Source organism: Shimia ponticola (assembly GCF_007995215.1).
Lineage (GTDB): Bacteria > Pseudomonadota > Alphaproteobacteria > Rhodobacterales > Rhodobacteraceae > Shimia_B > Shimia_B ponticola.
Genome location: NZ_VCDK01000005.1, coordinates 1 through 456,598, shown reverse-complemented (window position 1 = coordinate 456,598; position 456,598 = coordinate 1). Strand labels below are relative to the sequence as shown.

General features: G+C 58.7%; 440 protein-coding genes, 2 tRNA genes, 1 pseudogene and 1 riboswitch (1 of these 444 cut by a window edge). Of the genes and pseudogenes, 218 read left to right on the top strand and 225 right to left on the bottom strand.

Going from position 1 to position 456,598, the window contains the following annotated elements; all coding sequences use genetic code 11:
- The 3 genes from galU to cysQ form a co-directional block, all read right to left on the bottom strand.
- A protein-coding gene (galU, locus tag FE702_RS12390; protein WP_147126619.1) for a UTP--glucose-1-phosphate uridylyltransferase GalU crosses the window boundary here: on the bottom strand, positions 1-790 show its 5' portion. 104 nt of this gene lie to the left of the window's left edge; the window shows 790 of its 894 coding nt (coding positions 1-790); the start codon lies at positions 788-790; its stop codon lies off the left edge, out of view.
- A 225-nt stretch (positions 791-1,015) separates the two neighbouring features.
- Positions 1,016-1,816: a 3-deoxy-manno-octulosonate cytidylyltransferase gene (locus FE702_RS12385; protein WP_147126618.1), complete on the bottom strand. Its 801-nt coding sequence runs from the start codon at positions 1,814-1,816 to the stop codon at positions 1,016-1,018.
- Positions 1,816-2,613 carry a 3'(2'),5'-bisphosphate nucleotidase CysQ gene (cysQ, locus tag FE702_RS12380; RefSeq protein ID WP_147126617.1) on the bottom strand — a complete coding sequence of 266 codons (798 nt, stop codon included), beginning with the start codon at positions 2,611-2,613 and terminating at the stop codon, positions 1,816-1,818. The genes FE702_RS12385 and cysQ overlap by 1 nt, the downstream gene beginning before the upstream one ends.
- A gap of 112 nt (positions 2,614-2,725) precedes the next feature.
- On the opposite strand from cysQ, the gene FE702_RS12375 reads away from it, so the two are divergent.
- Positions 2,726-3,547, top strand: a complete 822-nt coding sequence (locus FE702_RS12375; RefSeq protein ID WP_147126616.1) for an ABC transporter permease — start codon at positions 2,726-2,728, stop codon at positions 3,545-3,547.
- Positions 3,534-4,142 (top strand): COG3650 family protein, encoded by a 609-nt coding sequence (locus tag FE702_RS12370; RefSeq protein WP_147126615.1) that lies wholly within the window; start codon positions 3,534-3,536, stop codon positions 4,140-4,142. Before FE702_RS12375 ends, FE702_RS12370 begins: the two co-directional genes overlap by 14 nt.
- Here the strand turns inward: FE702_RS12370 and FE702_RS12365 are convergent.
- Entirely contained in the window at positions 4,135-4,743 is a 609-nt protein-coding gene (locus FE702_RS12365; protein ID WP_147126614.1) for an alpha-ketoglutarate-dependent dioxygenase AlkB family protein, read from the bottom strand. The two genes, FE702_RS12370 and FE702_RS12365, sit on opposite strands and share 8 nt — an antisense overlap.
- A 198-nt stretch (positions 4,744-4,941) precedes the next feature.
- On the opposite strand from FE702_RS12365, the gene dnaK reads away from it, so the two are divergent.
- The 3 genes from dnaK to radC all read left to right on the top strand — a co-directional run bounded on the left by dnaK (position 4,942) and on the right by radC (position 9,069).
- Complete coding sequence (gene dnaK, locus FE702_RS12360) at positions 4,942-6,858, top strand: molecular chaperone DnaK (protein WP_147126613.1); 1,917 nt, start codon at positions 4,942-4,944, stop codon at positions 6,856-6,858.
- Positions 6,859-6,933: 75 nt separating this feature from the next.
- Positions 6,934-8,082 (top strand): molecular chaperone DnaJ, encoded by a 1,149-nt coding sequence (gene dnaJ, locus FE702_RS12355; RefSeq protein WP_147126612.1) that lies wholly within the window; start codon positions 6,934-6,936, stop codon positions 8,080-8,082.
- 237 nt (positions 8,083-8,319) lie between these two features.
- Positions 8,320-9,069, top strand: coding sequence for a RadC family protein (radC, locus tag FE702_RS12350; protein ID WP_147126611.1), 750 nt, complete (start codon positions 8,320-8,322; stop codon positions 9,067-9,069).
- Positions 9,070-9,076: 7 nt separating this feature from the next.
- On the opposite strand, the gene FE702_RS12345 is transcribed toward radC, so the two are convergent.
- The 3 genes from FE702_RS12345 to secA form a co-directional block, all read right to left on the bottom strand.
- Positions 9,077-10,660: a phosphate ABC transporter substrate-binding/OmpA family protein gene (locus FE702_RS12345; protein WP_147126610.1), complete on the bottom strand. Its 1,584-nt coding sequence runs from the start codon at positions 10,658-10,660 to the stop codon at positions 9,077-9,079.
- Between the two features lie 22 nt (positions 10,661-10,682).
- Positions 10,683-11,711, bottom strand: coding sequence for a hypothetical protein (locus FE702_RS12340; protein ID WP_147126609.1), 1,029 nt, complete (start codon positions 11,709-11,711; stop codon positions 10,683-10,685).
- A gap of 218 nt (positions 11,712-11,929) precedes the next feature.
- Entirely contained in the window at positions 11,930-14,641 is a 2,712-nt protein-coding gene (gene secA / locus FE702_RS12335) for a preprotein translocase subunit SecA (RefSeq protein WP_147126608.1), read from the bottom strand.
- A 271-nt stretch (positions 14,642-14,912) separates the two neighbouring features.
- Between secA and FE702_RS12330 the strand changes: the two genes are divergently transcribed.
- From FE702_RS12330 to FE702_RS12320, 3 genes are read left to right on the top strand one after another with little or no spacing between them, the layout of a single operon-like run.
- Positions 14,913-15,755, top strand: coding sequence for a peptidylprolyl isomerase (locus tag FE702_RS12330; RefSeq protein WP_147126607.1), 843 nt, complete (start codon positions 14,913-14,915; stop codon positions 15,753-15,755).
- Between the two features lie 2 nt (positions 15,756-15,757).
- A complete protein-coding gene (argJ, locus tag FE702_RS12325; protein ID WP_147126606.1) occupies positions 15,758-16,981 on the top strand; it encodes a bifunctional glutamate N-acetyltransferase/amino-acid acetyltransferase ArgJ in 1,224 nt (407 codons plus the stop codon).
- The gene (locus FE702_RS12320; protein ID WP_147126605.1) at positions 16,978-17,376 is read left to right on the top strand and encodes a (deoxy)nucleoside triphosphate pyrophosphohydrolase; all 399 of its coding nucleotides are present in this window, start codon (positions 16,978-16,980) and stop codon (positions 17,374-17,376) included. Before argJ ends, FE702_RS12320 begins: the two co-directional genes overlap by 4 nt.
- 335 nt (positions 17,377-17,711) lie before the next feature.
- Here the strand turns inward: FE702_RS12320 and infB are convergent, their stop codons facing one another.
- From infB to FE702_RS12280, 8 genes are all read right to left on the bottom strand, one after another.
- Entirely contained in the window at positions 17,712-20,189 is a 2,478-nt protein-coding gene (infB, locus tag FE702_RS12315; protein WP_147126604.1) for a translation initiation factor IF-2, read from the bottom strand.
- A gap of 4 nt (positions 20,190-20,193) precedes the next feature.
- Positions 20,194-20,823, bottom strand: a complete 630-nt coding sequence (locus tag FE702_RS12310) for an RNA-binding protein (protein ID WP_147126603.1) — start codon at positions 20,821-20,823, stop codon at positions 20,194-20,196.
- Positions 20,820-22,439: a transcription termination factor NusA gene (nusA, locus tag FE702_RS12305; protein WP_147126602.1), complete on the bottom strand. Its 1,620-nt coding sequence runs from the start codon at positions 22,437-22,439 to the stop codon at positions 20,820-20,822. Before nusA ends, FE702_RS12310 begins: the two co-directional genes overlap by 4 nt.
- Positions 22,439-23,029: a ribosome maturation factor RimP gene (gene rimP, locus FE702_RS12300; protein WP_147126601.1), complete on the bottom strand. Its 591-nt coding sequence runs from the start codon at positions 23,027-23,029 to the stop codon at positions 22,439-22,441. The genes nusA and rimP overlap by 1 nt, the downstream gene beginning before the upstream one ends.
- A gap of 194 nt (positions 23,030-23,223) precedes the next feature.
- On the bottom strand, positions 23,224-23,574 hold the full coding sequence (locus FE702_RS12295) for a hypothetical protein (RefSeq protein WP_147126600.1): 351 nt from the start codon (positions 23,572-23,574) through the stop codon (positions 23,224-23,226).
- Positions 23,571-24,179, bottom strand: a complete 609-nt coding sequence (locus FE702_RS12290; RefSeq protein WP_147126599.1) for a hypothetical protein — start codon at positions 24,177-24,179, stop codon at positions 23,571-23,573. The genes FE702_RS12295 and FE702_RS12290 overlap by 4 nt, the downstream gene beginning before the upstream one ends.
- Before the next feature lie 9 nt (positions 24,180-24,188).
- Entirely contained in the window at positions 24,189-26,426 is a 2,238-nt protein-coding gene (locus tag FE702_RS12285; protein ID WP_147126598.1) for a xanthine dehydrogenase family protein molybdopterin-binding subunit, read from the bottom strand.
- Positions 26,427-26,428: 2 nt separating this feature from the next.
- Positions 26,429-26,890 (bottom strand): (2Fe-2S)-binding protein, encoded by a 462-nt coding sequence (locus tag FE702_RS12280; protein ID WP_147126597.1) that lies wholly within the window; start codon positions 26,888-26,890, stop codon positions 26,429-26,431.
- A 151-nt stretch (positions 26,891-27,041) separates the two neighbouring features.
- Between FE702_RS12280 and FE702_RS12275 the strand changes: the two genes are divergently transcribed.
- The 3 genes from FE702_RS12275 (at position 27,042) to FE702_RS12265 (ending at position 29,118) form a co-directional block, all read left to right on the top strand.
- The gene (locus FE702_RS12275) at positions 27,042-28,040 is read left to right on the top strand and encodes a helix-turn-helix domain-containing protein (RefSeq protein WP_147126596.1); all 999 of its coding nucleotides are present in this window, start codon (positions 27,042-27,044) and stop codon (positions 28,038-28,040) included.
- A 216-nt stretch (positions 28,041-28,256) separates the two neighbouring features.
- Positions 28,257-28,814 (top strand): redoxin domain-containing protein, encoded by a 558-nt coding sequence (locus FE702_RS12270; RefSeq protein ID WP_147126595.1) that lies wholly within the window; start codon positions 28,257-28,259, stop codon positions 28,812-28,814.
- Between the two features lie 67 nt (positions 28,815-28,881).
- The gene (locus FE702_RS12265) at positions 28,882-29,118 is read left to right on the top strand and encodes a hypothetical protein (protein WP_147126594.1); all 237 of its coding nucleotides are present in this window, start codon (positions 28,882-28,884) and stop codon (positions 29,116-29,118) included.
- A 161-nt stretch (positions 29,119-29,279) separates the two neighbouring features.
- Here the strand turns inward: FE702_RS12265 and FE702_RS12260 are convergent, their stop codons facing one another.
- From FE702_RS12260 to pip, 5 genes are all read right to left on the bottom strand, one after another.
- Positions 29,280-30,827: an ABC transporter substrate-binding protein gene (locus FE702_RS12260; protein WP_147126593.1), complete on the bottom strand. Its 1,548-nt coding sequence runs from the start codon at positions 30,825-30,827 to the stop codon at positions 29,280-29,282.
- 93 nt (positions 30,828-30,920) lie between these two features.
- Positions 30,921-32,573 carry an ABC transporter ATP-binding protein gene (locus FE702_RS12255; RefSeq protein ID WP_147126592.1) on the bottom strand — a complete coding sequence of 551 codons (1,653 nt, stop codon included), beginning with the start codon at positions 32,571-32,573 and terminating at the stop codon, positions 30,921-30,923.
- A gap of 181 nt (positions 32,574-32,754) precedes the next feature.
- Positions 32,755-33,954 (bottom strand): ABC transporter permease, encoded by a 1,200-nt coding sequence (locus FE702_RS12250; RefSeq protein ID WP_147126591.1) that lies wholly within the window; start codon positions 33,952-33,954, stop codon positions 32,755-32,757.
- Positions 33,951-34,949, bottom strand: coding sequence for an ABC transporter permease (locus tag FE702_RS12245; protein ID WP_147126590.1), 999 nt, complete (start codon positions 34,947-34,949; stop codon positions 33,951-33,953). The genes FE702_RS12250 and FE702_RS12245 overlap by 4 nt, the downstream gene beginning before the upstream one ends.
- Before the next feature lie 131 nt (positions 34,950-35,080).
- Entirely contained in the window at positions 35,081-36,049 is a 969-nt protein-coding gene (pip, locus tag FE702_RS12240) for a prolyl aminopeptidase (protein WP_147126589.1), read from the bottom strand.
- Positions 36,050-36,113: 64 nt separating this feature from the next.
- On the opposite strand from pip, the gene ubiG reads away from it, so the two are divergent.
- Positions 36,114-36,860, top strand: a complete 747-nt coding sequence (ubiG, locus tag FE702_RS12235) for a bifunctional 2-polyprenyl-6-hydroxyphenol methylase/3-demethylubiquinol 3-O-methyltransferase UbiG (protein ID WP_147126588.1) — start codon at positions 36,114-36,116, stop codon at positions 36,858-36,860.
- Here ubiG and FE702_RS12230 read toward each other — a convergent pair.
- Genes FE702_RS12230 through FE702_RS12215 form a run of 4 tightly spaced genes read right to left on the bottom strand, consistent with a single transcriptional unit; the run spans position 36,857 to position 39,168 of the window.
- The gene (locus FE702_RS12230) at positions 36,857-37,300 is read right to left on the bottom strand and encodes a MarR family winged helix-turn-helix transcriptional regulator (protein WP_147126587.1); all 444 of its coding nucleotides are present in this window, start codon (positions 37,298-37,300) and stop codon (positions 36,857-36,859) included. The genes ubiG and FE702_RS12230 overlap by 4 nt on opposite strands.
- 5 nt (positions 37,301-37,305) lie before the next feature.
- Positions 37,306-38,157, bottom strand: a complete 852-nt coding sequence (locus FE702_RS12225; protein ID WP_147126586.1) for a carbon-nitrogen hydrolase family protein — start codon at positions 38,155-38,157, stop codon at positions 37,306-37,308.
- Positions 38,158-38,160: 3 nt separating this feature from the next.
- Complete coding sequence (grxC, locus tag FE702_RS12220) at positions 38,161-38,418, bottom strand: glutaredoxin 3 (protein ID WP_147126585.1); 258 nt, start codon at positions 38,416-38,418, stop codon at positions 38,161-38,163.
- Between the two features lie 33 nt (positions 38,419-38,451).
- Complete coding sequence (locus FE702_RS12215) at positions 38,452-39,168, bottom strand: ComF family protein (RefSeq protein ID WP_147126584.1); 717 nt, start codon at positions 39,166-39,168, stop codon at positions 38,452-38,454.
- A 30-nt stretch (positions 39,169-39,198) separates the two neighbouring features.
- Here FE702_RS12215 and FE702_RS12210 point away from each other — a divergent pair, with 30 nt between their 5' ends.
- Together FE702_RS12210 and hemH are read left to right on the top strand one after the other, a co-directional pair.
- Positions 39,199-40,056: a class I SAM-dependent methyltransferase gene (locus FE702_RS12210; protein ID WP_147126583.1), complete on the top strand. Its 858-nt coding sequence runs from the start codon at positions 39,199-39,201 to the stop codon at positions 40,054-40,056.
- Between the two features lie 58 nt (positions 40,057-40,114).
- Positions 40,115-41,188, top strand: coding sequence for a ferrochelatase (gene hemH, locus FE702_RS12205; RefSeq protein WP_186827089.1), 1,074 nt, complete (start codon positions 40,115-40,117; stop codon positions 41,186-41,188).
- A gap of 82 nt (positions 41,189-41,270) precedes the next feature.
- Here the strand turns inward: hemH and FE702_RS12200 are convergent, their stop codons facing one another.
- Complete coding sequence (locus FE702_RS12200; RefSeq protein WP_147126581.1) at positions 41,271-41,459, bottom strand: hypothetical protein; 189 nt, start codon at positions 41,457-41,459, stop codon at positions 41,271-41,273.
- A gap of 147 nt (positions 41,460-41,606) precedes the next feature.
- Positions 41,607-42,215 (bottom strand): L,D-transpeptidase, encoded by a 609-nt coding sequence (locus FE702_RS12195; RefSeq protein ID WP_430303223.1) that lies wholly within the window; start codon positions 42,213-42,215, stop codon positions 41,607-41,609.
- Positions 42,216-42,373: 158 nt separating this feature from the next.
- Here FE702_RS12195 and dalA point away from each other — a divergent pair, with 158 nt between their 5' ends.
- A complete protein-coding gene (gene dalA / locus FE702_RS12190; protein ID WP_147126579.1) occupies positions 42,374-42,943 on the top strand; it encodes a divisome-associated lipoprotein DalA in 570 nt (189 codons plus the stop codon).
- An 8-nt stretch (positions 42,944-42,951) separates the two neighbouring features.
- On the opposite strand, the gene FE702_RS12185 is transcribed toward dalA, so the two are convergent.
- The 9 genes from FE702_RS12185 to hslO all read right to left on the bottom strand — a co-directional run bounded on the left by FE702_RS12185 (position 42,952) and on the right by hslO (position 52,547).
- Complete coding sequence (locus FE702_RS12185; protein WP_147126830.1) at positions 42,952-43,443, bottom strand: L,D-transpeptidase family protein; 492 nt, start codon at positions 43,441-43,443, stop codon at positions 42,952-42,954.
- Between the two features lie 67 nt (positions 43,444-43,510).
- On the bottom strand, positions 43,511-44,278 hold the full coding sequence (locus tag FE702_RS12180; RefSeq protein WP_147126578.1) for an ion transporter: 768 nt from the start codon (positions 44,276-44,278) through the stop codon (positions 43,511-43,513).
- 2 nt (positions 44,279-44,280) lie between these two features.
- Positions 44,281-45,483 (bottom strand): class I SAM-dependent RNA methyltransferase, encoded by a 1,203-nt coding sequence (locus FE702_RS12175; protein ID WP_147126577.1) that lies wholly within the window; start codon positions 45,481-45,483, stop codon positions 44,281-44,283.
- A complete protein-coding gene (locus FE702_RS12170; RefSeq protein ID WP_147126576.1) occupies positions 45,480-47,321 on the bottom strand; it encodes an ABC transporter ATP-binding protein in 1,842 nt (613 codons plus the stop codon). The genes FE702_RS12175 and FE702_RS12170 overlap by 4 nt, the downstream gene beginning before the upstream one ends.
- Positions 47,318-49,165 (bottom strand): ABC transporter ATP-binding protein, encoded by a 1,848-nt coding sequence (locus FE702_RS12165; RefSeq protein WP_147126575.1) that lies wholly within the window; start codon positions 49,163-49,165, stop codon positions 47,318-47,320. Before FE702_RS12165 ends, FE702_RS12170 begins: the two co-directional genes overlap by 4 nt.
- Before the next feature lie 68 nt (positions 49,166-49,233).
- Positions 49,234-49,812: a LysE family translocator gene (locus FE702_RS12160; protein ID WP_147126574.1), complete on the bottom strand. Its 579-nt coding sequence runs from the start codon at positions 49,810-49,812 to the stop codon at positions 49,234-49,236.
- Positions 49,809-50,951 (bottom strand): CCA tRNA nucleotidyltransferase, encoded by a 1,143-nt coding sequence (locus FE702_RS12155; RefSeq protein WP_147126573.1) that lies wholly within the window; start codon positions 50,949-50,951, stop codon positions 49,809-49,811. The genes FE702_RS12160 and FE702_RS12155 overlap by 4 nt, the downstream gene beginning before the upstream one ends.
- Positions 50,948-51,550 carry a CoA pyrophosphatase gene (locus FE702_RS12150; protein WP_186827073.1) on the bottom strand — a complete coding sequence of 201 codons (603 nt, stop codon included), beginning with the start codon at positions 51,548-51,550 and terminating at the stop codon, positions 50,948-50,950. The genes FE702_RS12155 and FE702_RS12150 overlap by 4 nt, the downstream gene beginning before the upstream one ends.
- Positions 51,543-52,547 carry an Hsp33 family molecular chaperone HslO gene (gene hslO, locus FE702_RS12145; protein ID WP_147126572.1) on the bottom strand — a complete coding sequence of 335 codons (1,005 nt, stop codon included), beginning with the start codon at positions 52,545-52,547 and terminating at the stop codon, positions 51,543-51,545. The genes FE702_RS12150 and hslO overlap by 8 nt, the downstream gene beginning before the upstream one ends.
- A gap of 94 nt (positions 52,548-52,641) precedes the next feature.
- Here hslO and FE702_RS12140 point away from each other — a divergent pair, with 94 nt between their 5' ends.
- The gene (locus tag FE702_RS12140; RefSeq protein WP_255449672.1) at positions 52,642-53,106 is read left to right on the top strand and encodes an NUDIX domain-containing protein; all 465 of its coding nucleotides are present in this window, start codon (positions 52,642-52,644) and stop codon (positions 53,104-53,106) included.
- Here the strand turns inward: FE702_RS12140 and FE702_RS12135 are convergent.
- The 3 genes from FE702_RS12135 to FE702_RS12125 form a co-directional block, all read right to left on the bottom strand.
- Entirely contained in the window at positions 53,084-54,265 is a 1,182-nt protein-coding gene (locus FE702_RS12135; RefSeq protein WP_147126571.1) for a PP2C family protein-serine/threonine phosphatase, read from the bottom strand. The two genes, FE702_RS12140 and FE702_RS12135, sit on opposite strands and share 23 nt — an antisense overlap.
- A gap of 64 nt (positions 54,266-54,329) precedes the next feature.
- Positions 54,330-55,577, bottom strand: a complete 1,248-nt coding sequence (gene ilvA / locus FE702_RS12130) for a threonine ammonia-lyase IlvA (RefSeq protein ID WP_147126570.1) — start codon at positions 55,575-55,577, stop codon at positions 54,330-54,332.
- 39 nt (positions 55,578-55,616) lie between these two features.
- Complete coding sequence (locus tag FE702_RS12125) at positions 55,617-56,528, bottom strand: hypothetical protein (RefSeq protein WP_147126569.1); 912 nt, start codon at positions 56,526-56,528, stop codon at positions 55,617-55,619.
- Positions 56,529-56,539: 11 nt separating this feature from the next.
- On the opposite strand from FE702_RS12125, the gene FE702_RS12120 reads away from it, so the two are divergent.
- The 3 genes from FE702_RS12120 (at position 56,540) to FE702_RS12110 (ending at position 59,002) form a co-directional block, all read left to right on the top strand.
- Positions 56,540-57,760, top strand: coding sequence for an argininosuccinate synthase (locus FE702_RS12120; protein ID WP_147126568.1), 1,221 nt, complete (start codon positions 56,540-56,542; stop codon positions 57,758-57,760).
- Positions 57,761-58,049: 289 nt separating this feature from the next.
- Positions 58,050-58,541: an SEL1-like repeat protein gene (locus FE702_RS12115; protein WP_147126567.1), complete on the top strand. Its 492-nt coding sequence runs from the start codon at positions 58,050-58,052 to the stop codon at positions 58,539-58,541.
- A gap of 176 nt (positions 58,542-58,717) precedes the next feature.
- Positions 58,718-59,002, top strand: coding sequence for an SCP2 sterol-binding domain-containing protein (locus tag FE702_RS12110; protein WP_147126566.1), 285 nt, complete (start codon positions 58,718-58,720; stop codon positions 59,000-59,002).
- Between the two features lie 3 nt (positions 59,003-59,005).
- Here FE702_RS12110 and FE702_RS12105 read toward each other — a convergent pair whose 3' ends face one another.
- Both FE702_RS12105 and FE702_RS12100 read right to left on the bottom strand, forming a co-directional pair.
- Positions 59,006-59,692, bottom strand: coding sequence for a sulfotransferase-like domain-containing protein (locus FE702_RS12105; protein ID WP_147126565.1), 687 nt, complete (start codon positions 59,690-59,692; stop codon positions 59,006-59,008).
- Complete coding sequence (locus FE702_RS12100; protein ID WP_186827072.1) at positions 59,689-60,585, bottom strand: D-amino acid aminotransferase; 897 nt, start codon at positions 60,583-60,585, stop codon at positions 59,689-59,691. Before FE702_RS12100 ends, FE702_RS12105 begins: the two co-directional genes overlap by 4 nt.
- A gap of 128 nt (positions 60,586-60,713) precedes the next feature.
- On the opposite strand from FE702_RS12100, the gene msrA reads away from it, so the two are divergent.
- A complete protein-coding gene (msrA, locus tag FE702_RS12095; RefSeq protein ID WP_147126564.1) occupies positions 60,714-61,382 on the top strand; it encodes a peptide-methionine (S)-S-oxide reductase MsrA in 669 nt (222 codons plus the stop codon).
- Positions 61,383-61,436: 54 nt separating this feature from the next.
- Here msrA and FE702_RS12090 read toward each other — a convergent pair whose 3' ends face one another.
- Positions 61,437-63,692 carry an NADP-dependent malic enzyme gene (locus tag FE702_RS12090; protein ID WP_147126563.1) on the bottom strand — a complete coding sequence of 752 codons (2,256 nt, stop codon included), beginning with the start codon at positions 63,690-63,692 and terminating at the stop codon, positions 61,437-61,439.
- A gap of 147 nt (positions 63,693-63,839) precedes the next feature.
- Between FE702_RS12090 and mutS the strand changes: the two genes are divergently transcribed.
- A complete protein-coding gene (gene mutS / locus FE702_RS12085; RefSeq protein WP_255449670.1) occupies positions 63,840-66,482 on the top strand; it encodes a DNA mismatch repair protein MutS in 2,643 nt (880 codons plus the stop codon).
- Positions 66,483-66,570: 88 nt separating this feature from the next.
- Here the strand turns inward: mutS and FE702_RS12080 are convergent, their stop codons facing one another.
- The gene (locus tag FE702_RS12080) at positions 66,571-67,155 is read right to left on the bottom strand and encodes a nucleotide exchange factor GrpE (protein ID WP_147126562.1); all 585 of its coding nucleotides are present in this window, start codon (positions 67,153-67,155) and stop codon (positions 66,571-66,573) included.
- A 9-nt stretch (positions 67,156-67,164) separates the two neighbouring features.
- On the bottom strand, positions 67,165-68,220 hold the full coding sequence (hrcA, locus tag FE702_RS12075) for a heat-inducible transcriptional repressor HrcA (protein WP_147126561.1): 1,056 nt from the start codon (positions 68,218-68,220) through the stop codon (positions 67,165-67,167).
- A 119-nt stretch (positions 68,221-68,339) separates the two neighbouring features.
- Here hrcA and rph point away from each other — a divergent pair, with 119 nt between their 5' ends.
- From rph to hemW, 3 genes are read left to right on the top strand one after another with little or no spacing between them, the layout of a single operon-like run.
- Positions 68,340-69,050 (top strand): ribonuclease PH, encoded by a 711-nt coding sequence (rph, locus tag FE702_RS12070; protein WP_147126560.1) that lies wholly within the window; start codon positions 68,340-68,342, stop codon positions 69,048-69,050.
- Entirely contained in the window at positions 69,050-69,661 is a 612-nt protein-coding gene (rdgB, locus tag FE702_RS12065) for an RdgB/HAM1 family non-canonical purine NTP pyrophosphatase (protein WP_147126559.1), read from the top strand. The genes rph and rdgB overlap by 1 nt, the downstream gene beginning before the upstream one ends.
- Positions 69,658-70,800: a radical SAM family heme chaperone HemW gene (gene hemW, locus FE702_RS12060; RefSeq protein WP_147126558.1), complete on the top strand. Its 1,143-nt coding sequence runs from the start codon at positions 69,658-69,660 to the stop codon at positions 70,798-70,800. The genes rdgB and hemW overlap by 4 nt, the downstream gene beginning before the upstream one ends.
- Here hemW and FE702_RS12055 read toward each other — a convergent pair whose 3' ends face one another.
- The 7 genes from FE702_RS12055 to hemJ form a co-directional block, all read right to left on the bottom strand.
- The gene (locus tag FE702_RS12055) at positions 70,801-71,679 is read right to left on the bottom strand and encodes a ParB/RepB/Spo0J family partition protein (RefSeq protein WP_147126557.1); all 879 of its coding nucleotides are present in this window, start codon (positions 71,677-71,679) and stop codon (positions 70,801-70,803) included.
- Between the two features lie 12 nt (positions 71,680-71,691).
- Positions 71,692-72,480, bottom strand: a complete 789-nt coding sequence (locus FE702_RS12050) for a ParA family protein (protein WP_147126825.1) — start codon at positions 72,478-72,480, stop codon at positions 71,692-71,694.
- Between the two features lie 7 nt (positions 72,481-72,487).
- A complete protein-coding gene (gene rsmG, locus FE702_RS12045; protein WP_147126556.1) occupies positions 72,488-73,087 on the bottom strand; it encodes a 16S rRNA (guanine(527)-N(7))-methyltransferase RsmG in 600 nt (199 codons plus the stop codon).
- On the bottom strand, positions 73,077-74,951 hold the full coding sequence (gene mnmG / locus FE702_RS12040) for a tRNA uridine-5-carboxymethylaminomethyl(34) synthesis enzyme MnmG (RefSeq protein ID WP_186827071.1): 1,875 nt from the start codon (positions 74,949-74,951) through the stop codon (positions 73,077-73,079). The genes rsmG and mnmG overlap by 11 nt, the downstream gene beginning before the upstream one ends.
- A 2-nt stretch (positions 74,952-74,953) precedes the next feature.
- Positions 74,954-76,237: a tRNA uridine-5-carboxymethylaminomethyl(34) synthesis GTPase MnmE gene (mnmE, locus tag FE702_RS12035; RefSeq protein ID WP_147126554.1), complete on the bottom strand. Its 1,284-nt coding sequence runs from the start codon at positions 76,235-76,237 to the stop codon at positions 74,954-74,956.
- A gap of 13 nt (positions 76,238-76,250) precedes the next feature.
- Positions 76,251-77,534, bottom strand: a complete 1,284-nt coding sequence (gene rho / locus FE702_RS12030) for a transcription termination factor Rho (protein ID WP_147126553.1) — start codon at positions 77,532-77,534, stop codon at positions 76,251-76,253.
- Between the two features lie 117 nt (positions 77,535-77,651).
- Complete coding sequence (gene hemJ, locus FE702_RS12025; RefSeq protein ID WP_147126552.1) at positions 77,652-78,107, bottom strand: protoporphyrinogen oxidase HemJ; 456 nt, start codon at positions 78,105-78,107, stop codon at positions 77,652-77,654.
- A gap of 415 nt (positions 78,108-78,522) precedes the next feature.
- Between hemJ and FE702_RS12020 the strand changes: the two genes are divergently transcribed.
- The 4 genes from FE702_RS12020 to dnaQ are packed head-to-tail and all read left to right on the top strand — an operon-like array spanning position 78,523 to position 81,218.
- Positions 78,523-79,119, top strand: coding sequence for a Maf family protein (locus FE702_RS12020; protein ID WP_147126551.1), 597 nt, complete (start codon positions 78,523-78,525; stop codon positions 79,117-79,119).
- Positions 79,116-79,946: a shikimate dehydrogenase gene (locus FE702_RS12015; protein WP_147126550.1), complete on the top strand. Its 831-nt coding sequence runs from the start codon at positions 79,116-79,118 to the stop codon at positions 79,944-79,946. The genes FE702_RS12020 and FE702_RS12015 overlap by 4 nt, the downstream gene beginning before the upstream one ends.
- On the top strand, positions 79,943-80,536 hold the full coding sequence (gene coaE / locus FE702_RS12010; RefSeq protein WP_147126549.1) for a dephospho-CoA kinase: 594 nt from the start codon (positions 79,943-79,945) through the stop codon (positions 80,534-80,536). Before FE702_RS12015 ends, coaE begins: the two co-directional genes overlap by 4 nt.
- Positions 80,529-81,218 carry a DNA polymerase III subunit epsilon gene (gene dnaQ, locus FE702_RS12005; protein WP_147126548.1) on the top strand — a complete coding sequence of 230 codons (690 nt, stop codon included), beginning with the start codon at positions 80,529-80,531 and terminating at the stop codon, positions 81,216-81,218. Before coaE ends, dnaQ begins: the two co-directional genes overlap by 8 nt.
- 5 nt (positions 81,219-81,223) lie before the next feature.
- On the opposite strand, the gene secB is transcribed toward dnaQ, so the two are convergent.
- Together secB and FE702_RS11995 are read right to left on the bottom strand one after the other, a co-directional pair.
- Positions 81,224-81,730, bottom strand: a complete 507-nt coding sequence (gene secB, locus FE702_RS12000) for a protein-export chaperone SecB (protein WP_147126547.1) — start codon at positions 81,728-81,730, stop codon at positions 81,224-81,226.
- 43 nt (positions 81,731-81,773) lie between these two features.
- Entirely contained in the window at positions 81,774-82,277 is a 504-nt protein-coding gene (locus FE702_RS11995) for an FxsA family protein (protein WP_147126546.1), read from the bottom strand.
- Between the two features lie 123 nt (positions 82,278-82,400).
- On the opposite strand from FE702_RS11995, the gene FE702_RS11990 reads away from it, so the two are divergent.
- Genes FE702_RS11990 through FE702_RS11975 form a run of 4 tightly spaced genes read left to right on the top strand, consistent with a single transcriptional unit; the run spans position 82,401 to position 86,216 of the window.
- On the top strand, positions 82,401-83,057 hold the full coding sequence (locus tag FE702_RS11990) for a Tim44/TimA family putative adaptor protein (protein WP_147126545.1): 657 nt from the start codon (positions 82,401-82,403) through the stop codon (positions 83,055-83,057).
- A 17-nt stretch (positions 83,058-83,074) separates the two neighbouring features.
- Entirely contained in the window at positions 83,075-84,100 is a 1,026-nt protein-coding gene (mltA, locus tag FE702_RS11985) for a murein transglycosylase A (protein ID WP_147126544.1), read from the top strand.
- Positions 84,097-84,681 (top strand): Smr/MutS family protein, encoded by a 585-nt coding sequence (locus tag FE702_RS11980; protein ID WP_147126543.1) that lies wholly within the window; start codon positions 84,097-84,099, stop codon positions 84,679-84,681. The genes mltA and FE702_RS11980 overlap by 4 nt, the downstream gene beginning before the upstream one ends.
- A gap of 17 nt (positions 84,682-84,698) precedes the next feature.
- Positions 84,699-86,216: a class I adenylate-forming enzyme family protein gene (locus tag FE702_RS11975; RefSeq protein ID WP_147126542.1), complete on the top strand. Its 1,518-nt coding sequence runs from the start codon at positions 84,699-84,701 to the stop codon at positions 86,214-86,216.
- On the opposite strand, the gene FE702_RS11970 is transcribed toward FE702_RS11975, so the two are convergent.
- From FE702_RS11970 to FE702_RS11960, 3 genes are all read right to left on the bottom strand, one after another.
- Positions 86,193-87,416: an MFS transporter gene (locus tag FE702_RS11970; RefSeq protein WP_147126541.1), complete on the bottom strand. Its 1,224-nt coding sequence runs from the start codon at positions 87,414-87,416 to the stop codon at positions 86,193-86,195. The two genes, FE702_RS11975 and FE702_RS11970, sit on opposite strands and share 24 nt — an antisense overlap.
- Positions 87,417-87,511: 95 nt before the next feature.
- Positions 87,512-88,819, bottom strand: coding sequence for an ATP-dependent protease ATPase subunit HslU (gene hslU / locus FE702_RS11965; protein WP_147126540.1), 1,308 nt, complete (start codon positions 88,817-88,819; stop codon positions 87,512-87,514).
- Positions 88,816-89,895: a hypothetical protein gene (locus FE702_RS11960; RefSeq protein WP_147126539.1), complete on the bottom strand. Its 1,080-nt coding sequence runs from the start codon at positions 89,893-89,895 to the stop codon at positions 88,816-88,818. The genes hslU and FE702_RS11960 overlap by 4 nt, the downstream gene beginning before the upstream one ends.
- A 169-nt stretch (positions 89,896-90,064) precedes the next feature.
- On the opposite strand from FE702_RS11960, the gene FE702_RS11955 reads away from it, so the two are divergent.
- Positions 90,065-90,265 (top strand): hypothetical protein, encoded by a 201-nt coding sequence (locus FE702_RS11955; RefSeq protein WP_147126538.1) that lies wholly within the window; start codon positions 90,065-90,067, stop codon positions 90,263-90,265.
- Here FE702_RS11955 and hslV read toward each other — a convergent pair.
- Positions 90,262-90,822: an ATP-dependent protease subunit HslV gene (hslV, locus tag FE702_RS11950; RefSeq protein WP_147126537.1), complete on the bottom strand. Its 561-nt coding sequence runs from the start codon at positions 90,820-90,822 to the stop codon at positions 90,262-90,264. The genes FE702_RS11955 and hslV overlap by 4 nt on opposite strands.
- Positions 90,823-90,873: 51 nt before the next feature.
- Here hslV and FE702_RS11945 point away from each other — a divergent pair, with 51 nt between their 5' ends.
- The gene (locus tag FE702_RS11945) at positions 90,874-91,830 is read left to right on the top strand and encodes an aminoglycoside phosphotransferase family protein (RefSeq protein ID WP_186827070.1); all 957 of its coding nucleotides are present in this window, start codon (positions 90,874-90,876) and stop codon (positions 91,828-91,830) included.
- 27 nt (positions 91,831-91,857) lie between these two features.
- Here FE702_RS11945 and trxA (FE702_RS11940) read toward each other — a convergent pair whose 3' ends face one another.
- From trxA (FE702_RS11940) to regB, 8 genes are all read right to left on the bottom strand, one after another.
- The gene (gene trxA, locus FE702_RS11940) at positions 91,858-92,178 is read right to left on the bottom strand and encodes a thioredoxin (protein WP_147126535.1); all 321 of its coding nucleotides are present in this window, start codon (positions 92,176-92,178) and stop codon (positions 91,858-91,860) included.
- Positions 92,179-92,235: 57 nt separating this feature from the next.
- Positions 92,236-95,631 carry a double-strand break repair helicase AddA gene (gene addA / locus FE702_RS11935; protein WP_255449669.1) on the bottom strand — a complete coding sequence of 1,132 codons (3,396 nt, stop codon included), beginning with the start codon at positions 95,629-95,631 and terminating at the stop codon, positions 92,236-92,238.
- The gene (addB, locus tag FE702_RS11930; protein WP_147126534.1) at positions 95,589-98,501 is read right to left on the bottom strand and encodes a double-strand break repair protein AddB; all 2,913 of its coding nucleotides are present in this window, start codon (positions 98,499-98,501) and stop codon (positions 95,589-95,591) included. Before addB ends, addA begins: the two co-directional genes overlap by 43 nt.
- Positions 98,494-99,156 (bottom strand): nucleotidyltransferase family protein, encoded by a 663-nt coding sequence (locus FE702_RS11925; protein WP_147126533.1) that lies wholly within the window; start codon positions 99,154-99,156, stop codon positions 98,494-98,496. Before FE702_RS11925 ends, addB begins: the two co-directional genes overlap by 8 nt.
- Positions 99,157-99,164: 8 nt before the next feature.
- Positions 99,165-100,175 carry an aminoglycoside phosphotransferase family protein gene (locus FE702_RS11920; RefSeq protein WP_147126532.1) on the bottom strand — a complete coding sequence of 337 codons (1,011 nt, stop codon included), beginning with the start codon at positions 100,173-100,175 and terminating at the stop codon, positions 99,165-99,167.
- Positions 100,172-100,627, bottom strand: a complete 456-nt coding sequence (gene tsaE, locus FE702_RS11915) for a tRNA (adenosine(37)-N6)-threonylcarbamoyltransferase complex ATPase subunit type 1 TsaE (protein ID WP_147126531.1) — start codon at positions 100,625-100,627, stop codon at positions 100,172-100,174. Before tsaE ends, FE702_RS11920 begins: the two co-directional genes overlap by 4 nt.
- A 51-nt stretch (positions 100,628-100,678) precedes the next feature.
- Positions 100,679-102,220, bottom strand: coding sequence for a PAS-domain containing protein (locus tag FE702_RS11910; RefSeq protein WP_186827069.1), 1,542 nt, complete (start codon positions 102,218-102,220; stop codon positions 100,679-100,681).
- A 134-nt stretch (positions 102,221-102,354) separates the two neighbouring features.
- A complete protein-coding gene (gene regB, locus FE702_RS11905; protein WP_147126529.1) occupies positions 102,355-103,713 on the bottom strand; it encodes a sensor histidine kinase RegB in 1,359 nt (452 codons plus the stop codon).
- A gap of 94 nt (positions 103,714-103,807) precedes the next feature.
- Between regB and FE702_RS11900 the strand changes: the two genes are divergently transcribed.
- Positions 103,808-104,425 (top strand): SCO family protein, encoded by a 618-nt coding sequence (locus tag FE702_RS11900; RefSeq protein WP_147126528.1) that lies wholly within the window; start codon positions 103,808-103,810, stop codon positions 104,423-104,425.
- Between the two features lie 80 nt (positions 104,426-104,505).
- On the top strand, positions 104,506-105,060 hold the full coding sequence (locus FE702_RS11895) for an ActR/PrrA/RegA family redox response regulator transcription factor (protein WP_147126527.1): 555 nt from the start codon (positions 104,506-104,508) through the stop codon (positions 105,058-105,060).
- A 40-nt stretch (positions 105,061-105,100) separates the two neighbouring features.
- On the opposite strand, the gene FE702_RS11890 is transcribed toward FE702_RS11895, so the two are convergent.
- Both FE702_RS11890 and FE702_RS11885 read right to left on the bottom strand, forming a co-directional pair.
- Positions 105,101-105,583, bottom strand: a complete 483-nt coding sequence (locus FE702_RS11890; RefSeq protein WP_147126526.1) for a GNAT family N-acetyltransferase — start codon at positions 105,581-105,583, stop codon at positions 105,101-105,103.
- On the bottom strand, positions 105,580-106,173 hold the full coding sequence (locus FE702_RS11885) for an HD domain-containing protein (RefSeq protein ID WP_147126525.1): 594 nt from the start codon (positions 106,171-106,173) through the stop codon (positions 105,580-105,582). Before FE702_RS11885 ends, FE702_RS11890 begins: the two co-directional genes overlap by 4 nt.
- A gap of 205 nt (positions 106,174-106,378) precedes the next feature.
- Here FE702_RS11885 and FE702_RS11880 point away from each other — a divergent pair, with 205 nt between their 5' ends.
- The 5 genes from FE702_RS11880 (at position 106,379) to FE702_RS11860 (ending at position 109,924) form a co-directional block, all read left to right on the top strand.
- The gene (locus FE702_RS11880) at positions 106,379-106,699 is read left to right on the top strand and encodes a hypothetical protein (protein WP_147126524.1); all 321 of its coding nucleotides are present in this window, start codon (positions 106,379-106,381) and stop codon (positions 106,697-106,699) included.
- A 94-nt stretch (positions 106,700-106,793) separates the two neighbouring features.
- On the top strand, positions 106,794-108,182 hold the full coding sequence (gene ahcY / locus FE702_RS11875; protein WP_147126523.1) for an adenosylhomocysteinase: 1,389 nt from the start codon (positions 106,794-106,796) through the stop codon (positions 108,180-108,182).
- 127 nt (positions 108,183-108,309) lie between these two features.
- The gene (locus FE702_RS11870; protein WP_147126522.1) at positions 108,310-108,780 is read left to right on the top strand and encodes a DUF922 domain-containing protein; all 471 of its coding nucleotides are present in this window, start codon (positions 108,310-108,312) and stop codon (positions 108,778-108,780) included.
- Positions 108,780-109,490 carry an extensin-like domain-containing protein gene (locus FE702_RS11865; RefSeq protein WP_186827068.1) on the top strand — a complete coding sequence of 237 codons (711 nt, stop codon included), beginning with the start codon at positions 108,780-108,782 and terminating at the stop codon, positions 109,488-109,490. Before FE702_RS11870 ends, FE702_RS11865 begins: the two co-directional genes overlap by 1 nt.
- A 92-nt stretch (positions 109,491-109,582) precedes the next feature.
- A complete protein-coding gene (locus tag FE702_RS11860; RefSeq protein ID WP_147126520.1) occupies positions 109,583-109,924 on the top strand; it encodes a DUF2853 family protein in 342 nt (113 codons plus the stop codon).
- A 227-nt stretch (positions 109,925-110,151) separates the two neighbouring features.
- On the opposite strand, the gene FE702_RS11855 is transcribed toward FE702_RS11860, so the two are convergent.
- The 5 genes from FE702_RS11855 to tsaD are packed head-to-tail and all read right to left on the bottom strand — an operon-like array spanning position 110,152 to position 113,304.
- Positions 110,152-110,544, bottom strand: coding sequence for a DUF1761 domain-containing protein (locus FE702_RS11855; protein WP_147126519.1), 393 nt, complete (start codon positions 110,542-110,544; stop codon positions 110,152-110,154).
- A gap of 57 nt (positions 110,545-110,601) precedes the next feature.
- Positions 110,602-111,015: an EVE domain-containing protein gene (locus FE702_RS11850; RefSeq protein WP_147126518.1), complete on the bottom strand. Its 414-nt coding sequence runs from the start codon at positions 111,013-111,015 to the stop codon at positions 110,602-110,604.
- Positions 111,015-111,287 (bottom strand): YciI family protein, encoded by a 273-nt coding sequence (locus FE702_RS11845; RefSeq protein WP_147126517.1) that lies wholly within the window; start codon positions 111,285-111,287, stop codon positions 111,015-111,017. The genes FE702_RS11850 and FE702_RS11845 overlap by 1 nt, the downstream gene beginning before the upstream one ends.
- Positions 111,287-112,222: an NAD(P)H-dependent glycerol-3-phosphate dehydrogenase gene (locus FE702_RS11840; protein ID WP_147126516.1), complete on the bottom strand. Its 936-nt coding sequence runs from the start codon at positions 112,220-112,222 to the stop codon at positions 111,287-111,289. Before FE702_RS11840 ends, FE702_RS11845 begins: the two co-directional genes overlap by 1 nt.
- Positions 112,219-113,304 (bottom strand): tRNA (adenosine(37)-N6)-threonylcarbamoyltransferase complex transferase subunit TsaD, encoded by a 1,086-nt coding sequence (tsaD, locus tag FE702_RS11835; RefSeq protein WP_147126515.1) that lies wholly within the window; start codon positions 113,302-113,304, stop codon positions 112,219-112,221. The genes FE702_RS11840 and tsaD overlap by 4 nt, the downstream gene beginning before the upstream one ends.
- Positions 113,305-113,373: 69 nt before the next feature.
- Here tsaD and FE702_RS11830 point away from each other — a divergent pair, with 69 nt between their 5' ends.
- The 8 genes from FE702_RS11830 (at position 113,374) to FE702_RS11795 (ending at position 120,881) form a co-directional block, all read left to right on the top strand.
- Entirely contained in the window at positions 113,374-114,087 is a 714-nt protein-coding gene (locus FE702_RS11830) for a uroporphyrinogen-III synthase (RefSeq protein ID WP_147126514.1), read from the top strand.
- A 66-nt stretch (positions 114,088-114,153) separates the two neighbouring features.
- The gene (locus FE702_RS11825; RefSeq protein WP_147126513.1) at positions 114,154-115,467 is read left to right on the top strand and encodes a COG4223 family protein; all 1,314 of its coding nucleotides are present in this window, start codon (positions 114,154-114,156) and stop codon (positions 115,465-115,467) included.
- A gap of 11 nt (positions 115,468-115,478) precedes the next feature.
- Complete coding sequence (locus FE702_RS11820; RefSeq protein WP_147126512.1) at positions 115,479-116,987, top strand: heme biosynthesis protein HemY; 1,509 nt, start codon at positions 115,479-115,481, stop codon at positions 116,985-116,987.
- Positions 116,988-117,058: 71 nt separating this feature from the next.
- Positions 117,059-117,134: transfer RNA gene (locus FE702_RS11815), tRNA-Thr, on the top strand.
- Positions 117,135-117,267: 133 nt separating this feature from the next.
- The gene (locus FE702_RS11810) at positions 117,268-118,224 is read left to right on the top strand and encodes a phosphoenolpyruvate carboxykinase (ATP) (protein ID WP_147126511.1); all 957 of its coding nucleotides are present in this window, start codon (positions 117,268-117,270) and stop codon (positions 118,222-118,224) included.
- 33 nt (positions 118,225-118,257) lie between these two features.
- Positions 118,258-118,536, top strand: a complete 279-nt coding sequence (locus tag FE702_RS11805) for a PqqD family peptide modification chaperone (protein ID WP_147126510.1) — start codon at positions 118,258-118,260, stop codon at positions 118,534-118,536.
- Positions 118,523-119,005 (top strand): lasso peptide biosynthesis B2 protein, encoded by a 483-nt coding sequence (locus tag FE702_RS11800; protein ID WP_147126509.1) that lies wholly within the window; start codon positions 118,523-118,525, stop codon positions 119,003-119,005. The genes FE702_RS11805 and FE702_RS11800 overlap by 14 nt, the downstream gene beginning before the upstream one ends.
- Positions 119,006-119,015: 10 nt before the next feature.
- Positions 119,016-120,881 (top strand): asparagine synthase-related protein, encoded by a 1,866-nt coding sequence (locus FE702_RS11795; RefSeq protein ID WP_147126508.1) that lies wholly within the window; start codon positions 119,016-119,018, stop codon positions 120,879-120,881.
- Positions 120,882-121,189: 308 nt separating this feature from the next.
- Here the strand turns inward: FE702_RS11795 and FE702_RS11790 are convergent, their stop codons facing one another.
- From FE702_RS11790 to ubiE, 4 genes are all read right to left on the bottom strand, one after another.
- A complete protein-coding gene (locus FE702_RS11790; protein ID WP_147126507.1) occupies positions 121,190-121,720 on the bottom strand; it encodes a phage tail protein in 531 nt (176 codons plus the stop codon).
- A 192-nt stretch (positions 121,721-121,912) separates the two neighbouring features.
- Positions 121,913-123,586, bottom strand: a complete 1,674-nt coding sequence (locus FE702_RS11785) for an ATP-binding cassette domain-containing protein (protein WP_147126506.1) — start codon at positions 123,584-123,586, stop codon at positions 121,913-121,915.
- A 52-nt stretch (positions 123,587-123,638) separates the two neighbouring features.
- The gene (gene ubiB / locus FE702_RS11780; RefSeq protein WP_147126505.1) at positions 123,639-125,168 is read right to left on the bottom strand and encodes a 2-polyprenylphenol 6-hydroxylase; all 1,530 of its coding nucleotides are present in this window, start codon (positions 125,166-125,168) and stop codon (positions 123,639-123,641) included.
- Between the two features lie 56 nt (positions 125,169-125,224).
- Positions 125,225-125,974: a bifunctional demethylmenaquinone methyltransferase/2-methoxy-6-polyprenyl-1,4-benzoquinol methylase UbiE gene (ubiE, locus tag FE702_RS11775; RefSeq protein WP_147126504.1), complete on the bottom strand. Its 750-nt coding sequence runs from the start codon at positions 125,972-125,974 to the stop codon at positions 125,225-125,227.
- 99 nt (positions 125,975-126,073) lie between these two features.
- Between ubiE and FE702_RS11770 the strand changes: the two genes are divergently transcribed.
- From FE702_RS11770 to recF, 7 genes are all read left to right on the top strand, one after another.
- Complete coding sequence (locus FE702_RS11770; protein WP_147126503.1) at positions 126,074-126,703, top strand: hypothetical protein; 630 nt, start codon at positions 126,074-126,076, stop codon at positions 126,701-126,703.
- Positions 126,704-126,780: 77 nt separating this feature from the next.
- Positions 126,781-127,632 carry a bifunctional DNA-formamidopyrimidine glycosylase/DNA-(apurinic or apyrimidinic site) lyase gene (gene mutM / locus FE702_RS11765; RefSeq protein WP_147126502.1) on the top strand — a complete coding sequence of 284 codons (852 nt, stop codon included), beginning with the start codon at positions 126,781-126,783 and terminating at the stop codon, positions 127,630-127,632.
- Between the two features lie 66 nt (positions 127,633-127,698).
- Positions 127,699-128,475: an enoyl-CoA hydratase gene (locus FE702_RS11760; protein WP_147126501.1), complete on the top strand. Its 777-nt coding sequence runs from the start codon at positions 127,699-127,701 to the stop codon at positions 128,473-128,475.
- Positions 128,476-128,627: 152 nt separating this feature from the next.
- Positions 128,628-128,891, top strand: a complete 264-nt coding sequence (rpsT, locus tag FE702_RS11755) for a 30S ribosomal protein S20 (RefSeq protein ID WP_147126500.1) — start codon at positions 128,628-128,630, stop codon at positions 128,889-128,891.
- A gap of 464 nt (positions 128,892-129,355) precedes the next feature.
- Positions 129,356-130,732, top strand: a complete 1,377-nt coding sequence (dnaA, locus tag FE702_RS11750) for a chromosomal replication initiator protein DnaA (RefSeq protein WP_222611812.1) — start codon at positions 129,356-129,358, stop codon at positions 130,730-130,732.
- Between the two features lie 141 nt (positions 130,733-130,873).
- The gene (gene dnaN / locus FE702_RS11745; RefSeq protein WP_147126498.1) at positions 130,874-131,992 is read left to right on the top strand and encodes a DNA polymerase III subunit beta; all 1,119 of its coding nucleotides are present in this window, start codon (positions 130,874-130,876) and stop codon (positions 131,990-131,992) included.
- Positions 131,993-132,104: 112 nt separating this feature from the next.
- Positions 132,105-133,202: a DNA replication/repair protein RecF gene (recF, locus tag FE702_RS11740; RefSeq protein WP_147126497.1), complete on the top strand. Its 1,098-nt coding sequence runs from the start codon at positions 132,105-132,107 to the stop codon at positions 133,200-133,202.
- On the opposite strand, the gene FE702_RS11735 is transcribed toward recF, so the two are convergent.
- A complete protein-coding gene (locus FE702_RS11735; protein WP_147126496.1) occupies positions 133,186-134,475 on the bottom strand; it encodes a S41 family peptidase in 1,290 nt (429 codons plus the stop codon). The two genes, recF and FE702_RS11735, sit on opposite strands and share 17 nt — an antisense overlap.
- Positions 134,476-134,535: 60 nt before the next feature.
- On the opposite strand from FE702_RS11735, the gene FE702_RS11730 reads away from it, so the two are divergent.
- The 7 genes from FE702_RS11730 to FE702_RS11700 all read left to right on the top strand — a co-directional run bounded on the left by FE702_RS11730 (position 134,536) and on the right by FE702_RS11700 (position 141,369).
- A complete protein-coding gene (locus tag FE702_RS11730) occupies positions 134,536-135,156 on the top strand; it encodes a LysE family translocator (RefSeq protein ID WP_147126495.1) in 621 nt (206 codons plus the stop codon).
- Positions 135,157-135,162: 6 nt separating this feature from the next.
- Positions 135,163-136,047 carry a fatty acid desaturase gene (locus FE702_RS11725; RefSeq protein ID WP_147126494.1) on the top strand — a complete coding sequence of 295 codons (885 nt, stop codon included), beginning with the start codon at positions 135,163-135,165 and terminating at the stop codon, positions 136,045-136,047.
- A gap of 255 nt (positions 136,048-136,302) precedes the next feature.
- Positions 136,303-138,717 (top strand): DNA topoisomerase (ATP-hydrolyzing) subunit B, encoded by a 2,415-nt coding sequence (gyrB, locus tag FE702_RS11720; RefSeq protein WP_147126493.1) that lies wholly within the window; start codon positions 136,303-136,305, stop codon positions 138,715-138,717.
- Between the two features lie 149 nt (positions 138,718-138,866).
- Positions 138,867-139,220 carry a RidA family protein gene (locus FE702_RS11715; protein WP_147126492.1) on the top strand — a complete coding sequence of 118 codons (354 nt, stop codon included), beginning with the start codon at positions 138,867-138,869 and terminating at the stop codon, positions 139,218-139,220.
- Between the two features lie 40 nt (positions 139,221-139,260).
- Positions 139,261-139,965, top strand: a complete 705-nt coding sequence (locus FE702_RS11710) for a DUF2306 domain-containing protein (protein ID WP_147126491.1) — start codon at positions 139,261-139,263, stop codon at positions 139,963-139,965.
- A 26-nt stretch (positions 139,966-139,991) separates the two neighbouring features.
- Positions 139,992-140,255 (top strand): hypothetical protein, encoded by a 264-nt coding sequence (locus FE702_RS11705; RefSeq protein ID WP_147126490.1) that lies wholly within the window; start codon positions 139,992-139,994, stop codon positions 140,253-140,255.
- 16 nt (positions 140,256-140,271) lie between these two features.
- The gene (locus FE702_RS11700; protein ID WP_147126489.1) at positions 140,272-141,369 is read left to right on the top strand and encodes an alkene reductase; all 1,098 of its coding nucleotides are present in this window, start codon (positions 140,272-140,274) and stop codon (positions 141,367-141,369) included.
- A gap of 35 nt (positions 141,370-141,404) precedes the next feature.
- Here FE702_RS11700 and FE702_RS11695 read toward each other — a convergent pair whose 3' ends face one another.
- The 4 genes from FE702_RS11695 to trhO form a co-directional block, all read right to left on the bottom strand.
- Positions 141,405-141,722 carry a hypothetical protein gene (locus tag FE702_RS11695; protein WP_147126488.1) on the bottom strand — a complete coding sequence of 106 codons (318 nt, stop codon included), beginning with the start codon at positions 141,720-141,722 and terminating at the stop codon, positions 141,405-141,407.
- Between the two features lie 60 nt (positions 141,723-141,782).
- Positions 141,783-142,724: an HNH endonuclease family protein gene (locus tag FE702_RS11690; RefSeq protein WP_147126487.1), complete on the bottom strand. Its 942-nt coding sequence runs from the start codon at positions 142,722-142,724 to the stop codon at positions 141,783-141,785.
- Positions 142,711-144,921: an AAA family ATPase gene (locus FE702_RS11685; protein WP_147126486.1), complete on the bottom strand. Its 2,211-nt coding sequence runs from the start codon at positions 144,919-144,921 to the stop codon at positions 142,711-142,713. Before FE702_RS11685 ends, FE702_RS11690 begins: the two co-directional genes overlap by 14 nt.
- 74 nt (positions 144,922-144,995) lie before the next feature.
- Positions 144,996-145,874 (bottom strand): oxygen-dependent tRNA uridine(34) hydroxylase TrhO, encoded by an 879-nt coding sequence (gene trhO / locus FE702_RS11680; protein WP_147126485.1) that lies wholly within the window; start codon positions 145,872-145,874, stop codon positions 144,996-144,998.
- 106 nt (positions 145,875-145,980) lie between these two features.
- On the opposite strand from trhO, the gene pncA reads away from it, so the two are divergent.
- A complete protein-coding gene (pncA, locus tag FE702_RS11675; RefSeq protein ID WP_147126484.1) occupies positions 145,981-146,577 on the top strand; it encodes a bifunctional nicotinamidase/pyrazinamidase in 597 nt (198 codons plus the stop codon).
- A gap of 6 nt (positions 146,578-146,583) precedes the next feature.
- Here pncA and FE702_RS11670 read toward each other — a convergent pair whose 3' ends face one another.
- Positions 146,584-147,096: a hypothetical protein gene (locus FE702_RS11670; protein ID WP_147126483.1), complete on the bottom strand. Its 513-nt coding sequence runs from the start codon at positions 147,094-147,096 to the stop codon at positions 146,584-146,586.
- Between the two features lie 171 nt (positions 147,097-147,267).
- On the opposite strand from FE702_RS11670, the gene pncB reads away from it, so the two are divergent.
- Together pncB and FE702_RS11660 are read left to right on the top strand one after the other, a co-directional pair.
- Complete coding sequence (gene pncB / locus FE702_RS11665; protein WP_147126482.1) at positions 147,268-148,560, top strand: nicotinate phosphoribosyltransferase; 1,293 nt, start codon at positions 147,268-147,270, stop codon at positions 148,558-148,560.
- 221 nt (positions 148,561-148,781) lie between these two features.
- On the top strand, positions 148,782-150,374 hold the full coding sequence (locus FE702_RS11660; RefSeq protein WP_147126481.1) for a calcium-binding protein: 1,593 nt from the start codon (positions 148,782-148,784) through the stop codon (positions 150,372-150,374).
- Between the two features lie 38 nt (positions 150,375-150,412).
- Here FE702_RS11660 and FE702_RS11655 read toward each other — a convergent pair whose 3' ends face one another.
- Positions 150,413-151,843, bottom strand: a complete 1,431-nt coding sequence (locus FE702_RS11655; RefSeq protein WP_147126480.1) for an aldehyde dehydrogenase family protein — start codon at positions 151,841-151,843, stop codon at positions 150,413-150,415.
- Between the two features lie 185 nt (positions 151,844-152,028).
- Between FE702_RS11655 and FE702_RS11650 the strand changes: the two genes are divergently transcribed.
- Both FE702_RS11650 and FE702_RS11645 read left to right on the top strand, forming a co-directional pair.
- Positions 152,029-152,682, top strand: a complete 654-nt coding sequence (locus FE702_RS11650) for a peroxiredoxin (RefSeq protein ID WP_147126479.1) — start codon at positions 152,029-152,031, stop codon at positions 152,680-152,682.
- 170 nt (positions 152,683-152,852) lie between these two features.
- Positions 152,853-153,113 (top strand): hypothetical protein, encoded by a 261-nt coding sequence (locus tag FE702_RS11645; protein WP_147126478.1) that lies wholly within the window; start codon positions 152,853-152,855, stop codon positions 153,111-153,113.
- Here the strand turns inward: FE702_RS11645 and FE702_RS11640 are convergent, their stop codons facing one another.
- The gene (locus tag FE702_RS11640) at positions 153,114-153,836 is read right to left on the bottom strand and encodes a L,D-transpeptidase (protein WP_147126477.1); all 723 of its coding nucleotides are present in this window, start codon (positions 153,834-153,836) and stop codon (positions 153,114-153,116) included. It abuts the gene before it with no gap.
- A gap of 183 nt (positions 153,837-154,019) precedes the next feature.
- On the opposite strand from FE702_RS11640, the gene FE702_RS11635 reads away from it, so the two are divergent.
- Positions 154,020-154,211 (top strand): hypothetical protein, encoded by a 192-nt coding sequence (locus FE702_RS11635; RefSeq protein ID WP_186827066.1) that lies wholly within the window; start codon positions 154,020-154,022, stop codon positions 154,209-154,211.
- 67 nt (positions 154,212-154,278) lie between these two features.
- On the opposite strand, the gene pnp is transcribed toward FE702_RS11635, so the two are convergent.
- From pnp to FE702_RS11610, 5 genes are all read right to left on the bottom strand, one after another.
- Complete coding sequence (pnp, locus tag FE702_RS11630; RefSeq protein ID WP_147126475.1) at positions 154,279-156,414, bottom strand: polyribonucleotide nucleotidyltransferase; 2,136 nt, start codon at positions 156,412-156,414, stop codon at positions 154,279-154,281.
- Positions 156,415-156,836: 422 nt separating this feature from the next.
- Positions 156,837-157,460: a queuosine precursor transporter gene (locus FE702_RS11625; protein ID WP_147126474.1), complete on the bottom strand. Its 624-nt coding sequence runs from the start codon at positions 157,458-157,460 to the stop codon at positions 156,837-156,839.
- A gap of 227 nt (positions 157,461-157,687) precedes the next feature.
- Positions 157,688-158,605 (bottom strand): penicillin-insensitive murein endopeptidase, encoded by a 918-nt coding sequence (mepA, locus tag FE702_RS11620; protein ID WP_147126473.1) that lies wholly within the window; start codon positions 158,603-158,605, stop codon positions 157,688-157,690.
- Positions 158,575-160,002 carry an MFS transporter gene (locus FE702_RS11615; RefSeq protein WP_147126472.1) on the bottom strand — a complete coding sequence of 476 codons (1,428 nt, stop codon included), beginning with the start codon at positions 160,000-160,002 and terminating at the stop codon, positions 158,575-158,577. Before FE702_RS11615 ends, mepA begins: the two co-directional genes overlap by 31 nt.
- Before the next feature lie 105 nt (positions 160,003-160,107).
- On the bottom strand, positions 160,108-160,680 hold the full coding sequence (locus FE702_RS11610; RefSeq protein ID WP_147126471.1) for an acyl-CoA thioesterase: 573 nt from the start codon (positions 160,678-160,680) through the stop codon (positions 160,108-160,110).
- A 127-nt stretch (positions 160,681-160,807) separates the two neighbouring features.
- On the opposite strand from FE702_RS11610, the gene FE702_RS11605 reads away from it, so the two are divergent.
- The 3 genes from FE702_RS11605 to yaaA all read left to right on the top strand — a co-directional run bounded on the left by FE702_RS11605 (position 160,808) and on the right by yaaA (position 164,099).
- Positions 160,808-161,095 (top strand): YggT family protein, encoded by a 288-nt coding sequence (locus FE702_RS11605; RefSeq protein WP_147126470.1) that lies wholly within the window; start codon positions 160,808-160,810, stop codon positions 161,093-161,095.
- Between the two features lie 108 nt (positions 161,096-161,203).
- Positions 161,204-163,249, top strand: coding sequence for a DNA helicase RecQ (recQ, locus tag FE702_RS11600; protein WP_147126469.1), 2,046 nt, complete (start codon positions 161,204-161,206; stop codon positions 163,247-163,249).
- 67 nt (positions 163,250-163,316) lie between these two features.
- The gene (gene yaaA / locus FE702_RS11595) at positions 163,317-164,099 is read left to right on the top strand and encodes a peroxide stress protein YaaA (protein ID WP_147126468.1); all 783 of its coding nucleotides are present in this window, start codon (positions 163,317-163,319) and stop codon (positions 164,097-164,099) included.
- Positions 164,100-164,187: 88 nt separating this feature from the next.
- Here the strand turns inward: yaaA and FE702_RS11590 are convergent, their stop codons facing one another.
- Positions 164,188-164,976: a phosphodiesterase gene (locus FE702_RS11590; protein ID WP_147126467.1), complete on the bottom strand. Its 789-nt coding sequence runs from the start codon at positions 164,974-164,976 to the stop codon at positions 164,188-164,190.
- 175 nt (positions 164,977-165,151) lie between these two features.
- On the bottom strand, positions 165,152-166,177 hold the full coding sequence (locus FE702_RS11585) for a hypothetical protein (RefSeq protein ID WP_147126466.1): 1,026 nt from the start codon (positions 166,175-166,177) through the stop codon (positions 165,152-165,154).
- Between FE702_RS11585 and FE702_RS11580 the strand changes: the two genes are divergently transcribed.
- On the top strand, positions 166,176-166,901 hold the full coding sequence (locus tag FE702_RS11580) for a hypothetical protein (RefSeq protein ID WP_147126465.1): 726 nt from the start codon (positions 166,176-166,178) through the stop codon (positions 166,899-166,901). The genes FE702_RS11585 and FE702_RS11580 overlap by 2 nt on opposite strands.
- A gap of 62 nt (positions 166,902-166,963) precedes the next feature.
- A complete protein-coding gene (locus FE702_RS11575; RefSeq protein ID WP_147126464.1) occupies positions 166,964-167,860 on the top strand; it encodes a hypothetical protein in 897 nt (298 codons plus the stop codon).
- Here FE702_RS11575 and FE702_RS11570 read toward each other — a convergent pair.
- Entirely contained in the window at positions 167,850-168,470 is a 621-nt protein-coding gene (locus FE702_RS11570; protein ID WP_147126463.1) for a hypothetical protein, read from the bottom strand. The two genes, FE702_RS11575 and FE702_RS11570, sit on opposite strands and share 11 nt — an antisense overlap.
- Positions 168,471-168,757: 287 nt before the next feature.
- On the opposite strand from FE702_RS11570, the gene FE702_RS11565 reads away from it, so the two are divergent.
- Both FE702_RS11565 and pbpC read left to right on the top strand, forming a co-directional pair.
- Positions 168,758-174,169, top strand: coding sequence for an alpha-2-macroglobulin family protein (locus FE702_RS11565; RefSeq protein WP_147126462.1), 5,412 nt, complete (start codon positions 168,758-168,760; stop codon positions 174,167-174,169).
- Positions 174,169-176,163, top strand: coding sequence for a penicillin-binding protein 1C (gene pbpC, locus FE702_RS11560; RefSeq protein WP_147126461.1), 1,995 nt, complete (start codon positions 174,169-174,171; stop codon positions 176,161-176,163). Before FE702_RS11565 ends, pbpC begins: the two co-directional genes overlap by 1 nt.
- A 52-nt stretch (positions 176,164-176,215) precedes the next feature.
- On the opposite strand, the gene FE702_RS11555 is transcribed toward pbpC, so the two are convergent.
- From FE702_RS11555 to ilvD, 5 genes are all read right to left on the bottom strand, one after another.
- A complete protein-coding gene (locus FE702_RS11555) occupies positions 176,216-177,121 on the bottom strand; it encodes a LysR family transcriptional regulator (protein ID WP_147126460.1) in 906 nt (301 codons plus the stop codon).
- Positions 177,122-177,404: 283 nt separating this feature from the next.
- On the bottom strand, positions 177,405-177,791 hold the full coding sequence (locus tag FE702_RS11550; protein ID WP_147126459.1) for a hypothetical protein: 387 nt from the start codon (positions 177,789-177,791) through the stop codon (positions 177,405-177,407).
- Positions 177,792-177,801: 10 nt separating this feature from the next.
- Positions 177,802-178,596, bottom strand: coding sequence for a DUF6478 family protein (locus FE702_RS11545; protein ID WP_147126458.1), 795 nt, complete (start codon positions 178,594-178,596; stop codon positions 177,802-177,804).
- Positions 178,597-178,614: 18 nt separating this feature from the next.
- Positions 178,615-179,253, bottom strand: coding sequence for a hypothetical protein (locus FE702_RS11540; protein WP_186827065.1), 639 nt, complete (start codon positions 179,251-179,253; stop codon positions 178,615-178,617).
- Between the two features lie 70 nt (positions 179,254-179,323).
- Entirely contained in the window at positions 179,324-181,057 is a 1,734-nt protein-coding gene (ilvD, locus tag FE702_RS11535) for a dihydroxy-acid dehydratase (RefSeq protein ID WP_147126456.1), read from the bottom strand.
- Between the two features lie 167 nt (positions 181,058-181,224).
- Between ilvD and FE702_RS11530 the strand changes: the two genes are divergently transcribed.
- A complete protein-coding gene (locus FE702_RS11530) occupies positions 181,225-182,781 on the top strand; it encodes a hypothetical protein (RefSeq protein ID WP_147126455.1) in 1,557 nt (518 codons plus the stop codon).
- Positions 182,782-182,906: 125 nt separating this feature from the next.
- Here the strand turns inward: FE702_RS11530 and serA are convergent, their stop codons facing one another.
- Positions 182,907-184,499, bottom strand: a complete 1,593-nt coding sequence (serA, locus tag FE702_RS11525) for a phosphoglycerate dehydrogenase (protein ID WP_147126454.1) — start codon at positions 184,497-184,499, stop codon at positions 182,907-182,909.
- A gap of 78 nt (positions 184,500-184,577) precedes the next feature.
- The gene (locus FE702_RS11520) at positions 184,578-185,732 is read right to left on the bottom strand and encodes a phosphoserine transaminase (protein ID WP_147126453.1); all 1,155 of its coding nucleotides are present in this window, start codon (positions 185,730-185,732) and stop codon (positions 184,578-184,580) included.
- A 248-nt stretch (positions 185,733-185,980) separates the two neighbouring features.
- Between FE702_RS11520 and serB the strand changes: the two genes are divergently transcribed.
- The gene (gene serB, locus FE702_RS11515; RefSeq protein WP_147126452.1) at positions 185,981-186,853 is read left to right on the top strand and encodes a phosphoserine phosphatase SerB; all 873 of its coding nucleotides are present in this window, start codon (positions 185,981-185,983) and stop codon (positions 186,851-186,853) included.
- Between the two features lie 2 nt (positions 186,854-186,855).
- On the opposite strand, the gene FE702_RS11510 is transcribed toward serB, so the two are convergent.
- On the bottom strand, positions 186,856-187,833 hold the full coding sequence (locus FE702_RS11510; RefSeq protein ID WP_147126451.1) for an asparaginase: 978 nt from the start codon (positions 187,831-187,833) through the stop codon (positions 186,856-186,858).
- Between the two features lie 194 nt (positions 187,834-188,027).
- On the opposite strand from FE702_RS11510, the gene FE702_RS11505 reads away from it, so the two are divergent.
- The 4 genes from FE702_RS11505 to FE702_RS11490 all read left to right on the top strand — a co-directional run bounded on the left by FE702_RS11505 (position 188,028) and on the right by FE702_RS11490 (position 191,560).
- Positions 188,028-188,546 (top strand): invasion associated locus B family protein, encoded by a 519-nt coding sequence (locus tag FE702_RS11505; RefSeq protein ID WP_147126450.1) that lies wholly within the window; start codon positions 188,028-188,030, stop codon positions 188,544-188,546.
- A 79-nt stretch (positions 188,547-188,625) separates the two neighbouring features.
- Positions 188,626-189,819: a dual-specificity RNA methyltransferase RlmN gene (rlmN, locus tag FE702_RS11500; protein WP_147126449.1), complete on the top strand. Its 1,194-nt coding sequence runs from the start codon at positions 188,626-188,628 to the stop codon at positions 189,817-189,819.
- Positions 189,820-189,872: 53 nt separating this feature from the next.
- Positions 189,873-191,285 (top strand): DUF2779 domain-containing protein, encoded by a 1,413-nt coding sequence (locus FE702_RS11495; RefSeq protein ID WP_147126448.1) that lies wholly within the window; start codon positions 189,873-189,875, stop codon positions 191,283-191,285.
- A 62-nt stretch (positions 191,286-191,347) separates the two neighbouring features.
- Entirely contained in the window at positions 191,348-191,560 is a 213-nt protein-coding gene (locus tag FE702_RS11490; RefSeq protein ID WP_147126447.1) for a hypothetical protein, read from the top strand.
- 13 nt (positions 191,561-191,573) lie between these two features.
- Here the strand turns inward: FE702_RS11490 and FE702_RS11485 are convergent, their stop codons facing one another.
- The 4 genes from FE702_RS11485 to FE702_RS11470 all read right to left on the bottom strand — a co-directional run bounded on the left by FE702_RS11485 (position 191,574) and on the right by FE702_RS11470 (position 194,800).
- Complete coding sequence (locus FE702_RS11485; protein WP_147126446.1) at positions 191,574-191,864, bottom strand: hypothetical protein; 291 nt, start codon at positions 191,862-191,864, stop codon at positions 191,574-191,576.
- Between the two features lie 32 nt (positions 191,865-191,896).
- Complete coding sequence (locus FE702_RS11480; RefSeq protein WP_186827064.1) at positions 191,897-192,217, bottom strand: ElaB/YgaM/YqjD family protein; 321 nt, start codon at positions 192,215-192,217, stop codon at positions 191,897-191,899.
- An 84-nt stretch (positions 192,218-192,301) separates the two neighbouring features.
- Positions 192,302-193,120, bottom strand: coding sequence for an LOG family protein (locus tag FE702_RS11475; RefSeq protein ID WP_147126444.1), 819 nt, complete (start codon positions 193,118-193,120; stop codon positions 192,302-192,304).
- Positions 193,121-193,228: 108 nt separating this feature from the next.
- Positions 193,229-194,800 carry a choice-of-anchor L domain-containing protein gene (locus FE702_RS11470; protein WP_147126443.1) on the bottom strand — a complete coding sequence of 524 codons (1,572 nt, stop codon included), beginning with the start codon at positions 194,798-194,800 and terminating at the stop codon, positions 193,229-193,231.
- A 134-nt stretch (positions 194,801-194,934) separates the two neighbouring features.
- On the opposite strand from FE702_RS11470, the gene dapD reads away from it, so the two are divergent.
- The gene (dapD, locus tag FE702_RS11465; RefSeq protein WP_147126442.1) at positions 194,935-195,762 is read left to right on the top strand and encodes a 2,3,4,5-tetrahydropyridine-2,6-dicarboxylate N-succinyltransferase; all 828 of its coding nucleotides are present in this window, start codon (positions 194,935-194,937) and stop codon (positions 195,760-195,762) included.
- A gap of 22 nt (positions 195,763-195,784) precedes the next feature.
- Here the strand turns inward: dapD and FE702_RS11460 are convergent, their stop codons facing one another.
- The gene (locus FE702_RS11460) at positions 195,785-196,855 is read right to left on the bottom strand and encodes a transporter substrate-binding domain-containing protein (protein WP_147126441.1); all 1,071 of its coding nucleotides are present in this window, start codon (positions 196,853-196,855) and stop codon (positions 195,785-195,787) included.
- A gap of 153 nt (positions 196,856-197,008) precedes the next feature.
- Between FE702_RS11460 and FE702_RS11455 the strand changes: the two genes are divergently transcribed.
- Positions 197,009-197,353 carry a hypothetical protein gene (locus tag FE702_RS11455; RefSeq protein WP_147126440.1) on the top strand — a complete coding sequence of 115 codons (345 nt, stop codon included), beginning with the start codon at positions 197,009-197,011 and terminating at the stop codon, positions 197,351-197,353.
- Positions 197,354-197,362: 9 nt separating this feature from the next.
- Here FE702_RS11455 and FE702_RS11450 read toward each other — a convergent pair whose 3' ends face one another.
- The gene (locus FE702_RS11450) at positions 197,363-198,478 is read right to left on the bottom strand and encodes a Hint domain-containing protein (RefSeq protein WP_147126439.1); all 1,116 of its coding nucleotides are present in this window, start codon (positions 198,476-198,478) and stop codon (positions 197,363-197,365) included.
- A gap of 8 nt (positions 198,479-198,486) precedes the next feature.
- Positions 198,487-200,067, bottom strand: a complete 1,581-nt coding sequence (locus FE702_RS11445; protein WP_147126438.1) for a Hint domain-containing protein — start codon at positions 200,065-200,067, stop codon at positions 198,487-198,489.
- 253 nt (positions 200,068-200,320) lie between these two features.
- Here FE702_RS11445 and dapE point away from each other — a divergent pair, with 253 nt between their 5' ends.
- The 5 genes from dapE to FE702_RS11420 all read left to right on the top strand — a co-directional run bounded on the left by dapE (position 200,321) and on the right by FE702_RS11420 (position 206,175).
- Complete coding sequence (gene dapE / locus FE702_RS11440; RefSeq protein WP_147126437.1) at positions 200,321-201,484, top strand: succinyl-diaminopimelate desuccinylase; 1,164 nt, start codon at positions 200,321-200,323, stop codon at positions 201,482-201,484.
- Positions 201,481-201,900, top strand: coding sequence for a GNAT family N-acetyltransferase (locus FE702_RS11435; protein ID WP_147126436.1), 420 nt, complete (start codon positions 201,481-201,483; stop codon positions 201,898-201,900). The genes dapE and FE702_RS11435 overlap by 4 nt, the downstream gene beginning before the upstream one ends.
- 20 nt (positions 201,901-201,920) lie before the next feature.
- Positions 201,921-202,475 (top strand): TIGR04282 family arsenosugar biosynthesis glycosyltransferase, encoded by a 555-nt coding sequence (locus tag FE702_RS11430; RefSeq protein WP_147126823.1) that lies wholly within the window; start codon positions 201,921-201,923, stop codon positions 202,473-202,475.
- A gap of 124 nt (positions 202,476-202,599) precedes the next feature.
- Positions 202,600-204,852 (top strand): ribonuclease R, encoded by a 2,253-nt coding sequence (rnr, locus tag FE702_RS11425; RefSeq protein ID WP_147126435.1) that lies wholly within the window; start codon positions 202,600-202,602, stop codon positions 204,850-204,852.
- Between the two features lie 84 nt (positions 204,853-204,936).
- Positions 204,937-206,175, top strand: coding sequence for a lytic murein transglycosylase (locus FE702_RS11420; RefSeq protein ID WP_147126434.1), 1,239 nt, complete (start codon positions 204,937-204,939; stop codon positions 206,173-206,175).
- A 317-nt stretch (positions 206,176-206,492) separates the two neighbouring features.
- Here FE702_RS11420 and FE702_RS11415 read toward each other — a convergent pair whose 3' ends face one another.
- The 6 genes from FE702_RS11415 to FE702_RS11390 all read right to left on the bottom strand — a co-directional run bounded on the left by FE702_RS11415 (position 206,493) and on the right by FE702_RS11390 (position 213,465).
- Positions 206,493-209,609, bottom strand: a complete 3,117-nt coding sequence (locus FE702_RS11415; RefSeq protein WP_147126433.1) for an error-prone DNA polymerase — start codon at positions 209,607-209,609, stop codon at positions 206,493-206,495.
- Between the two features lie 302 nt (positions 209,610-209,911).
- Positions 209,912-210,667: a class II aldolase and adducin N-terminal domain-containing protein gene (locus FE702_RS11410; RefSeq protein ID WP_147126432.1), complete on the bottom strand. Its 756-nt coding sequence runs from the start codon at positions 210,665-210,667 to the stop codon at positions 209,912-209,914.
- 58 nt (positions 210,668-210,725) lie between these two features.
- Positions 210,726-211,151 carry a VOC family protein gene (locus FE702_RS11405; protein WP_147126431.1) on the bottom strand — a complete coding sequence of 142 codons (426 nt, stop codon included), beginning with the start codon at positions 211,149-211,151 and terminating at the stop codon, positions 210,726-210,728.
- 54 nt (positions 211,152-211,205) lie between these two features.
- Positions 211,206-212,015, bottom strand: coding sequence for a YdcF family protein (locus FE702_RS11400; protein WP_147126430.1), 810 nt, complete (start codon positions 212,013-212,015; stop codon positions 211,206-211,208).
- A 4-nt stretch (positions 212,016-212,019) separates the two neighbouring features.
- Positions 212,020-212,445, bottom strand: coding sequence for an arsenate reductase family protein (locus tag FE702_RS11395; protein ID WP_147126429.1), 426 nt, complete (start codon positions 212,443-212,445; stop codon positions 212,020-212,022).
- Between the two features lie 51 nt (positions 212,446-212,496).
- Complete coding sequence (locus FE702_RS11390) at positions 212,497-213,465, bottom strand: DNA topoisomerase IB (protein WP_147126428.1); 969 nt, start codon at positions 213,463-213,465, stop codon at positions 212,497-212,499.
- Between the two features lie 84 nt (positions 213,466-213,549).
- Here FE702_RS11390 and ade point away from each other — a divergent pair, with 84 nt between their 5' ends.
- The 8 genes from ade to FE702_RS11350 all read left to right on the top strand — a co-directional run bounded on the left by ade (position 213,550) and on the right by FE702_RS11350 (position 220,476).
- A complete protein-coding gene (gene ade, locus FE702_RS11385; protein WP_147126427.1) occupies positions 213,550-215,358 on the top strand; it encodes an adenine deaminase in 1,809 nt (602 codons plus the stop codon).
- Between the two features lie 6 nt (positions 215,359-215,364).
- On the top strand, positions 215,365-216,849 hold the full coding sequence (locus FE702_RS11380; protein WP_147126426.1) for an AMP nucleosidase: 1,485 nt from the start codon (positions 215,365-215,367) through the stop codon (positions 216,847-216,849).
- Positions 216,850-216,996: 147 nt separating this feature from the next.
- Positions 216,997-217,284, top strand: a complete 288-nt coding sequence (locus FE702_RS11375) for an HU family DNA-binding protein (protein ID WP_147126425.1) — start codon at positions 216,997-216,999, stop codon at positions 217,282-217,284.
- Between the two features lie 70 nt (positions 217,285-217,354).
- On the top strand, positions 217,355-217,978 hold the full coding sequence (locus FE702_RS11370) for a LysE family translocator (protein ID WP_147126424.1): 624 nt from the start codon (positions 217,355-217,357) through the stop codon (positions 217,976-217,978).
- A 16-nt stretch (positions 217,979-217,994) separates the two neighbouring features.
- On the top strand, positions 217,995-218,363 hold the full coding sequence (locus FE702_RS11365; RefSeq protein WP_147126423.1) for a VOC family protein: 369 nt from the start codon (positions 217,995-217,997) through the stop codon (positions 218,361-218,363).
- Between the two features lie 3 nt (positions 218,364-218,366).
- Positions 218,367-219,254 (top strand): DMT family transporter, encoded by an 888-nt coding sequence (locus FE702_RS11360; protein WP_147126422.1) that lies wholly within the window; start codon positions 218,367-218,369, stop codon positions 219,252-219,254.
- A 74-nt stretch (positions 219,255-219,328) separates the two neighbouring features.
- The gene (locus tag FE702_RS11355; RefSeq protein ID WP_147126421.1) at positions 219,329-220,042 is read left to right on the top strand and encodes a cytochrome c biogenesis CcdA family protein; all 714 of its coding nucleotides are present in this window, start codon (positions 219,329-219,331) and stop codon (positions 220,040-220,042) included.
- Positions 220,043-220,059: 17 nt separating this feature from the next.
- Positions 220,060-220,476 (top strand): thioredoxin family protein, encoded by a 417-nt coding sequence (locus FE702_RS11350; protein ID WP_147126420.1) that lies wholly within the window; start codon positions 220,060-220,062, stop codon positions 220,474-220,476.
- Between the two features lie 109 nt (positions 220,477-220,585).
- Here the strand turns inward: FE702_RS11350 and aroC are convergent, their stop codons facing one another.
- Both aroC and FE702_RS11340 read right to left on the bottom strand, forming a co-directional pair.
- A complete protein-coding gene (gene aroC, locus FE702_RS11345) occupies positions 220,586-221,686 on the bottom strand; it encodes a chorismate synthase (RefSeq protein WP_147126419.1) in 1,101 nt (366 codons plus the stop codon).
- A gap of 96 nt (positions 221,687-221,782) precedes the next feature.
- Positions 221,783-222,247 carry an Lrp/AsnC family transcriptional regulator gene (locus tag FE702_RS11340; protein WP_147126418.1) on the bottom strand — a complete coding sequence of 155 codons (465 nt, stop codon included), beginning with the start codon at positions 222,245-222,247 and terminating at the stop codon, positions 221,783-221,785.
- A 103-nt stretch (positions 222,248-222,350) separates the two neighbouring features.
- On the opposite strand from FE702_RS11340, the gene FE702_RS18790 reads away from it, so the two are divergent.
- Positions 222,351-222,590, top strand: coding sequence for a DUF6356 family protein (locus FE702_RS18790; RefSeq protein ID WP_147126417.1), 240 nt, complete (start codon positions 222,351-222,353; stop codon positions 222,588-222,590).
- A gap of 97 nt (positions 222,591-222,687) precedes the next feature.
- On the opposite strand, the gene FE702_RS11330 is transcribed toward FE702_RS18790, so the two are convergent.
- Genes FE702_RS11330 through petA form a run of 3 tightly spaced genes read right to left on the bottom strand, consistent with a single transcriptional unit; the run spans position 222,688 to position 225,454 of the window.
- A complete protein-coding gene (locus FE702_RS11330) occupies positions 222,688-223,506 on the bottom strand; it encodes a cytochrome c1 (RefSeq protein ID WP_186827063.1) in 819 nt (272 codons plus the stop codon).
- Positions 223,507-223,518: 12 nt separating this feature from the next.
- A complete protein-coding gene (locus tag FE702_RS11325; protein WP_147126415.1) occupies positions 223,519-224,868 on the bottom strand; it encodes a cytochrome b in 1,350 nt (449 codons plus the stop codon).
- A 13-nt stretch (positions 224,869-224,881) separates the two neighbouring features.
- Positions 224,882-225,454 carry a ubiquinol-cytochrome c reductase iron-sulfur subunit gene (gene petA, locus FE702_RS11320; RefSeq protein ID WP_147126414.1) on the bottom strand — a complete coding sequence of 191 codons (573 nt, stop codon included), beginning with the start codon at positions 225,452-225,454 and terminating at the stop codon, positions 224,882-224,884.
- Positions 225,455-225,683: 229 nt separating this feature from the next.
- Between petA and FE702_RS11315 the strand changes: the two genes are divergently transcribed.
- Entirely contained in the window at positions 225,684-226,346 is a 663-nt protein-coding gene (locus FE702_RS11315) for an outer membrane protein (protein ID WP_147126413.1), read from the top strand.
- On the opposite strand, the gene FE702_RS11310 is transcribed toward FE702_RS11315, so the two are convergent.
- From FE702_RS11310 to FE702_RS11295, 4 genes are read right to left on the bottom strand one after another with little or no spacing between them, the layout of a single operon-like run.
- On the bottom strand, positions 226,336-226,878 hold the full coding sequence (locus FE702_RS11310; protein ID WP_147126412.1) for a GNAT family N-acetyltransferase: 543 nt from the start codon (positions 226,876-226,878) through the stop codon (positions 226,336-226,338). The two genes, FE702_RS11315 and FE702_RS11310, sit on opposite strands and share 11 nt — an antisense overlap.
- Positions 226,871-227,476, bottom strand: coding sequence for a glutathione S-transferase (locus FE702_RS11305; protein WP_147126411.1), 606 nt, complete (start codon positions 227,474-227,476; stop codon positions 226,871-226,873). Before FE702_RS11305 ends, FE702_RS11310 begins: the two co-directional genes overlap by 8 nt.
- Positions 227,476-227,754, bottom strand: coding sequence for a hypothetical protein (locus FE702_RS11300; protein WP_147126410.1), 279 nt, complete (start codon positions 227,752-227,754; stop codon positions 227,476-227,478). Before FE702_RS11300 ends, FE702_RS11305 begins: the two co-directional genes overlap by 1 nt.
- Before the next feature lie 45 nt (positions 227,755-227,799).
- Positions 227,800-228,429, bottom strand: coding sequence for an FMN-binding negative transcriptional regulator (locus FE702_RS11295; RefSeq protein ID WP_147126409.1), 630 nt, complete (start codon positions 228,427-228,429; stop codon positions 227,800-227,802).
- Between the two features lie 174 nt (positions 228,430-228,603).
- Here FE702_RS11295 and FE702_RS11290 point away from each other — a divergent pair, with 174 nt between their 5' ends.
- Positions 228,604-229,452, top strand: a complete 849-nt coding sequence (locus FE702_RS11290) for a mechanosensitive ion channel family protein (RefSeq protein WP_147126408.1) — start codon at positions 228,604-228,606, stop codon at positions 229,450-229,452.
- A gap of 71 nt (positions 229,453-229,523) precedes the next feature.
- Here the strand turns inward: FE702_RS11290 and FE702_RS11285 are convergent, their stop codons facing one another.
- Positions 229,524-230,015: a peroxiredoxin gene (locus FE702_RS11285; RefSeq protein ID WP_147126407.1), complete on the bottom strand. Its 492-nt coding sequence runs from the start codon at positions 230,013-230,015 to the stop codon at positions 229,524-229,526.
- A 90-nt stretch (positions 230,016-230,105) separates the two neighbouring features.
- Between FE702_RS11285 and FE702_RS11280 the strand changes: the two genes are divergently transcribed.
- The 5 genes from FE702_RS11280 to FE702_RS11260 all read left to right on the top strand — a co-directional run bounded on the left by FE702_RS11280 (position 230,106) and on the right by FE702_RS11260 (position 236,467).
- Positions 230,106-231,311: an NAD(P)/FAD-dependent oxidoreductase gene (locus tag FE702_RS11280; protein ID WP_147126406.1), complete on the top strand. Its 1,206-nt coding sequence runs from the start codon at positions 230,106-230,108 to the stop codon at positions 231,309-231,311.
- Positions 231,308-231,856, top strand: coding sequence for a 16S rRNA (guanine(966)-N(2))-methyltransferase RsmD (rsmD, locus tag FE702_RS11275; RefSeq protein ID WP_147126405.1), 549 nt, complete (start codon positions 231,308-231,310; stop codon positions 231,854-231,856). The genes FE702_RS11280 and rsmD overlap by 4 nt, the downstream gene beginning before the upstream one ends.
- A complete protein-coding gene (locus FE702_RS11270; RefSeq protein ID WP_147126404.1) occupies positions 231,853-232,047 on the top strand; it encodes a hypothetical protein in 195 nt (64 codons plus the stop codon). Before rsmD ends, FE702_RS11270 begins: the two co-directional genes overlap by 4 nt.
- Before the next feature lie 91 nt (positions 232,048-232,138).
- On the top strand, positions 232,139-233,344 hold the full coding sequence (locus FE702_RS11265; RefSeq protein ID WP_147126403.1) for an aminotransferase class I/II-fold pyridoxal phosphate-dependent enzyme: 1,206 nt from the start codon (positions 232,139-232,141) through the stop codon (positions 233,342-233,344).
- Between the two features lie 15 nt (positions 233,345-233,359).
- Positions 233,360-236,467, top strand: coding sequence for a DNA translocase FtsK (locus FE702_RS11260; protein WP_147126402.1), 3,108 nt, complete (start codon positions 233,360-233,362; stop codon positions 236,465-236,467).
- Between the two features lie 24 nt (positions 236,468-236,491).
- Here the strand turns inward: FE702_RS11260 and FE702_RS11255 are convergent, their stop codons facing one another.
- The gene (locus FE702_RS11255) at positions 236,492-237,631 is read right to left on the bottom strand and encodes an HWE histidine kinase domain-containing protein (protein ID WP_147126401.1); all 1,140 of its coding nucleotides are present in this window, start codon (positions 237,629-237,631) and stop codon (positions 236,492-236,494) included.
- Positions 237,632-237,784: 153 nt separating this feature from the next.
- Between FE702_RS11255 and FE702_RS11250 the strand changes: the two genes are divergently transcribed.
- A complete protein-coding gene (locus tag FE702_RS11250) occupies positions 237,785-238,399 on the top strand; it encodes a LolA family protein (protein WP_147126400.1) in 615 nt (204 codons plus the stop codon).
- A gap of 49 nt (positions 238,400-238,448) precedes the next feature.
- Here FE702_RS11250 and FE702_RS11245 read toward each other — a convergent pair whose 3' ends face one another.
- Together FE702_RS11245 and FE702_RS11240 are read right to left on the bottom strand one after the other, a co-directional pair.
- Complete coding sequence (locus FE702_RS11245) at positions 238,449-239,039, bottom strand: transglycosylase SLT domain-containing protein (protein ID WP_147126399.1); 591 nt, start codon at positions 239,037-239,039, stop codon at positions 238,449-238,451.
- 78 nt (positions 239,040-239,117) lie between these two features.
- Positions 239,118-239,999 carry an AEC family transporter gene (locus FE702_RS11240; protein WP_147126398.1) on the bottom strand — a complete coding sequence of 294 codons (882 nt, stop codon included), beginning with the start codon at positions 239,997-239,999 and terminating at the stop codon, positions 239,118-239,120.
- A gap of 83 nt (positions 240,000-240,082) precedes the next feature.
- Between FE702_RS11240 and hspQ the strand changes: the two genes are divergently transcribed.
- Positions 240,083-240,409, top strand: a complete 327-nt coding sequence (gene hspQ / locus FE702_RS11235) for a heat shock protein HspQ (RefSeq protein ID WP_147126397.1) — start codon at positions 240,083-240,085, stop codon at positions 240,407-240,409.
- 42 nt (positions 240,410-240,451) lie between these two features.
- On the opposite strand, the gene FE702_RS11230 is transcribed toward hspQ, so the two are convergent.
- On the bottom strand, positions 240,452-243,541 hold the full coding sequence (locus FE702_RS11230; RefSeq protein ID WP_222611811.1) for a transporter substrate-binding domain-containing protein: 3,090 nt from the start codon (positions 243,539-243,541) through the stop codon (positions 240,452-240,454).
- 254 nt (positions 243,542-243,795) lie between these two features.
- On the opposite strand from FE702_RS11230, the gene FE702_RS11225 reads away from it, so the two are divergent.
- Positions 243,796-245,316 (top strand): calcium-binding protein, encoded by a 1,521-nt coding sequence (locus tag FE702_RS11225; RefSeq protein ID WP_147126395.1) that lies wholly within the window; start codon positions 243,796-243,798, stop codon positions 245,314-245,316.
- A 148-nt stretch (positions 245,317-245,464) separates the two neighbouring features.
- Here the strand turns inward: FE702_RS11225 and FE702_RS18945 are convergent, their stop codons facing one another.
- The 9 genes from FE702_RS18945 to FE702_RS11180 all read right to left on the bottom strand — a co-directional run bounded on the left by FE702_RS18945 (position 245,465) and on the right by FE702_RS11180 (position 257,858).
- The gene (locus tag FE702_RS18945) at positions 245,465-248,014 is read right to left on the bottom strand and encodes a calcium-binding protein (protein WP_147126394.1); all 2,550 of its coding nucleotides are present in this window, start codon (positions 248,012-248,014) and stop codon (positions 245,465-245,467) included.
- Between the two features lie 133 nt (positions 248,015-248,147).
- Positions 248,148-249,419 (bottom strand): calcium-binding protein, encoded by a 1,272-nt coding sequence (locus FE702_RS11215; RefSeq protein ID WP_147126393.1) that lies wholly within the window; start codon positions 249,417-249,419, stop codon positions 248,148-248,150.
- Positions 249,420-249,969: 550 nt separating this feature from the next.
- A complete protein-coding gene (locus FE702_RS11210) occupies positions 249,970-252,414 on the bottom strand; it encodes a GcvT family protein (protein ID WP_147126392.1) in 2,445 nt (814 codons plus the stop codon).
- A complete protein-coding gene (locus tag FE702_RS11205; RefSeq protein ID WP_147126391.1) occupies positions 252,411-252,827 on the bottom strand; it encodes a hypothetical protein in 417 nt (138 codons plus the stop codon). The genes FE702_RS11210 and FE702_RS11205 overlap by 4 nt, the downstream gene beginning before the upstream one ends.
- On the bottom strand, positions 252,824-253,708 hold the full coding sequence (locus FE702_RS11200; RefSeq protein WP_147126390.1) for a homocysteine S-methyltransferase family protein: 885 nt from the start codon (positions 253,706-253,708) through the stop codon (positions 252,824-252,826). The genes FE702_RS11205 and FE702_RS11200 overlap by 4 nt, the downstream gene beginning before the upstream one ends.
- A gap of 126 nt (positions 253,709-253,834) precedes the next feature.
- Positions 253,835-256,282 (bottom strand): GcvT family protein, encoded by a 2,448-nt coding sequence (locus FE702_RS11195; protein ID WP_147126389.1) that lies wholly within the window; start codon positions 256,280-256,282, stop codon positions 253,835-253,837.
- Positions 256,282-256,656 (bottom strand): GFA family protein, encoded by a 375-nt coding sequence (locus FE702_RS11190; protein ID WP_147126388.1) that lies wholly within the window; start codon positions 256,654-256,656, stop codon positions 256,282-256,284. Before FE702_RS11190 ends, FE702_RS11195 begins: the two co-directional genes overlap by 1 nt.
- A complete protein-coding gene (locus FE702_RS11185; protein WP_147126387.1) occupies positions 256,656-257,276 on the bottom strand; it encodes a LysE family translocator in 621 nt (206 codons plus the stop codon). The genes FE702_RS11190 and FE702_RS11185 overlap by 1 nt, the downstream gene beginning before the upstream one ends.
- 12 nt (positions 257,277-257,288) lie before the next feature.
- Positions 257,289-257,858, bottom strand: coding sequence for a helix-turn-helix domain-containing protein (locus FE702_RS11180; RefSeq protein WP_147126386.1), 570 nt, complete (start codon positions 257,856-257,858; stop codon positions 257,289-257,291).
- A gap of 149 nt (positions 257,859-258,007) precedes the next feature.
- On the opposite strand from FE702_RS11180, the gene FE702_RS11175 reads away from it, so the two are divergent.
- On the top strand, positions 258,008-258,343 hold the full coding sequence (locus FE702_RS11175; protein ID WP_147126385.1) for a DUF1294 domain-containing protein: 336 nt from the start codon (positions 258,008-258,010) through the stop codon (positions 258,341-258,343).
- A gap of 22 nt (positions 258,344-258,365) precedes the next feature.
- Here FE702_RS11175 and FE702_RS11170 read toward each other — a convergent pair whose 3' ends face one another.
- Both FE702_RS11170 and FE702_RS11165 read right to left on the bottom strand, forming a co-directional pair.
- Positions 258,366-258,815 (bottom strand): GAF domain-containing protein, encoded by a 450-nt coding sequence (locus FE702_RS11170; RefSeq protein ID WP_147126384.1) that lies wholly within the window; start codon positions 258,813-258,815, stop codon positions 258,366-258,368.
- Positions 258,815-259,990, bottom strand: a complete 1,176-nt coding sequence (locus FE702_RS11165) for an acetyl-CoA C-acyltransferase (RefSeq protein ID WP_147126383.1) — start codon at positions 259,988-259,990, stop codon at positions 258,815-258,817. Before FE702_RS11165 ends, FE702_RS11170 begins: the two co-directional genes overlap by 1 nt.
- A gap of 69 nt (positions 259,991-260,059) precedes the next feature.
- Between FE702_RS11165 and FE702_RS11160 the strand changes: the two genes are divergently transcribed.
- From FE702_RS11160 to FE702_RS11150, 3 genes are all read left to right on the top strand, one after another.
- Positions 260,060-260,398 (top strand): STAS domain-containing protein, encoded by a 339-nt coding sequence (locus FE702_RS11160; RefSeq protein ID WP_147126382.1) that lies wholly within the window; start codon positions 260,060-260,062, stop codon positions 260,396-260,398.
- Between the two features lie 8 nt (positions 260,399-260,406).
- Positions 260,407-260,859, top strand: coding sequence for an ATP-binding protein (locus tag FE702_RS11155; RefSeq protein ID WP_147126381.1), 453 nt, complete (start codon positions 260,407-260,409; stop codon positions 260,857-260,859).
- Positions 260,860-261,174: 315 nt separating this feature from the next.
- Positions 261,175-262,752: a gamma-glutamyltransferase family protein gene (locus tag FE702_RS11150; protein WP_147126380.1), complete on the top strand. Its 1,578-nt coding sequence runs from the start codon at positions 261,175-261,177 to the stop codon at positions 262,750-262,752.
- 103 nt (positions 262,753-262,855) lie between these two features.
- Here FE702_RS11150 and FE702_RS11145 read toward each other — a convergent pair whose 3' ends face one another.
- From FE702_RS11145 to FE702_RS11130, 4 genes are all read right to left on the bottom strand, one after another.
- Entirely contained in the window at positions 262,856-263,089 is a 234-nt protein-coding gene (locus FE702_RS11145) for a hypothetical protein (RefSeq protein ID WP_147126379.1), read from the bottom strand.
- Between the two features lie 31 nt (positions 263,090-263,120).
- Complete coding sequence (gene tdh, locus FE702_RS11140; RefSeq protein ID WP_147126378.1) at positions 263,121-264,173, bottom strand: L-threonine 3-dehydrogenase; 1,053 nt, start codon at positions 264,171-264,173, stop codon at positions 263,121-263,123.
- Positions 264,174-264,269: 96 nt separating this feature from the next.
- The gene (locus FE702_RS11135) at positions 264,270-265,478 is read right to left on the bottom strand and encodes a glycine C-acetyltransferase (protein WP_147126377.1); all 1,209 of its coding nucleotides are present in this window, start codon (positions 265,476-265,478) and stop codon (positions 264,270-264,272) included.
- Between the two features lie 89 nt (positions 265,479-265,567).
- The gene (locus tag FE702_RS11130) at positions 265,568-266,125 is read right to left on the bottom strand and encodes a helix-turn-helix domain-containing protein (protein WP_147126376.1); all 558 of its coding nucleotides are present in this window, start codon (positions 266,123-266,125) and stop codon (positions 265,568-265,570) included.
- Between the two features lie 129 nt (positions 266,126-266,254).
- Between FE702_RS11130 and FE702_RS11125 the strand changes: the two genes are divergently transcribed.
- Positions 266,255-267,430, top strand: coding sequence for an acetyl-CoA C-acyltransferase family protein (locus FE702_RS11125; RefSeq protein ID WP_147126375.1), 1,176 nt, complete (start codon positions 266,255-266,257; stop codon positions 267,428-267,430).
- Positions 267,431-267,550: 120 nt separating this feature from the next.
- Here FE702_RS11125 and FE702_RS11120 read toward each other — a convergent pair whose 3' ends face one another.
- From FE702_RS11120 to FE702_RS11105, 4 genes are read right to left on the bottom strand one after another with little or no spacing between them, the layout of a single operon-like run.
- The gene (locus tag FE702_RS11120; protein WP_147126374.1) at positions 267,551-268,474 is read right to left on the bottom strand and encodes an OmpA family protein; all 924 of its coding nucleotides are present in this window, start codon (positions 268,472-268,474) and stop codon (positions 267,551-267,553) included.
- A complete protein-coding gene (locus FE702_RS11115) occupies positions 268,471-269,037 on the bottom strand; it encodes a peroxidase-related enzyme (RefSeq protein WP_147126373.1) in 567 nt (188 codons plus the stop codon). Before FE702_RS11115 ends, FE702_RS11120 begins: the two co-directional genes overlap by 4 nt.
- Before the next feature lie 3 nt (positions 269,038-269,040).
- Positions 269,041-269,769, bottom strand: a complete 729-nt coding sequence (locus FE702_RS11110) for a GNAT family N-acetyltransferase (RefSeq protein ID WP_147126372.1) — start codon at positions 269,767-269,769, stop codon at positions 269,041-269,043.
- On the bottom strand, positions 269,766-270,485 hold the full coding sequence (locus tag FE702_RS11105) for a competence/damage-inducible protein A (protein ID WP_147126371.1): 720 nt from the start codon (positions 270,483-270,485) through the stop codon (positions 269,766-269,768). Before FE702_RS11105 ends, FE702_RS11110 begins: the two co-directional genes overlap by 4 nt.
- A 46-nt stretch (positions 270,486-270,531) precedes the next feature.
- On the opposite strand from FE702_RS11105, the gene sfsA reads away from it, so the two are divergent.
- The gene (sfsA, locus tag FE702_RS11100) at positions 270,532-271,236 is read left to right on the top strand and encodes a DNA/RNA nuclease SfsA (RefSeq protein WP_147126370.1); all 705 of its coding nucleotides are present in this window, start codon (positions 270,532-270,534) and stop codon (positions 271,234-271,236) included.
- A gap of 101 nt (positions 271,237-271,337) precedes the next feature.
- Here sfsA and FE702_RS11095 read toward each other — a convergent pair whose 3' ends face one another.
- The 5 genes from FE702_RS11095 to xth all read right to left on the bottom strand — a co-directional run bounded on the left by FE702_RS11095 (position 271,338) and on the right by xth (position 274,752).
- Complete coding sequence (locus tag FE702_RS11095; RefSeq protein ID WP_147126369.1) at positions 271,338-271,511, bottom strand: Trm112 family protein; 174 nt, start codon at positions 271,509-271,511, stop codon at positions 271,338-271,340.
- The gene (locus FE702_RS11090) at positions 271,508-272,149 is read right to left on the bottom strand and encodes an LON peptidase substrate-binding domain-containing protein (protein ID WP_147126368.1); all 642 of its coding nucleotides are present in this window, start codon (positions 272,147-272,149) and stop codon (positions 271,508-271,510) included. Before FE702_RS11090 ends, FE702_RS11095 begins: the two co-directional genes overlap by 4 nt.
- Before the next feature lie 26 nt (positions 272,150-272,175).
- Positions 272,176-273,084, bottom strand: a complete 909-nt coding sequence (gene trxA, locus FE702_RS11085; RefSeq protein ID WP_147126367.1) for a thioredoxin — start codon at positions 273,082-273,084, stop codon at positions 272,176-272,178.
- Positions 273,085-273,161: 77 nt separating this feature from the next.
- The gene (locus tag FE702_RS11080) at positions 273,162-273,941 is read right to left on the bottom strand and encodes a HalD/BesD family halogenase (protein WP_186827061.1); all 780 of its coding nucleotides are present in this window, start codon (positions 273,939-273,941) and stop codon (positions 273,162-273,164) included.
- 22 nt (positions 273,942-273,963) lie between these two features.
- On the bottom strand, positions 273,964-274,752 hold the full coding sequence (gene xth / locus FE702_RS11075) for an exodeoxyribonuclease III (RefSeq protein WP_147126366.1): 789 nt from the start codon (positions 274,750-274,752) through the stop codon (positions 273,964-273,966).
- A 95-nt stretch (positions 274,753-274,847) separates the two neighbouring features.
- On the opposite strand from xth, the gene FE702_RS11070 reads away from it, so the two are divergent.
- Positions 274,848-275,477 carry an exopolysaccharide biosynthesis protein gene (locus FE702_RS11070; protein WP_186827060.1) on the top strand — a complete coding sequence of 210 codons (630 nt, stop codon included), beginning with the start codon at positions 274,848-274,850 and terminating at the stop codon, positions 275,475-275,477.
- Between the two features lie 3 nt (positions 275,478-275,480).
- Here the strand turns inward: FE702_RS11070 and FE702_RS11065 are convergent, their stop codons facing one another.
- On the bottom strand, positions 275,481-275,888 hold the full coding sequence (locus tag FE702_RS11065) for a VOC family protein (RefSeq protein ID WP_147126364.1): 408 nt from the start codon (positions 275,886-275,888) through the stop codon (positions 275,481-275,483).
- A 237-nt stretch (positions 275,889-276,125) separates the two neighbouring features.
- Between FE702_RS11065 and FE702_RS11060 the strand changes: the two genes are divergently transcribed.
- On the top strand, positions 276,126-277,664 hold the full coding sequence (locus FE702_RS11060) for an AMP-binding protein (protein ID WP_147126363.1): 1,539 nt from the start codon (positions 276,126-276,128) through the stop codon (positions 277,662-277,664).
- Positions 277,665-277,841: 177 nt separating this feature from the next.
- On the opposite strand, the gene FE702_RS11055 is transcribed toward FE702_RS11060, so the two are convergent.
- On the bottom strand, positions 277,842-278,528 hold the full coding sequence (locus FE702_RS11055) for a response regulator transcription factor (protein ID WP_147126362.1): 687 nt from the start codon (positions 278,526-278,528) through the stop codon (positions 277,842-277,844).
- A gap of 148 nt (positions 278,529-278,676) precedes the next feature.
- On the opposite strand from FE702_RS11055, the gene ribA reads away from it, so the two are divergent.
- A complete protein-coding gene (gene ribA / locus FE702_RS11050; RefSeq protein WP_147126361.1) occupies positions 278,677-279,738 on the top strand; it encodes a GTP cyclohydrolase II in 1,062 nt (353 codons plus the stop codon).
- A gap of 13 nt (positions 279,739-279,751) precedes the next feature.
- Entirely contained in the window at positions 279,752-280,246 is a 495-nt protein-coding gene (locus FE702_RS11045) for a L,D-transpeptidase family protein (RefSeq protein WP_147126360.1), read from the top strand.
- Here FE702_RS11045 and FE702_RS11040 read toward each other — a convergent pair.
- Positions 280,243-280,899: a YggS family pyridoxal phosphate-dependent enzyme gene (locus FE702_RS11040; RefSeq protein WP_147126359.1), complete on the bottom strand. Its 657-nt coding sequence runs from the start codon at positions 280,897-280,899 to the stop codon at positions 280,243-280,245. The two genes, FE702_RS11045 and FE702_RS11040, sit on opposite strands and share 4 nt — an antisense overlap.
- Before the next feature lie 244 nt (positions 280,900-281,143).
- On the opposite strand from FE702_RS11040, the gene FE702_RS11035 reads away from it, so the two are divergent.
- The 6 genes from FE702_RS11035 to FE702_RS11010 all read left to right on the top strand — a co-directional run bounded on the left by FE702_RS11035 (position 281,144) and on the right by FE702_RS11010 (position 287,609).
- The gene (locus FE702_RS11035) at positions 281,144-282,220 is read left to right on the top strand and encodes a porin (RefSeq protein WP_186827059.1); all 1,077 of its coding nucleotides are present in this window, start codon (positions 281,144-281,146) and stop codon (positions 282,218-282,220) included.
- Positions 282,221-282,359: 139 nt separating this feature from the next.
- Positions 282,360-282,803, top strand: coding sequence for a DUF3576 domain-containing protein (locus FE702_RS11030; protein ID WP_255449666.1), 444 nt, complete (start codon positions 282,360-282,362; stop codon positions 282,801-282,803).
- Positions 282,804-282,948: 145 nt separating this feature from the next.
- Positions 282,949-285,516, top strand: a complete 2,568-nt coding sequence (gene leuS, locus FE702_RS11025) for a leucine--tRNA ligase (protein ID WP_147126356.1) — start codon at positions 282,949-282,951, stop codon at positions 285,514-285,516.
- Positions 285,503-285,985 (top strand): LPS assembly lipoprotein LptE, encoded by a 483-nt coding sequence (lptE, locus tag FE702_RS11020; protein WP_147126355.1) that lies wholly within the window; start codon positions 285,503-285,505, stop codon positions 285,983-285,985. Before leuS ends, lptE begins: the two co-directional genes overlap by 14 nt.
- 10 nt (positions 285,986-285,995) lie before the next feature.
- Positions 285,996-287,024 carry a DNA polymerase III subunit delta gene (gene holA, locus FE702_RS11015; protein ID WP_147126354.1) on the top strand — a complete coding sequence of 343 codons (1,029 nt, stop codon included), beginning with the start codon at positions 285,996-285,998 and terminating at the stop codon, positions 287,022-287,024.
- Entirely contained in the window at positions 287,025-287,609 is a 585-nt protein-coding gene (locus FE702_RS11010) for a glutathione S-transferase family protein (protein ID WP_147126353.1), read from the top strand. It begins immediately after the preceding gene.
- A gap of 3 nt (positions 287,610-287,612) precedes the next feature.
- Here FE702_RS11010 and cobN read toward each other — a convergent pair whose 3' ends face one another.
- Positions 287,613-291,317, bottom strand: a complete 3,705-nt coding sequence (gene cobN, locus FE702_RS11005) for a cobaltochelatase subunit CobN (RefSeq protein WP_147126352.1) — start codon at positions 291,315-291,317, stop codon at positions 287,613-287,615.
- 35 nt (positions 291,318-291,352) lie between these two features.
- On the opposite strand from cobN, the gene FE702_RS11000 reads away from it, so the two are divergent.
- Complete coding sequence (locus tag FE702_RS11000) at positions 291,353-291,535, top strand: hypothetical protein (protein WP_147126351.1); 183 nt, start codon at positions 291,353-291,355, stop codon at positions 291,533-291,535.
- Between the two features lies 1 nt (position 291,536).
- Here the strand turns inward: FE702_RS11000 and FE702_RS10995 are convergent, their stop codons facing one another.
- Positions 291,537-291,986: a GNAT family N-acetyltransferase gene (locus FE702_RS10995; RefSeq protein WP_147126350.1), complete on the bottom strand. Its 450-nt coding sequence runs from the start codon at positions 291,984-291,986 to the stop codon at positions 291,537-291,539.
- Positions 291,987-292,039: 53 nt separating this feature from the next.
- Positions 292,040-293,134 (bottom strand): cobalamin biosynthesis protein CobW, encoded by a 1,095-nt coding sequence (cobW, locus tag FE702_RS10990; protein WP_147126349.1) that lies wholly within the window; start codon positions 293,132-293,134, stop codon positions 292,040-292,042.
- A 34-nt stretch (positions 293,135-293,168) separates the two neighbouring features.
- A riboswitch (cobalamin riboswitch) is annotated at positions 293,169-293,378 on the bottom strand.
- Between the two features lie 264 nt (positions 293,379-293,642).
- Here cobW and smc point away from each other — a divergent pair.
- Positions 293,643-297,095, top strand: a complete 3,453-nt coding sequence (gene smc / locus FE702_RS10985; protein WP_147126821.1) for a chromosome segregation protein SMC — start codon at positions 293,643-293,645, stop codon at positions 297,093-297,095.
- A 74-nt stretch (positions 297,096-297,169) separates the two neighbouring features.
- On the top strand, positions 297,170-297,535 hold the full coding sequence (locus FE702_RS10980; RefSeq protein WP_147126348.1) for a hypothetical protein: 366 nt from the start codon (positions 297,170-297,172) through the stop codon (positions 297,533-297,535).
- Positions 297,536-297,678: 143 nt separating this feature from the next.
- Here the strand turns inward: FE702_RS10980 and FE702_RS10975 are convergent, their stop codons facing one another.
- The 5 genes from FE702_RS10975 to FE702_RS10955 are packed head-to-tail and all read right to left on the bottom strand — an operon-like array spanning position 297,679 to position 302,160.
- On the bottom strand, positions 297,679-298,848 hold the full coding sequence (locus tag FE702_RS10975) for a lytic murein transglycosylase (RefSeq protein WP_147126347.1): 1,170 nt from the start codon (positions 298,846-298,848) through the stop codon (positions 297,679-297,681).
- 45 nt (positions 298,849-298,893) lie between these two features.
- On the bottom strand, positions 298,894-299,799 hold the full coding sequence (gene cbiB, locus FE702_RS10970) for an adenosylcobinamide-phosphate synthase CbiB (RefSeq protein ID WP_147126346.1): 906 nt from the start codon (positions 299,797-299,799) through the stop codon (positions 298,894-298,896).
- On the bottom strand, positions 299,796-300,758 hold the full coding sequence (locus tag FE702_RS10965) for a threonine-phosphate decarboxylase (RefSeq protein ID WP_147126345.1): 963 nt from the start codon (positions 300,756-300,758) through the stop codon (positions 299,796-299,798). Before FE702_RS10965 ends, cbiB begins: the two co-directional genes overlap by 4 nt.
- Positions 300,755-301,117, bottom strand: a complete 363-nt coding sequence (locus tag FE702_RS10960; RefSeq protein WP_147126344.1) for a DUF1636 family protein — start codon at positions 301,115-301,117, stop codon at positions 300,755-300,757. Before FE702_RS10960 ends, FE702_RS10965 begins: the two co-directional genes overlap by 4 nt.
- A gap of 38 nt (positions 301,118-301,155) precedes the next feature.
- Positions 301,156-302,160, bottom strand: coding sequence for a glutathione S-transferase family protein (locus FE702_RS10955; RefSeq protein WP_147126343.1), 1,005 nt, complete (start codon positions 302,158-302,160; stop codon positions 301,156-301,158).
- A gap of 147 nt (positions 302,161-302,307) precedes the next feature.
- Here FE702_RS10955 and FE702_RS10950 point away from each other — a divergent pair, with 147 nt between their 5' ends.
- Complete coding sequence (locus FE702_RS10950; protein ID WP_147126342.1) at positions 302,308-303,528, top strand: MFS transporter; 1,221 nt, start codon at positions 302,308-302,310, stop codon at positions 303,526-303,528.
- Positions 303,529-303,539: 11 nt separating this feature from the next.
- Here FE702_RS10950 and FE702_RS10945 read toward each other — a convergent pair whose 3' ends face one another.
- A complete protein-coding gene (locus tag FE702_RS10945; RefSeq protein ID WP_147126341.1) occupies positions 303,540-304,424 on the bottom strand; it encodes an MBL fold metallo-hydrolase in 885 nt (294 codons plus the stop codon).
- A gap of 278 nt (positions 304,425-304,702) precedes the next feature.
- On the opposite strand from FE702_RS10945, the gene FE702_RS10940 reads away from it, so the two are divergent.
- From FE702_RS10940 to FE702_RS10905, 8 genes are all read left to right on the top strand, one after another.
- Entirely contained in the window at positions 304,703-304,933 is a 231-nt protein-coding gene (locus FE702_RS10940; RefSeq protein ID WP_147126340.1) for a DUF6732 family protein, read from the top strand.
- Positions 304,930-306,186, top strand: coding sequence for a sirohydrochlorin chelatase (locus FE702_RS10935; RefSeq protein WP_147126339.1), 1,257 nt, complete (start codon positions 304,930-304,932; stop codon positions 306,184-306,186). The genes FE702_RS10940 and FE702_RS10935 overlap by 4 nt, the downstream gene beginning before the upstream one ends.
- A 66-nt stretch (positions 306,187-306,252) precedes the next feature.
- Entirely contained in the window at positions 306,253-306,891 is a 639-nt protein-coding gene (locus FE702_RS10930) for a precorrin-8X methylmutase (protein ID WP_147126338.1), read from the top strand.
- 52 nt (positions 306,892-306,943) lie between these two features.
- On the top strand, positions 306,944-308,149 hold the full coding sequence (gene cbiE / locus FE702_RS10925) for a precorrin-6y C5,15-methyltransferase (decarboxylating) subunit CbiE (RefSeq protein ID WP_147126337.1): 1,206 nt from the start codon (positions 306,944-306,946) through the stop codon (positions 308,147-308,149).
- Between the two features lie 2 nt (positions 308,150-308,151).
- Positions 308,152-308,892: a precorrin-2 C(20)-methyltransferase gene (gene cobI, locus FE702_RS10920; RefSeq protein ID WP_147126336.1), complete on the top strand. Its 741-nt coding sequence runs from the start codon at positions 308,152-308,154 to the stop codon at positions 308,890-308,892.
- Positions 308,883-310,736, top strand: a complete 1,854-nt coding sequence (cobJ, locus tag FE702_RS10915; protein WP_147126335.1) for a precorrin-3B C(17)-methyltransferase — start codon at positions 308,883-308,885, stop codon at positions 310,734-310,736. The genes cobI and cobJ overlap by 10 nt, the downstream gene beginning before the upstream one ends.
- The gene (gene cobM / locus FE702_RS10910) at positions 310,733-311,512 is read left to right on the top strand and encodes a precorrin-4 C(11)-methyltransferase (RefSeq protein WP_147126334.1); all 780 of its coding nucleotides are present in this window, start codon (positions 310,733-310,735) and stop codon (positions 311,510-311,512) included. Before cobJ ends, cobM begins: the two co-directional genes overlap by 4 nt.
- 82 nt (positions 311,513-311,594) lie before the next feature.
- Entirely contained in the window at positions 311,595-311,939 is a 345-nt protein-coding gene (locus tag FE702_RS10905; protein ID WP_147126333.1) for a hypothetical protein, read from the top strand.
- Between the two features lie 25 nt (positions 311,940-311,964).
- Here the strand turns inward: FE702_RS10905 and FE702_RS10900 are convergent, their stop codons facing one another.
- Positions 311,965-313,146: a MalY/PatB family protein gene (locus tag FE702_RS10900; protein ID WP_147126332.1), complete on the bottom strand. Its 1,182-nt coding sequence runs from the start codon at positions 313,144-313,146 to the stop codon at positions 311,965-311,967.
- A gap of 113 nt (positions 313,147-313,259) precedes the next feature.
- On the opposite strand from FE702_RS10900, the gene def (FE702_RS10895) reads away from it, so the two are divergent.
- The 4 genes from def (FE702_RS10895) to fmt are packed head-to-tail and all read left to right on the top strand — an operon-like array spanning position 313,260 to position 315,644.
- Positions 313,260-313,787, top strand: coding sequence for a peptide deformylase (gene def, locus FE702_RS10895; protein WP_147126331.1), 528 nt, complete (start codon positions 313,260-313,262; stop codon positions 313,785-313,787).
- Between the two features lie 3 nt (positions 313,788-313,790).
- On the top strand, positions 313,791-314,252 hold the full coding sequence (def, locus tag FE702_RS10890) for a peptide deformylase (protein ID WP_147126330.1): 462 nt from the start codon (positions 313,791-313,793) through the stop codon (positions 314,250-314,252).
- A complete protein-coding gene (gene def / locus FE702_RS10885) occupies positions 314,249-314,743 on the top strand; it encodes a peptide deformylase (RefSeq protein ID WP_147126329.1) in 495 nt (164 codons plus the stop codon). Before def (FE702_RS10890) ends, def (FE702_RS10885) begins: the two co-directional genes overlap by 4 nt.
- Before the next feature lies 1 nt (position 314,744).
- Entirely contained in the window at positions 314,745-315,644 is a 900-nt protein-coding gene (fmt, locus tag FE702_RS10880) for a methionyl-tRNA formyltransferase (RefSeq protein ID WP_147126328.1), read from the top strand.
- A gap of 98 nt (positions 315,645-315,742) precedes the next feature.
- Here fmt and FE702_RS10875 read toward each other — a convergent pair whose 3' ends face one another.
- The 7 genes from FE702_RS10875 to ispH all read right to left on the bottom strand — a co-directional run bounded on the left by FE702_RS10875 (position 315,743) and on the right by ispH (position 320,000).
- The gene (locus tag FE702_RS10875) at positions 315,743-316,366 is read right to left on the bottom strand and encodes a trimeric intracellular cation channel family protein (protein ID WP_147126327.1); all 624 of its coding nucleotides are present in this window, start codon (positions 316,364-316,366) and stop codon (positions 315,743-315,745) included.
- Positions 316,363-316,767, bottom strand: coding sequence for an NUDIX domain-containing protein (locus FE702_RS10870; RefSeq protein ID WP_147126326.1), 405 nt, complete (start codon positions 316,765-316,767; stop codon positions 316,363-316,365). Before FE702_RS10870 ends, FE702_RS10875 begins: the two co-directional genes overlap by 4 nt.
- Positions 316,764-317,228 carry a ribonuclease HI gene (rnhA, locus tag FE702_RS10865; RefSeq protein ID WP_147126325.1) on the bottom strand — a complete coding sequence of 155 codons (465 nt, stop codon included), beginning with the start codon at positions 317,226-317,228 and terminating at the stop codon, positions 316,764-316,766. The genes FE702_RS10870 and rnhA overlap by 4 nt, the downstream gene beginning before the upstream one ends.
- The gene (locus FE702_RS10860) at positions 317,221-317,814 is read right to left on the bottom strand and encodes a class I SAM-dependent methyltransferase (RefSeq protein ID WP_147126324.1); all 594 of its coding nucleotides are present in this window, start codon (positions 317,812-317,814) and stop codon (positions 317,221-317,223) included. Before FE702_RS10860 ends, rnhA begins: the two co-directional genes overlap by 8 nt.
- Positions 317,811-318,257, bottom strand: coding sequence for a DUF3429 domain-containing protein (locus tag FE702_RS10855; protein WP_147126323.1), 447 nt, complete (start codon positions 318,255-318,257; stop codon positions 317,811-317,813). The genes FE702_RS10860 and FE702_RS10855 overlap by 4 nt, the downstream gene beginning before the upstream one ends.
- Before the next feature lie 37 nt (positions 318,258-318,294).
- Positions 318,295-318,909 carry a LysE family translocator gene (locus tag FE702_RS10850; RefSeq protein ID WP_147126322.1) on the bottom strand — a complete coding sequence of 205 codons (615 nt, stop codon included), beginning with the start codon at positions 318,907-318,909 and terminating at the stop codon, positions 318,295-318,297.
- Between the two features lie 140 nt (positions 318,910-319,049).
- Complete coding sequence (ispH, locus tag FE702_RS10845; RefSeq protein ID WP_147126321.1) at positions 319,050-320,000, bottom strand: 4-hydroxy-3-methylbut-2-enyl diphosphate reductase; 951 nt, start codon at positions 319,998-320,000, stop codon at positions 319,050-319,052.
- Positions 320,001-320,021: 21 nt separating this feature from the next.
- On the opposite strand from ispH, the gene FE702_RS19020 reads away from it, so the two are divergent.
- Positions 320,022-320,420, top strand: coding sequence for a hypothetical protein (locus FE702_RS19020; protein WP_430303183.1), 399 nt, complete (start codon positions 320,022-320,024; stop codon positions 320,418-320,420).
- Positions 320,402-320,905, top strand: coding sequence for a MauE/DoxX family redox-associated membrane protein (locus FE702_RS10835; protein WP_147126319.1), 504 nt, complete (start codon positions 320,402-320,404; stop codon positions 320,903-320,905). Before FE702_RS19020 ends, FE702_RS10835 begins: the two co-directional genes overlap by 19 nt.
- Positions 320,906-320,970: 65 nt before the next feature.
- On the opposite strand, the gene FE702_RS10830 is transcribed toward FE702_RS10835, so the two are convergent.
- Entirely contained in the window at positions 320,971-321,546 is a 576-nt protein-coding gene (locus tag FE702_RS10830; RefSeq protein WP_147126318.1) for a LabA-like NYN domain-containing protein, read from the bottom strand.
- Positions 321,547-321,641: 95 nt separating this feature from the next.
- Here FE702_RS10830 and folK point away from each other — a divergent pair, with 95 nt between their 5' ends.
- The 11 genes from folK to FE702_RS10775 all read left to right on the top strand — a co-directional run bounded on the left by folK (position 321,642) and on the right by FE702_RS10775 (position 331,362).
- The gene (gene folK / locus FE702_RS10825) at positions 321,642-322,256 is read left to right on the top strand and encodes a 2-amino-4-hydroxy-6-hydroxymethyldihydropteridine diphosphokinase (protein ID WP_147126317.1); all 615 of its coding nucleotides are present in this window, start codon (positions 321,642-321,644) and stop codon (positions 322,254-322,256) included.
- 82 nt (positions 322,257-322,338) lie between these two features.
- Entirely contained in the window at positions 322,339-322,692 is a 354-nt protein-coding gene (gene rpoZ, locus FE702_RS10820) for a DNA-directed RNA polymerase subunit omega (RefSeq protein WP_147126316.1), read from the top strand.
- A 17-nt stretch (positions 322,693-322,709) separates the two neighbouring features.
- Positions 322,710-324,851 (top strand): RelA/SpoT family protein, encoded by a 2,142-nt coding sequence (locus FE702_RS10815; protein WP_147126315.1) that lies wholly within the window; start codon positions 322,710-322,712, stop codon positions 324,849-324,851.
- Positions 324,852-324,954: 103 nt separating this feature from the next.
- A complete protein-coding gene (locus FE702_RS10810) occupies positions 324,955-325,560 on the top strand; it encodes a DUF2062 domain-containing protein (RefSeq protein WP_255449665.1) in 606 nt (201 codons plus the stop codon).
- A complete protein-coding gene (locus FE702_RS10805; RefSeq protein ID WP_147126313.1) occupies positions 325,557-326,306 on the top strand; it encodes a pyridoxine 5'-phosphate synthase in 750 nt (249 codons plus the stop codon). Before FE702_RS10810 ends, FE702_RS10805 begins: the two co-directional genes overlap by 4 nt.
- A complete protein-coding gene (locus FE702_RS10800; protein WP_255449664.1) occupies positions 326,303-326,779 on the top strand; it encodes a hypothetical protein in 477 nt (158 codons plus the stop codon). The genes FE702_RS10805 and FE702_RS10800 overlap by 4 nt, the downstream gene beginning before the upstream one ends.
- An 18-nt stretch (positions 326,780-326,797) precedes the next feature.
- Entirely contained in the window at positions 326,798-328,279 is a 1,482-nt protein-coding gene (locus FE702_RS10795) for an alpha/beta hydrolase (RefSeq protein WP_255449663.1), read from the top strand.
- 10 nt (positions 328,280-328,289) lie between these two features.
- A complete protein-coding gene (gene acpS, locus FE702_RS10790) occupies positions 328,290-328,712 on the top strand; it encodes a holo-ACP synthase (protein ID WP_147126312.1) in 423 nt (140 codons plus the stop codon).
- An 84-nt stretch (positions 328,713-328,796) separates the two neighbouring features.
- A complete protein-coding gene (gene lepB / locus FE702_RS10785) occupies positions 328,797-329,636 on the top strand; it encodes a signal peptidase I (protein ID WP_147126311.1) in 840 nt (279 codons plus the stop codon).
- Positions 329,633-330,313 (top strand): ribonuclease III, encoded by a 681-nt coding sequence (gene rnc, locus FE702_RS10780; protein ID WP_147126310.1) that lies wholly within the window; start codon positions 329,633-329,635, stop codon positions 330,311-330,313. Before lepB ends, rnc begins: the two co-directional genes overlap by 4 nt.
- An 83-nt stretch (positions 330,314-330,396) precedes the next feature.
- Positions 330,397-331,362 carry a cupin domain-containing protein gene (locus FE702_RS10775; protein ID WP_147126309.1) on the top strand — a complete coding sequence of 322 codons (966 nt, stop codon included), beginning with the start codon at positions 330,397-330,399 and terminating at the stop codon, positions 331,360-331,362.
- Positions 331,363-331,420: 58 nt separating this feature from the next.
- Here FE702_RS10775 and FE702_RS10770 read toward each other — a convergent pair whose 3' ends face one another.
- Positions 331,421-332,635, bottom strand: a complete 1,215-nt coding sequence (locus tag FE702_RS10770) for a TsoY family (seleno)protein (RefSeq protein ID WP_147126308.1) — start codon at positions 332,633-332,635, stop codon at positions 331,421-331,423.
- A gap of 269 nt (positions 332,636-332,904) precedes the next feature.
- Positions 332,905-335,085, bottom strand: coding sequence for a catalase/peroxidase HPI (gene katG, locus FE702_RS10765; RefSeq protein WP_147126307.1), 2,181 nt, complete (start codon positions 335,083-335,085; stop codon positions 332,905-332,907).
- 104 nt (positions 335,086-335,189) lie between these two features.
- Between katG and FE702_RS10760 the strand changes: the two genes are divergently transcribed.
- From FE702_RS10760 to FE702_RS10745, 4 genes are all read left to right on the top strand, one after another.
- On the top strand, positions 335,190-336,101 hold the full coding sequence (locus FE702_RS10760) for a LysR substrate-binding domain-containing protein (protein WP_147126306.1): 912 nt from the start codon (positions 335,190-335,192) through the stop codon (positions 336,099-336,101).
- A gap of 127 nt (positions 336,102-336,228) precedes the next feature.
- Positions 336,229-337,251 carry an aspartate-semialdehyde dehydrogenase gene (locus tag FE702_RS10755; protein WP_147126305.1) on the top strand — a complete coding sequence of 341 codons (1,023 nt, stop codon included), beginning with the start codon at positions 336,229-336,231 and terminating at the stop codon, positions 337,249-337,251.
- A gap of 185 nt (positions 337,252-337,436) precedes the next feature.
- Entirely contained in the window at positions 337,437-339,884 is a 2,448-nt protein-coding gene (locus FE702_RS10750) for a calcium-binding protein (protein ID WP_147126304.1), read from the top strand.
- A gap of 79 nt (positions 339,885-339,963) precedes the next feature.
- Entirely contained in the window at positions 339,964-341,598 is a 1,635-nt protein-coding gene (locus FE702_RS10745) for a mucoidy inhibitor MuiA family protein (RefSeq protein ID WP_147126303.1), read from the top strand.
- A gap of 62 nt (positions 341,599-341,660) precedes the next feature.
- Here the strand turns inward: FE702_RS10745 and FE702_RS10740 are convergent, their stop codons facing one another.
- From FE702_RS10740 to FE702_RS10730, 3 genes are all read right to left on the bottom strand, one after another.
- The gene (locus tag FE702_RS10740) at positions 341,661-341,969 is read right to left on the bottom strand and encodes a P-II family nitrogen regulator (protein WP_147126302.1); all 309 of its coding nucleotides are present in this window, start codon (positions 341,967-341,969) and stop codon (positions 341,661-341,663) included.
- Position 341,970: 1 nt separating this feature from the next.
- Complete coding sequence (locus FE702_RS10735; RefSeq protein ID WP_186827058.1) at positions 341,971-342,957, bottom strand: sodium-dependent bicarbonate transport family permease; 987 nt, start codon at positions 342,955-342,957, stop codon at positions 341,971-341,973.
- Between the two features lie 75 nt (positions 342,958-343,032).
- Complete coding sequence (locus FE702_RS10730; RefSeq protein WP_147126300.1) at positions 343,033-343,683, bottom strand: carbonic anhydrase; 651 nt, start codon at positions 343,681-343,683, stop codon at positions 343,033-343,035.
- A 196-nt stretch (positions 343,684-343,879) separates the two neighbouring features.
- On the opposite strand from FE702_RS10730, the gene FE702_RS10725 reads away from it, so the two are divergent.
- The 3 genes from FE702_RS10725 to FE702_RS10715 all read left to right on the top strand — a co-directional run bounded on the left by FE702_RS10725 (position 343,880) and on the right by FE702_RS10715 (position 346,534).
- Positions 343,880-344,218 carry a hypothetical protein gene (locus tag FE702_RS10725; RefSeq protein ID WP_147126299.1) on the top strand — a complete coding sequence of 113 codons (339 nt, stop codon included), beginning with the start codon at positions 343,880-343,882 and terminating at the stop codon, positions 344,216-344,218.
- A 103-nt stretch (positions 344,219-344,321) separates the two neighbouring features.
- Positions 344,322-345,716, top strand: coding sequence for a leucyl aminopeptidase family protein (locus FE702_RS10720; protein ID WP_147126298.1), 1,395 nt, complete (start codon positions 344,322-344,324; stop codon positions 345,714-345,716).
- Complete coding sequence (locus tag FE702_RS10715; protein WP_147126297.1) at positions 345,713-346,534, top strand: C40 family peptidase; 822 nt, start codon at positions 345,713-345,715, stop codon at positions 346,532-346,534. Before FE702_RS10720 ends, FE702_RS10715 begins: the two co-directional genes overlap by 4 nt.
- A gap of 6 nt (positions 346,535-346,540) precedes the next feature.
- Here FE702_RS10715 and FE702_RS10710 read toward each other — a convergent pair whose 3' ends face one another.
- From FE702_RS10710 to paaZ, 3 genes are all read right to left on the bottom strand, one after another.
- Positions 346,541-346,873 (bottom strand): DUF2794 domain-containing protein, encoded by a 333-nt coding sequence (locus tag FE702_RS10710; RefSeq protein ID WP_147126296.1) that lies wholly within the window; start codon positions 346,871-346,873, stop codon positions 346,541-346,543.
- Positions 346,874-347,080: 207 nt separating this feature from the next.
- Positions 347,081-347,833 carry a hypothetical protein gene (locus FE702_RS10705; protein WP_147126295.1) on the bottom strand — a complete coding sequence of 251 codons (753 nt, stop codon included), beginning with the start codon at positions 347,831-347,833 and terminating at the stop codon, positions 347,081-347,083.
- Complete coding sequence (paaZ, locus tag FE702_RS10700) at positions 347,823-349,817, bottom strand: phenylacetic acid degradation bifunctional protein PaaZ (RefSeq protein ID WP_147126294.1); 1,995 nt, start codon at positions 349,815-349,817, stop codon at positions 347,823-347,825. The genes FE702_RS10705 and paaZ overlap by 11 nt, the downstream gene beginning before the upstream one ends.
- Positions 349,818-349,914: 97 nt before the next feature.
- Here paaZ and paaI point away from each other — a divergent pair, with 97 nt between their 5' ends.
- From paaI to recO, 6 genes are all read left to right on the top strand, one after another.
- On the top strand, positions 349,915-350,346 hold the full coding sequence (gene paaI, locus FE702_RS10695) for a hydroxyphenylacetyl-CoA thioesterase PaaI (RefSeq protein WP_147126293.1): 432 nt from the start codon (positions 349,915-349,917) through the stop codon (positions 350,344-350,346).
- Positions 350,343-351,620 (top strand): phenylacetate--CoA ligase PaaK, encoded by a 1,278-nt coding sequence (gene paaK, locus FE702_RS10690; RefSeq protein ID WP_147126292.1) that lies wholly within the window; start codon positions 350,343-350,345, stop codon positions 351,618-351,620. The genes paaI and paaK overlap by 4 nt, the downstream gene beginning before the upstream one ends.
- A 5-nt stretch (positions 351,621-351,625) precedes the next feature.
- On the top strand, positions 351,626-353,338 hold the full coding sequence (locus FE702_RS10685) for a glycosyl transferase family 90 (protein ID WP_147126291.1): 1,713 nt from the start codon (positions 351,626-351,628) through the stop codon (positions 353,336-353,338).
- Positions 353,339-353,411: 73 nt separating this feature from the next.
- The gene (gene era / locus FE702_RS10680; RefSeq protein WP_147126290.1) at positions 353,412-354,326 is read left to right on the top strand and encodes a GTPase Era; all 915 of its coding nucleotides are present in this window, start codon (positions 353,412-353,414) and stop codon (positions 354,324-354,326) included.
- Positions 354,323-354,652, top strand: a complete 330-nt coding sequence (locus FE702_RS10675; protein ID WP_147126289.1) for a DUF1491 family protein — start codon at positions 354,323-354,325, stop codon at positions 354,650-354,652. The genes era and FE702_RS10675 overlap by 4 nt, the downstream gene beginning before the upstream one ends.
- A 199-nt stretch (positions 354,653-354,851) precedes the next feature.
- Positions 354,852-355,562, top strand: a complete 711-nt coding sequence (gene recO / locus FE702_RS10670) for a DNA repair protein RecO (protein ID WP_147126818.1) — start codon at positions 354,852-354,854, stop codon at positions 355,560-355,562.
- Here the strand turns inward: recO and FE702_RS10665 are convergent.
- The 3 genes from FE702_RS10665 to FE702_RS10655 form a co-directional block, all read right to left on the bottom strand.
- Positions 355,551-355,943: an META domain-containing protein gene (locus FE702_RS10665; protein WP_147126288.1), complete on the bottom strand. Its 393-nt coding sequence runs from the start codon at positions 355,941-355,943 to the stop codon at positions 355,551-355,553. The genes recO and FE702_RS10665 overlap by 12 nt on opposite strands.
- A gap of 3 nt (positions 355,944-355,946) precedes the next feature.
- The gene (locus FE702_RS10660; protein ID WP_147126287.1) at positions 355,947-356,954 is read right to left on the bottom strand and encodes an SDR family NAD(P)-dependent oxidoreductase; all 1,008 of its coding nucleotides are present in this window, start codon (positions 356,952-356,954) and stop codon (positions 355,947-355,949) included.
- 75 nt (positions 356,955-357,029) lie between these two features.
- Positions 357,030-357,662 carry a Hint domain-containing protein gene (locus FE702_RS10655; RefSeq protein WP_186827057.1) on the bottom strand — a complete coding sequence of 211 codons (633 nt, stop codon included), beginning with the start codon at positions 357,660-357,662 and terminating at the stop codon, positions 357,030-357,032.
- 74 nt (positions 357,663-357,736) lie between these two features.
- Here FE702_RS10655 and FE702_RS10650 point away from each other — a divergent pair, with 74 nt between their 5' ends.
- Positions 357,737-359,812 (top strand): hypothetical protein, encoded by a 2,076-nt coding sequence (locus tag FE702_RS10650; protein WP_147126285.1) that lies wholly within the window; start codon positions 357,737-357,739, stop codon positions 359,810-359,812.
- A gap of 65 nt (positions 359,813-359,877) precedes the next feature.
- Here the strand turns inward: FE702_RS10650 and FE702_RS10645 are convergent, their stop codons facing one another.
- Entirely contained in the window at positions 359,878-361,563 is a 1,686-nt protein-coding gene (locus FE702_RS10645; RefSeq protein WP_147126284.1) for an acyl-CoA dehydrogenase family protein, read from the bottom strand.
- A gap of 168 nt (positions 361,564-361,731) precedes the next feature.
- On the opposite strand from FE702_RS10645, the gene FE702_RS10640 reads away from it, so the two are divergent.
- Positions 361,732-362,505, top strand: a complete 774-nt coding sequence (locus FE702_RS10640) for a sulfite exporter TauE/SafE family protein (RefSeq protein ID WP_147126283.1) — start codon at positions 361,732-361,734, stop codon at positions 362,503-362,505.
- 177 nt (positions 362,506-362,682) lie between these two features.
- Positions 362,683-362,916: a hypothetical protein gene (locus FE702_RS10635; RefSeq protein WP_147126282.1), complete on the top strand. Its 234-nt coding sequence runs from the start codon at positions 362,683-362,685 to the stop codon at positions 362,914-362,916.
- A 73-nt stretch (positions 362,917-362,989) separates the two neighbouring features.
- Here FE702_RS10635 and FE702_RS10630 read toward each other — a convergent pair whose 3' ends face one another.
- Positions 362,990-364,588: a phosphoenolpyruvate carboxykinase gene (locus FE702_RS10630; protein ID WP_147126281.1), complete on the bottom strand. Its 1,599-nt coding sequence runs from the start codon at positions 364,586-364,588 to the stop codon at positions 362,990-362,992.
- 297 nt (positions 364,589-364,885) lie between these two features.
- On the opposite strand from FE702_RS10630, the gene FE702_RS10625 reads away from it, so the two are divergent.
- The 7 genes from FE702_RS10625 (at position 364,886) to FE702_RS10595 (ending at position 370,398) form a co-directional block, all read left to right on the top strand.
- Positions 364,886-365,587 carry a response regulator transcription factor gene (locus FE702_RS10625; protein ID WP_147126280.1) on the top strand — a complete coding sequence of 234 codons (702 nt, stop codon included), beginning with the start codon at positions 364,886-364,888 and terminating at the stop codon, positions 365,585-365,587.
- 43 nt (positions 365,588-365,630) lie between these two features.
- Complete coding sequence (locus FE702_RS10620) at positions 365,631-367,361, top strand: sensor histidine kinase (protein ID WP_147126279.1); 1,731 nt, start codon at positions 365,631-365,633, stop codon at positions 367,359-367,361.
- 38 nt (positions 367,362-367,399) lie between these two features.
- Complete coding sequence (locus FE702_RS19015; RefSeq protein ID WP_147126278.1) at positions 367,400-367,873, top strand: HPr kinase/phosphorylase; 474 nt, start codon at positions 367,400-367,402, stop codon at positions 367,871-367,873.
- Complete coding sequence (rapZ, locus tag FE702_RS10610; protein ID WP_147126277.1) at positions 367,870-368,790, top strand: RNase adapter RapZ; 921 nt, start codon at positions 367,870-367,872, stop codon at positions 368,788-368,790. Before FE702_RS19015 ends, rapZ begins: the two co-directional genes overlap by 4 nt.
- Positions 368,787-369,191, top strand: a complete 405-nt coding sequence (locus tag FE702_RS10605; protein WP_147126276.1) for a PTS sugar transporter subunit IIA — start codon at positions 368,787-368,789, stop codon at positions 369,189-369,191. The genes rapZ and FE702_RS10605 overlap by 4 nt, the downstream gene beginning before the upstream one ends.
- Positions 369,188-369,457, top strand: coding sequence for an HPr family phosphocarrier protein (locus FE702_RS10600; RefSeq protein WP_147126275.1), 270 nt, complete (start codon positions 369,188-369,190; stop codon positions 369,455-369,457). The genes FE702_RS10605 and FE702_RS10600 overlap by 4 nt, the downstream gene beginning before the upstream one ends.
- An 89-nt stretch (positions 369,458-369,546) precedes the next feature.
- Positions 369,547-370,398, top strand: a complete 852-nt coding sequence (locus tag FE702_RS10595; RefSeq protein ID WP_147126274.1) for a lysophospholipid acyltransferase family protein — start codon at positions 369,547-369,549, stop codon at positions 370,396-370,398.
- Between the two features lie 9 nt (positions 370,399-370,407).
- Here the strand turns inward: FE702_RS10595 and FE702_RS10590 are convergent, their stop codons facing one another.
- Positions 370,408-371,283, bottom strand: a complete 876-nt coding sequence (locus FE702_RS10590) for a 3-hydroxybutyryl-CoA dehydrogenase (protein ID WP_147126273.1) — start codon at positions 371,281-371,283, stop codon at positions 370,408-370,410.
- A 159-nt stretch (positions 371,284-371,442) separates the two neighbouring features.
- Here FE702_RS10590 and FE702_RS10585 point away from each other — a divergent pair, with 159 nt between their 5' ends.
- A complete protein-coding gene (locus FE702_RS10585) occupies positions 371,443-372,261 on the top strand; it encodes a DUF6473 family protein (protein ID WP_147126272.1) in 819 nt (272 codons plus the stop codon).
- Positions 372,262-372,296: 35 nt separating this feature from the next.
- Here the strand turns inward: FE702_RS10585 and FE702_RS10580 are convergent, their stop codons facing one another.
- From FE702_RS10580 to FE702_RS10535, 10 genes and pseudogenes are all read right to left on the bottom strand, one after another.
- Positions 372,297-373,226 (bottom strand): electron transfer flavoprotein subunit alpha/FixB family protein, encoded by a 930-nt coding sequence (locus FE702_RS10580; protein WP_147126271.1) that lies wholly within the window; start codon positions 373,224-373,226, stop codon positions 372,297-372,299.
- Positions 373,226-373,984: an electron transfer flavoprotein subunit beta/FixA family protein gene (locus FE702_RS10575; RefSeq protein ID WP_147126270.1), complete on the bottom strand. Its 759-nt coding sequence runs from the start codon at positions 373,982-373,984 to the stop codon at positions 373,226-373,228. The genes FE702_RS10580 and FE702_RS10575 overlap by 1 nt, the downstream gene beginning before the upstream one ends.
- A gap of 190 nt (positions 373,985-374,174) precedes the next feature.
- Positions 374,175-374,711, bottom strand: coding sequence for an NADPH-dependent FMN reductase (locus FE702_RS10570; protein ID WP_147126269.1), 537 nt, complete (start codon positions 374,709-374,711; stop codon positions 374,175-374,177).
- 18 nt (positions 374,712-374,729) lie between these two features.
- Positions 374,730-375,092, bottom strand: coding sequence for a Lin0512 family protein (locus tag FE702_RS10565; protein ID WP_147126268.1), 363 nt, complete (start codon positions 375,090-375,092; stop codon positions 374,730-374,732).
- Positions 375,089-375,427, bottom strand: a complete 339-nt coding sequence (locus FE702_RS10560; RefSeq protein ID WP_147126267.1) for a Lin0512 family protein — start codon at positions 375,425-375,427, stop codon at positions 375,089-375,091. The genes FE702_RS10565 and FE702_RS10560 overlap by 4 nt, the downstream gene beginning before the upstream one ends.
- A gap of 85 nt (positions 375,428-375,512) precedes the next feature.
- Positions 375,513-376,508: a tetraacyldisaccharide 4'-kinase gene (gene lpxK, locus FE702_RS10555; RefSeq protein WP_147126266.1), complete on the bottom strand. Its 996-nt coding sequence runs from the start codon at positions 376,506-376,508 to the stop codon at positions 375,513-375,515.
- A gap of 4 nt (positions 376,509-376,512) precedes the next feature.
- Positions 376,513-377,664: pseudogene (locus tag FE702_RS10550) on the bottom strand (3-deoxy-D-manno-octulosonic acid transferase); the annotation flags it as partial.
- 48 nt (positions 377,665-377,712) lie between these two features.
- On the bottom strand, positions 377,713-378,528 hold the full coding sequence (locus tag FE702_RS10545) for a 3'(2'),5'-bisphosphate nucleotidase CysQ (protein ID WP_255449662.1): 816 nt from the start codon (positions 378,526-378,528) through the stop codon (positions 377,713-377,715).
- Complete coding sequence (locus FE702_RS10540) at positions 378,515-379,861, bottom strand: TldD/PmbA family protein (protein ID WP_147126264.1); 1,347 nt, start codon at positions 379,859-379,861, stop codon at positions 378,515-378,517. Before FE702_RS10540 ends, FE702_RS10545 begins: the two co-directional genes overlap by 14 nt.
- A 118-nt stretch (positions 379,862-379,979) precedes the next feature.
- Entirely contained in the window at positions 379,980-381,485 is a 1,506-nt protein-coding gene (locus FE702_RS10535) for a DUF2125 domain-containing protein (RefSeq protein ID WP_147126263.1), read from the bottom strand.
- 188 nt (positions 381,486-381,673) lie between these two features.
- On the opposite strand from FE702_RS10535, the gene FE702_RS10530 reads away from it, so the two are divergent.
- Complete coding sequence (locus FE702_RS10530; protein WP_147126262.1) at positions 381,674-382,288, top strand: enoyl-CoA hydratase/isomerase family protein; 615 nt, start codon at positions 381,674-381,676, stop codon at positions 382,286-382,288.
- On the opposite strand, the gene FE702_RS10525 is transcribed toward FE702_RS10530, so the two are convergent.
- Positions 382,285-382,596, bottom strand: coding sequence for an HNH endonuclease family protein (locus tag FE702_RS10525; RefSeq protein ID WP_147126261.1), 312 nt, complete (start codon positions 382,594-382,596; stop codon positions 382,285-382,287). The two genes, FE702_RS10530 and FE702_RS10525, sit on opposite strands and share 4 nt — an antisense overlap.
- Positions 382,597-382,671: 75 nt before the next feature.
- Here FE702_RS10525 and FE702_RS10520 point away from each other — a divergent pair, with 75 nt between their 5' ends.
- Both FE702_RS10520 and FE702_RS10515 read left to right on the top strand, forming a co-directional pair.
- Positions 382,672-384,066 carry a mechanosensitive ion channel family protein gene (locus FE702_RS10520; RefSeq protein WP_147126260.1) on the top strand — a complete coding sequence of 465 codons (1,395 nt, stop codon included), beginning with the start codon at positions 382,672-382,674 and terminating at the stop codon, positions 384,064-384,066.
- The gene (locus FE702_RS10515) at positions 384,063-385,220 is read left to right on the top strand and encodes a TIGR03862 family flavoprotein (protein ID WP_147126259.1); all 1,158 of its coding nucleotides are present in this window, start codon (positions 384,063-384,065) and stop codon (positions 385,218-385,220) included. The genes FE702_RS10520 and FE702_RS10515 overlap by 4 nt, the downstream gene beginning before the upstream one ends.
- A 174-nt stretch (positions 385,221-385,394) precedes the next feature.
- Here FE702_RS10515 and FE702_RS10510 read toward each other — a convergent pair whose 3' ends face one another.
- Positions 385,395-385,799: a hypothetical protein gene (locus FE702_RS10510; protein WP_147126258.1), complete on the bottom strand. Its 405-nt coding sequence runs from the start codon at positions 385,797-385,799 to the stop codon at positions 385,395-385,397.
- 22 nt (positions 385,800-385,821) lie between these two features.
- Here FE702_RS10510 and cobO point away from each other — a divergent pair, with 22 nt between their 5' ends.
- Positions 385,822-386,436, top strand: coding sequence for a cob(I)yrinic acid a,c-diamide adenosyltransferase (gene cobO, locus FE702_RS10505; RefSeq protein WP_147126257.1), 615 nt, complete (start codon positions 385,822-385,824; stop codon positions 386,434-386,436).
- Between the two features lie 27 nt (positions 386,437-386,463).
- On the opposite strand, the gene FE702_RS19010 is transcribed toward cobO, so the two are convergent.
- From FE702_RS19010 to FE702_RS10490, 3 genes are all read right to left on the bottom strand, one after another.
- Positions 386,464-386,979, bottom strand: a complete 516-nt coding sequence (locus tag FE702_RS19010; protein WP_147126256.1) for an REP-associated tyrosine transposase — start codon at positions 386,977-386,979, stop codon at positions 386,464-386,466.
- A 151-nt stretch (positions 386,980-387,130) separates the two neighbouring features.
- Entirely contained in the window at positions 387,131-387,787 is a 657-nt protein-coding gene (locus FE702_RS10495; RefSeq protein WP_147126255.1) for a DsbA family protein, read from the bottom strand.
- A 6-nt stretch (positions 387,788-387,793) separates the two neighbouring features.
- Positions 387,794-388,309, bottom strand: a complete 516-nt coding sequence (locus FE702_RS10490; protein ID WP_147126254.1) for a DUF721 domain-containing protein — start codon at positions 388,307-388,309, stop codon at positions 387,794-387,796.
- 65 nt (positions 388,310-388,374) lie between these two features.
- Here FE702_RS10490 and mutY point away from each other — a divergent pair, with 65 nt between their 5' ends.
- From mutY to FE702_RS10470, 4 genes are all read left to right on the top strand, one after another.
- Positions 388,375-389,484 (top strand): A/G-specific adenine glycosylase, encoded by a 1,110-nt coding sequence (mutY, locus tag FE702_RS10485; protein WP_147126253.1) that lies wholly within the window; start codon positions 388,375-388,377, stop codon positions 389,482-389,484.
- Positions 389,485-389,504: 20 nt separating this feature from the next.
- Positions 389,505-390,650 carry an alkane 1-monooxygenase gene (locus FE702_RS10480; protein WP_147126252.1) on the top strand — a complete coding sequence of 382 codons (1,146 nt, stop codon included), beginning with the start codon at positions 389,505-389,507 and terminating at the stop codon, positions 390,648-390,650.
- 72 nt (positions 390,651-390,722) lie between these two features.
- Positions 390,723-392,162 carry a helix-turn-helix transcriptional regulator gene (locus FE702_RS10475; protein WP_147126251.1) on the top strand — a complete coding sequence of 480 codons (1,440 nt, stop codon included), beginning with the start codon at positions 390,723-390,725 and terminating at the stop codon, positions 392,160-392,162.
- 154 nt (positions 392,163-392,316) lie between these two features.
- Entirely contained in the window at positions 392,317-392,709 is a 393-nt protein-coding gene (locus FE702_RS10470) for a hypothetical protein (protein WP_147126250.1), read from the top strand.
- A 292-nt stretch (positions 392,710-393,001) separates the two neighbouring features.
- Here the strand turns inward: FE702_RS10470 and FE702_RS10465 are convergent, their stop codons facing one another.
- Positions 393,002-393,661: a cupin domain-containing protein gene (locus FE702_RS10465; protein ID WP_147126249.1), complete on the bottom strand. Its 660-nt coding sequence runs from the start codon at positions 393,659-393,661 to the stop codon at positions 393,002-393,004.
- 78 nt (positions 393,662-393,739) lie between these two features.
- Here FE702_RS10465 and FE702_RS10460 point away from each other — a divergent pair, with 78 nt between their 5' ends.
- Positions 393,740-394,705, top strand: coding sequence for an N-acetylmuramoyl-L-alanine amidase (locus FE702_RS10460; protein WP_147126248.1), 966 nt, complete (start codon positions 393,740-393,742; stop codon positions 394,703-394,705).
- Positions 394,706-394,833: 128 nt separating this feature from the next.
- Here FE702_RS10460 and FE702_RS10455 read toward each other — a convergent pair whose 3' ends face one another.
- Complete coding sequence (locus tag FE702_RS10455; RefSeq protein WP_147126816.1) at positions 394,834-395,937, bottom strand: site-specific DNA-methyltransferase; 1,104 nt, start codon at positions 395,935-395,937, stop codon at positions 394,834-394,836.
- Between the two features lie 93 nt (positions 395,938-396,030).
- Complete coding sequence (gene rnhB / locus FE702_RS10450; RefSeq protein ID WP_147126247.1) at positions 396,031-396,666, bottom strand: ribonuclease HII; 636 nt, start codon at positions 396,664-396,666, stop codon at positions 396,031-396,033.
- 90 nt (positions 396,667-396,756) lie between these two features.
- On the opposite strand from rnhB, the gene FE702_RS10445 reads away from it, so the two are divergent.
- On the top strand, positions 396,757-397,170 hold the full coding sequence (locus FE702_RS10445) for a hypothetical protein (protein WP_147126246.1): 414 nt from the start codon (positions 396,757-396,759) through the stop codon (positions 397,168-397,170).
- A 135-nt stretch (positions 397,171-397,305) separates the two neighbouring features.
- Positions 397,306-397,722, top strand: coding sequence for a hypothetical protein (locus FE702_RS10440; protein WP_147126245.1), 417 nt, complete (start codon positions 397,306-397,308; stop codon positions 397,720-397,722).
- A 109-nt stretch (positions 397,723-397,831) separates the two neighbouring features.
- Here the strand turns inward: FE702_RS10440 and FE702_RS10435 are convergent, their stop codons facing one another.
- On the bottom strand, positions 397,832-398,335 hold the full coding sequence (locus FE702_RS10435; RefSeq protein WP_147126244.1) for a hypothetical protein: 504 nt from the start codon (positions 398,333-398,335) through the stop codon (positions 397,832-397,834).
- 177 nt (positions 398,336-398,512) lie between these two features.
- Between FE702_RS10435 and FE702_RS10430 the strand changes: the two genes are divergently transcribed.
- Both FE702_RS10430 and FE702_RS10425 read left to right on the top strand, forming a co-directional pair.
- Positions 398,513-398,794 (top strand): hypothetical protein, encoded by a 282-nt coding sequence (locus tag FE702_RS10430; protein WP_147126243.1) that lies wholly within the window; start codon positions 398,513-398,515, stop codon positions 398,792-398,794.
- Positions 398,766-399,470 (top strand): winged helix-turn-helix domain-containing protein, encoded by a 705-nt coding sequence (locus tag FE702_RS10425; protein WP_147126242.1) that lies wholly within the window; start codon positions 398,766-398,768, stop codon positions 399,468-399,470. The genes FE702_RS10430 and FE702_RS10425 overlap by 29 nt, the downstream gene beginning before the upstream one ends.
- A 28-nt stretch (positions 399,471-399,498) precedes the next feature.
- Here the strand turns inward: FE702_RS10425 and FE702_RS10420 are convergent, their stop codons facing one another.
- Both FE702_RS10420 and FE702_RS10415 read right to left on the bottom strand, forming a co-directional pair.
- Positions 399,499-399,801: a hypothetical protein gene (locus FE702_RS10420; RefSeq protein ID WP_147126241.1), complete on the bottom strand. Its 303-nt coding sequence runs from the start codon at positions 399,799-399,801 to the stop codon at positions 399,499-399,501.
- A gap of 116 nt (positions 399,802-399,917) precedes the next feature.
- Positions 399,918-401,516: a GMC family oxidoreductase gene (locus tag FE702_RS10415; RefSeq protein WP_147126240.1), complete on the bottom strand. Its 1,599-nt coding sequence runs from the start codon at positions 401,514-401,516 to the stop codon at positions 399,918-399,920.
- Between the two features lie 103 nt (positions 401,517-401,619).
- On the opposite strand from FE702_RS10415, the gene FE702_RS10410 reads away from it, so the two are divergent.
- The 4 genes from FE702_RS10410 (at position 401,620) to FE702_RS10395 (ending at position 405,860) form a co-directional block, all read left to right on the top strand.
- Entirely contained in the window at positions 401,620-402,849 is a 1,230-nt protein-coding gene (locus FE702_RS10410) for a TRAP transporter substrate-binding protein (RefSeq protein ID WP_147126239.1), read from the top strand.
- 162 nt (positions 402,850-403,011) lie between these two features.
- On the top strand, positions 403,012-403,683 hold the full coding sequence (locus FE702_RS10405) for a TRAP transporter small permease (protein WP_147126238.1): 672 nt from the start codon (positions 403,012-403,014) through the stop codon (positions 403,681-403,683).
- The gene (locus FE702_RS10400) at positions 403,680-405,041 is read left to right on the top strand and encodes a TRAP transporter large permease (RefSeq protein ID WP_147126237.1); all 1,362 of its coding nucleotides are present in this window, start codon (positions 403,680-403,682) and stop codon (positions 405,039-405,041) included. The genes FE702_RS10405 and FE702_RS10400 overlap by 4 nt, the downstream gene beginning before the upstream one ends.
- Positions 405,042-405,071: 30 nt before the next feature.
- Entirely contained in the window at positions 405,072-405,860 is a 789-nt protein-coding gene (locus FE702_RS10395; RefSeq protein ID WP_147126236.1) for an IclR family transcriptional regulator, read from the top strand.
- Here the strand turns inward: FE702_RS10395 and FE702_RS10390 are convergent.
- Positions 405,857-408,541, bottom strand: coding sequence for a calcium-binding protein (locus FE702_RS10390; protein WP_147126235.1), 2,685 nt, complete (start codon positions 408,539-408,541; stop codon positions 405,857-405,859). The genes FE702_RS10395 and FE702_RS10390 overlap by 4 nt on opposite strands.
- Before the next feature lie 527 nt (positions 408,542-409,068).
- Here FE702_RS10390 and FE702_RS10385 point away from each other — a divergent pair.
- The 3 genes from FE702_RS10385 to FE702_RS10375 are packed head-to-tail and all read left to right on the top strand — an operon-like array spanning position 409,069 to position 413,835.
- Positions 409,069-410,952, top strand: coding sequence for an acyltransferase family protein (locus FE702_RS10385; RefSeq protein WP_147126234.1), 1,884 nt, complete (start codon positions 409,069-409,071; stop codon positions 410,950-410,952).
- Positions 410,949-412,871, top strand: a complete 1,923-nt coding sequence (locus FE702_RS10380; protein WP_147126233.1) for an acyltransferase family protein — start codon at positions 410,949-410,951, stop codon at positions 412,869-412,871. The genes FE702_RS10385 and FE702_RS10380 overlap by 4 nt, the downstream gene beginning before the upstream one ends.
- Before the next feature lie 19 nt (positions 412,872-412,890).
- The gene (locus FE702_RS10375; RefSeq protein ID WP_147126232.1) at positions 412,891-413,835 is read left to right on the top strand and encodes a hypothetical protein; all 945 of its coding nucleotides are present in this window, start codon (positions 412,891-412,893) and stop codon (positions 413,833-413,835) included.
- A 138-nt stretch (positions 413,836-413,973) separates the two neighbouring features.
- Here the strand turns inward: FE702_RS10375 and FE702_RS10370 are convergent, their stop codons facing one another.
- On the bottom strand, positions 413,974-415,068 hold the full coding sequence (locus tag FE702_RS10370; protein WP_147126231.1) for a tyrosine-type recombinase/integrase: 1,095 nt from the start codon (positions 415,066-415,068) through the stop codon (positions 413,974-413,976).
- Between the two features lie 367 nt (positions 415,069-415,435).
- On the opposite strand from FE702_RS10370, the gene FE702_RS10365 reads away from it, so the two are divergent.
- The 7 genes from FE702_RS10365 (at position 415,436) to FE702_RS10335 (ending at position 424,362) form a co-directional block, all read left to right on the top strand.
- On the top strand, positions 415,436-415,858 hold the full coding sequence (locus FE702_RS10365; RefSeq protein WP_147126230.1) for a helix-turn-helix domain-containing protein: 423 nt from the start codon (positions 415,436-415,438) through the stop codon (positions 415,856-415,858).
- Between the two features lie 4 nt (positions 415,859-415,862).
- Entirely contained in the window at positions 415,863-416,159 is a 297-nt protein-coding gene (locus FE702_RS10360) for a hypothetical protein (RefSeq protein ID WP_147126229.1), read from the top strand.
- Between the two features lie 65 nt (positions 416,160-416,224).
- Positions 416,225-417,712 (top strand): ATP-binding protein, encoded by a 1,488-nt coding sequence (locus tag FE702_RS10355; protein ID WP_147126228.1) that lies wholly within the window; start codon positions 416,225-416,227, stop codon positions 417,710-417,712.
- Positions 417,709-420,471 carry a Z1 domain-containing protein gene (locus tag FE702_RS10350; protein WP_147126227.1) on the top strand — a complete coding sequence of 921 codons (2,763 nt, stop codon included), beginning with the start codon at positions 417,709-417,711 and terminating at the stop codon, positions 420,469-420,471. The genes FE702_RS10355 and FE702_RS10350 overlap by 4 nt, the downstream gene beginning before the upstream one ends.
- Positions 420,458-421,420: a PD-(D/E)XK motif protein gene (locus tag FE702_RS10345; protein WP_222611809.1), complete on the top strand. Its 963-nt coding sequence runs from the start codon at positions 420,458-420,460 to the stop codon at positions 421,418-421,420. The genes FE702_RS10350 and FE702_RS10345 overlap by 14 nt, the downstream gene beginning before the upstream one ends.
- Positions 421,413-423,497: an AIPR family protein gene (locus FE702_RS10340; RefSeq protein WP_147126226.1), complete on the top strand. Its 2,085-nt coding sequence runs from the start codon at positions 421,413-421,415 to the stop codon at positions 423,495-423,497. The genes FE702_RS10345 and FE702_RS10340 overlap by 8 nt, the downstream gene beginning before the upstream one ends.
- Entirely contained in the window at positions 423,484-424,362 is an 879-nt protein-coding gene (locus FE702_RS10335) for a DUF2971 domain-containing protein (RefSeq protein WP_147126225.1), read from the top strand. The genes FE702_RS10340 and FE702_RS10335 overlap by 14 nt, the downstream gene beginning before the upstream one ends.
- Before the next feature lie 34 nt (positions 424,363-424,396).
- On the opposite strand, the gene FE702_RS10330 is transcribed toward FE702_RS10335, so the two are convergent.
- On the bottom strand, positions 424,397-425,911 hold the full coding sequence (locus FE702_RS10330) for a DNA cytosine methyltransferase (protein ID WP_147126224.1): 1,515 nt from the start codon (positions 425,909-425,911) through the stop codon (positions 424,397-424,399).
- A gap of 56 nt (positions 425,912-425,967) precedes the next feature.
- Here FE702_RS10330 and FE702_RS10325 point away from each other — a divergent pair, with 56 nt between their 5' ends.
- From FE702_RS10325 to FE702_RS10315, 3 genes are all read left to right on the top strand, one after another.
- Positions 425,968-426,423 carry a very short patch repair endonuclease gene (locus tag FE702_RS10325; RefSeq protein ID WP_147126223.1) on the top strand — a complete coding sequence of 152 codons (456 nt, stop codon included), beginning with the start codon at positions 425,968-425,970 and terminating at the stop codon, positions 426,421-426,423.
- Positions 426,424-426,503: 80 nt separating this feature from the next.
- Complete coding sequence (locus tag FE702_RS10320) at positions 426,504-426,785, top strand: type II toxin-antitoxin system RelE/ParE family toxin (RefSeq protein WP_072780005.1); 282 nt, start codon at positions 426,504-426,506, stop codon at positions 426,783-426,785.
- Between the two features lie 12 nt (positions 426,786-426,797).
- Positions 426,798-427,088, top strand: coding sequence for a HigA family addiction module antitoxin (locus tag FE702_RS10315; protein ID WP_147126222.1), 291 nt, complete (start codon positions 426,798-426,800; stop codon positions 427,086-427,088).
- A 46-nt stretch (positions 427,089-427,134) separates the two neighbouring features.
- On the opposite strand, the gene FE702_RS10310 is transcribed toward FE702_RS10315, so the two are convergent.
- From FE702_RS10310 to FE702_RS10290, 5 genes are all read right to left on the bottom strand, one after another.
- The gene (locus FE702_RS10310; protein WP_147126221.1) at positions 427,135-428,550 is read right to left on the bottom strand and encodes a hypothetical protein; all 1,416 of its coding nucleotides are present in this window, start codon (positions 428,548-428,550) and stop codon (positions 427,135-427,137) included.
- Between the two features lie 136 nt (positions 428,551-428,686).
- Positions 428,687-430,240 carry a relaxase/mobilization nuclease domain-containing protein gene (locus tag FE702_RS10305; RefSeq protein ID WP_147126220.1) on the bottom strand — a complete coding sequence of 518 codons (1,554 nt, stop codon included), beginning with the start codon at positions 430,238-430,240 and terminating at the stop codon, positions 428,687-428,689.
- Complete coding sequence (locus FE702_RS10300) at positions 430,234-430,707, bottom strand: plasmid mobilization protein (protein ID WP_255449661.1); 474 nt, start codon at positions 430,705-430,707, stop codon at positions 430,234-430,236. Before FE702_RS10300 ends, FE702_RS10305 begins: the two co-directional genes overlap by 7 nt.
- A complete protein-coding gene (locus FE702_RS10295; protein WP_147126219.1) occupies positions 430,704-431,558 on the bottom strand; it encodes a hypothetical protein in 855 nt (284 codons plus the stop codon). Before FE702_RS10295 ends, FE702_RS10300 begins: the two co-directional genes overlap by 4 nt.
- Before the next feature lie 155 nt (positions 431,559-431,713).
- Positions 431,714-431,790 (bottom strand) — tRNA-Arg (locus FE702_RS10290).
- A gap of 161 nt (positions 431,791-431,951) precedes the next feature.
- Here FE702_RS10290 and FE702_RS10285 point away from each other — a divergent pair.
- The 5 genes from FE702_RS10285 (at position 431,952) to FE702_RS10265 (ending at position 437,919) form a co-directional block, all read left to right on the top strand.
- Positions 431,952-432,992 carry a LacI family DNA-binding transcriptional regulator gene (locus tag FE702_RS10285; protein WP_147126218.1) on the top strand — a complete coding sequence of 347 codons (1,041 nt, stop codon included), beginning with the start codon at positions 431,952-431,954 and terminating at the stop codon, positions 432,990-432,992.
- Positions 432,993-433,271: 279 nt separating this feature from the next.
- Entirely contained in the window at positions 433,272-433,928 is a 657-nt protein-coding gene (locus FE702_RS10280) for an ABC transporter ATP-binding protein (RefSeq protein WP_147126217.1), read from the top strand.
- The gene (locus FE702_RS10275; protein ID WP_147126813.1) at positions 433,928-436,327 is read left to right on the top strand and encodes an ABC transporter permease; all 2,400 of its coding nucleotides are present in this window, start codon (positions 433,928-433,930) and stop codon (positions 436,325-436,327) included. The genes FE702_RS10280 and FE702_RS10275 overlap by 1 nt, the downstream gene beginning before the upstream one ends.
- Positions 436,317-437,372 carry a lipocalin-like domain-containing protein gene (locus FE702_RS10270; RefSeq protein ID WP_147126216.1) on the top strand — a complete coding sequence of 352 codons (1,056 nt, stop codon included), beginning with the start codon at positions 436,317-436,319 and terminating at the stop codon, positions 437,370-437,372. The genes FE702_RS10275 and FE702_RS10270 overlap by 11 nt, the downstream gene beginning before the upstream one ends.
- Positions 437,365-437,919: a pyridoxamine 5'-phosphate oxidase family protein gene (locus tag FE702_RS10265; protein WP_147126215.1), complete on the top strand. Its 555-nt coding sequence runs from the start codon at positions 437,365-437,367 to the stop codon at positions 437,917-437,919. Before FE702_RS10270 ends, FE702_RS10265 begins: the two co-directional genes overlap by 8 nt.
- Before the next feature lie 3 nt (positions 437,920-437,922).
- On the opposite strand, the gene FE702_RS10260 is transcribed toward FE702_RS10265, so the two are convergent.
- Positions 437,923-439,293, bottom strand: coding sequence for a phosphohexomutase domain-containing protein (locus FE702_RS10260; protein ID WP_255449660.1), 1,371 nt, complete (start codon positions 439,291-439,293; stop codon positions 437,923-437,925).
- A 510-nt stretch (positions 439,294-439,803) separates the two neighbouring features.
- On the opposite strand from FE702_RS10260, the gene FE702_RS10255 reads away from it, so the two are divergent.
- The 3 genes from FE702_RS10255 to FE702_RS10245 are packed head-to-tail and all read left to right on the top strand — an operon-like array spanning position 439,804 to position 444,557.
- Positions 439,804-441,435: a hypothetical protein gene (locus FE702_RS10255; RefSeq protein ID WP_222611808.1), complete on the top strand. Its 1,632-nt coding sequence runs from the start codon at positions 439,804-439,806 to the stop codon at positions 441,433-441,435.
- Positions 441,436-441,438: 3 nt separating this feature from the next.
- Positions 441,439-442,554, top strand: a complete 1,116-nt coding sequence (locus FE702_RS10250; RefSeq protein ID WP_147126213.1) for a phosphatase PAP2 family protein — start codon at positions 441,439-441,441, stop codon at positions 442,552-442,554.
- On the top strand, positions 442,554-444,557 hold the full coding sequence (locus FE702_RS10245; RefSeq protein ID WP_147126212.1) for a S8 family serine peptidase: 2,004 nt from the start codon (positions 442,554-442,556) through the stop codon (positions 444,555-444,557). The genes FE702_RS10250 and FE702_RS10245 overlap by 1 nt, the downstream gene beginning before the upstream one ends.
- Here the strand turns inward: FE702_RS10245 and FE702_RS10240 are convergent.
- From FE702_RS10240 to FE702_RS10210, 7 genes are all read right to left on the bottom strand, one after another.
- Positions 444,554-445,708 carry a hypothetical protein gene (locus FE702_RS10240; protein ID WP_147126211.1) on the bottom strand — a complete coding sequence of 385 codons (1,155 nt, stop codon included), beginning with the start codon at positions 445,706-445,708 and terminating at the stop codon, positions 444,554-444,556. The two genes, FE702_RS10245 and FE702_RS10240, sit on opposite strands and share 4 nt — an antisense overlap.
- 187 nt (positions 445,709-445,895) lie before the next feature.
- Complete coding sequence (locus FE702_RS10235) at positions 445,896-446,543, bottom strand: RluA family pseudouridine synthase (RefSeq protein WP_147126210.1); 648 nt, start codon at positions 446,541-446,543, stop codon at positions 445,896-445,898.
- 32 nt (positions 446,544-446,575) lie between these two features.
- The gene (locus FE702_RS10230) at positions 446,576-447,292 is read right to left on the bottom strand and encodes a sterol desaturase family protein (RefSeq protein WP_147126209.1); all 717 of its coding nucleotides are present in this window, start codon (positions 447,290-447,292) and stop codon (positions 446,576-446,578) included.
- Positions 447,293-447,462: 170 nt separating this feature from the next.
- A complete protein-coding gene (gene rpsO, locus FE702_RS10225; RefSeq protein ID WP_147126208.1) occupies positions 447,463-447,732 on the bottom strand; it encodes a 30S ribosomal protein S15 in 270 nt (89 codons plus the stop codon).
- Positions 447,733-447,878: 146 nt separating this feature from the next.
- Positions 447,879-448,991 (bottom strand): calcium-binding protein, encoded by a 1,113-nt coding sequence (locus FE702_RS10220; protein ID WP_186827056.1) that lies wholly within the window; start codon positions 448,989-448,991, stop codon positions 447,879-447,881.
- 16 nt (positions 448,992-449,007) lie between these two features.
- A complete protein-coding gene (locus FE702_RS10215) occupies positions 449,008-449,274 on the bottom strand; it encodes a DUF5665 domain-containing protein (protein ID WP_147126206.1) in 267 nt (88 codons plus the stop codon).
- A gap of 31 nt (positions 449,275-449,305) precedes the next feature.
- Positions 449,306-449,833, bottom strand: a complete 528-nt coding sequence (locus tag FE702_RS10210; protein WP_147126205.1) for a DUF1643 domain-containing protein — start codon at positions 449,831-449,833, stop codon at positions 449,306-449,308.
- A gap of 49 nt (positions 449,834-449,882) precedes the next feature.
- On the opposite strand from FE702_RS10210, the gene FE702_RS10205 reads away from it, so the two are divergent.
- Entirely contained in the window at positions 449,883-450,251 is a 369-nt protein-coding gene (locus tag FE702_RS10205; RefSeq protein WP_147126204.1) for a VOC family protein, read from the top strand.
- On the opposite strand, the gene FE702_RS10200 is transcribed toward FE702_RS10205, so the two are convergent.
- The 3 genes from FE702_RS10200 to FE702_RS10190 form a co-directional block, all read right to left on the bottom strand.
- A complete protein-coding gene (locus FE702_RS10200; protein ID WP_430303178.1) occupies positions 450,248-451,012 on the bottom strand; it encodes an SDR family NAD(P)-dependent oxidoreductase in 765 nt (254 codons plus the stop codon). The genes FE702_RS10205 and FE702_RS10200 overlap by 4 nt on opposite strands.
- Positions 451,013-451,077: 65 nt before the next feature.
- The gene (locus tag FE702_RS10195) at positions 451,078-453,513 is read right to left on the bottom strand and encodes a calcium-binding protein (protein ID WP_147126202.1); all 2,436 of its coding nucleotides are present in this window, start codon (positions 453,511-453,513) and stop codon (positions 451,078-451,080) included.
- A 285-nt stretch (positions 453,514-453,798) separates the two neighbouring features.
- Positions 453,799-454,281, bottom strand: coding sequence for a fasciclin domain-containing protein (locus FE702_RS10190; RefSeq protein WP_147126201.1), 483 nt, complete (start codon positions 454,279-454,281; stop codon positions 453,799-453,801).
- A gap of 308 nt (positions 454,282-454,589) precedes the next feature.
- Here FE702_RS10190 and msrP point away from each other — a divergent pair, with 308 nt between their 5' ends.
- Both msrP and msrQ read left to right on the top strand, forming a co-directional pair.
- The gene (gene msrP, locus FE702_RS10185; protein ID WP_147126200.1) at positions 454,590-455,498 is read left to right on the top strand and encodes a protein-methionine-sulfoxide reductase catalytic subunit MsrP; all 909 of its coding nucleotides are present in this window, start codon (positions 454,590-454,592) and stop codon (positions 455,496-455,498) included.
- Positions 455,499-455,509: 11 nt separating this feature from the next.
- Positions 455,510-456,127: a protein-methionine-sulfoxide reductase heme-binding subunit MsrQ gene (msrQ, locus tag FE702_RS10180; protein WP_147126199.1), complete on the top strand. Its 618-nt coding sequence runs from the start codon at positions 455,510-455,512 to the stop codon at positions 456,125-456,127.
- Positions 456,128-456,598: the final 471 nt, after the last annotated feature.

Sequence of the window (456,598 nt, the reverse complement as noted above, 5' to 3'; positions counted from 1 at the left end):
AGCCGGCTTTTGATCCGCAGTCAAAGCGTTGACCGCGGAACCGCAAACCGTACACGTCGCGGCCTTCTTCGATCTCTTGAGCGATGGCATCGGTCAACTGGATCTCGCCGCCGGCACCCTTCTGTGTGCGGGACAGGTTTTCCATGACAGACGGGTTCAGGATGTAACGCCCAATGACAGCAAGGTTGGATGGGGCTTCGTCTGCCTTGGGCTTTTCGACCATGCCGCGCGTCGACACGATCTGACCCATGTCCTCTTTCACGTCCAAGACGCCATAAGACGACGTCTTTTCATACGGGACTTCCATCGCGGCGACGATGTTGCCGCCAGTCTCTTCATAGGCCTCGACCATTTGTTTGAGGCAGCTTTCTTCACCCTGAATGACGTCGTCGGGCAGGATGACCGCAAACGGCTCATTCCCGATCAGACGCCCTGCGCACCACACGGCGTGACCGAGGCCCAACGCCTTGTGCTGCCGCACATAGGCAATCGCGCCGCTTTCCATGTTGGTGGCACGCAAGATGTTCAACAGGTCGGTCTTGCCCTTGGCCTCCAAAGACGCCTCAAGCTGCGGCGAGTGGTCAAAATAGTCTTCCAGCGCGCCTTTTCCGCGTGAAGTGACAAAGATGAACTCGGTGATCCCGGCTTCGCGTGCCTCGTCAATCGCGTATTGGATCAACGGGCGATCCACGAGGGTCATGATTTCCTTGGGAACCGATTTGGTCGCGGGAAGAAAGCGTGTCCCCTGGCCTGCAACGGGAAAAATCGCTTTGGTAATCTTGCGTGTCATCTTTAACCTTCACGTCCATTTACGCGGTGCGCTAAGCGCCCCATTTGGTTTTTGTCGGTAAAGTTTGCAAAGCTTGTGACCGAACGGTGCCCATGTCAGGCCCAATTATGCGTCGTTTCTACCATAAGTGCTAACAATTACCCAACCGCCGGGCAATGATCGCAGGATAGCACTATCGAAGGGCTGTCCAACGTGCGGCAGGGGAAAGATCGGGCAAACCGCCCCCTAATCGACGCCAAGCTCTGACAGGATCGCTTCGATCCGAGGAACATCCTCTGGATTGTTCAATTCCCAAAAGGCGCGCCCCTTGCCATCAACCTCGACACATAGGACATCGCGGCCCTGCTCAAGGAATCGGAGTTGCTCCAACCCCTCAAGTGTTTCGAGCGGCCCAACAGGCCAGGTTGGATAGGCCGCAAGAGCAGCCGGCCGATAGGCATAGACCCCGACATGGTGGAATACGGGGGTTTCGGCATCATCCGCGTAGTCCTGACCCGTGTAGGGGATCACTTCTTTCGAGAAATAGAGCCCCCGGTTTCCGGCCCCGAACACCGCCGTCGTACCACCGACACGGCCCGCCTTGCGGTCGTCCAGAAATCCATTCAGCGCGCGCCCGTCACACCGCAGAACCGGCGTGGCGATATCAGCGAGCGGTGCATCGCGCATCGCGGCCACCAAGGCCTCGACAAACCACGCAGGCGTGAGCGGCGCGTCGCCCTGAAGGTTCACAATGATTTCGTGATCCGCGCCCATGTTCTTGACGGCCTCGGCCACACGCTCGGTCCCGTTGGCGCATTCGGGCGAGGTCATGACAACCTCGGCGCCGAAGGCTTCGCAGGCCGTCCTGATGCGATCATCATCCGTGGCCACAACCACACGCTCCACGCCGTTGACAGCTATAGCCGCACGCCACGAGCGTTCAATCAGGCTCATGGCTTGGCCGCTGGCCCCGGTAAGCGACACAAGAGGCTTGCCGGGATACCGAGTCGAGGCGTAGCGGGCCGGGATGACAATCAGTGCCGACATCAGGCTGACTTCAGTTCGACGCCGGGTGCGTAGGCGATGAAATACGGGTTGGCGTAATCGTCTTTGCCATAGGTCAGCGGGGTCAGATCATCGAACCGGACCACGTGCCCACCGGCACCAGCCAGCACCGCATGCGCCGCTGCCGTGTCCCACTCCATCGTGCGACCAAGGCGAGGGTAAAGATCAGCCTCGCCCGACGCGATCAGGCAGAACTTGAGTGACGATCCCGCTGCCTTGCTGTCTTCGACGGCATATTTGCCGATGTAGTCTTCCAACTCTGGCGAACGGTGCGATTTCGATGCCACGACAGCCAGCGCGCCGTTATCCGGCGTGCGGACTTTGATCGGCGCTGTGTCACCCGGCGTTGCAGGATCAAATGCGCCCGTCTCTTCCACGGTCACCCCATCTGCATCGGTGTAGAACAGACGGTTCTTAGCCGGGGCGTAGACCACACCGCGCACAGGTACACCGTCCACGACGTAGGCGATGTTCACGGTAAAGTCGCCGCGCCGATTGATGAACTCTTTGGTGCCGTCCAGCGGATCAACGATCAAAAAGGTCGAGGCTTTTTCGCTGTGGCTCGCAGCCTGTTCTTCTGTCACCAGCGTCACGTCCGGAAACGTGGCGCGCAAACCCGCGGAAATCAGTGCGTCCGCGGCCTCGTCAGCCTCGGTCACGGGGCTATCGTCAGACTTGGCTTTCACGTCGAAATCATCAGAGTTGTATATGTCCATGATGACTGCGCCCGCTTCGATAGCAAGCCGCCGCATCGTGGTCGTCAAAGCCGCATAATCCATGGGTGAACATCCTTGAAGTTGATCAAAATTCGCCCCTGCCTTATTTTGACCGTACGGAGACGGCAAGCATCCCGTGCCAAAAGGGCACCTTTAGTAGGAGCAAATCAGCCCAATGTTTGAGCAAAGGCGGATCAAAAGCCGGGGCGGCGCGGCCCTGGGCATGCTGGAGGTGATCTACCACTCCATCGTGCGCAACGTCACCAAGTCTCATTCTAATGCCTTTGTCGCCTTGGTCATGGCCATGATGCAGGCATTCCTCTTCGTGGGGGCGTTCTATTTCATGTTCACCATCTTGGGACTGCGCGGTGTCGCGATCCGAGGTGATTTCCTGATCTACATCATGTCAGGCATTTTCCTCTTTCTGACGCACACAAAAACCATGGGGGCTGTTGTCGCGTCCGAGGGGCCAGCCTCGCCGATGATGAAACATGCGCCGATGAACACGATCATCGCGATCACCGGCACGGCGCTTGCCCAACTCTACATTCAAATCCTGTCGATGGTCGTGATCTTCTGGATCTACAACGTGGCCGTCGAACCTGTGGCCTTCGACAAACCGCTCGCCGCATTCGGCTGCCTGTTGATTGCGTGGTTTACGGGCGTAGCGGTCGGCGTCGTGTTCCTCGCGCTTAAACCGTGGGCCCCGTCCTTTGTGACTGTCGGCAGCGCGCTTTATGCGCGGGCCAACATGATCGCATCGGGCAAGATGTTCGTCGCCAATTCCCTGCCGCCCGCGATGCTTGCGATGTTTGACTGGAACCCGCTGTTTCATGCCATCGATCAGTCGCGCGGCTTTGCGTTCATCAACTATTCGCCCCGGAATTCAAACCTCGAATACCCGATCATTGTCGGCATCGTTTTGATTATGCTGGGTTTAATGGGTGAGTTTTATACCCGCAAACATGCTTCGGAGAGCTGGAGTGCGCGCGCTTAGGGCCTGGTCTCTGTGCCTGCTGCTGGCCAGCCCAGCTTTGGGCGACCCATTTCCAGCCCTCTATGACGTCACCGGCGTCGCCTCGAATGACGTCCTGAATATCCGGGCTGAACCATCGGCGCGTTCGCCCGTCCTCGATCATTTTGCCCCCTTCGAACGCGACGTCGAAGTCATTGGAACGGACTCCTCCGGGAAGTGGGCGCGCGTTGCTGCAGGCGAACAGATGGGGTGGTCATCCCTCCGGTTTCTGGCGCGCCAAGCGGGTCAGGACGGTGGGTTTCTGCCCGAGCAATTGTTTTGTCACGGGACCGAGCCCTTCTGGAACCTCGACTTTCAAGCGGATCACACGACGGTCCTTGATCGGCTGGGAAGCGACTCACTGAGCTATGAAATGTCGCCGCTGGCCATGGCCGCAAACGCCCCCAACACCCATGGTGCACTTGGACACGGTGCGCTTGGTGCGATGACACTCAGCGTGACGCGCCAGTCCTGCAATGACGGTATGAGTGATCTGGTATTCGGGCTGTCCGCGACCGTGATTTACGAAGATACTTTTGGCGCTGATGTCCTGTCTGGATGCTGCAGCCTCAGGTAGCGTCTGACACCACCCGAAGTGTCAGGTTGATCCGCCCGCCATTGCGCAAAAGCGGCGATGATCCGTGTTTGACCCGATCAATGCCATGGTAGGCCAGCCGCGCCTCACCACCCATCACCACGACATCGCCCGAATTCAGCCAAATTGATTCGGTTTTGCCCCCACGGGTCACGTTGCCCATCCGAAACAAAGCATCATCCCCAAGCGAAATCGACACCACAGGCCATGAAAAATCGCCTTCGTCCTTGTCCTGATGCAATCCCATCCGCGCCCCTTCGCCATACCAATTGATGAGACAACAATCGGGAACACGGTCCAGCCCGGTAACCGTGTGCCAAACCGACAGAATGTCCTCAGGGATGTCGGGCCATGAGCCACCCGATGGATGCCGATCCGCATAGCGATACCCGGTGCGATCCGTGATCCAGCCCAGACTGCCCGCAGCGCTCATTCTCACGGACATGGGTTTGCCTGAAGGTGTCACCGGCTGCACCAAAGGTGCTTCCGACAGGACGCCGCGAAGGTCCTCGACCATGCTCTCTTGAGCGGCACGATTCAGATATTTCTTGAAGACGTCAAACCCACGCACGGTCAGCTTCATTTTCACACTCCCAAAGCGCTCGCAAAACAGCACCCGAAGCGTTGCAAATAAATCACACGCGCCGCTTGCAGGCCACCAACACCCCTCCTATATAGCCCTTCAGCAGAGCGGTTCCTAAGGAGTCGCTCTTACCAAATTTGCAGGCAGGTGCCGCAAAAGCGGGCCTACGAAAACATCGCCAGAAAGGGATGAGATAACATGGCAAAAGTGATTGGGATCGACCTCGGCACGACCAACAGCTGTATCGCCATCATGGATGGATCGCAGCCACGCGTGATCGAAAACTCAGAAGGTGCGCGGACGACACCGTCCATCGTGGCCTTCACAGATGACGAGCGCCTCGTTGGCCAGCCGGCAAAACGCCAGGCCGTCACTAACCCGGAAAACACCATCTTTGGCGTCAAGCGTCTGATCGGCCGCCGGTTCGACGACGCGGATCTGGCCAAAGACAAAAAGAACATGCCTTTCGCAGTCATCAACGGCGGCAATGGCGACGCATGGGTCGAGTCGCGCGGCGAAAAATACTCCCCATCGCAAATCTCGGCCTTCATCCTGCAAAAGATGAAAGAAACCGCCGAATCCTATCTTGGCGAAGACGTGACACAGGCCGTGATCACCGTCCCGGCGTATTTCAACGACGCTCAGCGTCAGGCGACCAAAGATGCTGGTAAAATCGCCGGCCTTGAAGTCCTGCGGATCATCAACGAACCGACCGCAGCGGCGCTGGCCTACGGTCTCGACAAGACCGAAACCCAAACCATCGCGGTTTATGACCTTGGTGGTGGTACGTTCGACGTAACCATCCTCGAAATCGACGACGGCCTGTTCGAAGTCAAATCCACCAACGGCGACACGTTCCTCGGCGGTGAAGACTTTGACATGCGCATCGTCAACTACCTCGCGGATGAGTTCAAAAAGGAAAACGGCGTCGACCTGACCAAGGACAAGATGGCCCTGCAGCGCCTGAAAGAGGCGGCTGAAAAGGCCAAGATTGAACTGTCCTCGTCGTCGCAGACCGAAATCAACCAGCCGTTCATCTCAATGGACGCCAAATCCGGCACCCCGCTGCACATGGTTGTCAAACTGACCCGTGCCAAGCTGGAATCGCTCGTTGGTGACCTGATCAAAAAGTCGATCAAACCCTGCCAGGCTGCTTTGAAAGACGCGGGCCTGTCGGTGAATGACATCGACGAGGTCGTTCTGGTCGGTGGTATGACACGTATGCCAAAAGTCATCGAAGAGGTGACCAAGTTCTTTGGCAAAGAGCCGAACAAGGGCGTGAACCCCGACGAAGTGGTTGCCATGGGTGCCGCCATTCAAGCCGGTGTTCTCCAAGGTGACGTCAAGGATGTCGTCCTGCTGGACGTCACACCTCTGTCGCTGGGCATCGAAACACTGGGCGGCGTCTTCACCCGTCTGATCGATCGCAACACGACGATCCCGACGAAGAAATCGCAAATCTTCTCGACCGCCGAAGACAACCAGAACGCTGTGACGATCCGGGTCTTCCAGGGTGAGCGTGAGATGGCCGCAGACAACAAGATGCTGGGTCAGTTCAACCTTGAAGAAATTCCACCGGCACCACGCGGTATGCCTCAGATCGAAGTGACCTTCGACATCGACGCCAACGGCATCGTGTCCGTGGGCGCGGCTGACAAAGGCACCGGCAAAGAACAGAAGATCACGATCCAGGCCTCGGGCGGTCTGTCGGACGAGGACATCGACAAGATGGTTCGCGATGCCGAAGAAAATGCCGAGGCGGACAAGGAACGTCGCGAGCTGATCGAAGCCAAAAACCAGGCCGAAAGCCTCATCCACTCGACCGAAAAGTCGATGGAAGAGCATTCCGACAAGGTCGACCCAACCACGATCGAAGCGATCGAGCTGGCGATTGCCGCACTGAAGGACGATCTGGAAAGCGAAGACGCGGGCAAGATCAAAGGCGGCATCCAGAACGTGACCGAAGCCGCAATGAAGCTGGGCGAAGCGATCTACAAGTCTTCGCAGGAAGCAGCGGCTGCCGGTGATGGCGAAGAGCCAGAAGATGGTGGCCGTGGCGCAGACGACGATATCGTCGACGCCGATTTTGAAGACCTGGGCGACGACAAGCGCTGATTGGCGCGCTGTTGTCCCTACGAACCAATGGGGCGGGCGGCACGCTCGCCCCAAGTTCGTTTCAGGAGGACCTGAATGTCCAAACGTGATTATTACGAAACGCTCGGCATCTCGAAAGGCGCAAATCCCGACGAGATCAAGAAAGCGTACCGCCGCAAGGCCAAGGAACTGCACCCGGATCGCAACGCCGACAACCCGGATGCAGAAGCTCAGTTCAAGGAAGCCAACGAAGCCTACGACGTCCTAAAAGATGCCGATAAAAAGGCCGCCTATGACCGCTACGGTCACGCCGCTTTCGAAGGCGGCATGGGCGGTCGTCCCGGCGGCGGGATGGGTGGCATGGGCGGTCAAGGTGACTTTGCCTCGGCTTTCTCCGACATCTTTGACGACCTCTTCGGCGGTCAGATGGGCGGCCGCGGCGGCGGTCGAAACCGCGCAACCCGCGGGTCCGACCTGCGCTACAACCTGCGCGTGACGCTGGAAGAGGCCTATGCAGGCCTGACCAAGACCATCAATGTCCCAACCTCTGTGTCCTGTACAGCCTGTACAGGGACAGGTTCCGAAGGCGGCAGCGAACCACAGACTTGCCCGACCTGTTCAGGCATGGGCAAGGTGCGTGCACAGCAGGGCTTTTTCACCGTGGAAAGGACCTGCCCGACCTGTTCCGGCACCGGTCAGATCATTCAGAACCCATGCAAGGTCTGCGGCGGCGCAGGCAGGGTCGAGAAAGATCGCGCGCTCAGCGTGAACATCCCTGCAGGTGTTGAAACCGGCACCCGCATCCGCCTGTCCGGCGAAGGCGAAGCCGGCATGCGCGGCGGTCCAAATGGCGATCTCTACATCTTTATCGATGTGGCCAAGCACGAGATCTTCGAACGCGACGGCGTCGATCTGTTCTGCCGTGTTCCTGTCTCCATGACTTCCGCTGCCCTCGGCGGCGATATTGAGGTGCCAACAATCGACGGCGGCCGCGCCCGCGTCAAAATCCCGGGCGGCAGCCAATCCGGCCGCCAGATGCGCCTGCGCGGCAAAGGCATGCCTGCCCTGCGCGGTGGCGGCACAGGGGATATGTTCATCGAAATGGCGGTGGAAACTCCGGTGAACCTGACATCGCGCCAAAAGGAACTGCTGCGCGAATTCGAAGAATTGAGCGAGGAAAACAATCCGGAAAGCTCAAGCTTCTTCAAATCCGTCAAAGGTTTCTGGGACAGCATGAAAGGCTGATCCCGAACCCAAGACAAATCGTAAAGGGCCGCCAAATGCGCGGCCCTTTCCTTTTCGAGCGACCTCGCTCCTTCTATGTTTCAAAAATACTCGCCCGCAGGGATGGGCCGCAGGCCCATGTCGCGCGGAACGCGCGCCCCCATTGGTCACAGCCGCGGCACGTGGCGAAGAGGGAGGCGGGCGGGACCGCCCATTGGGTTTAACGCCGCATTAACCCAAACCCGCCACGGTTCACGCATGGGCCAGTTTCGCGAACAGACACCGGATTTCTTCGACGCTGATGAGGTGGTGATCACGCCTGCCTCGGGCAAGCAGCCATCCTATATCGCGGATCATCGCACGCGCCTCCGCGAACGGTTCATGTCCGGCGGCGCGGGCGCGATGCCCGATTACGAATTGCTCGAACTCGTGCTGTTTCGCGCCATCCCCAGGCGCGATGTAAAGCCACTGGCGCGTGCATTGCTCGACACGTTTGGCGATTTCAACCGCGTTATTTCTGCGGCGCCGGATCGATTGCAAAGCGTCAAAGGCATTGGCGATGCAGTCATCACAGAACTCAAAATCATCGAGGCTTCCGCTCAGCGCCTCTCGCGGGCGCGTGTCATGAGGCGACCTGTCTTGTCCTCATGGGACGCGCTTCTCGACTACTGCCATACCGCCATGGCGCACCGCGCCACGGAACAATTCCGCATCCTGTTTCTTGACCGTAAGAATGTCCTGATCGCAGATGAGGCGCAGGCGCGTGGCACCGTTGATCACGTACCCGTCTACCCGCGCGAGGTGGTCAAACGTGCGCTGGAACTGAACGCCTCGGCCTTGATCCTCGTGCACAATCACCCCTCCGGTGACCCCACACCGTCGGAGTCCGACATCAACATGACCCAGCAAATTGACACCGCCGCCCAAGCGCTCGGCCTTACAATTCATGATCATATCATCGTCGGGCAATCGCGCGAACTTAGCTTTCGGGCAGAAGGCTTGCTTTAGCGCAGGCCTAGAACCTGGGCGCGACCCAAACCTCAACACGGCGGTTCACGTGACGGCCCCAAACGGATTCGTCACAGGCCAAAGGCATCACCTCCCCAAACCCGCGCGCGATCAGCTCGGCCCGGTTCGGGTTGGTCACCATCAAATCCTGCACAGCGGTGCGAACAACCTCGGCACGATCTTGTGACAGGCTGCGGTTTGCCTCTGCGGCCCCGATCCCGTCCGAGAACCCGGCAAAGACAAGCTCTTCGCCGTCAAATAAACCCGCATCCAGAAATGCCGCCAGACTCTGGACATCGCTCTGCGACATCGGTTCAAGCTCTGTTGTGCCCGGCGTAAACCGAAACGCCAGCGACAGGCGGTCATGACCTTCCAAGGCCGCAATCGCGTCCTCCAGCGCGGCAAACCCGGCCCCGTCCTCAGCCGCCAGTATTGCCCGCGCCACCCGGTCGCCCTGATCGGCAAGCGGAACAGGATCAGGCCGCTTGTCCACAAATCCGGCCCGATCAATCGTCCGCTGCGCGCCGGGTCCCGTTGCAAACACAAGGAAGGCGCGCGCCAGATCTGGCAATCGCGGAGCCGCCGTATAGGTCCAGAACTGAGACAAGAGTGGATCAACGCTTTCATCCGGTGCGACCGCCGTCTCCGCACCGTCTGCCGCGCAGCCATTGGACACCTGCAACGCCCGTCCGGAAAAGACCGTGCCGGAGGTGATCGCCATCGCATCCGGATCTTCACTCAACGCTCCGACCATGCCAGCCAAATCGTCATGGACGGTAATGCTTGTGGTTTCTGCGGGGCGCGCCAGCACCTCGGCCACGGCTGCCAACCGCCCTGCGATCTGAGCCGCCTCATCGCGTGTCGTATGCAGGCTGATGACCGCATCTGCGCCGCCTCCCAGCTCGGCCCACCGCTGCGTCTCGCCCGACAACACGTCCACAAGCTCGGAAACGTCCAGACTGCTGACACTTTGCCCGCGCGGTACCACGATGCGCAGCGGCTTGCGCGCCATCAACCGGCGGCGCAAGGGATCGGTCACGTCGCCCAATCCGGCCTCAGCAACCTGAGCGGCTTCGTCCTCGGTCACCGGACGGTCCGCAAGGACAATGTCAGCCCGGCCTTCGGCCAGTGCCGTAAAACCCTCTGCCGTCGTTCCACCCAAAATCAAAAAACGCGCCAAAGGTCCGGCGTCGGCAGCAACCAAGGTGATCACCTGCGCGCCAGTCTCGGCATCCGTTGTCGTCTCAATTCCCACCCCGAGGGAAATGGCAAAAACATCGACGAGTGCAGGCATCAACACCCGTGCCATCGACTGCGCGCCGACCATCCGAATGACAGGCACGTCACCAGAGCCGGGGCAACCGCTGACGCATTCAACCGCCGAGGTCGACAGTGTCAGGACCCCAAAGCGGGTATCGACGCGATAGGAAAGGCCGTCAAAGCCAATGAGCGGTCCGGACACCTCAAACGACCCGTCTGGGGCGCGCAGAACAATGTCGTCAGCAGATGCATTGGAAGGCAGGCACACAAAGCAGAAGGCGGCGCAAACCGCCGCCCAGCCATGCTTCAATCGTTGCCAACTGATCGCCATGGATCAGGGCGTAGCGGCGGGATCACCCTTGGGCAAGTGTGAGATCGGTCAGCAGATCACGTAGAACGAGAAACTCGCCGATTGCCTCACATTCCGGGATCGACAGTGTCAAATCTGCAATACGTACGCTGGCCTCGGCCGTCCGTTCCAGCGTCTGCGCGGACACGTCCGTGGCGCAGTTGTTCACTGTGATTTCGGCCTCGACGCTCAGCGAGATCGTTCCAGCCTGAGGCGACTTGCCGGTCGGGAACGTGTAGACTTCGGCCAGCAGCGGCGCATCGCCCACAGCCTGACCCAGCTCAAGGAGGAATCCTCCCGTACCTGTCGCGGCATCGGTGGCCTCGCGAGCGGCCTCGCGCCAGACGTGGCCTTGTTCGCCATAATTCGCGCCGAACTCCATTGCGTGGACTTCGAACCCCGCATCGCCCTGCCACTGCAGAACAACACGATCGTAGTTCACAAGGTCAGAAACCGAAGTTTCCGCAATCGCGCCCGTGCCATCGTCAAACGCTGCGATGAACATCGCTTCTTCGCGCAGGGCCGGGGCCATGATCCGAGCATTTCCTGAGGCATCGGTTGTCGCTGTAAACATCAGCCCTTCGTGATGCACGGTCAGCGGTTGCGCGGAATGGCACGGCGCGGCCAAGGTCAGTTGGACAAGGGCCGCATCCATAGCACGCGCTGACATAAACGGGTCGCAGCTGCTGCCTTCTGCGGCAACCGTGTCCGCCGCAGGCGCGGCGGGGAATTCGGGTGTGTCGGTCTCAGGGGCCGTGTCGGGATCGAAATTGGCCACTGTCGGGGCGACGGTTTCGGCGTCGCTCAGCACCGCTTCGAATGTCACGTCGTCCAAAACCGGATTGGTCTCGACCTCGTTTGTGGCCTCGGCTGAAACGGTTTGCAGCGCAGCCGTCGGCGCAGTCACCGGCGCGGTCGTCAAGTCGGAACGCGCGACATCGCGCCCAGCAGACGCATCGCCTTGCTGCATGAAGAAACCCGCGCCCATCGCAACGGCAAAGGTCCCCCCTGCCATGGTTATACGACGGATCATGTGCCCACCCGGTATTGCGTTCAAAGCCTTCATCGACCAACTCCTCACTCTTTTCGAGCAGGACCAATCTTCGCTTTGATTCGGGCTGGGCTGGGACCGGATGGTGCAAGAGTCTGGGTGAATTCAGGGACTCTTGACGTCAGACCTGCGGCGGGCGCAGGTCACCGATCTGGCGAAATTGGGGCGGCCATCGCCGCCCCACCGCTATTTGGATGCGCTCAGGCGCGCCCGTGGCAATGCTTGAACTTCTTGCCCGACCCACAAGGGCACGCATCATTGCGACCCGGATTGCCCCAAGTGGAGGGATCATTCTCGTCAAAGCCTTCGATGGCATTGGGGAATTCAGTCGGGGATGCACCGCTAACCTCAGCTTGCGCCTTTTGCGCGGCTTCCTGCATGGCCTGCTGTTGCGCCTGAAATTGCGCGATAAAGGCTTGCTGCTCTTCCTCGGTCATCGGGCGCGCGGCGGCCAGTTTGGACGTCACATCCTCGCGCAGGCTGTCCAGCAAGTTCTCAAAGAGTTGGAATGCCTCGGATTTGTACTCGTTCAGCGGATCGCGCTGCGCATAGCCCCGGAAACCCACAACCGAGCGCAGGTGTTCCAGCGTCACGAGGTGCTCGCGCCACTTGCGGTCCACTGTTTGCAGCAGGACCTGCTTTTCAATCGACCGCATCTGTTCGGTGCCGAACGCCACAGCCTTCTTGGCCATGAACTCATCGGTTTCCTTCTCCAGACGCTCGCGGATGTCGTTGTCATCGACGCCTTCTTCGTCGGCCCACGCCATGATCGGCACGTCGATGCCCAGCTTTTCAATCACCTCGGCATAGAGGCCCTCGGTGTCCCATTGATCCGCGTAGGATTTTGGCGGCATGTAATGGGTGACGAGGTCCTCGATCACCTGATGGCGCATGTCCTGCGTGATCTCGGAAACGTCCTCGGCTTCCATGATCTCAAGCCGCTGGCCAAAGATCACTTTCCGTTGGTCGTTCATCACGTCATCGAACTTCAGCAGCTGTTTCCGGATGTCAAAGTTGCGCCCTTCGACTTTGGCCTGCGCGCGTTCCAGAGACTTGTTCACCCATGGGTGCACAATCGCTTCGCCGTCCTTCATGCCCAGCGTGCCCAGAACCTTTTCCAGACGCTCGGACCCGAAGATGCGCATCAGGTCATCGTCCAGAGACAAGAAGAACGACGACCGGCCCGGGTCACCCTGACGACCCGAACGGCCGCGCAGCTGGTTGTCAATGCGGCGGCTTTCGTGGCGTTCGGTCGCCAGAACATAAAGACCACCAGCCGCCTTCACGGCCTCTTCGTCCTTGGCGTGATCGGCTTCGATCTGCGTACGAATGGCCTCCGGATCGCCTTCAGGATCAGCGGCGATGGCCTGCATAATCTTGAATTCGACATTGCCGCCCAGCTTAATGTCGGTCCCGCGACCGGCCATGTTTGTCGCAATTGTCACGGCCCCAAGCTTACCGGCATCGGCGACGATCTGCGCCTCTTGCTCGTGCTGGCGCGCGTTCAGGACGTTGTGGGTGATGCCCGCCTTGGTCAGCTCTTGCGACAGCAGTTCGGACTTGTCGATCGACGTGGTGCCAACCAGCACCGGTTGGCCCTTTGCATTGGCCTCTTTGATCGCCGTCACAATCGCTGCGAATTTCTCTTGAGCGGTGCGGTACACCTGATCGTCTTCGTCGATCCTTGCGATGCCCCGGTTTGTCGGAATCTCAACAACGCCTAATCCGTAAATCTGCGCAAATTCCTCGGCTTCAGTCGCCGCCGTCCCCGTCATGCCGCCCAGCTTGCCATACAAGCGGAAGTAGTTCTGGAACGTCACAGACGCGAGCGTCACGTTCTCTGGTTTGATCGAAACGCCCTCCTTGGCCTCGATGGCCTGATGCAGACCATCCGACAACCGACGCCCAGCCATCATCCGGCCTGTGAATTCGTCGATCAGAACCACTTCGTCGTCACGGACAATGTATTCCTTGTCCTTGGTAAAGAGCTTATGCGCGCGCAGACCTTGGTTGACGTGATGCACGATGGTCGTCGATTCTGGATCATAGAGCGTCTGACCTTCGGGCAGGATGCCCCGCGCACTCAGATGCTCTTCCAGCCATTCGTTACCCTCATCGGTAAAGGTCACCTGACGGGACTTTTCATCCAACGTAAAATGCTCGTCCTGCACATCGGGGATCATCTTGTCGATGGCGACATAGAGGTCTGAGCGGTCCTCGGCAGGGCCTGAGATGATCAGGGGTGTCCGTGCTTCGTCGATCAGGATCGAGTCCACTTCGTCCACGATGGCAAAGTTATGCCCGCGCTGCATCATCTCTTTGATGTCAGCCTTCATGTTGTCGCGCAGGTAATCAAAGCCCAACTCGTTGTTGGTCGCATAGGTCACGTCCGACGCGTAGGCCGTGCGCTTTTCCTCATCCGACTGACCCGGCACAACCGCACCGGTCGTCAAACCCAGCGCGGCAAAGACCTTGCCCATCCATTCGGCATCCCGGCGCACGAGGTAGTCGTTCACGGTGACGACATGCACGCCCTTGCCGGTCAGGGCATTGAGGTAGGCCGGGAAGGTCGCGACAAGCGTCTTGCCCTCACCCGTCTTCATTTCCGAGATGTTGCCCTGATGCAGGAAGATACCGCCGATCAACTGCACATCAAAGGCGCGCAGTCCCAGCGCTCGCTTGGCGCCCTCACGGCAATTCGCAAAGGCTTCGGGCAGCAGATCATCAAGGCTTTCGCCCCCCATGGCCCGTTTGGCCAGTTCTTCGGTCTTGTCCTTCAGGCCATCGTCACTCAACGCTTCGAAGTCGGACTCAAGCGCGTTGATCTTTTCCACGATCCCGCGAACAGCTTTGACCTTACGGTCATTAGGAGTGCCAAAGACTTTCTTTGAAAGAGCACCAAGACCCAGCATACGTATTTATCCTTCGGGGTCTGCTGACCCGCCTCGTTGTCCGCCCATTGCAGGCGGTAAATTCTTTGCCCGCGCACATCGGACGGGACGACATTATTGTGAGGGGGAACGGCTTGCACGCCCTGCCGTCTGCCAGCATAAAACCGCGAGACTGACCCCAAGATAAACCTGTAGGCGGCAAAAGCCCCCTCGGGACCACACAGCGATGTAAGACCCGTCGCAAAGCCTGTCAACGCTGCGCCAGAGCATCGGCGCAAGGAAGGATCACAACATGGCGAACCCCACACGCATGCTGCTCGGTGCAGCGACCGCACTGACCCTGACGCTCTCTGCTTTGGCACCCGCCCAGGCTCAGGAGGTCAGCTTTGACACTGTGGTTGCCACCGTGAACGGAGAAGAGATCACAGCAGCCCATGTGTTTGCCATCGCGAGCCGTTTGCCAGCCGAATACCAGCAGGTTCCCATCGGGCAACTCTATCCGGCGATTCTGGATCAAATGATCGATCAACGAGTGCTTGCCGCAACTGTGGAAGAGCCGGCATGGCTCGACGCGGCACAGGATAACGAACGCTTCAGCGTCTTGTCACAGCAGGCTTTGGCCGACATCGGAGATATGGCCGTCACCGAAGAAGCCTTGAAGGCCGCGTATGAAGCGCAGATCGCAGACTTTCAGGGCGCGCCTGAATTCAATGCCTCGCACATCCTTGTCGAAACCGAGGAAGAGGCTCAGGAACTCGTCACCCTTTTGACTGATGGCGCCGACTTTGCGGAACTGGCTGCCGAGCGGTCCATCGGCCCATCGGGTCCACGTGGCGGTGAGCTTGGTTGGTTCGGCGAAGGCATGATGGTGCCGCCGTTTGAAGCCGCCGTCAAAGAGCTTGAAGTCGGGGACATTTCGGGTCCGGTCCAAACTCAATTCGGCTGGCACGTCCTGATCCTGAATGACAGCCGCACCACCGAGGCACCGGCCTTTGAGGCTGTTCAGGCCGACATCGCCAATCAGTTGCGCTCGCAAGCTCTCCAAGCGCGCGTTGCCGAGTTGAATGCCGCTGCCGAGGTGACGCGCAACGAAGATTTTGACCCAACCTCCCTGCAAGCTCTGGCACAGCAGTAACCATGGCTGATCTCCCGGTTTCTCCGCTTGCGCCTGCATCCTTTCCGGATCTGCCGGAAATTGGGGGCCTGCGTCTGGCCACCACAGCCGCTGGCGTGCGCTATTCGGGGCGGACGGATGTGATGTTGGCCGTCCTTGATCCCGGAACCTCGATTGCGGGCGTGTTCACACAATCCGCAACGCGCTCTGCCCCGGTTTTGGATTGTCAGGAGAAACTGGGCGGCGATCCGGCAAGCGGGGCAGCCATGCTCGTGAACTCCGGTAACGCCAATGCCTTTACCGGCTCAGCCGGTTCCGGATCGGTGGGCCGCATTTGTGCGGCTGTCGCAGAGGTTGCGAATGTACCTGCAGAGAGGGTCTTCACCGCTTCGACCGGCGTCATCGGTGAGGTTTTGCCAGACGACCGCATCACGGCGAAACTGGCAGAATTGAACGACAACCTCACGGCCGGCGCTTTGCATGACGCGGCAGAGGCCATTCGCACAACTGATACCTACGCGAAGGCCAGCACATCGACCATCGAGGTGGACGGAAAACCTGTGACGATCGCAGGCATCGCCAAAGGCTCTGGCATGATCGCGCCCGACATGGCGACGATGCTTGTGTTCATATTCACCGATGCGCTTTTGGATCAAACTGAGGCGCAAACGCTTGTATCGCAACTGAACGACCAGACCTTCAACTGCATCACCGTCGATAGCGACACGTCGACGTCTGACTCACTGCTCTTGGCCTGTACCGGCGCGTCGGGCGTGGATGTTGCGGGTAAGACCGCTTTTGCCAACGCACTCCACGACATCATGCTCGACCTCGCCCATCAGGTCGTTCGCGACGGCGAGGGCGCGACGAAATTCGTGGAAATTCAGGTTCAAGGTGCCGCGAGTCCGGATGACGCCAAAAAGGCCGGTCTGGCCATCGCCAACAGCCCACTCGTCAAAACGGCCATAGCGGGAGAAGACCCCAATTGGGGGCGCATTGTCATGGCCATTGGCAAATCCGGCGCAGCCGCAGACCGCGATAAGCTCGGGATCTGGTTCGGCGATATCCTTGTTGCGGAACAAGGATGGGTGGCCGAGAGCTACTCGGAAGAAGCAGGCGCGGCTTATATGAAACAGTCTGACCTCGTGATCCGCTGCGACCTTGGCATCGGCGACGGAAACGCCACGGTCTGGACCTGCGATCTGACGCATGGATACATTTCGATCAACGCGGATTACCGATCATGAAGACCGTTCTTGTTTCCGCCGTGGCCCTCATCGACGTTGATGGACGCGTGCTCCTTGCGCAGCGTCCAGAGGGTAAGAGCATGGCAGGCCTGTGGGAGTTTCCAGGCGGCAAGGTCGAGCCAGGCGAAACGCCAGAGGCCGCATTGATCCGCGAATTGCACGAAGAACTTGGCATCGACACATGGCAGTCCTGCCTCGCCCCGCTGACCTTCGCCAGTCACACTTACGAGAGCTTCCACCTGCTTATGCCGCTCTATGCCTGCCGCAAGTGGGATGGCACTCCCGAGCCGCGCGAAGGTCAAACCCTTGCTTGGGCCAAGAAAAACGAACTGCGCAGCTATCCGATGCCGCCAGCAGACATTCCGATTATTCCAATTTTGCGGGACTGGTTGTAATTTAGTTCAATTACGACTTTTTTGTGTCTTTGCCTGCCACAATTTTACCCTATATTAGGAAGTGTAAGCGGAAGCTTTACGCAGTTTTGAAACCTTCATCTGAGCCATGGGGAGGCGAATAGATGATTAAGACCATAACAGTTGGTTCATGTGTTTCTGTGCAAGGGTTGTTCGTACGTAACCTGCCAAATGGCAAGGTCGTTGTGCGCGTGGGTGATCAGACATTTTCGGGAAAGCCTGTCTAAGACACACACGTCCCATTTTTCAAAGAAAAGGCCCGGTTGCACTATCGCAACCGGGCCTTTTCTTTTGGTCTGTTCCGTCAGCGGAGGAGATCAGTCCAGCGTACGCTCGACTTCTTCACGCTCGAAGATCTCGATGACATCCTTAGGCCGGATATCGTCGTAGTTCTCGAACGCCATACCGCATTCCTGACCAGACTGAACCTCAGCCACTTCGTCCTTGAAGCGCTTCAGCGTTTTCAGCGTGCCTTCGTGGATCACGACGTTGTCACGCAGCAGGCGCACACCAGCCGAACGGCGGGCAACACCCTCGGTGACCAGACAACCGGCAACCTTGCCGACGCCCGTGACCTTGAAGACTTCCTTGATCTCGGCATAACCGATGAACTTTTCGCGGATTTCAGCAGACAGCAGGCCAGAGGCCGCAGCTTTTACGTCGTCCACAAGGTCATAGATCACGCTGTAATAGCGGATTTCCACGCCCTTCTGGTTCGCCGTGTTTCGCGCTGATGCGTTGGCCCGGACGTTAAAGCCCATGACTGGCGCGCCAGACGCTTCTGCAAGGCCGACATCCGTTTCCGTGATCGCACCAACGCCTGAATGCAGGACGCGCACGCGCACTTCGTCGTTGCCAATCTTTTCCATCGCCTGCGCAATCGCCTCGGCAGAGCCCTGCACGTCAGCCTTCACCAGGATCGGCAGCTCGGACACATTTTCGTCGGCCTTCGCGTTTGCCATCAGCTGTTCAAGCGTCGTGGCGGCACCGGCAGCGGCGCGTTTGTCCTTGGCGGCCTGTTCACGGTATTCCGCGATCTCACGCGCTTGCGCCTCGGTGTCGACGACGTTCAGAACGTCACCGGCCTCTGGCGTACCATTCAGGCCCAGCACCTCGACAGGAACCGATGGACCGGCTTCCTTGACGCGGTTGCCCTTGTCGTCGACCAGCGCGCGGACTTTACCCCACTGCTCGCCCACGACAAAGATGTCGCCCTGCTTCAGCGTGCCGTTCTGAACCAGAACGGTTGCGACAGGACCACGGCCCACATCAAGCTGTGCTTCGATCACGGCACCAGAGGCCGCCCGTTTCGGGTTCGCCTTCAGTTCCAGAATTTCGGCCTGAAGCGCGATGGCTTCCAGCAGTTGATCCAGACCTTGGCCGGAATGCGCGGATACTTCGACGTCCTGCACTTCACCAGACATCGCTTCCACGATGACTTCGTGTTGCAGCAGGTCGGTCCGCACCTTGTTCGGGTCAGCAGCGGGCAGGTCGATCTTGTTGATCGCCACGATCATCGGCACTTCAGCCGCCTTGGCGTGGTTAATCGCCTCGATTGTCTGCGGCATCACGGCATCATCCGCAGCCACCACGAGAACCACGATATCGGTCACCTGCGCACCACGGGCACGCATCGACGTAAACGCTGCGTGGCCCGGAGTATCGAGGAACGTCAGAGGCGCTCCGTCTTGGACGACCTGATACGCACCGATGTGTTGGGTGATGCCGCCGGCTTCGCCCGCAACAACCTTGGCATTCCGGATCGCGTCCAGAAGCGACGTCTTACCGTGGTCAACGTGACCCATGATCGTGATGACAGGCGCGCGACCCTTGAGGTCTTCTTCCTTGTCCTCAACCTGGTCGATGACCTGCTCCACGTCAGCGTCCGAAACGCGGACGATCTTGTGGCCAAATTCCTCGACGATCAGTTCGGCAGTGTCCTGGTCGATGGTTTGGTTCTGGTTGACCATCATGCCCATGTTCATCAGCGCCTTGACGACGTCTGGCACACGCTCGGCCATACGGTTGGCCAGTTCGCCCACCACAATCGCCTCTGGCACCTGAACGTCGCGCACGATCTTTTCGCGCGGCTCGTTTGATCCCATGGCTTTTTGACGTGCGCGCTCCTGCTTGCGCTTCATTGACGCGAGCGAACGTTGACGCCCGTCACCACCAGAAAGAGCCTGGTTCAGGGTCAGTTTGCCACCACGGCGGCCACCATCGTCACGACCTTTGTTGGACGGACGTTGTTGATCATCGCGACGCGGCGCAGCGCGCTCTGGCGTTTTGTTGGTACGCGCGCCGCCACCAGCTTTACGGTCGTCAGCGGCTGGCGCAGGCGCCGGTTGCGCAGCAATTTTCGCAGCCTCGGCGGCTTCACGCTTCTTGCGCTCTTCTTCTTCGGCTTTCGCCTTCAAAGCCGCTTCGCGCTCTTTTTCTTCGCGCTCTTTCGCCTCGGCCTCGGCCCGGCGACGCTCACGCTCTTGCGCGCGCTCTTCCTCTTCGCGCTTGCGCTTTTCGGCCTCTTCGGCTTCGCGAGCCTTCGCAGCCTGCAACGCCTTCAGACGGCGTTCCATTTCCGAATCCGTGATCCCAGCGGGGCGTCGCGACGGATCGCCGACTGGACCCGCGCTTCCGGGTTTCGCGGCACCAGGCTTGGGAACCACAACGCGCTTGCGTTTGGTTTCCACCACCACATTCTTGGTACGGCCATGGCTAAAGCTTTGCTTTACATTGCCAGGGCGTCCACCACGTCCGCCAACACCAAGTGTCTTTTTGCCGTCAGTATCGCTCATTGAGCTATGTGTCCTTTCCAGCGCCGGATGCGCCGTTCTGTGCGTATTCTTCGCGCAGGCCTCTCAACTTTGCCGCTTCCTCTACAACACGTGTTGTGAGTCCACCAGCCAAGAGTGCGCCGTGTATCACATGGGACCGACCAAAGGCCAACCCCAACTCATCTGCCGTCAGACAGCCAAACCAGCGTGCCCCTTCAGGCGTCCATAGCTTGCCTTTGCCCCGCGCTGACCCATCGGATGCTTGCAGTAGCACCTTGACCCGATCATTCGTCAGCGCCGCCTTCACCTTTTCAAAACCAGCAATTGCCAGCCCCGCCTTGCGCGCCATTGCGATCAAATCCGTCACGCGCCGCGCAAGTTGTCTGTCGATTTCGTCAACAAGTCCTTCTGGCACCGTCACCGGGCCTTTGGCCCCACGGGCAAACACCCGTTTCTTGACCGCCTCTTCCAGAACCGACCGGCGCGCACTCACATAGTAACCGCGCCCAGGCAATTTGCCCAGAAGGTCAGGCACAACCTGACCATCCGGCCCCGTGACAAATCGGATCAACCCATCCTTGGGTCCGCTGTCACGGGTCACCAGACACATGCGTTCAGGCCCATCGGCCTGTTTTTGTGCGCCGCCTCGGGTCAGGCTTCGGCCCCCTCTTCTTCGGTACCTTCCGCATCCTCAGCCTGCTGAGCGATCAGCTCTTCAGGATCGACCCAGCCCAGCATGACGCGCGCGGTCATGACCATGTTCTGTGCCTCTTCAAGGCCAACGTCGAACTTCTCAAGGATACCGTCGTCTTTCTGGCGTTCGCCGTCGACTGTCGTCCAGCCACCAGCCAATTCCCAGTCTGCGCAGGTGGCAAAGTCTTCGAGCGTTTTCACGCCATCTTCTGCCAGTGCCTCAACCATCTGGGGTGTGAGACCTTCAAATGCAATAAGGCTGTCTTCGACACCCATCGCTTTGGCGTTTTCAATCGCCTTGGCGTTCTGCGCTTCGATGTAGTCACGGGCCCGCGCCTGCAGCTCTTCGGCAGTGCTTTCGTCCACACCGTCAATGACCAACAGTTCGTCCAACTCGACGTAAGCGACCTCTTCCAGATTGGTGAAGCCTTCGGCAACGAGGAGCTGGGCAAAGAATTCGTCCAGATCCAGCGTATCCATGAACAGCTTGGTGCGCTCTTCGAACTCGGCCTGACGGCGGCGGGATTCCTCCTCCTCCGTCATGATGTCGATGTCGAGCCCAGTCAGCTGCGACGCCAGACGCACGTTCTGACCGCGACGACCAATCGCCAGCGAAAGCTGTTCGTCTGGCACAACAACTTCGATGCGTTCGGCTTCGTCATCCAGAACAACCTTGGACACTTCTGCAGGCTGCAGTGCGTTCACAAGGAATGTCGGCTGATCTTCGTTCCATGGGATGATGTCGATCTTTTCGCCCTGAAGCTCGTTCACAACGGCCTGCACACGGCTCCCGCGCATACCCACACAGGCACCGACCGGATCGATACCGCCGTCGTAGGAAATCACGGCAATCTTCGCGCGCGAACCGGGGTCACGGGCCACAGCCTTGATCTCGATGACGCCGTCATAGATCTCGGGAACTTCCATCTTGAACAACTCCGCCATGAACTCTGGCGCTGTCCGCGACAAGAAGATCTGAGGCCCACGCTGTTCGCGGCGCACATCCTTGATGTAGCAGCGGATACGGTCGTTCGGGCGATAGCTTTCGCGGCCGATCTTTTCGTTGCGGCGCAGAACGCCTTCGCCACTGCCGATATCGACGATGACGTTGCCATATTCTTCGCGCTTCACGACGCCGTTGATGATGGTGCCTGCGCGATCCTTGAAATCTTCGTATTGCTTGTCACGTTCTGCTTCGCGCACGCGCTGCAGGATGACCTGCTTGGCCGACTGCGCAGCGATGCGGCCCATTTCGACCGGCGGCACCTGCTCTTCGAAGACATCGCCGACCTGCGGGTTGTCCATGTACTGCTTGGCCTGCTCAACCGTGAACTCAGCCTGATAGTTTTCCAGCAGCTCTTCTTCGACCACGGTGCGCACGCGGGTAAAGGTCGCGATGCCGGTCTTGCGGTCGATGGACACGCGAATGTCCATTTCTGCGCCGTAACGCGACTTGGCCGCACGCGCGAGCGATTCTTCCATCGCTTCGATGACCAGACTTGGGTCGATCATCTTTTCGCGCGCGACCGCCTCGGCGGTTTGCAGCAGTTCCAGCTGGTTGGCAGAAGTAATGGCCATCAGGCGTCTCCCTCTTCGTCTCCGACGATCTGTTCCACTTCGTCGAATTGCGATTCATCAATCTGACCCGCATCCTTGCGCGCACGCAGGACATCGCGGATCAGGTCATCTGTCAGGACCAGCTTCGCATCGCTCAGCCAGTCGAATTTGAGGCCGATGGTCACCGGCTCTCCGTGGTTCTCAATCTCGATCAAAACTTCGTCGCCTTCGATCCCTTGCAACGGACCTTTGAAGCGACGGCGTCCATCAATCAGGTCTTCGGTCTCGATCTTGGCAATGTAGCCGTCCCATTGACCAAAGTCCTTGAGCCGCGTGAGCGGCCGGTCGATCCCCGGCGAAGACACTTCCAAAGTGTAGGCATCCAGAATTGGATCCTCGACATCCAGCACAGCACTGACAGCCGTCGAAATCTGCGCGCACTCGTCAACTTCGATAGTGCCGTCCGCCTTCTGCGCCATGATCTGGAGCAGGGGCGTGTTCCCGCCCTGCAACCGAATCCGCACAATTTCAAACCCCATACCTTCAACGGTGGGTTCGATAATCTCGCGAATGCGCTGGTCCATCGCCGCCTTGGCGATCATGTCAGCCATGGGTGGCCTCCAAAAACAAAAAAACGGGCCAGCGGGCCCGTTCGTCGATCCGGTGGGCACTGGGTTTGGACCCCAGCGCGCCGCTGTTGAGCGTCAGATAGGGGGAAAGTCGGCAGAACGCAAGTGATTCAGACGCGGAATGAAATGATGCTGGTTCCAAGCCGGTTCGTAGGGTGGCGCGAAGCCGGCGCCAATCATGCTATGGATTTTCCCTTGGCACCATTCCACAACACCCCAAACAATCCGACAATCGCCACAGCATCCGCCGCCGCAATCAGCCAGAACATCGTGGCAACAGCACCGACCAGCCCGCTCGCCGTCCAGATCGCGCCGATCATACCGATGGGAAGCAGGATAAACCCAATCCACGCCACCCAGCGACGGTCATCAGCCAGACCAATCATCAGAGCGGGGTAGATCACGACAGCCAAAAACATCGGGATCAGTGTCTGGGAAAACCCGACCATCACCGCTGCAACGAGGTGAAACAAGACCGATAGGCCCAGACCAAAGATGGCCAGACGTGCTGCGCGCGAGGATGTCATTGCGTATCTCCTTCACATGGATACCCGGAAACGCCCCAGACCAGCACATCGTTCACATGCTCTTGCAACGAATATGGTGCAGGCTCTCTCCCGCCGCCCGGCGTCCAAGCCCAATGCAGGATCAGGTCGTGATCCAGATGCGATGCCAGCGCGCGGAAATCGCGCCCGCCATTCCGCTCCGGATCACGTAGCTGATTGCAAATCTCGACCGAGGATTTCCCGAACCACTCCGCCTCGGCAGGTGGTAGCATCCAGTCCATCGCAACTTGCGGGGCCATGTGCGGCGCGTCATTCGCGCCCTCGAACCGGGCGTAGTGACAGGTTGCACAAGGCACGGTCTCCGCGCCGACCCGGCTTTCACCCGCATTGATGTTCATCCCATGGCGGCGCGTCTTGCCATAGCTTGGCCCTGACCACATCGGATACCCATCCGCACCGACATGGCAGTTGGAACAGCGCGGGTGGCTGGCCACCTCATAAATCCGTCCCCACGCCGCCAGACCTTCCTCGGTCGTCGCCGACACAGGCGGGTTGATCGCGACGGTTTCACCTTCTGCAAAGGCCGCCAAAGGGGTCAGGATCAGAGCGAAAATCAGTTTCTTCATTGCTCCAACTCACACGAAATCAATGAACTTGTTGAACGGCATCTCGCGAAGTCGCTGACCGGTGGCCGCAAAGATCGCGTTAGCCAGTGCAGGCGCAGCGGGCGGGATAGGCGGCTCGCCCACACCCCTGATCTTTTCGGCATTCTCCAACCCGCGCACATGGATCTCCGGCGTCTGATACAGCCGCATGCCCTCTGCCGCGTGATAGTTCGTCTGCTCGGCAATACCGTCCGAATAGGTCAGTTCCGAGTTGATCGCATGACCTAACCCAAAGACGACGCCACCCTGAACGTGGTTTTCAAAGTTATCCGGGTCGATGATCGTGCCCACATCCAGCGCGACAAAAACCTTGTCGATCTTGATGCCCCAGTCGGTCATCGTGACTTCGATCACCTCTGCCGTCGGCACACCGAAGCTGTTCACGAAGGCAACACCGCGCCCGCGGTTCGGGCCTAGGTCCGACCCCCAGCCAGACATCTCGCGCACGGCCTCGAGCACTTTGCGCGCGTCATCGTGGGTACACATGCGGATGCGTTCCTCCAGCGGGTCGCCACCGGCGGCAAGGATCATCTCGTCCAGCGGCCCTTCGTTGAAGAACCCCGCGCCTGAGGCCCCAACCGAACGCCACGAACTGACCGGTGCCAATTCCGGCACCAGATAGGCGCGGTGGCGCTGGTTCGGGATGTCATAGGGGTTGTTCCACGCGCCAGCACTGATCTGCGTATCCGGACCACCCACAGGAAGACCCATCCGCCCGCCCTGCGACGCCACCGCCGAGGTTGTGGCAATCTGCAGATCAAACGCCTCAACCTTTCCGTCCTTTACAACGCCCTTCGCACGCGCGGCACCGATCTGACGGCCAAAGTCCTGACAGAAATCCTCTTCCCGGCTGAAGGTCAGCTTGACCGGAACACCCGGCATCTGCATCGCGATCTCGGTCGCCAGAGTGATATTCTCGAACTCCAGCCGATGCCCAAATGACCCGCCGCCATACTGGTTGTGGAATGTGACCTGATCCGCCTCGATCCCGGCGACACCGGCGACCTGCATTTTCAGGAAACCGGGCAACTGATGGTTCGCCCAGACTTCGGCCCCGTTTTCATCGACGCGCACAATGGCGTTCAGCGGTTCCAGCGGTTGGTGCGCAACATAGGGCGCGCGATATTCGGCACTGATGACCTCGGCGCCATTCAGCGCGGCGTCGACGTCTCCGTCATGTCGCCACTCCATGTTCAGGCGCTCTTCGGTAAAGGACGCGTCTACCTCGGCCCAATGCTGATCCTGCTCGGGTGGATAAGGTGACGCCCCCCAATCGAACTCGATCGCGTTGGCAGCCTGAATGGCATACCATGTGTTGCTGGCTACAACCGCAACGCCGTTGCGCACTGGGATGATCTTTTCAACGCCGCGCATGCCCTCTGCCGCGCTTGCGTCATAGCCATTCATTGGGCCGCGACGCGGGTTCATCTTGACCGTTGCATGCACCATCCCGGGAATCTGAAGGTCGATCCCATAAGGCGTCGTCCCTGTGGATTTGCCGACAATATCCAACCTTTGTGTCGGTTTGCCGACCAGCCGCCATTCAGAAGGGTCGCGCAGAGTGACAGACCGAACAGGTTCGATCCCTGCCGCGTCTGTCGCCAGATCTGTGTAGGCAATCGTGCTTGCGTCCGGCAGCCGCACTTCACCCGACGCTGTCGTCAGGTCGCCCACAGGCACACCCGTCCGCGCCGCCGCCGCCGCTTTCAACGTCTCACGCGCGACCGCACCGGCCTCGCGGAGTTTGACAAAGCTGTCCGGCATCGAGCTGGACCCGCCGGTCCCTTGGACGCCGAACACCTTGAACACGCCGCCCATGACACTGCGCATGGTCTCGGCGGCAAAGCTTTCATCTGTCGACTTAAACGGGACCGCCTCTTCGGCCATCGCGGTGTTCCAATAGGCCGCTGATGGTTCGCCGGGGGAAACCTCGAACTGCCCGAGGTCAAGGTCCATCTCCTCGGCTATCAACAACGCCTGCGCATGATAGACACCCTGTCCCACATCCGCATGAGGCGTGATCAGGGTGACGCCCTCAGACGTAATCTTCACGAATGGCGTGATCGCAGCTTCGCCGTCCCCAAGCCCAGCGAGCAGCGGGTTTTCAGGATCGCGCCCGACGATATACGCGCCAAAGGCAACGCCGCCGGTCACTGCCACAGACCCAATCAGGAACGCGCGACGGGTGAGGGTTTTCAAACGTCCCATTCTTACGCCTCCTGAAGGGTTTTGGCGGCGGTCTTCACAGCCGCTCGGATGCGCACGTAGGTTCCGCACCGACACAGGTTTCCGGACATCGCGTTGTCGATGTCCTCGTCTGTTGGGTCGGGGTTCACCTCCAGCAACGATGCCGCCTGCATGATCTGTCCGGATTGGCAGTAGCCACATTGTGCCACCTGATGTTCGACCCATGCAGCCTGCACCGCATGCATCGCGTCTGGTGTACCCAGCCCTTCGATGGTTGTGATGTTGCTGGCCGCGGCCTCGGCAACCGGCACCTGACATGACCGGACAGCAAGCCCGTCAAGATGCACCGTGCAGGCCCCGCATTGCGCGATGCCGCAGCCGTATTTTGTGCCCGTCATGCCAAGTTCATCCCTGAGGACCCACAGCAGAGGCATTTCGGGGTCGACGTCGACCTCGCGTTCGGTGCCGTTGATCGTCAGTTTCATGGCGGGCTCCTGTCGTTGCTGGCTCTTTCTCAAGCTAGGTCTGAAAGTTAGAGAGGGAAACATGCAAATCGCGCCAAGCGTCTAACAATCCGCGCCACCCATCTGGCGTGACCCGCGCAGAGATGCTGAAGTGATCACGCAGGAGGTCGGGATGGACAAAGCAATCCGCTACAAAGGCATGGGCCAATTGCGCGCGCTCTGTGCGATGATTGGTGTCGAGGTGGAAACGCTCTTGCGTCATGCTCGCCTGCCCCAAGCGTACCTGACGGATGAAGGGCGTGGTTTCTCGGCACAACAAACCTTTGCCGCCTGGAACGCCGCCTTTGATCTGGTTGGTCCCGCAAAGATGTCGATCGAATTGGGTCGGCGCATGACGAATGGGCCTTTCACACCGCAAATCTTTGCCTTCGCTTGCAGCCCAGATGTGACAACGGGCCTCGAGCGCCTGGCGATCTTCAAGCCGATCGTCGGCCCCTATCGGCTTGACCTTCGCCGGACGCCGGATGCCGTGATCCTGTCTGTGCGCAGCCCCGATATCGACGCCCCTCTGCCGTCCAGCATGCAACCGACTGAAATCGGCTTTCTTCTTGAAATGATCCGTACCTGTTCGGGATCTGCCATCCGCCCGCTGTGGATCACCATGCACCCCGACAGCCATTCGTTCGAAGACGCGACTTACTATGCGGGATGCGACATTCGTCTCGGGCCGATCCTTGAAATCGCACTCAGCCATCAAGACGCGTCGCGGCGGTTGATGAGCGAGAATGCCGACCAGTGGCGCTACTTCGAGCCGGGCCTGCGGCTGCAACTGGACGCCGTCCTTGATCAATTGACCCACGCGGCTCGGGTGCAAGGTGTGCTGCTAGAGCTTTTGCCGGGCGGGCTTGCCACGATTGAGGCCGCCTGCGAGCGCCTTCAAACCTCAAAGCGCAGCCTTCAACGACATCTGAAAACCGAAGGCACATCATTCAATGCGGTCCTCACAGAGACACGCCACAAACTTGCGCTTCACTATCTGTCGCAACACGGTCTGAGAATCGAAGAGATCAGCCACCTCCTCGCGTTCCGCGACCCCAACAGCTTCTATCGGGCCTTTCACGGATGGACCGGAATGACACCGCAGGTCGCAAGGCAGACAGCGAAATCATAGAACGACGAAATTCGGCTTCTTTCAGTAAAACCTAATTTTCCCAGACGCTAAGGCGGAAGATTCTCGGCACAGACCGCTTTTTTGCGACCGACGGTTGTGTCCCACACATGCGTCAGGATGAGGTCGCTATACTTCTAGATAGTGATTTCCGCCGAATGCGCACACCGCAGGCCAACTTGCAGCTCCTATAACGGCCTCGAACCTGAGGAGTTAAAAATGCGGCTTGGCAGTTACTTTCCAAAACTCAAAGCCACATCTACCAACGGCCCCATTGTCTTCCCCCACGACATTGGGGCCCGTTGGTCAGTTGTGATGTTTCATGCACAGGCGTTCGCGCCGGTTTGCGCATCAGAGATTGTTGCTTTGTCACGTCTGGCAAAGAAGCAACTCAAAGAGCTGTGTGTCTACAGCGTCATTCCTGAGAGCGTTGAAACGCTCTCGGACTGGATTGCTGACATTAAGACCAAAACTGGCGTGACCGTGGATCACACATGTATCGCGGACCCAGAGAGCCATTTTGCGTCGGCCTTCTTTGAAACCAGTCGTCCGTTCGATGGGCGTCCTGGACCCAGGGGGCATTTCATATTCGACACCACACAGCGCTTGGCGGCAAAGACCCAGCTTCCACGGCAAGTTGGATTTTCGTCAGAAGAACTAGTGCGCATGACCTCGGCACTCGCTTTGACGCGCCATGGCGAAATGGTCGCCCCGGCAAACTGGAACTTCGGCGTGCCTATGCTGGAGATTGGCCGACGTCCAACGCTACGCGCCTGACGATGCCAGGAACGGCGGCACATATGCCGCCCTTTCCTGCGCTGGGGAATTCATCTAGCGTTCGTGGATGCTGGAATTTCTGTCGTCCCTAAGCGTCGTTGGCTGGCTACTGATCGCGTTAGCCTGCGCGACCGTATGGCAAATCAAACCGATCATGGAGATGATCTTTTACCGGTCGCGCGAAGGGCGATGGCCGATCCCGGGCGAAGAGCCGCCGCAAGCCCGTGGAACAGGGCAGCCAACACCACGCGGGTCGAGCAGCGCAACGACGGATGATCACGACGACAGCGGCTCTGGAAGCTAACGGATAAGATCAAACATCCATCCCCATGTGCATAGCCATGGAACGGGCATGGCGTGTGTCTCGCCCCGGATCGACCCACCGTCCAAGTCGTTACTCACCGCCCAACACAAAAGCGCCCCACACATCTGCGGGGCGCTTCGTTAGGTAATTGAGGGGTTGGCTTACGCCATCCACCAGCGTTCTGCGATCCGGCTCGAGTCCATCTGCCACAGGTTGCCGATGGTTCCCGAGTTCGCCAGCTTGTTGCTGTGCGCGTCCACGTAGTTCGCATACATCGGAACCACGGTGCCGCCCTCTTCGGACATGATCATCTGCATTTCGGTGTAGATTTCCGAACGCTTTGTCGTGTCCAGTTCGGCGCGACCTTGCAACAGAAGCTCTTGGAAACGCGCGTTTTCCCACTGGGTGTCGTTCCATGGAACACCGGTTTCGTACGCGGTCGAGAACATCCAGTCCTCGGTCGCACGACCCGACCAGTAGCATGCACACCATGGCTTCTTCAGCCAGACGTTCGACCAGTAACCATCCGCAGGCTCTTGAACGACTTCGATGTTGATGCCGGCCTCTTTGGCCGATGCTTGGTAAAGCTGCGCCGCGTCAACCGCACCCGTGAAGGCCGCATCCGACGCCGACAGTTGCACCGACACATCCGACAGACCCGCGTCGGCAAGAATTTTCTTGGCCATATCAGGGTCGTAAGAGTTCTGTGCGATGTCAGAAGCAAAGTACTGGTTCGCAGGACCAATCGGGTGGTCGTTACCAACAGCACCGTGACCCAGCAGGATCTTGTCGACCATTTCCTGACGGTTGATCGCGTGCTTCAGCGCCTTGCGCACAGCCATGTCGTCGAACGGCGACACGTTTGTCAGCATTGGGAAGGTGTAGTGCTGGTTACCCGTCACCTCGAAGATGGTGATGTTCGGGTTCGCGCGCATCAATGGCTCGGTCTTGAAGTCAACGCGGTTTGCAGCGTCGATCTGACCGGTCATCAGGGCGTTCATACGCGCAGTCGAGTCGTTGATCGCGGTGAATTCGATCGAGTCGAACCAGCCAGCCGAGCCGTCTTTGTAGTGGCTGTCGACACGGCTCACGATGGTGCGCACGCCGGGCTCGAAGGTCTCGACCTTGTAGAGGCCGGTGCCAATGCCGTTGGCGATGGCTTCTTCGATCTGACCCGCTGGGTACATCAGGATGTGATAATCCGAGAGCAGGAACGGGAAGTCTGCGTTGCCGGCTGCCAGAGTGAATTCGATGGTGTGATCATCCATCTTCTTCATCTCGGTGATGGCCGAAACGATAGGTTTCGCGGCGGATTTCGCACCTTCTGCGGTGTGCAGGTTCAGCGATTCAATCACGTCGTCCGCGCTGAATGGCTTGCCATTGTGGAAGGTCACGCCCTGACGCAGCTTGAACGTCCAGGTCTTGGCGTCAGCCGAGGCTTCCCAGCTTTCGGCAAGTTCGCCAACCAGCGTACCGTCTGCGGCAACTTCGGTCAGGCAGTCAAAGACACAGCCATGCGCCGTGACAATCATGTAGCTGTCCGAATGCGTCCGGCCGTCCCAGCTGTCTGACGTGTTCGCGCCAGCCAGCCCGATCTTGGCAGTGCCGCCGCGCTTTGGCCCGTGGCCACCAGCCACTGCGCCTGTCGCGGTCAAAACACCTGCTGCGGCACCGGCCTTCAGCAATCCGCGTCTTGAAAGGTTTGTCATGTTCGTCTCCCTGTTGAACATTTGTTTTTGGGGCTTTTTGCCCCGTCTTATGCGGACCAACCTGTTTCTCTTCTCAACAGGTCAGAGCGATTCTCATCCCATCTTATCAACTGCTGCGTCGCCGATGTTATCAACTCCGCGTTCAGCAAGCAGATTATCCAGCCAATCCGGGTCCATTTCCGGCACCGACGACAAAAGCAGGTCGGTATATGGGTGGTGGGGCGGCTGGAACATATCGTTCTTGAGTCCCTGTTCGACGACCTTGCCGTCTTTCATCACCACCACCTCATCAGCGATGGCTTTCACCGTCGCCAAATCGTGCGTGATGAACATATAGGATAGTTTCAGGTCATCTTGAAGCTTGGCGAGAAGCCGCAGGATCCCTTCGGCGACCAATTGGTCGAGCGCCGAGGTGACTTCATCGCAGATGATGAACTTGGGTTCAGCAGCGAGCGCCCGCGCAATACCGATCCTCTGTTTTTGGCCACCAGACAGTTCAGAGGGCAGTCGGTCGATATATTGCGACGGCTCAAGTTCAATCTGATCCAGCAGTTCTTCAACCCGCTTGCGTTTCGCGGCACCTTTCAGGCCCAGATAGAATTCGACCGGACGCCCGATAATGTCCCCGATCTTGGAGCGGGGATTCAGGGCTGTGTCAGCCATCTGATAAATCATCTGCGCCTGACGCAACTGGTCCTTGGTCCGTTTGCGGTAGTCCAGCGGCAGAGGTTGCCCATCAAACTCAATATGACCCTGTTTCGGCGGCAAAAGACCTGTGATGCAGCGCGCGGTGGTCGATTTGCCCGAGCCGGATTCGCCCACCACCGCAACAGTGCGACCTTCGTGAATGTCAAAGCTGACATCATGCAACACGGGCACAGTCCCGTATGCTGCTGTCACGTTATGGACGCGCACAACCGGCGTGGCATCAACCGCCACCGGCGGCTTTTGCGGGCGTTCAAAGGACCGGACCGCCCAGAGGGATTTGGTGTAATCCTCTTTCGGCGCGCTCAACATAGTGCGCGTGTCGGCCTCTTCGACCTCATCACCTTTGAGCAGGACTTTGATCTTGTCGGCCATCTGCGCCACGACGGCGAGGTCATGTGTGATGTAGATCGCGGCTGTGTTGTACTCTTCCACGATCTCACGGATCGAGGCGAGCACTTCGATCTGCGTGGTTACGTCAAGCGCGGTGGTTGGTTCATCAAAGATAATCAGGTCCGGGCGGCAGGCCATGGCCATGGCCGTCATCGCACGTTGCAACTGACCCCCTGACACCTGATGCGGATAGCGGAAACCGATGCTGTCAGGATCAGGCAGGCGCAGCTTGCGATAAAGCTCGATCCCGTCGTTTTCCGACTCGGACTTGGACATCACACCGTGCTGCGTCGGGCCTTCGGTATGCTGATCGATCAGCTTGTGCGCCGGATTGAACGAGGCAGCGGCAGACTGCGCCACATAGGCGATGCGTTTGCCCAGAAGTTGCCGTTTCACATTGGCGGACGCGTTCACAAGGTCGATACCGTCGAATTCGACGCTACCCCCGCTGATGCGGCAGCCATCGCGCGTAAAGCCCATGGACGCCAGACCAACAGTCGATTTCCCCGCGCCGGATTCCCCGATGAGGCCAAGCACTTCGCCCTTTTTCAAATCAAGGTCGACGCCGTTGACGATCTGGTTCCAGGTTTCGTCAGCGCGGCCTTCGATCTTGAGGCCCCGAACTTTAAGGAGGAGGTCGTTATCCATCAGCTGAGCCATCCTTTGTCCCGGTGGGCACCACCGGGACGCGCCCGACCCTCCCCCCGGGAGGGCGCATTGGCGATGTCACCAGCAGAACGCACGGCATTCATGCTTTGAGGTTGCACGTTAGAAGTACGTTGCGTGCGCCCACCCAGGGTCGGACGCGTCCCTTTGGAAACGGAACAAATCATTCCTTCAACCCCGACGATTTGTGCAACATCCAGTCGACCACAAAGTTCACCGCGACGGTCAGCAGAGCGATGGCACCAGCAGCCAACAGCGGGGCCGAGGCAACCTGCGGCGCAAAGGCAGCAAAGTTGATGAACTGCGACAGGTCACGCACCATGGTGCCCCAGTCAGCCAGCGGTGGTTGGATACCCACACCTAGGAATGACAGCGACGCGATCGTGAGGAACACAAAGCAGAAGCGCAGACCAAATTCAGCCAAGAGTGGCGCAGTCGCGTTCGGCAGGATTTCCTTGAAGATCAGGTATCCCAGACCTTCACCCCGCAACTTCGCAGCCTCAATGTAGTCCATCACTACGATGTTCAGACCTACCGCCCGTGCCAGACGGAACACGCGAGTTGAGTCAATCACAGCAATGATCACCACCATGAAATACGTCCGGTTGATGCCAAACTCGTTCGCCCAGACTGTGGCGATGGTCATCAAGAGCAGCGCAAAGATCAGAGCTGGGATCGCCATCAGAACATCGACCGTCCGCGAGATTACCTGATCCAGCCAGCCCTGTAGTGTCGCGGCAAGGAAACCGAGAGACCCGCCGATGAAGAATGCCAGACAGGTAGTTGCAAACGCGATGCCCACGGTGTTCTGCGCGCCATAGATCAGGCGGCTCAGGATATCGCGGCCGATCTGATCAGTGCCCAGCGGGAATTCGGGATTACCGCCCATCGCCGGGTTGCCTCCCGGAACAACGTTGGCGCTGCCCAGCACCTCTTCCTGCCCATAGGGAGCGATCAATCCGGCAAAGATCGACACGATGGCATAAATCAGGATCACGAGGATGCCGAAGGCTGCCGTCACCGGCATGTTGCGGAACAGTTTGCGCGTGCCAGCCGTCCCCACATACTGCCCCAGCAGCCTGAACACCCAAGCCGCGGCAGCAAAGAGCACAAAGCCATGCACCGCCGTGCGGAAGAAGAAATAGGTATCAACCGGTGTCCGCTCAGCCGTCACCGACAGGTAATAGGTATAAGCCAACCAAGCTAGGATCACCGCACCGATCACATAGCCGTAGGCCACGCTCAGCGGCATATCCCGCCACTTTGGCGCGTTGCCTGTTGCAGACTGCAAACCGGCACGCATGGCCCAGGCAACCGGTGCTGCCGCGACCACAACGGCAAGGATCATCATCCATGTGCTCATTTCGGGTGCCTCAGACGTGGGTTGGACAGGATCGAGAGAATGTCAGCCATCAGGTTCAACAGGATATACGCCGCTGCGAAGATCAGGCAGCAGGCCTGAACCACCGGGATATCGCGGTTCTTGACGCTATCCACAAAGAGCTGACCGATGCCCGGATAGACGAACACCACCTCAACGACGACCACGCCTGTGATCAGGTATGCGAGGTTCAACGCGATCACGTTGATGATCGGCGCAAGCGCATTTGGCAACGCGTGGCGCACGATCACACGCATCGGGCTGATCCCCTTGAGCCGCGCCATTTCGATGTAGGGCGATGCCAGCAGGTTGATGATCGCCGCCCGCGTCATCCGCATCATATGCGCGGTGACGACCAGCGTCAGCGTCAGTGCCGGCAGCAGCGTCATGCGAATGCGCTCGGTCAATGCCATCTCGTCATTTACCAGCGACAGAACAGGCAGGATCGGATTGATGACGGCGAGGAAGAGAATCAGGATGTAAGCCAGAAAAAACTCTGGCGACGAGATCGACGTCAGGGTCGAGATGTTGGCGACGCGGTCGAACACCGAATTGCGATAGAGCGCCGCGAGAACACCGATGGTGATCGAGAACGGCACAGCAATCAGCGCCGTCAGACCTGCGAGGAAAATGGTATTGCGGAACCGAGGACCCAGCATCTCGGCAACCGAGCCCAGACCGCTGCCTGCATCGCTGCCTGCAAATTCAGCAAACTGCGCCTGGCTGTAAGCCGTGCCGAAATCAAACCGCACCGCACCGGCGAGCCATTCGAAATACCGCGTCAGGTAAGGGCGGTTCAAACCAAGGTCTTCGCGGAACGCGGCAACCGCTTCGGGCGTAGCACCTTGTCCCAAAATGGCCTGTGCGAAATCGCCCGGTAGCGCATTCACGGCAACAAAGATGACGATCGAGACGACCAGAAGGGTCAACAACCCCAATCCGAGTCGTTGCAAAATAATCCGTCCAATGGATCCCACGGCTTCGGGTACCCCGCGTCCCTGCTTGTGTTCTTTTCTTGCCCCTCACGGTACTAGTCAAATGCGACCTGTAAAGCGCCGATTTGCGACTTTGGCCCCTGTCCGGCGCACATAGGTCCAGTTGGCGGGAATTAAGGGGCTAAACTGTCCATAATCTGCACAAGCGACGCTGAAATTCCCGGCTCGCTCAGCGCGTGACCCGCGCGGCCGATGAATTCGATTTGTGACTTTGGCCATGCCTGAGAAAGCGACCAAGCAGCCTTTGGCGGGCAGATCATGTCGTAGCGACCCTGAACGATGAAACCGGGGATGTGCTTGATCCGGTCGATCCGTTTCAGGATTTGACCATCCTGTTCAAGGAAACCTGCGTGGTAGAAGTAATGGTTCTCTAGTCGTGAAAATGCGCGCGCATATTCTGCCGGGCTATCCCCTGTACTGCCATTGCTGGCCATGGACGCCAACGCGTTTTCCCACGCAGCCCACGCGCGGGCATACCGGGTTTCCTGCATCAGATCGCCACTGAACAAGCGGCGATGATAGGCCCCGATCAAATCATCCCGTTCATCTTCGGGGATAGGTGCTACGAATTTGGCCCAGACATCTGGCCAAAACTGACCCGCGCCACCGGCATAAAACCAATCAAGCTCGGCCTTGGTCATCAGGAAGACGCCCCGCAAAACGAGCGCGGCGACATGATCTGGGTGCTCTTCAGCATAAATCAGCGATAGGGTCGCGCCCCATGATCCGCCAAAGACGATCCACTGATCGATCCCAAGCGTTTTGCGGATCAATTCCATGTCGGCAACAAGGTGCCATGTCGTGTTGGCCGTTACACTTGCGTGGGGCCGCGAACGTCCGCAGCCGCGTTGATCAAAAAGAATGATCCGGTATTTCGCCGGGTTGAAATAACGCCGCATGGCAGGTGAACAGCCGCCACCGGGACCGCCATGCACCACAACGACCGGAATACCGTCCGGTTGCCCGCATTGTTCGACATAGACGCGGTGTCCGTCCCCGACATCCAGCATGCGCTGATCGAAGGGGTCGCTCGGCGGATACAGATATTGCACCGCGCGCTTTTGACCTGCGTTTCTGTCCATAGTGTCCCTATATAGCGTGCTATGTGCCGCAACCACCTGCGTCACAACCGTAACGGAGCCTTACATGCACGCAACTGCCAACACCGTCGATCCATCGGAAATCGCAAAATTCGAAGCGATGGCTGCCGAATGGTGGGACGAGAATGGCAAATTCAAGCCGTTGCACATGCTGAACCCGACCCGGTTGGATTATATCACAACCCAGATCGCTGCGGAATTCGGTCGGGACACACGCCAACCGAAACCTTTCGCGGGCCTGCGCGTGCTCGACATCGGGTGCGGTGGCGGGCTGCTTTGTGAGCCTATGGCACGTTTGGGCGCGACTGTGGTGGGGGCAGATGCCGCTGGCGGCAATATTCCTGTGGCTCGCGTTCACGCGGAACAATCAGGTCTGGACATTGATTACCGCCATACCACCGCCGAAGCACTGGCCGACGCGGGTGAGCAATTCGATGTTGTTCTGAACATGGAAGTCGTCGAGCACGTCGCCGATCCGTTGGCCTATCTCACCGCCTGCCAGCAACTGTTGAAACCCGGCGGGCTGCACATCTGCTCCACCATCAATCGCAATCCCAAAAGCTTTCTCTTTGCGATCATCGGTGCAGAATACGTGATGCGGTGGCTGCCGAAGGGTACCCATGAGTGGGATAAGTTCATCACGCCGGATGAACTGTTTGACTTGCTGGGAAATGCCGGGCTCGACCCGCTTGATCGCATGGGCTTTGTCTTTGACAAAATCCGTTGGGAATGGAGCCAGAGCCCCCGCGACCTGAGCGTGAACTACGTCACGGCGTCGCGCAAATCCGCCTAATCCTGCTCGACCAAAGACACGCGCATCTCACGCAGAACCGGGACCATGGCACGTGCCTGATCGGCACCCACGCTGCTGACGACATTCCGGATGATCGGACCAATGGCCGCCATCGCTGCGTCGCGGGCATTGCGACCCGCAGGGCTGATCGTGACAAGCTTGCGCCGCGCGTCGTCCCAATCAGGACGGACATGGATGTAACCAGCCCATTCCAGTTTGCCCAATGTGTTCGTCATCGCGCCGCGGGTCAGGTGAAACGTTTTGGCCAATTGCGCCGGAGTCCGTTCGCCGCCGACATGGGCAAGGTGGTTCAAAACCGTGAAATGAGACAACTCCATGCCCTTGGGCAGCACCTTGGACACACGGTTGCGCACCATCTGATCGATGCTGAGGATTTCCGAAAACAAGGAAACTGAAATCGAGTCGAGAGATTCTGTCATAGGCTTTAACTGTCGGATGCCACCAAGCTCGGCGCGTTGAAAGCCCTGTCATGCTGAAGCGACGGGACGCGCCGACGCGCAATATCGACCTGTGACAGGTCAAGATCAATGACGTGTAAGCCCACCACATCACCAGCATCCAAAAGCACGTCTCCCCATGGGGCGACCACAAGGGAATGACCGTATGTGTCGCGCCTTGCACCCGCCCGCACGCGATGTGACCCGCTTTGGGCCGGGGCCAAGACGAAACATCCCGTTTCAATAGCCCGCGCGCGCAGCAACACTTCCCAGTGTGCTTGCCCGGTGGGCACAGCAAACGCTGCCGGGACGGTGATCACCTGCGCGCCGGCCTGTGCCAGCGCCCGGTGCAAATATGGAAAACGCACGTCATAGCAGATCGTCAGCCCAAGACGGGCAAACGGCGTCTGAGCCACAACAGCATCTGCGCCGGGGCGGTAGCCTTCGGATTCCCGGTAAGCTTCGCTATCGGACAGTGTCACATCAAACATGTGCAACTTGTCATAGCGCGCCTGAACAGATCCGGAGTCATCGATCAGGATGGATCGGTTGGCAAACCGCCCATCAGCATCACCCGTCAGCAAGGCAAGCGACCCCAAGAGCACCCAGATTCCATGTTCGCGCGCCGCCGCCTGAATCGCGGCAAGCGTTGTGTCATCTTCTTCCAGCGCAAGCACGGCTTGCTGGTGGCTCCGGCTGGACGAGACACAATTCGACACCTCTGGCGTCAGCAGAATATCGGCGCCAGCGGCCTTGGCATCAACAACAGCTTGAACCAGCACTTGTCGGTTCTCGGACACATCGTCCGAACTGTTCGTTTGAAGCAGGGCCGCACGCATCCGTCAGGCCGCCAGCAATGGATCAAGCTTGCCAGCGCGCTCCAGAGCATAAAGGTCATCGCAGCCGCCAACATGCGTCGACCCGATAAAAATCTGAGGCACCGTCCGCCCGCCATTGGCGCGCTGGGTCATCTCGGCTTTTTTCGACGGGTCTTTCATCACGTCAATCTCGGTAAAGCCCACGCCCTTCTGTGTCAGCAGGCGTTTAGCCGCATGACAGAACCCGCAGATCGGTGTGGTGTAAATTTCGACTGGTTGCATGAAGTTTGGTCCGTTGTGCATTCGGACCTTTACCTAGGCGTCTTTCGCCGCCCGTGCCAGTGTCAGCATGTGAACCGATGCAACGCCGCCGCGACGGAGAACCTGGGTCGCCTCGGTCAGCGTTGCGCCGGAAGTCATGACATCGTCAATCAAGAGCACCTGAGCGCCCTTCAGGGCGGCCTGCCAACGTGGGTGGATCGTAAACGCGTTCTCAAGCATGCGCTCGCGCGCCTCTGGGGACATACGGTCCAGCGAAGCCGTTCGCTTGATCCGCCGCAAGGCGTCCGGCGCATGGGTCAGACCCGCTTGTTTGGCGATGCAACGCGACAACAGCGCCGCCTGATTGTAGCGCCGCCGCACGAGGCGCGTCCAATGCAAGGGCACGGGCACGACGATGGCACCCGCCATGATCATGTCGCGCCCCCGTTGCACCATCCATGCAGCCAAGGGTTCGGCCATATCCTCTCGATTGCCATGTTTGAACGACAAGACCAGCTTGCGCCCGTTCCCGCGATACAGCATCGCCGCGCGCCCGCCGTCCCATGGACGGGGCGTTTTCAGGCAATCATCGCAGTCCGAGACCTCGTCAGGCCGCCCACCCATCAAGGGTGTACCGCACTGGCCACAAACCGCGCCCTCGATGAACGGCGTATCGCGCCAACACGGGCCACATATGCCATGCCTCCCCTCGACCCGTTCATCACATGACACACATTGCCCAGGGTAAATCAGCCTCACGGCACCTTGCATGATACCCTCCTTCTGCGTAGGCCGCTGCCCATGTCTCAACCGCCCAAGCTTTTTGATCGCAAGGCCATTGCCCAGCGCCGCGCCCGCGCTTCACGCGTGCCTGCGACCGAGCGCTTCCTGCACGCTTTGGCCCGCGATGAGGTCGAGGAAAGACTAACAGAGGTTAACAGGACGTTTACCAAGCCGGTCGTCGTCACCGGGTTTCCCGAAAACTGGGACATGGCAGCGGAGATAGCATCCGACCAAGAGACCCTGCCACTGGCCGAAGGCGCGCATGATCTGGTCATCCACGCCCTGTCACTACACGCACAAAACGATCCGGTCGGACAACTGATCCAATGCAGACGTGCTTTGCAGGCCGACGGTCTCCTGATGGCCGTCCTCTTCGGCGGTCAGACCCTGCATGAATTACGCACGGTCCTTGCCACAGCCGAAAGCGAGATCAGTGGCGGGTTGTCCCCGCGCGTCACACCCATGGGCGATGTACGCGATCTGGGTGGACTGTTGGGGCGCGCGGGATTTGCATTGCCTGTCGCCGATACGACCGTCGTACCGGTCACCTATCCATCCCTTGCCGCATTGGTCCGCGATCTGCGCGCGATGGGCGAAACCAACGTGCTGGCCAATCGACTGCGTCACCCAACGCGGCGCGCTGTATTCAAACGCGCCGAAGACTTGTATCAAGAACACTACGCGGATGAGGACGGACGCTTGAAAGCCACCTTCGAACTGGTCTTTCTGACCGGCTGGGCTCCTGATCCTTCGCAGCAACAACCTTTGCGCCCCGGATCGGCAAAGGCGCGGCTCGCCGACGCGCTGGGCACCGCCGAGTTCGACCCAAACGCGAACCCGCCAACCCTGACTGGGCCAAATGGTCGCAAAGATTGACCTTTGCCCGGTTCCCTATAGGTGAAGGCCTGAGTTTATGACTTCCGGAACAGACACGATGTTTGACGCAAAATCCGATCCTTCCATGGATGAAGCGCGCTGCCCGGTCCATGCCGCGCCAGACCACCCAAAGGTGAAGCCTGCCAAGGTAGGTATCTTGCTGGCCAACCTCGGGACGCCCGACAACTATGATTACTGGTCCATGCGCCGGTATCTGAACGAGTTTCTGAGCGACAAGCGCGTCATCGACTACAGCCCGTGGATCTGGCAGCCCCTTCTGCAGCTTGTCATCCTGACCAAGCGTCCGTTTTCATCCGGCGAAGCGTACAAGTCGATCTGGAACGAAGAGCAGGGCGAAAGCCCGCTGATGACGATCACCAAAGACCAGACCGCCAAGATCAAGGCGACCATGGAGGCCGAATACGGCAATCAGGTGATGGTCGATTTCTGTATGCGCTATGGCAATCCGTCGACCAAATCCAAGGTCCGCGAGATGGTCGAGGCAGGATGCACCAAGATCTTGTTCTTTCCGCTCTATCCGCACTACGCCGGCGCGACATCGGCGACCGCTTGTGATCAGTTCTTCCGCGCTTTGATGGAGGAAAAATGGCAACCGCTAACGCGTACGGTCGAGCCCTATTTTGAGCATCCGATGTATATCGAGGCGTTGGCCCAATCTATTGAGCGCGCCTACGAGAAAATCGAGAATCGGCCAGATGTGCTGGTGTGCTCCTACCACGGCGTCCCGAAACGCTACCTGATGGAAGGCGACCCGTATCACTGCCAGTGCCAGAAAACGACGCGCCTCTTGAAAGAGCGGTTGGGCTGGGATGACAGCGAAATCATCACCACCTTCCAAAGCCGCTTTGGCCCGGAAGAATGGCTAAAGCCTTACACCGTCGAAGAGGTCGCGCGCCTTGCGGAGACCGGCAAGAAAAAGATCGCCGTCTGCGCACCAGCCTTCAGCGCGGACTGCATTGAGACGCTCGAAGAAATCAACGAAGAGATTCACGAAAGCTTCGAAGAAGCCGGTGGTGAGGAATTCACTTATATCCCGTGCTTGAACGACGACGATGCGCATATCGCTGCGCTCAGCCAAGTCATTCGCGAAAATCTGGGCGGCTGGGTGTAAATCCAGCACCGGAACAATCCCCAGAAAAGAATAAGGGCGGCGCCATCGGCACCGCCCTTAAATTTTCAAATAAGCTTAAAGCTTACGATGCAGCTGCTGCAACCAGTGCCAGAACGATCAGTGGAACGATCAGGCCTGCCGACGACGAGCCGCCAGTTTCTTCAACAGTTTCGATCACAACTTCTGGCTCGATGATTGGAGCTTCCATACCACCGGCGTGTGCGAACGATGCTGCGCCTGCGAATGCTGCGGCGAGAACGAGTTTCTTCATAGTTTCCTCCAGTAATTGCGTCCGGTCACAAATGTTGAGGGCGACCGAACACACCCAAGACTTACCTCGTAATGCGGGTAAAGCAGCAAAAGTTGCGCATTGCAAACCCCACTTCGCGCGCGAATACAGCCGATCGCCCGAATGTCGTCAAATTAGCAACACTTGAGCGCCGTTTTGGACCATCCCGTAAAGCTCGGCGATGTGTTCGTTGTACAAACCGATGCACCCGTTGGACGACCGACGCCCAATTTTGCGCGTATCGTGGGTGCCGTGGATTCGGTAATACGTCCAGCTCAGATAAAGAGCGTGCGTTCCCAACGGATTATCCGGTCCTGGGCCCACAAAATCCGGCCATTCTGGATTGCGTTCCTTCATCGCCGGCGTTGGACGCCAGCTTGGTCCTTCGACCTTGCGAACAACAGAGGTCCGGCCCCGGCGCGTGAGGTCTTCGGTCAGCGGCACCGATGTTGGATAAAGCTTGTAGATCGACTGATCCTCGGACCAGTAATGCAATGCGCGGCTGTCGATATCGACCAGAATCGCCCCGCCCCGCGTGTTGTCAAAATAGGGCTGCCAATCCAGCGTCCGGAAGGCAGACACATTGCGCCGTGTGGTCGTGTTCAGGTCACCTTCGATCTCGACCGTGTCACCGGGAATCGACGTGCCATCAACGCTTTGTGCAATGGCGGGCGCAGCCAGCAGGGCGGACGACCCGGCCAGAAAATTACGGCGTCCAAAGGTTGTCTTTGTCATCATCTCACTCGTTTTGGTTCTGCCTCTGCCGCGCATATTATGGCGCGAAAGCCGCAGTCGCAATTCAAACGGGCGTTATGTCGCCCACGCACGGGATTGTGGGTTGGAGACAACTGCCCCGCCCGTTTAATCAGGCGCAAGAAGAAAAGGGACGGGCAGTAATGAAAAGACGCGCGCTAATACTGGGGCTTCCGGCACTTTTGGCAGCCTGCGCAAGCGGCTCAGGGCGGGTCGCAGTTGGCTCTGATGGCCGACCTTTGCAGCGCCTGTATCGCATTCGTCCCAAAGACTTGGGCGATATTCAGTTTCGCCTGCTGGACGGCGTGAACACGCTGCGCGGAGCGGCAGGCGTGCCGCGTGTCGAATTGAACGCCGCGCTCAACGCAGCCGCAGCCACCCATTCGCGCGACATGGCGATTCAGAATCGGCCGTGGCACTTTGGATCGGACGGATCGTCGCCCATCGACCGTATCAACCGGGTGGGCTATCAGGGTATCCTGATCGGCGAGACGATCTCGGAAACCTACGAGACCGAGCTTGAGACGCTGGGCGCGTGGATGCAAGAGCCACAGACGCGAACCGTCATCCTGGACGACCGCGCGCGCGATCTGGGCTTTGGATATTTTCAGGAAGACAACGGCAAGATCTGGTGGACCATGGTCCTTGGCGCACCGGGCCAGCAGACCGTGGTTCAGCCGAACGTCGCAGCCGCCGGTATCCTGTCCGGCTGACCCCCACTTCAGGGATAAATCTCAATCGGCGTGCCGACGTTCACCATCGCATAGATTTCTTCCATCTCGCGATTGGTGACGGCGAGGCATCCCCATGTCCAATCATCTGCCTTGCGGAATTTGCGAGGCGTACCATGAATAAAGATGTCACCGCCCGGTGACTTGCCCAGCGCGGCAGCCTCGGCCCGGTCTTGATTGTTGGGATAGCTGATCCCGATCGACAGGTGGAATGACGAGTTCGGGTTCTTGCGGTCGATGAAATAGCGACCCTCTGGCGTCTTGCCGTCCCCTTCGATGAACTTGTCTCCGACCGGCGCAAACCCAAGCTCGAAATCGTAGGTTTTTAGGATCTGGTCGTGGTGAAGCAGAACGAGCTTCCGCTCCTCCTTGAACGCCATGACATAGGTGACTTCGGGTCCGTTATAGGTCTGAAATTTGCCGCCACAGGCCGCAAGAAGACACAAAACACCCGTCAAAAGAAAATAGCGCACTGCCCGCATCATCGTTACTCATATTGTCTTGCAGCACCCTACCAGAAACCGCTCGATCCTGCTGCACACATTTGCTTTAGTCGCGCTTCTTGAGCGCCTCTTCAATGGCGGAAAGCCGCGCAAGCACGTCTTCGCGATAGGTATCGGTGGCGGCGTTGGCCTCTTGCGCGTGGGCGTCCTGCATCGAGTTCACGATCAGACCGACCAACAAGTTCACCACGGCAAAGGTGGTGACCATGATGAACGGCACAAAGAACGCCCAAGCGTAGGGATAAACCTCCATCACAGGACGCACGATACCCATCGACCAGCTTTCCAGCGTCATGATCTGAAACAGCGAATAAAGCGAGCGTCCCAAGGTCCCGAACCAATCGGGGAACGAGGCCGCGAAGAGCTTGGTCGCCATCACAGCGCCGATGTAAAACATCATCCCCATCAACAGGAACACAGAGCCCATACCGGGCAGCGCGCTGACAAATCCTTCAACAACCCGGCGCAGTTGCGGGGCGACCGAGATCAAGCGCAACACCCGCAAGATACGCAAGGCCCGCAGGACGCTTAGCCCACCTGCGGCGGGTATCAGGGCGATCCCAACCACCGCGAAATCGAAGACATTCCAGCCACTCCGGAAAAACGCAAACCTGTAGGCAATCAGCTTGGCCAAAATTTCGATGATGAAAATGCCAAGGCAAATGCGATCCAAGGCGATGATAAACGGACCATAAAGGTCCATGATCGGCTTGGACGTCTCAAGACCGAGGACGATGGCGTTAAAGATGATCACACCCATGATCACGTTGCCCACAATGGGCCGTTCGATCCAATTCTTAACGGCGTCGCGCATCCTTAATCCCTGCTGAAGCTTGCTGCGATCTCCACATGATGTGACCATCTGAATTGGTCAACCACATCGACCCAATTCAAGCGATAGCCAGCATGTATCAGCGCCTCGGCATCGCGGGCGAATGTAACAGGATTACAGGACACTGCCGCGATTTTGGGCAGGGTTGAAATCAGGATTTCGGCTGTCTGCGCCTCGGCCCCGGCTCGGGGCGGGTCGATAATCGCCGCATCGAACCTGTTCAACTCATCGGCTATCAGCGGGCGACGAAACAGATCGCGCGTCTCAAAGGTCATGTGATGTAAACCCTGCCCTTGCCGCCATGCAGTTTCTGCCGCAGCCGTCAGATCACGGTCGCCTTCGACCACATGCACATCAGCCTTGCGCGCGGCTGGAAGCGAAAACGTCCCGCAGCCAGCAAACAAATCAACCACGGTCTTCGCATTGCCCAGCGTCTCGGACACACAGGCCATCAAGGCCGCCTCGCCATGCGCGGTCGCTTGCAAAAACGCGCCCGGCGGCGGGAGCAACGGCCCCAGCGTCGGAACCGCCTCCTGACCGATTAACTCCCCATTCACGGACAGCCGGATCACCCGGTTATCACGCGCCCAGATCATCAGGTCCATGGTCTCTTGCGGAGTTGGAGTCTTGGCCCCGTCGATGGCCAAATCAAACCCGTTTTCAAGCTCGGTCACCTGAAACCCGACCTCGGCCTTGCGGGACCCAAGTCGCACCGTCAGCTCGCGCAGTGGATCGACAAGCGCCGCCATGGAAGGCGTCACGACCAAACACCGATCTGCATCGGCAATCTGCGTGGCACCACGCCCATGAAAACCAACAATTGCCCCGGTCTTGGTGCGCTTTCCCGAAAACTTTGCCCGCCGCCGCGAACGCGTTGGTGATGTGTGCAGCGTGCGGATCGGCGCGTCCAACCCCCGCGCCTCAAGCGCGGCGCGCACGATCCCTGTCTTCCACTCCGCGACGAAGCTGTCTGATGCATGTTGGACCGAGCAGCCGCCACAGGTGTTGTACACAGGGCAAGGTGCTTTCACGCGATGCTCAGATGGCGTCACGATCTTGGGTTTGACCAGTGTGTCACCTTGGATCGTGCCATCCACGATCTCACCCGGCAGGGCACGTGGAACAAAGACCGGACCTTCCGCGATCCCGTCACCCTGATGGCCAAGGCGCGTGATCGTAATGCTCATTCGGCCGCATCCTGAAGCGACAGGAACCCGCCCGACTGTCGGTGCCAATACCGCGCATAGAGCCCACCCCGCGCCAAAAGGTCAGCGTGGGTACCTTCCTCAACGATCTGGCCTGCATCCATCACGAGTATCCGATCCATCTGCGACAGCGTGCTGAGCCTATGGGCGATGGCCAGCACGGTCTTTCCATCCATGACCGTCTCTAACGCAGCTTGAATCTGGGCCTCAACCTCGGAATCCAGCGCGGATGTCGCCTCGTCCAGCACAAGGATCGGCGCGTCCTTCAGGATGGCACGCGCCAGCGCGATGCGCTGACGTTGACCGCCTGACAACTTTACGCCCCGTTCCCCTAAATACGCGTCATAACCTTCGCGCCCCATGTGGTCGCGCAAATCCTTTATGAAGTCATGGGCCTCAGCCGCAATCGCAGCGGCGATCACCTCATCCTTGGTGGCATCAGGGCGGCCGTAACGGATGTTGTCCCACGCCGAGCGATTGAACATCGCCGTTTCTTGCGTGACCATCCCGATATGCTGGCGTGCGCTTTCCTGTTTGATGGATTGCAGGTCCTGTCCGTCCATCAGAACGCGGCCCTTCTCCGGATCATACAAACGCAACATCAGGGCCACGAGCGTCGATTTCCCCGCGCCGGATGCACCAACCAACCCAACCTTTTCGCCGGGCTTGAGGGTCAGCGAGATACCATGCACCCCGTTCCGGTCACTGCCGTAGGTATAGCTCAGATTGTCAAATGTGACCTCACCCTGACGCAGTTCGAAATCCACGGCGTCTGCGCGATCAATGACAGTCGGTCTAGGGGTAAGCGTCCGCATCCCGTCTTCGACCTCACCAATATTGGAATAGATCGCCATCAGGGTGAAACTGACCCAACCCGTCATCTGCGCCAGACGGATCGACACGGCCCCGGCAGCTGCAATATCGCCAGGAGTAGCACTTCCCGCCTGCCACAGCAGAACCGCGCCACCGATCAACATCAGCGGCAAAATCCCAGCAATCCCCATCAGCGCGAAACGGAACACCGATGAGATTGCACCGTAGTCGAGCATCCGCAGGCGCAGCGTCTCCATCGCGTCTAACGCGACGCGGTCTTCGTGTTTGGAATTGGCGAAGAGTTTGACCGTTTTGATGTTGGTAATCGTGTCAACGATCTGGCCACCCATTGCGGCACGGGCTGCGGCCCTTGATTTGGACTTAACCCGGAGACGCGGCATGAACCACGAGATCATCCAAAGATACGCGCCAACCCAAACCAGCATCGCAAGGCCCAGCCGCCAATCCAGCGTCAGGATCAGCAAAAGCGACCCAACAACCGAAGCGACGGCGAAGAACACGACATTGATGACTTCGACGATCACGTTTGTCATGGCGTTGGTCGTTTGACCCTGTTTCGCCGCAATCCGCCCCGCGAAATCGTTGTCAAAGAACTCCACGGGCTGGTTCAACGTCCAACGATGCAGGCGTGCGGTGATCTTGGTCGCGATCTGTGGCGATACCACCAGCCCCTGCCACGTCGCCGACAGGCCAAAAATCAGCGGGCGAAAGCCGATGAAAAACGCAACGAATGCCAGCAGAAGCACCCAGTTCTCGGAAAAATACCCGGCGGGATCACCCGCTGCCGAGTCGATCACCTGCCCCAGCAGATAAGCCGTCCAGACCTCCGTCGTCCCAGCCAAAGACGAAATAACCGCGGCGAGGATCAGCATCGGCCACGCGCCCTTCACCCCCCACAGGAAAAAGGCAAACAGCGTCTGTGGCGGTGGTCCCTCGGCCCGTTTGAACGGGTCGATCAGGCCCCCCAGCTTTTCGGTCAATGTCATTCGGCGGCTACCTCATCGGTCGTCAGGAAGCCCCCTGACTGGCGCTCCCAGAAGCCTGCATATAGGCCGTTTTGCGCCAAAAGCTGCGCATGGGTGCCGTCTTCGACAATACGGCCCTGATCCATCACCAGAATGCGATCCATCTGGGCAATCGTGGACAGACGGTGGGCAATGGCGATCACCGTCTTGCCCTCCATCATGCCGTAGAGCGTTTGCTGGATCGCGGCTTCGACCTCGGAATCGAGCGCACTGGTCGCCTCGTCCAAGAGCAGGATCGGCGCGTCCTTGAGGATGACACGCGCCAAGGTGATCCGCTGCCGTTGGCCGCCCGACAGCTTGACGCCCCGTTCCCCCACATGCGCCTCAAGTCCCTTGCGGCCCTGCGGGTCTTCGAGGTCCTGAATGAACTCCCAAGCTTCAGCTTGTTTGGCGGCGGCGATTACCTGATCCTCAGTCGCCGTTGGATCGCCGTACAGGATGTTGTCCCGAACCGAGCGGTGCAACAAAGCGCTGTCCTGCTGGACCATGCCAATCGCCTTGCGCAGGCTGTCTTGCCGCACGGTCGCGATGTCCTGACCATCTATCAGGATTTGACCCGTTTCGGCATCGTAGAACCGCAGAAGCAGCTTAACGAGTGTCGATTTCCCGGCGCCCGACCGCCCGACAAGACCGAGCTTTTGCCCCGCCGGTATCGTCAGGTCGATCCGATCCAACCCACCCGTTTGGCGGCCATAGTGGTGGGACAGACCCTGAACCCTGATCTCGCCCGCCGTAAGCCGCAGTTCATTGGCTCCGGGCTGATCCACCAGCGTAATCGGCTGCGCAATTGTTTCCATCCCTTCGGACACAACGCCTAGGTTTTGGAAGAATGACGTCAACGCCCACATGATCCATCCGGTCATCGCGTTCAGCCGCAGAACCAAAGCCGACGCTGCTGCAATCAACCCAATGGATGCGCTGCCGCCGGTCCATAGAAAGATCGCCCAACCAACAACCGCCACGATCAGCAACCCGTTCAAGACGGTCAGAATGACATCCATCGTGGTGAAAATGCGCATTTCGTGTTGGAACGTCGTGCGCGCCTTTTCGATGGCTTCCTTGGCGAACTGTTCCTCATGGTCATGATGAGCGAACATCTTGACCGAGTGGATGTTGGTGTAGCTGTCGACCACCCGACCGGTCACAGCGCTGCGTGCGTCGGACGATGCCTTTGATGCAGGGCCAATCCGCTTCACCGTCCAGACAACAAGCCACGCATATAGCGCGAGCCAGATTGCCAGCGGCAGCATCAGGCGCGGATCAGCCGCCGAAAGAAGGATCGCCGCGCCGATCACGTAGGCCAGCGCATAAGCAATCGCGTCGAAAACCTGAAACACCGCCTCGCCCGCGGCCGGCGGTGTCTGCATGATCCGGTTCGCAATGCGGCCTGCGAAATCATTTTCAAACCACCCAACCGACTGGCGCAGGACATGCCTATGCGCACGCCACCGGATCAGAGTGCCGATATTGGGCATCAGCGTATTGTTAAGCAGGAACACATCCAACGCCTGCACCGCAGGCCGCGCCAACAGGATAAAGACCGTCACGACAATCATCTCAGTGCCGTATTGCGCCCAGAACTGCTCTGGCCCGACGGTGCCCAACACGTCCACGAGCCGCCCCACATATCCGATCAGCCACAACTCGATCGCCGCGACCACAACGGCCAGCACCGCAGCAAGGACAAAGACCCACTTAAACGGTGCCAGATACTCGTTGAGAAACGGCCACAGCTTTTGCGGCGGCGTATCGTTCTCGGGATAAGGCGCGTATGGATCGATCAGCTTTTCAAAGAAGCGGAACACGGGGAATGACCTTTGAAGTAGACCCCGAATATAGGCACGGCATGTGACAGGGGAAAGTCAGGCGCTGTTTATAGGAACACCATCGCCGCCGAGGCTGCCAATAGTAGCGCCATGATCCGCATGAAGACCCGATAGGCGGATGGGTTCCCGAGCAAGTAAGACAGGAGCGATCCGGCAAAGCTCCAGAACAGGCAAACGCACAGATTGATCCCCGCAAAGGCGGTTCCCAACAGCCACGCTGACATCAACGGCCCTGCGTCGTGGGTATAGGCCGTCGCAGCCACCGCAATGGCCCAGACCTTCGGGTTGACCCACTGAAACAGCACGGCCTCAAAAAAGGTCCAAGGGCGATCCTTGCCGCTATCCGCACTGCCCGGTTTGGCGTTCCACAACTTCCACGCCATGAACAGAATCCAGCCGGCAGCAATGACCTGCAGAACGAGGCGCAGCCCAGGTAGCGCGGTCAAAAGTGCGCCAATGCCGAACCCGGTCAGCCCTGCCGTGATCCCAACACCAAATGCCACGCCCAAGACATGCGGCAGCGTCGGTTTGAACCCAAACCGCGCGCCAGAGGCCGTCAGCAGAATGACATTCGGACCCGGCGAAAAGAGCCCCAGAAAGACAAAGATATACAGTGGCGGGATCATAAGCCGCTCAGTAAGTCTTGGCGCGTCAGTGTAAACCCTGATGCGATCCACTCGGCTTTCAACCGCGTCAGCGCCTCACCAATCGCAGCACCTTTCAAGCTGTCCGGCAGGTCGCCCGCGCGCACAGGAAAGGTCTGTTGCGAGGCGAATTCAGCAGCCTCAAAGTCACTCCGCACCGGAGGCATCTCAAACATGGCCGCACGCAGGATCAGGATGTCCCGCGCCATGGGATATCCCAGCACTTGGCCCAGCGCCGACGGCGATTGCTGGGACGCCATTCCGTCCCGCAATTCCTGGTATTGGCGCTTTTGGACATTGCTCAACCGCAGTTGGTCAGCACCTGAAGCAGTAAGAGAGGCAAGACGCACGATGGCATCCTGTGGCGCATCTATGTCCGCCTGAAAATGCACGGTCCGTGTCAACGCCTTGGCGTCCGCACCGGGCAAGACCCGTGCCAGCACGCCTGCCGCCTCCATCGAGGCAACAGCGGGGGCGGGGTCAGGCGCGCCAAGCAGCTTGAGACTCTCAGCCGTCACACGCTCCGTGGATAGCTGCGCCAACCCTTCGGCCAGTTCCGCACAGGCTGCCAACCCATCGGCATCCAGATCACGCCCGTACCACGCATGAAACCGAAAGAACCGCAGGATGCGCAGGTAGTCTTCGCGAATGCGCTGATGTGCGTCGCCAATGAAGCGGAACCGGCGCTCTGTCAGATCCTGCAAGCCGCCAGTCGGATCTTGGATCACGCCCTCGGGGTCCGAATAAAGCGCGTTCATGGTGAAATCGCGCCGCTGGGCGTCTTCTTCTAGTGTATCGGCAAAGGCCACGACGGCACGGCGACCATCGGTGGCAACATCCTTGCGGAATGTAGTGACTTCAAATGGTGTACCGCCGGTGACGATGGTCACGGTACCGTGGTCGATCCCGGTGGGATAGGCAGCCATCCCCGCCGCCTTGGCCAATGCGATCGTCTGCGTGGGGCGCGCATCGGTTGAAATGTCGATATCGGTGACCGGCGCATTCAGGAGCGTGTTCCGGACACATCCGCCGACAAAGAACACCTGATGACCTGCTGACCGAAACACATCGCTGACTGCGCTGGTCGCGGGATCATCCAGCCATGCAGCCCGAAGCTTCACGCCGCCACCCGTTCGGCCAACCCGCGCAAAATACGCGCCGTCGCGCCCCAGATGTAATAAGGGCCGTAAGGTACGGCGTAATAGCGGCGCACGCTGCCCTGCCAAATTCGACCTTCGACAATAAAGTTCTCAGGCCGCAGCACATGCCTCAATGGCACGGTGAAAACCTCTTCGACCTCGCCGACCTCTGGCACCCAATCCTGCGGACGGTTCAAGACCGCGATCTTCGGAGTGACGGTAAAGGACGTGACCGTCTCATGCGGCGGCAACATGCCCAAAGGCTCTACATCGGCGGAATTCAGGCCAATTTCCTCGCGCGCCTCACGCAACGCAGTGGCCCAGAGGTCAGCATCCTCCGGGTCTTTCTTCCCGCCGGGGAACGAGATTTGTCCGGGATGATGCTTGAGATGCGCGGATCGTTTCGTCAGCACGACGTCTGGCCCTGACTCGCCCTCGGACACCAGCATCAGAACCGCCGCATCGCGAAGCTTGCGCCCCGTCGGCAATTGCACCGCCGGGTTCAGGTCAAAATCTGACGATGGCTCCGCCGCGCGTTCCAAAGCGCGACGAATGTCATCGACTGTGACCGCGTCAGTCACTGTCACCTTCCGGCGCGGTTTCCGCTTCGAACCCAAGTGTCTTGGGATCAAACACGTAATGCGCACCACAGAACTGACAGTCAGCCGTGACTGTGCCGTCTTCTTTGGTCATGTGGCCGATGTCGCGTGCCGAATAGATCGATAGGCTCTGACGCACTCGATCTGCCGAACAGGTACAGCCAAACTTGACCACCTGCGGGTCAAACACGCGCGGCTCATCCTCGTGAAACAGGCGCATCAGCAACTCGGTGGGCTGGACCGAAGGGCCGACAAGCTCCATTTCCTCGACGGTGCCAAGCAGCACATTCGCACGGTTCCAGTTTTCCCCTTCTTCACCGTCAAGAATGTCATCAGCCTGCAAAAGACCGCCTTCGCCAGAGCCTTCCTCTGCTGCGGCAAAGGGGGACGCCTTTGGCATGTGCTGCAGCATCACACCGCCAGCGCGCCAGCTTTCTTCGCCTCCCGGCACGGACGACCGACCAAAGGCCATCGCGAACTTGGTCGGGATCTGCTCGGATTGCGCAAAATACGTCTCTGCACAGGCCGAAAGCGATCCACCAGCGATGGGAGTGATCCCTTGATAGGGCGTCATGTCGTTCCCTTGGTCGATCAAGATCGCGAAATAGCCTTTGCCGATCTGCGAAAATGGGTCCGCCTTGTGATCCAGACGCTCTGCGTCATAGCTCGCATAGGCGCGGATTTGCGCCGGTTTCCCATCCTCAGTCGGGCCGTAGTAATCCGTCGCGATCAGCCGAGCCGGACCATCGCCACGCACCTGCAACGACAGCTTCCAGCGTAGCTTGATCGTCTGTCCGATCATCGCGGTCAGCAAAGCCATCTCGGCCACCAGCGCCTCGATCAATGGCGGGTAGTCATGTTGAGCGAGGACCTGATCCAAAACGCCATCCAGCCGCGCGACGCGGCCGCGCACGTCGGACCGATCCAGTTGAAACGGCAGGACAGTATCGTCCCACGCAATCTGTGAGCTTAGGGTCATCTTAGCCAACCTTTGGGGGGTTTTCAGGATTGCCACCACTGGGCATACCGCGTCCATATAGGGACAACAAGCCGCGGTCCAAGGGGATTGCGCCATGAGGATACCAGCCATGCGCCGTTTCGGACGCCCGCCAGAGCCGGGTCGAACCTATATCACGCGCCCCGGCGCCTACGTTGTGCTATTGGGTGCGGGCGGCATTCTGTTAACACATCAGGCCGAGCCTATCCCCGAATTTCAACTGCCCGGCGGTGGCGTTGATCCGGGTGAACAGGTCATCCCAGCCCTGCATCGCGAGGTGTTAGAGGAAACTGGCTGGACCATGACGCAGCCTCGCAGGCTGGGCGTGTTTCGCCGGTTCACTTACATGCCGGAATACGATCTTTGGGCGGACAAGGTCTGTACGGTGTTCATCGCGCGTCCGGCGCTGTGCCTTGGGCCACCTACTGAACCTGGTCACACCGCAGTTTGGATGCATCCTGAGGCCGCAATCGAAGCTGTCGAAAATGCCGGCGATCGGCACTTTCTGATTGATGCGATCAGTGAGCGTTTAATCCGATAACGACCCCACTCAGATCATCGGCAAATGCGGCATCACCGCAAATCTGACTGAGCCGCCAAACCAGCGTGTCCATGATCCGGTGCACAGGTTGACCGCGCGTCTCTCTCAACAGGCCGGTCAATCCCTCGTCGCCAAAGAAGCTGCCATCCGGCAGTTCCGCCTCGGTAAAGCCATCTGACAGGATGACCAACCGATCCCCGGCCTGCATATCGACATGAAACGTTTCGTATTCCGCGCCTGGGATCATCCCAACCGGGAGGCCGCCTGCACCGAGCGAGCGTTGCGTCCCGTCAGACCGCACCAGTACCGGATAGGGATGCCCCGCCTGACATGCTTGGACCTGCCCGCTTGCGGTGTCGATGATACCGAGAAGCAAGGTAAAATAATGCTCTGTCTCCAATTCCTCTAACACCAAGGCGTTGAATTCCGTCACGACCTCTGCGGGGTCGCGGGGTACCGGGCCATCCGGCCCATCGGTCAGAGCGATATTCGATTGGGGCGATCCCGCAGACAGGTACCCGGCAAGCCGCGCGGCCATCAGAGCAGACGTGATCCCGTGGCCAGAGACATCTATGGCAAATATCCCAATCCGACGATCATCCACCGGGAAATGACCCACCAGATCGCCGCCCACATGGCCACTGGATTGCAGGAAAAGAGCTACCTCCGCCCGCCCATGAACCACGCCCCTGTCCCGCAAAAGGCTTTGTTGCAATTTCTTGGCCTCGACCAGGTCGCCGTCGATCGAAGCATGCGTTTCCCGTATGTCCGCCAATGCGCTACGCAGCTCTGCGATCTCGGTCTGTTGGCGGGCCATTTGCGTCATTTTCTGGCGTGTTAGAGCCGTAATCAATGGCAAAGCATCTGAGAGGCCGCTCAATGGCACAGTGTCATGCGGCCCCTTGCCGACGTCAATGATCAAGGCAGTTGTGTCGGCCAGTGTTTCGGCATCAAGCTCACTTCCATCCGAGCGAAAGATCACGTCACACTCGACCATCCGGCCATCACGCTTCAGGGTTTTGACGTCGCACAGGTCGGCCTGTGCCAGAACAACAACAATGTCATCCGCCAGCGACCCGCACACGCCGAACGTCAGACCACGCCCAAATGGCATAGCCGCGCGCGTTGGCGCGTCAGTGCTGGCCAAGCTGATACCCATCGCTCCCTCATCATCCACCGAGGCAGCTTTAGACGCGGTGACTTAACGGGCCGTGAAGAGCGGATCAGATCACAAAATTCACAAGCGTTTCGTCATCGGTAATGTCGTTGAAAACGAAACCGGCCTCTTCCATCAAACCGAACAGACGTTCGAAATTGGACGCCGATTTCGTCTCGATCCCGATCAGAACAGAGCCAAAGTTGCGCGCCGATTTTTTCAGGTATTCAAACCGGGCAATATCGTCATCCGGCCCCAGCATCCCGAGAAAGTCCTTGAGCGCACCCGGACGCTGCGGCAGCCTCAGGATGAAGTATTTCTTCAGCCCAAGATAGCGCTGCGCGCGTTCCTTGACCTCTGGCAAACGCTCGAAATCAAAATTTCCGCCCGACGAAACACAAACGACCGTCTGGCCCCTGATCTCGTCTCGTAGATCATCCAGCACCTTGATCGACAACGCGCCCGCGGGTTCGAGAACGATACCCTCGATGTTCAGCATTTCCAGGATCGTGGTGCAGACCCCATCCTCGGTCGCCAGCAACACATCTTGCGGAGCCGTATCGGACAGCACCGAAAACGTGTTCGCACCGATCCGTGCCACAGCCGCGCCATCGACAAACGTGTCGACCTTGTTCAGCGTGACAGGCTCTCTGGCTTCGAGCGCGGCGGTCAGGCTTGCGCCGCCCTTGGGTTCAACAAAGTTCAGATGCACATCAGCATTCAGAGCATTCAAATAGGCCCGCGCCCCGGCAGAAAGACCCCCACCGCCCACCGGAAGGATTATCCGGTCCGGGACGCGCGGCATCTGATCGAGGATTTCCATCGTGACCGTCGCCTGACCTTCAATCACGTCGGGATCGTCAAATGGCGGCAAGAACTGCCCGCCTTCAGCTGCGCAGAACTCTTGCGCTGCGCGCAGACAGTCGTCGAAATAGTCTCCGACCAACCGCACTTCGATATGTTCGCCGCCAAAGACCTTGGTCTTGTCGATCTTTTGCTGCGGGGTCGTGACCGGCATGAAGATCACGCCTTTCCGATCCAGCCGGTTGCAGACAAAGGCGACCCCTTGGGCATGGTTGCCAGCGCTTGCGCAGACAAACAGCTGCTGATCCGGGTTCTCGGCGATCCGTTTGGACATCGCGTTGAAGGCACCGCGCAGCTTGTACGAACGCACAGGGCTGAGGTCTTCGCGCTTCAGCCAGATGTCTGCATCATATTTCGCGCTCAGATGGGCGTTGCGCTGCATGGGCGTGGCGGGAAACAGCGCGCGCATGGCCACGGCGGCCTGACGGACGTTATCTGCAAATTCAGTCATGCCGACCCGCTTGCCTGACGCTCGCCGTCAAAGCAAGGATTAGGTCAGTTCGCGGCCTTCAACCGCGACACCGTAGATGGTGGTGGCAAGGCTGACCGTCAGCATGGTGAAGATCCACCCAAACACGACATTGATCACAATCTGCGGCACGGACACGGTGGTCGCATCCACCCCGACGATGAGGCCAATCAAGATCAGACCCGGGATCGCAATCAAGATCGACAAAAGAGCAATCAGAATCGTTGCTCCGAACAATGCCCACTGCGTGCTCTCGGTTTTGGACCACGCCTCGGACACGGGCATCGCATATCCAACTGCCGCTGCGGGCAACATCACCGACAGCCGCACCGACGCCCAGATCAATACAACAAGCAGACCGGCCCCAAGGATGATCCCGACAAACGGCACGATTGCCCCGATCAAGGCGGTTGCTAGGCCCCCCGCCAGACCAATGCCCACCATACATAGAAAAATCACGATCAGCTTGCCCACATAGGCAAAGATAAGACTGGTGTTGAACACGGGAACGGTTCCGGCAGGATACTCTTCCAGCAGGACAAAGCGATGCCAGACCACCGCAAGCCACGCTCCAGCTACGATGCTGCCGATCAAGACAAGGATCTGAACCAAAAAGAACATCCCGATGTTGTCTGGCATGACCAGCGTTTCGAGATCGCTTTCATCCACGGAACTGACTTCGAACGTGCCCAGCGCATCAGTTCCCATCGACCCGAGCAACAGTAACGGAAGACCAATGGTGATCGCCTGGACAACCAAATAGGGAACTGCGGTCAATCGCAGAGCATCCTGAAGATTCAACCACAACATCCGCACAGCGTGGGAGGCCATTGCATAGCTCATCGCGTCCAACTCCGAAAACGTCGCCCAACCCAAACCGGCGACCTTGCTGCGCCCCGGAAAACCCGGTAACGCCTCCCCTGATTTAAACATCGGAGTCCCACATGTCTGCACCTAAGAAAGTCGTTCTGGCCTATTCCGGCGGTCTGGATACGTCGATCATTCTGAAATGGTTGCAGACGGAATACAGATGTGAGGTCGTGACCTTTACCGCCGACCTTGGTCAGGGCGAAGAGCTGGAACCAGCGCGGAAAAAGGCCGAGATGATGGGCGCCTCCGCCGTCTATATCGAAGACCTGCGCGAAGAGTTCGTGCGCGATTTCGTGTTCCCGATGTTCCGGGCAAACGCCCTTTACGAAGGGCTCTACCTTCTAGGTACGTCCATCGCACGCCCGCTGATCTCAAAACGCCTTGTCGAAATCGCTGCCGCCGAAGGTGCGGACGCGGTGTCCCACGGTGCGACGGGTAAGGGTAACGATCAAGTTCGCTTTGAACTGGCGGCCTATGCGCTCGACCCCGATATCAAGGTGATCGCGCCTTGGCGCGAATGGGACCTGTCTTCGCGCACCAAGCTGATCGAGTTCGCCGAACAGCACCAGATCCCGATCGCCAAGGACAAGCGCGGCGAGGCCCCGTTCAGCGTGGACGCAAACCTGCTGCACACCTCGTCTGAGGGTAAGGTTCTTGAGAACCCCGCCGAAGAGGCGCCCGATTACGTCCTGCAACGCATCACCAAACCAGAGAATGCGCCAGACGAGCCGGAAATGGTCGAGATCGGCTTTGAAAAAGGCGACGCAGTGTCGATCAACGGCGAGGCGATGTCGCCTGCCACGATCCTGACCAAGCTCAATGAGCTGGGTGGCAAGCACGGCGTGGGTATCCTCGATTTGGTCGAAAACCGTTTTGTCGGCATGAAATCCCGCGGCATCTATGAAACCCCCGGCGGCACGGTCCTGCTGGAAGCGCATCGTGGCATCGAACAAATCACGCTGGATAGCGGCGCGGGTCACCTGAAGGATTCGATCATGCCGCGTTACGCGGAGCTGATCTACAACGGCTTCTGGTTTTCGCCAGAGCGCGAAATGCTGCAAGCCCTGATCGACAAAAGCCAAGAACACGTCACCGGCACCGTCCGCGTGAAACTCTACAAAGGCTCTGCACGTACCGTAGCCCGCTGGTCAGATCACTCCCTCTACTCAGAAGCGCACGTGACATTCGAAGAAGACCTCGGCGCCTACAATCAGGAAGACGCCGCAGGCTTTATTCAGCTGAACGCGCTGCGCCTGAAGCTGCTGGCTGGTCGTGACCGTCGGCTGAAGGGTTAATCCAGCGCGACCACCGTGCCGCGCTCCACAGCCCAAGGCATGGTATTGGGGCGTAATGTCGTGCTTCTGCTTAAGGACACAATCAATCAGCACCCTGGCTAGGCGAAGCTGGCACGCGGGCTGTAGACCCGCTGACTTAACAAAGGCGTATTTCGACCAAAGAACGCACACGAAAGAGGCCCCAAACATGCTGAGATTGACCTGCGCCCTTGCCCTCACATTGGCATACGCCGCGACACCCGTCGCCGCGGACAGGTTCGTTCGTTCGATCCAAATCGCACGCGCTGAAATGAACGAGGTCGGAGGGCGAGCCTGTGCAGGGCAAAACTCTGCTTTCTCCCGTCTGCTGATTGAAGTTCAAGGCGATGACATCCGTGCGGGTCAGGCCGCGTTGAATCTCGCCCATCTCATCAGGCCGGATGAGCCCTGCGCCGACGCTGGATATCGGCATGATTTTGACAAATGGCTGGGCTACCTTGAACATGCACAGCAAACCGGCAACCCTATTGCCCAAGCTTACTTCGGGCAGATGCTGCTGGAAGGGCGGAATGGCGTTCAAAAAGACCGCAATCGTGGGCTGATCCTTCTGAACGCAGCCTTCTCCAAAGGATCATCGTCGGCTGCCTTAGTTCTTGCCAAAAACTATCTCTCTGGCGAGCATGTCAGGCGCAATGTTGATCTGGCAGAACGGATCGCCAGAGGTGGGTTGACCTTTAATCCGACAGATAGGCAGCGCAGAACTTTAGAGAGAGTTTTGGCAGACATAGCAGCAGGGAACTGACCCCCGGGGGAAGTTCTTCACGGTTTTCCGTGACGCTGCGTTTTCCCGTTTCTGCTGAAGGACTCCCTCCAACGACGACAAAGGGGGACCACGATGATCTGGGCGTAAACGCCACGTCCGCATTGCAGCCAAGCACAACCCTGCCATACCCGCCCCAAACCCAAGGGGAGGGACAAATGCCACTAACCCAAATCACTGAGACCCTGAACAGGGGCGTGCAATCGGCCAACCTGACGGACACGTTGAAATTCGACTGCGGCAATGACGGGGTGATTGTTCTAGCCGATGGTGCTGCCACAAACGGGGATCAGGACACCGACTGCACCATCCGGATTTCACGTGAAAACCTCGAAAAGCTGATCAAGGGCAAGCTGAACCCAATGACCGCCTTTGCCATGGGCAAAATCAAGGTGTCCGGCGACATGAGCGTCGCAATGAAACTGGGCGCGTTGCTGAAATAGAGCCTATCGCATGGCGTTGTAGTGCTCTAACGCCTGCTCGTAGATCGTCTGATGTTCGGGCGCGACCTCTGGCAACGGGCCCTCAGCGCCTGCAAACCCGGTCGAGCGATGCACACCACCGTACCAATGCGACGCCCAAATTCCGTCTTCTGGCCTACCACCGGCGGACCAAGACAGCATGGCTGGATCCCAAGACAAACCAATATCGGCGCACAGCCGCTTTAAGGCACCCTCGGGATTCGCGCGGACGTCAAAGCTGTCGATCACCGGACCCGGGAACCGATCAAAAAGCTCGACTTGTTTCTCAAACCCTATGTCATCCAGCGTGAATTCGGTCCGTTTGACAGCGTAGCTTGCGATCACGCGCGCAGGGTGGCGTAGCAAGTGAACGTGCACACAATCCTCGGCCCAATCCCATGGAAAGCCGTCGACCATGTGGAATGTCATGTGCTTTTGGTACCAGTGCGCGGCACCATCCGGGTTTGGCCCGGCAAGCATGGCCCCAACCTTGGCTGGGTCATTCTCTTGGTCTGCCAGCACTTCGTCCCGCATCGGGTGGTGGATGCCCGTGCGACGCAGGTAGGCCGCGTAAAACGGCTCGTCCGTCACTGCGCAATCAGGCCGCGCGCCAAAGCTGTACATCATGGCCGTCGACAGATTGCGCGGCCCGGACCACATCGCGATTTTCATGCGCCTACCAACTCCTTGTAAAGGCCGCGCAACCGTTCGGTCACGGGGCCCAATTCACCCGTCCCGATCGTGCGCCCATCAATTTCGCCCACCGGCGTCTGTGCGCCGAAGGTGCCGGTCAAAAAAGCCTCATCCGCGCCATAGGTGTCCACGAGACTGAAATTTCGTTCATAAACCGGGATGTCATTGGCTCGGCACAGATCGATGACCTTTTGCCGGGTGATACCGTTCATGCAGTAATCGCCCGTGCTGGTCCAAACCTCACCTTTGCGGACGATAAAGAAATTGCAGGCATTCGTTGTGTTCACAAACCCATGCACATCCAGCATCAGCGCCTCATCCGCGCCTGCCTTTTCCGCCGCGATACAGGCCAGAATGCAGTTCAGTTTCGAATGGCTGTTCAGTTTCGGATCCTGTGTCATCGGTAACCCTCGCAGATGCGGGACCGTCGCCAACCGGATCGGGCGCGGCAGCTTGGGAACCGAATGTTCCATAATGATGACCATCGTTGGCCCTGACTGGCTCAGCGCCGGATGCTGAAAGGGCCGAACCTTGGTCCCGCGTGTCACCATAAGTCGCGCGTGCGCATCGTGATGCATGTCATTTGCGGCGCGTGTGTCCTCGAGCGCCTGTAACATTCCGGCCCGATCCAGGGGCAAATCCAGATCAATCGCTTTGGCCGCTTCGAACAACCGATCCATGTGTTCGTCCACAAATGACCACTGGCCATGATAGAGCCGCAGCCCCTCCCAAACGCCGTCACCCAGCATGAAACCGCTGTCATAGACACTGATTTTCGCCTGATCCTTGGGGACAATGTCCCCGTTCACATAGATCTTGATCGCCTCGTTTCGGGCGTCTTCGTCGGCTTGGTGGGTCGTGATCTTATCCATAATCGGAACGCTGCTGTGCTGGATCAATCTTTTCAAGCGGTAAAACGACCGTGACCTCTCATCGCCGTGAATTGGCATTGATCGGTGCGCGCGTCAGTGTTGGATCAACCGTTTAGGAGGTATCCGACATGCCATTCGATATTCATCGCCCCCGCCCCTTTGCACTTGCCATCTTCATGATCCTGGCTTGCGCCATCAGCAGCAAGGCCCGCGCTGCCGATGTACAGACCATCACGGTCGCAGGCGGATGCTTCTGGTGCGTCGAAAGTGACTTTGAAAGCGTGCCCGGCGTGATCGAAGCCGTCAGCGGGTTCTCCGGCGGCAATGTCGCCAACCCAACCTACAAACAGGTGGTCAATGGTGGCACAGGCCATATCGAAGCCGTGCAAATCACCTACGACGCCGACAAGGTTCAACTTCGCTCGCTCTTGGACGCGTTTTTCCGTTCGATCGATCCGACCGATGCGGGCGGTCAGTTCTGTGACCGAGGTCGCAGTTATACGACCGCAATCTTCGCCAGTGGTTCGGATGCTCAGGTTGCTGAGGCAGCCAAATCAGCTGCGCAGTCAGCGCTGGGTCAGACCATCGTGACACCCATCCTCCCGGAAGGCCCTTTTTATGCGGCAGATGCCTATCATCAGGATTACTACAAACAGTCCGACGTGATCCTCACCCGCTTTGGTCCGCGCAAGAAATCCGAAGCCTACAAGCGCTATCGCGTGGCCTGTGGCCGCGACGCCCGCGTCCAGCAACTTTGGGGATCAGCAGCCCCGTTCACAAAGAAATACGTGAACTAACAGTCTTCTCGATAGAGCGTGTTTGGACCCCGGGCTCCTGCCCGGGGTTTTTCTTTATTGCGTGTTACAGGCCGCAATGACCGCCATGTTCAGGATGTCATTCACTGTCGACACGGTCGAACACAGCTGAACCGGATGATCCAAACCTGTCAGGATCGGCCCAATAACAGTGGCCCCAGCCATTTCCTGCATCAGTTTGACCGAGATCGACGCCGAGTGCCGCGCCGGCACAACCAAGATATTGGCAGGCCCAGACAGGCGGCTAAATGGATATTGCGCCGCAACAGACGGGTTCAGCGCCACATCAACTGTCATCTCACCGTCGTATTCAAAGTCGACACCTCTGCGATCAAGCTCTTGCGGTGCCACGTGCATTTTCTCGGCGCGTTCTGAAACCGGATAGCCAAACGTCGAAAAGCTGACAAAGGCCACGCGTGGCTCCATCCCGAATTGGCGGGCAACACCTGCTGCCGCCTCTGCGATATCGGCAAGATCTTCGGTGTTGGGCCATTCATGCACCAAGGTGTCTGAGATCAGGACAATACGCCCCCGATTCAAAACAGCAGTGACACCCACAGCCCCATCATGCGGTTGGGCGTCAAAAACATGGTTGATCAGCTCAAGAATATGCGCCGATTTCCGAGTGGCGCCGGTCACCAGAGCGTCCCCATGACCATGCGCTAGCATCAGCGCCGCAAAGACGTGACGATCCCGCGCCGCGAGGCGGTGGATGTCCTGCGCGTCAAACCCTTTGCGCTGCAATCGAGAATAGAGGAAGGACTTGTACGTATCGAGATGCGGCGTGTTGCGCGCATTGACGATTGTGAGTTCGTCATAGGCATCGCCAAGGCCCAGCGCCTCGAGATCTGCTCTCGCTTCAGCTTCGCGCGCAACGACAATCGCTTCACCCAAACCCTGCCGCTGATACATCACGGCTGCGCGCAGCACGCGTGGATCGTCGCCTTCTGCAAAGATCATACGCGCTTGCGCAGAGCGCGCGCGGGCGTTGATCGAAGACAAGATAGACGCCGTTGGGTCCATCCGGGTTTTCAGACCCAGCTCATACCCGTCCATGTCCACGATTGGCCGCCGCGCGACGCCTGTATCCATGCCGGCCTTAGCCACCGCTGGCGGGATCGCGTGGATCAAACGCGGGTCAAACGGCGTCGGGATGATGTAATCGCGGCCGAACGAAAGCTCTGTGCCATAGGCAATGGCAACCTCATCGGGCACATCTTCGCGTGCCAGAGCGGCCAAAGCGCGCGCGCAAGCAATCTTCATTTCGTCGTTGATGGCACGCGCATTGATGTCCAGCGCCCCACGGAAGAGGTACGGGAACCCGAGAACGTTGTTCACTTGGTTCGGATAGTCCGAGCGTCCGGTGGCCACGATCGCGTCTTCGCGCACGGCATGGGCATCTTCGGGTGTGATTTCCGGGTCCGGGTTGGCCATCGCAAAGATCACAGGATCGGGTGCCATGCTTTGCACCATTTCCTGCGTCACAGCCCCTTTGACCGACACGCCTAAAAACACATCGGCACCCACCATCGCTTCTTCCAGAGTGCGCAATTCGGTGGTGACGGCGTGGCCGGACTTCCACTGGTTCATGCCTTCGGTGCGGCCCTGATAGATCACGCCTTTGGTGTCACAAACGATGCAATTCTGGTGACGCGCGCCCATGGCCTTGAGCAATTCGATACAGGCGATACCTGCCGCACCCGCGCCGTTCAGAACGATTTTAACATCTTCGATCTTTTTGCCCGACAGATGCAGAGCATTGATCAAACCCGCCGCGCAGATCACCGCCGTACCGTGCTGGTCGTCGTGGAAGACCGGGATGTCCATCTCTTCCTTCAGGCGCTGTTCAATGATGAAACACTCGGGCGCCTTGATGTCTTCCAGATTGATGCCACCAAAGGTTGGCCCCATGAGCTTTACGGCGTTGACAAAGGCGTCGGTGTCTTCCGTGTCCAGTTCCAGATCAATGGAGTTCACATCGGCAAAGCGTTTGAAGAGGACACTCTTGCCCTCCATCACCGGTTTCGAACCCAACGCGCCAAGGTTACCCAAACCCAGAACCGCCGTCCCGTTCGAGATCACCGCAACAAGATTGCCCTTGTTCGTGTAGTCATAGGCCAATTCGGGATTTTCAGAGATGGACACACAGGGATGCGCTACGCCGGGGGAATACGCCAACGACAGGTCGCGCTGCGTGGCCATGGGGACAGTCGCCTGTACCTCCCACTTGCCCGGTGTTGGTTCCATGTGAAACGCAAGCGCGTCTTCAACCGTGACCTTGGCTTTGGTCATGGTGTCCTCCCCTTTGATCCGTCTGGTGCTTAGCGGCCCAAATGCACCGCCACAACAGGCCGAACGTCCAACATGGCTTGTGTTAGCGCAATCGGGCGGTAGGGTCCGACGAATTGTTGGTGTAGACCCGCGTTTGGGGACGGAAAGATGAGCAGCAAATCAACAGTCACGCCGATGATGGCGCAGTATCTTGAGATCAAGGCAGAGTATCCTGACGCCTTGCTCTTTTACCGTATGGGCGACTTTTACGAGTTGTTCTTTGATGATGCCGTTGCCGCTGCCGAGGCGCTGGATATCGCGCTCACAAAACGCGGCAAACATCTGGGCGAAGATATCCCGATGTGCGGCGTGCCGTTCCACGCAGCCGAAGCATATTTGCTGACGCTGATCCGCAAAGGGTTTCGCGTCGCAGTTGGCGAACAATTGGAAAGCCCTGCCGAGGCCAAGAAACGCGGATACAAAGCCGTCGTCAAACGCGGCGTCGTACGTTTGGTTACACCCGGCACCCTGACCGAAGACAGCCTGCTCGACGCGCGATCCAATAACTTTCTCGCCGCATTTAGCCAGGTTCGAGACGAAACTGCCCTCGCTTGGGCTGATATTTCGACAGGAGATGTCTGGGTCCAACCCTGCCCGCGCGTAAAACTTGGGCCGGAATTGGCACGTCTGGGACCAAGTGAAGTCTTGCTGAGCGAAGGCACATTTGAGGACCTTGCCCCAATTGTCGAAGACGTGGGCGCGTCACCCACCGAACTTGGCAAAGCCTCTTTCGACAGCAACAACGCCGATCATGTCGTCCGCCGCGTCTATCAGGTGGCAAGTCTCGATGCGTTTGGCACATTTGAACGAGCGGAGCTTTCGGCGCTGGGGGCCCTGCTCGGCTATGTCGAACTCACCCAAAAAGGCAAAACTCCGAGCCTCCGACCACCGATCAAGGAAACGCGCGGTCAGGCCATGGAAATCGACGCTGCGACGCGTCGGAACCTCGAACTGACGCAGAGCCTTTCCGGAAAACGCTCCGGATCGCTTCTATCCGTGATCGATCAAACCTTGACCGCAGCGGGCGCGCGTCTGATGACAGCATATCTGACCGGGCCGTCCCGTGATTTAGAGGTGTTGAACACCCGTCTCGACCGCGTGGATGTGTTGCGCAATGATCCGACGCTCCGCTCTGCCTTAAGGGACAAGCTGCGCGGCACACCCGATATCGACCGTGCGGTGTCTCGGCTGGCGCTGGACCGGGGTGGGCCGCGGGATTTGGCGGTGGTGCGCACGGCTTTGGAGGCGGCACAAGAGATTGCGGCATTGGTCGCTGCGTCAGACGACATCATTGCAACCACGGCGGATGATCTGATCGGTCTCGAAGACCTGCAAGTCACGCTCGATGACGCACTAGTGGCCGAACCGCCGCTTCTTGCACGCGATGGTGGGTTCATTGCGGCCGGTCATCACGATGAACTCGACGAACTGCGCACCCTGCGTGACGAAGGCCGCGGCGTGATCGCAGGGCTGCAAAAGAATTACAGCGATCTTGCCGGTATCACGGCGCTCAAGATCAAGCATAACAACGTCCTTGGCTACTTCATCGAAACGACGGCCACGCATGCGGACCGGATGATGGCGGCACCCCTGTCGGACACATTCATCCACCGGCAGACAACCGCGAATGCCGTGCGGTTCACGACTGTTGAACTGTCGGAGTTGGAGCAAAAGATCCTGACCTCTGCCGATCAAGCTCTGGCGATTGAACAGAGACTGTTTTCAGAGCTTCAGACTGCTGTGTTGGATCACGCCGCCGAGCTGGGCGAAGTGTCCAAGGCCATTGCGGGTCTCGATGTCGCCGCATCACACGCCGAACTCGCCAGTATTGCAAATTGGACGCGCCCGTCGTTGTCGTCAGGAACAGAGTTTCACGTGAAGGGTGGCCGACACCCGGTCGTCGAAGCTGCGCTGCGGGCGTCCGGTGAAAGCTTTGTTGCGAATGATTGTACCCTTAATGATGACCGGCTGTGGCTTCTGACCGGACCGAACATGGCGGGTAAGTCGACGTTCCTGCGCCAGAATGCCTTGATCGTCCTGCTCGCCCAGATGGGCAGTTATGTTCCGGCGGATGAGGCGCGGATTGGCTTGGTCTCTCAACTGTTTTCACGCGTCGGGGCCTCTGATGATCTGGCGCGAGGGCGGTCAACCTTCATGGTCGAGATGGTGGAAACGGCCGCGATCCTAAACCAAGCCGATGACTGCGCCTTGGTAATCCTCGATGAAATCGGGCGCGGCACATCGACCTATGACGGGTTGTCGATTGCTTGGGCGTCGCTGGAACATCTGCATGACGTCAATAAATGCCGCGCGCTCTTTGCCACGCATTACCACGAGATGACCGCTTTGGCGGGCAAGTTGGATCACGTAGAGAACGCCACCGTCGCCGTGAAGGAACATGACGGTGATGTAGTGTTTCTGCATGAGGTCCGACGCGGCGCAGCAGATCGCAGTTATGGGGTGCAAGTAGCCAAACTGGCGGGTCTGCCGCCAGCTGTTATCGACCGCGCCAAGGTTGTTCTTGATGCGCTGGAAAAGGGCGACCGGGAAGGTGGTGGCGCAAAGTCAGCGATTATCGACGATCTTCCGCTGTTTGCAGCGTCACCCGCCCCCGCACCCAGCGCGCCGAGTTCGTCGGATGTTGAAGATCGGCTGCAGGATGTACAACCAGACGACCTTACCGCGCGTGAAGCCCTCGACCTTATCTACGAACTAAAGTCTCTTTTGGCTGAAACGCAGTCCCGGACCTGATCCGGGGCCTCCACCCACAACGGCTAGCCCTCAAACAAAAAAGCCCCGCATCAAGTGCGGGGCTGCGTTTGTCACTTGATACGAGGTACTAACTCGCCGGCATCGACGACACGCCAACTTGCGCCGGGCGCAGCAGGCGATCGTGCAGCATAAACCCTTCGGCGGCGACCTGAATGATGTCACCCGCTTTGGTCCCCGGCACGGGGGCCTCAAACATTGCCTGATGCAGCTGTGGATCGAATTTATCGCCAACTTCCGGCGAAATAGGCACAATACCGTGCTTGCCAAAGACGTTGATCAGCTCGCGCATGGTCAACTCCACGCCCTCGATCATCGCCTTGACGGTATCGTCCAGCTCGTCACCCAGGTTTTCGGCGCTTTCGATGGCGCGTTTCATGTTGTCGTAGACTGGCAACAGGTCCCGCGACAGCTTGGAGCCGCCATAGTTCTCGGCTTCTTTCCGATCCCGATCAGACCGTTTGCGCGCGTTTTCAGCATCCGCCAGTGCGCGCATCCATTTGTCTTTCAGATCGTCACGCTCGGCGCGCAGTGCGTCCAGCTCTGCAGCTTCATCCGTGATCTCTGCCTCATCTTCGGCGTACTCTTCGGCCTCGGCGGCGTCGACATCGTCCAGAAAGTCGTCGAGCGTTCCGATTTCATCTTTGTCTGCCATTTTGTCCTCTTACGTGCGGTCAGTCAGAGCACGTCCAACAAGCTCAGCTGTGTAATTCACAATCGGCACGATGCGTCCATAGTTCAGGCGTGTCGGTCCAATGACCCCCACCGCGCCAATCACCTTTCGGTCAGCGTTCATATATGGAGACACGACCAAAGAGGAACCCGAAAGTGAGAAGAGTTTGTTCTCTGAGCCGATAAAAATGCGCACACCCTGACCTTCTTCGGCCAATTCAAGGAATTCGGCGATGTCACGTTTGCGCTCAAGGTCATCGAACAGGGTTTTGATCCGATCAAGGTCGGCTTCCTCGGTCTTTTCCAGCAGGTTGGAACGACCTCGGACAATCAGACGCTCATGCCGCGATCCCTCCTGCGACCATGTCACCAGTCCACTTTCGACCATTTCGGCGGCAAGGCTGTCGATCTCGCGCCTGCGTTTTTCAATTTCGGCCGCGACTGCGGATTGCAACGAATCAAGAGTCCGACCTTCTGCGACCGTGTTCAGGAAATTGGCCGCTTCACGCATGGACGATGGCGTCTGACCCGGCGGCGGTGTGAAAACGCGGTTTTCGACCTCACCGTCAGCAAAAACCAGAACCACCAGCGCCCGGTCAGGTGCGAGCGACACAAATTCGATATGTTTGATCGGCGCGGATTGCTTGGGCGCCAAAACAAGGCTCGCTCCTTGCGTCATGCCGGACAAGGCCCCGCCGATGCGGTCCAATATCGTCCCGACATCACCGTCATTGACGGTTCGGTCCAACGCATCCCGGTCTTCGCGGCCCAAGGAATCGACCTCAAGAACACCATCCACGAACATGCGCAGGCCCAACTCCGTCGGTATCCTCCCCGCAGACACATGTGGTGAGTTCAAAAGACCCAAGAATTCGAGATCCTGCATCACGTTGCGAATGGTTGCAGCACTGATTTGTTCGCTAAAAGTTCTGGTCAGCGTACGTGATCCTACGGGTTCACCCGTTTCCAGATACCCTTCAACGATGCGCCGAAACACTTCTCGGGCGCGATCATTCATCTGATCATAAAGATGTGGCTGTTTATCCATCAGGCGATCCACCTCGGCTGCGGCGTTACTTGTAACGTGTGGCAAAGATATGGGTCAATCTTACTTGCCTTTCACCCACTGCGCCGCATAGTCCGACCAACTTAGCAAGGAATTGACCGATGAGACCCTCAGGCCGCGCCACCAACGAAATGCGTTCGATCACCGTTGATCTGGACTATGCCAAACATGCCGAGGGCGCATGCCTGATCAAGATGGGCGACACGCATGTCCTGTGCACCGCCTCGTTGGAAGAGCGCGTGCCACCGTTCCTGAAGGGCACAGGGCTGGGCTGGGTGACGGCTGAATACGGCATGCTGCCGCGCGCGACGCACACCCGCATGCGGCGTGAGTCCAAGAACGGCCAATCGGGCCGGACGCAAGAAATTCAGCGCCTGATCGGTCGTAGCCTGCGCGCCGGTGTGGATCGTGTGGCTTTGGGAGAACGTCAAATCAGCATTGATTGTGACGTTATTCAGGCCGATGGCGGAACGCGTTGTGCCTCCATCACTGGCGGTTGGATCGCGCTGCGTCTTGCAGTCAACAAATTGATGAAAGCAGGCGATATCGTGTCTGATCCGCTGGTTGATCCGGTCGCTGCGGTCAGCTGTGGCATCTATGGCGGTCAGCCTGTTCTGGATCTTGATTACCCAGAAGACAGCGAAGCCGCCGTCGACGGCAATTTCGTAATTACTGGCTCCGGCAAAATGGTTGAAATCCAGATGTCTGCCGAAGGCGCCACATTCTCGCGCGCGCAGATGGATGACTTGATCGACCTCGCGACCCAAGGCGTGTCGCAATTGGTGCAAATCCAAAAAGACGTCACAAGCTGATGCGGCGTCTGACCGAGCCCAAGATTGTTCTAGCCTCTCACAACGCGGGCAAGCTGCGCGAGATTGCCGGGTTGCTTGAACCGTTCGGCATTGATGTCGTTTCAGCCGGAGATCTTGGGTTGCCTGAACCCGAAGAGACCGAGGACACCTTTGCTGGCAACGCACGGATTAAAGCCCATGCTGCCGCAAAGGCGTCGGGCCTTCCGGCTTTGTCTGACGATAGCGGTCTGTCAGTCGACGCGCTGAATGGTGAACCGGGCGTTTACACCGCTGATTGGGCCGAAACCCCGAATGGTCGCGACTTCGCGATGGCGATGGGCAAGGTTCACGACAAACTTCAGAGCCAGAACGCGGCCAAGCCTTGGACGGCGGCATTTCACTGTACCCTGTGCCTGGCATGGCCCGATGGTCATGACGAAATATTTGCGGGCATCGCTAAGGGTGAACTGACTTGGCCCATGCGCGGAGAGAACGGTTTTGGCTTTGATCCAATGTTCATTCCAACCGGCCATACCCAAACCTTTGGTGAAATGCTGTACGAGGACAAAGCCCCGATCAGCCACCGCGCGGACGCCTTTGCCAAATTTAAGGCTGGCGCGCTCGGCCAGTGAGCGAGACGCCCGATTTCGGACTGTACCTACATTGGCCGTTTTGCGCGGCCAAATGCCCCTATTGCGATTTCAACTCGCATGTCCGCGCAAGGATAGACGAGGCGCTCTGGAAACAGGCATTTTTGGCTGAGATCAGGCGGGTTAGGGTCGAAACAGGCCCTCGTGTACTGAAATCCATCTTTCTGGGCGGCGGTACACCCAGTCTCATGTCGCCTGAATTGGTCGATGCGCTTCTACAAGCGTCCAAAGACGCTTGGGCGTGGTCCAACGATATCGAGATCACACTTGAAGCCAACCCGACGAGCATCGAAGCGGAACGGTTCGCCGGTTACCGCGATGCCGGTGTGAACCGAGTATCTCTTGGCGTGCAGGCCTTGAGGGAAAAGGATCTGCGATTACTTGGTCGCTTACATTCTGTCGAAGAAGCGCTGCAAGGTCTTCAAACCGCACGCGATACATTTGAACGCGTCAGTTTCGACCTGATCTATGCACGTCAGTATCAAACACTGGATCAGTGGGACGCAGAACTGCGCGAAGCGTTGTCATTCGATCCCGATCACCTATCGCTGTATCAGTTGACGATCGAACCAGAGACAGCCTTTGGAAAACGCTTCGATGCCGGTGCTTTGCCTGGTCTGCCCGATGAAGACACCGGTGCCGACATGTATGAGCGGACCCAAGAGATCTGTGAGGCGCATGGCTTGCACGCCTATGAGGTGTCGAACCATGCCAAAACTGGCGCAGAATCCCGTCACAATATGCTATACTGGCAACAACAGGATTGGGCTGGGATCGGTCCAGGCGCGCACGGGCGCCTCACAATAGACGAAGTCCGATATGCCACCGAAACGCATCTAAGCCCCGAAAGCTGGTTGGCCGCCGTCAAAGATCAGGGCGATGGTACATCTGTCAAAAACACGCTTGATCGCCAAGGACAGCTAGGGGAACTGCTTTTGCTTGGTCTGCGCGTAACGGATGGGATCAGCACAGAAAGATTGGCCAGGCTGGGATGGGATCAGAATTGCCGAGCCGTCGTGTCGATGCTGGACGATAAATTCATCGAAATCGTCAATGACCGGCTCTGTGCGACAGCAAAGGGGCGGCCAGTGCTGAACGCGATCATCTCACAAATGCTCTGATCAGCGTGCCAGCCGGGCGCAAAGATCGTCCAACTGATCCAAAGACGTGTACTTGATGGTGACGGCACCAGCTTCACCGCCAGCCTTGTGGTCGATGGCGACCTTCATGCCGAGCGCCGCCGACAAATCATTCTCTAACGCACGTGTATCAGCGTCTTTTTCAAGCTTTGGGGCCTTGGGTTTCGGCGCAGGCGGCGGGGTGCCCTTGGCCAGTTTCTCGGTCTCACGCACCGACAGACCCTTGGCAACAACCTGCGCTGCCAAATCAGAGGCGTTGTCAGACGTGATCAAGGCCCGCGCGTGTCCCGCCGAGAGTTTTCCGGCTTTGAGCAGTTCCTGTACGTCCAGCGGCAACGTCAAAAGTCGCAGAATATTGGCGATATAACTCCGGCTCTTGCCCAGAACCTCACCCAATTGCTCTTGTGTGTGACCAAAACGGTCCAAAAGCTGCTGAAAGCCCAGCGCCTCTTCCACCGGGTTCAGATCAGCGCGTTGGATGTTTTCAATGATGGCGACCTCAAGGACTTCTGTGTCCGTGAAATCGCGAATGACCACGGGAACTTCGTGCAACTGCGCCAGTTGAGCAGCGCGCCAGCGCCGTTCACCGGCAACGATTTCATACTCATCGGCCGATCCTGGACGTGCCCGCACGATCAGCGGCTGAATTATCCCCTTTTGCCGGATCGAAGCCGCAAGATCGTCGAGATCAGATTGGTCAAAGCTGCGCCGCGGCTGATCCGGATTTGGAAACACTCGCTCTATGGGCAGATGCGTATCGGGCCGCTGCGGCGTTTGCGGCGTTGCGGCGGTATCTTGCTCTACATCCGCCATCAAGGCCGACAAACCGCGCCCCAGACCTCGTTTCTTATCTTTGGCCATGGTGAGCCCTCCTTATGCTGGGACGTTTGTTTTTGCGAGAAGTTCGACCGCCAGATCACGATAGGCCCGTGCGCCCGTAGATGTGGGGTCATATTGCAAAACCGGCATCGCAAAGGACGGTGCCTCGCTCACACGGACATTGCGCGGGATGATGGTGTCAAAGACCAGATCGCCCAGATTATCTCTGGCGTCCTGTTCGACCTGCTGAGACAGGTTATTGCGGCGGTCAAACATGGTTAAAACAACGCCCTCGATGCGAAGCCGTTCGTTCGCCGTGGTGCGAATTTCGCGGATTGTCAGCATAAGTTGAGACAACCCTTCAAGTGCAAAGAATTCGCTTTGCAGTGGGACAAGAACCGAGTCCGCAGACACCATTGCGTTGACCGTGAGGAGGTTCAGCGACGGAGGACAGTCGATCAAAACAAAATCAAATTGACCCGCGGCCTCTGACGACCTGAGCGCGTCGTGCAAAAGGTAAGACCGCTTTTCATTCGACATCAACTCGATATCTGCCGAGCTAAGATCAACCGTCGAAGGCACAAGGTACAGGCCGTCAATCTCGGTGGCATAAATAGCCTCTTGGATTGGCGCGTCCTCTAGGAGGACGTCATAGGCGGTGAGTTCGCGATCCTCTGGCATCAAACCCAAGCCGGTAGAGGCATTGCCCTGTGGATCGAGATCAACAATCAAAACCCGACGTCCTTCGGCCACCAAAGCCGCCGCCAGATTTATCGTGGTCGTTGTCTTGCCCACGCCACCTTTTTGGTTGGAAACGGCAATGATGCGCGCGCGGGCCTGCATAAGAGGGTCAGACACGGGCAATATCTCCAATCTTCAGAATCACAGCATTCGGATCCGTTGCACTAGGAACCTTTTCGACGGCAAAGCGCCAGTCATTTTCAGCCGTTTCGATCTCTTCGTCCGCGCGCGCGCCTTTTGGGAAAACTGCCGTACCGCCAGGTGCAAGATGTCGATCACAGAATCCCAACAGGGACGCAAGGTCCGACAGCGCCCGCGCCGTCACAAGCTGCGCGTTGAGCGGCGGACATTCTGAAATACGGCGCGACAGCACCTTCGCTGGCAATCCCAGATCGCGGATAACGGTTTGCAGAAAAGTAGATTTTCGTATGTCCGCCTCAATCAGCGTGACTGCTTTGATGCGAGGATCATGCTTCGCGCAGATGGCGAGCACAATCCCAGGCAGACCGCCACCGCTCCCCATATCAACAAGCAATTCCGCATCTGGCAGAATTGGCCAAATCTGAAGGGAATCCTCAATATGTCGCGTCCAGATTTCATCCTCTGTGGACTTGGCCACGAGATTGATCGTGTTGTTCCACTTCAGAAGGAGCGCGACGTAAGCCTCCAGATCGGCCTTTGTTTCACGTGAAACATCTTCAAGACGCACGCGACCTCTCCTCCCGTTTCAGATGGGCAAGGATCAATGTCAAAGCCGCAGGGGTCATGCCATCGATCCGCTTTGCCTGACCGAGGCTTGATGGACGAACGCGATCCAGCTTTCCACGAACCTCAGACGACAAACCATTCAACATCGTGTAGTCGAAGTCGTCCGGGATAATCCGATCTTCATCCTTTGCCATCGCTGACACTTCAGCCGCCTGCCGCTGCTCATAGCTGAAATACAAAGCTTCTTTCTCAAGCTGCTCTGCAATGTGGTTCGGTGTACTGGCTAAGCTTTCGCTGAGGCTTGCGACATCTGCAAACCCCACAGATGGGAACGCCAAGAGCTCCATGCCATTGCGCTTCTGACCATCCTCCTTCACAGCGATCCCCGCCGATTTTGCCTGTTTCGGCGTCACCGACATTGAAGTCAGACGATCCTTGACCTCTGTGAGTTGATCCAGCTTGCTGGAAAACGTCGCCCATCGCTTCTCACCCACGCAACCAATATCCCGACCAAACGGTGTGAGGCGTTGGTCTGCGTTGTCCACGCGCAGGGAAAGACGAAACTCTGCGCGCGAGGTAAACATTCGGTAGGGCTCTGTGACACCTCTTGTCACCAAATCGTCGATCATCACTCCGATATAAGACGATTGCCGCCCAAACGTTATTGCTTCACGCCCTTGGACCGCCGCTGCTGCGTTCAAACCTGCAACCAAACCCTGCGCGGCGGCCTCTTCGTAGCCCGTCGTCCCATTAATCTGACCCGCCAGATACAGGCCAGGTGCCTGCCGAAGTTCCAGGGTTGGCTTGAGATTTCTGGGATCCACGTAGTCATACTCGATAGCGTATCCCGGCTGAAGAATTGTGACATCCTCTAGTCCAGCAATCGAGCGAACGTAATCCTCCTGCACATCCTCGGGCAAAGACGTCGAAATACCGTTCGGGTAGATGGTGGGATCATCTAACCCTTCCGGTTCTAGGAATATTTGGTGCGAGGCCTTATCGGCAAAGCGCACGACTTTATCCTCGATTGACGGGCAATAGCGGGGACCAACGCCATCGATATGGCCCCCATACATTGCAGAGCGATCCAGATTTTTCTCAATGATCTCATGCGTGCGGGGATTCGTGTGAGTGATCCCGCAAGACACCTGGCGCGCTTCAGGCGATGTATTCAGAAATGAAAACATCGTTGCTTGATCATCACCGGGCTGCATCTCAAGCCCATCCCAGTTTATGGTCCGGCCATCCAACCGAGGCGGTGTCCCTGTCTTCAGACGACCCAATTTAACACCGAAGTCAGAAAAACGGTCTGACAAGCGATCCGCCGATTTCTCTCCCATTCGACCGCCGCCATAACTGACATCACCAATGTGGATTTTACCCCGCAAAAACGTGCCGGTGGTCAAAACCACGGCCTGAGCGCTCAACTGTGATCCGTCGCCCAAAGTCACGCCGGCCACGGAACCGTTCACTTGAACCAGGTCAACGACCTCACTCTCAATCACAGCTAATCCGGCCATCGCAGCGATTTCTGACTGCATGCGCACCCTGTAGATCCCACGATCGGCCTGTGCGCGCGGACCTTGGACGGCTGGTCCCTTACGACGGTTCAGTAATCGAAATTGAATACCTGCGGCGTCAGCAACACGACCCATCAGGCCATCCAAGGCGTCTATCTCACGAACGAGATGCCCTTTCCCGAGGCCTCCGATGGCGGGATTGCAAGACATGACGCCGATCGCATCTTGCTGCAACGTGACCAAAGCCACCCGCGCACCCATACGATGCGCGGCAGCTGCCGCATCGCAACCCGCATGTCCGCCACCCACGACGATGACATCAAAGTCATGTTTCACGTGAAACACTCCTATTTCCCGATGCAGAAAGACGAAAAGATTTCCCCCAGAACGTCCTCAACGTCAACGCGACCAATGATCCGTTCCAAAGGCATAATAGCAGACCTAAGCGCATCACTTAGAATTTCTTCTGGTGCTTGCGTCTCGCGCTGTTCCCGAAAGAGAACCAGAGAGTCAGACGCTTGTTGCAACGCAATCCTGTGCCGCTCTTTTGAAGCTAGCCCCGCTGATGCCGCGCGCTGACCCAAGATGCCTTTCACCCGATCAAGAAACTCGCCAACACCTTTGCCTGTCTTTGCGCTGATTCCATCGCTGGTTTGGTCCAGGTCCGCCTTCGTCCTCAGGCATATATCACCATCTACAAACCCACCTGGCTGACTGTCCCACGGGCTATCTTTCAGGAAAACGCGAAGATCCGCTGCATGCGCCCGTGCCAAACCCCGACGCACACCTTCGCGTTCAACCACATCGTCTGTGTCACGTATTCCGGCCGTATCCAGAAATGTCACCGGCAATCCATCAAGGTCCATATGGACCTCAAGCACATCGCGCGTTGTGCCTGGGATATCTGTAACGATAGCCGCTTCTCTTCCGACCAGAGCATTGAGCAACGTCGATTTGCCGACATTCGGCTCACCAACAATGGCTACTTCAAATCCTGACTGAAGTCTCTCGGCCGCGCTCAGACCGTTCAATTGCGCCTCAATCCCGGATGCGGCAGTCGCTACCAATGCATCAACTTCAGGCCACACATCCGTAGGAACCTCTTCATCGGCGAAATCAATCGTCGCCTCAATCAATGCCGCCGCACGCAGCAAGGACTGACGGATGTCACTCAGAGCGTCGCGCAGTTCACCGGAATATACATCAAGCGCAAGACGGCGCTGAAGCTCAGTCTCGGCCTCGATCAAATCCGCGAGACCTTCGACTTGCGTCAGATCAAGCTTACCGTTTTCGAACGCCCGCCGTGTGAACTCGCCCGCCTCAGCATGTCTGAAGCCGGGTATGTCTGACAGAACCTTTAAGATCGCTGCGACCACTGCCGTACTGCCGTGTAAATGCAGTTCAACGGTTTCTTCCCCGGTAAAGCTCGCGCCATGCGCAAAGCTCAACACCATTGGATGGTCGATGACTTCACCACCTGTTGTGGTGAATTTGCGTACCGACGCTATCCTTGGTTTTGGCACCGAAATGTAGGGTTGCAGAGCATCCACACAACCCGCCCCGCTGATACGCAGGACGGACACGCCGGATTTCCCGATTCCACTGGCTACCGCGAAAATGACATCAGCCATCGGCGCGCACCAATCAGGTGTTCATCGAATCAAAGAAATCCGAATTGGTCTTGGTCTGCTTAAGCTTCGAGATCAGGAACTCAATTGCGTCCGTGGTCCCCATCGGGTTCAGGATACGCCGAAGGACATAGGTCTTCTGCAGATCAACCTTGTCGACCAGAAGGTCCTCTTTCCGTGTACCGGATTTGAGAATGTCCATAGCTGGGAACACGCGTTTATCCGCGACCTTGCGATCCAGAACGATTTCCGAGTTACCGGTGCCCTTGAATTCTTCGAAGATGACTTCGTCCATGCGCGAACCCGTATCGATCAAAGCTGTGGCAATGATCGTCAGCGATCCACCCTCTTCGATATTCCGCGCTGCACCAAAGAACCGCTTGGGGCGTTGCAAGGCGTTTGCGTCGACACCACCGGTCAGAACCTTCCCTGATGATGGAACAACAGTGTTGAACGCACGGCCCAGACGCGTGATCGAGTCGAGCAGAATAACGACGTCCCGCTTGTGCTCAACAAGACGTTTGGCCTTTTCAATAACCATCTCAGAGACAGCCACGTGACGTGTCGCTGGCTCATCAAACGTCGAGCTGATGACCTCACCTTTCACGGACCGCTGCATGTCCGTGACTTCTTCCGGGCGTTCGTCGATCAGAAGGACGATCAGATAACACTCCGGATGGTTTTTTTCGATGCTTGTTGCGATGTTCTGCAGCAGGACGGTCTTACCGGTCCGTGGCGGAGCAACGATCAACGAGCGCTGGCCCTTACCGATTGGCGACACAAGGTCGATGATCCGCGCTGACCGATCCTTGATCGTTGGATCAGCGACCTCCATGTGCAGGCGTTCATCCGGATAGAGCGGTGTCAGGTTGTCGAAGGCAATCTTGTGCCGCGCTTTCTCAGGCTCTTCGAAGTTGATCTTCGTGACGCTGGTCATGGCGAAGTAACGTTCATTTTCGCCCGGCGCCTTGATCACACCTTCGACGGTATCGCCGGTGCGCAGTGAAAACTGACGGATCATGTCTGGCGAGACATAGATGTCATCCGGACCCGGAAGATAGTTTGCCTCTGGCGACCGCAGGAACCCAAACCCGTCCTGTAGCACCTCAAGAACGCCATCACCCGAGATTTCCCAGCCGTCCTCGGCGCGCTCTTTCAAGATGGCGAACATCATGTCGCCCTTGCGCATGGTCGATGCGTTTTCGATCTCAAGCTCTTCGGCCATGGCCAACAGCGCCTTAGGGCTCTGCGCCTTCAAATCAGCCAGATTCAAACGCTCCGTAGAGGTTTCTTCGCTCATGCGGGGACCCGCCTATCGTAATGTCGGTTTTCAGGATGAAACTGCGATGCCCGGACGGGCTGCGCGGAGACAGCTAGGGGTTTTGGCTCTCGGAGTCAACTTTGCCGGGCAATCCGCTCAGAAAGGTCTGACAACCACCATGACGACGATGATCAACATCAGGATGGTCGGCACCTCATTCATGATGCGATAATGGCGTCCCGGCTTATCATTTGTCCCGTCTGCAAATGCGCGGATGCGTCCCGCCATCCAGCCATGGGCCGCTGACATGCCCAAAACGGCCACCAGCTTAATGTAGAACCACGCTGACGCCCAATCGACGACCCCTGGTGTCGCCATAAGCAAGAGGCCAAAGACCCACGTGGAAATCATCGCCGGATTCATGATCAGCTTGTACAGCTTGCGTTCCATGATCTGGAAGGTTTCGTCCAGCTCGCTCCCAACCGCGGCCCGTTCAGCGTGATAGACAAACAAACGCGGCAGATAGAACATCCCGGCCATCCAAGAGATCAGCGATACAAGGTGTCCGACCTTGATCCATGGGTAAGCCCAGCTGAGCAGTTCTGCGATCATTCTATGTGTCCGTCCCTGTCGTCTGAACACACTCATAAAATAATAAATATAGAAAGAAAGGATTTAGATGATTTAGGGGGCTGTCAGCCTGTGGATTATGGGTTTGTCGACCGAGTTATCCGCAGAAACCTTGCCTGTTTGTAAAGATACCTAGGTATACAGCGTTCTCATATTTTAGCATTTGTATTCAGACACTTATGATCTAATTGCATGTGGACAAGACTTGTATGGGATCATGGTAACTTCCGTGGTTGAGGATTATCCTTGTCTCAAAGTTACCCCTGTCCACACTTGCAAAACCCTGTATCAGATCGGGACGAAAGATGGGTTTTTCCGCCGGCTGATCGGCCACGTGGTTTGATCCGGAAAACAGTCACCCTTTACACCGTTTCCGATACACGCAGTTATTCACAGCATGACCCTCATCATCCTGGCCTCTCAGTCTGCCGCGCGTAAGCAATTGCTCACGCAAGCGGGCGTTCCGTTCAAAGCCATGCCGGCACGGATAGATGAAGACATGGTTAAGATGTCTCTAGAAGCCGAGGGTGCGACCCCGCGCGACATCGCCGATACTTTGGCAGAACTAAAGGCCCAACGCGTGGCCAACAAACATCCCGATCAGATGGTGCTTGGCTCTGATCAGGTTCTGGCTTTCCAAGGCAAGTGCCTTTCCAAAGCGGCCAACCCGAACGCGCTCAAAGAACAATTGGCGATGCTACAGGGTCAGACGCACAGCTTGCTCTCGGCGGCGGTCATTTACAAAGACCATGAACCCATGTGGCGACATGTTGGGACGGCGCGGATGTCGATGCGGACACTGTCGGCACAGTTCATCGATGACTACGTCGAGACCTACTGGTCTGACATTCAATACTGTGTCGGCGGCTACCGCGCCGAAGCAGAAGGCATCCGCCTGTTCTCCAGTATCCAAGGCGATATGCCGACAATCATGGGCTTGCCGCTTTTGCCCCTCTTGGCGTTTTTGGCGCTGCATGACACTGTCGCGACATGAGTAGTTCGCTTCCCATCGCAGGTGTGATCGGTGATCCGATTTCGCACAGCAAATCACCCAAGCTGTTCCGCCACTGGTTGGACCGCTATCAGATCAGTGGTCATTACATTCCGCTGAAGGTGGCTGAGCAGGATTTTGAATCCGTCGTGCGAACCTTGCCAAAAATGGGATTTGTAGGTGCAAACGTCACGATCCCTCACAAGGAAAAGGTGCTTGAGGTTGCGGACAAGGCAACGGATCGTGCCATTCTGATCGGCGCGGCCAATACGCTGATTTTTACCAATGATGGGCAGATTCGGGCCGACAATACGGATGGTTACGGATTTCTTGCCAATCTGAGACAAGGGGCGCCCAAATGGGTCCCGGATGCTGGACCGGCCGTGGTCCTCGGTGCTGGTGGTGCGGCGCGCGCGGTGCTTGCTACGTTGATCGAAACCGGTGTTTCGACCATCTATCTGTGCAACCGGACGCGCGGTCGCGCCGAGGTTTTGCAGCAATCTTTCGGTCCTCGGGTTACGGTTGTCGATTGGGTCGAAGCTGGCAACGTAATCGAAGACTCTCAGACAATCATCAACACCACCTCCTTGGGCATGATCGGGCAACCGGAACTGCGCGTTCCTCTGGACGGGCTGGAGCCAGGCAATGTGGTCACGGATCTGGTCTATGCGCCACTTGAAACGCGCCTTCTGCGCGAAGCGCGTCAGGCTGGATGTGATGTGGTCGATGGGCTCGGCATGCTCTTGCATCAGGCCGTACCTGGATTTGAGCGCTGGTTTGGCCAGCGACCCGAAGTTGATCACGACACGCGGCTTTCGGTTCTGGGATGAGGTTTGATCTGGGTCTTACCGGGTCGATCGGCATGGGAAAGTCGACGACGGCGGCCCTGTTTGCGGATCGCGGATGCGCAGTCTGGGATGCCGATGCTGCCGTGCATGAGTTGTACAAAAGCAAAGCCAAAGGTGCAGACGCCATTTTCGCCTTATGCCCAGACGCCGTGACCAGCGACGGTGTCGACCGGCAACGATTGAAAGCCGCGATAGCAGAAAACCCTGCCCTCTTGCCTCAGATCGAGGCGGTGATTCATCCGCTTGTGGCAGAACACCGCGCAGAGTTCCGTGCGACGGCGACAGCAGACATCCGCGTCTTCGACATTCCGCTGTTGTTCGAGAAAGGAAGCGAAGCTGAGTTTGATGCCGTTGCGTGCGTGTCTGCCCCAGCGCATCTTCAACGTGAACGGGTGCTGGCGCGACCAAACATGACAGATCAGAACCTTGAAATGATCTTGGCCAAGCAAATGCCAAATGCGAAAAAAGCTGCGCGATCAGATTACGTCATCGACACCACTTCGCACGCGACGGCGGAAGCCGACGTTGATAGAATTATCGCAGACATCAAGGATCGTTTGAGCCATGCGTGAACTGGTACTGGATACCGAAACAACCGGATTTGAACCTGATCAGGGCGACCGCATCGTTGAAATCGGCGCGGTCGAGCTTTGGAACCATGTCCCCACTGGCCGGACATATCATCAATACATCAACCCAGAACGGTCCATGCCGCAGGAAGCGTTCGAAGTTCACGGGCTTGGCGATGATTTCCTGCGGGACAAGCCTGTCTTTGCGGACATTGCACAGGATTTCGTGGATTTTGTCCGCAACGACAAGATGGTGATCCACAACGCGTCCTTCGACATGAAGTTTCTCAACGCGGAACTGTCATGGTTGAACCGGCCGACGCTGCCGAATAATCAGGCGATTGATACGCTTATGATCGCACGCAAACGTTTTCCGGGCTCGCCTGCGTCTTTGGATGCCTTGTGCCGTCGCTTTAACATCGACAACTCGTCACGAACGCTGCACGGCGCGCTGCTCGACAGTGAAATTCTGGCCGAAGTGTATCTGGAGCTGATTGGCGGGCGTCAGCCGGATTTCGCGCTAGGCGCGTCACAGGAAACGGCTGGCAGCGCAGGCCATGACGGCGCGTGGCGCATTCCCCCGCGTCCGCAGCCATTGGCGCCGCGCATCACAGATAAAGAGCGCGAGGCGCACAACGCCTTCGTGAAAGGCTTGGGCGACAGCGCGCTCTGGAAAACCGTCTAAGTGGCTTACGCCTGCGGTGTCGGGGTGCCTTCGGCCTTTTGTGCTTCGACACGGCGCTGAATCTCAGCGCGATACAAAGCCATAAAGTCGATGGTTTCGAGGTTCAGTGGCGGGAAACCACCATCGCGGGTCACATCGCTGACAACACGGCGCAGGAACGGGAAGATCATGCGCGGACATTCGATCATCAGGAACGGATGCAGCTGCTCTTGTGGGACGTTTTCAACGTGGAACAAGCCGGCATATTCGATTTCCAGCAGAAACAGCTTGTCGCCCGAGTCCTTGGACTTGGACTCGATGTTAAGCTTGATGATCACTTCGTACTGGTTTTCAGCGCCACGCTTCTTGGCGTCGAGGTTCACCTGAACGGAGATCTCAGGTTTGGGTTCGCCGGTCAGACCCTTCTGCGCGAGAATATTCTCGAACGACATATCCCGGATGTATTGACCCAGGACCCGCATATTCACTGCGGCTGGTTTCTGTTCTTCTGTCGCTGCACCGTTTTCGGCCATGATAACCCCTTAAATCTGATGTTAGGGGTCGATTATCAGGCCACTAGTGGCGCGTCCACCCAGACGGCGGTTGATCGGGATGCGGTGGCTCGGCGGTGACGTCCTGGTAATCGCCATCAATGACGGTGGAGCCGGATGGCGGGCGCTGTGCACCTTGGTGTTGTGGACCGCGTGGATGTTCACCCATCTCAAACCGGGCAACTTTGATCCGGGATTTTGCAAAGGCAATCACGGCTGTGCGAACGCCGGGGATCAAAAGGGAAAAGCCCACGGCGTCCGTGAAGAACCCGGGCGTCAGAAGCAGGGCGGCTGAAAACAGGATCAGCGCACCGTGCGCTATTGGTTCGGTTGGGTCTCGCAAATCACGGAACGATCCGCGCAATTCACCCATCGCACGCATACCCTGTTGCCGGACCAAAAATGTGCCCAGCATCGCCGTTGCGATCACAATCCCGAGGGTTGGCCACAACCCGATCGCTCCCCCCACTTGGATGAAAAGAGCGATCTCAATCAGTGGAATCGCGATAAATGCGATAAGCAGCCACATAGTGGGTTCCTTTGTACCGTCATCAGAGGTGACTTCGGGCCTTCGTGTAGACTTGACCCCACCCCTGCCTTACATATGTGCGCCGTAACACTGTTTTTCCAGCCACACATGGGCGGCCCCTCTATGAACTCTTCTATTGTCCAGCTTCTTGTCCTCGCAGGTATCGCGGTCTTTCTGATCTTGCGCCTGCGGTCCGTTCTGGGCTCACGCGATGGTTTTGAACAAAGCGCGCCTCGTTCGCGCCAGCCAGAGCCGCCAAATCGCAGCTTTGAAGTCATCGAAGGTGGACCTGATCGCGACATTACTGATCATGTGGATGAGGGAAGCTCCTCTGCTGATGCACTCGCGCAGATGAAAAAGGCCGAGCCTGGCTTTGCTGTTGGTGATTTTCTCCAAGGCGCGCGCGGTGCGTATGAGATGATCCTGATGGCCTATGAAAACGGCGATCTGTCCGAGGTGAAGGATTTTCTCGATGGCGACGTGTACGAAGCGTTCGCTGCTGGGATCGAAGCTCGGAATGAAGCCGGGTACACGATCGAAGCTACCTTCATCGGTCTGCGCGAGATTGCTTTGGAAGAAGCCACGTTTGATCCAGAGACAAGCGAAGGCGAACTGACGATCCGGTTCGTTGGTGAGCTTTCTTCGACGGTTCGTGACCGTGGCGGTGACATTGTCGAAGAAGAAAGCAGCGCCATGAAGCAACAGCGCGATGTCTGGACCTTCGCACGCCGCATGGGCAGCGACGATCCAAACTGGATGCTGGTCGCGACCGGCGACTGATTTGCGCGTGACGGTTCATGTTGCGGGCGCTGGGCATAGTTCTGTTGGCATCGTGGGCCACGATGGGCCAAGCGGTGCCGACATATAGGCTTCTCAGTTTTTCCGATTTGTCGGGGTGGGATCAGGATGATCACGCCCCTGCCATGGAAACCTTCATGGAAACCTGCACCGATCTTCGCGATGGCGAATGGTCGAAGCTCTGTGCCGTGGCCTCACAATCGCCCGATCCCCGCTTCTTTTTCGAGGCGTTCTTTCAGCCAGTTCTGATCGAAGATGGTCAGGAGATGCTGTTTACCGGTTATTTTGAGCCGGAATTGACGGGCGACACTCAGAAGTCCGAGACCTTTGCATTCCCGATCTACCGTTTGCCAGAAGAGGCGCGGGACGGATTATGGCTGAGCCGTCGCGAGATCGAAGAAACCGGGGCGTTGGACGGACGTGATCTTGAGATTGCGTGGATCAATGACCCAGTCGACGTGTTTTTCCTTCAGATTCAAGGATCCGGGCGCGTGTCCCTTGCCGATGGCAGCAAGATCCGCGTTGGCTATGGCGGCTCAAACGGTCACAAATACCGCTCTGTTGGACAAGAAATGGTGCGCCGCGGCATATACGAGCCGCACCAAGTCTCTGCCGATGTCATTCGCAACTGGGTCAAACGCAATCCTGAAGACGGGATCGAGCTTTTGCGCCACAACCCGTCATACGTGTTCTTTCGTGAAGTGAATGAAGTGCCTGCGGACAAAGGTCCGCTTGGCGCAATGAACAGATCCATCACGACTTTGCGTTCGATTGCCGTCGATCCCGCTTACACACCGCTTGGCGCGCCAGTCTGGATCGAAAAGGAAGGTCGACAGCCGATGAAGCGCCTGATGATTGCGCAGGATACCGGGTCAGCGATCAAAGGGGCGCAGCGGGCGGACATTTTCTTTGGCACAGGCCGCGAGGCCGGGCGCGCAGCAGGTCGCATTCGTGACGCAGGCCGCATGGTTGTCCTTCTTCCGCGTCAGATGGCATTCGCCCTTTTCCCAGAAGAACTACAATGAGCCGCCGCCTCAGGCCGGATGAACGCGCGCTCTGGGATCAGGTCGCCAAATCGGCCACGCCGCTTCACGAAAAACCACGACTTGAGGACGTGCTTCCGCCCATTCAGGATGCGCCGAAATCCAAGGTGAAACCCGCCGATATTGCGCCTGTCCGTTTGAAACCGTTCGATATCGGGTCCAAGGCGAAAACGGACACGCGAGTTCCAAAGCCAGCCAAGGATGCGCCCAAGATGGACGCCAAATCCTTTGCTCGACTAAGAAAGGGCCGCCTTGATCCTGAGGGCCGAATTGACCTGCACGGGATGACAACGTCCGAAGCCCACCCGGAGTTGGTGAATTTTGTGCTTCGCTCGCATCAAAAGGGACGTCGCTTGATCCTTGTCATTACAGGCAAAGGCGATGGTCCCGGCGCGACGGCGGGGCCTCTGCCCTATCACCGTGGGATTTTGCGCCGGCAGGTGCCGCATTGGTTGCAACAAGCCCCGATTGGAAATCTGATCCTGCAAACGACACCCGCCAGCCCCAAACACGGTGGCGACGGCGCGCTGTATGTTTATCTACGCAAGCACCGAACGCGGTAAAGACAAAGGAGTTTGGGATGAACCCTGCTGAATGGCTCGTACGCACTGCCCGCCGTTTGCCCACCGCTCCTGCTCTGTTCACCGGGCCACGGCAGGTTGCAGAATATGCAGGGTTTGCCCACCGTGCCGCGGCGATCGGCGGGGCCATGGCAGAACGTGGAATTGGCACGGGGTGCCGCGTCGCTCTCTTTATGACCAACCGGATCGAGTATCTTGAGGCTATGTATGGCGCATGGTTCAACGGCGCGGCGGTTGTTCCGATCAATGCCAAGCTGCACGCCAAAGAGGCAGCATGGATTGCAGAGCATTCCGAGGCTTCCTTGATCCTGACCGATAATGCGTCGCTAACTGACGTCAGGGAGGCGCTGGGCGCGGCGGCGATCCCTGTTGTTTCGGTTCAGGGGTCAGAGTTTTCGGTCATGCGCGCAGCAAAGCCCCTCAAAGAACCAGCCTTGATGGATACGAATGACCTTGCTTGGTTGTTTTACACCTCTGGTACTACGGGACGGCCCAAGGGCGTGAAGATCACGGCGGGCAATTTGTTGGTGCTGTCGCAAAGCTATCTGGTGGATGTTGATAGCCTGTCGTCGAAAGACACGGCGCTCTACGCTGCTCCGATGTCACATGCGGCAGGCATCTATAATCCGATGTATGTGATGCTGGGCATGCGCCATGTGGTGCCTGAGAGCGGTGGGTTCGACCCTGCCGAAATCTTCGAGCTTGCTCCTCAGTTTGACCCCGTCACGATGTTTGCGGCGCCTACCATGGTGCGGCGCATGATTGACGTTGCCAAGGCGTCAAACACCCAAGGCGATGGGATCAAGACAGTGGTCTACGCAGGAGGCCCGATGTACGAGGCCGACATCGTCGAAGCGGTAGATCACTTTGGTCCGAAATTCGTGCAGGTCTATGGTCAGGGCGAATGCCCGATGGCGATCACCGCGCTGCGCCGCGAAGATATAGCAGACAGATCGCACCCAAACTGGCGGTCCCGGCTGAATTCCGTGGGAACGGCGCAAAGCATCGTGTCGGTCCGTATCTTTGACGACGCTGGCCAGGAAGTGCCGCGCGGAGAGATTGGTGAAATCGCTGTGCGCGGGGCGGCCGTGATGGGCGGCTATTGGCGCAATGACACGGCAACGGCGGATACCATCAAGGACGGTTGGCTCTGGACCGGTGACGTGGGTTTCATGGACGCGGATGGTTACGTCACCCTTCAGGATCGGTCCAAGGATCTGATCATCTCGGGCGGATCGAACATCTATCCGCGTGAGGTCGAGGAGGTTCTGTTGCAGCACCCTGCCGTGCGTGAGGTGGCCGTGGTTGGAAAGCCGCATGAAGAATGGGGCGAGGAGGTTGTTGCCTTCGTCGTTGGCAACGCTCCAGAAGAAGAGCTGGATGCGCTCTGCCTCGGCCAAATCGCACGCTTCAAACGGCCCAAGGTTTATCGCTCCATCGCGGAGCTACCAAAGAACAACTACGGAAAGGTCCTCAAAACCGATCTGCGTCAGTTACTCGCGGATGAGGGGGCTTAGCCGCGGTCGTAATCCAGCGACGCCGATTGCTCCGATGATGCTGGCGGTGATGAAGTAGATGCTGACACCGAGGTATTGCGTGGAAATCCCAACGCCAGCGTCAATCAAAACGCCGGTTATCCCAGGCCCCAGCGCTGATCCAAGTACCATGATGGCAGTTGCCAGCGCCTTGATTGATCCAAGGTGCCGGGTTCCGAAATACTCGGCCCAGAACGCGCCCGGCAAGGTGGCGTTCATGCCAGAGCTGAGGCCCATCAAGATCATGCCCAACAGGGCGCCGGGTATCGCGTCGCTATAACTAAATGCCACAAAGCCCAAGGCCATGGGTAACTGGAACACCGGCACGAGACGCCCGCTGCCAAACCGGTCAATTGCCCAGCCCGCAATCAACATCGCCATCACGCTGGTTGCCGTATAAATCGGGAAGGTCGCGACCAGAGAAAGCTGACTCCAGCCCTTGGTGTCCGCAAAATGCGCATGATGAAAGAAATACGCGGTGACAAAAGCCGAGGGACCAAGGACGCTTGGCACCATACACCAGAATAGCCGCGTCCTGATGACCTCACTCCGTGTCCATTGGCGCCTGTCCAGACCCATGGTTTCGGATGTTTCTGCAAGCTGCTGAGGGGACCGTTCGGTTCGCAAAAGACGCGACAGAACCGGGATCATCAGCAAGACAACCACCGCCGCAACGACCCAGAGCAACCGCCAATGCACCAGACCCATGGCCGCCACAAAGGCGATGGGCAGCATGGCTTCACCGACTGAATAGCCCAGACCCGCAATGGAAATCGCCCGTCCACGCGACCGCGAAAACCAGCGCGCCATGGCAACCATGGCGACGTGACTCATCATGCCTTGTCCAAAGAACCGCAGGCCTAGAATTACGACAGGCACCAAGAGAACAGATTGGTTCACGGCCATCGCCAAACAGGCAAGCGCGAGACCACCCATGACCATCGGCCCCAAGACGCGAACGCGCAGGCGATCCGTCAGGCCACCTGCCCAAACCATGATCAAGGCCGAAAGCGTCGTGCCCGCGGCATAGCTTAGACCCCAAGCTGCATGGCTTAGCCCCAGATCACGCTGAATGACCGGGGCAAAGACAGAGATGAAGAATGTCTGTCCAAAACTGGACAGCACCGTCAGGACGATGCCGGCACCGAGCCAAGTGCTGTTGTTGCGGATAAAGCGGAACATCCCGCAGCGGTGACGGGTTATTCCGCGTCGCGCAAGTCTCTACACAGATTACGCAGGTTCGGTCCTGCGTAGGGACTCATTGCTGTGACCTATGATCAGAGCATGAAGCGGCTGACATCCATCGACTTAGTAAGCTCACCCAGATTGGTTTCAACGAACTCGGCGTTGACAGTCACTTCAGACCCCGATTGATCCGGTGCGACAAAACTGAGTTCCTCGAACACGCGTTCCAGCACGGTATAGAGCCTGCGCGCGCCGATGTTCTCGACATGCTCATTCACATCTGCGGCCACCTTGGCGAGCGCAGCGATTCCGTCATCGGTGAAGCTCACTGTGACTTCTTCTGTCGCCATGAGGGCAGTGTATTGACGTGTCAGCGCGTTGTCCGTTTCGGTCAGAATACGCACGAAGTCTCCTTCGGTCAGCGCGCGCAATTCTACGCGAATGGGCAAACGGCCCTGCAATTCCGGCAATAGGTCTGACGGTTTTGCCACGTGAAACGCACCTGAAGCGATGAACAGGATATGGTCGGTTTTCACTGGGCCATGTTTCGTGCTGACGGTCGTGCCTTCGATCAGCGGCAGCAGGTCGCGCTGCACGCCTTCGCGGCTGACTTCGCCGCCACGGCTGTCATTGCGGGCTGCGACCTTGTCGATTTCATCCAGAAAGACGATTCCGTTTTGCTCGACCGCCTCGATGGCTGCCTTGTTCACCGTTTCGTCGTCCAGAAGCTTATCCGCTTCTTCGCCGATCAGGATCTCATAACTTTGGGCAACGGTCATTTCCTTGCGCACGGTGCGCTGGAACGCTTTGCCGAAGAGGTCACTGATATTCATCATGCCCATCTGACCAGCACCTGGTTGACCGGGGATTTCCATGCCGCCCAGCGGATTGGAATTGTCCTGCACCTCTAGCGTGATCATTTGATTGTCCAGCTCGCCGGACTTCAGCTTTTTGCGGAACATCTCGCGCGTGCCTTCGCGAGCGCTTTCACCTGCGATAGCCTCGATCACGCGGTCCTCTGCGGCCTGATGCGCGCGGGCTTTGACGTCTTCCCGCATGTGGTCGCGTGTCATGATGATGGCCGCGTCTACCAGATCGCGGATGATCTGTTCGACGTCGCGCCCGACATAGCCGACCTCGGTGAACTTGGTCGCCTCCACCTTGAGAAATGGCGCGCGGGCCAGTTTCGCCAATCGGCGAGAAATTTCGGTTTTACCGACGCCGGTGGGTCCAATCATAAGGATGTTCTTGGGATACACCTCGTCGCGTAGGTCGTCGGCCAATTGCTTGCGCCGCCAACGGTTACGCAGCGCGACAGCGACGGCGCGTTTGGCGTCCTTTTGTCCGATGATGTAGCGATCAAGCTCGCTGACGATTTCGCGGGGGGTGAGGTCGGTCATGATGATCCTTCCTGACTGTAAGATGGGGGCAGCCGATCCTTGGGAAGAAACGGCAGAATAGAAAGAAGTGCGGCGCGGATACGATCCCAGAACGCGCCGAGCGCCAATAAGACAGCACCAAGGATCAGGACGCTGACGGCTGTCCCCTCCCCGTCCAGCACGGTGGCGGACAGAACCATGATGTAACCCACGGCAGCGATCAAAAAGGACCGGCGATCAATCACCATCGCAACGACGGCGATCAATGCCAGAAAGATGATCAGCAGGCCATTCGCCGCGGCGGTGTCGGTGTCCAATAAGCTGAGCGCGACGGTATTCACCAGCGCAGGCGCGGCGACGATATGCAGCCAGAACCCATTGCTGCTGCGACGGGTCACTCGATGCGGGTCTGACATGTCGAACACCATGGCGACGACAAAGACGCCAATGCCCAGAGCAAGGGTGATCCACGCGAACGGACCGGCGGCAGAGAGCAAGAACAGATCGGTTGGGCTTTCCGGAGTGCCCTGAGACGTGGCTGCCAGTAGGATGGCAACGATGAATAGTCCGACGGCAATCATCGCCATGGCAAAGGGGACGCGGAACCTGAACCAGTAGACGAACAAGGCCAGTGTACCGATGGCGAAAGGCCAAGGCAGGCTGCTGTAATCCTCGCGCGCGACCATAAAGGGTTCAGCGAAATAGGCGGTCAGCCAGATCGCAGCGTTCAACGCGAAAAGGATTGATAAGGTGATGGCTGGGGCGACCATGCGGCGGCGGCGGATAAAGTATTCTGACAGCGCCCAAATCACGGCGGCCCCGGTCAGACCATATTGCGGGGCAACAACACGGGGATTGGTGATCTCGCTGGCGGCGGTCAGACCGACAATGCTGGCCCAGCCGCCCGCAAAGATGAGCAGACCCACAACGATAAAAATCTCGTTGAACCCTTTGAAAAGCTCAAATGGTTCGTCTCCGGGCTTCAGGTTCTCACGCGTCCCTCGGCGGCTGCCGGATAGGGCCGCGAGGGAAGACGCCTGGGCTTCGGTCAGGATTCCAGCTGAAACCCCCGCGCGCAAATCGTCTTGGTCGATCATGGTGCGATGCTTGCTATAGTGCGTTTGGTCACAGAATTTTCTTTCCCACTGTGCCACATCACCTACTGACGCTTTGGAAAATTCCAAGGGCTGATCGATAGCAAGCCTACGGAATACGCGAAGGTGTCCGCTAATTTTTAACCCGATATTAGTCAAAGGATTTGTGACAATGGCCAAAGGATATGTTGCCTTCAAAAATCTTGCCCGCGATCAGTGGGTCAGTGCCGACGAATACAAAAATCACGAAGCTGCCGCAGAATGGGTCTCACGTGCCCTTGCGCATTTGGGCATGGCTGCCAGCGACATAGCGGGCAAGCCTGCTTATCCGTTGAATGATCAACCAAACGGCGCGACGGTTCTCGACGTCTAGCTGGCGCTCAGGGATTCTACCGTCAGGTTGCCGTTGGTGTAGACACATATATCGGCGGCAATCGCCATGGATTTGCGCGCGATCTCTTCGGCAGACGCATCGGTTTCCATCAACGCGCGCCCGGCAGCCAACGCATAGTTGCCGCCGGAACCGATGGCCGTCACATCATGCTCGGGTTCCAACACGTCGCCTGCGCCAGTGATCACCAACAGGTCTGTGCCGTCAGACACGATCAGCATCGCTTCCAGTTTCTGAAGATATTTGTCCGTGCGCCAATCCTTGGCCAGTTCGACTGAGGCGCGGGCCAATTGGCCCGGCGTCGCTTCCAGCTTGGCTTCTAACCGTTCCAGCAGGGTAAAGGCGTCTGCTGTCGAGCCAGCAAAACCAGCAATCACCTCGGTTCCGCCCGGTTTGATGCGGCGCACCTTGCGCGCGGTTCCTTTGATCACGGTCTGGCCAAGACTGACCTGACCGTCACCCGCGATCACCACTTCGCCGCCTTTACGGACGCCGATGATTGTTGTTCCGTGCCAGCCAGGGAATGTTTCGTCGTTCATTGTCGTCACCTATGTTGCTAGGGATATCCGCACGCGGCAGGAGCAATGCAAGTGCTTATCAAGAAACTCGACCAGGATATAGCGGCGCTTTGGCCGGTTCTGGCGCGTGAGGCGGGGTTGGATCCGGCTTTGTTTCATTGGAACAAACGCTGGCCTGCGCGTGGGCAGCGTCCGATGGCGCGGGTCGAACAATTTGTATCCGATCGCGGCCATAGCGTCGTGCTCAAGATGGTCGATGCGCCACGGGATCCGGCTTTGTTTGCGTCAATGGTGAACGCGCAATACCGTGCTGCGATGGCGATGTCCGGGGAGACGAACGTTCCCGCTGTTTTGGCCAGTCATACCAATGCGCAGGCAGTGTTGATGCAGGGGATTTCCGGGCAAACCCTGTTTCACGCGCTTGAGGATGGCGAAGATCACCCTGTCTGGCTGCGTCGCGCCGGCCGGTGGCTGGCAGCATTTCACCGGACCGGGTTCAAGCAGGAGATCGAATTCAAGCCCGACTTCAACATCCGTTATTTGGAAGGCTTGTTGCAGGACACATCCAAAGTGGCCGAGGCGACAGAGTTCGAAGCGCTTGCGCGACGCGCATTGGACCGGCTGCCAAGCTTTTCAGGAGGTCAAACGGTCACCGCTTGGGCGCATGGCGATGCGAACTTTCACAATATTCTGTGGGATAACGGCACGCTTTGGGGCATCGACATCAACAAAGAGCATTCAGCCCCAATCGGGTACGATGTGGCATGGCTTTTGCTGCACTACGCAGTGAACTTTGTTGAGCTTGATCTTCTGAAACCGGAGGAAGTGGTTCCGCAGAGCGCCTTGCGTGCATTCTTTGCTGATTACGACATCGCAAAGTTCGATGACCCATCAATCCAGACTGTTCTGACGGTGCGGCTCTTGAATGATTGGGTGCGGTTTCCGGGCGACTTGGACACTCTGAGCATCCCTAAGCGCCTGCGATACGAACGGCAGAAGGCCGTGGTTCGCAACATTTTGGGTGTTTAGGGCAGGCTTGGCCTGCCCCAACCATCATCAGATGCTGTCGCCGATCCAGCTTTCCAGCGAAGCCTTCGGAGCAGCGCCGGTGCGGTTCGATACGACTTCGCCGTCCTTGAACAGGAACAGCGCAGGAATGCCGCGCACACCCAGAGATGCGGCTGCACCGGGGTTCGAGTCGACGTCCACCTTCACCACTTTGACCTTTCCGGCCATCTCTTCCGAGATTTCTTCCAGTGCGGGGCCGATCTGTTTGCAGGGTCCACACCACTCAGCCCAAAAGTCGACAACCACAGGCAGGTCGGACTGTTTGACTTCGGCGTCAAAGGTATCATCGGTTACGGCAACGGTGGCCATGGCAGCTCTCCTAGCGCATCATTCAGGGGGCGAACCTAGGTAGACCGCAGGATATGGTCAAGACGCAGCCGCCCTTTGCAACGCTGCATTCACAGCTTGGTGTGATAGTGGCATCAGCAACCCGGGTTCGGTCCAGAGGATCGCTGTGTCGATGCGGTGACTTGGATAAAGCTTGGCAAGCGCCGCCGCATAAGCCCCCATCTGGCGCAGTAGGCCCTCGGGGACCTGATCCTCTGTTGTTGGCCACACCTTGTTTGTCTTGTGATCGACGGCGGTAACCACGTCATCTGAAATGATAAGTCGGTCGACAGATCCCCGGATCGGCGCACCGGGCAAGTCCGGCAGATGGGCAAACAAATCGACCTCAGCCAATGACTCCGACCCAAAGACATGCGCCAAGGCTGGATCTTGCAAAACCTTGCGCGCGCTAGACAGGACGTCGTCCACGGCAACGGCATGTTCGGCGGCGACGGCCTCTGCCACTGCTGGCCAATCCCGCTCTGCGCAATCGGGCAAGTATTCGAGCAGAGCGTGGATCGCCGATCCACGCGGCATTGCGTCTTCCTCCGCTTCGGTGCCGGGCAGAGTCTTGGCCCCGCCCAGATCTGAAGGTGAGCGAGGCTGAACTGTTGGTTCAGGTGCCGCTGGCGCAGTTGGCAGAAAACGCGCTGGGCGTGTGGCCTGATCGCTGTCTTCCTTGGCAGGTGTTGTGACCCAGCCAAGCGGTTCATACCGCACGCCAATTCCGGGTTCGTCGCCAGCACCGGCCCGACGCATCCCTTCGTCGATTTGCCGATGCCATGCCGTTTCGGACTTGGAGAGATCGCCAGTCGCCCCGACGATCAGCCATGATTCCGCCCGCGTCATCGCAACATATAAAAGCCGCTGATTTTCCTCGGCTTGTTTGGCCACATGCCGCATTTGGATTTCGCGTATCTGAGGCGCCACGTTCTTTGCGGATGGGGCCCAGACCAGCAGGTCACCTATGACCACAAGATCCGGCGCTGGCTTGGCGTTTTTCTTGCCGCAATCCGGCAGAATGACGATGGGCGACTCAAGACCCTTGGCCCCATGTACCGTCATCACCCTGATCTGGTTCGCGCCCGTTTCAGACTGTCGCTTGATCTCAAGATCATCGGCGGCCAACCACGTAAGAAAGCCGGTCAGGTTTGGAACTTCTGTCTGCTCATAGGCCAACGCCTGTGCAAGCAGGGCATCAATGGCATCCTCGGCCTCGGCCCCCAGTCGGGCGATCAGTTTCGCGCGGCCATCAAAACGCGTCAGAATGCGATCGATCAGATCAAAGGGCCGCAGGAAATCAGCCATCGCCAGCAAGTCCTGCAGCGTCGAAACGGTGTCCTGAAACTCCCGCGCTCTGTCACGTAGCGCGGGCCAGAGGTACCGCTGCACCCGACGGTGGGCGAGGTCAAAGAGAGTTTGTTCGCTCCATCCAAACAAGGGCGACCGCAGGACGGACGCGAGAGACAGGTCGTCTTCGGGCGTGGCGAGAAACGATAAAAGCGCTGCGATGTCCTTGACTGCCAATTCTTGCGCCACGTTCAGCCGGTCGGCCCCCGCCATCGGCAGGCCCGCCGCTTTGCATGCGCGGATGATCTCTTGGAACAACCCGCTTCGGCGGCCTTGAACAAGGATCAGAATGTCCTTTGGTTCGATGCGCCGCGCCGTAATCTGCCCGTCTTTTTCCGCGACAGGCAATGCTTCGTTTTCGAGCAAGCCTTGGATTTGGTCGGCGACCTTTTCCGCCAAAACGCGTTTTGGATCGTCATTCGCGATGCGATCAATCGGGTCGTACCAAGGCGTGTCGTCCTTGGCGTCAGAGGTTTCTATTGGCTCCCATAGATCAACACGCCCCGGCAGTGCGGATTTAAAGGCGATGTGGTCACTCTCCTGCCCCAAACCATGATGTTCTGTGGCTTCGAATGTCTTGTCCACAACATCCAGAATCGCGGGCGAAGACCTGAAGGAATGCTGAAGCGTGAGTTCTTGTAGAGGAGTCTGGGAAGGCTCTAACCTTGCCTGAAACAGGTCCCGCATCTGGTCAAAGGCTTGCGGGTCGGCACCTTGGAACGAATAGATCGACTGCTTTTTGTCCCCGACAACAAAGATCGTCCGTTGCGTATCCTTGCGCGCCCCTTCGCCGGCAGTGAATTCTTCGGCCAATTGACGGATCACGTCCCATTGGGCCGGGCTGGTATCTTGTGCCTCGTCCACCAGGATATGGTCGATGCCGCCATCCAGCCGGAAGAGCACCCATTCGGCCACCTTCGATTCCGACAACAGCGCACGTGTGCGTTCGATGAGGTCATCAAAGTCGAGCCATGAGCCGCCCTGCTTGCGGGCGTCATAGGCCGGAAAGAAGACACGCGCGAATTGGTGCAAGGCGTTAGTGCGCAGGGCGGTTTCCAGAGCTTGCCGTTTGGGTTGTAGGTCCGCACAGCGTTGCATGAACGCATGAAACCGATCCAGATCAGCTGTAATAAGCTCTTTGCCGTCTTTGGTCGGGACCCGATTGGATTTGGGGGTACCGGGGTTTTGTGTGCTGTCGCCATAAACAAAAAGCGACTCCACCGCGCTGCATACGGTCAGATCGGGTCGGTCAAGCGGCAAGGCCTGAATCGACTTGGCAAGCTTTTGATCAGAGACTTTGGACGCCAAGAGCGTTGTTGCGACCCGTCGCAACATTGGAATGTCGCCGGGTCTGAACAGGGCATCCACATGGTCTTGTTCCGAATACCCATCGCGCAGGCCCATCGCGGCCCAGATTTCTGCTGACGTCTTTGATGGCGACAGATGCTCTCTGCGCCCGACAAGACCCGCAACCCAGCCCTCTAGCTCGGCCCCGGTGAACGCATCGGCGAGGATGTCGAACGCGCCCTGCCCCGGCCCGTCAGCCATTTCCTCAAGAACGTCGCGCACCAGCAAGGTCTGCAAGCGTTCATCCATCTCGCGGAATTGCGGACTGACCCCCGCTTCGAGCGGGAACTTCCGTAGGACCGATGCGCAAAACGAGTGGATGGTCTGAATTTTCAACCCGCCGGGCGTTTCGATCGCACGGGCAAATAGGGTGCGGGCGCTAGAGAGCATATCCTCGTCAAGCGGTCCGGTGTCCCCCAACTGCCGCAGATCATCGCGTAGGGCATCATCGTCCAGCATGCTCCAGGCACCAAGACGCTTGAACAGGCGGTTCTGCATCTCGGACGCAGCGGCCTTGGTGTAGGTCAGGCACAAAATCCGTTGCGGCAACACACCCGCGAGCAAGAGCCGCGCCACTCGGTCGGTCAAAACGCGAGTCTTCCCGGACCCCGCATTCGCAGCAAGCCAAGTCGACCGCTCGGGATGCGCGGCTGTGATCTGCCGCAGGGTTGCGTCGTCTGGGGCCTGCATAACCGTCATGTCAGCTTCACCGGTTCGGCGGCGTCGGTTGCCGCCCATTCGCCGTAGCGTGCCAGATGGTCATAGTCGCTAAAGCTGGCATCGCGATCCATCGCGCGGCGAGATGTCAGCGCATGGTCGACATCAAGGAATGCTGTGATCAGAGATACAAAGCGCGGCCAATCTTCGTGGTCGCGCTCGGCGGCTTCGGCCTCTGCCGGATTGGTACCGAGGCTGATATATCCCGCGTAATCGACCTCGACCGGGCCAAGATCGTCAAAGCCGCCATTTTCCAGGATTGCAGTCTCTAGCATCAGCTGTTTGTCGAATGCCTTTTGTTCTGACCCAGTCGGCAGGCGACCCGTCTTGTAATCATAAAGGCGGGCCTGACCGTCCTTGGTCATGTCGATGCGGTCAGCCTTGGCAGCCAGAGTAAAGTCGATATGCGGCACGGTGATTTCGCCAGAAACTTCAATCGCCTCGACCGATCCCTTGGTTTGGCGACCTTGTTCGGTCGTGACAAACCAAGGCGCAATGCGGCGCAGGCGGGCTTGCCAAAGCCGCCGGGCTGCTGGCCACGGCACATGTGCCAGAATTTCCTCTCCCAGCCGTTCCAGATCGCTCTGGGCAGTGTCGCGGTCCGTCGCCATGCCTGCGCGCAGGAACTTCTCCATCACGTCATGCAGCATGGTGCCACGCATCCGCGCATCCGCTTCGCCCAATAGCGGGTCAAGCGGGCGCAGACGCAGGATGTGTTTGGCATATATGGCGTAGGGATCACGGATCAGCGTCTTGATCTCGGTCACGGTCAAACGGCGCGGTCGAGCAGCGACTGGAGGCATCGGCGCGGGGCGTTTTTCTGACGCAACAGGGTCGATCAGATCAAGCCGCGCCGCTTGATCGAGCCAAACCTGACCCCGTTCATGCATATCCTTCATCGCCTGTTGGCCGCCTTGCGCCTTTAGCCCCTCCAAGAGGGTCGTCAGGCGGTTCACCCAGCGGGATGGGATGGTTTCGGCCTCGTCCGTTTTGGTGGCGCGAGTGATCCAGACCTTGGGCGCAGAAACGGCCTGTTGGTAGTCATGCGCAGCAAGCCCGATTTTGCGTTCTGGCACCAGCAACCCGGCCTGCAAACGCAGCGCGCGATTCAGCCAAGGGTCAATTTCGGCGGCTTCGGGCCAGACCCCATCGTTCAACCCACCAAGGATGACAAGATCTGCGCCCTGAACCCGCGCCTCCAGCGTACCCCAAATCAGGATGTTGGGATGTGTCGGATCAACCGAGCGCACGTTTTCGGCCGAAAGGTGAGCGCGGATGATCCGGGCGTATTCGGCGGCATCCATGCGGTCATCTGCATCGGCCAACTCGGAGAGCGCCTGCATCGCTGCCTGCGTCGCGCGTCCGTTGGCTGTGTCCCAAAGGGTGCTTTTGCCGGATGCAACCGGACCCTGTGCCAAGGCTTCGGCCGCGTTTAGATGGCGGCTGACATGGTCGCTCAGCGTGGCTGCTTCGGGCTGAAACAGAGCCTGTTTGAGCCATGATCCCCATGCGTCGACGTCATGGGCGTTGGCCCATGCAGAAATGTCGTCCGACGTCAGGAACGGCGGGCCGTAGCGGCGCAAATTCAGTTCATAGGCCCGCGTCGTCAGCAAATGCGGACCGCGTGCGTCCGGTGCCGTGGCCACCAGCGGATGTTTCAACAAGGCCAACAGCGTATCGGCTGCAGGCCCCTTGGCCAGAATATCGGCCACCTGCAACATCAGTCGCCCCGGGGCCGTCAAAGGCAAGGGAACCCCGGCACTATCGTCGGCAATGATCCCCCAACGGTCGAGTGCCGCTGAAACCCGGCGAGTCAGCGTTCGGTCCGGTGAGATCAGAGCGGCGGTCTTTCCCTCTTCTGCAGCGGCGCGCAAACCCAGAGCAATGGCGTTTGCCTCAGCTCTTGGGTCGGGGGCGGCGATCCATGTGATGTCTTTGGTCGCCTCGACCAGTGAGCCAAGGTCTTGCGCCTCTTTGCGCCAGTAATGGGTGACCGGTGCGGGACGCAAAGACAAAGAGATCAGGCGGTTGCGCGCGTCAGATGGTGGTTGATCATCCGTCCATGTGCCAACAGCGTTCGCCGGAACATCCAGTGCCTTGAGAATATCGGCATAGCGGTATTGCGGGTGGTCTTCCTGCGGGACAGGATCGGTCAATTGATGCCACACACGATCCGGTGTGTGCCGGTCGAAGCCGGGCAGGATCAGCGCGCCTTGGGGGAGCCGCGCTGCTGCCTGCATCAAGAGCGCGGTCGTGCCACGTGACCCTGTCGATCCGGCAAAGAGAATGGGTCGGTGCGGCGGCGCAGCCTCCCAAGCTTCGGCCAAGGCCAAGGCCCGCAGGCGCTGGGCGGCTTCGGGTTCGATCACGTCGGCATCTGCGGCGTAGTCGGTTGCGATTTGAACGAATTTCAGCGCCCGTTGCCAGTGCCCGCTTTGGTCAGACACATCAAGCGCATGCAAGGCCTCTGCCGGCACGCCTTCGCTTTGCATTTCGTCGATCAGCTTGGCGAGAGTATCGGCCAGTTCAATGGCCTGCGTGCGACCTGCCATGTCTGGCGCGATGTCCAACAGCCGGCGGATCGGATCAATCAGGTCCAGCCTGCGACGCATCGGGGCAACGGTCGATCGTGGCAGCGCACGCAATGGTGGATGCAGAGCGTCAAGATTGGTCACCAATGCGAGACGCGGCATCAAGGCCGCATCGGTTTCCTCCAAAACCTGCTGAATGCGGCTGCGCATCCGGGCGCTGTTGGCAACGATGGTGACTTTGGCCCATGCCTCTGGCGCGGAACCCGCCAACCGTTGGCGCAGGCCTTCGACAACCGCCCGTGGGAAATCAATGCCCGGTGCCACGCCGAACACGCGCGGGTGCGATTGCGGCTCAAACATCGGCAAGCATTCCCTCTGCCAGCGCGATTGAACTGGGCTGTCCGACATCGCACCACGTGCCGCTGTATTCGACACCGAACAGGCGGCCATCCTTGGCGGCGGTGTTCCACACTTCGTTCAGCGAAAAGATGCGCTCAGGGTGGTTTTGCACCCGATCCATGTTGATGATTTGTGCCCCGGTATAGACCCAGCCATCGCCGCGGATCAGTTGGCCGTCATCGCGGAGTGCAAAGTCACTCCGTCCGTCCCGACCCAACGCGCGCTCCATCGGGACGCAAAGCAGCAACGCATCCATGCGATCTGGGTCCCATTCCGCCAAAAGAGGCTCAAAGGGATTTGGACCACGCCAAACTGCATCGGAGTTCATGGTCGCCACACTGTTTTCGGAAAAATGCGGCGCTGCGTTCTTGAGCCCGCCACCCGTTTCCAGGACCTCGGGTTGTTCGTCGATGACCGTTATGTCGGTTCCCGAGAAAGCGTCGTTGATCTGATCCGCCCTGTAATGGGCGTTAACGATAATTGGGGAAAGCTTGGCCTCGATGGCGGGTGCAACGGCATGGTCGATCAGGCGGCGACCGGCCACCTGGATCAGCGGTTTGGGCATGGTGTCGGTAAGTGGACGCATGCGCGTGCCAAACCCTGCGGCAAAGATCATGCAGCCCATCATAGTGTCGGGACGCTCCCAGCGCGGGCTTTGAGATCTGTCAGGTGCGCCTTTGACGGCGGTGGCAGGTTGCCCATCACCCACGAGCGCACGTCCGACAGGGTCGGATGGGCGAGATCATCCAACAGGTGATCCCAGACACGCGGCATCAGATCGACGTAGTGCGATTTACCGAAATGCAGGGACAGCCGCGCGAAGACACCAAGGATGCGCAGATTTCGTTGCACGCCCTGAACTGCGAGCGCTTCTTGAAATTCTGGCAAATCCCATCCGGTGCGTTGGGCAAAATGCTGTGTCGCGGCCTCTCTGACATCGGGGGACACGTCCCGCCGCGCATCCCGCAGCAATGAAGACACGTCATAGGCCGGATGCCCGGCGCGCGCGTCTTGGAAATCAAGCAATCCAACATTGGCAGGCGCGGACCTGTTCGGCAGCCAAAGAAGGTTTTCGGCATGATAGTCTCGCAGGACGACAACAGGTTTTGCTGACGGACACGCGGTCAGGGCTATATGCATGCATGCAGCCAAATCATCGACCGATGTGTGTCCCGCGTACCAGGTTGCGGCCAAGCCCGCGAGTGGGGCCATGGTGTCGGCATCATAGGGCAATAGTGTTTTGGGAACCGGCGTGTCGCCCAGCGCCACCAACACCTCGATCGCCGCGATGTAGAGCCGTTCTTCGTCGTCAGGCTGATGCTCAAGATGTCGCGCAAAAAGCGCGTCGCCGAGGTCTTCGAGGATCAGGAAACCGGCGTCAGTGTCACGCTCTAGGATCAAAGGTGCAGCCAACCCGGCATGTGTGAGGTATTCGGCAATCTCGATGAAGGGTCGGGTGTCTTCGCCCTTGGACGGCGGTGCATCCATCAGGACTGCCGACGTACCATCATCGCGATGCAGGCGCAGATATCTCCGGTTTGAGGCATCGCCCGCCAGGTTTCTGACGGTGGCCTTTCGCCAATCGGACTGCTCCAGAAAGGCGCGCACCTGCGCGTCGCGGTCTGCCTTAGTCATGCAGCCATGTCCCCAAGCCAAGGTGCCGTGCCATGTATCGTGACGATCCGGCCATCACTCGGCGTTGGCTGAAAGGTTAGCGTCACGGCGGTGTCAGGGGCTGCATCGCCCAGCCTATCGGGCCATTCAATAAGGCACACCGCTGTTTCAAAGGCCTCGTCCAGCCCGATTTCGACCAGTTCATCAGCGGATGTCAGGCGGTACAAATCGCAATGCCAGATATCGAAATCCGGCGCTTCATAGGTTTGCACCAACGTAAAAGTGGGTGATGGAACATCTTCGTTCGGACCGAGAATTGCGCGTATAAACGCGCGCGCAAAGCTGGTCTTGCCCGCACCAATCGGTCCTTCCAGAAGGATTGTTGTACCCGGTGACACCAAACCGCTGATGCGCCGCGCCAAAGCATCGGTTGCATCCGGATCCGGCAGGTCAAAACTGGTCTGGTTCGTCATGGCCCAACCTTATCGGGGTGCCATGACGGTGCCTAGCCTTCGGATGGGGAATTAGCTGGCTTCAGCAAGGTCGTGGCGCAATTTATCGCTTGTGCCACGGCGTCTCCGGGCAAGCTGTTCGGCGACTGAAACAAGCGGTGCGGATGCCTTGAACCCAACCAACACAGAGCCACCTGACAGCCGTGTGACCCGACACAACAGCGTGCGCCCATCCATCATCTCAGCGGTGCCAGTCCAGTCGCCAGAATGCCCACGCCTTTGACCTGCCGCTATGAGCGCGTCCAACTCTGGACCGGGCGCCGCCTTGTCGCGCCAGATCGCGGCGGCATGTGGCAGGTTGTGATCCATGACAGAGCTTTCGGGGTCACAGTCCCAGAGCGTCCGATAGGCCTGATTTGTGAAGGTCAGTGACCCCAACTCTGAGAACACGGCAACCGCCTCGTCCATGGTATCCACAACCTCGCGTCCGATTGCGATCTGGGAATGAAACCGGCGGGTCAGCGCCAGTTCGGCCGAGATATCTTCGAACAGGAACGCGATGGCGCCGTCCGGATGCGGCCGACCGGTTACCCGCAACGTCAAGCCGCCCGGCAAAGGCCATGTCTCACAATACGTCCCGCTTTGTGCCTGTGCCTCAAGCTGCGACATCTGCTTGCGCCACGCTTGATAGTCCTTGGGTTCGGCCATCAGCTTTTCTTCGCGAAGACGATCCATGAACCTTTGCAGCGTGGGGCGCTGGCTTAGGAAATCGATCGGCAACTGCATGATGTCGAGCAAAGCCGGATTGAACAGGGCCAATTGGCGTTTCTTGTCAAAGATCGCCAAGCCGATGGACAGGTGCGCGAAGGTTTTCGTCAGCGTCTGTACAAAGTCCTTTTGCGTAGCCTCAGCGCGCATGACCGCCTCTGCGGGAGTCGCGAAAAAGAGTGTCGCGTCACCGTGTTCTGCAGCCGCGATATCGAACCAGACCGGCTCACCCACTTCGGGCTTGAAAGCAAGGCGCTTGCGTTCTGGCGGCGTGGGCAGGTCCTCGGGTTCAAAAATCGGAAGCGGTGGCCATGTGATCGAGTCAGTGACGCCAAGGCGCTGACCCTGTTGAAGATAGGCTTCATTCGCCCAATCAATGCCGCCATGCGCTGCCGTTTGCCAGATGAGGTAAGGAGCCTCGTTCGCGACACCGCGCAATGTGGACAATTCCGCACCCTGATGCGCCAAGCTGATATCATCAACGCCGTATTCAGCGGAAGGATCGTGGTCAGTCAGGGTGACGCGCATGTATCCACCCCAGACATCAAATATCAGGTGCGACGGATCCTCGGCGTGCCGGGCAGCGAATTCGGCGTGAAAGCCTTCTTGCTCTAACGCGGAATGATCCGGCAGGCCTGGATACCGCGTGCCGAAGCTGCGCGAAAATCGCTCAAAATCAGACTTGCCCGGTGGCAGTTCCTCAAAGATGCGGCGCGCCGGGGGGGTACAGTCGATCAGATCTATGCCGTCGAACAGAAACACCGTTTTCATCTGGCTTTCGACAAGCATGGACCGGCGGCCCTGATCAGGATCACGCGAGAGCCGCGCCCAAATGATTAACGCCAAAATGCTGGCCAGGACCGAAAGGAAGACGGCCGTGCTGATAATTTCCAAATTGTATGAATTCATCGATTCTTTACCCTTCGCCAAACGCGAGGGTGCAGCCGGAACGGTTAATGCGCCGTTAAAGCCAGCTTTGATCAGATCTCGATAGGTTGGTTGGGACCAAGCGCTTTGGTCTCTTGTGATGCATCGCGCTGAATCAGCGTCGCATCCCATGTCACCCGTACATGGGCACCCGGCAGTTCATCACGCCCTGCCCCGTTGGCAAAGGTCAGAGCAGCCCCTGTCCGTTCAAGAAGCGTCTTGGCAATGAACAGGCCCAGACCCATGCCTTCATATCCCGGGCGTTGTTTGGATTCGCGTTTGCGACGCCCCATAAACGGGTCGCCCAGCCGCCCGATGACCCCGGCAGAATAGCCGCGACCATCATCGGAGATATGGAGCTCGATGCGCTCAGCAGACCAACCGACACGGATGCGCACCTCTGTGCGCGAAAAATCGACAGCGTTCTGAACAAGGTTGCGCACGCCGTGAATGATCTCGGGTTGGCGCCGGATTTCGGGCTGAGTGACCTCGGTCCCTTCCAACGGAGCAACATCGATCCGAATGACTTTGCCGCGCGCCATATGGGGCTCGGCGGCTTCACGAACCACGGTTTCCAATGGGGCATGCCGAAGATGTACGTCGTCTTTCCCCGCGCGACCCATGGATCGGAGAATGTCGCGACATCGGTCCGCTTGTTCTGCGATCAACTCTGCATCGTCGTGCAGGTCACCGTCTTTGGGCAGTTCCTCCATCAATTCGCGCGATACCAGCTTGATCGTCGCCAAGGGCGTGCCAAGCTCATGGGCCGCTGCGGCCACGACACCGCCCAGATCGGTCAGTTTCTGTTCGCGCGCCAACGCCATCTGGGTCGCTTGTAGGGCCTCTGACATGGAATGGATTTCGTCCGTCACCCGCCGCGTATAGACCGCGATAAAGAACCCGCCGATCAGGATGGCGAGCCAATAGCCGAACATAAAGAGTTCGGGCAGCCGCAGGACAAAGCCGTTCATGGTCCGCATTGGCAGGTTGAACATGGCCGTCAGCGTGATCAGAACCACCGCAATCGCACCTAGGATCGCGGTCATCCCGATGGGAAGAACGGTTGCGGAAATTGTCACCGGTGCAAGGACGAGCAACGCGAACGGATTGCTCAAGCCCCCCGTCAATGAGAGCAGAAAGCAGAGTTGAAGGACATCGAAAATCAGCATCAATAGCGTCTCGGTTTCCGTCAGACGCTTGTTTTCGGGATAGGCCCAGACCGCGACAAGGTTTCCAAGAACCGACACCCCGACAGCAAGATAACAAAGGCCGAGCTCAAGTTGTAGGTCATAGAGACGTTGCGCGATGGTAATCGCCATCAGCTGCCCGGCAATCGCGACCCAGCGCAAAAGAACAAGCGTCCGCAAGCGGATCGCGCTCGTGCGGGGGCGGAACCCTTCAGTATCGCTCAATTCGACCTCACATCTTTGTGGCTGTGACACCCGGTCGTCGCGACAGGGCCAACAGATGTCATATCTATCACGCAACTTTTGCAGGAGAAATCAAATGGCGCGGTTAATGGCGTGGGGCGGGATGGCCTTTGTGGTTCTGGTTGTGGGCGGGGCGTTCCTGTTTACGCAGATCCGACAGCCGGCAGACCGCTTGGCTGAATGCCTTGCCGGATCGGTAGCGGGCGGTGACATAGGCGGCCCCTTCACGCTTGTGGACGAAACGGGACGCACTGTGACGGATCAGGATGTGATTAATGGGCCAACACTGGTCTATTTCGGCTTTACGTTCTGCCCGGATGTCTGCCCGCTGGACAATGAACGCAACGCGATCGCTATGGATATCCTCGACGAACAGGGTGCACCGGTCGATGCCCTGTTCATCAGCATCGACCCCGAGCGTGACACCCCCGAACTTCTCGCTGAATTCACCGATGTGTTTCACGAGCGCATGGTCGGTCTGACGGGCACGCAAGAGCAGGTGGATGAAGCCATCCAAGCTTATCGGGTTTATGCGCGTAAAGTCGAAGGGGATGACCCTGACTATTATCTGATGGATCATTCGACGTTCACATATCTCGTCACACCCGAAGAAGGATTTGTGACGTTCTTCCGTCGGGATTTGTCGCCTGACCAGATGGCCGAACAGGTCGCATGTGTTGCTGAAAGCGTCTAAAAATTGACCTAGGCCCCTTCCCCCTCTAAGTGTTGACAAAGCCCGAAAAAACCGGGTCCCGACATACGGGAAGGGGAGCCATGACCGAGTCCGCACAGCCCCAATTGGGGCCTGATCCATCATTGTTGCTGGTTGATGACGATGAGCCATTTCTGAAACGACTTGCAAAGGCGATGGAGAAGCGCGGCTTTTCCGTCGAGCAGGCAGGTTCTGTCGCCGCGGGTCGCGCGATCGCGACGGCGCGGCCTCCGGCCTATGCTGTAGTCGATCTGCGGTTGGAAGACGGCAACGGATTGGACGTGGTCGAGGTTTTGCGCGAGAAGCGTCCTGACTGCCGCGTTGTGGTGCTCACAGGGTATGGCGCGATTGCGACTGCCGTGGCTGCGGTCAAAATTGGCGCGACCGATTATCTTTCGAAACCGGCTGACGCGGCCGACATTACCAATGCCTTGCTCGCGTCGGGTGATGAGTTGCCACCGCCGCCAGAGAACCCGATGAGCGCGGATCGCGTGCGCTGGGAACATATTCAGCGGGTCTATGAACTATGTGATCGCAACGTCTCGGAAACGGCACGTCGCCTGAACATGCACCGCCGGACATTGCAGCGGATATTGGCCAAACGCAGCCCACGTTAGGCTGTGGGCGGGGTCATCACCTGAGCCCGCCTCCAAGCTATCAAAGATCGTATCGCTTGATAATGCGGTCCACCTTGGTGCCGTCGCTGCGCGTGTGGTCGTCAGCGATTGTTTTCCAATCCTCGAACCCCATCCGGCCATAGAACGCGAGCCCGCCAATATTGTCGGACGTGATCTTGGCCAGAATAGCCTCTCCGCCACGGGCGCGACAGTCGGCGAGCGTCTTTTCAAACAGTGCGCGGCCTGCACCTTTCACCGGGTTTTGACGGTCGGTGAATGATCCGATGGAATAGAAGCCGTCCCCAACATCGAACGCGGCCTGAAAGCCAACAAGGATGCCGTCCCGTGTCACGACATTGGTCACCGGCGGCTCAATCAAATAATGGTCGTGAAAGTCCTGATTGGAATAAGGCTCTTCATAGGCGGTCGTTCCGCCCAGCGCGATGATGTGGTTCACGATCGCTACACAGGCCGGCACGTCATCTGCGGTCATGTCTCGGACTTCAAGGGTTTGCCGGGTCATAGAGCCTCCAAAAGCATGGTGTGACGGGCGGTGAAATCCTCACGGACTTCTTTGGGCGGCCGGAGGGTGATCTGCATGCCGTCGATCATTGCGGGATCGGGGCGTCCGAAAAAGCGGGCGGCTTCGTCTTCGGCAAACCCCGCAATCTGCGTGGCTTCCAGAAAGGCGCTGATTTTGTCGGCCTTCTTGATCTGTTTCTTTACCGTTGCCGGTACCTGCGCGGGCAGCCCGAACCGCAGGTGAATGGCGGCCATAAGACGATCATCCAGCGCCCCATAGCCGGGACCCACTGCCGCTTTGACCGGCGAGATCATGTCGCCAATGACGTATTCGGGCGCGTCATGCAGCAACGCAGCCAACCGCCATTTGACCGGCGCTTTGGGAACCACCCTGCAAAACAGGCTTTCGACCAAAAGCGAATGCTCTGCGACCGAATAAGGATAGTCGCCATGCGTTTGCCCGTTCCACCGTGCCACAAAAGCAAGGCCGTGGGCGATATCCTCGATTTCGATGTCCACAGGCGTCGGGTCGAGCAGGTCCAACCTGCGACCGGAGAGCATCCGTTGCCATGCGCGGGGCGGCTTTGCCATGGGGTGACCTCGTGACTCTGATTGGCGCTGTTTTGAGCGAAGCATCCCTGCGGTGCAAGGATGTCGCGGCGCGCATTCGAAGGCATGGAGTGACGTCGCGAAAAATTCTTGGGGACCTTTTTGGCTTTCGTGCGTTAGTCAGCCGGGAGGGTTCCCAGCGCATCAATCGGAGAGACATCCGGCGCTTCTGTTCAAGGAGCTGACAATGACACTTTTGACCAAAGCGAAGACCCACGCATTCACACTTGCCGCATCGGTACTTGTGGCATCTGCATTTGCCCAACCCGCCGACGCCATGGCTTGCCTTGAGCGAAGCCAGATGGTGAATGTCCTCAAAGATCAGCATGATGAAGTTCAATCTGCGGTCGGGCTGCAGGAAAACACAAACCTAATTGAAGTTTATGCCTCGCCGAACACCGGCACATGGACCATTTTGATGACCCAACCCACGGGCGTCGCCTGCATTGTGGCGGTCGGGACAAACTGGCTGGAATCCGATCCGGTGCCTGCTGGCGTGCCGGGCTGAAGCGCCCAGCAGCCGCTTCTTGTTTAATGGATTGGGTGCTGCTACGTCCCCTGCAAAGCCCTGAAATGGGCAGGCATTGGATGAGGAGCAGCCCATGGCCAAAGACTATATCGTCAAGGACATCGCGCTAGCGGACTTTGGCCGCAAAGAGCTTGATATCGCCGAGACTGAAATGCCGGGCCTGATGGCCTGCCGCGAGGAATACGGTCAAAGCAAACCACTGACAGGCGCGCGCATTGTCGGTTCGCTTCACATGACGATCCAAACGGCTGTTTTGATCGAAACGCTGGTCGAACTGGGCGCGGATGTGCGCTGGGCATCGTGCAACATTTTCTCGACCCAAGACCACGCCGCCGCGGCCATTGCTGCAGGCGGCACGCCGGTTTTTGCGATCAAAGGTCAGAGCCTCGAAGAGCATTGGGATTACCTGGATAAGTCATTCCAGTTCGAAGACGGTCCCAACATGATCCTCGATGATGGCGGCGACGCGACGCTTTATGTCCTGCTCGGCGCGCGCGCCGAAGCCGGCGAAGACATTATTCCTGTTCCCACGTCGGAAGAGGAAGAGGTCATCAAGGCGCAGATCAAAAAGCGCATGGAGCAATCGCCGGGTTGGTTCACCAAAATCCGTGATCAGATCAAAGGCGTGTCCGAAGAGACGACCACAGGTGTCCATCGCTTGTACGATCTGGTGAAAAAGGGCGAACTGCCGTTCCCAGCGATCAACGTGAACGACTCGGTCACGAAATCGAAGTTCGACAATAAATACGGCTGTAAAGAAAGCCTCGTTGACGGCATCCGCCGCGCAACCGACACCATGATGGCTGGTAAGGTTGCCGTCGTGATGGGCTACGGCGACGTTGGCAAAGGGTCGGCTGCCTCCCTGCGCGGCGCAGGTGCCCGCGTGAAGGTGACCGAGGTCGACCCGATCTGTGCGTTGCAAGCCGCCATGGACGGGTTTGAGGTCACCCTGCTGGAAGACGAAGTCGCAACGGCGGACATCTTTATCACCACCACCGGCAACAAGGACGTGATCCGCATCGAGCACATGCGCGAGATGAAGGACATGGCGATTGTCGGCAACATCGGTCACTTCGATAATGAAATTCAGGTTGCGAGCCTGAAGAACCACAAGTGGACGAACATCAAAGAACAGGTCGACATGATCGAGATGCCGTCCGGCAATCGTATCATCCTGCTATCCGAAGGTCGTCTGCTGAACCTTGGTAACGCGACGGGTCACCCATCGTTCGTGATGTCGGCATCCTTCACCAACCAGGTTCTGGCACAGATCGAATTGTGGACCAACAACGACGCCTACAAAAACGACGTCTACATCCTGCCCAAAGCGCTGGATGAAAAAGTCGCCGCGCTTCACCTGAAAAAGATCGGCGCGAAGCTGACGACGCTGGATAAGACACAAGCAGATTACATCGGCGTCACGGTCGAAGGGCCATACAAACCCGAGCATTATCGCTACTGATCCTCGGGTTTATTCCTAAAAAGGCCCGTCGCAGTTTCCTGCGGCGGGCCTTTTTACGTTCCGCGATCATGTGATTTCACAAACATGGTTTCGGGTGGCATGGTCCGCGCAAAGGTGGGGTCACGTCATGGTCAGGTATCTTGCGGCAGTTGTTCTTGTTTTTGCCTGCATGGGATCAGCGCAGGCGCAGGTCACGCTGCGTGAAACCGTCACCTATTATAAGGTGGATGCGCTCACTCTGCCGGAATTGCGCAAACAGATGGGCGAACGCGGTCCGCGCGGATACTGGGGCTATGCCCGGTGGAATGTCAGCAGCACGGCAGAGTGTGAGGTGACCGTCAGGGTGAGCTATACCTTGCCCAAGCATGAGAACCTGTCTGGGTTGTCGCCCACCGACCGGGCCAAATGGGAAGCCATGATCGAAGCTCTTGAAATGCACGAGCGTAATCATGGGACGCACGGCGTGAACGCTGCCACTGAAATCAAGGCGGCTGGATGCTCTGGCGGATGGCGGATCATCCGCAAATGGGCGAAACAAGACCGGGTTTACGACCGCCAGACACAACATGGCCGCACCGAAGGTGTTGTTCTCGACTGATGCGTATTTTCCGCAGGCTTATCAAATGGACCTTGCTGGTCCTTGTCATTCTGGCGATCTGGCCGCTGATGTATCATCCGCAGACGCCGCTGCCGGATGCATGGAACCCCACCGAACCGCTCACCATCGCAGACCCGTTGTCCCCTTTGACGGACTGGAAAGTCAGATCCGCGGTCGCGCAACCGGGGGCCTGCGCAGATACGCTTGAGGCTGAAGGTTCGATCTTGCGACGGCTCAAGGCGTTCACTGCAAGCGACCAATGCGGGATTTCTCAACGCGTGGAGTTGCGGCAGGTGGGTCAAAGCCGTGTGCGCCCCTTTGAAACAACCTGCGAGATCGGCTTGCGCATGGCGCTTTGGGAAAAGCATGTCTTGCAGCCCGAGGCGCTGAAGCTCTTTGATCAGGGCATTCGTGAAATTCGCCACTTCAGCAGCTACAACTGCCGCCGCATACGCACGAGCAGCGGCACGGGATCGCGGATGAGCACCCATGCCACCGCGCGGGCCGTGGATGTGTCGGGCTTTGTGCTGGACGACGGCACTTTGATCGATCTGCGCAAGCATTGGGACGGCAACGACGCCAAGGCGCAATTCTTGCGCGCTGCACAGCGCGGCGCTTGCGAAAATTTCGGTCTGGTGCTGGGGCCGGAGTACAATGCACTCCATGCCGATCATTTCCATATCCAATTGGACGGCATCGGTTGCAGATAAGAATGGGCTGCTTTTCCCCTTTGTCTGCGAGATTTCGTGTGTTTAACCTCATGTCGCGTAACCAATGAACAAAACACCAACAGGAGGTGGACATGGGGAAACGGGACGAGCTGATTGCTCAATATGCCGACGATCTGAAGAACAAATGCGGGATGACCCCCGATATGGACCTTTTGACCAAGGTTACCATCGGCTGCGGCCCTGCGATCTACAATGCCGACGCCTCGACCGTCGCCGGTTCTCAGCCAGCTGAGCTTGAGACCGTGAAGAACAACTTTCTTATCAAGAAACTGGGCCTGTCCGACGGACCAGAGCTGATGGATGCGATCAACGCTGTGATCGAAACCTACGGCAAATCCGAGCGCAACAAATACCGCGCTGTGGTCTACTACATGCTGACCAAGCACTTCGGCAAAGAGTCGGTTTACGGCTAAGCCTGATTGGTTTGATCTTTGGGGCGGATCAATGGTCCGCGCCTTTCAATGTCCGACGTATCTGTCCGATGCGTCGGACATTCTTGTTAAATCCTAAACACTTATCGTTTGGCGTCGTTGCGGCGCATGGCCTACACCCTTTCGGGTGAGAGGTCCCATGGGGCCGTGTGATGGGTGCAGCGCGCCAAGGTAGATCTGCCCAAGCCTTGGCGCGTTTGATTCCGAAATCAGAACAGGGTCAGCACGATCCCCGCCACCGCCGAACCAAAGACGGCATAGCCGCAGTCAATCAGGGTCAACGCACGGGGGCGTCCGGCAAAGCCATAGCAGGTGATGAGCCAAGGGCTTGCGATGAACAGACCCAGACCCGCGCCATAAAGCGCGCCGCGTCCGACGCCTTCAACACCCGCTCCGGCAAAGATGTGACGCATCATGCCCGCCATAAAGACCGACACAACAAGACCCATGACGTAGGGCATCGGATCAGACTGATTGGCGGGTTTGCCGTCGACCACCTCGACGCCTGACACTTCCATCCACTTGTTGCCCAGCACGCTGTACCAGACCGCTCCGAAGGCAAAGCTGGCAACGGCTGCTGCGATGATATTGACCAATTCCATGGGTCCCTCCCTTTATTATGTCTTATGACACAACGATCAGGGGGTTTCGGACGTAAATCAAGAGTCCGATAGGCCGAGGACCACGTCCCATTCTTGGTCTGTGACTGGCTGAACAGACAGGCGCGAGTTTTTCACGAGGACCATTTCTTCCAGCCGGGGGTCAGTCTTGATCTGATCAAGCGTGACCGGGGACTTAAGAGCGCGCACGGCCTTGATGTCCACGCACTCCCAACGGTCATCATCGGTGGTGCTGTCCGGGTGGCTTTCGGCGATGACTTCGACGATGCCGACGACGGCCTTTTCCTTTTGCGAATGGTAGAAGAAACCCTGATCGCCCACGGCCATCTGGCGCATGAAGTTGCGCGCCTGATAATTGCGCACGCCGTCCCACTCTTCGCCAGAGTCACCCTTGGCAACCTGCTGGTCCCATGACCAGGTGGATGGTTCGGATTTGAATAGCCAATAGGCCATCAGCCGATCACCCGTTTCCACTCGATGATCGTGACGCGGTCAAACAGGCCAGCGCGGGCATAGGGGTCGTTTGCGGCCCAGTCTTCGGCGGCGGCGATGTCCTTGGCGTCAAGGATGATGAGCGAGCCGCACATCTGACCTTCGCCATCCAGAAGCGGGCCTGCCTGCTGAACAATGCCAGTCTCTTCGATATAGGCGAGGTGCGCCGCGCGGTTGTCCATCCGCACCTCAAGCGCGCCGGGTTTGTCATGGGCCATCAGGGCAATCAGCATCATTCTTCCTTTGGTGGTCGCGACATCAGTGTCCTGATCGCGGTTGTCACGTCAATCGTTCCGTTGATCAAGGCTGCCACGGTTGTGGTCAGGGGCAGGTCGATCCCCGAAATCCGCGCGTGTTCGGCCAGATTGAGCGCCGTTTGACGGCCTTCGACGGTGGCCTTTTCAGGCTCTGTTCCGGCCCCAAGGGCCAGACCGTAGGCATAGTTACGGCTCTTTTCGCTCGTCGCTGTCAAAAGCAGATCACCGAGACCCGACAGCCCATGCAAGGTCCGCGATTGCGCGCCCCGCGACAGGGCGAAGCGTTCAAGTTCGGCAAAACCTCGGGTGATCAATGCCGCGCGCGCAGATTCCCCAAGCCCAGCGCCCATGGCGATACCAGCGGCGATGGCGATCACGTTCTTCATTGCGCCGCCCAATTCGGCGCCGACCACATCAGCGGTGGTATAGACCCGAAGTGTTGGCGTCGTGAGGGCGGCCTGTGCAGGTTCAAGAATATCGGTTGGGCCCGCCAGCGTTAGGGCCGTTGGCAAACCTGAAGCGATATCCACAGCAAAGCTCGGACCCGTCAGAACGCCGATATCCGCTTTGGGCAAGCGCTCAGCAAGGAACGAGGCAGGGCCCATGAAGCCCGATCCTGAAATGCCTTTGCAGCACAGGATCAACGGCGGACAATCCACTTCGTCCAGGCGTTCTGAAACTTCGGACAGCCCGGCCATGGGGGTTGCGATCAGGCAGAGGTCAGCCTGAGCGCAGTCGGACAGCTCCAGAGAGATGCGCACGCGATCGGGCAGGGGGTGGTTTGGCAAGCGTGGACTTGCCTTTGCGTCGGTATTCAACGCACGCCCCCAGAGCACCACATCGGTCACCGAAGCCAGCGTGATCGCAAGCGCGGATCCAAAGGCCCCGGCGCCGATTATGCCGATGGTCACGCCTTGGCTCCTTTTTTGCCCGATCCAAGCATGGACGGTTTTGACTGATCCAACGGCCAACGGGGACGCGCCGACAGGTCCATGCCGTCGCGCGCACCTGATCGCAAACGCAGGCCACCGGCATAGGCAATCATCGCGGCGTTGTCCGTACACAAGGCCAGCGGCGGCGCTGAAAACTCTGCGCCTGCCTGCGTTGCAACGTCCTGAAGCGCGGATCGGATGGCTTCGTTGGCCGCCACCCCGCCAGCCACAGCTATGGCCGGCGTTTGCGGCTCCAGTTCCATGTAGATGCTCAGCGCGCGACGCGTTTTCGCTGTCAGCACATCAACGACCGCGGCTTGAAACCCAGCGCAAAGATCATCGCGATCCTGACGGCGCAGGGTATTATCTGTCATCAGGCTGTCTCGTGTGCGCAGGATCGCAGTTTTCAGGCCGGAAAAGCTCATGTTGCAGTCGTCTCGGTCCAATAGCGGGCGGGGCAGCGTGAACCTCGTCGCGTCACCATCTTGTGCAGCCTTCTCGACCGAGGGGCCACCCGGTTGTGGCAACCCGAGAATGCGCGCCGTCTTGTCAAAGGCTTCTCCCGGCGCATCGTCAATCGTACCGCCCAGTCGCGTAAACTCCTCAGGCCCTTTGACGATCAGAAACTGACAGTGTCCGCCGGACACCAGAAGCATCAGGTAAGGGAATGCCAGACCATCGGTCAAAGCTGGTGTCAGAGCATGGCCAGCAAGGTGATTGACCCCGACAAAGGGCAGTCCCGTCGTGGCGGCCAGACCTTTGGCACACATGACCCCCGATAGAACCCCACCGATCAAACCCGGTCCTGCGGTGACAGCAATGCCATCGACATCTGCCAAAGTCATCCCAGCCTTCTCCAATGCCAACTCGACGGCACCATCCATTTTTTCGGCATGTGCGCGCGCCGCAATTTCAGGCACGACGCCGCCAAATGCCCTGTGCAGATCGTTCTGACCCCACACGACATTCGACAGAACCGTGGGACCATCCATATCCACGACTGAGGCGGCCGTATCGTCACAGCTGCTTTCAAGGCCAAGGATGTAGCGGGGCAAGGTCATGCAGCGATCACTTCAGAGATCATCGGGGTTTGCGGATCAACAGGCATCGGCCTACCATCGCGGACCAGCATGACACAAGCCGCCCCCATTTGCCTGATCACTCGCCCAGAACCGGAAGCCCACCGGTTCGCGGAAGATGTTCGGGCACAGACAGGCCTTACCACTCTTGTCAGCCCATTGATGCGATATGCATATCCGGAAGTGTCAATCAAAATTGACAAATACGCGGGGGTGATTCTCACGTCCGGTGCATCGCTGCCGGTACTGAAGGCTCTGTCTCGGAACCGCAGGCATCCTGTTTATGCTGTCGGTGCAAAAACCGGGCAGATGGCGTCTGACGCCGGGTTTGATGTCGTGATCGGTCCCGGCGACGCGGCTGGTTTGATGGACGTTTTGCTGAAAACACGTCCCGCTGGTCCTCTCTTACACCTGCGCGGTGAGCATACGCGCGGCGACGTGGCGCAACAGTTGACAGACGGCGGCATAGAAACCGAAGAAGTCGTTGTTTACCAGCAGCTTGAATGTGATCTGACGCCTGAGGCCAGGCAGGTTTTGTCAGGGGAGACGCCTGTGATCCTTCCCCTGTTTTCGCCCAGAACCGCTGATATCCTTGCGCAGTCTGCACCGTTTTCCGCACCGCTCTACATTGTTGCCATGAGCGACGCGGTGGCGCGGCAATGCCGGGATCTCGCACATGCGGCAATCCGGGTTGCAGACACGCCGGATGCGCAGGCTATGCTGCGCTGTGTACAAGAGGTGGCTCGGCACCACAGCGCGGGTTGAGGCTGCCGTCGTGCAAAGTTAAGCTGACACTGGTTTCAACCAATGTCTTGGAAGTGGGGATTGTTAGTGGCTTCGAAACGCGGATCAAAATCCAAGAACGAGACAGCCGAACCGGCAGAGACGCCGAAGGTGGACGAGGCCGTTGAAACCTCGCAGGACGACACAACGGCGACTGATGCCAAAAAGGTCGCTGCCGTCGAAGACGCTGAAATCATCGAAGAGACCACTGGCGAGACCACTGGCGCTACCCCAGACGGTGACGAAACTGTTTCCGATGCCGACAAGGACACTGCAGTCGCGTCCGACGACAGCGAAGAAGCCACTGGTGATGCAGATGACAGTGCCGAGCCGGTAGAGGTCGAGCGGATCGAGCCCGAACCGTCAGCCCCGCCGCCTGTTGCCACCGAACCTGTCGTTGTCAAACGCTCTGGCCTTTCCGTTCTGTTGGGCGGCGCTGCCGCCGCCGTGTTGGGCTTTATCGTTGCGCAAGCGGTTCCCAACGGTTGGCCAGTCACGCCTGATCCGGCAGTGACAGATGCTCTGAGCGCTGCCGATGAGGCGTTGTCGGCCGAGACCGATAACCTGACAGCAAGGGTCGCCGATCTGGAGTCTTCGGACATGTCGGACGCGCTTGCCCCGCTACAGGATCAGATCGCCGCATTGGATGACAAAGTATCCTCTGAGTTCGCTGCGCTGACCGATCGTGTGAGTGCGCTCGAAGAGCGTCCCATTGTTGATCTTTCCACGCTTGATAACTCCGCCGCTGTCGAGGCAGAGCTTGAGAAACTGCGGGCCGAGATTGCAGAAGCGTCTGCGGCAGCTCAGTCCCAGATTGATGCCGCACGCAACGAAGCAAACCTGCTTGAGCAGAATGCACTGGAGGCCGCCCAAGCGGCAGCACGGCGCGCGGCGCTGTCGCGCGTGTTGGCGGCTCTTGATAGTGGCGCACCCTATGCAGACACCTTGGACGAGTTCAGCGACCTCGCCGGGGTTGAGGTTCCTGAGGGTTTGACCGCTGGCGCAGCCGATGGCGTCCCGACGCTGGCCGCGCTTCAGGCGGATTTCCCGCCCTTGGCGCGCGAGGCTCTGACGGCCATGCGCCGTGCGGATGATGGTGGTGAAAATACATTGTCGAACTTCTTCCAGACCCAATTTGGTGTCAGATCGCTTGAGCCCCAAGAGGGTGATAGCCCCAACGCCATTCTTTCACGGATCGAGGCCGCGACGACCGAGGGTCGGTTAGGCGATGCTTTGACCCAGGCGGAAGCCCTGCCAGAGGTTGGCGCTACAATCCTTGCACCTTGGATCGAAGCGGCGCAGCTGCGCGTTGACGCATTTGCAGCGGCTGACGCCCTGACCCAATCTGTTACGACAAACTGAAGGACGTACCCATGCTGTTTTCCTTGTTGAAAGTCCTGCTCTTTGTCGGCGTGGTCGGCGCGTTGGCCATTCTGGCGGTTCTGCTGCTTGAAATGCCGGGCGGCATCCAGGTTCAATTTCAGGGCGTCGAGATTTCGCTTTCGGTGCTGCAAGCCATCATCGCCGCGCTGGTCTTTATCGTTGTGGTGCTGATCGCGCTGAAGCTCATTGGGTTCTTGATCGCGACCCTGCGCTTCATCAACGGTGATGAAACCGCCATTTCGCGATATTTCACCCGTAACCGTGAGCGCCGCGGCTTTGACGCGCTGAGCGAAGGCATGATGGCGCTGGCCAGCGGTGAGGGGCGTCTCGCGATGTCCAAGGCGGCCAAGGCGGAACGCTATCTCAACAAGCCTGAACTGACGAATTTGCTGACCGCGCAGGCGGCTGAAATGACCGGCGACCGCCAGAAGGCGGAGGAAGTCTACAAACGCCTGTTGAAAGACGACCGCACGCGGTTTGTTGGTGTGCGCGGGCTGTTGAAACAAAAGCTGGAAGACGGTGACACGGATACGGCCTTGAAGCTGGCTGAAAAGGCATTCGCCCTGAAACCCAAGCATGTCGAAACGCAAGATGCGCTTCTCAAGCTGCAAGCCGGTGAACAGGACTGGTCCGGCGCACGCAAGACGTTGGGAGCCAAGCTGAAACACGGTGCGCTGCCGCGCGATGTCCACAAGCGCCGCGATGCCGTCATGGCGATTTCGCAAGCCCGCGATTTGCGCCGTGTAGGCAAAATCGACGAAGCGCAGAAGCTTGCCATCGAAGCCGATCGCCTGTCGCCAGAGCTGATCCCGGCGGCGGTCATGGCCGCCAAGGCCCATATTGAGCAAGATAAGCCCCGCTATGCGACGCGGGTGCTGAAAGCTGCTTGGGATAAGCAACCGCATCCAGACCTCGCTGCCGCTTTCGCCGCGATTGCGCCGGACGAAAGCACAGATGCGCGGATCAAACGGTTCAAGACCTTCACCAAAAGCAAGACAAGCCACCCAGAAACCAAGATGGTCATGGCCGAGCTTTATGTCAGCGCAGAGGATTTTCCCGCCGCGCGCAAGGCGCTGGGCGATCTGCCAACCACCGATCCGTCCATGCGCGCTCTGACCATCATGGCTGCAATCGAACGTGGCGAAGGTGCAGACGATCAGATCGTACGTGGCTGGTTGACCAAGGCCCTGAACGCGCCGCGCGATCCGCAGTGGATCTGCGATAACTGTGGTCACGTCCACAATGCATGGGACCCCGTCTGCGACAGCTGCGGTGCGGTGGATTCGCTGTCATGGAAACGTCCGGCCGGCGGTGATGTCGAAACGGCATCAAGCGTGCAGATGTTGCCTCTGATCGTCGGTCAGATCGAAGCCTCCAACGACAGCACGGTCGAAGACGCCGAAGTCGTGGAAAGCACGACAGACGCCGAAGATGAGCCAAAGGTCGTCTCAGGCGAGACAATCGACGTGTCGGTACCAGAAGGCGCGACGCGACATTGATTTTGGGGCTTTAGCCCCGCTGCAACCTTTGCTAAATGCCTCGAACCCTAGCCTTGGTTCAAGGCGTTTGGGCCGCTGTAGCTCAGCTGGTAGAGCACGTCATTCGTAATGATGGGGTCGGGGGTTCGAGTCCCTTCAGCGGCACCATAAATCCCGGAACTCGTTCCAGGTTTTTCGATTTTCTATATCCGCGCATTCCGGGTCTCGCGCCCGGCCGCATTGCGGCCGTTTTGAGTGTTGTATAGAGCCAATGACGTTGGGTTGCCCAGGGAAGACATTTATGCGCTCTGAGACAGAATTTGTGGGGCGAGTCTTCGACCTGCGTGTCGAGAGCGACATTGTCTTGCCGCGTCTGGCGGCTGCCACAGGTTCGGAGTCTGGCGTCATATCCGTGCGGCGGGGACAAGTTCCTGTTGAAGACACGGTGAACCATCAACATCCCAAGGCCTATTTCCGTGGCGAGGCCTCATCACTTTGGATGGCGATCCCGGATGTCGCGCGTATCCATGTGCATGGCGGACAAGCGATCGTGTATGATCCGGCGCCCGGTGCTGATCTGGATACTGTCATGCTCTTCCTCATGGGCTCTGGTCTGGGTGCGCTGATGATCCAGCGGCAGATGCTGGTTCTGCACGCCAACGGGATCGAGATCGGCGGTAAAGCGGTCTTGTGTATGGGTCGGTCGGGCATCGGCAAATCGACGCTGGCGGGGGCTTTTGCCCGGGCGGGATACAGGCTCTTTGCGGATGATGTCTGCCCGATCAATGACCAGGGCCTGCTGCAACCCGGCGCCGCCACCATCAAGCTTTGGGATACCGCCGCTGCGCATTTTCAGATTGATACCGCGTCCCTTCGGCAAATTCAGCCCAGCCAACAGAAGTTCGATTATCCGGTGGAACAGCATCTGGCTGATGCGCCGTTGCCGGTTGGGTTGATGGTCGAACTGGCCGTGCACGACTCAGACGGCTTTCATGTTGAGCGGATTACCGGAAGCCGAACATATTCAATTCTGCGGGCCAATTCGTATCGGTTCGAATACGTAGCGGCGATGGGGCAGTTGGCGCGCCATTTCGACGCCTGCGCGCGCGTCGCGAACCGCGTCCCGATCATTCGCGTGACGCGCCCGGCCTCTGGTATGGACCTGAGTGGGCTGATGGGCGTGATCGTTGAGGCGGCACACGACATACTCTCCGAGCAGGATGAGGCTGATCTTGTGACTGCGAAAACAAAGCCCTAACCTTGGGTGGCACCGAAACGGCGGACTCAGACGATGACCCAGACCCTTTACCAGCGCAGACCTGATCTAGTGGCTGCTGACATGGATGGCGAACGGGTCATGCTGGATGTTCAAAGCGGTCGGTATTTTTCGCTCCGCGGGGTGGGCGCGTTCATCTGGGACGCGATTGAGTCACCCAAGAGCCAGCAGGCCATCATCGACGAAATCAGCGAGACGTTTGATACGTCGAATGCAGGCAACGTGCGTGGCGATGTGGCGCAATTTTTGAACCAGCTGGAAGAAAACGGCATGGTGCAGTGTGTCCCAGCCTAGGGGCGCGCGACTGCGGCGTCGGATCGCGCGGTTTCTGAGCGATTATGCCTGGTGGCAAAAGGCCCTTGTGCCGGTGGTGTTCATCGCTCTTGGTTTCGCGCGGCTTGCGATCCTGACGCTGCCCTTTGCCCGCTACAGTCAGTGGTTGGGCCCGCAGGGCAGTCAGATCGGGGCGGTGTCGCCCGATCCGGTGGATCAAGACAAGGTGGCACGCGTGGGTCGACTTGTTTCGGCGGTGGCGCGCATCACACCTTGGACGTCGAACTGCCTGCCGCAAGCCCTGGTGGCAGCTTGGTTGTTGCGGCGGATGCATGTGCCGCATGCCGTCCATCTGGGTGTAAGGCGGGCGGACAAAGAGTCTGATCCCGGGCTTGAGGCCCATGCTTGGGTTTTGTCCGGCAGTGTCCCGGTGACTGGCGTGGCCGAAGCGGTTGGTATGACGCCGGTAGCGTCATTCGTTTCAACCTGACGGGTGGGATATGTTTGCAGCGATCTTCATGCGTCAGCCGGGTCGAGACCCCAGGGATCTGGTTGCCCCCGAGGCTCTTGAGGATGCGCTGAGCCTTGGTGGCTTTGGCGATGTGCGCGGGCATTGGTGCAATGACCGTGTCCTGATGGCTCAATCGCTTTTGTGGAATACGCCCGAGTCCAAGCATGAAGCGGTTCCAGAGGTGTGCTCCGAGACCGGCCGCGTGATCGTCAGTTGGGTGAGGCTCGATAACAGGGAAGAGTTGTGCAGCGCGCTTGGACTCGAAGAGCGTCAAACGCTCACCGACCCACAGATCATTCTGGCTGCTTATCGGAAGTGGGGCGAGGAATGTTCGGACCGGCTGGAGGGCGATTTCAGCTTTGTCATTTATGATCCGAACGAAGACCGATTATTCGCCTGCCGGGATACCATCGGCGCGCGGCCCCTGTTTTTTGGTCAATCAGAGGATGCTTTTTTCATTGCGACGACTGCAGGCATCCTAAAGGACCAATTATTCGCCTCAGTAACGAGAAGCCATGAATGGTGCGTCCGGTTTTTGATGCAAATGACTTGGGACCCATGGGGCACAGCCTTTGAGGAAATCAAGAAGTTGCCCCCGGCTCACAGCCTGAGCGTTCCTGCACGAGGTGATTGGACTGCCAAGCGCTTTTTCGAATTTTCTCCCGCTTCTGCCTCGGCGGATCGGCGGGATTCAAAGTGGGTCGACGCCTATCGCGACCTGTTCGACCGAGTTATGGCGGACAGGGCGAGATCTGCATTCTTAATCGCATCCGAAGCGAGTGGCGGGCTGGATTCATCGTCAATTACGGCGACGTTGCCGCTGGTCATGCGTCAGCCCCGCGAAGACCTTCATACTTTTGGCTTGTGCGATTTCGAAGATGAGGTTGCGCTGATACTCGCAACTCAGGGCAAGCACGGCATTCGTCATAGCCATATCATGGTGCAATCTGCGAAGTTCGTGGTAACGCCCGGCTACTCTGCCCATCTAAATGATTTGGGATATCCCCCCGAATATACCGGCCATCTGTTTCACGAGCCGCACCTAGAGTTGGCGCAGCAGTTTGGCATCAGGACGATGTTCTCAGGTTTTGGCGGCGACGAGCTGATTACCAACCAAGCCGTTGGCATGGTTAACGAGCTTTTGCAGCAGGGCAGATATCGGACCGCTCTTCGCGAACTTGGTGGCAGTATGCCACGACAGGTGGTCAGGCTTACCAAGAGGGTGAGGCGCCTAAATGCGGACTACGCAAACCCTTGGTACGATTGGTTCGATGCGATCAAGAGCATTAACTGTTTGAGCGATGCGTCGTTGAGCAGAAGTGACCTCGGAGATCGGCTTCTTAAGCAACTAGGTCCTTCCCGCGTTCGCGTCAGTGCCGTCAATAAGCAACTCTTGAATGAACCTGCACTTGTGTTTGCTGCCTCGCTGCGCACCGAGGCCTCAAGTGTATTGGCTCGCCGCTATGGGATGGAATATGTTTGGCCGCTGCTTGATCGGCGCCTGATGATTCAATTCTTGAAGACGCCTGTTGTTGAAAAACGCAGTGGCAATATGGGGCGTTACCTTCACCGGAGAGCCATGGCTGGGCGTGTACCCGAAGAGATATTGCGCCGTCCTACCAAACATCTGGGAGCATACCTTAATGGAGGTCCCAAAAAAGATGCCGACAACCTTGTTTGGTTTGATGAACTGCCAAGTTGGTTACAAGAGATAATCGACCACGACGCCTTTGAACATCAGGCACGGAAATACCGGGATAGTCCGGCGGCGCTCGGGGACGAAACAAATCGCCGCGCCTTCTATTTTTGGCAAATCAAGCAGATGCAACTTTGGGCAGACCGTCATCTTAGTTGATGAGCATCAGATGTTCATTTCATCGCTCGGAACGGTGTTTGACCGAAATGCCGAAACCAGATAGGTGTGAAACAACGGAGGGTGTTATGAAAAATTTGGACCACAAAATCAAAAGCGAAAAGCGTGTCTATGAGAGCCCAAGTATTGTTGAGCTTGACACAACGGATACGGCAAGCGGCCCGACGCTATCACCCCCAGAGCTTCCGACTTTTTTTGCCGATGACCCCGCAAACATCACCAGTTGATGTAACCGCTGAAGTTATCCAAGTCTGTGAGTGTCGCCCGAAAAAATTTCGGGCGACTTTTTTTTAGCTGCGCGATGGGTAAACGCCCTGCAGGCAGATAATGAAGTTCAGAGCCAACACTGGCGAGACGTTGCTGAACGCCGTGTTGCTGCCAGTCGATCCAACTTTGACGCTGTCCGGATGCATAGCGATTTCATCAGCAGGTGCCGCATCAGCATACATTGCCGTCGTGCCTAGACCCAAAAGACGGTTGGTAGGGTTTGCTTCGGTTGCAGCTGCGGTTTCAGCTGTCATCTGTGCTGTGTGCGTGTGTGCCGGCAGGTTTGCAACCTGCAATGTGGTATACTCGTTACCCGTACGCTCACCCAAAGTGTACTGTGACAGACCTGCACCGTGACCCTGACCAACGGCGCTACGGCCGCGCAGATCAGGCAAAGCGAAAGTCGACCGGCCATCACCGCCATAGACTGTTCCAAGAATCGAAAACAATGCTGAGTTGCTGCTGATCGCCAACAATTGGCCTTGGCACAGCGCCCAAGAACGCGGGGCAAAATTTCCCGCAAACAAACGAATTTCTCCGATGGTACCTTCCATGTCGGACTCCCTCTCAAAGTTTCGTAGGGTCGGGCAATTGTCCGACCCACAGCGCGCCACGCTTCACTCCGGAGTTTTCTGACGCGTTGTTCCCTGACCCTAGGTCACTAAATTGCAAGTGTCTGTGACAAATGCACATTTCGCATCCGGTCAAAGTAGAAATCGCTCAAAACATGGTCGGGCAGGCAGGCGTCAGGACCTTGACACCGGAATTGTCTGATCCAGCACATCGTCTGAGACGGTTCTGTGCGTGACAATCACCACGGTCGTTCGCCCGCGCAACGCAACGATCCGGCCTAGGATGCTGGCCTCAGACTCCTCATCCAGTGCAGAGGTCGCTTCATCCAAAAGCAGAAGGCCCGGCTTACGCAACAAGGCGCGGGCCAGCGCCAGCCTTTGTCGTTCGCCGCCAGAAAATAGCCGCCCGCCTTGGCCGCACCGGGTGTCCAGTCCGTGTTCCTGTCGCTGCACCATATCCCATGCGCCGACGTCGCGCAGGCACTGCTCGATCTCGGGTTCTGTCACATCGTCGAGGCCGAATGTCAGGTTCTCGCGGATCGTGATGTCGAAGAGCAGCGTCTCTTGTGTGACGTAGGCGATATGGGCCGCGCTGCCGGTTGCACCAGTGACGTCGATGCCCCCGCTGGTCGGTGTCAGAATGCCACAGATCAAGTCGAGTACCGTCGTCTTGCCGCTGCCGGACGGGCCGGTGATCGCGGCGATCTGTCCGGGTAAGATGTCAAAAGACAGCGCGTTCACTTGTGGCTCTGAACCGGTGGCATGGGCATAGGTCAGGTCTGTTGCCGTCACGCGGGCCGGACCGGTGGGTGCGCTGGGCATCGACGCGGAGTGTATATGGTTGGTCGGCAGCCCGTTGATCATCGCCTCATAGCTGGCAAAGGCCGGCATGGCGTAGGCAATGGACTGCAATGTGCGCATGACCTGAATCGCTGGGCCGCTAGCGCGTGCGATGATCACGACCACCGCCGCCAGAACGGAAAACTGGGTATCGAGGACAAAGACGCCAAGGGCGATTGCCACCCCCAGCAAAACAGCCATCGCGATCTGAAAAAGCGCCTGAAAGCTGGCTGTGTTCCTGCTATAGGCCACAAGCTGTTCGCCCATATGCTCTTGGCTTGTGCGGAAGAAGGCGATGTATTGGTCTTCTTCCCGCTGAATCTTCATCAGCTTGAGCGCGCTGAAGAATTGCAGGATTTGATCGGAAAAAGCCCGGCCTGCGTTGGTTTGTGACTGCCCCACCTTGGCGGCGCGGCGCATCAAGACAGGGGCAAATCCGGCGCAGACCACACCCACCCCCAACACCAAGAGCGTCAGGGCAGGCGCGATCACGGCGGCTACGGCAACCTGAACGATCACGATGATGCTGCTCACAAGGCTCCGCATCGTGTTGGTCGTGGCTTGCGATAGCCGACCCAGATCAAGAAACAGGCTGCTCTGCGCATCCTTGTGCCGAAGGTGAGACAGGGTTGCCCACTCGGAATGGGCCAACCCCGAAAACAGACTCAGCCGAAGGTGATTGAGGAAGGCAATTTCAATCTGAACGACATAGACGGCATGCACCCAGCCCAGAACCGCGCGCAGGATGATCAGGCCGACAACGATGATCAGAAGGCAGGCAAGCTGTTGGTCCAAGGTCTCGACGCCAATGGCGGCCAACTGCGTCACCACCCACAGTGACGGACCCGTAGGCGCATTCTCTGACATCAGCTGCAACACCGGCAACAGCAGAACAAGGCCCGCACCCTCGGTCAGCGCGCCTAGCGTGATCAGCGCAAGAACGATCCAGAAACGCGGCCCAGCAAATGTCCGAAACGTATTGAAAAAGCGCAAATAGGTGGCCGTCATGGTGACAGCCTATAGCAGGCATCCGAAAGCGATACCTTTGTTATCGGAAGCTTCAGAGAATTTGCGCGATGACCGCGCCGATCAGACCGCTTGTGACAGCAATGGCCGCGACAGCACCCCATCCCGGCCCGCCTTTGGGGGGTGTCGTATCCTTTGGTGTCGATGCCTGAATAAGCACGGCCTCAGCCATTTGCGGAAGGCGCGGCCCGAAACGGGACAGGATTCGCGCCGTCTTGAACAGGTCCTTGGCCAGCGACTGCGGGCCGATGGATTTGCGGATGTAATCCTCGACCACCGGCTGTGCGACGGACCAGATGTTGATCGTCGGGTTCAGCGACCGCGCGACGCCCTCGACCACGACCATCGTGCGTTGCAAAAGGATCAGCTCGGTCCGTGTTTCCATGCCAAAGCGCTCAGTCACTTCGAACAGGTAGCTGAGCAAGCGGCCCATGGAGACACGGCTGGCATCCAGCCCAAAGATTGGCTCGCCCACCGCGCGCAGGGCGCGGGCAAATTCGTCGACGTCGCGGTCAGCGGGGACATAGCCTGCCTCGAAATGAACTTCGGCAACGCGTTTGTAGTCCTTGCGGATAAACCCAAAAAGAATCTCGGCATAGACGCGGCGGGTGTATTCATCGAGCCGCCCCATGATCCCAAAATCATAGGCGATGATGTCCCCGTTCGCGGCAATCTTCATGTTGCCCTGATGCATGTCGCCATGAAAATAGCCGTCGCGCAGGGCGTGTTGCAGGAAGAGGCGCAGGACACGCTCGCCCAATTCGTTGGTGTCATGCCCCGCCTCGCGGATCGCGATGACGTCGCCTGACGGGATGCCTTCGGCCCAGCCTTGGGTCATGACGCGGCGACCCGACAGCGCCCATTTGACCTCTGGCAGGGCGAAACCGGGATCGTCCTTGGTATTGTCGGCGTATTCGCTCGCGGCTGAGGTTTCGAGCCGCAGGTCAAGTTCACCGTTCACCACGCCTTCGAAGTGCTCGATGACGTCGAGCGGGCGTAGGCGCTTTGCACCAGGGGCCAGTTTTTCGACGAACCAAGCAGCGAGGTAGAACGCGTCCACATCCTTCCGGAAGGCGCGTTCAATGTCTGGGCGCAGGACCTTGATAGCGACCTGTTCGTCGCTGTCTTTCAGAGTTGCCTTGTGCACCTGAGCGATAGAGGCGGCGGCGACGGGTTCGGAGATATGACTGAAGACATCGTCGCACCGGATTTCCAACTCGCGCTCGATTTCCTTTTTGGCAACGGCCAAAGGGAAAGGTGGCAGCTTGTCTTGCAGGACCCGCAATTGAAGAGCGAGCTCGTCGCCAACCACGTCAGGGCGGGTCGACAGGATTTGCCCGAACTTGATGTAGGCAGGGCCCAGCGCCGTCAGCGCGCGGGTGACGGGCGGCATGGACGGGTCGCCCTTGTGTCCCAGCCACTGAAATGGCCACCCCAGAATGCGGGCCATGACGCGGACGGGAGCAGGGGCCTCCATCGCCTCCAGCACGGCTTTCATCGCGCCGGTGCGTTCCAGCGTGGCACCCGTGCGCACCAGCCGCCAAATGTTATGGGGACCGCGCATCTAGGGTGTCTTTCCTGATGGCATATCGGGGTTGGCGCAGGTGCGCCTTTCGATCTTCAAATTTTCCACCCCGAATGCAGGCATGCGACGCCCATGGTCATGTTGCGATACTTGGCGTTTTCAAAACCGGCTTTGCGGAGCATCCCGAGAAACGTGTCCTGATCCGGGAATTTGCGGATCGACTCGACGAGGTACTGATAGCTGTCGCGGTCGTTGGCGATCAGCTGACCCATGCGCGGGATCACATTAAAGCTGTAGGCATCATAGGCGGCCTGCATCATCGGGTTTGGCAATTGGCTGAATTCCAGCACCATCAAACGTCCGCCGGGCCGCAGCACGCGATAGGCTTCGTCCAGGGCCTCTTGGGGGCGGGTCACGTTCCGAATGCCAAAGCTGATCGTGTAGACGTCGAACGTGTTGTCTTCGAACGGCAGGGCCATGGCATCCCCAACGACCCAATCCAGTTGCTCTGACATCTTGTCCGCCTCGGCCCGTTTGCGGCCTTCGACCAACATCGACTCTGTCAGATCAAGCACGGTCGCATGGCCATAGCCTGCACGTTTGAGAAACCGAAACGAGATGTCCCCGGTGCCACCAGCCACATCCAAGAGCTTCTGCCCTGCGCGCGGAGCGAGCCAATCCATCATCGCATCCTTCCAAATGCGGTGGATGCCAACGCTCATCACGTCGTTCATCACGTCATACTTGGATGCGACGGATGTGAAGACGCCCTGAACCTTCCCCGCTTTTTCCGTTTCGGAAACAGTTTGGTAACCAAAATGGGTCGTGTTGCCATCGTCTGTCATGAGCGTGCCTCTTTCCGTCCGCATTTGGGATATATGCCCTAGGCGGAAGAAACAAATACGTATCGCGCCGCATCGTTAGGCCGCGCAAAGGTGAATGAGATGAGTCAGCTAATCGTTATTTCAGCGTTCCTGTTGGTGGGTGCCGCCGTTTGCACTGTTGCGTTCATGTTCCGTGGTGACCTTGCTTTGAGTTGGCGCTTACGCCGTGCCACGCTCAAACGCGCCGGGGCCAGCCAACAGATGTCAATCGAGATCGAGGAGACTGAGGATGGCCAAGCCAAGGCTTCACTAGAAGCAGACAGTGCTGGCACAGATGCCCCTCAGGATGAGATTCCTCTGTCCTGGCCCATCCGCATTGTTGCGACGTTGGCGTCGGTTCTTCTCCTTCTGCTGCTCAACAGCACGCGTGCTCATGCCGGCCTCAGCCCTCTTCCCGATGAATACTTCTGGCAGGCCTATGCTGCCTCTTGCCTTATGATCGCTTGGTATCTGACACATGTCTGGTGCTATGCGGTGCGCATTCAGGGGTCATCCTTGACTGTACCTGGCGTATGGTTTGGCAGCCGCTCATTCGATCTGAGCACGCTGCAACATGTCGAAGAAGACGGCCGCCACGTGGTTCGCCTGTATTTCAAATGCGGAGCCTGTGCGAGGCTCACCAAACATCTGAACGGGTATTCCCATCTGCGGAACAAGCTGTCTGGCGACCCGCGCATGGCGGTTGCCTAAGGGCTGCGCGCCGCACGGTTTGACTTTTCGATAGATGATCGCCACCTCCTCGGGACCAGATTGCTGAGGAGTGGCGTGTGCCCGAATTGCCCGAAGTCGAAACGGTCCGCCGCGGACTCCTCCCTGTGCTTGAAGGACAGCGGATTTCCAAGGCTGAGGTGAATCGCCCAGACCTGCGCTGGCCGCTTCCTGAACGCATGTCCGAGCGACTCACCGGGCGGGTCGTGACGGCCCTTCGAAGGCGATCAAAATACATTCTTGCCGATCTCGACAGCGATGAAACCCTGATCGTCCATCTGGGCATGTCAGGGCGCATGCTGATTTCGGGCATTCAGATCGGAGAATTTCACTACGATCATCCGGCTCCGGCGAAACATGATCATGTGGTGATCCATACCGAAGCCGGCGGTCGCGTCACGTTTAATGATGCCCGCCGGTTTGGCGCGATGGACCTTGCTCCCACGGCAACGGTCGACCAACACAAGCTTCTGTCTGGGATCGGGCCCGAACCTCTCGGCAACTCTTTCAACGAAGCCTATCTGATCGAGCGACTCAGGGGGCGCAACACGCCCATCAAATCCGCGCTTCTGGACCAGAGAATTGTCGCAGGATTGGGCAATATCTATGTGTGCGAGGTGCTACACCGCGCGGGAATATCGCCGCTCCGCAAGGCGGGGCGTATCGGATCAGAGCGAGTCGCAACGCTGGTTCCGTTGATCCGCGAGGTCCTGAGCGAAGCCATCGAGTCTGGTGGTTCAAGCCTTCGGGACTATCGCCAAGCCGATGGAGAACTTGGATATTTTCAGCACGCCTTCCGTGTCTATGATCGCGAAGGCGCGCCTTGCGTCACAGAAAATTGCGCAGGTCAAGTCAGACGGGTTGTCCAGTCAGGAAGAAGCTCTTTCTACTGCGCGACATGTCAAAGATAACTTGCGCCAGCGTGGGGGAATGCTAACCCTCACGGTCTGACAGCCACTATAAAGGGTCCATCCAGCATGGCCTATGAGACGATCAACGTCGAAGTCGCAGATCATGTCGCCACCATTAAGCTGAACCGCCCAGACGCGATGAACGCGCTGAACGGACAGTTGCTTGAGGAACTGGCGCAGGCACTGAAAGACGCGGACAAGAACGACAAGGTGCGTTGCATCATCCTGACCGGATCCGACAAGGCATTTGCCGCCGGGGCCGACATCAAGGAGATGAGCGAGAAGTCGTTTGTCGAGGTCTACAGCTCTGACATGTTCGGCGACGAGATCGAGATCATGCTGCGCGTCCGGAAACCGATCATTGCCGCTGTCAGCGGCTATGCGCTCGGCGGTGGATGTGAGCTGGCGATGATGTGTGATTTCATCATCTGCTCGGACACGGCCAAGTTCGGCCAGCCGGAAATCAACCTCGGTGTTATTGCAGGGATTGGCGGTAGCCAGCGCCTGACGCGTTTTGTCGGCAAATCCAAATCGATGGACATGCACCTGACCGGTCGTTTCATGGACGCCGAAGAAGCAGAGCGTTCGGGCCTCGTGTCCCGCGTTGTGCCTTGCAAGAAACTGATGGAAGAGGCGCGCGGAGCGGCTGAGAAGATTGCCGAGAAATCGCTGATCGCCACCATGGCGGCCAAAGAAGCCGTGAACCGCAGCTATGAGACAACGCTGCGCGAAGGTCTCTTGTTCGAACGACGTCTTTTCCACTCGCTCTTTGCGACTGAAGACCAGAAAGAAGGCATGTCCGCCTTCCTCGACAAACGCGAAGCGCAATTCCGCGACAAGTAAGACCTTGAACTGATGCCGCGTGTTCTGTAGCAGGCGGCATCCAACATGCGTGTGTAGCCCGCTCAGGCTCGAATCGTCCCGGCGACCGACGTTCCGGTGGGGTTTCTGCATACGACCGTAATTGAACCGATACCCCAGAAGGGACCCACACCATGGCAAATTCGCCCCAAGCAAAAAAACGCGCCCGTCAGAACGAAGCCCGCTTTGCCGTTAACAAAGCCCGCCGCTCGCGGATTCGCACTTACCTGCGCAAAGTCGAAGAAGCGATCGCATCGGGTGATTCCGCTGCCGCAAAAGCAGCTTTGGCAGCCGCTCAGCCAGAGCTGATGCGCGGTGTGACCAAAGGTGTTGTCCATAAGAACACAGCTGCACGAAAAATGTCGCGTCTGTCGGCTCGGGTCAAAGCGCTCGGCTAAGGTCGCCTTGAGCGGAGCGCTAATCCGCTAGAATTTATGCGAGAATCGGGCGTCCAAATCGGGCGCCCGTTTTGTCTTCACAGCCGTGAAAAAAAGGGGCCGGAGATTCTTTTTCAAGAAATGCCGAGTCAACCATGAAGATCAGTTGAAGCGACGCAAACGCATTCGCTACACACAGTCCTGCGAGTCATCGTCTGGGGGGACGGGGCGGCCACAGGGACACGAAAAGAACCACAAGATTCCGTGTTCCGGGTCATCGCTGACGGGTCCAAGAAATGGGTCCGAACGCGAGCGGGTGTTGGAAGACCCGGCCTGTCCAAGCTGAACAACTTCGAGCCATCTGTTTGTGCGGATCGCTCAAATGAACGTGTCCTTTTGGGACGCGCCAGTATCCCTTTGCGCATGCCGCAAAAGCTAAGAGGTCGTGTGAAACGATCTGGGGAATGGAAGCAAGGGGACACAAAATGAACACTGAGGTCTGGGGGCAGGCACAAACAGCGCTCAAGTCGGTCGTTGGCGAAAATGCCTTCCTGACGTGGATCGAGCCGCTGAAAATCGGTTCTATCGAGAACCGGGTTGCCACCTTTGAAGTCCCGACGACCTTTGTCGGTTCATATGTGAACCAGAACTTCTCGGATCAGATCATCTATCAGATGCGGCTGCATGGTGAAGAGGTCGACCGTCTGGGTTTCGTCGTCTCAAGCGCCGCGGCCAAGCCGGCCGCTGCAGAGGTGGAGACACCTGTGGCTGACGAAGTGTCAGCCGATGCAGAGCAAACCGGATCATCGACGCCGCTTGATGTCGGTGCGGCCAAGCTCGACCCGCGCTTTACCTTTGAACAGTTCATCGTCGGAAAACCGAACGAGTTGGCTTTTGCTGCGGCCAAGCGCGTGGCCGAGGGTGGTCCCGTCACCTTTAACCCTCTGTTCCTTTACGGCGGCGTTGGGCTGGGTAAGACGCACCTGATGCACGCGATTGCGTGGGAGTTGAAACAGCAGCGCCCCGATTTGAACGTTCTCTATCTCAGCGCTGAACAGTTCATGTACCGCTTTGTCCAAGCCATCCGTGAGCGCAAGATGATGGATTTCAAATCCATGTTCCGCAGCGTGGATGTGTTGATGGTGGATGACGTGCAATTCATCGCTGGCAAGGGCAGCACGCAGGAAGAGTTCTTTCACACGTTCAACGCGCTGGTCGATCAGAACAAGCAGATCATCATTTCGGCGGACCGCGCGCCGGGTGAGATCAAGGACCTTGAGAACCGCATCGCGAGCCGCCTGCAATGTGGCCTTTGCGTGGACCTGCATCCGACGGATTATGAACTGCGGCTGGGCATCCTGCAGTCCAAGGTCGAGCTGTATCGTCAATCCTATCCGGGACTCGTCATTCAGGACGGTGTTCTGAATTTCCTTGCCCACCGCATCAGCACCAATGTCCGCGTCTTGGAAGGGGCTTTGACCCGCTTGTTCGCGTTTGCCTCGCTCGTCGGGCGCGAAGTGACAATGGAACTGACGCAGGATTGCCTCTCGGACGTATTACGGGCGAGCGATCGCAAGATCACCGTTGAGGAAATCCAGCGGAAAGTGTCAGAGCATTATAACATTCGCCTGTCGGACATGATCGGCCCCAAGCGTCTGCGCAGCTTTGCACGCCCCCGCCAGGTCGCGATGTATCTGTGTAAAAAGATGACCACGCGCAGCTTGCCCGAGATTGGCCGGCGCTTTGGTGGCCGCGATCACACGACGATCATGCATGGCGTGAAACGGATCGAAGAGTTGATGGCCAAGGACAGCCAGATTGCCGACGATCTTGAGATGCTGCGCCGCGCACTGGAAGCCTAATAGCAACATATCTTGACGATTGCGGGCGTAGGGGGAACTCTGCGCCCGAAAACACTTGTGCGCTCTTCGGGAAAGACTACGGTCAGGGTCCCGAATTGTGGGGCGAAAGGCGTGGAGACGCCTTATGGGACGGAGACGGTCATGAAACTGAGCATCGAACGCGGGACCTTGCTGAAGGCGGTCAGTCAGGCGCAATCGGTTGTCGAGCGGCGCAACACAATTCCGATCCTTGCTAATGTTCTGATCGAAGCCGAAGGCGAGGGTGTATCGTTCCGTGCCACGGATCTGGATATCGAGGTTGTCGATAAGGCCCCGGCCATGGTTGAGCGCGCAGGTGCCACAACCGTCAGCGCGGTGACGCTCCACGAGATTGTCCGCAAGTTGCCCGATGGGGCGCTTGTCAGCCTGACGGATGATGGGACCAAAGGCCGTTTGACGGTCGAGGCCGGTAGATCGAATTTCTCGCTGGCCACATTGCCGAAAGAAGACTTCCCTGTGATGGCGTCTTCTGAATACACGGCGAATTTCAGCGCCAAGGCGTCTGTGCTGCGCCGGTTGTTCGACAAATCCAAATTTGCAATCTCGACGGAAGAGACACGGTATTACCTGAACGGCGTCTACATGCATGTGGCCGAAGCCGAAGGTGGCCGGATGCTGCGTTGCGTGGCGACCGATGGGCATCGTCTGGCACGCATTGATGCTGACCTGCCCAGCGGCGCCGAGGAAATGCCCGGCGTGATCGTGCCGCGCAAGACGGTCGGGGAATTGCGCAAGCTGTTGGAAGATGACGATGCCGATATCGCGGTGTCAGTCAGTGAAACGAAGGTCCGCTTCACCACGGATAAAGTGGCTCTGACCTCGAAAGTGATCGAGGGGACGTTCCCCGATTACATGCGCGTGATCCCGACTGGGAATACGAAGAAGCTGGAGGTTGATGCCTCTGAATTTGCGCAGGCCGTGGACCGGGTCGCGACGGTGTCGTCCGAACGGTCGCGCGCGGTGAAGCTGCAACTGGATGAAGACCGGTTGGTTCTATCCGTCAACGCGCCCGATAGCGGCGCGGCTGAGGAAGAGCTGGGTGTGGCCTATGGTGACGACCGGTTGGAGATCGGGTTCAACGCGAAATATCTGCTGGAGATTGCGTCACAGGTGGATCGCGAGAACGCGGTGTTTTTGTTCAACTCTGCAGGTGATCCCACCTTGATGCGCGAAGGCAATGACACCAGCGCGGTTTATGTCGTCATGCCGATGCGCGTGTGATCGGTGTCTGGTGGGCGTCCCGCCCACCCACCCCTTTAGCGCTGCGCGCATGAATGGCCGTTCCGGCCATGCCTTCGGCGAGAGTATTTTAGAAACATAGAAGGGACAGGTCGTGCTGGCGATTAAGCATCTGACGCTGTCCCATTTTCGGTCGCACCGGGTGACGCGGCTGGACGTGGACGCGCGCCCTTTGGCGTTTTTCGGACCGAATGGCGCGGGTAAGACCAACGTTCTTGAGGCTGTGTCCTTGCTGTCGCCCGGTCGGGGTTTGCGGCGCGCGACGGTGGATGAGTTTGCGCGCCAGCCCGAAGGGTTGGGGTGGAAGGTCAAAGCCGAAGTCGATGCTGGCGGCGCCCATGAGGTGGAAACGTGGGCTGATCCCGGATCAGCGCGGGCGGTCCGGGTTGATGGCAAGGCGGCATCTCAGGTCGATTTGGGTCGGATGATCCGTGTGTTGTGGTTGATTCCGGCGATGGATCGGCTCTGGATCGAAGGGGCGGAAGGGCGCAGGCGGTTTCTGGACCGGATGACGCTGAGCTTTGATCCCGGTCATGCCGAGCAGGCGCTGACCTATGAAAAGGCGATGCGGGATCGCAACCGTTTGTTGAAGGATCAAGTCGGTGATCCGTCCTGGTACCGCGCGCTTGAGGCGCAGATGGCGCGGGCAGGGATGGCGATGACGCGCGCGCGCGCGGCCACGGTTGTGGCATTGGCTGAGGCGCAGGCGGGGGCTGAGACGGCCTTTCCCACGGCAGATTTGTCGATCACGCATCCAGATGTTGAGTTGCCCGGTTCGGAAGAGGACCTCTTGCGCGCTTGGGAAGACACAAGACGGCGTGACATTGCGGCCGGGCGCACGCTGATCGGGCCGCATCGGGTCGATATGGAGGCAGTCTATGCCGCCAAAGGCGTCCCAGCGCGTGCGGCATCGACAGGTGAGCAAAAGGCGCTTCTGGTATCTCTGATCCTTGCCAATGGGCGCGCACTGGCCGCGCGTGTCGGTGCGCCGCCGTTGCTCCTGCTGGATGAGGTGGCGGCCCATCTGGATGCCGGGCGTCAGGCGGCGCTTTATGACGAGATCTGTGCTCTGGGTGCACAGGCGTGGATGACCGGAACAGGGCCGGAATTGTTTGCAGCGCTGGGAGACCGGGCACAGCGGTTTGAAGTGACCGAAGACGGCGGAACCTCAATCGTCACCGCAGCCGGGTGAGCAGGTCCTGAACCACGGTATCCTGTCCGGCAAGGAACCCGTCGAGATCAAATGGTGCAGGTTCGTCAACTGGGATGCCGAGACCTTCGAATTCTTCGTCCGCATTGCTGCGATAAATCTGGTGGGACAGGCCCAGCTGCCAGCCATTGGGCAGCTGGCGGTTTAGGATGTCTGACAACTCACCGCCCGACGGGTCGCCGAGGATGGTAACCTGCGGAAGCTCTCGCATGGCGATGGAAAAGATCTCAGCGGCGCTTGCGGTGTAGCGGCTGTTCAAGAGGAAGACGGGCTGGCTCAGTTTTGTCCCGGGAAGGTCAGGCACAAAGGCGGGAATGGGTTCAGATAGGCCATCCTGTGTGACAATCAGTTTGTGAAATGCTTCGAAGCCGCCTTTGGTGAAAGATGCCGCATAAGCCAGTGATACGTCATCCGATCCGCCTGGATTGAACCGGTTGTCGATGAGGATCGCCTTGGTCTGCGCCAGCGCCTTGGCCGCGGTTTGCATATGGGCATGGGCCTTGGCCGTCGCCTGACCGCGGGCGTCGTCAGCATCCATGCCCAGCAGCCTGATCCATCCGACGTTGCCGGGAAGGGTGCCATAGCAAAGCGCGCTGTCTGGGATGCAGGTGACGGGTGTCAGGTCCTGCGCGACAGCGTTGGCCATTGCATAGTGCTCTTTCCAAGGGGCGCCGGGGTGGGGCGAGAAGCCGGTTTCGCCGGTGTAGACGTAGACATGACCGTCGCGGACCCCGTCGAGTTGGACCCGGAGAATGTCGAGCAATTCGTCATCCGAGGTGTCAGGGCCAACCAAGGCTCGGGCGCGATTGGTGTTCGCCTCCCAATCGACGGCATGCAGGTCAAAGAACGGGTAGTGTTCGTTGAAGTGCTGGTAGACGGCTTCAACCACCGCAGGCGGATCGCTGGGTTGAAGTTGGTTGCAGGTCTCTGGCAGTTTAGACACGCGCTCTGCGGTTATGGGGTGGTAGATGCCGTCTGCGTTCACCACGAGACGCCCGTCGACGGCATCGAATGAAATGCCTTCGGCCCACCGCAACAGACCGCGATGGGAGGGGAACACATCGGCGGCCTGACAGGCCGTGTCGGTCACTTCGTAAATCTGGGTCTGAACCGCGCCGATATCGACATACATGCCGTAGCCATTCGTGCGCCACAGACCCGCAGCCTCTGACGAGGGGCGCCCGAGGAAGAGGGCGATCATTGCGGCGCACAGCAGGACAAACGCAGTGGCAAAGAGGCCGATCAGAAGACGCATTGGTACAATAATCCAATTGAGTTTGTATTGACTGAACTCCGTCGCTACGGAGGGGTCAAGATGACGATGTCCCCTGCCGATCTCGGGCTCTATGCCTTTGCCGTTGTGATCCTGTTCCTGACGCCGGGGCCAGTATGGGTGGCGTTACTTGCCCGGGCCATGTCAGGCGGTTTCAACGGCGCATGGCCTTTGGCGCTGGGCGTGACGGTCGGAGATATGCTTTGGCCGTTTCTCGCGATCCTTGGGGTGAGTTGGCTGGTCAACGAGATCGAAGGTCTGCTGCTGATCTTGAAATGGGTGGCGGCGGTCATGTTTCTAGTGATGGGCGTTTTGCTGATCCGGAATGCGGACGCAAAGCTTGGGTCGGACAGTCGGCTGACGCGGCCGGGCATGTGGTCCGGCTTTGTCGCCGGACTGCTGGTGATCCTTGGAAATCCGAAGGCGATTTTGTTCTACATGGGCCTGCTGCCGGGATTCTTTGATCTGACGGCGGTGACGTGGCCGGATATTGCCGCGATTCTGTTGGTGTCGATGTTGGTACCACTGGCAGGGAACCTCGCGCTGGGGGCGTTCGTGTCGAAAGTGCGGGGTTTGCTGAGTTCACCGACCGCTCTGCGACGCTTGAACATTGCCTCTGGCGGGCTGTTGATCTTTGTTGGGATCATCATCCCTCTGACGTGAGGCACCATGGACCACAAAGCCCTGATTGCCAGTTTGCCGCCGGAAGAACGCGCAGCGCTGACGCGGCGCAGTGATGCGGCCGGGCTGTTGCATCTGGCCGGTCATCTGGGGTTGATCGCGTTGGGTGCTGTCTGGATTTCGGCGGGGTGGCCGCTCTGGTGGCTTATGCTGCTGCCTTATGGCGTGGTGTTGGTGTTTCTCTTCACGCTGGCGCATGAGGCGACACACAAGACACCGTTTGCTACGGATTGGATGAATGAGCTCGCCGGGCATTTGGCAGGGTTGGTTTTGATCCTGCCGTTCGAGTGGTTTCGCAGATTTCATATGGCGCATCATCGGTTCACGAACGATCCCGAGCGGGACCCGGAACTGGTCGGACCCAAGCCGGACACATGGCCCGCGTTTTTGTGGCACGTGTCTGGAGTGCCGTATTGGCGCGCTATGATGCGGCAGGTCTGGATGAATGCCTTTGGGCGCATTGAGGCCGATTACCTGAGTGATCGGATCGCGCCGCGTATCCGGACCGAGGCGCGCGTCTATCTCGCTATCTATGTCTTGCTGGGTTTGACGCTGATCTGGTCACCGTTGGTCCTGTGGCTGTGGGTGGTGCCGGTGTTGCTCGGGCAGCCGTTTCTGCGGCTGTATCTTTTGGCGGAGCATGGGCGCTGTCCGGCGGTGGCGAATATGCTTGAGAACTCGCGGACAACCTACACCAATCGGGTGGTGCGGTTTCTGGCGTGGAATATGCCCTATCACGCGGAGCATCACGCCTATCCGATGGTGCCGTTTCATCAGCTGCCTGCATTTCATGAGAGGACCATCGCGCATTTGCTGAGTACGTCGGAAGGGTATCGCCAGTTTGCGGCGCAATATGCCTCTGACTTGAAGTAACAGCATCGCAGCTAGCTCTGGGCCGGTGGCACCGCCGGGCCGCGCCCGACCTCCCCCCGGAGGGCGCTTTGGCGATGTCACCAGCAGCAAATCCGGCAATGATGCTTTGAAGCGCAACGCTTGGAACGCGCGTTTGGAACGCCCTCCAGGTCGGGCGCAGCCCTCAGCTCGCTGAGACCCCAAAATCTAGCGCATGCGCGTGACATTCCCCCCCAGACCTCGTATAAAACCGGCAATAATACGAAGGACGGCGATATGGCAGAAGCCGAGCAAAACCAGCCAGAATACGGCGCGGATTCCATCAAGGTTCTCAAAGGCTTAGAGGCGGTTAGAAAACGCCCTGGCATGTATATCGGTGACACCGACGATGGATCGGGTTTGCACCACATGGTTTACGAGGTCGTGGACAACGGTATTGACGAGGCTTTGGCCGGTCATGCCGACTATGTGCATGTGAAAATTCACCCCGACAACAGCGTGTCCGTCCGTGACAACGGACGGGGGATTCCGGTTGGTATCCATGAGGAAGAAGGCGTGTCAGCGGCAGAGGTCATCATGACCCAACTGCACGCAGGCGGTAAGTTCGACAGCAACTCGTACAAGGTCTCCGGCGGTCTGCACGGTGTGGGTGTGTCGGTTGTGAACGCTCTGTCAGTCTGGCTGGAACTCAAGGTCTGGCGTGATGGCAAAGTCCATAAGGCGCGCTTTGAGCATGGTGAAACGACAGAGCACCTTGAGGTCATCGGTGAGACCGAAGACACCGGGACCGAGGTGCGATTCCTTGCATCCACAGACACCTTCTCGAACCTCGAATACTCCTTTGACACGCTGGAAAAGCGCCTGCGTGAGCTGGCATTCCTGAATTCCGGCGTGCGGATCATTCTGGAAGATGCGCGCCCAGCAGAACCGCTGAAGACCGAGCTCTTCTATGAGGGTGGCGTCAAAGAGTTCGTTAAGTATCTCGACCGGTCGAAAACCTCGATCATGGAGACGCCGATCTATGTCGAAGGCACGCGCGATGACATCGGGATCGAGGTCGCGATGTGGTGGAATGACAGCTACCACGAGAATGTCCTACCCTTTACCAACAACATCCCTCAGCGGGACGGCGGCACCCATATGGCGGGCTTTCGCGGCGCCCTGACCCGGACAATCAACGCCTACGCCCAATCCAGCGGCATCGCAAAGAAGGAAAAGGTGAGCTTTACTGGCGACGACGCGCGTGAAGGCCTTACCTGCGTGCTGTCGGTCAAGGTGCCTGACCCCAAGTTCAGTTCGCAAACCAAGGATAAACTGGTTTCGTCAGAGGTGCGTCCAGCGGTCGAAAACCTCGTGGGTGAAAAGCTCGCTGAGTGGTTCGAGGAGAACCCGAACGAGGCCAAGCAGATTGTTGGCAAGATCGTCGAAGCTGCGCTGGCCCGCGAAGCCGCGCGCAAGGCCCGCGAGTTGACTCGCCGCAAGACGGCGATGGATGTGAACTATCTGGCTGGCAAGCTGAAAGACTGTTCAGAGAAAGACCCATCCAAAACCGAAGTTTTCCTCGTCGAAGGGGACTCCGCCGGTGGATCGGCACAGACCGGTCGCGACCGCCGCACGCAGGCGGTGTTGCCCCTGCGCGGCAAGATTCTGAACGTGGAGCGTGCGCGGTTTGACCGGATGCTATCGTCGCAGGAAATTGGCAACCTTGTCATGGCGCTGGGTACCGGCATTGGCCGGGATGAATTCAATATTGAAAAGCTGCGCTACCATAAGATCGTCATCATGACCGATGCGGACGTGGACGGCGCGCATATTCGGACTCTGCTCTTGACCTTCTTCTTCCGTCAGATGCCGGAACTGATCGAAGGCGGGTATCTCTATATTGCCCAGCCACCGCTCTATAAGGTGTCGCGCGGCAAATCCGAGGTCTACCTCAAGGATCAGGGTGCGCTGGACGATTACCTGATTGATCAGGGCGTCGAGGGTGCGGTTCTCCGGCTGGGGTCTGGTGAGGAAATTGTCGGTCAGGACTTGGCCCGCGTCGTGCATGAGGCGCGGCAGCTGAAGCGACTGCTTGATGCCTTCCCAACCCATTACCCGCGCCACATTCTGGAACAGGCTGCCATTGCAGGGGCCTTTGTGCCCGGAGCCGTGGATCGCGACCTGCAGGGTGTGGCCGATGCCGTCGCGCGTCGTCTGGACCTGATCGCGTTGGAATACGAACGTGGATGGCAGGGCCGCATCACGCAGGACAAAGGCATCCGTCTGGCACGTATCCTGCGCGGTGTGGAAGAGGTACGGACGCTTGACGGTCCGATGCTGCGCTCTGGCGAAGCCGGTCGGACCGGATCGTTTACCGAGGGTCTGCAGGAAATCTACGGTCAGGCCGCCACGCTGCATCGCAAGGAACGCTCACAGCTGATCTACGGTCCGCTGACCCTTTTGGAAGCCATTCTGGAAGAGGGTGAAAAGGGCAACACACTGCAGCGCTACAAGGGTCTGGGTGAAATGAACCCTGATCAGCTGTGGGAAACGACGCTCGACCCCGACGCGCGGACGCTTCTGCAGGTGAAAATCGAAGACGTGGCCGAAGCCGACGACCTGTTCACCAAGCTGATGGGCGATGTTGTTGAGCCACGCCGCGAGTTCATCCAACAGAACGCGCTGAGCGTAGAGAACTTGGACTTCTAGCCGAAGGCTTTATTGCGCCGCGCACCGAATAAACCGCCCGAATGACGGCAACGTCATGCCGCGCCGGTCCGCCCCCACGGGGCGGCGCGATTGCGCCACCCCTCGGACCGGCTCTGAACAACCAGTGTCAGGCTGCATAGGATTAATCCATGACCCAAATCACCCGCATCGACACATCCGCCCGGATGTCCAAGATCGTCAAACATAACGGCGTCGCTTACCTCTGTGGGCAGGTCGGCGCGGGCGATACGGTGACCGAGCAGACGCAGGACTGTCTGGCACGCGTGGACGCGCTGTTGGAAAAGGCCGGGTCGTCGCGCGAGCACATGCTGCAAGCTGTGATCTGGCTGGCCGATATGGCCGATTTCGCCGAGATGAATGCCGTTTGGGACGCGTGGGTGCCAGAGGGTCATGCGCCTGCGCGGGCCTGTGGTGAAGCGAAACTTGCGCGTGATGTGCTCAAGGTCGAGATTATCGTGACCGCAGCGGTAATCGACGGCTGACACTTTTCCCGATCCCTAGCTGCCCCATGTGATGGGAAGCATGAGGCAAAGCAGACGCACACATCTTTGGGCGGCGACGCGGCCAAGTTGGCTGCGCGATGGCGGTATGGTCCTTGTCATCCTGATGGCCGGGGTTTTCGGCCTCTATGCCATCGGCGAAGGTGACTTTGGCCTGTTTTCAGCGGACCGCGCCACGTCGCAGTTCTTTAGCTCGCAAGCCCCATTGTCCAATACCGCCATCTTTTCACACATGTGGTTGGGCGGGGTCGTGACCATTCTGGTTCCGCTTCAGGCGATAGGATGGTTGCGCAGCAAACTGCCTGCGCTGCACCGCGCGTTGGGATATTTGATAGCCGCTTTGGCGTTTGCAACGGCGATGGGCGGCTTGGCGTACATCGTGTTGCGCGGCACCCAGGGAGGTTGGCCGATGTCGCTCGCCTTCGCGGCCTATGGGCTATTGATGCTGGCGGCTGCGGTCCAGACGTTGCGCCATGCCCGGGCCGGATGGGTCACGCATAGGGATTGGGCCTTACGGCTTGTCGTGCTGATCCTTGGGTCATGGCTGTATCGCGTTCACTACGGGCTTTGGTACATGGCCACCGGCGGCCTTGCGTCGAACGAGGCGTTTACCGGAGCCTTCGACCTGATCAATCTGGTCGCATTTTACCTGCCCTATCTCATCGCACTGGAGCTTTGGTTGCGTGTGCGGCCGTCTGCCCGCCCGGAACCAAGCGCCCCGGCCTGAGTTGATCTCTCAAAGGAGATTTACCCATGGCAGAGAAAACAACCGACAGCTCACAACCCGATAGTTCCGCAGAGACCGAGGGCCTGACAATCGTCACACCCGGCCAAACGCGGGAAATCCAGCTTGAGGAAAAGGATCGCGACGATCCGCCTGTAGCTGATCTTGCCAGGGAACTGCCGCCAGAGGCCAAGGACGCCGTCAGGCTCGAGGGCGATTGGGAAGGCGATGCAGGCCGTCATGATGCCGACGATGCGCAAGAAACCGAAGACAACCTGCGCGACAACGGTTGAGACAGGAGAGGTCACCATGACACATTCCCCCCTTCTTGAACCGCTGGCGATGGGATCGCTGAACCTGCCCAACCGCGTGTTGATGGCCCCGTTGACGCGAAACAGGGCACACGGCGACGGCACGCCAAAAGACATGGCGCAAACCTACTATGCCCAACGTGCCAGCGCCGGCATGATCTGGACCGAGGCGGTCCAGATTGATCCGATGGGCAAGGGCTATATCGACACGCCGGGCATTCACGCGGATGATCACGTCAAGGCATGGCGCAAGATCAACGACGCCGTGCACGCGGCGGGTGGTCGGATGTGCATTCAGCTTTGGCACGTTGGTCGGATCAGCCATACCTCACTTTTGCCAGAGGGTCGCAATCCGGTGTCTTCGACCGACAAGGTCGCCGACGCCCAGACCTTTACGGCCAATGGATTTGAGGATTGCTCAAAACCGGAAGCCTTAACTGTTGAAGGCATTCGTGAGTTGATTGGTCAATATGACCGCGCGGCCCAGCTGGCGCGAGAGGCGGGCTTTGACGCTGTCGAAATCCACGCCGCCAATGGATATCTGCTCGACCAATTCCTGCAGGACGGCGTGAATGACCGTGACGACGATTATGGCGGCTCCGTGGAGAACCGGATGCGCCTACTTCAAGAGGTGATCGGCACAGTGGCCAGCCATTGGGAACGGGGTCGTATCGGTGTACGCCTGTCGCCGTTGGGCCAAGCGCACGACATGTCTGACAGTGACCCTGAGACGCATTTCGGTGCGATCTACCGGATGCTCTCCGACGAACAGCTGGCCTTCTTGCACGTCGTCGAGAACTTTCCGGGCAACGAGTCGGATGGCAGCTTGACGCAAAAGCTGCGCTCAGAGTTCACGTCGGGCCTTTATATCGCCAATGGTGGTTATGATAAGGAGCAAGCCGAAAAGGTTGTGCGTGACGGATACGCCGACGCGATCACCTTCGGGCGTCCGTTCATCTCCAACCCGGATTTACCAGAGCGCATTCGCGTCGGCGCGGATTGGGCCGAGGCGGATCAGGACACGTTCTACGGGGGCGGGGAAGAGGGGTATATCGACTACCCCGCGCTTGACACGAACGCGGCGAAAGCAGCCTAAACCAAGGGGCGTCTGCTGTGCAGGCGCCCTTACCTTTACATCTCGATAATCGGGGCCACCTCGACCGACCCGGAGCCATCCATCACCATCGGGTTCTTCGCGGCGATGTCGCAGGCCGCCTTGTGATCGGCGGCGCTGATGATCGAATAGCCAGATGCCGGGTTTGCGCCGCCATCTTCGGTGTGTCCCGATGGGCTCACCGTATGGGATTTGCCGACCGGATTGCCGTAGTCCGCAACGTTGTCGGCACCGATGCCGGTGTACCACGCATCCCATGCCTCCATGGCTTTTTGGCCTTCTTCCGGCGTGTCTGGGGTCTTGCCCCCGTGATAGACGAATAGAAATTTGGGCATGGGTCTTCTCCTTCGACGTGCTGACCCATCATGGCCTGAAACGCTGAGTCGGACCAAATCCTATGGTTTGAGGCTTGCCAAATAGGCGTCGCACCAACAATTCACGAGCGACGAATACTCAGCCTCCGGTTTTCGCATCTCATTAATCTCGCTCAGGATCAGGTGGATGATTTGGGTAAGCTGATCTGCTGTTGCGGCGACCTCGGGGTCCGGATGAGCGGCGAGCTTCACGGCAAGCATATCAATCCGTTCAATCAAGCTGCGATAGAACTCCAGCCTGCGCAGAACCCGCGTCCTTGCCTGCAAAAGCCCCAAGCGGTTCAGACCATAGACCTGGATCGAAACCGCCCCGCGCACGGCCGCTTTCGGGGTTGCCGCGGCGACTTCTTCTGCGGTTCCCGTGATTGGGACATTGTCCATTCCAACCGGGATGGCCAAAGCGAGCATGTGCTCGCGATCAATGTGAAACCGGATGTGATCCTTTGGCTGGTCCTGAGTTGGATCAAGAAGAACCGGGTCTTCAGCCGCGAGGTTGTCGCTTTCGGATTCTGCGCGCGTGCCGAGAATGGGAAATGAGTCGAGCTTGCCCGTGTTGACCGTCGCAGAGGACCTTTCGGCCAACTCTTTGAGATCGCCGGTCGGCTTTGGGGTGATCTGACGCCGTTTGCGGTTACAATCGAGGCAAGAGGGCAGCAGGTTTTCCCATTTCATCCCTAGCCACCAATACCCGTCATGGTCCGTGCCTTCGACGCGTCCTTTGGGGCGAAAGTGTTCAACGTCGACAGGCGCCTGCGTTTGGTAAATCGTTTCGCAATAGGCGCATTTGCCGTGAAAGACTTGCTCCAGTGCGGCCTTGACCCGGTCATCCTTGTAGACGCTAAAGGATTTGCCGGTCAGGGTGCCTTTTTCAAAACGCTCACGCACCCGCTTCAGCTCGGCATCGGCGCGTTTGTCCTTGCCGTATACCGACGCTGGCGGGTCCGGTCGGTCAGCCCTGCGCATCTGTGGCCTCTAGCGCGGCGATGATATCGTTGATCGTCGATTGGCGCATCTTTGTCTGGATTTCCGGCGCTTTATCGCGGCGTTGGATCAGGTACTGCGCCACGGCGTCTTGGACGATCCGGGACGCAGCGGTGGTGCCGACCGGCAATGCGTCGCTGATCTCTGCGCGGAAACTCTCTATGACCTGCCTGTGTCTGGGGTTGGTCGGTTGTTGCCCCGCCGGGTAGAGGGCAAGGATCGAGGCGACTTCGGCAATGTTGATGCTGGTTTCCTCGTCAGTTGTGTCAAACAGGTCGAAAAAGTCCGAGGTCAGGAGTTGCTCGATCGTCAGCTTGGTCACGTCAGGCAATTTGGTCAGCATGTCGACATAGACCGGTAGGCCCGATTGCGCGGTGTCGCGTTTCTGCCGTTGCAGGACCATGACCTCGCCGTCCTGCATACCGCGGATACAGAGGGGGTCATGGGTTGTGACGATGAAGGTCATAGCCGGAAACGCCCGGCGTAGGCCCGCCATAACAGAGACTTTCCAGCGCGGATGAAGATGGGCTTCGACCTCGTCGATCATGCAAAGACCGCGTGCGTCCCTGAGCGACGTGAAATCATCCCGCTCCATGTGCCACCGCATCATGTCGCAACTCAAAGCGAGGATCGTGCGGAACCCCGAGGACAAGGTATCCAGCGGCGCGCGGCTGATGATGTCGCCCATCGCACCGGGGATCGGTGTGCCGTCGGGATTGGTCGGAGCCGGTTCGCGGATCACGACAAGGCAATCCCCGTCTTCCCGGTCAATGGTGTTAAAGCCGCCGCCGATGATGTCGCGCAGTGCGGCGATGACCATGTCGAACGTCGCTTCTTCCAGCTGCAACAGCCATTTCTTCGGGTTCGAGAGCAGATCATCTGAGTGAAACAGGTTCCGAACACCCCGGTCGGCCCGCCAAGTCCGTAGCGAATTGCGGTAATGCCGATAAGCGCCGTAGGCGTAGATGGGATAGTCGTCGAACCTGTCGCCACGTGCCCGTTTCCCGCCGCCCAGCGTTACCGAGAGCCCGACGACGCGTGTATCATCATTGCGGTCTTTCAGAGTCAGAGACACCTCTGCACGGTCGCGTGTCGGCTCATCGCAGCCCATGTATTTTGGGTTCAAGAGGATGGAGGAGGCCTTTTCATCCAAGAGACCACGTGCCCGCGAATTGACCAGCGTCTGCGCAATTGCTTCGAGAAGTGAGCTTTTGCCGGTGGCGTTTTCTCCAAGGATCAGCAGCGCGCGGGCCAGATCACGATCCTTTGGTCGGGGCGGCAGTTCCAGATGCAGGTTTTCGATGGCTCGGTAATTGGTGACGTCGACGCTGTGCAGATCAAAATGAGGCACGCGCGGGCCTTTGTAGCGGCGTGGTTCTGGTTCCTTGGTCTGAGGCCTAAGAATCTCACGCATCAATTCTGAGCCTGAGGTGTTCTGAAGCCGGAACTGCGTAAGAATTCCTGCAAATTCGATCTCAGCAGTCACTTGGCGCAGACTGCCTGTCTCAGGGTCTGCGTCTTCCAGGTACGACTGCAATGCTTTCTCGCGCCGAGACACCAGCCTGTCTCGGTTCAGGCGAAAATGGTCGATGGTCAGCGTTCCGGTTTCTGTCAGACCCTCCAGTTTTCCAGAAAGATCGACTCGCAGGTTCTCAAACACCGATGCGTCCTCAGAACAAGGATCGAGCAAGATTGGCGTCTCTGCGAAGGGCGCCCCCCAAACCCCAGTCCCTCGATCCACGTAATCCCGCACGTCATCGAAGCTGGGCGGTGTGATCTCGGGCGGGTCGGTCGGGAAGAAGGATCTGTCTTCCGGCAGGCAATCTTCGCAGATCGGGTACAGATTTTCCCACGCATGGGCGAGCCAGCTGAAATTCAGCCAGACCATTTCATCGCCGTCGCGCATGGTCTGAGCAAAAGCAGGCGGGCGAAACTGATACGGTTCGAGCGGCAGGTTCGCCTGCTCGCAAAACGCGCATTTCCCATGGAAGAGGTCGATGAGCGGCGGCATGACATCTTCGTAATGCTCTTTGCCCAGTGGCCCGGTCGGAGGGGTCGTTTGCGCGCGTTCTTTGTCCTGAAGAGCGTAGAATTCCAGAAACTCGGACCGCAAGCGTTGAAGGCCACTGCTTCCCAAAGACGGGGGCGGGTTTTCAATATCTCGTCTGACGATGCGCATAGGTCTGAAATTGGCTGTGATGGAACTTGGCCAACACTACCCACGCGTGCACGTCTTCCCCAAGGGAAATCTGGTTAGCCCTCGGCGGCGAGCAATTGCATTTGGCGCATCCGGAACCGGTCCCGGTCCTCGGCGGTGTATTCATCAACACATTGATGGCACTGAACGCCCGCCTCATATTCAGGACGTTTTGTGTCGGACGGCTCCAGCGGACGGCGGCACGCGTGGCACAGGATATGCGGACCTTCTTCGAGCCCGTGGGTCACGCTGACGCGGCGGTCAAAGACAAAACAGGCTCCGTTCCACGTGCTGTCTTCCGCCGGCACCTCTTCGAGGTATTTCAGGATGCCACCTTTGAGGTGGTAGACCTCTTCGACACCCTCACCCAACAGATAATTGGTGGATTTCTCACAGCGGATTCCTCCGGTGCAGAACATGGCGACGCGCTTGTTGTGGAACTTGTGTTTGTTGGCTTGCCACCATTCGGGAAACTCACCAAAGCTTTTGGTTTCCGGATCTATCGCGCCCTCGAAGGTGCCAATCGCAACCTCATAGTCATTGCGGGTGTCGATGGTCACCACATCCGGCGACTGGATCAACTCGTTCCAATCAGCGGGCTCGACATAGTGCCCTGTTCCCTCACGTGGGCGCACCTGTGGCTGGCCCATCGTCACGATCTCGCGTTTCAGGCGCACTTTAAGTTTCTTGAAGGGCGGATGATCCGCTGTGCTTTCCTTCCACTCCAGATCCGCGCAGCCTGGCAGTGATTTGATGGCCCCAAGAGCCGCATCAATCCCATTGCGCGTACCCGCAATGGTGCCATTGATCCCCTCTGGCGCAAGCAACAGGGTGCCTGTCACCCCGTGCGCTTCGCAGGTTTCGCGTAACGCAGGACGCAACGCATCCGGGTCGGAGAAGGGTGTAAAGTGGTAGAGCGCAGCGATCGTATACATGGCGCGGCTGATACGCAGAGCCGATGTGCAAGGCAAGATCACCAAATGCCACGCCGATTGACCGAATGCAGAACAAGGCGTAGCCGATAGACAAAGGAGAACTGACATGTCCAACGCCCTGATTGTCATCGACGTCCAGAATGATTTCTGCCCCGGTGGCGCGCTTGAAGTGCCCGGTGGAAATGACATCGTCGAAGGTATCAACGCCGCGATGGCCGGGTTCGACGCAGTGATCCTGACCCAGGACTGGCACCCGGCAGGCCACTCTTCTTTTGCGTCTTCCCATGAAGGCAAGGCGCCGCTGGAAATGATCGAAATGCCATATGGCCCACAGGTGCTTTGGCCGGATCATTGCATCCAGGGCTCGGAAGGGGCGAAATTCCACGCGGGGCTAAACACAGACCGCGCCGATATGATCGTACGCAAAGGCTATAACCCCTCGATCGACAGCTATTCGGCGTTCTTTGAAAATGACCACACGACGCCCACCGGGCTCGAAGGTTATCTGCGCACGCGTGGGATCACGTCCATCACATGTGTCGGGCTCGCGCTGGATTTCTGCGTGAACTACTCCGCCGTGGATGCGGCCAAGCTGGGCTTTGACGTGACCGTTGATCAGGCACTGTGCCGAGGCATTGATCTCAACGGATCGTTGGACGCGGCGCAGGCCGGGATGGCCGACGCCGGCGTCAGTTTGCGCTAGACGGTCTTAGAGAAGACCGCCAAAGACAAAGCCTGCACCCGCAAGGACGCAAAACGCGCCAATTGCGGGTTCGGTCACACGCGCCAACATCGCCTTGAACCAAAGGGTCCTTGGTGTTGGTACATGGCGCTTTGGTTGTTCTTGTTCGACAAAAGGCACCACCGCCCCATATGCGCGGGCTTTGCCGAGACCTTCGAGGAAGGCGCGCGTGTCAAATGCCGGATCGTTGAAATCAGCATCGTCAAGATCGGCCTCAAGCGCATCGACCACGCATGAGCGCAAATGCTCCTGCAAGTCTCGGTCCCGATCCGCAAAATAGCCGTTGGGTGTGTCATCCTTTGCAATCATGGGCGCGATCCCGGCTTCGATCAGGCAAGTCTGAAGCCGTGCATTTGCACTTTGAAAGGCCGCCAGCGCGCGCGGGTCGCGAAAGGCAGCAAGGAATTCCGAGGCGGTGGCAGCGCCGTTGAATTCCGAATGAGGTAGGATAGTGACCCCGTAGTCGATTTGAGCAGACATCTTTTGGTTACCCTGTTTTTCCTACAATTCTCGCTAAAGGCGAACCGTGACCAAATCTGGGCAAACCAAGGGAGTCTTGGGGGCTTGAATCTGCCGCGCTGTGTTTGGAATGTGGCTGGACAAATGGCCGGCCACGCGGCCTAACTGCGCTGGCTTAGAAAGAGGCTGACCATGGTCGATATCGCCACCCGTGTCTGGAACCACAAATGGAAGATCGACCCGATCGTGCGGTCATTGATCGACACCGACTTTTATAAGTTATTGATGTGTCAGTCTGTTTTTCGAAACAAGCCAAACACGACGGTCACGTTCAGCCTGATCAATCGTAGCCAGGACGTACGTCTTGCTGAGCTGATTGACGAAGGCGAACTGCGCGAACAGCTGGATCATATCCGGTCTTTGTCGCTGTCGCGGGGCGAAAGCACATGGCTACGCGGGAACACATTTTATGGCAAACGCCAGATGTTCCGCCCCGATTTCATGGAGTGGTTCGAGGCGCTGCGCCTGCCGGACTACCACCTTGAGAAGAAAAACGGGCAGTATGAACTGACCTTTGAGGGGTCATGGCCAGAGGTGATGTTGTGGGAAATACCCGCTCTGGCTGTATTGATGGAACTGCGTGGCCGTGCGGTGCTCAAGCATATGGGCAGGTTTGAGCTGCAGGTTCTTTATGCTCGGGCCATGACTAAACTCTGGGGCAAGATCGAACGCCTGCGCGAGTTGGATGATCTGCGCATTGCAGATTTCGGGACGCGCCGCCGGCATTCCTACCTGTGGCAAGACTGGGCTGTGCAAGCGATGATCGAAGGGCTGGGCGATCGGTTCCTTGGCACCTCCAACTGCCGCATCGCCATGCAGCGTGAGGTCGAGGCGATTGGGACCAACGCGCATGAATTGCCGATGGTCTATTCGGCGCTCGCACAATCCGACGCGGAACTTCGCCAAGCGCCCTACGACGTGCTTGCAGATTGGCACGAAGAGCACGAGGGCAATCTGCGGATCATCCTACCGGATACCTACGGGTCCGACGGGTTCCTGCAGGGCGCGCCGGACTGGCTGGCGGGATGGACAGGCATCCGCATCGACTCTGGAGACCCGGCGACCGGTGCAGAGGCAGCGATTCAATGGTGGAAGGATCGTGGTGAAGATCCGACCAAGAAGCTGGTGATTTTCTCGGACGGGCTGGATGTCGACAAGATCGAAGAATTGCATCGCCAATTCGTCGGTCGGGTGCGCACGTCCTTTGGCTGGGGCACTTTGCTGACGAACGACTTTAAAGGTCTTGCCCCGAATGACGGCCTCGCTCCGTTTTCGCTTGTTTGTAAAGCCGTCGAGGCTGACGGACGTCCCACAGTGAAACTGTCAGACAACCCGAACAAGGCCATGGGTCCAAGCAACGAAATAGAACGCTACAAACGTGTCTTTGGCGTGGGCACGCAAAAGGCGTTAGAGGTAGAGGTTTAGGCTCTCCGCACTTCGAAAATGGCAATGATACTGGGATGACATTGGTCAGCGAATTCGATCGCTTTTTGAATCGAGACTTTGTGCCATTTCACACATTCAATTCAAATTCATCGACGTACCAATATTCGTACGGGGTGGGGATGCGCAAAAGGGTCAATAGCGGCCTTTAATGGAACAGCGTTTCCTCATCTTTGAAGATATCTTGCTTTGGAGTTGATGAAATGAGTTTAAACACCGCTGTTCTTGATCCCGCAGCTGGAAGCGTTGAAGGTCAAGCAGACGCCCTTTACGGCTATGATGTGAATGTCGTGGACTGGAACGATCTCGTTGCACGAGCCGTAGCCGACGGCAACTTTGACTTCCTGACCGTTGATCTTGAATTTTTGCCACGTTTTTCCAACGGCGACGGGCCGAAGTCTTTCTCTGTGACGCGTGACGGTGATCCCTATTGGCAGGATGGGCGCAGCTATTTCATCGCGCTTGGTCCGGTTGAGAGCAGTTTCTTGGTCCATGACAGCTTCTTTGTGGGCGGCCAAACGCTGTATCTTGGTTCTTGGTTCGGCACACCGCCTTATCTCATCGAGGGAGCGCTGGAGGAGTGGTCAGGTACATCCGGCAACGATGTCATGGACGCAAATTTCATTGACGCTGACGGGACATCCCGCAGCGATCTTGGCCAGTATATTGATGCGGGCGATGGCAATAACCGTGTGTATGACGGGGCAGGTGATGATGTCGTGGTTGCTGGATCGGGCAAGGATAAGTTCTTCGCCGGTGCAGGCGCGGACAGCTATGATGGTGGCGGCGGTCGCAACGACCTCGTTGACTATCGGCTGTCCTCAGAGGGGCTGACGATCAATGCAATTGAGGCCTCGGCCAGCACAGGCATCGCGGCCGGGGACACATTCACCAACGTCGAAAAGATCTTTGGCACCGATTTTGATGATATCATTGTGCTGGGCAGTGGCGTGACGACCGCCCGTGGCGGCGAAGGCAACGACATCATCTTTGACAGCGACGCCCGCGACTTCATGACGGGTGCAGATGGCGTCGATACGTTTGTGTTTGGTGCGGGCGATGGCCAACGCGATGTCATCTGGGATTTTGAACAAGGAACTGACCTGATCGACATCAGCGCATGGGGCGTTGCCAGTTTCGATGATTTGACCATCACAGCCAAGAAATCAGACCGCTGGATCGTGACCTACAATGATGAGCAGTTGGAGGTTGTGATGGATGGCGGTCGGACGGACCTGACGGCGGAGGATTTTGAACTGCCGACGTCCCAAGGGGTTGGCACGTTTGAAGACCTTGGTGTCGTAGGAACCTCGCCTTTCTTTTCGGCACCACTGAACAATCTGGCGACGAACTATAATGATCTGAATTGGTCAAATAACTGGAACGTCTTTAACACCGAAGAACAGCCAGAGGTGATCTCGTACAATATAGCAGCCACGTCGGGGGTCTATGCGGCGCGCAACGGGTCCGCGCAGGATGGCGTGATCACTGCGGATGCCGGTGAAGCATTTTCGTTCATCAGCGGCCAATTCACAGGGTTCGGGTTTATCGAGTTTCAGGGCAGCAATACTGTCAGCACGCTTGTTGTGCGTGGTGAACTGGACGGTGTCTTCGTTGGTGAACAACAGTTCGAAATCGTGTCCGATGAGACCCGCCTGATCGAGTTTGATCAGGCCATATTTGGGAATGTTGATCAGGTCACGTTGAGCGCCTTCGAAGGGGATCCGGCGGACAGCCGCATCTTCAGCGTTGATGATCTCGTCATCAACGTGTTTGACGATCTGGTTTTGGTCTAGATCAATCAGGGTGGCGGGCTACCGCCACCCAAAATCCATCAGCAGCCGCTGATGGCCTTCACTTCCATAAACTCTTCGATCCCGAAAACACCGCCTTCGCGTCCATTGCCGGATTGCTTCATGCCTCCGAATGGGCTGCCTTGGGCAAAGCCTTTGCCATTGGTTTCGACCATGCCCGACCGTACGCGGCGCGCGACGCGGATACGCTTTTCGTCATCTTCGGTCTGGATGTAGTTGGTCAGGCCGTAAGGCGTGTCATTGGCAATCGCGATGGCCTCTTCCTCGGTATCAAATGGGATCATTGACAGGACAGGCCCAAAAATCTCTTCCTGAGCGATGGTCATGTCATTCGACACATCGGCAAACACCGTGGGGCGGACAAAGTAGCCCCGGTTTAATCCGTCCGGGCGACCCGTGCCGCCAGCGACCAGCCGTGCGCCTTCGTCGATGCCTTTCTGGATCAGGTCCTGGATTTTGCCGAACTGCACCTCGGACACGACTGGACCAATGTGGCGCCCGCTTTCGTGGCTGCTGGCGACGGATGTCTTTTCAGCCGTAACTTTCGCCTGTTCAACGGCCTCGTCATAGCGGGATCGTTCGACCAGCATCCGGGTTGGCGCGTTGCACGATTGGCCAGAGTTGCCAAAGCAGTGGCGCACGCCACGCACGACGGCCTTTTCGTCGGCATCCGCAAAGATGATATTGGCACCCTTGCCGCCCAGTTCGAGGCTGACGCGTTTGAGGTTCGACACCGAGGCGGAGGTGATCAGCCGGCCTGCGCGGGTCGAGCCGGTAAAGCTGATCATGTCGACATCCATATGCTCGGACAGCTGTGTGCCCACGCCCGGTCCGTCGCCATTCACGAGGTTAAATACCCCTTTGGGCGTGCCAGCTTCTTCCATGATCTCGGCCCAGAGAAGCGAGGACAGGGGCGCGATCTCAGAAGGTTTCAGCACCATGGTGCAGCCCGCCGCGATGGCTGGAACGACCTTGAGCGTGACTTGGTTCATCGGCCAGTTCCAAGGCGTGATCATTCCCACCACGCCAATGGGTTCGAGCCGCGTAATTTCGCCGGTGGCATGCGGGCCAAGCGGGCGTTCCCATTCGATCTGGTCAAAGACCTTGAGAAACCCATCGATGTGCCAAGAGCCTGCACCGACCTGCGCGGCGCGAGCATAATCAATGGGTGCGCCCATTTCGAGGCTCATCGCCTGCGCCATGTCTTCGGATCGGTCTTTATACACTTTGAGGATGCGTTCGATCAGAGCCTTGCGTTCGGCGGTCTCGGTCATCGACCAATCGTCAAATGCCGCTCGCGCGGCGGCAACGGCGGCGTCTGTGTCCGCCTGATCGCCCAGCGAGATCACAGCACATTGCTCTTCCGTAGACGGGTCAATCACGGCGAAATCGTTGGCCTTGGCCGGATCAACCCAAGCTCCGTCGATAAAGAATTGACGTTTTTCGATCATGTCCTGCGTCCTTCCAAAGTGCGCGTTTGCCCGGAACCCTGTCACCGCAATGCGGGGCAGGCAAGACCGTCTGTTCACCGCCAACCCTGCGTCACGGGACAAACTGACCTGATTTGGAAATGGCCCTTCGCAGGCGGGGTCAGGGATACTACCTAGACGTCAAATCGCTTTATCAGGAGAACCCCATGGCGCTTCGTATCAATGACACAGTTCCCAACCTGTCGGTTACGACCGATCACGGCGAGATTTCGTTGCACGACTGGATCGGCGACAGCTGGGCGATCATCTTTTCGCACCCCAAGGACTTTACCCCGGTCTGCACCACGGAATTCAGCGCCGTCGCACAGCTGAGCGCAGAGTGGGCCGCCCGCGATACCAAAGTGCTTGGCGTGTCCGTCGATGGTGTCGAGGATCACATCAAATGGAAGGCTGACATTGAATCCTTTGGCGGTGCCAAGCCTGACTTTGCGATTGTCGCGGATGCCGGGCTTGAGATGGCCAAGGCATTCGACATGTTGCCTGCCGAGGCCGTACTGCCCGACGGCCGCACGCCTGCCGACAGCGCGACGGTACGCTCGGTCTTTATCGTTGGCCCGGACAAGAAACTGAAACTGTCGATGACCTACCCGATGACGGTTGGCCGCAACTTTGCCGAAATCCTGCGGGCGCTTGATGCGCTCCAGACTTCGGCCAAGGAAAACATCGCAACGCCTGCCGACTGGACAGTCGGTCAGGACGTGGTTGTGCCGGTCGCTGTGTCCGATGAAGACGCAATCGCCAAATACGGCGCGATCGACACCAAGTTGCCCTACCTGCGCATGGCCAAGCTGCCGTCCTAAGCCAAAGGCACCCTCCGACCGAAAAAGGGCGCGTTCTTCGCGCCCTTTTTTTCGTTTGCAGGACCAGTGCGCGAATAACACGATTTCGGCATGACCGGGCCGCTCGGACTTGCCCTTTTTGATTGGGTATTCTTACGGTATCCCAACACCTCGGGTCGGGAGATTTTCAGATGTATCGTGTCGCGTTTCTTGGATTGGCAATCGCTGGATTGGCCGCATGTGAACCCATACCCGGAGAAGGCACGATCAACTTGCCCGAGCAGGTGATTGCGCTTGCCGGACCGGGTCAGGACCTGACCACGGCGCGCGTGCTCGAATCCGACGGATGCTATTGGTACGAACACACGAACGTCGTGGAAACGACCCTCTTGCCGCTTCGGACGGTTGATCTGCGGCCGATCTGTACGCGGCCGCAAACCCCTGACGCGTAATCAGCTTGCGGCAGTGATCGTTTCTGCCGGGTAAAGGTGCGCCGTCGATCCGGTGGCGACCTCGTCATAAAGCCCGATGATGTGCGCCATCACCATCCGTACACAGCCCGAACTTGCGCGACCGCCAATGGACCGTGGCGCTGTGGTGCCATGGATGCGCAAATAGGTGTCGCGGTTACCCACATAGAGATAGAGCGCGCGCGACCCCAGCGGGTTGCGCGGACCGCCATCAACACCGTCTGCGTATTGCTCAAACGCTTCAGGTTCGCGCTCGATCATGGATTTGGTCGGACGCCATGTGGGCCACTTGGTCTTGCGCTTGATTGTGTAGGTGCCCGGTTCGTAGAGGTTGCCCTTGGCAATCGCCACGCCATAGCGCATCGCGGTACCATCTTCCCGCACGTGATACAGATAGCGCGCGACGGCATCGACATGGATGTCGCCGGGTGTCAGCCCTTCATTCGCCTCAACCAATTGCGGCAGGAAACGCGGGTGAAAGCCCCAAGGGTTGGTTGTGAAGGGATCGTAGTTGGCAGGCGTCACACGCGCATCCCACGTGTCCCACATCGCACGGTTCGAAACTGGCGGACGAGGTTTTGGGGCGGGCTTTGGTGTCGGAGCGGCAGCAGTTTCGACAACTGGTTCCGCCTCTTGTGCCAAAAGTGGCATCGCGGTCGAGAACAATGCCCCGGAGGTTGCAATGAAATGGCGACGTGTCAGCATGTCGGAATTCCCTGATTTTTACTCGTCATATCGGAGTGAACGCACGATTTGCAGTGAGGGTTGCAAGACTTTTGGGCGGTGTACCAGTACCTCTCAAAAAATTCATCTAATTGCACCTCGTCTTGCAGAAGTGTTCTATGGCTGCGTGGGCACAAGATATGCCCAATTGTACCGAGGAGTAAGATGATCGTGTCCAAGAAAACGCTACTGATGATCTGTGTTGCCGGTTTCGCCCTTGCGGGCTGCATGCAGGATCCCGCAGCCGAGATGACCGATGCCCAAATGGCAGAAGCCGACGCCGCCCGCGCCGCTGCCATCGAAGCCGAATGCAAGCTTTATGAAGGGACGGGCATCACCCCTGCCGAATGCCAGTAAACGCGACAACAAAAAAAGGCCCTACTGAGCAGGGCCTTTCTTGATTTCATAGAGTGCGAGCCGAGGATCACTCCTCTGCCGCTTCCTCTTTCTTGATCTCTTCGCCAGTCTCCTGGTCGACCATCTTCATCGCCAGGCGCACCTTGCCGCGGTCGTCAAAGCCCAAGAGCTTCACGAAGACTTCCTGACCTTCCTTCAGAACATCTGATGGGTGGTTCAGGCGGCGGTTTTCGATCTGGGACACGTGGACCAGGCCATCACGCTTGCCGAAGAAGTTCACGAAGGCACCAAAGTCCACGATCTTCACGACCGTACCTTTGTAGATCACGCCTTCTTCCGGCTCTGCGACGATCGAGTGGATCATGTCGTAGGCTTTCTTGATAGCTTCACCGTTTGGCGATGCGATCTTGATCACGCCGTCGTCGTTGATGTCGACTTTCGCGCCCGAGACTTCCACGATTTCGCGGATGACCTTACCGCCCGAGCCGATCACTTCGCGGATCTTGTCGGTTGGGATGTTCATCGTCTCGATGCGTGGGGCGTGGACGCTGAATTCCTGCGCGCCGGTGATGGATTTCGCCATTTCGCCCAGGATGTGCAAACGGCCAGCTTTCGCCTGCGCGAGAGCCTTCTCCATGATCTCTGGCGTGATGCCTGCAACCTTGATGTCCATCTGCAGCGACGTGATACCGGCCTCGGTACCCGCCACTTTGAAGTCCATGTCGCCCAGGTGATCTTCGTCGCCCAGGATGTCGGTCAGGATGCCGTAGCTTCCGTCGTCTTCGAGAACCAGACCCATGGCCACACCGGCGACCGGTGCCTTCAGCGGAACGCCGGCGTCCATCATGGACAGCGAACCACCACAGACCGACGCCATCGAGGACGAGCCGTTGGATTCAGTGATCTCGGACACGACGCGGATGGTGTAAGGGAAGTCGGTTGCCGCTGGCAGAACCGCCTGCAGCGCGCGCCATGCCAGTTTCCCATGGCCGATTTCGCGGCGACCGGGCGAACCCACGCGGCCCACTTCACCCACGGAGTATGGAGGGAAGTTGTAGTGCAGCAGGAAGTTCGACTTGTAGGTGCCTTCCAGCGCGTCGATCATCTGTTCGTCGTCGCCGGTACCCAGAGTGGTCACAACCAGACCCTGTGTTTCACCACGGGTGAACAGGGCGGAACCGTGCGTACGTGGCAGCAGGCCGGTCTGGCAAACGATGTCACGGACTTCATCCAGCGCACGACCGTCGATGCGGCGGCCATTCTTGACTACGTCACCGCGCAGAACGTTCGATTCCAGCTTTTTCAGCGCGGAACCAAGGTTTGCGTCTTCCAGCTGTTCTTCGGTCAGGGCGGCTTTGATCGCTTCTTTCGCGGCGGCAACAGCGGCGGTGCGCTCTTGCTTGTCGCCGATTGCGTAAGCGTCGCGCATCGCGGCTTCACCAGCGGCTGCAACAGCGGCGTACAGGTCAGAGTAATCCGGAGGCGTGAACTCAAAAGGCTCTTTCGCGGATTCTTCGGCCAGCGAGATGATGCAGTCGATGACAGGCTGGATCGACTGGTGCGCAAAGTTCACGGCACCCAGCATTTCCTCTTCCGAAAGCTCGTAGGCTTCGGACTCAACCATCATCACGGCGTCTTTGGTGCCGGCGACAACAAGGTCCAGACGTTGCTCTGGGTTGTTGCGCAGCATCGACATGTCGTCGACGGTTGGGTTCAGCACGTATTCGCCATCAACGAAACCAACGCGGGCACCCGCAATTGGGCCCATGAACGGCGCGCCCGAGATCGTCAGAGCAGCCGAGGCGGCGATCATTGCGACGATGTCAGGGTCGTTGACCAGATCGTGGGACAGCACGGTGCACATCACGAGGACTTCGTTTTTGAAGCCGGGCACGAACAGCGGGCGGATCGGACGGTCGATCAGGCGCGCGGTCAGCGTCTCTTTCTCGGTTGGGCGCGCTTCGCGCTTGAAGAAGCCACCGGGGATTTTACCAGCGGCATAGTATTTCTCTTGGTAGTGCACGGTCAGAGGGAAGAAGTCCTGCCCTTCGCGTTGCTGCTTGGCAAAGGTCACGTTGGCCATGACCGAGGTTTCGCCCAGCGTGGCAATCACGGTGCCGTCTGCCTGACGGGCAACCTTGCCGGTTTCCAGGGTCAGCGTTTCTTCGCCCCACTGGATTGATTTTTTCACTTCAGTAAACATCAGCGTATCCTGTTTGAAGGCGCTCCCAGGCGTATCCCGGGTCCTTCGTTTCCATGGCGGCCCCATTGCCGCCGGTTCCTGTCCTTTGCACAACGCCGGAACCTGAGCGTTACGTCACAGATGGGGGGCGCATAACTGACTTTGGGGAATTTGGAAAGCCATCGCTGCGGCGGCGCCGCAGCGGAACATGATCAAACGAAAAGGGCCGCCCCGGTGATGGGACGGCCCTTCGAAGTTTACGGAGGCGGGACTGGTTAGGTCATCTCGCCAACTGGGACGCCTACGCGTCAAGGATTGCCTTAACGGCGCGCCTCCCCAGCTGTTCCAACCCCATTCTCCAGAATCTTCATCGACACTAGATCACCTCCTTTTCTCATGTTTCACCTGTATCTCAGGTTGGCATGGTGAAGGTGAAAGTCAACTTATTCTGCAGCTGTCATCCGATTTTGTACGATCATTCGGAACGGGATGAGCGCTATCAAGGCAAGGGTCAGTTTCACACCCCAGTCTGCGACTGCCAGCGACACCCAGAGCGGAGCCTCAGGACCAGCGCCAAACATTGGGATCACTTCTTGGGCCCATGTTGGCATGTTCTCGGCTTCAAGACCGTTGAAGGTTGCTGAGAAAGCGATGGTAAAGAAGATGGCCGTGTCTACCGACGATCCGATCAGGGTCGAGGCGAGCGGCGCGCTCCACCAGTTGCCTTCGCGGAGGCGATTAAAGATGGCGACATCGATCAGCTGCGCGGTCAGGAAGGCAATGCCTGATCCCATGGCCACCCGGAAGGTCACCAGTGGTCCGAACTCACCCATGATCTGGGTGCCGACCAAAGAGCAGAAGATGCCGACGATGAAACCGACAAACACAACTTGCCGGGCGGCAGATGGTCCATACAGGCGGTTCATGAGGTCCGTTACAAGGAAGGCAAGCGGATAGGTGAACGCCCCCCATGTCAGCCAATTCCCGAACAGGAATTGGACAAGAATATTCGAGGCCAAAACGATAGTGGCCATGGCAAGGATGCCGGGTAGGTGCTTGCGATCCATTCTAAGTGCCCGTTTTGTCAAGGTTGCGGTAACTTGGCAGAACGCGTCTCATACGCGAACAGCAGGGGCGTCGTATTGCCGCAGCGCACCATGTGCAAGTGGATTCGGTCAAGGCAAATCCAAAAAATACCGCCTTTCACGCGACGAAAGTCCAAGCAAATTGCGTTTGTGATCACACTTTCTGTCGCGTGATCACGATTTGAGGCCATTTCTGTGAATCTGCGTTGTCAGTTCGCCGTCAGCAGTGCTTCACAGGCCTGCGGAAGATCCCGCACTTGCAACTCGCGTCGCGGCTTGGGTTTTGGCGCGTTTGGGTCCGGCGGGGGCGGATCAAGGATGTCTCTGACCCATCTTTCCGCATCATCGCATCCGTCTCCTGCGGGCACAGCCACTTGCGGAGTGCAATCCGGCGATCCGCGTGGACAGGACAGCCGGACATGGAAGTGATAGTGGTGCCCCCACCACGGTCTGATCTTACGCAGATAGCTGCGATCGCCGGTTTCGTTCCGGCACATATCGACCTTGGCTCCCGGAAACACGAAAATCCGTTCGACGCGCGGGTCGCTTGCGGCCAGTTTCAGCACTTCCCGGTGTTCTGGGGTCCAGTTGCTGTTGGTGTAAGCTCCGGCGCTGCGCCGTGTTGAAATCGAACTCAGGTTCTCGCGCTCGGTGCGCGTCAGGTTGAGGCGTTTTGGCGGAAGCATCCACATGTCGACGTCGATGCCATTCTGATGGCTGACGTGACCTGTGCGCATTGGGCCACCACGGGGCTGGCTCATGTCGCCGACATATAAGCCCTCCCACCCTGGCAATTCCGCGACTTTGGCGCTGAGTTCTTGGATATAGTCAATGAGAACGGGATGACCCCAGTTCCGGTTTCGGCTCAACCGCATTGCCTGCCATGTTGGTCCGGTCTCAGCCAGTTGCATGCCACCTGCGAGACACCCTGTGGAATAGCCGCCATAGACACGCGGACGATCGGTGCTTGCGTTTTCGATCGCGCCAAAGAGGTGCTTGGCCACCCGTGTATCGGTGCTTGCCACCTTTGGTGCGGGCGACATGGTTGAGGTGGACTGACCCGACGGCCCGCAGGCGGCCAGCAAAAGCGCGGCTGCTATGGCGCAGGAATTGAGGATTTTGACCATTCTGCCCGATCTCCCTCTGGTTGGACCCAGCGTAGCAGGATCAAACCCAAAAGGAAGAGCGCGATGACCGGGGAAAATCCAAGCCGCGCATCCTGCAGCATCCATGTAAAGAGCGCGATCAACCCCGGTGCCAAGAAGGCTGTTGCCTTGCCAGACAGAGCGAAAAGCCCAAACGCCTCGGTTGGGCGTTCTGGATGTGTGTGGCGCACCATCATAGACCGTGACGCGGAATAGATCCCTCCGCCTGCCGCGCCGATGACCGACCCACAGACATAGAGCGTCACATCAGGAACGTAGAGGTCACCGAGCATCGGCAACCCAACAAACACCGGATCAGGGTTGAAGGGGATGCCGTAGAAATTGTCGAACGACATGCCCACAATCGTGGCGCTGACGATGATGAGCGACCAGATGCAAAACAGAATGACGGGCTTTGGTCCAAAGCGCCGATCAAAGCGTCCCGCAATTGTTGTGCCGATTGCGGCCATGATTGCGCCGATGATGCCAAAGAGCGCGATGTCCATGAGCTGCCAGTCAAGGACCAGCGCGGCGTAGACCCCACCGAAAGCGTAGAGCGCATTCAAAGCGTCACGATAAAACATCGAAGACAGCAGGAAGTTCAGCAGACTTTTCCGCTGTACGACATTCTTGAGTGAAACCTGTAGATCGCCAAGCGCCTGCCCCATGCCGCCCCGGCGGTTCGGCGTGCGACCTTCGCGAACAAACATAAAGTAAGGGATCATAAAGACCGCAAACCAGATAGCTATAAAGGGCCCGACAGCCCGCGTACCTTCGCGTTCAAGACCGTTCAACCCTAGCGCAGGATCGGTGCCAAGCAGCGTCTTGCCCTCCGAAAGCTCGAAGAAGAAGACAAGCATGATCACCAGCGCGACCACGCCGCCCCAATAGCCAAGCGCGGCCCCGTCTCCGGAAATCTTTCCGATTTCCTCTTTGCTTCCAAGCGACGGCAAAATGGCGTTGGTAAAGATCAGTGCAAACTCTGCGGCTACAAAACCCACCAGGAATGCAATCAGACAGAACAGCCAAGCCGAGCCATCAGGTACCATGTACCATAGCAGCCAGCTTGCGATGACGTAGATGATGGAAAACAGAATGAGCCACGGCATCCTGCGGCCCGTACTGTCGGCATAAGCTCCGAGGATGGGTGCCGTGATCGCAATGAAGAACCCAGCCAGCATCTGGCCCAGCGACCAGATCGATTGCGACTGTGCGTCAGCCGCCTTTTCGTCCAGACCCGTACCCATCAGGTATTGGGCGACTGTATCCGCAAAATACGGCCCGAATATAAAGGTCAGTCCAAGTGTGTAGTAGGGCTGTGAGGCCCAATCAAACGCCATCCAGCCCCAGATACGCTTACGCGCGCTGACTTCGGCCATTCCCGGCCCCCATTCTTTATTGGAGGCTGACGCCTCTCTTCCCCACCCGGCACTAAACCGGGCAAAGGCTTTTGGAGCAAGGATTATGAGAGATTTGGACGGATTTTATCCGGCCCTTGGCACTGAGGCAGCCACGTCCTCGGCGGCCTGCATCGGTGGCCAAGGGCGCGTTGCCTCAGCCGTGGTCCAGTTGAGCGCCCAGTCCGGGAGTTGCGGAGACACGGGATCAAGTCCGGCGACGCGCGCCAGTTCTGACGTCGGCACCGCGCGATGGTTTGCGACAACGGCCGTGCGAAACAGGCAATGATTTGCGACCTCGCCTGAGGTCTTGATCATGGCCTGCTCGATATACACAAACCGCTCGTCCCAGCCCAACATCCGCGTTTTCTGCGTAAAGCGTTCGAACGGTACGATGCGCTTGCGGTAACGGACCGATGCCCCCGCTACGGCGAGCCCCCATCCTTGGGCTTTGAGCTGTGGCCAGAAGCCTGTGCGCACCACGTGCTGAAACCGCCCGAATTCATAGAGCGTCAGAATACGGCCGTTGTTCATTTCTCCGAACATGTCGCAGTCAAACGGAGAACAGCGGTGGCGCGTTTCCAACGGGTCCCAAAACCCGATGGTCGGCTGACGACGGGCATGGAACAGGTTCAGGGCGAGGCGAGCAAAAGGGTACATAGCTTAGGGCGTCTCTCAACTTGACGCGAAGGTCAACCGTGGGCGCGCATTGCCTTGGCGTCAAAACCTTGTCCGAACGGCGGTTGCTCTTTATCTGGTCATCTGACCCATACAAAGGAGCCTGCCTGTGCTGGCCATCTACGGACCCATTATCCTGATCCTGAACGCGATCTTCTTTATCATGATCGTGCATATCATCATGAGCTGGTTGATCTCGTTCAACGTCCTGAACCTTGGGCAACCTGTCGTGTATTCGATCTGGTCGGGCCTGAACCGCCTGCTTGAGCCGTTTTATCAGCCGATCCGGAACATCCTGCCAAACACCCACCCGCTTGATCTTGCGCCGCTGGTGGCATTCTTGATCGTGATCAGTCTGCGCGACTTTATCGTGCCGGTCATTTTCGGGTTCGCTTAAACCTGTCCACAGGTTTTTCGGCGCGGATGATCACCGCGCCCTTGTTCACCGATTCTTAATGTGGGACCGTTCTGGTCAGAGCAGTTCTATTCAAAATCGGTGAAACACATGCCGGCCGACGCGCGCGACATCCTGCGTGACATTTTCGGATTCGACAGCTTCCGCCCGGGGCAGGAAGAGATCGTCGAAGCCGTGTCTTCCGGTTCAAACGTCCTTGCCATCATGCCGACGGGCGGTGGCAAGAGCCTATGCTACCAACTGCCAGCACTCTTGCGCGACGGTGTGACAGTTGTCATCTCGCCTTTGATTGCGCTGATGCGGGATCAAGTCCGCGCTCTGCAAGAGGCGGGTGTTTGCGCGGGTTGCCTGACATCCGGCAACACGCCCGAAGAAACCGATCAGGTCTGGGAGGATCTGGAGGCAGGACGTCTCAAGCTTCTGTACCTCGCGCCCGAACGATTGGCGGCAGGGTCATCCATGGGCATGTTGCGACGGATCGGCGTCAGCCTGATCGCCGTCGACGAAGCGCATTGCGTAAGCCAATGGGGCCATGATTTCCGGCCCGATTACCTGCGTATCGGCGAACTGCGTCGTGCGCTGGGCGTGCCGCTTGCCGCCTTTACCGCGACTGCCGATCAGGAAACGCGAGAAGAGATCGTTCAAAAGCTCTTTGATGGTGAACAGCCGCAAAGCTTTCTTCATGGCTTTGACCGTCCGAACATCCATCTTGCTTTTGCTGCCAAGGACAATCCACGCCGCCAAATCCTTGCCTTTGCGGCTGCACGCAAGGGACAGTCTGGGATCGTTTATTCAGGCACCCGCGCCAAGACTGAAACATTGGCCCAAGCCCTGCGAGAAGACGGGCACTCGGCCTGTCACTATCACGGTGGCATGGACCCAGAGGACCGGCGCGTGGTCGAGGCGCGTTTTCAACGTGAAGACGGGCTGATTGTCGTTGCCACCGTCGCATTTGGCATGGGCGTCGATAAGCCGGACATCCGTTGGGTCGCCCACGCGGACCTGCCGAAATCCATCGAAGCCTACTATCAGGAAATCGGCCGTGCGGGCCGCGACGGTGCCCCTGCCGAGACGTTGACCTTGTTTGGCCCGTCCGACATCGCGCTGCGCCGCCAACAGGTGGACGAAGGCCTCGCTCCCAACGAACGCAAAGATGCCGACCACGCGCGTCTGAACGCGCTGCTTGGGCTGGCCGAGGCGCAAACTTGTCGTCGTGCGACCCTGCTTGCCTATTTCGGCGATGAACCTGCCGATTGCGGAAACTGTGACCTGTGCGACCGCCCGCCGAAACTGTTTGATGGCACAACCCCGGTGCGCATGGCGCTATCTGCGATCCTCCGCACGGGGGAGTATTTTGGCACCGGTCACCTGATCGACATCTTGCTGGGCAATGAGACCGACAAGGTGCGCCAACGCGGACATGACGGGTTGCCGACCTTTGGGGTCGGGCGCAAATGGTCCAAGCCGCAATGGCAGGCGATATTCCGGCAAATGATGGGGCACGACCTTGTCCGCCCCGACGCCGAACGCCACGGTGCCTTGCGGATGACGCAGACGGCGCGCCCGATCCTGCGCGATGAAGAGACCATTACGCTCCGAGAAGACACCATCAAGGCGGCCCGCAGTGGACCCATCGTCAAAGCATTGGTGGGCGAAGAAGACGCGCCGCTCCTCTCCGCGCTCAAGGCGAAGCGACGTGCTCTGGCCGAGGCCGCAAAGGTGCCGGCCTATATCATTTTCAACGACAGTTCGCTCATCCAAATGGCGCAACAGCGGCCCGAGACTTTGGATCAGATGGCCCAGATCAGCGGTGTCGGAGCGAAGAAGCTTGAACGGTACGGCGCAGAGTTCCTGAGCGTGATCACTGGCGCGCAGGACAAGGTCCACCCAACACGAATGAAGCTGGCGGCCTCTGGCGATGGCGCGGTCTATGACCAATTGCTTGAAGCGCAAAACAGGCTCAAACGCGGTGAAATGGGTACGCAGAAACCGATGTCCTGCACCCATTCCACACTGCGCCTGATCGCGGAACGGAGACCTACGACACCCGATCAACTCTATCAGGTGTCCGGCATGTCTGAACAAAAGATGGAGCGGTTTGGTGATGCCTTCTTAGAGGTGCTGCGCGACGCCTGATGTGGCTGCTTGAGGTTGCGCACATGCCTGCTATCTCAGGCAGACGGCAAGAACAGGAGGTACAGGCATGTTGGTGGTGATTTCGCCCGCAAAACGGTTGGATTGGGACCCGGTGGATCGGGACGATCTGACTTTGCCTGACTTTGACAAGAACGCCATGAGCCTCGCCAAAACGGCCCGAAATCTGACGCTGGGCGGGCTGCGTGATCTGATGGACCTGTCTGAGGATTTGGCGAAACTGAACCGCGACCGGTTCAAAGCCTTCAGCGAAGAGCCGGACGCAGACGCTCTGCGGCCCGCCATGTACGCCTTTGCCGGAGACACCTACCAGGGACTTGAGGCTGCGACGCTGGACGATGACGACGTTGCCTGGGCACAGGATCATCTGCGCATTCTGTCGGGCCTTTACGGGGTACTGCGCCCGCTGGACCAGATTCAGGCCTATCGTCTGGAGATGGGCAGCAAGTTGAAAACCCGGCGCGGCAAGAACTTGTATGACTATTGGGACAAGGAATTGTCCAAGGCCCTGAACGCCCAAGCAGAAGAGGTCGGCGCGAAGGCACTGATCAATTGCGCGAGCCAAGAGTATTTTGGAGCCGTCGACACCAAGGCGCTGAAGCTCGATGTGATCACGCCACAGTTCCTCGAAGAGAAGGACGGCAAGCAGAAGATGGTCAGCTTCTTTGCCAAAAAGGCGCGAGGGGCCATGGCCCGGTTTGTGGTGACCCAACGCGTGACCGACCCAGACGGGATCAAGGATTTCGATGTGGGCGGATATGCGTACGACGCCGAGCAAAGCACGCCCGAAAAGCCGGTCTTTGTGCGGCCCTATCCCGACACCAAATCCTAACAGGCACCGCAGCCCGCACTCTGAATTGGAGTCCGCTTGTTAGTTACGGGTGCATCTTCCTTTTAACTCGCACGAATGCGACCCGCGGTCAGGACGCATTCACCCCAAGCTCGTAGCGACAGAATTGGTCAAACTGTAACGTGACCGAACCGGCTTTAATCTGAATGACCCCGATGCTTGGCGCCTCTTTGCTCGGCTCAAACGTATCCCAGTTCCATTCAGGTCTTGGCGGCGGCGCTTGATAGAGGACAGAGCGCATGGTCGAAAACGGGATACCCCCAACCGTGCCAGAAATCGCGCGATGGACGTGCCCAACGAACATGTACTTTACGCAACCAAAGGTCGAAACCATTTCAAGGAAAGCTTGTCCGTCCTCCATGTTGTCTGTGTCCTGCGTTGGCAGGCCAAGAGGCATCGGAGGATGGTGCATAAACAGAAAGGTCGGGGTGGCTCCGGCGTCCCTTAGGCGGTCCAAGAGCCATGTGCGACGGGCCTCACAGAATTCTCCGGCGTCAGAGCCGGTCTTGTGCGTATCCAGGCAAAGAACATGTGCTTCGGGCGTCTTTACTTGATACTGTATGAATCCATACATCGCGGTGTCAGGAACAGGTAACAACTGCCGAAATAACTCCCGGCTGTCGTGATTTCCCATCATTGGATAGTAGGGCATTGCCAAGTCGGACAGGCACTTTGCCAGCCCTTTGTAGTCGGCCTCTGTTCCCCGATTGACCATGTCTCCGGAAATCACGCACATGGCGGCGTCACCATGGTGCGCGTTGATGTGTGCGATGGCAGCTTGGAGCCTTACGCGTGGATCGTGACCAAGCACCAAACCGTCTAGGGCAAAGTGAGGATCAGACATCCAGATGATCTTCATCGCGATCAGAACTCCTTTGGCACTGCGCTGGTGTGCCAACTCATTCGGACATTGGCTGCTCGGCAGGGTCCCTGCAAGGGAACGTCAATCCTGAAAGCGCCGGATGACAGACCGCGCTCTGCGACCCGACGGTGAATGCAAGTCAATCGAAGGCGAAGCACCTAGGGGTGGAGCATCATTCAACGATGATTTGGTCAATGCGGACGGGCCCCTGTCCCTGAACACTTTCGATCAGGATGGTCACCCATCTTGCAAACCGTTCGCTTCGAATGCCCGTATCAAATAGTCCATCCGGTGACATCTGTCCTCTGTTGAACTGTTGCGGGCTCGATTGGTCGTTCGATGGGTCGACCATAACGCGAACTGTCAAAGGCTTCGCGCCCGTTCCCTCCGAGACAATCCGAACCCGTTGAATGCCTTGGCCTTCGCCATCCTCAAAACCAAACGTCAATCGAACGACCTCATCGAAATCGAAATGGTATGCACCATCTTCCCTCGCCAATCCCTCTGGTCCCAGCTCTGCTGCGGTCGGAGCCGTGTTGTAACTGACAAGCGTCAGTTGATGTCTGCGGTCGCCCACATCGGCCAACCCGTCATCGGGTGTATCAATGGCCGCCACCACCGTCCGGGCGCGCCCGTCTAGCCAACGGCGGGTCGCAAATGCGATTTCTTCGATCCGAATGAACTCCATTTGCCTTTGCCCTTCAGGCGTTCTGACAGCCATTCCGATGGGATGATCTTCGACAAAGAGAAACGCTCCCGACATCCCTTGAAATGCCGTTTGCGCCGGATTGCGAAATTCGGCGACAAAGGTTTTGTGGTTGAGGGTTTCAACAATGTGCATGGGATACTGAACCAATGCGCCCCCCGGTTCAACGAACCGCAAGGTTCCAGAGAGGTTCGTTCCGGCGCTCGCAGAGGTTTGCTCGATACCATCCAGCGAAGCAGTGCATGACGCCGCACCTGCTGCCTGACCCACATAGCCAACAGCAAAATCCATGCCGTCCCAGAAATCTGCGTACGCCTCGCCTGAACCAAGGGTCGATGGGGCGGGTGATGTTTCGACCGAAATAAGCCCGGTTTCATCAAGCAAATGCCTTGGCAAAAGAGCCCAGCAGATGCCATCCTCTTTGAGGATAAAGCCTTGGCCCAGCTCTGCTGCTTCTATGCGAACGGCCTGTGCCGTTGCGGAACAGGCCATGCAGATAGAGACGAAAATGAGTATTAATGGACGCAAGTTGAAGCTCTCCCTCGCTGCAGTGTTGGCATTTACCGCTTTCGGCGCAATGGCAGAGACCGCAAATCTTGCGGTTGAACCGTTTCAGGAAACTGTAAGATCTGCAGCGAATACCGGCGGCGCCAGTGTCATGGGGCTACAGATGACCGGTGCCGACGCCGGCCAGGACATTCATGCACTTTTGCCGACTGACTGGGCCGGGCAAAGGTTTTGTGTCCGCACGGTAAGCTCGGACGGTCTGTATAGCAGCGAAAATACATATGTTGCCCCGTCCGTTCCCGCCAAGACGGTGGAAGTCCCGCATGTCACGCTCTCATCGCATCCAAGACGACTGTCGCAGCTGGTGAGCCAAAACTTTGGAATCCGCATCGCCAACGGGGATTGCACAGCATGGGATGATGAAAAGCCGGCAGCTGTAGCGTTGTGGCAGTCTGAGCAACCGGCGCAAATGCTGGAGGTTTATGTCAACGGCTTTGGCGCACAACGCCTGATTACCATTGCTGTGATTGATGGTGAACGAATGCCACCTGTGGAGTGTAACCTGATAGACGCTGAAGTTCGTGTCGCGTTTGACCGCCTTTGCCAGGTTCCAGTCAACGGCGAAACCGGAGCGGTTTCTATCACCCTCATTCCTTTCAAAGGAGGCGTACGTGGCCGGTCTGAGACCATCGAAGTCCTAATCCAATGAGCAGTGCTAATCTCGGTAAGAGAGCATTTCCGGGCCGTCATCTGACCAATAGAACTGGATCAATGCTGGGCACACTGGGCCGCACGCTCCTGATTGTTTCTTTGATCTGTATTGCTCTCATTCTTATCTCTCCAACCAGAACTGTTCAGTTGGAAGCCCGAACTCTGTCTGCCGAGGCCACGCTCTTGGGCGAGCCGTTTGGATGGGACCTGAGCGAGGGTGCAATTTGCATTCCTAGTCTTGATTTGGATTCGCCTGTGACCAGCCCGTGCAAGGATGGTGAAAGCTTTGCTGGCCTGCTCGACGGACCGGTACGGTGGGCGCAAGGTCAGCAATTGTCCGTGTTCTGGTCTGAAGATGATCTTGCGATCATCCTGCGGTCTGAAAGCAGGGATTGGCCTGCTGGAACAGTTCTTCGTATCCCTCACGCCGCCGCATTGCGAAACGGTGCCTTGTCTTTCACCGGTGAGTTGTCCATCGGGCAGGAGCTAAGCCCCGGCGCGACGGGTTACGTTCTTGATGGGACATATGCCTTTTTCGAACGCGGACTGATGACCCGCTTCTTCGATGGAACACCGGACATCATACGCAAAGGTGATCTAAGGAGAGGCGACCGCGCGCGGATCGTCTGTATCGAAAACTGGTGGAGCAAATGTAGCCACAGTGACCGTTCTGATGAAAAGGCAACCACACCCAATTTGGCTTTTGCATCCTTCATGCCAGACCATGCCGGCAAAGCAGGCTTTCACATCGTCGCGCTCGGAGAGGAAACACACAGCGCACTTGAGTTGACCTATGCCGGGCGCGACACTTCGCTGGTGATCAAACCCAACTGGGTTCAGCGCACCGCCGCAAGTTCGGGCTTGCTGGCGCTCTCGCTCCTGCTTTCTGTGACAATCCCGTTTCTGGCCGCGCTCTTTCCAAGAAAGCACAACGACCCTCAGCGGTCTACAGACTGACCTTGAATGAAAATGGGACCGAACCGGCGTTTGGAACTGTTACGCTGCCTTTGACAACACCATCTGGGTGCAAGACAGCCGGGCCAGGGACACCACGCAAGAAGAAAGTTACGTTTTCGTCTGTGATTGTGAACATGCAGCTTTCGGGCCAGTTTGCCCAAGACCAGCATTTGTTTTGTTCAAGATAGTCGCCGACGGAATAGGTGTATTGGCCGATTTTTTCCGCCGTCATTGATCCGGTTCGTTGGAAATACTGCTTGAACCAACTGAATGTGCTCGTTCCAAGAGCGCTGCCGTCGAAGCTGAATGTGACGGCAGGCTTTGTATTCAGATATGCTTCAATTGCTGTCCTACGGATGGCTGGATTTGTGCTTGTTACGCCGACTTCCAGCGCGATGCGCTGTTGCTCTAAGGAGCCCTCCTCCATCACGATTGACAAGGCACGCAGCGCTGCGTCTGGGTCCGGGTTCGACAGAATATCCCGCAGTCTCGACATTTCGTCGGGCGCCTTTGAAGCGCGCGCCTCAAGATCGTCAAGCGAAAGACCTTCGGCGTATAGGGTGCCTGCGAAAAGGAATGTCGTTAGCAGCCACACAAGAGCGTGTCGCATCGTTTCAGTTGGCCTTCTGATCATACAACCATCCCCCCGTTGGTTTGAGGTGATGTTGCAGCCTCGAATGTCATCTTGCAATCGAAGTCTCGGTTTTCGCGAATTAAGAGCGGTAATGAGATTTGCGCCTGTGCGCACGCCTGTCCAACCATACCAAAGAACTGCCCAACATGCGGCTCTACGCGTCCCGCGCGACGAGAGCCTCTGCTATCCCATAACGGCTTCCCTGACTTGCCCGACTCATGGTGCGCGTGCGACCCTCATCTCCATTGATGGGAGGAATTGGTATGCGGCGGATTTTGCTTGGGCTTTTGGGTCTGTTGGCAGCGCTTGTGGCGGCCCCGGTCATGGCACAGGATGCCGTGCCCGAGGCGCGGTATGCGATCACGCGGAACGTGGATTTGCCCGGCGGGGACATTCGCAGTCTGTTTGATACGTCGCTCGACGCCTGCATCACGGCCTGCCTAAGCGATCAGAGTTGTGCGGCCTTTACCTTCAACAGCCGTTCCAATGCCTGCTTCCCAAAGACCGTCGCGAACGAGCCCGCCGCCTATGAAGGCGCAATTTCCGCGCGGGTGTTTCGGACCTCGCAGACGGCGCAGGACCGTGGCCGTCAGCGGGCGGCGGAGTTGGCGTTTCTGAGCGATACAGATTTGTCGCGCGCGCGCAGTTTTGCCGCGAGTATCGGCCGTCGGCATGCGGCGAATGAGAACAGCTTTGATATCCTACTAAACGCGGCTCAGACCCGCGCGGCAGACGGTGATGCGCTGAACGCGATGCGGTTCACCGGGGCGGCGCTTAGCCTGCAGGACAGGGCGGACCTTTGGCTGGACTACGCGCGCTATGCTTCGCAGGCGCGGGTCGAAAGCGGGCAGCGGCGCGAATATCGAAATCGTGCGGTCCTTGCTGCGACGAACGCTTATTTGCGGTCAGAATCTGCCGGAGCTCGAGCGACGGCGCTCGGCGATTTGGCTGAGTACCTTGATGCCGCGCGTCGCGGTCGTGACATGATCCCGGCCTTGCGGCTGGCGCAGTCAATTCAGCCACGCGAGGACACAGCACGCGCGCTGGATACAGCTATCGGTAAATATGGGTTCCGCGTCGTGGACACGCAGGTGGAAAGCGACAGCGCCGAACCCCGCATCTGCGCGGTTTTCTCTGAACAGGTCGCCAAGGGCGTCGACTACACCCCGTTCGTTGCGCTTCCGGATGCGCGTCTGGCCGTGACCGCAGAGGGAAGCCAGGTTTGCGTGACGGGCGTAAGCCATGGCGCGCGTTACGCGCTCACATTCCGAGAGGGCCTACCTGCTTCCTCTGGCGAGGCACTGCATAAATCCGTGCAGCAGACGCTCTATGTCCGCGACCGAACCGCTGCCGTGCGGTTTCCGGGGCGCGCATTCGTTCTTCCGAAAACCGACCTTGCTGCCATCCCGGTTGTGAGCGTCAACACCCGCGAGGTGGAGTTGAGCCTGAAGCGCCTATCGGACCGCAATCTTTTGCGTGTCCGACAGGAAGGGCTGTTTGGTCGGCCGCTCTCAACTTGGGACCTGCAACGCTTTGACACCGATCTGGCCGTCGAAGTCTGGACCGGGACCGGAACGGTGGGCGAAGAGTTGAACCGCGATGTGACAACGCGTCTGCCAATGGCAGAGGCCTTGGCGGATCAGCCGCCCGGTATCTACGCTTTGCAAGCCTCCATCCCCGGTGTCGACAGGTTTCAGCAATCACCGGCGACACAGTGGTTCGTCGTGACGGATTTTGGATTGCGCAGCCTGTCCGGTGCCGATGGTCTGACGGTCGAGGCGCGCAGTCTTGCCGATACGTCGGCGCTGAGCGGCGCGACGGTGACTCTGATTTCCCGGTCGAACACTGTCTTGGCTGAGGCTGAAACGGATGGTGACGGTATCGCCCGTTTTGCGCCAGGTTTGATCAATGGGCAGGGCGGGAATGCCGCCGCACTGGTCACCGTGCGCTCCGACGATGATTTCGCCTTTCTGTCGCTACAGGACGCAGCTTTTGATCTGTCGGACCGGGGCGTCGAAGGGCGTGCGCCTGCGGGTGCGGTGGACGTGTTCCTGACGACCGATCGCGGTGCCTACCGCGCGGGCGAAACGATCCACACAACTGTTCTGGCTCGCGACGGGCGCGCACAGGCGCTGAACGATCTGCCGATCACGGCACATCTGAAGCGACCTGACGGTGTAACCTATCAAAGCCGGGTGTCGATGACGGCTTTGGCGGGCGGGCATGTGATGTCTTTCCCTCTGGCGACGACGGTGCCGCGTGGCACGTGGGAAGTCGCGGTTTATGGCGATCCGGACGCGCCGCCGTTGCAGACAACGCAGGTTCTGGTCGAAGATTTCGTGCCCGAGCGCATCGATTTCGAACTGGACCTTCCAGAGCAGTTGACTGCCGGGCAGCAGGCCGACCTGACGGTCGAAGGACAGTACCTGTTCGGTGCGCCCGCCGCGAACCTTCCGATTGAGGGTGAGATCATTTTGCGTGCCGCGTCCGAAGTGGAAGGGTTTTCCGGTTATCGTTTCGGTCGCCATGATGATCCGTTCCGACCCGAACGTGTGTCGATCCTGCGCGCGGCGCAAACTGGCGCGGATGGCGCGCTGACACAGGCAATTCGCGTGCCAACCGCTGAAGGTGACCCCCGTCCCTTCACCGCCGAGGTCGCCGTGCGGATGTCAGAAGGGTCGGCGCGCCCGGTCGAACGCCGCGTGACGCGACCTGTCGCACCTTGGGGCGATGTGATTGGCATCAAACCCGCCTTTGACGGCGTCGTGCCAGAGGGAACCGAGGCCGCGTTCCAATTGGTGGCCTTGTCGCCCGACCTGCAGCCAACCCAGCGTGCCGTGACATGGACCCTGAACCGTATCGAGACGCGCTATCAGTGGTATCAACTCTATGGCGATTGGAATTGGGAACCGGTAACGCGCCGCACGCGGATTGCGACCGGGGAGGTTCTGACCGGTGCTGATCCCATACAGATCAGCGCGCCAGTGGACTGGGGTCGGTATGAACTTATCGTTGAGGCCGATGGCGGCACCTATACCGCATCGTCCATGGCATTCTATGCGGGGTGGTACGCCCCGGCAGAGACGTCCGACACGCCAGACACTTTGCAGGTCAGCCTGAGTGCAGACAGCTACGCGGTGGGTGATACAGCGCAACTGCGGATCAATGCACGGGATGCCGGGCTTGCGGTGATAGAGGTGCTGTCGAACCGCGTTTTGTCGCGTGACGTCATTCAGATTGCGGCGGGTGAGACCCTTACCGACGTTTCGGTGACCGACGATTGGGGCAGCGGTGCCTATGTTGCTGCAACGTTGCTGCGTCCCATGGATGTGGCCGCAGGGCGCAATCCGCATCGGGCACTCGGGTTGGATTACGCATCGGTCGATCCGGGCACCAAGCAATTGGCAGTGGCATTAGATGTGCCCGAGACAGCCAATCCGCGTGGTCCTCTGGACATTGGCATCGCAGTGGATGGCGTGAGCAATGACGACACCGCCTATGTCACACTCGCTGCTGTTGACGTGGGTGTTCTGAACATCACCAACTTTCAGTCGCCTGATCCGTCCGCGCATTACTTTGGTCAGCATCGCCTTGGTGTCGAAATGCGTGACCTCTACGGGCGGTTGATTGACGGGCTGAACGGGGCAACGGGCGTTGTCCGGTCTGGCGGGGATGCACTATTTGGGCTTGATATGGCCTCGCCCCCGCCCACCGAAGAGGTTGTCGCGTTTTTTCAGGGACCGGTGACAGTTGTCGATGGGTTGGCAGAGGTTACGCTGGACCTGCCAGAGTTCAACGGCACCCTGCGCCTGATGGCGGTTGCGTGGTCTGATACCGGTGTTGGACAAGCCGAAGCCGAGTTTATCGTCCGAGACCCAGTCGTGCTCGCGGCGTCTTTGCCGCGTTTCCTTGCACCCGGTGATCAGGCTGAGATGCTCCTTGATTTGACCCATGTCGAGGGACCGGTCGGTCGCGTCAGCCTTGATATCGTAGCCGATGGCGTAGCACTTGGCGCGTTCCCGTCCGGTTTGGATTTGGCGCAGGACGAGCAAGTGCGCGTGCCCGTGGCAATGACAGCGGGCGAAGTCGGTGATGGAAGCCTGTTGATCCGATTGACCACGCCGGGCGGCGAAAGCCTGACCAAGACGCTGGCGCTGGGCATTCGGGCAAATGACCCCGAGCAGGTGGTCACGCGGCGCTTTGCGCTGGAGCCGGGAGCGACGTTGACGCTGGATGATACGGTTCTGGCTGGGTTTCAGCCGGGATCCGCACGGGCGACCACGTCTTTTGGTCCACTCGCGCGCTTCGATGCGCCGGGGCTGTTAGAGGCGCTGGATCGGTATCCTTATGGCTGTACCGAGCAGATGACGTCTGTGGCCATGCCGCTTTTGTATTTTGATGCCGTGTCCTCGGCCATGCAGTTGGGCGATGGGCGGTCCGTCAGTGAACGGATCGAGCAGACCGTTGCCCGCGTTGTGGCGCGCCAGTCGTCGAACGGTTCATTCGGCCTTTGGGGTGTCGGATCAGGTGACCTTTGGCTGGACGCCTATGTGACAGACTTCCTGACCCGGGCGCATGGCTTGGGCTACACAGTGCCGGACCGTGCGCGGCAATCAGCGTTGGACAACCTGCGCAATCGCGTGAACGCCGCGCCGGATTTCGACAGCGGGGGTCAGGATCTGGCCTATGCGCTGTTTGTGCTGGCGCGCGAAGGCGCGGCCGCGACCGGCGACCTGCGCTATTATGCAGATGTGAAGGCAGACGCGTTCACGGGACCGCTGGCCAAGGCGCAATTGGGGGCTGCGCTGGCCTCTTATGGGGATCAAACGCGGGCGGACCGGATGTTTGGCCTCGCTGCGCGGGACATGGCGATACGGTTTGGTGAGGAAGACCCGGTTTGGCGATCGGATTACGGCACCAACCGGCGTGATGCGGCAGCCGTCCTGACGCTTGCTGTCGAAAGCGGCACGACGCTGATCGACCGAGAAACGCTGGCGCGCGCGATCAGCCAGCCGGGTGAAAGGGTCTCCACGCAAGAGGCGGCTTGGTCGCTGTTGGCTGCAAACGCAATGATCAATGCGATGCCAGGAGGACAGATTGCAATCGACGGTGCGCCTATGGTTGGGCCGATGCTTGCTACCTACGAAGGTGACGGCAAGCGCTTGATCGAAAACCTGTCTGACTACTCCACCGATGTCACGTTGACCACATTCGGTGTGCCGACCGTGGCCTCACCAGCGGGTGGTGACGGCTACGCGATTGAGCGGCTTTATTTTACGATGGAGGGCCAGCCGCGCACTCTGCAAGGTTTGACGGTTGGAGAACGCTTTGTGACGGTCCTGCGTGTGACGCCATTCGGGGATCGCGGTGCACGATTGATGGTCAATGATGCCCTGCCAGCGGGGATCGAAATCGACAATCCGAACCTGATCCGCAGTGGTGATCTGAGCGGTCTGGATTGGCTTCAGACCGCCCGGCCTGAATCCACCGAATTCCGCAGTGATCGCTTCCTTGCCGCCGTGGATTGGCGCAGCGATAGCCGGTTTGAACTTGCCTATATCGCCCGCGCGGTGAGCCCGGGGTCTTTCCATCATCCAGCGGCGAGTGTTGAGGACATGTACCGTCCCCGCTATCGCGCGTGGACCGATGCGGGCCGTGTGGACATTTCCCGCTAATGCGGGCTTGGCCGTACTTTACGCTTGCGCTGGGTCTGTTCTGCGCGGGGCTGGGCGCCGATGCGTTTCGCGGCTGGGTTGCACGCGCTGATTTGCCGGACCTGACCTACGTCACCTCGGTCGAGGTCGTGGCGCAGGACGGCCAACTCTTGCGCGCCTATCCGGTCGAGGATGGGCGCTGGCGCATGGCGGCGTCTCTGGACGGCGTGGACCCTGCCTTTGTCGAGGGGCTGATCCGATACGAGGACAAGCGATTCTGGACGCACTCCGGCGTTGACCCGCGCGCCATGGTGCGGGCGGCGTGGCAAAGCCTGCGCGCCGGGCGGATTGTGTCAGGTGGATCGACCCTGACCATGCAGGTGGCGCGATTGCTTGAGGATAGCGGGACCGGTTCCATCAAGGGCAAGCTTCGTCAGGTTCGGGTCGCATTGGCGCTGGAACAGCGGCTGAGCAAAGAGCAGATCCTGACGCAATACCTGCACCGTGCGCCTTATGGCGGGAATGTCGAAGGCATCCGTGCTGCGTCGCGACTTTATCTGGGCAAGGACCCTCGCCGCCTGACACCTGCAGAAATTGCCGTTCTGATCGCGTTGCCGCAGGCCCCGGAAGCGCGCCGCCCGGATCGCAACCCTGAAGCTGCCTTGGCTGCTGCTGCGCATGTGCAGGCGGTGTTGAAGGGTCATGGCACGTTGCCGGATGAGGCGGATACCGGGCTGGCCCGTCGTCTAGTGCGCACGACCATGCCACAGCTTGCGCCGCATCTGTCAGATCGTGCGCAGGCGGCAATGCCTGATGCTGCGCTGATTGAAACCACGCTCGACGCCAATTTGCAGATCGCGCTGACGCGCCGCGCAGAAGATTGGCGGCATCGTCTGGGGGATAACCTGGCTTTTGCCATTGTGGTGGCCGACCATCAGACGGGCGCGATGCGGGCGCATCTGGGATCAGCAGGTTTCACACATGAGAATGGCGGATTTCTGGACCTGAGCACGCGCTTGCGTTCCCCCGGATCGACATTGAAGCCGCTGGTTTACGCGATGGCCTTTGATCAGGGTCTTGCCCATCCCGAAACGATCCTGAGCGACCGCCCACTGGATTTCGATGGCTATGCGCCACAAAATTTCGACGGTCAGTTCCGAGGTGACATCGCGGCCCGCGAGGCGCTTCAACTGTCGCTGAACCTGCCAGTCGTCAGCCTAACCGAAGCGCTCGGTCCGGCGCGGCTCATGGCTAAGCTTCGCGCAGCGGGATTGGAACCAAAGGCTGCCGGTGCGCCGGGTTTGGCGCTTGCGCTCGGCGGTGTTGGGACGACGCTCGAAGATCTGGTGCGGCTCTACGGTATGCTGGGGCGGGGCGGCACGGTGATGCCGCTGCATTGGTCCGAGACAGGGCAGGACACCCCGCAGATCCTGTCGCGCTCTGCGGTGTGGCAGGTGACGAAGGCCTTGGATGATTTGCCTGCCCCGTCCGGATATGCGGGTGACGACATCGCCTACAAAACCGGCACATCCTATGGCCACCGCGATGCTTGGGCGGTGGGTTACGATGGCAGACATGTTGTGGGCGTCTGGATCGGACGACCCGATGGAACAGCCGTTCCGGGTGCGTTTGGCGGAACCTTGGCGGCTCCGATGCTTTTTGAGGTTTTCGGAGTCATGCAGCGTGAGCCTCTGGCCCCACCGCCGCCGGAGACCTTGATCGTGACAAACGCCAAGCTGCCCACACATCTGCAACGCTTTGGCGGGGTAAGCGATGGACCAAAGCTGGACCTTGTATTCCCGCCGGATGGCGCGGTTTTGTCGTTGGACGGAGACGTTCCGGCAAAGGTCCGCGACGGTCAGCCGCCGTTCACGTGGCTGGCGGACGGCGTGCCTGTGCTAAGGACACGGGATCGTTCGGCGCTTTTGCCTTTGACCGGACTGGGTTTTCGGACGCTGGCCATCGTGGATGGTGCTGGCCAATCCTCTCGCGTGACTGTGGAACTGCGGCACTGAAAAACGGCGCGGAGGAGGAACCGCGCCGTTCTCATGGTCTCTTCGCCTGGGATTACCAGGTGTCGGGACCTTTCTCGGCGAATGCATGCACGAGGAAGTCAATGAACGCGCGCACCTTGGGCTGCGTAAAGCGGCCCGGTGGATAGACGGCGTAAATGCCTTGGGTCTCGCCCGGAAGATCGGGGATCGCGACCTCAACCAGCCCCTGCTCCAGCGCTTCTGCGTAAAGGAAAGACGGCAAATAGGCGATGCCCAGCCCGCTGATCGCGGCGTTCAACAAGGATTGCCCGTCATTTACTGTCAGCCACCCTGCGGTGCGAACCTGGCGTTTTTCACCCGACGGGGCGGTCAGCTTCCAGACCGAGCCGTTCGAGGCGTTGGAATAGTGAAGCAGTTTGTGCTCGTTCAGATCGTCGATCTTCTCCGGGCGGCCGTAGCGTTCAAAGTATTCCGGCGATGCGATCATGCGTTTCGTCGTCTCGCTCAGCTTGCGGGCGCGCAGCGTGCTGTCTTCCAGTTCACCGATCCGAACCGCCATGTCGAAGCCTTCAGAAATCAACTCCACGTAGCGGTTGTTGAGAACCATGTTCACCGTGATGTCGGGGAATTCGAGCAGGAAGTCACCGAGCACGGGGCTTAGGTGGTTCACACCAAAATCCGTCGCGACGCTGATCCGCAAAAGACCAGACGGAGCCGATTGCATAGATGTGACAAGCGCATCTGCCTCACCCGCGTCGTTCAGAACGCGTCTGGCGCGGTCGTAATAGGCCAAGCCAATTTCGGTCGGGCTGACACGGCGTGTGGTCCGGTTCAACAGCCGGGCCCCCAGCCGCGCCTCAAGTGAGGAAACGTGTTTGGACACTGCCGACTTGGATATGCCCATCTTCTTGGCGGCGTCGGTGAATCCACCCTGATCCACGACCGTGGCGAACGCCTCCATCTCAGTCATCCGGTCCATAACTACCTCATCAAACCAATCTAACTTGGCACTGAATGTGACGGCGGATTTCGGCCCAAATGGGACGGGGGGAGAACAATAATTGGATAATTCGGGTGTCTGTTTGTGGCTGAGAGACAAACTGGGCGATTTTCCAAGATTTGCCGACGCGGCTCGTTTCCGCCAAGGAAACAAGCCCTACCAGCGCCCATGACTGATCACATCAGCGGATATCGCGCCTTAAAGCCGTCACATTAGGACACGCGACGGCCATCATCGGGTCGGGTTGCAGCCCAAGGTGGTCTTACGTGGCCGTTTCCACGCAATGACGCCGAAAGGCGCGTTTGAGCATGTCCAGTTCAGCGCGCAAAAGATCGACTTCTGCTCGCAGGTCTTCGGACAGGGGTGATCCTGCGGCGATTGCAAAGCTGGCCAACCGTGAGCCGGTGTCCTGATCCAAGATCAGAAAGGTCTGTACACCGTCCGACAGAAGATCAGAGGGCACAGGCACCGACAAGCGCCATTGACCATCTTCCTCGGTCCGGGTCAGCGATACGTCTTCCATTGGCTGATCCAGATGGGTGACGCTGACGTTGGGCGCGTCGCTACCGGCGCCGTTGATCATGCCTTCCCAGATGCCATTGCGCAGGCGGGCCTTGGACACGGTCAGTGGGCTGTCGATCTCTGCCATGGCGGTTTCCTTACAACTCGGCGCGCGGCGACCGCGAGAAGGTCACGTCGCGCAGGATGACCTGATTCATCTCAGGTCCTTCAAAGATCAGGTCGACCCACATCCGCTCGACCCGCTTTTCGTTCAGTTTGGTGTAGGCAAGGTCGAACTCGACCCAGCAATCCTCTTGGTTCAGAGGCAACTCGCGCACGACCTGTTCTGTATTCGGTCCGTGCCGCAGATTCAGACGCGCGAAGATTTCCAGCGGTTTCTCGAATTCCACGATGGCATTCATACGGATCAGGTGCCGCTTTTTCAGACCATTCACAGCGGAGTCAGGCAGGTTGATCGCGAGCGACAGGAACGAGCCATCAAATCGGAACACGTCCATGCGCAGGCCGTAGGGGGCAAGATCCTCTTCCCTGCGGTTGCGCACCTGCCTGGTCGTCAGCTCGGAAATCTTGCAGTCATGGAAAACGGTCGCTTGCGTGCCAACCGGTGTTTGGCTGTCAACGGCCACGAGGCCGACCCGTGGCAGCGGACCTTTCCAGATCTCGGGACGCCATGACCAATCGGAATTGCGCGGCTTGAAGATCGCGTTGGATCCGATCCGTGGCAGCGCCAAGCGCTCTTCGGCCTGAAAGATCACATCATCAAGATGGTGGCGCAGTTGCATGGCCTGTTCGGCGGTCGCCCGCAGCCGCGACAACGGCGCGCGTTTGGCGCCACGTGCGGCGCGGCTCCATCGCGCCAGCGACCTCTTATGGAGGAACTTTGAAATCACACCTACGCTCAGCCCCTTTTGCCGGTGATCGTCGATGGCCATGGCCATCGCGCCGTCAGGTTACGAGGACGTATCGCCAGCCCGGAATATCCCGCGCAACCGTTCCCCGATCCTGCTTGGGGTATTTTCGGATGAAGCAGGCGTGGTTGCAACAGCAACCGCCGCCGGACGCTCGGGTTCCTGCCCGCTATTGGCGTCAAGCAACGCTTGAACGGTGTCGCGGATCAGTTGTTCTCCGGCACGCCCGGTCAACGGGCCGCCAACGGCCCCAAAGACGGACACGATCACCGCCGCGCCACGCACGTCCACAGCGGCCTTCCAGTGGCGCGGGTCCGTGGCAGGTGGGCGTCCGGGATTGGCGTCTGTCAGATTGACATAAAGCGCGACGCGAGAGGTCTCGCTGCCGTGAAGATTTACTTCTGGACCTCGGCCCAACCGTTGCGGTGCGCGCTGAATCTCGCGTTGCAGGGCAACGAGGTCACCATGCGTGCCGGGGACCGCAGTCACCAGTACGAGCGCCTTGTTCAAGGCACCGGTTTCGGGCTGTCCGCCAAGATTGGCGCAGCTTGCCATCAGAACGCTGGCACCGCGCGCTGATTGCCGTGTCCGGCGGGTGTCGATGCAAAACCCCGAAGGAGCCCGGACGGCGAGGCCCGAGTTCAAAGTGACCTCTTGCGTCAGAACACCAGTGCCGCCCAACCTTGAAAGGTTGGGCTGTTCCAGTGTGCAGGCCCCCAAGAGGCCCGCAACAATAAGACCGGGAACGGCTTTAGAGATCGGGGTAGCTATGCGCCTCTGCCTGACCGCCCGGATGCGTGACGGCACCCTTATACGTTTCACCAACCAACTGCGCATACTTCCACAAGCCCCCCGAGGCATAAATCGTCTCGCGCGGGCCTGCCCAAGCCTCTTTGCGCTTTGCCAGCTCTTCGTCTGACAAATCGACGCTGATCTCACCCTTGATCGCGTCGATGGTGATGACGTCGCCGTTTTGCAGCAATGCAATCGGTCCGCCATGGGCGGCCTCTGGTCCAACGTGACCCACGCAGAAGCCACGTGTGGCACCCGAGAAACGGCCATCGGTGATCAGCGCCACCTTTTTACCCATGCCCTGACCGGACAGGGCTGCCGTCGTCGCCAGCATTTCGCGCATGCCCGGGCCACCAGATGGGCCCTCGTTGCGTATCACAAGGACTTCGCCTTCTTTGTATTCGCGCTTTTGTACGGCCTCAAAGGCGTCCTCTTCGCATTCAAAGACGCGCGCCGGTCCGGTGAAGACCTGTTGGTCTTCGGTCATGCCAGCAACCTTTACGATGGCTCCTTGTGGGGCGAGGTTGCCCTTCAGTCCGACGACGCCACCGGTTTCAGTGATCGGGGTCGCAGCTGGATAGATGACACGGCCATCTGCTTCGCGTTCGATCAGGTCGATCTCTTCGCCGATGGTTTTGCCGGTGGCGGTGATGCAGTCTTCGTGGATCAGGCCTTGTTTGCGCAGTTCCTTCATCACGACCGGCACCCCACCTGCTTCGTAAAGGTCTTTTGCCACGTATTTGCCGCCGGGTTTCAGGTCGACAAAGTATGGCGTGTCCTTGAAGATTTCGCAGACGTCATCGAGGTAGAACTCAAGACCCGCCTCATGCGCAATCGCTGGCAGGTGCAGACCTGCATTGGTCGACCCGCCGGTGCAGGCCACGACGCGGGCGGCGTTTTCCAGCGACTTCAGCGTGACGATATCGCGCGCGCGGATGTTCTTTTCCAGCAGGTTCATCACCGCTTCGCCCGACGCGATCGAATAGGCGTCACGGCTTTCATAGGGTGCTGGCGCGCCTGATGAGTTCGGCAATGCAAGGCCGATGGCCTCGGACACACAGGCCATGGTGTTCGCCGTGAACTGACCGCCGCAGGCACCCGCCGATGGGCAGGCAACCTTTTCCAGTTTTTCCAGATCGCAGGTCGACATGTTGCCTGCCTGGTGCTGACCCACGGCTTCGAACACGTCCTGAACGGTCACGTCCTTGCCATCCAAACGACCCGGAAGGATCGAACCACCATAGATAAAGACCGAAGGCACGTTCAGACGCACCATCGCCATCATCATGCCAGGCAGGGATTTGTCACAGCCTGCCAGACCCACGATGGCGTCATAGCAGTGGCCGCGCATGGTCAGTTCCACGGTGTCAGCAATCGCTTCGCGCGAGGCGAGCGACGACCGCATGCCCTCGTGACCCATGGCAATGCCGTCTGTCACGGTGATCGTCGTGAACTCGCGCGGTGTGCCAGAGGCCGCCTTGACGCCGAGCTTCACAGCCTGTGCCTGACGGTTCAGGGCGATGTTACAAGGGGCCGCTTCGTTCCAGCAGGTAGCGACGCCAACAAACGGCTGGTGAATTTCTTCTTCACTCAACCCCATCGCGTAGAAATACGACCGATGCGGTGCGCGCGCTGGACCTTCGGTCACATGGCGGCTTGGCAGATTGGTCTTGTCGAACTTTTTCTTCAGCATGGCGTCCTCCCGGGTGGCTGTTCCGCCTCCATGGTCAGAGGCGGGTCGGCGACTGGCGTGTAAGCGGTCTAAGGCCGACGCCGCGCAAGCACAAGCGTTGCTGGACAGCGACACTTTGGCGGAACGGAACCTTGCCAGAGCCATGTCGACCGTGCCAGCGTCCGGGCATGTTACGATTGTCCGATCTTGAACCGTACACCGCTGCCGAAACGCGCATCCTCGAAGAGTCTCACGGAGGGATCAGGGTGTCGGTATCGGACGGGGCCTTGCCGCATGACATGACGGATGAAACCGAGGTCCGTGGCGATTTCCTGAAGGCACTTCTGTTCGATCCTGAGGGACCCAAACTTGCCAAGGGTCTGCGGCTGCGCGGGGCATGGATCAGCGGCACCCTCGATTTGCAGGGCGTGAAGATCGAACGCGACATTTCTCTGAGCAACTGCGTTCTGGCGGGGTCGATAAGCCTGTTGAATGCGAAATTGCGGGGGCTTTACCTCACCAATGTGCAAATGAAGTCGTTGTCGGCCGATCAGGCGGAATTTGACGGGTCCCTCTTTGTGCGCGGGGGCACACAGGTCGCTGGCGAAATCAGCCTTGCCGGGGCCCGGTTCAAAGGTGACATCCAGATTTGCGACGCCGAAATCCGCGCCGAAGGACAAGACGCAATCTTTGCACCACAACTGTCGATTGATGGGTCCCTGTTTCTGGGAAACTATCCCTATTCTGACGGTGAAACCACGCTGGTGACCGAAGGCACGATGTTCTTTTCATCGCTTCGGGCGGCACATGACGTGTTTGTCAGCCATTGCGCTATCGCGCCAAAGGAAGACCCATTATTGGGCGGCGTCTTTGGCGAAACCGAAGAACATGGGCGCGGCATCGCGCTGAGCTTTGCGCGCGCTCAGGTTGGGGGACTTGTGTACCTTCAGGCCCTGTCGGTGAGCCGAGGTGTCGTGAACCTTGCAGGCGCGACGGTCGCACGGTTGGCGGACGAACCTGACGCTGAAATGGCCACCTATCCCATTCGGCTAGACGGGTTCCGCTATACCGATTTCTCGCGGCACACGACCACGTCTCTGAAGGCGCGGTTGGCGTGGTTGGAGCGACGTCCGAAAGACACACCATTCACCGCTCAGCCGTACGAACAGCTGTCCGCGGTGCTATCGGCCATGGGCCACCGCACGGATGCGCAAGCCGTGCTCATGCGCAAAGAGCGATTGATGCGCGAGGAAGATCGTCGGATGCTGCGCAATCCGGCGCGGTTGGCACTGGCATGGGTGGTCGACCTGATCCTGCGTGGGGCCATCGGCTATGGGTACAAGCCTGCGCGTGCCTTGGTGGTGTCGCTGCTACTGATCGAGGCGCTGGGCCTGTTCTTTCAAAAGACGTGGAACGCAGGCGACATGGCCCCAAACGCTGCACCTATCCTGATCTCCCGTGACTGGATTGCCGCAACAGAAAGCCACCCGGACAACCCGGCAGCGTTCTGGTCGCAGCCCGGACAGGCGGGGCAGGACTTTGAGACGTTTAATGCGTTTTCCTACGCCGCCGATCTGCTGATCCCAATTGTCGATCTGGGTCAAGAAGGCGCTTGGGCACCGTCAACGTCGCGGTCTCCGCTTGGACAGATCGGATGGTGGTTGCGCTGGTTTGCGAAAGCCGTGGGGTGGGTCGTTACCGCGCTTGTCGCGGCGGCTTTGACTGGTGTGATCCGGCGGGATTAAAGCCCAAGTCATAGCGCCCGGCGCTGAGACGCCGCTCAGCGTGATGGCTGTCGGTCTATGCCTGCGGCGCGAGTATTTGTGAAACATAGAAGGGGCAGGTTGGAGCCTGCCCCTTTTGTGTGTGATTAGGCGACGTCGAACTCCAGCCGTGCGACCTGACCGAACATTTCGGTCTTCCGAAGTGCCTCAATCGCCTGATCGGAGACTGCGTGGTCGATATACAAAAGCGCGATGGCTTCGCCGCCCACTTCGGACCGGCCAAGAGTAAAGTTCGCGATGTTCACGCCATTGTCGCCCATGGTCTGCCCCAACGTGCCGATGATGCCGGGCACATCTTCGTTGGTGGTGTAGAGCATGTGCTGGCCAACCTCGGCGTCGATGTTGATGCCTTTGATCTGGATGAAGCGCGGCTTGCCGTCGGAGAAGCAGGTGCCTGCCACAGAGCGTTCACGCTCTGCCGTGACCACTGTCACCTTGATGTAACCGTCAAAGACGCCTGTCTTGGCCTGATTGGTGGTCGAAATGTTGATGCCGCGTTCGGCTGCGATCACGGGGGCCGACACCATGTTCACGTCCGGGTTCACGCGCTTCATGATCCCTGCGATCACGGCGCAGTTCAGTGCAGGCAGGTTCATGTTGGCGACCGTGCCGTCATAGAGGATGTTGATCGCCTTGATCGGCTCGTCCGTCATCTGACCGACGAAGTTACCCAAATGGCTGGCCAGTTTGACCCAAGGCCCCATGACTTTGGCTTCTTCGGCCGTCATGGATGGCATGTTCAGGGCGTTTTCCACCGCGCCGTCGAGCAAGTAGTTCGACATCTGCTCGGCCACTTGTAGCGCGACGTTTTCCTGCGCTTCGGTTGTGGCCGCACCCAGGTGCGGGGTCACGACGACATTCGGCAGGTTGAAGAGCGGGCTTTCCGTGGCGGGTTCAACCGCGAACACGTCAAACGCCGCGCCAGCGACGTGGCCGGATTTCAGCGCCTCTGCCAGCGCCTCTTCGTCGACCAGACCGCCCCGGGCACAGTTGATGATGCGCACGCCTTTTTTCATCATCGCGATGCGCTCTGCGGTGATCATGTTGGCGGTTTGCTCGGTCTTTGGAACGTGGAGCGTGATAAAGTCGGCGCGCTTCAGCAGGTCCTCCAGCTCGACCTTTTCAACGCCCATCTTGTCGGCTTTTTCCTCGGACAGGAACGGGTCGAACGCGATGACCTTCATCTTCAGACCGCGCGCACGGTCGCAAACGATGCCACCGATGTTGCCCGCACCGATGACGCCGAGCGTTTTGCCGGTCAGTTCGACGCCCATGAATTTGGATTTTTCCCATTTGCCGGCGTGGGTCGACGCAGAGGCCTCGGGGATTTGGCGCGCGACGGCGAACATCATCGCGATGGCGTGCTCGGCTGTTGTCGTCATGTTGCCGAAGGGCGTGTTCATGACGATGATGCCTTTCTTCGAGGCGGCATCTTTGTCGATGTTGTCGGTGCCGATCCCGGCGCGACCGATGACCTTGAGGTTGTCAGCGGCGGCGATGATTTTTTCCGTCGCTTTAGTGGCCGAGCGGATGGCAAGGCCATCATATTCCCCGATCTTGGCAAGCAGGGCGTCCTTGTCCTTGCCAAGGTTGGGTTCAAAATCGACTTCGATCCCGCGCTGGCGGAAGATGTCGACGGCGGTTTCAGACAGTTTGTCAGAGACGAGTACTTTGGGCATTGTCATGTCCTTCGGGGTCGGTGCGCGATGCGCATCCTACGGAATGGGGGGTAGGGTGCGCATCGCGCACCCCTGAGATCAGGCAGCTTCGGCGAGCGCTTCGATTTCGGCGTGGAACGCGTAGTCGAGCCAAGGCAGCATCGCTTCGATGTCTGCGGTCTCGACCGTCGATCCACACCAGATGCGCAGGCCTGCTGGCGCGTCGCGATAGGCCCCGATGTCGAGTGCGATACCTTCGACCTCCAGCCGTTTTGCGACAGCCTTGGCAAAGGCAGCCCCATCAGTGATGCGGTCATCGGTGAACTTGAGGCAAACCGAGGTGGTCGAGCGTGTTGCCGGATCATTCGCGAGGTTCGCGATCCAGTCGCGGGCGTCGCAGAAATCCCAGACGGCTTTCGCGTTGGCTTCGGAGCGTGCAACGAGGCCCTTGAGGCCACCGACCTCTTTCGACCAGTTCAGGGCAAACAGGTAGTCTTCGACGCACAGCATCGACGGCGTGTTGATCGTGGCACCGGTGAAGATTCCGTCGATCAATTTGCCACCTTTGGTCAGGCGGAAGATCTTGGGTAGCGGCCATGCTGGCGTGTAGCTTTCCAGACGCGCGACAGCGCGCGGCGACAAGATCAGGACGCCATGGGCAGCTTCACCGCCCAACACCTTCTGCCAGGAGAACGTCGTGACATCGAGTTTGTCCCAAGGCAGGTCCATGGCGAAGGCTGCTGAGGTCGCGTCGCACAAAGTCAGGCCTTCGCGGTCGGCGGGGATCACGTCGCCCGTTGGGACGCGCACGCCGGATGTGGTGCCGTTCCATGTAAAGCAGACGTCGTTGTCATAGTTCAGCGCAGCCATATCGACGATATCGCCGTATTCGGCTGTGTGAACAGTTGCGTCGATCTTCAGCTGTTTGACTGCGTCTGTTACCCAGCCAGCGCCAAAGCTTTCCCAAGCGACCATCTCAACCGGGCGTTCACCCAGCATGGACCACATGGCCATTTCATATGCGCCGGTGTCAGAGGCTGGTACGATGCCGATTTTGTAGTCACCCGGAACGCCGAGGATCTCACGGGTCGTCTCGATCGCGTCCTTCAGTTTTGTCTTGCCCACGGCGGCACGGTGCGAACGGCCAAGTGCGGCATCGCTCAGAGCATCAAGAGTCCATGTGGGGGGTTTGGCGCAGGGGCCAGAGGAAAAACGCGGGTTTGCCGGCCGCGCAGCCGGAGCAGTTTGTGCCATCGGTGTTACCCTTACAGATATGCGCCTCTCGTTGGGGAGAGGTGTCCCACCGCCGCGTTTACGGGGGAGTGCTGGGAGTCGCAACAGGCCAAAAGTGCATAATGATCATGAACCATGGAGTGGATCGGAAACTTGGGTTCCTTGACCAGCCGTTGAGTCACCCTCTGTTGCAGTCGGTCACCGACGACAAACTGGCAACCGCTGTCGCGTTACGGTAACCGCCTCCCCAATTAAAAAGGACCGCGCCCATGTACACCGCCATTCTGATTGCCAAACCCGGCGCGCTTGAGGCTGCTATGCCCGAGGCGCTGCGCAATGCGTGGGGTGGGGGTGAGATCCTTTGGCTCTCCGAAGGTGAGGCGGCAGAATTTCCGATCGATCGTGTGCCCGGCAACTACCGCGCCGTGTGGGAGGACCTGCAGGGGCAGGGTGTCGATTTGAATGTCGTCCCGCGCGAATTGCGGCGCAAACGCATCCTGATTGCCGACATGGACAGCACCATGATCCAGCAGGAATGCATCGATGAGATGGCGGCCTATGCTGGCATTGGTGACAAGGTCGCCGAGATCACCGCGCGGGCCATGGACGGAAAGTTGGATTTCGAAGAGGCGATGTTGGAACGCGTAGGCCTGATCAAGGGTCTGCCTGTTGTCGCTCTTCAAGAGGTCTTTGATCGCCAGATCACCTTTATGCCGGGTGGCAAGACGCTTGTCTCTACGATGCGCGCGAACAAGGCCTACGCGGCTCTGGTGTCGGGTGGATTCACCTTCTTTACGGAACGCGTGGGCGGTGCGATGGGCTTTGATGAAACGCGCGCCAATGTTCTGATCGTTGACGGTGACGTGCTGGCTGGTGATGTCGAACGGCCGATTCTTGGGCGCGAAGCCAAGGTCGATGCGCTCAAAGATGTGACGGCACGGCTCGGTGTGGGGCCCGAACACGCGCTGGCCGTTGGCGACGGTGCCAATGATCTGGGCATGCTTGGCCTTGCCGGTTTGGGCGTGGCCCTGCATGCGAAACCTTCGGTTCAGGAAGAGTGCCCAGTGCGCGTCAACCACGGCGACCTGACAGCTCTCCTGTACCTACAAGGTTACGCGAAAGCGGACTTCGTCGACGATTAAGCTCAGTTCAGGCTGAAGGCCGCGCGCGTCTCGCCCACTGGCAGGTCACGGAAATTGCGCAGCGGCGCGCCAACGCGTTTGAGCGCGTCCGGGTGTGCTGGGTCCAAAAGACCCAGCTGGACCAAGACATGGGCAATCGCAGCTTCGGCTGCGCGAACGCTGCCATCTGCAATCTTGAGAGCGACGCCCAACCCTTTCTCCGGCAGGATACCTACAAACACCGCCTCTGCCCCTGTCTTCAACGCGACGCCCGGTGCGGCGCGCATCAGTTCCGTGCAAGCCCGTCCGGCACCTGCGACCATGTCCGGATGTTTGATCATGGCCTGCCGCAGGCTGAGCATGGCACGTCCGCGCGCGGTGCTGTCATCCGCATTGGCAAAAGCCGCCATCGCCCGTGCCAACCCCTGAACCGACGTTGCATGGTTCGGCGCTGAGCAGCCATCGATACCCCATCCCGGCGACGCCTCGTCTGTCAGGTCTTCGAAATGCTCTTTCACGGCGACCTGAACCGGATGGTCGATCTCAAGATACTCCATATCCGCGCCCAGATCGCGCGTGACGGTCAGAAACCCGGCGTGTTTGCCGGAGCAATCAGAATGCAATTGGCACGGGGTTTTGCCCTGCCGGATCAGTTCCTTTCGCGCACCTTTTCCAAGAGGTTCAGGCGCGCCACAGCGCAGATCTGTCTCGCCGAGACCCAGTTCGGAAAGCCAGCGTTCGACGCGGGTTGTATGCCTGACCTCACCACTATGGGACGCACAGGCCAGCGCCAGCCGTTCGGTATCGGTGTCAGGAAAACGCAGCGCGAGGGGCACGGCTTGGATCATCTTGGCCGAGGATCGGGGATAGATGATCTGCGTCGGGTCTCCGGCTCCGGCAATGACCTCTCCGGCTGCATTGCAGACCGCGATATGACCATAATGCACGCTCTCGACGCGTCCGCCGCGGGTCAATTCGATGAGGGGTGCTCCGATGTCCATTGTCGTCCTCCCGGCAAGATTTCGCGGATGTGATCGCTTGAGGTGCTTTTGCGGTCGTCTCGGGCTTGGCCGTTGACTTGATCCCGTGGCATGATCCCGCGTATCAATCGCCCATAACGAGCAATGAACCGCAAGGCCAGTTCAATGTCCTCAAGAGACACGGCCCCGCGAGACGATACACGAGGCAATGCGTCATGAAACGATTTTTGGTAACAGTGGCTCTGTCGCTTGTCTGTGCGACATCGGCTGCAGCTCAAGAGAGCACGAACCGCGTGGCGGCCAAGACGGACTGGAGCGTCTTTGCCGAATCTGATCCCACAGAATGCTGGGGTGTGTCCGCGCCCAAGGAAACCGTGAACACCCGTGATGGCCGCGTTGTCGCCGCTCGCCGTGGTGAGATATTGCTGATGGTGTTCTACCGCCCAAGCGCAAATGTATCGGGACAACTGAATTTCACAGGTGGCTATCCGTTCCGCGAAGGCTCGACCGTTAATATGAATGTCGACGGGACTGAGTTTGAACTCTTCACAGAGGGTGAATGGGCATGGGCGGCGACACCGTCCGACGACGCCAAGATCGTGACCGCGATGAAGCGCGGGTCGCAAGCTGTCGTGACTGGTGTGTCCTCACGCGGGACAACCACAAAGGATACGTTCAGCCTACTGGGCTTTACCGCTGCTGTGGAGGACGCCGAGAAACGCTGCGCGAGCTAATCCGCGCACCACTGGAAACATCAAGGCAAGTCGCGTATATGCACGGCTTGCCTTATCATTTGTTGGCTGAGGATGAGCCATGACCGCCCCAAGCGAAGCCACTGCGCCGATCACACAAGACCTGCTGACGATCCCTCGAAAATTGCCTGAGGGGCCAGTGAACCTTGTCGGTATGACACGTGCGCAACTGAAAGACGCGCTGCTTGAGGCCGGGACCCCGGAAAAGCAGGTCAAGATGCGCGTCAATCAGGTTTGGCAGTGGATCTACCAATGGGGCGTGCGCGACTTTGCCGAGATGACAAACCTCGCCAAAGCCTACCGCGCGCAATTGGCTGAGCGGTTCGTCATCGAACTGCCAGAGATCGTGTCAAAGCAGGTCAGCGCCGATGGCACGCGCAAGTACCTCGTGCGGATCGCGGGCGGTCATGAAGTTGAGGTTGTCTATATCCCGGAATCGGATCGTGGGACGCTGTGTATCTCTTCGCAGGTGGGTTGCACGCTGACCTGTTCGTTTTGCCACACGGGTACTCAGAAACTGGTGCGTAACCTGACGGCCGGTGAGATCATCGGTCAGGTCATGCTTGCGCGCGATGATCTGGGTGAATGGCCCGAACCCGGCGTCGGCACGGGCGAATCTGGCCCGCGTCTGCTCTCGAACATCGTACTGATGGGCATGGGCGAGCCGCTCTATAACTTTGAAAACGTGCGCGACGCGATGAAGATCGCGATGGACCCTGAGGGTATTTCTCTCAGCCGCCGCCGGATCACGCTGTCGACATCTGGTATCGTTCCAGAGATTGCAAAAACGGCTGAGGAAATCGGCTGTCTGCTGGCCGTTTCGTTCCACGCAACGACCGATGAGGTTCGCGACAAGCTTGTTCCGATCAATAAGAAGTACAACATCGAAGTGCTTCTCGATGCCTTGCGGGAATACCCCAAGGTGTCGAACAGCGAACGTATCACGTTTGAATATGTGATGCTGAAGGATGTGAATGACACCGACGAAGATGCGCGGCGTCTGATCAAACTCATCAAGGGCATCCCCGCCAAGATCAACCTGATCCCGTTCAACCCGTGGCCGGGCGCGCCCTATGAGCGGAGCGATTGGGACCGCATCGAACGCTTTGCCGATATCGTTCACAAGGCAGGCTATGCATCGCCGATCCGCACACCGCGCGGCGAAGACATCATGGCGGCCTGTGGCCAGTTGAAATCGGCGACCGAGCGGGCGCGCAAGACCAAGGCGCAGATTGCCGCCGAAGCCGGGCTTTGATTGCCGAACGTGTGATTTGCTGAAAGGCTGACCCTGTCACGAGGGATAGGCTCATGCGTTTCACGAAATCCGACATTGCCGATTATCTGCATTGCGAAAAGACGTTCTGGCTTGCGCGTAAGGCACCTGAGCGGATGCCGCCGCATGACCCGTCGCAACCCAACGCACGTCTGGTCGCCGAAGGATACGGGTTCGAGGCCTTGGTCGAGGAGGAATTCCTCAGGCAGGCTGGTTTCCAGAGTCAGCAAGAGTTCGAAACCGACCGCGGTCTTTATGCACGCACCGATCTGACCCGGGTCGTGGACGGCGTTATGGACGTCTACGAAGTCAAGGCGAGCGGCAGCGTTAAGCCTAAACATATTCAGGACGCAGCTTTTCAGAAGATCGTTGCAGAAGAGGCCGGCCACACGGTTGGCCAAATCCACATCGTTCACGTCAATAAAGATTATGTCCGAACGGGTGATGTCGACCCTGCCATGGCCTTTGTCGTGGCCGACGTGACAGGGGATGTGACCGCACTTGAAGCCGAATTGAGGCGCCATATCGATAATGCCCTTGCCTTGCTGGAAGAGCGCAGCATTGATGAGGAAGGATGCACCTGTGTCGAGCTAACGAAAAAGAAGCATTGCGTGGCCTTCCGACATTTCAATCCGACGGTTCCAGAGGCATCCATCTATGACCTGCCGCGTGCCAATCCCGGGACAATCGCCCGGTTTCGCGAGCAAGGCATTTTGGACCTAAGTGACGTCGACCCGGAAGACATCACCGCAAACCAAAGGGTCTTTTTGAAGGCGTTCCGGACCGGTGAGCCGCAGATGAACCTAGGGAACCTGCGCCGCTTCCTAAGCGGGCTGACCTATCCGCTGCACTATCTCGATTATGAGGCGCTCGGTTCTGCGATCCCGATGATTGATGGGGCGCACGCCTATCAGCAAATCGCCTTTCAATACTCCTTGCATGTTCAGGATGCGCACGGCGCGGAGCCGCGCCATTTTGAATACCTTGGTGAAACGCCCGCACTGCCGCGGGACTTGGTCGCCGGCCTTGCACAGCACATCGGACCCGAAGGTAATGTGATTGTTTGGTCCAAGACCTATGAAAACGGTCAAAACAAGCGAATGGCCACGATGTTTCCCGAACACGCGGCATTTCTGAATGGCGTCATCGAAAGGACCGTTGACCTGATGGAGCCGTTCAAATCCGACTATGTGGATGCCCGTTTCCAAGGCTCTGCCTCGATCAAGAAGATCCTGCCGGTCATGTCGTCCGGACTAAGCTATGATGACCTACCCGTAGCCAATGGTGATGACGCCATGTCCGCCTGGGTCAGGTTGATCCACATGGATGAGGGCAAAGAACGCGCGCAGTTGCGGGCGGATATGCTGGCCTATTGCGAGCTGGATACATTGGCGATGGTCCACGTACTTGATGGCTTGAGGGCCGCTGTAGAGGCTGCAGCACTCTAAATTAACGAAATCTCCATCGGCCGTCGGGCACGATATTCATGTGTCCAAGCAGGAGGTCGCCGATGTCGTTCACCAAGTCTACGTCTCTCGCAGAAGAGGCTGATCCGGCGACGATCCTGCATATCACTCAATTGCTCTCGAAGGATGTCCGCGAGGCGCGCAGTATCCATGATCTTGGGCGGCGTCTGGCGATGAAGGGATATGATATCGTCGGCGGTTTTCTGGTGACTCTGCCGCACCGCAAGCGGGTATGTCCGATGTCCCGCATCCTCTAACCTGTTTGGCCGATTAGTCCGGTTTTCGCGCTGCGCGGCCTTTCGAAAGCCCATCTACAAAAGCGGTGATCAGAGCTGTCATGTCGTCAGCCGGTGTGCGTTCATGTGATGTATCATCCCGTGTTTCGGGCTTGGCCAAGACCATGAGGCCCAGACCGAGGCACAGATAGCTCAGGCCAAAGATCAATCCGCTTGGGATGATGCCGTACATGTCGGCAAGTGACTGAAAGCCAACCCATGTCAAAAAGCCAAGGCCTGTCAGGATGCACAGGGCCCCAATAGCACCAAGCGCGCCACGTTTCATGGCGCGCTCCAATTTGTGACGGAATACCGACATTAGCGGCGCGCTGTCATGTAACCGATCAAGAACCCAAGACCCGCCGCGATCCCGAGTGTTGCGCCGGGGTTCTCGCGGGCCATGCGCTGGGCATTGCTGGCCCCGGCCTGCACAGCCTCAGCCGTATGGACGGCCATGTCAGAGGCGCCGTTGCTAACTTTGCGACCCATGTCCTGCGCGCGGCGCGTGATGTCCTGCACCTTTTCCTCGCCCATATCGGTCAAAGCTTGTGTGAGGGCTTCGACATCTTGGCGAAGAGCCGCGATTTCGTGGTTCAGGTCGTCTGGTTTGGCTTTGCCATTCGTTCCTGCGCGGGCCATTGGACACTCCTTCGGTTTGTGGGCGTTCGATGGCCGAAACGCACCACACCCCATCAGGTTCCACGGCTGCGCAGGTCTTTGCCGTTAGTCCTTGAACGTATCGATGATCTGCATGGCCTCATCCGCGGTTTCCACGAACTTGAACAGATCAAGGTCCTCCGGTGAGATCGTGCCGGCGTCACACAAGGCATCCCAGTTGATGATCTTTTCCCAAAACGCCCGCCCGAACAGAAGGAACGGGACACGCTCCATCCGCTGTGTCTGGATCAAGGTCAGCGCCTCGAACATCTCGTCCATGGTGCCAAAGCCGCCCGGAAACACGGTGATCGCCCGTGCACGCAGAAGGAAGTGCATCTTGCGCAGCGCAAAGTAGTGGAAGTTGAACGCCAGCTCGGGCGTCACATAAGCGTTTGGCGCTTGCTCGTGCGGCAAGACAATGTTCAGCCCGATTGAGCGGCCACCGGCCTCCATCGCGCCGCGATTGCCGGCTTCCATCACACCGGGGCCACCGCCGGTCACGATCACGTCGTCGCTCCCGCCGGTTTCGAGCGAGCGCTTTGTCATCAGGTGGGCAAACTTGCGGGCCTCTTCGTAGAAGCTGCTCAACTCAGCAAGCGTCTTGGTCCGCGCGGTATCTTTCTTGTCCGGCGACGGAATGCGGGCGCCTCCGAAGAGGACAATCGTCGACCTGACCCCTGCCTCGTCAAGAAGCATTTCGGGTTTCAACAGCTCCAGCTGAAGCCGAACAGGGCGCAACTCATCCCGGCACAGAAAGTCGTCATCTGCAAAGGCCAGGCGATATGCTGGTGATCGCGTCTGCGGGGTGTCGGGAATGTGCCGTGCGGTTTCCCGATCTTCGTGCGACGAACGCAGGGAATGAAGGCGTGTCTTGGCTGCGGCCACGAGTAAATCTCCTGAAAATCCTGGGCGCTCAGACTGACGATGCAGGCGTGGGGCGCAAGGGGGAAATTCAGGCCGGTTTGTGCGGTTGTCCTGCTGGGCTGCGGGCCATCAGGCCACGAGGCTTGCCTCGAAGCTGCGCAAGACTGGGCGTGCTGTAGGACCGTATCCTGTGCCGGTTGCCGGGTCGCAATCAGGGAAAAGGCGAAGGACCTCCTCGCGCGTTCCGGCATCAAAGCTGTTCAGGGTCTGTTGACCCGGATGGTAGCTCTCGGAAAAGACGCCGTCGGCCAAGATCACTTCGTGACGGTCAAACAGCAGGTGCAAGTAACACACGTCTCCGGGCCCCTCAGCCAAGGTCACGCCGGGTCGTCCCAGCAAATCCTTTGCCTTCACCAGTACTTCGGAGGTGCCAAAGTACAATTCGGCTTCTGGATTCTGAATTAGCAAGCGGTGCTGTTGAGACACCTCCAGGGATGGGTGTTCGTGACCCAAGCTATTTGCGGCGATCCGCACGGGCGCATTGGCGCCTTCACGGGGGCGAACCGACTGCCCGGTCCAACGCAGAACCTGCATGCCGTTGTCTCGGGTGAAGACGGCATCCCCGGGTTTCAACGCCTCGACCGGAATTTCGCCACGCATGGTCGCGATCATGGTTCCGCGTGTAAAACAGGGTGCAGTCGTCGTCAGATTGACGAAGGCCGTGTCTGTATTCCCGTTCTCGTCCTCGACCAAATACGAGAATACATCTGTACCCGCTTCATCCGTGGCTTTGATGCTGAGGGTGCCGTCATCATTTAGCGTGATGATTTCACCGGTGGGCAGTTCGACGGATTGGCCCGCCTTAACAGGCTGACCGTTGATGGCAGTGATTGTCAGCGTGCCACCAGCACTTGTCGCGTCGTTGTCCAGGACATCAAACGTTTCCGTCGTGTTTCCGACAATTTCGAAATCGTCATCTTCGGCAATCAGGGCGGTCTGGATAGAATCCCCGGCGATCAAAAGATTGGAATCGTAAATCCCGTCGCCTCCATCGGCGATGGCGATTTTGATCGTGTTTTCAGCCCCTGCTTCGACCGGCGCTTTCAGGGTCAAGGTGACCGTCAGGCCATCCATCTCGGTGTTGAATGGGTCTGTGTTGGCAGGGTTGTCCAGATAAAGGTTTTCGTTGCTGCCGGTGTTGATGTTGTTGATCGTGATGTCGCCATCACCAATGGCCAGTTCCGCCTTAACGCCGTTCACAAAGACCCCAACGGCGTCGTTGAATCCGGCGTTGACGTATTCAAGGTACTCTTCCGAGGAAAAGGTGATTTGCATCGTGAGGGTCTCACCCTCAGGGATGAACTTGGCTTCGAAGACGGCCGCGTCATAGGTTTTGCTGCCGGCGATTTCGTTTAGGTCTGAGTCGCCAGCAAGGCCGTGATCCGTCGAGGTGTCTGATGCGGAGTTGGCGTCGCCCGACGAGTTGGTGATGTCTTCGGCTTTGCCAGTCGATAGAATCACACCCGTATCTGATGGCGCCACACCTGGGATTGTTGCGTCCGCATCCGAGTATATGCCCGACGCCGATGCTGCGCCGGTGTAGCTGGCATCAATAATCTTGATCCCATTTCCGAACATGGCTTCTGCCATGTCTTTGGCTGAGGCGGTCGTGTTAATTGGCAGTTCGGATGCAATAGCCATAGGTATTTCGCTCCAGTCGAAAGCTCGGTTGGTGCGTAAGTGTCAAAGTGCGAGCAATAAAAATATGGTACGATTGAGTATCTCGCGGCGCAAAGGTATAGCGCAGCCGCTGAAGCAAAACCGGGATCGCGAAAATGTCGAATGAACAGCTTGAGACTGCTATCGAAGCCGCATGGGAGGCACGTGATACGATCACATCCGCTACAGCGGGTGAAACGCGGGAGGCGATCGAGGATACGCTGAACGCATTGGACAGCGGATCGCTGCGTGTTGCTGAAAAGCAGGACGACGGTAGCTGGCACGTGAACCAGTGGGCGAAGAAAGCCGTGCTCTTGGGTTTCCGCATCAAAGACATGGAACTGCAGGACGGTGGCCCGCAAGGCGGCGGCTGGTGGGACAAGGTCGACAGCAAATTCAAAGGCTGGGGCGACAATCAGTGGAAGGCTGCCGGCTTCCGCGCAGTGCCGAACTGTGTCGTGCGTAAATCGGCCTTTATCGCGCCAGGCGTGGTGCTGATGCCATCTTTCGTGAACCTCGGTGCCTATGTTGACGAAGGCACGATGGTCGATACTTGGGCGACCGTTGGCTCCTGCGCGCAAATCGGCAAGAACGTTCACCTGTCAGGCGGTGTCGGCATTGGCGGGGTTCTGGAACCCATGCAGGCTGGACCAACCATCATCGAAGACAATTGCTTCATCGGCGCGCGCTCTGAAGTCGTCGAAGGCTGCATCGTGCGCGAAGGCTCCGTCCTTGGCATGGGCGTCTTTATCGGCCAATCGACCAAGATCGTGGACCGTGAAACCGGCGAGGTCATGTATGGCGAAGTGCCGCCATATTCAGTCGTCGTTGCAGGGTCCATGCCGTCCAAGAACGGCATCAACCTGTATTGCGCGGTGATCGTGAAGCGCGTGGACGAACGCACCCGTTCCAAGACCGGGATCAACGAGTTGCTGCGCGACTAAGTCAGGCCTCGCAACCAGCCCCCTACGGCGCGCCGAACCATTTGAGTTGAAGCGCGTCGTAGGTTCCGTTTTCACGCAATCTCAGCAATGCCTGATTGATCTCATCCAAAAGGGGTGAGCCAGTCGGCAGCGCGATACCATAGTTCTCTGGCCGGTAGAGCCTGCCTGTGAGTTTGCCGATCCCGGCACCTTCTTGCTGTGTGTAGTAGGCAAGGATGGGGGCATCAAAGATCACTGCGTCGAGCGTGTTTGCTTCAAATGCTTCGATCAGCGGTTCCAGACCATCATACGCGATAAATGGGACATCCGCGTTCTGCAGGAATGCGGCGGCGGTTGCGCCTTGGATCGTGCCCACGCGTTTGCCGTTCAGATCGTCGATGTCGTTGATCGACGATTGCAATGCCTGAACCGTTGTTGCTGCCGTAATCTGGGCCACAAAGATCGACACGATGAAAAGAGATGACACTACGAGGATCACGGAGAAGACTCGACCGATGGCGCTTTGCGGTACGCGCTCTTCGAACCCGCCGTTGACCACAAGGTTCAGCGCCCACCAGAAGGATGGAAAGAGCGCCTGCTTGAACGGGCGGTCGAAATAGGGCTGTTTGTTGCGTTCAACGACCCACATCACCATGCCAACAACGAACAAGAGGCCAAGCGCCGCCAGTACAACAGTCGCGATTTGCCGGGTGAACAGCGCAGCTGCGATCCCGCTTTGGTCTTCGGAGAAAGGCACCATGATCCGCAGGCCGCTTCGGAAAATCGGCTGCGAGAAATCCATGACCGCTTCGCGCTCGGAGGTGATCGAGATATTGGCGACGGCCCCTTCGACTGTGCCGCTTTGAACCGCGGCAAGCATGTCGGAAAAGGTATCCCTGCGATCAAACACAACGTCGCGCTCTAACTCGGCTGCGATTTCAGAAAACAACTCGATGGAAAAACCCGTATGCCCACCATCAGCTGTTGGCATGGAAAACGGCGCGCGGGACACGGTCGTGATGGTCAAGGCATCGCTTTGGCCCATGCCAATTGTTGGCCACATCAGCAGGCTGATAAGCCACAAAACACGTCCCGCTCCAAAGAAACGACCCATATTTGCCTCTGATATCCGGACCCATGCCCCACCAAACACATTTGCGCAGGGTCCATTGGCGCAAAGTGGTATTTTCCATGGCAGGTTTGTGCGAGCCTGACTAGGGTCCCACTTGCTGAAATCAGCGTGACGCAAGGAAAATAGTCCAAACCGATGCCCGAAAAGACCAAGAGACCGCATTCCGTTTACACCCTGCTCATCGAAGTGGGCCGCAAACAGGGGGATGGATTGCCTGACGGATCAACCGGGGCGGCGCTTATGGCCTATGCGTCTGGCGTGGATGAGGCTGAGGCCGTCCGCGAGACTGTTGCCATCCTGAAACAAGCCGACCTCGCTCCGCTGGATGTGTCGGGATATGGTACGCTGGAGGAACGCTTGGCCGAAGGCCACGACATCAGCGACGATGAAAAAGGTCTGATGCAGCGTGCGCTGGACGAAAACAGTGTGATCATCGCCCAAATGACCCCGTTTTACGAAGACGCACCAAAGCGTCACTAGGCGGTTTGTTTATGCTGCCCGTGCGGCGTTCAGCGTTACCATCTCATAGCGCCGCGCCATCGGAAACGGCAGATCTCCGTGGTCGAATGCCAGCCCATCAGGCAGGTCCGCCAAAAGGGTGGTGGAGGCTGTCAGGCTGTTAGGGGACGCGGTGGGCAGGATCATGCTTTGGATGCCGACGGGGCCTTGCATGACTTCGACGGTGTCGAAGACCACCTGATAGTACGGCACGAGCGTGCGCTCAGCCCCGTGCGTCACGCAGCGCCCATCCAAAAGATGTGCAGCCCGCGCAAGAACCGCTTCGGACCCAAGAAGGTATTCCACGTCCGAGCCCGCCATCAAAAGATGTGCGGCGAAACTGACTTCGAAATCACGCTTGAGCCCGAAATAGGGCGCACACACCCGCAAAGGTGCAAGGCTTCCGCGCGCGGGAAGCATCCGGCGCAATAGGCGCAACGGCTGGGCGTATCGACCATCTTCCAACTGGATGGCGTCCTGCGGTGTCACCTTTGAAATCGGCTTTGGGCCACTCAAAGTCTGTAGAATTGTATGTCCTGTGATCGACGGCATCGGGCCCATGGCCTCGAACTGGTCGGACAGCGCGATAAATTCGACGCCGGGTTCGATGGTGGTCGAGTGACGTCCTTGGACCAGATCGGACAGATCGTCCCAGGGAATGGGACGTGGCGCGGGGATCAGAACCTGATCCAAATGCCCCGTTCCGGGTTGATAAAGGCCGAGAACGGCTGCCCGGCTTGCCGCGTCCCATGCATAAGAGACGCGAACGGTGTGGCCCTGTTCGCGAATGTCAGCGTTCAGCCGCCGGGTCCAAGACTGATCGTCGACGCGTAATGTCACCTCTAGCTGCGCGTTGGTGTGCATCTTGATGATGATTTCAAAACAGGACCGGCCTGCGCCATTGCGGGTTTGACCTTCAAAATCCAGCAACCGCCGCCGCACGGTAAAATGCGGGATTTCGGCTTCGAGCATGAGCGTGCCGCGTGTCGCAAGCGGTGTCTTGGGGCGGTTCAGGTATGCTGCTGCGGACGTCTTCGAGCCCAGCTGAGGCAGGCCGCCAAAATCGAATTCCGCTCCTATCCTGTCACACAGTCCGATCCAGCCCATACTTGCCCCTACGCTGACAGCAAAACTTGCGCTTCGTACTTGCGCAATGTGCGACGCGCAGCTGGCCCGTAACCCTGACCCGTCACCGGATCGAGTTCTGGAAAGATCGCACAGATCTCGGCCATCACTGCGGCATCAAAACAGTCCCTCGTCTGAGGACCCGGAAGAAAGCTTTCGGTCGCCAGCCCTTCGGAAAAGACAACCTGGTGGCGGTCGAACATGACGTGGACATAGGTGACTTCACCGCCTTCAAGGCGGCGGATGGATCGGTCGTTTACCAAATCCTTGGCAGCGACCAGCACCTCTTCTTCGCCGAACAAGAGTTGCGCGAGGCTGTCGCGGATCAGCACCCTGTGTTGCGGAGACACCATCAGTTCGCGGTGCTTGCCCAGCGCGTCCTCAGCAATGTGGATCGGGGCAAAACCGCCTTCGGCGGGAATGGTCCGCGTGCCGATCCAGCGCACAGGTTGCAGCCCGTCATCATGCGTTACCACAAGATCGTCGATGTTGAGCGTTTCGACCGGAATTTCACCGTTTTCCGTCAGGATCAGGGTCCCAGCTACAAAACAGGGAATTGTCGACAGGGTGACATAGCCGGTGTCCGAGTTGGTCCCGTCGGACATCGTGTAGGTGAACAGCGTGTCGCCAAGATCGCTGTCGGCTGTAATCGACAGCGTGCCATCGGGGTTCAACGTAACTGTTTCACCAGTCGACAACGTGACCGAATTGGGCAGACCCGTGTTTGGATCAATCGAAACAGCGTTGCCGTTGATATGTGTGATCGTCAGCGTCGCGCCGTTTGGCATCGTGTCATTCGCCAGGACGTCCAGAACCTTGGTCTGGTCGGCGAAGATATCCATGCTGTCATCATCTGCGATGACCCGTGTTTGGATCGAGTCGCCCGCGATCAGGACGCTACTGTCATAAGAACTGTCCGAGGCATCGGCGATGCCGATCCGGATGGTGTTCAGATCGCCATCATTCACGGGAATGGTCAGCGTCATCGTGATGGTGAAACCATCCATCTCGGTGTTGTACTGATCCTGCGTGTTATCCACGTACAGGTTCTGCGTGTTCACCGAGTTGATGTTTGTGACCGAGGTTTGCCCATTGCCGGGCGTGGCGTTCACGTAAGTGCCGTTGATCCAAACACCGAAAACGTCGTTGTAAACCGAGTTGATGTATTCGGGGTATTCGTCCGATGCGAAGACGAACTGCATCGTCATCGTATCGCCGTCGGGGATAAAGTCGATGTCTAGGTAGGACGCATCATAGGTGCTGCGGCCTGCAGCGGCGTTGAAGTCGGCGTTGTTGTTTTCGCCCTGCGTGTTTCCCGAACGGCTGTTTGACTGGTTCGATTGACCGCTTGAGTTGGTGAAATCGCGGACCCGACCGGTCGACAGGATAACGCCTGTATCGCTGGGCACCACGCCCGGCGAAGTGTTGTCGCCGCCCGAAAAGATACCCGAGCTTCGGTTGTCGCCAAAGTAATCGGCGTCGATGACCTGCACGCCATCTCCGAACATGGCATTCGCCATGGCGGTCGCATTTGCGCCCTCATTGATCGAAAGTTCAGATGCCTGAACCATGTCTGCCTCGTGTCGTCCTTAGGCAAACACAGACAAATGACGCGCGGAGCCCGCACGTTACGCATCTGAAAAAACTAGTGGACCTGCTCGATCCGTGCCCGCCTCAGGCATATTTTTTATTTTCGTGGCGATTTTTCGCCATCACGATCAAGGTACGAGATATCGTCACAGTTGCAAAGAACATTGTGCAATTTTGGCGGGAGTTGCGCGTAAGGGGCTTGAGGCTGTTGCATCCTTGCCCGAAAACACTTGCATGACAGACCTTGCTTTTCGCTCACCCGTTGACCCCGAAGCCCTGACCGCTGCGCTTGTGAGGTGCCCATCCGTGACACCCGAAGAAGGCGGCGCGCTTGAACTCTTGCAAGAGATGCTGGGCGCTGCCGGGTTCCTGTGCCGTCGGGTGGATCGGGGCGGGGTCTCCAACCTCTTTGCGCGGTGGGGCGAAAAGGGTCATGCGCGAACTTTCGGGTTCAACGGGCATACGGATGTCGTGCCGATTGGCGATGCTGCTGCATGGACCGTTGACCCATTTGGTGCCGAAGTGATCGACGGTTTCCTCTATGGACGCGGTTCTACAGATATGAAATCGGGCGTTGCCGCCTTCGCAGCCGCCGCGATTGATTTCGTATCGCAGACGCCGCCAGACGGCTCTGTGATCCTTACCATTACCGGCGACGAAGAGGGCGACGCCTATGACGGCACCACAGCCCTTCTGGATTGGATGGACGCTGAAAGCGAACAGATGTCCGTTTGCCTTGTCGGCGAACCGACAAGCCCAAATCACATGGGCGAGATGATGAAGATCGGGCGGCGCGGGTCCATGACAGCGTTCTTCACGGTGACCGGCGTTCAAGGGCACTCGGCCTATCCGCACCGCGCCAATAATCCGCTGCCTGCTTTGGTCCGATTGATGGACCAAATGGCGTCGCACACGCTGGATGAGGGAACCGAGCATTTCGATCCGTCTACGCTTGCGATTGTGACGGTGGACACCGGCAACCCGGCTACGAATGTCATCCCAGCCGAATGCCGCGCGACGGTAAATATCCGGTTCAACGATTCCCATTCCGGAGCGTCCTTGACCGAATGGATGCAAGGTCTGGTCGATTCAGCCGCCGCCGAATACGGCGTGTCGATCGACATGCAGGTGAAGGTATCTGGCGAAAGCTTTCTGACACCACCGGGGGATTTTTCCGACATGGTCGCGCGGGCGGTCCAGACGGAAACCAATCAGGTCCCGGAACTGTCGACCAGTGGCGGAACCTCGGACGCGCGCTTTGTCAAAGATCACTGTCCGGTGGTTGAATTCGGCCTCGTCGGGAAGACCATGCATCAGGTCGATGAACGGGTCGAAGTCGCCCAGATCCATCAATTGAAGTCGATCTATACCCGCATCCTTCAGGACTATTTTTCGTGAATCTGACCGTCGCACCAACTGATGACATCGCCACCTGTCAGGACCTGCGCCGCATTGTCTTTATCGAAGAGCAAGGTGTGTCAGCGGCCGATGAGAGGGACGGCAAAGATGGCGAGGCCCTGCACGTCATCGCGCATCTGGATGGTGAGCCCATTGGCACTGCACGGGTTCTGCCATTTGGCACCACTGCCAAGATCGGTCGGGTCTGCGTGCTGCCGGATGCCCGCGGCTCCGGTGCAGGCGTGGCTTTGATCGAGGCCTGCCACGAGATGGCGCGCATGTCCGGCGCGACGCGCGCGATACTTGGCGCGCAATTGTCGGCCTTGGGCTTTTACGAACGGCTTGGCTACCGCGCCTATGGCGAAGTCTTTGACGACGCGGGCATCGACCATCGCATGATGGAACTTGGGCTGTGAGACGTCCTTACCTTGTTGTCATGTTGAAAGAGCCGCATCCGGGCCGTGTCAAAACCCGGTTGGGGCGTTCGATTGGGATGACGGCCGCAGCATGGTGGTTTCGCCATCAGACCCGTCGCCTGATCCGTCGGCTAGAAGATCCACGCTGGGACCTTGTTCTGGCGGTAGCGCCTGATCGCGAAGGCATGGAGAGCCGCATCTGGCCTGAACATTTGCCGCGTATGCCGCAGGGGGCTGGCGATCTTGGCGACCGCATGGCGCGTGTCTTCCGTTCGATGCCGCCGGGACCGGTGTGCATTGTTGGGGCGGACATTCCCGGCATCGGGCCACAGGAAGTTGCGCGCGCCTTTCGTGCGCTTGGCTCGTCGGATGCCGTGTTCGGCCCCGCGCCGGATGGGGGCTATTGGCTGATCGGTTTGAAGCGGGTGGCTGCCGTGCCTGCTACCCTGTTTGATGGCGTGCGTTGGTCCACCGAACACGCGCTCGCAGATACCCGCGTGAGCCTACCGGGCCTGCGCATCGCTTTGGTTGATGAATTGCGCGACGTGGATGAAGTGACGGATTTACCGCAGTAGAGACAGGCCCCGGCCTTGATCCGGCGCCTCGGCTCGCAAGCGGCACACTCAATTCTCCGAGGTCCCGCGCACCAACTGCGCGCTGCCACTTCCTGCGCCTCGCACCCTATGCTAGCCGTTGCCCATGGCAAAGCTCCCTTCCCGTGACGAGGTCCTTGAGTGGATTTCAGAAAACCCCACCCGCGCCTCGAAACGGGACATCGCAAAGGCCTTTGGCATCAAGGGCGCGGCGCGAATTGACCTAAAGCGCCTTCTGAAAGAGCTTGAGGCCGAAGGTCACCTTGAGAAGCGCAAAAAGACTTATCGCGACCCGGACCGCTTACCGCCGGTTTCGGTTCTGCAGGTGACTGCGCCGACTTCGGATGGTGACCTCATGGCCCGCCCGATGGAGTGGGAAGGCGACGGTCCAGAGCCACGCGTCCTGTTGATCCCGCGTGCCTCTGATCCTGCATTGGGTGAAGGCGACCGGATCCTTGCGCGCCTGCAGGAGGTCAAAGGCGAAGAGCACCATTACGAAGGTCGCTTGATCCGTCGCATCGGCACAAATCCACGCCGAATCCTTGGCGTCTTTCGCAAAGGTGCCGAGGGCGGACGCGTGGTACCCATCGACAAAAAGTCCAACCTTGAATGGATGGTTCCCGCAGGGGCAACCCACGGAGCCAAAGACGGCGAACTGATCGAGGCCGAGCAATCTGGTCCGAAGGCGCGCATGGGGCTGCCCAAGGCACGTATCGTGGCACGGCTGGGGGACCCAAGCGCGCCCAAGGCCGTATCCCTGATTGCCATCCACCAACATGGCATCCCCGATGACTTCCCAGACGATGTCATCGCCCAAGCTGACGCCGCAAAACCTGCACCCAAAGCCAAGCGCACAGACCTGACCGACCTGCCGTTGATCACCATTGACCCGGCAGATGCCCGCGACCACGATGACGCCTGTTGCGCCATCCCGGATGAGGACGTCAAGAACCCCGGCGGCTTCCACCTGTGGGTCGCCATCGCCGATGTCGCCCACTACGTTCGCCCCGGTTCTGCGCTGGATCGCGAGGCCCGAAAACGAGGGAACTCGACGTATTTCCCTGACCGTGTTGTGCCGATGTTGCCTGACCGTCTGTCAGGGGATCTCTGTTCCCTGCACGAAGGTGTCACGCGCCCCTGCCTTGCTGTGAAAATCACAATCGACACGCATGGCCAGAAACTTCGCCATGAGTTCAAGCGCGGGCTCATGCGTTCGCCTGCGTCCCTGTCCTATGAAGAGGCGCAGGCCGCGGTTGACGGCGACCCAACCGAACGCGCTGCGCCCTTGGTCGATGATGTTCTCAAACCGCTCTTTGCGGCCTATGCGGCGCTAAAAACCGCGCGGGAGGCGCGTCAACCGCTGGACCTCGACCTACCGGAACGCCGCATCGAGCTGGCAGATGATGGCCGGGTCACGTCGGTCAACTTCCGGGACCGCTTCGACGCGCACAAGCTGATCGAAGAGTTCATGGTTCTGGCCAATGTCTGCGCGGCTGAAACGCTGATCGCGAAACGCTCACCTTTGCTGTTCCGGGTTCATGAGGAACCCAGCCCCGAGAAACTGGAAGCCCTGCGCGAAACGGCGGGGTCCATCGGTTTAACACTGGCCAAAGGACAGGTCCTGCAAACCCGTCACCTGAACACTCTGCTGAATGCCGCGGCAGGAACAGACCATGCCGAGATGATAAACCTGACGACACTTCGGTCCATGACGCAGGCATATTACAGCCCCGAAAACTTCGGGCATTTCGGCCTCGCCCTGGCAAATTATGCGCATTTCACATCCCCGATCCGGCGCTATTCCGACCTGATCGTGCACCGGTCGCTGATTTTGGCGCACGGTTGGGGCGATGATGGACTTGGCCCGGACGACGTTGAACGGCTCGAGGCCACCGCCGCCCATATCAGCGACACGGAACGCCGCTCAATGCTCGCGGAACGTGATACAACGGATCGCTACCTTGCCGCCTACCTGTCGGAACGTGTCGGCAGTGAAATGACTGGCCGCATCTCAGGCATCGCGCGCTTTGGGGTCTTCGTGAAGCTCGACGAAACAGGTGCAGATGGCCTCGTTCCCATGCGCGAATTGGGTAATGAGTATTTCCATTATGACCCTGACACGACATCCCTGCGCGGTGCTGATACGGGCCGTGAAATTGTGCTCGGCCAGATCGTGACCGTCCGCATAGCCGAAGCCGTGCCTGTCACCGGCGGCCTGTTGTTCGAATTGATCGAAATCGACGGCGCGATGCCGAGCAAGGGACCAGACCGCCGTCGCGGCAAGCCGCCCAAGCGCAAATTGGGCCGCGCCAAGGCCAAAGGCAAAAAGGTTCGCAAGGTCCAGCGCCGCCGACGCTAGGCTGGGCGGAAGTTTGCAAGGTCATGAATTTCTCCGCTGACACCACCCTCGCTTCGCTTACCATACCGAGTAGGAGGGTGTGTTATGCGGTTGGTGTTTGGTTTGGTGATGTGTCTTGGATTGCTCGCCTGCGGTCCGGGTGTCAGCACACCGTCGCAACCGAGGCCATCTGAGATGCGCGTGTCGGCTGCCACTCAAGCTGCCTTTGACCGCTGGGTCGCCGCATTCAAGCCACGCGCGGGGGCCAAAGGCGTTTCTGAGCGGACGCTGACACGGGCCTTTGCAAATGTCCGCTATCGGCCTGACGTCGTGCAGAAAGACCGCAATCAGGCCGAATTCGCTTTGCCGATCTGGGATTACCTTGCACTGACCGGATCACCTGAACGCATTGCCAAAGGCAAAGCCGCCCTGCGCAAACACGCGCGCGTTCTGGATCAGATCGAAGCCCGCTACGGGGTCGAAAAAGAGGTCGTCGTGGCCGTCTGGGGGGTCGAAACTCGCTACGGAGAGACCCGTGGTGATATCCCTGTTATCGACGCGCTCTCGACACTGGCTTTTGACGGTCGCCGCGGCGCATTTTTCGAAGCGCAGTTGGTCGAAGCCCTGAAAATTCTGCAACGCGGTGACATCACGCCCGCCGCCATGCAAGGCTCCTGGGCCGGGGCCATGGGGCACACTCAATTCATTCCAACCTCGTTTCAGGCATATGCCGTGGACTTTGACGGCGACGGCCGCCGCGACATCTGGGATGACAACCCGGTCGATGCACTCGCTTCGACGGCGGCTTATCTGGCGCGGTTTGGATGGAACAAAGACGTGCCATGGGGCGTCGAGGTCACTTTGGCACCGGGCACCGACACCTCGCTTGCCGGCAAGTCGCGCAGACTGACACCTGCCCAATGGGCCGCGCGCGGTGTGCGTGGGTTGAATGGGCAGGCGGTACCGGATTACGGTCCCGCCTCCTTGCTGTTGCCTGCCGGTGCGAATGGACCGGGGTTCTTGATCTTTGACAACTTCATCACACTGTCGCGCTACAACGCGGCGGATGCCTATGTGATGGGCGTGGGCCACTTGTCTGACCGGCTGAAGGGGAAACGCGCCATCCAAGGCCGATGGCCTATCGGAGATCGCGCGCTCAACCGTGCAGAGCGCACGGAAATGCAACGCCGGCTCACCCGCGCTGGATTTTCCACTCAAGGCAGCGACGGTCTGATCGGTCCGAACACGACAAACGCCATCCGTGCCTACCAATCTGCACGTGGGCTTAAGGTGGATGGCTACGCGTCACTTGCGCTCCTGCAACGCTTGCGTAGAGGGCTCTGACCCTGCGCGGGATGTCACGGGGCCGATTGAGTATTTTTGAAACATAGAAGGGCCAGGGTAACGCCCTGTTAACTTTGTCCCGCCACTCTGGTCAGGCAGTACAGGCAGGAGTGCCGATGGCTGTAAACGTAGAAGGAAAGAGGTGCGCGATCCAGTTTCTGGCACCGCACCGGGTGACGTATGTCATCAGTGCCAGCGCTTAATCCTTCTATGTTTTCCAAATACTCGCGCCGCAGGCTTGGATTACCGCGAAGCGGCCTCGCTTTGGTCATAGCCAGCAAAGCTGGCGAAGAGGGAGGCGGGCGGGGTCGCCCTATTTAGCGATTTGCAATGCGCAGTCCCTGGTCGCGGGGATGAACCATGCCGACCCTGTTCTCGGCGATTTTGCGCAAGGGTTGTGTCTGTGGCCCTTCATACCCCGGACCGTGCCCGTTGCGCCGGTCCCACATATCCGTCCGCCCCGGTTGCAATGCTGCGCGTGCGTCACGGTGGCTGCCCACAAGCGTAAGTTCCGGTCTTTTGCCCAGTCCCTTGGTCAACCGGTGTCGCAACAATTCTACCGGGTGTTTGCGCAGGGTCATGCGCATTGCGACGTAATCCTCCACGACCTCTTCGCCTTCGGTCATCTTCGGCAAATGGACCTGCGGTTCGCCTACGATCTCATCCTCCAGATCCCCCGAGAACAGAGGCATGGGCGACGTGCCCACCAGAGCCTTCGCCTCCCAGATCGCGGCGCGGCGGGACAGGCCCAGACTGGCAAAGGCATCTGCCTCGGCCAAAAGCTGGATCGACGCCGCAGGGATCGCGGCTTTGCGCCAGACATCATGGATGTCGCTATAGCCATTGCCCCGGCAGAGCTCGATCCGGTCCGCGTCGCTTTCGGTCATGGATTTCAGTTGCCGGAAGCCAAGCCGCAGCGCCAGCGTTCCATCTGCCTGACGCTCCATCAGGTTGTCCCACGCGCTGTTGTTGATGCAGATCGGCAGGACGGTGACCCCGTGTTCCCGCGCATCGCGCACGATCTGGGCGGGCGCGTAGAACCCCATGGGCTGCGCATTGAGCAGCGCGCAGGCAAAGATGCCGGGATGGTGGCACTTCATCCACGCAGAGACATAGACCAACAGCGCGAAGGACGCCGCATGGCTTTCCGGAAAGCCATATGATCCGAACCCTTCGATCTGGGAAAAGCACCGCTCCGAGAAGGCTTCATCATAGCCATTGGCGGCCATGCCCTTCATAAACCGGTCCCGGAATTCGCTGACATTGCCGTGCTTCTTGAATGTCGCCAGAGACCGCCGCAGCCGGTCGGATTCATCTGGTGTGAACCCCGCCCCCACGATGGCTATTTGCATCGCCTGTTCCTGAAACAGCGGCACACCCAGCGTCTTGCCCAGTACATCGCCAAGAGCGTCTGAGGGGAAGCTGACCTCTTCCTCTCCGTTTCGGCGGCGGATGAACGGATGCACCATGTCACCCTGAATGGGCCCGGGACGGATGATGGCGACCTGAATGACCAGATCGTAAAACTGGCGCGGTTTCATGCGCGGCAGGAAGTTCATCTGCGCCCGGCTTTCAACCTGAAACACGCCAAGGCTGTCGGCCTTGCAGAGCATGTCATAGGTGGCAGTGTCGTCTTCGGAGATGGTGGCCAGTGTCAGACGTTCCCCATGATGTTCGTCGATCAGGTTAAACGCCTTGCGGATGCAGGACAGCATGCCAAGCGCCAGAACATCAACCTTCAGTATCCCCAGACTGTCGATGTCATCCTTGTCCCAACAGATGACGGTGCGGTCCTCCATCGTCGCATTCTCAATCGGGACCAGCTCATCCAGTCGCCCTTCGGTGATGATGAACCCGCCCACATGCTGGGATAGGTGGCGGGGGAAACCGATGATCTCGTAAATCAACTCCAGTGCCTGCACGAGGCGGCGGTCGGTGGGGTCCAGTCCAATCTCGCGCATGCGGTGATCCTCCAGCCCGTTGGCCGAGAAAAACCCCCAGAGCTGCGAGGACATCGCGCTGATTGTGTCGTCACTCAGCCCCATGGCGCGGCCGACCTCGCGCACAGCGCGTTTGCCACGGTAGTGGATCACCGTCGCGCACAGGCCCGCGCGGTGGCGACCATAGCGTTCGTAAATGTGCTGAATGACCTCCTCGCGGCGTTCATGTTCGAAATCGACATCGATATCCGGCGGTTCATTCCGCGCTTCGGATACGAACCGCTCGAACACCATGGTGCCCAATTCGGGACTGACCGAGGTCACACCCAGACAATAGCAGACGACCGAATTCGCTGCAGACCCGCGCCCCTGACACAGGATACCCTGCGCCCGTGCATAGGCCACGACATCGCGAACGGTCAGAAAGTAGGGTTCGTATTTCAGCTTTCCGATCAGGGTCAGCTCATGCTCCAAGAGCCGCTTGACCTTGTCCGTTGCGCCATTGGGATAGCGCCAATGCATGCCTTCATAGGCCAGACGGCGCAAACGTTCGCCAGGGGTCTCTGAGCCCACAGCCTCGGAAGGGTATTCATAGCGCAGTTCATCGAGTGAGAATTGCAGCGCCGCTTCCACCGTTTGTGTGTTTGCGACGGCCTCTGGAAAGCGGTGAAACAATTGCGCCATCTCTACCGCGCTGCGCAGGCGCTGCTCGCCATTGGCCTGCGCTTCGGCTCCCAACTCATCAACGCGGCAGCTCAGCCGGACAGCGCTCAGGACATCGGTCAACCTGCGCCGGGCGCCGTGATGCATCATCGGCAGACCAGAGGCGACAGGGGGCAGGCCCAGATCATGCGCCAGTTCATAAAGCCGTCGCAGGCGTGCGGGATCGACCCCGTCATAGCGCGGAGCCATGATCAGATAGGTATCTTCAGCAGAGCGGCGCGTCAGCCGTTCCACGGTTTGTCGCCATCCGCCCGCGCCGCGTTCATCGCGCAGCGCCTCTGGCGGATGGATCAAAAGCGTCAGCCCGCCACGAAACTCTTCAAGATCCTTCAGGTCCAGATGGCACGTCCCTTTGTCCGCAGCCAACCGCCCCTCAGAGATCAACCTGCACAGGTTACCCCACCCCTTGCGGTGCCGTGGCAGGGCCGTGACCGTGAACCCGCAGCTCAACACGATCCTCGCTGCCGGGATCAGGCGGGGGGTGGCATAAATATCGGCAGAAGGCGGTGCAGGAATAGCGTCGGGACAGGGGGGGCCGATCAACCCATGTTCGGCATCCCAATCCCGCCGAATTTTGACGCGGCGCGCAATCTCTCGCGCCTCTGTATGCGCGCGCACGATCCCGGCGACCGAATTTTCATCGGCGATCGCTAAGGCAGACATGCCCAGAATGGCCGCCCGCCGCATGTATTCCTCCGGGTGCGATCCCCCGGTTAGGAATGTGAAATTCGACGTGGCAGATAGTTCCGTGAATGGGGAGATCGTGTCCATGGCCGCCCTTGGGAATCACCTCTCGGACCGACATTGTTCACATTTTGTTCTCATTTATCAACCGCTCCAAATTTGGCAGCGTCGGAGCCTCCGGCGGGAGTATTTTTGAAACATAGAAGGATGGTGTGCCGCGCATTCTGGTTTTCGCACTGCACCGAGTGACATCTGTCATGAGTGCCGGCCCTAAACCCTTCTATGTTTTTAAAATACTCGCGCCGCAGGCCTAAATTGCCGCGAAGCGGCCCCCTTTGGTCACAGCCAGCGCATGCTGGCGAAGAGGGAGGCGGGCGGGACTGCCTTGGTCAACTGGCGTAGTTTGAGCCTTCCTCGTCCAGGATCGCCTTCAATTCTGTGAGGTGGCGTGTATCCTGATCTGGGTATTCCTCCAATTCGCGCGCGGTTTTTTCCGCAATATCGTCAGACAGCACGCGCAGAGGCTTTCCAGTCTGCAGGGCGAGGATATAGGTCATGCAAGCGCGCTCGAAGTAGTAGAGCCGGTTGAAGGTTTCGGCCACGGTATCGCCGATGACCATGATGCCGTGGTTGCCCATCACCATGACTTTCTTGCGCGGGTCGTCGAACAGTTGTGCGCAGCGCGCGCCTTCGTCCTCTAGTGCCAAACCGCCATAGTCACTGTCGACTACGATACGGTTGTAAAACGTGGCCGCGTTCTGATCGACGGGTGGCAATGTGCTATCCGCAAGGATCGCCAGCGCCGTGGCATAGGGCGAATGGACATGCATCGCGCAGCGGGCGTGCGCGCAATGGCGATGCAGCCCGCCATGCAGGCCCCAAGCAGTGATGTCCGGGGCGTCTGGTCCCTCCAGCGTCTTTGGATCGTTGGCATCCACTACAATCAGATCAGAGGCTTTGATCCGGCTGAAATGTACCTGGTTCGGGTTCATCAGGAACCGGGTGCCATCTTCGTTGATCGAAAGTGAAAAATGGTTCGCGACGGCCTCGTGCATATTCAGCCGCGCGGTCCAGCGAAACGCCGCCGCCATATCGACGCGTTCAGCCCAGTGATCCATGTTGGGGCGCAGGTTTGTGACGGTCATCGCATCCTCCGGTTTTTTCAGACCGTGTCGGCCCTGCGCCGGGTCTGCAAGACAAAACTCAGCCTTTCAGTTCTTGCGACGGGCACCAGCAATAGCCGTCGCGATCCAGAATGAAGGCTTCGCGCAGGCCATGAGGTTTGTCAGTTGCAGGTTCAAGGATCGTCCCACCGGCCGCTTCGGCCCGGGCGCAGGCTGCATCAGGGTCATTGCCATAGAGCCGAAATTCCGCGCCTGCCCCGCGTGGTGGGGACTCAGGCAATACGCTCAGCAAAGGGTGTTTGGCATAGGTTGCATCTGAATGCAGCTGCAGGACCGCTTGGCCCAAGGTCACGATGGCAAAGTCCTCGGTGACCTGAAACGCGCGCATGCCAAACACGTCTGACAGGAATACGGCGCTCTTTTTCACGTCCGTGACCAAGAGGTTCAGTCCGATTCCGCGCAGGCTCCGGCCAAAGGCATCAGCGTCGGTTGTTTCATAATCCATGATGAACCTCCAAAATGTCAGCAAGTCTGACCTTGTTGAGGCGCCCGATTCGGATCAAGCCGGTTGGCACAATTTTGGAACAAGCTCGGAGGACCGCCCTGTCACTCGATAGATGACCAGCCCTGTCCATGTTCGCGCGGCCAACGTCAGCGCGGCTAGGTTGCCTGCAAAGTTCCAAGTGGGCCACCGCCCCCTTGCCCCGCTGCGATAGTCGACGGGGTACGGGACAACCGACACCCCCAAGGCGCAGAAAATCCCGACGCTGCGGGGCATGTGATGCGCGCTTGTCACCAAAACCCAGTTCTGCTCCTCAGGGATGTCCAATATCGCCAGGATGTTTTGCGCGTTTTCATAGGTGTTGCGCGACGCGCCTTCGATCACGAACCGGTCCGCGTCAAAGCCAAGGGCGAGGGCATGGGTCAACCCGATATTGGGCCGATCACCGGATCGCAGCCTTGCGTCGCCCTTGCCGCCGCTCAGGACAACAGGCGCGTCAGGATGTGCACGCGCCAGAGCAAGCCCTGCCAGCAACCGCTCAGCACCTGCATTGGTGGCGGGTTGACCGAATAGTGCCTGGGCTTGGTGATCCTCAAACCCGCCGAGAATGATAATGCCATCCACGCGGTCAGGTGCGGGTCGCGGTGGAAAGGCGTCTTCCACGGGTGCAAGCAGCCATGCCCCGATTGGTAGAATGGTCAGAACCACAGAAAACGTCGCCGTAAACAGAATTATCCGCCGCAAAAGCCGCGTCCGGGATTTTGCCAGCGCCCATATACCGACGATCAGTCCCAGAACGATCCAGCTATCTGGCTTGATTAGTGTCCAACCAATCTTCGAGAGATAAAAGAACAGCGTGTCCTGCACGGGATCAGTCGGCGACCTTGTTGCCGTCTGCGTCGATCAAGAGGCTCCCGTCTTCTTTCTCATAGGGGCCTGTCGGCCACCGATCCAGCAGGTCCAGAACGACGCCAGAGGGACGACACAGGCGCACGCCCTTGCGGGTCGCCACGATGGGCCGGTTCACGAGGACAGGGTGGTCAAGCATATAGTCCAAAAGCACGTCGTTGGGCACGCTGGGGTCCAGAAGACCCAGCTCTTCAGCCGGGCTTTTTGTCGTGCGCAATGCGTCACGCGGTGACAGGCCAGCCGCTGCGAACAAGGCAAGCAACTGAGGTCGCGTCCAACCGGTGTCGAGGTATTCGATGATTGTCGGGCTGTAGCCCGCATCCTGAACAATGCGGACCACGTTTCCCGACGTGCCGCAGGCCGGGTTGTGATGAATGACAATATCCATGGGTTCGGCATGGGCGATCTGATTGCAGGCCGCAAGAAAAACCTAGGATGTTCACAAAAGCATCATGAGCGCTCGCTCGGCGCGGCGCAGGCCAGAGGGGGTTGAGGGCACTTCTGGCACGTCCGCATCGCAAAGCGCGATCACCGACGGGTGAATGTAGGAATTGCGTGCAATCGTGGGGGTGTTGTGCAGCCGCGTTGCGGCGGCCTCGGCCATGGCTGTGATCGTCGGACTTGGTTCCCGAAGCGCAACATCCATGGCAGCCACCGATCCCGCCCATGTGCGGAACGTTTTGGCCGTCAAATTACTCGCTCCTGTCGCGTCGCGCAGCCAGTCGTTGACCTGATCCGGCCCGATGCTGCGCGTGCCTTCCGGCGTCTCATAGGCCATCAATTCGGCACCGGAGAGGCTTTCAAGCTCTTCAAGCGCCTTTTGAAGCGTTGCGTCTTTCAGTGTCTTGTCGACGGATTGACCGCCTTTTCCGGTATAGCTGACGGCAATCCCGTCGCGGCCAAGAGTGACATGCTCGGTCCGCAGCGTGGTTGCGCCGTAGGTTTCGTTTTCCTCGGCGTAATCCGGTGTGCCGACGCGCAATGCGGCTCCGTCAATCAGGCGCAGGCAGGCGGCGATGGCAAAATCAGGAGTGTCGGTGTGTCCGTCAGTCAGGACCTTGTGGATGCGGCGGCGCAATGCCGGAAGCGCTGCACCGAAATCGGCAAGGTTGTCGAACTTGGCCGCAGCGCGATGTGCGGTCCAATCGGGGTGATAGCGGTATTGCTTGCGGGTGCGTGCATCCAGCCCGGTGGCCTGCAAATGTCCGTTGGTCTTTGGGCTGATCCAGACGTCTGAATAGGCGGGTGGCACGGCCAGTGCATTCAGGCGCTCGCGCTCTTTCGTATCATCGATGCGGGTGCCGTCTGGCGCACGGTAGCTCCAGCCGCGTCCAGCGCGGCGGCGTGTGATCCCCGGGCGATCATCGGGGTAATAGGTCAGCGAAGGGGGGAGGTCGGAGATCTGCATTGTGCCTAGGCAACGCCCCAACTTGCACTCGGGTTTCATGTGAATGTCACTTGCGGACGCGGCACCCCGGTGAAATGCTGAGCCATGGGACAGAACTCAACAGCATCACTTCAGACATGGGCACAGGTCGCGCCCACTTTGGTGGCGATTGCCGCAGGGCGCGCTGCAGCGGATCGCGTGATCCGTGGCGGCAAGGTCGTGAACGTCCACACCCGCGAAGTGCTTGATTGGGAGGTGGCGATAGCTGCCGGCCGCTTTGCCTATGTCGGGCCGGATGCCACCCACTGCATTGGTGCTGACACCGAGGTGATCAACGCCAACGGCTCTTATGTCATTCCCGGCCTTTGCGATGGTCACATGCATATCGAAAGCGGGATGCTGACCCCTGCCGAGTTTGCCGCCGCCGTGATCCCGCATGGCACGACGACGATGTTCACGGACCCGCATGAGATTGCCAATGTCATGGGGCTTGAGGGTGTGCGCCTGATGCATGACGAAGCGCTGATGCAGCCGGTGAATATCTTTACCCAAATGCCGTCCTGCGCGCCGTCCGCCCCGGGGCTTGAGACGACCGGATATGCTATCAGCGCTGAAGACGTGGAAGAGGCGATGGCGTGGCCCGGTATCATCGGGTTGGGCGAGATGATGAATTTCCCCGGTGTCGTTGCGGGTGACGCTCAGATGCTGGCCGAGATTGCTGCGACCCAGAATGCGGGCAAGACAGTGGGCGGCCACTACGCCAGTCCTGATCTTGGCCCGGCATTTCATGCCTACGCTGCTGGTGGTCCAGCGGATGATCATGAAGGGACAGGCGAAGCTGACGCGATCGCGCGCACGCGTCAGGGCATGCGCGCCATGATGCGGCTCGGGTCGGCTTGGTACGACGTCGAAAGCCAGATCACAGCGATTACCGAAAAGGGCATGGACCCGCGCAACTTCATCCTGTGTACGGACGACTGTCATTCCGGGACGCTGGTGAATGACGGTCATATGAACCGTGTCGTCCGCCATGCCATCGACTGTGGATGCGACCCGCTGATCGCTCTGCAAATGGCAACGATCAATACGGCGACGCATTTCGGACTGGAGCGAGAGCTAGGCTCAATCGCGCCAGGGCGGCGGGCCGATGTGATCCTGACCTCTGATCTGACGACCTTGCCGATTGACCATGTGATTGCGCGCGGCGTGGACGTGGCAAAGGATGGCAAGATCACCGTGGATTGCCCACATCTGGACTGGCCGGGCCATGCCCGCCAAACCGTGAATATGGGTCCAGATAAAACGGCACAGGATTTTGAGATTGCCGCGCCTGATGGGGCCAACCATGTCACCGCTCGTGTGATTGGGGTTGTCGAAAATCAGGCACCAACACAGGCATTGTCAGCCGACCTTCCGGTTCAGGATGGTCTTGTGGAAGCGCAGGGCGAGGTCTGCCAGATCGCGTTGGTTGAACGGCACAAGGCGACAGGCGGCGTGACAAATGCCTTTGTGTCGGGCTTTGGCTATAGCGGCGACATGGCCATTGCATCGACGGTGGCCCATGACAGCCATCACATGATTGTCGTCGGCACCGACCGCGCGCATATGGCAAAAGCCGCCAACCGTCTGGCCGACGTCGGCGGGGGCGTGACGGTCTGGAAAGACGGGAAAGAGATCGGCCTGGTCGAGCTACCCATCGCGGGCCTGATGTCAGACAGCCCCGCCGCAGAAGTCGCCGCCAAGGCGCAAGGCATTGTCGAAGCGATGGTGGCTTGTGGCTGCACGCTCAACAACGCCTACATGCAACACTCCCTGCTGGCACTTGTCGTGATCCCCGAACTGCGGATCAGCGACCTTGGGCTGGTTGACGTGCGCACGTTCGACACCGTGCCGCTCTTTGAAGATGTGAGATAACTGCCAATGAACTTCTCGGACCCGAACCTGCCGATTGTCACGCCTGATGCGATCCCGGCAGAACGTTTCAGTGACCCCAAGGCGGCGGTCGCGCGTCTGGAAGAGCTATACCATCAGGCCACCCAGTTCCTGTGCAAAGCCTTTACCGAGGCTTTTGCCCAAGATGGGCCAGAGGTGCGTTACCGGGCGTTTTACCCAGAGATCCGCATCACGACGACCAGCTTTGCATCCATCGACTCACGCCTGTCATTCGGCCACGTTTCCGAGCCGGGCACCTATGCCACGACGGTGACGCGCCCTGATTTGTTTCACAGCTATCTGGAACAGCAAATCGGTCTCTTGATCGAGAACCACGGTGTCGACGTTCAGATCGGCCCGTCCACGACACCAATGCCCGTCCACTTTGCCGTCGCAACGGATGATAACGTCGTTGTGCCACAAGAGGGAGCCGCGCCCTTTACCCTGCGGGATGTGTTCGACGTCCCCGATCTGAGCACGACGAACGATGAGATCGTGAATGGTTACGGGTTTCAGTACCCCGACGGGGCCGGGCCGCTGGCTCCATTCACGGCGCAACGCGTCGACTATTCGCTTGCGCGTCTTGCGCATTACACCGCGACGAATGCAGAGCATTTCCAGAACCACGTCCTGTTCACGAACTATCAGTTCTACGTCGAAGAGTTCGAGACCTATGCCCGCGCTCAACTGGCCGACCCGAACAGCGGCTACACCAGCTTTGTCGCGACGGGAAATCAGGAAATCACCGCCCATGACGGTGAGATCGTGATGCCCGCCAAGATGCCGCAAATGCCGACATACCACCTCAAGCGGGAGAACGGCGCAGGGATCACTCTGGTCAATATCGGCGTGGGTCCTTCGAACGCAAAGACCGCCACCGATCACATCGCAGTCCTGCGCCCGCATGCGTGGTTGATGGTGGGCCACTGCGCCGGGCTGCGGAACTCGCAGTCCTTGGGTGACTTCGTTCTGGCCCATGCCTACCTGCGAGAAGATCACGTATTGGATGATGACCTGCCTGTCTGGACTCCGATCCCGGCGCTGGCTGAAATCCAGACCTCGCTGGAACAGGCCGTCGCGCAGGTCAGCGGGCTAGAGGGCTACGAGCTCAAACGTCTGATGCGCACCGGGACTGTTGCCACTATCGACAACCGTAATTGGGAATTGCGCGACCAATCCGGTCCCGTGCAGCGTCTGTCTCAGTCCCGGGCCATCGGCCTCGATATGGAAAGCGCGACCATCGCCGCCAATGGGTTCCGGTTCCGCGTCCCATATGGAACGCTGCTCTGTGTGTCTGACAAACCGCTCCATGGTGAGCTGAAACTGCCGGGCATGGCGACCGATTTCTACAAGACGCAAGTTGCGCGTCACCTGCAGATCGGCATTCGCGCGATGGAGATCCTGAGGGAAATGCCACTGGAGCGGATTCACAGCCGGAAATTGCGTTCCTTTGAGGAAACCGCGTTCCTCTGATCGGAATTCACGACCAATCGGGGCGATTTGAGGCCAAAAACCTCAATAAATGCCATCTTTTCTTGCACAAATTGTTGTGTGGTCACACCATATGCGGGTAACGTTTCGCGACAAGGTCCCAAGATTTGGGCAGTGAAGGAGAAGAAAATGACCAAACCGCTGACAAAGACCCAACTGGTCGCCGCGCTGGCCGAAGAGATGGGTACCGACAAAAAAGCTGCTGGTGGCGCGCTGGACGCCGTCTGCGCCCTGATCACCCGCGAAGTTTCGGGCGGTGGTGCTGTGACCCTGCCAGGTGTTGGTAAAATCTATTGCCGCGAACGCCCAGAGCGTATGGTTCGCAACCCGGCCACCGGCGAAACCATGCAAAAGCCTGCCGACAAGGTCGTGAAAATGACCATCGCAAAGGCGCTGAAAGACAGCGTCAACGGCTAAGCTGCCGCGAAGAAATCGCACATCAGGGCCGCCATCGTGCGGCCCTTTCCTTTTTGACGGAGCCTGATCCATGGACCCGATCCTTTTGTGGGCCTTTATCGGCACAACGCTGGTCTTCACCCTTGTTCCCGGTCCCTCAGTGGCCCTTGCCTCGGCGCAGGCGGTGCGGTTTGGGAAGCGCGCGGCTTTCATCACGGTTGCAGGCGACGCCTTGGGCACCGTCGTTCATATCGTGATCGCGACGCTGGGTTTGCACATCCTGATCGGTCTGTCCGAGGCGGTGCTGCCGTGGTTGCAGGTGGCTGGCGGCGTCTATCTGTTTTGGTTGGCGTTCCAAAGCCTGCGCACCCATGGGGCAAACGACGGGCACGGCGCCGTCCACCCTGCCCACAAGGCGACGTTCTGGACTGGCTTTTTTGCCTGCGTGACAAACCCCAAGGCGATTGCGTTTTTCGTGGCCCTGTTTCCCGGGTTCATTTCGCCCGAACACCCGATCATGTTCCAAGCCTTCGTCTATGGCGTAATCTTCCTGCTGTTGGATGCGGCCTTGATCCTTGCCTATGCGTTGGCCGCCGAAGCCACCTTCCGCCGAATTGCCAAACGCTGGATCAGTGTCGAGGCATTGAGCGCGTTGGGGCTTGCCGGGGTTGGGCTTGGCATGATCATTAAAGGCTGGCGCGAAATTCCGCGCTGACGGATCGGGGCATCGGATGGGACAGGTACTTGGCATCGGCGGCGTCTTTATCCGGGCCAAAGACCCCAAGGCGATGACGGCATGGTACGCACGACATCTGGGCATACCAGACGGGGAGCAAGGGTTCTGGCAGGCAGCCGGTGGTCCCACCGTGATCGCGCAGTTTTCCGAGACCACTGATTACTTCCCGACCGATCAGAGGGTGATGCTGAACCTGCGTGTCGATGATCTGGACGCCGTCACCACGCGACTGCAATCCGAAGGTATTGAGGTGCGATTCAATCCCGATTGGGACGAAGATGGCAGCTTTGGGCGCTTTGCCCGTATCCATGACCCCGAAGGCAATGCCATCGAGTTGTGGGAACCCGCAGCGGAGCATCGCTGATCCATGGATGTTCGTGCGCTCGCCATGGGGCTGTTCTTTGCCCTGATGTGGTCGTCGGCCTTCACGTCGGCCCGCATCATCGTCGCAGAGGCGCCACCCATGTTGATCTTGTCGCTCCGCTTCCTGATTTCGGGTCTAATCGGCTGTGGGCTGGCTCTTGCGCTGGGGCAGTCCATGCGTCTGACACGGGCGCAGTGGCGGGCGACCATCATCTTTGGTGTCTGTCAGAACGCGATTTATCTGGGCCTGAACTTTGTCGCGATGCAGTGGGTCGAGGCCTCTCTGGCGGCAATCATTGCATCGACCATGCCACTGCTCGTGGCTTTCGCGGGCTGGGTGATCTTTCGCGAAAAGGTGGCTGCGCTAGGATTGCTGGGCCTTGTCATGGGCACCGCCGGAGTCGCGCTGATCATGGGCATCCGCCTGACGGGGGGCGCGGATCTGTTGGGCGTGGTTTTTTGTGTCTTGGGTGTCATTGCTCTCACTGCTGCGACCCTTTCACTGCGCGCGGCCTCGTCGGGGGGCAATTTCCTGATGATTGTCGGCTTGCAGATGTTGGTCGGTTCTGTGGTGCTGGCTGTTCCCGGTTTCGCGTTTGAGACTTGGGAGGTGACTTGGTCGCCCACTCTAACCGCTGCCTTTGCCTATACCACCCTGATCCCCGGTCTTGCGGCGACACTGATCTGGTTCCGTTTGGTCGACCGCATTGGCGCCGTCAAAGCTGCAACCTTCCATTTTCTGAACCCGTTTTTCGGTGTTGCCATTGCGGCCCTGCTCTTGGGCGAGGCGCTGGGTGCATTGGATATCCTTGGCGTGATCGTCATCACGGCAGGTATTCTCGCTGTGCAGATATCGCGCCAATCGCGCCAATCGCGTCGTCCGTACACGTGAACCCCACGGCGAGTTGATGGACTGAAACCTGATAACGGCTGACGTGCAGTCGGTTTTGGGCCATGAATGCCGCCATGGATTTGGTATTCGCATATCTCGCCGGGCTTCTGACGCTGATAAACCCCTGCGTTTTGCCTGTGCTGCCTATTGTTCTCGCGACCGCCTTGCAGGCGTCGAAATGGGGACCGGTGGCGATGGCTGGCGGTATGAGCGTCGCCTTTGTGGCGCTGGGCGTGGGCGTTGCTGCGTTCGGGCGCAGCCTTGGCATTGATGAAAGCATGATCGCGAATGCGGGCGCAGTGCTGATGATTGCCTTTGGGCTGGTACTGCTCGTGCCCCGCTTCTCTGCCAGCTTTGCGACCGCGACAGGGGGATTTGCCGACCGCGCGGATGCGGGGCTGGACGATCTCGACCGTTCATCGCTGCGGGGACAGTTTTTGGGCGGGATGCTGCTTGGCGCGGTGTGGAGCCCATGCGTGGGTCCGACACTGGGCGGTGCGATCGCCTTGGCATCAACCGGTGAAAATCTGGGTTGGGCGACAGCGGTCATGATCAGCTTTGCCTTGGGCGTCAGCACGATCATCCTCGCTTTGGGCTATGGGGCGCAGTCTGCGCTTCGGTCGCGCGCGGCCTTCATGCGCAGGATCGCATCTTCGGCGCGTCCGATTATGGGTGTCATTCTTGTGCTGGTGGGCGTCGGCATCCTCTTCAAGGTTCACCACATGATCGAAATCTGGGCGATTCAGGCTTTGCCCTACTGGTTCCAGGACCTGTCGGTTCGCTTCTAATGAAAGGGAGACATTCCATGAAACGTCGCAACTTCCTGATGGCCGCTGCCATGGCCACCGTTTTGCCAATGGCTGCGCTGGCCAATGACACGATGGTGCAATACGAGGACGGGCTTGTGAAAGAGCGTTTGGCCGCTGGCGAGACCGTTTTCATCGAGGTTGGCACCGACTGGTGCACCACCTGTGCTTCGCAGAAACGCACCATCGCCGCGCTGCGCGACGACAACGCCGCCTACGACGAAGCGATCACGTTCGTCTACATGGATTGGGATATCTACAAAAGCAGCGATCTGGCGACGGAACTTGGCATCCCACGTCGTTCAACCCTTGTTGCGCTCAGCGGTGACGCAGAACTCGGCCGCATCGTGGCGGGCACAAGCAGATCGGATATTCAGGCGCTGATGGACACTGCCCTGTCTGCTGCAACAAGCTGAGCCGTTTCGACAGATTGAGTATTTTTGAAACATAGAAGGACGGAGCTCGGCGCCTCTCCTTCTATGTTTTGGCAAATACTCGCGCCGCAGGCATGACCGGAACGGTCATTCAGCCAATCGTGCCGCGATTTGATCCGATTTGACCACGATGCAGCAGCAAGTGGTCTAGGATCACGCAGGCCATCATCGCTTCACCCACAGGAACAGCGCGAATGCCAACGCAGGGGTCGTGGCGGCCCTTGGTGATGATCTCGGTGTCCTCACCGGTTTTTGTGATGGTCTTGCGTGTTGTCAGAATGGACGAGGTCGGTTTGACCGCAAAACGCACCACCACATCCTGACCGGTCGAAATGCCACCAAGTATGCCGCCCGCGTGGTTGGATGAATATTCCGGGCCGTCCGGTCCCATCGTGATCTCATCGGCATTTGCCTCGCCCGTCAGGGCTGCTGCCGCCATACCTTCCCCGATTTCGACGCCTTTGACGGCGTTGATGCTCATCATAGCGGCGGCAAGATCGGTATCCAACTTGCCATAGATCGGCGCGCCAATCCCTGCGGGGACGCCACGTGCGACGACCTCGATTACCGCTCCGACCGAGTTTCCGGATTTGCGCAGGTCATCGAGATACTGCGCCCAGTCTTCGGCCGCCTGTGCATCCGGGGTCCAGAACGGATTCTGATCGATCTGCTCCCAATCGATCCGGTCGCGATCAATTCCGTGTGGACCCATCTGGGTCATGTAGCCTTTGATCTCAACGCCCGGCGCAATTTGTTTGATAGCTTCACGCGCGAGACCACCGGCCGCCACGCGCGCTGCGGTTTCACGCGCCGAGGACCGACCGCCTCCGCGATAGTCACGGATGCCGTATTTCTGGAAATAGGTGATGTCGGCGTGACCGGGACGGAACTTGTCCATGATGTCGCCGTAATCCTTGGAGCGCTGATCGGTGTTTTCGATCATCAACTGCACTGGCGTGCCGGTTGTCTGACCTTCGAATACACCGGACAGGATCTTCACCTGATCGGGTTCACGGCGCTGGGTCGTGTATTTGTTTTGACCGGGTTTCCGCTTGTCCAGCCAGTGCTGGATCATCGCCTCGTCGATCGCCACGCCGGGGGGGCAACCATCGACCGTTGCGCCCAATGCAGGCCCATGGCTTTCGCCCCATGTGGTGACACGAAACAGATGTCCAAAGCTGTTCAGGCTCATGCAGGCGCTCCCTTGTTCAGATGCAGGCTTTATCTTTCACGCGCCTGCGCAGCAAGGCGTAGAGATGTGGCCAATACACGCGTGCCAGTCCGTAGGTCAGAGGATCGGAACCTCGGTGGTGTCGATCAGGTCATCCATGACAAAGCTGGCGGAAATATCGCTTATTGAAATTTTCGAGACCAAGCGCTGATAGAAGCGGTCGTAATCCGCGATGTCCGCCAATCGGACGCGCAGCACGTAGTCGAGGTCACCGGTCATACGATGGGCGCTCTGGACTTCCGGAAGACCGCTCAGCGCCTTTTGAAAGTTCTGGTTCCAGGCGCTGTCGTGTTGGTCAGTCCGGATCAAGACAAAGGCCGTCAGAGGCATTCCCACCTTGCGAGCATCGATCAGGGCAACACGTCCCCGGACGACGCCAGATTGTTCAAGCTGTTTGACCCGCCGCCAACAGGCATTGCGCGATAGATGAACGCGTTCGGACAGGTCGTCCATGCTGAGGGAGGCATCCTTTTGCAGGGTGCGCAGTATCGCCTTATCAAAATCATCAAATTCATAGGTCATGTTGAGATGGTGTCCCAAGTCTTGAGCGATTTTCAAGAAATTTGGGACATATTCATTGTGAGGACCATGCAGTGTGACGGCACCTTCAACTCACGGGGACCTCATGCAAACAACGTCAAGAAATACAGCGTCTCGGGTCGGCTGGTTTACGGCCCATCCCGCGTCAGTCGGGGAAAGCTACTGGGAACATGCGCGTTTTGCGTTTCGCTTCTCGACTAGATTGCTGGTCGCTGCGGGCGCAGCGGCTGTTCATGCTGTGTTTCCATGGCTTTGTGAATCAACAGCCAGCCGCGCTGTACGGGCGATGGCTGTTGAGCTTGAGGCGCGGCACAGGACGCACTGATTGCTGTATTCCGGTCGCGTCGCCGATCCGGCCTGTGCCCAAAAAAGAAACGCGGTCCAGAGGGACCGCGTTTCGCATTTCACAGTAGGCTAAAGCTTTACTCAGCCGGTGTCGCCGCGCCCTTGGCGCGCGCTTTCACGGGGGCCCAGAGACGTTTGTTGGTCAGATAGAGCAGAACCGACAGAACCGCGAGGAAGATGAAGCCTGCAAGGCCAGCTTCTTTGCGGGCCATCAGCTTTGGCTCAGCGGTCCACATCAGGAATGCCGACACATCCAATGCCGCCTGTTCAAGAGTGGCCTCGGTGCCGTCTTCGTAGAACACGTCATCGCCATAGAGTGGTGGTGCCATCGAAATCCAGCCGCCTGGATAGGCTTTGTTTTCGTACAGGATGACACCCGCTTCTTCTTTTTCCTCACCGGTGTATCCGGTCAGAAGCGAAGCGATGTATTCAGAGCCACCCATGCCGTTGAACAGCTGGGCCAGACCTGTGCCATATGGACCCGAGAAGCCAGCACGTGCTTTTGCCATCAGAGACAAGTCAGGTGCGTTCGACAGGGCAGACTCCGGGAAGTGATCCGTTGGCACGGCGGGGCGGAAGTCGCCTTCACCGTCAAACAGGGTCGGATCCCAGATTTCGTAGAATTCGGCGTATGCGCGAACCTGATCCTCTGGCAGGTGCGGGCCACCTTCGTCGCCCAGTGTGCGGAATGGAACGAATTTCATCCCGTGGCACGCTGAACAGACTTCGGTGTAGACCTGCAGACCGCGTTGCAGCTGGTTCTCGTCAAAGCGACCAAAAGGTCCCTCGAACGAGAATTGGTAGTCCGTGACTTCCCCGGCCCCACCGGCAGCGAATGCGCTACCGGTGCTCAGGCCAAGAACAACAGCCGTTGAGAGTACTAGTTTTTTCAACATCTGTATGTGTCCTTATTCGGCAGGCGTTGCGACGCCGTCAGCCATGCCACCAGTTTTGCCTTTGGCAATTTTGGCGTTGAAGTCGTCTTCAATGGTGGCCGGTGGCGTCGTCGGTTTCTCGATCACACCCAGAAGCGGAAGGATGACCAGGAAGTAGGCGAACCAGTAGGTCGAACCGAGCAGCGAGAGCGAAGCATATGGCTCTTCTGCTGGCATGGCACCCAGCCACATCAGGAAGATGAAGTCGGCGACAAGGATCCAGAACCACCACTTGAACATCGGGCGATAGCGGCCAGAACGCACGTTCGATGTGTCGAGCCATGGTGCAAGCGCCATAACCGCAATCGCACCAAACATCGCAAGCACACCAAAGAAGGCTGCGTCGATGATGCCACCGGTGATCCAGCTTGCGAACATCACGATCCAGACATCAGCCGTGAAGGCACGCAGGATGGCGTAGAACGGTAGGAAGTACCATTCAGGCACGATGTGTGCAGGCGTCGCCAGCGGGTTTGCCTCGATGTAGTTATCGGGGTGGCCCAGGTAGTTTGGCATGAAGCCAACGATGGCAAAGAACACCAGAAGGATGATCGCCAGGGCGAACAGGTCCTTGATCACGAAGTAGGGCCAGAACGGCAGCGTGTCGCGCTCGGCTTCTTCCTTGGATGTGCGGCGGACTTCAACACCGGTTGGGTTGTTGTTGCCGGTGGTGTGGAACGCCCAGATGTGGACGATCACGAGACCTGCAATCACAAACGGCAGCAGATAGTGCAGCGAGAAGAAGCGGTTCAGCGCGGGCTGACCCACAGCCGATGCACCCAGCAGCCATGTTTGCAGCGCTTCACCCACGAACGGGATCGCACCAAACAGACCGGTAATCACGGCAGTCCCGTGGAACGACATCTGACCCCATGGCAGAACGTAGCCCATGAACGCAGTGCCCATCATCAGCAGGTAAATCAGCATGCCGATGATCCATGTCACCTCACGAGGTGCCTTGTAGGACCCGTAGTACAGGCCGCGGAAGATGTGCGCATACACAGCAACAAAGAACAGCGATGCGCCGTTCATGTGCAGGTAGCGGATCATGTGACCGCCGTTCACGTCACGCATGATGTGCTCGACCGAGGCAAACGCCATGTCGACATGTGGCACATAATGCATCACGAGGACGACGCCGGTGATGATCTGCAGTGCAAGACAGAAAGTCAGGACGATGCCCCAGATCCACATCCAGTTCAGGTTCTTGGGTGTGGGGATCATCAGTGTGTCATACAGAAGCCCGATGATCGGCAGGCGCTTTTCCATGCCTTTCGTAAAATCGGTCTTCGGTTCGTAGTGGTCGTGCGGAATTCCAGACATTCAGTTGGCTCCCTTAACCGAGTTGAATGGTTGTTTCGTCGACGAATTCTGCCGGTGGGATTGGCAGGTTTTCTGGCGCGGGACCGCGGCGGATCCGGCCAGACGTATCGTAGTGTGAACCGTGGCACGGGCAGAACCAGCCGCCAAAGTCACCGGCATTGCCGAGAGGCACGCAGCCAAGGTGTGTGCATACCCCCATCTGAACCAGCCATTCGCCGGTTTCGTCCAGCGAGCGGTTGGCGTCGGAGGCATCAACGCCTTCGCCGAGGTTTTCGTTGCGTGCGTCACCATCGATCAGGGTCGACAGGTCAACATCAGCAGCCGCGGCGATTTCTTCTTCGGTCCGACGACGGATAAAGACAGGCTTACCCTGCCACAAAACCGTCAACTGCGAACCGGGCTCAACACCGCTGACGTCGACCTGGATCGAGGCCAAGGCGCGAACGTCTGCGGATGGGTTCATCTGATTGACCAGAGGCCAAACAGCAGCTCCGACCCCAACGGCACCAGCACCTGCGGTCGCGTAGTAGAGAAAATCCCTACGGCTGCCTTCGTGTTCGTCTGCGTGTACTTGTGCGTCAGACAAGGGAGCATCCTCCAAATGTTTTCTGGCCCATGGAACGATTACATGACGCCAATCGTTAGCAACGCGAGACTCATCTCGCGCCAATCGTGTCGTATCTAGGCGGGTCGAACCATACCGTCCAGCGCTGATCTATGCGCAAAATGGCGCAGTCTAACGTCTTATTGCCTGTGATGCCTGTTTTTCTGCACCTGCAAGTTCTATATACGACCCTAGAAGACCGGGGATAAGCATGAGTCGTTTTCTAATAGCAGTTGTAGCCGTCATTGGACTGACCGCATCGGCGGCCAGCGCGAATGAATTCGAGCTAAGCTTTTACACGGGTTACCAGTCAGCGCCGCACGCAAACGTGTCCGGCTCGGACCCGGGTAACAGTGTTGATGAAGACGTCGATTTCACCCCAGCATGGGAAGGCCGTCCATTTGATGCACCGCCTTACTACGGCATTCGCGGCACTTGGTGGCGCACGGAAACGCTGGGCTTCGGTCTGGAGTTGAACCACGCAAAAGTCTACGCCGACGAAGACGATGCTGCGGACAATGGCTTTTCCCGGCTCGAGTTCACCGATGGTCTGAACATCATTACTGTGAACGCCTTCCGCCGCTGGCCCAACCAGTTCGGCGATTGGACCCCTTATGTTGGCGGCGGTGTCGGCGTGGCCTTTCCGCATGTCGATGTTGAATCGGACGGCGGCAAGACATTCGAATACCAACTGACCGGCCCGGCCGTGATGTGGGCGGCCGGTGCGTCATATCCGATCAATGATCGCTGGGATGGGTTTGTCGAATACAAAGGCACATATTCGCAGAACACAGCCGATCTGGATAACGGTGGCGAATTGGATGTCGATTTCGTGACCAACGCTATCAACCTTGGCCTGACCTTCAACTTCTGATCGCGGCGCTCCAACCAGACGGTGTGAGTGTGTAGCATTTCGTGGGTGTCGGTCCGGCACCCAAATCTAGATTTGCGTCATATTCGAACACCGCGCCTAACCGTATGGTCGCAATCTGCGACCTGATATTGTCCGGCGCGATATGGAACCAGATGCGGTCCACACCGACAAAGGCGTGCTCAACCATCAGCGCCTTCAATTCTCGGTTCCAGCTTCCACCCCAATAGTCGGTGTGGAGGAACGTGTACCCAATCGCCCACTCTTCCGGATGGTCGGGTACAGAGTAATATCGAGAGCATCCGATGACGCGTTCTGCATCCCGATCTATCACCACCAGTGTGCCACCTACCTTCAATAGGAAGTCAAAGTAGGGATCGAAGACGACGCGCTCATGTCGCGTCCATGCAGGATGCTGTGCCCAGATGCTTGGCTCGTTCGCAGCGCGATACAGCGCCTCCCGATGATCCCCTCTCAGCGGTTCGAGGGTTAATCGGTCGCCATGCAGAACCGGTTGGATATCAAAGTCAGCCATCGATCCGCGTTGTGGTCATGGATACGCGCTCTGAGAATTTCGCGTGCCAAGCGGCCAGTGCTGGGCGTGTGTCCCGCCATTTGCGGACGTCATGGCGCAGATCAATGTAGCTCAGCACAACACCCATCCCGATATGCCCAGCATCCAGAGGGCCAAAGAGATGGGACATCCAGCGCGCCTCGACAACGTCGAGCGCCCGCGCGGCCTTTTCCCACTGCGCCTCGATCCATGACGGGGATTGTTCGTTTTCTGGCCTGAGCCGCATCTCATAGGACATCGACACGGTCGCGTCTGAAATACCGTGCGCTGTCGCCTCTAACGTCAGGACATCCCAAAGCCGCCCTTCTGGATAGAGCGCGCCGTCTGCCCGCTCGTTCAGGTACCGCATGATCACCCGACTGTCATAAAGAGCAGGCCCATCGTCGCGCAGCAGGGTTGGTATCTTTCCCAAAGGATTGACCGAGGCCAAGCGGCTGTCTGTTTCGAATGCCGTCGTGGTAACCTGTGTCATCTTGATCTGGTCGACGATCTCAAGCTCGTGCGCGGCGACCAGAACCTTACGCACATAAGGCGACGTGGGAGAGAAAATGAGTTCCATCAGATCCTGCGAATACGAATGCGCGTCAGCGCGGTTGCATCAATCTCAACACCTGGCCCGCTTTGTCCCACGCGGATCACCCGACGAAAGCGTCCGGTAGCGTTGATCTGTTCACCGTCACGCCGCATTTCGAGGCCTTCTTCAACCGTATCCAGCGCGTCTTCCGTGTCCTGATTTCGGCGAAGTTTCGGAATGGTGCGGGTGGCGGCATAAGTGGCAACTGCGACGGCGCCATAGCGCAGCGCGATCCCCGCAAGCGGTGTCAAAGGTCCAGCCATGTCATGTCCTCCCGACACTCAAGATAGGCGATGCCGGACGAAATTTCACCCCGACATCCCCTGATCAGGCGGTGACGCCATCCAGTCTGACAATTGACCAAGGTCTGTTCCGATCCCAAACGTGGAAACATGTTCGGCGGCGCGTAAGCGGGCATCGTCGGTCTTGTTCTGGTTCAGCTTCCATGTGCTGTGCATCTCGGTCACATGCAGACGCACCGGAACAATGGCGCGCATCATGCGCTCCATCACACCTTCCGACATCTTGTCCGAGGTCCAGGGCTTTTTCGGCGATAGTTGCGTTTCGAAATGGGCTGACTGTCGATCCAGCAGGGCATGCAATTCCTCTTGCGGGCGTAGCTCCAACTGCCCGCGCAGGTGAACGGCGACGTAGTTCCAAGTCGGCACCTGATCATCGACCCCGTACCAGTCGGGCGAAATGTAGCTGTCGGGTCCCTGAACGGCGATGACCGCCTGCGCAGGAAGCGCGCGCGCAATCGGGTTGGACCGGACCAGATGCAGGTCAACGGTTTGAGTGTCGTCGGACAACAGGAACGGCACATGAGAGATCAGCGGCCCGTTCTCTGCATTGATCGACAACACACCAAAGCTCCGCGCTCGGACAAAGGCAATCGAGTGATCATTCTCGGTTTTGCGAAAGATTGGGTTCGGATGCATGGCAAAGGGTCAGGTTGGCGAGGTTTCCCGAACCATTGCGAACACGAAGTGCGTGGCGCAAGCCCGCGCTGGCCGGTTGATACAATATCGCGGCGGACCCCGCAGAGCACCCATGGAACAGGCCCAGCCGTGGTGCGTTAAGGCCACCAAGATTTCAAGGATACAAAGACCAAAATGCTAAACGACCTGCTGAACACGACCATCTACGAAGACACGACGCTTGCCGATGTGTTGACCATTGAATTTCTGGCCACAATCGTTGGATCGGTGCTTGCCGCCGCTGCGATCCTGTTGGTCGGTTTTGTCGTTGCCGGTTGGGTGGGACGGCGCATCCGCAAGATCGGTCAGAGCTATGAAACGCTGGATGACACGCTCTTTGATTTCCTTGGCAGCATCGCACGTTACGCGGTTATCGCCTTTGCGTTCCTGTTTGTTCTGAACACTTTCGGTGTGCAAACGACCTCGGTGGTGGCTGTCATTGGTGCGGCGGGCCTTGCCATCGGCCTGGCGTTGCAGGGCACTCTGTCAAACATAGCCGCAGGCGTGATGATCATCTTTTTTCGCCCGATCAAGCAGGGCGATTTCGTCGAAGTGAACGGTAAAATGGGTACCGTAAAGTCGATCACCCTGAACTACACAGAGCTGGCGTCGCTCGGGAACGTTCAGATCATCGTCCCGAATTCCGAGGTCTGGGGGAACACGATCACCAACTATTCGATCTACGACCGCCGGCGCGCGGAATGGACGTTTGGTGTCGGCTACGGCGCAAATCTTGCCACGGCAGAGCGGATCATCCGCGACACCATCATGGAAGACCGCCGATCGCTTGCCGATCCCGAACCGTTCATCAAGGTCAACAATCTGGGCGACAGTTCGGTCGACTTCCTGGTGCGGGTCTGGTGCAAGTCCGAAGACTATTTTGGGTATCAGGCCGACATCAAACGGGCAGTGAAAGAGGCGTTGGATGAAGGCGGTGTGGATATCCCATTCCCGACACGCACGATTGTTCGGGAAGAGGCCTAATTCAATTGACGACAAGTCTCAGGATTGTCGGGCCGCTCATGGTGGCCCGACGAACTGTTTGAATGTGCGGTTTAACCCATATCCGCCAGAAGGCCTTCGCCCGCCGACACTTCACATTCACCGGGTGACGCCTCAGCGTTCAGCACTTTCACTTCGCCGTTTTCAACAAGCATCGCATAGCGCTTGGACCGCGCCATCAGGCCAACTGGCGGCGCGTCAAAGTTCATGCCAATGGCGGTTGTAAATGCGCTTTCTGCGTCGGCCAGCATGGTGATCCCTGCTTCTGCTGCACCGGTGTCCGCGCCCCATGCCTTCATGACAAAGGGATCGTTGACGCTCACGCAGATGATCTCGTCCACACCTTTGGCGTCGAACTGGTCCTTGGTACGGATAAACGAAGGCACATGCGCCGAGTGACAGGTTGGCGTGTACGCACCCGGCACCGCAAAGACGACGACCTTACGATCTTTCGTCAGGTCAGCCAGCGCCACCTGCTCCGGTCCCTCTGCGCCGATACGGGTCAGTGTGGCCTCTGGGAGGGTCTCTCCGACGGAAATGGTCATTATTGCGTCCTTCTCGTGATTGCGCAGGGTTTCCCTGATTTATAGGGTCCGCTGTGAAAAGGACCAGCAGGTCCCACGAAGGAGCAGCTCATGTCCCATATCGTTGTGATCGGAGCCGGGCAGGCCGGATCGTCGCTGACCGCAAAACTGCGCGCACTTGGGTTTGACGGGAAGGTCACCTTGATCGGTGAAGAAACTGCGCCGCCCTATCAGCGTCCGCCGCTATCCAAGAAGTATCTGCTTGGCGAAATGGAGCTTGAGCGGCTCTATTTGCGCCCGGAGAGCTTTTACGCGGATCAGAATATCGACTTGCGATTGGGCACCACGGTTACGAGTATCGACGCCTCGGCCAAGACAATCGGCCTCGGCGAGGAGACTCTCAGCTACGATCAACTTGCATTGACCACAGGGTCGACACCGCGCGTGCTGCCCGCTGCGATTGGCGGCGACCTTGGTGGCGTTTTCCCGGTCCGCACCCTTGCCGATGTTGATGCAATGTCTGCAGCGTTCGAGGCGGGTGGACATGTCCTGATCATCGGCGGCGGGTATATCGGGCTTGAAGCCGCCGCTGTCGCGGCATCAAAGGGTCTGCAGGTCACGCTCGTTGAAATGGCTGACCGCATTTTGCAGCGCGTGGCTTGCCCGGAAACCTCTGACTTCTTCCGCGATCTGCATACCGACCATGGTGTGAAAATTCTCGAAGGCGTCGGTCTTGAGCGTCTGACCGGTCATGACCGCGTGACCGGCGCGGTGCTCAGCAATGCGGAGACACTCGACATTGATTTCGCCATCGTCGGAGTCGGCATTGCGCCTGCAACCGGACTTGCAGAGATGGCAGGCCTGACCTTGGAGAACGGGATCAAGACTGACGCCCATGGCCGAACCTCCGATCCGTCGATCTGGGCTGCGGGGGATTGCGCGTCTTTCCCCTATCGCGGCAATCGTATCCGGCTGGAAAGCGTACCGAATGCCATAGATCAGGCCGAAGTCGTTGCCGCCAACATGCTGGGCGGGTCTGAGGACTATGTGGCCAAGCCGTGGTTCTGGTCAGACCAGTACGACATCAAGCTGCAGATCGCCGGTCTGAACACCGGTTACGACCGGATCATCACCCGCAAGGACGGTGGCGCGCAGTCGCATTGGTATTACGCGGGCGAGACGCTCTTGGCCGTGGACGCGATGAACGATCCGCGCGGCTATATGATCGGCAAACGCTTGATCGAAGCGGGTAAAAGCCCCGCGCCAGATGTCATCGCAAATCCGGACACCGATATGAAAGCCCTGCTCCGCGCATGAGGATCATCGCGGGCGCATTCCGGGGCAGGCCGCTTGCGTCCTTGGGCAAAGGCGATCCCGGTGCTCATTTGCGCCCGACTTCGGACCGCGTCCGCGAAAGCCTGTTTTCCATGCTCACGCACCGCGTCGACTTCGATGGCCTGCGCATTCTCGACCTGTTCGCAGGAACAGGTGCGCTGGGTCTGGAAGCGCTGTCGCGCGGCGCTGAGCACTGCACCTTTGTTGATAGCGGACGGGTGGCGCAGCGATTGATCCGGGACAACATCAAACGGCTGGACGTAGCTGATCAGACCCAATTGATCGCCTCAGACACCAAGCATCTTCCGCCCGCCGATGCGCCTGCTGATGTCGTCTTTCTTGATCCGCCCTACGGTAAATCCCTTGGTGAAGCCGCTCTTGCCTCCGCCACAAAGGCGGGCTGGATCGCACCCGACGCCCTGATCGTGTGGGAGGAAAGCAGCCCACAATCCGCGCCCGGATTCGCCACGCTGACGCACAAGCGCTATGGTGACACGCATGTGACCCTGTTGGAGCCAGCGACATGAGCAGCACGGACACCTTTGGATTTTCCACCGCTTCCACGACGAAAGAGCCGCGTGAGACCACCAATCCGCCTCGCCTTCGTAAGACACCGCCGCTTTTCATCCACGATATTCTGACCACCGAGCGTGGTGTTCCGACGCTTCTCGCGCACTGGTTTGCTGCGCGCGATATGCAACGGTGGGAAGACGAATAGGAACAACAGGCTGGACGGCAGAGTCCTGCCCGCGCTAGTGTGCTGCCAAAGGGGCAAAAGACCCCACCCAGAGGCAGTATGAGCAGTCACCATGACGTCCGAGTTCACCCCGGCGCGGTTTAAGCCGTCCCCGGACCCCACCTGGCCCCGCCTGCGTGCGTTGCTGGATCCGTACCCTGCCGGGCATGCGGTTCCTGTCAACATGACCATCGGTGAGCCTAAACATCCGTTTCCGGACTGGCTGCCTGATATGTTGGGGCAGGTACAATCCGGCTGGGGTAAGTACCCAGACAACAATGGATTGCCGGAACTGCGCGAAGCCATCAGCGCGTGGATTTCACGCCGCTACGGTGTCGACACGGACCCCGATACGCAGATCATGGCTTTGAACGGCACGCGCGAAGGTTTGTTTGGCGCGGCGCTTGCGTTGTCGCCTGATACCAAGAACGGGGACCATCCGGCGATCCTACTGCCGAACCCGTTTTACCCGGTCTACGGTGTTGCCGCACTCGCTGTGAATGCTGAACCGGTTTACGTTCCAGCGACGCGCGACACGGGCCATCTTCCGGATTTTGCCAGCCTGCCAGCCGACGTCTTGAACCGCACCGCCATCGCCTATGTGTGTTCGCCGGCCAATCCGCAGGGGCGGGTTGCTGATGAGGCATACTGGAAAGAGCTTTTGGCGTTGGCTGAGAAGCATGATTTCCGCATTTTCAGCGATGAATGCTATTCCGAGATTTACCGCGACACTCCTCCGCCCGGTGGTCTTGAAATGGCCGCGAAATTCGGCGCCGATCCAGAGCGGGTGACGATATTTCACTCGCTCTCCAAGCGCTCGAACCTGCCCGGACTGCGGTCAGGTTTCGTGGCGGGTGGTCCGAAATCCATAGGCGAAATCAAGCGGTTGCGCGCGACCGCAGGCGCCCCTCTTCCTAATCCTATTCAGGCGGTGAGCGCCGCCGTTTGGAATGATGAAGAGCACGTCATTGCCAATCGCGAACAATATTCTGCCAAATTTGTTCAAGCTGACCACATTTTTGCCGGGTTTGATGGCTACGAAAGTCCCGAAGCCGGATTTTTCCTGTGGCTACCTGTCGACCGTTTTGGCGGTGACGGCGAAGCCACGGCCCTCCGCCTCTGGCGTGAGGCTGGCGTGCGCACCCTTCCGGGCGCGTATCTGAGCAGAACAGTCGCGGGGACAAACCCCGGACAAAACTACATCCGGGTGGCCTTGGTCGCCCCAATAGACGAGATGACGAAGGGTCTGACAAGGATCCGCGATCATCTGCAGCAATAAGCGAGGCAGGCGGCAATGGCTTATCCGACGCAAGGACGTGACCCCCTCTTTGACAGCGCGATGCAAGCGGCGCTGGAAAAACGCGGGAAAGAGTTGATTGGCTTTGGCCTCATGGGCCTCGCGCTGGTCGTGGCGATGATGGTCGGGTCCTATTCGCCCGACGATCCAAACTGGATGGTCGCCACCGATGCTCCGGTTCAAAACTGGATGGGCCGCTTCGGAGCCGCATTGGCTGCACCGTTATTCATGATCATCGGCTGGGGTGCTTGGGGCATTGCCGTGATCCTTGCTGCATGGGGTATCCGCTTTGCCCTGCATATGGGGTCCGAACGCGCGCTGGGCCGTTTGATCTTTGCGCCCATCGCGTTGGCGCTTGCAGCCATCTATGCCGCCACCCTGAGCCCCGGCGCAGGCTGGAGCCACTCCTTTGGCATGGGTGGCCTTTTTGGTGACACCGCCCTGATGATGATCCTTCAGATTGTCCCCGGTTCCGCTGCGCTGGGTGCAAAACTGATTTCAGTGATCATGGGCGCGGCCATTCTCGCGCTGGGTCTGTTTGTGCTGGGCTTCACACGGCCCGAACTCGCACGGACGGGACGCTGGATGGTTCTTGGCCTGATCCTGATCTACGCCCTCCTTGTGCGTATTCTTGGAACCGGCGCGACGATGGGCGCGCAGGCGGCGCATAACTTGCAAGCCGCTCGTGCCGAACGCCGCGCGGCAGAGGCACAAGACGAAGAATTGTGGCATCAGCACATGGAGGCTGCCGCCACACCTGACGCCGCCGAAAAGGCGCGTGTCGCCAGCGTCATTCGCAGTAAGCTGTCTGGCGTGGTCGAACCTGATGTGGACCACACGACCTACGCGGCTGATCCAGCCTATGAGGCCGAAGACGAAGCCTATCACTATGATGATATTCCGACGGAAGAACCGCGTGGGTTGCGGGCCTTTATGCCGTCCCTGCGTCGTCGCGATCCGTTGCCGGATTTTGAGGCGGGCGAAATGCCGGCGCCCGAGCTTGTGCAAGCCACGATCCCGGAAGAGCGTGAAGTTACTGTGACATCGGATGACCGGATCAAATCCAAGATCGCCAACGCCATCAGCCGTGCTGGGCGGTCCCGTCCTGATCCGATCACACCGCAATCAGTTTCGACTGTCTTCCGTGCCGAGCCGCGCCTGACCCGCGGTCATCCTGATCAGGTTGCTCCCGAAACCGCGCCTGATTTGGCCGCCCAAGCCGCCCCTGAACTGACGGTGGCTGCTGCGCAAGCGGTCCATCAGGTGTCTTCCGGTCCGCTGACCTTGAACCTGTCGCCGCCGACAGAGCCGTTTGAGCTGACACCACCCGAAGAGGAAACGGTGCTCGAAGACTTTGCAGTCGATACCGCTCCAGAGGCTTCGCCCATCGCTCTGGATGCGGTGCCAACAGACCTTGATGCGATGATGCCGGCGGCGGCGCCCGTACCTCAAATGGCGCAACCGCGTCCGACGATCCCGGTCGCAGAGCCCAAGAAAGTCGTGCAGCACCCGCCAAAGAAAGCCATTCAACCATCGACGCGTGCCAAGGCTGAAGCGCAACCGTCGCTTGCCTTCGAAGAGGTGGCCGCGCCGGAATACGAACACCCGCCGCTGTCGCTACTGACATCGCCTGACACCGTCGAACGCCATCACCTTAGCGATGAGGCGCTCGAAGAAAATGCCCGCATGTTGGAAAACGTGCTGGATGACTATGGTGTCAAAGGCGAGATCGTCAGCGTTCGCCCCGGTCCGGTTGTGACCATGTATGAGCTGGAGCCTGCGCCGGGTCTGAAGGCATCTCGCGTGATTGGCTTGTCGGATGACATTGCGCGGTCGATGTCGGCGCTCTCCGCCCGTGTGTCTACGGTCCCGGGACGCTCGGTCATTGGTATCGAATTGCCCAATGCGAACCGCGAAAAGGTTGTGCTGCGCGAAATCCTGTCTGGCCGTGATTTTGGCGACACGAACATGCGTCTGCCGCTGGCGCTGGGCAAGGATATCGGTGGCGACCCCATCGTCGCGAACCTCGCCAAGATGCCTCACCTGCTGATCGCCGGTACGACCGGTTCGGGTAAGTCAGTGGCCATCAACACCATGATCCTGTCGCTGCTTTACAAGCTGACGCCAGAGGAATGCCGGTTGATCATGATCGACCCAAAGATGCTGGAACTCAGCGTCTATGACGGCATCCCGCACCTGCTTTCGCCTGTTGTGACTGACCCGAAAAAGGCGGTCGTCGCCCTGAAATGGGTCGTGGGCGAGATGGAGGATCGCTATCGCAAGATGTCCAAGATGGGCGTTCGCAATATCGAAGGCTACAACGGCCGCGTGCGCGACGCGTTGTCCAAGGATGAGATGTTCACGCGGACAGTCCAGACCGGCTTTGACGATGACACGGGCGAACCCGTGTTCGAGACCGAGGAATTCGCACCCAAGACGATCCCTTACATCGTTGTGGTCGTCGACGAGATGGCCGACCTGATGATGGTTGCCGGTAAAGAGATCGAAGCCTGCATTCAGCGTCTGGCCCAGATGGCACGGGCCTCGGGTATCCACCTGATCATGGCGACACAACGTCCTTCGGTCGACGTCATCACCGGTACGATCAAGGCGAACTTCCCCACTCGGATTTCGTTCCAGGTGACGTCCAAGGTCGACAGCCGCACGATCCTTGGTGAAATGGGTGCCGAGCAACTGCTGGGTATGGGCGACATGCTCTACATGGCAGGCGGCGCGAAAATCACTCGAGTGCATGGCCCGTTCTGTTCGGATGAAGAGGTTGAAGAGATCGTCAACTACCTCAAGGCCTACGGTCCGCCCGATTATGTCGGCGGTGTGCTGGACGGTCCTGCAGAGGACAAGGAAAGCGACATCGATGCGGTGCTTGGCCTTGGCGGCAACACCAACGGAGAAGATGCGCTGTATGATCAGGCGGTCGCGATTGTCCTGAAGGACCGCAAATGCTCGACCTCCTACATCCAGCGCAAACTGGCGATCGGCTACAACAAGGCCGCGCGTCTTGTTGAGCAGATGGAAGACGAAGGCGTCGTCAGCGCGGCAAACCACGTCGGCAAGCGTGAAATCCTGGTGCCTGAGCAGGTTTAATGGAAATCCTGTCGGGTCGCGGCCCTACGCCGCTGCGACCCGATCAAGCGGAACCGTTAGACGCACGTGTAGGCCGTTTGGCAGCCATTCAGTCTCAAGACTGCCGCCAAGGTCGCTCTGCACCGTCATATCGATCAATTGCGAGCCAAAACCGCGCCGCTCTGGTAAGCCGGTGATCTTTGGGCCGCCCTGTTCGGTCCAGTCCAGAACGAGGTTGTGACCAACCGTATTCCAAGACACTTCAAGCCAGCCCTCACCCGCTGATAGGGCACCATATTTGGCCGCATTCGTCGCCAGTTCATGAAGTACAAGCGCAAAGGCCTGCGTGGCGGCAGAGGTGACCGTCATGGCCTGCCCATCGATGGTCAACCGTTCTTTGGATGACAGGTGCGGCTCGGTAATTGTTGCAACAAGTTGGGCAAGCCCGGCGGATTTCGGTGAGGATTGGTCCAGCGATAAGTCTGGCAGGATCATGTTGTGTGCTTTGGACAGCGCCGTCAGACGCCCGCGTAGAACATTGGTCATGTCCTCTTTGGTCGCGGTTGTGCGCGATGTCAGCGAAACCATGCCAGCGGCCAGCGTGAACAGGTTGCCCAACCGATGGGACATTTCCTGCATCAATAGCTGTCTTTGCCAGGCCTCATGACGCAGACGCAGTTCCGTTTCGATCATCGAAGCGAGATCTTTCAAAACCGCTATGTCGTCATCGGACCAATTGTGAGGTTCGGGCGTGATCGCACAGAAAGACCCGATTGCATGGCCATCTGGTGCGTGAATTGGAATGCCCGCATACCCAACGACACTCAGCGCCGTGATGGCCTCGTTCTCGCGCACGATCGGATGGTCGCGTGCATCTTCGACAATCAGGGGAGTGTCCATTGCCACGACGTGTTTGCAAAACGATTGCGACAAACCCGTTTGACGCCGTTTTTCGGCTAATCCGGACAGGCCGACCTGCGACTTAAAGAATTGACGGTCTTCGTCGACCAAGGAGACCAGTGAAACAGGAACGCCCAGTGCGCGGGTCGCGATCCGTGTGGTGCGATCAAACTCCCGTTCGGGAGCAGAGTCCAAGAGTCCGGTTTTTTGCAAAGCAGTCAGCCGTTCGGCATCCTGTACCTTGCCTAGGTCGTGATCAAATTGGCCTTCTTTCGTCTTGTCCATACGATCGCGCCCCCGATTCCGACCTCTCTACCAAAAAATTTGTCAACTTACCTCATAAAAATGAGTGTCAACTGATGTTGACGATATCGCATATCACTTGGGTCCTGAATGCGAAGCCACTACATGGGTTTCATCAAAACGATGAGGTTGACCATGGATTTAACGCGCCGCTCCGTTATGGCCAGTGCCTTTGCAGTGGGTTTAGCCGCGACTTTGCCATCTATGGCTTTTGCGCAAAAGCTGCCGCTTGGAACACTGAGCCAGTATCTGAATGGCCTGCAAACGGCCCAAGGCGCCTTTACTCAAGTCAACGCGGATGGGTCCGTTTCCACGGGGACGATCTACATCAAGAGGCCCGGTCGCGTTCGTTTCGAATACGCGCCACCAGAGAAAACGATGGTGATCGCCGGGGGCGGTCAATTGGCGGTCTTTGATGCGCGGAGCGATGAACCCACGCGGTATCCGCTGCGCGAAACACCGCTGAGCATCATTCTCGCGGATAACGTCAATCTGGGTCGCGCCAATATGGTGACAGGCCATACCGTTGATGGTCCCACCACAAAGGTGCGTGCGCAGGACCCTGAAAATCCGGAATACGGCTCGATCGACCTCGTCTTTACCGGCAACCCGGTGCAGCTGCGCCAATGGGTCATCAATGACGGGCAGGGCGGATCAACGACCGTGATCCTTGGCGATCTGCAAATCGGGGGGCGCGTGCCGGAACGCCTGTTCAACATCCGCGCCGAGATGCGCGATTGGGCGAACTAAGGCCCTTTTGATAGGTGCAGCCCCGGATCAAGTCCGGGGCTGCTTTCCCTTAAACCTTGCGGCAGCGCTTGAGCTGATTGTGGTACATCACCGACCGGTCGCCCACTTCCCGTGCCACGCGCATCAACCATGCTTTCGACCGATACGTCCCGCGTCGGTAGCCGGTGCGGCCTTCATGATAGGCCAAATACTGATTGGTTGCGTCTGAGAGGGGAATGCCAAGCTCGCGGTTGGACTGCACCATGTACCAGCCCATAAACTCGGTCGCGTCGCGGATGTTGTCACGCCGTGCGCGGCGCTTGTTCTCAAGCCGCTGATATTCTTCCCATGTTCCATCCAGCGCCTGCGCATAGCCAAAGGCACTGGATTGGCGTCCCGTGGGAATGACACCCAACGTATAGCGGAACGGGGTCCGCGCGTTCGAGATGAACTTGGATTCCTGATAGATTGTCGCCATCTGAACAGCGACCGGCACGCCGTATTTGCGTTCGGTCGCCTTGAAGGCCGACAAATAGCCGGACCGCTGGTTCACAATGGAACACGCGTTGTCCAAATCGTTCGGGGCGCGCCCAGACCCACCGGGGCGACCGCATGCGGCCACCAGCGTAATCAGGATCAGGGCGAAGATAGCTCTGCTCATGCCTCACTCGCCATTTCTTGTTTTATTGGCCTGATCTTACCCGAAACACGGCCTGCAGGAAATCACGTTTTCGCCGGATCAAAGCACTGCGGCAAGAATTAGCGGAAGCAGCGCAACAGACAGCAGGGTTGAAACCACGACCAAACCTGCCACTGCGTTGCTATCTGCCCCGTATTTTTCGGCCAGAAGGTAATTCGTGACGGCCACGGGCGTCCCAAGCTGAAGCACCAGAACACCAAAAGCGACCGGCGGCAATTCAAACCAACGCCCAACGACCCACGCGATCCCAACACAAATCGCAGCCTTTAATAGCGACACCCACACCGCCCGGGTGAGGTTCCCCGGAGCCAGCCGCGCCACCGCGACGCCTAGCGTGATCAGCATGAGCGGAATGGCCAGCTGCGAGATCAGCCCAAGGGTGTTCATGACCACCGCTGGCGGTTCCCACCCCTGCCACAGAAACAGAGCACCAAGGACCGTTGCACCTACCATTGGCTCTTTGATCACGGTGAGCGGATTGGACGTGTCCGCCACCAGCCAGACCCCGAAGGTAAAGGAATAGATCGCCATGATCGCAAACACGACGACGGCCAAGCCAAGCCCAGTCTCGCCAAACGCAAAGAGCGCGAGCGGCAAACCGATATTGCCCGTATTCGCCATGATCATCGGAGCCAGATAGGTCCGCCGGTTCAGCCCCGTCAGCCAAACGGCCACCCAACAGGCCAATGTAACACCCGCATATGCCACAACCGACGCCAGGCTGATCTGCGTCAACACCTGCGCGGTCACCTCGGTTTCGACCAGCGCGACAAAGATCAGGACCGGCACCGCCAACGTCATCGACAGCCGCGTGACAAACTCTACCCTGTACTCGAACCCGGCTTTGACCCACAAAAATCCGATCCCAGCCAGCGCAAAGACCGGCGTCACAATCTCAAGCACTGTCAGGGCGAGGTTCACACACTGTTTCCTTGGGTTTTTGGGAAGAATCATCGACACTTGGGTCTCTGATTGCGTAGTAAGCGCGTTGGAAGGGCAACGCTATGTTGAAACAACGCGCCAAATACCACTTGGGACAAGTGGTTCGGCACAAAAAACACCCGTTTCGCGGGGTTGTCTTTGATGTGGACCCTGAGTTCTCGAACACCGAGGAATGGTACGACGCCATCCCCGAGGATAGCCGTCCTCGGCGCGAACAGCCGTTCTATCACCTCTTGGCCGAAAACGACCAAAGCTACTACGTGGCTTATGTGTCCGAGCAGAACCTGATCGCTGATTACTCGGGTGAGCCTGTGGATCACCCGGATATTGGTGATCTGTTTGGTCCTTTTCAGGACGGGGCATACCCACTGCATTTTCAGCTTAATTAGCCACGCCGGGCATTCGCGCCATCGGATCAAATCACCGGCGGCTCAGCCTCTGAGTGTCTCTTCCAAGACCTTCGCAATCTCTGCCTTTGTCGCAGGCTTCTGGATAAGCGGTGTTTTGACAGTTCCCATTTCAGCGGAGGTAAAGCCTGTGTAGCCGGACATGTAGATCACGGGTTTGTCTGGTGCGATCTCTCGCAACTTTCTTGCCAGATCGAAACCGCCAAGCTCACCGGGCATCATCACGTCAGTCAGCAAAAGATCAAAGGACAGCCCTGATTGAACAAGGGCAAATGCCTCGTCGCCGTTATCAGCCGTAACAACCTTGTAAGAGAGGTCCTCCAGCGCCGTCTTTACCAAGCGCAACAGCAGGGGCTCATCCTCGGCCACGAGAATTGTTTCGCCATGGCCCATGGGCACACGCTCAAGTGCGACGGGCTTTTCCTTTTGGCCCTGATCGGTCCCTCTCGGGATGAGGAGTTGAACGGTCGTTCCAGTCCCTTCTTCCGAGTAGATCCGCAGGTCGCCGTCACTTTGACGCGCAAAGCCAAAGACCATGGCCAGCCCCAGACCGGTCCCCGAATGCGTCTCTTTCGTGGTGAAGAACGGGTCCGTGCATCTGGCCAGTGTCTCTTCATCCATGCCAGGACCGTCGTCGGTGATCGAGAACTCGATAAAGCGGGCTTGTTGATAGGGGGCTACATCGGCGGGCGGATCGATTCCAACGCTCTTGCCATCGACGGACCGTGCAGAGAGCCTGATCGTTGAGCCCTTGCCTGCAGCAAGGATGGCGTCGCGACTGTTCAGAACACAGTTCATCAGGGCAGTTTCAAGCTGTGTCGGGTCGCAGAACTGAAAGAGGTCTTTGTCGACCTTGTCGATCTCGATTGCGACGTTCTTTTCCAGCAGCGGGCGCACAAGTTTTTCGAAATCAGAGAGGATTTCAGCGGTGTTTCTGGATGTCGCGAGACCCGGTTGCTGGCGGGCGAAGGACAGCAGTCGCGTTGTCAAAGAGCGGCCCCGTAGGATCGAGTCCGTCGTCATCTGTAGCATCTCGGCACGGGTCGACGCGTCCGAGGTTTCCGTGGCTCCCTCAACGGCCATGAGCTGTGCCGCCAAGAGATTGTTGAAGTCGTGCGCAATTCCGCCGGTCAGCTGGCCAAGGGCGTCTAGGCGGCCCTTACGCTCGATGACCCGGCGATTACGCTCCTCGTTCGAGACATCGTCCAACACGACAACAGCGACGACGCCGTCAATCGCATCTGCGGACGGTGCACTTGAGATACGGACATAGCGGCGATGGTTTTTTCCCTCGCCAAGATCAAGAAGACAGACCTCCGCATCAAGCTCTTGACCCGCGACTGCCCGTGAGAAGGGATGATTGCTCTTGTCCGTCTGTTTAAGGGTCTCGATGTCGATAAAGCGGACATGGTCGGGCAGGAAAAATGGCACAGGGCCCGATTGCCCCAACAAGGCGCGCCCCTGCGCATTGATCCGGACAACAGCGCCTTCTGCATCAAGACCGACAATGCCGCTCGTCGCTGCGTTGAAGATCGTTTCCAGCTCTTCCTTCGCACTGATGGATTGGTTGCGGGCCACTTTCAAAGCCCGGCTCCGGTACCAAAGACCCAGAATTGAACCCATGCCCAAAAGGAAGCCACCGCCAACCAGCATAAGAAGATTGTGAATTCGCTCGTCCGTCCAATAGACCGGCTCACCAAAATACGTCTCGCGGAGTGCCAGGTAATCGTCGGATAGGAGGTATCCGGGGATGACGGCATTCAGCCGTTCTCGGGCAAAACCAAGGCCGGGACGTAGAGCAATTGCGTTTTCCAAGGCAAATCCCGGCGAACCGAGAGACAGGTATTTTGTCGTCAGTCCTTCGGCCTCCAGCGCAGATTCAACTTCGATGATCGCGTCGATCTCGCCCCCGGCCAAAGCTGCGTCCAATTGCCCGTAGTCAGCGAAACTGATCGCTTCGTTGAACGTCAAATCGCTTTCTCGCAACGCAATGACGGTATCTTCAAGCGCGCCAACTCGCGCGGAGCGCAGATCATCCAGACTCTGAAAGCTGCCGTTTTCTCGGGTTAGAACCGCCAGCGGGTTCAAATCGATGGTGTCGGTTAGATCATAGAGCGCGCGTGCCTCGTCCGACGCGAGCACAGCAGGAATGATGTCGTGACGCTTTAACCGGAATGCTTCGAAATAGCCCTCTAGCGTCAATTCCACGAATGCAAACTCTAGGCCCGCGCGCTCCATCAGATCGCGGATCACTTCTGCAGAAAAACCTGAGGGAGGTTTGCCGTCCTCTAAAATGCCAAAAGGTGGGGAGTGAGCAATTGCCACGCTGAGCACGTCAGGTGCGGGCGGCGGCACGAACAGACTATAGCGCTGACGAAGTGCCTCTAGCCGTCCATCAAATTCAATCCGCGTAATGGCGCGATTGATGGCGGGCAACAGGTCCGCCCGGCTGTTGTGAAGCGACACCATCCGATCCGTTGTTTTCAGGGGCTCACCCACAAATCGAATACGCCCATCAGCGCCCGCTCTTCGTGCAATGTCATAGACAACGGTGTTCGGTATCAGCAGTATGTCGACTTGCCCAAGCAGCAAGCCCATCACGGCAGCTTCAGTGGTTGGAAATTCAATCGGCGTGTTCCGATCAAAAAGAGCTTCTCCACCGTATCCCAGCATGGATTTGACGTGCCCGATCCGCTTTCCTTCAAAAGCATCAGGACCAAATTCGTCTGCGCGTTCCGACAGGACTGTCAGCCTCAATTCTTCTTGGGCAACCGGAATGGAAAAAAGCGTGGTGTCGCGGAGTTGACTGTGCCGAGAGCTTCCGGCGAAGAGCTGTGTCTCTCCAGAAATCTGAGCGGCAATCACTTCGGGAGGAGACGCGTAGTCACGGAACCTTACTTCCACTCCAATCTCCGCGGAGATTTCTTTGGCGAGTTCAACGAAGAAGCCACTTCGCTCGCCTGCCGCGTTGAACTCCATCAACGGGGGACGGGGCGTGAACGGAACGAGAAGAGGTTCAGGCGATTGGTTTTGTGCGTGAGCGGCGAGGCCCAAAGCCACAAACAGAAGCGAGAACGCCGCTCGCCTGATGGAGCAAAAAAGTAAGGTCGTCATCTGCGCCCAAGTGTACCATGCGGAAGCCATGCCTCCAGCTTTTTCCAAGGTTTTCAATTCGTTTGATAGCTGAAAAGGGGGCGCGTTCGCTGATTTCAGGATCGTCAACACCCTAAGCGGTTTGTTGGTTACGGCATTTCAATCCATGGCTGAAAATGGCCATGTTTACCTGACTTGTCATACAGGCGATTTGCAAACAGACTGTCTGTTGGGTGGGGCGTTCTGATTTTGCCCTGGCGTATTAGGGGGAAAACATGGCTGTTGAATTTATCACTTCCGACCAAACCGTACCTTATGTGGTCAATCCGGATGACGAAGTCTTTGTTGTTGATGGAGTAGATCTCCTGTCATCCGGGCTGGCCGCGTTTGAATTTAGCGATCTGGCTATGGGGTCGGTCTACCTCGGCATCGCGGGCGACATCTACGCCAACGAAGACATCCTCAGCGAAACGATCACTGGCACCGCCGAAGTGAACATCACGGTCGCCGCGACCTCGACAATTCTGACAAACGGTGACGGCATTGTGCTGGTCGGGGACTCAAACAATCAGGTCATTCCGCTTATTTTCTCGAATGCGGGGACGATCACCGTAGAAGAGGCGTTCCTGTTCGCTGGGTATATGGGGGCTGTGAACTTTGTGAACACCGGCTCCATCCTGAGCTATTCGCAAAGCAGCCAGGCTCTTCTTGAGTCCTTTTCTTCGGATATCACTGACTGGAACATCACCAATTCCGGGATGATGCAGACCACCGGGAATCAGGCCGTGGTCGAAGTTTTTGGTGCAACGGTCGATCTGTTTAACTCCGGCGACATGCTGTCAGGTGGGGTCCGTGCCATCTGGATCCGCAACGCTGCGTCTACGACGACGATTGAAAATACGGGCAACATTCGTGGTGAACTCGACATCGCGGGCGCTGCCACGATTGAGAATTCAGGCGACATTTTCGGGTTCCTCGATCTAGCGAATTTCAACGACACGGTCATCAACACCGGCAACATTTTTGGCAGCATCGATTTCGGTGGCGGCACGAACGCGTTGACCAACGAAGGGTTTATCAGCGGCACCATTACCGGGACTGTCAGCGTCAGCAGCTTTGTCAACCGTGGCACCCTCGGCGACGACGTAAACCTCGGATCAGGTGTGGGCGCGGGTATCAACGAAGGCGAGATTCTCGGCAATCTTAACCTGTCGAATTCGAGTGATACGTTTATCAACACCGGTGAGGTGCAGGGCGATATCAATGCCGGCGGCGGCGATGACGACATCACAGCTGGTGAAAACGCTGACCGCATCAATGGCGATAGCGGCGACGACACGCTCAACGGTGAAGGCGGCGACGATGAATTGGACGGCGGTGCAAACGATGACACCCTGACCGGCGGCGAAGGCTTTGACACCCTGACCGGCGGCAGCGGCGCGGACAGCTTTGTCTTCACACTTGCCAATGACGGGGATCTGGTCACTGACTTCACCCAAGGCGAAGACCTTCTTGTCTTGTCGGAACTCCTGCTCAGCCGGGACTCGGTGACGCTGTTCCTTGTGGGCGGGGCCAAAGACGGCAGCGATTCCGTCCTCGATCACCGCGCGAATTTCGGCAACGCATCAAGCAGCGACATCACCATCGCCGCACAACAGGTTGGCAATGACACCGTGCTGACCGTGAGCAGCGAAGCCGGGCTGGTGGGCAGCGAATTCAAGGATCTGACTTTCACCATCACGCTTGATGACATCGTCGCAAGCTCGATGAGCATTGATGATTTCTTGTTTGTTTGAGGGCCGGGCGTAAGCGCGCACCAGCAAGCTTTCATTGAACCAGACGAATTTTGTTGGCGGGTCGCAGCATTGCAGATCCGCCACCTTTTTTATCAAGCCAATTCCAGTGACCCATGCGGACGCCAGTCACTCAATCGGCCCTGACGGTTCAAACAATCTCAACGATGTCCAAGAGGTCTGTCTTGGTATGGTCGCCGGCGATGAAGATAAATTGATTATCCGCGATCCCGTCGGCACCTTTCAGGCGCATCAAGACGCCTTCATAGGTTTCCCCTTCGTAGTCCATCGACTGATTTGCCCACACTCCAAAATACGTTCCCACGCTTTGTGAGGTGTCTGCGAAATCCAGCCGGATTGTGTCGACCGCAAGATCAAGATCAAGGATCATGTCAATGGCGCTGTCATCGGTCCATGCCGTGATGGCGACATCGGATTCGCGGAATATGAAGCGATCAGCACCGTCGCCGCCGGACAGCACGTCTTTGCCCGTTCCACCGATCAAGACGTCGTCGCCTGAATGCCCAATCAGCCGATCGTCGCCTGATCCACCGCGCAGCTCGTCGTCACCGCCGTTGCCCCTTAGGACGTCATTACCTGCACCGCCGTAAACGGTGTCACCGCCAGACTGGCCATAGACAAAGTCATCTCCGCCAAGGCCGAGAATTGTGTCAGCACCAGCGTGACCTTTCAAAATTTCGCCGTCATCCGTCCCGGTGATGGTCTGCTTCTCTTCCAGAACTGGCTTCGGATCAGGTCGAGGGACACGTTGAACTTGTTGCCAGTCACCAATCCCGACGCCTTCCAGAAGAACAGTGTGCGACCCAAGCGTGATGCTGAGAGCCTGGCCATTCCCACCGCCAGAGGTCGTGATCGCGTAATCGCCCCATTTGACCTGCAGCCCGTCAAAAAACAGAACGTCCGTGCCGATCTCGAAATCTGTAATCGTGTGGGTGCCGGTGGTCTGGCTTGAGAATGCGAATGTGTCACTGCCCAGCCCCCCGGTTAGCAAGTTCTCCCCGCCATTGCCTTCGAGGAAGTCATCGCCGTCTCCGCCGTCGATGGTATCATTGCCTGCGCCACCATAAATGGTGTCGTTTCCGTCGCCGCCAGAGAGAGCGTCATCGCCGTCATCTCCTTGGATCATGTCGTCGCCGCCATTTCCAAGGATTTCCTCGGCGTTGTCGCCACCGATCAGAACGTCGACGATGTCGGTTCCCGTGATTGAGATCATCGGTGCTGCTGGCAGCCAGTCTTCCATCGTCACGCCAGTGAGAAGCACCGTCTGCGATCCCAAAGTCAGCGACAGTGGGACGCCGTTTGTGCCGCCTGATACCAACACGGTCTCATCACCCCACGCCACGACGGCACCATCCAACATCAGGATGTCAGAGTTGATTTGGAAATCGAGGATTGTGTCGGTCCCGGTATCGCTGCTCTGAAAAGCGAATGTATCGCTGCCTGCACCGCCCGTCAGGGTATCGTTGCCTGCATTGCCTTCAATGTGGTCGTCGCCATCCTCGCCGTCGATGCTATCGTCACCCATGCCGCCGGACACGCTGTCGTTGCCGAGCCCGCCGTGGATCACATCGTTCTCAGCGCCACCATCGATCGTGTCACGACCGCTGTTGCCCCATAGGTGATCGTTACCGTCTCCGCCAAGGATCATGTCGTGACCGCTGCCGCCCCAGACGTGATCATCTCCGCCAAGCGCTTCGATCCAGTCGTCGTTCAAACCACCGGCGATACCTTCGGCCGCGTCCGTACGAATGATTTTTTCATTGTCATAGACCTGTTGGTACCGCGCATCGACATCCTGATAGGTGTCTCGTTCAGGGAACAAATCCTCGTACCATTGGGGCACAAAGTTCATAGGGTCGACAAAGTCGACGGCTTCCAACGCCATGATCTCTTCGTAAGAGACAAACCCCGGCGCAAGGAAATGTGCTTCTTGGTTAATGAAATCCGGCCCATTGCCCAGGAAAGGATTGCTCTGGCCGTCGCCATTCATGTCAACGCGCGCGCCCTCCAAAGCATAAAAGATGACACCGCCACCGCCGGTAACGATGCGGATCCACAGCTGCGGATCATCATCATAATCGTTGAACTGGCCATTGAACCGAACAACCGAAACATTCGATGGCAAGTTATAAAAATCCAATGCGTTGTCGGAACGCATGTGATGGTTGAATTCGATGTCGGTAAGGTTGCTGGGGTCGAGAAAGAGCAAGTCGCGTGAAAAATCAAAATCTTCAAATCGACCAATGACCGTCGTTGTGCCAACAACGTTTGCGGTATCAGAAAAAATAAATCTGTCGAAACCGAAATCAAAGTTGATGGGATTGTGACGGTCGTTTGGATTGTATCTCAGCTCGCTAACTCCGGGCTCCAATCCACTGAATCCGTCGGCCTGGGCGGCATTTGCTATGTCGCCACGAGCATGATTTCCTTGTTCAAATACGTTCTCATAGACGCGTTCGAAATACATTTCGATAATATCATCACCGCCGCCTGCGTAGGTGTGTTTCTGACCACCGTCGTGCGAAACCAGAAATGTTTCGTCTCCGTGACCGCCATCGTGATGGCCCCCATGGTGGTCCCCGTGACCACCCCCGTGGTGGTCCCCGTGGCTGCCAGTCTGGTTGACCTGATCAGCGTTTTGCAGGAAGTCGACGGTTTCTTCATCTAAAATAGGTGGCATGAGTTATGCTCCTGCGGGTTGTAAAATAACTCGAAAAACCAATCACTTGAGAAGACACACCTATCGAGCCGCCTGCCAGCCATGCTGGCGCAGTTGTCGAGACAGCCTGATAGAAAAGGGTTAGATTGAGACGCTAGCCACCGGTGAGGACACCGCCATCAAGTCGCCAGCCTGTATTGCTGGACCAGCTAGCAACGTCGCCCGATACGATTGTGTCCAACCGGGCGACGCCATTGTCATAGGTCAGCTCACCAATAATCAGGTCGCTGACATCAAAATCGTCCGCGGAAACTCCAATAAGAGATGCGATTGAAATTGTTTCCGCAGCATTTTCATCTGCATATTCAATACGTGTGAGGGCAGTGCCGTCACTCATTACAGTTTCGCGCTTAATGAGGTTGTCTTGATCGAAAGACAGCCCTTGGTTTGCCAGGGAGACTTTCAAGCTGTCAATGTCGACAAAGATGAAATCCTCGCTTGGGTCATAATCAAAGACAAAAGTGCCACCGGAGCGTGTATCACTCAATTCCGCGCCGTCTTGCGCATTTCCAGCGGCAATAAACGTGTCGTTCCCTTCACCGCCGGTAATCGTTGAGAGAACTTCTCCGACAACAATGTCATTTCCCGCTCCGCCATTGCTGACCGCAAAACCATCAGGTGATGAGTTTTGCATGAAGACATAGTCGTTGCCTTGGCCACCCTCGGCAATTGCGGTTTCCTCTCCGAAGCCGACGCCAATGACAAAGTCGTCGCCATCGCCGCCATCGAGGTTGATTTCGCGACCGCGCCCTTCAATAACGTCCGAGCCGGAACCGCCGTGAATATTCAACAGGGCGGAATTTGCAGTGATGACATCGTCGCCAGCACCACCGTTTATAATCTCTGCTCTAAACCCTGCGTCAGCCACTGCCTCAGCAAATGTATCCGTGATGGTGTCGTTCCCGTCGCCGCCATCAATGACGTCAAAACCCGCGCCGCCCTCGATCAGATCATCGCCTGCTCCACCGATCAGGTCGTCGTTCCCATCGCCACCATTCAGGGCAATTTCTTGTGCGGTTCCGTCGATGACTTGGAAGGCGGGGCTTTCTTCAAGTACATCGTTTGCGCGACCGATGAGATCGTCACTCCAAGGCCCTTCGATGATGTCTTCAGAGCCATAGCCGTCTGTCGGCCCGCTTTCAAAAACTTCGAAGAGGTCGTCATCGTGGTCGTTGCCATTAAGGTCGCCTCCAAAATCATCTTGGATGAGGTCTGCTAGAGAGAGCGTGTTCAGTGCGTCTTCGCCGAGTGCTTCGAATGCGACGTCGCGGTCTGATTTGTTCGGTTCATCATCGCCGTCCTCTGCACCGGACATCATGGCGCCAGCGCCAAGCATCGCGGTGAGTATTGTCAGGAGTTCAAGCATTTCTTTGCCACCACCCAATTGGAGACGGAATTGTGTCTGCCTTCAAAGCGTAGGCGCAAACCGCAGCAGAACTGAAAGCAAATCAGGTGCGTTTTTTGGCAAATACCCAGTTGCAAAAATTCAAGAAGCAAAAATAAATCTTTAAAAACAGAAACTTATATTGCTTCATTTCGCAGCTCAGCAGTCTTGCAATGTTAAGATTGTCTGACTTCGTGGTGTCATTTTTTGCAAACGCTGACGGGGCGAGTTTGCAAAAAATAAGAAGCGGCACACGCACACGCTGCTAGCGTTATCAGACAGCAATATGCACGATTCTAAATTGGAGATGGGTTCAGCCGCACGTGTTACGAACGGTGGGGTAAGCTCAGGGTTTGGGAATGGGCTGATCGGAGCCGCGACCTAGGTCGCGGCCCCTCCAACAAGGGGCAGCACACGCACTCAAGAGGCATACATTGCAAAGTAGCCAGCCGCGCCAACCCGGCACGGCAGACCAAAAGGATGCTGTCGACATCAGATCCAAATGCGGCAGACGGTCCTCGTTGCGAACGCGCTATACCTTCGCCCGCTCTCCTTTCGGATCATACATTGGCTTCAATGACGCCTCTGCCTTTACGCGGGTGCCCATTACGTCGATCTCATAGGTCGACGCCAGAACCTCGGCGGCAGTTTCCCCGGCGCAGGGCACATAGCCCAGCCCCATGGCCCCGCCCAGATGGTGACCATAGGCCCCCGAGGCTAGATAGCCCACGATCTCTCCATCCCGTACAATCGGTTCGTTGTGATAAAGAAGCGGCTCTGGGTCGGTCAGCTTGAACTGCACCATGCGGTTCTTCAGCCCTGTTTCCTTTTTCTGCAAAACCGCCTCACGCCCGATAAAGTCCGGCTTGTCGGTCTTCACCGCAAAGCCAAGCCCCGCCTCCAGCACGTGATCCTCTGCCGTGATGTCATGGCCAAAGTGACGGAAGCCTTTCTCGATGCGGCAAGTATCCATCATGTGCATCCCGGCCAGCTTCAGCCCCATGTCCTGACCGGCCTCAAGAAGCGTCTCGAACGCGTGGGCGGCCATGTCAGAGGACACGTAAACCTCCCACCCCAATTCACCCACATAGGTTACGCGGTGGACACGCGCGCGCCCCATGCCCAGCTCAATCTCTTGCGCTGTGCCAAATGGGTTCACCTCGTTTGAGAAATCGTTGGGCGACACCGCCTGCAGCAGCTTGCGGCTGTTCGGACCCATCACAGCCAGTACGCCTTCGCCCGCTGTCACATCGGTGATCACGACAAGGAAATCACCCTTGTTCCGCTCCATCCACGTTTGATCCGCCAGACGCGTCGCGGCAGGGGTCACGACCAGATAGGCTGTCTCCGACAGGCGGGTCACGGTCACATCCGCCTCGATACCGCCGCGAGCATTCAGGAACTGGGTATAGACGATCTTGCCCACCGGCACGTCATACTGCCCGCCACCGATGTAGTTCATGAAGGCGGTCGCATCCGGCCCTTCGACGCGGATCTTGCCAAAGGACGACATGTCATACATCGCCACATTCTCGCGCACGGCGCGGTGCTCTTCGGCGACGTTTTCAAAGAAGTTCTGACGTTTCCACGAATACTGGTACTCTGCCTCTTGCGATCCGCGCGCGAACCAGTTGGCGCGCTCCCAACCGGCAAGCTCGCCCATCACGGCACCGTGGTTCAGCAGGTGATTGTGGAACGGCGTCCGCCGGACGCCCCGCGCTGTTGCTTTTTGCAGATAGGGGAAGTGGTCGGCATAGAGCAGGCCCAGTGTCTCTTTCGACCGCTCGTAGAGATAAGTCTTGTTCGACTGAAACGGCTGCATCCGCGCGATATCGACATCGCCCAGATCAAACGGCTTTGCCCCGTCCTCCATCCACTGTGCTAGCGCCATACCCGCGCCACCGGCAGACTGAATGCCGATCGAGTTAAAGCCCGCAGCGACCCAGACGTTGTCCATCTCTGGGCACAGGCCCAGATGATAGGCGTCATCCGGCGTGAACGATTCCGGCCCGTTGAAGAACGTGTGAATGCCCGCCTCGGCCAGCATTGGCATCCGCTCACATGCCGCCTCAAGGATCGGCTCGAAGTGGTCGAAATCCTCCGGCAGCTGGTCGAATTCAAAGTCCTTGGGGATACCGTCCATCGCCCATGGCTTTGCATTCGGCTCAAACGCCCCCAGCAGCATCTTGCCCGCGTCTTCTTTGTAATAGGCATGCTCATCCGGCACCCGGAGCACGGGCATCTGCGTCAGGCCCTGAATGGCCTCGGACACAATGTAGAAATGCTCGCAGGCATGCAGTGGGATGCTGGTGTTCAGCATCTCACCGACTTCACGGCCCCACATGCCCCCACAATTCACGACATGGTCACAGGTGATGGTCCCGCTTTCGCCGGCCTCGTTTTCCCATTGCACGGCGGTGATCCGACGCCCATCGCGGGTCACCCCCATCGCCTTGGTGCGTTCGATCACCTTTGCGCCCCGCTGCCGCGCACCCTTGGCAAGGGCGAGCGCGATATTGGCCGGGTCCCCCTGACCATCCAGCGGCAACCAGACGCCGCCGGTCACACCGTCGATGTTTAGATGTTCGTATTTGGCCTTCACCTCGTCCGGCGTGATCTCTTCGACCTCAACACCAAAGGCGCGGGCCATCGCCGCCTGACGGAAGATCTCTTCCTTGCGTTCCTCGGTCAGGGCAACGGTGATCGACCCACAGCGCTTGAACCCGGTGGCGACACCCGTCTCGGCCTCCAATCCGCCGTACAGTTCCTGCGAGTATTTGGCGAGCTTCGTCATGTTCTGCGTCGCGCGCAGCTGTGCGATAAGACCGGCCGCATGCCATGTCGTGCCGCTGGTCAGCGCCTTGCGCTCCAGCAGGACCACATCGCTCCAGCCAAGCTTTGTCAGGTGATAGGCGACTGAGCAGCCGATGACACCACCACCAATGATCACGACCCGCGCGTTGCTGGGAACCGTCATGCCAAACCTCCGTTGCGCAGAAAGACCGCCAAAAGGATGGCGGCATAGCCAAAGTCAAACACCGCGCAGCCGATCAGGTAGGACCGAAAAAACGGCACCCCCAATCCGCGCGATTTCACGATATCAAGCACCCCGTGGGCTGCGATTGCTGCAATGATCAAAAGCGGCGATGTCACCGCCCCGATCACTGCAACCGCCGATAGAAACAGGGCCAGACCCAGTTCCAACGGCAGGTATTCGCGTTTCAACAGTGCCTCGGTCGGGTAGGTGACCGTCATCAGCACCATCATCAGCGCCGCAAATGGCCAGATATGATCGACGCCGACCAACCCATGTCCCACCACTGCCAAGACGACATACCCTGCAAAGGCAGGGGCCACGATCCGGCCGGGCAGGGCATAGGTTGAAGTCATACCGGCGTGCCTTTGAAATGCCGGGCCAAGGCGCGAATGTGATCCGGCCCGACCTCGCAGCAGCCACCAATCACGGTGGCCCCCGCATCCGCCCAGCGCTTTGCAAATTCTAGATAGGCCTCTGGTCCAAGGTCTGTTCGCGCCGACAGCATGTCGACCGTCGCATTGTCGTTGTCAAAGCCGTCGGCGATCTTGGTAAAGCCATTGGCATAGGCACCGATGGCAAAACCTTTCCTGGCGACCTCTGGCACGCCGACTGTGATGGCTTCAGGAAATGAGCAATTCAGGCTCAGCACCGCCACGCCAAACTCTTCACAAAGCGGCAGGACATCGACCAGCGGCTCGCCTGATCTCAACCGGGTGCCATCCTCATCAGACACGGTGACCGACAGCCAGACCGGCTTGCCTTGCGTTGCGCAGCCCATGACCGCGCCACGCGCTTCCTCAACAGAGCCCATCGTCTCAAGAATGTATCCATCTACAAACGGAGCCTGCAGGTCAGCCATTTGTGAAAACACCTCGACCGCCCGCTCCAGCGGCGGGGCCAGTTCAGGCCTATACGAAAACCCAAGCGGGGCCATCCCGCCCAGCACCAACCCAGATCCATGCGCATCACGTGCCTCAACCGCGATGCGGCATGCCAATTGCTGCAAAGCCGCGAACTGATCTCCCAACCCATGATGACTCAACCGGTCCGGGCGCACCGAATAGGTGTTCACGGTCGCAACCTGGGCCCCGGCAGCAAAGAAATCGTCATGCACCGCACGCACCAGTTCCGGCGCGTCTAGCAAAGCCTGAACCGACCAAAGCGGCGTCGCCTGACCGGCCCGCTTGATCAGTTCCTGCCCCATGCCGCCGTCAAGGATGGTGATCTCACCCATGCCCATATCCTTCTATGTTTCTGAAAATACTCCCGCCGGAGGCCCGCCGCCGCAGGCGGCGCCCCCCCCTCTGGTCGCAGGCTGCGCAAGCAGCCGAAGAGGGAGGTGGGCGGGAATACCTTCAGATCAAGCGCGCAGTCGTTGGTTTTCAGGATCCCACATCGGCTCATCGGGTTGCACGACCGCCTTGTGCCGCGCCCCGTAGATGTTCACCTCAAGCTCGGTTCCCGGCACGGCAAGATCGCTGCGCAACATGCCCAATGCGATGGACGCATCGACACGATACCCCCATGCACCTGACGTTGTCTCGCCCACGACCTCATCCCCGGCCCAAAGCGTCGACATATACGGGGCGTCATAGCCATTCGCGTCGACCTTCAGCGTCACGAAACGCTTTTTGGAGCCTTGTTGCTTTTCGTTCATCAAGGCCGATTTGCCGGGGAAGTCCTGAGGTTTGTCCAGTTTCACGAACCGGTCGAGGCCACCTTCAAACAGCGTGTAATCGGTCGACAGGTCGCCTTTCCAAGCGCGGTAGCCTTTCTCGATCCGCAGGCTGTTCAGGGCGTACATGCCAAATGGAGTCGCCCCTGCTGCCAAGACCGCGTCATAGATCGCGGGCATCACGTCCATCTTCGCATGGATTTCCCAGCCGAGCTCGCCGGCAAAGCTGACGCGCGCCAGCTTGCAAGCCTGCCCAGCGACTGTCGCCGACTGATGAGAAAGCCATGGCAAAGACAGGTCTGCATCTGTTCCCATCGCCGTGAACAGATCTCGCGCCTTCGGACCACAGACGATCAGCGTCGACATGGAGGTGGTGATGTCCGTCAGCGCCAGCCCCTCGGGCAGCGCCTTCGATAGCACTTCAAAGTCATGCCATTGTGCGGACGCCGCCGTGATCAGCGTGAAGTCGTCTTCTCCGTGACGAATGACTGACATTTCAGTCAAAATCCGGCCCCGGCTATCAGCGAAATAGGCAAGGTTCATCCGCCCGATCTTGGGCAATGCGCCTGTGATCAGGCCACGCAGATACTCGGCTGCGCCGTCGCCCGACAGGGTGAACCGTGAGAAGCCTGGCAGGTCCAGCACCCCAACACCGTCGCGCACCGCTTCGCACTCCTCGCGAATGCGTTGCTCCCATGGACCGGAGCGGCCCCATGTGTGTGTGCTTTCCTCGGATGTGTCATCACCGGGTTTCGCGAACCAGTTGGCGCGTTCCCACCCGTTATAGGCCCCCATGACACCGCCCAGTTCCTTGACCTTGTCATGGACCGGCGACAGCTTCTTGTCCCGGGCCGCAGGCCACTCATGGTATGGGAAGTGCATGGCGTATTCGTGGCCATAGACCTCCATCGCCTTCTTGTTGCAGTAGTCCTGATCCGTGTAGTCGGTGTAACGGCGTGGATCGACGGCCCACATGTCCCACTCGGTCTCGCCTTCCACGATCCATTCGGCAAGAACCTTGCCAGCGCCGCCGCCTTGGGTGATCCCAAAGGTAAACACACAGGCTTCAAACGCGTTCTTCACACCCGGCATGGGCCCGATCAGAGGCAGACCATCTGGCGCATAGGGGATCGGCCCGTTGATGTTGCGGCCAACGCCGCCTTCACCCAGGATCGGAACACGTGCCATCGCGTCTTCGATGTACCACTCCAGCCGCTCCAGATCGTCTGGATAAAGCTGGAAGCTAAAGTCCTCCGGCATCGGATCATCCGGGGTCATCCAGTGACCTTTGCAGTTCCGCTCATAGGGCCCAAGGTTCAGACCGTTCTTGTCCTGCCGCAGATAGTATGAGCTGTCCACATCGCGCAGGAGCGGGATCTTGCGCCCGTTGCTCTCGGTCCATTCTTTCAGCGCCGGGATTTCCTCTGTCAGGAAATACTGGTGGCTCATCGTGGCCATCGGCACCGTGCGCCCGCCATAGGGTTTGAACCACTCGCCCACGCGCTGGGCATAATACCCGGCCGCGTTCACCACATATTCGCAGCGAATGTCGCCCTTGTCGGTGTGAACGATCCATTCATCGCCTTCACGGCTTACACCTGTCGCTGGACAGAACCGCTGGATATTCGCACCCATCTGGCGCGCGCCTTTGGCAAGAGCCTGTGTCAGCTGCGCCGGGTCAATGTCGCCATCATCCGGGTCCCACATGCCGCCCGCAAGATCGTGCGTTTCCAAGAACGGATAGGCCTCTTTCATCTCGGCATTGGTCATCATGTGCAGGTCCATGCCCTGATACCGACCCATGCTGACCGCGCGTTCGAACTCTTGCATCCGCTCTTTGGAATGCGCCAACCGGATCGACCCGGTGACGTGATAGTTCATCGGATAATCGACCTCGTCCGACAGTCCGGCATAGAGCGACAGCGAATAGCGCTGCATGTTCATCACCGCCCATGAGGTCGAGAACGACGGACAATTCCCCGCCGCGTGCCACGTGGACCCGGCTGTCAGTTCGTTCTTTTCAAGCAGAACACAATCGGTCCACCCCATCTTTGCCAGATGGTACAGGCCAGAGACGCCGACAACGCCCCCGCCAATAATGACAACCCGTGCAGTCGTTGGAAAATCAGACATTAATCCTCCCTCTGCGGCTCTTTGGCCGCGATGTCGTAGTAGTCGCCTTTGGTGGCGGTATGGATATGGCCGCGCAGCGTGAGACCGCTTGCGCCGTCGATGGAACCCATCGAAAAACAGATGAACGGATCGTCTTTATGCTGCCAGAACAGCGCCGATCCGCAGGTTGGGCAAAAGCCGCGTTTCGCCTTCTCCGAAGACTGAAACCAGAGGACATCCCCGGTGATGATCAGGTTCTCCGGTGCGACGTAAGAAGACGCCCAGATATGACCGGAGGTCTTGCGGCATTGGGTGCAGTGGCAGGCAGCAGGTGCGCCTGCCTCGCCCTTCGCTTCGTAGGTGATGGCCCCACAAAGGCAGGATCCTCGCAACATCACGCGGCCCTCCCCGGCAGGGCCGAAGCCCCCAGAAGCGCACCGTAGATCACAAAGCACGCCGCCAAGCCGCGCCGCACCCATGTGTTGAAGACTGCACCGAGCGCCGCCCGTCCTAGGCCAGCGCCCAAGGCTGTGTAGCCAACATAACTGATCGCCGTCAGCGTCAGGGCCGTTGGCATGATGACCTGCATCTGCACCCAGATCGCAACATCCGGCTGCACAAACTGGCTGAATGCTGCGAGGTATCCTGCAAGGCTCTTGGCGTTGATCGTCGCGATGGCCAGAGCGCGGCCATAGATCGACCCGGCTGCGCCTGGCATTTTGACCTCGTTGCGCGCATTTAGCCAAGCGCGGACGCCTAAAAAGACCAGCAAGGCAGCTCCCGCCAGTTGCACCCAGAAGAACACCTCCGGCAGCGCCACGATCAGTGCAGTCACGCCAGCGGCTGATAACAGAAGGAACGCGGTTGCTTGCGTCAGGATTGCCAGCACGCCCCATAGACTTCGGCGAAATCCAAAGGTCATGCCGTTCTGAATGCAGTTGGCCGCATTGGGCCCCGGCGTCGTCACAAAGATGATCCAGAACGCGACAAAGATCAGCCAGCCCTCGAAACTCATATCAGCATCGCCTCAATACACCGGCGGAGCGATGACCCAGATGGCCTCGCACGGAGTGTCGTAAGGGTTCATCCAGCGAAATGGCTCGCCGCGGATGCGAAAGCTGTCGCCGGTGTTCAGAGCATAGGATTTACCGTCGATCCAAAGATCCAACTGCCCAGAGACGATGTATCCGACCTCTTGGGTAGGGCGGGTGACCGGTTCAACGATCTGCGCCCCGGGTTCAAAGGTGGAATGCACCATTTCGAAGTCGTCAGTCAGGTCGGGTGAAAGAAGCTCTTCAACCAATCCCGCCGCCCGCGATCCAATTGGCCGTCGCCCTGTCGAGCGGACGATATAGCCATCTTCCTTGGCTTCTGTTGGTTCTTGCCGGAAGAGCGATGACACCGACACATCAAGGGCTTTCGCGATATGGCGTAGATCGGTGATCGAGGGTTCCGACATGTCCCGCTCAACTTGACTGAGCCAACCAACCGATCGTCCTAAAGCTTCGGCCAAATCCTGAAGCGTCAAGCCACGCGCCTTGCGCAACGCGCGCAGGTCTGCACCCAGAGAGCTTGTCATCGGAGAGGCGTGTGTCATTCGGACGGGCCGTGAAAATCTGCAGTCTTTTTTCACGATGCCCGAGTCGTGAAAAATTGCAAGAAAATTTCACGCGGCAGTGCGGCATGAGAAGCGGGCGTGAGCCGAGTGGTCAAAATTCCGGCTTAGTCGCAGGCTAGGGTCTCGCCATGGACCAGTTTGCTCACATTCCACCCGCGATCCTTGTGCTCGCGTTCGTGCTGGCCGCGAACTGCGTAACCGTCTTTCTGTTCTGGTACGATAAACGCCAAGCCATGTCGGGCCATCGCCGCGTACCAGAGCGTCGTTTGCTGTTTTGGTCAGCCCTTGGTGGCACGCCCGGTGCCTTTTGGGCACGCGCGCGGTTTCGTCACAAGACCCGGAAACAGCCCTTCAGCACCCTGCTTTGGGCTATTCTTATCCTTCAATGCGCGGCGCTTTGCCTTGTGACGGCAGCGCCTTTTCTCGTGGCTGATGCGGCTTTGTCTTTATCGCGGCACCTTTGACGGACCCTCCAGACACCGACGATCAGGCGAACACCTGATCCAAAAGGCTCTGCAAGCGGTCCGCGTCTTCGCGCGTGAATGCGCCCAACTGATCGCTGTCGATGTCAAACACGCCCAGCAGGGTCCCTGTCGCGTTTCGGACCGGGATAACCAGCTCAGACCGCGTGGTGCTTGAACAGGCGATGTGGTCAACAAACGCATCCACATCATCCACCAACTGCACCTCCCCTGTCCGCGCGGCGGCGCCGCAGACGCCACGCGCAAACGGAATGGTCAGGCACCCATGCCCGCCCTGATAGGGGCCAATCTTCATCATCTCGGGTGCAACCACACGGTAGAAACCCGTCCAATCGAACCGATCATCTGAATGATGCACTTCGCATGCCACGGTCGCCATCAGCGCTACGGGATCGCTTTCCCCGGCCGTCAAAGCCGTGACGGTTTGCGCCAACTGATCGTAATCAACCCGCATCATACACGCTCAATCGCAATTGCCGTGCCTTCGCCCCCGCCGATACAAATCGCGGCGACCCCACGCTTCAGGCCTCGCTTTTCAAGCGCATTCAACAAAGTGACCATAATGCGGGCACCCGAGGCCCCGATAGGGTGACCAAGGGCACAGGCGCCGCCGTTCACGTTCAGCTTGTCATGGGACACGCCCATTTCATGCATGAAGGCCATCGGCACGACGGCGAAGGCTTCGTTCACTTCCCACAGGTCCACATCTGCAACCGACCATCCGATTTGATCGAGCAACTTTTTTGCTGCTGGCACAGGTGCCGTTGTAAACAGACCCGGAGCTTGCGCATGAGATGCATGCCCCAGAATGCGCGCGCGCGGTGTCAGACCTTGCGCCTCAACGGCTGCGGCACTGGCCAGCACCAAAGCCGCTGCGCCATCCGAGATCGAAGATGAGTTGGCAGGTGTCACGGTCCCGTCCTTGCGGAACGCGGGCTTCAGGTGGGGGATTTTGTCAGGCCGCGCATTCCCGGGCTGTTCGTCAATTTCGACAACCGTGTCGCCCTTGCGACCCGAAACAGTTACGGGCGTCACTTCATCCGCAAAGGCCCCGCCTTCGATCGCGGCGGTCGCCCGCGACAAGGATGCCAATGCAAAGCTGTCTTGTGCCTCGCGCGTGAATTGGAACGACTCAGCGCAATCCTCGGCAAAGGTGCCCATCAGGCGGCCTTTGTCATAGGCGTCCTCCAGCCCATCGAGGAACATGCTGTCTTTGACCTCTCCGTGGCCCAACCGCGCGCCGCCGCGCATCTTTGGCAGAAGGTATGGTGCGTTGGTCATGCTCTCCATCCCGCCTGCGACAACCACATCGCTGCGCCCGAGCGCCAGAGAATCCCAAGCCATCATCGCGGCCTTCATGCCCGAGCCGCACATCTTGTTCAGCGTTGTCGCCGGGACTTCTTCGCCCAGCCCGCCCAGAAACGCTGCTTGGCGCGCTGGGGCCTGACCTTGGCCCGCTGGCAGGACGCATCCCATCAGGACCTCATCCGCAGCAGAAACACCGGCACCGTCCAGCGCCGCCTTGATCGCGGCACCGCCCAGTTCGGCGGCCTCAAGCGGAGCAAAGGCCCCTTGCATCCCGCCCATCGGCGTCCGCGCTGCTCCGCAAATGAAAACGTCCTGACCCATTGATGTTCCTCAACCAATTCTTAGCGCTTCGACCCTAGCGTGCGCACATATCAAACACGAGGCAATCATATGGATCTCAGCACCAAGGATCGGCCCGGACTGCGCATCGTTAAGGTCCATGACAGCCGGATTGATGCGGCAGTGGCGATCCAGTTCAAGGACAAAATGCGCGATGTCACGCAAGACGGCCCAAAACGGGTTATTCTTGACCTGTCGGACGTGACCTTCATTGACAGTTCGGGCCTAGGGGCCGTCGTCGCGGCCATGAAGCTTTTGCACGGCGCGCATATTCTTGAATTGGCAGGTCTCACCCCGGTCGTGGCCAAGGTGTTCAAGCTCACACGCATGGAATCGGTCTTTAAGATCCACGACAGCGTGGGATCGGTTCTGGCCCGTATGGCATCATAGGGGGCAAAATGATCGAAGTTCACACGACAGACAGCAGCCTCTCGATCCGCTGTGCCAGCGATACGTTCGAGGTTCGCAACTCGCTCTTGGCTCTGGTCGAGGATATGGAGGATCGCGCCTTTCTGCCCGAGGAAACCGGAACCGTTGAACTGGTCCTCGCGGAGGTGCTGAACAACATTGCTGAACACGCCTATGAGGACAAAGGCGATGGCCGCATTGAGCTTGATATGGCTTATGCACCCGGCAGCGTCAGCTTTGACCTGCGCGACTTTGGCAAACCCATGCCAGAGGGCAAAACCCCTCTCGGTGAACTGGCCAATTTGGATGTTCCGATTGAGGATTTGCCAGAGGGAGGATTTGGGTGGTTCCTGATCGGTGAACTGGCCAAGGACATGGTCTATGAGCGGCTGGAAAACGCCAATCACTTGCGCTTTCGCATGACCGTCGGCGCGCCCGCCTAAAACGCGACTGGCACCACAAGTTGGAACACCCATTTTGATGTTGATGGCACATTGCGGTTCAGCTGGGAACAGACTGTTTCTGCGCCATCTCGTTTTGCCGCAATTCCGCCGGAATGCCACCGCTCCGCCGCCCCGAACGGCCCGCATACCAGCCTCTGTAGCCAAGATGCTTCCCTCGGCGCAGCGCTATCTAGCCCCCACCCAGAGCGCGGCGCCGAGGTTCTTGGCTGCCAAATACTGCCCAAAAATCCATCAGATGAATTGAACTTTGACGTTCGAGGCTTAGGCTCCGCAACAATCAAGAACGGGGACACTATGCGCGATTTTCATCTTCCTGGACGATCAGAGGTCTTTGGCACACACGGAATGGTGGCCACGTCACATCCACTTTCCTCGAAGGTGGCGATCCAGATCCTCGAAGCCGGCGGAAACGCCATGGACGCGGCCATGGCTGCTGCTGTGCTCCAGGGCATCTGCGAACCCCAGATGACCGGAATAGGTGGCGATATGTTCGCCCTGATTTCGCCCACGCCCACCGCTGACATCATCGCCTTTAACGGATCAGGCCGCGCGCCAGCGGCGCTGAATGCTGCCGACCTGCGCGCTGAGGGTCACGAAGCGATGCCTGTTTTCTCAGCCCATGCTGTCACCGTTCCCGGTGCGGTTGACGCCATGTGTCAGCTGTCTGTGGATCACGGGAAAATCGGGCTGAAGGCAATTCTCGCGCCGTCGATCTACTATGCCGAGGCCGGGGTGCCGGTGGCCCCACGCGTTGCACATGACTGGGCCGGCGCGGCCTCCGACATTCCAGATCATGCCGCTGAACATCTGTTGCCAGACGGCAAAGCCCCTGAGCCTGGTTACCTTTACCGTGTGCCGAAGCAGGCGGAAGCGCTGCGTCGCATCGCGATGGACGGTCGCGACGGGTTTTACGAAGGAGAGGTGGCCGAAGACATGGTCGCCACTTTGCAGGCCCATGGCGGTGTGCACACGCTTGAGGACTTTGCCAATGTGCGCGGTGAATACACAACGCCAATCACCGGGACCTACGGACCCTATGAATTGGTCGAGCATCCGCCGAATGGCTCAGGTGCCACCGCTATCCTGATCCTGAACATCCTCAAACACTTTGATCTGTCCGGCATGGATCCCTTTGGCGCAGAACGTGCGCATATCGAGGTTGAGGCCGCCAAGCTGGCCTATGACACACGCGACCGCGTGCTGGGTGACGCGGATCACGTGACCCGGCTTGATCACATGCTGTCACCCGACACAGCGGCAGCGCTCGCCAAACTGATTGACCCGACCAAGGTCATCGCGTCGCCTCATCAAGCCAGCGAAGAGGTTCACAAGGAAACCATCACGCTGTCGGTCGTCGACAAGGACGGCATGGCGGTGTCCTTGATCTACTCGATTTTCAAGGATTTCGGTTCGCGGATCATGAGCGACAAGTTCGGCGTGATGTTCCACAACCGTGGTGCCGGGTTTAACCTCAAGCCCGGCCATGTGAACGAGGCGATGGGCGGCAAGCGTCCGTTGCACACGATCATTCCGGGCATGCTGCGCCAAAACGGACGTACGGTGATGCCCTTTGGCGTCATGGGCGGAGCCTATCAGCCACACGGCCACGCGCGCTTTATCACCAACATGGTCGACTTTGGCCTGTCCCCGCAGGAAGCCATCGACGGCCCCCGCTGTTTCTTCGATCAGGGAGAGCTTCGCACCGAGCGCGGCTATACGCCTGATGTCCGGCAGTCGCTTGCCGACTTGGGCCATCCGGTGAACTCCGACACCGGCCCAATCGGCGGCGCGCAGGCAATCCTGATCCGCGAGGATGGGGTGCTGGTTGGGGCGTCTGATCCTAGAAAAGATGGATGTGCGTTGGGGTATTGAGCTCCATCAACTGCCGTAGAAACCGTCGGCTACGCCGGAACGTATCCGGGGGTTTTATCATGGTGCGCGAGGTCCCGGATCAGGTCCGGGACTGCGGGGTCAATCAAGTCCGGTAGTCACCCTTCACGAGCTTCCAGCCTGAATGCCCGATCAGAAACAGGCCAAACAGCCCGCCAAACAGGATGGATTCTGACGTCACAAGCCCCTTGGGCATGCCTTTCGACACCATCGCAAACAGGATCAGCCCCGTGATCACCAGCCCCGAAATCAGCCGAAATTGATATTCGCCCTTGGTTGGCCCAAACTTGCGCTTTGGTTTGTCTGTCGTGTCGCTCATACTCTGCCAGATGGCGCTGGGCGCGGTACGGTCAAGCCTGCATTCCGGTCCAGTCCAGCACGACCTTGCCGCTTGATCCCGACCGCATGGCATCGAATCCGTCTTGGAAATCCTCCGCCGCAAACCGATGGGTGATCACCTTGGACACGTCCAACCCGTTCTGCAGCATCGCGATCATCTTGTACCACGTCTCGAAAATCTCGCGCCCGTAGACGCCCTTGATCGTGATCGCCTTGAAGACGATGCGGCTCCAGTCGACCGGGCTTTTGCCCGGTGGAATGCCCAGCAATGCAATCCGCCCGCCCATCACGAGCCCCTCGACCATTTGGTCCAGCGCGGCCTGATTGCCGGACATCTCTAGCCCCACGTCAAACCCCTCTTTCAGGCCAAGCCGCGCGGCAACAGCCTGCAGGTCCTCTTGCGCGACATTGACCGGCGTTACATCAGCCACGGCCTCTGCCAAGGAAAGCCGCTCGGGGTTCACATCCGTGATCACGACATTCCGCGCACCCGCATGCCGCGCGACCGCTGCCGCCATGATCCCAATCGGGCCCGCGCCCGTGATCAGTACGTCCTCACCCAGCAAATCAAAACTCAATGCCGTATGCACGGCGTTGCCGAGCGGATCGAGGATCGCGCCGATTTCATCCGGAATATCGTCAGGCAGAGGAACCACATTAAAGGCCGGAAGCTTGAGATATTGGGCAAAGGCCCCTTGCTCATTCACGCCGATCCCGCGCGTGCCGGGATCGAGATGGAACCGACCCGCCCGCGACTGCCGTGAGGTGTTGCCGATCAAATGTCCTTCTCCGCTGACCCTTTGGCCAAGATTCAACCCTTCGACCTGTGCGCCGATCTCGACGATTTCTCCGGCGAACTCATGCCCCGTGATTAGACCCAAAGGCACCGTTCCGGCGGCCCAATCGTCCCAGTTCCAGATATGAATATCCGTCCCGCAAATGCCGGTCGCATTCACCCGGATCAGAACATCCGTCGGACCAATTTCCGGCACCGGGTAGTGTCCCATCCAGAGGCCGGGTTCAGGATGAGTCTTGGCGAGGGCTTTCATTGTGTTTGCTTGCATCTTAGTGCTCCGTGCCCCGGGTTTGACCCGGGGCCTCGACCCGCTGGGCCGTTCCTGTGACATCGAGGTCCCGGGTCAGGCTCGGGACGCGTGATTCTAAAGCTTCTTGCGCTCCACCACCGGCAGCACCCCCAACTCACGGCCGGCCTGTCCGAAGGCATTCAGCCCCTGATCCAGATCGTCCCGTGTCAACGCCGCGTTCATCTGTGTCCTGATCCGCGCCTGTCCTTTGGGAACGACGGGATAGAAAAACCCAGAGACATAGACGCCCAGTTCAAAAAGCCGTGTAGCCATGTCCTGCGCCAGTTTGGCGTCGCCCAGCATCACCGGGATGATCGGATGCTCACCTGGGAGCAGGTCAAAGCCCAACCGCGTCAATCCGGCCCGCCAGTAAGCAGCGTTCTCAAAAAGGTGCGCGCGCAGGTCGTCTCCTGCTTCGGCCAGTTCCAACGCCTTCAATGACGCCGCCGCGATCGACGGGGGCAGGGCGTTCGAAAACAGATAAGGCCGCGCGCGTTGCCTCAACACGGAAATCAGCGGTTTGGGACCGGCTACATATCCGCCCATGGCCCCACCCAGCGCCTTGCCGAGTGTCCCGGTCAACAGGGTCACGTCCACCCCATGATGAGCTGGTGTCCCGGCACCTTTCGGCCCCATGAAGCCTGTCGCGTGGCAATCATCCACAAGCGTCAGCGCATCGTAGTCTTTGGCCAGCCGTGTGATTTCTGGCAGGTTGGCCAAGGTACCATCCATCGAAAACACACCGTCCGTCACAATCATCTTGAACCGCGCGCCAGCTGCGTCCGCTGCCTGCAACTGGGCCTCAAGATCGGCCATATCATTGGTCGCGTACCGGAACCGCTTGGCCTTGCAGAGGCGAATGCCATCAATGATCGATGCATGGTTCAAGGCGTCGCTGATCACCGCGTCTTCTGGGCCCAGGAGCGGCTCGAAAACACCGCCATTGGCATCAAAACACGCAGCGAAAAGGATCGCGTCCTCCATCCCCAGATAGGCCGCCAGCCGCTGTTCCAGCGTCTCATGCAGGTCTGCGGTTCCACAGATGAACCGGACCGACGCCATGCCATAACCCTGATCGTCCAAAGCTGCCTTGGCGGCCTGTATCAAGGCTGGGTGATCCGCGAGACCCAGGTAGTTATTGGCGCAAAGGTTGAGCAGTTTCCGACCACCGACCTCAATCTGAGCACCCTGTGGCGAGGTGATCGGACGCTCGATCTTCCACAACCCGTCATCGCGGATCGTCCCAAGTTCAGCTTCGATGTGGTTCAGAAACGCACGAGTCATGATGTCCTCCTTTACGGACACAATCCGGTATAACGGAAAATCTGTCCAGCAAGAAATTCACCATACTGGATAATTTCCATTTTAACGGATTATTCGCCGTGAACGATCAGAAAGGCGCGTCCACCGTCCCGCGCAGAAATGCGATGCGGTACATCGGCTGCGTAGCGCGCGGTATCACCTTCTTGCAGGGTGTCTTCTGCCTCGCCCGAAACCACGCTGACGGCGCCGTCGATCACGGCCAGCGTTTCTCGTGTGCCGGGTTGATGAGGGTCGCTGTCCAGCACACCGCCCGCCTCAAACTGCAATTCGTAAACCTCATGAACGCCTGCCTGTTCGGGGGCAGAGAGGATGCGGATCGTGCAACCCGTCCCACGTCCGGCAATGGTTGGTACGTCTCCAGACCGGGTGACGTTGATCTGCGGCGCGTTTGCATCTGCTTGCAGAAGACCGGCGAAATCGACCTTGAGTGCTTGCGTCAGGTTCCACAGGGTCGCCACCGTCGGGCTGCTTTCCCCGCGCTCGATCTGGCTGACCATCGACCGAGAGACACCTGACAACTGCGCCACAGCTTCAAGAGACAGGCCCTGCGCGGCGCGGGCCTCTTTCAGGCGTGTGGCAAGACGGTCAAGAATGTCGGGTCGGGTCATAGTGCTCTGATGCGGCAGGGTGGGGCACGCTGTCAACGAAGTGAGCGATTAACAGCCCGCTGTGACGGGGCGTTCAGGGTTGCGCGCCGGCCCCCACACTGCACACTGCGCGCAACACGGGAGGCATCCATGACAGACATCGTAATCCTCGGCGGCGCACGCACCGCCATCGGCACATTTGGCGGATCGCTGGCGGGGACCAGCCCCATTGCTCTTGGCGCAGCAGCAGCCACAGCGGCATTGGAACGCTCAGGCGTTGAGGGCGCGCAAATTGGCCACACCGCCTTTGGCCATGTCATCAACACCGAGCCGCGTGACATGTACCTGTCGCGCGTTGCTGCCATGCAGGCGGGTGTGCCCGAAACCGTGCCCGCCATGAACGTGAACCGTCTGTGTGGCTCTGGCCTGCAGGCCATCGTCTCGACGTTCCAGTCGCTCGCCATGGGCGATGCAGCGTTCGGTCTGGCCGGTGGGGCCGAAAACATGAGCCGCAGCCCGCACATTATCAGTGATCAGCGTTGGGGCGCGAAAATGGGCGACATCCAGACCCGTGACATGATGCTGGGCGCTCTGAACTGCCCCTTTGGCACCGGGCATATGGGTGTGACCGCAGAAAACGTTGCCGCAGAACACAACGTAACCCGCGAAGATCAGGATGCCTTCGCGCTTGAAAGCCAAGACCGCGCAGCTGTCGCCATCGAAGGCGGCTTCTTTGACGATCAGATCGTTCCGGTGCAGGTCCGCGTGAAACGCGACATGGTTGATTTCGCGCGCGATGAGCACCCCAAGGCCACAAGCATCGACAAACTCGCCAGCCTGCGACCGGTATTCCAGAAAGACGGCACCGTGACCGCAGGCAATGCGTCAGGGATCAACGACGGCGCGGCAGCGGTGGTGATGGCCACGGCAGACGCTGCCGAAAAGGCAGGACTGACACCGAAATTCCGCGTGCTGGGCTACGGTCATGCAGGCGTGCGGCCAGAAGTCATGGGTATCGGTCCGATCCCAGCCGTTGAAAACCTGATGGCCAAAACAGGCCTGACAGCAGGCGATTTTGACGTGATCGAATCCAACGAGGCATTTGCGTCTCAGGCCATTGCCGTGACGCGCGGACTGGGCCTTGATCCGGCCAAGGTGAACCCGAATGGCGGCGCAATTGCGCTGGGCCACCCTGTGGGTGCGACAGGTGCAATCATCACCGTGAAGGCGATGTATGAACTGGAACGGACCGGCGGGAAAAAAGCGCTGATAACCATGTGCATCGGCGGCGGTCAGGGCATCGCGATTGCGATTGAGCGGATTTAGAATCGCCGAAGTAAAAGGACTGCCCGGCGGCACCGCCGGGCAAACCTTCGACGGTCCCAAAGGGCAGGCGCTTTACAACTGCCCTTGGCCGGGTCGGCCCTCATAGCTTTTCACAGCAACCTACTCCGTCGAAATCACCACGGCCTCAACCCGGCGGTTCGCGGCACGGCCCTCATCGCTCAGATTGCTTGCGCGCGGGGATAGATAGCCCACACCTTCGGCTTCGACCCGGTCTGCTGCGATCCCGTAGACCGCAATCAAACGCGCGCGAACTGCCTCGGCCCGCGCGCGGCTGACTTGCAGATTGATCTCCAACGACCCGGAGGCATCTGTGTGCCCGACAAGGGCAATGCGTCGGCTCGGATTGGCGGTCAAGTACTCTGCCAAGGCAGCAAGCGATGCATAGGAGCCTTCGCTGAGGTTCGTGGTGCCGGTCGCAAAGCTCAAATCGCTCAGGACCACATGCCCGGCTTGATCCAGCCCGGTTTCTGCATCCACGGGATTGCTAACAGGCGCGTTGCTGGATTGTGAGGTCGTTAAATTGACCGCCGTGCCAGACCCGTTGACCCGCGTGATCTGCAAAAAGCCGACATCCAATGTGCGGCTGGCCAGGGCCATAACGAAGTCTTCGCCGCGCTCCGAAACCGCGCTGACATAGGCAAATTCGCCTAAATCCACGAACATCGCGGGCGGCGGAAGGACTTCGATGGCAAAACGAAAATCAAACCCGCCGCAATCGAACGTCTCGCAACCGAGCAAGACGCGATAGCCACCAGCAACCAGTTGATCCTCAAGCGGTGCAATAAGGTCGAGCGCGGTGATGCCCGGCTGCGGGACCCGATAGGCGGTGATCACCTTGTCGCCCGCCGTGTCGCGCACCGGCAAAAAGCCATCGCGATACGGCCCGGAGGGAACCGACACCCGCGCAGCAGACGACGACCGCTCTGACGTGACCTCGGCGCCAGATGGCACGCTCAACTCCAGCGCGCCGGCACATCCTGCCCACAGGCAAAGCCATGCCGCTATGATCCCATGCCTGATCATCGGTTTTGCGCGTGATACTCCGGATTGGGGCGCATGTCCGTCGCGCTCGCCACGCGATTGGTCATGTTGAAGAACCCTGTCACGTTGGCGATGTCCCAGATGTCGCGATCGCTCCAACCGGCATCGCGCAATGCCTGACGATCTGGTTCTTCGATCTTGTGGCTGGCCTCGGTCATGGCCACCGCGAAATCCAGCATTGCGCGCTGCTTTGGCGTGATGTCAGCGACCCGGTAATTCATGATCAGATGTTCGCCCAGTACAGGATTACCCGACATCGCGCGCACCGCCTGACCATGGGCCGTCAGGCAATAGACACAGCGATTGATCGAAGACACGACAACCGCGATCATCTCACGCTCAAGCTTGGTCACGCCGCTGTCGGCCAACATCAGATCATTATAGATCGTGGTAAAGGCGTTCAGCTTGTCGATATCAAACGCATAAGCCTGAAGCACGTTTGGGATCAGCCCCAGTTTCTCTTGGCAAATGTCGAAATACTTTTGTGTTTCAGGCGGTAGCGGATCGACCATTGGCAGGTCGAGTGCAGTTGGCAAATCAGTCATGGATCAGTCCCGGATACGATAGTGGTACTGTCCCACAGGCGTCATGCCGATAGAAGTATAAAGCGCGTTGGCAGCCAGATTGTCGTTCACGGTGATGAGAGTCAGCCAGTCGATCCCGTTTTCAATGCACCAGTTGCACGCGGCGACCATCATCCAGCGCGCGACGCCCTTGCGGCGATAGTCTGCCAGTGTTTCGACCCCGTGGATCATGGCCAGTGACCCCGCACCAGACACAAAGGCTGCACCAGCCGCCCGGTCATTCACCCGTCCGATGATCGACGTCTTGGGCGCGCCGGCCCGCTCCATGATGGCCAATCGACCAGGTCCGATGCCGCCTTCGGCCCAAATCTCCTTCTGGATCGCCAAGGGTTCCCAGAGGCTCCACGCGGTGGCATGCGGGACAGGCGCGGCCAAAGCCTCCGCTCGAATGGCATAGATCGTACAGGGGTCAACGATGCGATAGCCCCGCTCGCCAAGCGCTTGGTCCAATGGTCCGGACGGGCCGCGAATCTGAAACAACATCGGTTGATCCAGCGCGGTCATGGCGACCTCAGCCTGTTCAATCTCGGCGGGCGCGGTATCCTCATTCGCGCCCGGCGCCAATGAAGCCGCCATTGTGCGTTTGGACCCGCTGCTGTCCTGTCGGATGACCCAGATACCGTCTCGGCGCATGGCCTCTGGTGGCCATGAGCGGTCAATCAAATCAAAGATGTCCGCCGCATGCGGCGTCATGGAAACAACGCCACCAATTTGGCTTGCGCCTCTTCCAGAACGGCCATCTCTGTTCCGCGAATGACAATGTTGGAGCCGAATTTTCCGTCCTTCTGGAACGGATAGGACCCAAAGGACAGGTCCTGATAGGCGTCTACCAAGGTGGCCAAGGGACCTGCGATGTCCCCCTCACCGCGTTCGATCCGCTGCGTCACTGATAACAGCGGTGCGCCGCCTGTCAGGGTAGGAAGAACGCTCGCTACCATGGCCTGAAAGATCGACGGCACACCCGCCATCACGTGGACATTGCCAATGGTAAATCCGGGTGCTGCCGAGACCGGGTTATCAATCAGCGTTGCCCCATCGGGAATGCGCGCCATGCGAAGGCGGGCTTCGTTCAGTTCTGTCCCAGCCTTTTCGTAATGGGCCGCGAGGATGGCGCGGGCATCGTCGCGCACGTCGATATGCGCGTCGAATGCTGCTGCAACGCAGTCAGCAGTAATATCATCATGTGTCGGACCAATTCCGCCCGAGGTGAAGACATGGTCGAACCCGTCGGCCAGCGCTTTGACCGCCGCGACAATGGCGTCGCGATCATCGGACACGACACGCACTTCTTTCAGATCAATGCCTCGCTCGGTAAGTTGCCCGGCCAGATAGTGCATATTCGCATCCCGTGTGCGGCCTGACAGGATTTCGTCTCCGATTACGCACATGGCTGCTGTTGGGTTGGGCATCGGGGCACTCCTTGGACATCGACCTCTTGCGGTATAGGTCCGCCTCATGCGCTTTCAAACCCCACTTGTACCCGGCACGCTGATCCGTCGCTACAAACGCTTCTTGGCTGAAGTGGAGTTGGCAGATGGAGCGATTGTCACCGCCCATTGCCCCAACCCCGGTTCGATGATGGGTCTGAAGGCCCCTGGATTAAAGGTGTGGCTGGAACCTAATGACGATCCGAAGAAGAAACTGAAATATGGCTGGCGTGTCGCAGAACCCGGTGGTGTCATGGTGGGGATCGACACAGCGACCCCCAATCGCATTGTGAAAGAGGCCTTGGAGGCCCGGCGCGTAACAGAACTCGCCGACTACGGAACCGTCCGACCAGAGGTCAAATATGGCACAAACAGCCGTGTCGATTTCCTGCTGACGGAACCGGGACTGCCGGATGCCTATGTTGAGGTGAAGAACGTCCACCTGTTGCGCCGCGACGACTGGGCCGAGTTCCCTGACAGCGTCACGACGCGGGGGGCAAAGCATTTGTATGAATTGTCTGATATGGTCGCCCAAGGCCACCGCGCGATCATGCTTTATGTCGTGCAATACATGGGCTGCGGGCGGTTCACCTTGGCCGAAGACCTCGACCCAGCCTACGCCAAAGCCTACCGCGCTGCGCGCGAGGCGGGTGTGGAGATGTTGGCCTATGGATGTGATGTCAGCCCGGAGGAGATCACGTTGGCGGGGCCAATGCCTGTGATCGTGGACTAGGGGTGCTCCAGACCCAGGGTCGGGCGCGGCGCGGTGGTTCCCACCGGGCAGGTGCTCTGCTCAAGGTACGTTGTTATCAAAATCCACCTGGTTCCAGGCGATCAATCCAACTGCCGTGCTTCATCCACGAGCAACACAGGAATGCCATCCCGGATCGGGTAGGCAAGGTGCGCCGCCTTGCTGACCAATTCCTGCTTTGACGCATCATAGGTCAGACGTTGGCGGGTCTGGGGGCAGACCAAAGCCTCCAGCATCTTGGGATCAAACGCGCTCATTGCATCACCTCTTCACCGGCACCGCCACGCAGCGCGAATTCCAACAGCGTCACAAGCGTCTCGCGCCGCGTGCTCAGAGACGGGGCTTCAAGCAGTGCTTGTTTGTCTTCATGGTCAAAGGGGCACAGCATCGAGAGCGAATTGATCAGCATCTCGTCATCGGCCTCTTTCAGGCTGTCCCAATCCGTCGACAAATCCTGCGAGGCGAAAAAACGGCCCAAAAGGTCCAAGAACCCGTCCCGGTCAAAGCCCTTGTCGTGCTCTGTATTGCCAAGGTCGCGCTCAAACCCGGTCCAGTCCACTTCGCAGCGACGATAGGGGGTAAAGCCGCTGACTTCTTCTTTGACGCGAAACCGCGAAACGCCCGCCAACGTAATCATGTACCGGCCGTCATCCGTTTCAGAAAACTGGGACACGCGACCGGCGCAGCCGATCGAATGCAAGGTCGCCGTTCCGCTTGGCCCATCATAAGGCTGGATCATCCCGATCAGCCGGTGCGGCGTCTTCAGGCAATCTTCCAGCATCGCCAGATAGCGGGGTTCAAAGATGTGCAACGGCAACCGCGCACGCGGCAGCAAAAGCGCCCCGGGTAGCGGAAAAATCGCGATGGTGTCGGGTAGGTCGCCTGTCCAAGCCATAAGCTACACGTAAGCCGAAGCCGCCCTTAGACAAATATCATCGACGACAGTTTTCGACGCCCGTTCAGAACAACCGGGTCATTTGGCTTCAAAGCATCAAAAATGGTGAAGAGCTGCGTCTTGGCCGCGCCGTCATTCCACTCGCGGTCCCGGCGGAACAGTTCGAGCAGCTGGTCGACCGCACCTTCGGCATCGCCTGCCGCGTGCATCGCCTGTGCCAGATCAAAACGCGCTTGATGGTCGTCGGGGTTCGCCTCGACCGTCGCGGTCAGCTCGGCCACCGGCCCGGCGTCAGCAGCCTGCTTGGCCAGTTCCAATTGCGCCCGCGCGGCCTCGATCTCGGCACTGTCGCTGATCTCGGCTGGGGCGCCGTTCAGGATCGCCTCGGCTTGATCCAGCTCCTCCAGCGCCACATGCGCCCGGATCATCCCGCCATAGGCCGCTGCATTGTTCGGGTCTTCGCCCAGAATGGCCGCAAAGGTCTGAGCCGCATCCACAGCCGCTCCGGCCTCCAGCATCTCCTCAGCCGCCGCGACGGCCTCACCCAGACCGCCATCTGCCGTGCCGCCAGCTGCCTTGGCCACGCGTTCCACGAACTCATCAATCTGCGACGGAGGGATCGCGCCCTGGAACCCGTCAATTGGCTGACCTTTGTAAAAGGCATAGACCGTCGGGATCGACTGAATTTGAAGCTGCCCGGCAATCATCTGGTTTTTGTCGACGTCGACCTTGGCCATGCGCACCGCGCCTTTGGCCTTGGTCACCGCCGCCTCGAGTGCGGGGCCAAGCGTCTTGCACGGTCCGCACCATTCAGCCCAGAAATCCACAATCACCGGCACGTCATTCGACACCGCGATCACGTCCTCCATAAAGGTCGCTTCGCTGACGTCCTTGATCAGGTCTTCTGCGGCAGGTCCGGCATTCAGTTCGAGCATAATAGGCCCCTCATTCAAACTTGCATCGTTATATGCGTCTGGTTGTGGAGAAAGGGAAGGGGTGGGTGGCCGACTGCTTAGGACAGACGACCGTAGAAGGTCATTCTTGCGCTTTCAGACAGGCTGACACCGGGTTCGTCATTATAGGCCAAAACGGCCAGCATCCGGGTCTTGTCGCTGTCGTTTGGTGACACCCTATGGATTGAGTTGCGTCCTCTGAAGAGGACAAGCGTGCCGGGCTCCATCGTGAGGACGTCTGGTTTGGTGTCTCCATCGAGAAGAGCCGCAACCCCGCCATAGTTCATGTCCCCAGCGTTCGCGTCGCGCAGGTCCTTGATATATTCAAACCGGCTGCCCGCCTCGGGCTTTTGGATTAGCAAAGTGATGGCAAAGGACGAATTGTCGAAATGCCAGCCCAACTCTTGTCCACGCTCGGCGTAGTGGATGTTGATGGACGACAAAGGGTCTGCGTAAGGGTGCAACTCTGGCTGACCCGTCACAGCGCGCACAAAATTACGGAACTCTGCGGCATCATACAGCTCACGCAGTGGGCTATCGGCAGCCACCCTGTCATCACAAATGCACCCTTTCGATGAGACAACCTGTCGATTCACAGGGTGATCGTCATCCAAATCCGGGTCTTCCGGCGTCAGATACACCGTATGGTTCTGAGCGCAAAAATAGGCCTCTGCGCGACCGGCTTCTGCCTCGGCCCGCATGGTTTCCAGTGCTGCGGGGCGAATGAAGTCGGGCAAGACGAGCACTCCATCCCGATTCAGGCGTTCCGCGCAGGCGTTGCCGAATTCAGCGTCGGAGATTGGATAGGTCTCGAAGTCTACTATCGTCTCGATCGTCATCGGTGTGGCCTTTTGTTCCTCGTTAAAGATCAAACGTCGCAAAGACCGGGGCGTGATCCGATGGCTTTTCCCATCCGCGTACGTCCCGCAGAATCCGGCTCGAATGTGCCGCGTCAGCGATGTCCTGGGTGGCCCAGATGTGGTCCAGACGGCGGCCTTTGTCGGCGGCGTCCCAGTCTTTGGCGCGGTAGGACCACCAGCTGTAAAGCAGGCCTTCGGGGATGTCTTTGCGGGTGACGTCGACCCAGCCTCCGGCCTCTTGCACGGCGGTCAGGGTTTCGACCTCAATCGGCGTATGGCTGACGATTTTCAGTAGTTGCTTGTGGCTCCAGACATCGTCCTCGCGCGGGGCGATGTTGAGGTCGCCGACAAGGATGGCGCGTTGGGGGGCATCGGCCTCGAACGAGGCTTTCATCTCGGCCAGATAGTCCAGTTTCTGGCCGAATTTCTCATTCTTGTCCCGGTCCGGAACGTCCCCACCTGCAGGCACATAATGGTTGTGGACCACCACGCCATTCGGCAGCCTTGCAGCGATGTGGCGGGCGTGGCCAAGCGAGGCGAAATCCTCTGCTCCGACCTCTTCCAATTCCATTTTCGACAGGATCGCGACGCCGTTATAGCCCTTTTGCCCGCGCGCGACGATGTTGCCGTAGCCCAGAGCTTCGAACACCTCCATGGGGATCTTGTCGACAGGCGACTTGCATTCCTGAAGGCACAAGACATCCGGCGCCTCTTCTTTCATCAGCCGTGCGACAAGGTCTGCACGCAGGCGGACAGAGTTAATATTCCATGTGGCAAGGGTGAAAGGCATCTTTTTGGCTCCTGTCGCGTTGGCACAGCAAGACCACGTTTCTGACAGAAGGGCCAGTTGATCCGGAGCGAACGTCACCCGATATGGCAAATATCATGAGCCGTTCCATTTCTTCAGAACACAGTGCGCCCGCCAGCACGCCCTCCGCCCCCGTCAATGACATGCTGGATCGCGCGTCCGGTCTGAAGGACCATGACACGCTGACCTTTGGGGACGTTCTGGGTGAATTTGGCCGTGCCTCTTTTCTGCCGCTCCTGATCCTTTTGGGGTTGGCGCTTGCATCGCCCCTGTCCGGCATCCCGCTGTTTTCCAGCGTCGCAGGACTGAGCATCGCCTTGATCGCGTTTCAGGGTGCCGCCGGGCGCTCGGTGATCTGGCTGCCGAAGGCGTTTCTGTCAAAGGGGGTTAAAGGTGCGCGGGCCGCGAGTGCCATCAAGCGGCTTCGGGGCATAGCCACGTGGCTGGATGCCCGCACCGCGCGGCGCTGGCACCTGCTCACTGACCGGATTTCAGGCCGTGTGTTGATGGGGATTGCTGGGTGTGCAGGGGCTGCGACGCCGCTCTTGGAGCTGATCCCGTTTTCGAGTTCCCTGATCGGGCTTGGCACTGTCCTGATTGCGCTAGCGCTCTTGGTGCGGGACGGTGTGGTGGCGCTGGCGGGCCTTGGCGCGTTTGCCGCAGCAGCGGTGGTGCCCTTCACGGTCGCCACGACGCTGGCGAACTAGGACCTATTCCATCACCTGGTGCACCTCTATGACGTTGCCGTCCGGGTCATAGAAAAAGATCTGTGCCCAACCGGCGACGGCCTGATGGCCCCAATCTGCAAAGGGGATGTCATTCGCGCGCAAATGCTCTTTGAATGCCTCCAAATCGTCTGTCCGATAGGCGATGTGGCCCCGGCTGACCGGGTTGACGAATTGCCCTGAATGAAACCCCGCCAGCACATCCTTTTGCGCCAGATGCGTTTGGATCGCGCCATCGGTGACAAAGGCCACGTCGCCTGCATAGCCCTTCTTTTTCTCAAGCGTTGGCAGCCCCGCCTCTTCGCGCGCGAGGCCGAGGACGTCGCGGTAGAACACATCCATACGCTCAACGTTCTCGGTCGCGAGGTTAATGTGATGCAGTGTCAGTTTCATGGCGGCCCTCCCAAAGCTGTGGGAGGACCTTAGACCAACACCGCACGTTGGCCAGCGCTCTGTGCCGACCGCTCATCGTAGAACATGACGATCTTGTATCCGTCGGGATCACGTTTGCTTGGTCGATTGCCCCGCCGAGGTCGCGATTGTCGACGTGGCACATGGCTTGCTGCGCAATCTAAAGGATTTCTTTGGAATTTTGCTCTGACGTGCCAAGTTCTTGGGCACGGAGGACCCATGACAATCTATCACAGCCCCTTTCCCGACGTTTCGATTCCTGAGCAGACCATAACGGAGCGCGTCTTTGCCAATCTTGAGACACGACCCAATGAAACGGTCCTGACGGACGGACCGTCCGGCCGCACTTTGACGGCAGCAGAGTTTGTGGATCAGGTAAAACGTTTGGCCGGCGGGCTCACCGCTGCGGGCTATGGCGCCGGCAGGACGGTGGCGCTGATGGCGCCCAATATGCCCGAATACTGCGTCGTGTTTCACGCCGTGGCCTGGGCGGGTGGCACGATCACAACGTTGAACCCGACCTACACCGCCTCGGAGGTTGCGCATCAGTTGAAGGATTCCGGCGCTGACCTGCTGCTGACCATCCCGATGTTTATGGAAACTGCAACGGAAGGGGCTGGTGAGACGCCAGTCGTAGCGATTGGTACCCCCGAATTCGAGGCGCTGATCGGCGGGCCACTTGAGGCACAGGTCGCGGTTGATCTTGAAACGCATTCCGTTGTTCTGCCTTATTCATCCGGCACGACCGGCCTGCCCAAAGGTGTGATGCTCTCGCATCGGAACCTCGTGGTGAATGTCGAACAAACCATGGTCGGGACAGATTTTCGCGCCGGAGAAACCACGGCGGCGTTCCTGCCGTTCTTTCATATCTACGGCATGACAGTTCTCATGAATATGCATCTTGCGGGAGGCGGTGCGCTCGTGACGTTGCCGCGCTTTGATCTGCCGATGTTCCTGCAAATCAGTCAGGACGTGAAGGCGCGGCGCATGTGGGTCGTGCCGCCGGTCGCGCTGGCGCTGGCCAAGCATCCGTTGGTGGATGAATACGATCTGTCATCGATTGAGCAGATATTCAGTGGCGCTGCGCCTCTGGGCGGTGAGTTGTTCGATGCGCTCGCGGCGCGGCTCGGCTGTCTGACGTTGCAAGGCTACGGAATGACCGAGCTGTCACCTGTATCACATGCGGTTCCGGCGCATTCGCCGCGCGCTGGCGCTGCGGGCCTGACACTGCCGAACACGCAGACCCGGATTGTGGACCCTGAAAGCGGAGAGGATCAGCCGACGGGCGTTGAAGGTGAACTTTGGGTCAGAGGTCCGCAGGTCATGCAGGGCTACCTCAACAATCCTGAGGCTACCCAAGCCACGATCACCTCAGATGGTTGGCTGCGCACCGGGGATATCGCCCGCATTGATGAAGAGGGCTTTGTTTATGTCGTCGACCGGCTGAAAGAACTGATCAAGGTCAAAGGCTTTCAGGTCGCGCCAGCAGAGCTTGAGGCCGAGCTGGTTGCAATGGACGGGATCGTTGATGCTGCTGTCATCGGGGTGGCCGATGACGAAGCCGGGGAACGGCCTATGGCCTTTGTCATCCGCGCAGGCGACGCGCCAGACGCTGACACGGTCCATGCGCACTTCGCCAAGACGCTGTCGACATACAAACAGCTGCAGGACATTCGCTTTGTCGAGGAAATTCCAAAATCCGCGTCAGGCAAAATCCTGCGCCGTGTTCTGAGGGATCAGATCGCGACAGACGCTTGATCCGCCAGCGGATGGTCAAAAAAAACCCGGGCCAGTTTTTCAACCGAAGCCCGGGCAAGTCCAACAGGGAGGTGCAGATCGTAACCCGGATCTACGGCGGGATGCTAAGTATACGGGGTGGGAGGCCCCGTGGATCACTGGCTTAACCAGCGATCCACAAAAAGGTTCCAACAAAAATTACGCCACCAATCTGTACCCACCGGACTCGGTAACCAGCAGGCGCGCATTCGATGGATCCGGCTCGATCTTTTGGCGCAGACGATAGATGTGCGTTTCCAGCGTGTGGGTCGTGACGCCAGCGTTGTAGCCCCACACTTCGTGCAACAGAATATCGCGCGCGACGACGCCGTCGGTAGAGCGGTAGAGGAACTTCAAAATATTCGTCTCTTTTTCCGTGAGACGGATCTTCTTGTCTTCTTCCGTGACAAGCAGCTTCATCGCTGGCTTGAAGGTGTAGGGCCCAAGCTGGAAGACGGCGTCTTCCGATTGTTCATGCTGACGAAGCTGGGCGCGAATGCGGGCCAGCAGCACAGGAAATTTGAAGGGTTTGGTGACATAGTCATTGGCACCCGCGTCCAGACCCAGGATGGTGTCGGCGTCGGTGTCGTGGCCTGTCAGCATCAGGACGGGGCATTTCACGCCTTGCTTGCGCATCAGTCGGCACAGTTCGCGCCCATCGGTATCGGGCAGGCCAACGTCGAGGATGACCAGATCATAAAGGCTGTCCTTGATCTTTTCCATGGCCTCGGCCCCTGATCCGCCCTCGAAGACATCGAAGTCTTCGGTCATGATCAGTTGCTCACCCAGCGCTTCGCGCAGATCGTCATCATCGTCGATGAGCAGGATTTTCTTCAGTTGTGCCATGCGTTCCTCCGCCGATTTGTGGCGCGTCTGATCAGGAGATTGGCCAACGCGTCACGATGGGCAAGGTTTGCAACATTTCTCTCACGCAGCCGTTAGCCGGGAGATATGATTGTTTCAATTTCGAAGCGTGCGGGCCTATATGCGGACCATGACAACACCGCATCCTTTCACGCCAACATCCGCCGAAATGCGCGCCCGCGCGCGGACCGATTTGCGTATGGGATTGCCAGTCGTGATCGAAGGCGCGCTCGTCTTTGCGATCGAGACTTTGCAGAACGACCGATTTGATGCCTTGCGCAAAATGGACCAGCCGGTCGAAATCGCGGTCACCGATTGGCGCGCGGCCACGCTCAAGGCGCATGCCTATGATGTCGGCACGGCGCGCTTTGGCCTTCCGGCGGATGCGACGCTGGATTGGGTGCATTCGGTCGCTGATCCGGCGACCGATTTGCGCCACCCCATGAAGGGCCCGTTCAAAAGTCTGCGTGGCGGCAATACCGACATTCATCGTGCGGGCATTGCTCTGGCCAAGTCAGCGCAACTTCTACCGGCAGTGATCGTAGTCGCGGGACCGCATGTTACCTTGGGGCTGACTCAGGTCGGTACCGACATCCCCGAACGCGCCACATTTGCCGAGGTCGTTCACGCGCGCCTCCCGCTTGAGGCATCTCAGGCTGGACGCCTACACATCTTTCGCCCCGATGACGGCGGAACCGAACACTACGCAATCGAGATCGGTAGCCCGGACAGATCACAACCTGTTCTTTCGCGCCTGCACTCGGCCTGCTTTACCGGCGACGTGCTTGGGTCGTTGAAATGTGATTGCGGTCCGCAACTGCGCGCAGCGTTGGAGGCCATGGGCCAAGAGGGCAATGGGGTCCTTTTGTATTTGAACCAAGAAGGCCGCGGAATCGGGCTCGCCAACAAGATGCGCGCCTACGCTTTGCAGAACATGGGCTTTGATACGGTCGAGGCGAACCACAGGTTGGGTTTTGAAGACGACGAACGCGATTTGGCGCTGGGCGCAGACCTGCTTCGCAAGCTTGGTTTTACCAGCACGCGGTTGATGACCAACAACCCCGCCAAGGTGGCGCGGATGAATGATCACGGTGTCGAAGTTGTCGAACGTGTCCCGCTCAAGGTTGGAGAGACGCCCGAGAACGCGCATTACCTCGCCGTGAAGGCGGCGAAGTCCGGACACCTGTTGTGATCGGTGCCGCGCCATGAGGCGTACCGATATTGTTGTCACGCCGACCCATGTACGCGCCTTCGGTCGCAAACTGCCCTGCACGGTTGGGCGTGGTGGCATCACCAAGCGAAAGAAAGAAGGCGACGGTGCCACGCCTCGCGGTACGCATCGGTTGGTCGGAATGCTCTATCGGCCTGACCGCCTGTCGCGACCTGCCGACTGGGCGCTCCCGATCAGGCCGGGGGATCTGTGGTCTGACGATCCCGCGCATGAAGACTACAATCTTATGGTACGTGCACCCTATCCGCATAGCCATGAGGCGCTTCGCCGAGCTGACCCGTTATATGATGTGGTGCTTCTTACCGATTGGAATTGGCCTTACGCGGTCAAAGGTAGAGGCTCGGCCATATTTCTACATCAATGGCGCAAGCCGGGGTATCCTACTGAAGGGTGCGTGGCGTTTCGTCGGGACCATCTTTATTGGCTGCTGCCGCGCATCCGTTACGATACGCGCGTCATCGTCCTTTAGGCCGGTTTCACGCGTTCGCCAAAGATCGCTGATCCGACGCGGATATGCGTGGCGCCAAACTTGATCGCCTTGTCAAAGTCCGCGCTCATTCCCATCGAGAGGCCCTTTAGACCATTGCGCTCCGCCAATTTAGCCAACAGCGCAAAGTGCAAGGCGGCCTCCTCATCAACGGGGGGCAGGCACATGAGACCTTGGATGTTGAGGTCCATCGACCGACACTCTGCCACAAAAGCGTCAAGATCGTCCGGCGTGATTCCGGCTTTCTGAGGCTCTTCTCCCGTGTTGACCTGAATGAAGAGGTTCGGTGAGTGGCCGACCTCTTGTGCAATGCGGGCGATGGCTTTGGCCAGTTTCGGGCGGTCCAGGGAATGGATCGTGGAAAACAGTTCAAGCGCAGGGCGGACTTTGTTGGACTGAAGCGGCCCGACAAGATGCAGGTCCGTGTCGGGGAAATCGGGTTTCAGGGCTGACCAGCGCTCTTCGGCCTCCTGCACCCGATTCTCGCCATAGAGCCGGTGGCCTTGCTCAAGAACGGCACGGACGCGTGGTTCCGGCTGCACTTTTGACACCGCGATCAGGTGAACACTGCCTTCTGGGCGTCCTGCTGCGCGTTCCGCCTCAGCGACTCGCTCAGTAATGTCTGCATAGCTCATTCGCAAAACCCCCTTGTTTTGACCTTGATTTCGCCACATTTGGCCCTGCTCGCCGCTTGGCCCAGTTTTGAGATGAAATCCAGACCCACAGTGTGTGGCTACTTTGCATCAATCATGGGGCAGACCGATAGGCACTGAGGTGCATCGCTTGACCATTACGGGCCGTCAGAGCCAATACACCACCATGCTAAGACCCGTTCTTGGGGATTACGCATTCTCGAGAATGCAAACACGAGGGAAAAACATGAAACGCATCCTTCTCGCTTCGACCGCTCTGGTCGTGCTGGCAGGCGCAGCAGCTGCAGAAGTCAGCTGGTCGGGCGCAGCCACTCTGGAATACAATGACGACATCACCGACGGTTTCGACTTTGACGTCGATCTGGACGTGACTCTGTCGCAGACACTGGACAACGGTCTGACTGCATCGGCATCGTTCGGCTTTGAGCTGACCGACGGTGAAGATGACGAAGTCGACTCCGACGGCTTTGTCGCTGACAACAACGCGACCCTGTCGCTGTCGTCCGACACTGCATCGCTGATCTTCGGTGACACTGCATACGCAGCTGAAACCTACTGGTCGGGCGTCACCAACATGGCGGAAGACGCATTCTCCGAAGCAGATGGCGAAACCGTCATGCGCGGTGAAGCAATGTTCGGTGGTGTGACTGCTGGCCTGTCGTACATCCTTTACAACGACACCATCGGTGACGTGACTGGTGGTTCGGGCAACGCCAATGGCGACCTGGAGCAACTGTCGTTGGGTGTCACTGCAGACGTTGGCGCGGTCAACGTTATCCTGGCATACCAAGAAGAAGTTGACGGCGATTTCGCAGCTGACTTCGTTCTCTTCAACGGCGACAACAACGCCAACGAAGTGTTTGGTCTGGCAGTGTCCGGCTCCTTCGGTGGCGCAGACGTGACCTTTGCTTACGCTCAGGACGACGACGAAGACTCGACTGGTATCGAAGTTGCATACCCAATCGGTCCTGTGACCGCGACCTTCTTCTACGTGTCTGAGTCGGCAATCGACGACAGCTACGGTATCGCAGTTGCATACTCCGACGGCCCACTGTCGATCGACGCATTCTACCACGATGGTGGTGACGAAGACGCCGGCATCAACATGGAATACGACCTGGGCAACGGCATCGTTGCGTTCGCAGGCGGTTCGGATGACGACGGTCAGTACATCGGTGCAGAATACGACCTGGGTGGCGGCGCGACCTTCACCGCATCGTATGGCGATGACACCGGCAACGACGAAATCGGCCCACGCGACGTGAAAGACGGCACCACGCTGTCCCTGTCCTTCGCATTCTAAGTCGAACGTCAGTTCATTTAGGGAAGAGCGGTCCTTTGGGCCGCTCTTTTCTTTTCTGAAGGTCCTTCAACAGTTTGCCGGACTTGGCACCTTGGGTGCCGTTGGTTAAAGGTGAATGAAAGGAATGAGTGGGGCCCTCATGAAACAGTCAATCATCCGCTTTGGCGCCATTTCTGCGCTGGCCGCTTTGGTCGGTTGCGGGTCGATCCCGAACCCGTTTTCCGGATTGGGATTGGGTGCGCGCGAACCGGCGACGCAACAGGCCGCACGGATCAGGGGCGGCGAAACCGTCGCCGTAAACCGTTATCTCTGGCGCGCCGCGCTTGAGACGCTTGATTTCCTCCCAATCCAGACGGTTGATCCCTTCACCGGCGTGATCGTGACGGGTTTTGGTACGCCACCCGGCGGTGGCCGGGCCTATCGTGCGACGATCCTTGTGCAGGATCCAGCGCTAGAGGCGCGCTCGCTGAATGTTGCGCTTGTCACCCGCTCTGGACCTGCATCGCCTGCAACCGTCCGCGCGGTCGAGGATGCGATCCTGAGCCGTGCTCGCCAGCTTCGCGTGGCTGACGGCCGCCTATAATCAAAGATCCATTGAGTATTCGACGCGCTTGCAACGCTTGCGCGCCAAATCCCTTGTTTGGACGCGTGAACGAAGCCCCACCTAGACCCACCCGAACAAGCGCATTAAACCGCACACCGACACCCAGTTTCCCGGACACCGAACCATGCCTTACGCCCCCTCTGACATCGAACCGAAATGGCAGGCCAAGTGGGCCGAAGCCGAGACATTCAAGGCCACGAAAGCCGGTGCAAAACCCAAGTATTACGTCCTTGAGATGTTCCCATATCCGTCAGGCAAGCTGCACATGGGGCACGTCCGCAACTATACGATGGGCGACGTCATAGCGCGTTATAAGATGAGCACGGGTCACAACGTGTTGCACCCCATGGGCTTCGACGCCTTTGGCATGCCAGCCGAAAACGCCGCCATGGCATCGGGCGGCCACCCGAAGGATTGGACCTACGGCAACATCGACACCATGGTCGAACAGATGAAGCCGCTGGGTCTGTCGCTCGACTGGTCGCGGATGTTCGCGACCTGCGATCCGGAATACTACGGCCAGCAGCAGGCGCTGTTCCTCGACATGCTTGAGGCTGGGCTGGTGTATCGCAAGAACGCGGTCGTGAACTGGGACCCGGTCGACATGACCGTTCTGGCGAACGAACAGGTCATCGACGGCAAAGGCTGGCGCTCAGGCGCCGAGGTCGAAAAGCGCGAGCTGACCCAGTGGTTCTTTAAGATCAGCGATATGGCGGATGAGTTGTTGGAGGCCCTCGACGGTCTCGATAACTGGCCCGCCAAGGTACGGTTGATGCAGGAAAACTGGATCGGCAAGAGCCGTGGGCTGGAGATGACCTTTGACCTGACCGCACCTGCGCACGGTCACGACGGCATCACTGTTTACACTACGCGCCCCGACACACTGGTTGGCGCCTCTTTCATCGGCCTCGCGCCGGACCATCCGCTGACGAAAGAACTCGCCAAAGACAACGCCGACCTCGCCGCCTTTGCGGATGAGTGCAAGAAGATGGACACCACCGAAGCCGCGATGGAAAAGGCCGAGAAGAAGGGCTTTGACACCGGGCTGACCGTGGAAAATCCGCTGGGCGGTGATCCGTTGCCGGTCTGGGTCGCGAACTTTGTGATGATGGGCTACGGCACTGGCGCGATCTTTGCCTGTCCGGCACATGACCAGCGTGACCTTGATTTTGCGCGTAAATATGGCCTGCCGGTCATCGACACCTTCTTTGCGTTGGACGATGACACGCCGGTCGCGAACGAAGCCTTTGTCCCAGCCAAGACTGAAAAAGTGCGCTGGGTGAACCAGCCCGCTGGTCTGACCGAAGCCACAGGCCAAGAGGCCATCGATGCCACAATCGACTGGGCCGAGAAACGCGGTCTGGGGCAGGGCAAAGTGCAATTCCGCCTGCGTGATTGGGGGCTGAGCCGCCAGCGTTATTGGGGTTGCCCGATCCCGGTCGTGCATTGCGACGAATGCGGTGTAGTGCCTGAAAAGAAAGAAAACCTACCTATCGCGCTGCCCTACGACGAAGACGGCAAGGCGATTGACTTTAACATCCCGGGCAATCCGTTGGACCGTCATCCATCGTGGCGGAACTGCACTTGCCCGAAATGCGGTCAACCTGCGCAGCGCGAAACGGATACGATGGACACTTTCGTGGACTCGTCCTGGTACTTTGCCCGCTTTACCGCGCCGCACGCTGCGACTCCCACCGACGCGGATGACGCTGCCTACTGGATGAATGTCGACCAGTATATCGGCGGCATCGAACACGCGATCCTGCACCTGCTCTACTCCCGCTTCTTTGCGCGGGCGATGCACATTACCGGCCACCTGCCAGAGAGTGCGAAAGAGCCATTTGATGCGCTGTTCACACAGGGCATGGTCACGCACGCAATCTACAAAACCACGGATGAAAAGGGACGCCCCGTCTATCACTATCCGCAGGATGTGACGCTGAAGGACGGCAAAGCCTTCCTTGCTGATGGAACAGAGGCGGACATCGTGCCATCGGCCAAGATGTCCAAATCGAAAAATAACGTCGTCGACCCCGCCGCCATCGTCAGCGAATATGGCGCGGACACAGCGCGCTGGTTCGTTCTGTCCGACAGCCCGCCAGAGCGTGACGTCGAATGGACCGCCTCGGGTGCAGAGGCTGCGTCCAAGCACCTGACGCGCGTCTGGAACCTGTGCGACAAGATCGGACAAATTGACCGCGACGCCAAAGGGCATGGCGACGAGGATTTGCTGCGCGAGATGCACAAGACCATCCGCGATGTGACCGGCGGCGTTGAAAGCTTTGGATTTAACGCAGCAATCGCAAAGCTTTACGGATTTACTGCCGTTCTGGCCAAGTCCAAGGCATCCTATTCGGCTCAGCGCCAAGCGATCATGACGCTGGCGCAATTGATGGCCCCTATGACCCCGCATTTGGCCGAGGATATCTGGGCCCATCAGGGTGGTGAGGGACTGATCGTCAATGCACCATGGCCGGTTGCCGATGAGGCGATGCTGGTCGAAAGCAGCGTGACGCTTCCGATCCAGATCAACGGCAAACGCCGGGACGAGATCACGGTGCCCAAGGACATGCCAAAGGATGAGGTTGAAAAACTCGTACTTGCGAACGAAGCTGTCGTCAGGGCGCTGGACGGGGCATCGCCCAAGAAACTGATCGTTGTCCCCGGTCGGATCGTGAATGTCGTCATTTAACCGCCGCCAATTCCTACTGGGCAGCCTTGCGTTGCCGCTGGCGGCGTGTGGCTTTTCGCCGGTTTATGGGCCGGGCGGGGGAGCGCAGGCATTGCAAGGCCGCGTGGCGGTGCAAGAACCGCGCAACCAGAATGATTTCTGGCTGAACGGCGCGCTTGAGCGATCCTTGGGCGTCGCCGATGATCCGGCGTTTGACCTGAGCTACGCGGTGAGCATTGAAGACGCGAGCGTCGCGATTTCATCGACCAACACCATCACGCGCCGCGACCTGATTGGGACCGCGACCTACACGCTTAGGAACCGTTCCACAGGTGAGGTCGTAGCGCGTGGGTCGGTGCGCGGGTTCGCTGGGTTCTCCAATACAGGAAGCACGCAGGCCACCCAGACGGCCCGCCAAGACGCCAATAAACGCCTGATGCAAATCCTGGCTGACCAGATCACGCAGGATCTGATCGCCGCAGCGGTTTAGGTCGAGCGCAGTGAAACTCAACGCGCGCGACGCAGCCGGGTATTTTTCGAGACCAGATCCAGACAAGCTGGGCGTTTTGATTTTCGGTCAGGATGCCATGCGCGTAGCGCTCAAGCGGCAAGAACTGGTCGCCGCGCTTGTAGGACCTCAGGGCGAGGAGGAAATGCGCCTGACCCGGCTTATGGCGAGCGACCTGCGCAAAGACCCGGCAGCACTGGCCGATGCGATCAAGGCCGTAGGGTTCTTTGCCGGGCCGCGCGTGGTGTTTGTTGACGAAGCGACCGAGGTTCAGGCCAAGGCCATCCTCCCTGCGCTGGAGGAATGGCAACCGGGCGACGCTCAGGTGGTCATCGCCGCCGGTAACCTGAACGCCCGTTCCACTCTGCGGAAGTTCTTTGAAGGTCACCCAAACGCGCTTGCAGCCGCGATCTATAACGACCCCCCGTCGCGGGCGGAAATCGAAGCGACACTGCAAAAGGCAGGCTTGGCCGAGGTGGCGTCTGACGGCATGGATGCGCTCTTTGCCCTGTCGCGCGCGCTTGATCCGGGAGACTTTGCGCAGCTGGTCGAGAAAGTCGCGCTTTACAAGATCGGTGACGCGACGCCTGCCACCAGCGCCGATGTCGAGGCTTGCGCACCCACATCCACCGAAGCCGAGGTAGATGACCTGCTGAATATCGTAGCCGAGGGGCGCGCGCAGGAATTGGGTCCAATGATGCGGCGGCTTGAGTCTCAAGGCACTTTGCCGGTCACGCTTTGTATCATGGCGACGCGCCATTTCAGGACGTTGCATGCCGCCGCCAGCGATCCGGGCGGAGCTGCTCAGGGTATTGGGCGTGTCCGTCCCCCTGTGTTTGGCCCGCGACGGGACCGGATGCTGCGACAGGCACAGAACTGGGGGCGGCCACGGCTTGAGGACGGGCTTAGCCTACTGACCGAAACAGACCTGACGCTGCGCTCAGCGGCGCAGACTGCGCCTGCGATGGCATTGATGGAACGCGCGCTGATCCGGCTCGCGATGATGGGGAGACCCCGATAGATGTATACCGTTGTTGGTGGCGCACGCAGCCGCGCCTTTCGCGTGCTTTGGGCGCTTGAGGAGTTGGGCATTCCCTATGAGCATCTCAACGAGGGGCCGCGCTCTGAAAAGGTTCTCGAACTCAATCCTTCGGGCAAAGTTCCGGTCCTTCTGGACGGCGATCAGGTGATCACGGATTCCACCGCGATCCTCACCTACCTTGCGGACAAACACGGCGCTCTGACGCATCCGGCAGGCACGATCGCGCGAGCACGGCAGGATGCACATTTGCACTTTGTTCTGGATGAGATGGACAGTGTCCTTTGGACGGCCTCCAAACATAGCTTCGCCCTGCCAGAGGCGATGCGAGTACCCGAGATTAAGCCATCACTCAAAGAGGAATGGCGCCAATCCGTGGAGCGTCTGGACCAGCGGTTAGAGGGTGAATTCTTGGCCGGGGATAGCCTCACGGTGCCGGACGTCGTTGCCTGTCATTGCATCGGTTGGGCCGTTGTCGCGAAATTCCCGGTCGAAAACGAACGGGTCAAGACCTGGTCCAAGGCGCTCCGCAACCGCCCCGCCTATCAAAGGGCAGCCGCGCTCTGACGGCTATCGGCTGAACTCGGCAATCCGCGCACGGGCCGAATTGCTGCGAGGCACCCACAGTCCCCGGTCAATCGCCTCCTGCAGCCGGTCCGCGATGTCGGCCAGCGCTGGGGCGTTGGCTTCTGCGATGAAGTCACGGGTGTCTTCATCGGCAAGGAAAGCCGCCTCGACGGCGTCGAAGTGGTGGCCTTTGACGGCGCCGGTCGTTGCCGAAAAGGCGAACATGTAATCGACAGTCGCCGCAAGCTCGAACGCGCCTTTGTATCCGTGACGTTTGACGCCTTCGATCCACTTGGGGTTCACGACGCGGGATCGGACGACGCGGGCAATCTCATCATCCAGCGTGCGGATCACCGGACGTTCCGGGCGCGAATGGTCGTTGTGATAGACCGGCCTGTCGCGACCTTGCATGGCATGGATCGCGGCCGCAGCACCGCCTTCGAATTGATAATAGTCGTCGCTGTCGAGGATATCGTGTTCGCGATTGTCTTGGTTTTGCACGACGGCTTCCGCCCGTTCGAGCCTGTTTTCAAATCCAGCCTGATCGCGCGCGCCGTCGCGGCCGTTCCCATAGGCGTAGGATGACCATTCGATATAGGCGCGGCCCAGATCGTCTTTGTCCTTCCACAAGCGTTCATCAATCATCGCCTGAAGCCCCGCGCCATAGGCTCCGGGTTTCGAGCCATAGACCCGCGCACCCGGATTGGCGCGCGCCGGGTTGTCGGCCTCGGGTTCGTCCAGCGCCTGCACCGCGCGCGCTGCTGCATCGACAAGGTCGATGAGGCCGGGGAAAGCGTCACGAAAGAAGCCCGAGACGCGCAGGGTCACATCCACGCGCGGACGTCCAAGAACGGATTGCGGCAGGACTTCGAACCCAGTCACGCGGCGGTTGGCGGCATCCCAAGTGGGTTTGACACCCATCAGCGCAAGGCATTGCGCAATGTCGTCTCCGCCGGTGCGCATGTTGGCTGTACCCCATGCCGAGAGCAGCAGGGACCGGGGCCAGTCGCCATGATCTTGCAGGTGTTTTTCGATCAAGAGATTGGCCGATTTCCACCCTAAAGCCCATGCTGTTGGTGTGGGGACTGCGCGACTATCTACCGAGAAGAAATTGCGCCCTGTGGGCAGAACATCTGGTCGTCCACGCGTGGGCGCACCAGAGGGACCGGACGCGACGAACTGGCCAGCTAGACCGGTGAGGAGGCCCGTGCCCTCGGCGTCACCGCAGGCACGGATCGCAGGGATAAGTTTGGCGTGCATTTCCTCCAGAACCGGGGCGGTGTGGGTGAAGTGCTTCGGCGTGTCCTTCCATTGGACCGCGAGAATCGCGAGGTCTTCCAAACGCTCGACCGTGTCGCCATTGCTGCGCCAAGGTCCCGATCCGGCGGTCTCAAGAAACTTGTGCCGCGGCCCATTATAAGGGGCGGCCATGTCACAATCGAGCGGGTCGATATCGACGCCGCAATCGGCTGCCAGAGCCCGGATCAAAGACGCATCGCCGCCTTGCCCCTTACCGCGCGGCACGCGCGCAAGCGCAATGGCGAGATCGCGTCTCTGGACGCCCTCGGGCGAGGTACCGAAGATATGCAATCCGTCCCTGATCTGAGCCTCTTTCAGGTCGCACAGATAGGCGTCGAGTTTGGCGAGATCGCTGTCGGTGTCGGTACCCTCCATCCCGGCATCCCGATCCAGCCCCGTCGCGGCGGTCATGCTCAGGATCTGTTCCCGCAAATGCTTAATGCGGCGCGGGTCCACGCCAGCGGCCTCGTAATACTCATCGACGAGCGCTTCGAGGTCCTTGAGCGGTCCATAGGTTTCCGCGCGGGTCAGAGGGGGCGTCAGATGGTCAATGATAACTGCCTGCGCGCGCCGCTTGGCCTGCGTGCCTTCGCCGGGGTCGTTGACGATGAACGGGTAGAGGTGCGGAGTTGGGCCAAAGACAGCCTCGGGAAGGCACTCTTCCGACAGGCTGAGCGCTTTGCCCGGTAGCCACTCCAAATTGCCGTGCTTGCCCATATGGACGATGGCGTCCGCGCCCTGCACGTGCCGCAGCCAGAAATAGAAGGCCAGATAGTTGTGCGGTGGGACAAGGTCGGGATCGTGGTAGGTCTCTGTCGGGTCAATGTTATAGCCGCGCGCCGGTTGCACACCGACAGTTACGTTTCCAAACTGCAGGACCGAGAGTTTGAATCCGCCTGCGGCGGATGCCTGCGGCGCGAGTATTTTAGAAACATAGAAGGGATCGGCCTCAGGCGCGCCCCAGCGGTCTTCGATCTGTTGGCGGACCCCGTAGGGGAGTTTCTTGTAGTGGCCTTCGTAGGTGTCGAGCGGAAGCGTGACACCGCCGTCGCGGTCGGACCGGTCGGTGAGCCAGTTGGTCGGGCCTGCAAGGATTTGATCCATGAGATCGGCGCTGCTGGCTGGGGCATCTTCGACGGAATAGCCGTTTGTCGCCAGCAGATGCAGCATGTTCACGGTCGCTTGGGGTGTATCGAGGCCCACGCCATTTGCGAGGCGACCGTCCTTGTTAGGGTAGTTGGCAAGGATCAGCGCTACCTGTTTGTCTGCGGGAGCCGTGCTGCGCAAGCGCGCCCAGTTCGCGGCAAGATCGGCGACAAACTCAATCCGCGTGCCTTCCGCGCGATAGGTGGCGATGGGGCATTCGGTGGCCTCGTCAAAGAACGCCTCATCCTTGAAGCTGACCGCGCGCGACAGGACGCGGCCATCCACTTCTGGCAGGGCGACATTCATGGCGATGTCGCGCGCGCTGAGGCCGTTTGTGCCGTCTCGCCACGCCTCTTCTGATCCGGCGGCGAGGACGACCTGAAACACGGGGGCTTTGTTCGCCGCAGGCATCGTCAGGGGGTTGTCGAGGCCGTCATCACCCTGATGCGGGCTGCCAACGGCAAAGGCGGTGCAGTTTAGTATCACGCTGGGCGGCGCGGTCTCGAAAAAGTTTTGCAGCGTTGCGACGGAAAGCGGGTCTTTCAGTGACGCGACAAAGATCGGAAGCGGTGCAAGACCCCGGCGCGTCAGGGATTTCACCAGCCGATTGATCGGGTTCAGCCCCGCGCCCTGTACCAAGGCACGGTAAAAGATCAATGGCACAACCGGCGCGTTGGGTGCGCAGGCGTTCTGAATGCGCGCAATATCGGGGTTTTCCATTCCCGGCCAATAGAGGCCGGCCTTGAGCAGTGGCGTCGCGGGCGCAGGTTTGTCCGTGCTGTCCAGTATCGCACGGGTGTATGTGAGAAACCGTTTGGCGTTCTCAGGCCCGCCTTCGACAAGGTAGGCCCAGAGCGCGTCGTAATCCTCTGCCGTGACGGTGCTGAGTTCGCGTAATTCCGTGTCGGGTTTGTCGTCGCCCGGCAAAAAGGCGACAGGAACACGCGCCGCCTGCAAATGCGCGGCGTATTGTTCAAATCCGTAGCGCCAGTAACCAGCGCCGCCCAGCAGGCGGCAGATCACAAGGCGACTTTTGGAGGCGCAGGCCTCAAGGTGCATGTCCACCGATAATGGGTGGGACAAGTGGGTCAGGTTCGCCAATCGCAGGGTTGGCGCATCTGCCATCTCGGATCGGGCCTGCGACAGCGCCGCAAGCTCTGTATCAGCCGCTGAAATCACGACGACATCAGCAGGGCTCTGACCCAGGTCAACGGGCTCTTGTGCGTCAACGGCACTGCCTGGCGTGGCGGCAAGAAGATGCATGGAACTGTTCCTAGCTCTGGGTCGTTGGACTGGTGATGAAACATTCACCACATATCAAAGACGAGCCCGCCAAACCCGCAGACCAGTTCGCCGATGACGCGATGAAGGGCAAGACAATGCGCGGCCATCCCAAGGACTTCAATGTGCCGATCCAAGGTGCCCGGTCCTGGTGGGAGGCGCTTTTGGGCCTGCCGTTCATTCGGATGTTCAGGCAGTAAGTCACAGTGTTTTGGTCATGAAGACAGATGATCCATTGTCTTCATATTCGCCAAACGGCCCGCACCGGGTGAACCCGTGCCGCTCATAGAGGCGGCAGGCGGCGGCAAGCTCATCGCCCGTTTCAAGGTTGAGAACCGACAGGCCTTCGTCCCGTGCCTGATCTTCGATCTGACGGATCAATGCGGCGCCGACCCCTTTTCCGCGCGCCGCGGGTGAGACGTAAAAGGATTTGACCTCGCCATAGCCGTCTTTGATCTGCATTGCGCCGCAACCCAGCAGTGTTGCCCCGTCGCGCGCGGTGAAAAACCGGATGTCCGGCGCGGCGAGCGCGGCGTGATCCAGCGCAAAGTTCTCCTCGTCCGCAAAGATTTCCTGCATCAAGGCCTGTGAGGCGTCGAGCAGGCGGACGGCGTCCGGGTGGGTCGGGGTGTTGGGTTCGACGATGATCATTGCCGGGGCTTTTGCGGGTTGCGTCCCGGATGTGATCCGGGATTGCGTTGGATTTATGCGGCAAGCGCGGCTTCGATCGCGGCGCGGTCGAGGCCCGCTTGACCAATCACGACAAGGCGGCTTGTGCGGTCCACGGTGCGTTCATCGTAATAGGTTTCGATCCGGGGGCCGACCGCTTGCAATGTCATGCGCATCGGTTTTCCGCTAACGGCAAGAAAGCCTTTCAGACGCAGGATGTCATGCGCCCGGATCGTGTCTTCGACTTTGGCTGAAAACGCGGCCGGGTCAGAAACTTCGCCCAGCGTGACAACAAAGCTCTCGAAGGCGTCGTGGTCATGATCGTGGTGGTGATGATGGTCGTGATGATGATCATGCTCGTGGTCATGATCATCGTGGTGATGGTGGTCGTCATCGTGATGATGATGGTGATGCACCTCGTGGCGAGCGTCCAGATCGTTTTCCGCGCCGATGCCCTGACCCAGCAACACGCCGACCGGCAGCGCGCCTTTGGTGGCTTTCACGACTTGAACGCCATCGCGGCTATCGGTCTTGAGCTTGCCGACCAATGTGTCGGCCTCATCCGTGCCCAAAAGGTCCGCCTTGTTCACGACGATCATATCGGCGCAGGCCACCTGATCTTCGAACAGTTCGGATAGCGGCGTTTCGTGGTCGAGTTCCTCATCCGCCTTCCGCTGTGCCTCAATCGCATCGAGGTTATGCGCAAAGCGGCCCTCGCTCACGGCCTTGCCGTCCACCACAGTCACAACCCCATCAACGGTGACCTTCGTGCTGATGCCCGGCCAGTTGAAGGCGCGGACCAACGGTTGTGGAAGGGCGAGGCCAGAGGTTTCGATCACGATGTGATCGGGGGCCTCGTCGCGATCCAGCAGCTTTTCCATTGTCGGGATGAAGTCATCGGCCACGGTACAACAGATGCAGCCGTTTGACAGCTCCATCACGTCCTCTTCCTTGCAGGTCTCGTCCCCGCAGCCCTTGAGGATGTCGCCGTCCACACCCAAGTCGCCGAACTCGTTGATGATCAGCGCGATGCGCTTGCCCTCGGCGTTTTGCAGCATATGGCGGATGAGCGTAGTTTTCCCTGCACCGAGAAAGCCCGTGACGACCGTTGCCGGAATCTTGGCTGGCATAATCAGTTCTCCTGACCCGTCCCACCGACGGGAGTTGGTGTTGCGTCTGCCGGCTGGTCTCCTGGCTTGCGGGTCGTAGCGCGTCGTCGCCTTCCCGGGGATCTGATCCCAGTGGCGTATGACGGGCGCTCACCGCTTACAGTCGCGGGGGCGGCTGAGGAGTGGGGCCCCGAATTGGGTCGCCTGTCACCTCATTCCCATTTCAGCCCCTAGGTGATGGATCACCATGTGGAGCACCGTGCGAGGATCATGTGCGGCGGAATCGTGCGGGGGGTCAAGATGCGACGCGACGGGTGCCGGGTGCAAAGCGACTATGCTTTGAGAGCGTGCGTGGTTCCACGCACCGTTCAAAGGCTTGGATATTGGTGCGTGAAGTCACGTCCCCTAAGCTTCGATATATGCCTACCGCCCATATCTTGTGGATAACCCGGCGGGTGCCCCGACATACAGTTGACACAGCCCGAGTCGCCCGGCCACGATGCCTGACCAATGGAATCGGAGACGGCCCTTGCGGTTTTCCAAGCTACGACTGAATGGCTTCAAGAGCTTTGTGGATCCCACTGACCTGATCATCGCGGATGGTCTGACAGGGGTGGTTGGGCCGAACGGCTGTGGGAAATCGAACCTTCTGGAGGCCCTGCGGTGGGTCATGGGCGAAAACCGTCCGACGGCGATGCGTGGCGGTGGCATGGAGGATGTGATCTTTGCCGGGGCTGCAACGCGGCCTGCTCGAAACTTTGCCGAGGTATCTCTGACGATAGACAACGGCGAACGCCTCGCGCCTGCTGGCTTCAACGATGAAGACCAGCTTGAAGTGATCCGCCGGATCACGCGCGATGTTGGGTCTGCCTACAAGGCCAACGCCAAAGACGTGCGCGCGCGTGACGTTCAAATGCTGTTTGCCGATGCCTCGACCGGGTCACATTCGCCCGCTCTGGTCCGGCAAGGGCAGATTTCAGAACTGATCAACTCCAAGCCAAAGGCGCGCCGTCGGGTGTTGGAAGAGGCGGCTGGCATCAGCGGCCTTTATCAGCGGCGCCATGAGGCCGAGTTGAAGCTGAAAGGGGCCGAGCAAAACCTGGCCCGCGTCGATGATGTACTGGAACAGCTGACTGCACAGCTTGCATCCTTGGCGCGGCAGGCCAAACAGGCCGAGCGCTACCGCACAATCGGAGGTGAGTTGCGCCACGCCGAGGGTCTGCTGCTCTATCGCCGTTGGCGTGAGGCAGATGAGGCGCGCGCTGCCGCAGAGGCGGCTCTGCGTAACCAGACAACTGGCGCAGCGCAGGCCGAGACTGCTGCACGTCAAGCCGCCAAGGCGCGCGCGGAAGCCGAAGATGCGCTGCCGCCTAAGCGGGAAGAAGAGGCGATTGCGGCCGCGATCCTGCAGCGTTTGCAGGTTCAGCGCGATACCTTGGCCGACCAAGAGGCGAACGCCCGGCAGGCCGTCGAAACTCTTCAAAACCGTATTGCGCAACTCGCCCGCGATATTGAGCGAGAGGCGGGGCTGAACCGCGACGCGGCCCAGACCATTGAACAGTTGGAATGGGAAGCTGCGGAAATCGCCAAGGCATCTGAGGGTCATGCTGAAGCCCTCGAAGCTGCCAGCGAAACGGCCCGCAATTCGGCGTCTATTCTTCAAGATCGCGAGGCGACCCTGTCTGAAAAGACCGAGGACACGGCCCGCCTTGTGGCGCGTCACCAGTCGGCGGCGCGCTATGCGCAGGACTGCGAAAAGGCCCTGTCAAACGCGACTGAAAAAGCGACCCGCGCCAAGGACGCTATGGGCGAGGCCCGGCAGGCGGTCGAACAGTCATCTGCGGCGCTTGAGTTGGCAAGCGAGGCAGATCGCGATGCGCAGGCCGCCGTGACCGAGTCCGAGGCTGCGCTGGCCACTGCCGAAGCGGCACGCACCGATGCCCAATCGGCTGAATCCGAAGCCCGCGCAGCCCGCTCTGAGGCGGACGGTGAGGCCAGCGCGATCAAGGCTGAGGTTCAGGCGCTTGCACGGTTGGTCGAACGGGACACCGGCACTCGCGGCACCGTTCTGGACCAAATCAGCGTGACGCGTGGCTATGAAAAAGCGTTGGGCGCAGCCTTGGCTGATGACCTGAAGGCGGCTGTCATTGACGGGACCGGGTCTGGCTGGCGCACCTTGCCGGGGTATAGCGGCGTTGCTGCGCTGCCCTCTGGCGCGGCGCCTCTTGATGCGCACGTGAACGGTCCGGCGGCTCTTGGTCGCCGTCTGTCGCAAATCGGTGTGGTGGACGCAGCCCAAGGCGCGGCGTTGCAGGGTGATTTGCAGCCGGGACAGCGGCTGGTTTCCGTCGAAGGGGACCTGTGGCGGTGGGATGGCTTCGTGGCCACGGCGGCGGATGCGCCTTCGGCAGCCGCGATCCGTCTGGAACAGATCAACCGGCTGACCGCATTGCAGGCCGATCTTTCTGATGCCGAAGCAAAGGTCGAGACGGCACGTGCCCGCCACGAGCGAACGGCACAAGAGCTGAAAGCCGCGACCGAAGCCGATCAGGCCGCCCGCGCCGCTCGGCGCAGTGCAGACCAACGCCGCGCCGAAGCTGCGCGTGCAATGAGCAAGGCAGAGTCCGAGAAGACATTGGCCGAAGGCCGGGTCGAAACACTGTCGCTGGCTGTGACACGGCACGAAGAAGAGCAGACGGCAGCACGCGGCGCGCTTGCTCAGGCCGAGGCCGCCGTGAAGGCGCTGCCCGATATCGAAGCCACCCGCGCAGAACTTGAGGACGTCAAAGCCACGGTTGAAGCCGCGCGCATGACCATGATGACCCACCGCGCGGCCCATGATGAGTTGCGCCGCGTGGGCGATGCGCGGACCAAGCGTTCGCAGGAAATCACCAAGGATATCTCCGGCTGGCGTCACCGGCTTGAGACCGCCGAGGCGCGCGCCGCCGAACTGTCAGAGCGTAAGACCAAGGATGAGGTCGCGCTGGCAGAAGCAACCGCAGCCCCCGATGAAATCGCTGCAAAGCGGGCTGAACTGGCCGACGCCATTGGTGACGCCGAAACACGTCGCAAGGCCGCGGCAGACACCTTGGCGACGGCTGAGACAGCGCTCCGCGAGGCGTCCATTGCCGAACGTGAGGCTGAGCGCGCCGCAGGTGTGGCGCGAGAGGACCGTGCTCGCGCCGAAGCCCGCATGGATGCTGCCCGTGAGACCGTGGCACTGGCCGTCGAACGCATCGAAGAGGCGCAAGAGGTCACACCTCAAGAGCTCTTGGCAGAGCTTAACGTCGATCCAGAGACCATGCCGTCCTCTGATCGGATCGAAGCCGATGTCGCGCGCCTGCGCCGTCAGCGCGACAGTCTGGGGGCCGTGAACCTGCGTGCCGAAGAGGATGCACGCGAGGTCGCAGAAGAACGCGATGGCCTCGCAGCGGAAAAAGCAGACCTTGAAGCCGCGATTTCCGCTTTGCGGACTGGCATTGCGAGCCTCAACAAAGAAGGCCGCGAACGTCTGCTGGCGGCCTTTGACGAGGTGAACCGCAGCTTCTCGGTTCTGTTCACGCACCTCTTCGGCGGCGGTGAGGCCAAGCTGGTTCTTGTCGAAAGCGATGACCCGCTTGAGGCCGGTCTTGAGATCATGTGCCAACCGCCTGGCAAAAAGCTCTCTACCCTGTCGTTGCTTTCCGGTGGGGAACAGACGTTGACAGCACTTGCCCTGATCTTCGCGGTGTTCCTTGCCAACCCGGCACCGATCTGTGTGTTGGACGAGGTCGACGCACCGCTTGATGATGCGAACGTGACGCGTTTCTGTGATCTGCTGGACGAGATGACCCGTCGCACAAACACCCGTTTCCTAATCATCACGCACCACGCGGTGACCATGAGCCGTATGGATCGGCTGTTCGGTGTGACCATGCAGGAACAAGGCGTGAGCCAGTTGGTCTCTGTTGACCTTCGCGACGCCGAACGGCTGGTGGCCTAGGGCCGCGTCAACGCGAACGTGACTCTGACGTGATTAAACCATCGCTATGGTGATCCGAGGCGAAGGAGAGCGGGATGCACCGACTGATTTTGGTTTTGGCCATGTTGGCGTCAGCTGCGTCGGCGCAGGGGTTGCGCGACGGGGAGACAGTGCTCAGTGCTGCCGATATGGTCGATACACTTAAGGGCCATACCCACGAATTCCATGACGGCGGGCGTTCGTTCTTTTCGATCACAGAAAGCTACAGCTACACTTACCCCGACGGCGGCATCGCCTATGGACGCTATGAGATCCGCGATGGCGGGGTGGTTTGCACGTTCTTCAACCACGGGTTTGAGCGCTGCGATACATATGTTCGCAATGGAAACCGGCTGATCTTGATCAATCAGGATGGCCTGCGTTTCCCGGTCAAGAGCGTCAGTGGTGATGATACCATTTAAGGGTAGCAGCTTTTCAACCTGCCGCCTCTCGCCTCTGACTGTCACGAAACATCGCGGCGAAAGAAGGTGAGACGACTGGATGAACCCGAATCCTTAATACTCAAGAAGATGCTTAAGTCTTACGATTTTGCTATTCGCCGACCTTAAAGGCGGTTCAACAGATCGGGCGTGGGCCATGCGTCTGCGGGCAATCCAAGCCGCGCCTGTTCGGACTGAACGGCAGCACGGGTTCGCGCGCCCAGAATGCCGTCGACTTTGCCCACGTCATAGCCACGTGCCTGCAACTTTTGTTGCAAAACAATCATCTGATCGCCTGTCAGGCCGGTATCCGGGTTTCCCGCCCGATAGACCGGGGCCCCTTCTAGCCGCGTTCCGAAATACGCGGCCGTGGTCACGTAGACAAAGCTTTGGTTCCACTCGAAATAGACACGGAAATTCGGATAGGCGATGAAAGCTGGCCCCTTGCGTCCCTGCGGCAGGATCACAGAGGCTTGCAGGTTTGCGGGGCCAAGATTACCGGTTCTGGCCTGCACACCCAGAGCCCGCCAGTCCGCGACGGACATTTCCGTATCAAGCCCCGTCTTTGACCAATCCAGTGTGTCTGGAACGATCACCTCTTGCAGCCACGGCTGGTTCGGGGCCCAGCCAAGGTCAGACAGCATCGCCGCCCCTGACATCAAGGCATCCGGTGCCGAGGTCTTCAAAGAAACACGCCCGTCGCCATCGCCATCTTTGCCGTTGGTCAGGATATCTTCGGGCAGCATCTGGACCATGCCGATCTCACCCGCCCACGCGCCTGTCGTGTTCTGTGGGTCCATCCCGCCGCGCTCGTAAAGCTCGATTGCCGCCAACACCTGTGGCCGAAAGAGTTCGGGTCTGCGGCAGTCATGGGCCAGCGTGACCAAGGAGTTGCGCGTGTTGAAATTACCTTGAAACGTGCCGTAATCCGTCTCGAACGCCCAGAATGCCAAGAGAACGCCCGGATTGACGCCGTAGTCTTGTTGAATGCGATCAAACACGGACCGCCATTTGCCATAGTTCCGCACGCCATTGTCGATGCGGTTCTGGCTGATCAAGGCGCGTGAAAAGTCGATGAACGGCTTTTGAAACACGCCTTGCGAGCGGTCAGCACGCAGTGTCTTGGCGTCCTGCTGAACCCCGCGAAAGAACGCGTCGACGGTCGCCTGACTATGTCCTTTGGCCATCGCTTCGGCCTTGAGGCCCTGAACAAAGCTGTTGAAGCTGCCGCCGCATTGGGCCGTGGCCACAGTGGCTCCGATGGCGAATACTGCGGAAAGGATCAGGGTTTTCATGCGCGGCCTCCAGTTTCTTTGGCCGCACGCTATCAAAGCACCCGCTTAGATCAACGTAGCAATTCCGGACCCTAGCAGGACTGTGATCAGGGTAACGGTCCACGCGTTCCATAGGCGCTGACACGCCGCGTCGATTTCTGCGGGGCCGGCGTCGCGACGACCGGTTGGATGGACGAAGGGAAAATTGCGCATCTCACCTTCGTAAGATCGCGGACCTGACAAGGCTACGTCCAGCGATTGGGCCATCGCTGCTTCTGGCCAGCCCGCGTTCGGGCTGCGGTGCAGACGGGCGTCTGCGAGGAGTTCTTGCACGTTCAGAGCAGGTGTCCAAACGGCAAAGGCGATGGCTGACAGGCGTGCAGGAACCCAGTTCAAGACATCGTCGAACCGCGCGGCGGCCCAGCCGAAGGCTTCATGCCGGGGGGTGCGATAGCCGATCATGCTGTCTGCGGTATTGGTGATCTTGTAGACCAACAAACCCGGCAATCCGGCAAGAGCGAACCAAAAGATCGGGGCCAGCACGCCGTCCGAGAAATTCTCAGCGGCGCTTTCGATGGCGGCGCGGGCAATCGCCGGATCATCCATCCCTGCGGTGTCACGACCGACGATCATCGCGACCTCGGAACGTCCCGCTTGCGTTGACAGGCGAAGCGCATCGGCGACCCGCGCAACGTGATCAACCAGCGACCTCTGCGCCAAAAGCGTGGCGGCGACAATCGCAGTGACCACGTTGCCAAGTTCCGCGATGGCAAGCCCAAGAGCCGCCGCAGCAACGATCAAAGCAGCCATGACAAACGCCCCCTTGGCGCGCCTGCCGGAACCTGAATTGAACCGTTTGTCCGCCCATCCGATGGCGCGGCCCATAAGCACCGCCGGGTGAGGGACTCGGTTATAGAGCCACTTTGGTTCACCAAAGATGGCGTCGAGGATCATTGCAAAAGCAAGCGTCATCGCCGCGCTGTTGCCTGTGCGCTTGAAACCGCCTGTGTCAGCCTCTCCCACCCGTCCGCAGGCGGCAGCCCAAGCCGCAGCCACGTTTTGGAATATGGAAAAATGCGCGACCAGATGTGGTTTCGCGCCAAGGCGTCTTGCCAGCGCGCGGCATCATCGGTGTCGTAAAGTCTAAACAGGGAGGTGCCGCCAACCACTCTGGCTCCAGCTTGGATCATCAGGTCATCCAAGCGCGCGGCCTCAGCCGTTAAGTGCAATCGGGTCGCTTCGGCCCATTCGCCGTCATTCAATGCGGCGGCCCCCGTCGCCAAAGCGGGGCCTGCGACGGCCCATGGGCCAAGTCGATCCTTCAACGTTCCAATTAAGTCCGGATCGCCAATGGCAAAGCCAAGACGCATCCCGGCAAGGCCCCAGAACTTGCCAAAGCTCTTAAGAATGATCCGCCCGGGGCGCGTAGCCTCGGTAATCAGGCTGCGATCCGGAGCGACGTCGCAGAAGCTTTCATCGATAACGACAAGGTCGGCGTCCGGGGACGTGTGAAATGCGCCGTCTGGGTTGTTTGGATGCACAACAACGGATGCCTCGGCCTCTTGCATCGCCTCAAGCACAGTCCATCCTGCGATGCGAAAGCTGGCAGCATGTTCATTATAGGTGGGCGACGGGATGGAAACGCGTCCTGCGCCGCGCAAGAAAGGAATCTGCGCGATGATCGCAGATGCGCCGGGGGCCGCCATGATCGCAGCCGTTTCCGGCACCGACCAGAATGAGCGCGCGGCAGACAACAACTGCTCCATCGCGCCTGCATCAGGAAGCGCGGTCCAAGCATCGGCAGGCAGATCGGCAACCGGGTAGGGATGGGGGTTGATCCCTGTAGACAGGTCGATCCACTCTTGGCGCGCGCCGCCATAGTGGGCGCGGGCGGCATCAATGCCACCGCCATGGTCGCGCGGGCCCGTCATTCCGTTGGGAGCGGATGCATCCGGGTGACAAAGTGGCCCTTCACGCCTTGGGGCCACTGCCGATAGGGCACTTGCCCAGTCTCGGACTGCGCATGCAGTTCGGCATATTCGACAATAGCTTCGGCTGCTTCTGCCCCCGGTTCGAATTCGCCCAGCGTGTAGGCCAGCTTACCCTCGGCCTGCAGCGTGACGTTGCACGCCCGAACACAGCCCATGGTGCAGGACACCCGGCGCGTTTTCACATGGTCTGAGCCCTCTGCTGCAGCCTCAACCGCTGCCGCCAGTTTCTCGCCATCTGTATCGCCGACGAGCCAGCCATCGCGTTTGCAGGTGTCACAGACCGTGATCCAGGTTGTCATCGCATCCTCCGGGTTTGGACCGAAGATGTGACCTGTTCTCAGGCGGCTTGCAATCCCCCGCGACGGTGTGGTTCCCACCAATCGATCTGCGGGTTGATCGGGATGATCCGGTGCGGGTTAATGCTCTCATGGCTGTAGTGATAATGGCGCACGATATGCTCCCACCCCACAGTCTCACCAATCGCGCCGCCATCCGGCGTTTGCCATTGATAAAGCTCGCGCATGTAGGCCCAGAGGCTCGGGTAATCGATCAGACGGGCGCGATTGCATTTGAAATGCAGGTGATAAACCGCATCAAAGCGCACAAGGGTCGGGAACAACCGCCAATCAGCCTCTGTCACGCGATCACCCATCAGGTAGCGGTGAGCAGACAGCCGTTCCTCCAGCCAGTCCATCGTATCGAAGAGCGGATAGACTGCGGCCTCATAGGCCTCTTGCGTCGTGGCGAAGCCGGATTTGTACACGCCGTTGTTCAGCGTGTTGTAAATCCGGTCATTCACCGGTTCGATTTCCTCACGCAGGTCTTCGGGCCAGTAATCTGCCGTGTTTCCGGTCAGATCGTTGAACGCCGAATTGAACATGCGGATGATTTCCGAGGACTCGTTCGAGACAATTGTCTCACGCTCTTTGTCCCACAGGACCGGCACAGTCACGCGGCCTGACACTTTGGGGTCGGCCTTGGTGTAGATGTCGCGCGCAAAGGGCAGACCATAGAGGCGGTCGCCGGTGGCGCCGTGCTCGTCCGTCTCAAACGTCCAGCCGTCGGACAGCATGTCCGGATGCACCACATCGACAGAGATCAGGTTTTCCAACTGCTTCAGCTTGCGAAAAATCAGCGTCCGATGCGCCCACGGACACGCCAGCGAGACATAGAGATGATAGCGCCCGGCCTCGGCTTTGAACCCACCTTCGCCTGACGAACCAGCGGACCCATCCGCTGTGATCCAGTTCCGGAACCCCGCGGTCGAGCGTTTAAATGCCCCACCGGTCGACTTGGTGTCATACCATTGATCCACCCATTTCCCGTCTTGCAGCAGTCCCATCATCATCTCCTTTGGTCAGGTAACACGTAGCGATGGTGCCGATTCCCAAAAACCGGTGTGACCGCGCGGCAGCCCTGCATTGACGCACAGGCCGTCGTTCCGCAGGCGGTTGGCCCGGTGTGAAAAACCTGTCACGCAGGCCAAGCTATGACGAGATTGCGATCAGCACAGACGCCGCCGGGCTTCATTACTCTGGTTTCAGGACCAGCGGTGTCGATCGTGTCGCTCAACATGTTTTTGCCTGCGCTGCCCCGCATGGCCGAAGACCTGGGCGTCAGTTACGCGCAGGCGTCTTTGGCGTTCTCGGGATACCTCGCCGTAATTGCAGCCTTGCAACTGGCGCTTGGTCCTCTGTCGGACCGATTCGGGCGCAGGCCCGTCTTGCTGGCGGCGCTGGGTATTTTTGTCCTCGCGTCGATTGGCTGCGCCTTGGCCACTCGGATTGAGACCTTGCTGGCATGGCGGGCCGTACAGGCAGTGGTAATCGGGGCGTCAACCGTCTCTGCAGCCGCCGTCCGGGATGTAACTGGCCCTGCGGGGGCGGCCAGCCGATTGGGGGCGTTGGGCATGGTTATGGCCATCGGCCCGATGGTTGGTCCTATGATCGGCGGCCTTTTGGATCAGGCCTTTGGCTGGCGCGCGGTCTTCTGGGCGCTTGCTGGCCTCGGCGCGGCGGCGTTCACGCTGGCTTGGCTGGATTTCGGCGAAACCAACACTCGGCGCAACGCCAGTATGCTTGCGCAATTCAGAGGCTATCCGGCTGTCATGCAATCCGGCGTGTTCTGGTCCTGCGCCTTGGTCATGACCTTTGGCATTGGGTGTTTCTATGTCTTCCTCGCGGGCGCACCTCTTGTCGCCGAAGGTGTTTTCGATCTGCCGCCCGCTGCAGTGGGCATCGCCTTGGGCATCATCACCGCTGGCTTCTTTTTGGGCAATGCGCTCTCGAAACAGCTGTCCGAGCGCGCCGGTCTGGGGCGCATGATCCTGGCCGGGCGCATAAGCGCAGTGGTTGGGATGGCCCTTTCCGCGCTCGCGTTGATTTTGGCAGAGCCGAACGTCTGGGTCTATTTCGGGTGCGTGGTTTTGGTTGGGTTGGGCAACGGCCTGTCCACGCCGAGCGCCAATGCGGGTGTAATGTCGGTTGATCCCGCACTGGCGGGATCGGCTGCTGGCCTTGCCGGGGCGATGATCATGGCAGGGGGCGCGGTGCTGACTTCAGGCGTCGGATGGGTGCTGGTCCAAGGATGGATGCCGGTCGAACAGATGCTGGTTGCCCTGATTTCGACCGTGGCCCTAGTTGGCCTTTTGACTGGCGTCTGGGCCTATCGCGGGCTACGCGCCACAGGGGTGGACGAACCTGTCAGCTGACCCCCGGCGGTTCAAAGCCCGTTGATGGGCACTTTCAACATTGGATTGCCCTTTTTGTCCTTGGGCACCTCACCCGCCCGCATGTTCACCTGAAGCGACGGAATGATCAGCTTGGGCATGGCAAGCGTTGCGTCCCGCTCTTCGCGCAGGGCGATAAACTCTTCCCGCGTCTGTCCGTCCTTGAGGTGGATGTTCGTGCGCTTTTCCTCGCCCACGGTCGTTTCCCAGGCAATGTCCCGCCCACCGGGTCCGTAGTCATGGCACATGAACAGCCGCAAATCATCCGGCAGGCTGAGCAGCTTTTGGATCGAGTCGTATAACTCGCCCGCATCGCCACCGGGAAAATCCGCTCGCGCAGAGCCGCCGTCGGGCATAAAGAGTGTGTCCCCCACAAATGCAGCATTTCCAATGATATGGACCATGCAGGCCGGTGTGTGGCCGGGCGTGGCCATGACTTGAGCCGTCATGGCGCCGATTTGATAGGTCGCTCCATCCTCGAACAAGGCATCGAATTGCGACCCATCGCGCTGAAATTCGGTCCCCTCGTTGAAGACCTTACCAAAGACCTCTTGCACCTCCATGATGCGCGCGCCGATGCCAATCTTGCCGCCTAGCTGTTCTTGCAGGTAGGGCGCGGCGCTGAGATGGTCGGCATGCACGTGCGTCTCGATGATCCATTCGACCCGCAGACCATTATCCTGAACATGCCTGAGGATTTCGTCCGCGCTGTCATGCGTGATCCGCCCGGCGGCGTAATCAATGTCCATCACACTGTCGATGATGGCGCAGGCCGGGCCGTCAGGCTCTTGCACGACATAGCTGATGGTATTGGTCGCTTCGTCGAAAAAGCCGGTGACGCGCGGCTCAACGCTGAGGTTCACATTTGGCAGTGTCATAAGATGCTCCCGATTTTCATTTTATTTAGGGCAGCGCTAATTGTCCGCAACGGATCGATGTCGCGCCCTGACAGCGCAGGGTCGGGATTCCAATTGCCGCCTTGGCCAAGGTAGCGTAGCACAAGCCAACCATCGTGTCCGGTATCGGACCTGAAAGGAGTGACGAGGCCCATTGACCCAATTCGGGGATGGTGCATGTCAGCGAGCGGACCGGCCAGAAACGGCGGGACAGGATCCTTTTGGCCTGAAACACGGATGCCACTCGGAAGGATAAGACCATGCGCCGTTTGCCTTTGTTCGTGATTGCTGCAGCTTTGCTGTCCACAGCACCTGTGTCAGTGCTCGCCCATGCTGGGCACTGGGCACCCGTTGCGGGCCATGACCACATCGGGCTGGGCATCGCCATTGGCATAGGCGTGATCGCAGGGCTGACGGTTCTGGGTAAAAAGCTGAAAGATCGCGAACAGGCCGCAGCTGATGCCACCGTCGAAGAGGAGCAGGACGCATGACCAAAACCGGTGTCATGATCTGCGGCCATGGCAGCCGCTCACAATCCGCCGTCGATGAATTTGCGACCTTGGCCGACAAGCTGCCTGCCTACATGCCTGACGGGTGGGAAATGGAATACGGCTATCTCGAATTCGCCAACCCGGTGATCCGTGACGGTCTGGACAAGCTGCGCGAAAAAGGATGTGAACGTATTCTGGCGGTGCCCGGCATGCTCTTTGCCGCGATGCATTCGAAAAACGACATCCCGACGGTGCTGAACACCTATGCCGCCAAGCACGGTCTGGCGGTCTCTTATGGGCGGGAACTGGGCGTTGATCCCAAAATGGTTGCCGCCGCTGGCGCGCGCATCCAAGAGGCGCTTGAGGCTGCAGGCGGTGACGTCTCTCGCCACGACACGTGCCTCGTCGTGATCGGGCGCGGCGCATCTGATCCGGATGCCAATGCCAACGTCGCAAAGATCGCCCGCCTCCTGCACGAAGGCATGGGGTTCGGCTGGTGCGAAGTCGGCTATAGCGGCGTGACCTTCCCGCTTGTCGAGCCTTGCCTGCAACACGCGGCGAAGCTCGGATACAAGCGCATCGTCGTGTTCCCGTATTTCCTGTTCTCGGGCATCCTGATCGACCGCATCTACGGCTTCACGGATCAAGTCGCTGCAGAACATCCGGACATCGAATTCGTTAAGGCGGGCTATCTGGGCGACCACCCGAAAGTGCTCGAGACCTTTGCCGAACGCGTGCTGGAACAAGACACCGAAGAAGGCATCCCGAATTGCGGGACCTGCGCCTATCGCACGCAAATCCTGTCGCTGGAAGACGGCGGTCATACCCATGTCAACCCCGAAGAACGCGCGGCCGCTGCCGCGCGCGACGGCCAAGGGCATCCGGCCTTTGCCAAGGTTCCACCTGCGACCTGTGTCATGTGCAAATACCGCACAGCTGTTCTGGGCTTTGAGGCCGAAGTGGGGGCGGTCCAGGAGAGCCATCACCACCACGTCGAGGGGCAGGGCGCTTCGGCTCCGGGATCGAACGTCGCCGACTGTACGTTTTGTGACACATTCTGCACCGGGGTCTGCCGCCTTGAGATGGCGCACGATAATCATCACCACCATCACCACGGTCACGACCACCATCATCATGATCACGGCCATGATCACGGTCACGATCACGGGCACCACCATCACGCGCCTTACCCGCAAGCCAAACACCCACACGGCCCGGAAAGCGCCCGCAAGAGCAAGCGCAGCGCCGCTTAAATCTTCTTGCTGAAAATACTTCCGCCGGAGGCAATCCGGCGGGTGCCGCCAGGACAGACATCACCCATGCGCCCCTACGAAAAAGACCCAGCCACCATCTACGCTGAAAGCTTTGCGACCGTGCGCCGCGAAGCGCGGCTGGAGCGGTTTCCCGATGGTCTTGATGCCATGGCCGTTCGTCTGATCCATGCTTGCGGGATGATCGAGATCGCCGACAGGCTTGCCTTTTCCGGAGGTGCATTCCTGGCAGGCCAAACGGCGCTGGCAGCGGGCGCTCCGATCTTGTGCGATTGCGAAATGGTCGCGGCAGGCATCATTCGCCGGAATCTTCCGGCAGAGAATGAAGTCGTCGTGACGCTGAATGATGCACGCGTTCCGGACCTTGCACGAGAGATCGGCAATACGCGCTCTGCGGCGGCGGTGCGGCTCTGGGATGATCATCTGGATGGAGCGGTCGTCGCGATTGGCAATGCGCCGACGGCTTTGTTTCATTTGTTGGAACGGATCGATCAGGGCGCGCCAAAGCCATCGGTCATCTTGGGGTTTCCGGTCGGGTTTGTCGGCGCGGCCGAGAGCAAGGCCGAACTGGCCGGCAATCCACGCGGCATCGACTTTGTCGCCCTGCGTGGGCGACGCGGTGGATCGGCCATGGCGTCGGCTGCCGTGAACGCGCTGGCAGCCGGATTGAAAGGCGGGTTGGCGTGATCAAGTCTCTTCAAAGAAATCCGCCAAAAGTCGTCGAAGACTTTCGCGCCCGATGACCGCTCCGTGGCTCCATATCGTCGGGATCGGCGAAGAAGGTCTGGATGGTCTTTTGCCGGCGACACGCGCTGTGGTGGAGGCGGCAGAGGTCATCATCGGTGGTGACCGACACCATAAGCTGAGCAGCCCGGTCACGGCCGAACGGGTGGCTTGGCCCTCTCCTTTCGACGCATTGATCGACCAATTGCGCGGCTATCGGGGGCGGCGGGTCGTGGTGCTCGCGACGGGTGACCCGCTCTGGTATTCCGTGGGGGCGCGCATCGGGCGGGCAATCGATCCAACTGAGATCACCTATCACCCGCAGCTGTCAGCCTTTCAACACGCCGCCGCCCGCATGGGGTGGTCGATGGCGGATGTCACGCAGCTGACGGTGCATGGTCGCCCGCCCGAGCAAGTGATCCCTCATATCCAACCGGAGCAGCGCCTGCTGATCCTGACGACCGGGGCGGAAACCCCGGCCATGATTGCGCAATTTCTGTGTGAACGCGGCTATGGTCCCTCACGCATGACTGTATTGGCGGCCATGGGCGGAGCGAATGAGGCGCGCTTTCACGGGGTGGCAGAGACGTGGAACCAAGAAGTGCCCGCCTTCAACACAATGGCAGTCGAATGCATCGCCGGTCCTGATGCACAGATATTTGCGACGGTGCCGGGGCTGCCGGACGACGCGTTCCAGGGCGATGGCACCATGACCAAGCAAGAGGTGCGCGCCATCACCCTGGCCAAACTCATGCCAATGCGCGAAGCGCTCTTGTGGGACCTTGGCTGTGGCTGCGGATCGGTGTCGATTGAATGGATGCGCGCGGCCCCCGAGGCCATGGCCATCGGTATTGAACCGCGCGAAGACCGCCGCGGCTATGCTGCGGCCAACGCGCTGGCGCTGGGAACTCCGCGGCTGCAATTGCGCGCCGGCACGGCGGAGGAGCATTTGGTCGACCTGCCGTCTCCGGATGCTGTCTTTGTCGGCGGCGGGTTGTCGATGGCAGTGCTGGAGCGCGCGTTCGCAGCGCTGAAACCACATGGACGACTTGTTGCGAACGCCGTGACGCTGGAAAGTGAAGCCATTCTTCTGCAGGCGGCCAAGGTGTTGGGGGGTGATCTCATGCGCCTGCAAGTCGCCCGTGCCGAACCCGTGGGGCAAATGACCGGGTGGCGAGCCGCGATGCCGGTCACTCAATTCAGCGTTCGTAAGGGAGGCTGAGGATGGGAGCCTCCGGCGGGAGTTTTTTGGGGAAAGATGAAGGACGGGGTCGGCTCTATGGGGTTGGTCTTGGTCCGGGTGATCCGGAGTTGATGACGCTGAAAGCGCATCGATTGATTTCGGAGGCTGCGGTTGTGGCCTATCCGACGCTGGCCGGTGCTGCGAGTTTCGCGCGCTCGATTGCAGCGGATGCGCTGAGCAACGGTGTTGATGAGATTGTCATGGATGTGCCCATGACAGTTGCGCGTGAACCGGCGCAGGCCGCCTATGATGCTGGGGCGGCCCGGATTGCTGCGGCGCTGGATCAGGGGCGTGATGTTGTCTGTCTTTGCGAGGGCGATCCGTTTTTCTACGGGTCTTTCATGTATATCTTCGCGCGCTTGGCTGGCGATTATGAGGTTGAGGTCGTGCCAGGTGTCACCAGTGTGACGACCTGTGCCGCGCGGGCGGGGATGCCCCTGGCGGCACGCAATGAGCGGGTGACGATCTTGCCAGGCCCCTTGCCTGCCGACGAGTTGCGCAGCCGGATCGAAGGCGCGGAAAGCGTCGCGATCATGAAAGTGGGACGTCATCTTGCGAAGATTCGCGATGTGATTGGCGATCTGGGCTATCTGGATCAGGCTGTTTACGTGGAGCGCGCAAGCCTTCCTGACGAGGTGGTCTGCCCGTTGTCTGAAGCGCCGGAAAAGGCGCCTTATTTCTCGATGATTCTACTGACGAAAGGGGCCGATCCATGGCTCTGACACCTGTTGTTTTGGCGCTTTCGGCGTCCGGTGAACCTGTTGCACACCGCATTGCGGCGGCTTTCGGCTATGCCGTGCATGGCCGTGAAGGACGTGTGGAACGGGCTGACGCTTACTTTGGCAACGCGCTCGACCACGCGCGGGATTTGTTTGCGGCCGGAGTTCCGGTAATCGGGGTTTGTGCCTCGGGCATTCTGATCCGGGGAGTGGCTCCGATGCTGTCGGACAAAACAGCGGAGCCGCCAGTTGTATCGGTCTCGGATGATGGCTCTGTCGTCGTTCCCTTGCTTGGGGGGCATCGTGGAGCAAATCGGCTCGCGCGTGAGATCGCGCAGGTACTAGAGGCGCAGGCGGCTGTGACGACGGCTGGCGATGTTGCGCTGGGCGTCTCCTTAGATGAGCCACCTGCCGGTTGGCGCATGGGCGATGGCAACGCAAAGGCGGTTATGGCGGGCTTGCTGGCGGGGCAGGCGTTCCGGCTTTCGGGCGCACCTGACTGGCTGTCTCCGTTGGAAGAGGTTGAGACTATCACGGTTGAGCCTGCCGCTGCTGTGCGCGGCATGGGCCTGCCACCAGCGCGGTTGGTGGCCGAAGATAATCCGGGTCTGGGCCTGACATGGCACCCTCAGCGGTTTGTTTTGGGGCTGGGATGCGCGCGCGGCGCTGATCCTGCTGACATGTGGGCGCTGGTGACCGAGACGCTGGATACCTACGGGATTGCGTCCGAGGCGATTGCGGCGGTGGCGTCCATTGATCTTAAGGGTGATGAGCCTGCGATGATCGAAACAGCGGCGCGTTTGGGTGTACCCCTGCGTTTGTTCACAGCCGAAGAACTGGAGGCCGAGACGCCGCGCTTGGCCAATCCGTCCGATGTCGTCTTTGCCGAGGTGGGATGCCACGGTGTTTCGGAAGGGGCTGCGTTGGCCTGTGCTGGTCCAGAAGCGAGCCTTGTTGTTGAAAAGGAAAAGACCGCGACCTGTACCGTCGCGCTCACACGGGCACCGGGAGTGATCATATCGCTGCCCGGTCGGTCGCGGGGGCGGCTGTCGATTGTGGGCATTGGCCCAGGGCAGGCCACTTGGCGCACGCCGGAGGTATCCCAGCTTGTGGCCGAGGCAGAAGAGCTTGTTGGCTACGGGCTTTATATCGACCTGCTTGGGCCGCTGGCGGCAGGCAAAGAGCGGTCGGATTTCCCGCTGGGTGGCGAAGAGGATCGCTGCCGCTATGCGCTGGAACAGGCGGGTAAGGGCAAGAACGTTGCGCTGGTCTGCTCGGGCGACGCGGGCATTTATGCCATGGGCGCGCTGGTCTTTGAATTGATGGATCGTGGACCCGATGAGATGGGCGTCACGGATGCCGCGCGGCGGGTGGATGTTGTGTGTTCTCCGGGGGTATCGGCACTGCAAGGGGCGGCGGCGCGCGCTGGTGCGCCGCTGGGTCACGACTTCTGCGCCATTTCGCTGTCTGACTTGCTGACCCCGCGCGAAGATATCGTGAAGCGACTGCATGCGGCGGCAGAAGGCGATTTCGTGATCGCCTTCTACAACCCGGTCTCGATGCGGCGAAGGACGTTGTTGGCCGAGGCAAGGGACATCCTGTTGAAACACCGCCCTGCGGATACGCCTGTCATGTTGGCCTCATCCTTGGGAAGGCCAGAAGAGCATGTGCGCTATCGGCGGCTGGATGCGCTGGAGGTGGACGAGGTCGACATGCTGACTGTGGTGCTGGTCGGGTCGTCTCATTCCCGGCTGGCGCAGTTGGGCGAGGGGCCGCGCATGTACACACCGCGCGGCTATGCGCGGAAAATCGACGGGGATCTCAGCCAGAAGGAAGGCGCGGCATGAAGGTTTATTTTATCGGTGCCGGGCCGGGTGATCCGGAGCTTCTGACGCTGAAAGCTGCGCGCATCATCGGGGAATGCCCTGTTTGCCTCTATGCCGGATCGCTGGTGCCCGAGGCGGTGGTCGCGGGCGCTCCGGATGGGGCGCTGGTGCGGGACACGGCGCCCATGACGCTGGAAGAAACCCACGCTGAGGTTCTGGCGGCGCGTGATCGGGGTGAAGATGTTGCGCGCGTGCATTCAGGTGATCCGTCGCTCTATGGCGCGATTGCCGAGCAGATACGCCTGTTGAAGCGCGATGGGATTCAATTTGAAATCATCCCCGGCGTTCCAGCCTATACGGCAGCGGCAGCGGCGCTAAAGCAGGAATTGACAATCCCCGAGATCGCGCAGTCCATCGTGCTGACGCGCATGTCGATGAAATCGACGTCGATGCCTGCGGGTGAAACGCTTGAGAATTTTGCGATCAGCGGTACGACGCTGGCGATCCATCTGGCCATTCGAAACCTGCGCGAGATCGAGCGGCAATTGATCCCGGCCTATGGCGCGGATTGCCCGGTTGCCGTTGTGTATCGGGCGTCATGGCCGGATCAGCAGGTGATCACTGGCACTTTGACGACGATCCGAGAAAAGGTCCGTGCGGCCAAGATCACGCGGACAGCGCTGATTCTCGTCGGGCCGGCACTGGGCGAGCACGCTGATTTCAAAGACAGCGCGCTCTATGACCCGAGCGAACAGCACGTCTTGCGTGTCAAAAAAGCATCACCCGCCGCGTCTTGAACGGCGGACGCCCAAACAACTTTCATCTTTGCCTGACATTTAAGCGCTCGAACTTAGTTTTGAGGCAGGGATGGAGTGAACGATGACGTATCTTCCGAATGACGTGCGCGCCGGTTTGGATGCCGCCCGCGCAAAACAGGCAAAACGCAAGTCGCGCTTGCGGGTAGAGACTGGTGCTTCTTACTTTTCGGTGCTCCGGATCTGGGATGACGGCTTTGCCGTTGATCTGGAAGATGCGCCCAAGCTGCGGGGGCTGGTCGATATCTATGATGGTCCACGGCACCTGTATCAGGCGCTGATCGTGGCCTCGTCGGATATGGCAGGAGAGCGCCGGTTCGAATTCAAGCGGAACACGGCGGCATCTGACGCCGCGCCGCTGGATTTTGAACGCGAAACCCCTGTGCCGATTGCACTGCTGGGTAAATAAGGCCCCTTGGACCTTGATGGACCTGTTATTGCAGGTCTTTGAAGGCCTCAGTCAGCCTTGCGATCGCCTCTTCGATGTTGGCGCGTTGGGTCGCGATGTTAAACCTCAGAAAGCTCTCGCCGCCCTTGCCAAATGTGGGGCCATGATTGGCGGCGATGCGGGCATCCTGCTCGACCCGGCGCGTGAATTCTTCTCGGGGCATCCCTGTATCGTCGAAATCGACCCAGCTTAGGTAGGTGGCTTCCAGGGGCATGGATTTCAGGCCAGGGATCGCGGCGATTCCGGCATCAAAAAGCTTTCGATTGCCATCGAGATAGTCACACAAACCATCCACCCATTCCGCGCCTGCGGAGCTATAGGCGGCTGTCGCCATGAAAAGCCCAAACGAATTGGGGCTGATGCCAAGCGCCATCATGCGCGCCGAGAATTTCGCACGCAGCGCATCATCGGCGATGATGACGTTGCCAGAATGGGACCCGGCGATGTTGAAGGTCTTGGTGCTGGCGGTCATCATGACCAGCCGATCCTCGATCCCGTCGATATGGGTCATGGGCGTGTGTTTCGCGCCAAAGGTCAGGTCATGGTGGATTTCATCGCTGACGAGGATCAGGTCATGACGGCGCGCGAAGGCGGCAACACCCTCCAGTTCTTCCTTCGTCCAGACGCGGCCGCCCGGATTGTGCGGCGAACAGAGGATGACCATCGTCTCCCTTCCCGTCATCGCCGCATCATAGGCGTCGAAATCCATTTCATACCGACCGTCGGTGTTCGTCATTTCCATTTCGACGACCTCTCGCCCGGCGGCGCGAATGACCCTCGCAAAGGCGTGATAAACGGGAGTGAACAGGACAATCCCGTCCCCCGGCTGGGTAAAGGCGTCCACGCACATCGCTGTGCCATTCACGAGACCATGCGTGGTAAAGATATGGTCGGCATTCACGGTCCAGCCATGTCGCTCCTGCATCCACCATTGGATCGCGGCGCGGTATTTGCTGTCGTCGCCGAAATAGCCATAGACCCCGTGATCGACCATGGCCTGAACCGCGTCCTGCACGACTTGTGGCGGCTTGAAATCCATGTCCGCAACCCACATCGCGAGACCTTCGTCACGCGGTACGCCGAACAGGGGTTCCATACCGTCCCACTTGCTGCAATGCGTGCCGCGGCGTTCGATGATTTCGTCAAAGCAGGAAGTGTCAAAGGCCATGTGGGTCTCCGGTGGTTGGTTGGCAGAAACGTAGCGGTGTGCGAACCGGGCGCAAGCGCGCAATTGTGTCGTGACAATTGCAGCGCGCGGCGGCTTGGCCTATGTCAACGCGCATGACACTCCGCCCGATCATCCTGCATCCCGACCCACGCCTGAAAAAGGTTGCGACCCCCGTTGGCGAGGTCGACGACACCGTGCGCAAATTGGCCGAGGACATGCTCGACACCATGTATGACGCGCCGGGCATTGGGCTTGCCGCGCCGCAGGTGAACGTGTTGCAACGGATTGTCGTGGTGGACTGCGAAAAGGGCGAAGACGCTGAGCCGAACCCGATCGTGATGATCAATCCGGAAATCCTGCAGTCGTCCGAGTCCACAAGCGTTTACGAAGAAGGATGTCTGTCGATCCCCGACCTTTTTGCGGACGTGACCCGCCCTGCCGAAGTAGATGTCCGCTGGACTGACCTTGAAGGTGCTGTCCGCGAGGCACATTTCGATGGGCTTTGGGCGACCTGCGTGCAGCACGAAATTGACCACCTCGATGGCAAATTGTTCATCGACTACCTCAAGCCGCTGAAGCGTCAGATGATGACGCGCAAGATGCAGAAGCTGAAGCGCGAACTGGCGCGCAAATCGGCCTGATCGGTGGCGCTGCGCGAGATCGTCCTGCATCCGGACCCGCGTCTGGCCGAGCGCTGCGCGCCGGTGACTGAGTTCGGGCCTGACTTGGCCACATTGGTCGAGGACATGTTCGAGACCATGTATGACGCGCCTGGACGCGGGCTGGCGGCGCCGCAGGTCGGTGTGCTGTCGCGCGTTTTTGTCATGGACGCCACCTGGAAGGATGGACCCGGCGAGCCGATTGCTCTGATCAATCCACGGATCACTTGGGCCTCACAGGATATGGCCGTGTTGGAGGAAGGGTGTCTGTCCATCCCGGATACGCCCCGCCATGTCGCCCGTCCGGACAAGGTGCGCGTTGTGTGGCAGGACCTGTCCGGCGATTGGCACGAAGCTGGCTTCGATGGGTTTGCCGCCGCTGTTGTTCAGCACGAGTCGGATCATCTTGATGGACGTCTGATCCTTGATCACCCGGAGGCCGCATGACCGTTCGCCCGTTTATCCCTTGGCCCAACGCTGTCTTGCGCAGTGTTGCCGATCCCGTCGAGAGTATCACCGATGAGATTAGGACGATCTGGGCCGACATGGTCGATACGATGGAAGCCATGCCCGGCGTTGGTCTGGCTGCGCCGCAGATCGGGGTCAATCTGCGGCTTGCTGTCGTCGACGCGTCACGTGACCGTGGGCAAGCGATCCTGATGGCCAACCCCGAGATCCTCCATGCCTCGACCGAGGAAGTGATGGGGGAAGAGGCGTCACCGAACCTGCCCGGTGTCGGGGCCAAGGTGAAACGCCCGCGCGCGGTTACGGTCAAGTTTCTGAACAGTGACGGCGTGATCGAACGGCGCGATCTCGTGCAGACATGGGCGCGGTCCTGTCAGCACCAGATCGACCACCTAAATGGCAAGATGTATTTTGATAATCTGAGCCGCGTGAAGCGTGACATGCTGATCCGCAAAGCGCGCAAAGGGGGCTGACATGCGCATTGTGTTCATGGGCTCGCCCGAGTTTTCGGTTCCCGTCTTGGACGCTTTGGTGGCTGCAGGGCACGAGATCGCTTGCGTCTATTGCCAGCCGCCGCGCCCGGCGGGCCGGGGCAAAAAGGATCGCCCGACACCGGTTCACGCCAAGGCGGACGCGATGGGGTTGCCTGTCCGTCACCCGGTATCGTTGCGCAATGCAGAGGCGCAGCAAGAGTTTGCAGCCCTCAAGGCTGATGTCGCGGTCGTCGTTGCCTATGGCCTGATCCTGCCGCAACCCATTCTCGATGCGCCGCGCCATGGCTGCCTGAATATCCACGCGTCGCTTCTGCCAAGGTGGCGCGGCGCAGCCCCGATCCACCGGGCCGTGATGGCAGGAGATGCGCAGACCGGGGTCTGCATCATGCAAATGGAGGCGGGGCTGGATACAGGGCCGGTTCTGCTCCGTCGCGAAACCCAGATCGCCGCCACAGAGACGACCGCTGACGTCCATGACCGCCTGTCCGTGATGGGGGCCAGTGCGGTGGTTGAAACGCTGTCGCGTCTCGACGAACTGGCACCTGAACCGCAGCCAGACGAGGGCGTGACCTATGCCGAGAAAATCAGCAAGGACGAAGCGCGGATCGACTGGACCCGCCCGGCGATCGAGGTCGACAGATTGATCCGGGGGCTGTCGCCCTTTCCGGGCGCGTGGTGCGAGGCAGATGGGGAGCGGCTGAAGCCGCTTCGTTCGGAACTGGCAGGCGGGTCAGGTGCGCCAGGCGCGGTTCTGGAACCGTTGGTCGTGGCCTGCGGTGATGGTGCCGTGCGGGTACAGGTGCTGCAGCGCGCAGGCAAGAAGGCGATGGATGTGGACGACGCGCTCAAGGGTTGGACGTTGCCAGATCGCCTGAGTTGAGGCGCGCGGGCGGTTCCCGCCCACCCACCCCTTTTGGGGGCTTTGCCCCCGTCCTTCGGACTCCCCCAAGAGTTTTTGTGGAAAGATGAAGCTTGGGGTCAGCTGCGCGGAGGGCGTGGCTTGTAGACAGGAATGTGCCAGCCAAAGGCGATTGAGCCTGCGCGCAAGGTGAAGGTCAGCGCTGTGCAGGCCACCAGAGGCACCCACGTCACCGTGGTGATGTGGAGCGCCATGGTGGCGGCCGCCGCACCTGCGAGGGCAGCAGTGACGTAGAGTTCGCCCTGCTTCAGGACCAGTGGCACCTCGTTACAGACCACATCGCGCAAAAGCCCACCCATGCAGCCGGTGATAACGCCCATCAGGATCGTGATTGTTGGGGTCTGACCCAGTGCCTGCGCTGTCGCAACGCCCGCAGAGACAGCGATGGCCAGCGCCAGTGCATCCAGCCAGATCACGACCTTGAGGCGGCTTTCAAACAAATGCGCGGTGAAAAAGGTGATCAGCGCGGCGATGCCCGCTACGGCGATGTTCGTGGGTTCAGCGATCCAGAAAACCGGATTGCGATCAAGCAAGAGGTCGCGCACCGTGCCGCCGCCGACAGCCGTTAGGGCGGCAACGAACACAAAACCGATCAGGTCAAGCTGTGCGCGCGAGGCCACAAGCGCGCCCGTAATCGCAAAGACCAGTACAGAGGCATAATCGAGAAGTGGGAGCCACGTCATGGGGTCAAGATCTCTGCTGTGATCCAATTCAGGGCGGCGCTGTAAGGAGCAGAGAGGTCGGCGTTATGGTCTAATGGCTGCCAAAAACACTCGAATAGGTGGCCGCCATCATCCGGGCAATGGTGGCGCCAGCGGTCGCGGACAGGCGGTTTGATACGACAGAGGGCAAAATGCCACCGCTCGCCTTTTACAATCGCGTCCGACTGTCCCAATGGAATGGCCGAGACGGTTTCGAGACCCGTCTCTTCGAAGAGTTCGCGTGCAGCGGCCCGCGTTGGGTGCTCATCCTGCTTGACCGTGCCCTTTGGCAGTTGAAGACCCGCCTGCGGATGCCGAAAGGCAGCGATGCGCAGGGGCGCGCCATCCGGGTGAAGCGCAACCGGGCAGGCCTTGTGGATCATGCCTTGGCATCCGGTTTGAAAGGCGCCATGCCCGCGCGGGCTAATTCATCGGCGCGTTCGTTCTCGGGGTGGCCGGCATGGCCTTTGACCCATTCCCACGTAATCTGATGACGTTTGGTGGCGTCGTCCAGACGTTGCCAGAGTTCGACGTTTTTCACGGGTTTCTTGGCGGCGGTCTTCCAACCGTTCTTTTTCCAGCCGAACATCCATTTGGTGATGCCATCCTTGACGTAGGAGCTGTCTGTCACGACCGTCAATGTCGAGGGTTTGGCCAGCGTTTCCAGCGCGGTGATGGCGGCCATCAGTTCCATGCGGTTGTTTGTTGTTTCCGGCTCACCGCCGCTGAGTTCCCGTTCCTTGACGACGGTGTCGCCTTCGCGGGCTATGAGCAGCGCGCCCCAGCCACCCGGGCCTGGATTGCCGCTGCAGGCTCCGTCTGTGTAGGCAAAAAGCTCAGGCATCTTTGACAGACCGAATGATGGCATAAGGATCGATGGTACCTGCCAGTCCCATTTCAGCGTCCTGTTTTTGCCAAACCGGGGTAAGGCCATTTTCGGTGAGCATGTCGAGAAGTTCGTCCAGCGAAAAGTAGCAATAGCGGCGGCCCAGCCCGTCGCGGTGCTCGCCTTCACCCAGTTTCATGCCGAGGTGGAAAACGCCACCGGGCCTGAGTGATTTGGCGATGGTGGCAATGTGCCGGGGGACGTCTGCGCGCGGGGCGTGGAGCAGCGAGAAGCTGGCATAGATGCCGTCATAGCTGCCTGTGCCGGGCAGGTCGTCAAATCCAAGCTTGCGCGCTCTTACGCCCGGCAAGGTTGCGGCGTGAGCGATCATGGCGTCTGAAAGATCCCATGCTTCGGCTTTCAACCCATGCTCGGCCATGGTTTGAGCCGAAAATCCGGGACCACATCCGAGGTCCACGACCGTGCCGCCGGGGTGCACGGCGGCGATGAAATCGAGCAAGTTCTGCGGCGGTGCCTTGTGCGCGATGGCGACGTAGTCATCAATCTTGGCGTTATAGACATTCAGGGTTTCTTCGTCGCTCATAGCTGAGTCCCCAAACCAAGGCTGATCACGACCAAGGCCGTCAAGAGGATCCGCAGCGACATCCACCATGGTGGTGTCAGCCCCCAACGCGAGAATTGCCAGTCAAGTGCCAGCAGCCCGATAAAACCTGCGATCAGGCTGAGCGCCGTTGCCGTCGCGCCGGCTCCGGTTGCGAAAAAGGCCCAGAGCGCGGGAAGGACACTCAGCGTGTAGCACAGGGCCTGACGTCCGCCGGCGCGGGTGCCAAATCCCCAAAGAACCCCGGACATGAAGGCCAGAATGACGATCCCGTATTGCAGCTGCACAAAGGGGCCAATCAGACGTGGCCCAAGAAATGGCAGGGCCATCTGGCCAAGGCCGGGTGCAATCGATGTCAGCGCCCCCCACAAAAACGGGAGGACGCCAGCAAGGCCAAGTAACAGGGCAGAACGCGGTATATCCATGCCCCTGTCTTAGCTGATTTTTCCCGGTGGGAAAGGCCTAGGACCGTTCCAGCGCAAGACGTCCGGCCAAGGCCACAAAGAGCGCCGCGAAGGTGCGGTTCAGCCATGCGAGAATACGCTCACTGCCGAGTATGTATGTCCGGACGCGGGCTGCGAAGATACCGTAAAGGACAAACACACCAAAGGTCATGGCCATGAAGATCGCTCCCATGACGGCCATCTCTAGTGTCGCCGTGGCGGGATTGCCGCTTAGAAACGGTGGCAATAGCGCGAGGAAGAAAATCGACAGCTTTGGATTCAGCACGTTGATCAGGGCCCCGCGCCGCGCCGTGATCCAAGGGCGTTCCGGTTTCGGGTCGGCCTCGACCGACAATGCCCCACCTGCGCGAACAGCTTGCCATGCAAGATAAAGCAAATACGCCACCCCCGCGAATTTCACGGCCTGAAAGAGGACGGCGGAGGTGTGCAGGACTGCCGCCAAGCCGAGTGCCGCCGCGAGAAAGTGGGGCACGATGCCGAAGGTACAGCCAAGTGCGGCCCAGCATGATGCACGCCAACCCCGTCCAAGGCCGATAGCCAAGGTGTAGAGAACGCCTGTGCCGGGTGCGATGACGACGACAAAAGCGGTGATAAGGAATTGGAGTGAAATCATTGGGTCGTCCTTTCGTGCGCACATTGGCGCAGAAAGGGGGCGGAAAGTCTAACCATTCCGCGAATGGGACGCGTCGGAGTGAGGGGCCAGCCCCTCACACTCCTCGGAGTATTTCAGAAACATAGAAGGATCGGGTCGAGTTAAGCCGGTTCACGGAGCACGCGGGGGACCTTGAACTCGACATTTTCCTGCGCGGTTTCGACGACTTCGACAGTCGTGTCATAGCGAGCCCCGAAGGCGTCGATGACTTCCTGGATCAGGACATCGGGAGCCGATGCGCCTGCGGTGATGCCGATGGATTTGATGCCTTCTAAGGCGCGCCAGTCGATGTCGGTCGCGCGTTGCACCAGTTGGGCGTAATCACAGCCCGCGCGTTTGGCGACCTCGACCAGACGTTTCGAATTGGAAGAGTTCGGCGCGCCAACAACGAGAAGGGCGTCAGATTTGGGCGCGGCGGCTTTAACGGCCTCTTGGCGGTTGGTGGTCGCGTAGCAAATGTCTTCTTTATGTGGACCTTGGATGGCCGGGAAGCGGGCCTGCAGGGCGGCGACGATATCGGCGGTGTCGTCCACGGACAGGGTGGTTTGTGTGACAAAGGCCAGCTTGTCCGGATCGCGGACCTCGACCTTAGCGACATCATCGACCGTTTCGACCAGAAGCACCTCGCCTTCTGGCAATTGTCCCATGGTGCCCACGGTTTCTGGGTGGCCTTCGTGTCCGATCATGATCATCTGCAAGCCTTTTGCATGATGACGCTCGGCTTCGATATGGACCTTGCTGACCAGTGGGCAGGTGGCATCGACAAAGAGCATATCGCGGGCGGCCGCGGCCGCTGGCACGGATTTGGGCACGCCGTGCGCCGAGAAGATCACAGGACGGTCGTCGGGGCATTCGTCCAGTTCATCGACGAAGACCGCGCCTTTGTCGCGCAGCGTGTCGACCACGTATTTATTGTGAACGATCTCGTGGCGGACATAGACCGGCGCGCCCCACTTTTCGAGCGCCATGTCCACGATCTTGATCGCACGGTCCACACCGGCACAGAACCCGCGCGGTGCAGCAAGGTAAATCGTCAGGGGCGGCTTGGTCATGGAAAACACCTTTGTTTGTCAATGCAGGTTGACACAAATCACGGGGTAGAGGAAAGCCCCGACACATCTGCTGATTTAACGGCGGTTTTGCAGGATTTCGACCAGTTCCTGAAATTTTGCGCGCTGGTCATCCGGGTTTCCCGAAGTGATGGCGGATTCGACGCAGTGCGCGGCGTGATCATCAAGGATGAGCTTTTCGACGCCCTTGATGGCCGCCTGTATGGCCGATGTCTGACGAAGGACATCCACGCAGTATCGGTCATCCTCGATCATCCGAGCAATGCCCCTGACCTGGCCTTCGATTTTTTTCAGCCGAGCGAGGGCGGCGTCCTTGTTGGTGTGCATCTTGTCGAGCCCGCAGATATACCCTATGGGGGTATAGGTATATCAGAGGAAACAGCATGGCAACCTATCACGTAAGACAGGACGGACGCGGCAGCCGGATCGCGGATTACTGGCCATTGATAGCGCTTGTGGGGGTGTCGGCGGCGGCGGGTGGCGCATTGGCTGCACAAGGTATGGCATGGATGCCCGCCTTTATGGGCGTGTTCCTATGCGTCTTTGCGCTTTTGAAGATTTTCGACCTTCAAGGCTTTCGGCGCGGGTTCAAAATGTATGATCTGTTGGCGCGGCGCGTCCCGAACTATGCGCTGGTTTACCCGTTCATCGAACTTGGGTTGGGTTTAGCCTATCTGTCAGGCTTGGCGCCGCAGGTTACGCAGTGGGTGACGATTGCGGTCTTTGGTTTTGGCACATTGGGTGTGCTGTCCGCGTTGCGTCGGGGACTTGATATCGATTGCCCATGCATGGGCTCGATCCTGTCGGTGCCGTTGTCGACGGTCACGCTGACCGAAGATCTTTCAATGGTTGCCATGGCCGCTTTCATGATCATTCAAGCGGCCTAGCAATCGTAACATCGTGGCCCGATGGCACATGCCATGCGGTCTCGGGCCGGAACTGCGAGCAGGATTTATTCCTGTTCTGCCATTTGCGGCATGCGGGCGTCTTCGCGTGGCTCACGCGGGGGGCGGCCGATGACGTCCTTAAGCTCTTCCAACTCGATAAAGTTGTCGGCCTGACGACGCAGTTCGTCTGCAATCATCGGAGGCTGGGATCGAATGGTCGATACAACCGAGACGCGAACGCCGCGACGCTGCAATGCTTCAAGAAGCGGACGGAAATCGCCGTCGCCCGAGAAAAGCACAACGTGGTCGACATGCGGTGCAAGTTCCATGGCATCGACGGTCAATTCGATATCCATGTTGCCCTTCACCTTACGCCGTCCCTGGCTGTCGGTGTATTCTTTGGCCGGTTTGGTCACCATGGTGAAGCCGTTGTAGTTGAGCCAGTCAACAAGCGGCCTGATCGGAGAATACTCGTCATTCTCCAAAAGTGCGGTGTAGTAGAATGCGCGCAGCAGCTTGCCGCGACGCATGAATTCTTGGCGCAGTAGTTTATAGTCGATGTCGAACCCAAGCGCTTTGGCTGCCGCGTATAAATTCGATCCATCGATGAACAGCGCCAGCCGTTCGTCCCGATAAAACATTGAAATTCCTTCCAAGATAAGCTTTGCAGAAATGGTTCGCGTGAGTGGATTGAGTGGCCCGCAAAGCTAACCGACTAATTTAGGGAGTTCGCATCATGTCGCAAGATAAAAAGCAACTTCCCTGTGGTCAAAGATACATCCTTGCGCTGGGCGGAAACCTCCCGTCTTCAGTCGGCGCCCCGACGGTTACGATACAACATGCTCTACAATCTTTGCGCGAGTATGACCTCCGTGTCAAAAAAATCAGCCGTTTCTTTCAGACCCCGGCATTTCCGGCGGGAAATGGCCCGGATTACGTGAACGCTGCCGTGCTGATAGAAGCCGATGAATTTGCCAGCCAGTCAACTGATGCGGCATGCCGCAGTGTTCTGGGGGTGCTGCACAAGGTGGAGCATGCATTTGGACGCACACGCGACACGCGATGGGGTCAGAGGACGCTCGATCTTGATCTGATTGCTGCGGGGGACACCATTTTACCGGATCGGGCAGGCTTCGAGGCGTGGATGCATCTTCCGATGCAGGATCAGGTCACCCGTGTACCGGACGAATTGATTCTGCCGCACCCTCGGATGCACGAGCGCGCGTTTGTTCTTGTCCCCATGGCGGACGTTGCGCCGGAATGGGTGCATCCGGTGGCAGGGCAGTCGGTCCAACAGATGATCGCGGCTTTGCCCCAAGACGAGGTCGCGTCTGTCGTTGCGCTTGATTAAGCCGCGAAGCGAATCAGGCTTGCCAATTTAGGTCTATGGGCATAAGTACAGCGCTCGTTTTATCCCCCGGAGAGATTTCGACATGGCACGCGTGACGGTAGAAGATTGCGTTGACAAGGTTCCCAACCGCTTCGAGCTTGTGATGCTGGCGGCGCACCGCGCCCGCGAGATTTCTTCTGGTGCCCCGATCACTGTGGATCGCGACAACGACAAGAACCCAGTCGTCAGCCTGCGTGAGATCGCGGATGAGACGCAAAGCGCGGAAGAATTGCGTGAGCGCCTGATCGAGTCGAACCAGACCCAGATCGAAGTCGACGAACCAGAAGACGACAACGCATCACTTCTGATGGGCGTCGAAAACGACAAACCCGCAGATGACGATCTGAACGACGAAAAACTGTTGCGCGCGCTGATGGAAGCGCAGCAACAGAAGTAACGAATGGACGGTCGCGAATGCAGCCAGCCGATGACCTGATCGGACGCATTCGCGCGTACAACCCCCACACTGATGCAGACCTGATTGCCCGAGCGTATGACTTCGGCAAAGAGATGCATGACGGGCAGTTCCGGCATTCGGGCGAACCCTATTTCACCCATCCGATTGCTGTCGCGATGCTCCTTGCCGATCAGAGGCTGGACGACGCGACCATTGTCACGGCGCTCTTGCACGACACAGTCGAAGATACGCGGGCGTCCTATGCTCGGGTGGCCGAGGAATTCGGAACCGAGATCGCCGAATTGGTGGATGGTGTCACCAAGCTGACGCAGCTTCAACTATCGTCCTCTGAAACCAAGCAGGCCGAAAACTTTCGCAAACTGTTTATGGCCACGTCACGCGATATTCGCGTCGTGCTGGTTAAGCTGGCTGACCGTCTGCACAACATGCGGACGATCAAGGCCATGAAGCCTGAAAAGCAGGTGCAGAAAAGCCGCGAGACGATGGACATCTTCGCGCCTCTGGCCGGGCGCATGGGGATGCAGTCCATCCGCGAAGAGCTTGAGGACATGGCGTTTCACGTCCTGAACCCCGAAGCGCGCACATCTGTCATCCGGCGCTTTGTTTCGCTGCAAAAGGAAACCGGTGATGTGATGGAGCGCATCGTCGGTGATATCGAACTCGAAATGAAAAAGCTCGGGATCGAAGCCGAGGTCCATGGCCGTGCGAAAAAGCCCTATTCGATCTGGCGCAAGATGCAGACCAAGCAGCTGAGCTTTTCACGGCTGTCTGACATCTACGGGTTCCGGGTCATCACCAAGGACGAAGGTGAATGCTACCGTGCGTTGGGCGCCATCCATCAGCGGTGGCGGGCCGTCCCCGGCCGTTTCAAGGATTATATCAGTCAGCCCAAGTCGAACGGGTACCGGTCACTTCACACGACTGTCTCCGGTCGCAACGCACGCCGCGTCGAGGTTCAGATCAGAACGCGTGCAATGCACGAGGTGGCTGAGACAGGTGTTGCCGCGACGTGGTCTTACCGGGATGGCGAACGCGTCGAAAACCCGTTCGCCGTCGATCCGTTTGAGTGGATGAGCCAACTGACCGAGCGCTTTCAGGATGAAGGCGATCACGAGGATTTCCTCGAAGCGGTCAAGCTCGAGATGTATCAGGACCAGGTTTTCTGCTTCACGCCGAAGGGTGATGTGATCAAGCTTCCCCGTGGGGCGACGCCACTTGATTTCGCCTATGCTGTGCATACGCGCATCGGCAATCAGACGGTTTCGGCCAAGGTGGACGGTATTCGCGTGCCGCTTTGGACACGGCTAAAGAACGGGCAATCGGTCGAAGTCATCACCGCCGAAGGGCAACGTCCGCAGGTGACCTGGGTCGATATCGCGGCCACTGGACGCGCCAAGGCTGCGATCCGGCGTTCCTTGCGAGAAGAAGATCGGGAACGCTTTATCAAGCTGGGCCGCGAATTGGTGCGCACGGCATTTGATGCGATCGACAAGCAAGCGACCAACAAGGCACTTAGAATGGCCGCCACCAATTTGGGCGCCGCCGATGCTGACGAGATCCTCGCCCGTGTTGGAAGCAGTGACCTTCTTGCGCGTGACGTCGTCGCCAGCGTCTATCCAGACCTCAGCCCAACCGAAGGCAAAGAGGTCGAGCCGCGTCGCGCCGTGATAGGCGTCGAGGCCAATCAGAGCGCTCAACGCGCCCCGTGCTGCCAACCGGTGCCGGGGGAACGTATTGTCGGGATCACCGACAAAGGCCGCGGCGTGGTCGTGCATGCCATCGATTGCGAGAATCTTGCCCTTTACGAAGACCAGCCGCATCGCTGGGTCGATCTGCATTGGCAGGAAGGTCGCCACCCTTTGAACAACACCGTGTCAGTCGACGTGACCATCTCGAACGATGCCGGTGTCTTGGGGCGGATTTGCACATTGATCGGGGAACAAAGTGCCAATATCTCGGATTTAAGATTTGTCGACAGAAAGCCTGATTTCTATCGCCTTATCTTGGATATCGACCTACGTGACCTTGAACACTTTCTTGCGGTCATGACCGTGCTGGAGGCCGATAGCAACGTGGCCGAGGTCGGTCGTCATCGTGATCCGTCGCGGTTGGCAGCCGAGACAGGCGCCGCCGTCTGACTTGGTCCGCATGCGCTCGTTCCGAGCCGGGTAAGAATTAAAGGGGACCCTCTTGGTCTTTAGACGCCGTGATAGACGCAGTTTAGGTCAGCTTGTGCGCAGCATGGTTTGGCCCAAGGGCGGCTGGTTACGTGCGATTGAATATATCAAGCATCGCGTGCGCCGATTGCCGGACCCACCCGAACGGATTGCGCGGGGTATCTGGGCCGGTTTTGCGGTGTCGTTCACCCCGTTCATCGGTGTCCACTTTGTGTTTGGCGGGCTCTTGGCATGGGTCTTGCGGGGCAACGTGCTCGCCGCCGTGCTCGCGACGTTCATCTCGAATTTCATGACCTTGCCGATTTTCGGCACGATTTCCCTGCGCGTCGGATACTGGCTGATGGGTATCAAGCCCGAGCGCGGGCTGGCGCGGCAATTCCTTGAACGCTTTGCCGAAGCGGGCTCTTCGCTTTGGAATAATGGGGTCGCAGCCTTCACGCCCGCAAAAGCCAATTGGGAATGGCTCTATCCGTTCTATATCGAGATTTTCCTGCCGTACTTGATCGGCGGTCTGATCCCTGGCGTGATCTTGGGTTCCATCGGCTATTATGGCTCGGTGCCCATCATCCGCGCTTATCAGAACCGGCGTAAGGGCCAACTTGCGGCGAAACTTGCCGAAATCCGGGCCAAGGCGCTCCGCCCGCCCGAAGACACTGGGAGCGAGCGATGAATGAGACGAGCAAACTGCGTCTGGGCGTGAACATTGACCACGTGGCGACCGTTCGAAATGCGCGCGGTGGCGCCTATCCAGACCCGTTGCGAGCCGCCAAGATTGCCGAAGAAGCCGGGGCCGATGGAATCACGGCTCACCTGCGCGAAGACAGGCGTCATATCAGCGACGCCGACATCGACGGGCTGATGGAGGTCCTAACCGTTCCGTTGAACTTTGAAATGGCCGCTACAGAAGAGATGCAGCAGATCGCGCTGCGCCATAAACCGCATGCAGTGTGCATCGTCCCCGAAAAGCGCGAAGAGCGCACGACCGAAGGTGGTCTGGAAGTCGCGCGCGAAGAGAACCGCTTGGCCCATTACATTGCGCCTCTGCGGGACGCCGGGTGTCGGGTGTCTATCTTTATCGCCGCTGATCAACGTCAGATCGAGGCGGCGCATCGCATCGGGGCCGAGGTGATTGAACTGCACACCGGGGCCTATTGCGATGCCGTGACCGATGGCGACGCTGAAACGGCCGAGAAAGAACTCAAGGCCATGACCGAGATGGCGGCATTCGCCGATGACCTTGGCCTCGAAGTGCATGCCGGGCATGGCCTGTCCTATGACACCGTCACTCCCATTGCGGCTCTGCCGCAGGTGCGCGAGTTGAACATCGGGCATTTCCTGATCGGAGAGTCGATATTCCTCGGTCTCGAACCCGCCATTCACAAGATGCGGCAGATGATGGACGAGGCCCGGTCATGATGCGCGGTGTCTTTACGCCAGCAGTTCTGGCGACATGCGCTTTCTCACTGTGTGCTGCACTGCCGACGACGGGTGCAGCCCAGTCCATTGCGCCATGCGATTGGCGTGCTTCGGCGCAGGCGATTGTCGAACCTTGGGACATGTTTTCGCGGACATACGCCAATGGGGACGTGCGCGTGGCCTTGTTGGATACAATCGAGCCCGGCGCAGGTGCGCTTCACCTACTTGTTCTCTCGCCACCGCGCGATGAACTGGGCTCACGGCAATGCAATGTGGTGTCCTATGACGGCAGTATTGGATTCGCGGGTATGCTCTTTGAAGACCACATTGCGGATTATGATCCGTTGCGTGGCCTAACGCTTAGCTTTGATGCTCAGATTTATCGCGATGATCTTGCCGATTTTGCACCGGCGATTTTGGATGTGACGATCAACCAGTCCACTGGTGTGATCGAGGCCGTCGTGTTTCAGTGACGATCCTCTGAACCATCAGTGACATATTTGAACAAAGCCCTTCCTGTCCTTGCCGCCGTGTTGGCGGTTATTGCGGTCTGGCAACTGGAATCCGCGCGTAGCGGTCTGTTGATCACCGACGCCATGGTCGGCGCTACACCCGTCACCGTTTACGAACCGGACCAATCGCTTGGACCGACGCTTGTGATTTCACATGGCTTCGCAGGCTCGCGTCAGATCATGTCGGCCTATTCCCTGCATCTTGCTCAGGCTGGGTATCGGGTCGTCGCTTTCGATTACGAAGGGCACGGAACCCATCAGGTGCCAATGTCCGGGGATGTCACGTCCGTTGATGGCACGACCCGTCGGCTCGTCAATCAGACCCTTTCCGTGCTGCGTTGGGCTGCGGCGACTGACACAAGCGGGCAACCTATAGGTCAGCTTGGGCACTCTATGGCGACTGACGTCCTGATCCGTGCCGCTCTTGAGGCCGATCAGCCCCAAGGCCCCATCGTGGCGCTCTCGGCGTTCTCTGGCGCTGTGACGGCTACGGAACCGGAAAACCTGCTTCTGATCGCAGGTGAATGGGAAGCGCGCCTGCGCGACTTTGGCGTGGATGCCGTGCAAATGATCGACCCCTCCGCCGGGGAAAGTCAGTTGATCGACGCCCAGAGTGTAAGGCGTCAGGCCATTGTCGCGCCGGGTGTCGAACATGTGGGGATCCTCTATAGCCAGACCGCACAGGTTCGTGCGCTGGATTGGATGAACGCCTTTTATGAGCGTGACAATACGGTGCCGCCAATCCTGATTGGGCCATGGCTTCTGGTGTTGCTGGCCGCATTGGTGTTGATCGGACGTCAGGTCGTTCGATTGCCCGTTGGGCAAGCCTCGAATCCGGTCACGCTTCGCCCATGGCAATTTGCGGCCTGTGTGGCGGTGCCAGCGTTACTGGCCCCGGCCATATCGGTGTTGATTGATATTCAGGCGCTGCCTGTATTGGTTGCCGACTACCTACTGGTTCATCTCGCGCTGTATGGCATTTTAACTGTCGGTCTGTTGTTGTGGTTTGGCGCGCGTCCGGGCGCGATACGCCCCCTCGCGGCGCTTATCCTTGCGGTGTGGGGCATCGCAGTCTTTGGCTTTGCGTTGCACCGCTATGGTGCGAATTTCTGGCCTGCTGGTCCACGGGTCCTGATCGTTGGTGTTTTGCTTTTCGGCGCGCTGCCCTTTGCGCTGGGCGACGCGATTTTGACACAAGCTCGGCCTTGGTGGCAAAGGGCACTTTTACGAGTGAGCTTTGTGGCGTCTTTGATGATCGCAGTCGCGTTGGATTTTGAACGGCTGTTCTTCCTCGTTCTCATTGCGCCGATCATCCTGCTATTCTTTGCGATATTCGGGCCGCTTGGCCGTTGGACAGCAGAGAATTCGGGACCGGTTGCGGCGGGCATCGGCTTGGGCGTGATCCTTGCATGGGCGCTTGGGGTGACCTTCCCCCTGTTCAGCGCCTCCGGCGCGGCATAGGACGGTATCCATGATCCTAGGCATCGGCACAGACCTCGCGAATATCGAGCGCATCCAAGGCACGCTGGATCGCTTTGGAGACCGCTTTCGCAACCGGGTATTCACAGAGACGGAACAGCGAAAGGCCGAACGCCGCGCCGACATTGCCGGGACCTATGCCAAACGATGGGCCGCGAAAGAGGCATGTTCAAAGGCGCTGGGAACAGGTCTGCGCATGGGTATCGCCTGGAAGGATATGGCAGTCTCTAACCTGCGAACGGGTCAGCCCGTCATGCAGGTGACCGGCTGGGCCAAAGAGCGCCTGCAAGAGATGACACCACCCGGACACGAAGCCATCATCCATGTCACGCTGACAGACGATCACCCATGGGCGCAGGCCTTTGTCGTGATCGAAGCTCGTCCCATTGTCCCCGTTCACGCCGACGCAACTTGACTTGATCCAACGCAACCCGCAGTACGCCCGCACGGTGCGGACATGCTCCGACCAAAACCGAGCAGGACCTACAAGGACCAAAAAATGGCTGACACCGCCGAGAAAAAGCAAAACCCAATCATCGAGACGATCAAGACGGTCGTTTACGCGCTGATCATTGCGGGTATTTTCCGGACCTTCTTTTTCCAGCCGTTCTGGATTCCCTCCGGGTCCATGAAGGACACGCTGCTGATCGGCGATTTCCTGTTCGTCAACAAAATGGCCTATGGCTATAGCTATGCGTCCTGCCCGACGATCCTGATCCCGCAACTTGGCATTGACGTGGATGCCGAGGATTTCTGCGGCGTGTTCAAAGGATCGAACGAACGCCTGTTCGGAAGCGAACCCAAACGCGGCGACGTTGTCGTCTTCCGCCATCCGGTCAACGGGCGCGACTTCATCAAGCGTCTTGTCGGTCTGCCGGGTGATCGCATCCAGATGAAAGACGGCGTTCTGCATATCAATGATGAGCCTGTCTATCTGCAGGACACCGATCCCTTCATCGAGACCTTTGAACCTCAGGGCCCCCAAGGATTGACGCCGCGTTGTGCAAACGGCTCTGTCGGCATGGGCGGGGAATGCATCAAGAACGCCCAGATCGAAACACTGCCGAACGGCGTGTCCTATCGGGTCCTCGATATTCAGAACCAACTGGTCGACAACACGCCGGTGTTTACCGTGCGCCCCGGCCATTTCTTCTTCATGGGTGACAACCGCGACAACTCTTCGGACAGCCGCTTCCCGCAAGCCGCGCAGGGTGTGGGTCAAGTTCCGCTGGAAGACATCGTCGGACGTGCGGATCGCATCATGTTCTCGTCGGCAGGGCGGTCGATCCTGTTCTTCTGGACGTGGCGCTCGGACCGGTATTTCAAGAAGATCGAATGAAGCTTTCGGCAGAGTTAAAGGCATTTCAGGACAGGTTGGGTCATAGCTTTGCCCGGCCTGAATTGCTTGTGACGGCTTTGACCCACGCCTCTTTGTCGTCTGCGACCCGATCAGACAATGAACGGTTGGAGTTTCTGGGCGACAGGGTGCTGGGGCTGGTGATGGCCGAGGCGCTGCTGGATGCAGACAACAGCGCCTCAGAAGGGCAGCTCGCCCCCCGCTTTAATGCCTTGGTGCGCAAGGAAACCTGCGCTGATGTTGCAAGGCAGGTCGATCTGGGGGCGGTTCTGAAACTTGGGCGGTCCGAGATGATGTCAGGCGGACGCCGCAAGGATGCCTTGCTGGGCGATGGGATGGAGGCGGTGATTGCCGCCATCTATCGGGATGCCGGATTTGTTGCTGCGCAAAAGGTGATCCTGAAACTCTGGGGCAAACGGATCACGACGGTCGAAGAGGATGCGCGCGACCCAAAGACGTCGTTGCAGGAATGGGCGCAGGCGCGGAAATTGCCGCCTCCGAAATATGTCGAGGTGGCGCGCAGTGGTCCCGATCACGCGCCCGAATTCACCATCGAAGCACGTCTCGAAAACGGTCAGAGCGCTCAGGCTAAAGCCGGATCGAAACGTCAGGCCGAACAGACCGCGGCCAAGACGCTCCTGAAGAATCTAGACGCCTAGGTCGATTTGGACTGCGGTCCAGACATCTCTTGCATTTTCTTGCACACGTATGCAGGGTGCGGAAAACACTTTAGGAGAACCCGATGACCCCCGCCGAAATGGAGTCGCGTATCGTTCGATATGGCGATTTGAAACCGTGCAAGACTGCCTTTATCGACGCGCACACGCCGGGGTCCGACCAGAAGGAAAACTTCACCATTATTGGGGGTGGCGTCTCCGAAAGTCCGGATCAGCATGTCCATATCCGCGACACGCCGGGCTTTAACATCGGCGCAGCAGGTCAGCCGCCCAAATGCCGAAACTCGCTGCATTCACACCGCACGGCTGAGGTGTTCTTTGTTCTCAAGGGACGCTGGCGGTTTTTCTGGGGGCGCTGGGGCACAGCCGGTGAAGTGGTGCTGGAAGAAGGGGATATCTTCAACATCCCGACTGGCATTTTCCGTGGGTTCGAGAATATCGGCACCGATTACGGAATGATCATGGCGATCCTTGGTGGGGATGATGCTGGCGGCGGTGTCCTTTGGGCGCCGCAGGTGATCGAGGATGCGGCAGACCACGGTCTGGTGCTGGGCGAAAATGGGCGTCTCTACGACACGAAAAAGGGCGAAGCGCTGCCGGACGGGGTCGGCCCGATGCCTCTGCTCTCTCAAGAGGTTCTGGACCGGATGCCGGAGCCGACCACGGCGGATGTCGTGCCGAATTACGTGGCGCGCTATTGGGACATGGTGGCCTTGGCAGACCGGCAGCCAGCCAAGGTGATCGGGCCAGACGCCATGCTTCGCGACCGTCCGGGCTTTGAAGTTGAGCTCTGGACGCGGACGTCCAGGTCTGACGCGATGGAGGCGTCATCGCAGCACGAGGTCCTCATGCCCATGCGTGGGCATTGGCGGGTCACTTGGGACGGTGGCAGCACGGTTCTGAACCCCGGCGACACGATGGCCATTCCGCCTGAAACACCGCGTTCAATTGCGCCGTCGATGACCGGCGAAGCCAGCCTTTATGTCATTCGCGGAACGGGTGACGACGCTGGCCCGACGATGCCGCTCTGACATCAAAAGGCCCGCGCTGAATGACGCGGGCCTTTGCCGACTACGGTCAACGCATCCTCTATTCGGCAGGGATGGCGTGCCCCCCGGCGGGGCGACCGAAATGGCGCTTGTTCAGCAGGAAGACCAACACGATCATCGAGATTTGGGCGACAATCGCCAGCGACGTCAGCGACCAGTAGGCGACGCCGAACTTGGCGATGAGCCCCGCGCCGACAAGCCCCTTATTGATCCAGAAATGCAGCATCACAGTGAGAGCCACGCCGGGACAGACAAGAGCGTAAGAGCCTGGCGAGTTGCCCTCGCCGGTCAGATAGGCTTCGGCGTATTTCTGGCGTTTCAGGACCAAGAGACCAAGGCCGAGGAAGACGGCTTGCACGGCCAGAATGGTCGTCGTCAGCAATAGGGTATCTGCGGTGCCTCCATGGGCGTCGAAGGTGGTGTGCAGCCCATGTTCCTGGCGCATGGTCATGATGCCAAGGATCGTCAGGATCGGAACCACGACCATCAGCGTCGGCGCGCTTTCTTTGGCGGTGCCGTGCTGCAGCATTGAGTTCATTGCGATGATTGCCGCGACCAACGCGTAGAGCGCGGCGATGGTGCCCAGCATGATCGACAGCACCAAGGAGATTCCAACTGTCAGTGGGATTGTGCTCATGGCTGCCGGGGCGGACATGCCGACGGCGGTCATGGACAGGGCGAAGGCGGGCAGAAGCTGTGCAAAGGAATTGTTGGCGGTGACGTCGAAGACGCCGCCGTCGCTTAACACGCGGCCCAGAAATGCGCCGATGCGGCGAAAGGCAATCAAGGCGATGGCGGCAAAGGCAAACATGGCCAATGGGAACAGGTATTCGACCACGCTCCACAGCCCCGGCACAAAGACAAGGCCAAGGATGAAACCAGCGTTCACGGTCATCGCGAGCGCCAGCGGCATGGCCAGCAACTGGGTTTCGCCATTAGATCCGATTAGCGCCTGATAGGCCGGGGTCTTGCGGTATTCAGACAGGCGCACGAGGTTCCAGATCAGAAGCTTGATGTTCAGAAACGCAAAGCCGGCGATCCCGGTCACAGCCACGAGAATTGCGGCTTGCATCAGGGGCGTTCCGCCCGTGAACGCTGCCAGAATATCTTCGAAAACCGGGACGGGTTGGCCCGGGTGCGGGACCCAGAACATCAGAAACATGAAGAAGGTGACGGCCAGTCCACCCGCGCCCAGCGAGGCGAGGAAATAGAGCGGTGACCATGTGTCTGCGGGTTTGTTTTGAGAGAGGTTCATGATGTGACTCCAGTCTTTCTGAAGTCTGTTTGGCATGAGTCGGATGCAAGACACGGTGACTTGGTCACTCACAGCGCGACATTTCACGACAGCACGCGCGGGCACTTGATGACTGAAAGGGGGGGGCAACCGTCTCGGCAAAACGGATGCATCTCGCAGTTGCCGTGTGCCAGTCTAGATGGCGTCGATTTCTGTGAGAGAATTGGCCGGATCATTGATCCGCTACTTGGAGGTGACCGGGCGGCGTAAGGGCCGCCCGGTCGAAAGGTTTAGGCGACCAGATCGAAACGGTCGGCGTTCATGACCTTGGTCCATGCGGCCACGAAGTCGCGGACGAACTTTTCGTTGTTGTCGTCCTGTGCGTAGACCTCGGCATAGGCACGCAGAACCGAGTTCGAACCGAATACGAGGTCCGCGCTGGTGGCTGGCCACTTGATGTCACCGGTTGCGCGGTCGCGCAGTTCATAGGTGCCATCGTCAATCGGGTGCCAGCTATAGGCCATGTCGGTCAGGTTGACGAAGAAGTCATTCGTCAGCGCGCCGACATTGTCGGTGAAGACCCCATAGGCGCTGCCGCCGTAGTTGGTGCCCATGACGCGCATGCCGCCAAGCAAAACGGTCATTTCGGCAGCCGTCAGGCCCAGCAGTTGTGCGCGGTCCAGCAGCATCTCTTCGGCTGAGACGGCGTAGTCGTCTTTCTGCCAGTTGCGGAACCCATCAGCGAGCGGCTCCAGCACGCTGAAGCTGTCAGCATCAGTTTGCTCTGCGGTCGCGTCCCCACGCCCCGGAGTAAACGGCACCTCAACCGAGTGACCACCGGCTTTGATCGCCTGCTCCAGACCGACATTGCCTGCCAGAACGATGACGTCGGCGACCGATGCCCCAGCCTCTGCCGCGATGGGCTCAAGGATGCCTAGCACCTTGGCCAAGCGGTCTGGTTCGTTGCCTGCCCAGTCCTTTTGTGGGGCCAGACGGATGCGCGCGCCATTGGCACCGCCGCGTTTGTCCGAGCCACGGAAGGTGCGGGCGCTGTCCCACGCGGTTGCGATCAACTCTGCAGAAGTCAGGCCGCTGTCCGCGATCTTCGCTTTCACAGCGTCGACGTCATAGTCGGTCGCGCCTGCGGGGATCGGGTCTTGCCAGATCAGGTCCTCTGCCGGGACGTCCGGGCCGTAATAGTTGGCACGTGGACCCATGTCGCGGTGGGTCAGCTTGAACCACGCACGGGCAAAGGTGTCGGCGAAATACTCTGGGTCTGCGCGGAATTTCTGGCAGATTTCGTTGTAGATCGGGTCAACCTTCATCGCCATGTCGGCATCGGTCATCATCGGCATGTCACGCTTGGACGGGTCCGATGCGTTGATCGGCATTTCGTCCTCTGGCATGTCGACCGGCTTCCACTGATGCGCGCCTGCGGGCGATTTTGTCAGTTCCCACTCATAGCCGAACAGGTAGTCAAAGTAGCCCATGTCCCACTTGGTGGGTTCTTTGGACCACGCGCCTTCAATCCCCGAGGTGAAGGCGTTTGCGGCTTTGCCTTCGTGGCCCGGGTTGTGCCAGCCAAAGCCCTGCATGTGGACAGGGCAACCCTCTGGTTCTGCGCCGATCTGATCGCCAAAGCCGCCGCCGCCGTGCGCCTTACCAACGGTGTGACCACCACAGGTGAGCGCAGCGGTTTCTTCGTCGTTCATCGCCATACGCGCAAATGTTTCGCGCACGTGTTGCGCGGTGCGGGCTGGGTCAGGATTGCCGTTCACACCCTCTGGGTTCACGTAGATCAGGCCCATGTGAACAGCCGACAGCGGGTTTTCCAGCGTCGACGCGTCGTCCAGATCGCCGTAGCGGTTTTCCGATGGGGCAAGCCATTCGTTTTCGGAACCCCAATAAACGTCGGTCTCTGGTCCCCAGATGTCTTCGCGACCGAAGCCGAAGCCAAACATTTTCAGACCCATCGATTCATAGGCCATGTTGCCCGACAGGATGATCAGGTCGGCCCATGACAGCGCGTTGCCGTATTTCTTTTTCACCGGCCAGAGCAGGCGGCGCGCCTTATCAAGGCTCGCGTTGTCGGGCCATGAGTTCAGTGGTGCGAAGCGGATGTTGCCAGAGCCTGCGCCGCCGCGACCGTCCTGCATGCGGTAGGACCCTGCCGAGTGCCATGCGAGGCGGATCATCAGACCGCCATAGTGACCCCAGTCTGCAGGCCACCAGTCCTGGCTTTCGGTCATCAAGGCGCGGACGTCGGCTTTGACGGCCTCGAAGTCGAGTTCTTTGACCGCTTCACGATGGTTGTAGTCGGTGTCCATCGGATTCGTGCGGGCACCGTGCTGGTGCAGGATGTCGAGGTTCAGAGCGCTGGGCCACCATTTGGTGACGGGCTTGCCGATTGCGGTGTTGCCGCCATGCGCGATGGGGCAGCCACCAAGTCCTGGCATTCTGTTTCCGTCCATTTGGCTCTCCTGTCATTGAATTCAGTTCGTTGATGCCCGCAGGATAGAGCTTTCATGCGATTAACTCCAATTGAATGAGATAAAGATTGTGATAACTTCAGGTTATGATGAATTTCACGATTAAGCATTTTCGCTACTTTGATGCGCTCGCCCGGTTTGAGCACTTTGGTCGTGCGGCAGAGGCGTGCTCAATCTCTCAACCGGCATTGTCTGTGCAGATCAAAGAGTTGGAGGGGATGCTGGGGTCACCTTTGGTCGAGCGGACCGCGCGGAAGGTGCGGCTGACGACGTTAGGCGAAGAGTTTCTAGAGCGGACGCGCCGCATTCTGAGCGACGTGGAGGACCTGTCAGAACTCGCGCGGAAGCCGGATGGACCGCTGACCGGCAGGTTGCGCATGGGAATCATTCCAACTGTCGCGCCCTATCTTTTGTCCGACATCATCCGGCAACTGTCCCTAGCCCTGCCTGATCTGGAGTTGCGACCGCGCGAGTCGGTCACGCAGTCGCTTTTGAATGATCTTCTGAATTCCCGCCTGGATTTTGTCATCGCGGCGCTGCCGGTGTCGGAGCCCAGCCTGCGCGAGTTTGCTCTGTTTGATGAAGACTTCGTATTGATCCGGTCAGAAGAGGACGCGCAAAAACCTGTGCCTGCGCCCAAACAGCTATCCGAGATGAAGCTGCTTCTACTCGAAGAAGGTCACTGTTTTCGCGATCAGGCGCTGGAACTCTGCAACATCGGGCAGTCGGATGTCAGCCTGCTGATGGAGGGGTCGTCTCTGGCAACATTGGTGCAGATGGTGGATGCCGGGCTGGGGCTGACGCTGATCCCCGAAATGGCGGTGCCGCTGGAAACGCGCGGGACCAGCGTGGCCATCTCGCGGTTTGTCGCTAACAAACCCAAGCGCACGATTGGCATGGTGTGGCGTCGGACCAATCCGTTGGAGAAACAGTTGATGGGGCTGGCAGCCACGATCCGGCAGATCGGGCAGGCGCAGCGGGACAAGGCGCGCGGCTAATCACACAACACGTCAGGCGCGACGATCTTCCACTGGCTACGGTTTCTGGTGGCCCTTTCCTTCGCCCGGCATCCGCCGTATACGCGCCCCCGGCTTGATAAGAGCTTTACCCGAAAGGACTAAGGAAATGGGGTACAACGTCGTTGTTGTCGGCGCCACGGGGAACGTGGGTCGTGAAATGCTAAACATCCTCGCGGAGCGTGCGTTCCCGGTGGATAAGATTGCCGCGCTGGCCAGCCGAAAGAGCTTGGGCACAGAGGTGAGCTTTGGCGAGAAGACACTGACGACAGAGGACCTCGACACGTTTGACTTCACGGGTTGGGACATGGCGCTCTTTGCTGTGGGATCGACCGCAACCAAGCAATACGCGCCCAAGGCCGCGGCAGCAGGTTGCGTGGTGATCGATAACTCATCGCTCTATCGCTATGACCCTGACGTGCCGCTGATCGTGCCCGAGGTGAACGCCGATGCGATCCACGGTTACACCAAGAAAAACATCATCGCGAACCCGAACTGTTCGACTGCGCAGATGGTGGTGGCGCTGAAGCCGCTGCATGACCGCGCCAAGATCAAGCGCGTCGTTGTCTCGACCTACCAGTCGGTGTCAGGTGCGGGCAAAGGCGGGATGGATGAGCTGTGGGATCAGACCAAGGGCGTCTACGTCCCGGGGCAGGAAAAAGAGCCAAAGCAGTTCACCAAACAGATCGCCTTCAACGTCATTCCTCACATCGACGTCTTCATGGAAGACGGCTCGACGAAAGAGGAATGGAAGATGGTCGCTGAGACCAAGAAGATCGTCGACCCGTCGATCAAGGTCACAGCCACCTGCGTGCGCGTGCCGGTTTTCGTGGGCCACTCGGAAGCTATCAATCTTGAGTTCGAAGATTTCCTCGACGAGGACGAAGCGCGCGACATCTTGCGGGAAGCTCCCGGCATCATGGTGATCGATAAGCGTGAAGACGGCGGTTATGTGACCCCGGTCGAAGCCGCCGGTGACTTTGCCACCTTCATCAGCCGCATCCGCCAGGACTCGACCATCGAAAACGGCCTGAACCTGTGGTGCGTATCCGACAACCTGCGCAAAGGCGCGGCGTTGAACGCGGTGCAGATTGCAGAGTTGTTGGGCAACAAGGTGTTGCAAAAGGCCTGAGCCAATTTGAATTTCCCAAAAAGGGCGTCGCTGTGCGGCGCCCTTTTTTGTTTTGCCGATTTTAGTCGCCTATTTTTGCTCAATTCGCCCCATCGTTTCGAATGACGGACCAATACAAATGGATGCTTGGTTTCATTTGGGTCTCTGTTTAGTTTCAAATTGTTGAAGTATCGGGTGGGTGATTGATGGATCTTCTATTTCTGTTGGCGTCTGGTTTGTTTCTGGGCGCGTTTGGGCTGTTTGAAGGCGACGACGATGAGGACGACGCCACTAAATCGGAACCTCACAAACCACACGAGCCTGACCCAACACCGGTCGAACGCACACAGATCATCGGCACAGCTGAGCCGGATGCCATTACCGGGACAGATGGCAATGACCTTATCTTTGGTCGCGCAGACGCAGACCGAATCGACGGAGCCGCAGGGAATGACTTGCTGCGTGGCGGCGCGGACGACGATACGATCTTTGGCAATTTGGGCAATGACGTCGCCAACGGAAACCGTGGTGCCGACCTTATTCTCGGGAACCGCGGTAATGATATTCTTGACGGCTCCGATGGCGGTGATTTGCTGTTCGGCGGTCTGGGCGAGGATCAACTGAACGGTGAAGACGGCGACGATTTTCTGGACGGCGGCTATCACACGAGCCGCCCGCTAACCTTTGAAGAGGCTGAGGCCGTGTTGCGCAATGGTGGCGAATTGCCGGACGGTGTGACCGAGGTTTTTGACGATAAGCGTCCGGACCGTTTGCTTGGTGGATTTGGGAACGACGCGCTGGTCTTGGGCGATGGGGATCGCGGGTTCGCGGGTGCGGGCGAGGACACTTATTTCGTTTTGGATGATACCCTGCAGAGGGATCCGGAAACTGGGGCTGAAATCGGGTTTGTGCCGGACGAAGATCGACTTGTGGTTGTTGTCCCCGAAGGATCAGAGCCCATGCTGGAATTGGATTCGAGCGGTTTTGACGCCCCGAGGCTTTTGTCAAACGGCAATGTCATAGCGACCTTAAGGTTGGCGGAAGGGGATGTTGTTTCCCTTTCTGATATCAGTGTTGTCGATACTGCCGGGAATGCAATTGTGCCTGCGTCTGACCCACCGCTTCAGATCATTGGCACACCGGATGATGACAGCATAACGGGAGCGAGCGGCGACGATACCCTGTCGGGACGCCAAGGTGAGGACCTGATCCAGGGTTTGGATGGTGACGACACTCTTAGCGGAGGGCAAGGCGATGATACCCTTGTCGGCGGTGATGGCGGTGACACGCTATTCGGCAACAAGGGATCGGACCTGCTGCTTGGTGGTCGTGGCGCGGATTATCTGGGCGGTTTGCAGGATGATGACATCCTTCTGGGCGGTGAAGACAGAGACTTTCTGATTGGAAATGACGGGAATGACATCCTGGATGGCAGTCGGACTTACAGCCGTGACCTCACCCTTGAAGAGGCGATTGCCATCTACCGGGATGGTGCCGATTTACCTGACGGCGTGGCGGTCACTTATGACGACAACAGCTTTGATTTCCTCAGGGGCGGCGACGGCGACGACGTACTGTATCTGGGTGAGGGGGATAATGGTTCAGGACAAGAAGGATCGGATACCTACATCGTCAATGGCGATGCGTTCCAAAGCGATCCAGACGTCACCGCGCAGGCATTTTTTGACCCGCAAGAAGATAAACTGGTTGTTTTGGTGCCCGAGGGCACGGTGCCTACGATTGAACTGGGTCAGGACGAACGGGGCGCACCTCTTTTGTTGTCAAATGGGCAGGGCATTGTCCGCCTGAGCTTGCCGATGAACACGACCTTCTCCGTGGCGGATGTTGAAGTCGTCGATACAGCCGGAAATGCGGTTAGCCCTAATCTGATTGAGCCCGTTATCATCATTGGCACAGCTGATGCGGATGAAATTGTCGGCACGCGATTTACTGATGTTATCGACGGTCAGGGTCAGCGGGATGTCATTCTGGGTCTGGACGGGGACGATAGGATCAACGGCGGATTCTGGGCGGATGTCATTTTTGGCGGGAACGGCGATGATCAGCTAAGGGGCGAAGCCGGGCGCGACGCGCTCTTTGGCGGAGGCGGAGACGACCTGATCCTTGGGGGTGTCGCGGATGACATCCTGCAAGGCGGCGGTGGTGAGGACACGCTGGTCGGCGGGGACGGCGACGATATTCTGGACGGGACCTCCGCACTCAGCCGTGATCTGACGCTGGAAGAGGTCCGTGATCTGCGGGACAACGGTGTGTTGCCCGATGACGTGACCGTCAGCACCGACGACAAAACCTTTGACGATCTGAGCGGCGAAGACGGGGATGATGTTCTGTTCCTTGGCGACCGAGATGAGGCATCAGGGGGAGAGGGCGCAGATATCTTTGTGATCAATGATGACGGGTTGCAGCGAGGGCCTACGGTTGGTGCCTATATCGAGGACTTCCGCCCCGGTGTTGATACGCTTCAGGTCCTGACCGCTGAGGGTGGAACGCCTGTTCTGACAATCGAGGAAGACGCCGGAGGGCTGACGCAGATCTTGTCTAACGGCACGGTGATTGCCTCTTTGTTCGATGTCCAGGCCAGTGCGATTTCGCTCGCAGATATCGAGATCGCCGAACTGGTCCAGAGCGTCTGACCGCCGTCCATCCATTCCCGCTATTGCATAACAGAGCCCAAGCGCCGACGGTCATGCCAGAACGGTTTGGAGGCTTGTCATGCGTTTTTTCTTTCCCGCGATTGTTGCGGTGCCCGTGTTGGCGGGGTCTGTGGCCGCAGACGTGTTGCCGGCCGCGTCTGTCGTCACCGGCGCTGTGATCTATCCGCAGGGGGCCGAGGTCACCGAACGATTTGAGGTCGAGATCCCCGCCGGACGGCACCAGATCGTGCTGGCGATGCGGGATGCGCGCGGGCTGCCCGAGATTGCCTTGCAGGGCGACATGACCCTGATCGGGCGGCGTATGGACGGGCGGGTCATTGATCCAGAGCGGTTCTATACAGCCGCGCAATCAGAGGCCCTCTCGGCGCTTGAGGCAGCCGAGACTGCACGCCGGGACCATCAGGCCGCGATCACAGCCGCGAAAGAGACGATCACGGCGCTCGATGCGCAGATCGCGTATCTGAAGTCTGCGCGCGCCTCAGGCGACGTGCCTGCAACTGCGCAGGACCTGCAGGCGACGTTGGGCATCCTTGGTCAGGAATTGCCACGCTTGCTGCGCGCGCGGCTCGAAGCTGCGCGAGCGGTGGACGAGTTGATCAAAGCCGACGAGGCCTTTCGAAGGGATTTTGAAACCGCCAATGCCGCGTTGGCGGCTCTGAACCCGCCGCAGGAAGGTTGGGCGCGCATCGCGCTAGAGGTTCAAGCCGAGACGACAACACAAGCGCGTGGGACACTGACGTCCATGGCTCCTGACGCAGGGTGGTCGCCGGTCTACGACCTTATGTTGGACAGTCAGACAGGTGACGTCGCAGTCACGCGCAAGGCCGAGGTGTTCAAGCAATCCCCAGGCGATTGGCGCAGCGTGGACCTGATCCTGTCGACCATCGTTCCAAGCGAAACGGTTGGGGCTAGCCCCGTTTTCCCAAATATTGTGCGGATGCATGATGGCTCTGTGGTGGCTATGCCCCGGTCTGCGGTTCGGATGAATGCCGAGGCCGAGACGTTTTCCATGGATGCGCCTGTTATGGAGCCAGCCATTGTCATGGAAGGGGCTGTTGGTGAGTATGAAGGGGCGGCGTTTGTCTTTGCCTTTGACGGTGCTCAGACCATCGCTGGCGGAGGCGGCGCAACAGAACTGGCATTGAATGAAACGGTTCTGGATGGCACGCGTGAGATCGTTGCCATTCCGCGCCGCGATCAAAGCGCCTTTGTGACCGCGCGGGTCGACAATACGTCAGGTGGGCCACTGATCGCCGGGCGAGCGCGCGTCTATCGTGACGACACCTATTTTGGCGACACATTCATGGATGAAATCCCGGATGGTGCCGAGGCAGTTCTGCCCTTTGGAAGTCTGGAGTCGGTGCGGCTGAGCTACCGTATTGATGACCGGGACGAGGGCGACCGGGGTTTGATCCGTCGCTCGAATACTCAGAATGAGCGGGTGAGTTTCGAAGTTGAGAACCTTGGTCCTGAGCCCATCGATCTGCGCGCGCTATATGCGCTTCCCGTCAGCGAACAAGAGGATTTGGTGATCGAGATTGGGTCCAGCCCGCGCCCCGATGCACAGGATGCAGATGGCGTACGGGGTGTCGCCGCATGGGATCTGACTCTGGAACCGGGTGGCACCCAGACGGTCGAGATCGAAATGTCCCTGACATGGCCCGAGGGCCAGATGGTCAATTGGCGGCCCTGACACCTTCTATGTTTTGCAAATACTCCGGGGAGTGTGAGGGGCTGGCCCCTCACTCCTGCCCTCTAAAACCGCTCTGCGCGCAGAACTTCGCAATCGGTCACGCAGACCACGCCGATATGACGCTCGACCACCGCAAAGGCGGCTTCCAAAAGGCCGTCCAAGCGTTCTGGCCGGATAATGCAGACCACCTGAACCATGCCGGACTGCCCGACTTGTCCGGCGCGGTCCCATCGACCAGAGCGGCCTGAACCGCCTTTGACCGGCACAATCGTGTATCCCGTGATCCCTGCCTCCTGCAGCGCATCGCAGAGACGACGCTGCATCGGGGCTTCGATCGTGATTTCGACTCGTTTCGCGGGATGCGTCTGCATATCAGGCTCCGATCATCAGGGTCGCAATGGCCAGATAAAGCGGGATACCCAGCACAAGGTTGAAGGGGAAGGTCACGCCCAGCGACAGCGTGAGATAGATCGACGGGTTGGCCTCTGGCAGCGCCACGCGCATCGCGGCAGGCACAGCGATGTAGCTGGCCGAGGCGGACAGAACCATCAGCAAGAGCGCGCCGCCCAATGACAGGCCCAAAACCATCGCGACCAACAGGCCGAGCGTCGCGCCGATAGGCGGCATGAGCACACCAAAAAGAACCGTGCGCCACGTGACAGCGCCACCGGTGTTGCGCAGCCCGCGCCCGGCAACCAACCCCATGTCGAGCAGGAAAAGGCACAGCACACCCTGAAATGGCGACACGATGAAGCTTTCGATCATCGCAAGCCCGTCTTGACCGGTCACAGCACCGATCACAAAGGACCCGACCAGCAGCACAATCGAGCCGTTCAACAGGATTTCGCGCCAGAGTTCGGCATCCATACGGCCACCTGAGCCTTCGGACTTGCCGCCTTGTGACACCAACCACAGGGCCGACAGGATGGCAGGGGCTTCCATCACGGCGGCAACGGCCACCATGTATCCTTCGGAGGTGATGCCTGCATTTTGCAGAACCGAGGTTGCGGCCACGAAGGTCACGATTGAGATCGAGCCGTAATGCCCTGCGACCGCTGCGGCATTCAGCCGGTCCATGCCGGTCAACACGCGCAGGAGGACAAAGGCCACGAACGGGATGACTGCTGACAGGACGCCACCCGCCAGCATCGTGGCAATCAAACGCCCGTCCAGCCCGTGGTCAGCGACGCTGACGCCGCCTTTGAAGCCGATCGCAAAGAGAAGGTAGATCGACATGCCCTTTGCCACGGCTTCCGGCACGCTGAGTTCGGACCGCGCAAGCGCCGCAAAGAGGCCAAGTGCAAAGCTGAGGATGATCGGCGACAGAAGGTTGTCGGCTGCAAGGGCAAAAATGTCCATCAGACGCTCCGGCTGGTTTGGCGCATAACTACCGTTTGCGGCCCGAAGGTCCAGCGTGCTCTGACATTGGGCGTCTTAGACGCTGACAAAAACCTTGGCGTCGGCGTCATAGACCTCAAGCGCGCCGCCAGAGATGTCGTTCCACAGCCCATGCAGGTTCAGCGCCCCCTGATCGACCGCTTCGGCCACATAGGGGAACGTCAGCAGGTTCTGCAGCGATACCAGCACGTTTTCCTTTTCCAGTGCCGTGGTGCGTTCTTCCAGATCTTCAATATGCTTGATGCGTGCGTGGCCTGGGCGCAGGTTGTCCATCCACCGTCCGACATGGCTCTTTGGATCTTCCAGCGCGGGGGCGTTGCCTTCGCACATGTCCCGGCATCCTGCGACGCCGCCACAATGGGAATGCCCCACGACAATGATATGTGGCACCTTCAGCACGGTGACGGCGTATTCAATCGCGGCCGAGGTTCCATGCGGCCCGCCCTCTTCCTGATAGGGGGGGACGAGATTGGCGATATTGCGATGCACGAAGAATTCGCCATGCTCCCCGCCAAGGATCGACAAAACGTTTACGCGGCTGTCACAGCAGGCAATGACCATGGCTCGCGGACGTTGCCCTTCATCAGCCAGCTTTTTGTACCAGGCTTCGTTCTCGGCATGCGTGGTGGCTTTCCAACCGTGATAGCGCTGAACGAAATTGCTGGGGAGCGGCTTGACGCGGTGCATGGTGGCCTCGGGAATTATGCGGCTTTTCGAATATGTTCTTACGCAGCAAATCGACAAAATTCGAGGGTTTTATCGCCGCGCCAAGTAAGACTTTGTTCGTAGATGCCCGGCAATAACCCGTCTGCCGTGGGGGCGGCCAAGTGGGTAAAAATGTGTGACGAACGTAACAATACTGGCGCATGACGAGGGCGTGCGCATGAATCCTGACATCGTGCAGCAATTGCACGGTCAATTGGGCGAGTCTGGCGCGCAGGGGGTGATTTGCCGGGCCATGGAAGAGATCGCCAACAGGCTGTCGCTGATCGAACGTTGCTATTATCAGCGCGACATGGAAGCCCTGTGGCGTGCGTCGAAGGGCTTGATTGGCATCGCCGATCAGGTCGGGCTTGAGACCGTAGCCCGTGTTGCTGGCGACGTCGCGGGATCTGCCAAGGTCGGTGACGACACAGCCTTGGCGGCGACTCTGGCGCGGCTGATCCGGTTGGGGGACCGATCTCTCACTGTGGTCTGGGACGTGCCGGAACTGTCGGTTTAGCAAAGCGGGTTGCGGGCGGTTGGGGCATCGCTAGGTTTGCGGGCAACGCTGATCAAACATGCAGGCCCTGACCATGACCGCAACGTCCCCTACGCAAGACACCATGACCGGGCCTCGTGCCGGGTTCGCGCCTCAGACCGACGCGGCAATTCCACTGCATCTGGTCGCGACGGACGGTGTCGATGATGTGGTGGCCGGTCTGGGTACGATGGCCGCAGGCCTTGTGAAAACCCATGGCTTTCAGGCGGCGCTGGGCGATTGCCTGGTGGTGCCAGCAGAAGATGGCTCGGTCGCTTGTGCATTGATCGGCGTGGGCACACCGGCTGCACGCGCGCGGCGCAGGGACGGGGCGTTAGCCGCCGTTGGTCGGTTGCCGGGCGGCACCTATACCGTGGCTTCGGCTCCCGAGGACGTCGATATGAGCGCGTTTGCCTTGGGCTGGCTTTTGTCGGGTTACCGGTTTGATCGTTACGCCAAGCAAAAGCCTGCGACAGCGCGCTTGGTGGCCCCAAAGGATGTTGATGCAGCGCGGCTTGCGGCGATCGCAGCGGGCGAGGCCTTGACCCGCGATCTGATCAACACGCCTGCCTCCGACATGGGGCCGGATGCGCTTGAACAGGCGGCGCGTGATTTGGCGGCGGCACACGGTGCAGACATTAAGGCTGTGACCGGCGACGACCTCCTCGATCAGAACTTTCCCATGATCCACACAGTGGGACGGGCTTCGGCCACGGCTCCCCGATTGCTGGATATCCGCTGGGGAGAGGCCGGTCCGACGCTGACACTGGTCGGCAAGGGCGTGTGTTTTGACACTGGTGGTCTGAACATCAAACCCGGCGGCTCGATGGGATTGATGAAAAAGGACATGGGCGGCGCGGCCACGGTGCTGGGTTTGGCGCATATGATCATGGCGACGGGGCTTCCGCTGCAATTGCGGGTTTTGATCCCGGCTGTCGAGAATGCGATTTCCGGCGATGCTTTCCGCCCGCAGGATATCCTGACCAGCCGAAAGGGGCTGACCGTCGAGATCAACAATACCGATGCCGAAGGGCGGCTGGTTCTGGCGGATGCGCTCGCGCTGGCTGAAGAAGAGACGCCTGATCTGCTGATATCCATGGCGACGCTGACCGGGGCGGCTCGGGTGGCTGTGGGGCCTGACCTGGCTCCCTATTACACGGATGCAAACGAGGTCGCGCTTGCGCTCGAAGACGCCGCAGTGGCCGCGCAGGACCCAGTTTGGCGGATGCCGTTTCACGCACCTTATGAGGCGATGATCGAACCCGGTATCGCCGATCTGGACAACGCGCCCAAGGGCGGGTTTGCGGGCTCGATCACGGCGGCGCTGTTCTTGCGGCGCTTTGCGTCCGAGGCCCCGCGCTATGTGCATTTCGACATTTACGGTTGGCAACCCGCAGAGACGCCGACCCGGCAAAAGGGGGGCGTCGGGCAGGGGGCGCGGGCTGTGTTCGAGGCGCTGCCACGCGTGCTGGACCTGTGAGCGACCGTCGGTTTCTGCGTGCCAATGCACGGGTGGCCGAGGTCGGAACCGATGTTTCTGACGGGCAGGATCAGGTCACGGCTGCCCCGCGCGTCTGTGTGGCTGCCTATGTCGATCTTTGCCGCGCGCCGGGCGAAGGACGCGACAAGCATCTGATCTTTGGCGATGCATTCCAAGTGCTTGAAGATCGCGCTGGCCATGCCTTTGGCTATGACCCAAGCGACGGCTATGTGGGCTATATCCCCAGCGCGGCGCTGAGCGATCCCTATGAACCAACACATCGCGTGGCCACACGATCGGCGCATATCTATCAGAAAGCGGATTTCAAATCGCCTGAGGTCATGCCGCTGAGCTATGGCTCTGCTTTGCAAGGCGTCGTGCAAGGTGATTACCTGATGCTCGTGGCAGGGGGCTATGTGCCCATGGCGCAGGTCGCGCCGATTGAGACACGCGCCGATGACCCCGCCAGCGTGGCAGAGATGTTCCTGGGTACACCGTACCTTTGGGGTGGGAATACGGGGTGCGGCATTGATTGCTCTGGCCTGACGATGACGGCGCTACGGGCTGCCGGGATCGATTGCCCACGGGATAGTGACCTGCAAGCCAAGGCTTGGGAACACCTGCCAAATGATGCGCCGCTCAGGCGAGGCGATCTGGTCTTCTGGAAGGGGCATGTCGGCATGATGCTGGACGCCGCCACCCTAATTCACGCAAATGCGCATCACATGCGCGTGGCCACTGAACCGCTGGAAGGTGCGATCAAGCGTATCGCCGCGAATGAGTTTGGTGAGGTCACGGGCCGCGCGCGACCAGTTTAATCTGGACTAATCGACCGCGCGGATCAGTTTGCGTTCCAGAACGCGCAGCACCGTTTTCAGGTCATGACCACGTTTCAGCACCTGACCTTCGGCACCGATCACGGCGTACTGACCCTGTCTGTTGCGCAGCTTGGGCCGCTTTTCGATGCGGTAAAGCGGGAACTCTGCCGTCCGCCGAAATACCGAGAACACGGCCACATCGCGCAGGTTCGAAATCCCGTAGTCGCGCCATTCGCCAGCGGCGACCATGCGACCATACAGGGATAGAATCTGGCTGAGTTCAGTGCGGTGGAATGCGACCTGTTCGGGCAGGCGAAACGGCGTGGCTTGCATGTTCATGGCCTCAGAGTTGCGCCGTTTCTTGGGCAAATCAACCCTGCCTCTGGATTGCCGCAAAATCGCCTGTGCTTTTCCCCGCGACGATCATGGAAAAGCCCCGGCGCAGCGCGATCAAGGTCGGGCAAAGCAGGCATCCCGGGGGGCCGCTTCATAGCCCCCACCCAGTGCGGTCAACCGGGGTGTCCTGCCTGCGCAGCGTTCCGTGTGTCAGTGTGTGTCTGGCCGGAATCGGCACGTCGTTGGGGCGTCATCCGCGGTGGATGGCGCCCCTAATCGTGTCAACATCTCTTCCGACTGTGACCAAAGCGCGGTATAGACACGGGCGACATCGGCGCGCAAACCCTCAGACGATCCGGGATCAAAAGCGGCGGGCACTTCCGCGTGGCGCAAACACAGACGTCGCCATCTGTGGATCAACAAAAGCCGCGCCGTCAGCGCGTCGTTGCTCTGGTCGTGGGCCGCAAGATCAGAGGCCATATCCTGCAACGCGCGTTCATGGTCTGGGCGCAAGAGGCGCTGACCAGAACCCTGTAAAGGGCCATCGGCAAAGGTGAGCGCGCGCGCCTGAGGAATGCCGTGGAACACCCAGCCCTCTTTCAGTTGCACAGCGCCCTTTGGAGCCGGTCCAAGGCCCAACCGCCACAGGCGCTGATCCAAAGGTGGAGCGTAGATCAGTTTTGAGGCGGCGTCTGTTTCGCCGAGGGCCTTCGGCGTCAAACGGTAAAGGCTTGTGCGGCCATCACGCGCTGACATCACCCATCCATCCTGTGTCAAACGGCTTAGAGCGGTGCGAAGCGCGCTTTCGCTGATCCCAAGCGGGCGCAGTATGTCGGCCATCACGCCCACCGGCATGCGCCCACCGCGTGGCAAGGCCATGTCGCCCATGATGGTCACGATCAGCGACCAGACCCTTGGGCGACCCTCCGCATGGAAGGCGCTGATCATGGGATCAACCGTCATAGGCCACCATTGTCAGAAGCGTGTAGGTCGCCACCTGCGCATCGTCTTGATTGGTGAGGGTCACATCCCACGCGACCTCGCCATAGGTATCGGTTCGGCGGGTTTTGCGTTTGGCGGTCAGGCGCACTTTGAGCGCGTCGCCGGGGCTGACGGGAGACTGGAAAGACAGTCCCTCAAGCCCGGTATTGGCAAGGACCGGGCCGGGGTCGGGTTGCACGAACAGGCCCGCTGCGAAGCTGAGCAGCAGGTAGCCATGGGCCACGCGACCGGGGAAGAACGGATTGGCCTGTGCGGCGGCTTCGTCCATGTGGGCGTAGAAGGTGTCACCGGTGAAGTGGGCGAAGTGCTCAATGTCTTCGAGGGTGATTTCACGCGTGTCGGTGTGGAGCGTTTCGCCAATCGCGATCTGGTGGAAGGTTCGGCGGAACGGGTGTTTCGGCCCCTTGGTCTCTGGCGCGCCTTTGATCCACTGGCCACTGACCGCGCTGAGAAGGCGGGGCGACCCCTGAACGGCGGTGCGCTGCATGTAGTGCAGGATGCCGCGAACGCCGCCCAATTCTTCGCCTCCGCCCGCGCGGCCGGGGCCACCGTGGGTCATGTGTGGGAGGGGTGATCCGTGACCCGTGGCTTCTGCGGCGCTGTCGCGGTCGTTCATGTAGACACGCCCATGCCATGCGGCGGTGCCGTGGACGACCTGACGTGCGATGGCTGGATCATGGGTGAAGAGCGAGGTGACAAGTGAGCCGCCGCCTCGGTTGGCCAGCGCGATGGCATGACCTGTGTCGCGGTAGGGCAGGATCGTTGCGACGGGGCCAAAGGCCTCTTGTTCATGGATAATGGTCGCGGCGTCTGGATCGGGGCATGTCAGAAGGGTTGGGGCCATGAGGGCGTGATCAGTGTCTGCGCCAGTTAGGACGATCTTTGTTTCGGCCGAAAACGCGTCGAGCTTGGCCAACACATCTGTTTTTTGTTCGGCCGACACAAGCGCGCCCATGCGGGTGACCTCATCGGAGGGATCGCCTGGGGTGATGGATAGCTTTGCCGCCAGCGCCTCGGCTAACGCATCTGCACGATCCGCGGGGACGATCAACCGCCGCATAGCGGTGCATTTCTGACCGGCCTTGGTCGTGATTTCGCGCGCGGCCTCTTTCAGGAAGATATCCCATTCGGGGCTTCCGGCCTCGGCATCCGCGCCAAGGATCGCTGCATTCAGGCTGTCTTGTTCTGCGATGAAGCGGGTGCCTTGGCGCAAAAGGCTCGGAGTGCTGCGCAGTTTGAATGCGGTATCGGCAGAGCCTGTGAAGCTGACCACATCCTGCGGGCCGAGCCGGTCGAGAAGGTCGCCAAAGCGACCCACGACAAGTTGCACCGCGCCGTCAGGCAACAGACCGCTGTCGATGATGATGCGTACGCAGGCTTCGGTCAAATAGCTGGTCTGGGTCGCGGGTTTCACGATGGATGGAACGCCCGCGATCAGCGCCGGGGCGAGCTTTTCGAGCATTCCCCAGATGGGAAAGTTGAAGGCGTTGATCTGAACGGCGACGCCTTGCAGGGGAACGGCGATGTGCTGGCCGACAAAAGTGCCGTTGCGCGATAGCTGTTCGACGATGCCGTCCAGATAGACATCGCCATCGGGCATTTCTCGACGCCCTTTCGAGGCGATGACGAACATCGTCCCGATGCCGCCGTCGATGTCGATCCAGCCGTCCTTACGCGTGGCCCCGGTGAGGGAGTTGAGCGCGTAAAGTTCTTCCTTGCGGCCATCCAGATAGGTCGCCAGTGCTTTCACCATGCGGGCGCGGTCGTGGATATTCATCGCGCGCAGCGCAGCGCCTGCGCCCGAGGCGTGTGACAGCAGCACCTCGGGGTCAACGCTGCCGCCCGCGCGGGCAATCGCGGCCCCGGTCGCGGGGTTCAGAAGGGTGACAGCCTCTGGTCCCGGCGCGATCCACTCACCGCCGACAAAGCTTGCTGGTTCCAGCATGATCCCGTGCCTCCCGAACTTGACCTTTGGTCAGAGCTAGGCCCAACTGCACGCGAAGGTAAAGGGGCGGTGATCCCGGACCGAAGGGGAGGGTGCGTTGACACCGCAGGAACGGGCAGAGCAATCGGCAAAGGCGATGCTGGCGCATGACGGGGCCACAGTCGGCGCGGGGGTGCGGTTTGTGTCCGTTGCAGAAGGCCGGGCCGTGATGCAGATGGCGGTCGAGGATCGGCACCTGAACGGTCACGGAATGTGCCATGGCGGATATATCTTTCTGCTGGCGGATACGGCCTTTGCCGTTGCCTGCAACAGCCGCAATCAGGTGACGGTCGCTCAGGAAAACCAGATCACTTATGTCAGCCCGGGCCAGCCCGGAGAAGTTTTGACGGCGACTGCGCAGGAAGTCGCGCTGAACGGGCGGTCAGGCGTCTATGACGTGACGGTGCGCGGAGCGGATGACCGGGTGGTGGCATTGATGCGCGGTTTGGCGCGGCAGATCAAAGGGCAGCATTTCGAGGAAGACACATGAAGGACCTGACACCGCAAAAGGACAGCCTTGATCCCATCGAAATTGCCAGCCGGGACGAGATTTCGGGGTTGCAGCTTGATCGGATGAAATGGTCGCTGAACCATGCCTATGCCAATGTCCCGCATTACAAGGCCGCCTTTGATGCGGCGGATGTCCATCCGGACGATCTGAAAGACCTGAGCGATCTGGCGAAGTTTCCATTCACCACCAAACAGGACCTGCGCGCGAACTACCCGTTTGGGATGTTCGCCGTGCCGCGTGAACAGGTGCGCCGGGTACATGCGTCCTCTGGCACAACAGGCCAGCCGACGGTCGTTGGTTATACCGAGAAAGACATCGACACATGGGCGACCGTCATGGCGCGATCCCTGCGTGCCTCTGGGACGCGGCCTGGGGATGTGGTGCATGTGGCCTATGGTTATGGCTTGTTTACCGGGGGTCTGGGCGCACATTATGGCGCGGAAAAGCTGGGCTGTACCGTGGTGCCAGTGTCGGGCGGCATGACGCCCCGGCAGGTGAACCTGATCGAGGATTTCGGCGCGACGACGATCATGGTCACGCCGTCTTACGTGCTGTCGATCCTGGATGAATACCGCGCGCAGGGGCGTGATCCACGCGAAAGCAGTCTGCAGGTTGGGATTTTCGGTGCGGAACCTTGGACCAACGCCATGCGGACTGAGATCGAAGAGGCGTTCGATATGCACGCCGTCGATATCTACGGGCTGTCCGAAATCATCGGACCGGGCGTAGCGAATGAATGTGTGGAAACCAAAGATGGGCTGCACATTTGGGAGGATCACTTCTATCCAGAGGTCATCAACCCAGAGACGGGAGAACCCGTGGCCGATGGTGAACTGGGTGAACTGGTCTTTACCTCGCTCACCAAAGAGGCGTTCCCGATCATCCGATACCGCACGCGCGACCTGACCCGCCTTTTGCCCGGCACGGCGAGGTCGATGCGCCGGATGGAAAAGATCACGGGGCGCAGTGACGACATGATCATTCTGCGGGGCGTCAATGTCTTTCCCACGCAGATCGAAGAGGCCTTGATGGCCACGCCGGGCCTGGCCCCGCATTTCCAGATCGAGCTGACCCGCGAGGGTCGCATGGATGCCATGACCGTGCATGTTGAAGGCACCCCAGAGGCTGGCCCGCAACTGGTCAAGCGGATCAAGGAGACCGTCGGTATCAGCACCAACGTTGTGGTCGAGCCGGATGGCGGCGTCGCGCGGTCACAGGGCAAAGCTGTGCGCATCATCGACAACCGGGGCTGACCACGTTGGACGGGCCGCGCATCTTTGCGATCGGGTTTGACTGCTGTGGTGGTGGCCAGATCGGCCACTATTTCCGCACCGGCGGTTTTGAGGTGGCCGATGGCACCAAAGAGCCGTTGGCAGAGGCCTTGTTGCGCGCCCGTGCCAGCAACGTCACCCCGTTGCGGCAATGGGCGGATGCTCGGGTTTTTGTCGAATTGTGGGATTACAAGCGTCCAGCCTTGCCTCTTCTGCAGGGGTTCAAAGCCTTCGCCTATCTGGCTGAGCATTTCGAGGACGCGATTTTCCTTTTGAATACGCGGCACCGCGACACGTGGCTGGCCAATCGCAAGAACTCGGACGATCACGCCATTTTGCACCAACACGTGCGGGATACCTTGCACACGCGGCAGGAAATGCCGGGGGTATGGGCGGATGACTGGGATGCACATCATGCCGACGTGCGCGCGTTTTTTGGAGGCTCGGACCGGCTGATCGAATTGCAGATGGATGCGGATTGGCAGGTGCAGCTTTTCACGACTTTGGGGGATCGGTTGGCTTTGCCGGACCCTGACCCTGACGCGTCCCTGTTTCGTCGAGACGCTCCGCCTGCGCCGCAGCGCATGACGACGAATATGGCCCCGAGGCTGATTGAACTGTCCGAAGGCATCGCCGCCCATTGTCTTGGGCAGCGGACCACCGGTCCCGTATCTGATTGGCAGCCACAGAAAACAAACCAACTCGCCACGTTCGACGGGCATCACAAGGTGACGTGGCACAGTGGTGAGCCTTTGCCCGTAATCCGAGCGGGTGAGAACCTGAGCGATGGTTTCCTGCCCACGGACAAGACCGACCCGCCAGTTCAACGTGCGATGGGGGTCCTGAATGACCTGCGTACCGTTTGGAATGAGGGTACGCCGATCCGCTGCGATATGCTCGATGCGCGAGGTTACGGGCGGCAAGCGGACAACCCGCCGATGCCGGTTTTCGTCTATAACCGCCGACCGCAGGCCCGGAACTGTGTCTTGTGGCCTCTGGTTGGGTATCATTCGATGTATCGTCCCCATTTTGTGTCAACCGAGCCTGCGGACGACATCCCGTTCGAGGACAAGGAGGACGTCTGTGTCTGGCGCGGGAATCTGAGCGGCGGCACGGTGTCGGCGCTGAACCCTGAGCGGCTGAAATACGGGGGCAGTATCGGATTGATGAACCGCTATGCAGAGGCCAGCGACGAAGAGAAATCTGGACTCTTGGCGCGGTTGGACACACTGACGCGGTATCACTTGACGCGACGGTTGCAGGGTGTTCCCGGGTTCGATTTCGCGATGGTGCTGGGACCCAAACGACGCATGCTAAGAAAGGACCCGGCATGGGCTGGTTTGATATCAGACCCGAAGCCCGTGACATGGTTTCACCGCTACAAATACGTTGCGAGCCTTTCAGGGTTTGACACTGGGTCCAATTTCCTGATGGCGGTGAATTCGAACAGTCTGGTCTTCAAGGAGAAGGAAGACTGGGAACTGTTCTATTCCCACCTCTACAAACCGTGGGAGCATTACGTTCCGATCTCGCCCGGTGGGCGCAATCTGGAAGAGCGGATCGACTGGGCGCGCGCCAATCCAAAGCGGGCGTTGGAGATTACCCAGAATGCGCGGCGCGTCTCGGCTGACGTGGCGCGGATCACCGTGCGTCGGGCATTTCAGCGCATGGTGGCCGAAGAGGTCATGGCGTGGACATAGCTGGACCTGTGCGGGCCGAAGGCGTATGACGCGTGCCTGACGACGATTTAGTCTATCTCAAGGTATCCCCGATTTGACCCAATCCGAAAACACACGCGCCGGTTTCGTGGCCCTGATCGGCGAACCCAATGCTGGAAAGTCGACCCTGCTGAACTGGATGGTTGGCGCGAAGGTGTCGATTGTCACGCATAAGGTGCAGACGACGCGCGCGCGCATTCGCGGAGTGGCACTTGAGGATGACAGCCAGATCGTGTTCATTGATACGCCCGGTCTGTTTCAGCCTCGCCGTCGGTTGGACCGCGCGATGGTTGCTGCGGCGTGGGGTGGGGCGGCGGATGCCGACATCACCGTCCTGCTGATCGAGGCGCACCGTGGCGTGACCAAGGGCGTGGAGCGCATTCTGGAGACGTTGGAAGAACACCCCGGCCGGATCGCGCTGGCGATCAACAAGATCGACCGTGTCGAGGCACCCGACCTGCTGGCCCTGACCGAGGACATGAACAGCCGTCGAGATTTTGAACAGACCTTCCTGATCTCGGCAGAGAAAGGGCATGGATGCGCGGATCTGAAGACATGGTTGGCTGCGCAGATGCCGGAGAGCCCATGGCTATATCCCGAAGACCAGATCGCTGACCTCCCGCTGCGCATGATCGCCGCCGAGATGACACGCGAGAAGCTGACCCTGCGTCTGCATCAGGAACTGCCCTATCAGCTCACTGTCGAGACCGAGAAATGGGAAGAGCGCAAGGATGGCTCGGCCCGGATCGACCAGATGATCTATGTGAGCCGGGACGGCCACAAGGGCATCGTGCTGGGCAATAAGGGTGAAACAGTCAAAGCCGTGGGCAAGGCCGCACGGATGGAACTGGAAGAGTTTCTGGGTCGGCGTGTTCACCTGTTCTTGCAAGTCAAAGTGCGGCCCAACTGGCTCGAAGAGCGGGAACGCTACGACGAGATGGGGCTGGATTTCCGCGACGGGAATTCATGAGGCTCACGTCTGATGTTTGGGTGTCGGCCTATCTGACTCGGCTGCGGCTGATGGATATTCCAGCGTTTGTCGTGGCCAAAGGCGATGCAACGGCAGGCGCGGTTCTGGTCAAGGTCAGTACGCTGGATGGACAGGCCTGTTGTTACCAGCGGACGTTTGATTTCATGGCGGATAAGCGGACATGGGTGGTTTTGGCCGAAGGCTCGGATCGTGATGTCGAGGATGCTTTGTCCCGGCAGAAGGCCTCAGACCCTGATCTTTGGGTGATCGAGGTTGAGGATAAGGCCGGGCGGCATTTGCTGGATGAGCCGGGGCTGGATGGGTAGCCTCAAGAGAAGTGTAGCCGGGTGGGCGTCGGGCCGCGGCGCGGCGATGCAACGCTTGTTCGGTGCGCTTTATGTTAGCCAAATTGCCTCTGAATTCTCCAAACGCCTCGTGGTCAGCCAATCGCCGGGCCGTGGGGGCGGCCCGACGATCACCCGGCGGCCTTCGGCCTTGATTCCGGGTGGGGGTGCCTAACCAATGATCGAATGGACCGACACCGGCGTTCTTCTGACCTCGCGCGCTCACGGCGAACATGCTGCCATCATCGACGTGCTCACGCCAACCCATGGCCGGGCTGCGGGCGTGGTACGCGGCGGGCGGAGTCGCAAGATGACGCCGCACCTACAGCCGGGAACGCAACTCGACGTCACATGGAAAGCGCGGCTTGAGGATCATCTGGGCAGCTTCACCGTCGAACCTGTGCGCGCTCGTGCGGCGGTGATCATGGGCGACCGCAAAGCTTTGGCCGGGATGCAGGCGGTCACGGCACTGACCTCGGTCTTGCTGCCCGAGCGCGAGGCCATGCCGGATGTCTATGAGCGCACCGTGACGCTACTCGACCTGATGGCGGTGACGGACGCGTGGCCACTGGCCTACCTGCGCTGGGAACTGGGGCTGCTGGAGGCGCTGGGCTATGGGCTGGACCTGAGCCGCTGCGCCGTGACAGGGGCGACTGAGGGCCTGAACTATGTGTCGCCGAAATCGGGGCGGGCCGTCTCGACCGGCGGGGCCGGGGAATGGGCGCCCAAGCTATTGCCTCTGCCACCCGTGCTGTTGCCCGGAAACGAAGGTGATGACGGTGACATCGCGCAGGCCATGGGCACAACCGGGTTCTTTCTGAGCAAAGCCGCAGGCGATGGCCGCGACCTGCCAGAGGCGCGGCGCAGGTTGCGCGATGTGTTAGCCGTCTGACTCGCTGTCCGGCATCCGGGCAAAGATCATTTTCTCACCTGCATCATTCGACAGGATCAGAACGTCGCCTGACACCTCGGCCAAGGTCATGGCGGCCAGTTTAGCCAAATACGTCGCTTCCTCGGAGAGGTTGGGGCAGGCCATCTTGGTCGAGGCGATTGGCCCCAGTTCGAACCAAGGGTATGGCGCGGATTGCGTGGCAAAGTAACGGTTGCACGGACCTTGCCCCGCGACCTGCCCCGGTCCGGGGAAGGCCAAAGTGACCTGCGCCGTCTCAGATCCTTCATAGCGCCATTCGCTGCCGACCCCTGCAAAGCCAGAGATCGTCTCATCGCTGGCGCAGCCGACCAGCAGCAGTAAAACACCGAGGGCGCGGATCATGGGCTATCCTTTCGCGTCGATGAACGCGGCGCTTTTGAGTACCGCTTCTTTGGCGGGGATGTAGCGCATACCAGTCAAGGTCATGGTTTCAGATACATCTGTGGGGGCGCGAAAACCAATCTGTGGCAGCACTGTCTTCAGGTCCTTGTCAAAGAGCGCCAGCACCCGCAACAGCCACTTCGGGGCGGTGGCTGTCTTGATCTTGCGGTTGGGATAGGCGTCGGCCAACACCTGAGCCATTTGTGGGAATGTCCATTCATCGACGGTGGCCAGCAGGCGGTGACCGGCGGTCTCCGGCGTTTCAAGCGCGGCCACATGCAGGGCGCTGACATCTTCGATATCGATGATTGGCAAGGCAAGGTCCGGTTGCATCGGGTCTTTTGCAGACAGGATCCGTTCCACCACACCAAGCGAGGTGCCGTAATGCTGGTCCATCGGCGTGCCGAGCACGAGGCCCGGATGCACGGTGGTCAGCGTCATGTCGGGGTGGTCGTTGATGAAGTCCCAAGCAGCCTTTTCGGCCAGCGTCTTGGATTTCACATAGGCGGTTGCAGCCGGGTGATGAATGTCCGTCCAGTCAGCAGCCGTGTATTGGTGACCCGCAGGACGGTCGACATACATGACCGCGACCATGGATGAGGTCAGCACCACGCGATTGACGCCTGCACTCTGCGCCGCCTTGAGCGCGCGCATCGTGCCGTCGACCGCCGGGCGGATGATGTCATTTTCGTCCTTTGGTTGCGCTAGCGGAAACGGCGAGGCAGTGTGGACCAACGCGTCGATCCCGGTCATGGCATCGGCCCAGCCTGCGTCTTTGGTCAAGTCAAGCTCGACAAAGCTCAGGTTCGTCACGTCCCCGCCTTGGGCGGTTATCGCTTCTTTCACTTCCTCCGCGCGTTTCAGGGACCGAAGCGATCCACGGACATGGTAGCCTTCGGCCAACAGGTCAAAGGCAATGCGTTTGGCAATGAAACCGGTGATGCCGGTCAGAAGGACAGTTTGGCTGGGCATATCAATCTCATGTTAGACGCTCTAACATTCAGATAGGTACAACCGGCGCGATGTAAACCTCTGCTCAGACGAAACCTAGCTGTCGATCTTGTCCGAGATCAGGGCACGATCCTTGTCGATCAGCTTTTCGATCAATGTGCGGGCCTGTTTGTTGTCGGCGATCGGATAGCAGGCCGCCCCGTGAGACGCCCCGTTCAGATGGTCAAACATGGTGACTACCTTGTCCGGTTCCGCCGAGTGACCGACAAACATGGTATCAACGAGCAACCCTTCGGCCAGGATCATCGCGTGGCGGTCGACCAGCATATGGTAATAGGTCATGCCGCCATCCGGCACGACGCGTTCAATGCCCTTCTTGCCGTCCATCGCCGAGATCGGCAGCAACAAGGCATCACCGGGCACGACCCGCGTCACCATACGGCCTTGTGCAAGGACGTGGATATCGCCCGACATAAGAATGGGACGACGCGGCACCGCAGGCCCCAGCGCAAGCGCCGGAACGCGAAAGGGTTGCAAATCTGGGTTGGCGTTCAACTCATCTTCGCTGAAATGATGGCTATGCAGATGGAGCAAAGGCGCGCGTGAACCGTCGCGGAACTCAAGCTCTTCTCCGACTTCCAATTGATCAATCGGACGCATCCCAAGGGCTGTTTGAACAAATGTGCCGGGTCCAAATCCTGTGGCCTGCCAATCGTTGGAATTTGACATTTGGCTCCCTCTAGAGTTGCATTTCCCTGCGGAAATTTCGTGCCGTGTGCCCAACATTAGATTGGACAATTCTTATGAGATTTATTTTCGACCCTATAGGTGCCCTGCACAACAGAAAAGCCAAACTCGAAACTCGGAGGACGCTTGACCGCGCCTTGGCGTTGGGGAGCGAGCGTATCGGGGACCTCGTGATCCTTCTGCGTTCTAGATCGCACGCGGCCCGTCGTTCAGCTCGATGGAACTTTGTTGGGCTGGTCTTGACGGTCGCGGTCGGGATTGCGTTCTACCTCGGACTGCCGTTCTTGCGATCCTATTCGGACGGACAGCGTGTCGCCGCAGTGGCCGAAAGCAAGTCTATCACAGATCGCTTCAACTCGGCCGCGGCATCTGTTTTGGAGAAGCGCGACGCACTGACAGACGTCATTTCAACGCTTCCCGACTTTGCAGAGCAGATTGAACTCAATCTGCGGACTATTCGCGGCTTTCTGCTAGAGGACGACAACCTCTATTTCTTCGGTCAGGGTGACACGATCTTTCGGGTCAATTCCCAGTCTGAACTAGCAGCGGCCAACTTCGAAGACCGGGTATCTGACGCGCGTGTTGACGGACTTGACAGTATCTTCGGTATTGTGCCGATTGATGATATTTCAGGCGTCGACAGCTCCGACTGTTGTTTTGTTTTCGGTATCAAAGATGAGAATCTGGCTTCGGTAACGGTCGACGAAATCGATTTCCTTCCTATCGAAACCGAAATCGAAATTACCGGCAGCGATATTAAAGAACCACTGGGGCACGTCGTCATAGGCTCAAGGGTGTTCATTTATGACAGGGATGGTCTTGTCACGTCCTTGGATATTGCCGCTGCAAACCCAGCTGACACAGTTCAGAACACCAATTTCGACCTGTCTGAGGATCAAAAGCTTTGGAACATTGTTGAGCGCCCTGATCAGTTTGTCGCCTTGGGCAAAGAGACGCTGTTTGAGATAAGCAAATCGGATTTCACGGCCCGTTCTGAACCGCAGCTGGTCCTTGGACAACCACGCGCAGTACTTGAAGCTTGGAAGTTGACCGGAGATTATTTCAATAATCTCATAGACTATCAGGGCCAGATCTATGCAACAACGGATCAGGGAATCTTGGTGCCAATTGTTGAAGAAACGGCAGAGGATAACTCTGCCCAATTGGTTCTTGGGAGGACCGTCAGACAGATCAGAACCGAAAACCTAGACGGGGAGGAAGCGGCCATACCCATAGAGGATGTTATCCAAAGGGATGGGGCAATGCTTTTCACCGGCGGGAATGGTACCTATCAGGAAAGCTCGACAGACACCGAAAAACGTCTGCGCCTACAACAAATGCCAGGTCCTTTCTCGGATGGGGATACATTCATCCGATTTAACGATGAACTCTTCGTAGTCGAAGCACGCTCCAGAGGGGCGAACCTGTTGCGCATCAGCGGCGACGCCCGAGAGCGGGCTGTGCAGCGCCTTGGCCAAGCCAACTACACGCCATTTGACTGGGATCAGGCCGGAGCGTTTGCTGGCTATCAACAGGTTGCGGAACGTATCGAAACAGTTCTGGAAACACTGAACGGGGCCTCGTTCGAACCTTTGGAAGACGCCATTAAAGCGGTGAGTTCCGCCATCGCTCAGAACGCTAATGATGTCGACGACTGGGCGAACAGCTTGGCACGCAACCAAGGTGTGATTGAGGACTACAAGAACTCACCGCTCCGGTTCTTTGAAATCTCAAGCGCAGTTTCCGACATGGAGACCTTTTTCGAAGTCTGCCAGAAGTCCGACTTGAGAGAAGATGTCGACTGCCTTGCAGCATGGGAGAAAAGTATTGGTTCCACCCAGCAGCAATGGTGGATTGCCTTGGCAGAAAAACTTCCGCCCGGAGTCTTGCTGTTGTTCTTCCTCGCATTGTTGGCCGGTGCCTATCGCTACAATGTACGTTTGGCGAGTTTTTACTCTTCGCGTGCAGATGTTCTGGAGGCGTTGACCTTGTCTGACGAGAAGAAGGCTGAAGTCTTCGGACAGCTTACGGAAATGCTGAGTGCGGATCGTGTAGAGTTTGGTGTCCGCTCTAATCCTACGGATCAGGCCGTCAAACTCGCCACCGCTGCCTTGAGCGGCAAAGCAACCTGATGGTCCCAAAATAGGAAAGGCCCCGATCCGGGGATCAGGGCCTTTAAGCAGTCTTTTGGGCGCGCTTACGCCATCAGGCGGCGGGCGATGACCTGTGCCTGAATTTCGGCGGCACCTTCAAAGATGTTCAGGATACGCGCGTCGCACAGGATGCGGCTGATTTTGTACTCAAGGGCGAAGCCGTTGCCGCCATGGATTTGCAGCGAGTTGTCGGCTGCGGACCATGCCACGCGGGCGCCCAGCAGTTTCGCCATGCCGGCCTCGAGGTCACAGCGGCGACCGTTGTCCTTCTCGAAGGCCGAGAAGTAGGTCAGCTGGCGTGCCACCATGATTTCCACGGCCATCATCGCCAGCTTGTTGGCGACGCGTGGGAAGTGAATGATCTCTTTGCCGAAGGCTTTGCGGTCGAGGGCGTATTTCATGCCTTCGTCCAGTGCCGATTGCGCCACGCCGATGGCGCGGGCGGCTGTCTGGATGCGCGCGGATTCGAAGGTTTCCATGAGCTGTTTGAAGCCTTTGCCTTCTTCGCCGCCCAAGAGGTTCTCACCCTTAACTTTGAAATCGTCAAAGTTCAGCGTGTATTCCTTCATGCCGCGATAGCCGAGAACCTCGATCTCACCGCCCGAGATGCCCGGATCCTGCCATGGCTCTTCATCGGTGCCGGGGGTCTTCTCGGCGAGGAACATCGACAGACCTTTGTAGTCGGTCGTGTCAGGCACCGTGCGGGCCAGAACAGTCATAACATGGGTGCGCGCGGCGTGCGTGATCCATGTCTTGTTGCCGTTGACGATCCAGTCGCCGTTGTCGTCCTTTTTCGCGCGGGTTTTCAGCGCGCCAAGGTCGGAGCCTGTGTTTGGCTCGGTGAAGACTGCTGTCGGCAGGATCTCACCGGAGGCCAGACCCGGCAGCCATTTTTCCTTTTGCTCGTCCGTGCCGCCGCAGATGATCAGTTCTGCGGCGATTTCCGAGCGGGTGCCGAGCGAACCGACACCGATGTAGCCGCGCGACAGCTCTTCTGAGACAACGCACATGGAGGCCTTGGACAGGCCGAAACCGCCAAATTCCTCTGGGATGGTCAGCCCGAACACGCCCATTTCGGCCAGTTCGTCGATGGTTTCCATCGGGATCAGCTCGTCCTTGAGGTGCCATTCGTGTGCATACGGCTCGACCTTGTCGACGCTGTAGCGGCGGAATTGCTCGCGGATCATTTCCAGTTCGTCGTCGAGGCCCGAGACACCGACGGTCAGCTCGGCTGCGCGTTCTTCCATCAACTCGACCAGACGCACGCGAGCGGCCTGAGAGTTACCAGCGTTGCACAGTTCGGCGACGGCTGGGGCCATCAGGGCGCGCATATCGTCCTGTGTCAGGCCCATGTCCTGAAGCCGCACGACCTCACCTTGGTTCATCTGGATGCCGCCGTAGATCTGCCAGAGATACTCACCAAAGGCGATCTGATGGATCAGCTGTTCAACTTCGCCAAACTTGCCTTCGCCGTTCAGCTTTTCAGCCCAAGCCTGCATCTGGCGTAGAGACTCATTGTAGGTGGCGAGCCATGCAAGGCCGTGAGCTGCAGTCTGGTTGGCATCAACGAGACCGGTCGACACCCGACCGTCTTTCGACACCATATCGCGCACGGCTGCGGTTGCCTTTTCGGTGATCTCGGCCACTGGCCCCAACGCCTGAGACGTCAGCGAGAGCAGGTTCGGAAGAACCGTGGTCGTCATTGGAAAGTCTTGTCCGTCATGGGCCATGAATCATGTCCTTTCTTGATTTCCGTCTGACCTAGTTTGTTTGCAGGTGCAGCGCAACAAAAATACTGAATAAACATTGAAAACGAATGAAAATGTCGCAATGGAATTTCCTCGCCCTATGTTTGCCCGACCTCTGGCTTCTGCAGGTGCAAACAGGCAGTTAGGGGCATGGACCTAGGCGTATTATCAGAGTTTCCAATCGCAGTTCTGGTCGGGGCCTTTCTGGTCGCCGGGCTGGCGGGGTTGGTTAAGGGCATTGTGGGCTTTGCCCTGCCGTTGATTATGGTGTCGGGGCTTTCGTCGATCATGGAGCCCCGGCTGGCCCTTGCTGGTCTTTTGGTGCCGGTGATCTTTACCAACGCTCTGCAAACGCTTCGGCAGGGGTTGGGGCCGGCATGGGCCGCAATCAAGGAATTCTGGCGGTATTTGGCCATCGTGTCGATTGCCATCTTAGTCGCGGCACAAGGCGCGGCTCTGATTCCCGATCGGGTGTTCTATTTTGTGCTGGGCGTGCCGGTGGTGGTGCTGTCTCTGATCCAACTGTTTGGCGTGCAGGTGCGAATCCCTGAAAACCGGCGGCGCTTGGCAGAGTGGGTGATCGGGCTGATCTCGGGCGTTTTGGGTGGGTTCGCAGGCACGTGGGGGCCGACCACGGTCTTGTACCTGCTGGCTATTGAGGTGCCCAAGCACAAGCAGATGGTTGTGCAGGGTGTGATCTACGGCGTTGGGTCGGTGATGCTGGTCCTTGCACACCTGCAAAGCGGCATCCTCAACGCACAGACCGCGCCGTTTTCATCGACGCTGCTCATCCCGGCACTGATCGGGCTGTGGATTGGGTTCCGTGTGCAGGACCGTATGGATCAAGCACGGTTCAAGAAAATCACACTGGTGGTGCTGACCGTGGCGGGGCTGAACCTGCTGCGAAAAGGGATGTTTGGGTAAAGCCTCATTTGGCATGCTCGTACAGCGGTTGTCACATAGCCGTTACATTCCCAGCCTAATCAAACAGTGACATGAACGCTCGACTGAACAGCTTCATATGACGCGCGGGGGGACCATAAAACGCCCCCGCCTCACGTCAGCGCCGTGTCATTTCCGACAATTGAATAAGGATAACCTATGCTGAGCCTTAGCTCGGAGACTGGGTCAGGTGTAGCCCCATGGGAATGGGCGCTGATGGCCGTGTTCATGGTGTTTGGTTGGTACCGCAACAAGGTCCGTCGTGACAGCCTGCACCAACGCGAAGACGGGGTGTATGTCTGGGTCGAATGGCACGGAGGGGAACGGACGTCCATCTGTGATCCCACAGAAGAGTGGGACAGCGAGGGAGATGGCGGGGATGGAGGCGACTAGCCGTTTCCGCCTCTAGTCTAATGCAAAACGCCCGCACAAGGGCAGGCGCTTCACAAACTCAATCAGATCAGCCTTAGCCGATTGCGGCGGCTTTCACGTCGTCGTCAATATACGGCACGTATTGTTCGAAGTTGTCCGAGAACATTCCGACCAGCTTTTCTGCGGCTGCGTCATAGGCTGACGTGTCGCTCCATGTGCGGCGCGGTGTCAGCAGCAGGTCTGCGACGCCAGGGACGCTAACAGGGACTTCGAAGCCAAAGTTTTCATCCTTGCGGAACTGGCCATTGTTCAGGGTGCCGTCGAGCGCTGCGGACAGCAGGGCGCGTGTCGCGCGGATTGGCATACGTGAGCCTTCGCCGTAGGCGCCGCCGGTCCAACCGGTGTTCACCAGCCAGCAGGTCGCGCCGTGCTTGGCGATCTTTTCACGCAGCAGATTCCCGTACACCTCAGGGCGGCGTGGCATGAACGGCGCGCCGAAGCAGGTCGAGAAAGTTGGCTGTGGCTCGGTCACGCCACGCTCGGTTCCGGCCACCTTGGCGGTGAAGCCGGACAGAAAGTGGTACATGGCCTGAGCCGGTGTCAGGCGCGCAATTGGAGGCAGCACGCCGAACGCATCACAGGTCAGCATGATGATATTCTTGGGGTGGCCACCCAGCGCGGTCGAGGAGGCGTTCGAGATGTAGTCCAGCGGGTAGGCGCAACGCATATTCGCCGTCAGGCTGTCATCCTCGAAGTCGAGTTCCTTGGTGTCTTTATCGTACACCATGTTCTCGATCACGGTCGCGAACTTCTTGGTCGTCGCGTAGATCTCTGGCTCGGCTTCGGCGCTCAGGTTGATGGTCTTGGCGTAGCAGCCGCCTTCGAAGTTGAAGGTGCCGCGGTCGCTCCAGCCGTGCTCGTCGTCGCCGATCAGTACGCGCGCGGGGTCGGCGGACAGCGTGGTCTTGCCCGTGCCTGACAGGCCAAAGAAGACGGCCGTGTCGACTGGATTGCCGGGCGCGTGGTTGGCTGAACAGTGCATCGGCATGATGCCCTTTTCAGGCAGCAGATAGTTCAGCAGGGTGAAAACCGATTTCTTGTTTTCGCCCGCGTATTCCGTGCCACCGATCAAGATCATTTTGCGATCAAAGTTCATGGCGACCACGGTTTCGGAGCGACAGTTGTGACGCTCTGGGTCTGCCTTGAACGATGGGCAGTTGATGACGGTCCAGTCAGGTGTGAAGTCCTGCAATTCCTCTGCATCGGGGCGGCGCAGCATGTGGCGGATGAACAGCGAATGCCATGCCAGCTCGGTCACCATGCGCACGTCCAGTCGGTGTGCCGGATCGGCCCCGCCAAAAAGATCCTGAACAAAGTAATCTTTGCCCTGCATATGGGCGGTCATGTCGTCGTAGAGCGCATCAAAGCCCTCGGTCGACATCGCGGCGTTTTGATCCCACCAAATGTGCTCTGCAACGCTGTCTGTTTTGACGACGTGCTTGTCCTTGGGCGAACGGCCTGTGAATTTGCCGGTCGACACCAGCATGGTGCCGCCTTGGCCCAGTTCGCCTTCGCCGCGTTTCAGGGCGACTTCGACGAGCGAGGGTTCGATCAAGTTATAATAGACCTGGCCCAGCCCCGTGATGCCTTGGTCATCGAGGGTGAAGTTCGGATTGACGCGTCCGACGGTCATAGCGCTAGGCTCCATAGTGGTCTGTTGTCTGGCTGCTATAACATGGCGTTTTTAAACAAAAACAGGTCGCGAGGGTATGTTTGCGCAACCAGCGTCGGTTTAGCGCAACCAGCTACGTCCATCGGCAACGAGTGGCTCATATGTGCGGCAATTAAGTCAGCCTTAGCAACTTTTCGGGCCTTTTGGCCTGAGTGAACACGCCCGATTCGCATTGCCAGTTGATTTTTTGCCTCAGAGGCCGATGATGGCGGAAAAAAGGCAGGCAATAACAACGAGCAGTATGAAAGGCATATCCAAATGTCGAAAATTGCACTTGTGGACGACGACAGGAATATCCTGACGTCCGTCGCAATGACTCTTGAAGCAGAGGGCTTTGAGGTCGAAACCTACAATGATGGACAGCAGGCGCTGGATGCGTTCAGCAAAGGCATGCCCGATCTGGGTGTCTTTGACATCAAGATGCCACGCATGGACGGGATGGACCTGTTGCAGCGTGTGCGCCAGAAATCCTCGGTTCCGGTCATTTTTCTGACCTCCAAGGATGACGAGATTGACGAAGTGCTCGGCCTGCGCATGGGCGCGGACGACTATGTCAAGAAACCGTTTTCGCAGCGTCTGTTGGTCGAACGTATCCGTGCGCTTCTGCGCCGTCAGGATGCGATCAGCGGTGAGGTTGCTCCGGAGACCGAAGACACCAAAGTCCTCGTCCGCGGCGAACTGACGATGGACCCGCTGCGCCATTCGGTGTCGTGGAAGGGGCGCGACGTTTCGCTGACCGTGACCGAATTCCTCCTTTTGCAGGCGCTTGCGCAGCGTCCGGGCTTTGTGAAGTCCCGCGATCAGTTGATGGACGTGGCCTATGATGATCAGGTCTATGTCGACGACCGCACCATCGACAGCCACATCAAACGTCTGCGCAAAAAGATGCGCAGTGTTGATGATGACTTTTCGGCTATCGAAACGCTGTACGGGATCGGGTACAGGTACAACGAAGAATAACTGGTAGAAACTTTGGATTGAAACGGGGGCCGCAACCAGGTCCATGACCGCCGCATCCGAAATTGACGTGCGCGACCTGAAAAGCGTTCGGGAGGCTGATGTCCTCCTGGGCGACGATTGGGTTGCGCCCGATGCTACCGTTGAAAAAGAACTTCAGGCCCGGCGCGAGCGCCGGTCCATGATCGCGCTGAACCGGTCACCGCTCGCGCGAAAAATCATTACCTTCAATCTGTTGGCGCTTGTCATCCTGGTTGCCGGGGTGCTGTATCTAAACCCGTCGCGCGATAGCCTGGCGTTCCAGCGGGCCAATGGACTGGTTAGCGAAGCAGAGCTGATCGCGGACGTGTTCGAGGCGGGATTGCCGGTTTCATCGCCGGTCAACTTCGCCACCGGAGACGGCATCATCATTGAAGAAACGCTCGATGGTTTGGACCTGCGCGGTGGGATCGATGTGTTCGTCTTTGACACCACCGAAGCCTTGATCGCCCAAAGCGAGGGCCAGGGACGCGCCTCAACCGTTACTGTCGAGGGGTTGAGCAAGGAAATCCGCTCCACGGTAATCACGAATTTCCTGAACTCTTTGTGGGAGGCGATGTCCGGCATCCTGTCGCCCACTGACCCTGCGCCGGCGCTGGTTGCGCCGGTTGATCAGGTCAAGGCGCTGCTGCCCGAGACACTGTCTGGCACGACCCGGGCAGAAACCGGATTTGATGCCGACGGCGCCACGGTCTTTTCCGTTGCCACACCAATCAAACAAGACGGCACTGTCGTAGGCGCAGTGGCGCTCGTTTCGGCGTCCGGGGAAATCGACCTTTTGGTCCGACAGGAGCGCGAACAGGTGCTGCAGATGTTCGTCATCGCCTTGTTGGTGTCGATCGGGCTCAGCCTTGTTCTTGCGTCGACAATTGCCAATCCCCTGTCCGACCTCGCGGCGGCGGCAGAGGTGGGCAGAGACAAGAACGCGCGTAAAATGTCGCCTAGCCGAGTGCGCATCCCTGACCTGACGGCCCGCCCCGATGAGATTGGCCGTCTGTCCGGTGCCCTGCGCGGTATGGTGTCTGCGCTATACGACCGGATTGATGGCAACGAACAATTCGCCGCTGACGTGGCCCATGAGATCAAGAACCCACTGGCGTCTCTTCGATCAGCCGTAGGCACGATGCGCATTGCCAAACGTGAAGATCAGATCAACACGCTGCTGAATGTGATCGATCAGGACGTGAACCGCCTTGATCGATTGGTGAGCGATATTTCCAACGCGTCACGTCTGGACAGCGAACTGGTCAAGGAAGAGGAAGAGCCGTTCGACCTGCTCAAGATGCTGGGCAACCTGAACCAGTATCTGGGACAGGAAGCCGAGAGCAAAGGCGTCGACTTCATTTCTGACTTGCCAGAGGGACAATTGGTGCTGATGGGCCTTGAGGCGCGGCTGGCACAGGTCTTTGTGAATTTGATCACCAACGCGATCAGCTTTTGCGAAGACGGCGATGCGATCCGCGTCTGGGCGCGCAAGCGCGAAAACCGTGTGCTGGTCGTTGTCGAAGACACCGGCCCCGGCATCCCTGACGGTGCGTTGACCAAGATCTTCAAACGATTCTACTCCCAACGGCCCGAAGGCCAGTTCGGCAACAACTCTGGCCTCGGCCTCGCGATTTCCAAGCAAATCGTTGAGGCGCATGGCGGTGTCATCTGGGCCGAGAATATCCGCCCGACCGATGCCGATGTGACGTCTGAACCGCTTGGCGCGCGGTTTGTTGTTGGTCTGCCTGTCTAGGCAACCGGGCCGGGGGATATGACGCGCGCAGGTTCTTCATGACCCCACCGTCACAGTCGATCTGGGAATCCCGATCAACCAATCCTGATCAGTTTGTACTGCATGCCACCGCCGTCGTTGCAAACGGGCGCGCACTGGTGTTGGGAGGGCCGCCTGGCATTGGGAAATCCAAGGTCGCCGTGCACCTGATGGCGCTCGGAGCGCAATTGATCGCAGATGATATGGTTTGGATCCGCAAAAGCGACCAAGGCGTGATGGCAGCAGCGCTTCCCAATGCGCCTGAGTGCATCGAACTTAGTCATATTGGTCTTTGTCCGGCCACACTTGCAAAACCTGCGGCGATTGCGGCCTGCGTTGACTTGAGGCCCACAGACGTGCCGCGCAGGCCTACGCCTCAATTTATGACATTGTTTGGCCACGACGTCCGGCTTATTCACACTTCACGTGAGGGGCCTTTTGTCCCCGCCCTGTGGCACTATCTGATAGGGTCAGGAGCCGAACAACCGACATGACCGTGCTAGAAAGAACAGTCACCCAACCCACCATCGTTCTTGTAACCGGACCCGCCGGTGCAGGCCGCGCGACGGCGATCAAGGCGCTTGAGGATATGGGGTTTGAGGCAATCGACAACCTGCCTCTGTCACTGGTGCCGAGGCTGCTGAGCGGTCCGCCGCTTGAGCGGCCACTTGCCCTTGGGATTGACCCGCGTAACCGTGATTTTTCCATCGACGCCTTGCTTGAGACCCTGGATCTCTTGGCCATGGACAGCACGCCGCCAACAGAGGTCCTTTATGTGGATTGTGCGGTTGATGTTCTGTTGCGGCGGTACTCCGAGACGCGGCGGCGCCATCCGCTCGCCCCTGACACAAACCCGACCGAAGGCATCCGCAAAGAGATTGATTTGCTCCGGCCCATCCGGTCACGGGCTGATATCCTGATCGATACGACAAAATTCTCGGTTCATGACCTGAAGGCCGAGATCAATCGCTGGTTTGGCGGGGCCGAGGACATAAACCTTGCCGTCAACCTGACCTCGTTTTCCTACAAGCGTGGGTTGCCGCGCGGTGCAGATATCGTGTTTGACTGTCGCTTCCTGCGCAACCCGCATTGGGTGCCAGATCTGCGGCCGCTTGATGGGCGTGACATGCCAATTCAGGACTACGTTTGCCAGGATGACGCCTATCAGGCGTTCTTTGAGGGAGTTCGCGATCTTTTGCTGCACCTTCTGCCTCGGTATCGGGACGAGGGAAAAGCGCATCTTTCGGTTGCATTCGGGTGTTCCGGTGGCCGGCACCGCTCGGTGACGTTGGTAGAAACCATGGCCAAAGCGCTTGCAGATGCGGATTGGCAGGTGTCTATTCGACATCGGGAAGTGGAAAGCCGTGTTGGGGACGACGCGGCTCAAGTTGCACAAGCGAGGCACGCGTGATCGGCATCGTGATCGTGGCACATGGCGGATTGGCAGCCGAATACAAGTCTGCCGTTGAGCACGTATTGGGCCCTCAAGAGGCAATGCGTTCGGTATCCATTGGCGTCAACGACAACCGGGACAGCAAGCAGCAGGAAATCTGCGATGCCGCCGACGCGGTCGATAGCGGCGATGGCGTGGTTCTGGTGATCGATTTGTTCGGCAGTTCGCCGTCGAACCTGTCGCTGCGTGCCTGTCAGCCCTCTGGCCGCAAGATCCTTTATGGTGCGAATTTGCCAATGTTGGTCAAATTGACCAAAATGCGGCGTAAACCACTGGGCGCTGCGGTTGACGCTGCCCTGACGGCTGGTCGAAAATACCTTGATACTATGGATTTTGAAGCCCAAGCGCGTCCCACATGACTGAAAAGACCTTAGAAATCGTCAACCAAAAGGGGCTCCATGCCCGCGCCTCGGCCCGTTTTGCAGAGACGGTCGAGCAATTTGATGCCGACTGCGACGTTATGAAAGACGGTCTGAGCGCCTGTGGCGACAGCATCATGGGGCTTTTGATGTTGGCAGCTTCGACGGGAACCACTATTCAAATTCGGACGTCTGGACCGCAAGCGGACGAATTGGCAATGGCGCTGGAGGCGCTTGTTGCTGATCGCTTCGGTGAGGAAAGCTAGGCGCGGAAACCGGCAGTCACGCCGCCGAAGCGAATGAAGTGGAAGACGACGTGGTAGACAACGCGCACCGTACACCGATCGTGAAGCCAATGCGCGAAGGCTTGCCGCCCGAGGAAGCCCCGTACGACAAGCGCAAGCTCAGTTACGCGGGCACATTCACGAATCCGTGGAAATCGACCCTGATCCGCACGATGGAGTGGTGTACCGGCAAGATCACCCTGCTGCGCCGCATTCGCGAATTCGAACGGATCGGTCCCGCACATGGGCAGATGTTCTGGAAACAGGCGCGCGGGCTGATGGGCATCGACCTGCAGACGCCCCGCGAGCAGATCGAGCGCATCCCGGCAAAAGGTCCTGTCGTGATCGTCGCCAATCACCCACATGGGTTGGTGGATGGGATGATCCTTGCCGAGCTGGTTGGTGAAATTCGCGATGACTACAAAATCCTGACGCGATCCTTGCTGACCGGTGTCAAAGAGGTCTCGAAATACATGCTGCCGGTGCCGTTTCCGCACGAAGAGGACAGCTTCAAGAAAAGCCTTGAGATGCGCAAAGAGGCGATGGGCCATCTGGCCGATGGCGGTGTGATCGTGCTCTTTCCGTCTGGCTCTGTGGCGGCGTCTGAAACCTATTTTGGTCCTGCTATCGAAGGCGAATGGAACCCGTTCACGGCCAAGATGATCACCCGCTCGAAGGCAACGGTGATCCCGGTCTTTTTCCAAGGTCAAAACAGCCGGGCCTATCAGATCGCCAATCAGATTTCGGCCACCCTGCGGCAGGGTTTGCTGATCCACGAGGTGGCGCACGCGTTCAACAAACCGCAGGCGCCCATCATCGGAGAGCCGATCCCAAGCGAGGTGATTGCGGAAAAGGCCAAGAACCAGACCGAGTTCATGTCATGGCTGCGCCAGCACACGCTGAGCTTGGGTCAGACGGCCTAAATCGCACCTTTAGCGGGTCGGAACCGGGACCTCACCGCGATAGTCGTAAAAGCCACGCTGCGTCTTGCGGCCAAGCCAACCAGCCTCGACATATTTGGTGAGCAGAGGGCAGGGGCGATACTTGGTATCCGCCAACCCGTCATGCAGCACGTTCATAATCGCAAGGCATGTGTCCAAACCGATAAAGTCCGCAAGCTCTAGCGGACCCATCGGGTGATTGGCGCCCAGTTTCATCGACGTGTCGATGGATTTGACCGACCCCACACCTTCGTAAAGCGTATAGATCGCTTCGTTGATCATCGGCATCAGGATGCGGTTCACGATAAAGGCTGGAAAGTCCTCTGCCGTCGCGCTGGTCTTGCCCAGTTTTGCAACCACGGCCTCGCAGCTCTTGAAGGTCGCCTCGTCCGTGGCGATGCCCCGGATCAGTTCAACCAGTTGCATCACTGGCACCGGGTTCATGAAGTGGAACCCCATGAAGCGTTCCGGTCTGTCTGTGCGGCTGGCCAGACGTGTGATCGAAATGGATGAGGTGTTGGACGTCAGGATCGTTTCAGGCTTCAGATGAGGAACAAGATCCTCGAAGATCGCCGTTTTGATCGTTTCGCGTTCGGTTGCCGCCTCGATGACAAGGTCAGTCTGCCCCAGTTCGGGCAGTTTCGACGTGGTGCGAATACGAGCCAAAGCGGCTTCGGCTTCGGCTTCCGTGATCTTGTCGCGCGACACCTGCCGCGCGAGGTTTTTGCCAATCAGGTCCGACATGCGGGTCAGAGCGTCGTCACTGGTGTCGGTGACCAACACCTCGAACCCGGCCAGAGCCATGACATGGGCGATGCCATTTCCCATCTGGCCTGCGCCGACAACACCAATGCTTTGCACGTCCATGACACTCTCCTGCGGTAGCCATCGACATTTAGCTACGCCCAACTGCCCGGAAAAGGTAGCAGATTTACGTTGAATTCAGAAATCTTGGTTTTGAGCGGTTAGGCATTTGCGAACTTTGCTTTTCTAGGACGGACCCCGGGTGAATTTTGGGGGACGTGCATGTTCCATAATCGACCGGGTCCAGCGGGCCTGACGTATTCCTTGTGCCAGTACCCTGGTGCGCGGGTGACTTACCGTGGGCCGCCAGCAAATCTGCAGCGGCCCTATATGGCCTTTATCGGTGCATCGGAAACCTTTGGTCCCTTTGTAGAGGCGCCGTTTCCCACGTTGATCGCCGAGGCCTATGGGGTTGAGGTGTTGAACCTTGGTGTTCGCAATGCGGGACCGGATGTGCATTTGCAGTCGCGGGCGATGCTGCAACTGGCCACTGCGGCGGTGGCCACAGTGGTGCAGGTGCCGTTGATCCCCAACCTCAGCAATCGCTTTTATCGCGTGCATCCCCGGCGCAATGATCGGTTCTTGTGCATCACGGAAGAGTTGCGCGCGCTCGCGCCCTATGTGGACTTGTGCGACGTCAATTTCATCGGTCATTTCTGGGCCGAACTTTTGCGGCAAGCACCCGATGTTGTGTCCCTCGTCCGGCAAGAAGTTGAAGAGGTTTGGCTGGACCGGATGCGCCTGATGCTTCAGCACATCAAGCCTCCGGTTTATCTGCTCGTCATCGAAGCGGACGCAACCAATCCGGCGGCCAAGTGGCCTGTCAGCCCGTCCATGCTGGATGCGCTTCGGCCATTCGTCCGCCAGATTGTCCATGTCCGCCCATCGCAACAGGCGCTCAGGGAAGGGCGCTCCACGCTGATGTTCAGGGATGCAGAGTTCAGCAAAGCGTCCGGCGCGTTGAATGCGACGGCGCATAAGGATGTTGCGCATGGCGTGATGGCAGCGATGGATAACGCCATGAAAAAGGCCCGCGCCTGACTGGCACGGGCCTTTAATTCCTAATGCTCGAGGCCTTAGCCCAGCTTTTCGGTGAGCTCTGGGACAGCGTCGAACAGGTCAGCGACAAGACCGTAATCAGCGACTTGGAAGATCGGCGCTTCTTCGTCTTTGTTGATCGCGACGATGATCTTCGAGTCCTTCATACCAGCAAGGTGCTGGATCGCGCCCGAGATACCGACAGCGATATAGAGGTCCGGTGCCACGACCTTACCGGTCTGACCCACCTGCCAATCGTTCGGTGCATAGCCAGAGTCAACGGCCGCACGGGATGCGCCAACAGCGGCACCCAGCTTGTCAGCCAGCGTTTCGATGATCGCGAACTGCTCTTCCGAGCCAACACCGCGGCCACCAGACACCACGACACCAGCCGAGGTCAGCTCTGGACGGTCGCTCTCGGCAACCTTGTCTTCGACCCACTCGGACAGGCCTGGGTTAGCGACGGCACCGATGGTTTCGACCGAAGCCGAGCCGCCTTCACCAGCGGCGTCAAAGGTCGAGGTCCGGATCGTGGCAACCTTGGTCGCGTCCGACGATTTGATGGTCTGGACCGCGTTACCGGCGTAGATCGGACGCTCGAACGTGTCGGCGTCGACCACGGCAGTTACTTCCGAGATCACCATGACATCCAGCATTGCCGCAACGCGGGGCAGGATGTTTTTCGACGCAGCCGTCGATGGAGCAACGATGTGGCTGTAGTCACCGGCCAGAGACACGATCAGGTCAGCCACTGGCTCTGCCAGATCGTGGCCATAGGCGTCATCCTCGGCGCACAGCACCTTGGTCACGCCATCCAGCTTGGCAGCGGCATCTGCCGCGCCTGCGCAACCAGAGCCTGCGACCAGAATGGTGACTTCGCCCATCTGCTTGGCAGCGGTCAGGGCCTTTGCGGTGCCGTCCACGGACAGTTCACCATTCGATACTTCTGCAATCAGTAGGACGGCCATTATACAGCTCCCGCTTCTTTCAGTTTCTCCACAAGCTCGTCGACCGAGCCAACTTTGATACCGGCGGCGCGCTCTTCAGGCTCACCGGTCTTCACGATTTCCAGACGTGGCGCCGTGTCGACGCCGTAGTCCGCCGCTGTTTTCTCATCCAAAGGCTTTTTCTTGGCCTTCATGATGTTTGGCAGCGTGGCATAACGTGGTTCGTTCAGGCGCAAGTCAACGCTGATGATCGCAGGCATCTTGACCTTGATCGTTTGCAGACCGCCGTCGACTTCGCGGGTCACGGTCGCGCTGTCGCCGTCGATGGCAACCTCGGACGCAAATGTCGCTTGCGACCAACCGGTCAGCGCCGCCAGCATCTGGCCCGTGGCGTTCATATCGTTGTCGATCGCCTGCTTGCCGCAGAGAACCAGACCCGGCTGCTCTTCGTCGATGACCCCTTTCAGGATCTTGGCAACGGCGAGTGGTTCGATGTCGGTGTGAACATCATCGGCTGCAATCACCAAGATCGCGCGATCCGCACCCATGGCCAGCGCTGTGCGCAGGGTTTCCTGCGCCTGCTTCACGCCGATGGATACTGCCACCACCTCTTCGGCGACGCCTTTTTCCTTCAGACGGATCGCCTCTTCGACGGCAATCTCGTCAAAGGGGTTCATGGACATTTTTACGTTGGCGAGATCGACACCGCTTCCATCCGCTTTCACGCGGACTTTCACGTTATAGTCGATCACACGTTTGACAGGTACGAGGACCTTCATCGGCGCATTCTCCCAATTTCGATCGCGCTACTATCTAGCGCGCTTTAAGAATCTGGGATGTGTTATACCGCCGCTGCCGGTTGAGACAGGATAAAATCGGCATGTCCGGCGCTAACGGCGTCGCGTTTGACGTTCCGTTTTTCCGATAGGACGCAGGCTGGCGCGTTTGCACCGGACAATCGCGGATGGATCACCCGATGGAGGCCCGCAGATCACCCATCAGTTCATCCAATAGCTTCTGGGCAAATTCGTCGGTCAGCACCCCATCATCATCAAAGGCTTTGCCGCTATTGGCGAGCATCAGCTCTGGTCCCGGCAGAACCTTGGGGCGAAACGGGTTCAAGGCGAGCCGCAAGGTCCACTGACCACGTTCTCCGCCGGCACGCCCGGCGGCGGCGCTCATGATGGCGACGGGTTTGTCTTTCCAGACCGGTCCGGTGCGGCTCACCCAATCCAAGGCATTCTTCAACACGCCAGAGAGCAGCTTGTTGTATTCCGGGGTCGAGATGATCACCGCATCTGCCGCTGCAATCTGGTCTGACAGTTTTTGCGCGGCCTCGGGGGCGCCGTCGCTGTCTTCCAGATCGCCGTCATAAAGCGGCATATTGAGATCTGCCAATGTGAACTCAGCCGGATCAAACACCTTCGCGGCCGCCCGGATCAACTTGGTATTGGTCGACTCTGCCCGCAGGGACCCAGAGATCCCCAGCAACGTGTATTGCGCCATGTCGCGCCTCCTTCAAACTTACGCTTGAAGGGGCAGATAGGCCTCGACTGCCGCTGTGGCGACAACAATTCCTTGCGCTGACGCAGGTGTGTCTACGCGCAAACCGCCCTTGACGGCTTTGACCGTTGCGCGCCCACGCGGCAATTTCTCAGCCAAGGCGATACAATCGACCGTTTCGGGGTCGGGGACACCCACCGTTACTTCGACGGCCATGTCATCGTGAGACACACCCAAGACCTCGAACATCGGGATCGACGAATGCCGCAGCGCATCTTCGATTGCACGCGCGGCGGCCTTGGTCTGATCCGCACCGTAAAGGTCATTGCCCATGCCCATCTCGATGATAAAGCGTTGGCCGTGTGCGTTTGTCTTGACGCTCATGCGACACCCTCCAAACCGACCTTGATCGCGACATTGGCAATCACAGTCGGGTTGCCGTTCGGACGTGGCACATCCAGCCCACCCTTGGTGACCGTGATCGTCGGTTGGCCATAGGGAAAGATCGCCTTCAAAGCCTCGACATCAACCTGATCGGGTTCCTGCACACCGACCTGAACATCTAGGATCATCTGACCTTTGTCTTTGCCGAACAGTTCCGCAAGATTGATCGAGTTGTGCCACAGCGCGTCTTTGAGTGCGCGTTCGGCGGCTTGAGTGTAATCCTGCCTGCGCAGGCTGCTGCCCATGCCGAATTCGATAAGAAGAGGTTGGGTCATCTGAAACCTTTCGGGTGCTGAGCCGCACAGTCCGTGTTCTGAGGACCAATGACAAGACTGCTGGGACCCGTTCTCCAACAAGGGCCTAGGCGCGTTTTGCCTCAAATGCGGCGTCGATCAAGCTGTCGATGGGTTGCCAATCCGCAATTTCGAGACGGACCGGCAGGGTTACAACTTTGGCCCGAAACCGATCCGGCAGTCGCACCGCGTCCTTTTCCGTGGTGACCAGTTGCGCCCTGAGCAACAGCGCCTCACCCTCAAGGCGCGTCATCAAGGCCGCAGTCAAAGGTTGATGATCTGCCAGCGGTTCGGCACGGGCCAGATCAACGCCCAGCGCGCGCAAACTTCGAAAGAATTTCTCGGGGTGTCCGATCCCCGCAAATGCAAGGGCGCGCATGCCCTCCCATGGCATCCCGGTCGGCAGCGGTCTGAGCGTGCCTGTCACGTGCGGACAGGTCAGGCTGTTGCCCCAACGCTCCAGAAATTGTCCCTGCGCGGCGCTGTCGCCGATCGACAGCACCACGTCCGCGCGTTTCAGACCTGTGGTCACGGGTTCGCGCAGCGGGCCGGCAGGCAACACGCGGCCATTGCCAAACCCCTGATAGGCATCCACGACAACCAAGGACACATCCTTGGCCACATCCGGATTTTGAAACCCATCATCCAGCAGGATGACGCTCGCGCCTTCAGCCTCTGCCAATGTGGCCCCCGCGGCGCGGTCCTTTGCGACGATGACGGTGCAAAAGGCCGCCAGCAACAATGGTTCGTCGCCAACATCACCTGCCTTGTGGGCCGATGGATCGACCTTGACGGGGCCTTCAAGCTTGCCGCCATGGCCCCGCGTCACGACGATGGGCACCTCTCCACGCTCCAGCAACCGCTGGGCCAGCGCGATAGCAGTCGGCGTCTTGCCCGTACCACCAGCGTTCAAATTGCCCACGCAAATCACCGGAACCTTCGGCATGACGCGCGGCGCGCGGCGGACGCGGCGCGCCGTGGCCGCAGCATATATTGCGGCCAGAGGGGCCAGAACCAAGGCGCGAAAGCCGGGCTGTTGAAACCAAAAGAGGGGTGCTCGCATCGCTTTATCCCTTGCTTTGCGGCAGTGCCGTTTGCAACAGCGCAACGATACGGTCCGTCACTTCGGCCCCGCTTGAGGTGACGTCCCACGCCGCGTGCGCCAGCCGTGCTGCGCGTTCGGGAAAGGTCAGATCGCCGAGCGTTGCACCCAGATGATCCGGGGCCGTCAGCGCCACGGTCGCATGGGCCTCTGCCAATCGTTCGAAATTCGAACGGAAGCGGCTGATGTTCGGGCCATGTATGATGGCCGAGCCAAGCGCTGCGGCTTCGAACGGGTTTCGGGGTGGAGTGAACGCAAACGTTCCTCCCAGATAGGTGATTGGCGCGACGCGATACCACAACCCGCGTTCTTCCGGCAGATCGGCGATCAGCACCTGTTGGTCCTCGCCGGGGATGTAAACATCACTGCGCAGCGCCGCCGAGAGGCCGGCTTTCCCTGCCGTCTCGATCAGGGCCGCGCAATCCTGATCGGGTGTCGGGCGCAGGATCAGAAGGAACCGGTGCGACTTCCGAACCGCTTCCTTATGGGCATCAAGGAGAAAGCCGATTTCATCCGCTGGGGCATGTATGGCCGTCCATACGGGTCGCGTCGCCAGGGCCTCGGCAAGATCACGACGGTCGTCTTCGTCATGGGGCAAGGCAGCGGTGCCTTCCTCCAGTGTGCCGGTGACTTCGACGCGCCAAGACTGGGCGCCAAGCGATCGCAGCCGATTTGCCGCATCTTCGTCGACGGCCAGACAGCGATCAAACCGTCGCATCATGGCCTTAGCGCGCCATGTCGCAACAAGGCCCCGGAAATCCTTCAGGCCTTCTACGGTTGCATCCATCAGAAACAGTGGCATGCCCCGCGCTGCGATGTCGGCGACCTGAAACGAGTTGAGATTTCCGCGCACCCATATGGCCACGTTTGGCCGCCAGTGCGTCAGGAAATCCGTGATGGTTTTCCGGCGATCAAACGGTGTCGACACGTAATGGCAATTCCGCGAGATCTGCTCCGGTGGCAGGGCGGGGGATGTCGTTGTGACCACAAAGTGAAGGTCGTGATCCGCTAGAACCATCCGTGCGATCAGATGTTCAATCGCGGGAAGCGCGCTGTCGCGCGGGACATGGAACCAGATGACCTGACCATCGGGGCGGGGTGCATTCTGTGTCATCTGCCCCCTCCTTTGCGGGTTGGCGGCAACCTACGGACACTGTGAGCCGGGTCAAGCGGTTGTGGACAGGCGCGGGCCGTGGGCCATCAGGCCCTCAAGAACTTGCTGCGGCGCGGCCAGAAGACCCGGCAACTGTGCCTTGGGACCGTTGAAACGCGGGGCGGCTCCGTCTGGATTAGTGACTTTGCCGCCTGCCTCGGTCACAAGCAGAGCACCTGCCGCGATGTCCCATTCCCATGTCGGGCGCAGCGTCAGCATGCCTTCAAAGGTGCCTTCGGCGACAAGCGCAAGGCGATAGGCCAAAGAAGAGCGGAAATGGCGGTCCACATCCGGCACGCCACGGTGCCAGAACTCGGGCCGGAAATTCCATTTGGTCGACAAAATGCGCGACGCGGCTCCCATCGGGGTGTTCGAGACAGACAAAGCCTGTCCGTTCTTATGCGCCCCTTGACCCAATGTGGCGACATAGAGATCATCCTTGGCTGGCATGGCCACAGCCGCCGCGACAGGTGTGCCGTTTTGCACGATAGCGATCGAAATGCCCCAATGGCGCGAGCCCTCGATAAAGGCCCGGGTGCCGTCGATGGGATCAATGATAAATGTGGTGTCCTGTGTCAGACGCTGGCCGGTATCTTCGGTTTCTTCGGACAGCCAGCCATAGTGTGGCCGCGCTGATCGCAGCCGGTCGCTCAGCATGGCGTTTACGGCAAGGTCCGCTTCGGTGACCGGGCCAGCCCCGTCGCCTTTGTCCCAGACCTGCGGGTCCGACTTGAAATGGCTCATGGCGATCTTGGCGGCATCCTGTGCCGCGTCTGCCAAGAGCCGGGTGTCAGAGGTCAGGTCAATGGCGTCCTCAAGCCCCGGCAAGTGTCATGTCCTCGATCAGCAAGGAAGGAACGACACGCGACAGGTGCGTCCGCGCGTCATTGGCCGGGATGATGCGCAAGAGCATGTCGCGCAGATTGCCCGCGATCGTGCATTCATTGACCGGGTAGGCGATTTCGCCGTTTTCGATCCAGAACCCCGAGGCTCCGCGCGAATAGTCACCCGTGTTGGGATTGATTGTGGAACCGATCATCGACGTGACCAGAAGCCCTGTGCCCATATCACGGATCAGGTCCGCGCGGCTTTGATTGCCCTGTGTCAGTTCCAGATTGGTGACCGATGGCGAGGGTCCCGATCCGGTGCCGCGCGATGCATTGCCGGTGCTTTCCAGCCCGAGTTTCCGGGCCGATGCCAGATCAAGCGTCCAGGTGCGCAGTATGCCGTTCTCGGCGACCGTGCGTTTGACGGCTGGCAACCCTTCGGCATCAAAGGGGCGGGAACCTGTCGCGCGGGGGCGCAATGGGTCTTCTGTCAGGGACAAAGCCTCTGGCAGGACGGGCGTATCCATCGCATCGCGCAACCACGACGACCCGCGCGCGATCGAGGCGCCGTTCATGGCCGCGACGAGATGGCCGATCAGGCTCGACGAGACGCGTTCATCGAACAGAACCGGGTAAGTGCCGGTGACGGGTTTGCGCGCGTTCAACCGCTCGGCAGCGCGTTCACCCGCTGTGCGCCCAATCTCGGTCGCGTCGCGCAAATCGCCGCCAAAAATCCGGAAATCGCCGTCATAGTCGCGCTCCATCCCCGTGCCTTCGCCTGCGATGGCGACGCAGGACAAAGAATGGCTGCTGCGCTTATAGCCGCCTGCGAAGCCATTGCTCGCGGCCAGCATTATTTCACGCGCACCGTAGGCAGCGCCTGCCCCCTGTGTTTGGCTGACACCCGACACTGATAGCGCAGCGTCTTCTGCGGCCTTCGCGGCCTCCTGCAAGGCAGCTGGCGAAGGCTCTGGCGCGTCTTCATACATTTCGAGCGCGTGGATGTCCCAGGCGGTCGCCAGTTGCGAGGGTTCTGCAAGCCCAAGATGTGGATCGGCTGGTGCCTCTTTGGCCATCGCAACGGCGCGTTCGGCCATGTCCTTGATTGTTTCTTCGGACGCGTTCGAGGCGGACACAACCGCCTGTCGCGGCCCGACCAAGACCCGCAGACCCAAATCGATGCCCTCAGAGCGATTTGCTTCTTCCAACGCGCCAGCGCGGACATCGATTGAAATCGAGGTGCCTTGGGCGATCAGCGCATCGGAGGCATCGGCACCAGCCGCACGCGCGGCATCCAGCATCTGGTTGGCAAGGGTCTCAAGGCTCGTGGTCATATACGTCTCCTGCCGGGTGCGGCGCTACTTCAGCCCTGAAAACACAAACGGCTGGCGCAGAGGTAATCCGCACCAGCCGCTAGGACAAGGTGGCCCGCCAAAGCGGGCCGGTTTGAAATCAGCGCAGGCGTTGCCCGTTCGCAAGGACATGTCCGTCTGCGTTCACCTCGATGGTGGATTGCAGGCTGTCCTCACCCGATCCAGGCACCGCAAACAGGCCCATCATCATACGCGCCCCCATGACCTGATCCTCCGGGACCAGACCCATCTGAACCAGTTTGTCGAGCAGCCCGTTTGCACCAAGGAGTTGCAGGTCGATTTTGCCTTCTGGACGGGGGAGGCCGTCAAACGTCTGGGTGTCGCTGTTATCAAGAACAAAGCTACCCGACCCGGACAAAGCGGCCCCTGCAGCGCGCACGTCCAGATCGTCCAGAGCGATCTCGGTCACCTCACCTGGGACGTCGTCCATCATCATCTCTTCCATCTGCTCTGGATCGAACAGGTTGACCAAAAGCCGACCCAGGCCGCTGATGTCAAAGCTGATCGTGGCCGGGTCGCGCGGCAGAACCTCGCCCGGGTCAAACAGGTTCCACAGGAACGGATCGAGCGTCACATCCTGAAACCCAAGGCCCAGCCGGAACGGTTTGGCATCATCCGAAGCGATGATCGGCGAGGCCAAAGCATAGTTGTAGCCGCCCATCGCAAAGTTCAGCGGAACCGGAAGGTCGGGGACTTCCACCGACAGAGCGATGTCATTGGCGCCGCCTTCATAGGAAAAGCCACCGTCGGTCAGGCCGCCTTGCACGCGACCGCCGCCGGCCGAAAATTCACCTGCGCCAGAGCCGTCCGGGTCAGCAAACGTGAAAGACGCGGCGGACGCGGCCATTGAGGCAGTAAAGCTCTGTTCGACATTCGGGTCGGCATAAAGCGCGCCGATATCGGCCATGTCCATGTCCGCTGGCGTCGCGGTCGAAGTAGACACAGCGAGGCCCTGCCCATCGAAATCGAGCGTGAAATTCCCGTCATTGCCCGGATCTGTCACGACCACGTCATAGGCGAGGCTGGCCGAGGTCATCGTGCTTTGCGTGCGGATCATATCACCGCGATCCGCCGTCGAAGAGCCGTTCATGCCCGCGAAGGCAAAGGTAAACACAAACTCTGCGTCGTCCGGCATGTCCGGCAGTTCATCAATCGACATGGTCACGTCAGAGGCCGAATAAGTCGTGGTCATCACCTCTGGCGTTCCCGAGGCTACGGCGACAAGGTCATCCGTTGTGATCGACATGACCACCCGACCTTCGGTGCCTTCGAAATCACCCGACACCACCATGTTCATCTCGGGCTCTGTCACGATTTCAACCGATCCGCTGCCTTGTTCGACAAAGGCCACGTCGCCCAGATTGAAGACGATATCCACCTCTTCGTCAGCGATGGTCATGGTCACATCAGCAGCTGTCAAAGTGTTGCCGCTCCGCGTCTCGGACGCCGCTGCGACTGTGCCCCCATAGGCGACGTAGGTGTCCTGCATCTGGGCCCAGACGTCTTCGGCGGTGAGATCGGCCCAGAGCGGTGAGGCAAGCACCGTGGAGGCAAGGAGTGTCGTGGAAAGCAGCGGTTTAGACATAGTGTGTCCTCAAGTATGACGCGGGCAAATCAACCCGCATATCTGGCAAATATGTATGGCAGCATCCTTGCCCAACCCCGTCAGGTCAAGTCAGGCTGCAAACGCAGCCGGGTCTGGTTTTCCAGTAGTCGGTCGCATCAAACTGTGGGATAGCGACCGAACATACCCACAGACGAGCAGAGGTGACCATGGTCGACGTGTTGATTTCCGAACAGGGCGACATGACCGTTCTGACGCTGAATCGGCCCGACAAGGCCAATGCCGTGACCGCAGACATGCTTGCCGCTGTGCGCGACAGCGTTCGCGCAGCGTCAGGTCAAAAGGTGATTGTCCTGACGGGCGCGGGCAAGGTGTTCAGCGCGGGCATGGACCTTGAGGCTGCCAAAACGGATCTGCCGACCTCGCCCATTTGGGATGAGGTGTCGAACGCGATTGCGGCGCATCCAGGCCTGACCATCGCAGCGCTGAACGGCACGGTTGCGGGTGGTGCGCTAGGCATGGTTCTGGCTTGCGACCTGCGCGTCGCGGCAGAGACAGCCAAGCTGTTTTACCCCGTGATGCGGCTTGGCTTTCTGCCGCAACCGGCTGACCCGGGTCGGCTGCGCGCGCTTGTGGGGCCCGCCCGCGCCAAGCGCATCTTGATGGCAGGTGAAAAGATCACGGCAGACGACTGTCTTGCGTGGGGTCTGTTCGACCGCCTGTGTCCGGCGGATCAGGTGATGAATCAGGCAAACGAAATGGCTGAGGCCGCCCTTGGGGCGAGCCACTCTCATATCAGCGGGATCAAACGCCTGATCGGTTAGCGCCGTTTTCGTTTGCCGCCGGGCACCTTTGACATGAACTCTGGCGGGCGCTTTGCGACCCAAGCAAAGAACTTGGCCAGCCGGGGATGGCTGCGCAGGGCCTCGGGCGTGTTGTAGTCGCGGGCCAGTTCCGCCTCGGTCAGCGTTGCGTGGATTTCCTTGTGACAGATGTGGTGGATCAGGATCGTAGGCCCGCCCTTGCCGCCTTTCAGCTTTGGGATCAGGTGATGCAGGCTTTGCGGCGCATTCTTGGGAATAGGACGCAGGCAAAGGGGGCACACCGGGTCGGTGCCGGTGTCGCTATCCATTGGGTTATCTTGATCACCGTGCATGTCGGTGCCAAAGCATGGCGCAGCACGTGACAAAGACAAGGTGACCCTTCGATGGAAGACGAAAACGCAGAGCCGTCCTCGGTCGCGGATGTCGTGGCAAACCCGCCAGAACTTCCGGATTGGGCTGCGGAGCTTCCCGGTTTCGCGCAACAAGGCGTCGAATATGCCCTGATCGCGTGGGAGGTCGCTGCGGGTTGGCTTCTCAGCCCCGCCGCATGGTCACAGTTCGCGCTGCTGCTGATTGCCTACTTCCTTGCGGTCTTTGTCACCAAACGTGTGCAGCCGCGTATCGAGCGCATGTTTGGCCCCATAGCTGCCGGACAGTCCTTTCTTGCGCCCAGCGTCGCGTTCCTGCTTCTGTTCCTTCCGCTTCTGCTGCCGCTCTTTGCGTATATCTTCACTGCTTTAGGCGAACAGGTCACACGCTCCATCTTTGGGTCGGGTGCAGTCATCGCCTTTGGCAAACGTGTGTTCCTATTCATTGCCGCGCGTATTCTGGTGCAAGAGATCATCAAGGACCCGTTCCTGAAGGTACTTGGCAAATTCGTCTTGATCCCGATCATGGCGCTTTATGCGCTTGGTCTTCTGGACTTTGTGCAGACCCAACTGACCGAAACGGTTGTCAGCCTTGGCAATATCTCGTTTTCGCTGATGTCCATCGTGCGCGGGGTCATCGCCGGGTCGATCCTGTTCTGGCTGGGGTCGTGGTCGAACCAACAATCCGCCAACTACATCAAGGCGCAAGAGGAACTCCGCCCGTCCCTGAGGGAGCTGTCGACCAAGGCGGTCGAATTTCTGATCTTTGGCATCGCCTTTCTGCTCTTGATGAACATCATGGGCATCAACCTTTCGGCGTTGGCCGTCTTGGGCGGTGCGATTGGTGTTGGTCTTGGCTTTGGTCTGCAGAAAATCGCGTCGAATTTCATTTCGGGCGTGATCCTTTTGCTAGAAGGGCAGGCCACGGTCGGTGATTTTGTCGAGTTGGACGGAGGCGAGTCCGGGACCATCGTCAAGATGACGGCACGTGCTGCGATCCTTGAGACATTCGACGGTCGCTGGATCGTTGTCCCCAACGAGGATTTCATCACGACCCGCGTGGTGAACTATTCAGACAGCGGTTCAGCCAACCGGTACGAAGCGCCGTTCTCGGTCAGCTATGACACCGACATCAACAAAGTGCCGGACATTGTCGAGGCCGCCGTGGCGACGCATCCCGAGGTGCTTGATCTGCCATATCCGCCCGATTGCGAGCTGCGCGGGTTTGGCGAAAGCGGTGTGGATTTCGCCGTCGAGTTCTGGGTGAACGGTCTGGATGACGGGCCGAACAAGTACACATCGGATGTGCTGTTCCTGATCTGGAACGCGCTGAAAGAACACAACATTACCATCCCTTACCCACACCGGACGGTCGAGATCACAGGCGACATCCGCACCCGCGCGAAATGACCGACGCCGTAGTCGTCGGCGCGGGACCTGCAGGATTGGCCGCAGCCGAAGTGATGGCCGAGGCTGGTTTGGCCGTCACCGTGGCCGATGCCATGCCGTCACCGGCGCGCAAGTTTCTGATGGCGGGGAAGTCGGGCCTGAATATCACCAAAGCCACCGATCTTGATGGGCTGACGACCGCCGTGGCACCCGCTCCATTGCGCCCGATCTTGGCGGATTTTGACGCGCAGGCCGTGCAGGACTGGGCGCGGGGCCTCGGTCAGGACGTGTTTACGGGATCGTCTGGGCGGGTCTTTCCCGTGGCCATGAAGGCCTCTCCGCTTTTGCGGGCGTGGTTGGCAAGGCTGGACGCCATGGGCGTCGTGTTGCGGCGCCGGTGGCGGTGGGTTGGATTTGATGACGAAGGCGGTTTGACCTTTGAAACGCCCGAGGGTTCGCGTCACGTTTTTCCTCAGGTGACCTGCCTCGCGCTGGGCGGCGCAAGCTGGGCGCGGTTGGGGTCAGATGGAGCTTGGACACGGCATTTCCCGTCCGAGCAGATTGCCCCGTTCAAACCCGCGAACATGGGGTTTCAGGTCGACTGGTCGGCGCACATGGCCAAACACTTTGGTGCGCCGGTGAAAGGCGTTGCTCTGCGGGCTGGGGATCAGGTGCATCGCGGTGAATTTGTCATCTCGGAGCGCGGTGTTGAGGGCTCGGCCATTTATGCTGTTTCCAAGGCGGTGCGCGATGGGGCGGATCTTTCGGTTGATCTCAAGCCTGATTTGTCGACTGACGCGGTGCGTCAGCGTCTTAGCAAGCGCGGCAAGGCAAGCCTTGCCAATCACCTTCGCAAAGCGCTGGGCCTGACACCCGCGCAGATCGCGCTCTTGCATGAATTCGGACGGCCTTTGCCAGATGACCTTGCCCCTCTGATCAAGGCCCTGCCCATCCGCCACGCTGGCCCGCGCCCCATGGATGAAGCGATTTCAACAGCGGGCGGCGTAAAGTTTGACGCTCTGACCGAAGGCCTAATGCTACGCGATCGTCCCGGTGTGTTCTGCGCTGGCGAGATGCTGGATTGGGAGGCGCCGACCGGCGGCTATCTGATCACGACGAGCATGGCGACCGGGCGCTGGGCGGGGCGGCATGCTGTACAATTCGCACAAACCTAGCGCATCGACTGGCCGCCGCGTGGCGATCCAACCGTCCTTACTGAACACTTTATGGTCGCCAAACACAGTCCACAGAACGAGCGATGCGCCCAATCCAAGCCAATCGCCGCGCCGTGTGGGCGGCCCGGCGATGCGCGGGCAGCTAAAGCTGCTGTTCCGCGTTTGGCGCATCGCTCAACCCGGCAGGCAGTAGGCCCGCCGGGGGTCTGTCTCCCCATAAACATCACAAACAACAAACCCGCTCGGCTCTGGTCTCTTCGGCGGCGGCGCACTGCGGCCATCGCAGGCCACCCGCGCGTTCGCGACAACCGGATCACCCTTCAGATCACCCACCACACGGCACCCGCTGGCCTGCTGGATCGCGCGGCGGACTTTGACCTCGGCCCCTCTGCGATAATTCATTTCAGAGTTCACCCGGATCGCCTGCGCATGACCGTCGCGGACGTAAACCTTGTAGGTCGAGCCATCCACGCTGACGGCACGTGGCTCTGCCCCGCGAAACGCTGCGGTTGGGGTGTTGCACCCCGCCAGAACACAGACCAAGATCAGATACCGCCACATGCCCGCAGGCTGGCCCACCCATGGTTAACAGGACGTGAAGATGACCGAGCAAGACGACAACGCCCGCCACGCCACCAAGATGGCCAAGAAGAAGGCCGCCCGCGACAAGATCATGGCGACCAAGACCGAAGAAAAAGGTCTGGTCATCGTCCACACGGGCAAGGGCAAAGGCAAATCCTCTGCCGCCTTCGGCATGATTTTCCGCCACATCGCCCACGGCCGCAAATGTGCCGTCGTTCAGTTCATCAAAGGTGGGATGAGCACCGGGGAGCGCGACCTGATCCTGTCCCGTTTCTCCGACATGTGCGCGTTTCACACGATGGGCGAAGGATTCACCTGGGAAACCCAAGACAAATCCCGCGATACCGAGATGGCGCAGGCGGCCTGGGAAAAGGCCAAAGAGCTGATCCGCGACCCGTCGAACCACATGGTCCTGCTGGACGAAATCAACATCGCGTTGCGGTATGACTACATCGACATCAACGACGTGGTGACCTTCCTGACCGAGGAAAAACCCGAGATGACACATGTCGTACTAACGGGCCGAAACGCAAAGGACGAGTTGATCGAAGTGGCCGACCTGGTGACCGAAATGGAGCTGGTGAAGCATCCGTTTAGGTCAGGGATCAAGGCTCAGATTGGGGTGGAGTATTGAGGGCAGCGGTGCGTGTGAACACGCACCCTACGCCTGCACTTCGGTAGCGTGCGTGATTTCACGCACCTCGGCATGACCATCTCCAAACCGAACGTCTCGGTGAACACTCGAAAACAGCCAGTCCTTTGGGTGCTCGACCAAGCCATGCTTCACGGGGTTCCACCAACAATAGGTGAGATGCGCGTCATAGTCGGTCTGGTCCCTGATATGATGTTCCCAAAACCGACCTTGCCAGACGCCGCGCTCTTGGCGGGCGATGTGACTGGGGCGCCGTTTGCCGCAGGGAAGCGCCGACGAGAACCGTGATTTGATGAGGCGCCAGCGGGTGGAATAGTCGCTATCTGGTAGCGTCCACATGCAATGCATGTGGTCGGGTAAGACAACCCAGGCATCTATAGCGACCGGGCGTTCAGACAGTGTTTGCGCGACTGCTGTGCGCAAGGTGTCAATATTATCGACTAACGTGGTGGACCCGCGGTTTTGCAGAGTAACGGTGAAGAAGACTGTGGCGTTGGACAAGCGTGGGCGTAGATAGTTGGGCATACAGGCAGGGTTGCCCGCTTTTGGTTAACGGTGCGTGAAATCACGCACCCTACGGCGACGTTGAGAGGCATACGCGTCTTCCCCACCAAACAAAAAAACGCGGCCCCGGAAGGTCCGGAACCGCGCAGAAACCTAGGCTCGAAGCCGTTGCTTAATTCAACTTGCCGTCGATGACAGAGCGGAATTCGTCAATCGACATGTTCGAGTATTTCTCGCCATTGATGATGAAGCTCGGGGTCGATGTGATGTCGTCGGCTTCGGCATTGGCCTGATACCATTCATAGAGCGAGGCGGCTTTGGTGGCGTCGCTGAAGCAGGCATCGAGGTCTTCGTCCGTCAGGCCGGCGACTTTGCCGATCTGGCGCAGAGCGCCTGCGATTTCCGGTCCACCTTCACGGCGCGCCCAGTCGCTTTGACCCTGATAGATCAGGTCGCTGATGCCAAAGAACCGCTCTTGGCCGCCGCAACGCGCAACGAGAGACGCCCAAAGGCCGGGGCGGTCAAAATACACTTCGCGATAGATGAACTGCACCTTGCCGGTGTCCACATATTCGGCCTGAATGTCCTTGAACGGGCCTTGGTGGAATGTGCGGCAATGCGGGCAGGTGTAGCTAGCGTATTCGATGATCGTCACAGGCGCGTCGGCTAAGCCCAGCGTCATGTCCTGAATTTCAACAAGTTCGCCGGTTGTCTGCGCGTTGGCTGCACCGGGCAACAGCGGTTCACCGCCGCCACGGGGCATCAACACATAAGCTGCGCCGCCTACCAGCACGACAGCAGCCAAGATCAGTGGAAGAAAGCGGTTCATGTCAGGTCAGTTCCCTTTGGATGACTTCAGGATGTTTTCGCCCAATGCGGACAGTGCTGCCCGCAATTCGTCGTTTTTCGTTCCGGCTGCAAGGTCTGCGGCTTTGGCCTGCGCAACCGGGTCGGGTTTGACCTCGGGCTTGGGAGCAGGGGCAAAGGCCACTTGTCCTTCGGCAAAGCCGGTCGGCGCAGTCTGAGTGATGCGAACCCGGCTGATGGCGTTGTAGCCGTAGCAGGCGTTTACCTTTTCGCGGATCGTTTCGACCTGCATTTGCAGCATCGGCGCGCGGGCCGATGTGGTCAGCAGAACCAGCGTCGCGCCAAAGCCGCCTTTGGAATAGCTGATGTTTACAGGACGGGCATTGGCGGCAATGTCTGCGCCGACAATTTCGGTCCAATGGGTCAAGAGGCGCGCCACCGCAAAGCCGCGGCTTTCGCCCGCCTTGCGGATGCGGGTCTCAAGCAGGCTCGCGGTTTTGCGAAACCCTTTTGACGTCCGGCGATATGGCGACGGGCTGGCCAGTGATCCTATTCCCTTGCAGACTTGCGCTCAGCGATTGGGCCCTATTCTAAGCACGAGGCAGAGCAATGCCAGTGGGCACAGGGCAGAAAGGCAAACGATTGCGTGATGATGTCGGCACGGAACCGCTGAGTGACAGCCTTTTGGCGTGGTATGACGCACACGCCCGCGTGATGCCGTGGCGTGTGCCGCCGGATCAAAAGCTGGCGGGCGTGCGGCCAGACCCTTACCGAGTCTGGCTGTCGGAGGTGATGTTGCAGCAAACCACCGTGGCTGCCGTGCGGGACTATTTCCACAAATTCACCAGCATATGGCCCACGGTGCAGGACCTCGCGGCGGCGGAAGATGCCGATGTCATGGGGGCTTGGGCCGGGCTTGGCTACTATGCCCGCGCGCGAAATCTGCTGAAATGCGCCCGCGCCGTGGTTGCCGATCATGGCGGGGTTTTTCCGACGACGCGCGATGCGCTCCTGACGCTTCCCGGCATTGGGCCTTACACGGCCTCGGCGATCGCTGCGATTGCCTATGACGAGGCCGCCGTCGTCGTCGATGGAAATGTTGAGCGGGTCATGGCGCGTCTGCATGACATCCATGAGCCGTTGCCCAAATCCAAAGCAGTCCTGACGGAACGCGCGTCCGAACTGACGCCCGCGCAGCGTCCGGGTGATTATGCGCAGGCCGTGATGGATTTGGGGGCGACCATTTGCACACCGCGCAATCCGGCCTGTGGGATCTGCCCGTGGCGCGATCCGTGTGCCGCCCGCGCCCAAGGCACTGCGCCAGACCTGCCCAAGAAGGAACCGAAGAAGCCCAAGCCAACACGTCAGGGCACTGCCTATGTCGCGCGTCGCAGCGATGGCGCGTGGCTGCTTGAGGTTCGGCCAGACAAGGGGCTGTTGGGCGGCATGTTGGCATGGCCCAGCACAGAATGGAGTGTTGAGCGCCCACAGGAAGCCCCGCCCATTGCCGCAGACTGGACACAACTGCCCGCCGAGGCACGGCATACTTTTACGCATTTTCACCTTGGGCTGACGGTGCTGGTGGCCACGGTCCCGATGGAGGCACAGCCGACGCGTGGCAGCTTTATGCCGCATGCTGATTTTCGCCCCTCGGAATTGCCCACCTTGATGCGAAAGGTTTACGATTTGACGCAAGGACACGCCCCACTTTGGCCGTAACACGGGTATAGAGTGCCGCCATGACCGATATCACACCCGCACCCACGCAACTGAGTTTTGCCAACGCTCTGCCGTTCTGGTTGTCGTTGTCGCTGCCTCCGATGGCCTTTTTGGCCGCGTTCTACGGGGGCTGGTCGCTTTTGCTGGTGCCGGTGGCGACCTGGTACCTTTTTGGCCTGATCGACAGTTTTGTGGGCTTGAACGAGGCCAATCCCGACCCAAACGGAAGCGATGATGCGCAGTTGTTCTGGTACCGGGCCATCACCTTGATCTGGCCGGGTGTTCAGTTCGTGACGATCTTTGCGCTGCTCTTCATCGTTGCGCGGACCGATCATCTGACAGGCTGGGAAGAGATCGCTCTCTTCATGGGGCTCGGCGTAATCACCGGAACGATCGGCATCAACTACAGTCATGAATTGATGCACCAAAAGCCCAAGATCGAGCGCTGGTCGGCTGATCTGTTGCTTGCGATGGTGCTTTATTCGCATTTCCGCAGCGAGCATTTGCTGGTGCACCACCGCTATATCGGCACGCCGCGTGACCCGGTCACGGCCCGCTACAACGAGGGCTTTCATCGCTACTATCCGCGCGTCTTGCGCCAGTGCTGGCACAGTGCGTTTAACGCTGAGAAAGCGATGCTGGCGCGCAAGAATTTGCCTTGGACGGATCTCTCCAACCCGTTCTTCCGCTATTGGGCGCTGCAAGCCGGGTTCCTGCTGCTGGCTTTGATCGTGGCGGGACCTTGGGGTGTCCTGTTGTTCCTGGTGCAGGCCGGCATTGCGATCTGGCACCTCGAACTGGTCAATTACATCGAGCATTATGGCCTGACCCGGAAACATCTGGGTGAGGGCAAATACGAGCATGTTCTGCCGCGTCATTCCTGGAATGCGGCACATCGGGTTTCGAATTGGCTGTTGATCAATCTTCAACGGCACTCGGACCATCACTACAAACCGGACCGCCGCTTTCCCCTGTTGCAGACCTATTCGGATGACGAGGCGCCGCAGCTGCCGCACAGCTATCCGCTGATGGGAGTGATGGCGATGATCCCACCGCTTTGGCGGCGCAAGATGAACCCGCATGTGCGGGCTTGGCGCGCCAAATATTACCCTGAGATCGAGGATTGGACGCCCTACAACAAGGCGACAAACCCGCTGCCGCGCTAAGCCGCATGCGGTAGGGCAAGGTCATGAACTGCTGACCTTGCGTCAGGCATTTGCGCAGGGCAGGGTCGGCTTATGAATGAGCACGACCGTCATCAGGCCCTGTCGTTTGTCACCAGCATCGGCGATGAACCACATGACGGGCTGGCCGATCTGTCCGCCAAGTTGGGCCAAGATGCGCCGCTTGCGGATTTCTGGTGGCGAGAACATCCGGTGTCGATCGTCGCTGATCCTGCCATATCGCACTGGCCGATCATCGCCTTGCAGGGCCACCGCGCGACGATCCCGTGCACTGATGGCTCTGCCTTCGCCATTTCGGTGACGGCGATTGAAGACTATTTGCGCGACAACTCTGCGTCCGAGCCTGACCAAAGACCCTTGTCGGCGTCGGAGTTCGCTTTGCTTCTCGATCTCTGCTCGGGACTGTCGCTGGACGAAAGCGCGTCGGGGTCCGGTGTCGCCGTCGCGACGCGGCGCAAACAGCTCAAATCCGTATTCCGCAAATTGGGAACAGGGGGGCAGGCGGAAACGATCAGCCTGATGGGGCGGCTCCTCAGCCGGTTTGCGGCTGATCTAGAGGGCGTGATGTCAGCGGGCGTCAGCGGCTGGGAGACCTACGCACGATTTCTGCCCACCGCCGCCCGGTTTGGCACGATCCTGCAAGGCGGTAACCCGGTGCGGTATCTGGATTTGGGCCCCGTCGACGGCCGACCGGTGATCATGCTGCACTCCATGCTCTTTCCACATCTGGATGCGTCTGACGTCGCGCTGTTCCATGAATTGGGTTGGCGCACATTGTGGCCGGTGAGGCCCGGCTGTCTGACCACGACGCGTCATGCGTCCCAAGGCTGGGACGCGCATTGCAAACAGGCTGTGGACGGCATCCGCGCGGTGCATGATCTGGCAGGAGGCACCGCAGCGCCGGTCATCGCTTTGGTGTCGTCTGCGGCCTACGCCGTGGCCTATGCCGAAGCGGAGCCTGACCGTGTCACGCGGCTCGACTTTCTCGCCACCTGCTTTTCAGCAGGTCGTCACCGGCTGTCGAACCTCTATCCGCTAGATGGCGTTTTGCGGCTCTTGCGGCAAAACGGCCCCCTTGCAGTGGCCGCGATCCAGCATCTGGCGTCAAGCCTGTCCAAACGAGATCAGTTTGAAGCATCGGCCCGCCGGATCTTTGGTGATTGCGCGATGGACCTTGCTGTGCTGGATCAGGATTTTGGAACGTCCGAGCGCGCGGATCGCTTTCGGTATGCGGTTCAGCATTCGGTCGACACCATGCGCATGGATTACATGTCGCAAATCCATTTTTCGTGGCGACGCGCGGCGGCGCTCTCGATGCCGCTTCAGTTTTGGCACGGGTCAGATGACGGCGTCCATAATCTGGCAGACCTTAAGGCCCTGTCTTTAACGGTTACACCGGAACCACCGCGCGTGTTTTCAGGCGTCGGCCATCACGCGCAAGGCGAACCACTGCATCGGATGTTGCGAGAAGTCGCCAAGACATACCCCAACTAGGGTACCGCCGCTCCCTTCTCACTTTTAGCTGCCCGCAGAGGCGGACCATGTTTGGACCTGCGCCCCACTCATTCACGGCGTAGCCCGCCCTTCCGCCGTCCCCGTCCTTGGCGGGTCGGACGCGGCAGGCGGTCAAAAAAAGAAAGGACCCAATATGAACAAGATCATTGCTCTCGCAACTGCAGCCGTAGCTTCCGTCACGCTGGCCGGGTGCATGGAGACAAGCTCCATGGCACCGGATGCATCCGCTCCGACCGCCAACATGATCCAAACCGAAGCCGAGTTCCGCACCGCCATTGTCGGCCGGACACTGACGTTTAATGGCAACAGCTTTTCCGTGAATGCCGACGGCACGCTGTCCGGCCCATGGGACGGATCGGGTATTACCGGCACGTGGAATTGGGACAACGGCGCGATGTGCCGCGAGGCGCGCATCGGAACCCGTCAACTCGATCCGGACTGCCAGACCTTTGCCGTTGATGGCAGCACCGCAACCGTTACCCGCGACAGAGGCGCAGGCCAAAGCTTCGATTATACGATCAGCTAAACCAACGCCTCGTCCGGGGGTAAGTGAGTGGTACCCCCGGACACATCACAAAGACCGCCGCTCAGCACAGCCCACAGAGGCTCAGCGCCTGTAGTGCATATCCGGCAATGATTGATGTGCCCAAGATGAGTGGCTTCATTGTCTGTGTCCCCCAAGATTTCTTGTCCGTCAGAAATGATACGGACCACGAAAAAGTTCCGTCGTATCTGCCGCGTTTTGGGGTGATCAAGCCAAGTGGATAGCGGTAGGGGGGCGAAACAAACCAGGTCTGCTTTGACACCCATTGGCAAAATCAATCAGCGCGCAGATGCCCGGTCTTGATGTAGAATAAGCAGTCCTCATCACTGAACAGGCTGTGTTCGCTCAGATGTGGGACACGAAGCCAGGTGCCCGCCGGATAGAAGCCGGCTTCGTCCTGTAACATGCCTTCGAGCACATAGATTTCCGCTCCACCGTGATGGCAGGTCTTCGGTGCATGCGTTCCCGCAGCAAGACGCACAAGCCTGACCGTCTCGGATATGTGGTCATGCAGGGACAGGATGCTCATCCCCTGAACCGGGCCGGGCGCGAATGATGCGACCGTCGTATCCACGGATTTCTGCTCGGTATCTGTGGCGTCGAACTGATGCAGTTTGACGAGAATGCGCGCCCCGTCCTTGGTGTGTGGTTTGTGCGAGGTGCCGATTGGATTGCGCACGTAATGACCAGCCGGGTAGTCGCCGCTTTCATCGGAAAAGACGCCCTCCAGCACCAAGTACTCTTCGCCCCCGTCGTGGGTATGCGCATCGAAGTAAGACCCCGGCGCGAATTCGACAATGGTGGTCGCGCGCGCAACCTCGTCACCGATCCGGTCCAGCATCATGCGTTTGACGCCACTGGCCGGACTGTCGCGCCATTCGTAATCGTCCGGACGAATGACCACGCGCTGGGTGAAGTCAGAGTTTAGGTGCATGGTTTTATTACCTTTATTGGCTCGGTTTTTTGTTTTTCAGATTCGGATCGATTTCTGTTATGCTCGCCGCGTTTATTAATGAACGAATTTATTCAAATCGATTCTCAATACATTGGAGGGTATATGCCATTTAATAACGGAAAATATGACAATGCTTCATCGGTCACTCTCGATCATTCGGGGAGCTCATTCACCCCGACCGGGATCGCGATGCATTACACCGTTACCGACACCTTGCAGGGTGCCATCAATGCTCTGAACGCTCGCGACCTGAGCTATACGTTTCTTATAGACAGGGATGGAAGCGTCATCCAGACGCGTGATCCAGATCGTCACGCGGCGCATGCGGGGCGCAGTCACTGGAAGCCAAGCGGCGGTTTAACCAATACCAGCAGCCTGAATCGTCACTCAGTGGCGATTTCTTTCGTGTCGCGCGGATTCTTCCGCGAACTGGACAATGGCTTTGCCTATGACACGGATGCTCACGGAAATATCCAAGGCGAACAATATCCGGCGAGCGAGGCGCAGCGCGCACCTTCGACCTATGATCCGGGTTGGCGCCCGATATGGCACAAATACACGCAAGAGCAGCTGGACGCCGCACATCGCCTGGTGGGGTCTCTTGTTCAGGAATTTCCGTCTATTCAGGACATTTACGGACATGACGACATATCGATTTCCGGTAAATCCGACACCGGCCCGCTGTTTCCAATGCAGGACTTCAGGGACGAGTTCGACTTGAATGGTGGTTTGGGGTTCCGCACCACAATTCAGTCGCCCGATGGTGTTGCGGAACTGCGCCGCGGACCGTCTTCGCGCCATTCATCCAAAGGCCAGCTTCACAATGGCGACACGGTGCATATTCGCGCATTCTCGTACACATACAAAGCAAGCTCGGCACTGTCGGTGGATCGTCCCCGACGTCGTTATCTGACCGGTTGGGCTTCGGTCGATGTGGATGGCAGCAACCGTCACGCCGGGTTCATATACGCCAGCCTCTTCACAGACACGCCGTTTGTGTCGGCGCTCAAGCAAAAGCTCTAAGTACCCATTCGCCTTTCACACAGAAAAATGGGCCCCGCTTCTTGGGAAGGCGGGGCCCTAAGTTGAGTGCCATGGCATCGGCCACAGGCACCGGCGGTAGCTCTGTTGTTCTGTTGGATCAGGCGGAGTTAGTTGGGGCGACCCCGCATCTCTGATCGAATTTGTTGACGCAGAAGGTCGATCGAGACCTCTTTGCCGTCGCGTTTGAAGTTCCAATAGGCCCAACCGTTGCAGGATGGCGCACCTTCAAGAGCTGCGCCGACCTGATGGATCGACCCCGACGTGTCGCCAGCGACCAGTGTGCCGTCGGCGCGGACCTTGGCGGTCTTGCCGCGCGGACCTGTCAGCACCTCACCGGGGCGCAGCATGCCACGTTCGATCAACTGGCCGAATGGCACACGCGGCTCGGCGCGTTTGCTTTTCGCTGTTTTTAGCGCGGATTTGTCATAGGCGCGGATGTTGCCTAGACGGCGCATTGCGATCTCGCGATATTCCTCTTCGCGCTCGATCCCGATGAAATGACGACCCAGCATCTTGGCCACGGCACCTGTGGTGCCTGTGCCAAAGAATGGATCGAGGATCACGTCGCCCTCGTTGGTCGTGCCGACGATAACGCGGTGCAGCAAACCTTCTGGCTTCTGCGTCGGGTGCGCTTTGTCGCCTTTGGCGTCTTTCAGACGTTCATGGCCCGTGCAGATCGGCATGACCCAGTCAGACCGCATCTGGACACCTTCGTTCAGGCTTTTGAGAGCCTCGTAATTGAAAGTGTATTTTGCACCTTCGCTGCGCGAGGCCCAGATCATCGTTTCATGCGCGTTGGTAAACCGTTTGCCACGGAAGTTCGGCATTGGGTTCGACTTGCGCCAGACAACATCGTTCAGGATCCAGAACCCGGCGTCCTGCAGTGCCGCGCCAACGCGGAAAATGTTGTGATATGACCCGATCACCCACAGCGCGCCGTCAGGCTTGAGGATACGCTTGGCTTCTTTCAGCCACGCACGGGTGAATTTGTCATAGGCGGCAAAGCTGGAGAACTGATCCCAGTGATCATCCACCGCATCCACACGGCTGTTATCCGGCCGGTGCAGGTCGCCCTTGAGCTGCAAGTTGTAAGGAGGGTCCGCGAAGATCATGTCGATCGACGCATCGGGCAATTTGCGCATCATCTCGATGCAATCGCCCGCAAGGATCCCGTCCAAAGGAAGCGCCTGTGCGCCTTTGGTTGTTGCCATCATCTGCCTCTGTCCCCCGTGCCTCATTTGGTGGGCACGTCTGTTGTGCCCAATCTGAGTCAGACACGATTCGCTGTCAAAAGCTTTATTGAATCAAGGGGTTATGATTTTCTCTTGCCACAACATATCGTGGACTGGCTTGAACGATCTCCTATGATGTGGGGTCACACCAAGATTTCGTAGAGCGGAAATGTGGCTTTTTGATGGATAACCTTGATTGGTTTCCCAGCCGTAGCCGGGGTGCTGTTGCGCCAAATCCCACATGACACGATCTCGCCGGATTTTGGCCACAATCGAAGCCGCCGCGATGGACAAACTGCGCGCGTCACCCTTGACGATGGGCTCTGCCGAAAGCTGCAGGCCGCGGGGAACGACGTTTCCGTCGATCAACACATGATCGGGCGGCTTCGGCAGGTCAGCAATCGCGCGGCACATCGCCAGATGCGAGGCCCGCAGGATGTTGATCTCGTCGATTTCGGCGACGGTCGCGATGCCGAAACCCACTTCGGCCATTTCCATTATCTGTTCATATGCCGCCTCGCGTCGTTTGGCTGACAGCTTCTTGCTGTCGTTCAGCCCTTCTGGAAGGTTGGCGGGATCAAGAATGACGGCAGCCGCAGTCACAGGCCCGGCCAAGGGGCCGCGCCCAGCCTCGTCCACACCGGCCACACGCCCACCCGCAGCAGCGCTTTCAAAGGACAGGTCTGGAACGGTCGTGGGGCGGGGCAATTCATCACCTCTTTGATCTCAGCATCCGACCACAGGTCCAATTGTGACTTGATCGTTAGGGGCGTCATCGCTAAGCGCGATTCAATAGCGATGCCAGCAAAACACGAAATACATCTCGACCAACAGCTTGTCATGGTCACGTTTTCGGGGCGGCTCACGCTCTCGGAAATTGTGCTCGACAATCTGGCTTATGACGCAAATCCCGACATGCGCGTCGGCCAAAGCGTCTTTATCGACACGTCAAAAGTCACCGAGTTCAAGATCAACTTCGCCAGCATCCTTGCACTGTTCAAGGCTTTCGTCACACCAATAGATAGCTGCGACACGACGGTGATGACCGCAATCTATGCGCCCTCTGATTTGATGTTCGGGAAAGCCACACAGTTTCAGCGACTGACGTCGGGCTCATCGGCCAACTGCGTTGGTGTCTTCCGAGACCGCTCGGCGGCGTGGTCGTTTCTGAATATTCATGATCCGGCCGCGCGCGTTTCGGTCGCGGATTAAGCTTAATTTTTGAGCAAAGTCTTGACGTGCGCAGCTTTGACGCGCCGTCGCGAGTATCTCGGCGCGCGCCTCGAGCTTGTCTGCGCCACACCCGTGAATTAGCCCTTTGTACGTTGAAACAGGTAGGCCAGAGTGATGCCGACGGAGCACCGAATATATCCGGATCAGAAGCTTGTCATTGTGACATGCTCCGGTCGGCTGACATTGAACGAGATCGTCGTCGATAACCTTGCCTACTTTGCCGACCCAGACATGCGCTTTGATCAGAACGTCTTCATTGACATGTCGCGGGTCACGGATTTTCCGATCACATTTCGGGGGCTGTTGAGCCTGTTCAAGGCCTTTGTCATGCCAGTAGATCAGTTCGAGGCCACGCGGATGACAGCCATCTACGCGCCCACTGACATTACATTTGCGCGCGGCAGCCAATTTCAGCGGATTTCGTCAGCTTCGTCGAAGATCTGCGTGGGCGTCTTCAGAGAGCCCAATGCTGCCTGGCAATTTGTCGGTTTGGCAGATCCTGCCAGCGCGCCCTTGTTCGGAGGCAGCTGATATAAAGAATTGGGGGACGGCAGCCCATGCTCTGCCATCCCCCGGTCTGATCAGCCAATACTGCTCCCGGCTGATCAAATTCTGCTCGATTGATTAATGAAGCGTCGGATCACCAAGTGTACCCGTTGCGGCGCAGGCAGCTGGGACCAAAGCCGACGCGGTAGCCGCGCGGTGTGCGGAACTCGCGGAAGCAGCGGCGTGGCAAGTTGTTGTAGCCACGGAAGTTCTCGCGCATGCATTTGCGGCCAAAGAAATACGCAGGCCCCTGTCCGCCGGATGTGCGGCGTATGCAGGCGGTAGGCAGTGCCTTGCGGTGGCCACGACCAGCGTGATGTCCGTTTCCGTGGCCGCGCTCGTCCCAACGTGGTGGGTTTGGTTTTGGCAGACGGACAGGCTCTCGTTTCTTGGAGGATTTCTGGGACGACTTCTTGTTGTTCTTGGATGCCTCGCTCAGCGCATAAAGAGCGATGGCGCCAAAGATCAGGCCACCGATTAATTCGTCTTGCGAGACATTGTTGTTGCGACCGTAGTTGTTGGCCTCGGCCATGGTTGGGGTCAGGCTTGTGACAGCGATCACGCCGGACAGGGCGAATGCGGCAAGCTTCTTGAACATGTGAACCTCATCTGTTCGGGGGCGGCATCAGACGCCCGTTGGGTGATGAGGTCAGGTTGGGCGGGGCCTTGAACGACAGGCAATATCGCCCCTTTGTTAGCTCATAACAGCCGCAGGAAACGCCGTCCCAGCACGGAGTTATTGCATAACCGTCAGCTTGGGAGCAGGGTTTGAGCCATGAAACAGATCACACCATTTCTGATCGCGATCCTGATGTCAGCGACCACCGCACAAGCGGAGTGCTATGCTGACTACAAGGCCAAACGCGACAATCCGCTGAATCTACACTACGGCGTCGCCCAAGTGTCGGGGGCCTGCACCAAGGCCAACGCCAAGGTTCAGGTCGAACCACGCATCGCCGTCGATGGCTGGGAGCTTTTGAACATCGTCTCTGTGTTCGACGAATCTGAGCTGGACGAAAGGAGCGACAGTGCAGGCGCCTACTTCCTCCGCTACTGAAGCCCGCCAGCAGGGCTCGCGTATTGTATTGATCGGGATCGTGGCCATTGTCGCGATCCTTTTGGTGACGGCAGTTGTGCTCTTTGCCACTCTACCTGACGCCAACGCGTTTAACGCGCAGGTGACGCGGTTGTTTGTCGAAAACGATGACCTGACATCAAATGCCGAGATCAAGCTCTTGGAGATCCTCGCGCAGTCGGGGACCGCTTTCTCGGACACTCTGGCGAGCTATCGCATCGTGATATTTGTGCTTTTGGTGTTTGCGACGGCCTTGCTTGTGGCAACGCTTGTCTTTCTGGTCGCGCTCATTGCCCTGAACCGCCGTATGGGCGAGATCGAACGCACAGGTATTCAGGTCAATTCCCTGCTGATCAGTCGCGATGAAAACGTCGTTTACCTGAACAACATGGAATTCAAGCTGACCCCGGCGGCCATAGAAACGCTGTCTGTTCTGGCAGAAGCCCGCATGGACGGCGACGTCCTGAGCGGTGCGGAACTCGAAGGTGTCATTTCAGGTCGCAGCGCCTCTGAATGCGAAGAGGCCGCAGGCGCCACCCGCATCAAGCGTTTGCGTGATTCGCTGGGCAATCAAATGGTGAGCGAATTGCTTGTCAAAAGCATCGCCCGCAAAGGCTATATGCTCGCCATCGAAAAAGATGTGATCGAAATGGTTTAGGGCGCGACCGCATCGCGCCCTATTCACCTTACCACTTTTTATAGGTGTTGCAGCCGTGGTGACCGTGGCAGGCCGGGGCCTGTTTGCGGATTACGACGTTTGGAATCGGTGGCTGACGTAGGCTGCGCACGGGTGTTCCCTGGCCCGTCAGCGCATAATGTGTGTTGGCCGATGTTTTTGGCGTGCTGTTCCGCTTGGATGTCACTGCGCCAAAGAACAACAGTTTGGCCACGACACCCGCCGTCACGGCATCTGCCTTGGCTTGCGTTGGCGCCGATACAGACCCACACACTAATACGGCGGCCAAAGCCGCGCTGATCAAAGTTTTCATATTTCCACCCCCAATCCGACTACCGGATTCGTTAACCCTATCACGAACCGTTAACTTCTCCCAAAAGCCAAGTGTTCCCGGGAGGTTAAGAATTTACGGCCTCTGGGGCGGGCGGCTCAGGCGTCTTCGAGGATCAGATCAGATGCCTTTTCGCCAATCATGATGGCGGGGGCATTGGTGTTGCCAGAGACGATTTCAGGCATGATCGAGCAGTCCGCCACGCGCAACCCGCCGATCCCGTGGACACGCAGGCGGGCATCGACAACAGATGATGGATCGCTTCCCATTTTGCAGGTGCCGGTCGGATGATAAATCGACGCGGTGTTGTTGCGCGCCCAGTCCAGCGTGGCGTCGTAATCGTCCATGTCGAGCGACGGGTTGGGGCGATACTCTTCTGATATCTTTGACGTCAGAGGCGCATGTCTGGCGATGCGCCGCGCGATATTCACGCCCGCGACGACCGTGTCGCAGTCTGTTTTCGTCGACAAGTAATTCGGGATGATGCGCGGATAGGTTCTGTGGTCAGGTCCGTTGAGCCGGATCTCGCCTTTGCTCTCGGGTCGCAGTTGGCAGACCGACATCGTAAAGGCGGAAAACCTGTCAGCCCCTTTGCCAGGGTTTTCGGCAGACAGCGGCTGAACGTGAAATTGGATATCAGGTGTTTCGACATCGTCGTGCGTCTTGAGAAAGCCCGTGGCAAGGCTTGCGGCCATTGTCATTGGCCCTGATCGAGACAGGATGTATTTCAATCCGATGCGCATCTTGCCCGTTAGGCTTGTGACCTCGTCGTTCAGGGTCGGCTCGTTGCATTTGTAGACAAGCCGCGCCTGAAGATGGTCCTGCATATTGCGCCCGACGCCGGGTGTGTCACGAAGGACAGAGATACCGTTGTCTTGCAAATGGGCCGCGTCGCCGATGCCGGACAACATCAGCAACTGGGGCGAGTTAATCGCACCACCGGAAAGCACGACTTCCTTCGTGGCCGTGATCGACCGCTGGGTGCCGGACGCGTCGGTATAGGTCACGCCGGTTGCCCGGTTGCCGTCAAATGTCACGCCGCTGACCAGAGCATGCGTGATGATTTGGAGGTTCGGGCGATGTTTGACCGGGTTCAGATACGCCACTGCGGCGCTACAGCGTCGTCCGTTGCGCGCCGTGAGTTGAAAGAACCCGACGCCCTCTTGGTCTGAGCCATTGTAGTCGGGGTTGAATGGGTAACCCGCTGCTTGCGCCGCTGCGACCCAAGCATCGGTGATCGGGCGCTGAATGCGCATATCCGAGACCGCCAAAGGCCCTTGATCGCCGTGAAATTCATCCGCGCCGCGTTCATTGTTCTCGGCCCGTTTGAACAGCGGCAGAACGTCGTCCCACCCCCAGCCGGTATTCCCCATTTGCCGCCAGCGGTCATAATCCTGCGGTTGCCCCCGCACGTAGAGCAGACCGTTCAGTGACGACGATCCGCCCAAGACTTTGCCGCGCGGCCATTCGATAGACCGGCCATTCAGTCCCGGATCAGGTTCGGTTTTATAGCACCAGTCCACACTCGGATTGTGGATCGTGCGAAAGTACCCGACCGGGATGTGAATCCACGGATTGCGGTCCGGAGGACCAGCCTCAAGCAGCACAACGCGCGTCTTGGAATCTGCGCTCAGGCGGTTGGCAATCACGCAACCCGCCGACCCGGCACCTACGATCACATAATCAGCTCGCTGCACAGTTTTTCCTCCGCTTGGAAAAAAATCCTATGCAGATCAGCGCACCTGATCTAGTCTTTTTTGAAACAATACATCTCAATAAATGCCAAAATGGGAGGAATTTATGGCTATTTTTGACCGGATTAAGGGGGTCTCGCGTCGAGATTTCTTTAGAATTGCAGGGACTTACGGTCTCAGCTCCACGCTTCTTGCTGCTGGGACTTTCGGCGGCGCAATGACGGCTGCGAACCTCGCGGCGGCAGCGGAATCAACTTACAACAAACGCTTCGCCAAAGAGCCGAAATACACGCTGAAGTTCGGCGCGGCTGGCTTTAACCAGCAGAACCTTTTGATCGAACGCGCTGGCTGTCTTGAGTTCGCGCGCGATTTGGAAAGCCGCACAGACGGTGAAATCCGCATCGAATTCATCGGCAACAACCAGATCTGCGGTCAGCTGTCCTGCGTTGAGAAGGCTCAGCAGGGCATCATCGACATCTATGCAGCGTCGACTCAGAACTCGGCCGGCGGTGCGCCATATCTGAACGTGCTGGACTATGCCTACATGTTCCGTTCGCGTGCGGACCAGTACTACTTCATGTACTCGCCAGAATCGCAGCGCATCCTGCGCGACCCATTTGAGGCGCGTCACGGTCTGAAGTTCCTGTTCACCCACGCAGAACTGCGCGGCATCCAGATGGGTCAGTCCTTTGCGGACAAGCCGACCGTCACACGTCTGGAAGACATCATGGGCACGAAGAACCGCGTGACCGGCACTCAGCTGGGCCGGATCGCGATGAACGCTCTGAACCTGAACCCGGTGCCTGTGGCCTGGGAAGAGACCCTCGACGGTCTGAAGCAGGGCCTGATCGACGGTGCCGAAACATGGGCATCGGCCGTGGCCTACGCCAACATGTCGCCAGTCGTTTCGCAGTCCGTCGACCTGCGCTTCTTCTGCGGTACAGAGCACACCGCAATGAACGCATCGACCTTCGACAGCCTCGGTGGCGAACTGCAGGACGCGGTCATGGAATCGTCGTACCTGTCACAGGTTCACGTGCAGGCGGCGAACGAAGCGGCACTGGTCAACACTGTTGGTTTTTCGACGCCACAGCTTCCAGGCACCATCTTTGCCGAGAACGACGTGCGCATCGCGAACCTGTCGGACGAAGAAATCCGCAAGGCCGAAGAGATGTGTTCGCCAGAATTCCAGCCGCAACTGTGGGAGCAGTGGCGCGAGCGGATCAACGGCTGGGCCGGTGGCATCGACACCTACCAGGACATCTACAACGAAGTGCGCAACAACCCGCACACGTTGGCAGAAAACGTCGAACCACGTCGCTGGTGGAAAGCCTAAGACCAAATCTGGTGGGGGCCGCATTCGGCCCTCACTACACACAGGCGGTGTGCTGGTCCGCGCTGTAGCCGCCGAACATAGCCATATCCCGCGCCTATAAAGATAACCGCCACGGAAAACCGGGCAGGGCGCAGGTCATATCAGGACAGGGAGGACGTCCGTATGGAGGCGATCACAGGAATGGGCGAGCTGATCTCGGCCCTTTTCGCAGGTGACTCGTTCATGTTGCAAAGCGCGATGCGCGGGAACCCCGGCCTTTGGCCGCTGGGACTGATCGTGACACTGCTTGGTGGAACAGCCGTCATGCTGGTCTATCGCAAAGTGCCCTTCATAGAACGCAACCTCGAACCCGCCGTCATGGTGATCAGCTATCTTGCGATTGGCGGGATCATCTTTGCGGGCGTGATCCAACGATTCTACCTGTCCGGCCAACCGCCATGGTCGACCACGCTGCCGCCATTCCTTTTCCTCGTCATGACGTGGGTGGGCTGCAGCTATAACGTCAAGCTTCGCACGCACCTGGCCTTTGCCGAATTCCGCAAAGCGCTGCCGCGTTTTGGTCAGTTGGTTTGCCTGATCGTGGATGCCGCGCTCTGGCTTGGGTTTGCATGGATCGTCGTCGTGACCTGCACGCAGGAAACCGTCCGCGCTGCGGCCAACTTTGCCATCATGCTTGGCACTGACAATGTGATGCAGTGGTGGTTCCTGATTTCTGTTCCGCTGGCCTTTATCCTTTTGGCCGCGCGGGTGATCGACAACCTCCCCAAGGACCTCGCTAAATTCCGCAACGGTGACGATATGATCGAAGCCGCCGTGATCGGAGGTGACGCATGAGCGATCCAACCATCATCACGCTGATCTCGGTCGGGGTCACAGTCCTCTTTATGTTCGGCGTACCCGTGTTCCTTGTCATCGCCTATTGGGTGATCGGCATGTCCTGGGTGCTGGACCTCCAACTTCTTAATATGGGCGCGGCCCTTCAGGATGTGTTCACCGACGGTTTTGCGCTTCTCGCCATGCCGCTCTTTATCCTGACCGGGGACCTCATCAACCGTTCTGGCATCGCGCGACGGCTGTCTGACTTTGCCTATGCCTGTCTCGGCTGGATCAGGGGCGGTCTTGCCATGGCGTCGCTTGGGGCTTGTGGTCTTTTCGCTGCGATCTCCGGATCAAACTCGGCCACGACGGCGACCATCGGCTCGATGCTGCATCCCGAAATGGTCAAAGGCGGCTATGACGAGCGTTTCTCTGCGGCCACAGCGGCAGCGGGCGGTACGGTCGGTATCATCATTCCGCCGTCGATTATCTTCATCGTCTACGGCTTCTTGATGAACCTGCCGATCTCGGATCTGTTCGTGGCAGGGATCGTGCCGGGTGCGTTGATGGTGCTCGGCATGATGCTGGCCTGTTTCATCATCTGCTGGCGCAACGGCTGGGGCTACCTGATCGCGTTGAACCCGCTGCGCGTGTTCAAGACGTCGCTCGGGGCTTGGCTCGGGTTCTTTGCCATCGGTCTCGTGCTCTGGGGCATCTACACCGGTAAATTCTCACCCACCGAAGCAGCCGGTGTGACTGTCGGTTTCGGCGTGATCGTCGGTCTGGCCAGTTGGGTCGTGAGCCGCATGTTCAAGATGGATCAGACCAAAGACTGGTCCGAGAAATCCGTACCTGCGATGATGGTGGTCGAAGGGTTCACCCTGCGCGAAATTCCCGGCATCACCATGCGTTCGGCGCAGATCACCGGCATCCTTGCACCGCTGATCGCCATTTCCGTTGTGATGCAGCAGATCCTGTCCTTGTTGGGCGCGCAGCAGGTCATCGGTGACTTCGTGACATCAATGGGCGGCTACTACGCTGTCCTGTTCACGGCGATGGCCATCGTGTTCTTCTCAGGCATGATCCTTGAATCGCTGCCAGTGACGATCATTCTCGCTCCGATCCTTGCGCCCATCGCGGCCTCGGTCGGTGTCGATCCGATCCACTTCTCGGTGATCTTCCTCGTCGGGGCGTCTATCGGGTTCATCACGCCACCTTATGGCTTGAACCTTTACGTCGCATCCGGCGTGACTGGCGTTCCGTACTTCCGGCTGTTGCGCTACACGGTGCCATACCTGTTTGCGTTGCTGAGCGTTTGGTTCCTCGTGGCTCTAACACCGCCGTTGGCTCTGTTCCTTGTCGAACTTGCTGGCTGACAAATAGGAGAAAGACCTTAAGAGGCTAAAATGCCAGACGGACACACCGACGACACCCAGGGGCAAATCCCCACGAATCTTCGCCTCCTGCTACTGCTCGAGCAGGTCGCGAAAGAGGGTGTCCCGGTTGCCCCCAGCGCCCTCTCTGCGGCGCTGGGCCTGCCGAAACCCACGGTTCATCGCTTGCTGACGACTGCTGAGGCCGAGGGGTTCCTGCAACGTGATGTCGATGGCCGGTCCTATGGACCCGGCCACCGCCTGCGCAGGCTTGCTGCGAATACGCTATCATCGCAGCGCGTCCGCACCGAACGCCTGATGATCATGAAGGCTTTGGCCGAGAAGGTGGGCGAAACCTGCAACCTCGCCGCGCCCGGCCGTTACGGAATGGTCTATCTCGAACGGGTGGAAACCCACTGGCCCTTGCGCATCGAAATGAAGGTCGGGATGCAGGTGCCATTCTACTGCACGGCCAGCGGCAAGATGTACTTGTCCTCGCTCCGCAAGGACAAGCTGCAGCGGTTCATCGGGGCGATGGACCTCGAACAGCAGACGCCCAACACGCGCGCCACCGCCGAAAGCCTGATGGCTGACCTCGAAGAGGTCCGCGCACGTGGCTATTCGCTGGACGATGAGGAATTCATGGAAGGTATGGGGGCTATTGCCGTCGCCGTGCGCGATAATGAGCGCCGTCTCGTGACGACGCTCTCGATCCATGCGCCGATCCAGCGGCTTGATATGGCCGGGCTTGAGGCCTGCTATGGTCCGCTCAGCGAAGCGCGCGATCAGTTGGAAGCTCTTGTCGAACCGGTCGCGGATTAGAACAAGAAGTCATCCAGCGTCAGCCCCAAGGCATCGACACCTTCAAGGGTGATCGAAAGGTCCAAATCCGCCAAAGCTGCACCAGCCGCCGGTTCATCCGATGTGATCGACAAAATTGCGTCATCGCCATCCTGACTCACCGAGATCGTTACATCCGTGCTGTCGCCCTTCTTGCGGGTTTGGCTGCTGTCGAGCAGAGCAAAACCGGCCTTTTCCGTGCTGGGCGCGATGAGGATGAAGGCATCGAAATCCCGTACCAATGGCGACAGGTCGATCAGGTCCTCACCTTGGATGAAGTCGGTGATGGTGTCGGCATCGGTGGCTGCAGTGAACACAAACGTATCCGCGCCCGCACCACCCGTGAGGATGTCTGCACCCGCGCCCCCAGAGAGAATGTCATTGTCGGCACCGCCATCAATCAAGTCCGCCTTGGTGCCGCCGGTCAATGTGTCGGCGCCGCCGCGCCCAAAGATCGTGTTCTCAAAACCGGTTGCCCCCGTGATCGTCTCGCCGTCGTCATCCCCTTCGAAGATGGTTTCATAGGTGACGCCTTGGTTCGCGCGATCCACAAAGATCGTGTATCCCGACAGGTCAAATTCCGTGAGATCTTCCATATGGATGGTCAGTTCTCCCGAGCCTTTGAAGGACACCCGGACAGAGTCAAAGGTCATCTGGTCGGCGTTGATGGTCACTTCCGCAAGAAAGAGTGACGGGCGAATATCCAATTGCTCGATATCGACAAAGGTCGCGCCCCGCAGATCGGTTTCCCCTGAACGCGAAATCCGGAACCGATCGCCATCCGCGCCACCGTCAAAGATACTGCCGTCAAAGCCGGCGTCGTTGATGACCTGAATGATGTCACTGCCAATGCCACCAAATACATCAACGGCGGCTTCCAGACGGATCACGTCACTGCCAGCCCCGCCATGGATTTCCTGTCCGAACGAGGTGATGTTGTCGTCGAAATCTGAGCCAATGATAATTTCAACGTCATTCAGTTGATCTCCTGCGGCATCCCCTCCGAAACCCTCCAGGCCTCCCGCGCCGAGAGACAGTCTGATCCCGGCGTCTGAATTGGCATAGGTGATGGTATCAACACCGTCACCGCCGTTGATGGTATCTGCGCCTGCGCCGCCGTCGATCGTGTCGTTGCCATCGCCTGCGTTGATGATGTCGTCGCCGTCGCCGGCCTCGATCACGTCATCCAGCCCATCTGCGCCATCAATTTCGTCGCCATCTGCGTCGACAAAACCAGCGTCGATGATGTCTGCCAGTTCACTTCCCTCAACAATGCCCGGTGTGTCATCGGTTTCGGGACGGACGACGGCAACACCCCGCTGGGCATTGGGCACTGGTTCCACGAGCTCGTTCGACAGAACGAAGTCGTCCAGTGTCAGCTCCGCAGCTGTGACCCCCGTCAGCGTCAGTGTGAAATCCAGTTCGACCGGGGCCGACCCAGCCACCGGCGCACGTTGAGTGATGGTCAGCTCTGTGTCATCCCCGACTTGAGTGACCGTGATAAAGAAGTGGCTGCTGCCGCCATGTCCACGCACGGCATTATGGTCGACGATTTCATCGCCGCCGCCTTTGCCCGCACCGCCAAGCACAAGCGTCACGAAATCAAACGAACGCACAAAGTCCGACAGATCGATCCGGTCGCCAGTGGCCGCATCAAAATCAGTGATGCGCGCCCCCTCTGTCGCAGGGCCGAATACGAACCGATCCGCACCAGCGCCGCCAGTCAGAACATCCGCCCCCCGACCGCCTTGCAGGATATCCCTGCCGGCACCGGCCTGGATCGTGTCCGCAACCTCAGACCCGATGAATTCCTCGTTCGCATCCGAGCCGCGCAAAATAGTGCTGGCCGTGTCGCTTCGAAAATCAATGGCAGAGAGATCAACCTTGTTTGCGCCGTTCAGATCAATGTCGAGCGTCCCTGATCCGCGCACCTGCTGAAAGTCGACAATCTGGTCGGCGTAGAACTCATATGTTCCGCTCTTCATGTCGAATCGTTCAATCCCGGTGAAAACGTCGTCACGAAAGTTCTGGCCAAGCTGCGTGCCAAAGAATTCCAATCGATCAAAGCCTTCGCCGCCGTCAAAGACAGCGTTGGTATGGGTGCGTCCTTCATCAAGAAAGAACCTGTCATCTCCGGCTTCGCCGTAGAACTCAACCGAGCCACCCCGCGCCCTGAGGTCGTCTTTGCCATCGCCTGCAAAGATAACCGAAGCGCGTTTCGAGATGCCGTCGAAGTCATCGTCGAAGGCTGTGCCAATGACACCTTCAATGCTTGTGTAGGTGTCGCCTGCGGCATCGCCCCGCAATCCTTGTCGGTTTCTGAGCGAGACGTTCACGCTTTCGGTCGATGCCGAAAAATCCAGAAAGTCGGTACCTGCGCCTCCGTTGATGTCATCCGCTCCTGCACGGCCGATGATCCTGTCGTCGCCTTCACCTGCGTCTATGGTGTCATCGCCCAAACCGGCATCAATCACGTCACCCAGCCCATCCGCGCCGTCGATCTCATCTCCGTCAGCATCAATTGTGCCGGGGCCAATCGTGTCAGCAAGGTCCGTTCCGTCGACGACGCCAGGCGTGGCAAGCCGCACCGGCCCAATTCTGGGGGCCTCTTCGGTCAGGCCGGACTGTGAATACGGGGTCTCAAATGGCGTCTTTTCAAACATCGTCGGGTCCTCATCGCATCATTGGTGCTGCAAACATCACGAGGAGGTCGCCGGCGCGCTGAGACCGGTTCAAAAATAGAATGAGGAAGAAATGTGGTGTGCCGATGCGGGGAGGCAGAGACGGCGCGCGGCCGCGTGGTGGGTATCCTGTGACCGCGAGTCCAACGACACGCCACAGTTGGAGGCATAGGCAACCGCAGAAGAACCGCGTTTGGATGCTGATTGACAGTGTAGGGTGCCCATGCCAATAGGCCCGCAACCAGACGATTTAGCCCTTTTTTTGATGCATATGGTGCCGTGAAGGTATTGATCCGTAATGAACGCCTTGAGGTTGATCTTGAGGGTACAGGGGCCGAATTAGGCCAGTGCGATCTCACCGCAGACTTCAGGCGCGGCGAACAGTGCAATGCACCCCAACGGATCAAAGACGCGACTTGCTTCACCGATCCATCAGGGGCTTCCTTGGCCCCTCACAATGCAGACTTGATCGCCCAGTCTGCCTCTGGCTCACCTGCAGAGGCTGACATATGAGCGCTCCTCGGCTTTACCGCCCAGAAATCGACGGCCTGCGCTGCATCGCAGTCTTGCCGGTGATCCTGTTCCACGCGGGCTTCTCGTTTTTTTCGGGGGGCTATGTCGGCGTCGACGTTTTCTTCGTGATCTCAGGCTATCTGATTACCTCGATCCTTATCAGAGACCTTGAACAGGGCCGCTTCAGCCTTTTGACGTTTTATGAGCGGCGGGCACGCCGGATCTTGCCGGCTCTTTTTGTCGTCGTCGCCGCCTGTGTGCCATTTGCATGGGCTTGGATGTTGCCGTTTCAACTGGTCGACTTCTCCCAGAGCGTCATTGCTGTCGCGCTTTTTGCCTCAAATTTCTTGTTCTGGCTGGAGAGCGATTATTTTGCTCCTGCTGCTGAAGAAAAGCCGCTCTTGCACACCTGGAGCCTGGCGGTCGAAGAGCAATATTACGTTGTTTTTCCAATCTTTTTGCTGCTCGTCTGGCGCTTTGGAAGACGGCCTGTTTTTTGGTTGGTCGTCCTGCTGTCATCGATCAGCTTTGCGTGGGCGCAATGGATCGGCCCGAAGGATGCTTCAGCAAACTTTTATCTTCCTATGTCGCGCGCTTGGGAACTGCTGGCGGGATCGCTCGCCGCGTTTATCTCTGCGCGGCATGGGGTGTGGTCAAACTCGGTCCTGTCCGCTTTGGGTTTGGTCGGGATTTTGGTGCCGATAGCGCTTTACGATAGCGCGACACCATTTCCGGGCGTGTATGCCGTTCCGCCAGTGCTGGGAACTGTGCTGATCATTTTATGTGCCGGTCCGGGAACGATAGCGTATCGACTGCTCACGCAGCGTCCCATGATCTGGATCGGTTTGATCAGCTACAGTGCGTATCTCTGGCACCAGCCACTCTTTGCTTTTGCAAGGCTACGCTCCGGGGGAGAACCCTCTGTCGAGTTAATGGTGGCGTTGTGCCTGTTCACCTTGGCACTGGCGTGGGCCAGTTGGCGATATGTCGAACAGCCGTTCCGCGGCTCTTCTCCGATATTGCCCCAGCGCAAGGCGCTGTTCGCACTCAGCGGGCTCGCGCTTGGTGTGATGATCGTTGCAGGTGTGCCGGGGATTTTGACCAAAGGGATGCCCCAACGTTTTGGCGATGATGTTCTGCAAAGGCAGGCAGACATATCAGCCCTCGCTTCGGAGCGCCGCGCGATGATTGGGTCCGGTGAGTGCCAATTCAATCAACGCGGGAAGTACAAGAACATCGAAGACTTTGTGGCCAACTGGGCCTGTTTCGCCGATGTAGATGCCGCTACGGGCTTTCCCAGCTTTGCAGTCTATGGTGACAGCCATGCTGCGGACCGTGCGCTGGCTTTGCGCTTGGCAGGAGCACCAGTCACGCGGTTGGGTGGGGCTGGCTGCCCGTTGTTGCCAGGCAGCCAAATGGCTTATTGCGATGCCCTGCTGAACACTTTTGTCGACAAGGCATTGGAGCAGCCGCACGACTTTGTCGTGCTTGTGAACCGCTTCCAGGGTGATGAGCTAACGACCAGGTACCTGCAAGACGTCGTCGATTTCTGGTCGAACCGGGGCGAGCAAATCCTTCTGTTGACGGCAATGCCAGAGTTTCCAAACTTTGCGACCGTCTATACGCGCGATGCAGAAATGGCCGCCAACATGCACCCCAAAGATACTTTGCTGGACCGCTTTGACAGCGCCATGGCTGGAGTTGCTCTGCCCGATAACGTGCAAATCTTGAACACGAATGCCGTGTTCTGCAGCCTGACGGGTGGCATCTGCTCTCCGATGCTGGACGGGCAACCATTGCTTGTTGACTATGGACATCTCAGTCCGTTCGGTGCCGCGCAATTTGGCGACGCGGCATTGCGGACGCTGGAGGCGCAATGAGCAAAACCGCATATCGCCCCGAGATTGACGGCCTGCGCAGTGTGGCCGTGGTGCCTGTGATCCTGTTTCACGCAGGCTATGAGTACTTTGGTGGAGGATATGTCGGCGTCGACGTGTTTTTCGTGATCTCCGGCTATCTCATCACCTGCATCCTGCTGCGCGACATTGCGGCGGATGACTTTTCGATCTGGCGCTTCTACGAGCGGCGCGCGCGGCGCATTCTGCCAGCCTTGCTTCTGGTGATGCTCGTGACGCTGCCCTTTGCATGGGCGTGGATGACAGCGCCGCTTTACGCAGATTTTTCGGCCAGTTTGCTGGCCGTGCTTGGCTTTGTCTCGAACATCCTGTTCTGGCAGCAAAGCAGCTATTTCGACGTTGCCGCCGAACTGAAGCCTATGCTCCATACATGGAGCCTTGCGATCGAAGAGCAGTATTATCTGTTCTTCCCGCCGCTTCTTTGGCTGATCATGCGTTTTATCGGCATCCGTGGCAGCGTGGCCTTTCTGGTGGCGCTGGCTGCCGCCAGCCTTGTCCTGACGGAAACCATGGTCCGCGAACGTCCCGTCGCAGTTTTCTACCTTCTGCCCTTTCGTGCATGGGAACTGCTGGCCGGGGCGCTTTGCGCATATGCCCACGTGCACGGCACTCGTCGGGAGGTGCCGATCTTAGCACTGCTGGGGCTGTTGCTGACCCTTGGGCCTATCTTTGTCTATGATGCCAATACGCCTTTCCCGTCGCTTTATGCGCTGGTTCCCGTTCTTGGCACAGTCCTTGTGATCCTGTTTGCCTCGCCTGCGGGTCTCGCAGGAAGGGTGCTCGCAAATCCATTGGCAATTGGGATCGGGCTGATCAGCTATTCGGCCTACCTTTGGCATCAACCGCTTTTTGCAATGGCGCGCATCCGCTTTGACCTGCATCCCGGTGACTTGATCTTTTTGCCGCTGTCGGTGTTGGCGCTGCTGTTGGCTTGGCTCAGCTGGCGCTTTGTGGAACAGCCATTTCGGAAAGGCATGTCGCTCCGGCCGTTCATTGCCATCACTGGCTCTGCGGCCGCAATGGTTGCTGCTTTTGGTGCCTTGGGGCTCTTGGAATATCAAAGAGGATATTCGCGGTTGGCGGCAATCGTCTACACGGATGCGTTGATCGATACCGAGGCAGAACGCGCCCTGACATGGAGCACGGTGCTTGAAAACCCGGAATTGGCTGATGACTTGGCAAGCTTTCCCGAGGATGGGTCTGTCAAACTACTGCTTGTGGGAGACTCCCATGCCAAGGATCTGTTCAACGCGCTTTACCTGACAGAAGGCGGAGCCTCTATTTCAGTGCGTCGTGTCACGATGGGAGGGGGCTGTACGGACCGGATCGGCGCCCGCTTTGAGCCGACCACAGCGCAGGACTGCTTTGACAATCTTGTCCGCCGCGCTGGTCCGCTATTGGAGCAGGCCGATGCCGTGCTGCTGACCAAAAGATGGGTGTTGGAGGATACTTTCCCAGCCTATCTGCCGGTCTTCATCTCGGGCCTGGAGGCGATGGGCAAGACCGTCGCCATTGGCGGAAATACGGTGGAATATGCCCCTGACGCACCAATGTTGTTGCGTCGTCTTGCCCGTCAGGATGCGTTGGACACAGTGGATGTTGCCGCGCGGCTGGCTCAGGCGCGGACCCCGAGAGTGGAACGGACCAATAAAGCATTGCAAAGCATCGCAGAGGCCGCATCCGTCCCCTATCTGGACAAGACGCCGCTGCTTTGCAGTGAAGATGGCCAATCCTGCCCCGCGCTGACAGCAGATGGCCATGCGATCTACTTCGATTATGGTCACCTTACTCTTGCCGGTGCGCGCAACATGGGCCTCGGCATCCGCGACCAAGACTGGTTGGCACCAGTTCTGACCCGACTTGGGCAGCAACCGTCACAATGATTCAGACGAAAGACATCTCATGCACATCGTAAATCGCGGCTCCACATACAATACCGTGCGCGGTACGATCGCTTTCCACTACAACGCACTGCATTTGCGTGGGATGGCACGCGTAAAGGCGACGTTGGGATCACAAGCGTCGCTGCAAAAGACCGTCGATGAATTTAACGCCAAACGGGTTGTGCTGACGGTGACCGCAGGGCGCACTGGAACGGATTCTCTGAACCACCTTTTCCGGCATTTGCCCGACACTCATGCCAGCCATGAGCCCAATCCGAACCACCGCTTTATCCTCGCCCGGGTTCAGCACGACCCGGTGCTCGCTGCGCGGTTTTTCTGGTATCTTCAAGCGCCGTCAATTGTGTCCCGAGCGGGATCGCACGTGGTCGAAAGCTCTCATCTGTTTTGCAAAGGGTTTTTTGAACCGTGCATCGCCGCAGGGTTTCGCCCGGCGCTTGTCATGTTGCAGCGGGATACACGGACCACGGCGCTCTCTCATCAACGAAAGCACGCCGTCCCGGGACGGACAGGCGCGGGGCATCGATATCTGATCGCACCCACTGATCGGCCATATCTGAAGGTTGATGCGCCCGAGAGCCTGACAGACTACCAGCTTTGCTATTGGTACTGCCTTGAAATTGAGCTTCGCCAAAAGCTTTATTCTGAGATTGCAAGTGAACTTGGGATGCCGATTTTTACGATGCAGACCAAGCAATTGAGCGATGTGGAAAAGCTGGTCGAGGCTTGCGTTGCACTTGGCCTCGCGGACGCCGGAAATGCCCGTCAGGCGCTTGAGAAAGCGGGCGTCGGGACGGCGCACAACGCCACCACCGCACAAAGCAAGTCGCGTGAACTCAATTTTGATCCCGCCGCCGAGGAAGACGCCCTGCACGCCCGCTTGCAGGAACCCGCTGGACTCGATGAGGTGCGCCGCCGGATCGAAGAAGCCAAGCGCCTGATTTGACCACTGATCCTGCTATTTCGCCGACTCTGGCTCATGAGGATTGGAAGTTGAGTTGAATAAGCTCATCGCAAACCTTTTGGCGACCCCGGCAGGATTCGAACCTGCAACCTGCCCCTTAGGAGGGAACCGTTCATAGCGCTATTCCTTCTGTGATTTCTTGTTGTTGGTTGTTTGTACGGTGTCCGCCTGTACGTGGTTTGTACGAAAACGAGCCCTGACATCGGCCTCATCCGTCTCTGCATGGGCATAGATGCGCATCGGCAAATTGGGGTCGGACCAGCGCCCAGCCTTGGCTGCGGTGACCGGATCAACGCCCTGTCTGACAACCAATTCAGTGAAGAACCCGTGCCGTCCTGCTGGGTGCGCTGAGAGGTATGGGATGCCTGCACTCTTGCAAATCGTCTTCCAGCGCGTGTTGTAACCTGTGGAGCTGCCATAGCCGAACACACGCGGCTTCATGAACTTGCCGGTTTTGCGGTTCTTGGGGCGCTTTGGTGGCAATGCTAGGAGCTCGTCCATCATCTGAGGCGAGACAGTGATCCAGCTTTCCGGGTGCCCTTTCTGCGCCTTCACCCTGACCTTGTTCTCGGCGGGCCGCAGATCGTCGGGCTCAATCGAGACAGCCTGATCGATCCGCGCCGCCGTTTCGAACATGAAGCGGACCAAAGCGGCGTTGTACGGGTCAGCCGCTTGACAGAAGGCCTCGATCCATTCCTTGTCGGCGGGCTTGCGTTCCACGCGGCTGATCTTCCCTCGCCGCTTGTCCTGGGCAATGCGCTCGAACTTGTCATACGGCTTGACCCGGATCAGAGGCGTGCCTTCCAGCTCATGCGCGTTGTTGATGACCGCACTCGCTGGTGTGACGATCTCGCGCCACCAGGTATCGGTCGAAGCCTTGGGTTTCAGCTTAGGGCCAAGGCCCTTCAGGAGCGCACCAGATATCGCTCCTAAGGGCATGTCACCGATTTCTTCGACAATCGGGATCAATTGCTTCGCTGTCTTGGGGGAGGCGTTGTAGAGCATGATCGCATCGGAGAACGTCTTGCTCGGCTCGTCGCCAACAACATAGCGGCGTATCTGGAGTTCAGTCTCCCGGTTTATCCAGTCCCGTGCGCCCGCTTCTGTAGATGCCTTAGTGCTTCGCCGGTATGGGCCTGCGATTGGCCTGCCGTTGTACTCGACCCAGCCCTTAGCCCAGTAGAAGCGACCCCTCTTGTAGATTTGGAGCGGCATGCCTGGCCTCCTTCAAAAATCTTGTCGATCTGCGCGGGTGTGATCAGCATGGTCCGCCCAAGGCGGTAGAACGCCCCTGTTTCGTTGGCCCGTTCGCGAAGCGTTCGTTCTGAAATGTCGATGCCCATATCTGCCATCAGCTCTACCCATTCGGATGGCTTTTTCCCAAGCCCGAGGATTTGCGAGCTGTCGGATTTGTCGGTCTCTGCCATTTCAATCATCCTTGTCCATATGAGTTGAATCGTGCGTACGCATGGAAGCGCTTGTTTGGTACCTTCTGACGTGCTCAGATGGACTCAAACGGAAATTTGCGTCATTTTGTGCGATGTTTATACAAAATTGCGCTTTCGTCAATTGGGAAGTCGGAATGGCGCAAGAAGATGTTGATATGTTCGCGGAAGTAGGTGCGCGCCTGGCCATCTCACGCAGCGAAATAGGCGTTTCGCAGGCCGCGATGGCAGAGGCAATCGGCGTCTCGCATCGGGCTTATCACAGCTATGAGAAGGGTAAGCGCGGCATCCCAATCGAAGCACTGATCAAGATGCACAGACGATATGAGGTCGACGTTGCTTGGTTGCTGCTTGGCACGCAGTCGATCCGTGCCGGTCACGATTTTGATGCACTGAAGAGGATCGAGACCTCGCTCGATCAGTACCTAGAAGGTGCTGGTATCAAGATTAGGAGCGAAAAACGTGGTGCCATCGTCGCGCGCTGGTACCAGTCGCAAGTCGAGGGGCGGGAAGTAACGGATGATGACGTTCACACTTGGATCGAACTCGTAAGGGAGTAAGCAAATGCAAGAACCAAGCAAGAAATGGAAACTGATCCGCAGGGCTGCCTTGGAGCACGCGTTTAGAAAGTTTGAGAAACCACTGGAACCACTTCTTATTTTTCTCTTGATCTGCAGCTCGATTTACTTGAGCGGCTTTATCGGTCTCGCGATCGGCGAACAAATCCAACCTTTCAATCTACTCTCTGGATTTGCTGTAACTGCGGTTGCGATCTCCGGGTTACTCGTTCCGTTCGTTCTAGTCTCTGCAATGACATTATTCCTTACAACGAAAAACCTTAGAAACTTGCTTGAAGAATGAGCGCAAGAAGTATCAACTGGCTTGAAATATTGTTGAATTTGGATTGTTAAATTGTTGTCGTGCCAATGAGTTGTTCAATTCGGAAGGTCGATGCATCCCCTTATGCCGCCTCCCTAATCGAAGGACATAGAGATTTCGGATACAGTCTCGAGACGGCTTTGGCCGATATCGTAGACAATGCAATCACCGCCAAAGCAAAGGACGTCAGCCTCACTGCTGATACCGCTTCTGACAAACCATGGATCGCAATAGCTGATGATGGCATTGGGATGACGGAAGTTGAACTCATTGAGGCCATGCGTTTGGGCTCCAAGAATCCGACACATGAGCGAAGCGCAGAGGATTTGGGTCGTTTTGGCCTAGGACTTAAGAGCGCAAGCTTTTCACAGTGCCGAAGCCTCACCGTTCTGACACGAAAAAACGGTTCAATCGCTTGCGCTCGATGGAACCTTGATAGGATTTCGAAGAGAAACGACTGGAGTTTGGAGTTAATCGACGACACTTCTTCACTGCTTGGGCGGGAGTTGTTGCCTGAAACAGGAACTGTCGTAATTTGGGAAAATCTGGATCGTTTGAACGGCGGCTACACCCATGACCTTGTCAAGCGAGCCGAACACATAAATTCCGAACTGTCTCAAGCGGAAAGGCATTTATGTTTGGTCTTTCATCGATTTATTGAAGGAACCAATCCCAGCTTAACATTGCGCCTGAATGGTCGGCGTTTGAAGCCGATTGACCCAATGGCCTCATCGCATGTTGCAACTCAAAAAGACCCTGAAGAGCTTCTACGGCTTCGACAGGGCGACGTCCTGATCAGATGCCACACCCTGCCGCATCACAAACGCATGAGCCGCGAAGAGTGGGAAGAAATCGGTGGTCCTGAAGGGCATCTGAAGTCGCAGGGGCTCTACGTTTATAGGGAGAAGCGTCTTATCATCTCGGGCGGATGGCTGGGTCTCGCACGTCAGACCGAGCTCACCAAGCTTTGCCGTATCGCTGTCGATATCCCGAACACGATGGACGCGGAATGGAAGATCGACGTCAAAAAGGCTTCGGCTCAACTGCCGCCCTTAGTACGTGAGCGACTGAAGAAAGTGGTTGAAAGGTTCGTCGGTACATCCAAGCGAACGTATCGGAGCCGAGGGCAAAAGCTGGTAGATGAGACTCGGTTCCCGATTTGGAGCCGGGTGCAGAAGGACGGACAGATCGTTTTCCGACCTAATCTGGAACACCCTGTTTTTCGAACTTACGCAGAGCAGTTGCCAGACGAACTTTTGGAGGGTTTCGAGCGTTGCTTGCGCATCGTCGGTTCTGGCCTGCCCATCGAGACCCTGCATGCTGAACTTGTGGGGAATGCGGAAGCGGTCGCGGCCGACGAAACATCGGCAAATGACCTCGAAGAGCTGGTCTACTCCCTCGCGGTTACTCTGATGGAAAGCGGTGTGCCTTCAGATACTCTATCAGACACCATGCAAAGCAACCCTTTCCTACGAGCTCGGTGGGAAACTGCCGCCCCAATTCTGGAAGATTTTCTGAGGACACGAAGTTCATGAGTGAAGACATTGAAACGGTGATGAACATGGTCGAGATGGGCCTGTTCAATCAGCCTCGGAAGACAGAAGAAGAGTTGCGGACGATGGTCCGCGGGGTCGCAGCTGCGATTGCGCCAAGTCTAAGAGACGCGGAGATCGAGCTAATTGCGCGAGAAATCGAGCACAAGCAAGGGATCAAGGCAGGTTTGGTCTCTATTGTTGAAGACGATGACCCTGATTTCGAACCGTGGCTGGATGACGCAAAGCCATCAATCAAACCATTCTACTGGGATCGTTATCGAAAACTCCTATTCAAGAAGAATTTACCCAGAGACGTCATCACATCCACGGACCAAGTCACGGATACAATACTGAGCCGCCTCGGGAACCCTCGCCTCGAAAAACAATGGGACCGAAGGGGGATGGTCGTAGGCCACGTCCAGAGCGGAAAAACCGCTAATTACTCTGGTCTGATCTGCAAAGCGGCAGACGCTGGCTATAAGCTGATCATCGTAGTCGCGGGAATTCACAACAACCTCCGGAACCAGACTCAAGAACGCATCGATGAAAGCTTGATAGGCGTTGATTCAGGAAAGCAATGGGGACGAACTGTAGGTGGGAGAAAATATGTACTTGGAGCCGGAGAATTTGATCCGAGCAAAAGACCTGTACCGCTGACCACACGCATTCACGACTTCAACAAAGCTAGAGCCGACAGCGACAGCAGTGAGATTGGGGATTATCGCGAGCCGGTCGTACTGGTGATCAAGAAGAATTACCGCACTCTCTCTAACCTGCTCGACTGGTTGAAGGACAATAACGCCCGTGGCGATCAAGAGATGATCGACCAGCCAATGCTATTGATCGATGACGAGGCTGACAACGCGTCGATCAATACGAAATATGGCAAAAATCTAGTCACAACGATCAATGGTCAGATTCGTGACTTGCTGAAGATGTTCCACCGGAGTTGCTATGTGGGGTACACGGCGACCCCGTTCGCCAATATCTTCATTGATCCCGATCAGGACGACGAGATGCATGAAGAAGACCTCTTTCCGAGGGATTTCATCATCGGCCTTGACGCGCCCACCAACTATTTCGGACCGAACAAAATCTTCGTGGATGGCCTGCCAGAGGAAGGCGAGCCAATCTGGCTTCGTTACATCACGGACAACGAGGACATTCTGCCGATCAAGCACAAGATAGATCATGAGCTCGATGCACTACCGTCGTCGTTAACCCAAGCGCTACGAGCTTTCCTGCTGGCTAGAACCATCAGGAACATGCGTGGGCAGGGGGCCGCACATTGCTCGATGCTAGTCAATGCGAGCCGCTTCACCGCCGTTCAGGGCCGCCTTCGAAATCGCCTTCACGAAGCGCTAGAGCGGATCCAGAATTCGGTTCGCATCAATGCGAGTCGGGGCACTGCCGCATTGAGTGATCCGGAGATTGCCGCGCTCCATGGCGTCTGGCAGGAGGAATACTCCGAAACCGAATTCGATTGGCCCTCGATTCAGTCCGAACTGCTTGATGCCATCGCTTCCGCCAAAATAGTAGAGGTAAACAGCCGGGCCAATGATTTGGACTATTCGAATTCGGGAGAAAGGGGGCAGACCGTTGTTGCTGTCGGTGGGTTCTCGTTGTCACGTGGGCTGACGCTTGAGGGCCTGACCGTAACCTGGTTCCTGCGCAACACGATGATGTACGATACGCTCATGCAGATGGGGCGATGGTTCGGCTATCGAGGAGCTGGAGAAGGGCCGAAGCGGAACTACGAGGATCTCTGCCGTATCTGGATGCCTACTGAAGCAATTGATTGGTACGCGTTCATTGCGAACGCCGCCGAAGAATTGCACGAGGAGTTGCGAACCATGGAGAAAGCCAAGGCAACGCCTCGTATGTTTGGGTTGGCCGTAAGAAGTCACCCCGCGTCACTTCTAGTGACCGCACGGAATAAGATGGGATCGGGCAAAAAGGTTACTACTCTGGTAGGGCTTTCGAACAAATTTGTGGAGACATCGAGAGTGAGCATTCGCTCAGATGACCTTAGGAGCAACACTGATACCGCGAAACGATTGGTTCAAGAGTTGAACTCCGGAGGATTTGAAGAGCGGACGGTATCAGCAGGCACCTGCGTTATGGGTGTTCCTGTCGAAATCGTGGATAGGTTCTTGGCTGGTTGGAGAAATGCGGAACAGAGCATTGCATCCGACCCGGGTCCCATTCGTCAATATATTCGAACAAGACGAGATGATGAGCTGCCGATTTGGGATGTACTGATCACCGGAAAGAAGTCCGGTGATGATGTTCATACTCTGGGTCGATCAATTAAACCAATTACCCGATCAGTTGACCCTATGAAGCTAACGGAAGGGTTCATTCCATTTGGCGGGAAACGAATGCGTGTGGCCGATGCAAGCTTTGAAAAGGCAGGGTTGGATGATGAAACGATTTCGGCGGTCGAAGAAGAATACCGATCACGCCCTAACATTAGCGGAAATAGACCAAGTTATCCCGGTTCTATCTATCGGTCCGCACGAGAACGCCCGCTATTAATGCTGATGCTGGTCAAGCCTCTTCCAATCGAAAGAACAAAAGGGAAGAGAGAAGTGGAACTCATACCCGCTGACCCTGTTGTGGCATGGGGTATAAGCCTTCCCGTTTCGTCACGCCCCGCCGAGAGGGTCGAGTACGTGGTGAACACTGTACGTTATCAGGAACTCTTCGGCGAGGATGACGAAGACGATGATCAGGAGGCAGCACTTGAAGCTTCATGATCCTTGGGAAAGACTTGGTCCGGACGAGGCAAAGCGGGTCGATGTGGCAGGCCGTTTTGATTTCTTCTGGGTGATGTTGGAAGCAGGCATGCCTGGCCTGATGATGAGGCTGCCCAGTCTGCCGCAGCCACTGCCACGTTTACCGAAATTGAAGAACCTTGTTGCCTCCTTCCGACCGATTTCAGGCGGGTCAGCATTCGTTCTAGGCCTCAAGGAAAAAAGTCAGGTCGAGATCTTCGAGACCCTTTGCCGGGACGTGGTCGAGGCCGGGGAAGCCGGTGCTGAACGAGATGAAGCTCTCTCTAGAGCAATTCAACGCACGAGACGCTGGTATCACCTCCTGCGCGGTGGCAAGGCCAACGGATTGTCCGTCGAAGAACAGAGAGGTCTAGTTGGCGAGTTGGCGTTCCTTCGAGAGCTTGTATCAGCGTTTGGACCAGAAACTGCAATCGAGGCTTGGACAGGCCCGACCGGCTCGGCGAAGGATTTCGAATTGATCGGAAGCTGCGTTGAGGTCAAGGCAAGGCGGGTGGCCGCGAAGCCTTTCGTTGCGATTTCCTCAGAAGACCAATTGGCAGACGTAGAAGGTAGCCGATTGTTCTTGCGTGTAGCAAACGTTGCGTCGGCCGTCTTGCCTGAAGGTCAAAGCCTACATGATCATATACGCATGACGTCAGAAATGTTTGAAGATGACGGCGCAGCTTTCGAGGCTTGGGAAGAGGCTCTCTACTCGACGGGATACGATCCTGAAAACGACTATGATGACCGAAGGTGGCTGCTTGGCGTAGTAACCGACTACGAAGTGATAGATGGTTTTCCTCGAATTTCCGTGCCTCTTACTCAAGGCGTGGAGAACGTCCGCTATGCAATAGCTCTGGATTCGTGCGAACCGTATAAACTCGAAGACGCTTTGGTTGACCTGATCCGGGAAGGTCTCCGGCATGAGTGATCTTGAAGAGTTTCATCATGAACTCATTGCTGACATCCAAGGCGACGCAGACGTTCTTGGTCTCGTTACTGTAGAAGCTTTTTTTGAAAAGGTTGGCGAGCTGCTCACCGAAGCCGGTGAACTGGATGGGGCAAATCGCGCCTATTTTGAAGGTGGCGGGGCGAGTAACCCCATGCGTATCGACGGGTACGGGGGTGATCCCAGAGACGCCGATGGAGTGCTCAGCCTCGTGCTATGCGATTTCGTAATCGGTGATGACGTTCGTGTACAAAACAAGGATCAAATCCAGCGACTATTGCAGCGTTTGTACAGGTTCGTTGTTTCCAGTCTGAAGTCCAGTTTTCGCGATCAACTGGAGGAAACCAGCGCCGGTTTCGGTGTTGCTGACTTGATCGCAACCACGTGGAAGGACGTGGAGAAAATCAAGCTGATCATTGTAACCAACGCGGACTTTCGCGCGCGGGCGGACGCAGCGAACGTAAAAGACCTCGACGGAAGGCCCGTAACCCTGAGCGTCTGGGACTTGAAGCGCCTCAGGCAATACGTTGAACAGGGGCAAGCGCGGGCAAATCTGCTGATTGATTTTCAAAAGGATTTCGGAGGGGGTATCCCGCTGTTGCCCGCGTCCGGAAGTGATGCTTCGTTGGAAAGCTACCTCGCCATAATTCCGGGCAATCAACTTGCCGCAATTTATGACAAGTGGGGCCCTCGCCTTTTGGAAGCCAACGTCAGGAGTTTTCTCCAGGCCAGAGGCAAGGTGAACCGGGGCATTCGGGACACCATCCGCGACGAGCCGCATATGTTTTTCTCATACAATAACGGCCTCAGTGCGACTGCGGATGCGATTGACGTAGAAAAAGCAGATCACGGCCTTCAGCTGACCCGCGCAGACAACCTGCAAATCGTCAATGGTGGCCAGACAACAGCGTCCTTGCATGCCGCCCGAAAGGCCTCCGCCGAGCAGCTCGAACAAGTGTTTGTTCAAATGAAGCTCACCATCGTGCCTAAAGAGCAGTCTGAACTGGTTGTTCCGCGAATTTCCGAGTACGCCAACAGCCAGAATAAGGTGAACGCGGCGGACTTCTTCGCAAACCACCCCTTTCACATTCGAACCGAAGAGTTGTCTCGAAAGGTTCTTGCGCGCGGCGAAGATGGCTACCGCGACACCAAATGGTTCTACGAACGCGCGAGAGGCCAGTACGCCGACGAGCGTGGCCGAAGAACCGTTGCAGAGCGCAAGAAATTCGACTCCGAGTTCCCGCGCTCTCAGTTTCTGACGAAAACTGATCTCGCGAAATTTGAGAACACCTGGGCCTGCTTGCCACATATCGTGAGCTTGGGTGCGCAAAAGAACTTTGCCGAGTTCGCCAAGCACATAGGCAAGCGATGGGGTTCCGAAGGAGCGACGTTCGATGAGCTCTGGTTCAGGCGCATGATCGCAAAAACCATCATATTCCGGGCAACCGAAAAGCTGGTCTCAGGTGCGGAATGGTATGAAGGTGGATACCGCGCCAACATCGTGACCTATGCCATTGCCAAGCTTGTTCACGACGCGCGCGAGCGGGAAATGCAGGTCGACCTCGACGCAGTCTGGCGGTATCAGGATGTTTCACCCGATCTGAAATCGGCGCTTTTGGTAGCCGCTGCTGAAGCCCAGGACGTGATTACAAATCCCCCGGAAGGTGTGCGGAACTTCAGCGAATGGGCCAAGAAGCAGGCTTGCTGGAAGTGGCTGGAAGAACGGTCCCTGAGCTATCCTGACGGCCTTGACCGCGTATTGATCTCTGAGGAACTTGCCAATGATCGTGCTCGTGAGGCACGGGCGGACAAGGCTGTCGAAGACAGTGTAGAGGCGGAACTCGAAGTGCACAGGCTAGGCGCGGCGTTCTGGATAGAGGCGCGCAACTGGGCGCGGGAACGCGGTTTGCTTTCGCCGAGAGAAGTCGGGGTACTGGAGACATGTGCTGCCATCCCGAACAAGATGCCTTCGGACAAGCAGTGCGCCATCGCGATGGCGGCTCTGGCGAAAATTCGGGAAGAAGGGTTCGCAACAGAAGTGGCCCATGATGCAGTCTGACGCTTCGAGAAAGCTCTACAAGTTCAGTGGACCGACCGATTATGCGCTACAAAACTTGGAGCGAGGCGTCATCTTTTGCCAGCACTACAGCGCCTACAACGATCCATTTGAATTCTGGACCCAGATTATTGGGGGAATCCCGGACGCACAGTTGGAACCTGACCGCTTTGCTGCTGCGAAAAATGCTTGGGGCGCGGACTTCATGGCCGACGACGATGAATACCTGCTCGAATATTTCCAGTCGGTTGCAGAAGAACAACCGGCATTTCAGGAAATCCGTGACCTGAAGCGGATAGCCTGTTTCGGCTCGTCACCGGATAACTTGCTGATGTGGTCTCACTATGGCGACGGACTGCGCGGATTGTGCCTAGTGTTCGACGACACTGAACTCCTCAAAGCCAGCTCAACGAGTACGTTTGCCGTGAATGTTGCATACCAAAAAAGCCCGCCATGCGCCGACGCTTTTGTCTACGCAGTCGCGAGTGGACTTTTCGAATACGTACTAGAAGAATTGGAAGAGCAAGAGAGTCGTGGCCATGACAATAATCAAGTGGCAGACAACAAAAAAACGTTGGGCGAAAAGCACTTGACCATGACCGAGACCCTTCAAAAGATATATGCGACAAAGCCCCTAGAGTGGGAATACGAAGCTGAACGGCGTCTATTGGTTCGAGCAGAAAAAAGCGGCGTCGAGCCTATATTTCACAAATACCCACGAACGGCATTGAATGGCATTTTGATCGGTGAGCGAATGCCCCAAGACTTCCGCAGAAGACTAGAGAAGGTTGTTTCCGACTACTACGGCCACGCGTACGTCAAAACCGTAAGCCGTTCCTCGTCCAGCTACAGCTTGGAGATACGGTAATGCTATCCCGGAAAGCGGCCTGCAACGATGTCGGTCACACGGTCTCAAACACAGGTAGGAGAACGTTCGCGATTTGATGGGCAAGGAATGGCGGTACAGCGTTTCCAACTTGGACGAACTGTTCGGTGCGATTTCCCATGAAATGATAATTGTCGGGGAAGGTCTGTAGACGTGCTGCCTCACGTACAGTCAAGCTGCGACACTGTGTTGGATCAGGATGAATGAAGTAGTGGCCATCTTTAGAGATATGGCTAGTGACTGTTGTCGCCGGGCCATTGCCGACCTGGACACGAAATCGGTCGTTGAACTTTCCGGTCTTCCAGTTCCGGTGATTTGGGGCTAGGACATCAGGGAATTGATGTGCGCGAGGGCTGGTACCTTCGGCTTTGGCAAAGCAGGCTGCGTAGAGGTACCGTGCAAGGTCTGACCGCATGTGCCCGCGTGTCTCGTGGCCTGAAAGGCCAACGAGCTCAGGATCATCTATGAATTCCGCCAGTTCTGCAGAAAGCTTGTTCGAAAGCTTCCCGCGCGACGATTTTTTTCGTCCCTTATGCGAGATCGCGAGAAGCTTTTCCTCGACACGATCGACTTCTGCGAGAAATCGCGAATGATTCTGACCCGGGTAACTTGCAGCAAGAGTCTGCAGGGTCTCGATCCCATCAACGACCGCATCGTACCATGCGAATTGGTCATCGCTCCGACTCAAACCACTGCGCAACGTTGGTAGGCCAACCAGGATATCGCTTACAAAAGCTGCCTTGTTTCTAAGCGAAAGCGTGGGGACGTGCTTGAAGGGAACATCCGACCTGATCCCGACAATGATCACTCGATGCCTTGCCTGCGGAACTCCGTAATCCTCGGCGCGAATTACAAAATCCTTCGGCTCAGGTCGTTCGTCTTTTTCGTGAGGCACGGAAAGTGAAATCAGGTGGTAGCCGTCTCCTGCGTTCTCAAGGTCCGACATAACTTGTTGGAAAATCGCGATCCCTTCGACGGAAGACGACAACATTCCCTTCACGTTCTCCATCACAAAGACAGCTGGGTTTAACTCATTCAAAACACGACAATATTCGCGGTAGAGGAAGTGTCTGTCGTCGTCTTTGGGCTTGTAAGCTCGATTTCCCGCGTTCCTTGATCTCCCGGCCAAGGAATAGGCCTGACAAGGTGGACCACCTATCAACAGCGTTCGATCTCCAGATCGTTGTTTCGCTTCAGAAATTCGATCTGACAGGAGCCGAGCAGTCTCGGTTTGTCCTAGCTCCGCGCAAACAGCCTCACGATCGGCCGCAGCCCATTTTTCGGGGTACAGATCGCTCCAATTTGGCTCCTCGGTCTTCCCCGCAATCCACTGATAGTATTCCTGCGGCAACACACCGAATTGACGCAAAAAGGCACGCAATCTGAGTGTTCGATGAGCGGCGCTGTCTTTTTCGATTGATACCGAAATCTTGTAAGCAACTGAGCCATCCGGGTTAAGGCAAGACGAAAAACCCTCGCCGAGGCCGCCAGGCCCTGAGAACAGATCGATGATTTCAACTGGCTTTGGCAAATCGTGGCTCCTTGGCTCCCTCTTTCCAGGTTTTGCTCGGTATGGCAAGCAAGGGCATGGCAGACATCGTAGACAAACAAACCCGCTCGCGGATGATGCGCGGAATTCGTGGCAAGGACACCAAGCCTGAAACGGCCTTGCGCAGGGCTCTTCATGCCAAAGGGCTTCGCTTTCGGTTGCACACTGCCCGTTTGCCAGGGAAACCAGACATCGTGTTTCCAAAGTTCAACGCAGTAGTTTTTGTTCATGGGTGTTTTTGGCATCGCCATAACAACTGCCGCTTCTCGAAGTCGCCAAAGACACGCACCGAGTTCTGGAGGCAGAAGTTCGACGCAAATGTCGCGAGGGACAGCAGAAATCAGAACCAGTTGGCTGAGATGGGTTGGAGAGTTGCCATCGTGTGGGAGTGCGGTCTGAGAAACGTTAAAGACACCGCTAATACGGCCGAACGGATCGAAGCTTGGCTTCAGTCAAAGCAAAACTTCCTTGAGATAGGTATCGACGCCGAATGAGTGCGCGTTTCGGTTGGTTGAGGCACCGCAATGGCGTATCACAAGTTGACACATGTATCTAGTTGTGATACACGACAAGCATGATCCAAAGCACCAAGGGCAAACTCGCTGCTAATGCCGTGAAAGGCAAGTATGGCAAAGGCTTCCCGGGTGACTTGGTGAAGCGTACGCGGGCGATGCTGTCGGCGTTGGATGCTGCGGTTGTTGTCGAGGATTTACGGTTCCCGCCCGGCAACCACCTGGAAGAACTGAAAGGGGATCGGGCTGGGCAACACTCTGTGCGGATCAACGGGCAATGGCGCATTTGCTTTGTCTGGACGCCGAACGGTCCCGCCGATGTCGAGATTGTGGACTACCATTGAGAGGATACGCTGATGAGCTTGCTTGAAGACCCGATGCACCCCGGTGAAGTCCTGAAAGAGCTTTACCTCGATCCCTTGGAGATGGGGGCCATCGCGTTTGCGCGGCGTCTGGGCGTGCCTCGGACGCGGATCGAGCGGTTGATCAAGGGTACGACCGGGATCACACCTGACACGGCTCTGCGCCTTGCTCGCGTGTTCAACACGACACCCGCCTACTGGGTGAACTTGCAGACGAACTACGACATGGCGCTGGCGGCGAGAGAGATTGACGTATCTAGCATAGAGCCTTTGGTGGCCGCTTAACACTCCAAGCGGCCATGGGCGAAATCTCTTTTTTGCTTACAAGAGCTTAATCATAGGTTTTTGAGATAATTTCGTCTACCATCTCGATGGCAGTTGCCTTGTGGATTTTCATGGCACTACTTTTCGGAAACGCAATAAAAAGCATATCCCCAAATCCAGTCAATTGGCCGCCAATCCTGTTCTTGATCATACGATCCTTTTGATCGGAATGCTTCGATATCAGGTCTTTCGCTGCGGCTGGCCGATTAATCAAGCCGATTTCTCGGAGTTCTGTACGCTTGGCGCTAGATCTAAAATTATCACTCCAGAATCCCTCAAGAACCAAGAGTTGAAGAACATCTAAGGCCTCGTCTCTTTTGAAAGTTGATCTGAGCTTCTTTTTGTTGATCCGCGAAAGATAGGCTTCCAGAAATGCGAGCTCAGGTATTTGTTCTTCGATCTCGTCGCGCCCAAAGCTTTGTCCCTGATCGTCCGAGTCGTTCAATTCCGAGAGTCGATGTTCCGGAACACCGGCTCCCCTCAGCAAGGCTCTTTCACTTCCTGGATTAGAACGCAAGAAACGCTGCAGAGTGGTCCCGTTTAGATTGATACTAGGAGTGACTCCTTCGGACTCAGCCCTACGAAACTCTTCGCTAAGATGCCGAACAACAACCGTATCGCAAGCAAGCGTAGCATCGCGCGTGTTACTTGCTTCTTGAAGGCCGATACCAACCAGATGCGTCAAGAGTATGTGAAACGCTTTTCGCCTCTGTTCTTCTTCACGACCGCCTCCTGACAGAAGCCGAGCGACACTTGCCCAAATCTTGCCAGTTCTGCCGAGTGGACGCGGGTCGGAGAGCTGAATCCAATCTTCTCTTACCCTGATCCTTCCCAAAACACCTGAGTCTCGGTCATCTCTAGGTATTATGTTCCACCCAACGAATTCGTCCAACAGTAGCCCATTGAGAGCAATCGGTTTAGCACCACATGATCTTAGTTTCACAACATGGTCGGACAGGAACGATACCTCGTACCAAGAATCCGGTTCATTGCGGTTGGAACTTGTTTCCAGCTCGAGGTTTACCCTTGCGCCGACTACCGCTTCAATCAGTTCTCCTGTGTCTGCATTGAAGCGCGCTCTACGTTGGTTCCCAGACTCAGGGAGGTTATGCAGATGAGCACCAATCTGGATTACGCTTTGCTCTCTCTCGAACAATGGATCAAAGGTCGAATTTGCCAAGTCGAGCTTGATTTCAGCTTGGAAAATCTCGATTCGAAAGTCTATCGCTTCCCGCCCAACTCTTAGATGCAAACGTTCTTTTCCAAAAGTAGCGGACAGGCCCAAATTGTAACCGTCAGTCGGATTGTTAGTCTTGGGTCTCAAGGTGATTGAGGCCAAATGGGGATCAACGGCTTGGCTTACTCGGATGTCTTGGTCCAAAATGAGCTCAGGCTCTTCATCAAACGTATGGTTTTGATCCATTAAACTTACCAATATTTTATCCCGTGCTCATAATTTGACATTGGGACTATCGAACGAATTTTCAAGCTAAGTAGAGACAGTGCAGTTGTCCGACGGCAAAGCTGAAGACCGCTAATTTCTGGGAACTCGGTCATATTCAATGCCTCAAACCCCTCTCCGCATGGGCCTCCTGGCTGTCTAGCTCTCCCTCAATCTCTCGGCGGCGGCCTTCGCTAAGGTCAAGCTCTCCTGCAAGCTCTCGTTCAGCGTCTTGTAGTTCGCTTCGTCGTTCAGCAATCCGTTCAAGGCCTTCATGGATGCGGCTTGTGAACGAATGAGCAAGGTCACGCAGTCCTTCAAGCCAGCTAGCTCCTTCTCGATCCTGCCGGTCGAGCGTGTCTCTAAGGCGGTCAAATCCTTCGCGGAGGCTTCTGAGGCCGTCACCAACCGCTCGACGCAGGCGAGCAAGTCGCGTTCCAAGGCTGTCAGTTGAGTCATCTAATCCTCCTCGATCCGAATGCAGGTCACGTGTTGCCCGCCCATCGTGCAGGTCCTGAGCCGTGTCTTCGATGGGTCCAGGATCAACCAGGTCCCCTCGGGCCGCTCGATCCGTGTCAGGCCCAGTTCTGTCAGTTCCGACCGCGTCAGATGCCCTGTCCAGAAAAAGCTCGCGGCCATCATCGAGGCGATCCCCGTCAGCACCATCGCCGCGATCAGCCAGGGCGAGATCGTCAGCCAAAGGCGGATCGATCTCAGCCGCGTCTCGAACATGCTCGCTGTCTCGGTCTGAAAGCGGCGCGTATCGCTCGTGATGGTATGCTGCGCGGCGCCCACAATGTTCTTCAAATCGATCCTGAAGCTCTTGAGCTGGGATGAGATCGAGGCGACGTGTTCGGCCCTGATCGTGTCGAGCTCCGCGTTCAACTTCTCGCTCAGCCGGGTCGGCTTGCCAGTCTTCATGGAAAATCTCTCCTTTCAGCCGCCAGCGTTCGCCGGTGTCCGGGTCGCGGGCGGTGATGTAGGCTTTGCCCGCGCGCGGCAGGTCGAAGCCTGCGTCGGTCAGCGCCTCGACCATAGTCTTGCGATCAGTGATCAGGCCCATATCGATTTGGTCCTGTATCCAGGCGTGCAACTCGTCTCGGCCTTGGGCGCGGGTCGGGGCCTCGACGGTCTCGCGCACCTCCTGCGCGCGCTCGACATCCATCGGGTCGGCCCAGCCGTGGCGCTGATTCATCACGTCCCGCAGGCTGTCATAGGCGTCCTGATAGCCGGGAGACGCGATGTTGAGGCTCTTTCCGGTCGTCAGCTCCAGGCGCGGGGTGCAGAAGTGAAGCTCGACCCGGCCTTCGTGGCGATGGCGGACCCAGAGCACCTCATATTGCTCGGGGTCCAGCCCCGCGAAGGCCAGCCGCTCGAACTGGTCCATGACCTCCGCCTGCTGGTTCTCGGTCGGAGCGTCAGAGTCGGCAAAGCTGATCACGCCCGCGCGGTAGGTCCACTGGTGACGGCTGGCGTCGATCAGGGCTTCGGTGCGGTCGGGGTTGCCGCGCAGTACTTCCGGCAGTGGGTCGCGGGTGACGGCGATAGGCTGGCCGTCAGCATCGCGGATCAAGTCGCGGTTGCCGTCATAGGCCAGCACGCGCTCGGCCACGAGATAGCCAACCGGCCCCGCCCCCGCGCCTTTGCCGTTGGGGAAGAACTTGATCAGCACCGCCGCGCCTCATCGAGGAGCGCGGCAAGCTGGCGTTCGATCACCACAAGGCGACGCGCGACGGTCAACGTGTCGAGGTCTGTGCGTCCGACCTTCATGGCGTGGTTCAGCCAGCGGGCGATCTGGTTGAGGTTGCCGCCGATGCGCCCAACCGCGAGCACCAGCGCCGGGTCGACGCGCGGGACGGGTTTGCGGCGGCGGGCTTCGGTAAGGCCAAGCGCCTCGCGCAGAAGCGTCGACGCAGGCAAGCCAGCGACGTCGGCTTTGGCGCGCAACTGGGCCTTCTCGGACGCGGTGCAACGGAAGACGAAGGTCTCGGTCAGCGGCTCTTTGGCGGGGGCTTTGCCCGCGCCGGTGGGGTTCGAAGGGGAGGCTTGCCACCCCTCGCAAGGTCCCGTGTCATCGGCGCAGCCGTATGACATGGGTCGCCTTGCTGTTTGCGCTTCGGTGGGATCGGTGCCGCTCATGATCTGAGGCCTGCGGCCTGGATTTGGTCTCCTGTCACCAGCTCTGCCGCCAGGAGTGCATCGATCTGACCGGGTGTGATGTGGCGGCAAAGAGGGTGCTTGTCCGTGACCCAATTTGCCAAGCCTGCAAGCATCTCGGCTTTCTTAGCCTTCGCCGCTTCGCGGTTCTTGGCGATGTCCTCGACGTAGGCACGCCACCGCCCCGACTTGAACCAGTTGTCAGAGAAACAGACCTTCGAACGGGTGAAGCCTGCGCTCTCCGCCGCATAGGCCTTCACGGCCTGCAACAGGTCCTCGGCCTCAGTTCCGGCATCCAGGATGTCCCTGATCCGCCCGACACACTCTGCCTTCCCGCGCATACGGTCGGGCGGATAAGCAGCCAAAACCTTCTCAGCCTCTTCATCTTCCACCGCCATGCGCTCGCGCGTAGGAGGTTTATGGATGGTTTTAGGATGGTTTGGGGGCCGTGGTGGCCCCGGTACCCCGGCCACAGTGGCCCCCGTTCCGGGTCCAGTCTGGACGGGGTCCACTGTGGCCCCCGTCTCGATCTCTGGTTCTGCGGTCAGTTCCAGCGCCTCGATCCGCGCTAGGTCGATCCGATAAACGACGGTAAATCCGTTCTTGCATCCCCGCGCGCCGGTCTCGATCAGTATGCCTTCCTTCAGGAAATCTCGGATCGTCCGCTTGACCGTCGTCTCGCCCAGCTCGGTGTGCCGCTGGATCGTCCCCTTCGAACACCAGATGCCCGAGCCATCGTCTGACGCCTTATCTGCCAGAAACATGATGATCTGCTTGCGCGTCGCACTCCCAAACTTCCGCTCGGCACACGCATTCGCCACGCGCCAGCTCATCGGATGGCTCCAAAAGCCGCACAGACGTGCGAATTTTGTACAGGTTTTGTACGAGATTTCGGTCGTTTTCGGAGAAATCGTCGGAAATCCAAACGGGCGTTTCTGCAGGCTTCTGCACAATAGGCTGAAAATAAGCCATATTTTTCAGGTGTTTTTGGCGACCCCGGCAGGATTCGAACCTGCAACCTGCCCCTTAGGAGGGGGCTGCTCTATCCAGTTGAGCCACGGGGCCGCGCCGTGCTCTTATTTCGTGAAAATAGCGGTTTGGCCAGACATGCAAATTGGCTCCGCGTGCGGACCATGCGGCATCGTGGGCCTGCACAGAGTTTGGACAAACCGGCCGGGTCCCGCTAACGTCAGAAAAAGACGTCAAAAGATCGGACCCTCCCGCATATGAATTCACGCTCCAACCCGCCCCGACGCCCGCTGACCCTTCGCGACGTGTCCGAGGCGTCAGGCGTCAGTGAGATGACCGTCAGCCGCGTGTTACGCAATCGGGGGGATGTGAGCGACGCGACGCGTGAAAAGGTCCTAACTGCGGCCAAGACCTTGGGTTACGTCCCGAACAAGATCGCAGGCGCGCTGGCCTCGCAGCGGGTGAACCTTGTGGCCGTGATCATCCCGTCTTTGTCGAACATGGTCTTTCCAGAGGTCATGGGTGCGATTTCGGACACTCTCGACGGTTCGGGCCTGCAGCCTGTGGTTGGCGTCACCAATTACAAACCCGAGCGCGAAGAACAGGTTCTCTATGAAATGCTCTCGTGGCGGCCCTCGGGTGTGATCATCGCGGGACTGGAACAGACCGAGGCCGCGCAGGCCATGATGGTCAACTCAGGTATTCCCATTGTTCAGATCATGGATGTGGATGGGCGCGCCGTCGACAGCATGGTGGGCATCAGCCATCGCCGTGCGGGTCGAAAGATGGGTCAGCAGATCCTGAAAATGGGTTATCAGAATATCGGTTTCATGGGCACCAAGATGCCGCTCGATCACCGCGCCCGCAAACGCTTCGAAGGCTTCACCGAGGCGCTGGCCAAAGGTGGGGTCGAGATTCTGGACAAGGAATTCTATGACGGCGGGTCGGCCCTTGCCAAAGGACGCGAGATGACCGCGGCCATGCTGGACCGGAATCCGGATCTGGATTTCCTGTATTATTCCAATGACATGATCGGAGCAGGCGGGCTGCTCTATTGTCTGGAACAAGGGATCGACGTGCCGGGCCGCGTCGGTCTGGCCGGGTTCAACGGGGTCGAATTGCTCGACGGTCTGCCACGGCAACTCGCCACCATGGATGCCTGCCGGTACGAGATCGGACAGAAAGCGGCCGAGATCATCAAATCCCGCGTCGAAAACTCGGACGAAGAGCCGGTGTCGGTGGAGCTGACCCCCAAGATCTCCTTCGGCGATACGCTGAAGCGCGGCTTGGGCGGCTAAGCCAACGCCGCCCCGGATCTCATCCGGGGCCTGAAACTCAAGCTGAGCCATTTAGCCAAGAGGTCCCGGATCGGGCCTAGGACTGCGGATCAAGAGCTTCACGTCCCGGGCCTGACCCGGGACCCCGACCCGCAAAAGCGCTCCGCCCGACCGCCGCGCCAAGCCCATCGAGGCCCGGCTCAAGGCCGAGGCGATCGCACGCGCCCAAATCGCCGCATTGCAAAAGGTTACCATACGGCTGCCCTTTACCTTGGCCCCTACACGGTTACCTCCACACCCATGTTGTTGACTGTTGATGCCGTGACCAAAACCTACCCGGGAGATACCGGGCCGCTGACCGTGCTGGACGCCGTGTCGCTGAGCCTGAGCGCGGGCGAAAGCCTTGCGTTGATGGGGGAAAGCGGGTCGGGGAAATCAACCTTGCTGCATCTGGTCGGGGGGCTGGACACTGCGGATGCGGGGACGATCACTCTGAACGGGACGGTGATCACAGGCCTTGATGACCGCGCGCTGGCAGAACTGCGGCGCACGCAGATCGGCGTGGTGTTTCAACAGTTTAACCTGATCCCATCGCTGACGGTTGTTCAGAACCTTGCTTTCCATGCCCGCCTTGCCGGGCGCTTGGACGAGACGTGGGTTAACACGGTCTCAGAACGTCTCGGCCTCACAACCGTGGGCGCGCGTTACCCCGAACAACTCTCGGGTGGGCAGCAACAGCGTGTTGCAATTGGCCGCGCCATCGCTGCGAAACCCGCGCTCTTGCTGGCGGACGAACCGACAGGCAACCTTGATGAAGACACCGCCGACACGGTGATGTCACTGCTCGTAGACCTTACGAAAGAGGCCAATACCGGCCTCCTTGTGGTCACTCATTCCCAAGCTCGTGCCGCCGCGCTCGACCGCCATCTGACCTTGTCCAAAGGCAGCCTCGCATGATGACACGGGTCGTCTTGCAGGCGCTGCTCAGTCATTGGTGGCGCAGGCCCTTGCAGTTGGTCACGCTGCTCTTTGGGCTGGCCCTTGCGACCGGTCTGTGGACGGGGGTGCAAGCCATCAACCAAGAGGCGCGCAGCAGTTACGATGCCGCCGCCCAAGCGCTGGGGCAGGGTGATTTCGACCGCCTCGTTGCCCAAGGGGGCGCGTTGATCCAACGTCAGACCTTTGTCGATCTGCGCCGCGCGGGGTGGCTGGTGTCTCCGGTGATCGAAGGTCGCTATGGCCGGGGCGAAGACCGGGTGACGGTGATCGGCCTTGATCCCTTTACCCTGCCGCCGTCAGCTGGCGCGCCTGATTTGTCAGATGACAATGATCTGGCCCAATGGTTCTCAGACGACGGGCTGATCTTTGTTCACCCCGAAACGCAGGCGGCCTTGCCTGACGGTCTACCGCGCGCGATCCCGAACCTCAGCGTGGCGATTGGTGAGGTCGTGACGGATGTCACCACTGCTTGGCGTCTGCTTGAGGTGGACGGTTTCAGCCACCTGATCATCGCCCCGCAGCAGCCAATTGGCCTGACGCCGCTCGATGATCTGATCCCGAGCCTGGAACGTGTGCGCCCAGACCCGGCTGGCGATATCGCGCAACTCACGCGCAGTTTTCACCTGAACCTGACGGCCTTTGGCCTTTTGTCCTTCGCGGTTGGCCTGTTCATCGTGCATGCCGCCATCGGGCTGGCATTTGAACAGCGGCGCGGCATGTTTCGTACACTGCGCGCGCTGGGTGTCTCGACCCGGCGGCTGGTGGCGGTGCTGGCTGGTGAGACTTTGGTTTTGGCGATCCTTGCCGGGCTTTTGGGGATTGGGCTGGGCTATCTGGTGGCGGCGACACTCCTGCCCGGCGTCGCGGCAACCCTGCGGGGCCTTTACGGTGCGGCGGTTCCCGGCACGCTGTCGCTTGATCCGGCATGGGCGCTCAGCGGATTTGGCATTGCGCTCGCGGGTGCAGCGGCGGCGGCAGGACAGAGCCTCTGGCAAGTGGCGAAACTGCCGATCCTTGCACCGGCCAAGCCGCGGGCCTGGGCGATGGCGATGGATCGGTCGCAAACCCGGCTGGCATTGGCGGCCTTGGTCCTTTTTGCGGTGACGGTGGTGCTATTGATTTTTGGCAGCGGGCTGGTTGCCGGGTTCCTGCTGCTCGGTGCGTTTCTGCTTGGCGCTGCCTTCCTGCTCCCGTGGGTTCTGTCCCGCTTGTTGCGTCTTGCCGCTCCGCTAGCACGGGGGCCGATCACGCAATGGGCGCTGGCCGACACGCGCCAACAAGTGCCGGGGCTGTCGCTTGCGCTGATGGCCCTGCTGCTGGCGCTGGCCACGAATATAGGTGTGGGCACGATGGTATCGTCGTTCCGCCTGACTTTTGCGGGATGGCTGGATCAGCGGCTTGCGTCCGAGATTTACGTGACCGCGCGGGACTCGCAGCAATCCGAGGATGTGCGCGCCTTGCTGGAGGGGCAGGCAGATGCCGTTCTGCCGATCCGGTCCACCGATATCCGGCTTGAGGGGCAACCGGCGCAGCTTTTTGGGGTGGTCGATCATCCGACTTACGAACAAGGTTGGCCGCTCATTACAGCCCTCGACACCCCGTGGGCGCAGGTGGCGTCCGGGCAGGCTGTGCTAATCAATGAGCAGTTGTGGCGGCGGGCGGATCTGACGCTGGGTTCAGAGCTGGCGCTCACCGCCGACTGGGCGTTGCCGATCGTTGGTGTCTATTCGGACTATGGCAATCCCGAAGGACAGGCGATTGTTGCGCAGGCCGAATTGCTGCAACGGTTCCCGGACGTCTCAACTCTCGGCTACGCCGCGCGAACCGATCCAGCACAGGTCGAGGCCCTGCGCGCCGCCTTGATCGACATTGGGGTGCCTGCGGGCAACATCCTCAATCAGGCGGAGGTCAAAACCTTCTCGCTGGATGTGTTCGACCGAACGTTTCTTGTGACGGCGGCTCTGAACGTACTCACGCTTGGCGTGGCGGCCTTTGCGATGCTTGCCAGCCTCACGACTCTCGCGGGTCTGCGCCTTCCACAGCTTGCGCCACTCTGGGCGATGGGGCTGACGCGCCGACACCTTGCCTTGGTCGAGCTTGCGCGGGCTGTCCTTTTTGCAGCGATTACCTGGGCTCTTGCGGTGCCTCTTGGGCTGATCCTCGCATGGGTTTTGCTGGCGGTCGTGAACGTCGAGGCATTCGGCTGGCGCCTGCCCATGTTCCCCTTCCCGTTCGATTGGGCGCGGCTCGCAATCTGGGCGATTGTTGCCGCGCTTTTGGCGGCGGCGCTGCCCGCCTACAGGCTCGCGCGCATTGCGCCGGCACAACTGATCAAGGTGTTCGCAGATGAGCGTTAAGGCGGGAATCATTGGTCTTCTTTTGGCTGCTGCAGTGGCCTTCTCCGCGCTGGCGCAGGGGTTTGCCGGGCTGGGGCAAGAGGTCGACGGGTTCAAAAACCCGGAGCGTGGGACGCCCTTTGATTTTCCGGCTGATCACGGCCCGCACCCGGAATACCGCATTGAGTGGTGGTACCTGACAACGAACCTTCGTGGGGCAGATGGTCAGGACTACGGCGCACAATGGACGCTTTTTCGGTCAGCCCGCGAACCGCGCAGCGATGATACTTGGAACAGCCCGCAAAGCTGGATGGGCCATGCCGCGATCACGACGGAAACCAACCACTTCTCAGCAGAGCGTTTCGCGCGGGGCGGAGCAGGGCAGGCTGGTGCCGTCGGCAGCCCTTTTGAGGCATGGATTGATGATTGGAAAATGGTTGGCGCTGATGATCTGTCAGACTTGCAGGTAACAGCGCGGGGACAGGACTTTTCGTATGACCTTCGCTTGGAAGCCCAAGGTCCACTGATTTTTCACGGAGACCGCGGGTTCTCGGTGAAATCTGTCGAAGGGCAAGCGAGTTATTATTACTCGCAGCCATTTTACGAAGTGTCGGGGCAGATTCAAACGCCAGAGGGTGCGGTTGAGGTCACCGGCAACGCGTGGCTCGACAGGGAGTATTCTTCGCAGCCTTTGGGGCGCACGCAGTCGGGATGGGACTGGTTTTCGCTGAGTTTTGATGACGGAAACAAGCTGATGGGGTTCCTGCTGCGTGACACGGACGGCGACACGTTTACAGCAGGGACGTGGATCACGCCCGAGGGCGAGACGACCGCGTTGGAGAATGGTCAGTTTCAGGCCCGCGCCTTGGATATCACGGATGTAGATGGGCGGCAGGTGCCAACGACGTGGCAAGTGATGTTGCCGTCCTTTGGCATCGACGTGACGGTCGAGGCGGTCAATACGCAAGCGTGGATGGATGTGATCTTTTCCTATTGGGAGGGGCCTGTCAGGGTCAGCGGCTCCCATAGCGGGATCGGATATCTGGAGATGACAGGATATGAATAGCTGGGTCGAGACGCTGGATGGGACGCTGGACCAGATTTGGCAGATGCTGGGGCGTGGGACAGCGGACCGTCGCGCTGCCGCCCGCCATCCTGTGCTCGCAACGATTTCAGAATCTGGTCCCGAGACCCGCATTCTTGTGCTGCGCAAGGCATCGCGCAGCGCAAATACCCTGACGCTTTATACCGATGCCGCGACGCCCAAGGTGGCAGAGCTGACTGCGGACCCGCGTTGCGCGCTGCATATCTGGGACGCCAAGGCACAGGTCCAGTTGCGGTTTCGCGCGACCGCCACAATGGCACCCGGAAGCAAACAGATTTGGGACGGAATGCCCAAAGGTGCTCGTGAGGTGTACGGCGTGACGCCTGCGCCCGGAACGCCGATCGAAACGGCGGAGGCGTTTGTGAGAGAGCCGGACTACGCCAAGTTTCTGGAATTGACGTTGAGCCTGCGAGAGATCGATTACACCAACCTTGGCACTACGCCCCATAGACGGGCGCAGTACACAAATGCGGATGGTGAATGGCGGGGGCAGTGGGTCGCCCCCTGACACTCAGTCGACGCCAAGCACAGCCTTGACCGCGCCGACGCGATCAGCCAGCAAATCCGCATCGCCGCGCGTCTCGACGTTCAGGCGCACGACAGGTTCGGTGTTCGAGCGGCGCAGGTTCATACGCCAGTTGTCGTAGGCAAAACTGAGGCCATCCAGCCTGTCCGCTTCGATGCAATCAGGCTCAAACGCAGCCTCAACAGCGGCAAAGGCCGCGTCGGTATCGGCGATGCGGAAGTTGATCTCTCCTGATGACGGGAAATCGGCTTTCATTTGGGCGACCAGTTCGCGCAGGCTTTGGCCGGTTTTTGACACCAGATCAGCGACCAAGACCCACGGGATCATGCCGCTGTCGCAATACATGAATTCCTTGAAATAGTGGTGGGCTGACATCTCTCCGCCATAGACGGCGTCGACGTCTCGCATAGTTTCTTTGATCAAGGCGTGACCGGTGCGCGATGGCTGCGCGGTTCCGCCAGCCTCTGCCACGACCTTTCGCGTGTTCCAGACAACGCGCGGGTCATGCACAATGGTTTGCCCCGGATTGCTGGCCAGCAGGGCCTTGGACAAAAGACCCACAATGTATTCACCGGGGATAAAGTCGCCCTCGGCGTCGAAAAAGAAGCAGCGATCAAAGTCGCCGTCCCAGGCCACGCCAAAATCTGCACCCGACGCGATCACAGGGTCCGCTGTTGCGGGTTGGTTTTCCGGCAACAGGGGATTTGGGATACCGTTCGGGAATGTCTCATCCGGTGTATGGTGAATGCGTTCGAAGGTGAGGGGTGCGTTTGCAGCCGCCAAGGCATCAGCGATGGAGTCGAAGGTTGGACCAGCCGCGCCGTTGCCTGCGTTGACGAGGATCTTCATCGGCTTCAGGCCAGCGACATCGATGAAGCTGAGCACACGCTCAACATAGGCGGCGCGTGGGTTTTCGGCTTTGATCGATCCGGGCGTGTCGGCGGTGGTGAACGCGCCCGCGACCGCCAGATCGTGGATCGCGTTCAACCCACCATCCCATGAGATCGGACGGCTTTCTTCTCGCACCATCTTCAGACCGTTATCGCCCATCGGGTTGTGGCTGGCAGTGACCATCATACCACCACCCGCGCCGTAATGTGCCGTGCCGAAATACACTTCTTCGGTGCCACATAGGCCGAGGTCGATGACATCGACGCCCATGGAAATCAGGCCTTCATTGACGGCCTGCTGAAGCTCGGGCGAGCTATCGCGCGCGTCGCGACCGGTCACGACCAGCGTGGGTTTGAAATGTACCGCGAACGCCTGACCGATCCTGCGGAACAGGTCTGCGTCCATGTCGGGGCCAACTTTGCCCCGGACGTCATAGCTTTTGAAGCAGGCCAAACGTGATGACATCATGATCCTCCATTGGGGGGGCTCGTGCCGCCCCTGCTGCTGCATTGTATCTGCCGCGCTCTGCTCATGCTGTCCACAAAAGAACGTGTGCATCGTCTGTTCTCGAACGGAGGAAACCTGCCAATCAAAGAGAATGGATGGCGCTTGCGCACGCGAAAACTGTCGCAGCAGCGCAACCCTTAGAGGTCAAAAATCACGTCAGATCATCTGGCCCGATCCGGTCTGCAAGTGTTTGCAACCAGGTTATTGTATCCCGTTCTTCTTTCGAAAGGTCATCGCGCGCCAATACGCTCACGCAATGGCGGCGAAGCTGCGGCCAGCTGATATAAAAGTCAGCGAGGTCTTGAACGGGTACAGCGGAAAAATCGCGATCAATCGGCATAGCGAAATTCTAATTGGCCTTTGCCGAAAAACTGCGTGAAAAAAGTGTGAACTAGTTTGAGCGACCCGTGTCATTTGCTACCGTCCCTTGAAATGGGGAGCGGTGCTTTGACATCAAAGCAATTGGAAATGAGCCTTTTTGGCGCCTGCGTCGTGCGGGGCGTCGGGCCATCCGGTTTCGAGATCACAGGTGCCAAGCACAAAGCCTTGTTTGCGCTGCTGGCTACGGCTCCTTTAGGGCGCTGTACACGGGCATTCCTTCAGGAAATGCTATGGGGGCAGGCCAGCTTTGACGGCGGGCGTCAGTCGTTGCGGCGCGCCTTGTCGGATATCAAAAAGGTCATGGGGCCTGTATTCGATAGTGTCATCTCTGCAAATAATACAGAAATCCGGCTAAACTTGGCGGCTATTAGTTTTCTGGGAAGCCCAGCTCAGGGTGAATTCCTCGCGGGGATTCAAATCCATGAGGCGGGTTTCAAGGCTTGGATTGCCGAAATTCGCCGTGACCCCTCGCGTGTCCTTCCGCTGTTGGGAGTATCGCAGAGCGCACATGGATTGTCGTTATTGCCAATGGTGTCCGTTTTGCCGTTTCGCCTTGTTTTGGGGGATGCGCAGCATGCGATGTTGGGGGATTGGCTGGCCGAGCAAATATGCCGGTCGCTATCGCGGTCCAATCTTGTTGGCGTGATCTCACATCTGTCGGCGCGCGCCGTCACGCAGGACAACGCGGACCTTGGTGTCATGCAGGCGAGACTTGATATCGATTATTGCCTGTCAGGATCGATCCGCGTTCTTGGAACTCGGCTTTATCTTGATGCGGACCTGATTGATGCGCGGCAGGGGCGAATCCTTTGGACCCGAAATTTCGAAGGGGACATGCGTGATTTCTTGACCGGCGACAGTGCCGCCGAACACGAACTGGTGGCGGCCGTTGGGCGCAGCGTCGCCAACGAGGCATTGCAGCACGCATCGAACCGGGCGCTCAGCGATATTGAGGACCACCACCTTATCGTAGCTGGCGTTGGCCTGATGCATCAGCTTCGGCTCAAGTCATTTGCCCACGCGCGGGAGATGCTGCTTGAGGCGATCCGGCGGTCACCGAGATCAGCCGAAGCCCATGCCTGGCTGGGCGACTGGTACGTCAAATCGGTGTTCAACGGGTGGTCCACCGATATTGCCGCCGATACGCAACGCGCGCTCGACGCCACGGCCAAGGCGCTCGATATCGACCCGGAAAACGCGCTGAGCCTGATGATGGACGGCGTGGTGCACACCACGCTGACCAAACATATGGACACTGCCGAAGATCGGTTCGACACCGCGCTGAAGTACAACCCGAACGAAGCGATGTCGCATCTGCAAAAGGGCATCTTGCACACGTTTCGGGACGAAACCGATCTTGCATTGCAATTGGTTGGCCGGGCGCGGGCGCTGTCGCCCGCAGATCCATATCACTATTTCTACGACTCGCTTTCTGCGTCGGCGCATCTGGCTGCAGGCAATTTTCAGACGGCCGTTGACCTGTGCGAAGCGTCCATGCGGGCCAATCCAAGGCATCATTCAACACTGCGGGCCTATGTGGCTGCGCTTCACAACCTCGGTCGGAGCGAAGACGCACAAGCGGCGGCACAATCATTACAGCGCGATCAACCGCATCTGACGATCCGGTCTTATCAGACCGATCACCCGGCGTCCGACAGGCGGCTGGGTACGATGGTTGCGGAGGCTTTGCGCGCCACGGGAATTCCAGAAGGGGTATAGATTATGACGGGATTTAACGGAGCGAATGGCGCGAACGGTGCCAATGGTGCCAACGGCGCGAATGGGGCCAACGGAGCGAATGGCGCGAACGGGGCCAATGGTGCCAACGGCGCAAACGGTGCCAATGGAGCCAATGGAGCCAATGGAGCCAATGGCGCGAACGGAGCAAACGTTGCCTTCCCCGTCGTCGCCTCGCAAACGGCGGCTTTCGGTATTCGTCACGTCGCTGGAAATGCGCCGATCCAACCCGGACTGGTGCGCGAGGATGATCGCGCCAATGATGCACAGATGGGTCTGTGGTCTCAGCAGGTGCGCGAATGGCTCTGCATTAACGAGTTCCTGCGGAATTACAGCTGGCAGGCAGAGGCGAACGAGATCCGCTTGCGCTGGTCCGGGAAGCCGATGCTGACACTGCTGCGTCCTGACGCAAATCTACTGGTGGGTCAGCTTCGCTTCCTGACGGACTATGGCGATCTGCGCGCTGAACGAGGTGCAGAGATCATCGACCAGATGGGTATGCTGGTTGATCACTATGCGCATATCCTCGGAATTACAGCTGCGCGCATGCCGCGTTTGGTCGAGCTTGTGAACCTCACACAGGCGATCTGCAGCCATGCGGTCATGACTCCAAAGCACTGTTTGGCCATTCGCCGCCCTGATCAGTTGGACGCCCGGATCATGCCGATGATCCCGACGCCGGGCCACGGCAGTTTTCCTTCTGGCCATGCAACACAGGCAATGGCCATCGCCACGATTCTGGCGGCGATCGTAAATGCCAAACCTGATCATTATCCCGACGCGGATGCGCGCAAGGCGCTGTTGTTCAAACAGGCCGAGCGTATTGCCGCGAACCGTACCGTCGCGGGTGTGCATTACCCAATCGACAGCTGGGCAGGGGCCTGCCTTGGGCGAGAGGTTGCGCGCATTCTGGTCTCGATGGCGACGGCACAACGTAACAAGGCGGCTGTCCATCCGGCGCAATTGTACAAGCCCGAAGACCGGGACTACTTCGTTCGGGATTTCCAGGCGCATGATCATTCCTATGGGACGAATTACAAAGTCTCGTTCAGCGGTCCGATCGCATGGCTTTGGGACAAGGCTCTGGATGAATTGATCTGATGGCGGGGATCGGAGCGATGGATCAAACGAGCCAACCAGCCAAGCAATTTCAATGGATCGGACCTTATACGGCGTGGATGTTCGGTCTTGGTCGCGACCATGATTTCTTTGCCCAGCCACGCACGCAGAGCGGTCTTGTGACAGGCGTTCTTGAAATGGAGGGCGAGGGCGTTGCACCGTCATCCGGCGCAACCGATTTGCCGCTGACCGTTCCGCCGCTTTGGCGTGGCTTGCCCAAGCCGCGATTTGTGCCGTTCATCGCGGGGACCGCGACCCAGGGTCCTTGGGTCGTCGATGTCTCGTCAGCTCAGTTGGACGATTGGGCATCGCAGATGACCGGCGTCCCGCTGAAGGCCATGACTTATGGCTTGCCGTTGGCTGCCAACCTAATGGCGGAGGCACCGCTTTCGACCCCAGTGATCGAACAGGCCAGCGGGCGCGCAGAGGGCCAACCCATTATCGTCCTTGGGGTGATTGATGATGGTATCGGTTTTGCCCACCGTGCCTTCGACGGCCCTGACGGCCAGTCGCGCATCGACGCGGCATGGGTTCAGGGTGTGCCGCCAGTGGATAATGGCAGCGTCCCATTTGGCCGCGAAATTGGCCGGGCCGAGATCGCGCGCCTGCGCGGCGAATACGGATCGGACGAAGACGCGATCTATCGCTTCGTCGGCCTTTCCCATGGCGCAGGCTATGATCCAGGAAGCCTGTTATCCGGATTGGCGCACGGCACCCATGTCCTGAGCACGGCAGCCGGTTCTGATCGCGACCCGGCGGTGCGGATCGTTACGGTCGATCTGCCCGCGGCCACAAGCTGGGATACATCGGGGCCCGGCAAGGACCTTTATATTCTGTCCGCGCTTCACTTCATTTTTGAGCGCGCCGATCAAATCGCCGAGGCCAACGGGCTTAGCCATGTGCCTGTGGTTCTGAACATGTCTTACGGGTATTCCGGCGGCGCGCATCGCGGCAGTGGCTGGATTGAAGCGGCTATGGATGAGTTGATCGAAGCCCGCCGCAAGACGTCACCCACAGCATTGGTTTTGCCGGCGGGGAACAACTTCCTCGACGCCATGCACGCGCAGGTTTCTTTGTTGCCGGGACAGGCAACAGACCCGCTCCCATGGAGGATCTTGCCGGATGATCGAAGCTCGAACTTTTTGGAGATGTGGCTGCCCGAGGGCATGAGCCCGCAAGACCTTGAGGTTACGCTGTTCGGTCCTGCGCCCCAACGGCAAGATCCGGGTGCTGTATTGGCACAGATCGCAAGCAACGCCGTGACCGGGTGCCAAGTCCATCCGGTTGCCTTTGATGGACAGCCTGTCGGACAAATTGGCTTTGACCTCATGCGCGGCCAACAGTGGCGCGTGTTTATCGCTATTGCTCCGACCGAGACACTGGCCAACCGGGCGCCCGCAGGGCAGTGGCATGTCAGCTTTCAGGATCTGCGCAAAACGGGCGACCGTAAAACACTCACACTTTGGATACAACGCGACATCGACTACGGAACCAGCACGGCAGGCGCGCGGCAAAGCTACTTTGATGAGTTCGACAACAAGCGTTGGACGCCGGCGGGGTTTTGGAACACCAACGATGATGACGCCGTGGCCACCAAGCGGTTCGGCTCATTAAACGGGATGGCGTCTGGGCGGACTGCGCTCATTGCCGCCGCCAGTCAGGCCGCGCCCGTCAAGGCGGCGGATTACAGCGCGGCGGGCTATGGTGATGGCAGTGCGCCTCAGGTCAGTCTCGCTGCGCAGGTCGAACCGTCCGCCATGTTGTCCGGGAACCGCGGTGCAGGATCGCGCAGTGGTGCGTCGGTGTCCATGACCGGAACGTCGGCGGCAGCGCCCATGGTAGCCCGTCAGTTGATCAAAGCGTTACAAACCAAAACTGCACAGGAAATTTCAGCTGCCGAAGCGGGGAATTATCTTGATCTGCTAGACGTCGAGCCGACGTCGGTGCCCGCCACCCGGGCCGGGCAGGGGGTGTTGCAGGACTAGGCCAAGCTTTCCAACTCTGCGCGTTGTTGCGCAGGGGCGCGGCGCGGTTTGGGGTGGATGACGCGGTCGCGCACGTAGCTCAGATCACTGAGGGCGGTGCAGGCCATGTCGCTGCCCAGATCGGCACGGGCTGAGAGGTCTTCCCAGATCGCAGTCACTGGCAGGATCGTCAGATCAAATTCAGGATCGCTACCGCGCGCAGAGGCATTGATTTCGCAAATGATGCCGACAAAGCAGCCCGCCTCATCAAGCACGAAGTCTCCGGGTGCAAACGCAACAGGGGCCTGAGCCAATAGAATCTTGGCGCAACCACTTGGGCGCGTTTGCAGGCCGGTCTGTGGGACGAATGCTTCGCCGCGTTGCCTAAGGCCAATGAGCCGCTGCGATGTGCTGCCGACCGAGGCGGTGGCAAACGGGACCCAAGGTCCCTTGGATTTCGTGCTCTTATTCCGCACCAGCGCATATCCAAGCGCCGCTGACTGAATTGCGGCAGGCGTTGTCGGGTCATGAAGTGATAAAGACCAGCTACGCGAAATGGCGATCCTTGGGGGCATTCCGGCCGGCAAGCTGATCGCTTCAAGTGCGCGCGCCGCCACGCCGCCATAGCTGGGTGAGGACGTTGATGTCACGCTTGGGGCCGGAGCTGAGGCTTCTGTCCTTGGTTGAGGGGAAGCAGCAAAGCGTTCCCGAACCGGAACTCTGTGGTCGGGTAAATGCACGCTTCTGGACTGGGCCATGATGACCTGACCGGGAAAGGCGACGCAGACACTCTCCGCGGGCTTGGCATCATCCGGGGACGTTGGGGCGAGGTGGATGACCATGTCCGGCGACCGGCTCAATACGGCAAGGCAAAATGTGCGCAGGGCATATTCGTCTGCATCGTGGATCGGCAGCTCGATGCTTTGGACGTCGAGCGTGACAAGTTGGTTGAGGAACGCGCTGTCATCAGCCAAGCGAGCCGGGTCGAAATCTGGCACTTCGATACAGGTTTGCCCCGGCGAGGTCGCCAGGCCGGAATCCTTCTGACACAGAGTGGCGTGAACATGTGGGTCCGCAACCAGCATATCTTTCCAGTGCAGGCCACCGGTGTAGGCATGACCTGGGCCGTTGGGTCCTTCGGTGCGCCATTGGCTGGGCATCTGGTGTTCCATTGTGTGTCCTCCATCCCCGAAACGTTTCCGTAACGTCAACAGTATTTCAGATACCGTGGATGGACGGGTGTGAGGAATGCGTGAATTCCATAGGCCGTCTTGCTCCAGCCCTGAAATCAGGGCTGCAAAGCGGCTCAAACCCCATAAATGGGGTGAAAACGGCTCTGTTGGCCAAAATGGACGGCGATTAGAAAGGCGGCGGAGCAAGGAATTCCATACCGCGGCCGCCGTCGGGATGGCGCAATCTGAGCTTCCATGAATGCAACATCAGGCGTGGCGCGGCGTCCAAGGCTTCGCCCGTTGCATAAAACGGATCGCCCAGAATCGGATGGCCAAGCGCCAGCATGTGAACCCGCAACTGATGCGAGCGCCCGGTTTTCGGGCTCAGCATCACTCGGCTCTGCTGCGCGTCCTGGCGCAGAACCTTCCAGTCGGTTTGCGCGGGCTTGCCTGTTTCATGGCAGACCATTTGCCGAGGCCGGTTTGGCCAGTCGACGATCAAGGGAAGGTCAACGGTTCCCGACTTGGGTTCGAGCTTGCCATGCACTTGGGCGAGGTAGGTCTTCTTGATCTGGCGTTTCTCGAACTGCAAGCCGAGATGGCGCTGGGCGTGGGGGCTTGCGGCAAAGACCATCACGCCGCTGGTGTCGCGGTCCAGACGATGCACCAAGAGCGCTGTTGGAAACGCGGCTTGCACGCGTGTCAGCAGACAATCCGCCAAATGCTCGCCCTTGCCCGGCACACTCAACAGCCCAGAGGGTTTGTTGACCACGATGATTTCATGGTCCTCGTGCAAAACATCCAACGGGTCATTTGGCGGCGCATAGTCGGTCATGGCGTCCGCCTACCTGAGAACCCCGTCGGGGGCTAGTTGGAGCGTTCGCGGGGCATTTTTGTGATGCCGAACGCTTTGCGCGCTGTGACCAGACGCAGATCCTCGGGGTCCATGCCCATGCTGAGGATCGTCTTGGCGTCGTATCGCTCGCGCGCTGTGTCGCGGTCATAGGTCGTGCCAAAGAGACGGTCGATCCAGCCCATGCCAAAGCTGACATGAAAGACGCTGTCATGGTCGTTGAAGTGATGACGCAGATGGCTTTGCGTCACGCGCTTGCCGAACCACCCCTTGGGGACGTTCAGATGCGCAAGCGTGTGGCAATACTCATAGAACGCAAAGGCCGATACCGAGCCTGCAAAGATCGCCACCAGAGGCCAGACAATCGCCATTTCCAGCCCGACAAAGGGCCAAAGAACCACGGCGTGAATTGCGAGAGAGATCAGGCCGAAGCGAACCGGATACCAGTGGTCGTCGCCTGTAAAGAACTCTGGGTCATTCGGGAATTCGTGATGCCCGATATGCGACCGATAAAGCTCGTTAAAGGTTGGCTGATCCGCAGGTGGTTCGCGATGCAGAAGGAACCGGTGCATCAGGTATTCCACAAAGAATTGCATGACCACACCCCATGCCAAGGCAAGGAGCATCCAGGGCGAGAACCACAGAACAAAGGCGACCAATCCAGCCAGCCAGAAGGGAAGCAGCCTTTGCAGGCTTCCCATGTTCAAAAGCACGCGCAGTGTGGGGATCATGTCAGTCTCCTCTCTGGTGTGGTCAGGTTTGCGGTGATTGCGTGACGGGTCAATCGCGACGTGGCGGCGAAACTGGGGCCATGGCGGGAGATAGACACGCTCTGCCAATTGAGAACGAAAAAGGCCGCCCCGAAGGACGGCCTTTAAACAGATCAGTCTGAGCGACCGGCTTAGCGGCGCAGGCCCAGACGTTTGATCAGGTCGGCGTAACGCGCTTCGTCTTTGCCTTTGAGGTAGTCCAGCAGCTTACGGCGCTGGGCAACCATTTTCAGCAGGCCGCGGCGACCATGGTTGTCTTTCTTGTGCGTCTTGAAGTGCTCGGTCAGCGTCGCGATGCGCGAGCTGAGGATAGCGACCTGAACTTCTGGCGAACCGGTGTCGCCGTCTTTGGTCGCGAATTCTTTGATGACGCGTTCTTTTTCTTCAACAGTGATCGACATCGGGGTCTCCTTTGTAAGGTTCGAGTTATGGCGCGAGCCGGGATGTCGTCCAGCAAGGCCCATGGAGGTGTCCGACGGTTCGCCGCCAGATGCGCGCATATAGGAGGAATCCCAACCCTTGGAAAGTGGGAATCTGGTGTGCTGCGTCAGAGCGCCTGAATTGTGCTGTGACCGATGAGGGAAATGTCACCCAAGGAGACGTCAGCTCCGAGGTGAAGCGTGAGAACAGGAACGCCATCAAGCAAGAGGGTTGGGCCGCTGCTGTCGTCATCGGCGGATTGCAGGTCAATCACGGGTTCCGCCGACGCAGTATCGTCGAAGACGACAACCAACTGGTCTTCGGATGCATTGAAATCGTCTAGATAGGCCGCGCCTTGGGCAGACCAACCGCCGATCATGATCGTATCAGCACCGTCGCCCCCTGTTACATAGTCATCCGTGCCTGCGATAATCGTGTCGTCGCCTGCGCCGCCGTTGATAAAGTCGCGGGTATCAGTGTCGGTCCCGCCGTCGAGTTCGGTGCCGATCAGGGTGTCATCCCCGTCGCCACCGAAGATCATGTCCATGCCCTGACCACCGGTGATCGTATCGCCTCCGAACCCGCCTTCGAGCCGGTCGTCTCCACTTTGGCCATTCAGCGTATCATTGCCATCGCCGCCTGCCAGCCAATCATCTCCGGAACCGCCCATCAAAGTGTCTGCGCCCATGTAACCAAAGGCCATGTCGTCGCCGTCGCCGCCGTCGGCTTGATCGTCGCCATCCTCTCCGTGCAAGGCATCGCTGCCCGTGCCGCCCTGCAAGGCATCGTCACCTTCACCGCCGAATACGGCGTCATCGCCGTCTTGGGCGTCGATTATATCGTCACCCCGATCGCCCCATATTTCGTCATGGCCGTCGGTGCCGCTGAATGCGTCGCCCTCTTCGGTGCCGACAATGCGCGTTGCGGTGCCGTCAGGCGTGGAAATATCGGTAACGGTTGTTTCAGCTTCACCAATGATCGGGACGTCATCGTCATAAATGTCGCCGTCCGCCTCGTGAGGAAGAATGGCAGAGGGGGCGACATCGGGCGTATCGTGCCCATCATAAGTTTCGCTGTCGGAGTCTTCGTCTGAGAATTCGTCTTCGCCCATCGGGCCGACAAAGGCCGCACCCAGCATCATCACGCCCAAAAGGCTTGCCAACATCAACATCGCTTGCACCGCATCTACCGCTCTGTGCGCAGTGTAGCTGGAGGCGTGACGCTGTGCAGCGATTGCCACGCCCTTTGGTTAATGCCTACTGATTGCGGTCCAAGGTGATTTCCCTCGCAATTTCAGAGGCATAATCCCCAATGATCGGGATGAAATCGATTTTAGATAAGGAATAGGCAAGTATCGACACAAGGATCGTCGCTCCCATGACAGATCCCAGACCAAAAGACAGACCGCGCAGGAACTGCGATCCCATGGCCTGAAAGCGGGATCGGTTCGACCGCAACAAGTAGTGGTCATTCAACTGGCGCAGTTCCCTGACCAGTTCGGCGGTGGAGTCATTGTCCTGCATTCTGTTCTTTCCGTCTTTATCGTCGTGGGACTTACGCCCAAGGCATTGGTTTGGTTGCATAGGCCACATAAAGCGGGTGGCGCGGATGGCCGTGTTTCGTCAGCCCCAGATGGTGAAGTCGATGGCGCTGGTCTGCAATCAGAGTCAGAACAGCCTCTGCACGATCCTGATGGATACCATGGACCCCCCATGCCGCCAAAACCGTGTCAGCCCAATTGGCACAGGCCGTGAGCGCTGCGTCATTTGCAGGTCCGACAGGCTCAGCGGCAAGGCGCAGCGCGGCCGGATCGGTTTCCCGCCAGGCAAACAGGTTCACGGCACAAAAGCTGCCATAGCCCAAGGCGCGCGCCCGGCGCTCGCAGCGTTCAATGGTCGGATCATTGGCCAGCTCGGTGGCCTTGGACGGGTTGAGCATAATGTAGGCAAGCCGCGGCGCGGTGCGGTCCCAGACGCGGGTCAGGGCGTAGCGATAGCGATCATCTGCTGAATAAATGGCCGATGAAGACGCGTGATCGGCATGATGCCACCGGGTTTCTAGATCGAAACCGGGTATTGTCATATGATCCTGACGGTCCGGTGTCATTTCTGGACGGCAACCGGAGGGAAAGATGAAACTAGGTGCATTTTCTGTCAGTCTAAGTGTGAAGGACCTTGAGGCGTCCAAAACCTTTTACGAGGCGCTGGGGTTTGATTCCATGGGGGGCGACCCGTCTCATGGCTATCTAATCATGAAAAACGAGGACACGCTGGTGGGATTGTTTCAGGGCATGTTCGAAGGCAACATGCTGACGTTCAATCCTGGCTGGTCGCAGTCCGCGCAAAATGTCGACCCGTTCGATGACGTGCGCGACATCAAGGCCAAGCTTCAGGATGCCGGGATCTCCGTCAGCCATGAGCAGGGCGGTGATACGGGGCCCGCCAGCTTTGCGGTGACCGACCCCGATGGCAACGTCATCCTGATTGATCAGCACCGCTAGGGTTTGCGCAGCGCAGGCAGACCGATGCCAGTGCTTTCGAACCCACCGTCCACTGACAGCGTTTGTCCGGTCAAATAGCTGGCGCGCTCTGAACAGAGGAAGGTGATGACCTCGGCCATTTCGCGTTCGTTGGCATAGCGATTCAGCGGGATGGCGTCGTGATAGGCGTCGATAATCTCCTGCGTATGAACCGCCATCGCGAGTTTCGTGCGGACTGGGCCGGGGGCCACGGCGTTGGCGCGGATGCCGTATTCGCCCAATTCGGCGGCTTGCTGTTCGGTCAGCGCGATCACGGCGGCCTTGGATGTGCCGTAGGCCACGCGCAGCGTTGAGGCGCGCAAACCCGAGATCGAGGCGATATTCACAATCGCGCCTTTGGTCTTCTTTAGTTCGGGGATGGCCGCCTGACTGACCAAAAAGGTGCCGTCGAGGTTTACGGACATCACACGACGCCAGCGTTCAAAGTCGGTTTCTTCAATCGGACCGAAATCCGCGATGCCCGCGTTGTTGATCAAGGCGTCCAGCCGCCCGAATGCAGTGATGCAGTCGCGCACCATGCCATCTGCATCCTGCGGGTTCGAGATATCGCGCGCGATGGCGATGGTATCCGGAAGCTCGGCCTGAACCTTGGTCAGTTCCGGTTCGTCCCAATCGACCATGGCCACACGCCAGCCTTGTTCGAGAAAGAGTTGCGTGGTCGCCAGCCCGATCCCACGGGCCGCACCGGTGACGAGGGCGGTTTTTTGATCTGTCATGCGCATAGAAAAAGCCCCCGGCGCCGCTCGGCGCAAGGGGCTTTGTCGTTCAGTTGGTTGTCTTTGCGACGTCAGATGATTGTGACGTCGATTGCCGCGAGCAGGGCGTTAAATTCGGAAATGTTGTTTATGTCCACGTCATCCAGTGTGATCGTGCCGCCCGAATAGTTGATCGTCACAAAATCAGTGAAGACGCCATAGCTGACAAAGCTGGTGTCCGTGATGATGATCTGGTCTTCGGCTGAGTTGAAGTCTGTGATCGTGTCGTTGTCTTCGTTGGTCGAGAAAACAAAGGTGTCTGCGCCGGTTCCGCCTTCGAGCGTGTCGTCGCCTGAACGCCCAAAGATCGTGTCATTTCCAGCCCCGCCAATGACGATATCGTTGCCGGAGTTGCCCGATACAAAGTCGTCACCCTCGCCGCCGCCGACTAAATCATCGCCCGATCCGCCGCGGACTGTGTCATTGCCATCGCCGCCAAAAACCCCGTCGTCCCCGCCGCGTCCGTCTAGGATGTCGTTGCCATCGTTGCCTTGGATGTCGTCGCTCGACGACCCGCCATAGGCAATGTCATCGCCCATGCCGCCGAAAATATCCGTGCTCGCGTCTCCGGCAAAGATCAGATCATTGCCACCCAGCCCCTCAATCGACTGAGGCAGGACGCCGCCGCCAAGCAAAAGGTCTGCTTCGCTGGTGCCAGCGACTTCCAAGAAGGGAAACAGCGGGACGTCGAACTCATTTGGTCCAGGTTGCAGACGCGGCATCTGGAAAACGTCGATGGGTCCCACCGGAATTGGCAAGGTCGGAAGCTGTTTTAGCAGAGTGAGAACGCCGCCATTATCCGTGAACAAGACCAGTTCCCCGGTAGTCGCATCCCAGGTGCTGCCGAAGCGTCCCAACAGGTTGAGCGACAGCGCATCCGTCAACGACATGCCATCGACCATCAGCGTGTCTTCGTCCGGATCATAATCCATGATGGTGTTGTTTTCGAAACTGGACACGCGGAACTCATCAGCGCCTGCGCCACCCATGAGGATGTTGGTGCCCACACCGCCGTCGACGATGTCGTCGCCGTCGCCGCCATCAAGAATGTCGTCGCCGCTCATGCCCAGGATGACGTCATTGCCATCATCGCCAAAGACCATGTCGTCGCCCGAGTTGCCCGAGACAAAGTCATTGTCCGCACCGCCGCGCACTTCGTCGTCGCCCGCGCCACCGCGCACGCGGTCGTCGCCGTCGCCGCCATCGACAAAGTCGTTGCCGTCATCGCCGCGGATTTCGTCTTCCCCTGCGCCGCCAAGGACAATGTCGTCATCGCGCCCGCCGCGCAGTTTGTCATTGCCGTCGCCGCCATCGATTAGGTCATTTCCCGACCCGCCATTGCCAAAGTCATCGCCGTCTTCGCCAAAGATATCGTCGTTGCCTTGATCGCCCAACAAGCGGTCGTTGCCAAAGACGCCGACCAGCTTGTCGTCGCCTTTGCCGCCGCGCATGAAGTCGTCGCCCGATCCGCCGTTCATGCGGTCGTTGCCGTCTTCGCCGTACATTTCGTCATTGTCTTTGTGGCCGCGCATGACATCATCGCCGTCACCGCCGAACATGAGGTCATCGCCGCGCACGCCGTCCATCAGGTCGTTGCCGGCCCCGCCATACATTTCGTCATTGCCATTACCGGCGGTCATGTTGTCGTCGCCGTCGCCGCCATCCATGAAATCATCGCCGGAATTGCCAAGCATGCGGTCGTTGCCGCCTTCGCCGTAAAGCTCATCATCGTCTGAGTTGCCTGCAATGCGGTCATTGCCTTCGCCGCCGCGCAGCAGGTCATTACCCAGACCGCCGTTCAGGTTATCGTCACCATCATCGCCAAACAGGCTGTCGTCGCCTTGTTCGCCCATGATCCGGTCTTCGCCATCATTGCCGTTGACGGTGTCATTGCCCTCGCGGCCTTCGTATTCATCATTGCCTGCAAGAAGATCAATAATGTCGTCGCCGGCTGTGCCCACAAGGACATCGTCATTCGGCGTCGGACCCGTCATTGGTGGCGTAAATGTGGGCGCTGCGGTTTCGGTATCCGCAAACGTAAACGCATAGTCGATTTCGGTTGGCGACACGTCCAATGGGATCGGACCGCCACCAAAGCCGGGCTCAATAAACAGGGTGAACGTTCCGCTGAACGGTGGAACAAAACGGAAGATCGCACCGCCGTCGCTATCCGTGATCGTCAAAGCTTCTGAAGGCAGGTCCCCGGTTGGGATACCAAAGCCCTGGGTTCCACCAGAAAGAGCATCGCCGACAAAACCAACGCCAAACTCCCCTTGAAGACGAAGCGAAAGGCCAATGTCTGGGCTGGTCGTCAGGAAGCGAAAGAAGACCGGTGTGTCAGCGGTCAGTTGAATGTTGAACGAGTCCAAAGGGTCCCCGTTCAAAGGGTCGATGGACCCGACAAAGTTGTCGCCCAGCGAAATGATCCGTGGACTATCGATATCTGTAGATTCTTCCAAAAACGCCATAATGCTGGCCCCCACCGCATGAGGCGTTGCGCAAGCGAAAGCCTCGTCTCTAAAATTTTGTCAAACGTGGGGTGGCAGCCCTCACCCATGACATACCCAAGGGTGATCTTTGCGCGGTGACGCGAAATTCTCAACAAAATTGACAGAAATGCGGCAAGTTCTTGGCGCGTCCACGGCGGATTGTTGTGTGATGCGGTGAGAATGCACGGCATCAGGAATACTGTCGCTGAAACAGAAACGGGCGGCCCAATGGACCGCCCGCTGACCAAGGTAAGGAGACGAGTCTTACGACGCTGGCAGGATCACGCTGTCGATGACGTGGATGACGCCGTTCGAAGCTTCGATATCTGCGGTCACGACGGTCGCGTCATTGACCATCACACCGTTGTCGAGGTCGATCATCACGTCGGCACCGTTCACGGTTGCGGCCACCATGTCGTCCTGCAGATCGCCCGACATCACTTTGCCCGGCACAACGTGGTAGGTCAGGATCGCGACCAGCTGGTCACGGTTTTCTTCCATCAAGAGCGACTCAACGGTGCCTTCTGGCAGAGCAGCGAACGCTTCGTCGGTCGGTGCAAAGACGGTGAACGGACCGTCGCCTTTCAGCGTGTCGACAAGGCCAGCAGCGGTGGCTGCCGCTAGCAACGTTTCAAAGGACCCGGCTTCGGCGGCGGTGTCGACGATGTCTTTTTCGGCGCCCATGGCAAATGCGCTGGTGGCAAGTGCGGCGACGGTGGTGGCGGTCAGGATAGTCTTGCGAAGCATGTGGCTCTCCATTGCTAAAAGGTGCACGGCGGGCGGACTGCCCGGGATGCGTGTGCGACAAGTGGGAGGGCACACAAGCCGGTCAATGCGCGAGGCGATGCTGATCGCATTTGACAAAAACGGGATCCGCCATAAGCCGCCAAACGTTGCGCTTTCCAATCACAGATGCGTTAGCCGATGTGATGAAAACGGGGTCTGCTGACACGTTGTTACAGGTGCCAACTTGTCCGTGAGGGGAGTTGTTTTTGGCAATCCCGTCCTTTCCTATAGAGCAACGCCAATGAACTGCAGGCGAACCGGAGGACCCGATGGCCAAACGCTGGAACAACACACTGACCTGGAAAGACGTCACGCCCGAGGCGGCATATATGAATCGCCGTCAACTCATGACCGGCGCGGCCGGTCTTGCGGCGATGTCGATTGCAGGCCCGGCGCTGGCCCAAAGCAACGGTGAGCTTGAGCCCAACACTTGGGAAGAGATCACGACCTACAATAACTTTTACGAATTCGGCACAGGCAAGGATGATCCTGCCCGTAATGCCGGTCAGCTGACCACGGACCCATGGTCGATCAAGATCGATGGTTTGGTGGATCGCCCGGGTGACTACTCCTTTGCGCAGATCATGGAAGGTCTGGATGTCGAAGAACGCATCTACCGCTTCCGCTGTGTCGAGGCATGGTCGATGGTGATCCCATGGAATGGTGTCGAGTTGCAAGACATCCTCGATAAGGCCGGCGTTCAGTCGAGCGCGAAATACGTGGCTTTCGAAACCCTCGTCCGCCCATCCGAGATGCCAGGCGTTGCGCGCAACGTTCTGGATTGGCCGTATCGCGAAGGCCTGCGTCTGGATGAGGCGATGCACCCGCTGACGATCATGGCGACAGGCATCTATGGCCGAGACATCCCTAATCAAAATGGCGCGCCGATCCGTTTGGTGGTGCCGTGGAAGTATGGCTTCAAATCAATCAAATCGATTGTGCGGATTACGCTGACCGAAGATGAGCCGCCGACCAGCTGGAATATGGCGAACGCGCGGGAATACGGCTTCTACAGTAATGTGAACCCCAACGTGAACCATCCACGCTGGAGCCAGGCCACCGAACGCAAGATTGGAGGCGGCCTGTTCGCCAAGCGGCAGGATACGCTCATGTTCAACGGTTACGAAACCGAAGTGGCCAGCCTCTATGACGGCATGGACCTGACGAAGTTTTATTGAGGTCCGTCGACATGATCGCCCAAACCATCAATCAAACGCTCCGCAAGGTTCCAGCGTGGCCACTATATATATTGGCACCTATTCCGGTGGTGTGGATCTACTGGCTGGGCATCACCGGTGAACTGGGCGTGGACCCGGCCAAGAAGATCGAGCACCAACTGGGTCTCTGGGCGCTTTGGGGTTTGATTGCGGGGCTGGCGGTGACGCCGCTTCGCGAAAAGCTGGGCGTGAACCTGATTAAGTATCGCCGCGCGATTGGGGTGATCACATTCTTCTATGTCTTTGCGCATCTGCTGACGTGGCTGGTGTTGGATGTTCAGTTCCAGAACGTTTGGGCCGACATTGTGAAGCGGTGGTACATCACCGTTGGGATGGCAGGCTTTGCGATCATGATCCCGCTTGCGCTGACATCCAACAACCTGGCGATCCGCAAGATGGGACCGGTAATCTGGCGCAAGTTGCACAAGGCGACCTATGCGGTTGCCCTTCTGGGCGCGCTTCACTTCCTGCTACTGGTCAAAGGCTTTCAGTGGGAGCCGATCCTTTACACCGTCGCGATTGTCGGACTGTTGGCCATGAGGGTAAATTGGAGCGGTTTGCTGGCCAGTCGGAAGGTGGCAGAAACCTGATCCCTGATAGGTGCCGGTATACATAGTAGAGATATTCAGACGGGGCGGCCGACGAGCCGCCCCTTTTTCGTTTGAGCAGGCTGTTTTTCGACCCAAGGCCGCGAAGCAGGTGGTTGGCTTCCGCAATGCCGCAGATGATTTGCCTCGATCGCCACAAGAATTCGGGGTTCAGGCGAGTCATCTGAGAAAATTTTGGTGCGCGATCTGATTTTTTGACCGAGTCACGGGTGAATCGTGGGTAACTTGCGGGTGACTCGAGCCTGAATCAGCAGATTTCCAGTAAGGTGATTTGCGGAGGTGTGGCTAAGCCTGTGGTTAACTTTGTGGGAAATACAAAATGTGGGGTGGCGACCTTGCCGCAATGCAGCGCGAGGGGGTTGAAAGTTTCAATCTTACCTAAGGTCGGCGCACAAAAATTGCCTCAAACCCCGGAAAATACAGGAGAAATCGGGTTCCTCGCAAAAAGTGTAG

Excerpts from the sequence above, each read along its gene's own strand:
- FE702_RS12385 (WP_147126618.1), bottom strand. The coding sequence starts at position 1,816 with ATGTCGGCACTGATTGTCATCCCGGCCCGCTACGCCTCGACTCGGTAT.
- cysQ (WP_147126617.1), bottom strand. The coding sequence starts at position 2,613 with ATGGATTATGCGGCTTTGACGACCACGATGCGGCGGCTTGCTATCGAA.
- FE702_RS12375 (WP_147126616.1), top strand. The coding sequence starts at position 2,726 with ATGTTTGAGCAAAGGCGGATCAAAAGCCGGGGCGGCGCGGCCCTGGGC.
- FE702_RS12365 (WP_147126614.1), bottom strand. The coding sequence starts at position 4,743 with ATGAAGCTGACCGTGCGTGGGTTTGACGTCTTCAAGAAATATCTGAAT.
- dnaK (WP_147126613.1), top strand. The coding sequence starts at position 4,942 with ATGGCAAAAGTGATTGGGATCGACCTCGGCACGACCAACAGCTGTATC.
- dnaJ (WP_147126612.1), top strand. The coding sequence starts at position 6,934 with ATGTCCAAACGTGATTATTACGAAACGCTCGGCATCTCGAAAGGCGCA.
- radC (WP_147126611.1), top strand. The coding sequence starts at position 8,320 with ATGGGCCAGTTTCGCGAACAGACACCGGATTTCTTCGACGCTGATGAG.
- FE702_RS12345 (WP_147126610.1), bottom strand. The coding sequence starts at position 10,660 with ATGGCGATCAGTTGGCAACGATTGAAGCATGGCTGGGCGGCGGTTTGC.
- FE702_RS12340 (WP_147126609.1), bottom strand. The coding sequence starts at position 11,711 with ATGATCCGTCGTATAACCATGGCAGGGGGGACCTTTGCCGTTGCGATG.
- secA (WP_147126608.1), bottom strand. The coding sequence starts at position 14,641 with ATGCTGGGTCTTGGTGCTCTTTCAAAGAAAGTCTTTGGCACTCCTAAT.
- FE702_RS12330 (WP_147126607.1), top strand. The coding sequence starts at position 14,913 with ATGGCGAACCCCACACGCATGCTGCTCGGTGCAGCGACCGCACTGACC.
- argJ (WP_147126606.1), top strand. The coding sequence starts at position 15,758 with ATGGCTGATCTCCCGGTTTCTCCGCTTGCGCCTGCATCCTTTCCGGAT.
- FE702_RS12320 (WP_147126605.1), top strand. The coding sequence starts at position 16,978 with ATGAAGACCGTTCTTGTTTCCGCCGTGGCCCTCATCGACGTTGATGGA.
- infB (WP_147126604.1), bottom strand. The coding sequence starts at position 20,189 with ATGAGCGATACTGACGGCAAAAAGACACTTGGTGTTGGCGGACGTGGT.
- nusA (WP_147126602.1), bottom strand. The coding sequence starts at position 22,439 with ATGGCCATTACTTCTGCCAACCAGCTGGAACTGCTGCAAACCGCCGAG.
- rimP (WP_147126601.1), bottom strand. The coding sequence starts at position 23,029 with ATGGCTGACATGATCGCCAAGGCGGCGATGGACCAGCGCATTCGCGAG.
- FE702_RS12295 (WP_147126600.1), bottom strand. The coding sequence starts at position 23,574 with ATGACATCCTCGCGCGCAGCACGTCTGGCCATCTTTGGTCTGGGCCTA.
- FE702_RS12290 (WP_147126599.1), bottom strand. The coding sequence starts at position 24,179 with ATGAAGAAACTGATTTTCGCTCTGATCCTGACCCCTTTGGCGGCCTTT.
- FE702_RS12285 (WP_147126598.1), bottom strand. The coding sequence starts at position 26,426 with ATGGGACGTTTGAAAACCCTCACCCGTCGCGCGTTCCTGATTGGGTCT.
- FE702_RS12280 (WP_147126597.1), bottom strand. The coding sequence starts at position 26,890 with ATGAAACTGACGATCAACGGCACCGAACGCGAGGTCGACGTCGACCCC.
- FE702_RS12275 (WP_147126596.1), top strand. The coding sequence starts at position 27,042 with ATGGACAAAGCAATCCGCTACAAAGGCATGGGCCAATTGCGCGCGCTC.
- FE702_RS12270 (WP_147126595.1), top strand. The coding sequence starts at position 28,257 with ATGCGGCTTGGCAGTTACTTTCCAAAACTCAAAGCCACATCTACCAAC.
- FE702_RS12265 (WP_147126594.1), top strand. The coding sequence starts at position 28,882 with ATGCTGGAATTTCTGTCGTCCCTAAGCGTCGTTGGCTGGCTACTGATC.
- FE702_RS12260 (WP_147126593.1), bottom strand. The coding sequence starts at position 30,827 with ATGACAAACCTTTCAAGACGCGGATTGCTGAAGGCCGGTGCCGCAGCA.
- FE702_RS12255 (WP_147126592.1), bottom strand. The coding sequence starts at position 32,573 with ATGGATAACGACCTCCTCCTTAAAGTTCGGGGCCTCAAGATCGAAGGC.
- FE702_RS12250 (WP_147126591.1), bottom strand. The coding sequence starts at position 33,954 with ATGAGCACATGGATGATGATCCTTGCCGTTGTGGTCGCGGCAGCACCG.
- pip (WP_147126589.1), bottom strand. The coding sequence starts at position 36,049 with ATGGACAGAAACGCAGGTCAAAAGCGCGCGGTGCAATATCTGTATCCG.
- ubiG (WP_147126588.1), top strand. The coding sequence starts at position 36,114 with ATGCACGCAACTGCCAACACCGTCGATCCATCGGAAATCGCAAAATTC.
- FE702_RS12230 (WP_147126587.1), bottom strand. The coding sequence starts at position 37,300 with ATGACAGAATCTCTCGACTCGATTTCAGTTTCCTTGTTTTCGGAAATC.
- FE702_RS12225 (WP_147126586.1), bottom strand. The coding sequence starts at position 38,157 with ATGCGTGCGGCCCTGCTTCAAACGAACAGTTCGGACGATGTGTCCGAG.
- grxC (WP_147126585.1), bottom strand. The coding sequence starts at position 38,418 with ATGCAACCAGTCGAAATTTACACCACACCGATCTGCGGGTTCTGTCAT.
- FE702_RS12215 (WP_147126584.1), bottom strand. The coding sequence starts at position 39,168 with ATGCAAGGTGCCGTGAGGCTGATTTACCCTGGGCAATGTGTGTCATGT.
- FE702_RS12210 (WP_147126583.1), top strand. The coding sequence starts at position 39,199 with ATGTCTCAACCGCCCAAGCTTTTTGATCGCAAGGCCATTGCCCAGCGC.
- hemH (WP_186827089.1), top strand. The coding sequence starts at position 40,115 with ATGTTTGACGCAAAATCCGATCCTTCCATGGATGAAGCGCGCTGCCCG.
- FE702_RS12200 (WP_147126581.1), bottom strand. The coding sequence starts at position 41,459 with ATGAAGAAACTCGTTCTCGCCGCAGCATTCGCAGGCGCAGCATCGTTC.
- FE702_RS12195 (WP_430303223.1), bottom strand. The coding sequence starts at position 42,215 with ATGATGACAAAGACAACCTTTGGACGCCGTAATTTTCTGGCCGGGTCG.
- dalA (WP_147126579.1), top strand. The coding sequence starts at position 42,374 with ATGAAAAGACGCGCGCTAATACTGGGGCTTCCGGCACTTTTGGCAGCC.
- FE702_RS12185 (WP_147126830.1), bottom strand. The coding sequence starts at position 43,443 with ATGCGGGCAGTGCGCTATTTTCTTTTGACGGGTGTTTTGTGTCTTCTT.
- FE702_RS12180 (WP_147126578.1), bottom strand. The coding sequence starts at position 44,278 with ATGCGCGACGCCGTTAAGAATTGGATCGAACGGCCCATTGTGGGCAAC.
- FE702_RS12175 (WP_147126577.1), bottom strand. The coding sequence starts at position 45,483 with ATGAGCATTACGATCACGCGCCTTGGCCATCAGGGTGACGGGATCGCG.
- FE702_RS12170 (WP_147126576.1), bottom strand. The coding sequence starts at position 47,321 with ATGACATTGACCGAAAAGCTGGGGGGCCTGATCGACCCGTTCAAACGG.
- FE702_RS12160 (WP_147126574.1), bottom strand. The coding sequence starts at position 49,812 with ATGATCCCGCCACTGTATATCTTTGTCTTTCTGGGGCTCTTTTCGCCG.
- hslO (WP_147126572.1), bottom strand. The coding sequence starts at position 52,547 with ATGACCCTAAGCTCACAGATTGCGTGGGACGATACTGTCCTGCCGTTT.
- FE702_RS12140 (WP_255449672.1), top strand. The coding sequence starts at position 52,642 with ATGAGGATACCAGCCATGCGCCGTTTCGGACGCCCGCCAGAGCCGGGT.
- FE702_RS12135 (WP_147126571.1), bottom strand. The coding sequence starts at position 54,265 with ATGGGTATCAGCTTGGCCAGCACTGACGCGCCAACGCGCGCGGCTATG.
- ilvA (WP_147126570.1), bottom strand. The coding sequence starts at position 55,577 with ATGACTGAATTTGCAGATAACGTCCGTCAGGCCGCCGTGGCCATGCGC.
- FE702_RS12125 (WP_147126569.1), bottom strand. The coding sequence starts at position 56,528 with ATGTTTAAATCAGGGGAGGCGTTACCGGGTTTTCCGGGGCGCAGCAAG.
- FE702_RS12120 (WP_147126568.1), top strand. The coding sequence starts at position 56,540 with ATGTCTGCACCTAAGAAAGTCGTTCTGGCCTATTCCGGCGGTCTGGAT.
- FE702_RS12115 (WP_147126567.1), top strand. The coding sequence starts at position 58,050 with ATGAACGAGGTCGGAGGGCGAGCCTGTGCAGGGCAAAACTCTGCTTTC.
- FE702_RS12110 (WP_147126566.1), top strand. The coding sequence starts at position 58,718 with ATGCCACTAACCCAAATCACTGAGACCCTGAACAGGGGCGTGCAATCG.
- FE702_RS12105 (WP_147126565.1), bottom strand. The coding sequence starts at position 59,692 with ATGAAAATCGCGATGTGGTCCGGGCCGCGCAATCTGTCGACGGCCATG.
- FE702_RS12100 (WP_186827072.1), bottom strand. The coding sequence starts at position 60,585 with ATGGATAAGATCACGACCCACCAAGCCGACGAAGACGCCCGAAACGAG.
- msrA (WP_147126564.1), top strand. The coding sequence starts at position 60,714 with ATGCCATTCGATATTCATCGCCCCCGCCCCTTTGCACTTGCCATCTTC.
- FE702_RS12090 (WP_147126563.1), bottom strand. The coding sequence starts at position 63,692 with ATGACCAAAGCCAAGGTCACGGTTGAAGACGCGCTTGCGTTTCACATG.
- mutS (WP_255449670.1), top strand. The coding sequence starts at position 63,840 with ATGAGCAGCAAATCAACAGTCACGCCGATGATGGCGCAGTATCTTGAG.
- FE702_RS12080 (WP_147126562.1), bottom strand. The coding sequence starts at position 67,155 with ATGGCAGACAAAGATGAAATCGGAACGCTCGACGACTTTCTGGACGAT.
- hrcA (WP_147126561.1), bottom strand. The coding sequence starts at position 68,220 with ATGGATAAACAGCCACATCTTTATGATCAGATGAATGATCGCGCCCGA.
- rph (WP_147126560.1), top strand. The coding sequence starts at position 68,340 with ATGAGACCCTCAGGCCGCGCCACCAACGAAATGCGTTCGATCACCGTT.
- rdgB (WP_147126559.1), top strand. The coding sequence starts at position 69,050 with ATGCGGCGTCTGACCGAGCCCAAGATTGTTCTAGCCTCTCACAACGCG.
- FE702_RS12055 (WP_147126557.1), bottom strand. The coding sequence starts at position 71,679 with ATGGCCAAAGATAAGAAACGAGGTCTGGGGCGCGGTTTGTCGGCCTTG.
- FE702_RS12050 (WP_147126825.1), bottom strand. The coding sequence starts at position 72,480 with ATGCAGGCCCGCGCGCGCATCATTGCCGTTTCCAACCAAAAAGGTGGC.
- mnmE (WP_147126554.1), bottom strand. The coding sequence starts at position 76,237 with ATGGCTGATGTCATTTTCGCGGTAGCCAGTGGAATCGGGAAATCCGGC.
- rho (WP_147126553.1), bottom strand. The coding sequence starts at position 77,534 with ATGAGCGAAGAAACCTCTACGGAGCGTTTGAATCTGGCTGATTTGAAG.
- hemJ (WP_147126552.1), bottom strand. The coding sequence starts at position 78,107 with ATGATCGCAGAACTGCTCAGCTGGGCTTACCCATGGATCAAGGTCGGA.
- FE702_RS12020 (WP_147126551.1), top strand. The coding sequence starts at position 78,523 with ATGACCCTCATCATCCTGGCCTCTCAGTCTGCCGCGCGTAAGCAATTG.
- FE702_RS12015 (WP_147126550.1), top strand. The coding sequence starts at position 79,116 with ATGAGTAGTTCGCTTCCCATCGCAGGTGTGATCGGTGATCCGATTTCG.
- coaE (WP_147126549.1), top strand. The coding sequence starts at position 79,943 with ATGAGGTTTGATCTGGGTCTTACCGGGTCGATCGGCATGGGAAAGTCG.
- dnaQ (WP_147126548.1), top strand. The coding sequence starts at position 80,529 with ATGCGTGAACTGGTACTGGATACCGAAACAACCGGATTTGAACCTGAT.
- secB (WP_147126547.1), bottom strand. The coding sequence starts at position 81,730 with ATGGCCGAAAACGGTGCAGCGACAGAAGAACAGAAACCAGCCGCAGTG.
- FE702_RS11995 (WP_147126546.1), bottom strand. The coding sequence starts at position 82,277 with ATGTGGCTGCTTATCGCATTTATCGCGATTCCACTGATTGAGATCGCT.
- FE702_RS11990 (WP_147126545.1), top strand. The coding sequence starts at position 82,401 with ATGAACTCTTCTATTGTCCAGCTTCTTGTCCTCGCAGGTATCGCGGTC.
- mltA (WP_147126544.1), top strand. The coding sequence starts at position 83,075 with ATGTTGCGGGCGCTGGGCATAGTTCTGTTGGCATCGTGGGCCACGATG.
- FE702_RS11980 (WP_147126543.1), top strand. The coding sequence starts at position 84,097 with ATGAGCCGCCGCCTCAGGCCGGATGAACGCGCGCTCTGGGATCAGGTC.
- FE702_RS11975 (WP_147126542.1), top strand. The coding sequence starts at position 84,699 with ATGAACCCTGCTGAATGGCTCGTACGCACTGCCCGCCGTTTGCCCACC.
- FE702_RS11970 (WP_147126541.1), bottom strand. The coding sequence starts at position 87,416 with ATGTTCCGCTTTATCCGCAACAACAGCACTTGGCTCGGTGCCGGCATC.
- hslU (WP_147126540.1), bottom strand. The coding sequence starts at position 88,819 with ATGACCGACCTCACCCCCCGCGAAATCGTCAGCGAGCTTGATCGCTAC.
- FE702_RS11960 (WP_147126539.1), bottom strand. The coding sequence starts at position 89,895 with ATGATCGACCAAGACGATTTGCGCGCGGGGGTTTCAGCTGGAATCCTG.
- FE702_RS11955 (WP_147126538.1), top strand. The coding sequence starts at position 90,065 with ATGGCCAAAGGATATGTTGCCTTCAAAAATCTTGCCCGCGATCAGTGG.
- hslV (WP_147126537.1), bottom strand. The coding sequence starts at position 90,822 with ATGAACGACGAAACATTCCCTGGCTGGCACGGAACAACAATCATCGGC.
- trxA (WP_147126535.1), bottom strand. The coding sequence starts at position 92,178 with ATGGCCACCGTTGCCGTAACCGATGATACCTTTGACGCCGAAGTCAAA.
- addA (WP_255449669.1), bottom strand. The coding sequence starts at position 95,631 with ATGGGCGGCAACCGACGCCGCCGAACCGGTGAAGCTGACATGACGGTT.
- addB (WP_147126534.1), bottom strand. The coding sequence starts at position 98,501 with ATGTTTGAGCCGCAATCGCACCCGCGCGTGTTCGGCGTGGCACCGGGC.
- FE702_RS11925 (WP_147126533.1), bottom strand. The coding sequence starts at position 99,156 with ATGATCTTTGCCGCAGGGTTTGGCACGCGCATGCGTCCACTTACCGAC.
- FE702_RS11920 (WP_147126532.1), bottom strand. The coding sequence starts at position 100,175 with ATGACTAAGGCAGACCGCGACGCGCAGGTGCGCGCCTTTCTGGAGCAG.
- tsaE (WP_147126531.1), bottom strand. The coding sequence starts at position 100,627 with ATGACGAACCAGACCAGTTTTGACCTGCCGGATCCGGATGCAACCGAT.
- FE702_RS11900 (WP_147126528.1), top strand. The coding sequence starts at position 103,808 with ATGGCGCGGTTAATGGCGTGGGGCGGGATGGCCTTTGTGGTTCTGGTT.
- FE702_RS11895 (WP_147126527.1), top strand. The coding sequence starts at position 104,506 with ATGACCGAGTCCGCACAGCCCCAATTGGGGCCTGATCCATCATTGTTG.
- FE702_RS11890 (WP_147126526.1), bottom strand. The coding sequence starts at position 105,583 with ATGACCCGGCAAACCCTTGAAGTCCGAGACATGACCGCAGATGACGTG.
- FE702_RS11885 (WP_147126525.1), bottom strand. The coding sequence starts at position 106,173 with ATGGCAAAGCCGCCCCGCGCATGGCAACGGATGCTCTCCGGTCGCAGG.
- FE702_RS11880 (WP_147126524.1), top strand. The coding sequence starts at position 106,379 with ATGACACTTTTGACCAAAGCGAAGACCCACGCATTCACACTTGCCGCA.
- ahcY (WP_147126523.1), top strand. The coding sequence starts at position 106,794 with ATGGCCAAAGACTATATCGTCAAGGACATCGCGCTAGCGGACTTTGGC.
- FE702_RS11870 (WP_147126522.1), top strand. The coding sequence starts at position 108,310 with ATGGTCAGGTATCTTGCGGCAGTTGTTCTTGTTTTTGCCTGCATGGGA.
- FE702_RS11865 (WP_186827068.1), top strand. The coding sequence starts at position 108,780 with ATGCGTATTTTCCGCAGGCTTATCAAATGGACCTTGCTGGTCCTTGTC.
- FE702_RS11860 (WP_147126520.1), top strand. The coding sequence starts at position 109,583 with ATGGGGAAACGGGACGAGCTGATTGCTCAATATGCCGACGATCTGAAG.
- FE702_RS11855 (WP_147126519.1), bottom strand. The coding sequence starts at position 110,544 with ATGGAATTGGTCAATATCATCGCAGCAGCCGTTGCCAGCTTTGCCTTC.
- FE702_RS11850 (WP_147126518.1), bottom strand. The coding sequence starts at position 111,015 with ATGGCCTATTGGCTATTCAAATCCGAACCATCCACCTGGTCATGGGAC.
- FE702_RS11845 (WP_147126517.1), bottom strand. The coding sequence starts at position 111,287 with ATGCTGATTGCCCTGATGGCCCATGACAAACCCGGCGCGCTTGAGGTG.
- tsaD (WP_147126515.1), bottom strand. The coding sequence starts at position 113,304 with ATGACCTTGCCCCGCTACATCCTTGGCCTTGAAAGCAGCTGTGACGAT.
- FE702_RS11830 (WP_147126514.1), top strand. The coding sequence starts at position 113,374 with ATGACACAAGCCGCCCCCATTTGCCTGATCACTCGCCCAGAACCGGAA.
- FE702_RS11820 (WP_147126512.1), top strand. The coding sequence starts at position 115,479 with ATGCTGTTTTCCTTGTTGAAAGTCCTGCTCTTTGTCGGCGTGGTCGGC.
- FE702_RS11810 (WP_147126511.1), top strand. The coding sequence starts at position 117,268 with ATGCGCTCTGAGACAGAATTTGTGGGGCGAGTCTTCGACCTGCGTGTC.
- FE702_RS11805 (WP_147126510.1), top strand. The coding sequence starts at position 118,258 with ATGACCCAGACCCTTTACCAGCGCAGACCTGATCTAGTGGCTGCTGAC.
- FE702_RS11795 (WP_147126508.1), top strand. The coding sequence starts at position 119,016 with ATGTTTGCAGCGATCTTCATGCGTCAGCCGGGTCGAGACCCCAGGGAT.
- FE702_RS11790 (WP_147126507.1), bottom strand. The coding sequence starts at position 121,720 with ATGGAAGGTACCATCGGAGAAATTCGTTTGTTTGCGGGAAATTTTGCC.
- FE702_RS11785 (WP_147126506.1), bottom strand. The coding sequence starts at position 123,586 with ATGACGGCCACCTATTTGCGCTTTTTCAATACGTTTCGGACATTTGCT.
- ubiB (WP_147126505.1), bottom strand. The coding sequence starts at position 125,168 with ATGCGCGGTCCCCATAACATTTGGCGGCTGGTGCGCACGGGTGCCACG.
- ubiE (WP_147126504.1), bottom strand. The coding sequence starts at position 125,974 with ATGACAGACGATGGCAACACGACCCATTTTGGTTACCAAACTGTTTCC.
- FE702_RS11770 (WP_147126503.1), top strand. The coding sequence starts at position 126,074 with ATGAGTCAGCTAATCGTTATTTCAGCGTTCCTGTTGGTGGGTGCCGCC.
- FE702_RS11760 (WP_147126501.1), top strand. The coding sequence starts at position 127,699 with ATGGCCTATGAGACGATCAACGTCGAAGTCGCAGATCATGTCGCCACC.
- rpsT (WP_147126500.1), top strand. The coding sequence starts at position 128,628 with ATGGCAAATTCGCCCCAAGCAAAAAAACGCGCCCGTCAGAACGAAGCC.
- dnaA (WP_222611812.1), top strand. The coding sequence starts at position 129,356 with ATGAACACTGAGGTCTGGGGGCAGGCACAAACAGCGCTCAAGTCGGTC.
- dnaN (WP_147126498.1), top strand. The coding sequence starts at position 130,874 with ATGAAACTGAGCATCGAACGCGGGACCTTGCTGAAGGCGGTCAGTCAG.
- FE702_RS11735 (WP_147126496.1), bottom strand. The coding sequence starts at position 134,475 with ATGCGTCTTCTGATCGGCCTCTTTGCCACTGCGTTTGTCCTGCTGTGC.
- FE702_RS11730 (WP_147126495.1), top strand. The coding sequence starts at position 134,536 with ATGACGATGTCCCCTGCCGATCTCGGGCTCTATGCCTTTGCCGTTGTG.
- FE702_RS11725 (WP_147126494.1), top strand. The coding sequence starts at position 135,163 with ATGGACCACAAAGCCCTGATTGCCAGTTTGCCGCCGGAAGAACGCGCA.
- gyrB (WP_147126493.1), top strand. The coding sequence starts at position 136,303 with ATGGCAGAAGCCGAGCAAAACCAGCCAGAATACGGCGCGGATTCCATC.
- FE702_RS11715 (WP_147126492.1), top strand. The coding sequence starts at position 138,867 with ATGACCCAAATCACCCGCATCGACACATCCGCCCGGATGTCCAAGATC.
- FE702_RS11710 (WP_147126491.1), top strand. The coding sequence starts at position 139,261 with ATGAGGCAAAGCAGACGCACACATCTTTGGGCGGCGACGCGGCCAAGT.
- FE702_RS11705 (WP_147126490.1), top strand. The coding sequence starts at position 139,992 with ATGGCAGAGAAAACAACCGACAGCTCACAACCCGATAGTTCCGCAGAG.
- FE702_RS11700 (WP_147126489.1), top strand. The coding sequence starts at position 140,272 with ATGACACATTCCCCCCTTCTTGAACCGCTGGCGATGGGATCGCTGAAC.
- FE702_RS11695 (WP_147126488.1), bottom strand. The coding sequence starts at position 141,722 with ATGCCCAAATTTCTATTCGTCTATCACGGGGGCAAGACCCCAGACACG.
- FE702_RS11690 (WP_147126487.1), bottom strand. The coding sequence starts at position 142,724 with ATGCGCAGGGCTGACCGACCGGACCCGCCAGCGTCGGTATACGGCAAG.
- FE702_RS11685 (WP_147126486.1), bottom strand. The coding sequence starts at position 144,921 with ATGCGCATCGTCAGACGAGATATTGAAAACCCGCCCCCGTCTTTGGGA.
- trhO (WP_147126485.1), bottom strand. The coding sequence starts at position 145,874 with ATGTATACGATCGCTGCGCTCTACCACTTTACACCCTTCTCCGACCCG.
- pncA (WP_147126484.1), top strand. The coding sequence starts at position 145,981 with ATGTCCAACGCCCTGATTGTCATCGACGTCCAGAATGATTTCTGCCCC.
- FE702_RS11670 (WP_147126483.1), bottom strand. The coding sequence starts at position 147,096 with ATGTCTGCTCAAATCGACTACGGGGTCACTATCCTACCTCATTCGGAA.
- pncB (WP_147126482.1), top strand. The coding sequence starts at position 147,268 with ATGGTCGATATCGCCACCCGTGTCTGGAACCACAAATGGAAGATCGAC.
- FE702_RS11660 (WP_147126481.1), top strand. The coding sequence starts at position 148,782 with ATGAGTTTAAACACCGCTGTTCTTGATCCCGCAGCTGGAAGCGTTGAA.
- FE702_RS11655 (WP_147126480.1), bottom strand. The coding sequence starts at position 151,843 with ATGATCGAAAAACGTCAATTCTTTATCGACGGAGCTTGGGTTGATCCG.
- FE702_RS11650 (WP_147126479.1), top strand. The coding sequence starts at position 152,029 with ATGGCGCTTCGTATCAATGACACAGTTCCCAACCTGTCGGTTACGACC.
- FE702_RS11645 (WP_147126478.1), top strand. The coding sequence starts at position 152,853 with ATGTATCGTGTCGCGTTTCTTGGATTGGCAATCGCTGGATTGGCCGCA.
- FE702_RS11640 (WP_147126477.1), bottom strand. The coding sequence starts at position 153,836 with ATGCTGACACGTCGCCATTTCATTGCAACCTCCGGGGCATTGTTCTCG.
- FE702_RS11635 (WP_186827066.1), top strand. The coding sequence starts at position 154,020 with ATGATCGTGTCCAAGAAAACGCTACTGATGATCTGTGTTGCCGGTTTC.
- pnp (WP_147126475.1), bottom strand. The coding sequence starts at position 156,414 with ATGTTTACTGAAGTGAAAAAATCAATCCAGTGGGGCGAAGAAACGCTG.
- FE702_RS11625 (WP_147126474.1), bottom strand. The coding sequence starts at position 157,460 with ATGGATCGCAAGCACCTACCCGGCATCCTTGCCATGGCCACTATCGTT.
- mepA (WP_147126473.1), bottom strand. The coding sequence starts at position 158,605 with ATGGTCAAAATCCTCAATTCCTGCGCCATAGCAGCCGCGCTTTTGCTG.
- FE702_RS11615 (WP_147126472.1), bottom strand. The coding sequence starts at position 160,002 with ATGGCCGAAGTCAGCGCGCGTAAGCGTATCTGGGGCTGGATGGCGTTT.
- FE702_RS11610 (WP_147126471.1), bottom strand. The coding sequence starts at position 160,680 with ATGTACCCTTTTGCTCGCCTCGCCCTGAACCTGTTCCATGCCCGTCGT.
- recQ (WP_147126469.1), top strand. The coding sequence starts at position 161,204 with ATGCCGGCCGACGCGCGCGACATCCTGCGTGACATTTTCGGATTCGAC.
- yaaA (WP_147126468.1), top strand. The coding sequence starts at position 163,317 with ATGTTGGTGGTGATTTCGCCCGCAAAACGGTTGGATTGGGACCCGGTG.
- FE702_RS11590 (WP_147126467.1), bottom strand. The coding sequence starts at position 164,976 with ATGAAGATCATCTGGATGTCTGATCCTCACTTTGCCCTAGACGGTTTG.
- FE702_RS11580 (WP_147126465.1), top strand. The coding sequence starts at position 166,176 with ATGCAGATAGAGACGAAAATGAGTATTAATGGACGCAAGTTGAAGCTC.
- FE702_RS11585 (WP_147126466.1), bottom strand. The coding sequence starts at position 166,177 with ATGGCCTGTTCCGCAACGGCACAGGCCGTTCGCATAGAAGCAGCAGAG.
- FE702_RS11575 (WP_147126464.1), top strand. The coding sequence starts at position 166,964 with ATGCTGGGCACACTGGGCCGCACGCTCCTGATTGTTTCTTTGATCTGT.
- FE702_RS11570 (WP_147126463.1), bottom strand. The coding sequence starts at position 168,470 with ATGCGACACGCTCTTGTGTGGCTGCTAACGACATTCCTTTTCGCAGGC.
- FE702_RS11565 (WP_147126462.1), top strand. The coding sequence starts at position 168,758 with ATGCGGCGGATTTTGCTTGGGCTTTTGGGTCTGTTGGCAGCGCTTGTG.
- pbpC (WP_147126461.1), top strand. The coding sequence starts at position 174,169 with ATGCGGGCTTGGCCGTACTTTACGCTTGCGCTGGGTCTGTTCTGCGCG.
- FE702_RS11555 (WP_147126460.1), bottom strand. The coding sequence starts at position 177,121 with ATGGACCGGATGACTGAGATGGAGGCGTTCGCCACGGTCGTGGATCAG.
- FE702_RS11550 (WP_147126459.1), bottom strand. The coding sequence starts at position 177,791 with ATGGCAGAGATCGACAGCCCACTGACCGTGTCCAAGGCCCGCCTGCGC.
- FE702_RS11545 (WP_147126458.1), bottom strand. The coding sequence starts at position 178,596 with ATGGCCATCGACGATCACCGGCAAAAGGGGCTGAGCGTAGGTGTGATT.
- ilvD (WP_147126456.1), bottom strand. The coding sequence starts at position 181,057 with ATGCTGAAGAAAAAGTTCGACAAGACCAATCTGCCAAGCCGCCATGTG.
- FE702_RS11530 (WP_147126455.1), top strand. The coding sequence starts at position 181,225 with ATGTTACGATTGTCCGATCTTGAACCGTACACCGCTGCCGAAACGCGC.
- serA (WP_147126454.1), bottom strand. The coding sequence starts at position 184,499 with ATGCCCAAAGTACTCGTCTCTGACAAACTGTCTGAAACCGCCGTCGAC.
- FE702_RS11520 (WP_147126453.1), bottom strand. The coding sequence starts at position 185,732 with ATGGCACAAACTGCTCCGGCTGCGCGGCCGGCAAACCCGCGTTTTTCC.
- serB (WP_147126452.1), top strand. The coding sequence starts at position 185,981 with ATGTACACCGCCATTCTGATTGCCAAACCCGGCGCGCTTGAGGCTGCT.
- FE702_RS11510 (WP_147126451.1), bottom strand. The coding sequence starts at position 187,833 with ATGGACATCGGAGCACCCCTCATCGAATTGACCCGCGGCGGACGCGTC.
- FE702_RS11505 (WP_147126450.1), top strand. The coding sequence starts at position 188,028 with ATGAAACGATTTTTGGTAACAGTGGCTCTGTCGCTTGTCTGTGCGACA.
- rlmN (WP_147126449.1), top strand. The coding sequence starts at position 188,626 with ATGACCGCCCCAAGCGAAGCCACTGCGCCGATCACACAAGACCTGCTG.
- FE702_RS11495 (WP_147126448.1), top strand. The coding sequence starts at position 189,873 with ATGCGTTTCACGAAATCCGACATTGCCGATTATCTGCATTGCGAAAAG.
- FE702_RS11490 (WP_147126447.1), top strand. The coding sequence starts at position 191,348 with ATGTCGTTCACCAAGTCTACGTCTCTCGCAGAAGAGGCTGATCCGGCG.
- FE702_RS11485 (WP_147126446.1), bottom strand. The coding sequence starts at position 191,864 with ATGAAACGTGGCGCGCTTGGTGCTATTGGGGCCCTGTGCATCCTGACA.
- FE702_RS11480 (WP_186827064.1), bottom strand. The coding sequence starts at position 192,217 with ATGGCCCGCGCAGGAACGAATGGCAAAGCCAAACCAGACGACCTGAAC.
- FE702_RS11470 (WP_147126443.1), bottom strand. The coding sequence starts at position 194,800 with ATGGCTATTGCATCCGAACTGCCAATTAACACGACCGCCTCAGCCAAA.
- dapD (WP_147126442.1), top strand. The coding sequence starts at position 194,935 with ATGTCGAATGAACAGCTTGAGACTGCTATCGAAGCCGCATGGGAGGCA.
- FE702_RS11460 (WP_147126441.1), bottom strand. The coding sequence starts at position 196,855 with ATGGGTCGTTTCTTTGGAGCGGGACGTGTTTTGTGGCTTATCAGCCTG.
- FE702_RS11455 (WP_147126440.1), top strand. The coding sequence starts at position 197,009 with ATGCCCGAAAAGACCAAGAGACCGCATTCCGTTTACACCCTGCTCATC.
- FE702_RS11450 (WP_147126439.1), bottom strand. The coding sequence starts at position 198,478 with ATGGGCTGGATCGGACTGTGTGACAGGATAGGAGCGGAATTCGATTTT.
- FE702_RS11445 (WP_147126438.1), bottom strand. The coding sequence starts at position 200,067 with ATGGTTCAGGCATCTGAACTTTCGATCAATGAGGGCGCAAATGCGACC.
- dapE (WP_147126437.1), top strand. The coding sequence starts at position 200,321 with ATGACAGACCTTGCTTTTCGCTCACCCGTTGACCCCGAAGCCCTGACC.
- FE702_RS11430 (WP_147126823.1), top strand. The coding sequence starts at position 201,921 with ATGTTGAAAGAGCCGCATCCGGGCCGTGTCAAAACCCGGTTGGGGCGT.
- rnr (WP_147126435.1), top strand. The coding sequence starts at position 202,600 with ATGGCAAAGCTCCCTTCCCGTGACGAGGTCCTTGAGTGGATTTCAGAA.
- FE702_RS11420 (WP_147126434.1), top strand. The coding sequence starts at position 204,937 with ATGCGGTTGGTGTTTGGTTTGGTGATGTGTCTTGGATTGCTCGCCTGC.
- FE702_RS11415 (WP_147126433.1), bottom strand. The coding sequence starts at position 209,609 with ATGGACACGATCTCCCCATTCACGGAACTATCTGCCACGTCGAATTTC.
- FE702_RS11410 (WP_147126432.1), bottom strand. The coding sequence starts at position 210,667 with ATGACCGTCACAAACCTGCGCCCCAACATGGATCACTGGGCTGAACGC.
- FE702_RS11405 (WP_147126431.1), bottom strand. The coding sequence starts at position 211,151 with ATGGATTATGAAACAACCGACGCTGATGCCTTTGGCCGGAGCCTGCGC.
- FE702_RS11395 (WP_147126429.1), bottom strand. The coding sequence starts at position 212,445 with ATGGATATTGTCATTCATCACAACCCGGCCTGCGGCACGTCGGGAAAC.
- FE702_RS11390 (WP_147126428.1), bottom strand. The coding sequence starts at position 213,465 with ATGCAGATCTCCGACCTCCCCCCTTCGCTGACCTATTACCCCGATGAT.
- ade (WP_147126427.1), top strand. The coding sequence starts at position 213,550 with ATGGGACAGAACTCAACAGCATCACTTCAGACATGGGCACAGGTCGCG.
- FE702_RS11380 (WP_147126426.1), top strand. The coding sequence starts at position 215,365 with ATGAACTTCTCGGACCCGAACCTGCCGATTGTCACGCCTGATGCGATC.
- FE702_RS11375 (WP_147126425.1), top strand. The coding sequence starts at position 216,997 with ATGACCAAACCGCTGACAAAGACCCAACTGGTCGCCGCGCTGGCCGAA.
- FE702_RS11370 (WP_147126424.1), top strand. The coding sequence starts at position 217,355 with ATGGACCCGATCCTTTTGTGGGCCTTTATCGGCACAACGCTGGTCTTC.
- FE702_RS11365 (WP_147126423.1), top strand. The coding sequence starts at position 217,995 with ATGGGACAGGTACTTGGCATCGGCGGCGTCTTTATCCGGGCCAAAGAC.
- FE702_RS11360 (WP_147126422.1), top strand. The coding sequence starts at position 218,367 with ATGGATGTTCGTGCGCTCGCCATGGGGCTGTTCTTTGCCCTGATGTGG.
- FE702_RS11355 (WP_147126421.1), top strand. The coding sequence starts at position 219,329 with ATGGATTTGGTATTCGCATATCTCGCCGGGCTTCTGACGCTGATAAAC.
- FE702_RS11350 (WP_147126420.1), top strand. The coding sequence starts at position 220,060 with ATGAAACGTCGCAACTTCCTGATGGCCGCTGCCATGGCCACCGTTTTG.
- aroC (WP_147126419.1), bottom strand. The coding sequence starts at position 221,686 with ATGAGCCTGAACAGCTTTGGACATCTGTTTCGTGTCACCACATGGGGC.
- FE702_RS11340 (WP_147126418.1), bottom strand. The coding sequence starts at position 222,247 with ATGACCTATGAATTTGATGATTTTGATAAGGCGATACTGCGCACCCTG.
- FE702_RS18790 (WP_147126417.1), top strand. The coding sequence starts at position 222,351 with ATGCAAACAACGTCAAGAAATACAGCGTCTCGGGTCGGCTGGTTTACG.
- FE702_RS11330 (WP_186827063.1), bottom strand. The coding sequence starts at position 223,506 with ATGTTGAAAAAACTAGTACTCTCAACGGCTGTTGTTCTTGGCCTGAGC.
- FE702_RS11325 (WP_147126415.1), bottom strand. The coding sequence starts at position 224,868 with ATGTCTGGAATTCCGCACGACCACTACGAACCGAAGACCGATTTTACG.
- FE702_RS11315 (WP_147126413.1), top strand. The coding sequence starts at position 225,684 with ATGAGTCGTTTTCTAATAGCAGTTGTAGCCGTCATTGGACTGACCGCA.
- FE702_RS11310 (WP_147126412.1), bottom strand. The coding sequence starts at position 226,878 with ATGGCTGACTTTGATATCCAACCGGTTCTGCATGGCGACCGATTAACC.
- FE702_RS11305 (WP_147126411.1), bottom strand. The coding sequence starts at position 227,476 with ATGGAACTCATTTTCTCTCCCACGTCGCCTTATGTGCGTAAGGTTCTG.
- FE702_RS11300 (WP_147126410.1), bottom strand. The coding sequence starts at position 227,754 with ATGGCTGGACCTTTGACACCGCTTGCGGGGATCGCGCTGCGCTATGGC.
- FE702_RS11295 (WP_147126409.1), bottom strand. The coding sequence starts at position 228,429 with ATGCATCCGAACCCAATCTTTCGCAAAACCGAGAATGATCACTCGATT.
- FE702_RS11290 (WP_147126408.1), top strand. The coding sequence starts at position 228,604 with ATGCTAAACGACCTGCTGAACACGACCATCTACGAAGACACGACGCTT.
- FE702_RS11285 (WP_147126407.1), bottom strand. The coding sequence starts at position 230,015 with ATGACCATTTCCGTCGGAGAGACCCTCCCAGAGGCCACACTGACCCGT.
- FE702_RS11280 (WP_147126406.1), top strand. The coding sequence starts at position 230,106 with ATGTCCCATATCGTTGTGATCGGAGCCGGGCAGGCCGGATCGTCGCTG.
- rsmD (WP_147126405.1), top strand. The coding sequence starts at position 231,308 with ATGAGGATCATCGCGGGCGCATTCCGGGGCAGGCCGCTTGCGTCCTTG.
- FE702_RS11270 (WP_147126404.1), top strand. The coding sequence starts at position 231,853 with ATGAGCAGCACGGACACCTTTGGATTTTCCACCGCTTCCACGACGAAA.
- FE702_RS11265 (WP_147126403.1), top strand. The coding sequence starts at position 232,139 with ATGACGTCCGAGTTCACCCCGGCGCGGTTTAAGCCGTCCCCGGACCCC.
- FE702_RS11260 (WP_147126402.1), top strand. The coding sequence starts at position 233,360 with ATGGCTTATCCGACGCAAGGACGTGACCCCCTCTTTGACAGCGCGATG.
- FE702_RS11255 (WP_147126401.1), bottom strand. The coding sequence starts at position 237,631 with ATGGACAAGACGAAAGAAGGCCAATTTGATCACGACCTAGGCAAGGTA.
- FE702_RS11250 (WP_147126400.1), top strand. The coding sequence starts at position 237,785 with ATGGATTTAACGCGCCGCTCCGTTATGGCCAGTGCCTTTGCAGTGGGT.
- FE702_RS11245 (WP_147126399.1), bottom strand. The coding sequence starts at position 239,039 with ATGAGCAGAGCTATCTTCGCCCTGATCCTGATTACGCTGGTGGCCGCA.
- hspQ (WP_147126397.1), top strand. The coding sequence starts at position 240,083 with ATGTTGAAACAACGCGCCAAATACCACTTGGGACAAGTGGTTCGGCAC.
- FE702_RS11230 (WP_222611811.1), bottom strand. The coding sequence starts at position 243,541 with ATGACGACCTTACTTTTTTGCTCCATCAGGCGAGCGGCGTTCTCGCTT.
- FE702_RS11225 (WP_147126395.1), top strand. The coding sequence starts at position 243,796 with ATGGCTGTTGAATTTATCACTTCCGACCAAACCGTACCTTATGTGGTC.
- FE702_RS18945 (WP_147126394.1), bottom strand. The coding sequence starts at position 248,014 with ATGCCACCTATTTTAGATGAAGAAACCGTCGACTTCCTGCAAAACGCT.
- FE702_RS11215 (WP_147126393.1), bottom strand. The coding sequence starts at position 249,419 with ATGCTTGAACTCCTGACAATACTCACCGCGATGCTTGGCGCTGGCGCC.
- FE702_RS11210 (WP_147126392.1), bottom strand. The coding sequence starts at position 252,414 with ATGACGGTTCCCAGCAACGCGCGGGTCGTGATCATTGGTGGTGGTGTC.
- FE702_RS11205 (WP_147126391.1), bottom strand. The coding sequence starts at position 252,827 with ATGACTTCAACCTATGCCCTGCCCGGCCGGATCGTGGCCCCTGCCTTT.
- FE702_RS11200 (WP_147126390.1), bottom strand. The coding sequence starts at position 253,708 with ATGGGTGAGATCACCATCCTTGACGGCGGCATGGGGCAGGAACTGATC.
- FE702_RS11195 (WP_147126389.1), bottom strand. The coding sequence starts at position 256,282 with ATGTCTGATTTTCCAACGACTGCACGGGTTGTCATTATTGGCGGGGGC.
- FE702_RS11190 (WP_147126388.1), bottom strand. The coding sequence starts at position 256,656 with ATGTTGCGAGGATCCTGCCTTTGTGGGGCCATCACCTACGAAGCGAAG.
- FE702_RS11185 (WP_147126387.1), bottom strand. The coding sequence starts at position 257,276 with ATGAGTTTCGAGGGCTGGCTGATCTTTGTCGCGTTCTGGATCATCTTT.
- FE702_RS11180 (WP_147126386.1), bottom strand. The coding sequence starts at position 257,858 with ATGACACACGCCTCTCCGATGACAAGCTCTCTGGGTGCAGACCTGCGC.
- FE702_RS11175 (WP_147126385.1), top strand. The coding sequence starts at position 258,008 with ATGGACCAGTTTGCTCACATTCCACCCGCGATCCTTGTGCTCGCGTTC.
- FE702_RS11170 (WP_147126384.1), bottom strand. The coding sequence starts at position 258,815 with ATGCGGGTTGATTACGATCAGTTGGCGCAAACCGTCACGGCTTTGACG.
- FE702_RS11165 (WP_147126383.1), bottom strand. The coding sequence starts at position 259,990 with ATGGGTCAGGACGTTTTCATTTGCGGAGCAGCGCGGACGCCGATGGGC.
- FE702_RS11160 (WP_147126382.1), top strand. The coding sequence starts at position 260,060 with ATGGATCTCAGCACCAAGGATCGGCCCGGACTGCGCATCGTTAAGGTC.
- FE702_RS11155 (WP_147126381.1), top strand. The coding sequence starts at position 260,407 with ATGATCGAAGTTCACACGACAGACAGCAGCCTCTCGATCCGCTGTGCC.
- FE702_RS11150 (WP_147126380.1), top strand. The coding sequence starts at position 261,175 with ATGCGCGATTTTCATCTTCCTGGACGATCAGAGGTCTTTGGCACACAC.
- FE702_RS11145 (WP_147126379.1), bottom strand. The coding sequence starts at position 263,089 with ATGAGCGACACGACAGACAAACCAAAGCGCAAGTTTGGGCCAACCAAG.
- tdh (WP_147126378.1), bottom strand. The coding sequence starts at position 264,173 with ATGCAAGCAAACACAATGAAAGCCCTCGCCAAGACTCATCCTGAACCC.
- FE702_RS11135 (WP_147126377.1), bottom strand. The coding sequence starts at position 265,478 with ATGACTCGTGCGTTTCTGAACCACATCGAAGCTGAACTTGGGACGATC.
- FE702_RS11130 (WP_147126376.1), bottom strand. The coding sequence starts at position 266,125 with ATGACCCGACCCGACATTCTTGACCGTCTTGCCACACGCCTGAAAGAG.
- FE702_RS11125 (WP_147126375.1), top strand. The coding sequence starts at position 266,255 with ATGACAGACATCGTAATCCTCGGCGGCGCACGCACCGCCATCGGCACA.
- FE702_RS11120 (WP_147126374.1), bottom strand. The coding sequence starts at position 268,474 with ATGATCAGGCATGGGATCATAGCGGCATGGCTTTGCCTGTGGGCAGGA.
- FE702_RS11115 (WP_147126373.1), bottom strand. The coding sequence starts at position 269,037 with ATGACTGATTTGCCAACTGCACTCGACCTGCCAATGGTCGATCCGCTA.
- FE702_RS11110 (WP_147126372.1), bottom strand. The coding sequence starts at position 269,769 with ATGACGCCGCATGCGGCGGACATCTTTGATTTGATTGACCGCTCATGG.
- FE702_RS11105 (WP_147126371.1), bottom strand. The coding sequence starts at position 270,485 with ATGCCCAACCCAACAGCAGCCATGTGCGTAATCGGAGACGAAATCCTG.
- sfsA (WP_147126370.1), top strand. The coding sequence starts at position 270,532 with ATGCGCTTTCAAACCCCACTTGTACCCGGCACGCTGATCCGTCGCTAC.
- FE702_RS11095 (WP_147126369.1), bottom strand. The coding sequence starts at position 271,511 with ATGAGCGCGTTTGATCCCAAGATGCTGGAGGCTTTGGTCTGCCCCCAG.
- FE702_RS11090 (WP_147126368.1), bottom strand. The coding sequence starts at position 272,149 with ATGGCTTGGACAGGCGACCTACCCGACACCATCGCGATTTTTCCGCTA.
- trxA (WP_147126367.1), bottom strand. The coding sequence starts at position 273,084 with ATGCTCGAACTGAATGCCGGACCTGCCGCAGAAGACCTGATCAAGGAC.
- FE702_RS11080 (WP_186827061.1), bottom strand. The coding sequence starts at position 273,941 with ATGACGATCGAGACGATAGTAGACTTCGAGACCTATCCAATCTCCGAC.
- xth (WP_147126366.1), bottom strand. The coding sequence starts at position 274,752 with ATGCCTTTCACCCTTGCCACATGGAATATTAACTCTGTCCGCCTGCGT.
- FE702_RS11070 (WP_186827060.1), top strand. The coding sequence starts at position 274,848 with ATGAGCCGTTCCATTTCTTCAGAACACAGTGCGCCCGCCAGCACGCCC.
- FE702_RS11065 (WP_147126364.1), bottom strand. The coding sequence starts at position 275,888 with ATGAAACTGACACTGCATCACATTAACCTCGCGACCGAGAACGTTGAG.
- FE702_RS11060 (WP_147126363.1), top strand. The coding sequence starts at position 276,126 with ATGACAATCTATCACAGCCCCTTTCCCGACGTTTCGATTCCTGAGCAG.
- FE702_RS11055 (WP_147126362.1), bottom strand. The coding sequence starts at position 278,528 with ATGGCACAACTGAAGAAAATCCTGCTCATCGACGATGATGACGATCTG.
- ribA (WP_147126361.1), top strand. The coding sequence starts at position 278,677 with ATGACAACACCGCATCCTTTCACGCCAACATCCGCCGAAATGCGCGCC.
- FE702_RS11045 (WP_147126360.1), top strand. The coding sequence starts at position 279,752 with ATGAGGCGTACCGATATTGTTGTCACGCCGACCCATGTACGCGCCTTC.
- FE702_RS11040 (WP_147126359.1), bottom strand. The coding sequence starts at position 280,899 with ATGAGCTATGCAGACATTACTGAGCGAGTCGCTGAGGCGGAACGCGCA.
- FE702_RS11035 (WP_186827059.1), top strand. The coding sequence starts at position 281,144 with ATGAAACGCATCCTTCTCGCTTCGACCGCTCTGGTCGTGCTGGCAGGC.
- FE702_RS11030 (WP_255449666.1), top strand. The coding sequence starts at position 282,360 with ATGAAACAGTCAATCATCCGCTTTGGCGCCATTTCTGCGCTGGCCGCT.
- leuS (WP_147126356.1), top strand. The coding sequence starts at position 282,949 with ATGCCTTACGCCCCCTCTGACATCGAACCGAAATGGCAGGCCAAGTGG.
- lptE (WP_147126355.1), top strand. The coding sequence starts at position 285,503 with ATGTCGTCATTTAACCGCCGCCAATTCCTACTGGGCAGCCTTGCGTTG.
- FE702_RS11010 (WP_147126353.1), top strand. The coding sequence starts at position 287,025 with ATGTATACCGTTGTTGGTGGCGCACGCAGCCGCGCCTTTCGCGTGCTT.
- cobN (WP_147126352.1), bottom strand. The coding sequence starts at position 291,317 with ATGCATCTTCTTGCCGCCACGCCAGGCAGTGCCGTTGACGCACAAGAG.
- FE702_RS11000 (WP_147126351.1), top strand. The coding sequence starts at position 291,353 with ATGAAACATTCACCACATATCAAAGACGAGCCCGCCAAACCCGCAGAC.
- FE702_RS10995 (WP_147126350.1), bottom strand. The coding sequence starts at position 291,986 with ATGATCATCGTCGAACCCAACACCCCGACCCACCCGGACGCCGTCCGC.
- cobW (WP_147126349.1), bottom strand. The coding sequence starts at position 293,134 with ATGCCAGCCAAGATTCCGGCAACGGTCGTCACGGGCTTTCTCGGTGCA.
- FE702_RS10980 (WP_147126348.1), top strand. The coding sequence starts at position 297,170 with ATGCACCGACTGATTTTGGTTTTGGCCATGTTGGCGTCAGCTGCGTCG.
- FE702_RS10975 (WP_147126347.1), bottom strand. The coding sequence starts at position 298,848 with ATGAAAACCCTGATCCTTTCCGCAGTATTCGCCATCGGAGCCACTGTG.
- cbiB (WP_147126346.1), bottom strand. The coding sequence starts at position 299,799 with ATGACGCTTGCTTTTGCAATGATCCTCGACGCCATCTTTGGTGAACCA.
- FE702_RS10965 (WP_147126345.1), bottom strand. The coding sequence starts at position 300,758 with ATGACGGGCCCGCGCGACCATGGCGGTGGCATTGATGCCGCCCGCGCC.
- FE702_RS10960 (WP_147126344.1), bottom strand. The coding sequence starts at position 301,117 with ATGACAACCTGGATCACGGTCTGTGACACCTGCAAACGCGATGGCTGG.
- FE702_RS10955 (WP_147126343.1), bottom strand. The coding sequence starts at position 302,160 with ATGGGACTGCTGCAAGACGGGAAATGGGTGGATCAATGGTATGACACC.
- FE702_RS10950 (WP_147126342.1), top strand. The coding sequence starts at position 302,308 with ATGACGAGATTGCGATCAGCACAGACGCCGCCGGGCTTCATTACTCTG.
- FE702_RS10945 (WP_147126341.1), bottom strand. The coding sequence starts at position 304,424 with ATGACACTGCCAAATGTGAACCTCAGCGTTGAGCCGCGCGTCACCGGC.
- FE702_RS10940 (WP_147126340.1), top strand. The coding sequence starts at position 304,703 with ATGCGCCGTTTGCCTTTGTTCGTGATTGCTGCAGCTTTGCTGTCCACA.
- FE702_RS10935 (WP_147126339.1), top strand. The coding sequence starts at position 304,930 with ATGACCAAAACCGGTGTCATGATCTGCGGCCATGGCAGCCGCTCACAA.
- FE702_RS10930 (WP_147126338.1), top strand. The coding sequence starts at position 306,253 with ATGCGCCCCTACGAAAAAGACCCAGCCACCATCTACGCTGAAAGCTTT.
- cbiE (WP_147126337.1), top strand. The coding sequence starts at position 306,944 with ATGACCGCTCCGTGGCTCCATATCGTCGGGATCGGCGAAGAAGGTCTG.
- cobI (WP_147126336.1), top strand. The coding sequence starts at position 308,152 with ATGGGAGCCTCCGGCGGGAGTTTTTTGGGGAAAGATGAAGGACGGGGT.
- cobJ (WP_147126335.1), top strand. The coding sequence starts at position 308,883 with ATGGCTCTGACACCTGTTGTTTTGGCGCTTTCGGCGTCCGGTGAACCT.
- cobM (WP_147126334.1), top strand. The coding sequence starts at position 310,733 with ATGAAGGTTTATTTTATCGGTGCCGGGCCGGGTGATCCGGAGCTTCTG.
- FE702_RS10905 (WP_147126333.1), top strand. The coding sequence starts at position 311,595 with ATGACGTATCTTCCGAATGACGTGCGCGCCGGTTTGGATGCCGCCCGC.
- FE702_RS10900 (WP_147126332.1), bottom strand. The coding sequence starts at position 313,146 with ATGGCCTTTGACACTTCCTGCTTTGACGAAATCATCGAACGCCGCGGC.
- def (WP_147126331.1), top strand. The coding sequence starts at position 313,260 with ATGACACTCCGCCCGATCATCCTGCATCCCGACCCACGCCTGAAAAAG.
- def (WP_147126329.1), top strand. The coding sequence starts at position 314,249 with ATGACCGTTCGCCCGTTTATCCCTTGGCCCAACGCTGTCTTGCGCAGT.
- fmt (WP_147126328.1), top strand. The coding sequence starts at position 314,745 with ATGCGCATTGTGTTCATGGGCTCGCCCGAGTTTTCGGTTCCCGTCTTG.
- FE702_RS10875 (WP_147126327.1), bottom strand. The coding sequence starts at position 316,366 with ATGACGTGGCTCCCACTTCTCGATTATGCCTCTGTACTGGTCTTTGCG.
- FE702_RS10870 (WP_147126326.1), bottom strand. The coding sequence starts at position 316,767 with ATGATCCACAAGGCCTGCCCGGTTGCGCTTCACCCGGATGGCGCGCCC.
- rnhA (WP_147126325.1), bottom strand. The coding sequence starts at position 317,228 with ATGCCTGAGCTTTTTGCCTACACAGACGGAGCCTGCAGCGGCAATCCA.
- FE702_RS10860 (WP_147126324.1), bottom strand. The coding sequence starts at position 317,814 with ATGAGCGACGAAGAAACCCTGAATGTCTATAACGCCAAGATTGATGAC.
- FE702_RS10855 (WP_147126323.1), bottom strand. The coding sequence starts at position 318,257 with ATGGATATACCGCGTTCTGCCCTGTTACTTGGCCTTGCTGGCGTCCTC.
- FE702_RS10850 (WP_147126322.1), bottom strand. The coding sequence starts at position 318,909 with ATGATTTCACTCCAATTCCTTATCACCGCTTTTGTCGTCGTCATCGCA.
- ispH (WP_147126321.1), bottom strand. The coding sequence starts at position 320,000 with ATGACCAAGCCGCCCCTGACGATTTACCTTGCTGCACCGCGCGGGTTC.
- FE702_RS19020 (WP_430303183.1), top strand. The coding sequence starts at position 320,022 with ATGCAGGTTGACACAAATCACGGGGTAGAGGAAAGCCCCGACACATCT.
- FE702_RS10835 (WP_147126319.1), top strand. The coding sequence starts at position 320,402 with ATGGCAACCTATCACGTAAGACAGGACGGACGCGGCAGCCGGATCGCG.
- FE702_RS10830 (WP_147126318.1), bottom strand. The coding sequence starts at position 321,546 with ATGTTTTATCGGGACGAACGGCTGGCGCTGTTCATCGATGGATCGAAT.
- folK (WP_147126317.1), top strand. The coding sequence starts at position 321,642 with ATGTCGCAAGATAAAAAGCAACTTCCCTGTGGTCAAAGATACATCCTT.
- rpoZ (WP_147126316.1), top strand. The coding sequence starts at position 322,339 with ATGGCACGCGTGACGGTAGAAGATTGCGTTGACAAGGTTCCCAACCGC.
- FE702_RS10815 (WP_147126315.1), top strand. The coding sequence starts at position 322,710 with ATGCAGCCAGCCGATGACCTGATCGGACGCATTCGCGCGTACAACCCC.
- FE702_RS10810 (WP_255449665.1), top strand. The coding sequence starts at position 324,955 with ATGGTTTGGCCCAAGGGCGGCTGGTTACGTGCGATTGAATATATCAAG.
- FE702_RS10805 (WP_147126313.1), top strand. The coding sequence starts at position 325,557 with ATGAATGAGACGAGCAAACTGCGTCTGGGCGTGAACATTGACCACGTG.
- FE702_RS10800 (WP_255449664.1), top strand. The coding sequence starts at position 326,303 with ATGATGCGCGGTGTCTTTACGCCAGCAGTTCTGGCGACATGCGCTTTC.
- acpS (WP_147126312.1), top strand. The coding sequence starts at position 328,290 with ATGATCCTAGGCATCGGCACAGACCTCGCGAATATCGAGCGCATCCAA.
- lepB (WP_147126311.1), top strand. The coding sequence starts at position 328,797 with ATGGCTGACACCGCCGAGAAAAAGCAAAACCCAATCATCGAGACGATC.
- rnc (WP_147126310.1), top strand. The coding sequence starts at position 329,633 with ATGAAGCTTTCGGCAGAGTTAAAGGCATTTCAGGACAGGTTGGGTCAT.
- FE702_RS10775 (WP_147126309.1), top strand. The coding sequence starts at position 330,397 with ATGACCCCCGCCGAAATGGAGTCGCGTATCGTTCGATATGGCGATTTG.
- FE702_RS10770 (WP_147126308.1), bottom strand. The coding sequence starts at position 332,635 with ATGAACCTCTCTCAAAACAAACCCGCAGACACATGGTCACCGCTCTAT.
- katG (WP_147126307.1), bottom strand. The coding sequence starts at position 335,085 with ATGGACGGAAACAGAATGCCAGGACTTGGTGGCTGCCCCATCGCGCAT.
- FE702_RS10760 (WP_147126306.1), top strand. The coding sequence starts at position 335,190 with ATGATGAATTTCACGATTAAGCATTTTCGCTACTTTGATGCGCTCGCC.
- FE702_RS10755 (WP_147126305.1), top strand. The coding sequence starts at position 336,229 with ATGGGGTACAACGTCGTTGTTGTCGGCGCCACGGGGAACGTGGGTCGT.
- FE702_RS10750 (WP_147126304.1), top strand. The coding sequence starts at position 337,437 with ATGGATCTTCTATTTCTGTTGGCGTCTGGTTTGTTTCTGGGCGCGTTT.
- FE702_RS10745 (WP_147126303.1), top strand. The coding sequence starts at position 339,964 with ATGCGTTTTTTCTTTCCCGCGATTGTTGCGGTGCCCGTGTTGGCGGGG.
- FE702_RS10740 (WP_147126302.1), bottom strand. The coding sequence starts at position 341,969 with ATGCAGACGCATCCCGCGAAACGAGTCGAAATCACGATCGAAGCCCCG.
- FE702_RS10735 (WP_186827058.1), bottom strand. The coding sequence starts at position 342,957 with ATGGACATTTTTGCCCTTGCAGCCGACAACCTTCTGTCGCCGATCATC.
- FE702_RS10730 (WP_147126300.1), bottom strand. The coding sequence starts at position 343,683 with ATGCACCGCGTCAAGCCGCTCCCCAGCAATTTCGTTCAGCGCTATCAC.
- FE702_RS10725 (WP_147126299.1), top strand. The coding sequence starts at position 343,880 with ATGAATCCTGACATCGTGCAGCAATTGCACGGTCAATTGGGCGAGTCT.
- FE702_RS10720 (WP_147126298.1), top strand. The coding sequence starts at position 344,322 with ATGACCGGGCCTCGTGCCGGGTTCGCGCCTCAGACCGACGCGGCAATT.
- FE702_RS10710 (WP_147126296.1), bottom strand. The coding sequence starts at position 346,873 with ATGAACATGCAAGCCACGCCGTTTCGCCTGCCCGAACAGGTCGCATTC.
- FE702_RS10705 (WP_147126295.1), bottom strand. The coding sequence starts at position 347,833 with ATGACGGTTGATCCCATGATCAGCGCCTTCCATGCGGAGGGTCGCCCA.
- paaZ (WP_147126294.1), bottom strand. The coding sequence starts at position 349,817 with ATGCTGGAACCAGCAAGCTTTGTCGGCGGTGAGTGGATCGCGCCGGGA.
- paaK (WP_147126292.1), top strand. The coding sequence starts at position 350,343 with ATGAAGGACCTGACACCGCAAAAGGACAGCCTTGATCCCATCGAAATT.
- FE702_RS10675 (WP_147126289.1), top strand. The coding sequence starts at position 354,323 with ATGAGGCTCACGTCTGATGTTTGGGTGTCGGCCTATCTGACTCGGCTG.
- FE702_RS10665 (WP_147126288.1), bottom strand. The coding sequence starts at position 355,943 with ATGATCCGCGCCCTCGGTGTTTTACTGCTGCTGGTCGGCTGCGCCAGC.
- FE702_RS10660 (WP_147126287.1), bottom strand. The coding sequence starts at position 356,954 with ATGCCCAGCCAAACTGTCCTTCTGACCGGCATCACCGGTTTCATTGCC.
- FE702_RS10655 (WP_186827057.1), bottom strand. The coding sequence starts at position 357,662 with ATGTCAAATTCCAACGATTGGCAGGCCACAGGATTTGGACCCGGCACA.
- FE702_RS10650 (WP_147126285.1), top strand. The coding sequence starts at position 357,737 with ATGAGATTTATTTTCGACCCTATAGGTGCCCTGCACAACAGAAAAGCC.
- FE702_RS10645 (WP_147126284.1), bottom strand. The coding sequence starts at position 361,563 with ATGGCCCATGACGGACAAGACTTTCCAATGACGACCACGGTTCTTCCG.
- FE702_RS10640 (WP_147126283.1), top strand. The coding sequence starts at position 361,732 with ATGGACCTAGGCGTATTATCAGAGTTTCCAATCGCAGTTCTGGTCGGG.
- FE702_RS10635 (WP_147126282.1), top strand. The coding sequence starts at position 362,683 with ATGCTGAGCCTTAGCTCGGAGACTGGGTCAGGTGTAGCCCCATGGGAA.
- FE702_RS10630 (WP_147126281.1), bottom strand. The coding sequence starts at position 364,588 with ATGACCGTCGGACGCGTCAATCCGAACTTCACCCTCGATGACCAAGGC.
- FE702_RS10625 (WP_147126280.1), top strand. The coding sequence starts at position 364,886 with ATGTCGAAAATTGCACTTGTGGACGACGACAGGAATATCCTGACGTCC.
- FE702_RS10620 (WP_147126279.1), top strand. The coding sequence starts at position 365,631 with ATGACCGCCGCATCCGAAATTGACGTGCGCGACCTGAAAAGCGTTCGG.
- FE702_RS19015 (WP_147126278.1), top strand. The coding sequence starts at position 367,400 with ATGACCCCACCGTCACAGTCGATCTGGGAATCCCGATCAACCAATCCT.
- rapZ (WP_147126277.1), top strand. The coding sequence starts at position 367,870 with ATGACCGTGCTAGAAAGAACAGTCACCCAACCCACCATCGTTCTTGTA.
- FE702_RS10600 (WP_147126275.1), top strand. The coding sequence starts at position 369,188 with ATGACTGAAAAGACCTTAGAAATCGTCAACCAAAAGGGGCTCCATGCC.
- FE702_RS10595 (WP_147126274.1), top strand. The coding sequence starts at position 369,547 with ATGCGCGAAGGCTTGCCGCCCGAGGAAGCCCCGTACGACAAGCGCAAG.
- FE702_RS10590 (WP_147126273.1), bottom strand. The coding sequence starts at position 371,283 with ATGGACGTGCAAAGCATTGGTGTTGTCGGCGCAGGCCAGATGGGAAAT.
- FE702_RS10585 (WP_147126272.1), top strand. The coding sequence starts at position 371,443 with ATGTTCCATAATCGACCGGGTCCAGCGGGCCTGACGTATTCCTTGTGC.
- FE702_RS10580 (WP_147126271.1), bottom strand. The coding sequence starts at position 373,226 with ATGGCCGTCCTACTGATTGCAGAAGTATCGAATGGTGAACTGTCCGTG.
- FE702_RS10575 (WP_147126270.1), bottom strand. The coding sequence starts at position 373,984 with ATGAAGGTCCTCGTACCTGTCAAACGTGTGATCGACTATAACGTGAAA.
- FE702_RS10570 (WP_147126269.1), bottom strand. The coding sequence starts at position 374,711 with ATGGCGCAATACACGTTGCTGGGGATCTCTGGGTCCCTGCGGGCAGAG.
- FE702_RS10565 (WP_147126268.1), bottom strand. The coding sequence starts at position 375,092 with ATGAGCGTCAAGACAAACGCACACGGCCAACGCTTTATCATCGAGATG.
- FE702_RS10560 (WP_147126267.1), bottom strand. The coding sequence starts at position 375,427 with ATGACCCAACCTCTTCTTATCGAATTCGGCATGGGCAGCAGCCTGCGC.
- lpxK (WP_147126266.1), bottom strand. The coding sequence starts at position 376,508 with ATGCGAGCACCCCTCTTTTGGTTTCAACAGCCCGGCTTTCGCGCCTTG.
- FE702_RS10540 (WP_147126264.1), bottom strand. The coding sequence starts at position 379,861 with ATGACCACGAGCCTTGAGACCCTTGCCAACCAGATGCTGGATGCCGCG.
- FE702_RS10535 (WP_147126263.1), bottom strand. The coding sequence starts at position 381,485 with ATGTCTAAACCGCTGCTTTCCACGACACTCCTTGCCTCCACGGTGCTT.
- FE702_RS10530 (WP_147126262.1), top strand. The coding sequence starts at position 381,674 with ATGGTCGACGTGTTGATTTCCGAACAGGGCGACATGACCGTTCTGACG.
- FE702_RS10525 (WP_147126261.1), bottom strand. The coding sequence starts at position 382,596 with ATGGATAGCGACACCGGCACCGACCCGGTGTGCCCCCTTTGCCTGCGT.
- FE702_RS10520 (WP_147126260.1), top strand. The coding sequence starts at position 382,672 with ATGGAAGACGAAAACGCAGAGCCGTCCTCGGTCGCGGATGTCGTGGCA.
- FE702_RS10515 (WP_147126259.1), top strand. The coding sequence starts at position 384,063 with ATGACCGACGCCGTAGTCGTCGGCGCGGGACCTGCAGGATTGGCCGCA.
- cobO (WP_147126257.1), top strand. The coding sequence starts at position 385,822 with ATGACCGAGCAAGACGACAACGCCCGCCACGCCACCAAGATGGCCAAG.
- FE702_RS19010 (WP_147126256.1), bottom strand. The coding sequence starts at position 386,979 with ATGCCCAACTATCTACGCCCACGCTTGTCCAACGCCACAGTCTTCTTC.
- FE702_RS10495 (WP_147126255.1), bottom strand. The coding sequence starts at position 387,787 with ATGAACCGCTTTCTTCCACTGATCTTGGCTGCTGTCGTGCTGGTAGGC.
- mutY (WP_147126253.1), top strand. The coding sequence starts at position 388,375 with ATGCCAGTGGGCACAGGGCAGAAAGGCAAACGATTGCGTGATGATGTC.
- FE702_RS10480 (WP_147126252.1), top strand. The coding sequence starts at position 389,505 with ATGACCGATATCACACCCGCACCCACGCAACTGAGTTTTGCCAACGCT.
- FE702_RS10475 (WP_147126251.1), top strand. The coding sequence starts at position 390,723 with ATGAATGAGCACGACCGTCATCAGGCCCTGTCGTTTGTCACCAGCATC.
- FE702_RS10470 (WP_147126250.1), top strand. The coding sequence starts at position 392,317 with ATGAACAAGATCATTGCTCTCGCAACTGCAGCCGTAGCTTCCGTCACG.
- FE702_RS10465 (WP_147126249.1), bottom strand. The coding sequence starts at position 393,661 with ATGCACCTAAACTCTGACTTCACCCAGCGCGTGGTCATTCGTCCGGAC.
- FE702_RS10460 (WP_147126248.1), top strand. The coding sequence starts at position 393,740 with ATGAACGAATTTATTCAAATCGATTCTCAATACATTGGAGGGTATATG.
- FE702_RS10455 (WP_147126816.1), bottom strand. The coding sequence starts at position 395,937 with ATGGCAACAACCAAAGGCGCACAGGCGCTTCCTTTGGACGGGATCCTT.
- FE702_RS10445 (WP_147126246.1), top strand. The coding sequence starts at position 396,757 with ATGCCAGCAAAACACGAAATACATCTCGACCAACAGCTTGTCATGGTC.
- FE702_RS10440 (WP_147126245.1), top strand. The coding sequence starts at position 397,306 with ATGCCGACGGAGCACCGAATATATCCGGATCAGAAGCTTGTCATTGTG.
- FE702_RS10435 (WP_147126244.1), bottom strand. The coding sequence starts at position 398,335 with ATGTTCAAGAAGCTTGCCGCATTCGCCCTGTCCGGCGTGATCGCTGTC.
- FE702_RS10430 (WP_147126243.1), top strand. The coding sequence starts at position 398,513 with ATGAAACAGATCACACCATTTCTGATCGCGATCCTGATGTCAGCGACC.
- FE702_RS10420 (WP_147126241.1), bottom strand. The coding sequence starts at position 399,801 with ATGAAAACTTTGATCAGCGCGGCTTTGGCCGCCGTATTAGTGTGTGGG.
- FE702_RS10410 (WP_147126239.1), top strand. The coding sequence starts at position 401,620 with ATGGCTATTTTTGACCGGATTAAGGGGGTCTCGCGTCGAGATTTCTTT.
- FE702_RS10405 (WP_147126238.1), top strand. The coding sequence starts at position 403,012 with ATGGAGGCGATCACAGGAATGGGCGAGCTGATCTCGGCCCTTTTCGCA.
- FE702_RS10400 (WP_147126237.1), top strand. The coding sequence starts at position 403,680 with ATGAGCGATCCAACCATCATCACGCTGATCTCGGTCGGGGTCACAGTC.
- FE702_RS10395 (WP_147126236.1), top strand. The coding sequence starts at position 405,072 with ATGCCAGACGGACACACCGACGACACCCAGGGGCAAATCCCCACGAAT.
- FE702_RS10390 (WP_147126235.1), bottom strand. The coding sequence starts at position 408,541 with ATGTTTGAAAAGACGCCATTTGAGACCCCGTATTCACAGTCCGGCCTG.
- FE702_RS10385 (WP_147126234.1), top strand. The coding sequence starts at position 409,069 with ATGAGCGCTCCTCGGCTTTACCGCCCAGAAATCGACGGCCTGCGCTGC.
- FE702_RS10380 (WP_147126233.1), top strand. The coding sequence starts at position 410,949 with ATGAGCAAAACCGCATATCGCCCCGAGATTGACGGCCTGCGCAGTGTG.
- FE702_RS10375 (WP_147126232.1), top strand. The coding sequence starts at position 412,891 with ATGCACATCGTAAATCGCGGCTCCACATACAATACCGTGCGCGGTACG.
- FE702_RS10370 (WP_147126231.1), bottom strand. The coding sequence starts at position 415,068 with ATGCCGCTCCAAATCTACAAGAGGGGTCGCTTCTACTGGGCTAAGGGC.
- FE702_RS10365 (WP_147126230.1), top strand. The coding sequence starts at position 415,436 with ATGGCGCAAGAAGATGTTGATATGTTCGCGGAAGTAGGTGCGCGCCTG.
- FE702_RS10360 (WP_147126229.1), top strand. The coding sequence starts at position 415,863 with ATGCAAGAACCAAGCAAGAAATGGAAACTGATCCGCAGGGCTGCCTTG.
- FE702_RS10355 (WP_147126228.1), top strand. The coding sequence starts at position 416,225 with ATGAGTTGTTCAATTCGGAAGGTCGATGCATCCCCTTATGCCGCCTCC.
- FE702_RS10350 (WP_147126227.1), top strand. The coding sequence starts at position 417,709 with ATGAGTGAAGACATTGAAACGGTGATGAACATGGTCGAGATGGGCCTG.
- FE702_RS10340 (WP_147126226.1), top strand. The coding sequence starts at position 421,413 with ATGAGTGATCTTGAAGAGTTTCATCATGAACTCATTGCTGACATCCAA.
- FE702_RS10335 (WP_147126225.1), top strand. The coding sequence starts at position 423,484 with ATGATGCAGTCTGACGCTTCGAGAAAGCTCTACAAGTTCAGTGGACCG.
- FE702_RS10325 (WP_147126223.1), top strand. The coding sequence starts at position 425,968 with ATGGCAGACATCGTAGACAAACAAACCCGCTCGCGGATGATGCGCGGA.
- FE702_RS10320 (WP_072780005.1), top strand. The coding sequence starts at position 426,504 with ATGATCCAAAGCACCAAGGGCAAACTCGCTGCTAATGCCGTGAAAGGC.
- FE702_RS10315 (WP_147126222.1), top strand. The coding sequence starts at position 426,798 with ATGAGCTTGCTTGAAGACCCGATGCACCCCGGTGAAGTCCTGAAAGAG.
- FE702_RS10310 (WP_147126221.1), bottom strand. The coding sequence starts at position 428,550 with ATGGATCAAAACCATACGTTTGATGAAGAGCCTGAGCTCATTTTGGAC.
- FE702_RS10300 (WP_255449661.1), bottom strand. The coding sequence starts at position 430,707 with ATGAGCGGCACCGATCCCACCGAAGCGCAAACAGCAAGGCGACCCATG.
- FE702_RS10295 (WP_147126219.1), bottom strand. The coding sequence starts at position 431,558 with ATGAGCTGGCGCGTGGCGAATGCGTGTGCCGAGCGGAAGTTTGGGAGT.
- FE702_RS10285 (WP_147126218.1), top strand. The coding sequence starts at position 431,952 with ATGAATTCACGCTCCAACCCGCCCCGACGCCCGCTGACCCTTCGCGAC.
- FE702_RS10280 (WP_147126217.1), top strand. The coding sequence starts at position 433,272 with ATGTTGTTGACTGTTGATGCCGTGACCAAAACCTACCCGGGAGATACC.
- FE702_RS10275 (WP_147126813.1), top strand. The coding sequence starts at position 433,928 with ATGACACGGGTCGTCTTGCAGGCGCTGCTCAGTCATTGGTGGCGCAGG.
- FE702_RS10270 (WP_147126216.1), top strand. The coding sequence starts at position 436,317 with ATGAGCGTTAAGGCGGGAATCATTGGTCTTCTTTTGGCTGCTGCAGTG.
- FE702_RS10265 (WP_147126215.1), top strand. The coding sequence starts at position 437,365 with ATGAATAGCTGGGTCGAGACGCTGGATGGGACGCTGGACCAGATTTGG.
- FE702_RS10260 (WP_255449660.1), bottom strand. The coding sequence starts at position 439,293 with ATGTCATCACGTTTGGCCTGCTTCAAAAGCTATGACGTCCGGGGCAAA.
- FE702_RS10255 (WP_222611808.1), top strand. The coding sequence starts at position 439,804 with ATGAGCCTTTTTGGCGCCTGCGTCGTGCGGGGCGTCGGGCCATCCGGT.
- FE702_RS10250 (WP_147126213.1), top strand. The coding sequence starts at position 441,439 with ATGACGGGATTTAACGGAGCGAATGGCGCGAACGGTGCCAATGGTGCC.
- FE702_RS10245 (WP_147126212.1), top strand. The coding sequence starts at position 442,554 with ATGGCGGGGATCGGAGCGATGGATCAAACGAGCCAACCAGCCAAGCAA.
- FE702_RS10240 (WP_147126211.1), bottom strand. The coding sequence starts at position 445,708 with ATGGAACACCAGATGCCCAGCCAATGGCGCACCGAAGGACCCAACGGC.
- FE702_RS10235 (WP_147126210.1), bottom strand. The coding sequence starts at position 446,543 with ATGACCGACTATGCGCCGCCAAATGACCCGTTGGATGTTTTGCACGAG.
- FE702_RS10230 (WP_147126209.1), bottom strand. The coding sequence starts at position 447,292 with ATGATCCCCACACTGCGCGTGCTTTTGAACATGGGAAGCCTGCAAAGG.
- rpsO (WP_147126208.1), bottom strand. The coding sequence starts at position 447,732 with ATGTCGATCACTGTTGAAGAAAAAGAACGCGTCATCAAAGAATTCGCG.
- FE702_RS10215 (WP_147126206.1), bottom strand. The coding sequence starts at position 449,274 with ATGCAGGACAATGACTCCACCGCCGAACTGGTCAGGGAACTGCGCCAG.
- FE702_RS10210 (WP_147126205.1), bottom strand. The coding sequence starts at position 449,833 with ATGACAATACCCGGTTTCGATCTAGAAACCCGGTGGCATCATGCCGAT.
- FE702_RS10205 (WP_147126204.1), top strand. The coding sequence starts at position 449,883 with ATGAAACTAGGTGCATTTTCTGTCAGTCTAAGTGTGAAGGACCTTGAG.
- FE702_RS10200 (WP_430303178.1), bottom strand. The coding sequence starts at position 451,012 with ATGCGCATGACAGATCAAAAAACCGCCCTCGTCACCGGTGCGGCCCGT.
- FE702_RS10195 (WP_147126202.1), bottom strand. The coding sequence starts at position 453,513 with ATGGCGTTTTTGGAAGAATCTACAGATATCGATAGTCCACGGATCATT.
- FE702_RS10190 (WP_147126201.1), bottom strand. The coding sequence starts at position 454,281 with ATGCTTCGCAAGACTATCCTGACCGCCACCACCGTCGCCGCACTTGCC.
- msrP (WP_147126200.1), top strand. The coding sequence starts at position 454,590 with ATGGCCAAACGCTGGAACAACACACTGACCTGGAAAGACGTCACGCCC.
- msrQ (WP_147126199.1), top strand. The coding sequence starts at position 455,510 with ATGATCGCCCAAACCATCAATCAAACGCTCCGCAAGGTTCCAGCGTGG.